393 protein-coding genes, 9 tRNA genes, 1 other RNA gene and 1 riboswitch (1 of these 404 only partly in view) are annotated in these 408947 nt (G+C 63.4%); of the genes, 181 read left to right on the forward strand and 222 right to left on the reverse strand.

Annotated elements, in window-relative coordinates; all coding sequences use genetic code 11:
- A protein-coding gene (purF, locus tag ACGYK2_RS02210) for an amidophosphoribosyltransferase (protein ID WP_271689959.1) crosses the window boundary here: on the forward strand, window positions 1–20 show its final stretch. Its footprint begins 1465 nt before the window's first position; 20 of the gene's 1485 nt are visible here — the last part of the coding sequence; the start codon falls outside the window, past its left edge; the stop codon is at window positions 18–20.
- Window positions 21–104: 84 nt separating this feature from the next.
- Here the strand turns inward: purF and ACGYK2_RS02215 are convergent, their stop codons facing one another.
- Window positions 105–374: a hypothetical protein gene (locus ACGYK2_RS02215; protein ID WP_271687103.1), complete on the reverse strand. Its 270-nt coding sequence runs from the start codon at window positions 372–374 to the stop codon at window positions 105–107.
- Window positions 375–573: 199 nt separating this feature from the next.
- Between ACGYK2_RS02215 and infC the strand changes: the two genes are divergently transcribed.
- The gene (infC, locus tag ACGYK2_RS02220; RefSeq protein ID WP_209217843.1) at window positions 574–1122 is read left to right on the forward strand and encodes a translation initiation factor IF-3; all 549 of its coding nucleotides are present in this window, start codon (window positions 574–576) and stop codon (window positions 1120–1122) included.
- Between the two features lie 112 nt (window positions 1123–1234).
- On the opposite strand, the gene ACGYK2_RS02225 is transcribed toward infC, so the two are convergent.
- From ACGYK2_RS02225 to ACGYK2_RS02250, 6 genes are all read right to left on the reverse strand, one after another.
- A complete protein-coding gene (locus ACGYK2_RS02225; RefSeq protein ID WP_394374188.1) occupies window positions 1235–3223 on the reverse strand; it encodes an OmpA family protein in 1989 nt (662 codons plus the stop codon).
- 162 nt (window positions 3224–3385) lie between these two features.
- Complete coding sequence (locus ACGYK2_RS02230; protein WP_271687101.1) at window positions 3386–4174, reverse strand: xanthine dehydrogenase family protein subunit M; 789 nt, start codon at window positions 4172–4174, stop codon at window positions 3386–3388.
- 65 nt (window positions 4175–4239) lie between these two features.
- Window positions 4240–6615 carry a xanthine dehydrogenase family protein molybdopterin-binding subunit gene (locus ACGYK2_RS02235; protein WP_271689957.1) on the reverse strand — a complete coding sequence of 792 codons (2376 nt, stop codon included), beginning with the start codon at window positions 6613–6615 and terminating at the stop codon, window positions 4240–4242.
- Window positions 6616–6720: 105 nt separating this feature from the next.
- A complete protein-coding gene (locus tag ACGYK2_RS02240) occupies window positions 6721–7206 on the reverse strand; it encodes a (2Fe-2S)-binding protein (protein WP_067268228.1) in 486 nt (161 codons plus the stop codon).
- Between the two features lie 86 nt (window positions 7207–7292).
- Window positions 7293–8294 carry a molybdopterin-binding protein gene (locus ACGYK2_RS02245; protein ID WP_271687099.1) on the reverse strand — a complete coding sequence of 334 codons (1002 nt, stop codon included), beginning with the start codon at window positions 8292–8294 and terminating at the stop codon, window positions 7293–7295.
- The gene (locus ACGYK2_RS02250) at window positions 8291–9250 is read right to left on the reverse strand and encodes an XdhC family protein (protein ID WP_271687098.1); all 960 of its coding nucleotides are present in this window, start codon (window positions 9248–9250) and stop codon (window positions 8291–8293) included. The genes ACGYK2_RS02245 and ACGYK2_RS02250 overlap by 4 nt, the downstream gene beginning before the upstream one ends.
- Before the next feature lie 145 nt (window positions 9251–9395).
- Here ACGYK2_RS02250 and ACGYK2_RS02255 point away from each other — a divergent pair, with 145 nt between their 5' ends.
- Genes ACGYK2_RS02255 through grxD form a run of 3 tightly spaced genes read left to right on the forward strand, consistent with a single transcriptional unit; the run spans window position 9396 to window position 10343 of the window.
- Entirely contained in the window at window positions 9396–9632 is a 237-nt protein-coding gene (locus ACGYK2_RS02255; protein WP_067268222.1) for a BolA family protein, read from the forward strand.
- Between the two features lie 2 nt (window positions 9633–9634).
- On the forward strand, window positions 9635–9979 hold the full coding sequence (locus tag ACGYK2_RS02260; protein ID WP_271687096.1) for a hypothetical protein: 345 nt from the start codon (window positions 9635–9637) through the stop codon (window positions 9977–9979).
- 1 nt (window position 9980) lies between these two features.
- Complete coding sequence (grxD, locus tag ACGYK2_RS02265) at window positions 9981–10343, forward strand: Grx4 family monothiol glutaredoxin (protein ID WP_209217636.1); 363 nt, start codon at window positions 9981–9983, stop codon at window positions 10341–10343.
- A gap of 81 nt (window positions 10344–10424) precedes the next feature.
- Here the strand turns inward: grxD and rpiB are convergent, their stop codons facing one another.
- The 4 genes from rpiB to ACGYK2_RS02285 all read right to left on the reverse strand — a co-directional run bounded on the left by rpiB (window position 10425) and on the right by ACGYK2_RS02285 (window position 12337).
- A complete protein-coding gene (gene rpiB / locus ACGYK2_RS02270) occupies window positions 10425–10874 on the reverse strand; it encodes a ribose 5-phosphate isomerase B (protein ID WP_271687095.1) in 450 nt (149 codons plus the stop codon).
- Between the two features lie 151 nt (window positions 10875–11025).
- Window positions 11026–11361, reverse strand: coding sequence for an MliC family protein (locus tag ACGYK2_RS02275; RefSeq protein ID WP_271687094.1), 336 nt, complete (start codon window positions 11359–11361; stop codon window positions 11026–11028).
- Window positions 11358–11750, reverse strand: coding sequence for a cell division protein ZapA (locus ACGYK2_RS02280; protein ID WP_067268217.1), 393 nt, complete (start codon window positions 11748–11750; stop codon window positions 11358–11360). Before ACGYK2_RS02280 ends, ACGYK2_RS02275 begins: the two co-directional genes overlap by 4 nt.
- Window positions 11750–12337, reverse strand: a complete 588-nt coding sequence (locus ACGYK2_RS02285) for a hypothetical protein (RefSeq protein WP_271687092.1) — start codon at window positions 12335–12337, stop codon at window positions 11750–11752. Before ACGYK2_RS02285 ends, ACGYK2_RS02280 begins: the two co-directional genes overlap by 1 nt.
- Window positions 12338–12669: 332 nt before the next feature.
- Between ACGYK2_RS02285 and tkt the strand changes: the two genes are divergently transcribed.
- Window positions 12670–14685: a transketolase gene (gene tkt / locus ACGYK2_RS02290; protein WP_271687091.1), complete on the forward strand. Its 2016-nt coding sequence runs from the start codon at window positions 12670–12672 to the stop codon at window positions 14683–14685.
- Between the two features lie 78 nt (window positions 14686–14763).
- On the opposite strand, the gene ACGYK2_RS02295 is transcribed toward tkt, so the two are convergent.
- The gene (locus tag ACGYK2_RS02295; protein WP_271687090.1) at window positions 14764–15738 is read right to left on the reverse strand and encodes a DUF808 domain-containing protein; all 975 of its coding nucleotides are present in this window, start codon (window positions 15736–15738) and stop codon (window positions 14764–14766) included.
- Between the two features lie 218 nt (window positions 15739–15956).
- Here ACGYK2_RS02295 and gap point away from each other — a divergent pair, with 218 nt between their 5' ends.
- On the forward strand, window positions 15957–16958 hold the full coding sequence (gap, locus tag ACGYK2_RS02300) for a type I glyceraldehyde-3-phosphate dehydrogenase (protein WP_271687089.1): 1002 nt from the start codon (window positions 15957–15959) through the stop codon (window positions 16956–16958).
- A gap of 59 nt (window positions 16959–17017) precedes the next feature.
- Window positions 17018–17161, forward strand: a complete 144-nt coding sequence (locus tag ACGYK2_RS02305; protein ID WP_169306043.1) for a hypothetical protein — start codon at window positions 17018–17020, stop codon at window positions 17159–17161.
- A 136-nt stretch (window positions 17162–17297) separates the two neighbouring features.
- Here ACGYK2_RS02305 and coaD read toward each other — a convergent pair whose 3' ends face one another.
- From coaD to ACGYK2_RS02320, 3 genes are all read right to left on the reverse strand, one after another.
- Entirely contained in the window at window positions 17298–17795 is a 498-nt protein-coding gene (gene coaD, locus ACGYK2_RS02310; protein WP_168613531.1) for a pantetheine-phosphate adenylyltransferase, read from the reverse strand.
- A 124-nt stretch (window positions 17796–17919) separates the two neighbouring features.
- On the reverse strand, window positions 17920–18354 hold the full coding sequence (locus ACGYK2_RS02315) for a CBS domain-containing protein (protein WP_271687088.1): 435 nt from the start codon (window positions 18352–18354) through the stop codon (window positions 17920–17922).
- A gap of 61 nt (window positions 18355–18415) precedes the next feature.
- Window positions 18416–19336, reverse strand: coding sequence for a LysR family transcriptional regulator (locus ACGYK2_RS02320; RefSeq protein ID WP_271687086.1), 921 nt, complete (start codon window positions 19334–19336; stop codon window positions 18416–18418).
- Window positions 19337–19446: 110 nt separating this feature from the next.
- Between ACGYK2_RS02320 and ACGYK2_RS02325 the strand changes: the two genes are divergently transcribed.
- The 5 genes from ACGYK2_RS02325 (at window position 19447) to mmsB (ending at window position 25266) form a co-directional block, all read left to right on the forward strand.
- Window positions 19447–20946 carry a CoA-acylating methylmalonate-semialdehyde dehydrogenase gene (locus ACGYK2_RS02325; protein ID WP_067265442.1) on the forward strand — a complete coding sequence of 500 codons (1500 nt, stop codon included), beginning with the start codon at window positions 19447–19449 and terminating at the stop codon, window positions 20944–20946.
- Between the two features lie 54 nt (window positions 20947–21000).
- Complete coding sequence (locus tag ACGYK2_RS02330) at window positions 21001–22110, forward strand: carboxylate-amine ligase (protein WP_271687085.1); 1110 nt, start codon at window positions 21001–21003, stop codon at window positions 22108–22110.
- Window positions 22111–22191: 81 nt separating this feature from the next.
- Entirely contained in the window at window positions 22192–23334 is a 1143-nt protein-coding gene (locus ACGYK2_RS02335; RefSeq protein ID WP_276154419.1) for an acyl-CoA dehydrogenase family protein, read from the forward strand.
- A gap of 7 nt (window positions 23335–23341) precedes the next feature.
- Window positions 23342–24385, forward strand: coding sequence for an enoyl-CoA hydratase/isomerase family protein (locus tag ACGYK2_RS02340; protein WP_271687082.1), 1044 nt, complete (start codon window positions 23342–23344; stop codon window positions 24383–24385).
- A complete protein-coding gene (gene mmsB, locus ACGYK2_RS02345) occupies window positions 24382–25266 on the forward strand; it encodes a 3-hydroxyisobutyrate dehydrogenase (protein ID WP_271687081.1) in 885 nt (294 codons plus the stop codon). Before ACGYK2_RS02340 ends, mmsB begins: the two co-directional genes overlap by 4 nt.
- Before the next feature lie 36 nt (window positions 25267–25302).
- Here the strand turns inward: mmsB and uvrA are convergent, their stop codons facing one another.
- The 8 genes from uvrA to ACGYK2_RS02385 form a co-directional block, all read right to left on the reverse strand.
- The gene (gene uvrA / locus ACGYK2_RS02350; RefSeq protein ID WP_271687080.1) at window positions 25303–28188 is read right to left on the reverse strand and encodes an excinuclease ABC subunit UvrA; all 2886 of its coding nucleotides are present in this window, start codon (window positions 28186–28188) and stop codon (window positions 25303–25305) included.
- Window positions 28189–28254: 66 nt separating this feature from the next.
- Window positions 28255–29430: an MFS transporter gene (locus tag ACGYK2_RS02355; protein WP_271687079.1), complete on the reverse strand. Its 1176-nt coding sequence runs from the start codon at window positions 29428–29430 to the stop codon at window positions 28255–28257.
- A 6-nt stretch (window positions 29431–29436) separates the two neighbouring features.
- Window positions 29437–30000, reverse strand: a complete 564-nt coding sequence (locus ACGYK2_RS02360; protein WP_271687077.1) for a methyltransferase domain-containing protein — start codon at window positions 29998–30000, stop codon at window positions 29437–29439.
- 73 nt (window positions 30001–30073) lie between these two features.
- Window positions 30074–31468: a dihydrolipoyl dehydrogenase gene (gene lpdA, locus ACGYK2_RS02365; protein WP_271687076.1), complete on the reverse strand. Its 1395-nt coding sequence runs from the start codon at window positions 31466–31468 to the stop codon at window positions 30074–30076.
- 97 nt (window positions 31469–31565) lie between these two features.
- Window positions 31566–32165, reverse strand: coding sequence for a DUF924 family protein (locus ACGYK2_RS02370; RefSeq protein ID WP_271687075.1), 600 nt, complete (start codon window positions 32163–32165; stop codon window positions 31566–31568).
- Window positions 32166–32230: 65 nt separating this feature from the next.
- Window positions 32231–33565, reverse strand: a complete 1335-nt coding sequence (locus ACGYK2_RS02375) for an MFS transporter (protein ID WP_271687074.1) — start codon at window positions 33563–33565, stop codon at window positions 32231–32233.
- A 72-nt stretch (window positions 33566–33637) separates the two neighbouring features.
- Window positions 33638–34702, reverse strand: coding sequence for a tRNA preQ1(34) S-adenosylmethionine ribosyltransferase-isomerase QueA (gene queA, locus ACGYK2_RS02380; RefSeq protein ID WP_271689907.1), 1065 nt, complete (start codon window positions 34700–34702; stop codon window positions 33638–33640).
- A gap of 40 nt (window positions 34703–34742) precedes the next feature.
- Complete coding sequence (locus ACGYK2_RS02385) at window positions 34743–38084, reverse strand: DUF3971 domain-containing protein (RefSeq protein ID WP_271689906.1); 3342 nt, start codon at window positions 38082–38084, stop codon at window positions 34743–34745.
- A 108-nt stretch (window positions 38085–38192) separates the two neighbouring features.
- Here ACGYK2_RS02385 and ACGYK2_RS02390 point away from each other — a divergent pair, with 108 nt between their 5' ends.
- From ACGYK2_RS02390 to ACGYK2_RS02405, 4 genes are all read left to right on the forward strand, one after another.
- Entirely contained in the window at window positions 38193–38666 is a 474-nt protein-coding gene (locus tag ACGYK2_RS02390) for a peroxiredoxin (protein ID WP_271689905.1), read from the forward strand.
- A complete protein-coding gene (locus ACGYK2_RS02395; RefSeq protein WP_271689904.1) occupies window positions 38663–39481 on the forward strand; it encodes a ferritin-like domain-containing protein in 819 nt (272 codons plus the stop codon). Before ACGYK2_RS02390 ends, ACGYK2_RS02395 begins: the two co-directional genes overlap by 4 nt.
- Window positions 39482–39674: 193 nt before the next feature.
- Window positions 39675–41003, forward strand: a complete 1329-nt coding sequence (locus ACGYK2_RS02400) for a M23 family metallopeptidase (protein ID WP_271689903.1) — start codon at window positions 39675–39677, stop codon at window positions 41001–41003.
- A complete protein-coding gene (locus ACGYK2_RS02405) occupies window positions 40993–41493 on the forward strand; it encodes a polymer-forming cytoskeletal protein (RefSeq protein ID WP_209217613.1) in 501 nt (166 codons plus the stop codon). The genes ACGYK2_RS02400 and ACGYK2_RS02405 overlap by 11 nt, the downstream gene beginning before the upstream one ends.
- Window positions 41494–41721: 228 nt before the next feature.
- Here ACGYK2_RS02405 and ACGYK2_RS02410 read toward each other — a convergent pair whose 3' ends face one another.
- Complete coding sequence (locus ACGYK2_RS02410) at window positions 41722–42276, reverse strand: peptidylprolyl isomerase (RefSeq protein WP_271689901.1); 555 nt, start codon at window positions 42274–42276, stop codon at window positions 41722–41724.
- Window positions 42269–42775 (reverse strand): peptidylprolyl isomerase, encoded by a 507-nt coding sequence (locus tag ACGYK2_RS02415; protein ID WP_174858656.1) that lies wholly within the window; start codon window positions 42773–42775, stop codon window positions 42269–42271. Before ACGYK2_RS02415 ends, ACGYK2_RS02410 begins: the two co-directional genes overlap by 8 nt.
- A 127-nt stretch (window positions 42776–42902) precedes the next feature.
- Between ACGYK2_RS02415 and ACGYK2_RS02420 the strand changes: the two genes are divergently transcribed.
- From ACGYK2_RS02420 to ACGYK2_RS02440, 5 genes are all read left to right on the forward strand, one after another.
- A complete protein-coding gene (locus ACGYK2_RS02420; protein ID WP_271689900.1) occupies window positions 42903–44081 on the forward strand; it encodes a phosphoglycerate kinase in 1179 nt (392 codons plus the stop codon).
- A gap of 121 nt (window positions 44082–44202) precedes the next feature.
- Complete coding sequence (locus ACGYK2_RS02425) at window positions 44203–44502, forward strand: septum formation initiator family protein (RefSeq protein ID WP_067265383.1); 300 nt, start codon at window positions 44203–44205, stop codon at window positions 44500–44502.
- 206 nt (window positions 44503–44708) lie between these two features.
- Window positions 44709–45716, forward strand: coding sequence for a pyruvate dehydrogenase (acetyl-transferring) E1 component subunit alpha (gene pdhA, locus ACGYK2_RS02430; protein ID WP_271689898.1), 1008 nt, complete (start codon window positions 44709–44711; stop codon window positions 45714–45716).
- A gap of 4 nt (window positions 45717–45720) precedes the next feature.
- On the forward strand, window positions 45721–47112 hold the full coding sequence (locus tag ACGYK2_RS02435; RefSeq protein WP_271689897.1) for a pyruvate dehydrogenase complex E1 component subunit beta: 1392 nt from the start codon (window positions 45721–45723) through the stop codon (window positions 47110–47112).
- 10 nt (window positions 47113–47122) lie between these two features.
- Window positions 47123–48478 carry a pyruvate dehydrogenase complex dihydrolipoamide acetyltransferase gene (locus ACGYK2_RS02440; protein WP_271689896.1) on the forward strand — a complete coding sequence of 452 codons (1356 nt, stop codon included), beginning with the start codon at window positions 47123–47125 and terminating at the stop codon, window positions 48476–48478.
- Between the two features lie 71 nt (window positions 48479–48549).
- On the opposite strand, the gene cysE is transcribed toward ACGYK2_RS02440, so the two are convergent.
- From cysE to fabD, 24 genes are all read right to left on the reverse strand, one after another.
- Entirely contained in the window at window positions 48550–49362 is an 813-nt protein-coding gene (cysE, locus tag ACGYK2_RS02445) for a serine O-acetyltransferase (protein WP_209217607.1), read from the reverse strand.
- Window positions 49363–49460: 98 nt separating this feature from the next.
- The gene (locus tag ACGYK2_RS02450) at window positions 49461–53390 is read right to left on the reverse strand and encodes a glycoside hydrolase/phage tail family protein (RefSeq protein WP_394374189.1); all 3930 of its coding nucleotides are present in this window, start codon (window positions 53388–53390) and stop codon (window positions 49461–49463) included.
- Window positions 53390–53836, reverse strand: a complete 447-nt coding sequence (locus ACGYK2_RS02455) for an NlpC/P60 family protein (protein ID WP_271689894.1) — start codon at window positions 53834–53836, stop codon at window positions 53390–53392. The genes ACGYK2_RS02450 and ACGYK2_RS02455 overlap by 1 nt, the downstream gene beginning before the upstream one ends.
- Window positions 53833–54720 (reverse strand): DUF2163 domain-containing protein, encoded by an 888-nt coding sequence (locus ACGYK2_RS02460; protein ID WP_271689893.1) that lies wholly within the window; start codon window positions 54718–54720, stop codon window positions 53833–53835. Before ACGYK2_RS02460 ends, ACGYK2_RS02455 begins: the two co-directional genes overlap by 4 nt.
- Window positions 54720–55352 carry a DUF2460 domain-containing protein gene (locus ACGYK2_RS02465; protein WP_271689892.1) on the reverse strand — a complete coding sequence of 211 codons (633 nt, stop codon included), beginning with the start codon at window positions 55350–55352 and terminating at the stop codon, window positions 54720–54722. Before ACGYK2_RS02465 ends, ACGYK2_RS02460 begins: the two co-directional genes overlap by 1 nt.
- Window positions 55353–55379: 27 nt before the next feature.
- Window positions 55380–56039 carry a phage tail tape measure protein gene (locus tag ACGYK2_RS02470; protein WP_271689889.1) on the reverse strand — a complete coding sequence of 220 codons (660 nt, stop codon included), beginning with the start codon at window positions 56037–56039 and terminating at the stop codon, window positions 55380–55382.
- On the reverse strand, window positions 56032–56244 hold the full coding sequence (locus ACGYK2_RS02475; protein WP_394374190.1) for a rcc01693 family protein: 213 nt from the start codon (window positions 56242–56244) through the stop codon (window positions 56032–56034). The genes ACGYK2_RS02470 and ACGYK2_RS02475 overlap by 8 nt, the downstream gene beginning before the upstream one ends.
- Window positions 56241–56555, reverse strand: a complete 315-nt coding sequence (locus ACGYK2_RS02480) for a gene transfer agent family protein (protein ID WP_271689888.1) — start codon at window positions 56553–56555, stop codon at window positions 56241–56243. Before ACGYK2_RS02480 ends, ACGYK2_RS02475 begins: the two co-directional genes overlap by 4 nt.
- 2 nt (window positions 56556–56557) lie before the next feature.
- Entirely contained in the window at window positions 56558–56980 is a 423-nt protein-coding gene (locus ACGYK2_RS02485; RefSeq protein ID WP_067263135.1) for a phage major tail protein, TP901-1 family, read from the reverse strand.
- Window positions 56981–57015: 35 nt separating this feature from the next.
- The gene (locus tag ACGYK2_RS02490) at window positions 57016–57426 is read right to left on the reverse strand and encodes a DUF3168 domain-containing protein (protein WP_271689887.1); all 411 of its coding nucleotides are present in this window, start codon (window positions 57424–57426) and stop codon (window positions 57016–57018) included.
- On the reverse strand, window positions 57423–57761 hold the full coding sequence (locus ACGYK2_RS02495; RefSeq protein WP_271689886.1) for a head-tail adaptor protein: 339 nt from the start codon (window positions 57759–57761) through the stop codon (window positions 57423–57425). Before ACGYK2_RS02495 ends, ACGYK2_RS02490 begins: the two co-directional genes overlap by 4 nt.
- The gene (locus tag ACGYK2_RS02500; RefSeq protein WP_168612783.1) at window positions 57758–58357 is read right to left on the reverse strand and encodes a head-tail connector protein; all 600 of its coding nucleotides are present in this window, start codon (window positions 58355–58357) and stop codon (window positions 57758–57760) included. Before ACGYK2_RS02500 ends, ACGYK2_RS02495 begins: the two co-directional genes overlap by 4 nt.
- 166 nt (window positions 58358–58523) lie before the next feature.
- On the reverse strand, window positions 58524–59702 hold the full coding sequence (locus ACGYK2_RS02505; protein WP_271689885.1) for a phage major capsid protein: 1179 nt from the start codon (window positions 59700–59702) through the stop codon (window positions 58524–58526).
- Between the two features lie 35 nt (window positions 59703–59737).
- Entirely contained in the window at window positions 59738–60346 is a 609-nt protein-coding gene (locus tag ACGYK2_RS02510) for an HK97 family phage prohead protease (RefSeq protein WP_271689884.1), read from the reverse strand.
- A gap of 23 nt (window positions 60347–60369) precedes the next feature.
- Window positions 60370–60597 (reverse strand): hypothetical protein, encoded by a 228-nt coding sequence (locus tag ACGYK2_RS02515; protein ID WP_394374191.1) that lies wholly within the window; start codon window positions 60595–60597, stop codon window positions 60370–60372.
- Window positions 60587–61765, reverse strand: a complete 1179-nt coding sequence (locus tag ACGYK2_RS02520; protein WP_271689883.1) for a phage portal protein — start codon at window positions 61763–61765, stop codon at window positions 60587–60589. Before ACGYK2_RS02520 ends, ACGYK2_RS02515 begins: the two co-directional genes overlap by 11 nt.
- Window positions 61766–61896: 131 nt before the next feature.
- Window positions 61897–63123 carry a DNA-packaging protein gene (locus ACGYK2_RS02525; RefSeq protein WP_394374209.1) on the reverse strand — a complete coding sequence of 409 codons (1227 nt, stop codon included), beginning with the start codon at window positions 63121–63123 and terminating at the stop codon, window positions 61897–61899.
- A 52-nt stretch (window positions 63124–63175) separates the two neighbouring features.
- Window positions 63176–63520 (reverse strand): hypothetical protein, encoded by a 345-nt coding sequence (locus ACGYK2_RS02530; protein ID WP_271689882.1) that lies wholly within the window; start codon window positions 63518–63520, stop codon window positions 63176–63178.
- 222 nt (window positions 63521–63742) lie between these two features.
- Window positions 63743–64927: an endolytic transglycosylase MltG gene (mltG, locus tag ACGYK2_RS02535; protein ID WP_271689880.1), complete on the reverse strand. Its 1185-nt coding sequence runs from the start codon at window positions 64925–64927 to the stop codon at window positions 63743–63745.
- Window positions 64928–66187, reverse strand: coding sequence for a beta-ketoacyl-ACP synthase II (gene fabF / locus ACGYK2_RS02540; RefSeq protein ID WP_271689878.1), 1260 nt, complete (start codon window positions 66185–66187; stop codon window positions 64928–64930).
- Between the two features lie 142 nt (window positions 66188–66329).
- Complete coding sequence (locus ACGYK2_RS02545) at window positions 66330–66863, reverse strand: GNAT family N-acetyltransferase (RefSeq protein ID WP_271689877.1); 534 nt, start codon at window positions 66861–66863, stop codon at window positions 66330–66332.
- Window positions 66864–67022: 159 nt separating this feature from the next.
- A complete protein-coding gene (locus tag ACGYK2_RS02550; protein ID WP_067261852.1) occupies window positions 67023–67256 on the reverse strand; it encodes an acyl carrier protein in 234 nt (77 codons plus the stop codon).
- 202 nt (window positions 67257–67458) lie between these two features.
- Window positions 67459–68196, reverse strand: coding sequence for a 3-oxoacyl-ACP reductase FabG (gene fabG / locus ACGYK2_RS02555; RefSeq protein WP_271689876.1), 738 nt, complete (start codon window positions 68194–68196; stop codon window positions 67459–67461).
- A gap of 66 nt (window positions 68197–68262) precedes the next feature.
- A complete protein-coding gene (gene fabD / locus ACGYK2_RS02560; RefSeq protein ID WP_271689875.1) occupies window positions 68263–69195 on the reverse strand; it encodes an ACP S-malonyltransferase in 933 nt (310 codons plus the stop codon).
- A 236-nt stretch (window positions 69196–69431) separates the two neighbouring features.
- Between fabD and rpsF the strand changes: the two genes are divergently transcribed.
- The 6 genes from rpsF to ACGYK2_RS02590 all read left to right on the forward strand — a co-directional run bounded on the left by rpsF (window position 69432) and on the right by ACGYK2_RS02590 (window position 73776).
- The gene (rpsF, locus tag ACGYK2_RS02565; protein ID WP_067261847.1) at window positions 69432–69785 is read left to right on the forward strand and encodes a 30S ribosomal protein S6; all 354 of its coding nucleotides are present in this window, start codon (window positions 69432–69434) and stop codon (window positions 69783–69785) included.
- Window positions 69786–69814: 29 nt separating this feature from the next.
- Window positions 69815–70042, forward strand: coding sequence for a 30S ribosomal protein S18 (gene rpsR, locus ACGYK2_RS02570; protein WP_005852865.1), 228 nt, complete (start codon window positions 69815–69817; stop codon window positions 70040–70042).
- A gap of 11 nt (window positions 70043–70053) precedes the next feature.
- On the forward strand, window positions 70054–70680 hold the full coding sequence (gene rplI / locus ACGYK2_RS02575; protein WP_271689867.1) for a 50S ribosomal protein L9: 627 nt from the start codon (window positions 70054–70056) through the stop codon (window positions 70678–70680).
- A 161-nt stretch (window positions 70681–70841) separates the two neighbouring features.
- Window positions 70842–71132, forward strand: a complete 291-nt coding sequence (locus ACGYK2_RS02580; protein ID WP_168612589.1) for a hypothetical protein — start codon at window positions 70842–70844, stop codon at window positions 71130–71132.
- A 127-nt stretch (window positions 71133–71259) separates the two neighbouring features.
- A complete protein-coding gene (locus ACGYK2_RS02585) occupies window positions 71260–71745 on the forward strand; it encodes a lytic transglycosylase domain-containing protein (RefSeq protein ID WP_271689866.1) in 486 nt (161 codons plus the stop codon).
- A 72-nt stretch (window positions 71746–71817) separates the two neighbouring features.
- Window positions 71818–73776: a bifunctional 2',3'-cyclic-nucleotide 2'-phosphodiesterase/3'-nucleotidase gene (locus tag ACGYK2_RS02590; protein ID WP_271689865.1), complete on the forward strand. Its 1959-nt coding sequence runs from the start codon at window positions 71818–71820 to the stop codon at window positions 73774–73776.
- A 316-nt stretch (window positions 73777–74092) separates the two neighbouring features.
- Here the strand turns inward: ACGYK2_RS02590 and tig are convergent, their stop codons facing one another.
- The 3 genes from tig to ACGYK2_RS02605 all read right to left on the reverse strand — a co-directional run bounded on the left by tig (window position 74093) and on the right by ACGYK2_RS02605 (window position 76908).
- Window positions 74093–75424, reverse strand: a complete 1332-nt coding sequence (gene tig / locus ACGYK2_RS02595; RefSeq protein WP_067261839.1) for a trigger factor — start codon at window positions 75422–75424, stop codon at window positions 74093–74095.
- Window positions 75425–75578: 154 nt separating this feature from the next.
- Entirely contained in the window at window positions 75579–76496 is a 918-nt protein-coding gene (locus ACGYK2_RS02600) for a calcium/sodium antiporter (RefSeq protein ID WP_271689864.1), read from the reverse strand.
- A 127-nt stretch (window positions 76497–76623) separates the two neighbouring features.
- Window positions 76624–76908 (reverse strand): DUF2312 domain-containing protein, encoded by a 285-nt coding sequence (locus tag ACGYK2_RS02605; RefSeq protein ID WP_067261835.1) that lies wholly within the window; start codon window positions 76906–76908, stop codon window positions 76624–76626.
- Between the two features lie 108 nt (window positions 76909–77016).
- Here ACGYK2_RS02605 and ACGYK2_RS02610 point away from each other — a divergent pair, with 108 nt between their 5' ends.
- A complete protein-coding gene (locus ACGYK2_RS02610) occupies window positions 77017–77256 on the forward strand; it encodes a hypothetical protein (RefSeq protein ID WP_271689863.1) in 240 nt (79 codons plus the stop codon).
- A 67-nt stretch (window positions 77257–77323) separates the two neighbouring features.
- Window positions 77324–77746, forward strand: a complete 423-nt coding sequence (locus tag ACGYK2_RS02615; RefSeq protein ID WP_271689862.1) for a TIGR01244 family sulfur transferase — start codon at window positions 77324–77326, stop codon at window positions 77744–77746.
- A 32-nt stretch (window positions 77747–77778) separates the two neighbouring features.
- Here the strand turns inward: ACGYK2_RS02615 and ACGYK2_RS02620 are convergent, their stop codons facing one another.
- The 4 genes from ACGYK2_RS02620 to ACGYK2_RS02635 form a co-directional block, all read right to left on the reverse strand.
- Window positions 77779–80478, reverse strand: coding sequence for an ATP-binding protein (locus ACGYK2_RS02620; RefSeq protein ID WP_271689861.1), 2700 nt, complete (start codon window positions 80476–80478; stop codon window positions 77779–77781).
- Window positions 80478–80768, reverse strand: coding sequence for a hypothetical protein (locus tag ACGYK2_RS02625; protein WP_271689860.1), 291 nt, complete (start codon window positions 80766–80768; stop codon window positions 80478–80480). The genes ACGYK2_RS02620 and ACGYK2_RS02625 overlap by 1 nt, the downstream gene beginning before the upstream one ends.
- A gap of 6 nt (window positions 80769–80774) precedes the next feature.
- Window positions 80775–81143, reverse strand: a complete 369-nt coding sequence (locus ACGYK2_RS02630; protein ID WP_271689859.1) for a response regulator transcription factor — start codon at window positions 81141–81143, stop codon at window positions 80775–80777.
- A gap of 118 nt (window positions 81144–81261) precedes the next feature.
- Complete coding sequence (locus ACGYK2_RS02635; RefSeq protein WP_271689858.1) at window positions 81262–82563, reverse strand: helix-turn-helix domain-containing protein; 1302 nt, start codon at window positions 82561–82563, stop codon at window positions 81262–81264.
- Between the two features lie 234 nt (window positions 82564–82797).
- Here ACGYK2_RS02635 and ACGYK2_RS02640 point away from each other — a divergent pair, with 234 nt between their 5' ends.
- The 8 genes from ACGYK2_RS02640 to aat all read left to right on the forward strand — a co-directional run bounded on the left by ACGYK2_RS02640 (window position 82798) and on the right by aat (window position 90755).
- Window positions 82798–84144 carry a substrate-binding protein gene (locus tag ACGYK2_RS02640; protein WP_093925940.1) on the forward strand — a complete coding sequence of 449 codons (1347 nt, stop codon included), beginning with the start codon at window positions 82798–82800 and terminating at the stop codon, window positions 84142–84144.
- A gap of 101 nt (window positions 84145–84245) precedes the next feature.
- Window positions 84246–85274, forward strand: a complete 1029-nt coding sequence (locus ACGYK2_RS02645) for a branched-chain amino acid ABC transporter permease (protein ID WP_394374192.1) — start codon at window positions 84246–84248, stop codon at window positions 85272–85274.
- 3 nt (window positions 85275–85277) lie between these two features.
- Window positions 85278–86483 (forward strand): branched-chain amino acid ABC transporter permease, encoded by a 1206-nt coding sequence (locus ACGYK2_RS02650; RefSeq protein ID WP_209218747.1) that lies wholly within the window; start codon window positions 85278–85280, stop codon window positions 86481–86483.
- Between the two features lie 10 nt (window positions 86484–86493).
- Entirely contained in the window at window positions 86494–87258 is a 765-nt protein-coding gene (locus ACGYK2_RS02655) for an ABC transporter ATP-binding protein (protein WP_394374193.1), read from the forward strand.
- A 33-nt stretch (window positions 87259–87291) separates the two neighbouring features.
- Window positions 87292–88044 (forward strand): ABC transporter ATP-binding protein, encoded by a 753-nt coding sequence (locus ACGYK2_RS02660; protein ID WP_067261816.1) that lies wholly within the window; start codon window positions 87292–87294, stop codon window positions 88042–88044.
- A gap of 197 nt (window positions 88045–88241) precedes the next feature.
- Window positions 88242–88751: an acetyl-CoA carboxylase biotin carboxyl carrier protein gene (gene accB, locus ACGYK2_RS02665; RefSeq protein WP_271689856.1), complete on the forward strand. Its 510-nt coding sequence runs from the start codon at window positions 88242–88244 to the stop codon at window positions 88749–88751.
- A 9-nt stretch (window positions 88752–88760) separates the two neighbouring features.
- Window positions 88761–90113: an acetyl-CoA carboxylase biotin carboxylase subunit gene (accC, locus tag ACGYK2_RS02670; RefSeq protein ID WP_271689855.1), complete on the forward strand. Its 1353-nt coding sequence runs from the start codon at window positions 88761–88763 to the stop codon at window positions 90111–90113.
- 6 nt (window positions 90114–90119) lie between these two features.
- A complete protein-coding gene (gene aat, locus ACGYK2_RS02675; RefSeq protein ID WP_271689854.1) occupies window positions 90120–90755 on the forward strand; it encodes a leucyl/phenylalanyl-tRNA--protein transferase in 636 nt (211 codons plus the stop codon).
- Here the strand turns inward: aat and ACGYK2_RS02680 are convergent.
- From ACGYK2_RS02680 to ACGYK2_RS02745, 14 genes are all read right to left on the reverse strand, one after another.
- Window positions 90719–91081 carry a DUF2155 domain-containing protein gene (locus ACGYK2_RS02680; protein WP_271689853.1) on the reverse strand — a complete coding sequence of 121 codons (363 nt, stop codon included), beginning with the start codon at window positions 91079–91081 and terminating at the stop codon, window positions 90719–90721. The two genes, aat and ACGYK2_RS02680, sit on opposite strands and share 37 nt — an antisense overlap.
- Window positions 91082–91136: 55 nt before the next feature.
- Entirely contained in the window at window positions 91137–91520 is a 384-nt protein-coding gene (locus tag ACGYK2_RS02685; RefSeq protein ID WP_067267544.1) for an NADH:ubiquinone oxidoreductase subunit NDUFA12, read from the reverse strand.
- 139 nt (window positions 91521–91659) lie between these two features.
- A complete protein-coding gene (locus ACGYK2_RS02690; RefSeq protein ID WP_271689852.1) occupies window positions 91660–92028 on the reverse strand; it encodes a Rid family hydrolase in 369 nt (122 codons plus the stop codon).
- A gap of 65 nt (window positions 92029–92093) precedes the next feature.
- Window positions 92094–93362 carry an ATP-dependent Clp protease ATP-binding subunit ClpX gene (gene clpX / locus ACGYK2_RS02695; protein WP_271689851.1) on the reverse strand — a complete coding sequence of 423 codons (1269 nt, stop codon included), beginning with the start codon at window positions 93360–93362 and terminating at the stop codon, window positions 92094–92096.
- A gap of 124 nt (window positions 93363–93486) precedes the next feature.
- Window positions 93487–94143 carry an ATP-dependent Clp protease proteolytic subunit gene (locus ACGYK2_RS02700; RefSeq protein ID WP_067267539.1) on the reverse strand — a complete coding sequence of 219 codons (657 nt, stop codon included), beginning with the start codon at window positions 94141–94143 and terminating at the stop codon, window positions 93487–93489.
- Window positions 94144–94264: 121 nt separating this feature from the next.
- The gene (locus tag ACGYK2_RS02705) at window positions 94265–95323 is read right to left on the reverse strand and encodes a c-type cytochrome (protein ID WP_271689850.1); all 1059 of its coding nucleotides are present in this window, start codon (window positions 95321–95323) and stop codon (window positions 94265–94267) included.
- On the reverse strand, window positions 95307–96569 hold the full coding sequence (gene soxC / locus ACGYK2_RS02710) for a sulfite dehydrogenase (protein ID WP_271689849.1): 1263 nt from the start codon (window positions 96567–96569) through the stop codon (window positions 95307–95309). The genes ACGYK2_RS02705 and soxC overlap by 17 nt, the downstream gene beginning before the upstream one ends.
- A 73-nt stretch (window positions 96570–96642) precedes the next feature.
- Window positions 96643–98343, reverse strand: a complete 1701-nt coding sequence (soxB, locus tag ACGYK2_RS02715; RefSeq protein WP_271689848.1) for a thiosulfohydrolase SoxB — start codon at window positions 98341–98343, stop codon at window positions 96643–96645.
- Window positions 98344–98430: 87 nt separating this feature from the next.
- Entirely contained in the window at window positions 98431–99282 is an 852-nt protein-coding gene (gene soxA / locus ACGYK2_RS02720) for a sulfur oxidation c-type cytochrome SoxA (protein ID WP_271689847.1), read from the reverse strand.
- Window positions 99283–99326: 44 nt separating this feature from the next.
- Window positions 99327–99656 carry a thiosulfate oxidation carrier complex protein SoxZ gene (gene soxZ, locus ACGYK2_RS02725; protein WP_168613464.1) on the reverse strand — a complete coding sequence of 110 codons (330 nt, stop codon included), beginning with the start codon at window positions 99654–99656 and terminating at the stop codon, window positions 99327–99329.
- 31 nt (window positions 99657–99687) lie between these two features.
- Complete coding sequence (soxY, locus tag ACGYK2_RS02730; protein WP_168613463.1) at window positions 99688–100107, reverse strand: thiosulfate oxidation carrier protein SoxY; 420 nt, start codon at window positions 100105–100107, stop codon at window positions 99688–99690.
- Between the two features lie 120 nt (window positions 100108–100227).
- Window positions 100228–100704 carry a sulfur oxidation c-type cytochrome SoxX gene (gene soxX / locus ACGYK2_RS02735; RefSeq protein WP_394374194.1) on the reverse strand — a complete coding sequence of 159 codons (477 nt, stop codon included), beginning with the start codon at window positions 100702–100704 and terminating at the stop codon, window positions 100228–100230.
- A 135-nt stretch (window positions 100705–100839) separates the two neighbouring features.
- Window positions 100840–101424 carry a thioredoxin family protein gene (locus tag ACGYK2_RS02740; RefSeq protein WP_271689846.1) on the reverse strand — a complete coding sequence of 195 codons (585 nt, stop codon included), beginning with the start codon at window positions 101422–101424 and terminating at the stop codon, window positions 100840–100842.
- A 28-nt stretch (window positions 101425–101452) separates the two neighbouring features.
- Entirely contained in the window at window positions 101453–102190 is a 738-nt protein-coding gene (locus ACGYK2_RS02745; protein WP_271689845.1) for a cytochrome c biogenesis CcdA family protein, read from the reverse strand.
- Between the two features lie 97 nt (window positions 102191–102287).
- Here ACGYK2_RS02745 and ACGYK2_RS02750 point away from each other — a divergent pair, with 97 nt between their 5' ends.
- The 4 genes from ACGYK2_RS02750 to ACGYK2_RS02765 all read left to right on the forward strand — a co-directional run bounded on the left by ACGYK2_RS02750 (window position 102288) and on the right by ACGYK2_RS02765 (window position 106132).
- Window positions 102288–102659 (forward strand): hypothetical protein, encoded by a 372-nt coding sequence (locus ACGYK2_RS02750; protein WP_271689844.1) that lies wholly within the window; start codon window positions 102288–102290, stop codon window positions 102657–102659.
- On the forward strand, window positions 102656–102994 hold the full coding sequence (locus tag ACGYK2_RS02755; RefSeq protein ID WP_271689842.1) for a helix-turn-helix transcriptional regulator: 339 nt from the start codon (window positions 102656–102658) through the stop codon (window positions 102992–102994). The genes ACGYK2_RS02750 and ACGYK2_RS02755 overlap by 4 nt, the downstream gene beginning before the upstream one ends.
- On the forward strand, window positions 102987–104045 hold the full coding sequence (locus tag ACGYK2_RS02760) for a YeeE/YedE family protein (protein WP_271689841.1): 1059 nt from the start codon (window positions 102987–102989) through the stop codon (window positions 104043–104045). The genes ACGYK2_RS02755 and ACGYK2_RS02760 overlap by 8 nt, the downstream gene beginning before the upstream one ends.
- Before the next feature lie 65 nt (window positions 104046–104110).
- Window positions 104111–106132: a PhoX family phosphatase gene (locus tag ACGYK2_RS02765; protein ID WP_271689840.1), complete on the forward strand. Its 2022-nt coding sequence runs from the start codon at window positions 104111–104113 to the stop codon at window positions 106130–106132.
- 110 nt (window positions 106133–106242) lie between these two features.
- Here the strand turns inward: ACGYK2_RS02765 and ACGYK2_RS02770 are convergent, their stop codons facing one another.
- The gene (locus ACGYK2_RS02770; protein ID WP_271689839.1) at window positions 106243–107511 is read right to left on the reverse strand and encodes a zinc ABC transporter substrate-binding protein; all 1269 of its coding nucleotides are present in this window, start codon (window positions 107509–107511) and stop codon (window positions 106243–106245) included.
- Window positions 107512–107594: 83 nt separating this feature from the next.
- On the opposite strand from ACGYK2_RS02770, the gene ACGYK2_RS02775 reads away from it, so the two are divergent.
- From ACGYK2_RS02775 to ACGYK2_RS02785, 3 genes are read left to right on the forward strand one after another with little or no spacing between them, the layout of a single operon-like run.
- On the forward strand, window positions 107595–108074 hold the full coding sequence (locus tag ACGYK2_RS02775; protein WP_067267520.1) for a Fur family transcriptional regulator: 480 nt from the start codon (window positions 107595–107597) through the stop codon (window positions 108072–108074).
- Window positions 108071–108829, forward strand: coding sequence for a metal ABC transporter ATP-binding protein (locus tag ACGYK2_RS02780; RefSeq protein WP_271689838.1), 759 nt, complete (start codon window positions 108071–108073; stop codon window positions 108827–108829). The genes ACGYK2_RS02775 and ACGYK2_RS02780 overlap by 4 nt, the downstream gene beginning before the upstream one ends.
- Window positions 108822–109628, forward strand: coding sequence for a metal ABC transporter permease (locus tag ACGYK2_RS02785; protein ID WP_209218728.1), 807 nt, complete (start codon window positions 108822–108824; stop codon window positions 109626–109628). The genes ACGYK2_RS02780 and ACGYK2_RS02785 overlap by 8 nt, the downstream gene beginning before the upstream one ends.
- Before the next feature lie 18 nt (window positions 109629–109646).
- Here the strand turns inward: ACGYK2_RS02785 and ACGYK2_RS02790 are convergent, their stop codons facing one another.
- The 14 genes from ACGYK2_RS02790 to ACGYK2_RS02855 all read right to left on the reverse strand — a co-directional run bounded on the left by ACGYK2_RS02790 (window position 109647) and on the right by ACGYK2_RS02855 (window position 123844).
- Entirely contained in the window at window positions 109647–110045 is a 399-nt protein-coding gene (locus ACGYK2_RS02790) for a RidA family protein (RefSeq protein WP_271689837.1), read from the reverse strand.
- A gap of 23 nt (window positions 110046–110068) precedes the next feature.
- On the reverse strand, window positions 110069–110758 hold the full coding sequence (locus ACGYK2_RS02795) for an ABC transporter ATP-binding protein (protein ID WP_271689836.1): 690 nt from the start codon (window positions 110756–110758) through the stop codon (window positions 110069–110071).
- A complete protein-coding gene (locus ACGYK2_RS02800) occupies window positions 110755–111510 on the reverse strand; it encodes an ABC transporter ATP-binding protein (protein ID WP_394374210.1) in 756 nt (251 codons plus the stop codon). Before ACGYK2_RS02800 ends, ACGYK2_RS02795 begins: the two co-directional genes overlap by 4 nt.
- A 4-nt stretch (window positions 111511–111514) precedes the next feature.
- On the reverse strand, window positions 111515–112498 hold the full coding sequence (locus tag ACGYK2_RS02805; protein ID WP_271689835.1) for a branched-chain amino acid ABC transporter permease: 984 nt from the start codon (window positions 112496–112498) through the stop codon (window positions 111515–111517).
- 3 nt (window positions 112499–112501) lie between these two features.
- Window positions 112502–113419 (reverse strand): branched-chain amino acid ABC transporter permease, encoded by a 918-nt coding sequence (locus tag ACGYK2_RS02810; protein ID WP_136720382.1) that lies wholly within the window; start codon window positions 113417–113419, stop codon window positions 112502–112504.
- Window positions 113420–113516: 97 nt separating this feature from the next.
- Window positions 113517–114662: an ABC transporter substrate-binding protein gene (locus ACGYK2_RS02815; protein WP_271689834.1), complete on the reverse strand. Its 1146-nt coding sequence runs from the start codon at window positions 114660–114662 to the stop codon at window positions 113517–113519.
- Between the two features lie 87 nt (window positions 114663–114749).
- Window positions 114750–115937 carry a kynureninase gene (gene kynU, locus ACGYK2_RS02820; RefSeq protein WP_271689833.1) on the reverse strand — a complete coding sequence of 396 codons (1188 nt, stop codon included), beginning with the start codon at window positions 115935–115937 and terminating at the stop codon, window positions 114750–114752.
- Window positions 115938–116765 (reverse strand): tryptophan 2,3-dioxygenase, encoded by an 828-nt coding sequence (locus ACGYK2_RS02825; RefSeq protein WP_271689832.1) that lies wholly within the window; start codon window positions 116763–116765, stop codon window positions 115938–115940.
- Window positions 116762–118384, reverse strand: coding sequence for an AMP-binding protein (locus ACGYK2_RS02830; protein WP_271689831.1), 1623 nt, complete (start codon window positions 118382–118384; stop codon window positions 116762–116764). The genes ACGYK2_RS02825 and ACGYK2_RS02830 overlap by 4 nt, the downstream gene beginning before the upstream one ends.
- Window positions 118381–119532: an acyl-CoA dehydrogenase family protein gene (locus ACGYK2_RS02835; RefSeq protein ID WP_271689829.1), complete on the reverse strand. Its 1152-nt coding sequence runs from the start codon at window positions 119530–119532 to the stop codon at window positions 118381–118383. Before ACGYK2_RS02835 ends, ACGYK2_RS02830 begins: the two co-directional genes overlap by 4 nt.
- 44 nt (window positions 119533–119576) lie before the next feature.
- Window positions 119577–120377: an enoyl-CoA hydratase family protein gene (locus tag ACGYK2_RS02840; protein WP_271689828.1), complete on the reverse strand. Its 801-nt coding sequence runs from the start codon at window positions 120375–120377 to the stop codon at window positions 119577–119579.
- Complete coding sequence (locus ACGYK2_RS02845) at window positions 120367–120828, reverse strand: MarR family winged helix-turn-helix transcriptional regulator (RefSeq protein ID WP_271689827.1); 462 nt, start codon at window positions 120826–120828, stop codon at window positions 120367–120369. Before ACGYK2_RS02845 ends, ACGYK2_RS02840 begins: the two co-directional genes overlap by 11 nt.
- On the reverse strand, window positions 120825–121556 hold the full coding sequence (locus tag ACGYK2_RS02850; protein WP_271689825.1) for an SDR family NAD(P)-dependent oxidoreductase: 732 nt from the start codon (window positions 121554–121556) through the stop codon (window positions 120825–120827). Before ACGYK2_RS02850 ends, ACGYK2_RS02845 begins: the two co-directional genes overlap by 4 nt.
- Entirely contained in the window at window positions 121553–123844 is a 2292-nt protein-coding gene (locus ACGYK2_RS02855) for a bifunctional salicylyl-CoA 5-hydroxylase/oxidoreductase (RefSeq protein ID WP_271689824.1), read from the reverse strand. The genes ACGYK2_RS02850 and ACGYK2_RS02855 overlap by 4 nt, the downstream gene beginning before the upstream one ends.
- A 90-nt stretch (window positions 123845–123934) precedes the next feature.
- Here ACGYK2_RS02855 and ACGYK2_RS02860 point away from each other — a divergent pair, with 90 nt between their 5' ends.
- Window positions 123935–124903, forward strand: coding sequence for a 2-dehydro-3-deoxygalactonokinase (locus ACGYK2_RS02860; RefSeq protein ID WP_271689823.1), 969 nt, complete (start codon window positions 123935–123937; stop codon window positions 124901–124903).
- A gap of 24 nt (window positions 124904–124927) precedes the next feature.
- Here the strand turns inward: ACGYK2_RS02860 and hpaR are convergent, their stop codons facing one another.
- On the reverse strand, window positions 124928–125398 hold the full coding sequence (gene hpaR, locus ACGYK2_RS02865; protein WP_322329627.1) for a homoprotocatechuate degradation operon regulator HpaR: 471 nt from the start codon (window positions 125396–125398) through the stop codon (window positions 124928–124930).
- A gap of 186 nt (window positions 125399–125584) precedes the next feature.
- Here hpaR and ACGYK2_RS02870 point away from each other — a divergent pair, with 186 nt between their 5' ends.
- On the forward strand, window positions 125585–126985 hold the full coding sequence (locus tag ACGYK2_RS02870; protein WP_271689822.1) for a pyridoxal-dependent decarboxylase: 1401 nt from the start codon (window positions 125585–125587) through the stop codon (window positions 126983–126985).
- Here ACGYK2_RS02870 and ACGYK2_RS02875 read toward each other — a convergent pair.
- On the reverse strand, window positions 126982–127857 hold the full coding sequence (locus tag ACGYK2_RS02875; protein ID WP_271689821.1) for a hypothetical protein: 876 nt from the start codon (window positions 127855–127857) through the stop codon (window positions 126982–126984). The two genes, ACGYK2_RS02870 and ACGYK2_RS02875, sit on opposite strands and share 4 nt — an antisense overlap.
- 127 nt (window positions 127858–127984) lie before the next feature.
- On the opposite strand from ACGYK2_RS02875, the gene ACGYK2_RS02880 reads away from it, so the two are divergent.
- A tRNA-Thr gene (locus ACGYK2_RS02880) sits at window positions 127985–128060 on the forward strand.
- 128 nt (window positions 128061–128188) lie between these two features.
- On the opposite strand, the gene purU is transcribed toward ACGYK2_RS02880, so the two are convergent.
- Window positions 128189–129073, reverse strand: a complete 885-nt coding sequence (gene purU / locus ACGYK2_RS02885; RefSeq protein ID WP_271689820.1) for a formyltetrahydrofolate deformylase — start codon at window positions 129071–129073, stop codon at window positions 128189–128191.
- A 234-nt stretch (window positions 129074–129307) separates the two neighbouring features.
- The gene (locus ACGYK2_RS02890) at window positions 129308–134527 is read right to left on the reverse strand and encodes a DUF11 domain-containing protein (protein WP_271689818.1); all 5220 of its coding nucleotides are present in this window, start codon (window positions 134525–134527) and stop codon (window positions 129308–129310) included.
- Window positions 134528–134798: 271 nt separating this feature from the next.
- On the opposite strand from ACGYK2_RS02890, the gene ACGYK2_RS02895 reads away from it, so the two are divergent.
- Both ACGYK2_RS02895 and cueR read left to right on the forward strand, forming a co-directional pair.
- Window positions 134799–137318: a heavy metal translocating P-type ATPase gene (locus ACGYK2_RS02895; RefSeq protein WP_271689816.1), complete on the forward strand. Its 2520-nt coding sequence runs from the start codon at window positions 134799–134801 to the stop codon at window positions 137316–137318.
- A gap of 9 nt (window positions 137319–137327) precedes the next feature.
- Window positions 137328–137720 (forward strand): Cu(I)-responsive transcriptional regulator, encoded by a 393-nt coding sequence (cueR, locus tag ACGYK2_RS02900; protein ID WP_067260948.1) that lies wholly within the window; start codon window positions 137328–137330, stop codon window positions 137718–137720.
- 68 nt (window positions 137721–137788) lie between these two features.
- On the opposite strand, the gene choV is transcribed toward cueR, so the two are convergent.
- The 11 genes from choV to ACGYK2_RS02955 all read right to left on the reverse strand — a co-directional run bounded on the left by choV (window position 137789) and on the right by ACGYK2_RS02955 (window position 150124).
- Entirely contained in the window at window positions 137789–138805 is a 1017-nt protein-coding gene (choV, locus tag ACGYK2_RS02905) for a choline ABC transporter ATP-binding protein (protein ID WP_271689815.1), read from the reverse strand.
- Window positions 138802–139635: a choline ABC transporter permease subunit gene (gene choW / locus ACGYK2_RS02910; RefSeq protein ID WP_067260944.1), complete on the reverse strand. Its 834-nt coding sequence runs from the start codon at window positions 139633–139635 to the stop codon at window positions 138802–138804. The genes choV and choW overlap by 4 nt, the downstream gene beginning before the upstream one ends.
- Window positions 139636–139720: 85 nt before the next feature.
- Complete coding sequence (choX, locus tag ACGYK2_RS02915; protein ID WP_271689814.1) at window positions 139721–140641, reverse strand: choline ABC transporter substrate-binding protein; 921 nt, start codon at window positions 140639–140641, stop codon at window positions 139721–139723.
- A gap of 128 nt (window positions 140642–140769) precedes the next feature.
- Window positions 140770–142386 (reverse strand): caspase family protein, encoded by a 1617-nt coding sequence (locus ACGYK2_RS02920; protein WP_271689813.1) that lies wholly within the window; start codon window positions 142384–142386, stop codon window positions 140770–140772.
- 118 nt (window positions 142387–142504) lie between these two features.
- Window positions 142505–142900, reverse strand: a complete 396-nt coding sequence (gene mnhG, locus ACGYK2_RS02925; RefSeq protein WP_271689812.1) for a monovalent cation/H(+) antiporter subunit G — start codon at window positions 142898–142900, stop codon at window positions 142505–142507.
- Window positions 142897–143184, reverse strand: coding sequence for a K+/H+ antiporter subunit F (locus ACGYK2_RS02930; protein WP_067260936.1), 288 nt, complete (start codon window positions 143182–143184; stop codon window positions 142897–142899). Before ACGYK2_RS02930 ends, mnhG begins: the two co-directional genes overlap by 4 nt.
- A complete protein-coding gene (locus ACGYK2_RS02935; protein ID WP_271689811.1) occupies window positions 143181–143681 on the reverse strand; it encodes a Na+/H+ antiporter subunit E in 501 nt (166 codons plus the stop codon). Before ACGYK2_RS02935 ends, ACGYK2_RS02930 begins: the two co-directional genes overlap by 4 nt.
- Window position 143682: 1 nt before the next feature.
- Window positions 143683–145227 carry a monovalent cation/H+ antiporter subunit D gene (locus ACGYK2_RS02940; protein ID WP_271689810.1) on the reverse strand — a complete coding sequence of 515 codons (1545 nt, stop codon included), beginning with the start codon at window positions 145225–145227 and terminating at the stop codon, window positions 143683–143685.
- Window positions 145224–145571, reverse strand: coding sequence for a Na+/H+ antiporter subunit C (locus ACGYK2_RS02945; RefSeq protein ID WP_271689809.1), 348 nt, complete (start codon window positions 145569–145571; stop codon window positions 145224–145226). The genes ACGYK2_RS02940 and ACGYK2_RS02945 overlap by 4 nt, the downstream gene beginning before the upstream one ends.
- 1 nt (window position 145572) lies before the next feature.
- Window positions 145573–148431, reverse strand: a complete 2859-nt coding sequence (locus ACGYK2_RS02950; RefSeq protein ID WP_271689807.1) for a monovalent cation/H+ antiporter subunit A — start codon at window positions 148429–148431, stop codon at window positions 145573–145575.
- Between the two features lie 175 nt (window positions 148432–148606).
- A complete protein-coding gene (locus ACGYK2_RS02955; protein WP_271689806.1) occupies window positions 148607–150124 on the reverse strand; it encodes a malonyl-CoA synthase in 1518 nt (505 codons plus the stop codon).
- Window positions 150125–150436: 312 nt separating this feature from the next.
- Between ACGYK2_RS02955 and ACGYK2_RS02960 the strand changes: the two genes are divergently transcribed.
- Window positions 150437–151672 carry a putative DNA modification/repair radical SAM protein gene (locus tag ACGYK2_RS02960; protein ID WP_271689805.1) on the forward strand — a complete coding sequence of 412 codons (1236 nt, stop codon included), beginning with the start codon at window positions 150437–150439 and terminating at the stop codon, window positions 151670–151672.
- Window positions 151672–153102, forward strand: a complete 1431-nt coding sequence (locus ACGYK2_RS02965; RefSeq protein WP_271689804.1) for a UdgX family uracil-DNA binding protein — start codon at window positions 151672–151674, stop codon at window positions 153100–153102. Before ACGYK2_RS02960 ends, ACGYK2_RS02965 begins: the two co-directional genes overlap by 1 nt.
- Here ACGYK2_RS02965 and ACGYK2_RS02970 read toward each other — a convergent pair.
- The gene (locus tag ACGYK2_RS02970; RefSeq protein WP_271689803.1) at window positions 153099–153737 is read right to left on the reverse strand and encodes an SOS response-associated peptidase; all 639 of its coding nucleotides are present in this window, start codon (window positions 153735–153737) and stop codon (window positions 153099–153101) included. The genes ACGYK2_RS02965 and ACGYK2_RS02970 overlap by 4 nt on opposite strands.
- Window positions 153738–153882: 145 nt before the next feature.
- Between ACGYK2_RS02970 and ACGYK2_RS02975 the strand changes: the two genes are divergently transcribed.
- The 13 genes from ACGYK2_RS02975 (at window position 153883) to ACGYK2_RS03035 (ending at window position 167081) form a co-directional block, all read left to right on the forward strand.
- Window positions 153883–154617: an ImuA family protein gene (locus ACGYK2_RS02975; RefSeq protein WP_271689802.1), complete on the forward strand. Its 735-nt coding sequence runs from the start codon at window positions 153883–153885 to the stop codon at window positions 154615–154617.
- Window positions 154565–156052, forward strand: a complete 1488-nt coding sequence (locus ACGYK2_RS02980) for a DNA polymerase Y family protein (protein WP_271689952.1) — start codon at window positions 154565–154567, stop codon at window positions 156050–156052. Before ACGYK2_RS02975 ends, ACGYK2_RS02980 begins: the two co-directional genes overlap by 53 nt.
- Entirely contained in the window at window positions 156052–159381 is a 3330-nt protein-coding gene (locus ACGYK2_RS02985; RefSeq protein WP_394374195.1) for an error-prone DNA polymerase, read from the forward strand. The genes ACGYK2_RS02980 and ACGYK2_RS02985 overlap by 1 nt, the downstream gene beginning before the upstream one ends.
- 111 nt (window positions 159382–159492) lie before the next feature.
- Window positions 159493–159589: riboswitch (TPP riboswitch) on the forward strand.
- A 66-nt stretch (window positions 159590–159655) separates the two neighbouring features.
- A complete protein-coding gene (gene thiD / locus ACGYK2_RS02990; RefSeq protein ID WP_271689800.1) occupies window positions 159656–160459 on the forward strand; it encodes a bifunctional hydroxymethylpyrimidine kinase/phosphomethylpyrimidine kinase in 804 nt (267 codons plus the stop codon).
- Entirely contained in the window at window positions 160452–161432 is a 981-nt protein-coding gene (locus tag ACGYK2_RS02995) for an FAD-dependent oxidoreductase (RefSeq protein ID WP_271689799.1), read from the forward strand. The genes thiD and ACGYK2_RS02995 overlap by 8 nt, the downstream gene beginning before the upstream one ends.
- Window positions 161422–161619, forward strand: coding sequence for a sulfur carrier protein ThiS (gene thiS, locus ACGYK2_RS03000; RefSeq protein ID WP_067260908.1), 198 nt, complete (start codon window positions 161422–161424; stop codon window positions 161617–161619). Before ACGYK2_RS02995 ends, thiS begins: the two co-directional genes overlap by 11 nt.
- Window positions 161620–161622: 3 nt before the next feature.
- On the forward strand, window positions 161623–162384 hold the full coding sequence (locus ACGYK2_RS03005) for a thiazole synthase (protein ID WP_093925876.1): 762 nt from the start codon (window positions 161623–161625) through the stop codon (window positions 162382–162384).
- Window positions 162381–162977 (forward strand): thiamine phosphate synthase, encoded by a 597-nt coding sequence (locus tag ACGYK2_RS03010; protein ID WP_271689798.1) that lies wholly within the window; start codon window positions 162381–162383, stop codon window positions 162975–162977. The genes ACGYK2_RS03005 and ACGYK2_RS03010 overlap by 4 nt, the downstream gene beginning before the upstream one ends.
- Window positions 162974–163936 (forward strand): ThiF family adenylyltransferase, encoded by a 963-nt coding sequence (locus ACGYK2_RS03015; RefSeq protein WP_394374196.1) that lies wholly within the window; start codon window positions 162974–162976, stop codon window positions 163934–163936. Before ACGYK2_RS03010 ends, ACGYK2_RS03015 begins: the two co-directional genes overlap by 4 nt.
- 37 nt (window positions 163937–163973) lie before the next feature.
- On the forward strand, window positions 163974–164921 hold the full coding sequence (locus tag ACGYK2_RS03020; protein ID WP_271689796.1) for an ABC transporter substrate-binding protein: 948 nt from the start codon (window positions 163974–163976) through the stop codon (window positions 164919–164921).
- The gene (locus ACGYK2_RS03025; RefSeq protein WP_271689795.1) at window positions 164918–165601 is read left to right on the forward strand and encodes a TenA family protein; all 684 of its coding nucleotides are present in this window, start codon (window positions 164918–164920) and stop codon (window positions 165599–165601) included. Before ACGYK2_RS03020 ends, ACGYK2_RS03025 begins: the two co-directional genes overlap by 4 nt.
- Complete coding sequence (locus tag ACGYK2_RS03030; protein ID WP_271689794.1) at window positions 165598–166335, forward strand: ABC transporter ATP-binding protein; 738 nt, start codon at window positions 165598–165600, stop codon at window positions 166333–166335. The genes ACGYK2_RS03025 and ACGYK2_RS03030 overlap by 4 nt, the downstream gene beginning before the upstream one ends.
- Complete coding sequence (locus ACGYK2_RS03035; RefSeq protein WP_276154422.1) at window positions 166335–167081, forward strand: ABC transporter permease; 747 nt, start codon at window positions 166335–166337, stop codon at window positions 167079–167081. The genes ACGYK2_RS03030 and ACGYK2_RS03035 overlap by 1 nt, the downstream gene beginning before the upstream one ends.
- A gap of 223 nt (window positions 167082–167304) precedes the next feature.
- Here the strand turns inward: ACGYK2_RS03035 and ACGYK2_RS03040 are convergent, their stop codons facing one another.
- Both ACGYK2_RS03040 and ACGYK2_RS03045 read right to left on the reverse strand, forming a co-directional pair.
- A complete protein-coding gene (locus tag ACGYK2_RS03040) occupies window positions 167305–167760 on the reverse strand; it encodes a GNAT family N-acetyltransferase (RefSeq protein WP_271689793.1) in 456 nt (151 codons plus the stop codon).
- A 221-nt stretch (window positions 167761–167981) separates the two neighbouring features.
- Complete coding sequence (locus ACGYK2_RS03045; protein WP_271689792.1) at window positions 167982–168143, reverse strand: hypothetical protein; 162 nt, start codon at window positions 168141–168143, stop codon at window positions 167982–167984.
- A 62-nt stretch (window positions 168144–168205) separates the two neighbouring features.
- Here ACGYK2_RS03045 and hemN point away from each other — a divergent pair, with 62 nt between their 5' ends.
- The 4 genes from hemN (at window position 168206) to ACGYK2_RS03065 (ending at window position 173231) form a co-directional block, all read left to right on the forward strand.
- Window positions 168206–169561, forward strand: a complete 1356-nt coding sequence (gene hemN / locus ACGYK2_RS03050) for an oxygen-independent coproporphyrinogen III oxidase (RefSeq protein WP_271689791.1) — start codon at window positions 168206–168208, stop codon at window positions 169559–169561.
- Window positions 169562–169720: 159 nt separating this feature from the next.
- The gene (locus tag ACGYK2_RS03055) at window positions 169721–170065 is read left to right on the forward strand and encodes a DUF3140 domain-containing protein (RefSeq protein WP_271689790.1); all 345 of its coding nucleotides are present in this window, start codon (window positions 169721–169723) and stop codon (window positions 170063–170065) included.
- Window positions 170066–170431: 366 nt separating this feature from the next.
- The gene (locus ACGYK2_RS03060; protein ID WP_271689789.1) at window positions 170432–171385 is read left to right on the forward strand and encodes a TAXI family TRAP transporter solute-binding subunit; all 954 of its coding nucleotides are present in this window, start codon (window positions 170432–170434) and stop codon (window positions 171383–171385) included.
- A 61-nt stretch (window positions 171386–171446) separates the two neighbouring features.
- Entirely contained in the window at window positions 171447–173231 is a 1785-nt protein-coding gene (locus ACGYK2_RS03065) for a TRAP transporter fused permease subunit (RefSeq protein ID WP_276154425.1), read from the forward strand.
- Between the two features lie 390 nt (window positions 173232–173621).
- Here ACGYK2_RS03065 and ACGYK2_RS03070 read toward each other — a convergent pair whose 3' ends face one another.
- The 8 genes from ACGYK2_RS03070 to ACGYK2_RS03105 all read right to left on the reverse strand — a co-directional run bounded on the left by ACGYK2_RS03070 (window position 173622) and on the right by ACGYK2_RS03105 (window position 181886).
- A complete protein-coding gene (locus tag ACGYK2_RS03070) occupies window positions 173622–175160 on the reverse strand; it encodes an acyl-CoA synthetase (RefSeq protein WP_271689787.1) in 1539 nt (512 codons plus the stop codon).
- A 1-nt stretch (window position 175161) separates the two neighbouring features.
- Window positions 175162–176178, reverse strand: coding sequence for an NAD(P)-dependent alcohol dehydrogenase (locus ACGYK2_RS03075; protein ID WP_271689785.1), 1017 nt, complete (start codon window positions 176176–176178; stop codon window positions 175162–175164).
- Between the two features lie 3 nt (window positions 176179–176181).
- Window positions 176182–177303 (reverse strand): acyl-CoA dehydrogenase family protein, encoded by a 1122-nt coding sequence (locus tag ACGYK2_RS03080; protein WP_271689784.1) that lies wholly within the window; start codon window positions 177301–177303, stop codon window positions 176182–176184.
- A complete protein-coding gene (locus ACGYK2_RS03085) occupies window positions 177300–178253 on the reverse strand; it encodes a branched-chain amino acid ABC transporter permease (protein ID WP_271689783.1) in 954 nt (317 codons plus the stop codon). The genes ACGYK2_RS03080 and ACGYK2_RS03085 overlap by 4 nt, the downstream gene beginning before the upstream one ends.
- Window positions 178253–179110 (reverse strand): branched-chain amino acid ABC transporter permease, encoded by an 858-nt coding sequence (locus ACGYK2_RS03090; protein WP_271689782.1) that lies wholly within the window; start codon window positions 179108–179110, stop codon window positions 178253–178255. Before ACGYK2_RS03090 ends, ACGYK2_RS03085 begins: the two co-directional genes overlap by 1 nt.
- 74 nt (window positions 179111–179184) lie before the next feature.
- Complete coding sequence (locus ACGYK2_RS03095) at window positions 179185–180387, reverse strand: ABC transporter substrate-binding protein (protein WP_271689781.1); 1203 nt, start codon at window positions 180385–180387, stop codon at window positions 179185–179187.
- 28 nt (window positions 180388–180415) lie between these two features.
- Window positions 180416–181117, reverse strand: coding sequence for an ABC transporter ATP-binding protein (locus ACGYK2_RS03100; RefSeq protein ID WP_271689780.1), 702 nt, complete (start codon window positions 181115–181117; stop codon window positions 180416–180418).
- 1 nt (window position 181118) lies between these two features.
- Window positions 181119–181886: an ABC transporter ATP-binding protein gene (locus ACGYK2_RS03105; RefSeq protein WP_271689779.1), complete on the reverse strand. Its 768-nt coding sequence runs from the start codon at window positions 181884–181886 to the stop codon at window positions 181119–181121.
- A gap of 147 nt (window positions 181887–182033) precedes the next feature.
- Here ACGYK2_RS03105 and ACGYK2_RS03110 point away from each other — a divergent pair, with 147 nt between their 5' ends.
- On the forward strand, window positions 182034–182948 hold the full coding sequence (locus tag ACGYK2_RS03110) for a LysR family transcriptional regulator (RefSeq protein WP_271689778.1): 915 nt from the start codon (window positions 182034–182036) through the stop codon (window positions 182946–182948).
- Window positions 182949–183170: 222 nt separating this feature from the next.
- Here ACGYK2_RS03110 and ACGYK2_RS03115 read toward each other — a convergent pair.
- A tRNA-Ser gene (locus ACGYK2_RS03115) sits at window positions 183171–183260 on the reverse strand.
- A gap of 246 nt (window positions 183261–183506) precedes the next feature.
- Between ACGYK2_RS03115 and ACGYK2_RS03120 the strand changes: the two genes are divergently transcribed.
- The 7 genes from ACGYK2_RS03120 to ACGYK2_RS03150 all read left to right on the forward strand — a co-directional run bounded on the left by ACGYK2_RS03120 (window position 183507) and on the right by ACGYK2_RS03150 (window position 190040).
- Complete coding sequence (locus tag ACGYK2_RS03120; RefSeq protein WP_271689694.1) at window positions 183507–184400, forward strand: SPOR domain-containing protein; 894 nt, start codon at window positions 183507–183509, stop codon at window positions 184398–184400.
- A gap of 22 nt (window positions 184401–184422) precedes the next feature.
- Window positions 184423–185613 (forward strand): D-alanyl-D-alanine carboxypeptidase family protein, encoded by a 1191-nt coding sequence (locus ACGYK2_RS03125; RefSeq protein WP_168613135.1) that lies wholly within the window; start codon window positions 184423–184425, stop codon window positions 185611–185613.
- Window positions 185610–186254 (forward strand): dTMP kinase, encoded by a 645-nt coding sequence (gene tmk, locus ACGYK2_RS03130; RefSeq protein WP_271689693.1) that lies wholly within the window; start codon window positions 185610–185612, stop codon window positions 186252–186254. Before ACGYK2_RS03125 ends, tmk begins: the two co-directional genes overlap by 4 nt.
- Before the next feature lie 52 nt (window positions 186255–186306).
- Entirely contained in the window at window positions 186307–187419 is a 1113-nt protein-coding gene (locus tag ACGYK2_RS03135; protein WP_271689692.1) for a DNA polymerase III subunit delta', read from the forward strand.
- 13 nt (window positions 187420–187432) lie between these two features.
- A complete protein-coding gene (locus ACGYK2_RS03140) occupies window positions 187433–188239 on the forward strand; it encodes a TatD family hydrolase (RefSeq protein ID WP_271689691.1) in 807 nt (268 codons plus the stop codon).
- Window positions 188239–189048, forward strand: coding sequence for an MBL fold metallo-hydrolase (locus tag ACGYK2_RS03145; RefSeq protein ID WP_271689690.1), 810 nt, complete (start codon window positions 188239–188241; stop codon window positions 189046–189048). The genes ACGYK2_RS03140 and ACGYK2_RS03145 overlap by 1 nt, the downstream gene beginning before the upstream one ends.
- Before the next feature lie 62 nt (window positions 189049–189110).
- Complete coding sequence (locus ACGYK2_RS03150; RefSeq protein ID WP_067266328.1) at window positions 189111–190040, forward strand: AEC family transporter; 930 nt, start codon at window positions 189111–189113, stop codon at window positions 190038–190040.
- A 49-nt stretch (window positions 190041–190089) separates the two neighbouring features.
- On the opposite strand, the gene ACGYK2_RS03155 is transcribed toward ACGYK2_RS03150, so the two are convergent.
- Window positions 190090–190173: transfer RNA gene (locus ACGYK2_RS03155), tRNA-Leu, on the reverse strand.
- A gap of 134 nt (window positions 190174–190307) precedes the next feature.
- On the opposite strand from ACGYK2_RS03155, the gene ACGYK2_RS03160 reads away from it, so the two are divergent.
- Complete coding sequence (locus ACGYK2_RS03160; RefSeq protein WP_271689689.1) at window positions 190308–190829, forward strand: Hint domain-containing protein; 522 nt, start codon at window positions 190308–190310, stop codon at window positions 190827–190829.
- On the opposite strand, the gene ACGYK2_RS03165 is transcribed toward ACGYK2_RS03160, so the two are convergent.
- Window positions 190826–191680, reverse strand: a complete 855-nt coding sequence (locus ACGYK2_RS03165) for an NAD(P)H-hydrate dehydratase (RefSeq protein WP_271689688.1) — start codon at window positions 191678–191680, stop codon at window positions 190826–190828. The genes ACGYK2_RS03160 and ACGYK2_RS03165 overlap by 4 nt on opposite strands.
- A gap of 211 nt (window positions 191681–191891) precedes the next feature.
- On the opposite strand from ACGYK2_RS03165, the gene ACGYK2_RS03170 reads away from it, so the two are divergent.
- The 11 genes from ACGYK2_RS03170 to ligD all read left to right on the forward strand — a co-directional run bounded on the left by ACGYK2_RS03170 (window position 191892) and on the right by ligD (window position 202515).
- A complete protein-coding gene (locus ACGYK2_RS03170) occupies window positions 191892–192230 on the forward strand; it encodes a P-II family nitrogen regulator (protein ID WP_067266338.1) in 339 nt (112 codons plus the stop codon).
- A gap of 49 nt (window positions 192231–192279) precedes the next feature.
- Window positions 192280–193686, forward strand: a complete 1407-nt coding sequence (glnA, locus tag ACGYK2_RS03175) for a type I glutamate--ammonia ligase (protein WP_168613076.1) — start codon at window positions 192280–192282, stop codon at window positions 193684–193686.
- A gap of 139 nt (window positions 193687–193825) precedes the next feature.
- Complete coding sequence (locus ACGYK2_RS03180) at window positions 193826–194416, forward strand: exopolysaccharide biosynthesis protein (RefSeq protein WP_271689687.1); 591 nt, start codon at window positions 193826–193828, stop codon at window positions 194414–194416.
- An 82-nt stretch (window positions 194417–194498) separates the two neighbouring features.
- On the forward strand, window positions 194499–194729 hold the full coding sequence (locus tag ACGYK2_RS03185) for a hypothetical protein (RefSeq protein WP_271689686.1): 231 nt from the start codon (window positions 194499–194501) through the stop codon (window positions 194727–194729).
- Window positions 194730–194825: 96 nt separating this feature from the next.
- Window positions 194826–195626 (forward strand): lytic transglycosylase domain-containing protein, encoded by an 801-nt coding sequence (locus ACGYK2_RS03190; protein WP_394374197.1) that lies wholly within the window; start codon window positions 194826–194828, stop codon window positions 195624–195626.
- Window positions 195627–195910: 284 nt separating this feature from the next.
- Window positions 195911–196528: a hypothetical protein gene (locus ACGYK2_RS03195; RefSeq protein WP_168613080.1), complete on the forward strand. Its 618-nt coding sequence runs from the start codon at window positions 195911–195913 to the stop codon at window positions 196526–196528.
- A complete protein-coding gene (locus ACGYK2_RS03200; RefSeq protein ID WP_271689685.1) occupies window positions 196525–196923 on the forward strand; it encodes a phage holin family protein in 399 nt (132 codons plus the stop codon). Before ACGYK2_RS03195 ends, ACGYK2_RS03200 begins: the two co-directional genes overlap by 4 nt.
- Window positions 196913–198184: a DUF3618 domain-containing protein gene (locus tag ACGYK2_RS03205; RefSeq protein WP_271689684.1), complete on the forward strand. Its 1272-nt coding sequence runs from the start codon at window positions 196913–196915 to the stop codon at window positions 198182–198184. Before ACGYK2_RS03200 ends, ACGYK2_RS03205 begins: the two co-directional genes overlap by 11 nt.
- 74 nt (window positions 198185–198258) lie before the next feature.
- The gene (locus ACGYK2_RS03210) at window positions 198259–199206 is read left to right on the forward strand and encodes a YihY/virulence factor BrkB family protein (protein ID WP_271689683.1); all 948 of its coding nucleotides are present in this window, start codon (window positions 198259–198261) and stop codon (window positions 199204–199206) included.
- Between the two features lie 10 nt (window positions 199207–199216).
- Window positions 199217–200056, forward strand: a complete 840-nt coding sequence (locus ACGYK2_RS03215) for a Ku protein (protein ID WP_271689682.1) — start codon at window positions 199217–199219, stop codon at window positions 200054–200056.
- Window positions 200056–202515, forward strand: coding sequence for a DNA ligase D (gene ligD, locus ACGYK2_RS03220; RefSeq protein ID WP_271689681.1), 2460 nt, complete (start codon window positions 200056–200058; stop codon window positions 202513–202515). The genes ACGYK2_RS03215 and ligD overlap by 1 nt, the downstream gene beginning before the upstream one ends.
- A 38-nt stretch (window positions 202516–202553) precedes the next feature.
- Here the strand turns inward: ligD and ACGYK2_RS03225 are convergent, their stop codons facing one another.
- The gene (locus ACGYK2_RS03225; protein WP_271689680.1) at window positions 202554–203708 is read right to left on the reverse strand and encodes a PLP-dependent aspartate aminotransferase family protein; all 1155 of its coding nucleotides are present in this window, start codon (window positions 203706–203708) and stop codon (window positions 202554–202556) included.
- 168 nt (window positions 203709–203876) lie between these two features.
- Between ACGYK2_RS03225 and ACGYK2_RS03230 the strand changes: the two genes are divergently transcribed.
- The 4 genes from ACGYK2_RS03230 (at window position 203877) to ACGYK2_RS03245 (ending at window position 207988) form a co-directional block, all read left to right on the forward strand.
- Entirely contained in the window at window positions 203877–205088 is a 1212-nt protein-coding gene (locus tag ACGYK2_RS03230; RefSeq protein ID WP_271689679.1) for a bifunctional alpha/beta hydrolase/OsmC family protein, read from the forward strand.
- A gap of 315 nt (window positions 205089–205403) precedes the next feature.
- Window positions 205404–206708 carry an adenylosuccinate lyase gene (purB, locus tag ACGYK2_RS03235; protein ID WP_271689678.1) on the forward strand — a complete coding sequence of 435 codons (1305 nt, stop codon included), beginning with the start codon at window positions 205404–205406 and terminating at the stop codon, window positions 206706–206708.
- A 74-nt stretch (window positions 206709–206782) separates the two neighbouring features.
- On the forward strand, window positions 206783–206941 hold the full coding sequence (locus tag ACGYK2_RS03240) for a hypothetical protein (RefSeq protein ID WP_162931827.1): 159 nt from the start codon (window positions 206783–206785) through the stop codon (window positions 206939–206941).
- A 138-nt stretch (window positions 206942–207079) separates the two neighbouring features.
- Window positions 207080–207988 (forward strand): lysophospholipid acyltransferase family protein, encoded by a 909-nt coding sequence (locus ACGYK2_RS03245; protein WP_271689676.1) that lies wholly within the window; start codon window positions 207080–207082, stop codon window positions 207986–207988.
- Between the two features lie 9 nt (window positions 207989–207997).
- Here the strand turns inward: ACGYK2_RS03245 and ACGYK2_RS03250 are convergent, their stop codons facing one another.
- On the reverse strand, window positions 207998–208708 hold the full coding sequence (locus ACGYK2_RS03250; RefSeq protein ID WP_271689675.1) for a thioredoxin family protein: 711 nt from the start codon (window positions 208706–208708) through the stop codon (window positions 207998–208000).
- A 252-nt stretch (window positions 208709–208960) separates the two neighbouring features.
- Between ACGYK2_RS03250 and acnA the strand changes: the two genes are divergently transcribed.
- From acnA to ACGYK2_RS03265, 3 genes are all read left to right on the forward strand, one after another.
- Entirely contained in the window at window positions 208961–211735 is a 2775-nt protein-coding gene (gene acnA, locus ACGYK2_RS03255; protein WP_271689674.1) for an aconitate hydratase AcnA, read from the forward strand.
- Between the two features lie 143 nt (window positions 211736–211878).
- A complete protein-coding gene (locus tag ACGYK2_RS03260; RefSeq protein WP_271689673.1) occupies window positions 211879–212691 on the forward strand; it encodes a hypothetical protein in 813 nt (270 codons plus the stop codon).
- Between the two features lie 63 nt (window positions 212692–212754).
- On the forward strand, window positions 212755–213345 hold the full coding sequence (locus ACGYK2_RS03265) for an NAD(P)H-dependent oxidoreductase (protein WP_271689672.1): 591 nt from the start codon (window positions 212755–212757) through the stop codon (window positions 213343–213345).
- Here ACGYK2_RS03265 and ACGYK2_RS03270 read toward each other — a convergent pair.
- The 10 genes from ACGYK2_RS03270 to yajC are packed head-to-tail and all read right to left on the reverse strand — an operon-like array spanning window position 213335 to window position 220146.
- The gene (locus ACGYK2_RS03270; RefSeq protein WP_271689671.1) at window positions 213335–213874 is read right to left on the reverse strand and encodes a DsbE family thiol:disulfide interchange protein; all 540 of its coding nucleotides are present in this window, start codon (window positions 213872–213874) and stop codon (window positions 213335–213337) included. The two genes, ACGYK2_RS03265 and ACGYK2_RS03270, sit on opposite strands and share 11 nt — an antisense overlap.
- The gene (gene ccmD / locus ACGYK2_RS03275) at window positions 213867–214022 is read right to left on the reverse strand and encodes a heme exporter protein CcmD (RefSeq protein ID WP_394374198.1); all 156 of its coding nucleotides are present in this window, start codon (window positions 214020–214022) and stop codon (window positions 213867–213869) included. Before ccmD ends, ACGYK2_RS03270 begins: the two co-directional genes overlap by 8 nt.
- Window positions 214022–214756, reverse strand: coding sequence for a heme ABC transporter permease CcmC (gene ccmC / locus ACGYK2_RS03280; RefSeq protein WP_067266389.1), 735 nt, complete (start codon window positions 214754–214756; stop codon window positions 214022–214024). Before ccmC ends, ccmD begins: the two co-directional genes overlap by 1 nt.
- A gap of 52 nt (window positions 214757–214808) precedes the next feature.
- On the reverse strand, window positions 214809–215465 hold the full coding sequence (gene ccmB / locus ACGYK2_RS03285; RefSeq protein ID WP_271689669.1) for a heme exporter protein CcmB: 657 nt from the start codon (window positions 215463–215465) through the stop codon (window positions 214809–214811).
- Window positions 215462–216073 carry a heme ABC exporter ATP-binding protein CcmA gene (ccmA, locus tag ACGYK2_RS03290; protein ID WP_271689668.1) on the reverse strand — a complete coding sequence of 204 codons (612 nt, stop codon included), beginning with the start codon at window positions 216071–216073 and terminating at the stop codon, window positions 215462–215464. The genes ccmB and ccmA overlap by 4 nt, the downstream gene beginning before the upstream one ends.
- Before the next feature lie 19 nt (window positions 216074–216092).
- Window positions 216093–216446, reverse strand: a complete 354-nt coding sequence (locus ACGYK2_RS03295) for an Mth938-like domain-containing protein (RefSeq protein ID WP_067266397.1) — start codon at window positions 216444–216446, stop codon at window positions 216093–216095.
- Between the two features lie 18 nt (window positions 216447–216464).
- The gene (locus ACGYK2_RS03300) at window positions 216465–217220 is read right to left on the reverse strand and encodes a sulfite exporter TauE/SafE family protein (RefSeq protein WP_271689667.1); all 756 of its coding nucleotides are present in this window, start codon (window positions 217218–217220) and stop codon (window positions 216465–216467) included.
- On the reverse strand, window positions 217213–218181 hold the full coding sequence (gene secF / locus ACGYK2_RS03305; RefSeq protein ID WP_209218656.1) for a protein translocase subunit SecF: 969 nt from the start codon (window positions 218179–218181) through the stop codon (window positions 217213–217215). The genes ACGYK2_RS03300 and secF overlap by 8 nt, the downstream gene beginning before the upstream one ends.
- A 1-nt stretch (window position 218182) precedes the next feature.
- On the reverse strand, window positions 218183–219832 hold the full coding sequence (gene secD, locus ACGYK2_RS03310) for a protein translocase subunit SecD (protein WP_209218655.1): 1650 nt from the start codon (window positions 219830–219832) through the stop codon (window positions 218183–218185).
- 35 nt (window positions 219833–219867) lie between these two features.
- Entirely contained in the window at window positions 219868–220146 is a 279-nt protein-coding gene (gene yajC / locus ACGYK2_RS03315) for a preprotein translocase subunit YajC (RefSeq protein ID WP_067627241.1), read from the reverse strand.
- A 217-nt stretch (window positions 220147–220363) separates the two neighbouring features.
- Between yajC and serS the strand changes: the two genes are divergently transcribed.
- Both serS and ACGYK2_RS03325 read left to right on the forward strand, forming a co-directional pair.
- Entirely contained in the window at window positions 220364–221656 is a 1293-nt protein-coding gene (gene serS, locus ACGYK2_RS03320; RefSeq protein ID WP_271689666.1) for a serine--tRNA ligase, read from the forward strand.
- Window positions 221657–221901: 245 nt separating this feature from the next.
- Window positions 221902–222618 carry a hypothetical protein gene (locus ACGYK2_RS03325; RefSeq protein WP_271689665.1) on the forward strand — a complete coding sequence of 239 codons (717 nt, stop codon included), beginning with the start codon at window positions 221902–221904 and terminating at the stop codon, window positions 222616–222618.
- A gap of 6 nt (window positions 222619–222624) precedes the next feature.
- Here ACGYK2_RS03325 and der read toward each other — a convergent pair whose 3' ends face one another.
- The 3 genes from der to ACGYK2_RS03340 all read right to left on the reverse strand — a co-directional run bounded on the left by der (window position 222625) and on the right by ACGYK2_RS03340 (window position 226321).
- Window positions 222625–224106 (reverse strand): ribosome biogenesis GTPase Der, encoded by a 1482-nt coding sequence (gene der / locus ACGYK2_RS03330; RefSeq protein WP_067266411.1) that lies wholly within the window; start codon window positions 224104–224106, stop codon window positions 222625–222627.
- 60 nt (window positions 224107–224166) lie between these two features.
- Entirely contained in the window at window positions 224167–225549 is a 1383-nt protein-coding gene (locus ACGYK2_RS03335) for a PQQ-like beta-propeller repeat protein (protein WP_271689664.1), read from the reverse strand.
- A 67-nt stretch (window positions 225550–225616) separates the two neighbouring features.
- Window positions 225617–226321, reverse strand: coding sequence for a tetratricopeptide repeat protein (locus ACGYK2_RS03340; RefSeq protein WP_271689662.1), 705 nt, complete (start codon window positions 226319–226321; stop codon window positions 225617–225619).
- Between the two features lie 151 nt (window positions 226322–226472).
- Between ACGYK2_RS03340 and ACGYK2_RS03345 the strand changes: the two genes are divergently transcribed.
- Window positions 226473–226922, forward strand: coding sequence for a DUF302 domain-containing protein (locus ACGYK2_RS03345; RefSeq protein ID WP_271689661.1), 450 nt, complete (start codon window positions 226473–226475; stop codon window positions 226920–226922).
- 23 nt (window positions 226923–226945) lie between these two features.
- Here ACGYK2_RS03345 and ACGYK2_RS03350 read toward each other — a convergent pair whose 3' ends face one another.
- The 3 genes from ACGYK2_RS03350 to ACGYK2_RS03360 form a co-directional block, all read right to left on the reverse strand.
- Entirely contained in the window at window positions 226946–227776 is an 831-nt protein-coding gene (locus tag ACGYK2_RS03350; RefSeq protein WP_271689660.1) for an ion transporter, read from the reverse strand.
- Window positions 227777–227879: 103 nt separating this feature from the next.
- A complete protein-coding gene (locus ACGYK2_RS03355) occupies window positions 227880–229664 on the reverse strand; it encodes an ABC transporter ATP-binding protein/permease (RefSeq protein ID WP_271689944.1) in 1785 nt (594 codons plus the stop codon).
- A gap of 204 nt (window positions 229665–229868) precedes the next feature.
- Window positions 229869–231971, reverse strand: a complete 2103-nt coding sequence (locus ACGYK2_RS03360) for a LysM peptidoglycan-binding domain-containing protein (RefSeq protein ID WP_271689659.1) — start codon at window positions 231969–231971, stop codon at window positions 229869–229871.
- 104 nt (window positions 231972–232075) lie between these two features.
- Here ACGYK2_RS03360 and ACGYK2_RS03365 point away from each other — a divergent pair, with 104 nt between their 5' ends.
- Window positions 232076–232624: a TIGR00730 family Rossman fold protein gene (locus tag ACGYK2_RS03365; protein ID WP_271689658.1), complete on the forward strand. Its 549-nt coding sequence runs from the start codon at window positions 232076–232078 to the stop codon at window positions 232622–232624.
- On the opposite strand, the gene rarD is transcribed toward ACGYK2_RS03365, so the two are convergent.
- The 9 genes from rarD to ACGYK2_RS03410 form a co-directional block, all read right to left on the reverse strand.
- Window positions 232561–233481 carry an EamA family transporter RarD gene (gene rarD / locus ACGYK2_RS03370; RefSeq protein WP_271689656.1) on the reverse strand — a complete coding sequence of 307 codons (921 nt, stop codon included), beginning with the start codon at window positions 233479–233481 and terminating at the stop codon, window positions 232561–232563. The two genes, ACGYK2_RS03365 and rarD, sit on opposite strands and share 64 nt — an antisense overlap.
- 66 nt (window positions 233482–233547) lie before the next feature.
- Window positions 233548–234003 (reverse strand): host attachment family protein, encoded by a 456-nt coding sequence (locus ACGYK2_RS03375; protein WP_209218648.1) that lies wholly within the window; start codon window positions 234001–234003, stop codon window positions 233548–233550.
- Window positions 234000–234209 carry a hypothetical protein gene (locus tag ACGYK2_RS03380; protein ID WP_271689655.1) on the reverse strand — a complete coding sequence of 70 codons (210 nt, stop codon included), beginning with the start codon at window positions 234207–234209 and terminating at the stop codon, window positions 234000–234002. Before ACGYK2_RS03380 ends, ACGYK2_RS03375 begins: the two co-directional genes overlap by 4 nt.
- Window positions 234210–234465: 256 nt before the next feature.
- Window positions 234466–235065: a superoxide dismutase gene (locus ACGYK2_RS03385; RefSeq protein WP_271689654.1), complete on the reverse strand. Its 600-nt coding sequence runs from the start codon at window positions 235063–235065 to the stop codon at window positions 234466–234468.
- Window positions 235066–235187: 122 nt separating this feature from the next.
- Entirely contained in the window at window positions 235188–235766 is a 579-nt protein-coding gene (locus ACGYK2_RS03390) for a sarcosine oxidase subunit gamma (protein WP_271689653.1), read from the reverse strand.
- Window positions 235759–238776, reverse strand: a complete 3018-nt coding sequence (locus ACGYK2_RS03395; protein WP_271689652.1) for a sarcosine oxidase subunit alpha family protein — start codon at window positions 238774–238776, stop codon at window positions 235759–235761. Before ACGYK2_RS03395 ends, ACGYK2_RS03390 begins: the two co-directional genes overlap by 8 nt.
- A 61-nt stretch (window positions 238777–238837) precedes the next feature.
- Window positions 238838–239167 (reverse strand): sarcosine oxidase subunit delta, encoded by a 330-nt coding sequence (locus ACGYK2_RS03400; protein WP_209218644.1) that lies wholly within the window; start codon window positions 239165–239167, stop codon window positions 238838–238840.
- A 108-nt stretch (window positions 239168–239275) separates the two neighbouring features.
- Complete coding sequence (locus ACGYK2_RS03405; protein ID WP_209218643.1) at window positions 239276–239566, reverse strand: hypothetical protein; 291 nt, start codon at window positions 239564–239566, stop codon at window positions 239276–239278.
- A 103-nt stretch (window positions 239567–239669) separates the two neighbouring features.
- Window positions 239670–240914 carry a sarcosine oxidase subunit beta family protein gene (locus ACGYK2_RS03410; protein WP_271689651.1) on the reverse strand — a complete coding sequence of 415 codons (1245 nt, stop codon included), beginning with the start codon at window positions 240912–240914 and terminating at the stop codon, window positions 239670–239672.
- Window positions 240915–241110: 196 nt separating this feature from the next.
- On the opposite strand from ACGYK2_RS03410, the gene ccmI reads away from it, so the two are divergent.
- The 3 genes from ccmI to ACGYK2_RS03425 are packed head-to-tail and all read left to right on the forward strand — an operon-like array spanning window position 241111 to window position 243042.
- Window positions 241111–242340 carry a c-type cytochrome biogenesis protein CcmI gene (gene ccmI / locus ACGYK2_RS03415; RefSeq protein WP_271689650.1) on the forward strand — a complete coding sequence of 410 codons (1230 nt, stop codon included), beginning with the start codon at window positions 241111–241113 and terminating at the stop codon, window positions 242338–242340.
- Window positions 242337–242810 carry a Holliday junction resolvase RuvX gene (gene ruvX / locus ACGYK2_RS03420; protein WP_067264722.1) on the forward strand — a complete coding sequence of 158 codons (474 nt, stop codon included), beginning with the start codon at window positions 242337–242339 and terminating at the stop codon, window positions 242808–242810. Before ccmI ends, ruvX begins: the two co-directional genes overlap by 4 nt.
- Window positions 242803–243042 (forward strand): DUF1289 domain-containing protein, encoded by a 240-nt coding sequence (locus tag ACGYK2_RS03425; RefSeq protein WP_067264719.1) that lies wholly within the window; start codon window positions 242803–242805, stop codon window positions 243040–243042. The genes ruvX and ACGYK2_RS03425 overlap by 8 nt, the downstream gene beginning before the upstream one ends.
- A 7-nt stretch (window positions 243043–243049) precedes the next feature.
- On the opposite strand, the gene ACGYK2_RS03430 is transcribed toward ACGYK2_RS03425, so the two are convergent.
- Together ACGYK2_RS03430 and ACGYK2_RS03435 are read right to left on the reverse strand one after the other, a co-directional pair.
- Window positions 243050–243304 (reverse strand): hypothetical protein, encoded by a 255-nt coding sequence (locus tag ACGYK2_RS03430; protein ID WP_271689649.1) that lies wholly within the window; start codon window positions 243302–243304, stop codon window positions 243050–243052.
- Window positions 243305–243455: 151 nt separating this feature from the next.
- Window positions 243456–244277: a sulfite exporter TauE/SafE family protein gene (locus ACGYK2_RS03435; RefSeq protein ID WP_067264714.1), complete on the reverse strand. Its 822-nt coding sequence runs from the start codon at window positions 244275–244277 to the stop codon at window positions 243456–243458.
- Between the two features lie 184 nt (window positions 244278–244461).
- Here ACGYK2_RS03435 and ACGYK2_RS03440 point away from each other — a divergent pair, with 184 nt between their 5' ends.
- Complete coding sequence (locus ACGYK2_RS03440; protein ID WP_271689648.1) at window positions 244462–245649, forward strand: multidrug effflux MFS transporter; 1188 nt, start codon at window positions 244462–244464, stop codon at window positions 245647–245649.
- A 2-nt stretch (window positions 245650–245651) separates the two neighbouring features.
- Here ACGYK2_RS03440 and dusA read toward each other — a convergent pair whose 3' ends face one another.
- Window positions 245652–246659: a tRNA dihydrouridine(20/20a) synthase DusA gene (gene dusA, locus ACGYK2_RS03445; protein ID WP_276154433.1), complete on the reverse strand. Its 1008-nt coding sequence runs from the start codon at window positions 246657–246659 to the stop codon at window positions 245652–245654.
- A gap of 569 nt (window positions 246660–247228) precedes the next feature.
- Here dusA and ACGYK2_RS03450 point away from each other — a divergent pair.
- The 3 genes from ACGYK2_RS03450 (at window position 247229) to ACGYK2_RS03460 (ending at window position 249474) form a co-directional block, all read left to right on the forward strand.
- Window positions 247229–247702 carry a hypothetical protein gene (locus ACGYK2_RS03450; RefSeq protein ID WP_271689646.1) on the forward strand — a complete coding sequence of 158 codons (474 nt, stop codon included), beginning with the start codon at window positions 247229–247231 and terminating at the stop codon, window positions 247700–247702.
- Window positions 247699–248499, forward strand: a complete 801-nt coding sequence (locus tag ACGYK2_RS03455; protein WP_271689645.1) for a hypothetical protein — start codon at window positions 247699–247701, stop codon at window positions 248497–248499. Before ACGYK2_RS03450 ends, ACGYK2_RS03455 begins: the two co-directional genes overlap by 4 nt.
- Before the next feature lie 87 nt (window positions 248500–248586).
- Window positions 248587–249474: a hypothetical protein gene (locus ACGYK2_RS03460; RefSeq protein ID WP_271689644.1), complete on the forward strand. Its 888-nt coding sequence runs from the start codon at window positions 248587–248589 to the stop codon at window positions 249472–249474.
- 244 nt (window positions 249475–249718) lie between these two features.
- Here the strand turns inward: ACGYK2_RS03460 and ACGYK2_RS03465 are convergent, their stop codons facing one another.
- Window positions 249719–250483 carry a DeoR/GlpR family DNA-binding transcription regulator gene (locus ACGYK2_RS03465; protein ID WP_271689643.1) on the reverse strand — a complete coding sequence of 255 codons (765 nt, stop codon included), beginning with the start codon at window positions 250481–250483 and terminating at the stop codon, window positions 249719–249721.
- Window positions 250484–250653: 170 nt separating this feature from the next.
- On the opposite strand from ACGYK2_RS03465, the gene ACGYK2_RS03470 reads away from it, so the two are divergent.
- From ACGYK2_RS03470 to ACGYK2_RS03510, 9 genes are all read left to right on the forward strand, one after another.
- Entirely contained in the window at window positions 250654–251622 is a 969-nt protein-coding gene (locus ACGYK2_RS03470; RefSeq protein WP_271689642.1) for an ABC transporter substrate-binding protein, read from the forward strand.
- Complete coding sequence (locus tag ACGYK2_RS03475; RefSeq protein WP_271689641.1) at window positions 251622–253325, forward strand: iron ABC transporter permease; 1704 nt, start codon at window positions 251622–251624, stop codon at window positions 253323–253325. Before ACGYK2_RS03470 ends, ACGYK2_RS03475 begins: the two co-directional genes overlap by 1 nt.
- Window positions 253313–254362: an ABC transporter ATP-binding protein gene (locus ACGYK2_RS03480; RefSeq protein ID WP_271689640.1), complete on the forward strand. Its 1050-nt coding sequence runs from the start codon at window positions 253313–253315 to the stop codon at window positions 254360–254362. The genes ACGYK2_RS03475 and ACGYK2_RS03480 overlap by 13 nt, the downstream gene beginning before the upstream one ends.
- 51 nt (window positions 254363–254413) lie before the next feature.
- Window positions 254414–255430: an MBL fold metallo-hydrolase gene (locus tag ACGYK2_RS03485; protein WP_271689639.1), complete on the forward strand. Its 1017-nt coding sequence runs from the start codon at window positions 254414–254416 to the stop codon at window positions 255428–255430.
- The gene (locus ACGYK2_RS03490) at window positions 255427–255972 is read left to right on the forward strand and encodes a histidine phosphatase family protein (protein ID WP_271689638.1); all 546 of its coding nucleotides are present in this window, start codon (window positions 255427–255429) and stop codon (window positions 255970–255972) included. The genes ACGYK2_RS03485 and ACGYK2_RS03490 overlap by 4 nt, the downstream gene beginning before the upstream one ends.
- Window positions 255969–256433, forward strand: a complete 465-nt coding sequence (locus ACGYK2_RS03495; RefSeq protein ID WP_271689637.1) for an HAD family acid phosphatase — start codon at window positions 255969–255971, stop codon at window positions 256431–256433. The genes ACGYK2_RS03490 and ACGYK2_RS03495 overlap by 4 nt, the downstream gene beginning before the upstream one ends.
- A 320-nt stretch (window positions 256434–256753) precedes the next feature.
- On the forward strand, window positions 256754–257446 hold the full coding sequence (locus ACGYK2_RS03500; RefSeq protein WP_276154863.1) for an AraC family transcriptional regulator ligand-binding domain-containing protein: 693 nt from the start codon (window positions 256754–256756) through the stop codon (window positions 257444–257446).
- Complete coding sequence (locus tag ACGYK2_RS03505) at window positions 257443–257793, forward strand: helix-turn-helix transcriptional regulator (protein ID WP_394374199.1); 351 nt, start codon at window positions 257443–257445, stop codon at window positions 257791–257793. The genes ACGYK2_RS03500 and ACGYK2_RS03505 overlap by 4 nt, the downstream gene beginning before the upstream one ends.
- Before the next feature lie 79 nt (window positions 257794–257872).
- Window positions 257873–258709 (forward strand): ATP-binding protein, encoded by an 837-nt coding sequence (locus ACGYK2_RS03510; RefSeq protein WP_331619041.1) that lies wholly within the window; start codon window positions 257873–257875, stop codon window positions 258707–258709.
- Here the strand turns inward: ACGYK2_RS03510 and istB are convergent.
- From istB to ACGYK2_RS03530, 4 genes are all read right to left on the reverse strand, one after another.
- Entirely contained in the window at window positions 258670–259401 is a 732-nt protein-coding gene (istB, locus tag ACGYK2_RS03515; RefSeq protein ID WP_271689634.1) for an IS21-like element helper ATPase IstB, read from the reverse strand. The genes ACGYK2_RS03510 and istB overlap by 40 nt on opposite strands.
- Window positions 259398–260960: an IS21 family transposase gene (istA, locus tag ACGYK2_RS03520; RefSeq protein ID WP_271689633.1), complete on the reverse strand. Its 1563-nt coding sequence runs from the start codon at window positions 260958–260960 to the stop codon at window positions 259398–259400. The genes istB and istA overlap by 4 nt, the downstream gene beginning before the upstream one ends.
- A 10-nt stretch (window positions 260961–260970) precedes the next feature.
- Complete coding sequence (locus ACGYK2_RS03525; protein ID WP_394374200.1) at window positions 260971–261195, reverse strand: hypothetical protein; 225 nt, start codon at window positions 261193–261195, stop codon at window positions 260971–260973.
- An 839-nt stretch (window positions 261196–262034) separates the two neighbouring features.
- Entirely contained in the window at window positions 262035–264914 is a 2880-nt protein-coding gene (locus ACGYK2_RS03530; protein WP_271689631.1) for a response regulator, read from the reverse strand.
- Between the two features lie 372 nt (window positions 264915–265286).
- On the opposite strand from ACGYK2_RS03530, the gene ACGYK2_RS03535 reads away from it, so the two are divergent.
- The 3 genes from ACGYK2_RS03535 to ACGYK2_RS03545 all read left to right on the forward strand — a co-directional run bounded on the left by ACGYK2_RS03535 (window position 265287) and on the right by ACGYK2_RS03545 (window position 270193).
- Window positions 265287–266417, forward strand: a complete 1131-nt coding sequence (locus tag ACGYK2_RS03535; protein WP_271689630.1) for a DNA repair exonuclease — start codon at window positions 265287–265289, stop codon at window positions 266415–266417.
- A complete protein-coding gene (locus ACGYK2_RS03540; protein WP_271689629.1) occupies window positions 266414–269014 on the forward strand; it encodes a chromosome segregation protein SMC in 2601 nt (866 codons plus the stop codon). The genes ACGYK2_RS03535 and ACGYK2_RS03540 overlap by 4 nt, the downstream gene beginning before the upstream one ends.
- A 72-nt stretch (window positions 269015–269086) precedes the next feature.
- On the forward strand, window positions 269087–270193 hold the full coding sequence (locus ACGYK2_RS03545) for an AI-2E family transporter (RefSeq protein ID WP_271689628.1): 1107 nt from the start codon (window positions 269087–269089) through the stop codon (window positions 270191–270193).
- 6 nt (window positions 270194–270199) lie between these two features.
- Here ACGYK2_RS03545 and ACGYK2_RS03550 read toward each other — a convergent pair whose 3' ends face one another.
- The 3 genes from ACGYK2_RS03550 to ACGYK2_RS03560 all read right to left on the reverse strand — a co-directional run bounded on the left by ACGYK2_RS03550 (window position 270200) and on the right by ACGYK2_RS03560 (window position 273343).
- The gene (locus ACGYK2_RS03550) at window positions 270200–271600 is read right to left on the reverse strand and encodes a TRAP transporter large permease (protein ID WP_209218615.1); all 1401 of its coding nucleotides are present in this window, start codon (window positions 271598–271600) and stop codon (window positions 270200–270202) included.
- The gene (locus ACGYK2_RS03555) at window positions 271600–272229 is read right to left on the reverse strand and encodes a TRAP transporter small permease subunit (RefSeq protein ID WP_067260512.1); all 630 of its coding nucleotides are present in this window, start codon (window positions 272227–272229) and stop codon (window positions 271600–271602) included. The genes ACGYK2_RS03550 and ACGYK2_RS03555 overlap by 1 nt, the downstream gene beginning before the upstream one ends.
- Before the next feature lie 97 nt (window positions 272230–272326).
- Entirely contained in the window at window positions 272327–273343 is a 1017-nt protein-coding gene (locus ACGYK2_RS03560; protein WP_271689627.1) for a C4-dicarboxylate TRAP transporter substrate-binding protein, read from the reverse strand.
- A 349-nt stretch (window positions 273344–273692) separates the two neighbouring features.
- Between ACGYK2_RS03560 and acs the strand changes: the two genes are divergently transcribed.
- Both acs and ACGYK2_RS03570 read left to right on the forward strand, forming a co-directional pair.
- A complete protein-coding gene (gene acs, locus ACGYK2_RS03565) occupies window positions 273693–275648 on the forward strand; it encodes an acetate--CoA ligase (protein ID WP_271689626.1) in 1956 nt (651 codons plus the stop codon).
- A gap of 60 nt (window positions 275649–275708) precedes the next feature.
- Window positions 275709–276281: an MOSC domain-containing protein gene (locus ACGYK2_RS03570; RefSeq protein ID WP_271689625.1), complete on the forward strand. Its 573-nt coding sequence runs from the start codon at window positions 275709–275711 to the stop codon at window positions 276279–276281.
- 72 nt (window positions 276282–276353) lie between these two features.
- Here the strand turns inward: ACGYK2_RS03570 and ACGYK2_RS03575 are convergent, their stop codons facing one another.
- Entirely contained in the window at window positions 276354–276860 is a 507-nt protein-coding gene (locus ACGYK2_RS03575; protein WP_271689624.1) for a DUF992 domain-containing protein, read from the reverse strand.
- Window positions 276861–277120: 260 nt separating this feature from the next.
- Between ACGYK2_RS03575 and ACGYK2_RS03580 the strand changes: the two genes are divergently transcribed.
- The gene (locus tag ACGYK2_RS03580; RefSeq protein WP_394374201.1) at window positions 277121–277657 is read left to right on the forward strand and encodes a flavin reductase family protein; all 537 of its coding nucleotides are present in this window, start codon (window positions 277121–277123) and stop codon (window positions 277655–277657) included.
- Window positions 277658–277689: 32 nt separating this feature from the next.
- Here ACGYK2_RS03580 and ACGYK2_RS03585 read toward each other — a convergent pair whose 3' ends face one another.
- The 3 genes from ACGYK2_RS03585 to ACGYK2_RS03595 form a co-directional block, all read right to left on the reverse strand.
- Entirely contained in the window at window positions 277690–282030 is a 4341-nt protein-coding gene (locus tag ACGYK2_RS03585; protein WP_271689623.1) for a translocation/assembly module TamB domain-containing protein, read from the reverse strand.
- On the reverse strand, window positions 282030–283844 hold the full coding sequence (locus ACGYK2_RS03590; RefSeq protein ID WP_271689622.1) for an autotransporter assembly complex family protein: 1815 nt from the start codon (window positions 283842–283844) through the stop codon (window positions 282030–282032). The genes ACGYK2_RS03585 and ACGYK2_RS03590 overlap by 1 nt, the downstream gene beginning before the upstream one ends.
- A 290-nt stretch (window positions 283845–284134) precedes the next feature.
- Window positions 284135–284220: transfer RNA gene (locus ACGYK2_RS03595), tRNA-Leu, on the reverse strand.
- Window positions 284221–284440: 220 nt separating this feature from the next.
- Here ACGYK2_RS03595 and ACGYK2_RS03600 point away from each other — a divergent pair.
- The 5 genes from ACGYK2_RS03600 to ACGYK2_RS03620 all read left to right on the forward strand — a co-directional run bounded on the left by ACGYK2_RS03600 (window position 284441) and on the right by ACGYK2_RS03620 (window position 288232).
- On the forward strand, window positions 284441–285121 hold the full coding sequence (locus tag ACGYK2_RS03600; RefSeq protein WP_271689621.1) for a DsbA family oxidoreductase: 681 nt from the start codon (window positions 284441–284443) through the stop codon (window positions 285119–285121).
- A 46-nt stretch (window positions 285122–285167) separates the two neighbouring features.
- Window positions 285168–285848, forward strand: coding sequence for a lipoyl(octanoyl) transferase LipB (gene lipB / locus ACGYK2_RS03605; RefSeq protein WP_271689620.1), 681 nt, complete (start codon window positions 285168–285170; stop codon window positions 285846–285848).
- A gap of 186 nt (window positions 285849–286034) precedes the next feature.
- On the forward strand, window positions 286035–287708 hold the full coding sequence (gene ctaD, locus ACGYK2_RS03610) for a cytochrome c oxidase subunit I (protein ID WP_067261244.1): 1674 nt from the start codon (window positions 286035–286037) through the stop codon (window positions 287706–287708).
- A gap of 219 nt (window positions 287709–287927) precedes the next feature.
- Window positions 287928–288002: transfer RNA gene (locus tag ACGYK2_RS03615), tRNA-Gly, on the forward strand.
- Window positions 288003–288157: 155 nt separating this feature from the next.
- Window positions 288158–288232: transfer RNA gene (locus ACGYK2_RS03620), tRNA-Gly, on the forward strand.
- Between the two features lie 250 nt (window positions 288233–288482).
- Here the strand turns inward: ACGYK2_RS03620 and rlmB are convergent.
- Window positions 288483–289259 carry a 23S rRNA (guanosine(2251)-2'-O)-methyltransferase RlmB gene (gene rlmB / locus ACGYK2_RS03625; RefSeq protein ID WP_271689619.1) on the reverse strand — a complete coding sequence of 259 codons (777 nt, stop codon included), beginning with the start codon at window positions 289257–289259 and terminating at the stop codon, window positions 288483–288485.
- Between the two features lie 113 nt (window positions 289260–289372).
- Between rlmB and ACGYK2_RS03630 the strand changes: the two genes are divergently transcribed.
- Window positions 289373–289456 (forward strand) — tRNA-Tyr (locus ACGYK2_RS03630).
- Between the two features lie 242 nt (window positions 289457–289698).
- On the opposite strand, the gene ACGYK2_RS03635 is transcribed toward ACGYK2_RS03630, so the two are convergent.
- On the reverse strand, window positions 289699–290274 hold the full coding sequence (locus tag ACGYK2_RS03635) for a hypothetical protein (RefSeq protein ID WP_271689618.1): 576 nt from the start codon (window positions 290272–290274) through the stop codon (window positions 289699–289701).
- Window positions 290275–290366: 92 nt separating this feature from the next.
- On the opposite strand from ACGYK2_RS03635, the gene ACGYK2_RS03640 reads away from it, so the two are divergent.
- Window positions 290367–291371: a hypothetical protein gene (locus ACGYK2_RS03640; RefSeq protein ID WP_276154439.1), complete on the forward strand. Its 1005-nt coding sequence runs from the start codon at window positions 290367–290369 to the stop codon at window positions 291369–291371.
- Window positions 291372–291447: 76 nt separating this feature from the next.
- A complete protein-coding gene (locus ACGYK2_RS03645) occupies window positions 291448–292740 on the forward strand; it encodes an O-acetylhomoserine aminocarboxypropyltransferase/cysteine synthase family protein (protein ID WP_271689616.1) in 1293 nt (430 codons plus the stop codon).
- Between the two features lie 51 nt (window positions 292741–292791).
- On the opposite strand, the gene ACGYK2_RS03650 is transcribed toward ACGYK2_RS03645, so the two are convergent.
- Window positions 292792–293493 (reverse strand): SIMPL domain-containing protein, encoded by a 702-nt coding sequence (locus ACGYK2_RS03650; protein ID WP_271689615.1) that lies wholly within the window; start codon window positions 293491–293493, stop codon window positions 292792–292794.
- Window positions 293494–293644: 151 nt separating this feature from the next.
- On the opposite strand from ACGYK2_RS03650, the gene ACGYK2_RS03655 reads away from it, so the two are divergent.
- Complete coding sequence (locus ACGYK2_RS03655; protein WP_271689614.1) at window positions 293645–296452, forward strand: hypothetical protein; 2808 nt, start codon at window positions 293645–293647, stop codon at window positions 296450–296452.
- Window positions 296453–296514: 62 nt separating this feature from the next.
- On the opposite strand, the gene hppD is transcribed toward ACGYK2_RS03655, so the two are convergent.
- Complete coding sequence (hppD, locus tag ACGYK2_RS03660; protein WP_271689613.1) at window positions 296515–297609, reverse strand: 4-hydroxyphenylpyruvate dioxygenase; 1095 nt, start codon at window positions 297607–297609, stop codon at window positions 296515–296517.
- 137 nt (window positions 297610–297746) lie between these two features.
- Here hppD and ACGYK2_RS03665 point away from each other — a divergent pair, with 137 nt between their 5' ends.
- Both ACGYK2_RS03665 and ACGYK2_RS03670 read left to right on the forward strand, forming a co-directional pair.
- The gene (locus ACGYK2_RS03665) at window positions 297747–298202 is read left to right on the forward strand and encodes an Lrp/AsnC family transcriptional regulator (protein WP_271689612.1); all 456 of its coding nucleotides are present in this window, start codon (window positions 297747–297749) and stop codon (window positions 298200–298202) included.
- A gap of 18 nt (window positions 298203–298220) precedes the next feature.
- Window positions 298221–300134: a monovalent cation:proton antiporter-2 (CPA2) family protein gene (locus ACGYK2_RS03670; RefSeq protein ID WP_271689611.1), complete on the forward strand. Its 1914-nt coding sequence runs from the start codon at window positions 298221–298223 to the stop codon at window positions 300132–300134.
- A gap of 37 nt (window positions 300135–300171) precedes the next feature.
- Here ACGYK2_RS03670 and cobT read toward each other — a convergent pair whose 3' ends face one another.
- Complete coding sequence (cobT, locus tag ACGYK2_RS03675) at window positions 300172–301185, reverse strand: nicotinate-nucleotide--dimethylbenzimidazole phosphoribosyltransferase (RefSeq protein ID WP_271689610.1); 1014 nt, start codon at window positions 301183–301185, stop codon at window positions 300172–300174.
- A 79-nt stretch (window positions 301186–301264) separates the two neighbouring features.
- Here cobT and cobS point away from each other — a divergent pair, with 79 nt between their 5' ends.
- Complete coding sequence (gene cobS / locus ACGYK2_RS03680) at window positions 301265–302071, forward strand: adenosylcobinamide-GDP ribazoletransferase (RefSeq protein WP_271689609.1); 807 nt, start codon at window positions 301265–301267, stop codon at window positions 302069–302071.
- A 51-nt stretch (window positions 302072–302122) separates the two neighbouring features.
- Here cobS and ACGYK2_RS03685 read toward each other — a convergent pair whose 3' ends face one another.
- The 5 genes from ACGYK2_RS03685 to ACGYK2_RS03705 all read right to left on the reverse strand — a co-directional run bounded on the left by ACGYK2_RS03685 (window position 302123) and on the right by ACGYK2_RS03705 (window position 307277).
- Window positions 302123–302635: a CarD family transcriptional regulator gene (locus ACGYK2_RS03685; RefSeq protein ID WP_007120274.1), complete on the reverse strand. Its 513-nt coding sequence runs from the start codon at window positions 302633–302635 to the stop codon at window positions 302123–302125.
- Between the two features lie 313 nt (window positions 302636–302948).
- Window positions 302949–303284, reverse strand: coding sequence for a ferredoxin FdxA (fdxA, locus tag ACGYK2_RS03690; protein WP_067262482.1), 336 nt, complete (start codon window positions 303282–303284; stop codon window positions 302949–302951).
- A gap of 51 nt (window positions 303285–303335) precedes the next feature.
- Window positions 303336–303719 (reverse strand): RNA-binding S4 domain-containing protein, encoded by a 384-nt coding sequence (locus tag ACGYK2_RS03695; RefSeq protein ID WP_271689608.1) that lies wholly within the window; start codon window positions 303717–303719, stop codon window positions 303336–303338.
- The gene (locus ACGYK2_RS03700; RefSeq protein ID WP_271689607.1) at window positions 303720–306704 is read right to left on the reverse strand and encodes a helicase-related protein; all 2985 of its coding nucleotides are present in this window, start codon (window positions 306702–306704) and stop codon (window positions 303720–303722) included.
- A gap of 15 nt (window positions 306705–306719) precedes the next feature.
- Complete coding sequence (locus tag ACGYK2_RS03705; protein ID WP_067262476.1) at window positions 306720–307277, reverse strand: hypothetical protein; 558 nt, start codon at window positions 307275–307277, stop codon at window positions 306720–306722.
- A 74-nt stretch (window positions 307278–307351) separates the two neighbouring features.
- Here ACGYK2_RS03705 and ACGYK2_RS03710 point away from each other — a divergent pair, with 74 nt between their 5' ends.
- From ACGYK2_RS03710 to ACGYK2_RS03735, 6 genes are all read left to right on the forward strand, one after another.
- Entirely contained in the window at window positions 307352–307642 is a 291-nt protein-coding gene (locus ACGYK2_RS03710; protein ID WP_067262473.1) for an SCP2 sterol-binding domain-containing protein, read from the forward strand.
- Complete coding sequence (locus ACGYK2_RS03715) at window positions 307642–308589, forward strand: alpha/beta fold hydrolase (RefSeq protein WP_271689606.1); 948 nt, start codon at window positions 307642–307644, stop codon at window positions 308587–308589. The genes ACGYK2_RS03710 and ACGYK2_RS03715 overlap by 1 nt, the downstream gene beginning before the upstream one ends.
- A 70-nt stretch (window positions 308590–308659) precedes the next feature.
- A complete protein-coding gene (locus tag ACGYK2_RS03720) occupies window positions 308660–309664 on the forward strand; it encodes a ligase-associated DNA damage response exonuclease (RefSeq protein WP_271689605.1) in 1005 nt (334 codons plus the stop codon).
- Window positions 309661–311259, forward strand: a complete 1599-nt coding sequence (locus ACGYK2_RS03725; protein ID WP_271689604.1) for an ATP-dependent DNA ligase — start codon at window positions 309661–309663, stop codon at window positions 311257–311259. The genes ACGYK2_RS03720 and ACGYK2_RS03725 overlap by 4 nt, the downstream gene beginning before the upstream one ends.
- Window positions 311260–311315: 56 nt before the next feature.
- Entirely contained in the window at window positions 311316–313136 is a 1821-nt protein-coding gene (locus ACGYK2_RS03730; RefSeq protein WP_271689603.1) for a M3 family oligoendopeptidase, read from the forward strand.
- Window positions 313136–313378 (forward strand): hypothetical protein, encoded by a 243-nt coding sequence (locus ACGYK2_RS03735; RefSeq protein ID WP_271689602.1) that lies wholly within the window; start codon window positions 313136–313138, stop codon window positions 313376–313378. The genes ACGYK2_RS03730 and ACGYK2_RS03735 overlap by 1 nt, the downstream gene beginning before the upstream one ends.
- 2 nt (window positions 313379–313380) lie before the next feature.
- On the opposite strand, the gene ACGYK2_RS03740 is transcribed toward ACGYK2_RS03735, so the two are convergent.
- From ACGYK2_RS03740 to ACGYK2_RS03750, 3 genes are all read right to left on the reverse strand, one after another.
- The gene (locus ACGYK2_RS03740; protein WP_067262455.1) at window positions 313381–313650 is read right to left on the reverse strand and encodes a DksA/TraR family C4-type zinc finger protein; all 270 of its coding nucleotides are present in this window, start codon (window positions 313648–313650) and stop codon (window positions 313381–313383) included.
- Between the two features lie 166 nt (window positions 313651–313816).
- On the reverse strand, window positions 313817–314203 hold the full coding sequence (locus tag ACGYK2_RS03745) for a hypothetical protein (protein ID WP_271689601.1): 387 nt from the start codon (window positions 314201–314203) through the stop codon (window positions 313817–313819).
- Between the two features lie 200 nt (window positions 314204–314403).
- Window positions 314404–314964 (reverse strand): hypothetical protein, encoded by a 561-nt coding sequence (locus ACGYK2_RS03750; RefSeq protein WP_276154441.1) that lies wholly within the window; start codon window positions 314962–314964, stop codon window positions 314404–314406.
- 87 nt (window positions 314965–315051) lie between these two features.
- Between ACGYK2_RS03750 and ACGYK2_RS03755 the strand changes: the two genes are divergently transcribed.
- On the forward strand, window positions 315052–315687 hold the full coding sequence (locus tag ACGYK2_RS03755) for a GntR family transcriptional regulator (protein WP_271689599.1): 636 nt from the start codon (window positions 315052–315054) through the stop codon (window positions 315685–315687).
- Window positions 315688–315743: 56 nt separating this feature from the next.
- Here the strand turns inward: ACGYK2_RS03755 and rpoH are convergent, their stop codons facing one another.
- The gene (rpoH, locus tag ACGYK2_RS03760) at window positions 315744–316640 is read right to left on the reverse strand and encodes an RNA polymerase sigma factor RpoH (protein WP_209219310.1); all 897 of its coding nucleotides are present in this window, start codon (window positions 316638–316640) and stop codon (window positions 315744–315746) included.
- 173 nt (window positions 316641–316813) lie between these two features.
- Window positions 316814–317860, reverse strand: a complete 1047-nt coding sequence (locus ACGYK2_RS03765) for an RluA family pseudouridine synthase (protein WP_271689942.1) — start codon at window positions 317858–317860, stop codon at window positions 316814–316816.
- Here ACGYK2_RS03765 and ACGYK2_RS03770 point away from each other — a divergent pair.
- On the forward strand, window positions 317859–318149 hold the full coding sequence (locus ACGYK2_RS03770) for a DUF6476 family protein (RefSeq protein ID WP_271689598.1): 291 nt from the start codon (window positions 317859–317861) through the stop codon (window positions 318147–318149). The genes ACGYK2_RS03765 and ACGYK2_RS03770 overlap by 2 nt on opposite strands.
- Here the strand turns inward: ACGYK2_RS03770 and ACGYK2_RS03775 are convergent, their stop codons facing one another.
- Entirely contained in the window at window positions 318150–318935 is a 786-nt protein-coding gene (locus ACGYK2_RS03775; RefSeq protein WP_067264836.1) for an inositol monophosphatase family protein, read from the reverse strand.
- Between the two features lie 167 nt (window positions 318936–319102).
- Between ACGYK2_RS03775 and ACGYK2_RS03780 the strand changes: the two genes are divergently transcribed.
- Window positions 319103–320143 (forward strand): NADP-dependent oxidoreductase, encoded by a 1041-nt coding sequence (locus ACGYK2_RS03780; RefSeq protein WP_271689597.1) that lies wholly within the window; start codon window positions 319103–319105, stop codon window positions 320141–320143.
- Between the two features lie 220 nt (window positions 320144–320363).
- Here the strand turns inward: ACGYK2_RS03780 and ACGYK2_RS03785 are convergent, their stop codons facing one another.
- A complete protein-coding gene (locus ACGYK2_RS03785; RefSeq protein ID WP_271689596.1) occupies window positions 320364–321269 on the reverse strand; it encodes a LysR family transcriptional regulator in 906 nt (301 codons plus the stop codon).
- A 94-nt stretch (window positions 321270–321363) separates the two neighbouring features.
- On the opposite strand from ACGYK2_RS03785, the gene ACGYK2_RS03790 reads away from it, so the two are divergent.
- Entirely contained in the window at window positions 321364–322230 is an 867-nt protein-coding gene (locus ACGYK2_RS03790; protein WP_271689594.1) for a methylenetetrahydrofolate reductase, read from the forward strand.
- Between the two features lie 81 nt (window positions 322231–322311).
- The gene (locus ACGYK2_RS03795; RefSeq protein ID WP_271689593.1) at window positions 322312–322794 is read left to right on the forward strand and encodes a PaaI family thioesterase; all 483 of its coding nucleotides are present in this window, start codon (window positions 322312–322314) and stop codon (window positions 322792–322794) included.
- 79 nt (window positions 322795–322873) lie between these two features.
- On the opposite strand, the gene ACGYK2_RS03800 is transcribed toward ACGYK2_RS03795, so the two are convergent.
- Window positions 322874–323329: a PRC-barrel domain-containing protein gene (locus ACGYK2_RS03800; protein ID WP_271689592.1), complete on the reverse strand. Its 456-nt coding sequence runs from the start codon at window positions 323327–323329 to the stop codon at window positions 322874–322876.
- A gap of 172 nt (window positions 323330–323501) precedes the next feature.
- Window positions 323502–323578 (reverse strand) — tRNA-His (locus ACGYK2_RS03805).
- A gap of 336 nt (window positions 323579–323914) precedes the next feature.
- Here ACGYK2_RS03805 and ACGYK2_RS03810 point away from each other — a divergent pair.
- A complete protein-coding gene (locus ACGYK2_RS03810; protein WP_209219317.1) occupies window positions 323915–324103 on the forward strand; it encodes a DUF6324 family protein in 189 nt (62 codons plus the stop codon).
- A gap of 63 nt (window positions 324104–324166) precedes the next feature.
- Here ACGYK2_RS03810 and ACGYK2_RS03815 read toward each other — a convergent pair whose 3' ends face one another.
- Window positions 324167–324643 carry an MmcB family DNA repair protein gene (locus ACGYK2_RS03815; protein ID WP_271689591.1) on the reverse strand — a complete coding sequence of 159 codons (477 nt, stop codon included), beginning with the start codon at window positions 324641–324643 and terminating at the stop codon, window positions 324167–324169.
- An 89-nt stretch (window positions 324644–324732) separates the two neighbouring features.
- Here ACGYK2_RS03815 and ACGYK2_RS03820 point away from each other — a divergent pair, with 89 nt between their 5' ends.
- From ACGYK2_RS03820 to ssrS, 3 genes are all read left to right on the forward strand, one after another.
- Window positions 324733–326058 carry a hypothetical protein gene (locus ACGYK2_RS03820; protein WP_271689590.1) on the forward strand — a complete coding sequence of 442 codons (1326 nt, stop codon included), beginning with the start codon at window positions 324733–324735 and terminating at the stop codon, window positions 326056–326058.
- On the forward strand, window positions 326055–326831 hold the full coding sequence (locus ACGYK2_RS03825; RefSeq protein ID WP_271689589.1) for a hypothetical protein: 777 nt from the start codon (window positions 326055–326057) through the stop codon (window positions 326829–326831). Before ACGYK2_RS03820 ends, ACGYK2_RS03825 begins: the two co-directional genes overlap by 4 nt.
- Window positions 326832–326907: 76 nt before the next feature.
- Window positions 326908–327062, forward strand: a non-coding RNA gene (gene ssrS / locus ACGYK2_RS03830) — 6S RNA.
- 58 nt (window positions 327063–327120) lie between these two features.
- Here the strand turns inward: ssrS and nusB are convergent.
- The 4 genes from nusB to ACGYK2_RS03850 all read right to left on the reverse strand — a co-directional run bounded on the left by nusB (window position 327121) and on the right by ACGYK2_RS03850 (window position 329944).
- Window positions 327121–327597 carry a transcription antitermination factor NusB gene (nusB, locus tag ACGYK2_RS03835; RefSeq protein ID WP_067264814.1) on the reverse strand — a complete coding sequence of 159 codons (477 nt, stop codon included), beginning with the start codon at window positions 327595–327597 and terminating at the stop codon, window positions 327121–327123.
- On the reverse strand, window positions 327594–328145 hold the full coding sequence (locus ACGYK2_RS03840) for a 6,7-dimethyl-8-ribityllumazine synthase (RefSeq protein ID WP_271689588.1): 552 nt from the start codon (window positions 328143–328145) through the stop codon (window positions 327594–327596). The genes nusB and ACGYK2_RS03840 overlap by 4 nt, the downstream gene beginning before the upstream one ends.
- Before the next feature lie 5 nt (window positions 328146–328150).
- Window positions 328151–329275 carry a 3,4-dihydroxy-2-butanone-4-phosphate synthase gene (ribB, locus tag ACGYK2_RS03845; protein WP_271689587.1) on the reverse strand — a complete coding sequence of 375 codons (1125 nt, stop codon included), beginning with the start codon at window positions 329273–329275 and terminating at the stop codon, window positions 328151–328153.
- Between the two features lie 81 nt (window positions 329276–329356).
- On the reverse strand, window positions 329357–329944 hold the full coding sequence (locus ACGYK2_RS03850) for a riboflavin synthase (protein ID WP_271689586.1): 588 nt from the start codon (window positions 329942–329944) through the stop codon (window positions 329357–329359).
- 130 nt (window positions 329945–330074) lie between these two features.
- Between ACGYK2_RS03850 and ACGYK2_RS03855 the strand changes: the two genes are divergently transcribed.
- The 3 genes from ACGYK2_RS03855 to ACGYK2_RS03865 all read left to right on the forward strand — a co-directional run bounded on the left by ACGYK2_RS03855 (window position 330075) and on the right by ACGYK2_RS03865 (window position 334646).
- Window positions 330075–331367 carry a capsule biosynthesis protein gene (locus ACGYK2_RS03855; protein WP_271689585.1) on the forward strand — a complete coding sequence of 431 codons (1293 nt, stop codon included), beginning with the start codon at window positions 330075–330077 and terminating at the stop codon, window positions 331365–331367.
- Between the two features lie 114 nt (window positions 331368–331481).
- Window positions 331482–332612, forward strand: a complete 1131-nt coding sequence (locus ACGYK2_RS03860; RefSeq protein ID WP_197470901.1) for a polysaccharide biosynthesis/export family protein — start codon at window positions 331482–331484, stop codon at window positions 332610–332612.
- A 9-nt stretch (window positions 332613–332621) separates the two neighbouring features.
- Window positions 332622–334646: a capsular polysaccharide biosynthesis protein gene (locus tag ACGYK2_RS03865; RefSeq protein ID WP_271689584.1), complete on the forward strand. Its 2025-nt coding sequence runs from the start codon at window positions 332622–332624 to the stop codon at window positions 334644–334646.
- Between the two features lie 3 nt (window positions 334647–334649).
- Here ACGYK2_RS03865 and ribD read toward each other — a convergent pair whose 3' ends face one another.
- Together ribD and nrdR are read right to left on the reverse strand one after the other, a co-directional pair.
- On the reverse strand, window positions 334650–335729 hold the full coding sequence (ribD, locus tag ACGYK2_RS03870) for a bifunctional diaminohydroxyphosphoribosylaminopyrimidine deaminase/5-amino-6-(5-phosphoribosylamino)uracil reductase RibD (RefSeq protein WP_271689941.1): 1080 nt from the start codon (window positions 335727–335729) through the stop codon (window positions 334650–334652).
- A 29-nt stretch (window positions 335730–335758) separates the two neighbouring features.
- Window positions 335759–336226 carry a transcriptional regulator NrdR gene (gene nrdR, locus ACGYK2_RS03875; RefSeq protein WP_067264800.1) on the reverse strand — a complete coding sequence of 156 codons (468 nt, stop codon included), beginning with the start codon at window positions 336224–336226 and terminating at the stop codon, window positions 335759–335761.
- Between the two features lie 186 nt (window positions 336227–336412).
- Between nrdR and ACGYK2_RS03880 the strand changes: the two genes are divergently transcribed.
- Window positions 336413–337084, forward strand: coding sequence for an SDR family oxidoreductase (locus ACGYK2_RS03880; protein ID WP_271689583.1), 672 nt, complete (start codon window positions 336413–336415; stop codon window positions 337082–337084).
- An 18-nt stretch (window positions 337085–337102) separates the two neighbouring features.
- Here ACGYK2_RS03880 and ACGYK2_RS03885 read toward each other — a convergent pair whose 3' ends face one another.
- From ACGYK2_RS03885 to ACGYK2_RS03935, 11 genes are all read right to left on the reverse strand, one after another.
- Complete coding sequence (locus ACGYK2_RS03885) at window positions 337103–337519, reverse strand: secondary thiamine-phosphate synthase enzyme YjbQ (protein ID WP_271689582.1); 417 nt, start codon at window positions 337517–337519, stop codon at window positions 337103–337105.
- 1 nt (window position 337520) lies between these two features.
- Complete coding sequence (locus tag ACGYK2_RS03890) at window positions 337521–338000, reverse strand: hypothetical protein (RefSeq protein ID WP_271689581.1); 480 nt, start codon at window positions 337998–338000, stop codon at window positions 337521–337523.
- A 70-nt stretch (window positions 338001–338070) separates the two neighbouring features.
- Window positions 338071–338484: a hypothetical protein gene (locus ACGYK2_RS03895; protein ID WP_271689580.1), complete on the reverse strand. Its 414-nt coding sequence runs from the start codon at window positions 338482–338484 to the stop codon at window positions 338071–338073.
- 101 nt (window positions 338485–338585) lie between these two features.
- Complete coding sequence (gene rpoD / locus ACGYK2_RS03900; protein WP_271689579.1) at window positions 338586–340568, reverse strand: RNA polymerase sigma factor RpoD; 1983 nt, start codon at window positions 340566–340568, stop codon at window positions 338586–338588.
- A 135-nt stretch (window positions 340569–340703) separates the two neighbouring features.
- Complete coding sequence (gene dnaG / locus ACGYK2_RS03905; protein ID WP_271689578.1) at window positions 340704–342698, reverse strand: DNA primase; 1995 nt, start codon at window positions 342696–342698, stop codon at window positions 340704–340706.
- A gap of 114 nt (window positions 342699–342812) precedes the next feature.
- A complete protein-coding gene (locus tag ACGYK2_RS03910; RefSeq protein ID WP_271689577.1) occupies window positions 342813–343121 on the reverse strand; it encodes a hypothetical protein in 309 nt (102 codons plus the stop codon).
- A gap of 51 nt (window positions 343122–343172) precedes the next feature.
- On the reverse strand, window positions 343173–343709 hold the full coding sequence (locus ACGYK2_RS03915) for a sarcosine oxidase subunit gamma (protein WP_271689576.1): 537 nt from the start codon (window positions 343707–343709) through the stop codon (window positions 343173–343175).
- Window positions 343702–346638, reverse strand: coding sequence for a sarcosine oxidase subunit alpha family protein (locus ACGYK2_RS03920; RefSeq protein WP_271689575.1), 2937 nt, complete (start codon window positions 346636–346638; stop codon window positions 343702–343704). Before ACGYK2_RS03920 ends, ACGYK2_RS03915 begins: the two co-directional genes overlap by 8 nt.
- A complete protein-coding gene (locus tag ACGYK2_RS03925) occupies window positions 346635–346907 on the reverse strand; it encodes a sarcosine oxidase subunit delta (RefSeq protein WP_271689574.1) in 273 nt (90 codons plus the stop codon). The genes ACGYK2_RS03920 and ACGYK2_RS03925 overlap by 4 nt, the downstream gene beginning before the upstream one ends.
- Before the next feature lie 12 nt (window positions 346908–346919).
- Complete coding sequence (locus ACGYK2_RS03930; RefSeq protein WP_271689573.1) at window positions 346920–348173, reverse strand: sarcosine oxidase subunit beta family protein; 1254 nt, start codon at window positions 348171–348173, stop codon at window positions 346920–346922.
- A 151-nt stretch (window positions 348174–348324) separates the two neighbouring features.
- Window positions 348325–349755, reverse strand: coding sequence for a Glu/Leu/Phe/Val dehydrogenase (locus ACGYK2_RS03935; protein WP_168612392.1), 1431 nt, complete (start codon window positions 349753–349755; stop codon window positions 348325–348327).
- 346 nt (window positions 349756–350101) lie between these two features.
- On the opposite strand from ACGYK2_RS03935, the gene ACGYK2_RS03940 reads away from it, so the two are divergent.
- The 3 genes from ACGYK2_RS03940 to ACGYK2_RS03950 are packed head-to-tail and all read left to right on the forward strand — an operon-like array spanning window position 350102 to window position 352616.
- Window positions 350102–351532: a Tad domain-containing protein gene (locus ACGYK2_RS03940; RefSeq protein ID WP_271689570.1), complete on the forward strand. Its 1431-nt coding sequence runs from the start codon at window positions 350102–350104 to the stop codon at window positions 351530–351532.
- Window positions 351529–352068: a TadE/TadG family type IV pilus assembly protein gene (locus ACGYK2_RS03945; RefSeq protein ID WP_168612391.1), complete on the forward strand. Its 540-nt coding sequence runs from the start codon at window positions 351529–351531 to the stop codon at window positions 352066–352068. The genes ACGYK2_RS03940 and ACGYK2_RS03945 overlap by 4 nt, the downstream gene beginning before the upstream one ends.
- Window positions 352068–352616 (forward strand): TadE/TadG family type IV pilus assembly protein, encoded by a 549-nt coding sequence (locus ACGYK2_RS03950; protein WP_271689569.1) that lies wholly within the window; start codon window positions 352068–352070, stop codon window positions 352614–352616. Before ACGYK2_RS03945 ends, ACGYK2_RS03950 begins: the two co-directional genes overlap by 1 nt.
- Here the strand turns inward: ACGYK2_RS03950 and ACGYK2_RS03955 are convergent.
- The 5 genes from ACGYK2_RS03955 to ACGYK2_RS03975 all read right to left on the reverse strand — a co-directional run bounded on the left by ACGYK2_RS03955 (window position 352613) and on the right by ACGYK2_RS03975 (window position 355355).
- Window positions 352613–353119 carry a hypothetical protein gene (locus ACGYK2_RS03955; RefSeq protein ID WP_271689568.1) on the reverse strand — a complete coding sequence of 169 codons (507 nt, stop codon included), beginning with the start codon at window positions 353117–353119 and terminating at the stop codon, window positions 352613–352615. The genes ACGYK2_RS03950 and ACGYK2_RS03955 overlap by 4 nt on opposite strands.
- A 112-nt stretch (window positions 353120–353231) precedes the next feature.
- Complete coding sequence (locus tag ACGYK2_RS03960; protein ID WP_271689567.1) at window positions 353232–353750, reverse strand: periplasmic heavy metal sensor; 519 nt, start codon at window positions 353748–353750, stop codon at window positions 353232–353234.
- Window position 353751: 1 nt separating this feature from the next.
- Window positions 353752–354108 carry a hypothetical protein gene (locus tag ACGYK2_RS03965; protein ID WP_394374202.1) on the reverse strand — a complete coding sequence of 119 codons (357 nt, stop codon included), beginning with the start codon at window positions 354106–354108 and terminating at the stop codon, window positions 353752–353754.
- The gene (locus ACGYK2_RS03970) at window positions 354101–354697 is read right to left on the reverse strand and encodes an RNA polymerase sigma factor (RefSeq protein ID WP_271689565.1); all 597 of its coding nucleotides are present in this window, start codon (window positions 354695–354697) and stop codon (window positions 354101–354103) included. The genes ACGYK2_RS03965 and ACGYK2_RS03970 overlap by 8 nt, the downstream gene beginning before the upstream one ends.
- Window positions 354698–354743: 46 nt before the next feature.
- Complete coding sequence (locus ACGYK2_RS03975; RefSeq protein WP_271689563.1) at window positions 354744–355355, reverse strand: calcium sensor EFh; 612 nt, start codon at window positions 355353–355355, stop codon at window positions 354744–354746.
- Window positions 355356–355573: 218 nt separating this feature from the next.
- Here ACGYK2_RS03975 and ACGYK2_RS03980 point away from each other — a divergent pair, with 218 nt between their 5' ends.
- A complete protein-coding gene (locus ACGYK2_RS03980) occupies window positions 355574–355990 on the forward strand; it encodes a DUF983 domain-containing protein (protein ID WP_247744700.1) in 417 nt (138 codons plus the stop codon).
- A 42-nt stretch (window positions 355991–356032) separates the two neighbouring features.
- Window positions 356033–356728 (forward strand): NUDIX hydrolase, encoded by a 696-nt coding sequence (locus tag ACGYK2_RS03985; protein ID WP_067264743.1) that lies wholly within the window; start codon window positions 356033–356035, stop codon window positions 356726–356728.
- Here the strand turns inward: ACGYK2_RS03985 and ACGYK2_RS03990 are convergent.
- From ACGYK2_RS03990 to ACGYK2_RS04000, 3 genes are read right to left on the reverse strand one after another with little or no spacing between them, the layout of a single operon-like run.
- Entirely contained in the window at window positions 356725–357645 is a 921-nt protein-coding gene (locus tag ACGYK2_RS03990) for a DMT family transporter (protein ID WP_271689559.1), read from the reverse strand. The genes ACGYK2_RS03985 and ACGYK2_RS03990 overlap by 4 nt on opposite strands.
- Before the next feature lie 47 nt (window positions 357646–357692).
- On the reverse strand, window positions 357693–358199 hold the full coding sequence (locus ACGYK2_RS03995) for a lipocalin family protein (protein ID WP_271689558.1): 507 nt from the start codon (window positions 358197–358199) through the stop codon (window positions 357693–357695).
- Between the two features lie 38 nt (window positions 358200–358237).
- Window positions 358238–359281, reverse strand: coding sequence for an aldo/keto reductase (locus ACGYK2_RS04000; protein ID WP_276154442.1), 1044 nt, complete (start codon window positions 359279–359281; stop codon window positions 358238–358240).
- A gap of 155 nt (window positions 359282–359436) precedes the next feature.
- Here ACGYK2_RS04000 and ACGYK2_RS04005 point away from each other — a divergent pair, with 155 nt between their 5' ends.
- Entirely contained in the window at window positions 359437–360660 is a 1224-nt protein-coding gene (locus tag ACGYK2_RS04005; protein ID WP_271689556.1) for an MFS transporter, read from the forward strand.
- A 70-nt stretch (window positions 360661–360730) separates the two neighbouring features.
- Complete coding sequence (gene metG, locus ACGYK2_RS04010; RefSeq protein WP_271689555.1) at window positions 360731–362443, forward strand: methionine--tRNA ligase; 1713 nt, start codon at window positions 360731–360733, stop codon at window positions 362441–362443.
- A gap of 66 nt (window positions 362444–362509) precedes the next feature.
- On the opposite strand, the gene ACGYK2_RS04015 is transcribed toward metG, so the two are convergent.
- Window positions 362510–363100, reverse strand: a complete 591-nt coding sequence (locus ACGYK2_RS04015; RefSeq protein ID WP_271689554.1) for a PAS domain-containing protein — start codon at window positions 363098–363100, stop codon at window positions 362510–362512.
- Window positions 363101–363411: 311 nt separating this feature from the next.
- Here ACGYK2_RS04015 and ACGYK2_RS04020 point away from each other — a divergent pair, with 311 nt between their 5' ends.
- Window positions 363412–364953, forward strand: coding sequence for an MHYT domain-containing protein (locus ACGYK2_RS04020; protein WP_271689553.1), 1542 nt, complete (start codon window positions 363412–363414; stop codon window positions 364951–364953).
- Window positions 364954–364967: 14 nt separating this feature from the next.
- Here the strand turns inward: ACGYK2_RS04020 and ACGYK2_RS04025 are convergent.
- Window positions 364968–365054, reverse strand: a tRNA-Leu gene (locus ACGYK2_RS04025).
- Between the two features lie 78 nt (window positions 365055–365132).
- On the reverse strand, window positions 365133–365609 hold the full coding sequence (locus tag ACGYK2_RS04030; RefSeq protein WP_067267484.1) for an Lrp/AsnC family transcriptional regulator: 477 nt from the start codon (window positions 365607–365609) through the stop codon (window positions 365133–365135).
- Between the two features lie 107 nt (window positions 365610–365716).
- On the opposite strand from ACGYK2_RS04030, the gene putA reads away from it, so the two are divergent.
- From putA to ACGYK2_RS04050, 4 genes are all read left to right on the forward strand, one after another.
- Entirely contained in the window at window positions 365717–369133 is a 3417-nt protein-coding gene (putA, locus tag ACGYK2_RS04035) for a bifunctional proline dehydrogenase/L-glutamate gamma-semialdehyde dehydrogenase PutA (RefSeq protein ID WP_394374203.1), read from the forward strand.
- 27 nt (window positions 369134–369160) lie between these two features.
- On the forward strand, window positions 369161–370312 hold the full coding sequence (locus tag ACGYK2_RS04040; protein ID WP_271689549.1) for an amidohydrolase: 1152 nt from the start codon (window positions 369161–369163) through the stop codon (window positions 370310–370312).
- 85 nt (window positions 370313–370397) lie between these two features.
- Window positions 370398–371141: a rhomboid family intramembrane serine protease gene (locus tag ACGYK2_RS04045; protein ID WP_271689547.1), complete on the forward strand. Its 744-nt coding sequence runs from the start codon at window positions 370398–370400 to the stop codon at window positions 371139–371141.
- Window positions 371138–371524 (forward strand): GFA family protein, encoded by a 387-nt coding sequence (locus ACGYK2_RS04050; protein ID WP_271689545.1) that lies wholly within the window; start codon window positions 371138–371140, stop codon window positions 371522–371524. The genes ACGYK2_RS04045 and ACGYK2_RS04050 overlap by 4 nt, the downstream gene beginning before the upstream one ends.
- On the opposite strand, the gene ACGYK2_RS04055 is transcribed toward ACGYK2_RS04050, so the two are convergent.
- The 3 genes from ACGYK2_RS04055 to ACGYK2_RS04065 form a co-directional block, all read right to left on the reverse strand.
- Window positions 371497–372612: a DUF2235 domain-containing protein gene (locus ACGYK2_RS04055; protein WP_394374204.1), complete on the reverse strand. Its 1116-nt coding sequence runs from the start codon at window positions 372610–372612 to the stop codon at window positions 371497–371499. The genes ACGYK2_RS04050 and ACGYK2_RS04055 overlap by 28 nt on opposite strands.
- A complete protein-coding gene (locus ACGYK2_RS04060; protein ID WP_271689543.1) occupies window positions 372590–374887 on the reverse strand; it encodes a xanthine dehydrogenase family protein molybdopterin-binding subunit in 2298 nt (765 codons plus the stop codon). The genes ACGYK2_RS04055 and ACGYK2_RS04060 overlap by 23 nt, the downstream gene beginning before the upstream one ends.
- Window positions 374888–374957: 70 nt before the next feature.
- The gene (locus tag ACGYK2_RS04065; RefSeq protein ID WP_271689542.1) at window positions 374958–376118 is read right to left on the reverse strand and encodes a type III PLP-dependent enzyme; all 1161 of its coding nucleotides are present in this window, start codon (window positions 376116–376118) and stop codon (window positions 374958–374960) included.
- 100 nt (window positions 376119–376218) lie between these two features.
- Here ACGYK2_RS04065 and ACGYK2_RS04070 point away from each other — a divergent pair, with 100 nt between their 5' ends.
- Window positions 376219–376659 carry an Lrp/AsnC family transcriptional regulator gene (locus ACGYK2_RS04070; protein WP_271689541.1) on the forward strand — a complete coding sequence of 147 codons (441 nt, stop codon included), beginning with the start codon at window positions 376219–376221 and terminating at the stop codon, window positions 376657–376659.
- A gap of 89 nt (window positions 376660–376748) precedes the next feature.
- Window positions 376749–379934: a valine--tRNA ligase gene (locus ACGYK2_RS04075; protein ID WP_271689540.1), complete on the forward strand. Its 3186-nt coding sequence runs from the start codon at window positions 376749–376751 to the stop codon at window positions 379932–379934.
- 403 nt (window positions 379935–380337) lie between these two features.
- Here the strand turns inward: ACGYK2_RS04075 and ACGYK2_RS04080 are convergent, their stop codons facing one another.
- Window positions 380338–381129, reverse strand: coding sequence for a crotonase/enoyl-CoA hydratase family protein (locus ACGYK2_RS04080; protein WP_271689538.1), 792 nt, complete (start codon window positions 381127–381129; stop codon window positions 380338–380340).
- 119 nt (window positions 381130–381248) lie between these two features.
- On the opposite strand from ACGYK2_RS04080, the gene ACGYK2_RS04085 reads away from it, so the two are divergent.
- Complete coding sequence (locus ACGYK2_RS04085; RefSeq protein ID WP_271689537.1) at window positions 381249–382352, forward strand: pyridoxal phosphate-dependent aminotransferase; 1104 nt, start codon at window positions 381249–381251, stop codon at window positions 382350–382352.
- Here the strand turns inward: ACGYK2_RS04085 and ACGYK2_RS04090 are convergent.
- Complete coding sequence (locus tag ACGYK2_RS04090) at window positions 382349–383557, reverse strand: alanine--glyoxylate aminotransferase family protein (RefSeq protein WP_271689536.1); 1209 nt, start codon at window positions 383555–383557, stop codon at window positions 382349–382351. The two genes, ACGYK2_RS04085 and ACGYK2_RS04090, sit on opposite strands and share 4 nt — an antisense overlap.
- 233 nt (window positions 383558–383790) lie before the next feature.
- On the opposite strand from ACGYK2_RS04090, the gene ACGYK2_RS04095 reads away from it, so the two are divergent.
- On the forward strand, window positions 383791–385647 hold the full coding sequence (locus ACGYK2_RS04095; RefSeq protein ID WP_271689535.1) for an ABC transporter ATP-binding protein: 1857 nt from the start codon (window positions 383791–383793) through the stop codon (window positions 385645–385647).
- Window positions 385648–385679: 32 nt separating this feature from the next.
- On the opposite strand, the gene ACGYK2_RS04100 is transcribed toward ACGYK2_RS04095, so the two are convergent.
- Complete coding sequence (locus tag ACGYK2_RS04100; RefSeq protein WP_271689533.1) at window positions 385680–386363, reverse strand: TIGR04283 family arsenosugar biosynthesis glycosyltransferase; 684 nt, start codon at window positions 386361–386363, stop codon at window positions 385680–385682.
- Between the two features lie 64 nt (window positions 386364–386427).
- Between ACGYK2_RS04100 and ACGYK2_RS04105 the strand changes: the two genes are divergently transcribed.
- The gene (locus ACGYK2_RS04105) at window positions 386428–387174 is read left to right on the forward strand and encodes a folate-binding protein YgfZ (RefSeq protein ID WP_271689532.1); all 747 of its coding nucleotides are present in this window, start codon (window positions 386428–386430) and stop codon (window positions 387172–387174) included.
- A gap of 68 nt (window positions 387175–387242) precedes the next feature.
- Here ACGYK2_RS04105 and efp read toward each other — a convergent pair whose 3' ends face one another.
- Window positions 387243–387806, reverse strand: a complete 564-nt coding sequence (gene efp, locus ACGYK2_RS04110) for an elongation factor P (RefSeq protein ID WP_271689531.1) — start codon at window positions 387804–387806, stop codon at window positions 387243–387245.
- A 221-nt stretch (window positions 387807–388027) separates the two neighbouring features.
- Between efp and ACGYK2_RS04115 the strand changes: the two genes are divergently transcribed.
- Complete coding sequence (locus tag ACGYK2_RS04115; RefSeq protein ID WP_007120494.1) at window positions 388028–388348, forward strand: DUF6280 family protein; 321 nt, start codon at window positions 388028–388030, stop codon at window positions 388346–388348.
- Window positions 388349–388476: 128 nt separating this feature from the next.
- Window positions 388477–389934 carry a cobyric acid synthase gene (locus tag ACGYK2_RS04120; RefSeq protein WP_276154444.1) on the forward strand — a complete coding sequence of 486 codons (1458 nt, stop codon included), beginning with the start codon at window positions 388477–388479 and terminating at the stop codon, window positions 389932–389934.
- A 32-nt stretch (window positions 389935–389966) separates the two neighbouring features.
- Here the strand turns inward: ACGYK2_RS04120 and ACGYK2_RS04125 are convergent, their stop codons facing one another.
- Both ACGYK2_RS04125 and ACGYK2_RS04130 read right to left on the reverse strand, forming a co-directional pair.
- Window positions 389967–391079, reverse strand: coding sequence for an S-(hydroxymethyl)glutathione dehydrogenase/class III alcohol dehydrogenase (locus tag ACGYK2_RS04125; protein ID WP_271689939.1), 1113 nt, complete (start codon window positions 391077–391079; stop codon window positions 389967–389969).
- A 90-nt stretch (window positions 391080–391169) separates the two neighbouring features.
- A complete protein-coding gene (locus ACGYK2_RS04130; RefSeq protein WP_271689529.1) occupies window positions 391170–391631 on the reverse strand; it encodes an Lrp/AsnC family transcriptional regulator in 462 nt (153 codons plus the stop codon).
- Window positions 391632–391755: 124 nt separating this feature from the next.
- On the opposite strand from ACGYK2_RS04130, the gene ACGYK2_RS04135 reads away from it, so the two are divergent.
- On the forward strand, window positions 391756–395157 hold the full coding sequence (locus ACGYK2_RS04135; protein ID WP_276154445.1) for an indolepyruvate ferredoxin oxidoreductase family protein: 3402 nt from the start codon (window positions 391756–391758) through the stop codon (window positions 395155–395157).
- On the opposite strand, the gene ACGYK2_RS04140 is transcribed toward ACGYK2_RS04135, so the two are convergent.
- Complete coding sequence (locus ACGYK2_RS04140) at window positions 395149–396246, reverse strand: cupin domain-containing protein (RefSeq protein ID WP_271689527.1); 1098 nt, start codon at window positions 396244–396246, stop codon at window positions 395149–395151. The genes ACGYK2_RS04135 and ACGYK2_RS04140 overlap by 9 nt on opposite strands.
- 440 nt (window positions 396247–396686) lie before the next feature.
- Between ACGYK2_RS04140 and ACGYK2_RS04145 the strand changes: the two genes are divergently transcribed.
- Window positions 396687–397664 (forward strand): PleD family two-component system response regulator, encoded by a 978-nt coding sequence (locus tag ACGYK2_RS04145; protein WP_394374205.1) that lies wholly within the window; start codon window positions 396687–396689, stop codon window positions 397662–397664.
- 52 nt (window positions 397665–397716) lie between these two features.
- Here ACGYK2_RS04145 and ACGYK2_RS04150 read toward each other — a convergent pair whose 3' ends face one another.
- The gene (locus ACGYK2_RS04150; RefSeq protein ID WP_271689525.1) at window positions 397717–398085 is read right to left on the reverse strand and encodes a hypothetical protein; all 369 of its coding nucleotides are present in this window, start codon (window positions 398083–398085) and stop codon (window positions 397717–397719) included.
- A 1-nt stretch (window position 398086) separates the two neighbouring features.
- On the reverse strand, window positions 398087–398326 hold the full coding sequence (locus ACGYK2_RS04155) for an Lrp/AsnC family transcriptional regulator (RefSeq protein ID WP_007120503.1): 240 nt from the start codon (window positions 398324–398326) through the stop codon (window positions 398087–398089).
- Between the two features lie 159 nt (window positions 398327–398485).
- Here ACGYK2_RS04155 and hisB point away from each other — a divergent pair, with 159 nt between their 5' ends.
- Both hisB and hisH read left to right on the forward strand, forming a co-directional pair.
- Entirely contained in the window at window positions 398486–399073 is a 588-nt protein-coding gene (gene hisB, locus ACGYK2_RS04160; protein ID WP_271689522.1) for an imidazoleglycerol-phosphate dehydratase HisB, read from the forward strand.
- Between the two features lie 4 nt (window positions 399074–399077).
- Complete coding sequence (hisH, locus tag ACGYK2_RS04165) at window positions 399078–399716, forward strand: imidazole glycerol phosphate synthase subunit HisH (RefSeq protein WP_271689521.1); 639 nt, start codon at window positions 399078–399080, stop codon at window positions 399714–399716.
- 175 nt (window positions 399717–399891) lie between these two features.
- On the opposite strand, the gene ACGYK2_RS04170 is transcribed toward hisH, so the two are convergent.
- Complete coding sequence (locus tag ACGYK2_RS04170) at window positions 399892–400281, reverse strand: DUF2147 domain-containing protein (RefSeq protein ID WP_209219368.1); 390 nt, start codon at window positions 400279–400281, stop codon at window positions 399892–399894.
- A gap of 129 nt (window positions 400282–400410) precedes the next feature.
- Between ACGYK2_RS04170 and hisA the strand changes: the two genes are divergently transcribed.
- Genes hisA through ACGYK2_RS04185 form a run of 3 tightly spaced genes read left to right on the forward strand, consistent with a single transcriptional unit; the run spans window position 400411 to window position 402200 of the window.
- Window positions 400411–401130, forward strand: a complete 720-nt coding sequence (hisA, locus tag ACGYK2_RS04175) for a 1-(5-phosphoribosyl)-5-[(5-phosphoribosylamino)methylideneamino]imidazole-4-carboxamide isomerase (protein ID WP_271689520.1) — start codon at window positions 400411–400413, stop codon at window positions 401128–401130.
- Between the two features lie 3 nt (window positions 401131–401133).
- Window positions 401134–401895 carry an imidazole glycerol phosphate synthase subunit HisF gene (hisF, locus tag ACGYK2_RS04180; RefSeq protein ID WP_067265192.1) on the forward strand — a complete coding sequence of 254 codons (762 nt, stop codon included), beginning with the start codon at window positions 401134–401136 and terminating at the stop codon, window positions 401893–401895.
- Window positions 401892–402200 (forward strand): phosphoribosyl-ATP diphosphatase, encoded by a 309-nt coding sequence (locus ACGYK2_RS04185; protein ID WP_271689516.1) that lies wholly within the window; start codon window positions 401892–401894, stop codon window positions 402198–402200. The genes hisF and ACGYK2_RS04185 overlap by 4 nt, the downstream gene beginning before the upstream one ends.
- On the opposite strand, the gene ACGYK2_RS04190 is transcribed toward ACGYK2_RS04185, so the two are convergent.
- A complete protein-coding gene (locus tag ACGYK2_RS04190) occupies window positions 402201–402614 on the reverse strand; it encodes a CoA-binding protein (RefSeq protein WP_271689514.1) in 414 nt (137 codons plus the stop codon). It lies immediately after the preceding gene.
- Between the two features lie 173 nt (window positions 402615–402787).
- On the opposite strand from ACGYK2_RS04190, the gene ACGYK2_RS04195 reads away from it, so the two are divergent.
- Together ACGYK2_RS04195 and ACGYK2_RS04200 are read left to right on the forward strand one after the other, a co-directional pair.
- Complete coding sequence (locus ACGYK2_RS04195; protein WP_394374206.1) at window positions 402788–404062, forward strand: acyl-CoA dehydrogenase family protein; 1275 nt, start codon at window positions 402788–402790, stop codon at window positions 404060–404062.
- 1 nt (window position 404063) lies between these two features.
- Complete coding sequence (locus ACGYK2_RS04200) at window positions 404064–404840, forward strand: SDR family oxidoreductase (RefSeq protein WP_271689513.1); 777 nt, start codon at window positions 404064–404066, stop codon at window positions 404838–404840.
- Between the two features lie 6 nt (window positions 404841–404846).
- Here ACGYK2_RS04200 and ACGYK2_RS04205 read toward each other — a convergent pair whose 3' ends face one another.
- From ACGYK2_RS04205 to ACGYK2_RS04220, 4 genes are all read right to left on the reverse strand, one after another.
- The gene (locus tag ACGYK2_RS04205) at window positions 404847–405722 is read right to left on the reverse strand and encodes an acyl-CoA thioesterase II (RefSeq protein WP_067265201.1); all 876 of its coding nucleotides are present in this window, start codon (window positions 405720–405722) and stop codon (window positions 404847–404849) included.
- An 85-nt stretch (window positions 405723–405807) separates the two neighbouring features.
- Complete coding sequence (locus tag ACGYK2_RS04210; protein ID WP_271689511.1) at window positions 405808–406842, reverse strand: phosphotransferase family protein; 1035 nt, start codon at window positions 406840–406842, stop codon at window positions 405808–405810.
- Window positions 406839–407831 (reverse strand): nitronate monooxygenase family protein, encoded by a 993-nt coding sequence (locus tag ACGYK2_RS04215; protein WP_271689509.1) that lies wholly within the window; start codon window positions 407829–407831, stop codon window positions 406839–406841. The genes ACGYK2_RS04210 and ACGYK2_RS04215 overlap by 4 nt, the downstream gene beginning before the upstream one ends.
- A gap of 33 nt (window positions 407832–407864) precedes the next feature.
- Complete coding sequence (locus ACGYK2_RS04220) at window positions 407865–408683, reverse strand: SDR family oxidoreductase (RefSeq protein ID WP_271689507.1); 819 nt, start codon at window positions 408681–408683, stop codon at window positions 407865–407867.
- Between the last annotated feature and the right edge of the window lie 264 nt (window positions 408684–408947).

Genomic DNA, 408947 nt, shown 5'->3' on the forward strand with positions numbered 1-408947 from the left:
TGAAGCCCGCCGCCGAGTAACCCACCAGAGGGATCAAACCAAAGCAAAGGCCGCGCCCGGTTCCCCGGTCGCGGCCTCTGCTTTTCCGCATTGCGCGGAGCCGCTTAATTCTGCGCCGCAGGCTCCGCCGCGTCATTGGCGCTCTCGGTTGCGTCATCCACGGCATCGCTGATCGCCTCCCCGGCGGCATCCACGCTGCCCGCGATTGCATCGGCGGCGTCTTCAGCGGCGTTGGTCATATCTTCGGCCACCTCGGGCGCATTGATCGCCTCGGAAGCTTCGATGGCCACTTCCTGCGGCCCCTTGCCGGTGAAAAGCATATAGCCCGCCAGCGCAATCAGCGCCGCCACGACCAACCAGACCAGATTCTTCATTCCATTCCCCTTAATCTACGCCCCGCGAGGTTAAAGATTTCCCCCGGAGCCGCATAGCCGTGAATTGCGCTACAATCGCCCCAGATCAAGGGTAAATCGCCCCAAACCCCACGCATAGCGTGATTTTGCGACTTGAAGATGGCCCCACGCGGGTTTACCTTGCATTCTGGAATTAGGTAACAATCAAAGGACCATCACCATCGCTCGCAGACCTCATAACGCGCCGCCCCAACGTGACACCGGCCCGCGCGTCAACGACAAGATCCGTGCCCCCGAAATCCGCCTGATCGGTGCCGATGGCGAAAACGTCGGCGTTGTCTCGCCGCAGCGTGCCATGGAAATGGCCGATGACGCCGGCCTCGACCTTGTTGAAATTTCGCCCAATGCCAAGCCGCCCGTGTGCAAGATCATGGATTTCGGCAAGTTCAAATATGAACAGCAAAAGCGCGAGAGCGAAGCCCGCAAGAAACAGAAGATCATCGAGATCAAAGAGGTCAAGTTCCGTCCCAATACGGACAAGAACGACTACGATGTGAAGATGCGCAATGTCTTCAAGTTTCTTGAAGGTGGCGACAAGGTGAAGGTTACCCTCCGGTTCCGTGGCCGTGAGATGGCGCACCAGAACCTCGGTCGTGAGCTTTTGGAGCGCGTCGCTGCCGACACCAAAGAGATCGGCCGGGTGGAGAACTTCCCCAAGATGGAAGGCCGCCAGATGGTCATGGTGATCGGGCCCCTGCCCAACAAGTGATCAGGCTCAATCGAGTCCGCATAACGGGCCCGACTGACACATGCACTATCCAATAACGCAAAACGCCCCCGGATCGCTCCGGGGGCGTTTTCTGTTTGGGGTGTTGGTCTGCTTAGCGCAGCAGACCTGTAATGTTGCGCACCACGGCACGACGGTTCGCAGGTTCCGCCGACGTGGTCGGCACGCGCAGCTGGCTCTCGCCATAGCCCTGCGTGATCAGGTTGGCGGGCGGCACATCGAAGTACTCGGTCAGCGCCAGCGCCACGGTTTCGGCACGGCGGTCCGACAGGGCGAGGTTATAGCTCGCATCGCCAACCGCATCGGTGTGACCTTCGACAAGGATCACGGTGCGCGGGTCCTTCCGAATCAGGTCACGCAGTGTGGTACCGATATTGGCCAGTGCGCGGGCCTGTTCCGGCTGGATCGCGGCAGAGCCGGTGGGGAAGCGTACGGCATCGAGTTCCAGCTCCGGCGCGAGGGAGCGTACCTCACGGATTTCACGCACCTGACGCAGGGAGAATGTCCGCCCCTGATCGTTGCGCATCTCAGCTTGCAGCGCCTGACGCAGCGCGGCTTCGTCTTGGGTGCTGGCGCGCTGTGCTTGCTGGGTCTGCTGAACCTGCGGCAGATCGTTCACGACAACTTCGCGCTCTTCCACGAGGTCATCTACCAGCACATATTCACGGCCCTGCGCATCGAAGTTCGTCCGGCGCAGCACGGTGCCATCGCGCGAGCGGATGGTCTCGACCCGGCTTCCGTCGCTTTTGGTCACGATGGTCCGGGTGGAGCCGTCGTCGAAGGTCTGGGTCTGCACCTCGTCACCAGGGCGGCGAAGCAGAGCGTTATCGTCCTTCAGCACGCGCAACTCGCCAGTGTCGTCCTGCACGACCACACGGTCACCGGAGCGGCTGACGATCTTCTCACCATTGTTCAGAACCGAGCCGACAGCCACGGCCCCGAGGCCGAGCAGCAGCGCTTTTTCGAAGTCCGACATCCCGCTGTCGTCGTCCTCAGCGGCGGCGGCATCGGCTTCGCCTGCGGCAGTCACTTCGGTCTCGAAGTCTTCGTCCGAACTGCGCACGTCTTCTTCGGTAACTTCTTCGGTCACGACTTCGGCGTCCGCATCGCTTTCGGCAGCAGCAGCGGCGGCGGCGGCAGCTTCACGCTCGGCGCGGCGTTGCTCACGGCGCTCTTCGCGGCGTTCGGCACGGCGGGCTTCGCGGCGCTCTTCACGGGCTTGGATCTGCTCTTCGGTCAGACCGGCGTTGTCTTCCTCGCCGACTGCTTCGCCGCTGGTTTCGGCTTCCATTTCGGCCTCGGCTTCTTCCAAGGTCTCGACGGCAGTCTCATTGGCTTCCGCATCTGCCGCAGCTTCGGCGTTTTCGTCGGTTTCTACGTTCTCGGTCACCTCAGCATCGGACTCGGAGGTCAGCTCGGCATCAGCTTCGGCGGTCGCTTCAGCTTCAGCTTCCACGTCCTGCGCGGTCTCAGCCTCAACGTCTTCTGCAATCTCGGCCTCGGCTTCTTCTTCAACCTCGGCTTCTTCTTCAACCTCGGCTTCGCTATCCTGCTCGGCTTCAACTTCCGCCTCGGTCTCAACCTCTTCGTCGACTTCGACCTCGCTCTCAGTCTCGGCGGTCATTTCGGCTTCGGCCTCGGCGGCCTCCGCTTCCGCTTCGCTTGCGGTTTCCTCTGCCGCCTCGGCTGCGGCTTCAGCCTGCGCTTCCGCTGCGTCGGCGGCCTCTTCGGCCTGTTCGGTCACGTCGTTCACAGCAGGCGCGGCCGCCTCACCCGTCGCTTCAACCGCGCCGGTCGCCTGATCCAGCAGCGAACCCGCCTCGGCTTCGGTTTCTGCCTCGGCCTCGACCTCTGCTTCACCTTCCGCTTCGACTTCCGCCTCGGCCTCACCGCTCAGCCCGGCCATAACACGAAGCTCTTCGGCACTTTCTACCGTCTGATCGTCGAATGCGCAGGGGAATTCGGTCGCTTCGCCCACGGGGCCGCATTCATTCAGATTTTGCTCCTGCGCAAAGGCGCCATGCGGGAAAGCCAAGGCAAGGCTCAGACCCAGCGAAGTCGTAGATCTCAGTAGGTTTTTCATGTTCACGTCCTCATCATTACGGGAACGCCGTTCGGGCAGCGCTTGTCACCCAACGCATGATGGGGGCGCTGGTTCCGCTATCCAATATCAAGAGCTTACCCCATGAAAATACCGCGCCCCCTATAAGGACGCGGCAAAAGTTTACGCTGCTGTTATCGGCTATCAGGCGATGGCGGCCACGGCGCGGCGGGTCATCACGCCGCACAGATGGGCGCGGTAGGCGCCGCTGCCGTGCAGATCGCTGATCATGTCACCCGCGTCGAGTGTCAGCCCCTCCAAGGCTTCCGGCGCGAACCGTTCCGACAGGGCAGTTTCGGCTTCACTCCAGCGGAAGACACCGTCGTTCGACGCACCCGTGATCGCCACGCGCACCCCATCGCCGAGGCGCGCGACATAGGCCGCGACCAGCGGGAAGCGCGAGGCGGGCTGGATAAATTTCTCGTAATGCGCGGCCTCAGGGATGGGGAAACGGACGCCGGTGACGATCTCCCCTTCCTCCAACGCGGTGGTGAACATGCCTTGGAAATAGTCATCCGCGGCAATCTCGCGGCGGTCGGTCTCAATCGTCGCGCCACTGGCCAGAGCGCCCGCCGGGTAGCAGGCAGAGGGGTCGTTATTGGCAAGCGATCCGCCAATCGTGCCCCGGTTGCGCACCGCCGGGTCGCCGATCCGTGCGGCGAGGCTGGCGAGCGCCGGGTAGCTCTCCGCCGCCTCGCGCATGACCGTGGCATGGGTCGTGCCGCCACCGATCCACAGCGCGCCATCGCGCATCTCAACCCCTTTGAGCGCATCGATCCCCGCCAGTGATACCAGAACTGAGGGCATCGCCAGCCGCGCCTTTAGCGTGGGGATCAACGTCTGCCCGCCGCTCAGCGGTTGCGCATCCTCCTGCCCCAAAGCCTTGACCGCATCCGCCACGCTGCCGGGGCGCTCTACTTCGAAATCATACATCTTTCATCCTTCCCAGAGGCCGCCCGAGCGTCGCCTCTTTTCTCAAACCAATCTTCAGCAGGCCCTTAGCCATTCATCGCCTCCCAGACCCGCGCGGGGCTGACCGGCATGTCGATATGGCCGATGTCCTTCCCGCCCGAGCGCATGGCGTGAAGGACCGCGTTAACCACCGCAGGCGGCGAGCCGATGGCCCCCGCCTCCCCGCAGCCTTTCACGCCCAAGGGGTTGTGGGTGCAGGGCGTCTGGCAGGAGTGATCCACGTCATAGAACGGCAAATCGCTGGCGCGCGGCATGGCGTAATCCATGTAGGACGCGCTGAGGAGTTGGCCGTCTTCATCGTAGGCGCAGTTCTCCAACAGCGCTTGACCGATACCTTGGGCCAGACCGCCGTGGACTTGGCCCGTCACGATCATCGGGTTCACCACATTGCCAAAATCATCGGCAGCGGTGAAACGTTCGACAGTGACATGGCCGGTTTCGGGGTCCAACTCGACCTCGCAGGCATAGGCCCCCGCTGGATAGGTGAAGTTCGACGGGTCATAAAAGGCAGTTTCCTCAAGCCCCGGTTCGATCTCTTCCAACGGGTAGTTATGCGGCACATAGGCGGCAAGCGTCACATCGCCCCAAGCCACGGATTTATCCGTCCCCGCAACGCTAAAGGCCCCATCCTTCAACTCGATATCCGCTTCCGAGGCTTCGAGCAGGTGGCTTGCGATCTTCTTGGCCTTGGCGATAATCTTTTCGGTCGCGCGCACCATGGCGCTGCCGCCCACGGCCAGCGAGCGCGAGCCATAGGTGCCCATGCCCATCGGCACCTTAGAGGTGTCGCCATGGACGATCTCGACCATATTCTCGTCGATGCCGATCATATCGGCCACCACCTGCGCGAATGAGGTCTCATGCCCCTGCCCGTGGCTGTGACTGCCGGTCATCACGACCAGCCCGCCGGTGGCGTTGACCCGCACCGTCGCGCTTTCATAGAGCCCTGCCCGCGCGCCGAGTTGGCCCACAAGGTTCGACGGGGCAATGCCGCAGGCCTCGATATAGCAGTTCACGCCGAAGCCGCGCAGCTTGCCCTTCGCCTCACTCTCACGGCGCCGCGCTTCAAAACCCGCGTGGTCAGCGATCTCTTCGAGCTTGTCCATCGTGGCGTTGTAATCGCCCGTGTCATATTCCACCGCCACCGGGGTGGCATAGGGAAACTCCGTCACGAAGTTTTGGCGGCGCAGTTTGATCGGGTCGACCTGCAACTCATGCGCGGCCTTGTCGATCAAACGCTCCAACTGATAGGTCGCCTCGGGCCGACCGGCCCCGCGATAGGCATCTACTGGCACGGTATTGGTAAAGACCGCCTTAACGTTCACGTAGATCAGCGGCGTTTTATAGTTCCCCGCCATGAGCGTGCCGTGCAGCCAAGTCGGCACCGAAGGCGCGAAGGTCGACAGGTAGGCCCCCATATTGGCATAGGTATCGGTGCGCAGGGCGGTGAAGTTGTTCTCTGCATCCAGCGCCAGTTCGATCTTGGTCACATGGTCGCGGCCATGGGCGTCGGACATGAAGGCTTCCGACCGGCTCGACGTCCATTTCACCGGACGCCCCACCGCCTTGGCGGCGAAGGTGCAGAAGGCCTCTTCCTGATAATGGAAGATCTTGGTGCCGAAGCCGCCGCCCACGTCAGGTGCCACCACGCGCAGCTTGTGCTCGGGGATGCCCAGCACGAAGGCGCCCATCAGCAGGCGGATCACATGCGGGTTCTGGCTGGTGGTATAGAGCGTGTGTTCCCCGTCCGAGCGGTTGTAGTCACCGATGGCGACGCGCGGCTCCATCGGGTTGGCGACGAGGCGGTTGTTGACCAGTTCCAACGTGGTGACATGGGCGGCCTCGTCAAAGGCTTTGTTCACCGCCTCCTTATTCTCTTCCACGAAACCCCAGTCGTAGCAGAGGTTGCTGGTCAGGTCGTCATGCACCTTGGGCGCATCGTCTTTCACCGCGTCTTTCATGTTCACCACGGCGGGCAACTCGTCGATATCGACGACAATCGCCTCGGCGGCGTCCCGGGCCTGTGCCAGCGTTTCGGCCACCACGGCGGCGATGGGCTCGCCCACATGGCGGACCTTTTCATGGGCCAGCACGGGGTGTTTCGGCTCCTGCATGGGTTGGCCGTGTTTGTCGGTGATCTGCCAGCCGCAGGGCATCCCGCCCACTTCGGCGAAATCCGCGCCGGTGAAAATCTTCAGCACGCCGGGCATGTCTTCGGCGGCAGAGGTATCGACCCCGGTCAGCCGCCCATGGGCCACATCCGAGCGCAGGAAAAACACATGGGTCTGGCGGCGCAGGTTGATGTCATCGGTATAGCGCCCCGCCCCGGTGAGAAAGCGCACATCCTCCCGCCGTTTGCTGCTGGCCCCAATGCCGCTCGTCGGTTCAAAATCCTTTGGCATAATATCCTCCCGTTTGGTGGCGGTGCGATGCACCTGATCCGTCACGCGGCCTCCGGTTCTGGCGGTCCTCCCTCCGCCATCACCGGCCTGCCCGGCGTGACGCCGTTACTCTGCCGCCAGCGCGCTGACCTCTTGGCCGCTGGCCGCCATGATCGCTTTGACGATATTGTGGTAGCCGGTGCAGCGGCAGATGTTGCCGTCAAGGTAATGGCGTACCTCGGCCTCCGAAGGTTTCGGGTTTTCCTTGAGCAGGGCCGCCGCCGACATCACCATCCCCGGCGTGCAAAAGCCGCATTGCAGCCCGTGGTGATCTTGAAACGCCTGTTGGATGGTGCTGAGCGTGCCATCGGGGGCCGCCTGCCCTTCGATGGTCTCGACTTCGGCGCCATCGGCCTCGACCGCGAACATGGTGCAGGCTTTGACCGCATTGCCGTTCACATGGACCACACAGGCGCCGCATTGGCTGGTGTCGCAGCCCACATGGGTGCCGGTCAGTTCCAGATCATCGCGCAGGAAATGCACCAGCAGCGTGCGGCCCTCGACCTCTCCCGACGCGGGTTTGCCGTTCACGGTCATCTTGACCTGTGTCATGTTCTTCCTCCCAGTCTGACGCTTGTTGAGATCAGTTAAGCACGACAAGCCCTAGTTGAGAACATATATTTTCCTAAGGTTTTGCCTCAGCCGTTGCCCGCGCTTTTGCCGGGGTTGCGCGGCTGCGGGCGCGTGGGGATCTCTTTCAGCAAGCCGCCCACCCCCATCGCCGCGATATCCGCGCTGGTGACGGGAATACCGCAGACCAGCCGCGACAGCACCCAATCCGCCCCGTTGAGCGCGGGCGAACGGGCGCAGCCCGGCAGGCCGATCACGGCGCGGGCGCCAAGTTGGCCGAGAAAGAGCAGATTGCCCGGATCGACCGGCATGCCAAAGCGCGTCACCTCGCCCCCCGCCGCGCGCAGGGCGGAGGGGGCGACGTCATTGATGTCCGACGTGGCGGAGGCGGTGAGGATCAAGACCAGATCGGTCTCTGCCGCCGCAATCGCCTCGGCCAGCGGGGCGCTACGGTGGGGAACGGTTACGACATCGCGAAGGGTCACGTTGAGCGCTTTCAACCGCCCCTCCACCGCGGCGCGGCCCTTGTCCCCGGCCCCGCCGGGCACGTCTGTGATGATCAGCGTGGCATCGCGCAGCACAGGCGGCGCGAGGCGCAAGGCGCCCTCTCCCGCCGCCGCGCAGGCGGCCTCGACTGTGCTTTCAGGCAGGGCGTAGGAGATGATCTTGATCGTCGCCACCATGCCGCTCTCGCCCATCTGCTGATAGGGTGGCACGGTGGCCAGCGTGATCATCGGGTCCACCGCATTGACCGCCTCAAGCGCCGCGCGGTCCATCACCACCACCCCCGGCCCATCGGCCAGCAGGTTCACCCGCCCGGTAAAGGGTTTTGACATCCGCAGGCCCGAACCGCAGAGGCTTTCGGCCAATCGCGCGGCACCTGCGTTCTCGTCAATATCACCGGGGCCGAGCCGGGCGACGATCACCTCTTCGATGCCTGCGCCTTCCAGTGCTGCGATATCCTCTTGGGTCAGCACGCGGCCCTTGCGCAGCCGCCCCGCCGTCACCGCGACGGAATGGGCCAGCGTCGCGCCCAAAGCCGCGCTTAGAGGGACCGGGCCAAACCTCATGGTCGGCGCAGGCTTTGGATCATCTGGGCAAGGATCGACACGGCGATTTCAGCTGGGCTGGCCGCACCGATATCGAGGCCGACCGGCCCGTGGATACGCGCCGCTTGCTCTGCCGCCACACCTGCTTCCGCCAGCCGATCAAGCCTGCTGGCCTGCGTCCGGGTCGAGCCGAGCGCGCCGATATAGAAAGCCCCGGACCCGAGCGCCACATGCAGCGCCGGATCGTCGAGTTTCGGGTCATGGGTCAGCAAGACCACGGCGGTACGCGCATCAACCCCGATCTCCCGCAGGGCGGCGTCGGGCCAATCGTTCACCACTTGGCAATCAGGGAAGCGGGCGGGTGAGCCAAAAGCCTCCCGCGGGTCGACGACGATCGGGTCGAACCCCGCCTCTGTCGCCATGCGCACCAGATGCTGCGCGATATGCACGGCGCCCACGATCACCAGCCGCAGCGGCGGGTTGTGGATGGCGATGAACCGCCCTGTGTCATCCTCGACGCCAGAGCGGTCGCGGCGAAAGCGGTCGTCATGCCCCGCCTCTGTCAGCCGACGGTCGCTGCCGTCCAACGCCACCTCATAGGCCACCGGCTTACGGGCCGCGCGCCTTGCCACCAATTCGCGCAGCATCTCGAGGCTCAGCGCCTCCGACCCCACCGGCTCCACCAGCACCTTGATCGTGCCGCCGCAGGCCAGCCCCACGGCAAAGGCATCGCCATCGCTGACGCCATATTCCAACAGCCGCGTGCGGCCATCCTCCAGCGCCTCCAAAGCCTCGACCACCACCGCCCCTTCGACGCAACCGCCCGAGACGGACCCCATCATCGTGCCATCGCCCGCCACGACCAATTGCGCGCCAGCGCGCCGGGGGGCGGAACCCCATGTCTCCACCACCGTGGCAAGGGCCACGGGCTGTCCGGCTTCGGCCCAGTCGAGCGCTTGTTCGGGGATCCGGTCCATCGGTTGTCCTTTCAACGTGAGGGCGCAAAGTGTGTCGCAATAGGGGCAAAGGTCAATGGCCGATCCGGCCTTCGGCTTCGCCTTGCACGCCGTGGCCTGCGGCACTACATCTAGCCCAAGCACTCACAACAGCCGGAGCCACCCCATGCCCATGCAAGCCAGCGAAATCGAAGATTTGATCCGCGCGTCCTTTCCGGATGCCAAGATCACCGTCGAAGGCAATGATGGCGTGCATATGGCGGCCATGGTCGTGGACGAAAGCTTTCGCGGCATGAACCGGGTCCAACAGCAGCGCGCCGTCTATGCGGCCCTCAAGGGCAAGATGGACGGGTCAAACGGCGAATTGCACGCGCTGGCGCTGACCACCCGGACCCCGGACTAACCATGTGGGGCTGGGTCGCTGCGGCTGTCGTGGGCGGGATCGCCGCCACCGCCTATGCCCAGCACCGCGCCCGGCGCGGCCAGCATGTGCCGCTGTCGCAGCGCCAGCCACCCCGGCCTGAGACCGGCAAGGTGCCGCTGGGGATGGAGGCGCTGGATTTGGATGCCGTGGCCCGCACCGCGCGGCGCAACGAAAGCCTAGAGCGCGGGCATACGAATTGGACCAAGAAACGGGGCGGCTTTTTCCTCGGCGGGGCCGAAGTTGAGGTCAAACCCTGGGCCGACGATGAAACCTATGCGCGGCGCTATCACGCTGCGTTCAAGAAACCAGATACGAAGGACGAATGACATGAGCGATGCCGCAAGCCAGATTAAGGAACAGATCACCGAGAATGACGTGGTTCTGTTTATGAAAGGCACGAAAGAAATGCCGCAGTGCGGCTTCTCCAGCCGCGTGGCCGGGGTGCTGAACTACATGGGCGTGAACTACAGCGACGTGAACGTGCTGGCAGATGAGAACCTGCGCCAAGGGATCAAGGATTTCTCCGACTGGCCAACCATCCCGCAGCTTTACGTCAAAGGCGAATTCGTCGGCGGCTGCGACATCATCACCGAGATGACGCTGTCGGGCGAGTTGGACACCCTGTTCGACGAGAACGGCGTCGCCTTCGACAAGGAAGCCGCCGACAAGATCCGCGAAGCCAACGGCTAAGCCGGGCGCCCGCGTCAAACAAAACACCCCGGAGCGGTTTCGCGCTCCGGGGTGTTTTTGTATGTAAGGCCGGGGGGCAGCTCAGTCTTCGATGGCCGTGATCATATCGACACGGCGGCCATGCCGCCCGCCTTCGAATTCGGTGTCGAGAAAGGCATCCACGATCTCAAGCGCGAGACCGCCGCCGATCACCCGCGCGCCCATCGACAGCATATTCGCGTCGTTATGCGCCCGGATCATCTTGGCCGAGAAGGTATCGCTGCACACGCCGCAGCGGATGCCCTTGACCTTGTTGGCCGCCATCATGATGCCCTGCCCCGTGCCGCAGATCAGAATGCCCAGATCGAACTCCCCCGCCACGATGCGCCGTGCGGCGGCTTCGCCATGTTTGGGGTAATCGGTGCTTTCCGCCGTCGCGGGGCCGATGTCTTCGACAGTGAACCCGCGTTCGACCACATGGCGCGCGATGTCTTGGCGCAGGGCGATGTCGGCGTGGTCACTTGAGATGATGATGCGGGGTTTGGTGGTCATCTGAGGGCTTCCTGATTTTGCGTCATGGAGGGTCGCCCCGTAGGGGCGCGTTAGGTGGTCGCCCCGTAGGGCGCGTTTGGTGGTCGCGTCGAAAGGGGCACTTTTCGCGCCCCCCAGAGCATATTGCAGCCCGCGCCGCAATCCCGCCCCTTCAATCTTGCGGCAAACAGTCAGTGTAGATCGGGGTCACTTCGCCATCGGTCGTTGCCCGCCAAGCCAGCGAAGCGCGGCCCTGATGCTCCCACCACTCATAGCCCGCGCCGTCCGAGGGCCAGCCATAGCGCGCGCCAGAGGCGGACGGCAGGCGGCCCAACTGGATCAACCGCCCCTCGACATAGAGCACCACCACGCCCGGATCGGCACCGGGCACATAGACCACCGGCACCGAAACCCCGCGCTCACAAATGTAAGTAGCGGCGGAGGTTTCGGCGCCCGCAGGCGCGGCCCAGAGCAGCGCGCAAAAGGCTGCCCTGAGGACCCGGCTCATTTGCCCGCCTTCTCCTCGATCTCGGCGGCCAGCGCCTCGGCCCGGGCGGCGATTTCAGCAAGGGTGTCTTTCACCCCCTGCGGCACCACCGGCACTTCGATCCGCTCAGGCTCGACCTTGACGTTGCGCAGGCTGGTGAGTTCGGCCTCACGCTCGGCCAGTTCCGCGCGCAGCTCTGCGATGCGATCCTCGACGCTGGCGGTCTTGTCGGCCAAAAGCAGGCCCGCCATCAGCAACATCCGCGCCTCGGGCATGCGGCCCACCTGATCGCTCAGCACGCGGGCTTCGTCGTCCAGCATCTTGGCGGCGGCTTGCAGATAGCTTTCTTCACCCTCCTGACAGGCGACTTCGAAATGGCGGCCGCCAATGGTGATCCGTACCTCGGGCATCAGTCGGCCCCTCCTGACTTGGGTTCTTCTTCGGCGCTGTCGTCTTGCGCAGCGCTCTCGTGCGCGGGCGCTTCGGCTTTGGCCTCTGCCCCCGTTTCATCCGCAGCTTCAACTTCCGGCTCGCCTTCTTCGACCAAGGGGGCCAGCGCGGTCAATACCGCGTCGATCTCGGCCATCTCGATCGCGCGGGTGGCGCGCAGGCTCTCCAACTCTGCAATCACGGCGGTGTCGATCAGTTTGGGATCGGCCAGCCCCTCCGCATTGGCCAGCCGCAACTGCTCGCAAGCCGCCGACAGCTGCTCATTCGCCTGACGCAGACGCTGCACGTCCATATCAAGCTGGGTCACCCGGTCGTTGTTGAAGTCCATCTGCGCGCGCAGGTCGTTCAATTCGTCCTTATGGCTTTCCTTCAGCGTCTTGACCCGGTCGGTCAGCTGAGCGTTGGCTTGACGCTCCTCTTCCAAGGCCTGCACAATATCCTCATCCGGCTCTGCGGGCGCGGCGCTCAGCCGGTCCACCCCCTTGGCCATCTGGTCCATCGCGGCCGTGATGCGGCGCTGATAGTCTTCAAGTTCACTCATCCGCATGAATTCTCCTCACTCGTCCTGCTCTCTCGGCGGCGTTTTCGCCTGCCGTGCCCCGGGCTGCGCCCTGTTGCGGCGGCCCGTCCCGCAGATAGCGCGCGCCCCGCCCAATGTCACGCGCGCGAATCGCCCGTATCAGCCGGTTTTCGCAATCCTAGCCAAAGCGCGCTCAAATTGCGCCCCCCCTTTCGTTTCAGCGACTTGAGCCGCCAAGTTCACTCTCGCCCCCGCTATGGGCCGCCCCGGACCCGCCCGCGCACCCCAGTTGTGCTTGAACTTTGCCCCATCGCTGGTATGCACGAGCCCAATCTGCCACAGCCCCAAAGGAAGCCCCCGTGGATCTGACAGCCCTCGCAAGCGCAAACCCCGACCACTGGTCCAAGGCCACCGCCATTCGCGCGCTGACCCTCGATGCCGTGGCCGCCGCCAATTCCGGCCACTCCGGCATGCCGATGGGCATGGCCGATGTGGCCACCGTCCTCTTTGAGAAGCACCTGAAGTTCGACGCGTCCAACCCGCTTTGGCCCGACCGCGACCGCTTCATCCTGTCGGCAGGCCACGGCTCCATGCTGCTTTATTCGCTGCTGCACCTGACCGGCTATGAGCAATTTCCCATCGAAGAGTTGAAGAACTTCCGCCAAATGGGCGCGCGCACCGCGGGCCACCCAGAGAACTTCCTCGCCGATGCGATTGAGACCACCACCGGCCCGCTGGGCCAAGGCATCGCCAACTCCGTCGGTTTCGCCATGGCCGAAGAGATGCTGCGCGCGCAGTACGGGGCAAAGGTCGTGGACCATTACACCTATGTCATCGCTGGCGACGGCTGCCTGATGGAAGGCGTCAGCCAAGAGGCAATCACGCTGGCCGGCCGTCACAAGCTGAGCAAGCTCATCGTGATGTGGGACAACAACAACATCACCATCGACGGCCCCGTCACCCTGTCGGACAGCACCGATCAGGTCACCCGCTTCAAGGCCGCAGGCTGGCATGTGATTGAGATCGACGGCCACAACCCTGATGAGATCGACGCGGCCTTGACCGAGGCGAAAGCCTCTGACCTGCCCACGATGATTGCCTGTAAGACGCATATCGCGCTCGGCCACGCCGCGCAGGACACCTCGAAAGGCCACGGCGCGCTGACCGACGCCGACCAAATGGCCGAAGCCAAAGCCGCCTATGGCTGGACCACCGGCCCCTTCGAAGTGCCCGCTGACGTGAAATCCGCTTGGGAAGAGATCGGCAAACGCGGCGCCGATGCCCGCCGCGACTGGGAAGAGCGTTTCGACAAACTGCCCCGCGCCAAGCGCGAGACCTTCAACCGTGCCCTCGCCCTCGACGCGCCGAAAAAGATGAGCGCGACGGTCAAGGCCTTCAAAAAGCAGATCACCGAAGGCGCGCCCAAGATGGCGACCCGCGCGGCAAGCGAGAAAGCCCTCGAAGTGCTGAACCCGATCCTGCCGGAAACCGTTGGCGGCTCGGCGGACCTGACCGGTTCGAACAACACCAAGACCAGCGATCTCGGCATCTTCGACACCGACAACCGCGGCGGGCGCTATGTCTACTGGGGCATTCGCGAACACGGCATGGCGGCGGCGATGAACGGCATGGCGCTGCACGGCGGCCTGCGCCCCTATGGCGGCACCTTCATGTGCTTCACCGACTATGCGCGCCCCGCGATGCGTCTGGCGGCCTTGATGCAAATCCCCACGGCCTTCGTCATGACCCATGACAGCATCGGCCTTGGTGAAGATGGTCCGACCCACCAGCCGATCGAACATCTGGCGATCAGCCGTGCCACACCCAACACCTACGTCTTCCGCCCCGCCGACGCGGTGGAAACGGCAGAGGCTTGGGAAATCGCCTTCACCGCGAAAACCACGCCATCGGTTCTGTCGCTGACCCGTCAGGGCCTGCCCACCGTGCGCCTGGAGCACAAAAACAACAACCTCACCGAGAAAGGCGCCTATGTGCTGGCCGATGCCGAGGGCAAACGTCAGGTGATCCTGATTGCCACCGGCTCTGAGGTGCATGTCGCATTGGCCGCGCGCGAGCTGCTCCAAGCCGAAGGCATCGGCACCCGCGTCGTCTCCATGCCGTGCATGGAACTCTTCGCCGCGCAGGACGAAGCCTACCGCAAGCGCGTGCTGCCCGGCGGCGCCGTGCGCGTCGGGATCGAGGCCGGTGCCCGTCAGGGCTGGGACCAGTGGCTCTTTGGCGAGCGTGGCAAATACGGCAAGGCTGACTTCGTCGGCATGGACCGTTTCGGCGCCTCCGCCCCGGCGGAAGAACTCTTCGAGCGCTTCGGCTTCACCGCAGAGAACGTGGCAGAGAAGGCCAAAGCGCTGCTCTGATCTGCGGATCATACAATACAAAAAGGGGGCGACGGTTCATCCGTCGCCCCCTTTTTCATTTGCGAGACAAGGTCGCTCTCAAACGGCTGCCTTATGAAACACCTTGCGCCAGATCGGCGTCACGATCTTCTCCCCGATCGGGATCAGCACCAGACCAAGCGCCAAACCAAAGAGCCCGTCGATCCCCGCCGTGGTGATCCATTCGACCGCCCCTTCGAACTGAGCCGGAACCGCATGGCCAACGGTCACGGCGATGTCGTGGATCCATTTATAGGGCGCGGCAAAGCCCATCTGCTCCAACCCGTGAATGATGATCGACCCGCCAACCCAAAGCATGGCCGCCGTGCCAACGATGGTGAGCAGCTTCAAAAACCCCGGCATCCCGCGCACCAGACCGCGGCCCAGGCTCCGCGTCAGGCCAAAACGCCCCTTGTTCGCCATCACTAGACCCACATCGTCCATTTTGACGATCAGGGCGACAGAGCCATAGACCGCAACGGTGATCATGACCGCCACCGCCGCAAGCGTCGCCGCTTCCATCCAAAAGTTGCTTTCGGGGATCGCGGAAAGGGCAATGGTCATGATCTCTGCCGACAGGATAAAGTCAGTCTTGATCGCGCCTGCGGCCTTCTTCTCTTCCAACTGCGCAGGGTCTTCGACCACCTTCTCCTTATCGGGATAATCCTCATGTCCATGCCCCCAACCAAGCGCATGGGCGACCTTTTCGGCCCCCTCGAAACACAGGTAAGCCCCGCCCAGCATCAAAAGCGGCGGGATCGCCCATGGCGCGAAATTCGCCAAAAGCAGACCTACGGGCAGCAAATAGACCAGCTTGTTGCGCAACGATCCTTTGGTGATCCGCCAGATCACCGGCAATTCACGCTCGGCCTTGAACCCATGCAGATATTTCGGCGTCACGGCGGCATCGTCGATCACCGCGCCCGCGGCTTTGGAGCCCGCCTTGGCCGCTTGCCCGATCACGTCATCCACGCTCGCCGCTGCAACCTTGGCGATGGCCGCCACGTCATCCACAAGTGCCAGTAAACCGCTCATTCCTTGCCCCTTTTTGCGTGCTGCATCCGAAGTAGCATGTGCAGCCCATCTGGCAAGTCCGAAGCCGCTGCGACCTTTACCGCTAACATGTAAGTTTAACGCTAACATATGGAAATCATTTGGTTTTGCCCCTTTCCCCTGACCGCCCCTGCCGGATATAGAACCCGCGACCCCGACATACGGCCCCCACCCGCGCGGCCCGAGACAAGGAATGCACCATGACCATCAAAGTTGGCATCAACGGATTTGGCCGCATCGGCCGCTGCACGCTCAGCCATATCGCGGCCTCGGGGCGCGATGATATCGAAGTGATCAAGGTCAACGCCACCGGCCCGCTCAGCACCGCGGCGCATCTCATCAAATACGATTCCGTCCATGGCCGTTTCCCGGGCGAGGTTCAGATCGACGACGGCTACATGAACCTCGGCCAAAACGACATCGAGATGATGTCGACCTACAACCTCGAAGAGCTTGACTGGTCCGGCTGCGACGTGGTGCTGGAATGCACCGGCAAGTTCAACGACGGCAACAAGGCCAATGTGCACCTCGAAAACGGCGCAAAACGCGTGCTCCTCTCGGCGCCCGGTAAGAACGTCGATAAGACCATCGTCTACGGCGTCAACGATGACCAGCTCGAAGTCTCCGACCAAATGATCTCCAACGGGTCCTGTACCACCAACTGCCTCGCGCCGCTGGCCAAGGTGATGCATGAGGCCGTAGGCATCGAAAGCGGTCTGATGACCACGATCCACAGCTACACTGGCGACCAGCCAACGCTCGACCGCCGCCACAACGACCTCTACCGCGCCCGCGCCGCCGCCATGGCGCTGATCCCCACCTCCACCGGCGCCGCCAAGGCCCTGGGCGAAGTGCTGCCCGCGCTGAAGGGCAAACTCGACGGCACCGCAATGCGCGTGCCCACCCCCAATGTCTCCGCCGTCGACCTCACTTTCCAAGCCAGCCGCGACGTGACGGTCGAGGAAATCAACGCCGCCGCCCGCGCCGCCGCCGATGGCCCGATGAAACGCGTGCTGGCCTACGACCCCGAGCAGAAGGTCAGCATCGACTTCAACCATACTGAGGAAAGCTGCATCTTCGCCCCCGACCAGACCATCGTCGTGGCAGGTCGCACGGTTCGCGTGCTGGGCTGGTACGACAATGAATGGGCCTTCTCGGTGCGCATGGCCGATGTTGCCGTCGCCATGGGCAAACTGGGCTGAGGCTTGCACGGCGGGGATGTGCCTGTAATATCAGGCCATTCCCCGGCCGGAGCCACACTATGACCAATCCCATCGCCATCGTGCTGGCCCTCGTCATCGCCGGGGCGATGGCGGTCGACCTCTATGTCTATGGGGCCGACCATATGATCTATCTCGGCAAAAAACTCTTCGCGCTGATCGAATGGATGGCCTTCTGGCGGTAACCTCCCCCCAATCGCTCCCCCCACAGAACCCAAAAAGGACGCGGCCACCAATCAAGCGCCACGCCCCTCCCCCTTCATCCTTTTAAAAATACCTCGCAGAACCGCGCCTCACGCGGCCCACTCACCACCCCAAACGCTACTTCTGCGAAAACCGCTCAATCAGCACCTTATTCACCGCCGGCGTCACGAATTTGCTGACATCCCCATCCAACCGCGCGATCTCTTTCACCAATTTGCTGGCAATCGCCTGATGAGTGGCCTCGGCCATCAAGAAGACCGTCTCGATGGAATCGTCCAACTGCCGGTTCATGCCGACCATCTGGAACTCATATTCGAAATCGGACACGGCGCGCAGGCCGCGCACGATGGTCTGGGCGCCCACGTCGCGGGCACAGTCAATGAGCAGGTTTTCGAAAGGATGCACCACGATCTCGACGCCGGTCTCTTCGGCCAATTGCGCGCATTCCGCTTCGATCAAGGCGACCCGTTCTTCGAGGGTGAACAACGGCCCCTTGTCGCGGTTGATGGCCACGCCGATCACCAGCCGGTCGACCATACGGGCCGCGCGGCGGATGATGTCGATATGCCCCAGCGTGATCGGGTCGAACGTACCGGGGTAAAGGGCTATGCGCATGTAATTGTCCTGCGTATCTGCTGCGTTGCGGCACAGCCAATCATTTCACCGCCCCAAGCGCAAGTCGGTTAGCGGTAGCATTGCCCCGCCGTCAGTCGGCGGGGGCCACAGTTTAATGGCCGCTTCAGTGGCCCATGATCATGCCTTCAAGGGCCTGTTTCTCCATCGACAACTCTTGCAATTGTGCTTTGACCACATCGCCGAGGGAGATCAGCCCCACCAGCACGCCGTCCTCAAGCACGGGCATATGGCGGAACCGCCCATCGGTCATCTTTTGCAGCACCGCATCGGACCGGTCGTCGCGGCTACAGGTCACCAATTTGCGGGTCATGAGGGTTTCGGCCGCCTGCTCCAGACAGCCCGCGCCCGCGCGGCCCAGCTCGCGCACGATGTCCCGCTCGGACAGAATCCCATCCGGCGTCTTGCCATCGGCCGAAATCACCAGCGTCCCGATCCGTTTCTCGGCCAGCATCGCCGCCGCTTCGGAGATCGCCAATCCGGGTTTGGCCGTCACCACCTTGTCATCGGGCTTGGTCTTGAGAATCTGCGATACGAGCATCTGGCGCCTCCTTGGGTACAGGGCAAAGTCACCTCCAGCGTCACCGCGAAATCCTTTTCTGTCAAGCTTTTGGCGCAGTCCGGCCCGAGGTCAGCGCCTCCAGCCGCGCGGTCTCGGCCCGCAGTCCGGTGGCCAGCGCCTCGGCAAAGGCCGCCAACCGCGCGTTGCGGCGGTCATCGGCGTGGCGGATCAGATAGAAGGCGCGTTTGAGGCTCACGGCATCGGTAAGGATGCGCCGCACCCCCTGCGTCGCGGCAAGCGAGAAGTCATGCGCGACCCCAATCCCCCCGCCCTGCTGGATCATCCGCACCTGCACGGAGACGGAATTCGACGCCAGCGCCACCCGGCTGATGCCAAGGTCCGCAAGGTAGTCCAACTCACGGTCAAAGATCATATCGGGGATATAGCCGACCATCCGGTGCCCTTGCAGATCGCCCACGGCGGTCACCTCAGGATGCTGCGCCAGATAGCTTTCCGCGGCGGCGAGATGGAGGTGGTAGTCCGTCACTTTCTGCACCACCAGCCGCCCCGCCGTGGGCGCGCTCACCCCGATGGCCATATCCGCCTCGCGCCGGGACAGGTTGAAAACGCGCGGCAATGCAATGATCTGCACGTCCAGATCGGGGTTCTTCGCGGCAATCGCCGCACAGACCTGTGGCAGCAGATAGTTCGCCGCCCCGTCGGGCGCGCCGACACGGATCTGCCCCGATAGCTGATCGCTTTGCACCTGCACCCCGGCGGTGGCCGCGCGCATCGCCTGTTCGGCCCGCTCTGCCCGCTGCATGAGGTCTCGCCCCGCTTCGGTCAGCATATAGCCCTGCGGCGATTTCACGAAGAGGACGGTCTGCAACGCCTTTTCCAACCGTGCCATGCGGCGGCCCAGCGTTGCGGGGTCGAGCCGCAGCAGCTTGCCCGCGCCAGACAGGCTTTCCTCTCGTGCGACGGCCAGAAACAGCCGCAGGTCATCCCAATTCTGATCCATCTACCTGCCCTCCTACGCTTTGCAAAAATGCAAGACGGTTTTGCCATCCTTCCTCTGTTCCGGTTCTTTTTGCAAGGCTATCGTGCCGCCAACCATAGAGGAGACCGATCATGCAAGAGATGACGCATTACCTGAACGGCGAACACGTGAAGGGCACCTCCGGGCGCTTTGCCGACGTGATGAACCCCGCCACCGGCGAGGTGCAGGCCAAGGTGCCGCTCGCCAATGGCGATGAGCTGAACAAGGCCGTGGAATACGCCCAAGCCGCGCAGCCGAAATGGGCCGCCACCAACCCACAGCGCCGCGCGCGCGTGCTGATGAAATTCGTGGCCCTGCTGAACCGCGACATGGACAAGCTGGCCGAGGCGCTGAGCCGCGAACACGGCAAGACCCTGCCCGACGCCGCAGGTGACGTGCAGCGTGGCCTCGAAGTGGTGGAATACTGCATCGGCGCGCCGGAACTGCTGAAGGGTGACTTCACCGACAGCGCAGGCCCCGGCATCGACATGTACTCCATGCGCCAACCGCTGGGTGTCACCGCGGGCATCACACCCTTCAACTTCCCGGCCATGATCCCGATGTGGATGTTCGCCCCCGCCATCGCCTGCGGCAACGCTTTCATCCTGAAACCGTCCGAGCGTGACCCCTCCGTCCCGCTGATGCTGGCCGAACTTCTGGAAGAAGCCGGTCTGCCCAAGGGCATCATCCAGGTCGTCAACGGTGACAAAGAAGCGGTCGACGCGATCCTGCACCACGACGTGATCCAGTCCATTGGCTTCGTCGGCTCCACCCCGATCGCCGAGTACATCTACGCCACTGGCTGTGCCAACGGCAAACGCGTGCAGTGCTTCGGCGGCGCCAAGAACCACATGATCATCATGCCCGACGCCGACCTCGACCAGGCCGCCGACGCGCTGGTGGGTGCAGGCTACGGTGCCGCGGGCGAACGCTGCATGGCGATCTCGGTCGCCGTGCCGGTGGGCGAGGAGACCGCCGACCGCCTGATCGAAAAGCTGGTGCCGCGCATCGAAAAGCTGAAAGTGGGCCCCTACACCGCGGGCAACGATGTGGACTACGGCCCCGTGGTCACCGCCGCCGCCAAGGCCAACATCGAACGTCTGGTTCAGACCGGCATCGATCAGGGTGCGGAGCTTGTCGTCGACGGGCGCGACTTCAAACTGCAGGGCTACGAGAACGGTTACTTCGTCGGCCCGCACCTCTTCGACCGCGCGACCAAGGACATGGACATCTACCAGCAGGAAATCTTCGGCCCCGTGCTGACCTGCGTCCGCGCCAAGGACTACGAAGAGGCGCTTGGCCTTGCGATGGACCATGAATACGGCAACGGCACGGCGATCTTCACCCGTGACGGCGATGCGGCGCGGGACTTCGCCAACCGCATCAACATCGGCATGGTCGGTGTGAACGTGCCGATCCCGGTGCCGCTGGCTTACCACACCTTCGGCGGCTGGAAGAAATCCGTCTTCGGCGATTTGAACCAGCACGGCCCGGATGCGTTCAAGTTCTACACCCGCACCAAGACCGTCACGGCCCGTTGGCCGAGCGGCATCAAGGAGGGTGGCGAGTTCTCCATCCCCGTGATGGAGTAAATCATCACGCCGGCTGCCCCCGGGCAGTCGGCCTCAAAGAACGAGGCCAGCGCCATGCAAAAAGAATTCACCATCGGAATTGAAGAAGAATATCTTCTGGTCGACAAGGATTCACTGGCGCTGGCTGACACCCCCGAAGGGCTGATGGAGGATTGCCGCAAGGACCTCGGCGATCAGGTCAGCCCGGAACTGCTGCAATGCCAGATCGAGATCGGCAGCAAGCCCTGCAAGACCGTGGCCGAGGCCCGCGATGATCTGAAGCGTCTGCGCAGCACGATCTCCAAACATGCCGCCAAGCACAACCTGTCGCCCGTGGCCGTCTCCTGCCACCCCTTCTCGGATTGGAAGCACCAGCACACCACCGACAAGGAACGCTACGACCAGCTCGAAACCGAGCTGGGGGACGTGGCCCGGCGCATGCTGAGTTGCGGGATGCATGTCCATGTGGGGATCGATGGCGACGACCTGCGCGTCGACCTGATGCCACAGTTCTCCTACTTTCTCCCGCATCTGTTGGCGCTTTCGGCTTCCTCGCCCTACTGGCAAGGTGAAGACACCGGGCTGGCATCCTACCGACTTGCCGTGATGGAGAGCATGCCGCGCACCGGGCTGCCCCCGCTGCTGCACAGTTGGAGCGAATATGAGCGCAGCACCCAGACGCTCATCGACCTCCACATCATTCCGGACCAATCGAAAATCTGGTGGGACCTGCGGCCCTCGACCCATTACCCAACGCTGGAAAGCCGCATTTGCGATGTGCAGCCGCGCCTGTCGCATGCGCTTGGGCTGGCGGGTCTGACCCAGTCTATCGCGCGCTTCCTCCTGCGCCTGCGCGATAGCAACCTGCGCTGGCGTGAGTATGACCGTTTCCTGATCGAGGAAAACCGCTGGCGCGCGCAGCGCTACGGCGTGAACGAGACGCTGATCGACTTTGGCGGGCCGACCCTCAAACCCTTCGACCAACTGTTCGAAGAGATCATCGGCCTGATCGCCGAAGACGCTGAGGCGCTTGGCTGTTTGGACGAGGTCTGCGCCCTGCGCGATCTCGTCAAACAGGGCACCTCCGCCGACCGGCAGCGCAAAGTCTGGGCCGACGCCCCCGAGGGCAAAGGCGGCGAAGCGGTCGTGCGCCAGTTGATAGAGGAATACCACGCCGATCTGTGACGCTTGTTGCGGCTCCTTTCGGCTGATAGAATTAAACAAGTGTTCAGTTCCAAGGACACATGACTTCAGGGAGGAGCCGCGATGGATTTCGCATTGAACGAGGAACAGACCGCCATTTTCGACATGGCCCATGCCTTTGGGCAGGACAATATCGCCCCCCATGCCCATCAGTGGGAAAAGGACGGCACCATCCCCAAGGAGCTTTGGCCGCAGATCGGCGAGTTGGGCTTCGGCGGGCTTTACGTCTCCGAGGAAACCGGCGGCGCGGGGCTCACGCGCCTCGACGCCACGCTGGTCTTCGAGGCGCTCTCGATGGCCTGCCCCTCGGTCGCGGCGTTCCTCTCGATCCACAACATGTGCGCCAAGATGCTCGACACCTTTGCCAGTGACGAGATGAAAGCGTGCGTGATGCCCAAGGTGCTCACCATGGAGACGGTTCTGAGCTACTGCCTGACCGAGCCCGGCTCCGGCTCCGACGCCGCTGCGCTCAAGACCCGCTGCGAGCGCACCAACGAGGGCTATACCCTGAACGGCACCAAGGCCTTTATCTCGGGCGGCGGCTATTCGGATGCCTATGTCACCATGGTGCGCACCTCCGACGACGGCGCGCGCGGCGTCTCCACCGTCTATGTCGAGGACGGCACCCCGGGCCTCAGCTTCGGCGGTCTGGAAGACAAGATGGGTTGGCGGAGCCAGCCGACGGCGCTGGTGCAGTTCGACGATTGCAAGATCGGGGCCGAGAACCTTGTCGGCGAAGAGGGCAAGGGCTTCAAATACGCCATGGCGGGCCTTGACGGCGGGCGGCTCAATATCTCGGCCTGCTCGCTCGGTGCCGCGCAGACCGCGCTGAACAAGACGCTGGAATACATGGGCGACCGCAAGGCCTTTGGCCAGACCATCGACCAGTTCCAGGGGCTGCAGTTCCGCCTTGCCGACATGGAGATCGAGCTTCAGGCCGCCCGCACCTTCCTGCGTCAGGCGGCATGGAAGCTCGACACCGGCGCGCCGGACGCCACCAAGTTCTGCGCAATGGCCAAGAAATTCGTGACCGAGACCGGCAGCAAGGTTGTCGACCAGTGCCTGCAACTACACGGCGGCTACGGCTACCTTGCCGACTACGGCATCGAGAAGCTGGTCCGCGACCTGCGCGTGCACCAGATCCTTGAAGGCACCAATGAGATCATGCGCGTGATCGTAGCCCGCGACATGCTCAAGAACCGCTGAGGCCCCCATGAGTGACATCGACATCCGAAAAACGGGGCGCGCGGGCCGCATCACCCTGACCCGGCCCAAGGCGCTGAACGCGCTGAGCTACGACATGTGTATCGCCATTGAGAAGGCAATCGACGACTGGCGCGACGACCCCGAGGTTGCCGTAGTGGTGCTGGATGCCGAGGGTGAAAAAGCCTTCTGCGCCGGTGGTGACGTGGCGCAACTCTACCAAACCGGCAAGGACGGCGACTACGACTTCGCCCGGCAGTTCTGGTCCGATGAATACCGGCTCAACAACAAGCTGCATGGCTGCCCCAAGCCGGTGATCTCCTTCATGCAGGGCTTCACCATGGGCGGCGGCGTCGGCATCGGTTGCCACGGCTCGCACCGCGTCGTGGGCGAGACGAGCAAGATCGCCATGCCGGAATGCGGCATCGGACTGGTGCCAGACGTGGGCGGCACGCTGCTGCTGGCGCAGGCACCGGGGCGGATGGGCGAATACCTCGGCCTCACCGGGGCGCGCATGGGCCCGGCGGATGTGCTGCACGCAGGCTTTGCCGACTACTTCATCCCCGAGGACCAATGGCCCGAGCTAATCGCGCAACTGGAAGAGAACGGCGATCCCTTCACCCTCGACCGCGCGGCGACGACCCCGCCCCCATCCAAACTGGCCGAAGTTCAGGATGAGGTGGATCACCTTTTCGCCCCGGAGAATTTGGAAAAGATCGAAGCCACCTTTTCCATATCGGAAAGCGCCTTCGCCGCCGAGACGCTGAAGACCCTGCGCCGCAACTCCCCCCTGTCGATGGCCTGCACGCTGGAAATGCTCCGGCGTCTGCGCGGCCCGGGCATCGGCATGGTCCCGGCGCTGCAACAGGAATACCGCTTTACCGCGCGGTCACTGGAGAAAGGCGACTTCATCGAAGGCGTGCGCGCTGCGATCATCGAGAAGGATCGCAGCCCCAACTGGCAACATGCCGATTGGAACGTACCGCAGGCCGATGTCGAAGCCATGCTCGCCCCCTTGGGCGACAACGAATTGAAGTTGGAGGAAAATTCATGAGCAATCTCACAATCGGTTTCATCGGTCTGGGCAATATGGGCGGCCCGATGGCGGCCAACCTCGCCGCCGCGGGCCATACGGTGCGCGGCAATGACGTAGCTGGCACCACCGCCGAAGGGGTCACCGAAGCCAAGACCATCGCCGAAGCAGTCGCCGACGCCGATGTCGTCATCACCATGCTGCCCAATGGCGCGATCCTGCGCCAAGTCGCCGAAGAAGCTGTCGCCCATATGGCCCCCGGCGCGCTGCTGATCGACTGCTCCACCGTCGACGTGGAAAGCGCGCGTTTCGCGGCAGAGGCGGCGCAGAAAGCAGGGCTGCTCTTTGTCGACGCCCCCGTCTCCGGCGGCATCGGCGGGGCGCAGGGCGGCACGCTCACCTTTATGGCAGGCGGTGCGGAAGCGGCCTTCGAGAAGGCCAAACCGCTCTTCGACATCATGGGTCAAAAGGCCGTGCACTGCGGCGACGCGGGCGCAGGCCAAGCCGCAAAGATCTGCAACAACATGATCCTCGGCGCCACGATGATCGCCACTTGCGAAGCCTTCGCACTCGCCGACAAGCTGGGCCTCGATCGTGAGCGGATGTTCGACGTGGTCAGCACGTCCTCCGGCTACTCATGGTCAATGAACGCCTACTGCCCTGCCCCCGGCGTCGGTCCGCAGTCGCCCGCCGACAACGACTACAAACCGGGCTTCGCGGCGGAGTTGATGCTGAAAGACCTCGGCCTCGCGCAGCAAGCCGCTAAAATGGCCAATGCCGACACGCCCATGGGCGCGCTGGCGAAAGAGCTCTACACCCGCTTCGTCGAAGAGGGAGGCGGCAAGGGCAAAGATTTCTCTGCCATGCTACCTCGCTTCGAACAGCGCGGATATCAGGGCTAAGCCCCTAACATAACTGACACAGTGAAGTGGCGGCGGTTATTCCGCCGCCACTTTTGTTTCCTTGCGCAACATGGGCTTAAGGTACTTCCCCGTATAGCTCTCTGCCACTTCCGCGACCTTTTCGGGCGTACCCGTGGCCACAACACGGCCCCCGCCATCACCGCCCTCGGGGCCGATATCGATGATGTGATCCGCAGTTTTCACCACGTCGAGGTTATGCTCAATCACCACGACGGAGTTGCCTTGATCAACCAATTCATGCAGCACTTCCAAGAGCTTACGGACGTCTTCAAAATGCAAACCGGTGGTTGGCTCATCCAGAATGTAAAGCGTGCGCCCCGTCGAGCGTTTACTCAGCTCCTTGCTGAGTTTCACCCGCTGCGCCTCACCGCCCGAAAGCGTCGTGGCCTGTTGACCGACCTTGATATACCCAAGACCGACCCGCATCAGCGCATCCATCTTCTCACGGATCGACGGAACCGCGGCAAAGAAGTTCTGCGCATCTTCCACAGTCATATCAAGGACATCTGCGATGCTCTTGCCCTTGAACTTCACCTCTAGCGTCTCGCGGTTGTAGCGGGCACCCTTACAGGTCTCGCATTCCACATAGACGTCCGGCAGGAAATGCATCTCAATCTTGATGACCCCGTCGCCCTGACAGGCCTCGCAACGCCCCCCTTTGACATTGAAGGAGAAGCGCCCGGGCTTATAGCCGCGCTCCTTGGCCTCCGGCAGCCCGGCAAACCAGTCGCGGATTGGGGTGAAGGCCCCGGTGTAAGTCGCTGGATTAGAACGCGGAGTCCGCCCAATCGGGCGTTGGTCAATGTCGATGACCTTATCGAGATGCTCCAACCCTTTGATCGTTTGACACGGCGCAGGCGTCTGTCGCGCACCATTCAGATTCATCGAAGCGGTCTTGAACAGCGTCTCAATCGTCAGGGTCGATTTACCACCCCCTGACACGCCCGTCACGCAGACGAATTTCCCCAGCGGAAAGTCCACCGTCACATTCTGCAAGTTGTTGCCGGTGGCCTTTACCACCTGCAACTTCTTCTTATTCCCCTTGCGCCGCTTCGCCGGGACGGAGATTTCGCGAACGCCGGTAAGGTATTGACCCGTGACAGAATTCGGATCGGCTGCAACCTCTTGCGGCGTGCCATGGCTGATAACCTGCCCGCCGTGCACCCCGGCCCCCGGCCCAATATCAAAGACGTAATCCGCCTCGCGGATGGCCTCCTCATCGTGCTCAACCACGATCACAGTGTTCCCCTGATCGCGCAGGTTCTTCAGTGTATCGAGGAGACGGTCATTGTCGCGCTGGTGCAGACCAATCGACGGCTCATCAAGAACATAGAGAACGCCCGTCAACCCCGAGCCGATCTGGCTCGCCAAACGAATGCGCTGACTCTCACCACCACTTAAAGTACCGCTTGAACGTGACATCGTAAGGTACTCAAGACCAACGTTATTAAGGAAGCCGAGACGCTCCCGGATTTCCTTCAAAATGGCCCGGGCAATCTCGTTCTTCTGATCGGTCAAATGGTCTGGCACCGTCTTGCACCAGTCGAAAGCCTCGCGGATCGACATCTCGACCACTTTGCCGATATGCAGCAATTCATCTTCACCGCCGTCCCGGGGGCCAATCCGCACCGCCAGCGCTTCGGGCCGCAGGCGATAGCCGCCGCAAGTACCACAGGGGCGGTTATTCTGATAGCGTTCGAACTCCTCGCGCACCCAATTACTATCGGTTTCGCGGTAGCGCCGCTGCATGTTGGGAATGACCCCTTCGAACACCCGCTTCACCTCATAGACGCGACCGCCCTCGTCATAGCGGAAGGTGATCTCCTCCTTACCGGAGCCGTGGAGGAAGACGTTCTGCACCTTCTCAGGGAGGTCTTTCCAGCGCGTCTTCTGGTCAAAATTGTAATGTTTCGCAATGGCTTCGATGGTCTGCTTAAAGTAAGGTGACTTCCCCTTACGCCAGGGCGCCAGCGCCCCATCATAGATCTTTAGGTTTTGATCTGGCACCACCAAACGTTCGTCGAAGAAAAGCTCGACGCCAAGGCCGTCGCAAGACGGGCAAGCCCCAAAAGGTGCGTTGAAAGAGAACAGACGCGGCTCAATCTCGGGGATGGTGAAGCCACTGACGGGACAGGCGAATTTCTCGGAGAACGTGTGGCGTTCTGCCTCTCCTTCGCTGGGGGCCGTTTCCAGCACAGCGATCCCGTCGGCAAGGTCGAGCGCGGTGCGGAGCGAGTCCGCAAGCCGCGTTTCCAAACCTTCGCGCACCACGATCCGGTCGACGACGACGTCGATGTCATGACGGAATTTCTTATCCAAGGTCGGCGGCTCATCCAGATCGTAGAAGTCGCCATTTACCTTGACCCGCTGGAAGCCCTGCTTGCGCAACTCAATAAATTCCTTGCGGTATTCACCCTTGCGGTCGCGGATGATGGGGGCCAGCAGATAGGCCCGCGTGCCCTCTTCCATCGTCATGATCCGGTCGACCATGTCCTGCACCTGCTGGGCCTCGATCGGCTTGCCCGTGGCGGGGCTATAGGGCGTGCCGACGCGGGCGAAGAGCAGACGCAGGTAGTCGTAGATCTCGGTCACAGTGCCGACGGTCGACCTCGGGTTCTTCGACGTGGTTTTTTGCTCGATCGAGATGGCGGGGCTGAGGCCGGAGATGTGATCCACATCCGGCTTTTGCATCATATCAAGGAACTGCCGCGCATAGGCCGAGAGCGATTCCACATAGCGCCGCTGCCCTTCGGCATAGATCGTGTCGAAGGCAAGGCTCGACTTGCCGGAACCAGAAAGCCCGGTGATTACAACCAGTTGGTCCCGTGGAATATCCACGTCGATGTTCTTCAAATTGTGCTCGCGCGCGCCGCGCACTTCAATATTCTTCAGCTCAGCCATCACATGCCCCTCTTAACGATTTGTACATAGGTGCTGATGCAGTGTTTTCCAACGGAAAAGTAAGAACTAAACAGGAACACGTTGCCTGCGACGTCGGGCCGCACCGAGGAGGAGATGTGCCACAAGCCCCATAACGAAAGCCCCGCCCGCAAGTAGCGGCAGCGCCGCACCGCCGAAGCTTGCCAGGCCGAAGGCCATGACCGGCGTGCCAAGGCTGTTGCCGAGGTTGCCCATCTGCGCCACCGCGCCGTTGGCCTGTGCCTGCGCGGCGGGGCCGGTATTCAGCTGTGCCACAGCGGTGAAACTTGCCCCTTGGATCAGCCCCATAGCCCCTGCAAGCGCCAGACAGGCCAGCGGGGTGCCGGGGGCGAGCCAGAGCCAAACCATGGAAAGGGCCGAGAGGCCAAAGCCCGTTTGCACGACGTAGACCGCTGGCAGGCCGCGCAGCAGCGCCACGCCAATGGTCATTGACACCGCGATACTGGTGAGCGGCATGGCTGCCATGGTGACCGCCCGCCATGCCTCGGGGAGGTAGGGCGGCAAGACAGTGAGGATGGAGACGAAGCTGAATGTATAGAATAGCCAACCCGCCGCCGGGGCAGAGAGGAAGGGTGACCGGTAGATCGCAAGGTGATCGCGGAGTATCTGCGGCAGGGAGAAGGGCGGCTGCGCGCCCTCCTCCGGCAAGCTGCGCAGACTGGTGGAGAGCACCAGCGCGCAGCCCGCCATATAGACCGCGTGAACGGCGAAGAGCGCTGGCACACCCCAGTTCAATGCGAGCGGGCGGCCGAAAAGCGTCAGGACCGCGAAGGCGACGCCAAAGAAGGTGCCCCAGAGGGTCAGGGTAAACCCGCGGTCTTTCACAGCGCTAAGCTGCGCGATGAGGGTCGGCGCGGCGACGACGATGGCCAGGTGCGACAGCCCTTCGACGACGCGGCTGGCCAGCATCCAACCAAAGCCCGGCAAGAACGCCTGAAAAGCCGACACGGCCGCGCCAAGCCAAAGGGCGAAGAGGAGCGCGCGGCGATAGCGGACCCGGGCGACCACCAGCCCCGCCACGACACCAAGGAGGATACCGACACCGCCCACCAAGGAGACCAAGAACCCAAGTGCCGCCCCGGCCTGCGGGTAGATATCCGGCAGCAGGTCGAAGATGACGCTCATCTTGCCATATTGCGCCGCCGCCCCCAGCCCCGCGGCCCAAAGCGCAAAGACGCGCAGAAAGGAGGTGTGTTCAGCCATCTGCCCTCAAGCCTTCTGGGCCAGCGCCCAAGCGCAGAGCGGCATCTCGGGGTCGTTGGTCAGATCATCTGTGGCCTTGTCGAAAGCCGGGGGCCAGTCGGGTTCTAGATTGAGTGCGGCGGCGGCACGGTTGCCCCATTGTTTGGCGGTGATCCGGTGCGTGTCGAACCCGGCCTCGATCAGCAGGTTCTTCAGGCCCCGGGCGGACCAACGGGAGTTGTCATTTGGGGCGGCATGAAAGGGGATGAAAAACGGCACGGCGATCCAGAAATATCCGCCCGGCCTGAGCATCTGTTGAACATGGCCCAGTGCCGTATAAGGCCGGTCGAGATGCTCCCAAACCTGATTGGCGAGGATCAGATCGAACTGCCGCACGGCACCGCTCGCCGGATCGGTGAAGGGACCTGCGCAGATGTCATAGGTTGGATAGACGAACTGGGTGTAGCTCTTGAACGTGAACCGTTTGCCGAACTTGCCGGAGATTTCGGCGGCGTCCAGCGTTTCAGGGGTCAAACGGTCAATCATCCGGCGGGTGCTGCGGTGCATGACGACACGGTTTAGGCTGACCACGACATGGCTCCCGACGGTTTGGCCGAAGTACGGCGGGGCGAGGCGCGTTGGGCGCGCCCCGCCCCGTCGCGCTTTACATATGAATCACGCGGTCGAAAGCGTCGAGGACGGATTCATGCATCATCTCGCTGAGCGTCGGATGCGGGAAGACGGTGTTCATCAGGTCTTCTTCCGTGGTCTCCAACTGGCGGCCCACGACATAACCTTGGATCAGTTCCGTCACCTCGGCCCCGACCATATGCGCGCCCAGAAGCTCGCCGGTCTTGGCGTCGAAGATGGTTTTCACCAGCCCCTCAGGCTCCCCCAAGGCCACGGCCTTGCCATTGCCGATGAAGGGGAAACGCCCGACCTTAATGTCATAGCCCTGCTCTTTGGCCTTCGCCTCGGTCAGGCCGACGGAGGCGACTTGGGGGTGGCAATAGGTGCAGCCGGCGATGCTTTCGGGTTTGACGGGATGGGGTTTCTGGCCCGCGATCAGCTCAGCCACCATGACGCCCTCGTGGCTGGCCTTATGCGCAAGCCAGGGCGCGCCCGCGATGTCGCCAATGGCAAAGAGCCCATCGATCCCGGTGCGGCAATATTCATCCGTTACGACATGGGTGCGGTCAACCTTGACGCCAAGCTCTTCCAGCCCCAGCCCTTCGGTATTACCGACGATGCCAACGGCTGAGATCACGGTGTCGAACTCAAGCTTCTCGACCTTGCCGTCCCGTTCGATATGGGCGGTGACCTTATCCTCGGCACGGTCGAGTTTCTTGACCGTGGCCTTTTGCATGATGGTCATGCCCTGTTTTTCGAATGCCTTTTTGGCGAATTTCGAAATCTCTTCGTCTTCGACCGGCAGCACGCGGTCCATCACCTCGACCACGGTCGTGTCGGCGCCAAGGGTGTTGTAAAAGCTCGCAAATTCGATGCCGATGGCACCGGACCCGATGACCAGAAGTTTCTTGGGGTCGTGCACAGGTTGCAGGGCGTGGCGGTAGGTCCAGACGCGCTTGCCGTCCGCCTCTAGCCCCGGCAATTCGCGGGCGCGGGCACCAGTGGCCAGCACGATGTTCTTGGCCGTCAGCTCCTCGCTGCCCTTGTCAGTCTTGGCGGCGACCTTTCCCTTCGCGGGGATCGAAGCCTCGCCCATGAAGACATCGACCTTGTTTTTCTTCAGCAGGTGTTTGACCCCGCCTTCCATCTGCTTGGCAACGCCGCGCGAGCGTTTGACCACGGCGGCAAGATCATAGTCGATCTTATCCGCAGCCAGACCGAAGTCCTTGGCCCGGTGCATCAGGTGGAACACTTCGGCAGAGCGCAGCAGCGCCTTGGTGGGGATGCAGCCCCAGTTCAGGCAGATGCCGCCGAGGTTCTCCCGTTCGACCACCGCGACCTTTAGGCCAAGCTGTGCGCCGCGGATCGCAGCGACATAGCCGCCCGGCCCCGCACCGATCACGATCAGATCAAAGGATTTGGCAGCCATGGCAAGGACCTCGCGTTAGGGTTTGCAAATATAGTTTACCGCTAAACCATATTTGCAATCGCCACAACCACGCGTGTTGCCCCGGCCCGCCGAAGGCTCAGGCCGCTTGAAGTTCCGCGCGCAGATCCTTGACCGTCCGGCCATAGCCGCCCGCGTCGAGATAGGAGGTCTCCTGCGCGGTGAAACTGCGTGACAGCGCCTTATTGCGATAGGGAAAACGGCCAAACTGGCGGATCACTTCACGGTGGGCGCGGGCATGCAACAGGTTGCTGCCGTCGCTTTTCGGCATCCGCTCGCACATCAGACGCACGCAGCGGTCCTGATCGCAGAGGTTCTCGGAATGCATCAGCGGCAGGTAGAAGAACTGCCGCGCGGGCGCCTCAACGCGCATGTCCCAGCCTTTTTCGATCGCCAGTTTTGCCGCCGCCAGCGCGATACGGTCGCTGGAAAACGCCTTGCCCGTGTCGCGGAACATGTTGCGCGGGAATTGATCGGTCAGGATCAAAAACGCCAGCGCATCGGTGGGATTGGTCAGCCAGTGGTTCAGCTTGCCCGCTTGCGCCTCATCCCAAAGCCCCTCGAACCGCGCGCGGATATCGGCATCCAACGTTTCAGAACTGTTGTACCAGCCGGCCTGACCTACGTCTTCGAGCCAGAAATTCAGTACATCCTGGGGTTCTGCATTTGTGGCAGCCATCCAGCACACTCCTTTGCCGCAATCTGGGCGTTTCGTTAAAGTTAAGAACGTCTTACCGCAAAAGCCTAGTCACGTTTTATGTCATCCGCGACATCGTTATCGCTATCAGGGGCGTTTTTCTCTGCTTCGGCGTTTTCTTGGGCAGCCTCTTCGGCGGCTTCCTGTTCCGTTTCAATGATATATTCCTGCGCGATCTCCACGGCCACGGCAGTCGCTGAGGGGTAGATCGGCACGTAGTTGCCCGTCTCATCGACCGGTACCGCGGCCCGCTGTGTCTTACGATAGGAGGCATAGGCGGCCAGAGCGGCGAAAAGCACGGCGGTGAACAGATAAAAGCCCCCCGGCCCGAGCGCCGTGCCCATCATCCAACCGGTGATCACCGGACCCAGAACCGCGCCCAAGCCGTTGATAAATATCATCCCACCCGAGGCCGAGGCCATGTCCTCATGCTCAAGAAAGTCGTTGGTGTGGGCCATGAGCAGCGAGTAGAGCGGGTTCGACATGCCGCCCACCAGAAAGGCCGTGGCCAGCAGAATCGGGAAGATATGGCCCAGCGTCATCCCGATGACCGAGCCGATACCGCCGAGCGTGGCAACGATGACGATCAGGCTGCGGCGGTCCATGCGGTCCGAGATCCAGCCGATGGGGTATTGGAGGATCACGGAGCCGACGAAGAACATGGCCACGAAAAGTGAAATCTGCCCGACACTCAGCCCGGCCTCGGCGCCGTAAACCGCCGCCATGCCGAATTGCGCCGAGAAGACGCCGCCGAGAAGAAACATGCCGACACAGCCCAGCGGCGAGAAATCCATCAACTCGCGCAGGCTCATCGGTTTGGTGGTGTCGAAAGGCGGTGTCGGGCTGATCGACAGAAGGATCGGGGTCACCGCGATGCTCACCAGCACCGAGGGGATGACGAAGAGCACGAAGCCCGAGGGATCGGCGGTCAGCAAGAGCGCCTGCGCGATCACGATGCCCAGCGTTTGCACGATCATATAGGCCGAGAGCGCCTGCCCTCGGTTTTCGTTCGTGGCGGCGTTGTTGAGCCAGCTTTCCGCTGTGACGTAGACGGCGGAGAAGCAGAAGCCGATCAGCACCCGGCCCAGCGACCAGACGATGGTGTTTGGAAATGTCGGATAGATGATCATCACCGCCGAGATCAGCGAGGCCAATGCCGCGAAGACCCGCACGTGGCCCACCCGCCGGATCATCCCCGGCGCCATGCGCGATCCGCCAAGGAAGCCCACGAAATAGGCCGACATGACGATCGACATCTGGAAGGTTGAAAACCCTTCGATGCCGCCACGGATACCCAGCAGCGTGCCTTGCATGCCGTTGCCGACCATCAACAGGCACATGCCCAGCAAAAGCGCCCATGCGCTTGAAACCACTTGAATCATCAGTCAATTCCTTGTTCGCCCAAGCCCTCCCATGGACGGCAATCGCAGGCTAGTCACCCCCTGGTGCGACATTCAAGCGGGTTTTTGCGCCTCGGGCAGCAGAAGGGAAGAGTCCCCATAGGAGAAAAAGCGGTACTTCTCGCCGATGGCATGGGCATAGATGTCTTTCACCCGCTGCACCCCCATGAGGGCCGAAACCAGCATCATCAGCGTGGATTTGGGCAGGTGGAAATTCGTCATCAGACCGTCGGTGACGTTGAACTGGAACCCGGGCGTGATGAAAATGTCGGTATCCCCTTCCCAGGCGGTGATCTCACCCTCGCGCGCCGCCGTCTCAATCAGGCGCAGGGCGGTGGTGCCCACGGGGATCACGCGCCCTCCGGCGGCGCGGGTGGCGGCAATCTCTTCAGCGGCCTTTGCGCTAACCCGGCCCCATTCGGCGTGCATCTTGTGTTCCGAGATGTCGTCGACCTTGACCGGCAGGAAGGTGCCCGCGCCGACATGCAGGGTGACATGGCTAAAACTCACGCCCTTCGCGGCCAGTGCTTCAAGCAGCGGCTCGTCGAAATGTAGCGAGGCCGTAGGCGCCGCGACCGCGCCCGCGTGGCGAGCAAAGACGGTTTGGTAATCGGTCATGTCCTGCGCATCAGCGGCACGTTTGGCGGCGATATAGGGCGGCAGCGGCATCGCCCCCGCGGCATTGAGCGCCGCGTCGAAATCATCGCCCGCGCAGTTGAACCGCAGATGCCCCTGCCCGTCTTCCACTGCTTCCAACGTGGCGCGCAGATCATCGGAAAAGACGACCTCTTCGCCGATCTTCAGCTTGCGCAGCGGCTTGATCAGCGCCGACCAAGTGCCGTTCCCGCGCGGCTCCAGCAGGGTGACTTCGATCTTGGCCTGCACCGCCCCTTGGGCCGAGGTGCGGTGGCGAATGCCGCTCAGCCGTGCGGGGATCACGCGGGTATCGTTCAGCACCAATCGGTCGCCGGGGCCCAGCCAGTCGGTCAGGTCGGTCACGCGCCGGTCGTGCAGAGCGTCGCCCTCGGCCACCAGCAACCGCGCGGAAGAGCGCGGGTTGGCGGGACGTGTGGCGATCAGGGTCTCAGGCAGGTCGAAATCGAAATCGGAAAGCTTCATCGGCGCGGCTCCGGGTCTGGCGGCAGGGTCGCTTCGGCGCTTAGCGTTCCTCCGGCACCCGGGCAACCGGATTCGCTTGGCCCTGCACCTGTGGCGGCTGGGGCGGCGGGCGGCGGAACAGCTCGCGGAACATGCCAGGGGTGAGTGCCGAGAGCGGATTGACCGAAACGCTGGGCTCTTTCGCGGCCCCCGTGAGCCGGTAGTTGAACCCGATCAGCCCCTCGCCCTTGCGGGTAAAGAGCGACCCGATCCCGTTGAACATATAGACCGGAGAGATCACGCCCTGCATGTCGATCAACCCGCTGTCGAGCGCATAGACCCCATCCATCGACAGGCCCAAGGAAGCGCCCACGGCGCTGGCCTCGGTCAGGGTCAATCGGTTCGGGGTCAGGCGAAAGTTTGCCTCCACATCGTCAAAGTAAATCCCGTCGCCGTTGAGTTCATTGATCAACCCGACGACCGAGATGGCATTGACCAGCGCCGCGATCCCCGGCGCGTCCTGAATAGCGACGTCACTGACCGTGAGCTGCCCGTCAAAGGCACCGCCCGAGCCGACCGGCAGCAGGGTGAGCGACAGGTTGCCCCCGACCACCTGTTTCACCAACCCGGCCGAGCGCAGAACCCCGCCCGCGTCGTCCGAGACCACGCGCACCGCACTGCGCCCCGCTTGGGGCAGCACCCGCCCCTGCACCGGCGTGCCGCCATTGAGCCGGGCGGTAAAGGCGCCGTCCATCCCCTTGGCGGTGTCGAATGTGCCCGAAAGATCGGTTAGGTAAATCGTGTCGGTGATCTGCAACCGGTCCAGCGCCACGCGCATCGGCGGCCCAGCTTGCCCCTCGGCCCCGCCGAACTCGGCCCGGCGCATGTCGAGCGTGCCGCCGCCCAGCACCACCTGCACTGGGTTGCCCTTGCCCTGCCCGATCAGTTGCAACGGGATATCCAGCCAGTCGCCCCGCCGCAGCCGGTCGATCCGCACCCGGTCCAATGCGCCGCCGGGGGCAAGGTCGATGGAGCCCGCCACCCGCAGCCCCGGCGCGTTCAATTGAAAGGCGTCGATATTCGGCGTCTCGCCCAAACGCCCCGCCAATCGCAACTCGCCCTTGGTGCCCGGCGCCTTGCTCCATGACAGTTGCGGGACGGAGACGCCCAAACCCGCCAGATCGCTTTGCAACGTGAAGCGCGGCGCTTCGCCTTTTTTGAGGTCCACGGCAATCCGCCCGCGTCCCTCGCCACGAAGGCTGCCGGGGGGCAGTGCCACGCCAAAGGCTTCGAGCCCCGCCGGGGTCAGCGCCACCTGCGCGGTCAGGCGGCTTTCATCCGAGCCGGGGCCGATCGCCTGCGACCATTCCCCGTCGAAGCCCACCCCGTCGATACGCCCTTCACCGCCGATGGTGATACGATCATTGCTCGCGGTAATGGCCAGCCTGTTGGCCTGAAGGCTGCGGTCTTTCACCAGCGTATCGGTCGAGAGCGCCAGCAAATCCCCCGCAAAGTGATAGCGCACGTCTTCGGGCTTGCCGCCCTTTTTCAACGGCAGCGCCAGCGTACCTTTCAACACCGCCTCCCCATCCGCGAGCGTCACAGGCAGCCCTGCCTTGTCCATCACCCGCATCGGCGGCTGATTGAGCAGCGACAGCGCCGCGGTCAGGGTGGAGCGGGTGTTGAGCCGGATCACCGAGGGGCTGCCGTCTTTCACCCGCACGTCGGGAATGATGAAGGACGAGCCATCCAGTGTCACCGCCCCGCCCTGCGGCGCGATGACCTCGCCCGCGTCCACCGTGACGACAAGGCGGTTGTCGAGCAGGCTCATATGGCCGCTGCCGTCAGTGATATGCGGCAAGGTTTTGAGAAACCGGACCTCGGCCCCGGCATAGTCAAAGGCCACATAGGTCTGCGGCGCCTGCCCCGGCGCCATGCGCAGCGCCAGATCGAGGTTGCGCATCCGGCCCGCGTGAAGGTTCTCATGCAGCCATTTGCGGGTCTTGGGCTTCACCCCCTCGGGCCAGAGCGCCAGAAGGCGTTCGGGGCTGAGCCGGTCCATCCGCCCATCGAGGGACAGGTTCCAGCCCTCAGGCTCGGCCACCAGCGCACCATCAAGGCGCAGGTTGCGGCCCTGATCGCTGATCTCCAGACGGCCCAGTTTCAGGTGAAACGGATTAAGGCTGAGTTCAAAGTCGATATCCGCCTGATCCAAGGCCACCGTCTCGGGGTAGACTTCCGCCGGATTGGCCCGCAGGTCGCGCAGGCTGAACTGCCCCACCATCCGCCCCGGAATGCCGCCCGTGACATCGCCCAGTTGCGAACTGCCGGTGATATTGCCCGAGACCCAAGGGCTGTCGAGCGACATCTCGTCAAAGCGCAACAGCTGGCGCGCGGGGTCGTAGCTGAAATAGCTCTGCGCCCCATCGAAGGGGATCGGCTTGGTCTGCGGATTAGGCTGCAAGACGCCCTTGCCGATCTGCAAAGAGGCGTTGATCGGTGCGAAACGGCCCGCGCTGTCGATGCCGCTGCGCACCGCGCCCGAGATATTGGTCCGCAGCACTTCGAGCCACGAAAAGGCAGGCCCCTGCGCCGCGATGTCGCGTGCATCGACCCCGTCGAACGTGACGCCAAAGGTCGCGGCACTCTCACCGATTTGGCTGCTGTAATTGGCGGTGAGCGTGGCCACCCCCGCGCCCCCGCTGAGCACCGCGAGGTCCGCCGAGAGGTCAAGCGCGTCACCAATGCGCGACAGGCGCAGCCGCCCGCCATCTCCGGTCCAAGCGCGACCCGCGCGGGCATCCTCGAACCGCAGCGTCAGCGCGCGCAGCTCGACCGAGCGGAGGGCGGAAAGCGCGGGGGCGGCCAGCACCTCGTCGATCTGGCCGATGAGTTGCGGCAGGGTCGCCGCCTCCCGCTCGGGTGGCGCAATCCCGGCCCCGGCGCTCAGGCTCACCCGGCCATCCGCCCCGCGGCGCAGATTTGCCACCACGCCCGAAAGCGAAATCGCCCGGGGCTGCGCCACACCGCGCAGCAGGGACCGCATCGACAGGCTGGCCTTGAACTCATTGAAACTGACGATCTCATCGCCCTCGGGCGTGGTGACAAAGATGTCTTGCAAACGCACGCGGGGGCGCCATCCCTCGTCGACGACGAATTCCATCGCACCGAAGTCCACCCGCGCCTGTGGCAGGGCGCTCGCGATCCGCGCCTCGATCCGTGTCTGCACCCAAAGCGGCGCCGGGATCGGACGCCCGGTGAAATAGACCGCCGCCCCGGTGGCCAGCGCCGCCAAGAGCACCAGCACCACAGCCGAGACGATCCCCGCGCGGCGGCGCGACCGGCGGCGCGGCGGCCCTTCGCCATCTGGCGCAGGGGGGCTGGAAGGGGACGGGTCGCGCATCGTGCTCCGGTTCGACTGGGGCGGCTTTCTGGGGCGGCTTTGACGTTGTCAAATCAGATGCAGTATGACAGCCCTGAACGACCCTTCACAAGCCAAAGGAACCGCCCCATGTCGCAGATCGGACCCCAGCCCGGCCAACCGGCCCCGGATTTCACCCTTCCCGTGACCGGCGGTGGCGAGATCACGCTCTCTGCCTTGCGCGGCGCGCCGGTTGTTCTGTTCTTCTACCCGCGCGACGACACGCCCGGCTGTACCAAGGAATCGATCGGCTTTTCCGAGCGTTTGCCTGACTTCGCCGAGGCAGGCGTGCAGGTCTTTGGCATTTCGCGCGACAGTATGGACAAACACGACAAATTCGCCGCCAAACACGCGCTGACGGTGCCGCTTTTGTCAGACACCGATGGCGCGGTGACCGAAGCCTATGAGGTTTGGGTCGAAAAGAACATGTACGGCAAGAAATCCATGGGTATCGAACGCGCGACCTATCTGATCGACGCCGAAGGGCAGATTGCGCAGGTCTGGCGCAAGGTGAAGGTGCCCGGCCATGTGGATGCCGTGCTCGACGCGGTGCGCGGCGCATGATGCCGCTGGCGGAAATGGCCGAGGCGGTGCTGCGCACGGCGGATGGGCGCGAGAAGACCGCGCTGTCGCGGAAATATGCGGCCCAGTGGCTCTCGGCCCGGGAGGCCGGTGAACGCCCTGAGGTGGGCCGCGCCGACCCGCCGCTGCACCCTGCCCGGCCCGCAAAGCCCGAGTTGCTCTCGCCCCGCGACGTCCCGCGCCGCCGTCCCGGCACGCCCGAAGGCCGCGCGGCGCTGCTCCATGCCGTGGCGCATATCGAGTTGAACGCGGTCGATCTGCATTGGGATGTGATCGCGCGTTTCTCTCATGTGCCGCTGCCCTTGGGCTTTTATGACGATTGGGTCAAAGCAGCGGATGACGAATCCAAACATTTCAACCTGATGTGCGATTGTCTTGAGGAAATGGGCAGCCATTACGGTGCCATGCCCGCCCATGCCGGCATGTGGCGCGCCGCCGAAGACACGGTGGACGATCTGATGGGCCGCCTCGCCGTGGTGCCGATGGTGCTGGAGGCCCGCGGCCTTGATGTGACCCCCGGGATGATCGAGATTTTCCGCAAAGCGAAGGCCGACAGCGCCGTGGCCGCGCTTGAGACGATCTATGCCGAAGAGGTCGCCCATGTGGCCTATGGCAGCAAGTGGTTTCACTTCCTCTGTGGCCGCCATGACGACGACCCAAAGGACCGTTTTCATGCCCTCGTGCGCAAGTATTTCCACGGCGATCTCAAGCCGCCCTTCAACGAGGAAAAGCGCGCCGAGGCGGGAATCCCGCCCGATTTCTACTGGCCTCTGACGGCGGATGGCGGGCCAAGCTGATCCGGTCTGAAAACAGCAAGTGCTTGGTATCGGCGGTTTTTTGCCAATGAAAAAGCGCTTTTTTGGACGAATGGGGGAATGCCGCGCAGGCGCGGGTCAATAGGGTTGCCCCATTCGCGGGCACTGGCTATTGACGTTGGGCGCGAAGGGGCCGAGGCCCCCGCACCGACGGGACGGGACAAAGGACGAAAACGTGCGCACACGGATTGCCATCAAGACGCATGCTCTGCTTGAGCATTACTTTCCCGAACGCCGCGTCTTTTTGAAATCCGACAGCGACACACGTTTCATCCGCCTGCGGCCCGGCACCCAGATCCTCGGGCTGGCGGGATCGGCCTTTCTGGTCTCTTGGGCCATCATTGCCACCGCCATCATCTTGATGGACAGCATTGGCTCCGGCAATTTTCGCGAACAGGCCAAACGCGACCAGCGCACCTATCAGGCCCGGCTGAACGAGCTTTCCGCACAGCGCGATCTGCGCGCCGAAGAGGCGCTTGCCGCGCAAGATCGCTTCAACGCCGCGCTGACGCAGATTTCCGTCATGCAGTCCGAACTGCTGGCCTCCGAGACCCGCCGCCGTGAGTTGGAGACCGGGATCGAGGTGATCCAATCCACCCTGCGCGACACGATGAAAGACCGCCAGAAGGCCCGGCTGAAACTGGCCGAACTGGAAGGCAGCCTTGAGAATGGCGAAGCGGGCAGCCTGCGCGCCGATGCCGATCAGGCGCCGGTCGATTTCCTTGCCCAAGCCCTTGCCCGGACCGCGGCGGAGCGCGACAAGGTCGTGGTCGACGCGCAGGATGCGCTGTTGCAAGCCGATGAGATGGCCCAAGAAATCGCCCTGATGCGCGATCAGAACGACGCGATCTTCCGCCAGCTTGAAGAAGCGATGAGCGTTTCCGTCGCCCCGCTTGACAAGATGTTCCGCAGCGCGGGCATGCCGACCGACCGTATCCTCGCCACCGTGCGCCGGGGCTATTCGGGCCAAGGCGGGCCGATGACGCCGCTGTCCTTCACCACCCGCGGCGAAGAGCTGAGCCCCGACACACTGCGCGCCAACCGTCTGCTGAGCCAGATGGACCGGCTGAACCTTTACCGGATCGCCGCCGAAAAGGCGCCTTTCGCAAACCCGGTCAAAAACGCTTTCCGCTTCACCAGCCAGTTCGGCTATCGCCGCGATCCCAAGACCGGCGGCCGCCGGATGCACAAGGGCGTCGACTTTGCCGCCGGGATGGGCACGCCGCTTTATGCAACCGCCGATGGCGTGGTGATTCACGCAGGCTGGTCCTCGGGCTATGGCCGTCTGGTCAAGATCCAGCATGAGTTCGGCATTGAGACCCGTTATGCCCACATGTCCAAGCTGCGCGTGAAAGTTGGTCAAAGAGTCTCGCGCGGGCAACATATCGGTGATATGGGTGCCTCAGGACGGGTCACCGGAGTTCATCTGCACTATGAAGTCCGCGTAGGTGGCAAAGCTGTCAATCCCATGATCTATATCAAGGCTGCAAACGATGTTTTCTAAAAGCAAAATCAACGATCCCGCCCCTCAGGATGCAGATGTGTCCAAACCGGCACCCTCCGGTGCATCCTCGGCCCCCGCGCCCTCTAAGCAGAGCGAATTCAAGGCCAGCGCGCCCAAGGCAAAGCCGCCCGCATCCGTTCTGTCTTCGGATCTGCATGTGACCGGCAACATGAAAACGACGGGCGACGTTCAGGTTGAAGGCACAGTCGAGGGCGACATTCGCGCCCATCTGCTGACCATCGGTGAGACGGCGACGATCAAGGGCGAAGTGGTTGCCGATGACGTGGTGATCAATGGCCGTATCGTGGGCCGCGTGCGCGGCCTCAAGGTGCGTCTGACATCGACCGCGCGGGTCGAGGGCGACATCATCCACAAGACCATCGCGATCGAATCTGGTGCGCATTTCGAAGGTTCCGTGCAGCGTCAGGATGACCCGCTGAACCCCGGCGCGAAATCCGCACCCGCGCAGAAGCCGAACCCGGCGTCCTAAGCTTCGGCAGGCTGAACATTCGCAGGCGTCGCAGATAATGCGGCGCCTGTTTGCTTTTGGGGGCCGGTCTATGCTGCGCCCTGCCCGCTTCGCCAATATCAATAGCTCGGAATATGCGCCGCGCTGCGCTGATGGCAGACCACTGGCGATAACGCTCATTTCATCACGGCCTGAGCTGGCCGATGCGTGGGGAGAGCAAGCCCACCCCACACGATGCTCGTCTGGACGTTACTCGGTCACCGTGACCGTTTTCATCACGTCCGGCGTGCCCACGACGGCGCCGTTCGGGCCGGTGCCGCGCTTGATGGCATCGACCACGTCCTGCCCTTCGGTAACCTTGCCGACAACGGTGTACTGACCGTTGAGGAAGGGTGCTTCGTCAAACATGATGAAGAACTGGCTGTTGGCACTGTCGGGGCTCTGGCTACGGGCCATGCCGACGACGCCTTTCTCATAGGCGATGTCCGAGAATTCGGCCTTGAGGTCGGGCTTCTCGGACCCGCCCATGCCGGCGCGTGCGGTGTCGCCATCGGCGCGGCCGAACTGCACGTCGCCGGTCTGGGCCATGAAGCCGTCGATCACGCGGTGAAAGACCACCCCGTCATAGGCGCCTTCCTCGGCCAGTTCGGTGATCTGCGCCACATGGTTGGGCGCCACATCTTCGAGCAGGTCGATCTTAACGATGCCATTGGCCTCGCCCGCGACCTCAATCTCGAGCCCGGTGGCCATGGCCGCCGAGCCGAGAAGCGCGAGAACTGCGCTGGAGGTGGCGATCTTACGCATCTGCGGCCACCTTGACGGAGATCATGCGGTCAGGGTTCGCAGGCGGCTCGCCCCGGGTGATCGCATCGACATGCTCCATGCCGGAAATGACCTGCCCGTAAACGGTGTATTGACCGTTGAGGAAGTCATTGTCCTTGAAGTTGATGAAGAACTGGCTGTTGGCGCTGTCGGGGTTGGCCGAACGGGCCGCACCGATGGTGCCACGCGCATGGGGAACCTTGGAGAATTCCGCCGGCAAGTTCGGCAGGTCGGAGCCGCCGGTGCCCGCTGCGCGCAGGTTGAAGTTATCTTCCATGTTGCCGTTGGCCACGTCGCCGGTCTGGGCCATAAACCCTTCGATCACGCGGTGGAAGGCGACATTGTCGTATTTCCCGGCGCGGGCCAGTTCCTTCATCCGCTCCACATGTTTGGGCGCAAGGTCGGGCATCAGTTCGATGGTGACGGTGCCGCCTTTCAGTTCCATCAGGATGGTGTTCTCGGGGTCTTTGATCTCGGCCATGGGGCAATCCTTTGATTTGTCTTTGCCAGATACCTAAGGAGCTTGGCCGCGATTGCCAAGCCGCGCATTGACCTGAGGCCAGATAACAGCAAAACACAGCGCAAGAGATTGGATTGGGAGAAGACCGATGGGCTGGAAATCACTGGACGATATGGAACTGGACGGCAAGCGCGTGCTCTTGCGTGTCGACATCAACGTGCCGGTCGAAGAGGGCCGCGTCACCGATGCCACGCGGATCGAGCGGATCGTCCCCACGGTGAACGACATCCTGTCGCGCGGCGGCAAGGTGACGCTGCTGGCGCATTTCGGACGCCCCAAGGGCAAGGTCGTCGAGGAAATGAGTCTGCGCCAAGTCCTCCCCGCGTTGGAAAAGGCACTTGGCCGCGACGTGGCATTCCTGCCATCGCTGGACGCCGCAGGCGACGCGCAGGCCGATCTGCAACTCATGGAAAACATCCGCTTCTACCCCGGTGAGGAGGCCAATGACGAAGATTTCGCCCGCCAACTGGCCGCGCTCGGCGATATCTATTGCAATGATGCCTTCTCTGCCGCGCACCGCGCCCATGCCTCGACCGAGGCGCTGGCGCGGCTGCTGCCTGCCTGCGCGGGGCGCTTGATGCAGGCGGAGCTCTCGGCGCTGGAGGCGGCACTTGCCAAGCCCGAACGCCCGGTGGGCGCTGTCGTGGGCGGGGCCAAAGTCTCGACCAAGATCGCGCTTTTGGAAAACCTCGTGAACCGGCTCGACGTTTTGGTCATCGGCGGCGGCATGGCGAACACCTTCCTCGCCGCACTCGGGGCCGATCTGGGCAAATCGTTGGAAGAGCCGGACTATTACGACACGGCCAAGGACATCATGGCGCAGGCCGAAAAGGCGGGTTGCCGGGTCATCCTGCCGGTCGACGGTCTGGTCTCGCGGGAGTTCGCCAAGGGTGCGGCCCATGAGGTCGCCCCGCTTGGGCCTGATGCAAAACTCGCGACAGATCAGATGGTGCTCGACGCCGGCCCCGAGACTGTCGCATTGGTTGAGACGGCCTTTGCCGAGCTGCGCACCCTGATCTGGAACGGCCCCATGGGAGCCTTTGAAATCCCGCCCTTCGACACCGCCACCGTCGCCGCGGCCCAAGCCGCAGCCGCCAAGACCCGCGACGGCACGCTGATCTCCGTCGCCGGGGGCGGTGACACGGTCGCGGCGCTGAACCAAGCGGGCGTGGCGGATGATTTCACCTATATCTCCACCGCCGGGGGCGCCTTCCTTGAATGGATGGAGGGCAAGACCCTGCCCGGCGTCGCCGCTTTGGGCGGCTAAGTCGCGCAAAAACGCGATTTACCGCTAAAAACAACGGGTTTCCCGCAATTGTGGGATTCCCATGACGAATCGCCTGTGGCATACTGGTGTCACGTCCGCCAAGAGACGCAGAGGCAGAACCATGACACGCAACACCCGTCCGGCTTTCGGCACATTGCTGTTCTTCGCAATCGCTTTCGCGCTGAGCCTGTATTTCACCTTCGCCGCCGTGCAGGGGGATTTCGGCCTGTTCCGCCGGACCGAGATCGTGGCCGAGAACCAAAAGCTGAGCGACCGTCTGGCCGAGGTCCGCGCCGAGGTGGCCCGGATGGAGAACCTGACCCGCCGCCTGTCGGACGACTATCTCGACCTTGATCTTTTGGACGAACGCGCGCGCAAGGTGCTGGGCATGGTCCGCACCGATGAGATCGTCATTCGCTGACCTTTCTCGGCCAATCGCCCTACTGTCCCCTATCCCGCGCCTGCGGCCTTGCAATCACACCAAATCTCTGGCCTCCTTCGCCTTGTCAGCCGTGGTGCGCGCATCACGTCACAAAGTCTCTCGCAATCCATTCTGGAATGCGTTAGGGAATAGTTTAACGCTAAACTACTTTTGGCACCTGACCAAAGCCGACGGAGGAGACGTCCATGGCCGCGAGGAAATCGAGCAAGAAACCCAATGTCTCGGCGGAGGAGCTGACCAGCTACTACCGCGACATGCTGCTGATCCGGCGGTTTGAAGAGAAAGCCGGACAACTTTACGGCATGGGGCTGATCGGGGGGTTCTGTCACCTCTATATCGGACAAGAAGCGGTCGTTGTCGGCCTTGAGGCCGCTGCCGAGGAAGGCGACAAGCGCATCACCTCCTACCGCGACCACGGCCATATGCTGGCCTGCGGCATGGACCCTAACGGCGTCATGGCAGAGCTTACGGGCCGCGAGGGCGGTTATTCCAAAGGCAAGGGCGGCTCGATGCACATGTTCTCGAAAGAGAAGCATTTCTATGGCGGTCACGGCATTGTGGCGGCACAGGTGCCGCTTGGCGCGGGCCTTGCCTTTGCCGATCAATACAAGGGCAATGGGCGCGTCACCTTCACCTATTTCGGCGATGGTGCGGCGAACCAGGGCCAGGTCTATGAGACCTTCAATATGGCCGCTCTGTGGAAACTGCCGGTGATCTTTGTCATCGAGAACAACCAATACGCCATGGGCACCTCGCAGCAGCGCTCGACCTCCTCGGCGGAAATCTGGGAACGTGGCCGCGCCTTCGGCATCCCCGGTGAGGCGGTCGATGGCATGGACGTGCTGGCGGTGAAGGAAGCCGGTCAGAAGGCCGTGGAACACGCCCGCAAGGACGGCCCCTATATTCTGGAGATCAAGACCTACCGCTACCGCGGCCACTCCATGTCTGACCCCGCGAAATACCGCACCCGCGAGGAAGTGCAGAAGATGCGCGACGAACGCGACCCGATCGAGGCCGTGCGCAGCCTGCTCTTGGAGGGCAACCACGCGAGCGAGGAAGATCTCAAGGCCATCGACAAGGAGATCAAGCAGATCGTGAACGAAAGCGCCGATTTCGCCAAGGAAAGCCCGGAGCCCGACCTCGACGAGCTCTGGACCGACATCTACGCAACCGAAGTTCCGCAGGAGGCCTGAAGCAATGGCAACCGAAATTCTCATGCCCGCCCTCAGCCCTACCATGGAAGAAGGCACGCTGGCGAAATGGCTGGTCAAGGAAGGCGACGAAGTCTCCTCCGGTGACATCCTCGCCGAGATCGAGACCGACAAGGCCACGATGGAATTCGAGGCCGTGGACGAAGGCACCATCGGCAAGATCCTCGTCGAGGAAGGCACCGAAGGCGTGAAGGTGAACAGCCCCATCGCCGTGCTGCTCGAAGAAGGCGAAAGCGCTGACGACATCGACACCGCGAAATCCGCCCCCGCCGAGGATAAGGGCGAAGAGGCTAAGCCCGCGCAGGTTAAATCCTTGGACGATGACCGCGAAGCGCCTGCCGAGGGCAAGAAGCAGCCCGAGCCCGACACCAGCCCCGACTGGCCCGAGGGCACCGAGATGAAGCAGCAGACCGTGCGCGAGGCGCTACGCGACGCCATGGCCGAGGAAATGCGCCGCGACGAGAACGTCTTCCTCATGGGCGAGGAAGTCGCCGAGTACCAAGGCGCCTATAAGATCTCCCAAGGTCTGCTGGACGAATTCGGCGCCAAGCGCGTGATCGACACGCCGATCACCGAACATGGCTTTGCCGGCATCGGCGTCGGCGCGGCCTTCGGCGGTCTGCGCCCGATCGTCGAATTCATGACCTTCAACTTCGCCATGCAGGCGATGGACCAGATCATCAACTCCGCGGCCAAAACACTCTACATGTCCGGCGGCCAGATGGGCGCGCCCATGGTCTTCCGCGGCCCCAACGGTGCGGCTGCCCGCGTCGGCGCCCAGCACAGCCAGGACTACGCCGCATGGTTCATGCAGATCCCCGGCCTCAAGGTCGCGATGCCCTATTCGGCAAGCGACTACAAAGGCTTGATGAAGTCCGCGATCCGTGACCCGAACCCGGTGATCTTCCTTGAGAACGAGATCCTCTACGGCCGCAGCTTCGACGTGCCGGACATTGAGGACTATACCGTCCCCTTCGGCAAGGCCCGCATCTGGCGCGAAGGCGCGGATGTCACCATCGTCAGCTTCGGCATTGGCATGACCTATGCGCTGGAAGCGGCGGAGAAACTGGCCGAGGACGGTATCGAGGCCGAGGTCATCGACCTGCGCACCCTGCGCCCGATGGACACCGAAACGGTGCTTAAATCCGTGATGAAAACCAACCGCTGCGTAACGGTCGAAGAAGGCTGGCCGCAGGGCTCGGTGGGTGGCTACATCAGCGGCGTGATCATGCAGGAGGCGTTTGACTACCTCGACGCCCCGGTCATCACCTGCACCGGCAAGGACGTGCCCATGCCCTATGCCGCCAACCTCGAAAAACACGCGCTGGTCACCACCGACGAGGTGATTGAGGCCGTGCGCAAAGTCACCTACCGGTAAGGAGCGGATCATGCCCACAGAAATTCTCATGCCCGCCCTTTCGCCCACGATGGAGGAAGGCACGCTCGCCAAGTGGCTGGTCAAGGAAGGGGACGAGGTCGCCTCGGGCGACATCCTCGCCGAGATCGAAACCGACAAGGCCACGATGGAGTTCGAAGCCGTCGACGAAGGCACCATCGGCAAAATCCTGATCGAAGAAGGCAGCGACGGCGTGAAGGTAAACACGCCCATCGCCGTGCTGCTGGAAGAAGGTGAAAGCGCCGACGCCATCGACAGCGCCGCCCCGGCCAAAGAAGAGAAACCTCAGGCCGAGGAAGCGCCCAAAGCAGCCGAGGCCGAGACGCCCGAAGCGGGCTATGGCCGCGGTGCGACGCACGCGAATGACGCGCCGACCAACAGCGACGCCAAAGCCCCCGCCGCGCCCAAGGACGGCAAGGGCGGGCGCATCTTCGCCTCCCCCCTCGCCCGCCGGATCGCTGCGGACAAGGGGCTGGACCTCACCCAAATCGAAGGCAGCGGCCCGCGTGGTCGGATCGTCAAAGCCGATGTGGAAAGCGCCCAGCCGACGGCTGCCAACACCGACAGCCCCGCCGCCGCCAAGGACGCCGCGCCGGTGACACAGCCTGCCCCCGCTGGCCCCTCCTCAGACGCCGTGCGCAAGATGTACAAGGACCGCGAGGTCGAAGAGGTCAAGCTCGACGGCATGCGCAAGACCATCGCCGCGCGGCTCACCGAGGCCAAGCAGACGGTCCCGCATTTCTACCTGCGCCGCGACATTCAAATCGACGCGCTGCTGTCCTTCCGCAGCGACCTGAACAAGCAGCTCGAAGCCCGCGGCGTGAAGCTCTCGGTTAACGATTTCATTATCAAAGCCTGCGCGCTGGCGCTGCAATCGGTGCCGGATGCCAATGCAGTCTGGGCCGGGGATCGCATCCTGAAGCTCAAGCCTTCGGATGTGGCCGTGGCCGTGGCCATCGAAGGCGGGCTCTTCACACCGGTCCTACAGGACGCCGACACCAAGTCGCTCTCGACCCTCTCGGCGCAGATGAAAGACCTCGCCACCCGCGCTCGCGACCGCAAGCTCGCTCCGCATGAGTATCAGGGCGGCAGCTTCGCCATCTCCAACCTCGGCATGTTCGGGATCGACAACTTCGACGCGGTCATCAACCCGCCGCATGGCGCAATTCTCGCCGTGGGGGCTGGTGTCAAAAAGCCCATCATCGGCAAGGACGGTGAGATCACGGCGGCAACGGTAATGTCCGTGACCCTCTCGGTCGATCACCGCGTGATCGACGGGGCGCTCGGGGCCCAACTGTTGAATGCGATTGTCGAGAACCTTGAAAATCCGATGATCATGCTGGCCTAAGGGCGGCACCACCCAAACGAAGAAAGCCGGGGCATGCCCCGGCTTTTTTATTGCGATACTGGCATCTGCCGTTATTCGGCGTCTGGCCCGAAAAGATGGTTCATCGACATCGACGGCTGATCACAGCCCGCCTCCCCAACGATCCGCGCCGGTATCCCGGCAACGGTCTTGCAGGCGGGCACAGGCTCCAGCACCACCGACCCCGCCGCGATGCGGCTGCAATGGCCGATAGAGATATTGCCCAGAACCTTCGCGCCTGCGCCAATCAACACGCCATTGCCGATCTTGGGGTGACGGTCCTCTTCCTCTTTGCCGGTGCCGCCAAGGGTCACCGAATGCAGCATCGAGACGTTGTCGCCCACCACCGCCGTCTCACCGATGACGATGGAATGCGCGTGGTCGATCATGATGCCCTTGCCCATCTTGGCCGCCGGATGGATATCCACGCCAAAAATCTCGCTCACCCGCATCTGGATGAAATAGGCCAGATCGCGCTTGCCCTTGGCATAGAGGTAATGGCCCACGCGGTAGGCCTGCACCGCCTGATAGCCTTTGAAATACAGAATCGGCTGCAACAGTCGGTGGCAGGCCGGGTCGCGGTCATAGATGGCCACGAGATCGGCACGCGCCGCGGCGACGAGATCGGGGTCTTCGGCATAGGCTTCTTCGACCATCTCGCGCACGACCATCATCGACATCTCGTTCGACGAAAGCTTGGCCGCGATGCGGTAGGAAAGCGCATTCTCGATCGATTTATGGTGCAGGATACAGGCATGCACAAAGCCGCCGATCAACGGCTCATCACGCACCGCATCCTCGGCCTCTTGCTGAATCTGGTCCCAAACCGGGTCCACTTTCGAGATATTTCTGCGTGTCTGCGCCATGGCACGGGCTCCTTCACTCTGCCGTAAGGGTAGCTCATGCAATAGCGTAGGACCATTTGTAAATCCGCACATGCTCAAAATCGTGATAACCCGCGGGTCTATCCGGGGATGGTCAAAACTGTGGCCGGCCCCGCGCCATATGTGGCCGAGATCTGCGCCACCCTCACGTCAAACGCCCCGCTGACGCCATCGGCCGCCCGTGCCGCGGTGCTGTAGGTCCACCGCGGCGTATCGAGCAGCACCTCCCGCCGCTGCTCGTTGCCTTCGTAAACGCGTAAGAGATAGCGTTCACTTTCCTCGCCAAGCGGCACCTCCGGCCCCTCCCAAGCGTCGCCGTCGATCCGCGTTCGGCGAATCCAGCTAAGGGTGATATCGCCACTGGCCCCAGCCTCGGCCCGCAGATGACAGGGGCTGTAGGGCCGCAGACCATTCCCGTCAAAGGCATGAACCTGATGCAGGTAAGAGGAGTCATCCACCGGTCGCCGCGCAGGCCCGATGCGGTAATGCTGCGCCACGCGGCGCAGATGCGGGCTCAGCTCCAGCTGCTGTGGCGTCCCGTTCATCAGCACAAAGCGCGACCCGGCGGGCCAAACCTCGGGCATCAACCCATCGCTGCCCGCCTGCCCGCGCAAACGACCGGTCAGCCAATAGGTCATGGGGGCGACAAGCTGCGCTTCCTCAAACTGGAACAACTCCCAACGATCCGCGCTCCCATCCCCAATGGCGGCAAGGTTCGCCCCATTTAAAAGCGCCTCTCTGCTAACAGACTGAAGGCTGCCACTGGTTAATTTGACCTCCAGCACCGGCCCCGCGTCGATCAATCCCGACCGTGCTGCGTGCAGCGGCGTTTGGGTAACGCCCATGATCGACCGGTTCGCCACGATGGCGTTCAGCGCATAGTCCGAATCCACGGCAGAGCGGTAGACCGCGACGGACCCCGGCCAAGGGGTCGCCGTCACCGCCAGATGCGGCGCATGGGGCACCTCATCCCCACGCAAAAGCGGCAGGTCCATGAACTGCGGCAGAACCGGCAGCGGCGGGACGAAGGGGCGCAGCGCTGCAAGCTCTTCATCAAGCGGTGCGGGATCATAGACTTCGGGCTCAATCCGAACGGCGTCGATCAGCAGGGAACCGGCCTGTTCCACCCGGTCGATGCGGTAGCGCCCCGGCCCCTCCGCCCCATCGCCCGGCAGTTCGATCACATCCCCCGCCCCGACAGCCATCCGCGACGGCGGCAATGCCAGCCGCAGCGTCTCACGCGCGACACGCGCTTCGGTCAGCCAGCGTTCGGCCACCTGCCGCCCCTCGCCCCGGGTCAAGGCCATGTTCAACTCGGTCCCGGTGACCGCATGGGTCGCCTCATCCGCCAGAACCGCCTCTTCGGCAATCGCGTCGAAATCCCCATCGGCCTGAATGAACCGCAGCCGCACACGGCCCGAGACTTCGGCCTCCGCCTCACGCAACTGCTCGGTCAACCCGCTCAGGTCGGGGTGAACCGCCAAGTGATCGGGGTCGAGGGGCAACGCATCTGCCCCGTCACGCATCCGAAACTGCAAGACCCCATCGCGTTCGATCGCGTCAAAACCATACCGCAGCATCAGCGGTTGCAGCGCGGCCCGCGCCTCGCCAACCTCGGCAACCGTATAGCCGCGCACATAGCCGAACAGCGCGGAGGTATCGAAATGCACCACACCCGCGCGGCGGCAAATCTCGCCCACGACCGAGGCCAGCGACCGCGCCGAGGCGCGCCCGTTCAGCCAGTGGCCCCGGCTGTAATTCTCTCCATCGCTCCAGAGATCGACATTATTGGGGAAGAAGGGAAAAGGCCGCGTGTCCCATGCCCAGACAAAAGCGCGCGTCATATCAAGCATCGGCGCGCCATATTCCTCCGAGATCGGATTATGCGCCGGATCGCGCCAGTAGTCCGAGATCGCGCGCAGATATTGCATCTGCATCAGATCGTCCCGTGCGCCGGTGGAATAATGCGGCAAGGCGCTTTCCGAGCTTTTCAGATCGAGGAACTTGTTGGGCTGGTTCGCCCCTTTGTCGATGGCCGCGCAGCCGTATTCCGTGAACCAGATCGGTTTCGACATCGGCTGCCATTCCGTTGGAGCCGCCTGCCGCTGCCCGCCGATACGGGGGTGGTGCGGGCTCTCCCACCATTGGCGCAGGTCTTTGTAGCGGTACACCCACGGCTCATCATGCGCGCCATCGCTGATCGGCGTGCGGATCTGCGCGTCGCGGGCGTCGGGCGAATGGTAGTACCAGTCATAGCCCTCGCCGCCCTCAATGTTGGATTTCAAATAGCCAACATCATAGATCGCGGGCCAGTCCTCGCCGTCCAGATGCCCCTCCTCATCGCGCCAATCGGACAGCGGCATGTAGTTGTCGATCCCGATGAAATCAATCTGCGGGTCGGCCCATAGCGGATCAAGGTGAAAGAAGACATCGCCGCTGCCATCCTGCGGGTGATAGCCGAAATACTCAGAGCAATCAGCGGCATAGCTGATCTTGACCTCCGGCCCCAACAAGGCGCGCACCTCTCCGGCCATGGCCCGCAGCCCGGCCACCGCGGGAAAGCTGTTGCCCGCTGCGCGTATCTGCGTCAGCCCCCGCATTTCGGAGGAGATGCAGAACGCCTCGACCCCGCCTGCCGCTGCGCAAAGCGCGGCATAGTGCAAGATGAAGCGCGACAGGGTCCATTCCTCGGGGCCGTTGTAGATGACCGAGCCTTCGCCCACCGCGAAATCCGCAGCCGTGACGGTTCCGAAAAACGCCGCCACCTCGGCTTCTGCCGCCGCCGTACCGTCCGGGCTGCCCGGCCGCCCCGGGGACACCGAAAGCGTGATCCGCCCGCGCCACGGCAAGCGGGGCTGGTCCTCGGAATCGCTATAGGGGTCCGGCAGCCCGTTGCCTTCGATCTGATCCATCAAAATGAACGGGTAGAACATCACCGCCTTGCCCGCTGCCTTCAGCGCGTGAATGGCCTCAATCACCGCAGCATCGGCTGGCGTGCCGCCGTAGATCGGGCGCGCCTCTTGCTGGGTGATCACCTCCGCCGTGCCACGCGTCACGCCAGACACCCGCCAAGGCATATTCTCCCCATCGATATCCGGGTCTTCGACCTTGGGCCGCAGGCGACAGTCGCCGCAGCGCAAATCGCCGCCAAACCACGACACGACGAGAGAGGCCGCTTCCAACCGTGGCAATTCCTCGGTCAGGCTTTCCAAGGAAACCGCAAAATCGGTCTTGGCGGCGGGCGAGTTCACATTGGCGCTCCACCGGCTGCCGGGGCCATCGGTGTAATGGACCGGGGTCGTCGCCAGCGCGTATTCTCCCGTGCCGGGGATCAGGGCGACCCCCTGAACACCATAGGCGGGCGCATGCTCCCACCCCGGCGCTTGCGGCTGCTCGGGGCGCAGCGCCTCGAAAGAGAACTGCGGCACCCGGTTCCCAAATTGCGCAAGCGAAAGGTCTTCCAGCACCACATAGGCCGTGCCGCGATAGGCGGGCACCCGGTCCGCGCCCTCGATCGCGGCGATGGTCGGGTCGGGCTGCTGGTCCGCCGCGCCCCGGTAAACGCGCATGTTCAGATCGTCCGGGGCAATCTCCTCCCCATCCGCCCAGATACGCCCGAGGCTGGTGATCTCCCCTTCGCAAAGCGCGATGGCAAGGCTGACGGTATAGCTGTACTCGGTGGTCTTTGGCGTCGGCGCGCCGCCCTTGCCGCCGCCGCTGACCTCGGTGACTTCTTGGAACTGCGAGGCCCAGATTACATGCCCCGCCAGTCGCATCCGCCCGTAAAGCTGCGGGATCGCGGCCCCCTCGCCCGAGCCTGTCAGGCGAAAGCGATCCACCTTACCGGTCTCGACCGCCTCCCCGCCTTGGCCCAGCAAACGTTGATCCAGCAATCGCCCAAGGCTCGCCCCCACCGCGCGGCCCACCGCGACCGAAGACAGCCCCGCCAGCGTGCCTCCGATAGAGCCGCCAACTGCCGCCCCCGCTGCCGAAAGAACAATCGTCGCCATCAGGAGACCTCCTCAGGAAATACAAAACGCGCTACGATGCGCCGTTCCCATGGCGGGCTGAGCGGGCTTTCCACCACTCCATGCCGCGCATAGGCGTGGATGAAACTGGCGCTGGCCCCGACGCGCGCCTGCAGCCCGAGGTGCTTTGCCACCGCACCCTGCCGCATTCGGAAAAGCAGCACGTCACCGGGGGCCGCATCACCGCTGTCTTTCATCGCCATATGACGCAGCCCCGCCGCCCAGAGCCGCTCCTCCCCCTGCGGCTCGGACCAATCCATCGAATAGGCCGGCACCGCCTCAGGCTCCGCGCCCAGCAACTCCCGCCAAAGCCCCCGGATCAGCCCCAGACAATCGCAGCCCGCCCCCTTAGTCGCAGCCTGATGCACATAGGGCGTGCCGATCCATCCGCGCGCGGCCTGCACCAAACGCTCTCCCGTAGCACTCATCGGCGTGACCCGCCGCCGTTCGCACCGTCCGACCGGGGCACCGCCATCATCCAATCCTCCCCCGGCAAATCGGGAAAGCCGCGATAGTTCAGCAGGTTGTTGAACTTCAGCCGACAGGTCTCCATCCGCTTGTCGCAACCTGCGGTAAGCCGGACACGGGTGCCCGCCGCCACCGCCCCGCGGATCGACTGCCAAAGCTCGATCACGCGCTGCCCGTCCTCAGGGTAGTCACGTTTGACCATGCCCCAGAGCCCCGCCGCTGGCCCCTCCAGCACATCGAGCCGCCCCCGGGCAAACCAACCTTCCTCGTAGCCCGGGAACGCGGTCCAACGGAAATACTGCGCCTCCGCAATCGCCTCGACCACACGCGTCTCAGCATAGCCGGGCGCGGTGAGATCGAACCGGCACTTGCCATCTCCCAACACCGCCGAACAGGGCTTTTGATAGACCCGCCCCATGGGCCGGTTGAGCGGTTCCGTCAGCCCGCGCAACTCGGCGCGAAAGCTGCCCCCCGCGCGGTGCAACTCACCGATTGAGCCGCGAAATTGCAGCCGCCGCTGCGCGGGCTCCGCCCAGTTCACCAGCCACGCCTGCACCTCGGCGCCGTCAAAGCGCCCCTGTTCGATTTCATCCTCGCGGATCGCATCATCGCTGAGCGCGCCAAGCGCTTCCGTGTTATCGACCGACAACCCGCTGGTCTGGGCCAGCGCCCGCGCGCTCAGCCCGGTATCGGCGCGAAAAGTGACCCCGTCGAACATCAGCGGCATGTCGTGGTCGGTAAAGGCAAATACCACCCCATCCGCGCGCGTCACCTGCCAGCAATGGCAGAGCGTCGTCACCCCCTGCGCGATATGGGCTGCAAAGCCCCTGTCCAGCCCCGCCATCAGACCCGCACCTCGACCACCGGCACGTCGGGCACCTGTCCGGCCTGAAAACTCTCGACCGAGACCAGAATGCGGTCAGTGTCAAAGCGCACCGGCACGTCGAACTCGAAGCCCGCAAAAACCTCGATCTCAGGGTCGGGCGGATGGGCAAAGGTGATGATCCCGCTCTCTGCGTCGACCTCATATTCGACACCCTCGCGCAGCTCATCCTGCTCCAGCCCCACGCGCACGGTCCCGGCCACCGGTTTGGTGATCGGACGGCGATAGAACTGCGCCCCCGAGCGGTAGGTCTTGGTCAGTTGAAAAGCCGCCTGAACCCCATCCCCATAGCCGATGCTCTGGTCGTCGAAAGCCACCGGAAGCGCCATTTTGCCCGACTTATAATCGGCCCAATCCTTCCAGCGAAACCCGTGCATCTGTCCCATGCGTGCCTCGAAAAAGGCAATCAGCACCTGTAGATCGTCGATCGAGCGCATCCCCAGCCCGGCATCATAGACCCGCCGCGAATGGGCCCAGGGCGTGTTACGCTCCTCATGACCGTTGGCCAAGGTGACCACATCTGTCTGCCGTTGCGGCCCCCCGACCGAGCCAAAGCTCAGCGACGGGGGAAATCTGACCTCGTGAAACTGCATGATCTGCTCCTTTATCCGCCGCGCGGCCTATCGGTTGCGGTTGCCGGTGCTGAGGGCACGGCTCAACTGTGCGGCGATCTGGCTTTGGCTGCGCTGAAACCCCTGTACATCGGGGGTAGTGATGTTCATCACGATGGTCGTCGCGCCGCCGCCGTTGCCGCGCACGCCCAGCTTGCCATCCGCCCCCCGCGCCAAGGGCATGATCGCCTCCGGCCCGACTTCACCCATCAGCCCCGTGCCGCCGCGCATGGGAAAGGCGGTCGCCGAGGTGACCACCCCACCCTGCGCGAAGGGCATGACCTTACCTTGCGAGAAAGGCGGGCCATCGGCGAAGGGCAATATCCCCTCCACAATGCTGCCCACGCCCTCGCTGATCAGCCCGCCGAAATGGTCCGTCACCGGGCGCATCGCGGCATTGTAAGTCGTGCGGATCATCGACTGCGCCAAGTCGCTTAGCGCGTCCGAGAGTTTGGCCCCGTCAAAGACCACCCCATCAAAGGCCCGCCTCAATCCACGGCTGAGCCCTTTCTCAAGGGTCGCCACGTCTTTGCCCGCCGCGGCGAGCGCGCCGCGCATTCGCCGCAGCTCACCGTCGAACCCGGCCACCAAATCGCTGGTCTGCGCCAGCGTCTCATTCAGCCCCTCGGCCCGGCTCTCAAGGTTCTCGAAATCGTCAAAGTCAGCCATCACCGGCCCCTTTCGTCTCATCTGGATAGGCCGCCATCAGCGCGGCGAGACCGTCGCTCAGCAGCGGCGTGGGGCCAGACTTCGGCCCCAGCATCAACTGCAACTCCGCCGGCGTCAGCGCCCAGAATTGATCCGGCGGCAGCCCCAATCGCGACAGCCCCGCCCGCAGCAACGCGGGCCAGTCAAGGCCGCTTGCCGCGCTCACGCCTGCACCGTAAAGGCCCGCGCCAACAATTCCGCCGCCGCCCGTGCCGCCGTCATCGGCCCACCCTCGATCTGCGCGTGCTCAAGCGTGGCGGCATCCATCTCCGCCCCGCCCCCGCGCAGCCCAGCCAGCAACAGGGCCACGACATCGCGGCTGGAAAAACGATTGTTTTCAAACCGCTCGACCAGAGCCACGAGGCTGTCGGCCTGCAACGCCGCCTCCAACTCCGCCAATGCCCCGAGGGTCAGCCGCGCCTCATGACGTTCGCCATCAATCACGAGGCTCACCTCGCCGCGCCATGGGTTCGTCATGCTCACACCACCACATCGGGGGTAAAGATCAGCTCCCCCGCCGATTGCAGGCTAAGCTCAAAGGTGGCCTCCCCATTCAGCGACCCCGCGTATTCCAAAGCGGAGACCTGAAACGGCCCCTGCACCACGCCGAAATCCGGAATGATCACCTGAAAGTCCGGCGTCAGCCCGTTGAAAAACAACTGCCGCGCCCGTTCATCCGTGCCCGCATCGCGAAACACCCCCGACCCGCTGATCGCGGCCGAGCGGACACCGGCCCCCGCCAGCAACTCCCGCCAACCGCCGCTTGAATCGAGCGAGGTCACATCCACCGTTTCGGCGTTGAAACTCACCCGTTTGGCCCTGAGCCCGGCGATCGTCTCGAATTGTCCGTCGCTGGTCATATCCACTTTGACCAAAAGGTCCTTGCCCGCTTGAACTGCCATCACTGTCTCCTCGCACCAATCTGAAATCTAAAGTCTTATGCGTCCGCGACCCGGGCGCGGAATTGCAGGTCGATCCGCCGGGCAGAGGCCCCGTCGATCCGCCGCGCCGTCGCTTTGAGAAAGGCCATATCCACCACGCGCCCCCGGCTGAGCGCCGGCTCCGCCCGATGCAGCAGGTCTGAGATCACCGCCGCGCAGCCCTTCGCCGTGCTGAACCCCGGCGCGCTGGTGACCACCGACAGGGTCAGGCGATGCTCCGCCCCCGCGCCCTGCGGGTCCGACAGGTCCTTCGCCACCTCTTGGCCCAAGAGCACATAGGTCTCTGGCAGGCTCCCCCCCGGCACGGCGTCAAAGACCGCGTCACCAATCAGCACGGTGAGGCCCGGATCGCTCTGCAACAGGTCATAAACCGCCGCCTGCAATGCCCCTGAAAGCGCATAGGTCATACCGCCACCTCCTCATCGGCAAAGCAGGTCAGATAGCGCCCGCCCGCATCGCTCTCGGCCACGGCCCGGATCACGAAGACCCGCGTGCCCTCGCGAAACCGCTGCTCGGGGGTTGGTCGCTGCGGGGCACCTTCCGGCGCCGCACGCACTGTGATCTTGACCCCCATCCGGCTGACGGCCACCCCGCCCTGCGCAGTCTCCCGCCCCGTCCGCGCGCGCACCTCGGCCCAGAGGGTGCCCAAAGGCTGCCAGACCTCGCGATGCCCCCCCGCGCCATCGCTCACCCGCTGCGGCGCTTCCAATACAAGGGGCCGGTTCAACTGCGGGCGGCTCATGCCGTCCCCCCAAAGCCGAGGCGCACTCGGCGGTAGCGTTCGATCAGGCTGCTGACGCCAAAGGGCATGCACCCTTCGCCGAGCGCCGTGTCGTCGCGGTATTCATAGTAATGCGCCGCCAGCAGCATCACCGCTTGGGCCAAGTCATCTGGCAACCCGCCCCAATCAGCGGCCATGCCCGCGTCAAAACTAATCAGCGCGGCCCCGGCGCTTGGGATGCGCGGCAGGGCGGCGGTGCTGGCCCGAAGACGCGGCGCTTGCGCATCGCGCTCCAGCCAATAGCGCTCGGGGTCCACCGCCGTCTCCACCCCATCCCGCGCCACCAGCGCCAGCCGCGCGATCTCTTGCACCGGCGCCACGGGCAAGACCTGCGCCGCCGCATCGCGCCAAAAGGTCAGCGACAGGGCAAAGCGCCGAATGATCAACACCTTGCCCGTCCGGGCCTCCACCGCCGCCATCGCCGCGCGCAGGAAACTGCGCAACACCGGATCTTGAAGGCCGTCCTGCGCAAAGCCGGTGCCAAGGCGCAGATGCATTCTGAAGGCCTCAACCGGCAAGACCGCATCCGGCACATTTGTCTCTTCGATCAACATCATCGAACGTCTCCAAAAATCGCTCCCGCGCCCCTTGGGGCCATGCGGTTATTCCCGGACGCGCACCGGTTGCATTGCTCGGTCGGAGGGGAGCAGCTAGACAACGCAACCTCGCAGGCGCACGTCCGGACCGGGGCCAAGTTGCCCCGGCCCCGGCTTCGGCACCGGCTTACGCCAGGCCGAATTTCATCAGCTTGATCGCCGCGAAATCGCTCACGTCGCCGCCGACACGTTTGGTGGCATAGAACAGCACATGCGGCTTGGCGCTGAACGGGTCGCGCAGGATCCGCAGATCGGGGCGCTCAGCCACGGTGTAGCCTGCCGAAAAGTCGCCAAAGGCGATGGCCATCGCATCGGTCGCCGGATTGGGCATGTCCTCGGCCACCAGCACCGGATAGCCCATGAGCCGCGCAGGCTCGCCTGCCGCCAACCCGTCGGACCACAGGAACCGCCCATCGGTGTCTTTCAACTTGCGCACCTTGGCCGTGGTCTTGGAATTCATCACGAAGACCGCATTCTTGCGGTAAGCCGCGCCAAGGGCATAGACCAACTCGATGATCGCGTCGGCTTCGGGGTTGGCGTTGGTGCCGCTGGGGACATAGCCCAGATTGCCCCAGGTCCAGATGTCGTTGTCCACCGCAGGGTGGCTCAGAAAACCGGTAGGCTTGTCGATGCCGTCACCGCTGACGAAGGCCGCCGCCTCGGCCCGTGCAAATTTGTCGGCGATACGCCCCGCCAGCCAACCTTCGATATCAAAGGCGCTGTCATCCAACAGACGTTGGCTCGCCTTAGGCAGCGCGCTCAGCTCATGCAGCGGCACGGTGATCCGGTCGATCTGGGGCGTGTCCGTCTCGGCCTGCGCGCCGCTTTCGGTCGCCCAACCAGCGCCCACATCGGCGTGATCGACCAGTACGTCATAAGAGGTGGCCTCCACCTGCACCACCGAGGCAATCGCGCGGATCGACGCCCCTGCGTTCAGCACAGATTGCACCCGGTCTGCCGTCTGCGGGTCCACCAGATAGCCGCCATCCGAATTGACCGCCGTCGACATCGATTTGCCGTCCAGTTCCAGCCCGCGCAGCCCGTCGTCATCGCCGTTGCGCAGATAGGCGTCAAAGGCTTTCTTATGCGGCGCATCGTGATCGATCGCGCCTCCCAAGGGGCTGCGGGCAGGCAGGGTCATCTTGCGGTCCATCATGGCAATTCGCTCTTCTGATTGTTGAAGTTTCGTATTGATATCGGCCCGAAAGCCGTTGAAGTCACTGACAAAACCGCTCACGGCCTGCCGCACTTCCTCCGCCGGGGACAGGTCTGTGCCCGCCTTTGTGCTCATCTCACTCTTGGTCATCGCTTTTCCTTCGATCTGCTCAGTCAAACTCAGGCTCAGCCCCGCGCCATCTCGTTTCGCGCGGCATCAAAGGCCGCCGCCATCTCACGCAAGACATGGCCCACGGCCCTGAACTCCCCCTTCGCCCCGACCCGCGCCGATGGCAGCATCGGAAAGGTCACCAAAGACACCTCCCAAAGCTCCAGTTCCGACAGCAGCCGCTGCCCTTTGGTGGTCTTGCCCGCCTTCACGGTGCGGTAGCCGATGCTGAGCCCGTCGATGGCCCCCGCCTCAATCAGCGCCGCCGCCTCCCGGCCCTTGGCCACAGTGCTAAGGATGCGCCCCTTGACCCAAAGACCCCGGCCATCCTCGCGCACCTCGTCCCAAACGCCGATGGGCTGGGCCGGATCGTGCTGCCACAGCATCTTGACGCTGCGTCCCGCCTTCGCGACCGCCGCAAGGCTCGCCGCATAGGCCCCCGCCTCAACCACATCGCCGCCCTGATCGACCGCGCCAAAGAGGCTGGCATAGCCGCTGATCTCCAGCCCTTCCTCGACCGGCGTCACGCTGCCGAAGCGGGCAAATTTATGCTCCAACCCGCCGCCCGCAGGCACAGCTTCCCCGTTCTCCGGCCAGCCGCCGGAGGCATCCAATTGATAAGTCATCGTATTTTCCCTCGTTCAGCCCGCTACGGCGCCACCGCCAGAAAGGATTGCACCGCCTGCGCCAAGATCACCGCCACCACGCCGTAGACCGTCAGCCACAGCCGCCGTTCCAACCGCTCCATCATCTGCTCGATCCGGTCGAGCCGCTTTTGCATGTTCTCGCGATGCACCGCGCTGAGCGTCTCATGCGCCTGAAGCCGCAACCCCGGCGCGCATTCGAAGCGCTCGATCTCACGCAGCTCAGGCATCATCGGCCTCCGCCGGAAGCCCCAACAGGCTGCGCTTCTCCGCATCGCTCAGAAACGCCGCCGCAGACACCCGCGCCCATTGCGCATCACGCTCCGCCGCCAATGCAGGCACTTGGTCGAGGTCCGGCTTTAAACTCACCGCCGCCCCCAAATACCCGCTCAGCCACTCCGCCAGCGCCGCCGTCACCCGTGTCGCCAAAGGCAGCACTGTCAGACGATAGAACGCCCGATGCGCCTCTTGATAATTTGCGTAAGTGGCATCGCCCTGCACCCCGATCAGCATCGGCGGCACCCCAAAGGCGAGCGCGATCTCCCGCGCCGCACTCTCCTTGGTCTTTTGAAACTCCATATCCGAGGGCGAAAAGCCCATCGGCTTCCAGTCGAGCCCGCCCTCCAGCAGCATCGGCCGCCCGGCATTGCGCGCGCCTTGGTGGTGGCTCTCCATCTCGCTCACCAGCCGGTCATACTGATCCTCGCTCAGCTTGCCCTGCCCCTCGGCGCCGCGATAGACGATCGCACCAGAGGGCCGCGCGGCATTGTCCAACAGCGCCTTCGACCAACGGCTCGCCGCGTTATGCACATCCATCGCCATGGCCGCCGCCTGCATGGGGCTGAACCCATAGTGATCGTCCTGGGGGTGAAAGTTGCGGATATGACAAACCGGCGTCGCCGCACCGCTCGCATCAAAACGATGCTTACGCCCGCCCACCGCATATTCATAGGCGACAGGCCAGCCATCCGCCCCCGGCACCACGCTCATCCGGTCCGAGCGCAGCACATGCAGTTCTACCGGCAAACCGCTCTCACCGCCCACGGATTCGACATAGCCATCGCCGCTCAAAAGCATCTGCCCATACAGCGCCTCAAGCATCTCCGCCCGGCCTTGCCCCGCATTCGGGCGGCGCATCAGCTCGATCAGCGGGTGTTCCTCGTAGCGCCGCACGCTGTCCTGCACGACCAGCGGCAGTGCCGCCGCAGCCTCGGCAATCAGCTTGACCGAGCGGAACCCCACCGGATTGCCGCAGAACCCGGCGCGCGTCAGGCTCACGCAATCGCGCGGGCTCCAAGCGACACGGCCCGAGGTCTGATAGGCGACGACCGGCCCCGTGGCGGATGCTTTGCGCTCCGCTGTCTCACCTGCCGCGCCACGCCGTAGAAAATCGAATACCATGTCGTCGCTCCTCATTCTGCCCGGCCCCGGCGGCGAAGACCTGCCTCGCATTGCCCGGCGTTGTCAGACTTTCCCTGAAATCCCTTAACGCTGGAGAAACCCACCGTGCGCTGTCCCACGCAACAGCCCGCTCACAGGCTCCGCACCCCCGGGCTGCGCCACTGCGCGGCAGGCTCGATCATCAGCTCATGCAGCGCCCAGACCAGCGCATCGACCCGGTCCGGGCTGCCCTTGCCCTCGTACCCCCGCGCCGTCATCAGACACATCTGATCCTCCAACGCATCAAGCCCCGGCAAATGGCTCACCCGCCCCTGCTCATAAAGCGCGGCCACAGGCTCGGCCCGCGCAACCTTGCCCCGCGCCGCATGCACGGTCTTGAGCGAGACCAGCGGATCGACCTGTCGCAAGACCTCGGCCACCAACTGCCCGCCCTGATTGACCTCGGCCACCAACCGATCCGCCCCGTAGCGCGTCATCGCCGCAATCGCCGCCTGTGCCCAGCCCATCGGCGTGGCCCCCTGCACCGTGCAATCGGCCAGCACCACCGCCCGCCAATTCTGCGGCGGCCCCTTGGTCTGCGCCCCCACCACCACGATCCCGCACTCATCCGAGCCCGCTCCACTCGTCGTCGCCGGGTCCAAACCCACCACGATCCGGTCCAGATCCGGCACCTCTCGCACCCGCCCCGCCTCCAACAAGGCCGAGGTCCAGAGCGCCCCCTCCGCGTCCGCCAAGAGCACGCCATCCAACTCCTGCCGCCCCAGCCGCGTGCCACGGTAGCGCGCCCGCACCTCTTCCAGGAACGACCCCGCCAAATTGGCCGCATTCGCCTCCGTCGGCGCATGGGTCGTCACCAACGAAGGCGCGGCCAAAAGCGCCTTCAACACATCCACATTGCGCGGCGTCGTCGTCACGCAGACCTGCGGGCGCTCCCCCAAGCGCAGCGCAAACTGCAACTGGTCCCAAGCCTCCTGCCCGCGCTTCCACTTCGCTAATTCATCCACCCAAGCCGCGTCAAACTGCGGCCCGCGCAGCCCTTCGGGATCATGCGCCGTATGCACCGTGGCAATCGCCCCATTCGGCCAGACCAACCGCTTGCGCGTCGCCTCCCAATCGGGCCGCCGATCCGGCGGGCTACAAGCCAGAATGCCGCTGTCGCCAAAGATCATCACCTCGCGCACCTGCTCGATGGTCTCCCCCACCAGCGCCACGCGGCTGCACTCCCCAGCATCCAACGGCCTACTCCCCTCAACCTTGCTACGCACCCATTCCGCCCCGGCCCGGGTCTTGCCCGCGCCGCGCCCGCCCATGATCACCCATGTCCGCCAATCGCCCTCAGGCGGCAGTTGGTGGTCCAGCGCCCAGAACTCAAACAAAAAAGGGAGAGCCAGAAGCTCTCCCTTACCGAGTTCATTCAGAAACTGCGCTTGGGTCTGAGCATCGGCGCAGGCGATCCAGCTTGCACCCGATGTCAGCCCGCGCTTTGTCCATGTCGAGGGCATAGCCCCCGCGCGCGATTCCAGCTTGTCGGTTTCGACAGTCATTCAGCGTGTTCTCCGCTTTCAGGCAATGCGCCAGCAATCCCGCCACTTTAGACGTTTTGCCAGACACCGCAGTTTCCTTGAGTTCCCCCCCGGACCGGGCCTGTTCCGTCAGACCTTCGATTTCCCGACGCAGCGCGCCGATAGCTTCTTGAAGACCGCGCAGGATTTCCGCGCTGTCTTCCGTCTCTTGCTCCGGGGTAATGATCGTCATCGCTTTACCTCTCGTTGGTTATCCCCAACCGAGCAGACACAAAAAAACGACCACCGGGTCACCCCGGGGCCGTTCGCCCATGTCCTCTAGCGTGCCACAAGTCCTACGTCAGACCGTGCGCAAAGTCAAGAAAAACTGTGTTAACAAGACCTTACAGCGCCGCGCGGCAAGCTCTCCGCGCAAATAAGAACCCCGCTGTCTCCAGCGGGGTTTTCAGTGGTCTCAGTTTCCGCCCGTTGAGGCATTCCCCGCCGCTTCCGCGCCGCGCTCCGCCTCGATCTGACGCCAACGTGCGACATTGCGGTTATGCTCGTCCAAGGTTTCCGCAAAAGCGTGCCCCCCGGTGCCATCCGCCACGAAAAAGACGTAGTCCGTCTCCGCCGGTTGCGCTGCGGCCATCAGGCTCGCCCGGCCCGGGTTGGCGATGGGCGTGGGCGGCAGACCGTCGATCACATAGGTGTTCCACGGCGTCTCTGCCCGCAGTTCCGAGCGGCGCAGCCCGCGGCCCAGCACGCCCTTGCCCTCGGTCACCCCGTAGATCACCGTGGGGTCGGTCTGAAGCCGCATCCCTTGGTTCAAACGGTTCACGAAAACGCTCGCCACCTGCTCACGTTCGGCGGCGACACCGGTTTCCTTTTCGATGATCGACGCAAGGATCAGCAGGTCCTCGGGCGTCTCGATCGGCAGATCGGGGTCGCGCGCTTCAAAGGCTTCGGCCAAGAGCACCTCCTGCGCCGCGGCCATCCGTGCAATCACCTCGGCGCGGTCGTCGCCCGGACGCACCTCATAGCTATCGGGCGCGAGGCTGCCCTCTGCTGGAAGCTCCGCAACCTCGCCGGTCAATTGCTCGACCTGCTTCAGCGCTTCGACAACCTGCCAGCTGGTCACCCCTTCGGCCAATGCCACGCGGAACCGCGTGTCATTCGCACTCGAGATTTCGGTATAGGCTTCGGGAGCCTCTTCCTCACTCGGGGTGAATTCCGCGCGTTCAACAAAACGGCTGGTGACCGGGTCCAACTCACGGACCTGCACGCTCACCCGGTTCACCCCGATGCGATAGACTACCTCAGTACCGCAGGTGCTGGCCCCGCCTTGGGTCACGATATCCACGATCCCCTGCATCGACGTGCCGGGCTGAACAAGAAAGCTGCCCGCCTTCAGGCTGCTCGATTTCTCCTCGTAATCCGCGCCCATGCGAAAGATCGCGGGCGAAGAAACCGCGCCCTGCTCCTCAAGGTTCTGGCTGACCTGCCGCATGTTCGAGCCGCGCTCGACCTGCACACAGATCGCCTGTTCCAACGGCCCTTCAGAGACATAGGTCGACTTGCCCCAGAGGATGATCCCCCCAAGCAGAAACAGGCCGACCAACAGAAACGTCACGGCGTTAGAGGCGATATGACGCCACATTTAGCTGACTTTCCCGAAGAGAACCGATGCATTGGTGCCACCGAAACCAAAGGAGTTGCTGAGCGCCACGTCGATCTTGCGCTCGACCTTCTTGTTCGGCGCCAGATCAATCGGGGTTTCCACCGCCGGGTTGTCGAGGTTGATCGTCGGCGGCGCCACCTGATCGCGGATCGCGAGCATGCAAAAGATCGCCTCGATCGCACCCGCCGCACCCAAAAGGTGCCCGGTGGCGGATTTGGTCGAGGACATGGTCACATTGCCCGCTGCATCACCCATCAGACGCTCGACCGCGCCCAACTCTATGGTATCGGCCATGGTCGAGGTGCCATGCGCGTTGATGTAATCCACATCCGCAGGCTCCAGCCCCGCGTTCTTCAGCGCAGCCCGCATGGAGCGTTCGCCGCCCTCACCATCCTCGGAAGGGGCGGTGATGTGATGCGCGTCGCCCGACAGGCCATACCCCAGCACCTCGGCATAGATCTTGGCACCGCGCGCCTTGGCGTGCTCATACTCTTCCAGCACCACGATGCCCGCGCCTTCGCCCATGACGAAACCGTCACGGTCCACATCATAGGGGCGGCTGGCCTTTTGCGGATCGTCGCCGCGTTTGGTCGAGAGCGCCTTGCAGGCGTTAAAGCCCGCCATGCCGATCTCACAGATCGCCGCCTCGGCACCGCCTGCGATCATCACATCCGCATCACCGTATTTGATCAGCCGCGCCGCATCGCCGATGGCATGGGCGCCGGTCGAACAGGCTGTGACGACCGAGTGGTTCGGCCCCTTGAAACCATAGCGGATCGACACCTGACCCGAGATCAGGTTGATCAGCGCGCCCGGCACGAAGAAGGGGCTCACGCGGCGCGGGCCCTTCTCATGCATCATGACGGCGGTATTGGCGATGGAGTTCAGCCCCCCGATGCCCGAGCCGATCAGAACGCCGGTGCGTTCCTGATCTTCCTGCTCGGTCGGCTTCCAGCCCGAATCCTCAACCGCCTGCTGGGCGGCAGCCATGCCGAAGAGGATGAAGGTGTCGACCTTGCGCTGCTCTTTCGGCTCCATGTATTTATTGGCGTCGAAGGTGCCATCGCTGCCATCGCCCAAGGGCACTTCGCAAGCGTATTGAGTCACCAGTTTGCTGGCATCAAAGCCGGTGATCGGCCCGGCCCCGGATTTCCCATCAAGGATCCGTTTCCAGCTTTCTTCCACGCCGTCCGCGAGCGGGGTAACCAAACCCAAACCCGTTACTACAACTCTGCGCATCTCAGTGCCCCTTGCCGATAATGTCTCGGCGAACCTCTTACCCTGCAAAAGCCTGTAGGCACAAGCATATCGGCGGCGGTCCGCAGGCAGAGCGCAAAAACGCCGATGGGTCGAATCTCAGGGGCCTTCGCGGCTCGTGGGCTCAGCCCGGCGGGCCGCGCCGGGTCATCAGATGCACCGCACCGCCCGCCGTCTTGACGTCGCGCAGCCCCTGATAGCCAAGCGCCCCCGCGATCCGCAAAGCGGCCTCATTCCCCGCCGAGATCATACAGACCGTGCGGCCCGTGATCACCCGATCAAACCACTCATGCGCCGCCCGGGCGGCCTCGGCCCCAAGCCGCTGGTCTTGGGCCTGAGGGGCCAAGACCAGCCGCGCCTCGGGGTAAGTGTCGAAATCCTCGCCGAAATTGCGGGAGCCAAAGACGAAACCGGTCTGACCCAACATCTCGCGCTGGCGGTGGAGCTGCACCGCCCACTGCCCAAAGCCGGTGATCTGCCAATGGCCCGCGTTGCGCAGAAAAGCGTCCCATGACTGCCCCTTGGGCCGGGGCTGATCGAGGATCCGGTCCGCCACATCGGGCATCGCCCAAATCTCGGCATAGCGCTGAAAATCCTCGGCGCGCATGGCGCGCAGGGTCAGTCTGGCGGTGTTGATGGTCGGGATCGTGCGGGACATGGGGTGAATTGCCTTCACGCTTGAAACTTCTTGGCGCAGACATGCGACCTCAGCTCCAAAGGGACAAGCCCGCCCCGTTCAGGCAAATAAAAACGGCGTCATTCCGCTAGGAACAACGCCGTTCTCAAAACTCAAATCCGCCGGTTGCCCGGCAAAGCCTTAGGAGGCTTCTTTGATGAACTTGACCGCATCGCCAACGGTCTGGATGTTCTCAGCCGCGTCATCGGGGATCTCGATGCCGAACTCTTCTTCGAACGCCATCACCAGTTCCACGGTGTCGAGGCTGTCTGCGCCGAGATCGTCGATGAACGACGCATTCTCAGTCACTTTGTCCTCTTCCACGCTCAGGTGTTCTACAACGATCTTTTTCACGCGGTCTGCGACGTCGCTCATAATAAGTCCTCATGTCTTCGGGCCATTCAAGGCCCCTTTTGGTTTCCGCCCGCCGATGATCAGCGTTTGGAGGATGCCCCAAAAGGGGCGGCTATTTCCTTGTTCGCACAAGGCGCAGGGGGTGATCAAGCACCCTCCGTTTCGATTCTGCGCCCCCTTTAGCACATGCGCCGGGCTTGGCAAACGCTATTGAGGCGCAGGGTCACAACATGGCCATACCGCCGTTCACATGCAAGGTGGTCCCTGTCACGTAAGCGGCCTCGGGGCTGGAAAGATAGACAACAGCGGCAGCGATCTCATCCGGGTCGCCCATGCGGCCAGCGGGAATTTGCCCCATGATTCCAGACTTTTGCTCGTCCGTCAGCTTGTCGGTCATGGCGGTGGTAATGAAGCCCGGGGCAACGGCGTTCACGGTGATCCCGCGGCTTGCCACCTCATAGGCCAGCGACTTGGACATGCCCACGACACCCGCCTTGGAGGCCGCGTAATTCGCCTGACCGGGGTTACCGGTGGCGCCCACCACGCTGGAGATATTGATGATCCGGCCCCAACGCGCCTTCATCATGCCGCGCATCACCCCTTTGCAGAGCTTGAAGGTCGCGGTGAGGTTCACGTTGAGCACCGAATTCCACTCGTCATCCGACATGCGCATGAAAAGATTGTCGCGGGTGATGCCCGCATTGTTCACCAGAATATCGACCGAGCCCATGGCTTCCGCCGCCTGTTTCGGCAGCGCGTCGACCGCCTCCATATCGCTGAGGTTGCACGGCAGCACATGGGCGCGTTCGCCCAACTCGGCCTTCAGCGCCTCAAGCGGTTCGGTCCGCGTGCCCGACAGGCCAACGGTAGCCCCTTGGGCGTGCAGCTTGCGCGCGATATCCGCGCCGATGCCGCCCGAAGCGCCGGTGATCAGGGCACTCTTTCCTGTAAGATCGAACATGTCTCTTCCTTTATTCTCTCACGAGGCGCTGTGCCCCGGCGCGGCGAGATGCCACTTTTCTATGTCTTAGGATTCGGCTGCGACCTTCACCTCATTCGGCGTGCCGATGCTGCGGGTGGCCACGCTCTTGTCGATGCGCCGGATCATGCCCGAAAGCGCCTTGCCCGCGCCGATCTCCCACGCCTCTGTCACGCCCCGCGCGGCCATCCACTCGACCGAGGAACGCCAGCGCACCCGGCCCGTGACCTGCTCGACCAGCAACTCGCGAATGCGGGCGGCGTCCGACACCGCCTCGGCGGTGACATTGGCCACCAGCGGCACGGCGGGATCGTTGAAGGTCACCTCGCCCAGTGCTTTCGCCATCTCTTCCCCAGCCGGCCCCATCAGCGGGCAATGGAAAGGGGCGGAGACGGGCAGCAGCAACGCGCGCTTTGCCCCGGCCTCTTTTGCCATGGCGACGGCCCGCTCTACCGCGGGCTTCTCGCCCGAAAGCACGTTCTGGCTCGGGTCGTTCTCGTTGGCGACCTGACAGACCGCGCCCTCGGCAGCGGCTTCGGCCAGTTTCTCGGTCTCTACGATGCCGAGGCCGAGAATCGCCGCCATGGCGCCCTCACCCACCGGCACGGCGGCCTGCATGGCCTTGCCGCGGATGCGCAGCAGCCGCGCGGTGTCAGCCAGTGACAGCGCGCCCGCAGCACAGAGCGCAGAATATTCGCCAAGGCTGTGCCCGGCCACGAAGGCCGCTTTCTCGACACTGACACCTTCGGCCTTCAGCGCGGCCATAGCAGCCAAAGAGGTCGCCATCAGCGCGGGCTGGGCGTTCTCGGTCAGGGTCAGCGTCTCGATGTCGCCCTCCCAGATCAGCTCCGACAGTTTCTCGCCCAAGGCCGCGTCGACCTCGTCGAAAACGGCGCGGGCTTCGGGGTAGGCTTCGGCCAGATCGCGGCCCATGCCGATGGTCTGGGCACCCTGCCCGGGGAAAACGAATGCGATGCTCATGGTTGCAGCCTCTTATTAGCGATTTGGCCTGATGTATCGCGTCCCGTGCCGTAAGGGCAAGCCTTGCGCCGCACCGCCGGTCTCTGGCGCGGCGGGCATCGGGGCTTGCCGTGGCCGGGAAACCGTGTATACGGGCGCTTCCTTGCACAGCATATGAACCGCGCAGACTCTCGTGGTGGGGAGCAAGGATCAACGCCCCGCCTATGAAATGCGCCTTGATACAAATAGGAGTGCACATGCCGCTTTATGAGCATGTTATGATTGCGCGTCAGGACCTGTCCAACACGCAAGCAGAAGGCCTCATCGAACACTTCGGCACCGTTCTCGCGGACAACGACGGCAAGCTCGTCGACAGCGAGTACTGGGGCGTCAAGACGATGGCCTACAAGATCAACAAAAACCGCAAGGGCCACTATGCCTTCCTGCGTTCGGACGCACCCGCGACCGCCGTGCAGGAAATGGAACGCCTGATGCGCCTGCATGATGACGTGATGCGCGTTCTGACCATCAAGGTCGACGAGCACAAAGAACTGCCCTCCGTGCAGATGCAGAAACGCGACGAACGCGACAACCGTCGCGAGCGCCGTTGATCGCCAGCTTGAAGAAGAGGACATAAACCATGGCTGCAAAACCATTTTTCCGCCGTCGCAAAGTCTGCCCCTTCTCGGGCGACAACGCACCTGCGATCGACTACAAGGACACACGTCTGCTGCAACGCTACATCTCTGAGCGCGGCAAGATCGTTCCTTCCCGCATCACCGCCGTATCGGCCAAGAAACAACGCGAGCTGGCCCGTGCCATCAAACGCGCCCGTTTCCTCGCCCTGCTGCCCTACGCCGTCAAGTAAGGAGAGAGCACATGCAAGTTATCCTTCTGGAACGTGTGGCCAAACTGGGCCAGATGGGCGAAGTCGTGGACGTAAAGCCCGGCTATGCCCGCAACTACCTGCTGCCGCAGGGCAAGGCGCTGTCGGCCTCCAAAGCCAACGTCGAAGCCTTTGAAGGCCAGAAAGCCCAGCTCGAAGCACAGAACCTCGAAACCAAGAAAGAAGCCGAGAAATTCGCCGAGAAGCTGAACGGTCAGCAGTTCGTCGTGATTCGCTCCGCTTCCGACGCCGGTGCGCTTTATGGCTCCGTCACCACCCGTGACGCCGCCGATGCTGCAACCGCCGAAGGTTTCACCATCGACCGCAAGCAGGTCGTTCTTGGCAACCCGATCAAGGAACTGGGCGTGCATGATGTGCGCATCATCCTGCACCCCGAAGTCGACGCCACAATCGAGCTGAACGTTGCACGTTCGCCCGAAGAGGCCGAGCTTCAGGCATCGGGCAAATCGATTCAGGAACTGGCCGCCGAAGAGGAAGCCGCCGCTGAATTCGAGATCTCCGAACTCTTCGACGACATCGGCTCTGCCGCTGACGAAGACGGCGACTCGGACGTGGTGCGCACCCCCGAGGGCGACGCACAGGACGACAGCAACAGCTGATCCGGCCTGTCCGATCTGACATGAAACGCCGCGCGGTTCTCCGCGCGGCGTTTTCTTTTGCGCAGCCCCTCCAACCGCCCCGCGCGCGCCTCTGACGCAACCCCCTGCAAAAACAGCGCGATTTATGCTATGCTACCTCCGTTCAGCATGGAGGATGACACATGCGTTACATCACCATCACCACTTGGGAACTCGCTGACGGGGCGGATTACGACGTGGCCCTGCGCGCCATCGAAGAAAAGCGCCTGCCCGCTCTCAAGGGCTTTGGCGCCAGCCGCATCACCGTGGTCCGCACCTCTGAGCGCACGAGTGCCGCAATCACCGAATGGCCCGACAGGGCCACGCGCGACGCCGCCGAACTCAAAATCGACGAGGTCCGACGTTCGGTAAAACGCGAAGATCAGAGCCGCATGACCGGCGAAATGAAAGGCGAAATCGTCGCCGACGTTTAAGCATGGCGAAAAGCCGCGCCTGAGGGTCCAAGGCTTGGGCAAGGGGCCGCGTATCCTGCGCCTGCGCTCTTGCCCGATGGCCCCCTTGGGGCGATCCTCGGGGCGAGATAACAAGCTCCGGTGCATCATGCCTCAGACCACACGCCGCATGTTCCTTTCCCTCATCGCCGCCAGCACGCTCACCGCCTGCAACGCCGCGCCCGAAGTCTCCTCCACGCCGCCGCAGCGCCCCGCCCTGCCGCTGCACCCGAATGAGACGCCCGAGTTGCGGCGCAAGATCAACCACTGGGCCGACTTCTACGACCTGCCGCGCCCCTTGGTACACCGTCTGGCCATCCGCGAAAGCACCCACAATCCCCGCGCCCGCAACGGCCCCTATTACGGTCTGCTACAAATCCTGCCCGCCACCGCACGGTCGATGGGGTTCCGGGGCAAACCTTCCGATCTCTTGGACGCCGATACCAATCTGAAATACGCGCTAAAGTACCTGCGCGGGGCGTGGCTCCTGTCGGACGGTGACCATGGCACCGCCATCAAATGGTACGCCCGCGGCTACTATTACGAGGCCAAGCGTCGCGGCATGCTTGTGGAAACCGGCCTACGGGACGGGTGATTAATTTTCGGGCTTGCGCGGCCTCTCGCTTCGCCTCAGGTAGGTGTTAATCACGTCAAGAAGGAACGCCGCATGACCCTCCGCCTCAACCGCCGTCACTTCCTCGCCGGCACTGCCGGATTGCTGGCCCTCCACCCCTTTTCTCTCCGTGCCGCGGCCAATCAGGCGCATCTGCGGTTGATGGAGACGACGGACCTGCATGTGCATGTCTTTCCTTACGACTATTACGCCGACAAAGAGGTCGACACCGTGGGCCTTGCCCGCACCGCCAGCATCGTCAAATCGATCCGCGCCGAGGCGACCAATACCCTGATGCTCGATAACGGCGACTTTTTGCAGGGCAATCCGATGGGCGATTACATCGCTTATGAGCGCGGCATGAAAGAGGGCGACATGCACCCGGTGATCCAGGCGATGAACGCGCTTGGCTATGACGCCTCGACCCTGGGCAACCACGAGTTCAACTACGGGCTCGACTTCCTGATGAAATCCCTCGCCGGGGCCGACTTCCCGGTGGTCAGTGCCAATGTCGTCAAAAAGGTCGGTGCCAAGCCGAGCGACGATGAAACACTGGTCAAACCCTATGTCCTGCTCGACCGGATGTTGACCGATGGCGCAGGTGAGACGCATCCGATCAAGGTCGGCATCATCGGCTTCGTTCCGCCCCAGATCATGAGCTGGGACCGCCGCCATCTCGAAGGCAAGGTGCAGGCCCGCGACATCCTTGAGAGTGCCCGCGCATGGGTGCCCCAGATGAAAGAGGCAGGCGCCGACATCATCATCGCGCTGTCCCACTCGGGCATCGGAGCGGCCAAGGAAGAGGATATGATGGAAAACGCCTCTGTCCCCCTCGCCGCCGTAGAGGGGATCGACGCCATCATGACCGGACACAGCCACCTCGTCTTCCCCTCGGGCAGCTATGCGGACTATCCGGGCGTGGATGTCAGCGAGGGCACGATCCACGGCAAGCCCGCCACCATGGGCGGCTTCTGGGGCAGCCACCTCGGCCTGATCGACCTGATGCTGGAGCGTGACGGCAGCGGCTGGCGCATCGCCAGCCATAGCGCCGAGGCCCGCGCGATTTCGCAGCGCAACGAAGACCGCTCTGTGATGCCGCTGGTGGAAAGCGATGCCGAGGTGCTTGCCTCCGTCCAACAGGAACATGATGAGACGCTGGCCTATGTTCGCCGCGCCGTGGGCAAGACCGACGCCAATCTGCACAGCTATTTCGCGCTGGTGGCGGATGACCCTTCCGTGCAGGTCGTCTCCAACGCGCAGCGTTGGTATATCGAACAGATGCTGGAAGGGACCGAACATGAGGGGTTGCCGATCCTCTCTGCCGCCGCCCCCTTCAAGGCCGGTGGCCGTGGCGGGCCGGAGTATTACACTGACGTCCCGAAGGGCGATGTAGCGATCAAGAATGTCTCCGACCTCTACCTCTACCCCAACACAGCCCGCGCGGTGCGCGTGACCGGGGCGCAGGTGAAAGACTGGCTCGAACGTTCCGCTGGCATGTTCAACCAGATCACCCCCGGGAAGGCCAACCAACCGCTCTTGAACCCCGAGTTCCCCAGCTACAATTTCGATGTGATCGACGGGGTGACCTATCAGATCGACCTTAGCCAGCCTTCGAAATTCGGGCCCAAGGGCACCGTTGCAAACCCTGAGGCAAGCCGGATCGTAAATCTTGAGTTCGAAGGGCAACCCCTTGATCCCGAGGCCGAATTCATCATCGCCACCAACAACTACCGTGCCAGCGGCGGCGGGGCCTTCCCCGGCGCGATGGGCGATACCATCGTCTTTGAAGGGCCCGACACCAACCGCGATGTGATTGTGCGCTATATCGTCGAAAAAGGCACCATCAGCCCCCGCGCCGATGGCAACTGGCGCTTCGCGCCGTTGGAGGAAACGAGCGTGATGTTCGAAACCGGGCCAAAGGCGGCGGACTACGTCGATGAGGTGACAGGGGTAGAGATGGAACAGGTAGGCGACACGGTAGACGGCTTCGCGCAGTTCCGGATTATTTTGTGACGTACCCGGTGCGTATCAGCATCTGACATTGCCACATGGAGCAGCGCCTTCCCTGGGGGCGTTGCAACGATGGTGGCCTGCGGTTGCCCCCATCGCACGCGACTGTTGCGAATTTCCGAGAGCTTGCAAATCGCCCCCCCCGGGGGGAGGGAGGGCGATGCCCGGGGTGCCCCCGGGCGGGACATCCACAGTAGGTTCGGTAACCCTTCAAGCCCATCCAGAGTGACAGGCAAAGGCCACGCTTCTCATCCAGCACAAACGAAACAGGGGCGACGGTTTCCCGTCGCCCCCGCTCCAAAATCCGATCCGGTAAGACTTACTCGTCTTCCAGCTCTTCAACAGCTTTCTGAAGCTCTTCTTTCGAGATCTCTTTCTCGGTCACCTTGGCCTGCTCGACCACGTGATCGACGACCTTGTCCTCGAAGATCGGCGCGCGCATCTGCTGCTGCATCTGCTGGTTCTGCTGTACGAATTCAAAGAACTGACGCTCCTGACCCGGGTACTGACGCGCCTGGTTCATGATCGCTTGGGTCATCTCGGCATCGGTCACCTGAACGTCGGCTTTCTGGCCCAGCTCGGCCAGCAGCAGGCCCAGACGGACACGGCGTTCGGCCAATGTCTTGTGCTCGTCTGTCGGCTCGATCTCGGGGTGGTCGTGGCCTTCCACATCGGGGTTTTCCTCGTGCCACAGCTGATGCGCGATCTGCTTGGCTTCGGCATCGACCAGCGACGGAGGCAGATCAAAGCTGACCTCTTTGTCGAGCGCGTCCAGCAGGTTACGCTTCATCACGGCGCGCGATGCACCGGCGTATTCCGCTTCCAGACGCTCAGCGATCTGACCTTTCAGCGCGTCGAGATCCTCGGCACCGAATTTCTTGGCCATCTCGTCGTTCACTTCAGCGGCGACGGGCTCTTTCACTTCTTTCACAGTGCAAGCGAAGGTCGCTTCCTTACCGGCCAGATGCGCGGCCTGATACTCTTCGGGGAAGTTCACGACGACGGATTTCTCTTCACCCGCTTTCACGCCAACCAGCTGCTCTTCGAAGCCGGGGATGAAGGAGTTGGAGCCCAGCACCAGCGGGTAATCTTCCGCCGCGCCGCCTTCGAATTCTTCGCCGTCGACGGAGCCTTTGAAGTCGATCACAACCTGATCGCCATCTTCGGCCTTGGCACCCTCTTCGCGGGCTTTGAAGTCCTGCGCGGTTTCGGCAAGGCTTGCCAGCGCTTCTTCGACAGCCGCATCGTCTGCTTTGACCACCATCTTTTCCAGTTCGATCTTGCTCAGATCAACTTCGGGAATCTCAGGCAGTTTTTCGTAGGACATGGAGACTTCGACATCGTCGCCTTCTTTCCAGTCCTCATTGGTCATCTTGACCTCGGGCTGCATCGCGGGGCGGTCGCCGGTCTTTTCGAAATGCTCGTTCATGGCGCCGTCGATGCTTTCCTGCATCGCTTCGCCCATGATCCGCTGGCCGAACTGCTTTTTCAGCAGCGCCATCGGCACCTTGCCCTTGCGGAAGCCCTTCATCTCGACTTCGGGCTGCGCTTCGGCCAGCTTCTCGTTGACCTTGGCTTCAAGCTCATCGGCGGTGACGGTGATGTTGTAACCGCGTTTCAGACCTTCGTTCAGCGTCTCGTTGACCTGCATGTGTGCTCCATAGGGTAAGGCCGCGCGGCGGGGGCGCGGGCGAAAATTTGTGTCCTTCTATGGGTGTTGAACCGCCTGCGCAAGGGGGTCCGCGGCCCATCGCGCCACATCCGCAGAAATCGCCCCCACCCCCGCCGGGCAGCCCAGTGTCGGGCTAGACTAAAAGCACTGCGGCATAAGCCACATAGGCCAGCGCAAAGAGCGCCCCCTGCCCGCGTGTCACGCGCCCGCCAAAGGCGCAGGCGATCAGTGCCACCGTGGCCCCCAGCATCACCCAGATGTCGAGCGTGGCGATCTGCGCAGCCACCCCCACCGGCTGGATCAGCGCGGTGATGCCCAGCACGCCGAGGATGTTGAAAATGTTGGAGCCGACCACGTTGCCCAATGCCACATCGCTCTGCCCGCGCCGTGCGGCGATCACCGATGTGACCAATTCCGGCATGGAGGTGCCAACGGCCACGATGGTCAGGCCGATCACCGCCTCGGACAGCCCCACGGCCTGCGCGAGCGCTACAGCCCCAGTGATCAGAAACCGCGCCGAGAGAATGGTCAGCAAAAGCCCACCCAGCAGCCAGACGAGCGCCAGCCAAGACGGCGCTTGATCCGGCAGCGGCTCCATCGGCTCTGCCCCGCTTCGATCGCTGCGAAAGGTGTAAATCAGATAGGCCGCCAGCCCCACGAGGGCGACGCCCCCCGCAAGCCGATCCACCTGCCCCAGCAGCACAGTGCCGAGGCAGAGCAGGCTCGCCGCCAGCATGACCGTCCCGTCCCGCGCGAAACTACGCCCGGAGATGGCCACCGGGGCGATCACCGCCGCAAGGCCGAGAATCAGCAGGATATTCGCGATGTTCGATCCCACGACATTGCCAAGAGCGATGTCCGGCGCGCCCAGCAAAGCCGCTTGAACCGAGGTCACCAATTCCGGGGCTGAGGTGCCAAAGCCCACCACCGTCAGCCCGATCACCAAAGGCGACAAGCCAACCCTCTGCGCCAGCGCCACGGCGCCGCGCACCAGATACTCACCACCGAGCACGAGCCCCAGCAGACCACCAAGGACAAACAGAATGTTCACGGGAAAAATCTCACCGGCCTCAGACCATCGGGCGCCGCGGAGACCGCGCAGACGCCCGATGCAAATGGGGATGGGCCGGAGGCATTCAAGGCCGCGCGGAAAATTCAGTCCCGCCGCGGCAGGGCGCTCACATGCCCAAGGCTTCTTTGTACATTTCCATCACCGCTTCTTCTTCGGCGATGTCGTCCTTGTCGCGTTTGCGCAGGGCGATCACCTTGCGCAGCACCTTGGTGTCGTAACCGCGCGATTTCGCTTCGGCCATCACCTCTTTTTGCTGTTCGGCAAGGTCTTTCTTCTCGGCGTCCAAACGCTCGATCCGCTCGACGAACTGGCGAAGCTCATTGGCGGTGACCCGGTAGGTCGCATCGCCTTGGGATTCGACGACATCGGGATTGGTGCTGGTATCGCTCATGGGAAGTCCTCACGGAATGGCTGGCTCTGGCGGGTTTGACTACAGGCTGCACGCCCAGCCCGCAAGCGGGACTTGCCCCCCTTGGCGGTTTGGCGTAGCTCTGCCGCCATGGAAAGCGCAAACACATCTATTTTCGATCTCATGGTCTGGGGCGGCGCGGGTCTGTCCCTTCTGGGATTGCTCGGTCTGGGCTGGTGCATCATCAAGGTGAGCCGTGCAAAACGCGCGCAGCTCGACGATGAGGCGATGCGCGTGGTGCTGCGCAAAGTCGTGCCGCTGAATATGGGCGCGCTGTTTCTCTCCGTGATCGGTCTGATGCTGGTAATCCTCGGGATTTCACTGGGCTGATCGGCGCGTTTGACCAGCCCGCCCCGGCGGTGCTGGACAGGGCCGCTGCATCTGCTTAAATCGCCCCATGGATATTCGCCAAATCACCCCCCGCTATTTCGTCGCCCCGCAGATCGAGCCCGGTGACATGGAAAGCCTGCGCGCCCAAGGCATCACCCGCATCCTGTGCAACCGCCCCGACGCGGAAGTGCCCCCCAGCCATCAGGCCGCCGCCATGCGCGAAGCGGCCGAGGCCGCGGGGATTGCCTTTGCCGAACAGCCGCTGACCCACCAGACCATGACCCCCGATGTCATCGCCAAGAACCGCGCCCTCGGCGTGGAGACCGATGACACCGTGCTGGCCTATTGCGCCTCGGGCACCCGTTCGACCATCGCTTGGGCCTTGGGCCAAGCCGGCGAGATGGACAGCGACGCGATCATCGAAGCCGCACGTCAAGGCGGGTATGACCTTGAGAACATGCGCCCCATGCTGGGGCAAAGCTATACCTGAGGTCTCTGTCGGTCCCCTTGGGGGCCGGTGTCCTACGCCGCCGCGGTCAAGGCGCGGGCAGGCAGTTGAACCCGGAAGGCCGTGCCGGGCACATCCCGCAGAAAGCTGATCTCTCCGCCCAAGCGGCACATGATTTCACGGCAGATGGCAAGGCCAAGCCCCGCGCCATCGCCCTCCCCCGTGATGCGCGAGAACTTCTCGAAAATCAGCGCCTCCGACCCCGCGTCGATCCCATGGCCGTTGTCGACGAAATCAATCACCAGCCCCTGCGCCGTCACCCGCGGCGTGATCAGCAGTTGCGGGTCATCCGCAGCGCAGTATTTGCGGGCGTTGGTGACGAGGTTGATAAAGACCTGCACCAGCCGGTCGAGATCGCTGGTCAGCACAATATCCTCGGCCTGCGGATCGCGCAGCACCTTGAGCGGCCGCGTGGCCCCCGCTTGCGCCGTGGTCACCGCCAGATCCAGCAGATCGCGTAGGTTGCCTTCGCGCTGGTTCAGCGTCACCTGCCCGTTCTCCAGCACCGACAGGTCCAACAGATCATCCAATAGCCGCGTCAGACGGATCGTCTCGCTATGGATGATCGTGGCATAGCGGTTCTTGTCGGCGTCCGTGAGACCGGGCGCATCGCGCAGGATTTCGGAGAACGAGCGGATCGAGGTCATCGGCGTGCGCAATTCATGGCTGATCTGACTGAGGAAGCTGTCCTTTTGCAGCGACAACTGCGTCAGCTTCTCATTCGCCGCGCGCAGCTGCGCTGCCGTCTCGGTCAGCTCGCGCGACTTGGCCTCTAACTGGCTGGAATACTCCAACATCTGCGCGGATTCGTCGGCCACGGCCAAAAGGTCTTGGACCGAGACCGAGGCCCCGCCGACGATCTGCGCCACCATCGCATGGGCCGTGGCCGCCCCGACCGAGGCTGCCAACTCCCGCTCCAGCGCCTGCACGAATCGTGGCGTGGGCTCAGGCAGACGTTGCCCCTGCCCTTGCCGTTCGGCCTCGCGGGTGAAAAACGCCTGCGCCTCCGTCGCGCCTAAGATCCGCTGCGCCATGATCATCAGGTCTTCGCTGCCCGCGACCGAGGCCGTCCACCCCCGCGCCGGGCCGGAATGGTCAAAAACATTAACGAATTGCGCGCCCTGTAGCCGCTCCAACGGTGTAGGGAAGCTAAAGAGAGAGACGACGACGAAAACCAGCGTGTTGAGCGCGAGGCTCCAGACCACCGCATGCACCGTCGGGTCGATCCCCGCGATGCCGAAAAGCGCCTCGGGGCGCAGCCAAGCGAGCCCCCAAAGCCCCTGCTCCAAGGTTGCGGTCGACAGAGCCACATCCGTGCCAAAGCTGGGCAGCAGCATGGTAAAGACCCAAAGCACAAAGCCCGTGCCCAGCCCGCAAAGCGCACCGGTCCGCGTGGCCCCGCGCCAGAGCACGCCGCCCAGCATCGCGGGCAGAAACTGCGCCACCCCGCCGAAGGAAATCGTGCCAATCGCCGCCAGCGCCCCGCTGCCACCCGAGGCGCGGTAATAGAGATAACCCAAGCCCACCACGCAGAAAATCGACAACCGCCGCGCAAGGATGACGATATTGCGCACATCCCCCGACTGCGTCGCCCCATCGCGGCGCAGCGCCAGCCAGATCGGCATGACGATATGGTTGCTCACCATGGTCGAGAGCGCCAGCGTGGCGACGATCACCATCGAGGTCGCCGAAGAGAAACCACCCAAGAAAGACAGCATCGCCAGCCCGTTCTGCCCCTGGCTGAGCGGCAGACTCAGTACGAAAAGATCGGGGTTCGCGCCTTCGGGCATCAGGTCTAGCCCCACCACCGCGATGGGCACGACGAAAAGGCTCATCAGCATCAGGTACAGCGGGAAGGCCCAGCTTGCGATTTGCAACTGCCGCTCGTCGTCGTTCTCGACCACCATGACCTGAAACATGCGCGGCAGGCACAAAAGCGCGGCCCCCGAAAGCACGGTCAACGCGGCCCAACGGCTGCCCTGCACCTCCCATTGCCCGATGTCTGAGGCGTCGATCCGCGCCAAGGTCTCGCCCAAGCCTCCGGCCAGGCCCCAGATGACGTAGACCCCCACCGCCACCAGCGCCAAGAGCTTGACCACCGCCTCCACCGCGATGGCGATGACCACACCGTGATGCCGTTCGTTCACATTCAGGTTCCGGGTGCCGAAAAGCACGGTAAAGAGCGTCAGCCCCGCCGCGACCCAAAGCGCCGCCTGCCCCCGGTTGATCACATCGCCCCCCGCCTCGGCCAGCGGCACGTCGGCGGCGGCAAAGATTGACAGCGACAAGATAACCGATTGTAATTGCAGCGCGATATAAGGCGTCACCCCGATCACGGCCATGACCGTCACGACGATCGCCAACGTGTTGGATTTGCCGTAGCGCGAGGAAATCAGGTCCGCGATCGAGGTGACGCGATGGCTTCGCCCGATCCGCACCAAACGCCGCAGCCCCCACCACCAGCCGATCATCACCAGCGAAGGGCCGAGGTAGATGGTCACATATTCCAGCCCCGAGCGCGCCGCATATCCCACCGCGCCGTAAAAGGTCCAAGCGGTGCAGTAGATCGACAGCGACAGGGTATAGACCAGTGGCGAGCGCAGCAGCCAGCCGCCCTGCCCGCGCAGGGCCGCGCGTTCGGCGGCGAAGGCCACGATGAACAGGCCCGCCACATACATCAGGCAGACCGCCACCAACTGGTTGAGCGATACCATCAGCGCGGCCCGTCCGGCTGTGCTGCATCCTCACCCGAGGCCACATCCCGGGTCCGCCGCCAGAGGGCCCATGTCCCCAAGATAAGCAGCGCCCAGACCCCAAAGAGATAGCGCAGCGCCACGCTCATCGGGATGGTCGGCGCAGTGGGGTCCGGGCTGGCGGCTGGCACGGGCCAGAGCAGCGGCACCATCCACAGCATCAGCCCCAGAAACGGCAACAGGCGCACTGCATCCATCATCCGTCGCTGACGGTAGCCGCGTTTTTCCAAAAAGATCGGCCTACGGGGCATGGCGGGTCAACTGGCGATCAGGTCGCGTACCGCGTCCAACATCTCGGCATTCGAGAACGGCTTGGTCATGAAGCGGCTGACACCCGCCTTTTCGGCCATGGCGCGGTCCCGGCTTTGGCCCCGCGCGGTCAGCATCAGCACCGGCAACGCGCCGGTTTCGGGGTCACCCCGCAGCTCATCCAATATCTCGAAACCGCTCTTGCCCGGCAGCATCACGTCGAGCATCACCAGATCCGGCGATGCCTTGCGGATCACCTCCACCGCGCCTGTCCCATTGGCCAAGGTCTCCACACGCCAACCCTCTTGGCTCAGCAAAAAGCGGATGGCCTCGGCGATATTCACCTCGTCCTCCACCAGAACTACGAGTTTGCTCATCGGCAAAAAGTCTCCCCCCCTCGGTGTGCGGCGGCCCCGTCTTGCTGCGGGGTCTCGCGCACCGGGGGGAGCATGCATCGGTTTGCCAGCCCTGTCAAAAACTGCCTGCTGCGCCGCTTCAGATCCCCTCGCGCAGGATCGAAGGCTCGCGCCGCGCGCGGCATCCTTCGACCGGGCAAATGCGACAGGTCGCCCCCACCGGCTGCGCAGGCGCTGCCCCCGAGGGGACCGGCAAGAGCAGCATGACCGATTGGCTGAGCGGCGGCGTGTTATAGGCAGCCGCAGCTTGCACTTCGCAGGTGGCAATCGCCTCGAACTCCGCCTGCCCGCGCCCCATCTGCATGACGCGGGATTTCATCACCAGCCCCGGCTGCCCCTGCACCGCAAAGAGCGGCCAAAGCGGGCAGCAGGCGCCAAAGCGCGGCACGGTGAACCCTTCGATCGACTTGGCGAATGTCACGCTGCCAGAACGGTCACAGACCACCAGCCCCGCACCGAGGTCAGGCAGTGACGCCAAGCGCCGCAGCACCCGGCCCATCGGCTGGTCGAGTGCCTGAGCCAATTCGGCAGGATCGTGACCCATCTCCCCCGCCACCCGCTCCAGCCGCGCCAGCCGCGCCAAAGGCAGCGCCGCCGCATCGCGGGCGATCTGTTGCAACACCCCCGTCGCGATATGCCGCGCGGCCTTGGTCTTGAGCGTATCGGCCTGTTCGACCAGCGCCGCAATCGCCGCCTGCGGGGCGCGCGCCTCTTCCAAAGGGTCGAAACGGTAGTCATGCGCGGCGAGGAAACTCTCTACCTCGGCCTGGGGCGAATGGGCCACCTCGCGGGTCTCGGCGGCACTATCGAAATAGGTCACCAGCGCCTGCGCGCTGTCGGACAGGCGGCGGCTGTCTTGGTGGATATTGGCGTGGAACCTGTCGCGCCATTCCGCCTGCAAACTGTCTGTTTCGGCCAGAATCGCGGCGGTGGAGCGGATCGCCGCGGCGGTACTCAATAGCTCATGCATGGAGGTGGCAAGCTGCGGGTCATGGGCCAACCGATCCGAGAGCGCCTCGACCGTCTGCTCCAATGCCGCGATGCGGCGCTGGCTGTTGGCCAGCACCTTGGCCCAGCCCGGAAACCGCCCCGCAAACTCATCCGCCCGGTCGCTCTCCGGCCCGGTTAGCCCCGCATCCTCCGCCGCCTCGCGCAGGGTGGCGATCAGCGCGGCTTCGGCCCCTTCGGTCAGCGCCTGCGGTTCGACCCCAAGCGCATGGGCGATGTTGAGCAAGAGCTTGCCGCCGATTCTGCGCCGATTGTGCTCGATAAGGTTGAGATAGCTGGCCGAGATGCCGCTTTGCTGCGCAAGCTCCGCCTGTTTCAGCCCCGCCATCACGCGCCGCTCACGGATGCGGCTGCCGGTCAGCCCTTCACGCATGGGACGGCCCGGCCGGATGTTTCGCCCGTTGTTTCAAGGTCTTTCTGCGCCGCAATATCATATTCTTTACAGTCCCTCCGGCAGGATTGCGAATATATTTACAAAAAAATCGTTTCGATCAAGCGCCTTATTGATCGGTTTTCATTTTCCGCGCCATAGTTTCTTTGCACTATTGCGTGTTGTGGCATCGGGGGGAGGTTCCGCTGCCGCGACTTACAAAAATGGGAGGACTTCATGTCGTTTACGAAACTGACACGCCGCGGGCTGATCCAGACCGGCGCGGTTGCCGGTGCAGGGTTGGCGCTGCCGACCTATCTGCGCGCGGAAAATCACGCGGGCTTTACCAACGCCCCCACGGGCAGCACCGTGACGCTTGGCTTCAACGTGCCCCAGACCGGCCCCTATGCCGAAGAAGGTCTGGATGAGCTGCGCGCGCAGGAGCTTGCGGTCGAACACCTCAATGGCGGGGGCGACGGCGGCATGATGAACACCTTCAGCTCCAAGGCGCTGAAAGGGAACGGCATTCTGGGCAAGAAGGTCGAATATGTCACCGGCGACACCCAGACCAAATCCGACGCCGCCCGCGCCAGCGCCAAGTCGATGATCGAAAAAGACGGCGCGGTGATGATCAACGGCGGCTCGTCCTCGGGCGTGGCCGTGGCGGTGCAAGACCTTTGCCAATCGGCGGGCGTGATCTTCATGGCGGGTCTCACCCACGCCAATGACACCACCGGCAAGGACCGCAAGGCCAATGGCTTCCGGCATTTCTTCAACGCCTATATGTCCGCTGCCGCCCTCGCCCCGGTGCTGAAAAACGCCTATGGCTCTGAGCGTCGCGCCTATCACCTGACCGCGGATTACAACTGGGGCTGGACCCAGCAGGAATCCATCGCCGCCGCGACCGAGGCGATGGGCTGGGAGACCGTGGAGAACGTGCTGACGCCGCTCGCCTCGACCGATTTCTCCTCCTATATCGCGCCGGTGCTGAACTCGGGCGCCGATGTGCTGGTGCTGAACCACTACGGCGGCAACATGGTGAACTCGCTCACCAACGCGGTGCAGTTCGGCCTGCTCGACAAAGAGGTCAACGGCAAGAAGTTCGAGATCGTCGTGCCGCTCTACTCCGAACTGATGGCCGCCGGTGCCGGGGCCAACGTGCAGGGGGTTATCGGCTCGATGAACTGGAACTGGCAGCTGCAAGACGAAGGCTCCAAGGCCTTCACCAAATCCTTTGGTGAGAAATATGGCCGCCCGCCCTCGAACTCGGCGCATACCTGCTACGTGCAAACGCTGCTCTATGCCGATGCGGTGGAACGCGCAGGCTCGTTCAACCCCTGCGCCGTGGTCGAGGCGCTTGAGGGCTATGAGTTCGACGGTCTGGGCAACGGGCCGACGCTCTACCGCGCGGACGATCACCAGTGTTTCAAGGACGTGCTCGTGATGAAGGGGGCGGAGAACCCGACCAACGAATACGACACGCTGGAGATCGTCGAACAAACGCCCCGTGCACAGGTCGAATATGCCCCCGATCACCCGATGTTCGCGGGCGGTGATCTGGGCAAATGCAACCCCGGCGCGTGATCCGTTGACATCAGATGGCGCGCGGGCCTGATCCTGCGCGCCCTTTTTATCGCTGCAAGCGGCAAGGCCGCTTGTAAACGCTTCCCTTACAGGTGGGGACCATGGACGCAATCCTTCTGCAAATACTCAACGGCCTCGACAAAGGCTCGGCCTATGCGCTGATCGCGCTTGGGCTGACGCTGATCTTCGGCACCCTTGGCGTGGTCAATTTCGCCCATGGGGCGCTTTTCATGATCGGGGCCTTCTGTTCGGTCACGCTGCAACGCATTCTGACGCTGAGCGTCGAGACCATCGACGAGACCAAGAAGGATTTCCTCGGCAATCCGCTGAAGGTCAAAACCCCCTATGTCGAACAGTGGTTCGGGCCGGAAACGGGACAGGCGATCATTGACTGGTCGGTGCCGCTGGCGATCCTCTTTGCGATCCCTGTGATGCTGCTGATTGGCTTCATCATGGAACGCGGACTGATCAAGCACTTCTATAAGCGGCCCCATGCGGATCAGATCCTCGTGACCTTCGGCCTTGCCATCGTCTTGCAGGAAGTCGTCAAATATTTCTACGGCGCAAACCCGATCCCCACCCCTGCGCCGCAGGCTTTCGTGGGCAGCTTCGATTTCGCACCGCTTTTGGGGTTGGACACGTCTTTGGCCTACCCCTATTGGCGCTTGGTCTACTTTGGCTTTTCCACCCTCATCATCGCTGCGGTTTTTGCTTTCTTGCAATTCACCACCTTCGGCATGGTCGTCCGCGCCGGCATGGCGGACCGTGAGACCGTGGGCCTTCTGGGCATCGACATCGACCGCCGCTTTACCATCATGTTCGGCATTGCTGCCGCCGTGGCGGGGCTTGCGGGCGTGATGTATGCGCCGATCAACTCGCCGAATTATCACATGGGCATGGACTTTCTGGTGCTAAGCTTCGTCGTCGTCGTGGTCGGCGGCATGGGCTCGCTGCCCGGCGCAGTGCTGGCGGGGTTCCTTTTGGGCATCCTGGAAAGCCTCGCATCCATGAATGAAATCAAAAACATCATCTACGGTATCGACCAGATCATCATCTACGTCGTTGCCATCGTGATCCTGCTGGTCCGCCCGCGCGGTCTGATGGGGCGCCGCGGCGTGATGGAGGAATAAGACATGTTCGGACTGGAAAAACGCGATACGCTTCTTTTGGGGGTCGTGATCGTTCTCACGCTCTTCGCCCCCTTCATCCTCAACCCCTTTCCGGCGGATTCGGGCCTTGCACAGTTCAACGCCGGCTACCCCGACCTGATGCAACGCTTTGTGATCTTTGGCATCTTCGCCATCGGGTTCAACATCCTCTTCGGGCTGACCGGCTATCTCTCCTTTGGCCATGCGGCCTTTCTGGGGGTCGGTTCCTACTCTGCCGTCTGGATGTTCAAACTGCTCAGCTACAACGTCGTGCCCGCGCTGGTGCTGGCCGTCATCATGGCTGGGCTGTTCTCGGCACTCATCGGCTACATCAGCCTGCGGCGCTCGGGCATCTACTTTTCGATCCTGACACTGGCCTTCGCGCAGATGTCCTTCAACCTCGCCTATTCAGTGCTGACGCCGATCACCAATGGTGAGACGGGGCTGCAGATCTACACTTCCGATCCGCAATATCTCCAATCCGTAGATGCGCCCAGCTTCCCCAATCTCTTCGGGGCGGCGATGAACTCCTCGACGACACTCTTCTTCGGCGGTTGGACCTTCACCTTCTCGGTCGGCTACTACTTCTGCGCGGTCTTCCTGATCCTCGCCTTCTATCTGGCGATCCGCATCTTCCGCTCGCCCTTCGGCATGATGCTGCGGGCGGTGAAATCGAACCAGCAGCGGATGAACTACACCGGGTTGAACACGCGGCCTTATACGCTGGCGGCCTTTGTCATCTCGGGCATGTATGCCGGGCTTGCGGGCGGTCTGCTGGCGGCGATGGACCCGCTGGCGGGGGCCGAACGGATGCAGTGGACCGCATCGGGGGAAGTGGTGCTGATGACGATCCTTGGCGGCGCGGGCACGCTCATCGGGCCGGTGCTGGGCGCGGGCTTCATCAAGTATTTCGAGAACATCTTCGCCAAGATCAACGACAACGTGCTGCACGGCTGGTTCGCTTTCATGCCCGACGGGATCGAAGACGCGATGGTCGCGATCATCCACCCCTTCGTCGGCAAGGGCTGGCACCTGACGCTTGGCCTGCTGTTCATGCTGGTCGTGATCTTCCTGCCCGGTGGGCTGGTCGAGGGTGGGCAACGTCTGGGCCGGGTCTTCCGCCGCCGGGACAAGAACGCAGGCTCGGTCGAGGCCGACGCCGCCCAACAACGCAGCGAAGCCGCGGAATAGGAGAGACATCATGGCCATTCTCGAAGTCAAAAATGTCGGCAAGCGCTTTGGCGGGTTGCAGGCGCTGAGCGATGTGAACCTCAGCGTGGCGGAGAACTCCGTCCACGCGATCATCGGCCCCAATGGGGCGGGCAAATCCACGCTGCTGAACTGTCTGGTGGGCAAGCTCATCCCCGACACCGGCTCAGTCATGTTCGACGGGCAGTCGGTGCTGGGCCGCAAACCCTATGAGATCAACCAGATGGGCATTTCCCGCGTGTTCCAAACGCCCGAGATCTTTGGTGATCTCACGGTGATGGAGAATATGCTGATCCCCTGCCTTGCCAAACGCGACGGGGCGTTTCAACTGAACGGCTGGTCGCGGGTCGTGAGCCAGCGCGACATGATAGACAAGGCCGAGGAAATGCTCCGCGACATGCGTATGATCGACAAACGGCACATGCCCGCGGCCTCCATGTCGCGGGGCGACAAGCGGCGGCTGGAAATCGCCATGTGCCTTGCCCAAGATCCGCGCCTGCTGCTTTTGGACGAACCGACTGCCGGGATGGCGCGGGCCGATACCAACAACACCATCGACCTGCTCAAACAGATCAAGGACGAGCGCGACATCACCATCGCCATCATCGAACACGACATGCATGTCGTCTTTTCACTGGCCGAGCGGATCACCGTGCTGGCCCAAGGCACGCCGCTGGTCGAAGACACCCCCGACCGGATCAAGGGCCACCCCAAGGTGCGCGAAGCCTATCTCGGCGAAAGCCAAGACGCCGCCTGACCCCCTCCTATTGCCGCAGATCTAGGACAGCATATGACCACCAGCACGCTCGACAAAAACGCCAACCACGCCCAAACCGCCCCGGCCTTCCTCTCAGTCTGGGACATTCACGCCTATTACGGCGAAAGCTACATCGTGCAGGGGGTGAGCTTTAACGTCCATGAGGGGGAGATTCTCGCCCTGCTGGGCCGCAACGGGGCGGGCAAGACCTCGACCCTGCGGGCCATCGCGCGGGTGAGCGACCCGGAGTTGAAACGCGGGGAGGTCTGGCTTGACCATCAGCCGCTGCACAATATGGCCAGCCACCAAGCCTCTGCCGCGGGGCTGGCGCTGGTGCCCGAAGACCGCCGCATCATTTCCGGCCTTACCGTCGAAGAGAACCTCAAGCTCGCCCAGATCGCCCCGCCCATCGGCTGGTCGCTCGACCGGCTCTACGATCTCTTCCCCCGCCTGCGTGAGCGGCGCCATCAAGAGGGGGTGACCCTCTCGGGCGGGGAGCAGCAGATGCTCGCCATCGCCCGCGCCTTGGCCCGTGACATCAAGGTGTTGCTGCTCGATGAACCCTACGAAGGGCTGGCGCCGGTGATCGTGGATGAGATCGAAAAGACGCTGGGGCTGATCAAGGCGCAGGGCATCACCACGATTCTGGTCGAACAAAACGCGGTGCGGGCGCTGAAACTGGCCGACCGGGCGGTGATCCTCGACACCGGCGGCGTGGTCTTTGACGGCACCGCCGCCGAGGTGCTGGACAACGCGGAACTGCGCGCAGAATACCTCGCGATCTGACCTAAGGTCACTCAGGTCCGGCGCGCGCGGCTGAGGCCCCGCCTCTTTCTCGCGCCCCGGACCGCTTTGCGCGACAAAAAACCGATCCTACCCCCTAGACAACAGTTGGCTTTTCATGGCTTTGCCCATGCCCTATAAGCGTGCCAATCAATCGCGCAGCGACGGGCCGCAGGCCTGCCGAAATCTTCGAGGATCCAATGACAAACAACACCCATGACGCTGACGTGGCCTTCATCAAGGCCCTCGCCGAGCTGCTGAATGAAAACGACCTGACGGAGCTTCAGGTGAAACGCGACTATGCCGAGGATGACAGCCTGAACGTGCGCGTCAGCCGCAAGCCCCCGCAGCAGGTCATGGCCGCCCCCCAGCAGCAGTACCAAGCCGCCCCCGCGCCTGCCGCCGCATCGGCCCCTGCCGCGGCCCCCGCAGCTTCCGCGCCAGCCCCTGCCGCAGACGCCGATCCCGCCGATCACCCCGGTGCCGTGACCTCGCCGATGGTGGGCACCGTGTATCTTCAAGCCGAGCCGGGCGCGCCGGCCTTCATCTCCGTCGGGGCCTCCGTCTCCGAAGGTGACACGCTTCTGATCGTCGAGGCGATGAAGACCATGAACCATATCCCCGCCCCCCGCGCCGGCACCGTCAAGCGCATCCTCGTCGGCGACGGCGATGCCGTGGAATTCGGCGCGCCGCTGGTCATCCTGGAATAAGGGCCGGACATGTTCAGCAAAATCCTAGTTGCCAACCGGGGAGAGATCGCGCTGCGCGTCATCCGCGCGGCCCGCGAGATGGGCATCCAGACCGTCGCGGTGCATTCCACCGCCGACAGTGACGCGATGCACGTGCGCATGGCCGACGAATCCGTCTGCATCGGCCCGCCCTCCTCGACCCAATCCTACCTGTCGATCCCCGCCATCATCGCGGCCTGCGAGATCACCGGCGCCGAGGCGATCCACCCCGGCTACGGATTCCTGTCCGAGAACGCGAATTTCGTGCAGGTGATCGAAGATCACGGGCTCACCTTCATCGGCCCCACCGCCGAGCATATCCGCGTCATGGGCGACAAGATCACCGCCAAAGACACGATGAAAAAGCTCGGCGTGCCCTGCGTGCCCGGCTCCGACGGCGGGGTCACCTCGCTGGAAGACGCCAAGCGCATCGGTGAGGAGATCGGCTATCCGGTCATCATCAAGGCCACTGCCGGTGGTGGCGGCAAGGGCATGAAAGTGGCCCAGACCGCAGCCGACATGGAAAAAGCCTTCCAGACCGCGCGGGCCGAGGGCAAGTCGAACTTTGGCAACGACGAAGTCTATATCGAGAAATACCTCACCACGCCACGCCACATCGAGATTCAGGTCTTTGGCGACGGCAAGGGCAATGCCGTGCATCTGGGCGAGCGGGACTGTTCGCTGCAGCGCCGCCACCAAAAGGTTTTCGAGGAGGCCCCCGGCCCCTCGATCACCGCCGAGGAACGCGCACGCATCGGCAAGACCTGCGCCGACGCCGTGGCCAATATCAACTACATCGGCGCCGGCACGATCGAGTTCCTCTACGAGAACGGCGAGTTCTACTTCATCGAGATGAACACCCGCCTGCAAGTGGAACACCCGGTGACCGAGGCGATCTTTGGCGTCGATCTGGTGCGCGAACAGATTCGCGTGGCCGAAGGCCTGCCGATGTCCTTCACGCAGGAGGATTTGCAGATCAACGGCCATGCCATCGAGGTGCGCATCAACGCCGAGAAATTGCCGAACTTCGCGCCCTGCCCGGGCAAGATCACGCAGTATCACGCCCCCGGCGGGCTTGGCGTGCGGATGGATTCGGCGTTGTATGACGGCTATTCGATCCCGCCCTTCTACGACAGCCTGATTGGCAAGCTCATCGTGCACGGCCGCGACCGGCCCGAGGCGCTGGCCCGTCTGGGGCGCGCCCTGGGTGAGTTGATCGTGGACGGGGTCGACACCACCGTGCCGCTGTTCCACGCGCTGCTGGCCGAGGAGGACATCCAATCGGGCGGCTACAACATCCACTGGCTTGAGCATTGGCTGGAAACCAACCTCGGCGACGGCTGACATGACATGTCGGATCTGACGCCAGAGATCCTGCTCCACGGCTATTCCATCGGGATTTTCCCCATGGCGGAACACCGCGACGACCCGGAAATTTTCTGGGTCGATCCGCGGCGCCGTGGGGTGATGCCGCTCAATGGTTTCCACATCTCGCGCTCTCTGGCCCGCGCCATCCGGCGCAGCCCCTTTCACCACACGATCAACCGTGATTTCCGAGCTGTCGTCGCCGGTTGCGCCGACCGCGAAGACACATGGATCAATGCCGAGATCACCGCGCTCTACACTGCGTTGCACCGCGCGGGCTACGCTCATTCGCTTGAGGTTTGGGACGGTGATGCGCTGGTGGGCGGCGTCTATGGCGTGACATTGGGGCGTGCGTTCTTTGGCGAGAGCATGTTTTCGCGCCGGACCAATGCGTCAAAAATGGCGCTGGCGGCGCTGGTGGATCGGCTGCGCCGCGCGGGGTTCACCCTGTTCGATACGCAGTTTTTAACCGATCACCTCGCCTCTCTCGGGGCGGTGGAGATTTCGCGGGCAGAATATCACGCGCAGCTCGATGTGGCGAAACGCGGCAATGCGCGGTTCAACGCGCCTAAGTTGGACAGTCTTCAGGACGTGCTGCAGCGCATGACCCAGATGTCATAGCGAAAATGCTCCAGCGCGTGCAGCGCGGGGGCCGAGGCGATCATCCAACCGGAAAACAAGGCGCTGTCGCTGCCCTTTTCGGTGATCTCAAGCGCGGCATAGGCATTGGCCGCCGGATCCCCCGCCGGATAGCGGCAATCGACCATGGAGATCTGCAAATTGCCCAAGGTCAGGCGGTCACCCTTGGCAATCTCCAGATCGGTCGTGTCACCCGAAATCTTGTCCAAGGCACGCAACACGCCGCCCGAGGCACTGGCGACCTGCCCCCCCTCTTGAGCGTGAAGCGGCGCGGCCAGCACAAGCGCGGCCAAGAGAAGCTTTTTCATGGGTCCACCCGGATTGCGTGAGCTTTGGGGCCGCGCGAAAGGCGCGGCCAACCGATCATTCAGGCTGCCACGCCTCGTAATCCTTACGTTCGACAGGTTCGGCGCGGCGCAGCGACCCGGCAGGCGCATAGGCCATGGCGGTGCCGGTGCGATTCTCAACATGGGCCTTTTCCCACGGCTTATGCGCCAGCGGCTTGTCGGTCGGCGGCTCATCCCATGTGCGGTGCAGCCAGCCATGCCAATCGGGGCTCACGCGGCTCGCCTCGGCCTCACCGTTGAAAATGACCCAGCGTTTGCTGTCGTCGGCGTTGCGGTAATAGACGTTGCCCTGCGCGTCTTCGCCCACCTTGCTGCCCTTGCGCCAAGTGAAAAGCTGGGTGTTCAGCGTCTGGCCGTTCCACCATGTGACACTGCGCAGAAGTGAATTGAGAATGCCCATTGAGGTCTCCGTTCCTGTTGTCCGTTATATGCACCATGGAGGCTTTGGCGTCCAGCCTCGCCGCGCAGGAGGTTCGGGATGCTGCGGGTTTCACTGCCCGCGGGGAACCGCACATATCCCCCCAATTCGCCTCCGAAAATCAGCCCTCGGCGGCGTCGCGCAAAAGCGCGGTGCATTCGATTTCAATCCGGTACTTTGGGTCGATCAACCCACATTCGATCATCGTCGCGGCAGGTGGATGCGCGCCAAAAGCCTCCCGCAGGAGCGGCCAGCAGGCTTCGAACTCCGCCGCGTCGGGCAGCATGTAGGTGACGCGCACCACATGGGCAAAATCGCTGCCTGCCTCGGCCAAAGCGGCCTTGATCGTCGCCAATGCCGCGGCGCATTGCGCTGTGACGTCAGCCCCCTCGCCCACGGTGCCCGAGACATGGACCATGCCGCCTGCCACCACCGCGCGGCTGTAGCCGATCTTGTTCTCATAGATGCCACCCGATGAAATGCGCCGCATATTGCCTCCCTGAAACGCAAAAGGGCGGACCTGATGGCCCGCCCCTATGACTTGGCCCAACGCGCTTAGCCCGCGCTGGCTGGTTCCTTGCTTTCGCTGTCGGCGTGGATCATCAGCGGCTTGGCCTCGGATGTGACGGCCTCCTCGTTGACGACCACTTCGCTCACCGTCTCCAGCCCCGGCAGTTCGAACATCGTGTCGAGCAGGATGTCTTCGAGGATGGAGCGCAGACCGCGAGCGCCAGTCTTCCGCTCGATCGCGCGTTTGGCGATGGCTTGCAGCGCGTCATCGGTGAAGGTCAGCTGCGTGTCCTCTAATTCGAACAGACGCTGGTACTGTTTGACCAGAGCGTTCTTCGGCTCGGTCAGGATGGTGACCAGAGCGTCCTCATCCAGATCTTCGAGTGTTGCCAGAACCGGCAGACGGCCCACGAATTCCGGGATCAGACCGAACTTCAGCAGGTCTTCGGGTTCGAGGTCAGTGAAAATCTCACCAATGCCGCGGGCGTCATTGTCACGCACATCGGCGCCGAAGCCCATGGCAGAGCCTTTGCCGCGCTGCGCGATGATCTTGTCGAGACCGGCAAAAGCACCGCCGCAGATGAAGAGGATGTTCGTGGTGTCCACCTGCAGGAACTCCTGCTGCGGATGCTTGCGCCCGCCCTGCGGCGGCACGGAGGCCACGGTCCCTTCCATCAGTTTCAACAGCGCCTGCTGCACGCCCTCGCCCGACACGTCACGGGTGATCGAGGGGTTTTCAGACTTGCGGGTAATCTTGTCGACCTCGTCGATATAGACGATGCCGCGCTGCGCGCGCTCGACGTTGTATTCCGACGCCTGCAACAGCTTGAGAATGATGTTCTCCACATCCTCGCCCACATAGCCGGCCTCGGTCAGCGTGGTCGCGTCGGCCATGGTGAAGGGCACATCGAGGATGCGCGCCAGCGTCTGCGCCAGCAACGTCTTGCCGCAGCCAGTGGGGCCGATCAGCAGGATGTTGGATTTCGCCAGTTCTATATCGCCGCCCTTCTGGGCGTGGTTCAACCGCTTGTAGTGGTTGTGGACCGCCACCGAGAGCACGCGCTTGGCCATCGCCTGACCGATCACATAGTCGTCCAACACGCCGCAGATGTCGCGGGGCGTGGGCACGCCATCGGTCGCCTTGAGGCCCGAGGCTTTGGTCTCTTCTCGGATGATATCCATGCACAGCTCGACGCATTCGTCGCAGATGAACACGGTCGGCCCCGCAATCAGCTTGCGCACCTCGTGCTGGCTCTTGCCGCAGAAGCTACAGTAGAGCGTATTTTTGCTGTCGTTGCCGGAATTATTCGCCATCTCAAACCTTTCAGGTCTGTCGTGTATGTCCGCCCCGGTCTTGGGGCCGCGAGATTTGGCCTCAAGCTTAGGCCAGTGACCCCGGCGCTACAATCGCAAAATATGCAGCGCCGGGCCCCTTCGATTACTTGTCTTTCTTGTCCTTGCCACCGGCGGCAGCCTCATCGGCTTTGCCGCGGCTTTCGACGATCTCATCGAGATGGCCCCATTCCTTGGCTTCCTCTGGCGTCATCCACAGATCACGGTCGAGGGCTTTTTGAACGGTTTCTAGCGGCTGGCCGGAGTGTTTGACATAAAGCTGATACATCCGCTCACGGGTGCGTTCGATGTGACGCGCCGAGATCAGGATATCTTCGGCCATGCCCTGCGAGCCGCCGGAGGGCTGGTGGATCATCACCTCGGCATTGGGCAGCGCGAAACGCATGCCCTTTTCGCCGCCGATCGCGATGACCGACCCCATGGAGGCCGCCATGCCACAGATCAAGGTCGAGACCTTGGGCTTGATATATTGCATCGTGTCGTAGATCGACAGGCCCGCCGTCACCTCGCCACCGGGCGAGTTGATGTACATGCTGATTTCCTTGGAGGGGTTCTCGGCCTCAAGGTGCAACAGCTGGGCGACGACCAGATGGCTCATCCCGCTGTGGATCGGGCCGTTGACGAAGATAATCCGCTCTTTCAGCAGACGCGAGAAGATGTCGTAGGACCGCTCGCCCCGGCTGGTTTGCTCAACCACCATCGGGACAAGCGTGTTCATATAGGTGTTGATCGGATCGTTCATGCGTGCCTGCCTCAGTTCCTGTTCGCGGGACCATACCCGCAAAACTGTTACCCAGAGATTAGTCCCCCCGGTATGGGGGTTCAAGGGGGGCAGGCACGACAGTCTGCGCTAATCGCGCCGATCACTCCGACGCGTCGCGCAGGTAGGCGATCAACGCGTCGATATCCTCGGGCTTGCGCACACCCCGGAACGACATTTTAGTGCCTTTCATGAAGCCCTTAGGGTCCGCCAGAAAGGCGCTCAACTCATCGTGAGACCAGACCAACCCCTCCGCCGCTGCGGCCTGCATGGCTTTGGAGTAGCGGAAGCCGTCAACCGCTCCCGCCGGGCCATCCACGATGCCGTTCAGCATCGGCCCGACACGGTTCTTGGCCTTGGCGCCGATCTGGTGGCAGGATTTGCATTTGCGAAACGCCTTCTCCCCGGCCTTGATCAGCGCGGGATCGGCGGCGGGGGCTTCGGCCACCTCGACCGGCGCGGGGGGCTCTTCGGGGGCAGGCTCCGCCGCGGCTTTGGCCTCTTCGGCCTTAGCCTCTTCGGCTGCGGCCTTGGCGGCGGTCTCCTCGGGCGTCACGTCCAGCACGGCTGCGCGCATGGTGATCTCGACCGAGGATTTGCAATCGCTCATGCAGGGGTTTTGCTTGAAGGACGCAAACTCGACCTCCGCCCGGTCATCGGGTTTGAAGGCCTCCTCATTTGGCAGGCGCAGATCGGCGAAGTTCTCTGAGGAGAGCACGAAATCCTCATCCACCTCGTCATTGAGATAGAGCAGATAAGCGGTGATCGCATAGACCTCATCATCGCTCAGCGACTGCGCATCGCCGAAGGGCATCGCCCGGTTCACATAGTCGTAAACCGTTGAAAGGTATGGCCAATAGCTGCCGATCGTTTTGACGGGGCGCATGTCGGTCAGGCTGCCCTGCCCGCCTGCAAGCACCGGCCAACGGCCTGTGCCCTCGCCAAAGACGCCGTGGCAGGAGGCGCATTTCGCGGTGTAAATCTCATCCCCGGTCATCACGTCGCCACGGCCCTCGGGCAGACCTGTGCCGTCAGGGCGCACGTCGATATCCCACAGCGCGACCTCTTCGGGGGTGGCGGAGCGGCCGAGGCCCAGAGGCTCGGCGGCCAGCGGGCTTGCCAGCGCGGTGGTCAGGAGGGCAGCTTTAAGAAATCTCGACATTTTCCGCCTTTCCGTCTGCATCGACCGCCCAGGTCTGGATGCCGTTGTTGTGGTAGATCGAATTCTCGCCCCGGACCGCGCGCAACGCGTGTTTGGTGGGCTGGACGTAGCCGGTGCTGTCATGCGCGCGGCTTTGCAGCAGCAGGGGTTTGCCGTCCCATTCGAAGTCAAAGTAGAAGCGGTGCAGCGCCTTGGGCGTGCTCGGCCCGTCCATCCGCGCCTGATGCCATGTGATGCCGCCATCCAGTGTCACATCCACGCGCGGGATCGTGCCGCGGCCCGACCACGCGAGGCCGGTCAGAACGGTCGGCCCCGGGCCATGGGTGATCGGCGCCTGCGGGCTGGGGCTGGTGATGACCGATTTCGCGTCCATCTCCCAAGTGAAGCGCCGCGCCACACCATCGGCCATGAGGTCGGTATATTTGCTGGTCTCCTCGCGGTGGTGCCAAGGCTGGTCGCCGACCTCGAGCCGGCGCAGCCATTTGACCCACATGTTGCCCTCCCAGCCGGGCACGACGAGGCGCACCGGGTAGCCCTGTTCGGGGCGCAGCGCTTCGCCGTTCATCTTGAGGGCCACGAGGCAATCGTCGAGCGCCTTTTCCATCGGGATCGACCGGCTCATCGCCGCCGCATCCGCGCCCTCGGCGAGCAGCCACTTGCCCTCGGGCTTCACGCCCGCCTCCTCCAGCACCAGCCGCAGCGGCACGCCGGTGTATTGGACGTTGTGGATCATGCCATGGGTGAACTGGCAGCCATTAAGCTGCGAGCCGCGCCACTCCATCCCGGAGTTGGCCGCGCATTCGAGGAAATAGACGTGGTTCTCGCGCGGGAAACGCATCAGGTCTTCCATGGTAAAGACCAGTTCGCGGCCCACCAAACCATTGATCATCAAGCGGTGTTCCGCCGGATCGACCTTGGCCACCCCCGAGTGGTGCCGCTCAAAGCAGACGCCGTTGGGGGTGATCGTGCCATCCAGCGCATGGATCGGGGTGAAGTTGATCGAGCTCACCGGGTCGGCGGTCAGCCATTCCACGGTGCGGCGTTTCACATCCGCTTCGAAAGGCGACGGCTTGCCGTAAGGCGCGACGTCAACGCCGTCGCCCAACTCCTGCATCCATGGATGGATCGCAATGCCCGGATCGGTCTGGGCGGCGCTGGCCTGCCCCGCCAGCGTCCCCGCGGCCGCCGCCCCTGCCCCCGTCAGAAAGGCACGGCGCGATGGCCCCTTGTGGTTCTCTTCTGTCATGTCGTGGCCCTCACATATTCAAATTCATTTTATTGAATTTGTATCTATGTGAGAACCCCTATTCTCATTTTTCTTACTTTGGCAGAACGATTTTCACCGGGGTCCGGGCGCCTTCGCCCACGGTGTTCAGTTTCGAGATATGGCTCTCCACCACGTCCCAGATCGGCGGGCCTTCGGTGCCCTCGTTGACCGAGGCCCAACCGGCCACGACATAGCTGCGCTGCGCGTCGATGGGCTCGCCGGTGCTCAAGAGGGTCATCTCGCTAATCCGCTCGCCCTGCGGCTTGGCGATGTCCATCTTGAAGCCCATGCCACCGACGCGCACCATGTCGCCGCCCTGCTGGTAATAGGGGTCCGGGTTGAACAGGTTGTCGCCCACGTCTTCTAGCACGACCTTCAGGAATTCGCCCGTCATTTCCGTGCGGTAGGCATTGGGATAGGTCATCGAGGTGACGTTGAAGATATCCTCGCGGGTGATGTCCTGCCCCGGCAGGATCGACGGCCCCCAGCGGACCCCGGGGCTGAGCGCGATCTCGGCGTCGCGCTCGCTCAGCAGCGCGTCGCAGATGAGGTCATCCCACGTCCCGTTGAAATTGCCCCGACGGTAGAGCAGCGCATCACTCTGACCGACCACATGAGTCAGTTCCTCAAGGAAGGGCGCGCGCTGCGCGTCGATCAGCTTGGCCACCTCGGCATCCGGCGTGATCAGGTCCGAAAAGATCGGGATCAGTTTGTGCCGGATCCCCATCATCTTGCCGTCACGCACGTCCAGATCGACGCGGGAAACAAATTTCCCGTTCGAGCCCGAGGCGATGATATGTGTCTGGCCCACGAGCACCGGTTCGGGCAGCGCGTCATGGGTGTGGCCCGAGAGGATCACGTCGATCCCTTTGACGATCCCGGCCATCTTCTTGTCGACGTCGAAACCGTTGTGGCTGAGGCAGACGACCAGTTCGGCCCCCTGCGCGCGGACCTCGTCGACCATCTGCTGCATATTCTCGTCGCGGATGCCGAAGGAGTATTCGGGGAACATCCAGCCGGGGTTGGCGATGGGCATATAGGGAAAGGCCTGCCCGATGACGGCGATCTTCACGCCCCCGCGTTCGAAGAATTCGTAAGGCTTGAACAGTTCCGCCGGCTCGTCCCATTCACGGTCAAAAATGTTCTGGCCGAGGGCGGCAAAGGGCAGCCCCTCGACGATCTCCTGTACCCGCTCGGAGCCCAGCGTGAACTCCCAGTGGAAGGTCATCGCATCGGGCTTCAGCGCGTTCATCACGTTAACCATGTCCTGCCCTTCGGTCTTAAGACAGGTCAACGAGCCGTGCCATGTGTCGCCGCCATCCAAGAGCAGCGCGTCGGGCCGGTCGGCGCGGATGGCGTTCAGCACGGTGGCCACGCGGTCCAGCCCGCCGACCTTGCCGTAGGCCTGTGCTTGGGCCACGAAATCGTCGTAGGTCAGGGCATAATCCAGCGGCGTGCCGCCGCCGATGCCGTAGCGGACGCGGAAATCCTCGCCGGTGATATGGGGCACCTTGCCGCGGTTTTCGCCCACGCCGATGTTGACGGCGGGCTCGCGGAAATAGATCGGCTTTAGCTGGGCATGGATGTCGGTCACATGCATCAGGGTGACATTGCCGAACTTCTCGAACTCCAGAAGCGCGTCCTGATCAAAGCGGTCCTGTGCCGCCAGCCGCGCCCAGTTGCCGAAGCCCGAGCCGCCATAGATGGAGGCCGCGGCCATGGACATTTGCAGAAAATCACGGCGAGACAGCATGTTACGCTCCAGCACTTGAAAACAGGGAAAGGCCCCGCCCCCATGCGGGGGGCGGGATCATGTCAGGCGAAACGCCCGGAAATTAAATCAGTTACGCACCGAGGGGGCTTCGACCGACAGGCCGTTGCCGCGGCTGGCGACGTAAAGCTCCAGCGCCACGAACTCGGGGCTGCCGGGGCTGAAAGTCTCGGCCCGCGTGTCGCGTACACAGCCCTTGAAACGCGCATGGGCGCTGTTGAGCTTGGTGTTTTTCAGACGGTAGACCGGGAAGCCGTTGATCTGGCCCTGGCTCAGGTGGTCGGCCCGGATCATGTTGCCGTAGTTGTCCTCGTGGCAATTGGCGCAGCTCAGCTCAAGCTGGCCGTAGCGGGTGTAGTACATCTCTTTGCCCTGCTCCCATGTGCTCTGGGCCGGGCCATCGATCGCCACGTTGACCGGCATGCCGCGCGACTGGACCGAGATCAGCGCCTCCATCGCCGTCATCTGGCTGCCGGTGTATTTGTAGGGCTCGGCGCCCATCTGGTTCTCGCGGCAATCGTTGATCTGCTGCGCCAGCGTGCGCACCTCGCCCGCATCCTCGTTCCACTTCGGATAGACCGCGCGGACCCCCTTCATAGAGGTCTCGACATCGTTGTGGCAGGAGGCACAGGACTTGCCCTCGCTGCCCTCTGCCGTGTCCCACGCCGCCTGCGCCTGATCGACAAAGATCATGCCGGAGTTGTCGAAGTCGTCCATTTGAAGCTGCTGCGTCTCGTCCGAGCGGAAACGCCAGCCAGACATGATCTCGGGCAAGGCGCCGTCGAGATGCGCGGGCGCATTGGTCTTGGTCACCATCTCGATCTCGCCGTTGACGACAAGCTCGACCTCCTCATCGGCGGCCCCCAGCGTGGGGGCGGCCACCAAAAGCGCCGCGACCGCGGTCATTGCCTTGAATTTCATGTCTTTCCTCCCTGTTCCATGCGCCGCTTGGCTGACCCGATGGGTCAGCCGATGGCGATGGATTTGACTTCTTCGTAGACCGAACCGTCGTCGTCGTACCACGTGAACTTGAACTCGCCCGCTTCCGGAACAGTGGCGTCGAATTCGAAATAGGGGTTGGTCGACATCGCCGGTTCCATCTTCACGTCGATCACGTTCTCGCCGTTGAACTCGGCGGTGAAGCGGTTGATGATTGAACGCGGGATGACGTTGCCGTCGCTGTCCTTGCGCTGGCCCGATTCCATCGGGTGGCTGATCAGCGTCTTGATCGTGATGACCTCGCCGGCCTCGGCCTTTTTCGGCACTTTGACGCGGGGTGTTACACCTTCTGCCATTTTCTAAACTCCTGATTTGGGGCGCGCGGGCTTAGCCGCCGCAGCCACCGATTGTAACTTTGATCTCGGCGCTGGTGCGGGCGAACGTGCCGTCTTCCAGCTTGGCGATGGCGATGACGTCTTGGGTCTGCGCCAGCCGGATGCGGGTGGAGGCGCTGCGGCTGCCCGCCAGCGGGCCGAAGTTGAAGGTGCCCACGGGCGGCGTCGGGTTGCCTGCGGCCAGCACCATGATGGCCGAAGCGCCCGGGGCTTCGACCGAGATTGGCACGGTGTTGCCATTCTCGGCAATTTCAGGCGCGGTCAGGGTCACGCCGGTGTCGGCCATGTCGGCTCCGCCGGTGAATTCCGCGATCAATTCGTCCACCGTGGCGGCCGAAGCCCCCACCGGCAGGATGGTCAGCGCCATGGCGCCAAGGCCGAGGCCCAGAGTTTCACGTCTTGAGAAGTTCATCTCTCATCTCCTTGTTCGTCGGCGGCGCAGCGCGCCGTCATTCCATTCCGCGATGCGCTGATCGCGATCTCTTGCACCGGTCCCCCGCCACCGCTTGCTCAGCGCGGCGGGTGGGCCGCGTCACTCTTCTTTGAGCGTTGCCAGAAAGGCCACGACATCTTCGATTTGCTGCGCATCCAGCAGCGGCGGCAGAGGCTCGGTCCCCGCCTTGCCGGTGAAGCCATCGCCGGGGCGGACATAGCCGCTGGTCTTGTAATAGGACGGCATCATCGAGCCTTCGAAGGTCATCTTGCTATTGGCCACGATGCCGCGCAACTCGGCCTCGTTCCAGCGGTCGCCAGCCCCGTCGAGCATCGGACCTATTTCGCCCTGAAAGGGAACCTCGCTGAGCGCGCTGATCTGGTGGCAGGCCACGCAGTTGCCCGCCTTCTTGCTGCCGACGATGGCCGCACCCTTGGCGGCATCGCCGGGTGTCCCGGTCAGGGATTGTTCAACCGAACCATAGTCATCATAGGTCACGTCGGCAGGTGCCACGGTTTCAGCGGCGGCCAGAACGGGCGCGCCCGACACAATTGCGGCGGCGATCCATCTCATCATCGAAAACTTCCTCCCAGTGCCGATCACGGTGATGTGTGATCCGGTTTACCTGACCCTAAGACAGGGATGCGGCGCGGCGCAACAACAAATTCAAACTTTTGAATAGCTTTACACGCGCGGCGCCGCTTTCCCGGGTCAATCCGTGCTGCCATTGTTGCGCTCTTGGATCATCCGCGCGTGGTAGCGTTGGAAATCCTCATCGCCGTCCAGCGCATAGCGTTCCTCGTTTACCCATGTGAGCATATCAAGCGTCGTGCCCTTGCCGAACGCCCCCGGCATCACCGCCACCGCCGCCTGCGGCGCGGTCGCATCTTCGGGCACCTCATGAGGCAGGAACATCAGCGTCGGAGTAAAGAGAATCCCCCATTTCCGCGCCATCTGCTTTTCCGAGAGCGTCTCCCCGTCGAAATCGGTCACCTCGATATCGCCATGCAGGTTCAGCTGCACGACAAAGTAATTCTCTTCGATGTAATTGGCGATCTCGAGGGTGGGAAAAACCTCTTCGTGCATCTTGGTGCAATAGATGCAGCCGCGTTGCTCGAAAATCAGCATCAGACGTTTGTCCTCGCCCCTGGCCTCCTCCAGATCCTCGCGCAGGTCTTTGAAGGTGTCGCGCATCCAGGGCGTCTTGTGCAGCCCGTCGTCGCCCAGTTCCGCCGCGGCCAAAGGCCAGGCCAGCATCGCCGCCGCCACTGCGGCTCCTATCCTCGATCCGATCATCTTGGCGTCCTCCTCCTGATTGTTGCGTCTATCCTAGCGTCGTGAAGCTGGGGAACCAACGGATCATCGCATCCGCGATCAGTTGCACCCCGCCGGTCACGATCAGCACGGCAAAGAGGATCAGCATCACCCCCATCGCCTTTTCCACCTTTTGCACCAGCGCCATATGCCGCGCGGCCCAGTTAAGAAACGGTTTGGCGAAAAGTGCGGCCACTACGAAGGGCGCGGTCATCCCCGCGCCATAGGCGGCCAGCAACAGCCCGCCCCGCGCGATATCGCCCATGCCCGAGGCAATCATCAAGATCGCCGCCAGCGCGGGGCCGACGCAGGGTGTCCAGCCAAAGCCGAAGGCCAACCCCATGACATAGGCGCCCCAGACCGAGGTGGGCGTGCCGCCCCCCTCCAACCGCGCCTCGCGGTAGAGCAGCGGCACTTTGATCACGCCGAGGAAGTGCAGGCCAAAGACCGTCAGGATCGCTGCCGCCACCCAGCTCAGCGGCTCAAGGTACTGGGTGAACACCTGCCCGATGGCCGTGGCACCCATGCCGAGCAGAACAAAGATCGTCGTGACCCCAAGCGCGAAGAGCAGCGAAGACAACACCAAGCGCCGCTGCGCCCCCGGCGCGATTGCACCATCGCCGCGCAATTCGGTCACGCTGAGCCCCGCCATATAGCTAAGGTAGAATGGCACCATCGGCAGAATGCAGGGCGTAAAGAAGCTGAGCAGCCCTGCGAAAAGCGCGCCTGCATAGGTGATGTCGAACATGTTACCCCCCGCCCGCGCCGCGCCGGTCCGCCGCGCTTGAACAATTCACATATTCAAATTAGGTTGAGTGTCGTCCAAACGTCAATCAGGCAAGCCGATGATCCGCACACTGACCGCCCTGAGCCTTGCGGCGCTGACCGCCCTGCCCGCCCGGCCCAACGAGGCGGTGGAACTGGTCATGGTCGAACAGCCCGGCTGCATCTATTGCCAACGTTGGGACGAAGAGATCGCCCCCGCCTATCCCAAGACCGCCGAAGGGGCTTTCGCCCCGCTGCGCCGCGTCGATATCTCGGCCGTGGAGGAAAGCGTCACCCCGCAGCGTGCGGTGATCTTCACCCCGACCTTCTTGCTGGTCGAAGACGATGTCGAATTGGGCCGCCTCGAAGGCTACCCCGGTGCGGAGTTCTTCTGGCCCATGCTTGATACGCTCTTGCACGACAAGACCGATTTCGAGGACCCGACCGAATGACAAGCCTGCCCGTGATGACCCCCGACATGTCCCAAGAGGACATGGACCGGATGCTGGCAAATGCCGTGACCGCGTCGAATTTCCTTAAGGCGATCAGCCATGAGGGGCGGTTGATGATCCTTTGCCACCTCGTCTCTGGCGAGAAATCGGTGAGCGAGTTGGAGGCGCTGCTTTCGACCCGGCAGGCGGCGGTGTCGCAGCAGCTGTCGCGGCTCAGGCTCGAAGGTCTGGTCACGCCGCGCCGCGATGGCAAGACGATCTATTACCGGCTGGCCGACGACCGCCCGCGTAGGATGCTGGAACTGGTCTACGAATTGTTCTGCAAGGATGATTGAGCTTTGGGGCCAGCCGCTGACCGCCGCCCTTCTGGGCGGGCTGGGCGGCGTGTTGCTGGGCCTCGCCGCACGATTGGGGCGGTTTTGCACCCTCGGCGCGATCGAAGACATGCTCTATGGCGGATCGGGCGACCGGATGCGGATGTGGGGTCTGGCTATCGGCGTGGCGATGCTGGGTAGTTTCACGCTTGCTAGCTTGGGGCTGATCAACCTCGACCGCGCCTTTCACCTGACGATTGCCTTCTCTTGGGCGCCTGCGGTCTTTGGCGGGCTGATCTTCGGCTATGGCATGGCGCTGGCGGGCACCTGCGGCTTTGGCGCTTTGGCACGGCTGGGCGGCGGTGATCTGCGCGCCTTCGTGATTGTCTTGGTCATGGGGCTTGCGGCCTTTACCGTGCTCTCTGGCCCGCTTGCCCCGGCGCGCGCCCTGCTCTTTCCGCGCCAGATGAACGCCGGGCCGCCCGATGGGATCGCCCATGCGGTGGCCGCGCTTACCGGCGGATCGGTGGCGCTGATCGGCATTCTGCTGGGCCTTGCGGTCTGCCTGCTGATGCTCGGCGCCCGCAGCTTTCGCCGAGATCTGCGCAAAGTGGTCTGGGGCGCCGTGGCCGGGCTGGCGATCACCTCGGGCTGGGCGGGCACGGCGTGGCTGGCGCAGACCGGTTTTGGCGCGCAAACACTGATGTCGCATAGCTATGCCGCCCCCGTGGGAGAGACGTTGATCTATGCGATGCAGGGGTCGGTCCGCCCGTTGAGCTTTGGCATCGGCTCCGTCGCCGGGGTCTGGGTCGGGGCCTTTCTCGGCTCGCTCTGGCAGGGGCATTTCCGCTGGGAAGCCTGCGAGGACCCGCGCGAACTGCGCCGCCAGATTTTTGGCGCAGGGCTGATGGGTGCAGGTGCGGTGATCGCCATGGGCTGCACCATCGGGCAAGGCATCTCGGCCATCTCGGTGCTGGCCTTCAGCGGGCCGGTGACCCTCGCCGCGATCTTTGCCGGCGCGGCTTTGGGCCTGCGCCAACTCATCGTAGGATTTCGCCGCAGCGCGGTCTGACGCGTCATAAAACCGTGACAGTCATGATGCAGATGGAGGCCAGCCAAGTCACCTAAGGAAGCATGATGACCCGCCGCGAGATTCTCAACGACCCCGCCATCGGCAACAAGGCCGAAGCCTTTGAGGCATTCGACGACATCCCCACCAATGCGAACCTGTCGCGCACCATCGGCGATGTGATCAACGCCCGCTATGGCCGCCGCGACATCCTGCGCGGGATGCTTGGGGTTTCGGCCACCACCGCCCTTTTCGGCAGTGCCGCCGCCATCGCCCCGTCCAAGGCCCGCGCCGCCGAAAGCCGCTATGTCTTTGACGAGCTGGCATGGGGCAATGACGAAACCCACCACGTTGCCCCCGGCTATGACGCGCAGATCCTGCTGCGGTGGGGCGACCCGATCACCGCCGATGCGCCGGAATTCGACGTGATGAACCAGACTGCCGCCGCGCAGTCGAAACAGTTCGGCTATAACAACGACTACGTGGGCTTCGTGCCCCTGAACGACGACGGCAGCCGCGGGCTGCTCTGCGTGAACCACGAATACACCAACGAAGAGGTCATGTTCCCCGGTCTTGGCCGTCAGGACAAGGTGAACTTCAAAGGCATGACGCCTGAGTTGATCGACATCGAAATGGCAGCCCACGGCGGCTCGGTCGTCGAGATCGCCCGCGACGCGGCGGGCAAATGGCAGGTCGTGCGCGACGGCAAGATGAACCGCCGCATCACCCCGCTCGACACCGCGATGACGCTGAGCGGCCCCGCCGCCGGTCACGCGCGGCTGCAAACCAACGACGACCCCAGCGGCACCAAGGTCATCGGCACGCTCAACAACTGCGCGGGCGGGCTGACCCCTTGGGGCACATGGCTGATGGCCGAAGAAAACTTCCACGGCTATTTCTGGACCGACAAACTGGATGCCGATGGCAAGCCCGACATCACCGGTGCGGCGGAAGAGAAATCTTGGGACCGTTACGGCGTGCCGGGCATGTGGTACGCTTGGGGGCAGAAACACGACCGTTTCAACGTGGACGCCGAGCCGAACATGCCCAATAAGTTCGGCTGGGTGGTCGAGGTTGACCCGATGGACCCGACCTCAACCCCCGTCAAACGCACCGCTCTGGGCCGTTTCCGCCATGAGGGCGCCGAGACCACGGTCAGCAAAGATGGCAAGCTCGTGGTCTATATGGGCGACGACAACCGCTTTGATTATCAATACAAATACGTCTCTGCCGGGACCGTCTCCGATGATCCGGCGGCCAATGGCGATCTGCTGGACGATGGCACGCTCTATGTCGCGCGGTTCGAAGAGGACGGCACGATCAACTGGCTGCCGCTGGTGCATGGCACCGGGCCGCTGACCGCCGAGAACGGCTTTAACGACCAAGGCGACGTGATGATCGACACCCGCCTTGCCGCCGACCTGCTGGGCGCCACCCCGATGGACCGCCCCGAAGACGCGCAGCCGCGCGGCGATGGCACGGCCTATATCCTGCTGACCAACAACACCAAGCGCAAGCAGGGCGACACCAACGCCGCCAACCCGCGCCCGGAAAGCAGCTTTGGCCATATCATCGAGATCAAGGAAGCGAATGCCGACCACGCCGCCACCAGCGGCACTTGGTCGATCCTTGTGCAATGTGGTGACCCAAAGGTGGCCGAAGTCGGTGCCCAGTGGAACCCTGAGACATCGGAGAACGGCTGGTTCGGCAGCCCCGACAATGCCGCGATGGATGCCGACGGGCGCCTCTGGATCAGCACCGATCAGGGCAGCAGCTGGGGCAAGACCGGCAAGTCCGACGGGCTTTATGCGCTGGAAACCGAAGGCGAAGCGCGCGGCACCTCGAAACTCTTCTTCCGCTGCCCTATCGGCGGTGAGATGTGCGGCCCCTACTTCACCGACGATGGCGAGACCCTCTTCGTCGCGGTGCAGCACCCAGGCACGGACGGGACAAAGGACATTCCCGGTTTCGAGCGGGAAAGCACCTTCGAAGACCCGGCCACCCGTTGGCCCGACTTCGACCCTAAGATGCCCCCGCGCCCTGCGGTGGTCGTCATTACCAAGCAAGGCGGCGGCAAGATCGCCGTCTGATCAGAATTCTATAAAAGTCATTTCAGCATGTAAGATGTGGTGCAGCTTCCCCGGCTGCACCACTTTTCATTGGGCTGTTTCTATTAGCCGCTTCCTTGCCAGCGCCTAAATCAATCCGACAGGCAGTCAGACATGCTCTGCGCCATGCCGCGCAGCAGATCGGGGTAGAAAGAAACACCCAGTTCCAGATCCGCGCCGATCGGGTCGAGCGTGCCGGTCCCGGTCTCCTGCCCCTCAGTCACGGCGGCAATCAGGCCGGGGTTGAACTGCGGCTCGGCAAAGACGCATTTCGCGCCGCTCTCGGCCACCAAGTCGCGCAGTTCTGCCACACGTGCAGCCCCCGGGGCGCGGGCGTCATTCTCGCTGATGGCACCACGGGCTTCGATGTCGAAACGCGCTTCGAAATAGTGGTAGGCGTCATGGAAGACGATGAAGGGGCGGTCTTTGACCGGGGCGAGGGTCTCGGCGATGTCTTCCTCCAAGACCGCAAGCTCGGCCTGAGCGGCCTCGGCGTTCTCACGGTATTGCGCGGCGTTCTCAGGATCCAGTTCCGCCAGCGCCTCGGCGATCTGGCCCAGCCAAAGCTGCCCGTTGCGCGGGTCGAGCCAGACGTGGGGATCGTCGCCGTCATGGGCGTGATCGTGACCTTCATGGCCGTGGTCCTCGTGGCCGTGATCGTCATGATCGTGGTCGTCGTGACCGTGGTCGTCATGGCCGTGGTCGTCGTGATCCTTCTCACCATGGCCATGATCGTCATGATCCCCGTGGTCGTGCCCCTCGTGGTCATGCGCCTCGTGATCGTGATCGTGGTCGCCGTGGTCATGCTCTTCGTCATGCTCGTCGTGACCATGCTCTTCGTGGTCATGCCCCTCGTGACCGTGGTCATCATGCCCATGCGCGCCGTGGTCATGCCCCTCGTGACCGTGGTCATCATGCCCATGCGCGTCGTGGTCATGCCCTTCCTCGGCGTGATCATGGCCCTCGTGACCCTCATGCCCCTCGTCACCGTGGCTATGCGGCTCAAAGGTCGCCCCTTCGCGGAAGGCCAGAACCCGCGTGCCGGGCTGCTCCATCAAGGCCAGATGGCTGGCGCTGCTGGCCAGCGATTGCAGCGGATCGGCCAGCCATGGGGTCAGCGACGGGCCGACCCAGACGACCAGATCGGCCCCGCTCAGCGCGCGTGCCTCGGAGGGGCGCATGGCATAGCCATGGGGCGAGCTGCGCGGCGGCACGATGAGGTCGGGCGTGCCGACCCCTTCCATCACCTGCGACACCAGCCCATGCACCGGGGCGATATCTGTCGCAACGGCGGGGACATCCGCCCAAAGCGGCGACGCGGCAGCGGCGAGAACGGCGGCGGGGAGCGTGAAACGATACATGGCAGACCTTCAAAATGTTATAGTATCACCTTGCTATCACCGCTGTTATAACATATCAATACCGAAACGAATTGAGGTTCCCCATGCGCCCCATAGGATTCAGTGATCATGACCACGCCGCCTGCGTGCGGAGCACCATGCAGGTGGCCGAAGCGCAATGCGCCGAACGCGGGCTGCGGCTGACCCCGGTGCGCCGCCGCGCGCTGGAGATCCTGCTGTCGGAACACCGCGCCTTGGGCGCCTATGACCTGCTCGCCCGCCTGTCAGCCGAGGGGCTGGGCGCGCAGCCCCCCGTGGCCTATCGCGCCTTGGATTTTCTGGTGAAAGCCGGGCTCGCCCATAAAATCGAAGCGCTCAACGCCTATGTTGGCTGCGTGCACCCGGGCGAGGATCACGCGCCCGCCTTTCTGATCTGTCGCAGCTGCCGCTCGGTGGCGGAGGCCGATACAACCCCGAACAAAAGCCGCCTTGGCGATGCCGCCCGCGCTGCCGGGTTCCGCATCGAGCGCAGCGTGGTCGAGGCCGAGGGCCTCTGCCCCGCCTGTCAGGAGCCCGGTGCATGAGCCTGATCAATACGCGCGGCCTGACCCTGCGCCACGACGGTCAGATCGCCCTGCGCGACGTGAACTTCAATATCGACGCTGGTGAGATCGTCACCATCGTCGGCCCCAACGGGTCGGGCAAATCCAGCCTGCTGCGCGCGCTGATCGGCGCGCTGAAACCGGCTGCGGGCAAGATCACCCGCAAACCGGGGCTGCGCATCGGCTATGTGCCGCAAAAATTGCAGATCGACGCGACCCTGCCGCTCACCGTGCGCCGTTTCATCAACCTGCCCCGCCGCCAAAAGCCCGAAGCGATCCGCGGCGCGCTGGCCACCGCTGGCGTGCCGGAACTGGCAGAGCGGCAGATGGTCGACCTCTCGGGCGGGCAATTCCAACGCGTGCTGCTGGCTCGCGCCCTGCTGGAAAGGCCCGATCTGCTGATCCTCGACGAGGCGACGCAGGGGCTGGACCAACCCGGCTCCGCCGCGTTTTACCGCCAGATCGAAGCCGTGCGCCAAGACCTCGGCTGCGCCGTGCTGATGGTCAGCCATGATCTGCACGTCGTCATGGCGGCGAGCGACCGTGTGCTCTGCCTCAACGGCCATGTCTGCTGCGAAGGCACGCCCGAGACCGTATCCGAAGCGCCCGAATACCGCGCCCTCTTTGGCAGCGGCACCCAAGGGGCGCTCGCGCTCTACCGGCACGATCACGACCATCACCACCACCATCACGGCGCCGCCTGTGACGGCCACCACCAAGAGACTGAGAATGCTTGACGATTTCATTCTGCGCGCCGCCCTCGCCGGATTGGGCGTGGCGCTGGCCGCCGCTCCTTTGGGCTGTTTCGTGATCTGGCGGCGCATGGCCTATTTCGGCGATGCCACCAGCCATGCTGCCCTCTTGGGCGTGGCACTGGCGCTGGCGACCGATCTGCCGATCACCGCGGGCGTGCTTTTGGTGGCCCTCGTCATGGCGCTGGTGATCAGCACGCTGTCGGGCCGCAATGTCAGCGCCGACGCGCTTTTGGGCGTGATGGCCCATTCCGCGCTGGCGCTTGGCCTCGTGGCCGTATCCCTGCTGCCGGGGCAGCGGGTCGATCTGTCTTCTTACCTTTTTGGTGAGATACTTGCCGTCACGCGCTTTGACCTTGGCGTGATCTGGGGCGGAGCCGTCGCGGTGGCGCTGTTGCTGGCGTGGCGCTGGTCGGCGCTGTTGGCGGCGACGCTGAACCCCGATCTGGCACAGGCCGCAGGCGGCAATCCGCGGCGCGAGCAGTTGATCCTGACGCTGGCGCTGGCGATTATGGTGGCGGTGGCGATCAAAGTGGTCGGCGCGTTGCTGATCGCGGCGATGCTGATCATCCCGGCCGCCACCGCCCGCCCCTTTGCCCGCACGCCGGAAACCATGGCTTTTTGGGCCATGGGTCTGGGCGCGGTGGCGGCCCTCGGGGGGCTGCTGGCCTCGCTGGAGTTCGACACGCCCACGGGGCCCAGCATCGTCAGCATCGCGGCGGGTCTCTTTGCGCTTTCCTCCGCCTTTTCGGCGGCCCTTCCGGCGCTGCGCCGCCGGGGGTGACCCCGACGGCGGCTTGGCTTAGCGCGCGATCACCGCGTCGGCTTCGATCTCAAGCTTGGCTTCATCCTCGACCAGACCGGCGACGACAACCATCGCCATGGCTGGGAAATGCTTGCCCATGACCTCGCGATAGGCCCGGCCCACGTCCTTTTGCGCGGCGAGATATTCTTTCTTATCCGTGACATACCACGTCAGCCGGGTGATATCCTCAGGCGTGCCGCCTGCGGCTTCGACCACCTCGCGGATGTTTTGCAGCGCCTGTTTCATCTGGCCGATGAAATCGTGGCATTCGAACTTCTGCTCGGCGGTCCAGCCGATCTGACCGCCGACGAACAGATGGCCATCCGCGCTCAGCACGCCGTTTGCATAGCCTTTCGCGGGGGCCCAGCCTTCGGGCTGAATGATTTGATGCGACATGTCGTGTTCCTTTTTGTTAACAGTCACACGCCGAGGAATTGGTCGGCGATTTGAGTATCGAGCGCGGGCATCGGACCGACCCAGACCGAGCGGCCCCGTTCGAGGATGACGGCGTGATCGGCCACGCGCCGCAGCTCGGCGAGGGATTTGTCCACCACCAGAAGCGCCAGACCGCTGTCGCGCTTCAGCTCGGCCACGGCGGCCCAGATCTCTTGGCGCACCACCGGGGCCAGCCCCTCGGTCGCCTCATCCAACAGCAGGAGTTGCGGGTTGGTCATCAGCGCGCGGCCAATCGCCAGCATCTGCTGCTCCCCGCCCGAGAGCGAGCCTGCCGCCTGATCGCGCCGCTCCCCCAGACGGGGGAAGAGTTCGACCACCCGCGCCTCATCCCACGGGCCGGGACGTGCAGCGGCGATGAGGTTTTCATGCACCGTCAGCGGCGCGAAACAGCGCCGTCCCTCGGGCACCAGCCCCACGCCAGCCTGTGCGGCGCGAAATGACGGAAGCCCCGCGATGTCACGCCCATCGAAGTGCAGGGTGCCGCCGTCATGTTTCAGCATCCGGCAGATCACCTTGATGGTCGAGGATTTGCCCATCCCGTTGCGCCCCATCAGCGCGCAGACCTCGCCCGCCTCCAGCGCCAGATCGACGCCGAAAAGCGCCTGCGTCGGCCCGTAGGAGGCGGTGATGTCTTTCAGTTCCAGCAAGCTCATGCCGCGTCCTCCTCGCCCAGATAGGCCACGCGGACCTGTGGATCGGCCTTGATCTCGGCCGCCGTGCTGCTGGCGATGATGCGCCCGTAAACCAGCACCGAGATGCGGTCGGCGAGTGCAAAGACCGCGTCCATGTCATGCTCCACCAGCAGGATCGGCGCCTCGGCCCTGAGGCCGTCGAGAAAGCCGGTCATCTCGCGCGACCCACTTGCGCCAAGCCCGGCCATTGGCTCGTCCATCAGGAAGACCTTGGGCCGCAGCGTCAGCGCCACCGCAACCTCAAGCTGGCGGCGTTGGCCGTGCGACAGGTCCGAGGTGCGCTTGGCCGCGTGATCGGCCAGCCCCACCAGTTCCAGCGCGCGCATCGCCTCGGCCCGCAACGCCGCCTGCCGCATCACCGGCGCGAAGAAGCGCATGACCCGGCCCGACTGGCCAAGCGCGCCCAGCACCGCGTTTTGCAGCACCGTGTATTCCATCGCCAACGAGGAGATCTGAAAGGTCCGTCCTAGCCCCGCCCGCGCACGCTGCACGGTGCTGAGCGGCGTCACGTCCTGCCCCGCGAAATGCACCGATCCGCTGTCCGAGCGCAGCCCGCCCGCGATCTGCTTGATCAGCGTCGATTTGCCCGCCCCGTTGGGGCCGATGAGCGCGTGGATCTCGCCCGGACGCAGGGTGATGGAGACATCATCCGTGGCCTTCAAGGCGCCAAAGCTCTTGTGCAGGTTGCGCACGTCCAAAAGCACATCAGTCATCTGCTCAGTCATGGGCCACCTCCCGTCCGGCGATGAGGCCGATCATGCCGCCCCGGGCAAAGAGCACCACCATCAGCAAGAGAAAGCCGAGGTAGATGTGCCAGAACTCCGACAGCCCGCCCAGGACATGCTCCAACAAGATGAAAAGCGCCGCCCCGGCCACCGGGCCAAACAGCCGGCCCACCCCGCCGAGGATCACGAAGATCATGATCTCGCCGGAGGTCTGCCAAGAGAACATCGTCGGGCTGACGAAACGGTTGAGATCGGCAAAAAGCGCCCCCGCAAGGCCCGTGACCGCGCCCGAGATGACAAAGGCCACCAGCCGCAGACGGAAGGGCGCGAGGCCGACGCTCTCGACCCGCTCGGCGTTTTGCCGCGCCGCCGAAAGCGCCAGCCCAAAGGGCGCGCGTGCCAGACGGCCCGCGAAGAGCAGCACCAGCGCCAGCACGGCAAAGGCGATGGCGAAAAAGGTCAGCGGGTTGAGCGTGTTCAGCCCCGGAAAGCCGTTGCGCACATAGATCGACAGCCCGTCCTCGCCGCCATAGGCCGGCCAGGAGATCGAGAAGTAGAAAAGCATCTGCCCGAAGGCGAGCGTGACCATGATGAAATAGACGCCCGAGGTGCGCAAAGACAGCGCCCCGATCAGCAGCGCCGCCAGCGCGGAGACCACGATCGCCACCAGCCAGATGATGGGCATCGACTTCGTGCCCTCGATCAGGAAAGGGCTCTCCATGATCGGCGTGTAGCTCTGCGCATGGGCGGCAAGGATGCCCATGGCATAGCCACCAAGCCCAAAGAATGCCGCGTGGCCGAAGCTGACCAGCCCGCCCAACCCGAGCGCGATGTTCAGCCCCACACCGGCCAGCGCGAGGATCGCGGCCTTGGTGGCCAGCGTGATGATGAAAGGCTCGTCCAGCGCGAAGGCCGCCAGCGCCGTGACCGGCAGGAGCAGGAAGAGAAAGACGTTTACAAGTGTTTCGCGCATCATGGCTCAGGCCTCCCCAAACAGGCCGGTGGGTTTGAACAGAAGAACCCCCGCCATGAGAATGTAGATCGACATGGAAGCGAGCGAGGAGCCGACAGAGGTGGCCGCCGACGCCTCCATGAAATTGGCAAAGAAGAGCGGCAGCAGGACCGAGCCCAGCGTATCCGTCAGCCCCACCAGCAGCGCGCCGATCAGTGCGCCCTTGATCGAGCCGATGCCACCAATGACGATCACCACGAAGGCAAGGATCAGCACCGGCTCACCCATGCCCACCTGCACCGACTGGATCGCGCCCACCAGCGCCCCGGCGAGACCCGCAAGGGCGGCCCCGAGCGCGAAGACCAGCGTGTAGAGCTTGGCGATGTCGACGCCGAGCGCCGCGATCATCTCGCGGTCGGCCTCGCCCGCGCGGATCTGGATGCCGATGCGCGTGCGGGCAATCAGCAAAAAGAGCCCGGCGGCGATGGCAAGGCCCACGCCGATGATGACGAGGCGGTAAAGCGGATACTGGATGCCGCCCGGCAGCGTCACCGGCCCCGCCAGCGCGGCGGGAATATCGAGAAACAGCGGGAAGGAGCCAAAGAAGAACCGCGTGCCCTCGGAGAAGATAAGGATCATCGCGAAGGTCGCCAGAACCTGATCGAGGTGGTCGCGGTCATAAAGGCGACGGATCACCGTCATCTCGATCAGGCAGCCCGCCAATGCGGCAGCGGCAAGCGCGGCCACCAGCGCCAAAAGGAAGGACCCGGTGGCCGCCGCCACCGCCGCGGCGGCAAAGGCGCCGACCATGTAGAGCGAGCCATGGGCGAGGTTAATGAGCCCCATGACCCCGAAGATGAGCGTGAGCCCGGCGGCCATGAGAAACAACATGACCCCGGATTGGACCCCGTTCAGCACCTGTTCGACGAGCAGGATGAATGACATTTGGCAAAGCCTCCCGGCGCGCCGGACGAAGCCCGGCGTGAATGCGTTGAATTGTCGGCCCCGGCAGGCCTGAAGTCAGCGCCGGGGCCGCGGGGGATTACATCTTGCAGTCAGCCGCGTAGGCGTCAGCGTGATCGGTCAGCGAGGGGCCGATGAGCTTGTTGGTATAGACATCGCCCTCCTTGACCACTTCGCGCACGTAGTAGTCTTGGATCGGGTGGTTGTTGTTACCAAACGAGAATTTGCCCCGCACGCTGTCGAAATCAGCCTCTTTCAGCGCCGCGCCAAAGGCCTCGGCATCCGACACATCGGCCTTTTCCATCGCGCTCAGCAGCAGGTTCGCGGTGTCATAGCCCTGGCTTGCGTAGAGCGAGGGCAGACGGTCGTATTCCTCCTGAAAGGCTTCGACAAAGGTCTTGTTGGCCGCGTTGTCGAGATCCTTGTTCCACTGGCTGGTGTTCTTGATCCCAACAGCGGCTTCGCCCACGGCCTGAAGGATGCCCTGATCAAAGCTGAAGGCTGGCCCCACCACGGGCAGTTCCACGCCCGAATTGGCGTATTGCTTGAGGAAGGAAATCCCCATGCCGCCGGGCAGGAAGAAGAACACGCTGTCGGCGCCGCTCGCGCGGATCTGCGCGATCTCGGCGGCGTAGTCGGTCTGGCCCAGATCGGTATAGACCTCGCCCGCGACCTCGCCCTCGTAGGTGCGCTTGTAGCCGGTCAGCGCGTCCTTGCCCGCGGGGTAGTTCGGCGCGAGGATGAAGCTGTTTTTGTGACCCGCGTCGTTCGCATAGGCGCCCGCAGCCTCGTGCAGGTTGTCGTTCTGCCATGCCACGTTGAAGTAAAGCGGGTTGCAGCCCTTGCCTGCCAGCGCCGAGGGACCGGCGTTGGGCGAGAGGTAGAATTTGCCCTGCGCCGTCGCCGCTGGCACCACAGCCATGGCGAGGTTGGACCAGATGATGCCGGTCATGACATCGACCTTCTCGGACTGGATCATCTTGTCGGCCAGTTGCACCGCGATCTCGGGCTTGCGCTGGTCGTCTTCGACCACGACCTCAAGGTTCTCGTTCCCGGCCATCTTGGTGGCCAGCAGGAACCCGTCGCGCACGTCAATGCCAAGGCCCGCGCCGCCGCCGGAAAGCGTGGTGATCATGCCGACCTTCACCTTGCCCTCTTCGGCCCATGCGCCGCCTGCCGCCAATGCCGCGACCGAGGCCGCCATCACCAGTGATTTCATCTTCATTTCAGTCTCCCTTGGTTGGTTTGGGCCTCTTTGCCGGGCCCGTTTTGTTGGATCGTTTTGCCAGCTTAACGCCTGCGCCTGATACTGTCAGGTCACCCGCGCGCGGGTCTTGTATTTTTCGTTGTCCCAGAGGCGGTTCTCCATCACGTCACGGATGATCGCGACGGCCTTGGAGACATCCTCGGCGTCCAGATAAAGTGGCGTGAAGCCAAAGCGCATGATGTCGGGCGCGCGGAAGTCGCCAATCACGCCGCGGTCGATCACCGCCTGCATCGCGGCATAGCCTTCCTCGAACCGGAAGGAGACCTGACTGCCCCGTTCGGCGCTATTGCGCGGGCTCGCCAGCGTCAGCTGCGGCACGTCGCGCTCGATCTCCTCGATGAACTGCTCCTGCAACGCCACCGAGGCCTCGCGCAGTGCCTGCATGTCGACATCGGCCCAAAGCTCCATCGCCACTTCCAGCGCCGTGAGTTGAATGACCGGCGGCGTGCCGACGCGCATCCGCTCGATCCCCTGCCCGGGCTGGTAGTTTTGCTCAAAGGCAAAGGGCTGGCGATGCCCAAGCCAGCCCGCCAGCGCCGGTTGCACCTCGTCGGCCAGATCGGGGCGGACGTAGATGAAGCCCGGCGCACCCGGCCCGCCGTTGAGGTACTTGTAGGTGCAGCCCACGGCGAATTCGCAGTTGGAGCCTGCAAGGTCCACCGGCAGCGCGCCCGCGGAATGCGCCAGATCCCAAATCATCACTGCGCCATTGGCATGGGCCAGTTCGGTGATCGCCTTCATGTCGTGTTTGCGCCCGGTGCGGTAATCGACCTCCGTGAGCATCACGGCGGCGATATCCTCGCCGATGGCCTCCGTCACCTCCTCGGGCGCCACGGTGCGCAGCTCATAGCCCTGCTCCAACAGCCCCACCAGCCCCTCGGCCATATAGAGGTCCGACGGGAAGTTGCCGTTGTCCGACAGGATCACCTTGCGCCCGGGCCGCAGCTTCAGCGCCGAGGCCAGCGCCTGAAACACCTTGATCGAGAGCGTGTCGCCCATGACGACCGAGCCCTCGGGCGCGCCGACGATCCCCGCCACCATATTGCCGACGCGGGCGGGTTGCTCCATCCAAGCGGCCTTGTTCCAGCCGCGGATCAGCATCTCGCCCCATTCGTCCGTGATCATTTCCTGCACCCGCGCCGCGGCGGCCTTCGGCAGCGGCCCCAGCGAGTTGCCGTCGAGGTAGATGACGCCCTTGGGCAGGACAAACTGATCTTTTTTCAAAACAGACACTTACAGCGCTCCTCTCACATGCCAAAGCTCGGGGAAGAGCTCCACCTCGAGCATTTTGCGCAGGTAGGTCACACCCGAGGTGCCGCCCGTGCCGCGTTTGAATCCAATGATGCGTTCCACGGTGGTGACGTGGTTGAACCGCCAGCGGCGGAAGTAATCCTCAAGATCGACAAGTTTCTCGGCCAATTCGTAGAGTTCCCAATGGGTTGACGGGTCTTCATAAACCTTATGCCAGAGGTCTTGCACCTCTCGCTTAGCCTCCCATGCACGCGGCTCGGGCTGGCCCGCGAGCGAGAGCACCCCCATCCGGTCACAAAGCAGATCGACCGCCACCTGATAAAGGCTCGGCTGCTGCATCTCCGCTACAAGCGCCGCGTGCGGCTCGGGCGTGTGTTCGTGCAGCTTGGTCAGCGCCGCGATGCGGTTGCCCAGAAGATATTCGATCAGGCGATACTGGTAGGACTGGAAGCCCGACGACGCGCCGAGGTAGGGTCGGAACTGCGTGTATTCGCTTGGCGTCATGGTGCGCAGCACATCCCAGGCGGAGTTAAGCTGTTCAAAGATCCGTGCCACGCGGGTCAACATCTTGAAACTCGGACGTAAATCTCCCGCCTGCAGCGCCTTCCGACAGGCCGTCAGCTCGTGGATTGCAAGTTTCATCCAAAGCTCCGACGTCTGGTGCTGGATGATGAACAGCAGCCCGTCATGCGCCATGTCGAGCGGGTTCTCGGTGGTCAGGATCTGGTCCAGCCCGAGGTAGTCGCCATAGCACTTGTCCTTGGCGAAATCCATCTTGGCGCCTTTGGAGGCTTCGTCGAAAGTGCTCATTTGTCCTCTCTCAACGCGAAGCGCTGGATCTTGCCGGTTGCGGTCTTGGGCAGTTCCTTGATGAAACGAATATCGCGCGGGTATTTGTAAGGCGCGATCGTCGCTTTAACATGGTCCTGCAAGGTTTTGACAGTATTGGTATCTTCTGGCGTACCCTCGACCAGAACCACATGCGCCTGCACGATGGAGCCGCGCGCCTCGTCGGGGGCGGCGACCACGCCGCATTCGCTGACCCAAGGATGGCTCAGAAGTGCGGCTTCGACCTCCGGCCCCGCAATATTGTAGCCCGAGCTGATGATCATGTCGTCGTTGCGGGCGGCGAAATGCAAATAGCCGTCTTCGTCCATAATGAAACTGTCGCCGGTGATGTTCCAGCCGTCCTTCACGTAATCGGCCTGCCTTTTGTCGCCCAGATAGCGGCAGCCGATGGGCCCGCGCACCGCCAGACGGCCCACCTCGCCGCGGGGCACCTCGTTGCCCTCCGCGTCGATCACCCGCGCCTCGTAGCCCGTCACCGGCTTGCCCGTGCAGGCGGCGCGGTGGTCGTCGAAACGGTTGGAGATGAAAATATGCAGCATCTCCGTCGCCCCGATCCCGTCGAGCATGGGCTTGCCGGTCTTCTCCTGCCACTCGTGGTAGACTGGCGCGGGCAGCGTTTCCCCCGCGGATACGGCGGCGCGCAGGCTGCTAAGGTCCGCGCCCTCCTCCATCGCCTGCATCATGGCGCGGTAGGCGGTGGGCGCGGTGAAACAGACGGTGGCTTTGTACTTCTCGATGATCTCGATCATGTTGGGCGGGCTGGCGGTTTCCAAAAGCGTCGCCGCGGCACCGAAACGCAGGGGGAAGACGGCAAGACCGCCGAGCCCGAAGGTGAAGGCCAGAGGCGGCGAGCCCACGAAGACATCCTCGGGGGTGACGCTGAGCACCTCGCGCGCATAGCCATCCGCGATAATCAGAAGATCACGATGAAAATGCATGGTTGCCTTGGGGTTACCGGTGGTTCCTGATGTGAACCCGAGCAGCGCCACATCGTCCTGCGCGGTGTCCACCGCCTCGAACTGCACCGGCTTTTCCAGCGCCAAACGGTCCAACTCGGCATCGTGGTTGCTGGTGCCGTCGAAGCCCGCGACGGTCTTGAGGAATTTCGAGGTCTTGGCGCAGGCCGTCATCTCATCCATCAGCCGCGTGTCGCAGAGCGCGTGGGTGATTTCGGCCTTATCGACGATGGCCGAAAGTTCACCCGCGCGCAGCATCGGCATGGTGTTGACCACCACCGCGCCTGCCTTGGTCGCCGCCAGCCAGCAGGCCACCATCGCCGGGTTGTTGGCCGAGCGGATCAGCACCCGGTTGCCGGGCTTCACGCCCAGATCCTCGACCAGCGCCGCGGCCAGACGGTTGGTCCAGTCTGCTAACTCCTTGTAGGTCCGCCGGCGACCGTTGCCGATCAGCGCAGTGTGATCTCCGAAACCCTTTTCCACTATCTTATCAGTAAGTTCTACACCGACATTCAAGCGCTCTGGATAGTCGAAGCCTTCGAGCAGAAGGTCCGGCCATTGGTCGAAGGGCGGCAGGTTGTCGCGGGCGAATGTATCTTCGTGTCCGGTCGGGTGCAGCTTCATGACATGGCTCCCAATGTTTGGCGGGCGATGACCACACGTTGCACGTCCGACGCGCCCTCGTAAATGCGCAAGGCCCTGATTTCACGGTAAAGTCGCTCGACTGCCTCCCCATTGCGCACACCATCGCCGCCGTGCAATTGCACCGCCTTGTCGATGACCTTCTGCGCCTGGTCGGTGGCAAAGAGCTTGGCCATCGCGGCCTCGCGGGTGACGCGCGGTGCGCCGCTGTCCTTGGTCCATGCGGCGCGGTAGACAAGCAGCGCCGCTGCATCGACGTCGAGCGCCATGTCCGCGATATGGCCCTGCACCATCTGCAACTCGCTCAAGGGCGCGCCCTGCACCTGACGGCTGGTCACGCGGGTGAGCGCCTCGTCCAGCGCGCGGCGGGCAAAGCCGAGGGCCGCAGCGGCCACGGTGGAGCGAAAGACGTCGAGGACCGACATGGCGATGGCAAAGCCGCGGCCCGCCTCGCCCAGAAGCGCCGAGCCGGGCAGTTTCACCCCGTCGAAATGCAGCGTGGCCAGCGGATGCGGGGCCATGACCTCGAGCCGTTCCTCGACCTTCAGCCCCGGCGTGTCGGCGGGCACGATGAAGGCCGAAAGCCCCTTGGCGCCCGGCGCCTCCCGGGTGCGGGCAAAAACGGTGTAGACATCCGCGATGCCGCCATTGGAGATCCATGTCTTGCGCCCGTTGAGCACATAGCCATTGCCGTCGGGCTTCGCGGTCATGGTGGAATTGGCCACGTCCGAGCCGGACTGCGGCTCGGTCAGGGCAAAGGCCGAGATCGCCTGCCCCGAGCGGGTCTTGGGCAGCCATTCGGCCTTCTGCTCATCTGTCCCGAAGAGCGAGATTGCCCCGGTGCCAAGTCCCTGCATCGCAAAGGAGAAATCCGCCAGCCCGTCGTGGCGCGCCAGTGTTTCGCGGATCAGGCAGAGCGTGCGCACGTCGAGCACCTCGTCGCCTTCCGCACCGCTGCGGCGCAGCCAGCCGTCCTGGCCCATCATCGTCACCAGATCACGGCAGGCGCCATCGGTGTCGCCGTGATCCACGTTCTTCAGCTCGCGCTTGGCCCAGTCGTCGAGCTTCAGCGCCAGTTCCTTGTGGCGCGGCTCGAAAAAGGGCCAGTCGAGAAAACTTTTGTCAGCCATGGTTACGCCTCCCCGCGTGTTATCTTTTGGCTTTCGTATTCGGCTCAGTCCCCTTCGAAGACCGGGCGTTCCTTGGCGACGAAGGCGTTGTAGGCGCGCTCGAAATCGCCGGTCTGCATGCAGATCGCCTGCGCCTGCGCCTCGGCCTCGATCGCCTGTTCGATCGACATGGCCCATTCTTGGGCCAGCATCGTCTTGGTCATCATATGCGCGAAATTGGGGCCGGCCTGGATTTTCTTGGCCAGTGCCATGGCCTCTTCCTCCAGCGTCTCGCCCGTCACCAGACGGTTGTAGAAGCCCCAGCGTTCGCCCTCTTCCGCCGACATGGCGCGGCCGGTGTAGAGCAATTCCGCGGCCCGCGTCTGGCCGATGATGCGCGGCAGGATTGCGCAGGCGCCCATGTCGCAGCCGGAAAGGCCCACGCGGGTGAAGAGGAAAGCCGCCTTGGCCTCCGCCGTCGCCAGCCGCAGGTCCGATGCCATGGCAATGATCGCGCCTGCGCCGACGCAGACACCGTCGACGGCGGCGATCACCGGCTTACCGCAATTCACGATGGCCTTGACCAGATCGCCGGTCATGCGGGTGAATTGCAGCAACTCTTTCATATTCATCTTGGTCAAAGGGCCAATGATATCATGTACATCCCCGCCGGAGCTGAAGTTGCCCCCGTTGGAGCCGAAGATCACCACGTCGACGTCATCGGCATAGACCAGATCGCGGAACCAGTCGCGCAGCTCGGCGTAGCTGTCGAAGGTCAGCGGGTTCTTGCGGTCGGGCCGGTCGAGCCGCACGGTGGCGATCCGGTCTTTGATCTCGCATTGAAAATGCGTCACCTCACTGCGCATTGGCTTTTTCCTCTTCTTCCGTTTGGGCGGCGAAGGCTTGTAGGCGGGCCGCCATGGCGCGGGCTTCCTCGGAGGAGATTCCGCGCAGTTTTTCGTTGATCCAGTCTTCATGCGCCTGCGCTTGGCGGGCGAATTGCGCCGCCCCCTCAGGCGTCAGCCGCAGCATCATCGCACGCCGGTCGCCCGGCACGGGGATGCGCTCCACCAGCCCCTCTTCGCTGAGGCGGTCGGCGATGCCGGTGACATTGCCGTTGGACACCCGCAGCACGCCGGAAAGCTGGCTCATCTTCAGCCCCTCGGGATGGCGCGAGAGTGCCGACATCACGTCGAAACGCGGCAGCGTAGTGTTATGCTCGCGCCGCAGCCTGTCGCGCAGTTCCTGTTCCAGCCCGCGCACCACTTTCAGCAGCCGCAGCCAGAGCCGGACGCGATCCTTGGCCGCGTTGCTCACACCTCGCCCCCCGATAGCGCCAGCGCGTGGCCGTTGACCGAAGCCGCGGCATCGGACAGCAGGTAGAGCACGGCACCGGCGACTTCGGAGGTCTCGACAAAGCGGTTCTGGGGGCTGGCGCGTTTTAGCAGGGCGCGGGCCTCCTCGGCGTTCTTGCCGGTGGTCTTGGTGATATTCTCGACCGAGCGTTCCAGAAGCGGCGTGTCGATGAAACCGGGGCAAATCGCGTTCACGGTGATGCCCGTGCGCGCCAGTTCCAGCGCCAGCGCGCGGGTGAGGCCGACGACACCGTGTTTCGCCGCGACATAGCCCGCGACATATGGGTAACCCTTGAGGCCCGCGGTCGAGGCCACGGCGATCAGCCGCCCCTGCCCGGCCTCCTTCATCTCCGCCAGTGCCGCCTGCCAGACGTTGAAGACGCCGGTGACATTGACCGCCATCATGTCGGTCATGTCCTGCGCGGTGATCTTGTGAAAAGGCGCGGAATGGGCCGCGCCCGCATTGGCGACGACGCCGGTGATGGGGCCATTCTCGGCGCGCGCGGCGGCGAAGGCGGCCTGCACCGCCTCCGGATCGGTCACGTCGCAAGTCTGAAACGGCAGCCCCTGTTCGCGCAGGGGCGCTTCGCGGCGCCCCATGATGGTGACCTTGGCGCCGGTGGCGGCCACCGCATGGGCGATCTCGGCCCCCACGCCGGTGCCGCCGCCGGTGATGACGATATGGCTCATACTTTCTCCATCTCCGCCGCACGGTCCGCCAGACGCCAAGCCTGATCGCGGCCGGGGCCGTAGGGCAGCGGCCAGTCGGCGTGGCGGTCGCCGATGGCGGCGGCGGCGTGCAGGGTCCAATAGGGATCGGCCAGATGCGGGCGGGCGAGGCAGACAAGATCGGCGCGGCCCGCCATGAGGATCGAGTTCACGTGGTCGGCCTCGTAGATATTGCCCACGGCCATGGTCTTGATCCCGCCGTCGTTGCGGATGCGGTCGCTGAAGGGGGTCTGGAACATGCGGCCATAGACGGGCTGGGCTTGTTTCGAGGTCTGGCCTGCGGAGACGTCGATGATGTCGGCCCCGGCCTCGCTGAACATGCGCGCGATCTCGACCGCTTCCTCGGGGGTCACGCCGTCCTCCTCGACCCAGTCATTGGCCGAGATGCGCACCGCCATGGGCTTTCCCTCGGGCCATGCGTCGCGCATGGCGCGGAAGACTTCAAGCGGGTAGCGCATGCGGTTCTCCAAGCTGCCGCCGTACTCATCCTCGCGCTGGTTCGACAGCGGCGAGATGAACGACGAGATCAGATAGCCGTGCGCCGCGTGCAGTTCGACCATGTCAAAGTTGGCGCGGTGGGCCATGCGGGTGGCTTCGACGAATTCATCGCGGATTTGGCCCATGTCCTCGCGCGTCGCGGCGCGTGGCACGGCGTTGTTCTCGGACCACGGGATCGGGGAGGCCGAGATGATGTCCCAATTGCCCGCTTTCAGCGGCGCGTCCATTTCCTCCCAGCCCAGCTGGGTCGAGCCCTTGCGGCCCGAATGGCCGATCTGGCAGCAGATCTTGGCCTCGGTCTCGGCATGCACAAAATCCGTGAGCCGCTTCCACGCCGCCTCGTGTTCGGGCGCATAGAGACCGGGGCAGCCCAGGGTAATCCGGCCCTCGGGGCTCACACAAGTCATCTCGGTATAGACCAGCCCGGCGCCGCCCTTGGCGCGTTCGGCGTAATGCACGAAATGCCAATCGGTCGGGCAGCCGTCGACGGCCTTGTATTGCGCCATGGGCGAGACGACGATGCGGTTCTCGAGCTTCATGTCGCGCAGTTGGAAGGGCGCGAACATCGGCGCGCGCACGGGGCCATTGGTGTCGGCACCGGCCTGTTCGAGGAACCATTTCTCGGCCCCCTCGAGCCATTTCGCATCCCGTTCGCGCAGGTTTTCATGGCTGATCCGCTGGCTGCGGGTCAGCATGGAGTAGTTCAACTGCACCGGGTCAAGATCAAGGTAGCGCTCCACGTCCTCGAACCATTCGACCGAGTTACGCGCCGCCGATTGCAGGCGCAGTACCTCGAGGCGGCGGGCCTCCTCGTATTTCTCGAAGGCCGTCGGCAGATCGGCGTCGTCGGTGACGTGTTTCGCGAGCGAGATCGCCGATTCCAGCGCCAGTTTCGTGCCCGAGCCGATCGAGAAATGCGCCGTGGCCGAGGCATCGCCCAGCAGCACGACGTTCTCGTGGCTCCACTTCTCGCAAAGCACGCGCGGGAACTTGATCCAGGCCGAGCCGCGGATGTGGCTGGCGTTGGTCATCAGCTTGTGCCCGTCAAGATGGTCTTTGAAGATCTCCTCGCAGATCGCGATGGTCTCTTCCTGCGTCTTCTCGCCGAAACCGTAGGCGTCGAAGGTCTCTTGGCTGCATTCGACGATGAAAGTCGCGGTGTCCTTGTCGAATTGGTAGGCGTGGACCCAGATCCAGCCCTTGTCGGTATTCTCGAATATGAAGGTGAAGGCGTTGTCGAACTTCTGATGCGTGCCGAGCCAGACGAAGGGGCAGCGGCGCACGTCGATGTCGGGCTTGAAAGTGTCCTCGAACTCCATCCGGGTCTTGGAGTTCAGCCCGTCCGAGGCGACCACGAGATCGTAGTCGTCCATGTATTCCGATGCGGCTTTCACCTCGGTCTCGAACTGCAGGTTCACACCCAATTCGCGGGCCCGCTCCTGCAAGATCAGCAACAGGCGCTTGCGCCCGATCCCGCAGAAGCCATGGCCGGAGCTGAGGATCGTGTTGCCCTTGTGGTGCAGCGCGATGTCGTCCCAATAGGCGAAGTGGCTGCGGATTTCCTTGGCCGAGACGGGATCATTGGCCTCGAGATTGTCCAGCGTCTCGTCCGAGAGCACGACGCCCCAGCCGAAGGTGTCATCGGGGCGGTTGCGCTCAAGCACGGTGACATCGGCCTCGGGCTGGCGCAGCTTGAGAGAGATCGCGAAGTACAGCCCCGCAGGACCGCCGCCAAGACAGATTGCACGCATCGAAATTCCCCTCTGGTTCGCTTTGGAAGGGAGCCTAGGGCGAGTCGCTTTTTCATTCAAGAATAAATATTTTAGGCTTGAAGCAAATTGGTGGTTCGTCTTTTTGCGTCCAGCGGACGCGTTGAACCCGCAGGCCATTGGGCCTATGCCGTTGAGACATTCCACGACGAGGGCAGCGCGATGACGGGTTTGAGCAATGCAGATTGGCTGGCGGTAGAGGTTCACGAGGGGCGGGTGCAGGTCTGGGCCATGCAGGGCGCATCGGTGCTTGAGAGCGCCACGAGCGATGGCGAGACTGCCGAACCCGGCGACCTCGCGGCCTTCGACGCCGCGCTCGCTAAGCTGACCGCCCCGTGGCAACTGCCCCGCCTGCCGGTCTTCGTCGCTGGCTTGCCCGCAGGCAGGACCGATGCCGCGCCGCGCATGGTGCCCTGCGCCGCCACGGCTGAACGCACAACGGCTGTCGCCACCGACAACTTCGACCTTCAGGTCATCCCACCCCTGCGCCAGCAGAGCCCCAGCGGTCTGCTGCAAGGGGCCGAAACGCGCATCGCGGGGTTTCTGAGCCTCAACAAAGACTGGGACGGGGTGATCTGCCTGCCCGGGGCCACGTCAGTCTGGGCGCAGATCAGCGCGGGCGAGGTGGTGAGTTTTCAAACCTTCCTGACCGGGGAGTTGCTGGGCCTTTTGGGCGATGGCACCCCTGCCGAGGGCACGGCGCTGGACGACACGGCCTTTGACGATGCGCTTAGCGATGGGCTGTCGCGGCCCGAGCGTATGGCGGGGCGGCTTGCCTCCATCCGGGCCGAACTGGCCTTGCAAGACATCCCGCCACCCACCGCAGAGGCGCGGCTGGCGGGTACTTTGATCGGGGCGGAACTGGCGGCGGCGCGGGCCTATTGGCTGGGGCAAACGCTGGCGGTGATCGGCACGGGCGGGGCTGTACCGCTTTATCTGCGGGCGCTGTCGCAACAGGGCGCACCGGCGACCGAGGCGGATGGCAGCCGCATGGCGCGGGCGGGGATCTGCGCGGTACGGCGGGCGGTTAACGGGGGATAGCCCTGCCCGCCAACACCTTTCCCGTCAGTCTTTCTTTTCCCCGTCGGTCTTTTTCTGCATGTCCAGATTGACGAGATCTTCGAGCATATCGAGCAGGTCTTCCATTCGCTGTTTGCCGAAACGCGCCTCGAAGTCAGAGAACAACGCCGCCGCATCACCCGCGTGGTCTTGGATCACCTGACGGCCCTGATCGGTGATGGTGACGATGGATTTGCGCCCGTCATCGGGATCGCTGGCACGGCTGAGCAGCCCTTCCTCCTCCATCGCGCGCAGCATGCGGGTCAGGCTCGGCAGCAGCAGACAGGCCTGCTGCGCCAGTGCGGTCTGCTCCATCGGGCCGGATTCCTCGACCACGCGCAGCACGCGAAACTTCTGTTCCGAGATGCCGCTTTCGTTCAAGATCTCGCGGATCGGCCCCATCACCCTTTCCCGCGCGCGCAAAAGCGCAATCGGAAGGGAGCGGGCAGTGCGGCGCAGGGGGGGCATTGGGGCCATTCTTGACGGTTTCCTGATCGCTACTTACCAAGTCAAAGACCGCCCAAAAGGGCGTGACGACCACCATAGCCGCTGCGACAACATTCTTGAAGAGGTCAAGCCCAGCGGAACAACAGTGAGACAATACAACAACATGGGGCAGGAAATGCGGATGACAACCAGAATTCCACAGCAAGGGAGCGGCGCATGAATTGGGAGGAGTTCCGAGCTTGGGGCCGCCGCGCCGCCGATTGGGCCGCCGATTACCACGCGGGTCTGCGCAACCGCCCGGTGCGCGCGCAGGTGGCCCCCGGCGCGGTGCTTTCCGCCCTGCCCGATGCCCCGCCCGAAGGGGCCGAGGCGATGCAGGCGATCTTCGACGATTTCGAACAGACTCTCATGCCCGGCATGACCCATTGGCAGCACCCCCGCTTCTTTGCCTATTTTCCCGCCAATGCCGCGCCGGTCTCGGTGCTGGCGGAATATTTCGTCTCGGCCATCGCGGCGCAATGCATGCTTTGGCAGACCTCTCCGGCAGCGACGGAGTTGGAGACCCGCGTTTGCGATTGGATGCGTCAGGCGATCGGCCTGCCGGATGGCTTCACCGGGGTGATCCAAGGCAGCGCCAGTTCCGCCACGCTTTGTGCCGTGCTGACAATGCGCGAACGCGCGCTTGATTGGCAGGGCAACAAGGCGGGGCTGTCGGGCCAACCGCGCCTGCGGGTCTATTGCTCGGCAGAGGTGCATACCTCGGTCGACCGGGCCATCTGGATCGCGGGGTTGGGCGAAGAGAACCTTGTCCGCATTCCGACCCAAGGGGCGAGCCGCGCGATGGATGCCGAGGCGCTCCGCGCCGCCATCGCCGCCGACCGCGCGGCGGGGCATCTGCCTGCAGGCATCATCGCCTGCACTGGCGGCACCAGTGCGGGGGCCAGCGATGACATTGCCGCCGTGATGGATGTGGCCGAGGCCGAAGGTCTCTACACCCATGTCGACGCCGCTTGGGCCGGGTCGGCGATGATCTGCCCTGAATTCCGCAGTCTCTGGGCCGGGGTCGAACGGGCGGACTCGGTGGTGATGAACCCGCATAAATGGCTGGGGGCGCAGTTTGACTGCACGACCCACTTTTTGCGCAATCCCGACGATCTGGTGCGCACCTTGGCAATTCAGCCAGAGTACCTGAAGACCCATGGCGCGGATGGCGTGGTGAACTATTCCGAATGGTCCGTGCCGCTGGGCCGCCGTTTCCGCGCGCTCAAACTGTGGTTCCTGATCCGCGCCCATGGGCTGGAGGGGCTGCGCGAGATGATCCGCAACCATGTGACATGGGCGCAGGATTTGGCCGCCCGGCTGGACGCGACGGAGGGGTTCGAGATCGTGACCCAGCCGATGCTCTCGCTCTTCACCTTCCGCCATCTCGGTGCCGCAGAGCTCGATGCCCATAACCAAGACCTGCTGAACCGGATCAACGACGACGGGCGCATTTACCTGACCCAGACCCGGATCGACGGAGCATTCGTGATCCGCTTTCAGGCAGGTGCCTTCACCGCCACGGCCGAAGATGTGGCCATGGCCTATGACGTGATCACCGAATTGGCCGGGACTTAGGGCGCGATCAGGGTGACGCCCGGCATGGCGCGGATGACCTCGACATCCGCGTCATAGATCGCCGTCATCCGCTCGACCAATTCCTCGGTCCAGCCGGGCATGTCGAGCTCTTCTTCGATCTCTTCCTCCAGCGCGTATTTGTCGAGGAACGCGGTGATCACGCGGCGCTTCTGCGCCTCGGACATATCGGGATGAGTGTCGAGATAGCCGCGAAAGCGTTTCATCCCCTCCTCCGACATGATCGTCTGCAAAAGATCGAAACCGCCCTTGATCTTGGTCTCGGGCGCCAGCCCCGCCATCTCCCGAATGATCTGCGCCCAGATAAGCGGCGCGTCTTCATTGCACCACAGGGTGATGGGAATCCCCGGCGCGGCCTCGCGCAGCTGGCCAATCGTCTCGGACCAACGCAGGTCCTCCGGCCCCCGCTCCCCCCAGAACGCGGCCGAGGTTTTATCCGCCGCTTTCTCATAAAGCACCGGCACGAGGGAGGCGGGATTGCGGATCGCCATAAAGATGCGAATCTCATCTTCGGGGAAAAGCTGCGCCATCCGCAGCATGCGCACGGCGGCGGCGGGATAAAGCACGCCTTCTTGCAGGGCCGTGGCAGGCGAGCGGAAGAAATTCGCATCCGATAGGATCACCCGGCTGGCTGTCCCATCATCGAGGATCGCATCCAGCAAAACGTCCCGCGCCATCTCCGACGGCTCCGCCTTATGCATCGCGTTGAGCGTGTCACGGAACAGGTTGCGATAGGTGCTGGGCCCGGGCACTTTGACGCCCGTCTTGGCGAAATCGTCCTGATTGCGCAGCAGGCATTTCAGCAGCCGCTCGTCTTCCGTGAAATGAACACCTGTGTGCAAAACGAGCTGCATGATACTCTGCTTACCCTTGAAAATCTCGGCGTTGAATAGCCCGTCCCGGCGCGCGTGTAAAATCCGAAAGAATCTCGCATTTCCCCTCTTGCACCCCCCGGCTCCTTTCTCTAAATGAGCCCTCAGTGCCCCTATAGCTCAGCTGGTAGAGCAACTGATTTGTAATCAGTAGGTCCGCGGTTCGAGTCCGTGTGGGGGCACCACTTCTCTCTTTAAATCATGCGCTGATCCACTGCTGTTGGACGCTAGTTTACGCCTGCCTACAGGCGCGACCAAGCCGCCCGATGGCCCCGCGCCCCCGCCGCATTCGGCAGACGCGGGGCCGTGGCCCCTAACCCATTCGCTTGGAGCTGTAACTGCCGGGCGATGCGGGAAAGACCACGGTTTTATTGCCATTCAGAAAGACCCGGTGGTGGGCATGGGCGTGAATCGCGCGCGCCAAGACGCTCGCCTCCACATCGCGACCGAGCGAGACATAATCCGAGGCGCTTTGCGCATGGGTGATGCGCACGATGTCCTGTTCGATGATCGGCCCCTCGTCCAGATCGGCGGTGACGTAATGCGACGTGGCACCGATCAATTTCACGCCCCGTTCATAGGCCTGTTTGTAGGGGTTCGCCCCCTTGAAGGACGGCAGAAAGGAATGGTGAATGTTGATGATCCGCCCCGACATCTTTTGGCACATGGCGTCCGACAGAATCTGCATGTAGCGCGCCAGCACGATCAGCTCCGCGCCGGTTTCCTCGACCACTTCCATGATCCGCGCTTCGGCCTGCGGTTTGTTCTCCTTCGTCACCTTAATGCAGTGAAATGGAATGTCATGGTTCGCCACGACCTTTTGATAGTCCATATGGTTTGAGATCACGGCGACGATCTCAATCGGGAGCGCACCGATGCGCACACGGTAGAGCAGATCGTTCAGGCAGTGGCCAAAGCGCGAGACCATGACCACGACCTTCATCGTGGTGTCTTGGTCGTGAAATTCATAGGTCATGCCAAAGGGTTCCGCGACCGCTGTGAACCCTTCGCGCAGGCTTTCGAGCGTGGCACCGGTTTCGGCCTCGGCGCTGATGCGCATGAAGAACTGGCCGTTTTCGGTGTCGTCGAACTGCGCGCTGTCGGTGATGTTGCAGCCGGTTTCGGCAATGTAATTGGCGATGGCGGCAACGATCCCGCGTTGCGAGGGGCAGGTCACGGTCAGGCAGAACTTGGTCATGGGCGGTCCTTAGGGGGGTTGGTCGGGGCGACGGGGCCCGTGGTGCTTACTCTACCGTTTGCAGGCTCCGCGGGGGAAGGCAAGCGATAGCGCGCGTATGACGGGGGTCCACCATGCCAAGATCGACAGCCCTGCCTAGGTGCCGTTTTCCTATGCGCATCAATGTTGATCATCCGCCAAAAAACGGGCGGCGGCGCATCAAAATGCACCGCCACTCCGACAAGCACTATCGACCTATTGAATGCCGACCCTGAATTGCACGGCCCCCGTCTCCCCCGGCAACATCTGGCCCGTGCAATTCCACTCGATCGTCCCGGCATAGCTGGCCACATTGCTTGCCGGCACCACCAGATCACAGCTGAGGTTGGGCGAGACCTGTTGCGGATCGACGATAGGCTCCGACAGCTGCGTATAAGGCGGGGTTCTGTCGTAGATCTTGACGTTCGACGCCTGCGTGGTCGCGTTGTTTTGCAGATAGATGCGGTAAAGAAGGATATCATTCACACTGCCGAGGTTGGTGGTGCCCTCCCCAGTGCCTTGGGTCTCATTCTCGACCGTTTTGCGCAGTTCAATCTGGGTCGAACGCCCCCCGACCGAGACCTCATCGGTATTGCTGGCCGAACTGGTCACCGTGGTCCGGGCGAATGCCGTGGTCGCCAGCACCTGATAGACGTAAGTACTCCCCTGCCCAGCGCCCGAACCGGCTGACACCCGTGAGACGATACAGATGGTCTGCCCCGTGGTGACGGCGATGGGGCCGGTGATCGGCCCGTCGACGCTATCGTCACAGCCGATATCTTGGAACAGCGCCGCGCTGAACGCGCCGGTGGGGGTCGAAGTGGCACCGGCGTAGGAGAAGGTCACCTGCCCGTCTGAGGTGGCGGTATAGATATGCGGCAGGGTCGCAACCTGCCCCTGTGCGACGGTCGTGGTCCGGTCGTTGGTCAGACTGGGCAGTTGCAGCAGACCGATGTCCAGCCCCATGCGATTGCCGAAAGCCTCGGGCGTGAAGGTGAATTCACCGTCATGCGGGTTGGTGTTGACCAAATCGGGCAGTCCGGTCGTCGCTTCCGAAATCGCCCGGTAGTCATTCGCCGGGATCGCGCGGATCGTGATCGGCCCGCTGTAGCTGCCAGAAAGCCCATAGCTCCAAGTGCCATCGGTCGCGAGACCGGGGGTGGCCAGTACCGCACCGCCACTGTCGAGGATCTCCAACACCGCCGAAGATGCCCCCCCTTCGCTGCCGTTGCGCAGGGCGTCATGGGCGGTACCGTCATCTGCCCCATTATCGATGAAGACACGGCCCGTCAAAATCCGCTCTCCGGTGACGAGGGTCACGGAATAGGAGGCTTCGTCATCGTCGGGCAGTTGGTCGAACAGGTCATCGGTCAGCGGCCCCGTGCTGGGATCGCTGTCGGGATCGGGCAGAGAGCTATAGATGATCTCGGCCTGATTGGTGAAATCACCGCTGCCGAGTACCGTGGTGGTGATGGTCAAGGTCTCGCTCTCTCCGCTCAGCAGTTCATCCACGAACCACAAGCCCGTGTCGGGGTCATAGGTATCCCCCGTCGCGGGCGCGTCGTCCGAGACATAGGCGAAACCGCTTGGGATCTGGTCGATCACTTTGACCCCCGAGGGCGAGCCACCGCTGACATTGGTGATGGTGATGATCCAATCGATGGTATCCCCCTCCGATACATTGGTGATCGGTGTCGTGGTCCCGGTAGCGGCGGCGATTTTGCTGAGTTCGAGGTCACTGCCAGCCGGATCGAATCCAAAGTCTTGGTCACTTGTCACGCTATTGCCGGAGACAGGAACGCCAAGCAGCGGGTTGGACGTGCCGATGGTGAGCCCCGAAGGCAGATCGGGGTCCGCCTCGTCCAATGCGACACGGTAGGTCGTGTTCACCATCAACTCCCCCACCGCATAGGTGCCATCAGCCAAGGTATCCGTGGTTGCTAGAAAGATGTCATCGGCGGTATTGGCCGGGGTGCCATTGTCGGCATAGACCGAGATGCCCACGCCCGCGCCGAAATTGGTCTCCCCATTGTCTTTCACGTCCGAGGCATCCGCGTCTTCATAGATGTTGCCCGAGATGCCCCCCAGTGGGATCGGTGCAGGCCCCCGGCAGGAGATGCCATCGCTGCGCCCGCCTTCATCGACCGGAATGCCGGATACCAGTTGCGGCACACCTGTCGCCGTTGAGATGACAAAGAGGTTGTTGGTGGTGTTGGAATAGCCATAGAGCCTGCCGTCACGGTCGAACCACAGCGCGTCGAACATGCCCGCATAGACGGCAGGGCCGATCGCTTGGGGTGTCACGCTCCCCGGGGTGCCGTTGTTGACCGCAGCGCGGAACAGGAAGCCCGAGTTTCTGTCGATCCCATACATGATGCCATCCACGGGGTTGAAGGCGAGGTCTTCGGGATTGACGCCGATGGAGAGGCTGATCTCGCCCAAGGCGATCGGCGTGGCGGGATTGCTCAGATCGACGATCTGCCATGTATTCAGATCCACTTCGTAGATCAGCCGCCCATTCGGCAGAATATCCCCCGCGTTCAACGCATCCCCCGCCCCGGGGATATTACCGAAGTCCGTAATGTCGCCCGCGCCATCGATCCGGAAAAGCCTGCGGCTACTTTGATCCACGCCGTAGATATAGCCGTCCAGCGCGTTATAGCCCCAGGCGCCGTCGCGGTTCTGTCCGGTGCTGCCCGAGGTCTCAACCGTCGTGGCATAGCTCCCCCCACCATCGCGGAAGGTCATACGCCTCAGCGCTGAGGGGCTGTCGACGATGGCATAGAGCGAAGCATCGCAGACCAGCGGCGGCGGATCGCTTGAAATGGTGAGGGTATAGTCCTCCACCTCCCCCTCAAAAGCTGTGACAAGGCCAGTGCTGTCGGTCGACCAGCGAAAGCGGGCATAGGTAGGCAGTGTCGTGGCCCCCGCGGGCACAGCCACTTCGAAAAGGATCGTGCCATTGCTGAGGCCGTCCTTATCCTGCGGGCCGCCGTCTTGCAGGTTCACCGCCACCTGCTCCCCGGCTTGGTCAAAGGTGCCATCGCCATCGAAGTCGATAAAGGCCTGCAGATATGACGACCCCGGCGCGGCAATCAGATCGCTGACTGTCACCGTGATCTCGGCCAGACCACCACGGTAGAATTGCGGCAGGATCACCCCGTCTTCATCATCCGACCCGTCGGCATCATCCCCCGTGGCCCCGATGGAGTTCTGCGTCAGCAGATCGATATCCGGCGGTGTGCTGCCCAGATAGACCTCAGGTGCGCCCGGGCCTTCGATGATATGCTGCGGATCGCCATAGCTCGCCGGGGCATCGCCCCGGTCGGCGTCGGGCGGTGTCTTGATGGTGATGCCATAGTCTTCGACCTCCCCATCCGGGGCGGGGGTGATCGCATCGAGCCCCGCGGTCGAAGACCAGCGCAGTCGGACGAAGGTCGGGGTCAGAACGGCGGTGACCGGCACGCTGACGGGGAATGAAATCTCACCATTCACCACCCCGTCGAGGTCTTGCGCCCCGCCGTCTTGGATATCTGTCGCAACCTGATCGCCAAGGAAGAGGCCATCGCCGCCGAAATCGACGAAAGCCTGCAGATAGCCGGTGCCGGGGGTGGGTTCGTTGACCACCACGGTCACCGTGCGGGTCAGATCGCCATAGAGCTGGGGAAAGCTCTCTTCGCTTTCGTCATCCTTACCGTCGAGGTCATCGCCGGTGCCATCGACGGAATGTTGCGCCGAGCCATCGCCGTCACCATTCAGCGCGCCGATCCAATATTGCGCGGTGTCCGCATGCTGCGGATCGCCATAGGTGACCGGCGCATCCCCCCGGTCGGGGCCGGAGCCTGCGTAGATCGTCGTGGGATCATCACGCCCTTCGCCCGGCCCGTTCGACGCCACGCCATCCCCGTCACCGGGGTTCTCGGAATCCGACAGGTCCGAGACTGCTGTCCCCCCCGGTGTCTGGGCCGTGACCTGCGCTTGGTTGCTGATCGTGGTGTCCAAATCCTCAGGCACCAGCGTGTAGGTCGCCGTATAGACGGCCTTCTCCCCGACCAGCAGCGTGCCTTCGGGCGACAGCGACGTGGCGGCCTGAAAGGTGATCACCGGGGGCACGCCCTTGCCGCTGAACTGCGTCTCGGCAAGCTGCACATTGGACAGATCGACATTGCCGAAGTTCTCAGCGGTAAAGACATAGGCGATAGTCTCACCCGGATCGGCGTAGCCGTTAAGGTTGGTATCGACCAATTGCGCCAGTTTCAGCAGACCGACAGAGCCCACATCGATCGAGACCTGCGCGGGCGCGGAATAGGCCCGCGGCTCATTCGGCAGGATGATGGGCGATTGATAGCGGTAGCTGATCGGCGTCGGCGCGGCAAAGAAGGCGACGAAGGGGGTAAAGGTCAGCTCCCCGGTCAGGTCGTCATAGCTCCATGTGCCCTCCCCCAGAATGTCGAAACCCACCCGGTGGCCTTCGGAATCGGTCACGATGTTCTGCGCGCCGGCAGGGGGAATCAGATCGACAGCCTGTTTCGCATATTCGCTGGGCTGGCCCGAATTATTGGCCGGTGCATTGTTATTCTCAGTCGCCACACTGTCGTTGAACAGGATGTTGACCACCACAGGCTCGCTCAGCACCTGTTCTTTCAGATCGTCCTGCAAAACGGGCGCTTTGAAGTCACCGCATTGCAGGTCATAGGTCTGCGCGTCGTCATAGGTCGGGTTGGCGAGCCGGACGAGGAAGCCACTGTTGGCGGTCCGACCAAAGCGGAAGGTCGAAGTCTGCGGGTAGAAGATCTCAAGCCCCGATACCGGCTGATTGCTATAGTTGCGGTCCCCGGCAAGATAGAACACCTCTGTCCCGAGGTTTGCATCCGGCCCTTCGATATAGCCCCGATAGGTCGTCGCGCTGCGGTCAATGCGGACATATTCAACCGTGCCGTCGCAGACGTTCACATAGACCTGCTCGTTCAACGGACCGTCGATATCATTAATCTGAAAGAAAACATCCGCCACCACCGGCACCCCGCCGGTATTGGTCGTGATGTTATGGGTGCCTGCTTCATAGAGGTAGAAATCCATGAAATGCGGGTCTTGCCCGGTCGAGGTAATCTGGATTTGCCCATTGCCCGAGGCGAAAATATGATCCCGCCCGGCAAAGGCCATTTCACCGACGATATCGACCGACACCCCGCCAACCGTGCCCGCGTTGCGCCACAAGGCCCGCTCGCCCACACCCGCCCCGACCACGGTGGGCGCGGCGACGGGATTGAGAATGAGCTGCTGCGCCAAGGCGGCTCTGGTCAGCAAAGCCAACAAGAACAATGTCCAAAACGATGCCGCGATCATCCGAAGCCAAGGCCCCTGCCCTGCCAAGGCCCAAAGGCGGCGCAAGTGCTGCGCCGTGAACGTGCCGAGAAAATAAGTGTAAAAATGCATATCTTTGCTCACAACCTTTTAAGACACAGCTTAGCGACGAAGCGGGTTCTGAGGACTTACGCAGAAAGGTATTAAGATATGCTTCCGGTTATACGGGCGGTGAAGGGATAGGTGGTGGTCGCTCTTGTGCATATGCCTCTGTGCCTTAGCAGGGCCCAAAGCTGCCGCGCCTGTGCCGCCGTGCTACCAAATCAATTTTCCGAAAATGACCTATTGACCCTCCAGCAACTGGAAGCCCCATATTCAGCCCAAGACGAATAGAGGGCGTGAAATGGGCAAAGCGGAAACACTCACGTTTGGCGTGCAGAACATGAGCTGCGCGTCCTGTGTGGGGCGTGTCGAAAAAGCGCTAAACGCGCTGGAGGGGGTCGACGAGGCCCGGGTGAATCTTGCGGCAGAAACCGTGCGCGTGACGGCACACCCCGCGCTTGACGCGGGCGAGCTCGATACCGCCTTGGCGCAGGCGGGCTACCCGGCGCGCAAGACCACCCATCGGTTGCGGCTGTCAAACATGACCTGCGCCTCCTGCCTGGGCCGTGTGGAACGCGCGCTGCTTGCGGTGCCGGGGGTGCTCTCGGCCACGGTCAACCTCGCCAGCGAAGAGGCGCGAGTCGAAACATTGGAAGACGCCGATCTTTTGCCCGCCCTGCGCGATGCGGCGGCAAAGGCGGGCTATCCCGCCAGCGTCGACACGCCCGAGGCGGGCACCCCCGAGGCCGCGACGCGTAAGGAAGCGGAGGCCATCCACCTCAAACGGATGACCCTGCTGGCCGCCGCGCTCACCTTACCCGTTTTCGTGCTTGAGATGGGCGGCCATCTGGTGCCCGCTTTTCACCATTGGATCGCGGCGACCATCGGGACGGAGACAAGCTGGCTCATCCAGTTCCTCCTCACCACCCTCGTGCTGGCATGGCCGGGGCGGCATTTCTATAGCAATGGCCTGCCTGCGCTGGCGAAGGGCGCGCCGGATATGAACTCTCTCGTGGCACTCGGATCGGGGGCGGCGTGGCTCTACTCGGTCACCGCGCTCTTTGCGCCGGGGCTGCTGCCCGAAGGCAGCCGCGTGGTCTATTTCGAAGCCGCCGCCGTGATCGTCACGCTGATCCTGCTGGGCCGCTATCTTGAGGCCCGCGCCAAGGGGCGCACCGGGGCCGCGATTGCCAAGCTCATGGGCCTGCGCGCCACCAGCGCACGGGTGGAGCGCGACGGCGCCGTCATCGAACTGCCCTTGGAAAAGATCGAAACGGGCGACATCATCTACCTCCGCCCGGGCGAGAAGATCGCCACCGACGGCATCGTCGTCGAAGGGCAATCCTATGTCGATGAAAGCATGATCACCGGTGAGCCTGTGCCGGTGGAAAAGATCGGCGGTGCGGCTCTCGTCGGCGGCACGATTAATGGCACCGGCAGCCTGACCTATCGCGCCACCAAGGTGGGCGGCGACACGGTTCTGGCGCAGATCATCCGCATGGTCGAAGAGGCCCAAGGCGCGAAACTGCCCATTCAGGACTTGGTCAACCGCATCACCCTATGGTTCGTCCCCGCGGTGATCGCCGTGGCGCTGGTGACCTTTGGCCTGTGGCTGGCCTTCGGCCCTTCGCTCAGCCACGCATTGGTGGCGGCGGTGGCGGTGCTGATCATCGCCTGCCCCTGTGCCATGGGGCTAGCCACGCCCACGTCGATCATGGTCGGCACCGGGCGGGCGGCGCAATTGGGCGTGCTGTTCCGGCAAGGCGATGCGCTGCAAAGCCTACAGGGCGTCAAGACCGTTGCCTTGGACAAGACCGGCACACTGACCAAGGGCACCCCCGAACTTACCGATCTGGTGCTGATGGACGACCTGACCGAAGATGAGGTGCTGCCCCTGATCGGCGCGGTCGAGGCGCGCTCGGAACATCCCATCGCCCAAGCCATTCTGCGCCGGGCCGAAGCGGCTGGCCCCGTGCCGCGCGAGGTGAGCGACTTCCAATCCCATACCGGCTACGGCGTCAGCGCATTGGTGGCAGGCCGCCGTGTCACGCTTGGCGCGGACCGGCTCATGACCCGCGAGGGGATTGATCTGGGCAATGCCCAGCGGATCAGCGCGGATCTGGCCAAGGACGGCAAAACCCCGCTTTTCGCCGCGATCGACGGCAAACTAGCGGCGGTCATCGCCGTGGCGGACCCGATCAAACCCGGCACGCCCGAGGCCATCGCGCGGCTGCACGACCTCAACCTCGAAGTGGCGATGATTACCGGCGACAACCGCGGCACGGCAGAGGCCATCGCGGCGCAACTGGGCATCGACCGCGTCGTCGCCGAGGTGCTGCCCGATGGCAAAGTGGCCGCCATCGACGACCTGAGAAAAGGCGACAACCGCATCGCCTACGTGGGCGACGGGATCAACGACGCGCCCGCGCTTGCGCAGGCTGATGTCGGGCTGGCCATCGGCACCGGCACTGATGTGGCGATCGAAGCGGCGGATGTGGTGCTGATGTCGGGCGATCTGCGCGCCGTGGTCAATGCCATCGACGTAAGCCAGCGCAGCATGGCGAATATCCGGCAAAACCTCTTCTGGGCCTTCGGCTATAACGTCCTGCTGATCCCCGTGGCCGCTGGCGCCTTCTACCCGCTGACCGGTTGGCTCTTGTCGCCCGCGCTGGCTGCCGGGGCAATGGCCTTGTCGAGCGTTTTCGTTCTCAGCAATGCCCTGCGCCTGCGCTGGATCGCCGCCCCTCTGACTGAGAGCGCCACCCCATCCCACGGCCCCCGGGCCGCCGCCCCCGTGGCCGCAGACGTAGCCGCAGAATAGGATCGTCCCATGAACATCGGAGAAGTCTCACAACGCACCGGGTTGCCGCCCAAAACCATCCGCTATTACGAGGATATCGGGTTGGTCAAACCGCTGCGCGACGCCAATGGCTACCGTGCCTTCCGCGAAAGCGAGATGCACAAGCTCGCCTTTCTGGGCCGCGCCCGCACGCTGGGGTTCAGCATCGAAGATTGCCGCAACCTGCTGGCGCTATGGGAGGACAAGAACCGCGCCAGCGCTGATGTGCGCGCCATCGCCAAGGACCATCTGGCCCAGATCGAGGCCAAGATCAGCGGCCTGCAAGAGATGCGCGACACGCTCAGCACGCTGGTCCGCGACTGCGCTGGCGATGACCGGCCGGATTGTCCGATCTTGAAAACACTTGGGACAGCGGCGAACTGACCCTATTAACCGCGGAGGGCAGCGCTGCCCTCCGTGAGACAGCGCTGCCGGGGCGGGTGGCCCCCGCCCTAGCGTTTTAGCCGTTCCACGATGCTATGCGCCGTCACCGTGCCAATCTGCCGGCCCTCTTCCATCACCGCGAAACCCGCCTCCGGGCCGCGCAGACCGTCCATCAGCTCCCGCACCGGCGTCTCGGCGCTGGTCTCGGGATGGGCGGCCCCATCGGCTGGCTCCATCACATCACGGGCGGTCAACACCTCCAGCGGGTTCATATCGGCCACGAATTCCGCCACATAATCCGACGCGGGGTTCGAGAAAATCTCGCGCGGGGTGCCGATCTGCACGATACGCCCCCCTTCCATGATGGCGATACGTCCGCCCAGTTTGAACGCCTCATCAAGGTCATGGCTCACGAAAATGATCGTGCGGTTGAGATCGCGTTGCAAGTCCAACAGCTCATCCTGCAAACGCGTACGGATCAGCGGATCGAGCGCCGAAAAAGGCTCATCCATCAGCAGGATCGGCGCTTCGGTGGCAAAGGCACGGGCAAGGCCCACACGCTGCTGCATCCCGCCCGAAAGCTCCCCCACCTTGCGGTCGGCCCAGTCGCTGAGCCCCACCAGCTTCAACTGCCGCTCGGCCCGCTCCAACCGCTCGCCCTTGGGCACATTGGACAGTTCCAAACCAAGCGCCACATTGTCGCGCACCGTGCGCCAGGGCAGCAGGCCGAACTGTTGGAACACCATCGACACGCCTTCACGGCGCACCCGGCGCAGCTCTGCCGCGTTGCTCTCATGCACATCGCAGGACCAGCCCTCGGCATGAACCCGCACGGTGCCGCGCACCATCGGGTTCAGCCCGTTCACCGCCCGCAACAGCGTTGATTTGCCCGAGCCCGACAGGCCCATCAGCACAAGGATTTCGCCATTCTCAACGGTGAGCGAGCAATCATGCACGCCCAGCACCTGCCCGGTCGCCGCTTCGATCTCGGCGCGGCTTTGGCCTTCGTCCATCAGCGGCAGCGCCTTCTCCGGCTTGTCGCCAAAGACGATGGATACGTTATCGAATTCTACTGCTTTCGTCATTTCCGTCCCACCCGCAGGATACGGTCGAGCATGATCGCCACGACAACGATCACCAACCCGGATTCAAATCCCAAGCCTGTGTTGACTTGGTTCAGGGCACGCACCACCGGCACGCCCAAACCGTCTGCGCCCACCAATGCTGCGATCACCACCATCGACAGCGACAGCATGATGGTCTGGTTCAGACCCGTCATGATCTGCGGCAACGCATAGGGCAGCTCAATCTTCCACAGCGTCTGGCGCGGCTTGGCGCCGAACGCCTGCGCCGCCTCAAGAAGCGCCTTGGGGGTCGAGGAGATGCCAAGCTGCGTCAGCCGGATCGGCGCGGGCAAAACGAAGATCACCGTGGCGATCAACCCGGGCACCATGCCAATGCCGAAAAAGACAATCGCGGGGATCAGATAGACGAAGGTTGGCAACGTTTGCATGAGGTCCAAAACCGGGGCCACCCAAGCATAAAGCCGGGGCCGATGCGCGACGGCGATGCCAATCGGCACGCCCACGCCCATGCAGACCACACAGGCCGAGAGCACCAGCGTCAGGCTCTCCATCGTCTCTTCCCAGTAATCTTGGTTCAGAATGAACAGAAAGCCCAGCACCACAAATGCCACGGTTTTCCAGTTGCGCTGAATGGCCCAAGTGATCGCGGCGAAGACGGCGATCAGGATCAGCGGATGCGGGGTTTGCAGTACCCAGAGGATCGCCTCGATCAGCCGCTCCATCAGGTCCGACAGCCCGTCAAAGAACCACGCCCCGTTCGTTTGCAACCAATCCAGCGCGTCTTCGGCCACATCGGCCACGGGGATCTTGTTTTCTGTCAGCCAGTCCATGTCAGTCCTTCAGGATTGGAGAATGCGCATGAGAATGACCCGCCCCATCAATCTGGAGCGGGTCTTTTCCATCATAGCGTGAGGATCACTTCAACGAAGCGACAGCTTCCATCGCATCGCCGCCATCGACGGTGGTCACACCGTCCAGCCATGTGTCGAGCACGTCGGCGTTCGCCTTGATCCAAGCGGCGGCGGCCTCTTCCGGCTTTTCGCCGTCATCGAGGATCGCGCCCATGATCTCATTCTCCATCTCAAGGCTGAATTCGAGGTTCTGGAGAAATTTGCCAAGGTTCGGGCATTCTTCGACGAAACCAGCGCGGGTGTTGGTGTAAACCGTCGCACCGCCCAGATCGGGGCCAAAGTAATCGTCACCACCTTCAAGATAGGTCAGGTCGAAGTTGGCGTTCATCGGGTGCGGCTCCCAACCAAGGAAGACAACAGGCTCTTCCTTGCGGCTCGCGCGCTGCACCTGAGCGAGCATCCCCTGTTCGGAGGATTCGACGACTTCGAAGTCGCCCAGTTCAAAGGCATTCTCGTCGATCATCGACTGGATCAGACGGTTGCCGTCATTGCCCGGCTCGATGCCGTAGATCTTGCCTTCGAGTGCGTCGGCATTGGCAGCGATGTCGGCGAAGGTCTTGATGCCCATGTCAGCGGCGGCCTTGTTGACGGTCAGCGTGTATTTCGCGCCTTCAAGGTTCGCGCGCACGGTATCGACGCTACCCTCTTCGCGGTATTTGGCGATATCGCCTTCCATCGTCGGCATCCAGTTGCCCAAGAACACGTCAATGTCGCCGGACGCCATGGAGGTATAGGTCACCGGCACGGCGAGGATCTTGGTCTCGGTGTCATAGCCGAGCGCGTCGAGCACGACAGAGGTGGCGGCGGTGGTGGCGGTGATGTCGGTCCAGCCGACGTCGGAGAAGGTGACTTCGCTACACTCGGCAGCGGCCAGCGAGGTCGCGGCGACCGTCGCCAAAGCGGATGTCATAAGCAGTTTTTTCATTGGTGTTCTCCCCAGAGAAGTTTTTATTGACTGGTGCGCCAATCAAAAGCCATCGGCCGCGATATTGCAACCGGATTAATCTTGCCAACTTACTGGAGGGCAAAACGCAATACTACTTGTTTCAAAACTTACTCCCGCGCGGCCTGTTTGGGGCGCAGAACCGGGGTGACATTTTCACCCACGCCGGGCTCTGGCTCGGCGTTAATTTCGGGGGCATCCTCGGCTTGGGTTGTCGGCTCTTGGTCAGGCTCCTCCTGCGGCGTCTCGGACGCTATCGGAGAGGTTTCCGACGTCTCGGCCTCCGGCGTTTCCTCAGTTGCTTCAGTGGCTTCGCCCGGAAGCGCGCCAGCCTCCATCCCAAATGCCGCGCGGATCGCGGCTTGGGTGCCATCGCCATAAAGCCCGTCGATCGCACCGTCGTAGAACCCGGAATCCGACAGCTTGCGTTGCAGTGCTTTACGGGTGTCACTGTCGAACAAACGCGGCTCCTCCTGCATCAGTCCCAGCAGCGTGCCATCGCCCGCCCGCAGTGCCCGGTAGAGATAGAGCGCGGCATCCGCAGCCCCGCGCCCCGGCACTTTGTCATCGTCGATCATCGCGGCAAAGTTGAACATCGCAGCAGGGTGTCGCCTGTCGGCTGCACGGCGGAAGTAATCAAGCGCCAGTTCGGGGTCGGCCTCCTGCCCCAATTCGCCCTGCAAATGGATGAAGCCCAGATCGTTCAACGCCCCGGCATGGCCCCGCTCGGCAGCGTCGCGATAAAGCTGCATCGCGCGGGCCTCGTCTTGCTCCACGCCCCGACCCTCTTCGTAGAGCTGGGCCAGTTGATAGCGCGCTTCGGCTGAGCCGGTCTCAATCGCGCGCATGAGCTGCGCCGCCGCATTCTGCGGATCATAGCGCGGATCGTCGGGATCGCTTTGCAGGACGGCGAGGCCGAGTTGCGAGCGGGTATCGCCCTGCCCCGCCAATTCGGCCAAACGCTGGCCCTGTGTCTCGTTCAAATCGGACCAGCCCCCCGAGGCCGCTTCCCCGTCACCGCTGCCGAGGAAGAACGGCGTGGGGTTCAGCCGCCCAAAGCGCCGCGCCGAGAGGCTGCCACCGCTGCGGCTGCGCAAAGCCGCGCGGAAATCGTCCAGCATGGCCCCGACCTCGACCTCCGGCTGGGCCACCACCTCGGCCAGCGTTTCGGCGAAAAGGCCCGCGTTTTCACCGCTCTCGTCACAAGCGCCCACCTCGCCAGAAGTCACGACCAAGGTGCCAAGGCGTGGCTCAGGCGGTGGCAGGGGCGCGGTGGCTTGCTGCGGGGCGGCGTGGCAGTTGTCGAGCAGAACAAGCCGTATCTGCCGCGCCTTGCCCGCCGCGCGCAGGAGCGCAGGCAGGGCCACCCCCTCGCGCCGCAGCGCCGAGGCTGGGGCCAAGGGCGCATCAACCGGGATCAGATAGCTCTGCCCACCGGAGGCAACACGGCGGCCCGCGTAGTAAATCAGGGCGATATCCGCTGCTTCGGCCTGAAAGGCAAAGTCGGAAAGCGCTTGTTTGAACGCCGCGCTCTCAGCGTCGATCAGCGTGGTGACGTCGAAGCCCTGCCCCTCCAGCGCCTCAGTCAGCCGCGCCGCATCCGCGCGCGGGCCGTCGAGCGTGGCGGCATCCTCATAGGCGGAGTTCCCGATGACCATCGCCACACGGTCTTGCGCTGCCGCGGCGAAGGGCAGGAACAACATCAGTAGAAGCGCGGTCGGACGCATATGGCAGGATCCTTTCGGTCAGCTTCGGTTGGGCAGCGCCGCCCATTAACCTATGCTGGCAGGAAAAGGTTTCCACCATCGTAACAGTTTGAAATGAATCCGACCTTGGCCCCGCGCCTCAGGCGTTGGGCGAAGTCTCTTCGATCTCGCGGTCTTCTTCCGGCACGTTCAGCGTGGCCCAAGTATCGCCATCCGGCAGTTCGGGCGGATGCGGCAGGCAATCGCGGCGGTGGATATTCGCCTTGGCCATGAAGTTGGCCGAGACCGGCGCGGTGACAAAGATGAATGCCATGATCAGCAGCTCGTGCAGCGACCCCGTGCCCGACAGGAAGGAGTTCACCATGGCCGCCAGCAGATAGGCCCCGATCCCCAGCGTCGCGGCCTTGGTCGGCGCGTGCAGCCGCGTCATCGGGTCGTTCAGCTTGAGCAAGCCAATCCCGGCGACAAGCACAAAGAAACTGCCGATCACCAGCAGCGCGATAACGAAATAGGTGGCGATGACGTCGGGGCTCATTCGATGATATCTCCGCGCAGGACGAAACGGGCATAGGCCACGGTCGAGACGAAACCGAGCATGGCGATGATCAGCGCGGCCTCAAAGTAGATTTGCGTGCCTTGCAAAACGCCCAGAAGCACGATGATGCCGATGGCGTTGATGAACATCGTGTCCAGCGCCAGAATACGATCCCCGGTGCCGGGGCCGATCCACAGACGGATCATCGCCATGAACTGCGCAATGGCGACGAGGGTCAGCGCCCCATAAAGCGCCAGCGTCAAAAGGTCGGTCGCTTGGGTCATACGAAAATCTCCTTCAAGCGGCGTTCGTAGCGGTCTTTGATCTCATCGCGCACCGCGTCGGGGTCGCTCGCGTCCAACGCGTGTACCAAGAGGTAGCGCCCGTTGTCCGACAGGTCCGCCGAGACGGTGCCGGGGGTCAGTGTGATGGTGCCCATCAGGATCGTGATCGCCTCGGGTTCTTTCAGATCCAGCGGCACGACGACCCAAGCGGGCGACATGCTGGCGTTGGATTTGGTCAGGATGATCCACGCCACTTGGATATTGGCGATGATGATATCCCACAGGACCAAGATCACATACGCGATCATGCGCAGCGGGCGGATGCCTTGGGGCCGGTCGGTCCACCACCGCGCGGTCAATACCGGGATCACGATCCCGAGGATCAGGCCGAAGACCAACATGCCTGCGCTGAACTTGTTTTGCAGCAGGATCCACACCGCCGTCAGCAGCAGGGTCAGAAACGGGTGCGGCAAAAGCCAACGGATCGGTCGCATCATGTCAATGGGCCTCCTCTTTGCCGTCCGATAGTTTGCCGGGGGTCTCCAACACGGTGGTCAGGTAACGTTCCGGCCCGAACAATTGCTTTGAAATCGTGGTGGCATATTGGGTGGCCGGTCCGGCCAGCAGCGTATGTGCCACCAGCAGGGCCAAGAGCCCGCCCACCGCGACATAGCTCAGCGCCGAGGGGCGCTCTGCCGGGGTTGCCCCCTCCTCCGGCTTGACGCTGCGCGCCTTCCAGAAGACCACGCTGCCCGCGCGGCCAAAGCCCACGAGGCTCAAAAGGCTCGCGCCCAAGATCACGGCCCAGATCCAGACCCAGAAGTCGCTGGCGGCAGCGGCATCCATGATCAGCAGCTTGCCCAGAAAGCCCGAGAGCGGCGGCACGCCGACCATGGCGATAGCCGCGACAAAGAACAGGGCCGAGGTCAGCTTGGCCCCCGCCACCTGCGGCTGCGCCGTCAGATCAAGGTTGTCGCGCCCGGCCCGCGCCAGATCGGCGATCAAGAACAGCGCGCCCGCGGCCAGTGTCGAATGCACGATATAATAGAGCGCCGCCGCGATCCCCTCGGGCGTGAACAGCGCGATTGAGATCATCACCATGCCCATGGAGCCGATGACGGAAAAGGCCACCATACGGTCCAGCTGCTTGGCCGCCAGCACGCCGATCATGCCAAGCGCCAGCGACAGCAGTGCGGCAGGCAACAGCCATGTGGTGTGCAGATCCGCCGTTACGGCCAGTTCGGGCGGGAAGATCAGCGTATAGACGCGGATGATCGCATAGGCGCCGACCTTGGTCATGATGGCGAAAAGCGCCGCCACCGGGCCGGGCGCTTCGGCATAGCTCGACGGGAGCCAGAAGTGCAGCGGCACCACGGCGGCTTTGACCGCAAAGACCATCAAAAGCAACACCGCCGCAATGCGGATGCCCACGGTCGCGCCCGCGTCGATCAGGGCAACGCGCTGCGCCAGATCGGCCATGTTGAGCGTTCCCGTCTCGGCATAGATGGCGCCAAGCGCAAAGAGAAACAGCGTCGAGCCCAGCAGGTTATAGAGCACATATTGCACCCCCGCCCGCAGGCGCGGCGTGCCACCGGCGTGGATCATCAACCCGTAGGAGGCGATCAGCAGCACTTCGAAAAAGACGAAAAGGTTGAAAAGGTCGCCGGTCAGGAAGGCGCCCATGATGCCCATCAGTTGGAACTGGAACAGCGCATGAAAATGCCGCCCGCGCTCGTCCCATTTCGACCCGATGACATAGAGCAGCACAAACAGCGCCAGCACCGCCGTCAGCGTGACCATCAGCGTCGACAGGCGGTCGCCCACCAGCACGATGCCGAAGGGCGCGGCCCAATCGCTGAGACGGTAGAGCATGACATTGCCGCTCGCCGCCTCGACCGAGAGGCCAAGCCCCACAACGACCAGCGCCAGCGCGCCAAACAGCGACAGCACCCGCTGGATGGTGATGTGATAGCGTGCGGCCAGAATGATGAAAGGCGCGATAAACGCAGGCAGCACGATGGGCAGGATCAGCCAATGGGTCATGTGCGGTCCTCCGCCTTGGTATCGGTCAGCGGCTCGTCCACATAATCATCCTTATTGCCCAGATAGGCCCCGAGGGCGATCATCACCACCACGGCGGTCATGCCAAAGGAAATCACGATGGCGGTCAGCACCAGCGCTTGGGGCAGCGGATCGGTATAGCGCGCGGCATCACTCAGGATCGGCGGCGCGCCCACGGTCAAGCGGCCCGAGGCAAAGAGAAAGACGTTCACCGCATAGGTCAGCAGCGATGTGCCCATGATGACGGGAAAGCTCCGCAAGCGCAGCACGAGGTAGAGGCCAGAGGCCGTCAGGATGCCGATGGCGGATGCGACGAGAAGTTCCATGTTATGCCTCCGCCTTGGTGTTGTCTTCGCGCGATGGGTCGATGTCCATCGGGTGATCGGCCTCGGGCACATGCGCCCGGCGGGCCAGCCGCGAGAAGCTTTCGAGCGACAGCATCACCGCCCCCACCACGGCAAGGAACACGCCCAGATCGAACAGCGCCGCCGTCGCCAGTTCGAACTTGTCGAAGGGCGGGATGCGCACATAGGTGAAGTCCGACGTGAGGAAGGGTTTGGCAAAGAGCCACGAGCCGATCCCCGTCAGCCCCGCGATCAAGACGCCGGTGCCGATGATCCCATGATAGGGATAACGCAGCCGTGCCGAGGCCCAGGCAAAGCCGCTGGCCATATATTGCATCACCACAGCGATGGAGACGATCAGACCGGCGATGAAACCGCCGCCCGGCTCGTTATGGCCGCGCAGGAAGATGTAGAAACCCACCATCAGCACCACCGGCATGATCACGCGGGTCATCACCACCATCATCATCGGGTGCCGGTCGCCCGCGCGCGGCTGGTCGGGCTTGCGGTTCAGCAAACGCGCGCGCACCGGGCCCGAGAGCAGCGTCTCGGTCAGCGCGTAGATCAGCAGGGCGGCAATGCCCAACACGATGATCTCACCATAGGTGTCGAAACCGCGGAAATCGACGAGGATCACGTTCACCACATTGGTACCGCCGCCACCCTTATAGGAGTTGGCAAGGTGGAATTCGGAAATGCTCGGCGCCACGGTGTCGCGCAGCAGGTAGTGATAGGACAGCGCCATGGTCGCTGCCCCCGCCGCGAGGGAGACGACAACGTCCCGCGTCCGGCGCAGCACGCTGCTTTCGATCGGTGTGCGGTTGGGCAGGAAGTTCAGCGCCAAAAGCAGCAGGATGATCGTCACCACCTCGACCGTCAGCTGGGTCATCGCCAAGTCAGGCGCGCTGAAGAAGACGAAACCGGCCGAGACGATCAGCCCGACGATGCCGATCAGGATCAGCGACAACAGGCGGTTGCGGTGCAGGAAGACAAGGCCGCAGGCCGCCGCGACCAACATCAGCCAGCCTGCGATCTGCACAGCATTCGTTGGCTGCAGCGCACGGCTCGCCGCGCTCACCGTGCCGGTGGCCCAAGCGTAATAGCCCACGCCCACGACGGTCACCGCCATCACGGCGGCATAGCGCGAGAAGGCCCCATTGTGCAGCCGCAGCGATACCGCCTGCGACAGGCCGACAGAGGCCGCGATGATCCGGTCAAAGATACGCTTGGCCTCGGGCCGGGGTGCGGCATCCCAGACGCGCAGCAGCGGGGTGAAGAGCGCCAGCAGGATCAGCCCGCCCACGACCGCGATGATCGACATATAAAGCGCCGGACCCAGCCCGTGCCAGATTTTGAAATGCGCAGAAGACATCTCGGCTGCGTCGCCGAGGACAGAGGCGGTCACCAGCTTGACGAAAGGCTCGGCCAGAAACGGCGCGAGGCCGATCACCACCACGGGGATGATCAACAGCGCTGGCGGCAACCACAGGCCGGGCTTGGGATCATGCGGATGGTCGGGATAGTCGTCGCGTTCCTTGCCAAGGAAAGTATGGCCGATCAGCCGGAAACTATAGGCCGCAGAGAAGAGCGCGCCAAAGGTCGCCAGCGCGGGCACCAGCCACGGCAGATCGAAAAGCGTGGTGTGCAGCGTCTCTTCCAGCATCATCTCTTTCGACAGGAAGCCATTGAACAGCGGGATCCCCGCCATCGAAAGCGACGCCAGCGTGGCGATCACGAAGGTCACCGGCATCAGATGCCGCAGTCCGCCCAAACGGCGGATGTCGCGCGTATGCACCGCGTGATCCACGATCCCCGCCGACATAAAGAGTGCCGCCTTGAAGGTCGCGTGGTTCAGGATGTGAAACACCGCCGCCAGCGCGCCAAAGGCCGTGCCAGTGCCCAAGAGCATGGTGATCAGACCAAGGTGGCTGACGGTCGAGAAAGCCAAGAGCGCCTTCAGGTCATGTTTGAACAGCGCAATCACCGCGCCCAGCACCATGGTGATCAGCCCCGCCGTGGTGACGATGACGAACCATTCGGGCGTGCCCGAGAGCACCGGCCACATCCGCGCCATCAGGAAGATACCTGCCTTCACCATCGTGGCGGAGTGCAGATAGGCCGAGACCGGCGTGGGCGCGGCCATGGCGTGGGGCAGCCAGAAGTGGAAGGGAAACTGCGCCGATTTGGTGAAACAGCCCAGCAGGATCAAGATCAGCGCGGGCAGATAGAGCGGCGAGGCTTGGATCGCCTCGCGGTTCTCCAAGATCACGCTCAGGTCATAGCTGCCCACGACCTGCCCCAGCAGCAACATGCCACCGATCATCGCAAGCCCGCCCATGCCCGTCACGGTCAGCGCCATCCGCGCGCCTTGGCGGCCTTCGGGGAGATGCTTCCAATAGCCGATCAACAGGAAGGACGACAGCGAGGTCAGCTCCCAGAAGATAAGCAGAATCAACACGTTATCACTTAGAACGATGCCGACCATCGCACCTTGGAAGAGCAAGAGATAGGTGAAAAACTCACCCATATGATCGTCGCGCGACAGATAAGAACGCGCATAGGCGATGATGAGCAGACCGATGCCAAGGATCAGGCAGGCAAAGAAAAAGCCAAGACTGTCGAGCATCAAGGTCAGGTTCAGACCAAGCTGCGGAATCCAGTCAACCCGCGCGGTCAGCACCTCTCCGGCCAATACGGCGGGCAAATGGGTGAGCAGGCCGACAAAGGCCACGAGGGTAACCATGAAGGTGACCCCGGCGCAGGCTTGGCGCCCTGCGGAATTCATCAGTCCGGGTAGCAAAGCACCAAGGAAAGGCAAGGCAACGATAAGGAAGAGGGACACGCGAACTCCTGATCTAGCGGACTGAAAGGTCACCACGTTCTGTAGAAATTTTCCCGGCACCTCAAGCGAAACCGGGCATTAAACGCCAGATTGTCGCAGGTTACGCCCCCCGCCCTGCCCCGTGGGAGGGGGATGCCCGTGCCTTTGCCCGTCCGACAGTCCCCCTCGGGCCGTGTCACTCCGGTTGGAAGAGGTCCCGGTAGTTTTCGCGCAGCACGTTCTTCTGCACCTTACCCATCGTGTTGCGCGGCAGTTCCGGCAGCACGATCAACTTCTGGGGCTGTTTGAACTTGGCCAGCGATCCGGCCACGCCCTCAGCGATCTGCTCCAGATCCAGTTCCACACCCCGGCGTGCCACCAGCACCGCCACGACGCTTTCGCCGAAATCGGGGTGCGGCACGCCGATCACCGCGCTTTCCAAGACGCCCGGTTGGTCGTCGAGCAGCAGTTCGACCTCTTTGGGGTAGATGTTATAGCCGCCCGAGATGATCAGATCCTTGTCGCGGCCCACGATGGTGACATAGCCATCCGCATCGCGTCGCCCCAAATCGCCCGTGATGAAAAACCCATCTTCGCGCAATTCGGCGGCAGTCTTCTCGGGCATTTGCCAATAGCCCTTGAAGACGTTGGGCCCCCGCACTTCGATGCTGCCGATCTCGCCATCCGGCAGGGTCGCGCCGGTTTCGGGGTCGGTGATCTTCAACTCCACATCCGGCAGCGGCAAGCCCACAGTGCCCGCGCGGCGCTCGCCCTCATAGGGGTTACTGGTGTTCATATTGGTCTCGGTCATGCCGTAACGCTCAAGGATACGGTGGCCAGTCCGGGTCTCGAAATCCACATGGGTTTCCGCCAGCAGCGGGGCGGAGCCCGAGATGAACAGCCGCATATTCGCCGCCGTCTCGCTGGTAAAACGCGCGTCGTCCAACAGCCGGGTGTAGAAGGTGGGCACCCCCATCATCGCGGTGGCATGGGGCATCCGGTCGATCAACCGGTCGATGTCGAGCTTGGGCATAAAGATCATCGCGCCCCCCGCCACCAGCGACACATTCGTCGCCACGAAAAGCCCGTGGGTATGGAAGATCGGCAGCGCATGGAGCAGCACGTCTGCATTGGTAAAACGCCACAGATCGGCCAGCGTCTGCGCGTTGGACAAAAGGTTCGCCTGCGTCAGCATCGCCCCCTTGGAGCGCCCCGTCGTGCCGGAGGTATAGAGGAAGGCCGCCAGATCATCAGCCTCACGCGCGACGGTCTCGAACTGATCGGGGGCCGAGGCTGCGCGGTCCGCAAAACTGCCATCGTTTTCGGTGCCCAGCGTCTCAAGCTGGCAGCCCGTATCCTTGGCCAGCGGCGCCATCTCATTGCGCCGCGCAGGCTGGCAGACAAAAGCCGCCGCCCCGCTGTCGGTCACGAAATAGCGCACCTCCTCCGCCGTATAGGCCGGGTTCAGCGGCAGAAAGATCACCCCCGCCTGCACGCAAGCGGCATAGAGCGCCAGCGCATCGGCGGATTTGTCGATCTGCACCGCCAGCCGGTCGCCCGGCTTCACCCCCAGCTCGGACAGCACATTGGCAAAGCGGCCCGCCCGGCTGAGAAAGCCCGCATGGGTCAGCGTCACCCCGCCCTCAAGGTGCAAAAAGGCGGTCGTCTTGCCCGCGTGACGGCCAAACAGAGTGTCATAAAGGGGGTTTGCCATCACAGTGCTCCTCACGTGTTGTTCTTGGGAAAGCCGATTGCCTCCTCGCGGAATTACAACCGTATTACGCAGGGTAATGCAAGCAGGCGGAGGGCTGCGTATGGCTGCGGTGAGGGGAAATGTTGAACCGAGGCAATAGCTTGTAGGGCGACACTCAAATGCGTCGCCCTGCGGATTAGCGGCCCGTAGCCAGACGCGCAGCAACCCCGACCGCGCGAAATCTTCCCGCCCCCTCAGCAGCCCCCCGCGCAAATTGTCGCGGCATTAAGATAGATTAATGACGCCGCTCCGTTGAGAACATATATAGAACGCATGACCAAACAGACACTCGATCGAAAACTGGCGATTCTCAGCGATGCGGCGAAATACGACGCCTCCTGCGCCTCCTCGGGCTCCACCAAGCGCGACTCGCGCGATGGCAAGGGGCTGGGCTCCAACGAAGGCAGCGGCATCTGCCACGCCTATGCCCCGGACGGGCGGTGCATCAGTCTGCTCAAGATTCTGATGACGAATTTCTGCATCTATGATTGCAGCTATTGCATCAACCGCGTCTCCTCGAACGTGGAGCGCGCGCGCTTCAGCGTGGACGAGGTGGTGAAACTCACCATCGAGTTCTACCGCCGCAATTACATCGAAGGGCTGTTTCTGTCCTCCGGCGTGATCCGCTCGCCCGATGCCACGATGTCCGACATGGTGCAGATCGCCCGCAAGCTGCGGCATGAGGAGAATTTTCGCGGCTACATCCACCTTAAGACGATCCCCGATGCCTCGCCCGAGTTGATCGAGGAGGCCGGCCGTCTCGCCGACCGTCTGTCAATCAACGTGGAACTGCCCACCGACACGGCGGTGCAGCAATATGCGCCCGAGAAAAAGCCTGAGCAGATCCGCCGCGCCATGGCGAATGTGCGGATGACCAAGGAGGCGAGCAAGGATAAATCCTTCTCCGGCAAGCGCCCGCCGCGCTTCGCGCCCGCGGGCCAGTCGACGCAGATGATCATCGGCGCGGATGGGTCAAACGATGCCACGGTGCTGGGGCAATCGACGCGGCTCTATTCCAGCTACAAGCTGAAGCGGGTCTATTACTCCGCCTTTTCGCCCATTCCCGACAGTTCGTCGAAACTGCCGCTGATCCGCCCGCCCCTGCAACGCGAGCACCGGCTTTATCAGGCCGACTGGCTGCTGCGGTTCTACGACTTTCAACTGGATGAGATCACCTCCGTCACCCGCGACGGCAACCTTGATCTTGAGGTCGACCCCAAGCTCGCCTGGGCGCTGGTGCACCGCGAACACTTCCCGCTCGACGTCAACCGCGCCAGCCGCGAGAAGCTGCTACGGGTGCCGGGCTTTGGCGTCAAAACCGTGAACCGCATCCTCGCCGCGCGCCGTCACCGCGCACTGCGCTACGAAGACCTCACCCGCATGGGCGCCTCGATGAAAAAGGCCCGTGCCTTCGTCACCGCGGGCGGCTGGACCCCCGGTGGCCTCACCGACAGCGCCGACCTGCGCGCGCGTTTCGCGCCGCCGCCCGAGCAATTGACCCTGTTCTGATGCACCGCGTCTCCCTGCCCCCCATCGGCACCGCCAAGGCATGGCGCGAGGCGGCGCGCGGTTTTCTTGCCGCGGGCGTACCGCCTGAGGATATCCTTTGGGGTGACCATGCCGCCGCCCCCGATCTTTTCGGTGGGGAAGCCGCACCGGCCGCCACGGGCCGCGTCGCGGTGCCGCGCAGTTTCGTGTCCATGGCCGAGACCGCCGTCTGGCACAGTGATCCCGAACGTTTCGCCCGTCTCTATGCCTTTCTCTGGCGCGTGAAGGACGCGCCGCATCTGATGTCCGACCGGGGCGATGCCGACCTCGCCGTGCTGCGCGGGATGGAGAAGAACGTCCGCCGCTGCCAGCACAAGATGAAGGCCTTCGTCCGCTTCCGCGAGATCGGCGATCCGAACGCCCCGCGCCGCAGCTTCGCCGCGTGGTTCGAACCCACGCATCACACGGTGGAGCCTACGGCGGATTTCTTCGTGCGGCGGTTTTCGGACATGGACTGGCGCATCCTCACGCCCGATGTCTCGGCCATCTTCGAGGGCGGCAAGCTCAGCTTTCAAGAAGGCCACGCCAAGCCTGACCTGCCCGAGGACGCGGGCGAGCAGTTGTGGATCACCTACTTCCAGAACATCTTCAACCCCGCCCGCCTGATGGTGAAGGCGATGCAGTCGGAGATGCCCAAGAAATACTGGAAGAACATGCCCGAGGCCGCCTTCATTCCCCAGATGATCGCCGAGGCCCCGGCCCGCGCCCGGGCCATGGCCGAGGCCGCCCCCACCCTGCCGCCCGCGCGCATGGACCGGGTGCAGGCGCAGCTTTCGGCTTTTGAGTCCGCTTGGGACGGCTCGATGGAAGAGCTTCCGTCCGCGATCCGCGCCTGCACCCGCTGCCCACTTCATTGCCACGCCACGCAGGCCGTGCCGGGCGAAGGGCCGACGCATGCCGATCTCATGGTCGTGGGCGAACAGCCCGGCGATCAAGAAGACCTCGCGGGCCGCCCCTTCGTCGGGCCGGCGGGGCAGATGTTCGACCGCATCGCCGGCGAAGCGGGGCTGGACCGAGACGCCGCCTTCGTCACCAATGCGGTCAAACACTTCAAGTTCACCGCCCGCGGCAAACGCCGCATCCACCAGCGCCCCGAGATGCCGGAGATCGACCAGTGCCGCTGGTGGATGAACGCCGAGGTGGCGCAGGTGCAGCCCAAGCTCATTCTCGCCATGGGCGCTACGGCGGCGCAGAGTCTCACCGGCAAGGGCACGGGTATCCTGAAACGCCGCGGCACGATCGAGGCGGGGCCCGAGGGCATCCCTGTGCTGATAACCCTGCACCCCTCCTACCTGCTGCGCGTGCCCGACCCAGCCGTGCGCGAGGAGGCAGAGGCGCAGTTCCGCTCCGATCTGGCGATGGCGGCGCGGATGATGGCCGAGGCGGCTTAATCCTCGGGGTCGATGACCTGCAGGGCACCATCCGGCAGGGGGCGTTGCAACGCGGGCAGATCGGCAGTCTCGGCGCTCAGCCACGTATGCACTTCGTCGGGCGTGGTCAGGATCACTGGCATGGCCTTGGGGTGGACGGCCCCGACCTCGGCGTTGGGTTCGGTGGTGAGAAAGCCATAGAGGTTATCGGTGGTCTCGCCGTCCTTGAGTTTTCGCACGCTCGTCCATTGCGTCCAGACCCCGGCGAAGAAGGCCAGCGGGCGGTCTTCGCCAAGCGCGAACCAGATCGGGCGCGAGCGTTCGCCGGGGCGGTTCAGCGGCTCGGAAAAGGCGGTGAAGGGCACCACGCAGCGATGCTCCCGCACCAGCCAGCGCCGCCAATGCGGTGAGGCGATGTTGCGGATGTTCGTGACGCCGCGGTCGGTCTTCTTGCCCTTGAGCGCGAAGGCCGGCGAGGGCATCCCCCACCGCATCATCTCCAGCACCGGGCCGCCATCGCCATGGCGCACCACCGGGGCCGGGTAGTCGGGGTAAATGCCGGGCATCGGCGGCAGATTGCCTGCCTGGTCGTTGATCCCGTCGAACCAGCCGCGGATCGCGTCCTGCCCCTTGGTGAGGGAGTAAAGATTGCACATTGGTCGCCTCCTGTCGCAGCCTTGGCCCAGTAGATGCGGGTTTTCCGCGCCCCGACAAGGGCTTCGCGGGGGCGGCTCAAAATTTTGACAGGGCCGCAGTTCATCGTTTATGAATAGAACAAAATGTGAACATATGGAGTCGTGCATGACAACCGATTCTACATATGGGCAGGTCCTTACCCTGCCGCGGCGACGGCCGTCGACACCGCCCGAGCCGGGGGTTCTGGCCACGCATGCGCCGCTGACGGATGTCTTTCCGGGGGCCTTCGCCAGTGCTTCGGCGAGTGGCTTCGTGCTGTCGCTCTTGCCGCGCGGCAAGGGGCCGGTGCTCTGGGTGCAGGACTTCCTGTCGCGGCGCGAAAACGGCGCGCCCTATACCCCGAGCCTCGCGGCCTTCGGGCTGGAACAGCCGGTGCTGCTGGTCACCGCCAGCCATCCGCGCGACGTGCTCTGGACGATGGAGGAAGGGGCCGCCTGCGCGGGGCTTTCAGCCGTGGTGGGAGAGGTGCATGGCGGGCCGGAGGTGCTGGATTTCACCGCCACCAAACGGCTGTCGCTGCGGGCCGAGGCCTCGGGCGTGCCGCTCTACCTCATCCGCAGCGGCGACCCCGGGGGCCTGAGCGCGGCGCGGATGCGCTGGCGCATCGCCTCCCTGCCCGCGCAGGCGCATCCCGACGATCCGCAGGCCCCGGGCGCGGCCCGCTGGGATCTGGAGCTGTTTCGCGCGCGCGGCCATGCGCCGGGCCGATGGGTGGCCGACCATGAGCCCGACAAACGCCACAGCCCCCGCGCCGCGGATCGTCTCCGTCTGGTTCCCTATGCTGACGATGGAGCGGTGGCGCCGGGTGATCGCCCAATACCGCAGCGTTCCGGGGGATGAGGTGCCGGTGGTCCTGTCGTGCGACGGGACGCACGGGCCGGTGGTCCATGGGCTGAGCACCGCCGCCCGCGCCCGCGGCATCGAGACGGGCGCGCGGGTGGTCGACGTGCAGGCGATCCACCCCGACCTGCATGTCGAGCCCGCCGATCTGGAGGGCGATATCGCCCTGATCAAGCGGCTGGTGCATTGGGCGCGGCGCTGGTGCCCCTGGACCGCGCGGGACGTCGATCACGGGCTGCTGCTCGATGTGACCGGCTGCACGCATCTTTTCGGCGGCGAGGCGGCGATGCTGCGCGATATCCGCAGCCGCTTTGCCCTGCAGGGGCTGACCGCGCGCTGCGCCATGGCCCCCACCCCCGGTGCCGCGCAGGCACTGGCGCGTTTCGGCTCCGGTGCGCAGATCTGCGGGGCCGAGGATCTGGCCGCCGCCCTCGCCCCCCTGCCCGTCGCCGCCCTGCGGCTCGACGCTCAGACCACGCGGCTCTTGGACCGGCTCGGCCTCAAGACCATCGGCGCGCTGAGCGATCTGCCCCGCGCCGCGCTGATGCGCCGCTTTGCCAGCCTCAAGCCCGACCGCAACCCGCTGATCCTGCTCGACAAAGCGCTCGGCCAAGCCCCCGACCCGCTCAACGCCCCGCCGGACCATCGCCACTTCATGACCCGCAGCCGTCTGCCCGAGCCGGTGATCGACCCCGCCCCGCATCTGCCCGCGCTGGTCGAAGACCTCTGCACCCTTCTGGCCCGCGCCGAATTGGGCGCACGGCGGCTGCGTCTGACGATCTACCGGATCGACGGCGATTGGCGCACCCTCGGCGTCGCCACGGCGCGGGCCAGCCGCGATCCGGCGCATCTGCGCAGGCTTTTCGATGGCAAGCTGGAGAACATCGACAGCGGCTTTGGTTTTGACCTGCTGACGCTGGAGGCGACGGACAGCGAGCCGCTGCCGCTGATCCAAGACCACCTCGACGGCAAACGCGACCCCTCGGCGGATGTGGCCGGGCTGCTCGACCGTCTGGCGGCCAAGCTGGGCAGCGACAAAGTGAGTTGGCCCGCTTGGCGCGAGACCCACAAACCCGAACGGGTGGAGCACCGCGTCGACGCCCTGCAAGGCACCCCCGCCGCCGCCCCCACCCTGCTGCGCGAGCGTCCCCTGCGGTTGCTCACCCCGCCCGAGGAGGTGCGCGTCATCTACGCCGTGCCCGAAGGCCCGCCCTCGCAGTTCAACTGGCGCCGCGTCACCTACAAGACCACCCGCCACGCCGGGCCTGAGCGGATCGCCCCCGAATGGTGGCGCGACCGCCCCGGCACCCGTCTGCGCGATTACTATAAAGTCGAGGTCGCGGGCGGCCAGCGCTTCTGGCTCTACCGCGAGGGCGTGATCCACGATGGCCGCGGGGCCGAGCCGCGCTGGTTCCTGCATGGGCTCTTCGCCTGATGCCCGAGCAAGAAGGACATAAGCGCCGCACGCTGGGCGAAGACGGCTTCAGTCCGCCACCCCGGGCGGACTACGTGGAGTTCGGGCTGGCGAGTTGCTTTTCCTTTCTGCGTGCCGCCTCGGACGCCGTCGATCTGGTCGAAACGGCGCATCACCACGGCTATGACAGTATCGGCATCGCGGATCACAACACCCTCGCGGGCGTGGTGCGGATGCATGTGGAGGCCGAGAAGGCCCATATTCGCCCCCTGATCGGGGCGCGGCTGGTGCTGCTCTGTGGGACTGAACTGCTGGCCTATCCGCAGGACCGCGCCGCCTATGCGCGGCTCTCGACGCTGCTCTCGGCGGGCAAGATGCAATCGGTGGACGGGGAATGGCAGCAAAAGGGCGAGACCCATCTGACGCTGGAGATGCTGCAAGGCCACGCCGAAGGGCTGCACCTCATCGTCATGCCGCCCGAGAACCTCGACCTCTTCGCCGCGGGCCTGCCGCGGCTGCTGAAAGCGCTGCCGGGGATGCGCCACATCGGCGCGAGCTTCCTCTACCGTGGCGATGACCGGGCGCGGATCAACCGGCTGGATGCGCTGGCCCGTGCCCATGGGCTGAGGCTGCTTGCCACCAACGATGTGCTTTACCACGCCCGCCACCGCCGCCCGTTGCAGGACGTGATGGTGGCGACCCGCGAGGGGGTGATCGTGCCCAAGGCGGGCTATCTTCTGGCCGCCAATGCCGAACGCCACTTGAAATCCCCCGAGGCGATGGTGCGCCTCTTCGCCGACTGGCCCCATGCCATCGCCGAGACGCGCCGCCTTGCCGACCGGATCGAATTTCGCCTCACCGATCTGGCCTATGAATACCCCCATGAGATCGTCCCCGAAGGCCGCACCCCGATGGAGGAACTGGCCCGTCTCACATGGGAGGGCGCCGCGCGGCGCTACCCCGAGGGCGTGCCCGAGGCGGTGAAAAAGACCATCGAGAAGGAATTCGCCCTGATCGAGACCAAGAAGATCGCCCGCTATTTCCTGACCATCTATGACATTGTGCGCTTCGCCCGCGAGGAGGCTGAGCCGCCGATCCTCTGCCAAGGGCGCGGCTCGGCGGCCAACTCCGCCGTCTGCTTTTGCCTTGGCATCACCTCGGTCGACCCGGCGGTGCATGACCTGCTTTTCGAGCGCTTCCTCAGCGAGGAACGCGACGAGCCGCCCGACATCGATGTCGATTTCGAGCACGAGCGGCGCGAGGAAGTCATCCAGTACATGTACGGCAAATACGGCCGCCACCGCGCCGGGCTCTGCGCCACGGTGATCCACTACCGCCCGCGCTCGGCCATCCGCGAGGTCGGCAAGGCGATGGGGCTGTCCGAAGACGTGACCTCAAAACTCGCCGGCACCGTCTGGGGCAGTTTCGAGGGCGAGATGGACGACGCCCGCGCCCGCGAGGCGGGGCTGGACCTGTCGGACCCCTATCTGCGTATGGTGCTGACGCTGGCCAGCCAGATGATCGGCATGCCGCGGCATCTGAGCCAGCACGTCGGCGGTTTCATCCTGACCGAGCGCCCCCTGACCGAGATCGTGCCCATCGGCAACGGCGCCATGCCCGAGCGCAGTTTCATCGAATGGGACAAGGACGACATCGACGCGCTGCAGATCTTCAAGGTCGATATCCTCGCGCTCGGCATGCTGACCTGCATCGCCAAGTGCTTCGACCTGATCGAGGCGCATTACGACCGCCCGCTGGAACTGGCCACGGTGCCGGTGGAGGATCACGAGGACGACGCCACGGGGCGACCGACCTACGACATGCTCTGCCGCGGCGACAGCCTTGGTGTCTTTCAGGTGGAAAGCCGCGCGCAGATGGCCATGCTGCCAAAACTGCGCCCCCGCGTCTTCTATGATCTGGTGATCGAAGTCGCCATCGTCCGCCCCGGCCCCATTCAGGGCGACATGGTCCACCCCTATCTGCGCCGCCGTCAGGGGTTGGAGAGCGTCGTCTACCCCGCCCCCGGCCCAGCCTATCCGCAGGACGAGCTTTTCAGCATCCTCAGCCGGACGCTGGGCGTGCCGATCTTTCAGGAACAGGCGATGAAAATCTCCATCGACGCGGCACAGTTTTCCCCGACCGAGGCGAACGAGCTGCGCAAGGCCATGGCCACCTTCCGCTCGCGCGGGACGATCGAGAAGCTGCAGGACAAGATGGTGGGCCGCATGACAAAACGCGGCTACGATCCGGTCTTCGCGCAGCGCTGCTTCGACCAGATCAAGGGCTTTGGCGAATACGGTTTCCCCGAAAGCCATGCGGCGAGTTTCGCCAAGCTGGTCTATGTCTCGTCATGGATGAAATGCCACTACCCGGCGGCCTTTGCCTGCGCGCTCTTGAACTCGCAACCGATGGGGTTTTACGCGCCGGCGCAGATCGTGCGCGATGCGCGTGAACATCAGGTCGAGGTGCGGCCCGTGGACGTGAACCTCTCGGACTGGAACTGCACGCTGGAGCCTTGTGGCGAGGGCTTTGCCCTGCGCTTGGGGCTGCGCATGGTGGACGGCCTGCAGGAAAAGGCGGGCGCGCGGATCATGGACCGGCGCGAGACGCCTTACGCGGATGTCGAAGACCTCAAGAGCCGCGCCGGGCTGGATGCCAAGGCGATCCGCCAGCTCGCCGCCGCCGATACGATGCGCAGCATGGGGATCGACCGGCGCCAAGCGCTCTGGCAGGCCCAAGGGCTGCGCGACGCGCCCGCCTTGCCGATCTTCGACCATGTCGAAGCCTCGGCCCGCGGCCCGGAGCCGGAGGTGCATCTGCCGGTGATGCCGAAGGCGGAGCAGGTGGTGGCCGACTACCAGACGCTGCGCCTGTCGCTGAAGGCGCATCCGATGTCCTTCTACCGCGGGAGCCTTGCGGCGCAGGGGTTTTCCTCGGCCCGGGACCTTTCGCGCATGGGCCACGGGCGGCGGGTAAAGCTGGCGGGGCTGGTGCTGGTGCGCCAGAAACCCGGCAGCGCCAAGGGGGTGTGTTTCATCACGCTGGAGGATGAATTTGGCGTCGCCAACCTCGTGATCTGGCCCAATATGTTCAAGCTCTACCGCCCCACGATCATGTCGTCGCGGCTTCTGGTCGTGGAGGGGCGCGTGCAGACCGACGGGCGGGTGATACACGTGGTGGCCGAGCGGCTTGAGAACCGCTCTGACCGGCTGGCAGCACTATCGGAGGCACCGATGCCCGGCATCACGACGCGCGGCGATCACCCAACCCATCCGCTGCCCGGTCAGGTGGCCATGCACGGCCACCCGCGCGATGCCAAGGTGATCCCCAAATCGCGGGATTTTCATTAACGAATCCTCATGCAATGCATGAGGTACACACCGCAACTACATGATATAAAAAGCAAACCAATAAATAACCGATCCCCTGTTGACCCTCTGAACGCCCCTCGCTAGCCTGCCGGAAATCCGTTGGGGTGCCGCAAGGCTGAGAGGTGAAAACCGACCCATCGAACCTGATCCGGGTCGTACCGGCGTAGGGAACGGAAGCAAGCATCGGCCCATCCGGGCGGTCGTTTACCCCGTATCTCCATGCCCTCGGCCCATCTAACGAATGGGGGGCCGAATGGCGTTTCAAGCACTAACGATTGCGGGGTCCGACAGCGGCGGCGGGGCGGGGATTCAGGCCGATCTCAAGACCTTCAGCGCGCTTGGCGTCTATGGGGCCAGCGTGCTCACCGCCGTGACCGCACAGAACACCCGCGCCGTCACCGCGGTCGCCATGATCGCGCCTGCGATGATCCGCGCGCAGATGGCGGCGGTCTTTGGCGATCTGGCCATCGGCGCGGTCAAGATTGGCATGTTGGGCGACCCGGCCACGATCTCCGCCGTGGCCGAGGAGCTGGCCGACTGCGCCGCGCCCATTGTGCTCGACCCGGTGATGGTGGCGAAATCCGGCGATGCGCTCCTCTCTGCCGAAGCGGTCAAAACCCTGCGCGACCGGATGCTGCCCCGCGCCTATGTGCTGACGCCAAACCTGCCCGAGGCCGCACGGCTGCTGGACACAGAAGAAGCCACCGACGAGGCCACCATGCTCGCGCAGGGCCGCGCGCTGCTGTCGCTCGGCCCCCGCGCGGTGCTGATGAAGGGCGGCCATGGCAAGGGCGAGACCTGTGTCGATCTGCTGATTTCCGAGGCCGACACCCTGCGCCTTTCCGCGCCCCGCCAGCAGACGGCGAACACCCATGGCACCGGCTGCACGCTCTCTGCCGCCATTGCCGCCGGTCTGGCGCGGGGCCAGCCTCTGCCGCAGGCGGTGGAAGCCGCCCATAGCTATCTGCAACGCGCCATTGCCGCGGCGGACGCCCTCAACATCGGCCATGGCCACGGGCCGGTGCATCATTTTCACGGCGTTTGGCCCCATGAGTGATGTCACGATCATCGGCGCGGGCGTGGCAGGGCTCTGGGCCGCGCGGGCCTGTCTGGCGCAGGGGCTGCGGCCAAGGCTCGTTGACCGCAAAGGCCCGCCCGGGCCGCACGGCTGTTCGTGGTGGGCGGGCGGCATGCTCGCCCCCTTTTGCGAAGGCGCGCTGAGCGAGCCTGCGGTGGTAACCCATGGGCGGCGTGCCGCGGCGCTATGGGGGAAGATCACGGAAGTCACCCATCGGGGCACGCTGGTCCTCGCCCCCGAGCGGGACCGCGCGGAATTGCAGCGTTTCGCCGCCCGCACCGAAGGCCACAGCGACTGCGACGCCGAAGCCATCGCGGCCTGTGAGCCGGACCTCGCCGGGCGCCATCGCCGCGGGTTGTTCTTTGCCGAGGAAGCGCATCTGAACCCGCGCCAAGCGCTGCAAGACCTGACCCATGCGCTGGCCGCCGAGGGCGTGACGGTTAAGACCACGGCCCTCACCCCTTCGGAGGTCACAGGCCCGGTGATCGACTGCCGCGGCATGGTGGCCCGCGACGCTCTGCCCGGTTTGCGTGCCGTGCGCGGCGAGATGATCCTGCTGCGCGCGCCTGAGATCGCCCTCACCCGCCCGATCCGCCTGCTGCACCCGCGCCATCCGCTCTACGTCGTGCCGCGCGGGCAAGGCATCTACATGCTGGGCGCGACCCAGATCGAAAGCGCCAGCCGCAGCGGCATGACCGCCCGCTCGGCGCTGGAACTGCTCTCAGCCGCCTATGCGCTCGACCCGCGCTTTGCCGAGGGCGAGATCATCGAGATGGGCGCCGACCTGCGCCCGGCTTTCGCCGACAACCTGCCCGGCATCGTGCAGCGCGGGGCGGTGCTGCATCTGAACGGATTGTTCCGGCACGGTTTTCTCATGGCGCCCGCCTTGGCCGAACAGGCTGCGGGCTTTCTGGCAACAGCGACAACGGGGGATTTATTCCGTGAAGATTGAAGTGAACGGCGAGACGCGTGAGGTCACCGCCGCGCAGCTTGACGCGGCATTGGCAGAGCTGGGCTGGGGCGAAGCGAAAGTCGCCACCGCCCTCAACGGCAGCTTCGTTCCCGCAGGCGCGCGGGGCGAGACCATGCTGAGCGACGGCGACCGGCTCGAAGTGCTCAGCGCCATGCAGGGGGGCTGAACGATGCGCGATTTCTACGGCACCACCCTGCCCCTGCCGCTGATGCTGGGCACCGCGCGCTACCCCTCGCCCGCAGTGATGGAGGCTGCCTTTCGCCAAAGCGCCGCGCCGGTCGCCACGGTTTCGCTGCGCCGCGAACAAGGCGCAGGACAGGCGTTTTGGGACATGGTGCGCGGCTTGGGCGTGCATCTGCTGCCCAACACCGCCGGCTGCCATTCCGCGCGCGAGGCGATCACCACGGCGCAGATGGCGCGGGAGTATTTTGGCACCAATTGGATCAAGCTCGAGGTCATCGGCCATGCCGACACGCTGCAACCTGACCCCTTCGGGCTGGTCGAGGCTGCCGAGGCGCTCTGCGCCGATGGCTTCGAGGTCTTCCCCTATACCACCGAGGATCAGGTGCTGGCCGCGCGGTTGGTCGATGCGGGCTGCCGGGTGCTGATGCCTTGGGGTGCGCCCATCGGCTCGGGGCTGGGGCTGAACAACCTGCACGGGCTGCGCAGTCTGCGGGCAGCATTTCCCGATGTGGCCATGGTGATCGACGCGGGCCTCGGCCTGCCCAGCCATGCGGCACAGGCGTTGGAGATGGGGTTCGACGCGGTGCTTTTGAACACCGCCGTGGCTGAGGCCCGCGACCCCGCCGCCATGGCCGAAGCCTTTGCGCTGGCCTGCCGCGCGGGCGCGCTTGCCGCCGCTTCCGGCCCTATGGGCCAGCGCGACATGGCCGTGCCCTCCACCCCCGTCATCGGAAAGGCTTGGCTATGAGCTTGCCGCGTTTCTACCCCGTCTTCGATAGTGCCGCATGGGTCGCGCGGGCCGTGCCCTTGGGCGTGAAGCTGGTGCAACTGCGCATCAAGGACGCGCCCGAAGAGGTGCTGCGCGCCGAGATCACCACCGCGCTCGACCTCTGCCGCCAGCACGGCGCACTGCTGGTGGTGAATGACCATTGGCAACTGGCGATTGAACTGGGGGCCGATTGGCTGCATCTGGGGCAAGAGGATTTGGACAGTGCCAACATCCCCGCGATCCGCGCCGCCGGGCTGAAGCTGGGCCTGTCGACCCATGACCATGCCGAGCTTGACCGCGCGCTGGCCCTCGCCCCCGATTACATCGCCCTCGGCCCCGTCTATCCGACCATTCTGAAAAAGATGAAATGGACCGAACAGGGCCTCGACCGGCTGACGGAATGGAAGGCGCGGATCGGGGACATTCCGCTTTGCGCCATCGGCGGCATGTCTGTCGCCCGTGCGCCGGGGGCCTTTGCCGCCGGGGCCGATACGGTGGCGGCGGTCACGGATATCACGCTGAACGCAGACCCCGAAGCGCGGGTGCGCGAATGGCTTGAGGTGACGGCATGAGCCGCTATGTCCGCCAGACCGTTCTGCCGCAGGTCGGTGCCGGGGGGCAAGCGCGGCTCACGGCGGCGCATGCGCTGGTCGTCGGGGCCGGAGCGCTGGCGGTGCCTGTGCTGCAATATCTCGTCGGGGCCGGTGTCGGGCGGATCACATTGGTCGACGGCGATCAGGTGGCCTTGAGCAATCTGCACCGCCAACCGCTCTACCGGATGGACGATATCGGCAGGCCCAAGGTCCGTGCCGCCGCCGAGGCGATGGCGGCGCTGAACCCCGAGGTGACGCTTGCCCCGCGTGCCGAATGGCTCACCCCCGCCAATGCGCCCGCCCTGCTGGCGGACTGCGATATCGCGCTCGACTGCGCCGACACTTTCGCCGCCAGCCTGACCCTGTCGGACGAAGCCCGCGCGCAGGGCAAACCGCTGATTTCAGCCTCGGCCCTTGGGCTGTCGGGCTATGTCGGTGGTTTCTGCGGGGGTGCTCCCTCGCTCCGCGCCGTCTTCCCTGACCTGCCGCAGACGGCAGCGACATGTGACACGGCGGGCGTCTTGGGGCCCGTGGTCGGGATGATCGGCGCGGCACAGGCGCAGATGGCGTTGTCGGTGCTGCTGGGGCTGTCGCCCTCCCCGCTCGGGCAACTCCTGACTTGGGATACCGCGCAATGGCGCATGTCGGGCTTTCGCTTTGACAATGCGCCCGAGCCTGCACCCACCGCGCGTTTCATCGCTGAAAGCCAGATCGCCCCGCGCGATATGGTCATTGACCTGCGCGCCGAAGCGCCTGCGCCTTTCTCACCCCAAGCCCGTCATGTCCCGCCCGAGGCGCTGCCTGACCTGACGCTGCCGCCCGATACGTCGCGCATTGTGCTTGCCTGCCGCACCGGCCTGCGCGCGCATCACGCGGCCAACACCCTCCGCGCACGCTGGCCGGGCGAGATCGCCCTGATCGCACTGCCCGATGCCTGACCTTTTCCCCGAACAAACAATCTATTGGAGCCATTCCGTGAAAAACATACTCGCACCCCTTGCCCTTACGCTGATCGCCGCCCCCGCCGTGGCCCAAGACAAAATGACCGTCATGCTCGACTGGTTCGTGAACCCCGATCACGGGCCGATCATTCTAGCGCAGGAGAAGGGCTATTTCACCGATGCGGGGCTGGAAGTCGAACTCGTCTCCCCCGCCGACCCGAATGAGCCGCCGCGCATGGTGGCGGCGGGCCGGGTCGATCTGGCAGTCTCTTACCAGCCGGAACTGCATCTCGCCCAGCGCGAGGGGTTGGACCTGCGCCGTGTGGGCACGCTGGTCGAAACCCCGCTCACCTGCCTCGTCGTCCGAGCCGATGGGCCGGTGCAGGAGATGGCGGACCTGAAGGGCAGAAAGGTGGGTTTCGCCGTGGCGGGCGTGCAAGAGATGCTGCTGGATGCGATGCTGAGCCACAATGGCGTGGCGCCTGCCGAGGTCGAGCAAATCAACATCGGCTGGTCGATCTCGCCCGCGCTAATGTCGGGACAAGTCGACGGAGTAATCGGCGCATTCCGCAATTTCGAGCTGAACCAGATGCAAATCGAAGGCTATGAGGGCCGTTGCTTCTACCCCGAAGCCGAGGGCGTGCCCGCCTATGACGAGTTGATCTACGTCGCCCATGCCGAAGAGATGGACCGCGACATGATCGCCCGCTTCCTGCGTGCCACCGAACGGGCCGCCGCCGATATCGTGAATGATCCGGCCGCCAGCGGAGAGGTCTTCTTTGCCTCCGACGCCGAGCTGCGCAACGAGCTGAACACCCGCGCATGGGAAGACACATGGCCGCGCTTCGCCACCCGCCCCGCCGCGGTGGACCACGGGCGCTATGACCGGTTCGAGACCTTCATGCAGGAAAGCGGCGTGGTGGAAACCGTGATCCCCGCCGCCGATCTGGTGGTCGACGTCACGGCGCAGGCGAAACCATGACGGCGCCCGATTACGGCAAGGCCTTCGCAGCATGGCGCAGTGGCGCCGGAGAGACTTGGCGGGCCTATACCCGCCATGACTTTGTCGAACAGTTGGGCAACGGCAGTCTGCCACAGGCCAGCTATCTGCATTACCTGCGGCAGGACTATGTTTTCCTGATTCACTTCGCCCGCGCTTGGGCGCTTGCCGCGGCCAAGGCGGAAACGCTGGATGAAATGGCCGCTGCGAGTGCCACGGTCCATGCGCTCGTGCATGTGGAGATGCCCCTCCATGTGGAAACCTGCGCAGGCCATGGCATCGGCCGCGCCACGCTTGAGGCCACGGCAGAGGCCCCCGGCAACCTCGCCTATACACGCTATGTTTTGGAGGCGGGCTATTCCGGGGATTTCCTTGACCTGATGGCCGCCCTCGCCCCCTGCGTTCTGGGCTATGGTGAGATTGGGTTGGCCCTGCGGGGCAATGACGGCCCCTATGCCGATTGGTGCGCGGTTTATGGGGGTGAAGAGTATCAAGCACTGTGCCGCGATGTCGGCGCGCTGATCGACGGGGGGCTAGAGCGGCGTCTGGGCGCAAGCTGGCAAACCCTGCCCCGAGCCAAGACCTTGCAAGAGCGTTTCAACACGGCCACCGCCCTTGAGGTTGGCTTTTGGGACATGGCCCTGTCGCCCGCAGCAACATGACCGCCCCTACGGTGCATCTATCGGGCGCGCTCCACGGCGCTGCGGGCCTCTTGATCGACCATTTCGATCTTATCCTCAAGGCCGGGCAATGGAACGTCTTGCTCGGCCCCTCGGGTGTGGGAAAAACCTCGCTGCTGCGTCTGCTTGCGGGTCTGCCCACTGTGGCCCGGCTGGAGGGCCGTATTGCTACGGATGACGACCGTCCCCTCGCCCCCCGTGTTGCGATGATGGCGCAGGACGATCAACTGCTGCCTTGGGCGAATGCGGTTGAGAATGTCACCATCCCCGCCCGGCTGCGCGGAGAACGGGCGGACCCTGCCCGCGCCGCAGCACTTTTGGCCGAGGTCGGGCTTCGCGCGGAGCTGCGCCGCAAACCTGCCCAGCTTTCCGCCGGTCAGCGCCAGCGCGTCACCCTTGCCCGCACGCTTTACGAAGACCGCCCCGTGGTCCTGCTGGACGAACCGTTCTCGGCCCTCGATGTGGTGACCCGCCTTAAAATGCAGGATCTAGCGGCGCGGCTGCTTTGCGGGCGAACCGTCGTGTTGATCACCCATGACCCGGCGGAGGCCCTGAGGCTCGCCGATCACGCTTGGATCGTGAGCCGCCATGGGGCCGCCCCCTGCCCCCTGCCCAAAACGCCGCCACCCCGCCGGATCGACGCCCTCGAGACCCTCGCCGCCCAAGCCGATCTGCTGCGCCGCATGGGGCTGGCCTCACCCGCGCAGATCGCCTGATGGTATCTACGTTGCATAAATTATGGCGTGGCATGGTCTGCTTCGCCCTCGCCGTCGCGATATGGCAGCTTGTTGTCACCCTCAGCGGCGTGCCGCGTTTCATCCTGCCGGGACCTTGGCTTGTCTTGCAAGCGCTGGGCGGGAATGCCGCGCTGCTCTGGCAGAATGCGCTGTGGTCGGCGGGCAATCTTGCGCTGGGCCTAAGCTTAGGCATTTTCCTCGGCATTGAGACCGCGCTGTTGCTGACCCTCTCGCGCCGCGCGCGCTGGCTGCTGCGCCCGATGCTGGTGGTGGCTCAGGCCGTGCCTGTCTTCGCCCTCGCCCCGGTCATCACCCTTTGGCTCGGCTACGGGATGCCCTCCAAGATCGTGACCATCGCGCTGGTCACCTATTTTCCCATCGCCTCGGCCCTCTTCGACCGGCTGATGGCGCTGCCCCCGGGCCTGCGCGATCTGGCGCATCTCTCAGGAGCCAACCGCTGGCACGAAACACTGCTGCTGCGCCTGCCCCATGCCGTGCCGGGCCTGATCTCGGGCCTGCGTCTTGCGGTGGTCTACGGCCCCCTCGCGGTGCTGATTGGCGAATGGGTCGGCTCATCCCGCGGTCTGGGGCATCTGATGCTGATGGCCAATGGCCGCGGCCAAACCGCGCTCATGTTCGCGGCCCTGATCGTGCTCGCGGCGCTGTCGCTGCTGCTCTGGTCCGCGGTCGAAGCGCTCGCCCGCTGGACGGCACGGCGGTTTTAGGTGCCTTGAAACCCCATGGTCAGCGTGATGCTCGTATGCGGCACGGCATGGTGATCCGCGCCCCAGCGTCCAAGGATATCCGGTCACAGCCAAAGTTATCGGCTATGTGAAATGGTTAATCGATGAAACCGACACCGTCGGGCGCGGGTTCACCATCCCCTAAAAGCTAAAACGTGAAAATTGGCCGCCGGAAGATTACGCATGCCCGCCTCGAATTTCTTGCTCAGTTCAACGACAGCTGCGCGACACATTCGCCCCCGCGGCAACGTATCTCTCCCCCTTCTTCGATGCAGAGTTTTTTGATCGCGATATTGCTGCGTAAGAAGTTCACATCCACCGTCTCAATATTTCGCGCGCGCGCTTCGGCCAGACCGCGATGGAAGAGCCTCCGGCCATAGCCGCGCCCTTGATAGGCGTCTTCAACCGAAAGCCCGATCTCCGCATGGGTGCTGTCAATGCAATGAAGCTCCAGTATCGCACGCAAAGCATCATCGCATTCGACGCCGAGCGTCAGGTCGAGGTTGGACCCCCGCACCACGCGCAGCAAGGCATCATCGTTAAGTTGGCCCATGAACCTGAGCTCGCGCGAAGCGGGGCTAAGTCTTTGGTAATGTTCGCATAGGGTCTGCTTTAGAAGCGGGAGGGGAACGGAAAGAGGTTCTGGAACGGCGGTGTGCATGATGTCTCCAATCTCAAGTCCAAGATGGGAGTCCGACCCGCCCGGAGTAGAGATCGAAAAGGGCAGGAGAAATGCGCTGCTTGCATAGGTTGCCGGCACGTTTGCTATTCCAACCTGTGGCGCGCGCCGCGGGAATAGCGCGCTGCTGCCCTCGTCATCCTGTTGTCCTTCGTGCAGTTCCGGGAAACCGCAGGCGCGGCGTGCATCAATCCCGCGACGGCCTATACCGCCCCCTCCGCTTCCGCACTCAGCCGCTGCGCTGCCCCGCCGGGGGCGGCACCCAAGACGGCGATACCGCGGTAGAGGATCGGTGTCAGAAAGAGCGTGAAAACCGTAGCAAAGCCCAAGCCGCCGACGATCACCCAACCGACGGCAATGCGCAATCTTTGCGTCCGAATTGATCCAGCGCAAAGACCGCAGAACGGCACCCCCCTAAACCGGTGCCATGGAACAGATACAGATGCTCGAGGCTCTCGGCCTCTTCGACGCGCGCGTGCCGCGCTACACCTCCTATCCCACCGCGGCGGCTTTCACCCCCGCGGTCGGCGCCGCGTTTCAGCGCTCAGCGCTTGGCGCGTTGGACCCCGGCGCGCCGGTCTCGGCCTATGTTCACATCCCCTTTTGCGAGCGCCTGTGCTATTTCTGCGCCTGCCACACGCAGGGCACCAAGACGCTCAGCCCTGTCGAGCGCTATATCGAAGCTCTTGAGGCCGAGCTTGAGCTTCTGCGCGCCGCGATGCCTGCGGGCATGCGGATGGGGCGGATGCATTGGGGTGGCGGGACACCGACCATCCTACCGCCTACCCTCATCGAACGCCTGAACCGCGCCCTTCATCAGATCTTCACCCCGACCGAGGATTTCGAGTTCTCCGTCGAGATCGACCCCACCCAGATTGACCCCGCCAAAATCGCCGCCCTGCGCGCCGCGGGCCTCACACGGGCCTCTATCGGCATTCAGGATTTCGACCCTGAGGTGCAGCAGGCCATCGGGCGCCTCCAGTCCTTCGAGGTCACGCGCCGCTGTGTCGGTCAGTTGCGCGCCGAAGGGGTCACCTCGCTCAATGCTGACTTGGTTTACGGCCTGCCTCATCAGACCATGGCGCGGCTGGAGGATACGATCGACAAGACCCTGTCCCTTGCCCCGGATCGCGTGGCGCTTTTCGGCTATGCGCATGTGCCATGGGTCGCGAAACGGCAGAAACTCATCCGCGAGGCGACACTGCCAGACGCCGTCGCACGCTATCACTTCGCTGAGAGGGCCGCGGCACGCTTCGCCGCGTCGGGCATGGAGGCAATCGGCATTGATCATTTCGCCACGCCGCAGGATGGGCTGACCCAAGCAAAGAACAACCGCCGCCTGCGCCGGAATTTCCAAGGCTACACCGATGACAATTGCCAAACCCTGATCGGCCTCGGCGCCTCGTCAATCTCGCGTTTTCCGGGGGGCTACGTACAGAACGCCCCCGCGACGGCGGCCTATACCGCGCACATCGCCGCTGGCGACTTGCCCGGAACGCGCGGCTACGCTTTGAACGACGCTGAGCGCCTGACCGCGCGGGCGATCGAATGTCTGATGTGCGACTTCACTCTTGATCTGAACGCCTTGGCAGAAACCTTCGGCGCGGGGGCCTTCGATCTCGCGCCCGAGTTAAAGGCCATCGCGACCCGCTACACGCCATTCGTGCGCTTGTCCGGAACGCGCCTCGACATCCTGCCCGAAGGTCGCGCCCTGACCCGCATGATCGCATCGATGCTGGACCAGGAGGTGCCGGAGGGCATGCGCTATTCGCAAGCTTCCTGAGCTTTATCCGGCCCGCCCGAGGCGCGGGCCGTTCGGACACTGACAAGCTGACGGCAGACAGATTGGCGCGCGTCCCGCCGACCATGGCAGACCGCTGTGGCCGATCGGAACAAAGCGCGCGCGGGCCGGTTTCTTCCCAATAATGGATTGGGAAAGAAAATGTCTTCATCGAAATCGAAGGACGAAATCTGGGACGAGTGGCGCGATCTGGTCAACATGGCACCGGCGGAGCTTGAGGACTGGCTGGAGACCGAGGAGTCCAAGTCCGTGGGCGACAGCGGAAGCGGTGAAAGCACCGGGCACAAGTCCGGCCGCCGGATCGTCAAGATCAAACGCGCCAACAAGGACGATCTGACCGACGATCAGTGGGATCACATGGCGACCGTCGTCGGCTATATCAAACGGCATCTCTCCCAAGGCGGGCCGAAGGATGACGTTAAAGACTCGAAATGGCGCTATTCGCTGATGAATTGGGGCCACGACCCTCTGAAGGGCGATAGCTGACGCACTGTGCCTTGCCCGAGTGGTAAGGGGATGGACCTTTGATCGGGCTTCGACCTTGGCGAAGGAGCGCAGACAATTGAGCTTCTTCGCAACTCAAGCGTCGATATCTTTCGCCCTCTATGGCCTGCAATCCGCGCATCGCAGAACTGGTTGCGGGGCGCAGCGAACCTGCCGCCTCTGCCATCTTCCCATATCTTCGACCTCGCAAGACCGAAGCGGCCCGCCGTATTGGTCCGTAAGAGCCACCCAACAGCGAAACCCCATTCTCGACAATGTCGTAGTGTGCTGCCACAAAGTCACCCAAAGGCAGTCCCGCACCTGTTTCGCCGGGAGATCGTTCGCCTTGCGCTTGGAGGAGGAAAAACCATGAATGCGTTGAGACAAACTATTTGCGCGGCATTGGCCCTGGGGCTTGTCGGGGGCGCCGCAAGCGCCGAAACCAGAGTGACCTATAAGTCGGCCAAATCGGGCTCGTCCTACTATCAAATGGGCGTGGAGCTTGCCGAGGCTATGAAAGCGGGCAGCGGCGGAGACATCTCGGTTACCGTGGAAGAGAGCCAAGGATCGGTTCAGAACGTCATGGAAGTCCGCGCGCGCGGGGCCGACTATGTCTTTACCACCCCGCCCTCCCTCGTTGGTCTGGCCCAAAACGGCAAGGCTATGTTTGAAGGCAAGACCGCACCTGCTTTTGATGAGATTCGCGCGCTTTTCCCGATCCCATCGCTGACCATGCATTTCGTGATGTCTCAGGACAGCGGCGCCACCGCGCTTGCGGATCTGGAAGGCAAGAGCATCCTGCTGGGCAAAGGGTCTTTCGGCGCGACCGAAGGCGCGAAGTATCTGGATATGTTCGGGCTGGCAGACAGTGTCGAGATCGCGGATGCGGAATTGAGCAATGCCGTGGCCGCTTTGAAAAACGGGCAGATTGACGGCTTTGTCACCGCGGGTTCCTTCCCGGCGCCAAATGTCGTCGAAGCCGCCGCTTCCACCCCCGTGACCGTGGTCCCGTTGTCAGACGAGCAGATCACCCAATCCAAACGGACCCGCATTGTCATTCCGGCGGGCACCTATGCGGGCCAAGAACAGGATGTGACCACAACATCCCTGCCCGTCGTCGCCTTCACGACAACCAAGATGGACGATGAAACGGCCTATCAGCTGACCAAGACCTATTGGGAAAACAAGGCCAAGATGGCCGATACATCGCCTTGGTGGGGCAATGTCACGCCTGAGTTGATGGCCAATATCACCACTGAACTCCACCCCGGCGCGCTGCGCTATTACGAAGAAGCCGGGATCGCGACAGAAACCTCGCAATAACAAGACGCGCGGCGCGGGTTTTCCGCGCCGCGCTTGCCCAGCCAAAGCCGGACCCCCATAGATGACAAACCTCCCCGAAAGCCGATTGGCGGCGAGTTTCTGGATCGCGCTGGCCATCGCGCTCGTTAGCTATCACTTGGCTCTGGTGTTTTCGGGTCTGGTGCCGAACTTGATCAGCAGGCCGCTGCATATGGCCTTCATTCTGCCCTTCGCTTTGGTCTTTGACGCGCAGACACCGCTGCGGCGGATCACTGGCAGCTTCTTGGCCGCATTGGGCATCGCCGCAGCGCTTTGGGTGGCCTTCAACTGCGATGCGCTTGGCGATCAATACGGGTTCATCGAAAGCAACTTCCAGCTTGCCGTGGCGGTTACGCTCCTCTTGGTAGTGCTGGAAACGGCGCGGCGCGTGATCGGTTGGCCCTTGCCACTGGTTGCGGCACTCGCCCTGCTCTATGGCCTGTTCGGGCAGCATATTCCCGGCGAGTTCGGCCATTCCGGCACGCCGATCGAAAGCTATTTCGGAACACTGACCATTGCCGAGGGCGGCATCTGGGGAACGCTCACCGGTGTCTCGGTCTCTGTCGTGGCGATCTTTGTCATCTTCGGCGCAGTTCTGAACGCTGGCGAAGCGGGGCAAGGTTTCATGAATGTCGCCGCCGCCGCCGCGGGGCGGCTGAAAGGCGGCGCGGCAAAGGTGTCTGTTTTGTCGTCGGCGCTCTTTGGGTCGATCTCCGGCTCGGCCTCCGCAAATGTCGCTTCCACCGGCGCGATCACCCTGCCCGCGATGACCAAGCTTGGCTACCCCAAACGCCTCGCCGCCGCGGTCGAGGCCGTGGCCTCCTCAGGCGGGCAAATCATGCCGCCCCTGATGGGCGCAGGCGCTTTCGTGATGGTCGAGCTGACCGGCGTGCCCTACACCGGCATCATGGCTGCCGCCGCGCTTCCGGCCGTGCTTTACTTCGTGGCGGTCTGGGTTGGCATCAACGCCTACGCGCAGCGCTTCGCCCTCAAAGGGATCGCAGAAGCGGATCGCCCTGCATTGCGCGACGTGGTTGTCACATCGCTCTTTTTTCTCGTCCCCTTCTCGGTCCTGCTATGGGGGATGTTCGTCGCGCAGTTCACGCCGGAATATGCGGCGGCTATGGCGATCCTCGCAGCGGCGCTGCTCTTGTTCTTCAACGCAAAGCTCACTTTCGAGCCGCGCCAGATCGCCACGCGAATGGCAAGTGCAGTTCTCAATGCCGCGCGGCAGGTTGCCCTGATCGCCTCCATCATCCTTTGCGCCTCAATCATCATCGGTGTGCTGTCGATCACCGGGCTTGGCGTGAAAATCACCTCTCTCATTCTGGCGGGGTCTGGGGGGCTTCTTTGGCCGTCCCTGCTGCTCACGGCGCTTGCTTGCCTCATTTTGGGCATGGAAGTGCCCACCACGGCGGCCTATGTGATTTGCGTCTCCGTCGCCGGTCCTGCGCTCATTGAACTGGGTCTTTCGCCGCTTCAAGCGCATCTCTTTGTCTTTTGGTTCGCGCTTCTCTCGACAATCACGCCCCCGGTCTGCGGCGCTGTTTTTATCGCCGCGGGAATGATTGGCGAGAATTGGTTGAAGGTCGCTCTGACAGCGATGGCGCTTGGCATTGGGCTTTACATCATCCCACTGGGCATGGTCGCGAACCCGGATATGCTAAGCCTATCGGACGCCCCATTGGCAGCTCTCTTGGCGGCTGGTCGTGTCGCATTGGGGCTGACCCTGCTTTCATACGGTTTGATCGGAGCGCGACGGCCCGTGCCGACGCTCGCACTTTGCGCAGGTGGGCTGGCTGTTGTATTTTCTGGCCTGTGGTTTTGAGCGCGCGGCGTTAGAACAGGCGATTGGTTAAGTTGATGGTTCGAAGCAAACGCGCAAACCAATTCGGGCTCTATTGGAGGCGTGACCTGTTATCGAATTTTCACCCAGCCGCACCCAAAGCCCGTTTCGTCTTTACAATAGATGCCGCCGCTTGAGCGATCGCCCATCGTGCGGCGCTTCCATTTTTCGCAGAGGAGCGAGTGACTGCAATAGTCAGGGTTCGCGCGTAATAGACCGAGGTCAGAACACACAACGCCGAATGCCGGCGTTCAAACATGGTCTCATCAAGCAATTCACCCCGCATCCCTCCGTCGATACTCTCTAAGGAGGCCGTTCTGTATCCGCTAGCCGGGCGCGATATAGCGCCATTCGACCCTTTGGTCTGATCATTCACCTTGGCGCCAAATACTCATCCCTTAGGAGCCTCTTGTGCAGCTTTCCCGTCTCTGTCCGGGGCAACCTCTTGCGGAACTCGATACTCCGTGGGCATTTGATCGAAGACAGCTTTGTTCGGCAAAATTCAAACAAGGCGTCACGCAGTTCATCTGAAGCGTCGACATCTGGCAGCAACTGCACGACAGCATGAACGGCTTCACCAAAATCCTCATGTGGAATGCCGATAACGGCTGCGTCGAGCACGGCCGGATGGTTTAGCAGCGTATCTTCAGTCTCTTGCGGATAAACGTTCACTCCGCCCGAAATGATCATGAAAGATTTGCGATCTGTCAGGTAAAGATAACCTTCCGCGTCGACCCGACCGATATCCCCGAGGGTTGTCCAGCCTTTTTCATTTGTGGCACGCCGGGTTTTTTCCGGGTCTTTATGATAAGCGAACTGATGGCCATTCTCGAAAAAAATCTCTCCTTCTTGGCCAACTGGAAGCTCTTCTCCGGTCTCGCCGCAGATATGGATGACCCCCAGTTTGGCCCGGCCCACTGAACCGGGATGCCCCCGCCACTCACCGCTTGTTATCGCGGTGAAACCATTATTCTCCGTACCAGCATAATACTCGTGGATAATATCCCCCCACCACTCCAGCATCTCATGCTTGACCTCAATCGGACAGGGCGCTGCGGCATGCACAGCCATTTGCATGGAGGAAAGGTTGTATTTCTCACGTACCTCCTGAGGTAGTTTCAACAGGCGCACGAACATGGTCGGCACCCATTGGCTGTGGGTAATGCGATGTTCTTCAATAAGCCTTAGCGCCTCTTCGGCGTCAAAGCGGTCCATGACAACCGCAGTACCACCCGATTTTATCGTGACCATCGAGTGTCGTAATGGGGCTGCATGGTAAAGCGGCGCCGTGGACAGGTATCGGGTATCCGGCCCGTAGCCGAAAAGATCGGCTAGCAGATTGACCAGCATCGTGCGCGTTCCAAGCGGCGCGGGTTCCAACGGCCATTTAATACCTTTTGGCCGCCCCGTCGTACCTGAGGAATAGAGCATATCAAGCCCTTGTGCCTCGTCTGGGATTGGCGTGGTTGGCCGATCCGCGACGCCATGATCCCAACTTGGCAATCCTTCCGCCCCCCCGCCTACGACGCGCACAGCGAGGGCTTTGCCAAAATCCGTCTGTAGTTTTGCGATTATTCCCGCGAACCGATCGCTTGTAATTAGCAGCTGAGCATCGCAATCCTTAAGGATATAAGCGATCTCTTCCGGCCCCAGATGGGTACTGATGGTCGTGTAGTACACGCCGGCACGATCTGCCGCGAAACAGACCTCCAGCATTTCGCGACGGTTCTCCATCAGAATGGCAATATGCGCACCCGTTTCGATGCCCATAGCGCGCAACAAATGCGCGCCTTGATTGGCCCGGGCTTCGAGCGCAGCAAAGCTGACACTTTCGCCGGTGGCGGCCATGACAAAGGCTGCCTTGTCCGCCGGATGGTGGCGAGGCTGCCAAGAAGTATCAATGTCGGACATGTTAGAACTCGATGAGGGTTTTGCCAAAGTGGCCGCCGGCGCGCAGATGCGTTAGTGCCTCTTTCAGCTGATCGAACTTGAAGGTCTCGCCCAGAACAGGCCGCATGTTATGCTGAGCCATGGCGCGCAGCATCGCCTCAAACCCGTCTCGATGGCCCACGGTGACGCCTTGGAGGCGGACCTGCCGGGCGACAATCGGACCCAGCGAGGCGTCGATGTTAAGCCCCGAAAGCACCCCAATCATGGACAACGTCCCGCCCGGCCGCACGGCCTTCAGAGACAGAGGCAATGTTTTCGCGCCGCCTAACTCGATAATATTGTCATAGCCGCCGCAGTCGGCGGTGATGGGTCGGCTGGCACGAGCCCAATCTTCTTCGCTGCGGTAATTGATTGTCGCGTCTGCGCCCATTTCAGTGACTTTCGCGAGTTTGTCATCGCTGGAGGAAATCACAGTGACATGCGCCCCCTGCATCTTGGCAAAGGCCAAGGCGAAGAGCGCGACACTGCCGGTGCCTTGGACCAGCAATTTGTCCCCGGCGCGGGTTTGGCCGTGGGTGACGACCGCGCTCCATGCCGTGAGCGCGGCGCAGGGCAGCGTCGCCGCTTCGGCGTCGGTCAGGTAGTCAGGAACCTTGACCACCCCTTCCGCAGATAGACAGATGCGGTCGGCCATAACCCCGTCCAGCGGCCCCCCCAAGGCTGACGCAAAGCGTTCAGGGCTCGGCGCGCCCGCGGTCCAATTTTGGAAATAGGTCGGGCAGACACGGTCCCCGACGGCAACCCGGGTCACACCCGGCCCTACTTCGACAACTTCACCCACACCGTCGGACACAGGGATCAAGGGCAGTTCACCCGTCGCTCGGCCATAGCCCCGTTCGGGCACGATCAGATCGCGTGAGTTGAGCGACGCCATCCGCATCTCGACAATGACCTTTCCCGGTCCGCAGCTTGGCTCGTCGCACTCTGTCAGCGTGAGGTTGTCGAATCCCCAGTCGCCTTCAATCTGGAATACACGCATGGTTCAGCTCTCCTTCCGGGCGGTCAAACGCGCCACCCTGTCTTTGAGGATATTTGTTGCCCCATCGGTGAAGCCCGCCATCTGTGCGGCGGCGATGTGGCGGGTAAAGGGGTGCTCCGGGCGCAAGCCTTCGGCCCCCATCAGTTGCAGGAGTCTTGGCAGTTGGGTCTGCGCACAGGAGACCGAACTGATCTTAGCCTCAGCAGCCGCAAGTTGCGCATCCGCGCATTGTGACACCTTGTCGACAGCCTGCTCCGTAGCGTGACGGGCCTGCATCAAGGTGGTTCGCGCGGCCTCGAACTCTGTCTGCCAGCGTGGAATGGCATTCAGCGGTTTACCGAAGCTGCAACGCTCAGCGCCATAGGCCGCAGCACTATCCAGTGCTGCTTGCACCATGCCGTTGCACATTGCGGCAACATAGGTCCGCGCGGCATTGATCTCTTGCAGGATCGCTTTGAAAGCTGTGCCGGGTGCAGCAAGCATGGCTTCATGTGGGAGTTTAACCCCCGAAAGGTAAAACCCGCCGGTGCCCAGACTGGTCTGCGAAAAGGCACTGTCGATGGCATAACGGGTGACACCCGGCGCATTCAGATCAACGAGGAAGGCTGCGATGCCATCGCTGTCGCCCACCTCTGCGCATTGCGCATAAACGATCGAAAGCCCCGCCTGCCGCCCGTTGATAATCCATGCTTTTTCCCCATCGAGCTCCCAGCCGCCCGCAACCTGCCGCGCGGTGGTGCGAATGGCAGCAAAATCGCTGCCGGTGCCGGGTTCGGTCAAAGCGGTGCAGGCGTGCATCCGGCCAGAAAGCAGGTCGGGCAGATATTGTGCGGCGGCATCCTGTCCTACTTCACAGAGCCTGAGGGCAATGTTGTGCGTATTGACCAGAGACATCGCGAAACCGAAATCTGCTCCGGCCAACACCTCCAAAGCTGCCGCGCGGGTGGCAAAGCCGAAGCCCCTGCCTCCCATTTCTTCTGGCACCTCAATACCCAGAAGCCCCAAAGCGGCGGCCTCATGGTAAAGCGCGGGCTCCGGCGCGGCGCCGATGGACCATGCTGCCGCCTCCGCGGCAATACGTCCCTTGGCGAAGTACGTGACCTGATCCAGAAAAGCTTGGCTCATGTCTGGCCCCGACGTTTTTCCATCAGGTCGCGGGCGATACCGGCAATGCCACGCGGCATGAAGATCGTCGCCAGTACCAGCACCAGCCCGTAGAGGATCAGCCTGAAACTATCGGCAAAGCGCAGGTATTCAGGCAGGAAGACCACGAAGAACGCGCCGATGATTGGCCCGGCAATGGTGCCCGATCCGCCGATGATGACCGCGAGGATCGCATCAAGCGACTGCGCAATGCCGAAGATCTCAGGATTGATGAAGCTTTGGTAGTGGGCGTAGATCGCACCGGCGAGGCCCGCGAACATCGCGGAGGTCACGAAGGCAAAGAGCTTGTATTTCCAAGCCGCGATACCAACCGCGCCGACGAGGTCTTCGTTCTGGCGGATCGCCACGAGGATTTGCCCGATACGCGACCGCACGATCAATGCCGCCAACCCCGTCATCAATGCCGCGATGATCAGTACGAAGTAGTAATACGTCTCCCGGTCGCGCCAATTGAACAGTGCATCCTTGCCACCGGGCTTCGGGATGCCGGTGATGCCGGCCTCGCCTTGGGTAAGCTCGTGGAAGTTCATCAGGACGATGAAAATCACCATGTTGAACGCCAGCGTAACGATGGCGAAGTAGTGCCCTTTGACCCGAAGGCTGGGGTAACCTGTCAGCAGCGCGAAGAAGGCAGTCACAAAGGGCGCGAGGATGATCGTCAGCCAGACTGGCAGATCAAAGTGCATGCCCATCAGCGCCGTCGAATAAGCCCCAATCCCCATGAAGCCAGCCTGCACGATGGAAACATAGCCGGTGTAGCCTTGGATCAAGTTCTGCCCTTGCGCTGCGATGACCCAGATCAAGGCTAGCACGCTCAGGTGGATATAGTATTTCACAGAGATGAGCTGCGGCAACAATACAAAGCCAACCAGTGCTAGCCCATAAAGGATGAAGGTACGATTACGAGCCATTATGCTTTCCCCATCAGGCCCTGAGGCCGGAACAACAGAACGCCGATCATCACCACGAATGCGATCACGTCCTTATAAGCGGATGAAATGAAACCGGCGGCGAGCGCTTCGGTGATGCCAAGCACGAGCCCTCCCACCACGGCGCCGGGGATCGACCCCAGACCGCCCAAGATGAGCACGGCAAACCCCTTGACGACCAAGCCCTCGCCAATGCCCGGCGCGATCGCAAAAAGCGACCCGACCATGACCCCGGCGCAGACACCAAGCGCTGTCGAGATCGCAAAGACCACCAGCGGGATCGTCTTGACGTTGACCCCCATAAGGATCGCGGCGTCGCGGTTCTCGGCCACGGCGCGGATCGCTTGGCCCGTTTTGGTGCGTTCGACAAACACTGTCATTGCGGCGATCAAAAGCGCGGCGGCAAGGATCACGTAAAGCCGCAGCTCAGGAATGGTGACACCGCCGATGTTGAAGACGCGGGAGAAGTCGGTCGGGAGGACGACTTGCTCATGCCCAAAGAGTTCGAGATTGATCCCCTCAACCATCATGGTCAGGCCAAGCGCCACGATAAAGGCGTTGATGTGATTGGCATCTCGTACCGGGCGATAGGCCAGAAGTTCGATCAATACGCCAAGGGCAAGCCCGACCAAAAGCGCAATCAGGATCGCCAGTAGCAAGGGTATGCCCCAACTGGTGACGAAAAAGAACGTAAGATAGCCCCCGAACATAGAGACCGATCCATGGGCAAAATGCGCGATGCCGAGGATTCCGAAAACCGTGGTCAGCCCCAGTGCGATCAGCACATAGACACCCCCGATGGCGATGCCGTTAATAATCTGTTGAAGTACCTCAACCATGCCGCACCCTGCGAATTAAAGAAGATAGAAGAATGGGGCGCAGGAAACCTGCCCGCGCCCCGCCCGGGGAGGGATCAGTCGTCCAACGTGCTCAGGAATGCTGAATACGCGGCGGCGTCAGACGGCAGGTCTTGTACGAAGACCCAATTGCCGCCCTGCCACTGGAAAGCGCCATTGGAGGTATAGGCCTGCCCGTTTTCATCGAACATTTTGTCATCGACAGGCAGGTATTGCATGACGACCTCATCCGGCACCGCAATCTCGCGCAGCGCCTCAGCCACAGCCTCAGTGTCGTCTACGGTCCCGGCCGCCTCGATGGCGTCCTTCAAAGCATAGGTTTGGTCATAGGAATAAGGTGAGCTTGGTGAAGGCGCGATGCCGTACTCTTCGGTATAGTTGGCGTGGTAGGCCTTGCCGTTTTCAGATGCCGAAAGCAGCGTCAACTCTGTCGGGCGCAGGTCCCAAACGCCTTCCATCTGCTCCGAAGTGGCCACACGGGTAAACTGCTCTTCGCTACCGGAGGTGAAACCATAGCGCGGCACGTCGATGCCAAGCTCGACTGCCTGACGGTAGATAAAGGCTGCTGGCTCCACATAGCCGACGACAAGGATCGCGTCAGGCTCTTGGCCGCGGATTTTGGTCAACTGCGGAGACATGTCGCGGTCTTTCAGACCAAATGCCTCCCGGCTCACGATCTCTCCGCCCGCTTTTTCCAACTCCTTTTCAAAGGCGTCGACGTAGCTGGCGTAGAACCCCACATCCAGCGCGCCCAAGACGGCAACCCGCTTGTGGCCCTTTTCGGCGACGAAGGTACCAGCCGCCGCACCAGTATAATCTGCTGGTGGACGCGTGCGTGTGAGGTTCGGGATTTCGCGGGTCGTGATCGACCGCTCAGCCGCATTGCCCACGAGCATCACCGCATCTTCATATTCGATGAAAGATGCCACAGCCCCGGTCGCGCCCGAGCAGCAGAAACCAAGAATATACTTAACGCCATCTCGGTCGATCAGTTTGCGTACGGCGTTGGAGGCCTCGGTCGGGTTGGCCTTATCGTCATAGGCGATGACGTTGAGCATGTAGGTGTCTTCGCCCACCTTGATCCCGCCACTGGCGTTAATCTCTTTCGCGGCAAGTTTCACCGCATTGGTCTGCGGCAGTCCGTAAACGGCCCCGCCCCCGGTCAGCGCATCGCTAACCCCGATGTCGAGCGTCTTTTCCTCGGGCCATGCGGCACCCGCCGTCATGACCATTGCAGCTGTTATTGCTGTCAGTCTCATGTTCTGTCTCCTCCCAGAAACGTTGGTATCAGTGGCCCAGATACGCCTTTGCGACATCCGGATGTGATTGCAGCTCCGCGCCCGTACCGCTCAGCACGATCTCTCCGGCTTCGAAAAGATAGGCCCGGTCGGCAAGCCGCAGCGCCATGGCCGAGTTCTGCTCGACCAGTAGGATGGTTTTCCCCATCTCTTTGACTCTCGCGATGGTCTCCCCCACCTCCGCGACGATTTTCGGGGCGAGCCCTAACGATGGCTCATCAAAGATGCAGAGCTTGGGCCGCGCCATAAGCGCCCGGCCAATGGCCAACATCTCCTGCTCACCCCCCGACAACGTGCCCGCCGCCTGGCTGGCGCGGTCGCGCAGGATAGGAAACATGTCCATCATCTCTTCAACATCGGATGCCTGCTCTGCATCCTTACGCGGATAGGCTCCCATCCTGAGGTTCTGCAGCGTTGTCATTTGCGGAAAGATCTGACGCCCTTCGGGGCACATGGTGATCCCCGCTTTGACGATGGAGTGGCCGCTTTGGTTGGTGATATCTTGGCCCTCGAACTCAATGGTTCCTGCAGTAGCCGGAACCAGCCCGCAGATCGCCTTGAGCGTAGAAGACTTGCCCGCGCCATTCGCGCCAATCAGCGCGACGCATTCGCCCTGATTGACCTGCAAGTCGATGCCGTGGATGACTTCGATCGCGCCATAGCTGACGCGCAGGTTGGATACGTTCAACATGTCAGGCCGCCTCGCCGAGATATGCGTCAATGACGACTGGATTGTTGCGGATTTCCTCAGGCGTGCCTTCGGCGACCTTTTGGCCAAAGTTGAGCACAACGATCCGATCGCAGACCTCCATGATCAGCGCCATGTGGTGTTCAATCACCAGGACAGAGGTCCCCAGATCGCGGATCTTCTTGATCAGGTCGCTTAAGGTCTTGCGCTCATGCGAGACCAGCCCGGCGGCGGGTTCATCCAGCAAGATCACTTTCGGATTTGAAGCCAGTGCCGTTGCGATCATCAGGAAGCGTTGTTGGGCCGAACTAATGGTGCCCACGCGGTGATCCTGTACCGGCGCGAGGTCGGTGATCTCGAGGATCCGGTCGACACGCGCGGCCAGTTCCTCTTCCTCGCTGGATTTCCGGCCCATGCCGAATACAGACGCCAGCGGATGCGAGGTGCGCGTAACGTTGCAGCCCAGCACGACATGGTCACGTACCGTGAATTCCGTGAATGTACTGGCTGTCTGAAAGGTCCGCGACAGGCCTTTCGCCACACGATCATATTCAGGCAGATTATCGATCTTGGCGCCGGCCAAGCTAATTGCGCCGGATGTGATTGGGAACAACCCCGCCAGACTATTCACAGTGGTCGATTTTCCGGAACCGTTCGGTCCAATCAAACCGAGGATCTGCGCCTCGTTCACATCAAAGGACAGGTCTCGGATCGCATGCACGCCGCCAAACGACTTGCACAGAGATTCGACCCTCAAAACAGGTGTCGCCATAATATATTCCCCTCCCCGCTCCTCCTGCGGTTCGAGAAGCGTAGCGACGGCCCATGGCGCAAATCAAATTCAAAGATTCCGCTTGGATATCTAATTTTTAGATGGTTAGATTTCGAGAGGGCGAAGACTTCGGAGGAGTTTGGCACCGTGAAACCGATCAGGAATATCAATTCTGTACAGGTGTTTAGCCTCACCGCCGAGACTCGGAATGTCACCCGCGCCGCGCAACTCTTGAACATCAGCCAAAGCTCAGTGAGCTATCACATTAAAAAATTGGAATCGGATCTTGGCTACCAGCTCTTCCACCGCACCGGCCAAGGGCTGACCCTCACGGACGAGGGCGTCGAGCTTGCGCAGCATGTTGGGCGGGGGCTTGAGATGATCCAAACTGGGCTCGATCAGTTATCGATACGAGCGGGCGCGATCCGTATCGCGCTCTTGCCGATGTTCTCTAGCCGCTGGTTGTCGTCAGAGTTGGGTGACTTGATCGAACAATATCCTGACGTGCGCCTATCCATGCACAACCACAACAATAACTATGCCTATATGCCCGAGCCCGGGAGCTTTGCGGACATCGGCATTCAATGGGGAAAGGGCGACTGGAATGGCTTTGAAGTCCACCCTCTTTGGCCCGAAAGGATGGCATTGGTCTGCAGCCCCGAGTATCTTGCAAAACATCCGATCACCGAACCAAAAGATGTGACAGGCTGCACCTTATTGCATGTAGACGATACTGGAATGTGGGAAGAATGGTTCGACTTGAACGGAATGAAGATGGTCCATAGCCAGCCGCAAATGATGCTTGAAGATCGTCATTTTCAGCTCAGCTCGACCATCAATGGTTTAGGGGTATCTCTTTTCGCCTCGTGGCTAGTGCAGGAGGAGTTGGAAAGCGGTGCGTTGGTTAGTCCTTTCTGCCGAGATTTCGAAACATCATATGCTTATCATCTTATCCTGCCGCGCTTGAAGGCTTCATCCCCTGCAGCGCTGCGGTTCCGTGATTGGCTTCTTGAAAACCGTTCCAAGGCAGATCGGTTACCGCTTTCACCTTCAAAAGCTTAACTCAGTGATAGAGAAAAGCCGCATCGGCTTGCCGCTCAAATACAGCTTTGTCTGAGAGACAGGCAGGGCTATTCACAAAATTCCACATTCCGTACCAGTCAATGGAAGGATTCAGACGCGTCCGAAAGAAACACAAGAGAAACGATAGGCAGCTATATTTCTCCGCAACCACGGCAACAGGTCGCCGAACGCGGCCCATTCAAATCAAATAGGAATGCATGGTGGCGGAGGAGGTGGGATTCGAACCCACGGTACGCTCTCACGCACGCCGGTTTTCAAGACCGGTGCATTCGACCACTCTGCCACTCCTCCGCAGCACGCTCCTCCTAGAGCGCCGGGATCGATTCGGCAAACGCACATTTTCGCGGCCAGCCCCCGCACCCCTTTGGGGAAATTCGCCGATCTGCCCTGCGCGGTCTTTTCAAGCGCCGCCCGGTCGGGTTACTCTGCGCCAAAGCCCCTTTCAGAGGGGCGCAGGGCGTGCCGATCCAACGGCGCGACATTCTCGCGGGACATGGGTCGCGGCGCGCGACGACAGCAGGCAAGGACATCAAAGGCATGAGCAGGGACAATCAACCGTTGCGCATCAAGAAAAGCCGCGCGGCGGGCTTGGGCGTGGGCATTCTGACAGTTGGTTTGCTGGCCGGTTGCGAGGGTGGCGATTTCAAACTCCCCTTCGGTGCAAACGAAGGCGCCAGCGCGCCGCGCAGCACCTCGACCAAATTGGTGGAACGTGATGTCGAAGCGCCTGAGGTTTTCTCAGCCACGGATGAGGGTCTTTGGGACGGGCGCCCCTCGCTCGGCGGGGTCTGGGTGGCGCATCCGGACGTCACCGAACCTGAACGCGTCATCGTGCGCAATGAGGCAAACGGGAAATTCGTTATCGGTGCCCTGTTCCGGCGTGAGCGTGAATTGCCCGGACCCAAACTGCAAATATCTTCGGATGCCGCCGCCGCGCTTGGCATTCTGGCGGGCGCTCCGACGCCGCTGAACGTGACCGCCCTGCGCCGCGAGGAAAGCGCCGCCCCGGAAGAGAGCTTTGAGGCCGAGAACAGCGGTGACGCTGCAGCCACTCTTGCCAGCCCTGCCCCCGTGACGGCCACGGCGCTGGCCCCTGCGCCGACGGCCAGCACCGCTGCCACTGCCACCGCCAAACCGGCGACCAAACCGCCCGCCCCTGCGGCCCCGAAACCGGCGCGCCCTGCGGCTGGTGCGAAACTGTCCAAACCCTACGTGCAACTGGGCATTTTCAGCGTGGAGGCCAATGCCACTCGCACCGCCAAACAGATGCGCGGCGCGGGCATGGTGCCCACCGTCAAGCAAAGCGCGATCAATAACAAACCCTTCTGGCGCGTGGTGATCGGCCCCGCCACCAGCAAATCCGAACTCGATACCCTTCTCAAGAAGGTCAAGGCCGAGGGCTTTACCGACGCCTACGCCGTGTCGAACTGACAAACCGGAGGAAATGCTTCCTATGATCCGCCTTTTTGCCGCCGCCGTGGCGCTGGTGCTGACGCTCCAGCCTGCCGCCGCTTTCGATACCCGTGCCACCGCCGCCTATGTGTTGGACCAGACCACAGGCACCGTGCTGCTGGCCAAGAACGCGGATGAGCCGCTGCCGCCCGCCTCCATGTCCAAGCTAATGACACTTTACATGGCCTTCGAGGCCGTGGAGCGTGGCAAGCAGAACGGCGGGCTCGATTTGGTCGAGAAACTGCCCGTCTCGGAGCACGCGATGTCCTATGGCGGCTCGACCATGTTCCTCGACACGACCGACCGTGTCTCGGTCGAAGACCTGATCCGCGGGATCATCGTGCTGTCGGGCAATGACGCCAGCGCTGTGATTGCCGAAGCGCTGAGCCCCGATGGCACCGAATACGGCTTTGCCCGGCTGATGACACAGCGCGCGCAGCAGATGGGGATGACCAATTCCACCTTCGCCAATTCCAACGGCTGGCCGCAGGCGGGGCATCTGATGTCGGTTCGCGATCTGGGGCTGCTGGCCAACCGGATCATCACCGATTTCCCGCAGTTCTACCCGCTTTTCGCCGAACGGGAGTTCGCCTTTGATGGCCGCGCGCCGCAGAACAAGACCAACCGCAACCCGCTTTTGGGGCTTGGCATCGGCGCGGATGGCCTGAAAACCGGCCATACCAATGAGGCGGGCTATGGGTTGGTCGGCTCGGCCAAACAGGGCGACCGCCGGGTGATCTTTGTGCTCTCGGGTCTCGACAGTGCCGCCGCCCGCGCGCAGGAGGCTGAATCGGTGGTCAACTGGGCCTTCCGTCAGTTCACGCAGCGCGATCTGGGCGAAGCGGGCACCCGCATCGCCGAAGCCCCCGTGGCCCTTGGCACGACCCAATCGGTCGGGCTTGAGCTGAAGGACGATCTGTCGATGCTGGTGCCTGTCACCGGCGGGGATGAGATCGAGGCCGAGGTGATCTACACCGGCCCTTTCCAAGCGCCGATCAGCAAGGGGGACGAATTGGGCGAACTGGTGGTCGACCGCGGCGAATTGCCCGCGATGCGCGTGCCGCTGGTGGCCTCCGCCTCCATCGCGCCGGGCGGTTTCATGGTCAAGATGACCGCCGCCGCCCTGCATCTGATGAACCGCCTCAACGCCGGGCCGCAGGCAGCCCCCACCGTGGAAGCGGAAACTTCGTGACCAGCGCAGAGAAGGCCCGCGCGCCGGGCCTCTTCGTCACTTTCGAAGGCATTGATGGCTCTGGCAAGTCCACCCAAGCGCGGCTTTTGGCGGATCATCTGACGGCACAGGGCCATGACGTGGTACTGACCCGCGAACCGGGCGGCAGCCCGGGGGCCGAGGAAATTCGTGCGCTTGTCTTGCAGGGTGACCCCGACCGCTGGTCGGCGCAGACGGAAATCCTGCTCTTCACCGCCGCCCGCCGCGATCATCTTGAACGCACCATTCGCCCCGCGCTCGACGCCGGAAAGGTCGTGATCTGCGACCGTTTCGCCGATAGCACGCGGATGTATCAGGGCCTTTCGCGCGGCGATCTGCGTCAGATGGTCGACGACCTGCACGCGCTGATGATCGGCGTCGAGCCTGACCTGACCCTCTTGATCGACATGGATCCGGCCCATGGCCTTGAACGCGCCCTCTCGCGCCAGACGGCAGAGGAGCGGTTCGAGGATTTCGGCGTGGAACTTCAAGCCAAGATGCGTGGGGGCTTTCTGAGCCTCGCCGAGGAATTCTGCGACCGCTTCCATGTGATCGACGGGGGCCGCGACATCGACAGCGTGGCCCGCGACGTGACCGCGACCGTCACCGCGCGTTTGGGCTGATCCACGCGCCCTGCCCGCTTCCCTCTGCGGCGAAACATGCTAGACCGAGGCCATGACAGACGACGCTCCCCAGCCAGACCGTGTGGAAGGTGCCCGCCACCCGCGCGACACGCCGAAACTGATCGGCCAAAGCGCCGCCGAGGCTGCCTTTCTCGACGCTTTTAACAGCGGCAAATTGCATCACGCATGGATGCTGACCGGCCCGCGCGGTGTGGGCAAGGCGACGCTGGCATGGCGCATCGCGCGGTTCCTTTTGGCGACCCCCGACCCCGATGGCGGGATGTTCGACCTGCCCCCGGCCGAGACGCTTGAGATCGACCCCGAGCACCCGGTCGCCCGCCGCGTCGCCGCCGGGGCCGAAGCGGGGCTGAAATCCGTCACCCGCACACTGAACCCCGACACCAAGAAGATGCGCAAGCAAATCGTCGTCGATGACATCCGCGCGCTGAACGGCTTTTTTCAGATGTCCGCCGCCGATGGGGGCCGCCGCGTGGTCATCATCGACGACGCGGATGAGATGAACCCCAATGCCGCCAACGCGCTGCTCAAAATGCTGGAGGAGCCGCCAGAGCGCGCCGTCCTGCTGCTGCTCAGCCACCAGCCCTCCAGCCTTTTGCCCACCATCCGCTCGCGCTGCCGCACTCTACGCCTCGGCACGCTCGACGCGGGCCAGATGGCCAAGGCGCTGGACGGCTCAGGCATGGAAGTCGAGGACGATCCCGCCGCACTGGCCGAGCTTTCTGGCGGGTCGGTCGGCGGGGCGCTGCGCCTGTCGCTGATGGGTGGGGTCAAAACCTATGCCGATCTCGTCGGGCTGATCTCTTCGCTGCCGCAACTTGACCGGGGCCGCGCCATCAAACTGGCCGAAGCCGCAGCACAGCGCGGGGGGGAGGCGAAACTCGACCTGCTCTTTACTCTGCTGGACCTGCTGCTGGTGCGTCTGGCCCGCACCGGAGCCACCGGTGCGCCGCCCGCCCAGCCCGCCTGCGCCGATGAGATCGCCGTGCTGCAACGCCTTTCGCCCAACCCCGCACAGGGGCGCGCATGGGCCGACGCGGCGCAGCAGATATCCGACCGCGCCCGTCACGGGCTGGCGGTGAACCTTGACCCTGCCGCGCTGGTCCTAGATACCCTGCGGCAAATAGGCCAGACGGCGCCAAGATAGCCGAAAGGACAGCATGACCGACACGCCCCAAATCACCGACAGCCACTGCCACCTCGACTTCGAGAGCCTGCAAGAAGACCTGCCCGGCGTCATCGCCCGCGCGGCGGAGGCGGGCGTGACGCGTATGGTCACCATCTGCACCCGGCTAACGAACGAGCCCAGCGTGCGGGCCATTGCCGAGGCGCATGAGCCGGTGTTCTACGCCGCAGGCACGCATCCGATGTCCGCCGCGGAAGAGCCGATGGCTTCGGTCGACGAACTTCTCGCCCTGACCCAGCACCCCAAGATGGTCGGCATCGGTGAGACGGGCCTCGACTACCACTACACCGCCGAGAGTGCCGAGGTGCAAAAGACCTCCCTGCGCATTCATATCGCGGCGGCGCGGGAAAGTGGCCTGCCGCTGATTATCCACGCCCGCGATGCGGATGACGACATGGCCCGCATCCTGCGCGAGGAACATGCGAATGGCGCCTATAGCTGCGTCATGCATTGCTTCTCCTCCTCCGCTGAACTGGCCCGTGCCGCGCTCGATCTGGGGTTCTACCTGTCGATGTCCGGCATCACCGCCTTCCCCAAATCGCAGGATCTGCGCGATATTTTCGCCGCCGCCCCGCTCGACCGTATTCTGGTGGAAACCGACGCGCCCTATCTCGCCCCGCCGCCGCATCGCGGCAAACCGAATGAGCCTGCCTTTACCGCCCATACCGCCCGCCGCGCGGCAGAGACCTTTGGCCTCGACTACGCCGATTTCGCGGCCCGCACGCAGGAGAATTTTGAACGCATCTTCGCGAAAGCCGCCGCTTGGGAGCCTGCGCGCTGATGGCTGACCTGCGGGTGACCATATTGGGCTGCGGCTCCTCCGGCGGGGTCCCACGGATCGGCGGCCACTGGGGCGCTTGCGACCCGAATGAGCCCAAGAACGCCCGCCGCCGCTGCTCGATCCTTGTGGAGCGGGTGACGGAGGCAGGCAGCACCGCCGTCTTGATCGACACCTCCCCCGACATGCGCAGCCAACTCTTGGACGCAGGCATCGGGCGGCTCGATGCGGTGATCTACACCCATTCCCACGCGGATCACGTTCACGGGCTGGACGATTTGCGCATGGTGGTGATGAACATGCGCGCGCGGCTGCCGGTCTGGGCCGATGCGCCCACGCGGGACGCGCTGATCGAACGGTTTGGCTATGCCTTCGTGCAGCCCGAATGGTCAAGCTACCCGCCCATCCTCGACATGCATGAGATCACTGGCGAGGTCAGCATCGACGGCCCGGGTGGCACCCTGAAGTTCAACCCCTTCACCGTCACCCATGGCAATATCGACGCGCTCGGTTTTCGCTTTGACGATATCGTCTACCTGCCCGATGTCTCGGCCATCCCCGAGGACTGCTGGCCGATGATGGACAACCTGCGCTGCTGGATCGTCGACGCCCTGCGGCGGGAGCCGCATCCGACCCATAGCCACCTGGCGCAGACCCTTGGCTGGATCGATCGGGTGGCGCCGCAGACGGCGGTCCTGACCAATATGCACAATGACCTCGATTACCACACCGTCGCCGCAGAGACGCCGGATCACATTCAACCGGCCTATGACGGGCTGACCCTTCATTTCCCCCTTCCCCATTCAGACTAGGCAGCGCCGGGCGCGGGCCTGAGGGTCGGCGCCCCCGCCGCACCCCATAAGGCCCCTTTCAAGTGCAAACTCTTTTAGACGTCATTCTGCCGGTCTTTCTGGTCATCGGTTTTGGTTATGTTGCGGTCTGGCGTGGGCTCTTCCCCGTGTCTGGTATCGACGGGGTGATGAAATTCACCCAAAACTTCGCGATCCCCTGTCTGCTGTTCCAAGCCATCGCCCGCATTGACCTATCAAGCAGCTATGACCCGCGCCTTCTGGGCAGTTTCTACGGCGGCGCGGCGCTTTGCTTTGCGCTTGGCATCCTTGGCGCACGGCTCTTGTTCCGCCGCGATTGGGAAGACAGCGTGGCGATCGGGTTTTGCTGCCTGTTCTCGAACTCGATCCTGCTGGGCCTGCCGATCACCGAACGCGCTTACGGGCCCGAGGCGCTGGCCGGGAACTATGCGATCCTGTCGTTCCACGCGCCCTTTTGCTACGGTTTGGGCATCACGGTGATGGAATTCGTGCGCAACCGCGGGCAATCGGGCCTGTCGCTGCTACGCAACGTCAGCCGAGCAATGTTTCGCAACGCATTGGTTCTGGCGATCCTTGGGGGCTTTGCCGTCAACCTCAGCGGTCTGCCGATCCCCGGCGTGGTGGATGACGCGCTGTCGCTCATTGTCCGCGCCGCCCTGCCCGCCGCGCTTTTCGCGCTTGGCGGCGTGCTGCTGCAATACAAGCCCGAAGGCGATATGAAAGCGATCCTGATGGTCTGCGCCATCGCCCTGCTGGTACATCCCGCGCTGGTCTGGAGCTTTGGCACCATGCTGTCGCTGCCGCAGGCCGGTTTCCGGTCGGGCGTGCTGACGGCGGCCATGGCACCGGGGTTCAACGCCTATATTTTCGCCAATATGTACGGCCGCGCGCGCCGTGTGGCGGCCAGCTCCGTGCTGATTGCGACGGGCAGTTCGATCCTTACGGTATGGCTTTGGCTCACGGTGCTGGGCTGAGCGGGCCACCCGTGAAAAGCTTGCTATATCTGTGATTTACCGGGAAAAGTGGTGCGGGTGAAGGGACTCGAACCCCCACGCCAAAGGCGCCAGAACCTAAATCTGGTGCGTCTACCAATTCCGCCACACCCGCACTGCACCAACCGGTGCCCGCGCTGATTAGCAAACCCGCGCGGCAGATGCGAGAGCAAAAAAGCACAAGACATTAACCGGATGTTTGCATATGGTTGGTGATACCTGAGGCAGGTACAATAGAAAGAGACGCCCATGAAACCGAATACGGTCGGGTGCGTAGGCGGCAAAGATCGCCATGGGGGGCAGTTTTCCCCTTTCGCTGCGCTGGACACCGGTCTTGTGCAGGGCGCCCTTATTTTGACGTTGGATGGTGAGATCCCGGTTGAGTATCTCTCGGTCGGGGATCGGGTCATCACGCGCGATAGTGGCTTTGCAAAAATCCTTCATATTCAACGCACGACCCGCAGCGTGCGGCGCATCGCGCTGGCGGCGGGCTCACTGGGCCACACGCGGCCCGAACGGGACGTCGCGCTTGCCGGTGATCAGATGGTGCTGGTGCGCGATTGGCGCGCGCGGGCCCTTTTCCATTCCGAACGCGCCTTAGTCGCGGCGCGGGCCTTGGTCGACGATGAATTCATCACCGATTTGGGGGAGGAAGAGACGACCCTGATCCAGATATTCTGCGACGGCCCGCATGTGATCTATGCCGATGGGCTGGAGCTTGGCACCGCCGATGCCGCCCGCGCCCGCGGCGCGGTGCTGCACGCGGCCTAAACCCCCAAGTCCCGCAGCACCTGCGGCATCAGGTCAGGCAGGTCCTCGGCGATCAGCCCCGGCCCATGCAGCAACGCTGCCTCAGCATGTATCCATGCCGCGGTGGAGGCTGCCTCGACCGGGGCGATCCCCCGCGCGAGCAGCCCGGTGATAAGCCCCGCCAAGACATCGCCCGCCCCAGCGGTGGCCAGCCAAGGGGTTGCCCGGTCTTGGGTCGCATGGTGGCGCCGTACCTCTCCCTCGGGCGTCGCGATGATCGTCTCCGGGCCTTTCAACAGGATCACGCAACCGAACCGCGCGGCAGCCTCGCGGGTGGCCTGCGCCTTGGCCCCCTCACCCTCAGCCTTCGCTGCCTCGGCCAGATCTGGGGCGAGCCGGGCGAACTCCCCCATATGAGGCGTCAGAACGCAGCCGTCGTGCAGGGCGTCGCGCAGATCCGCATCTTGCGACAGCAGGGTGATCGCATCGGCGTCCAACACGACATGCGGCGCGGCGAGGGCTGCTTTGACAAGCTCCGCTGCGCGCGCGCCCAATCCCAAGGCGGGCCCGAGGCAGAGCGCGTTGATCCGGCTGTCTTCGAGCGTTTCGGACAGTGCCGCGCCATCCGGGATCCGTTGCAGCATGACCGCCGTGAGTTGCATCGCCGCTTCAAGCTGCGCGGCGGGCGGCACGCCCAAGGTCACGGCCCCTGCCCCGATCCGCAGCGCCCCGCGCGCCGCCATACGCGCGGCCCCGGTCTGGCCCGGCCCGCCAGACAGGACGAGCGCATGGCCGTGGTCATATTTATGCCCCGGCTCTTTGCGCAGTAAATCGACGTTCAGGCTCTCGCGGGTGATCTCGGAAATACGCATGCAAGGGGATCTAGCAACTGGCGCCCAAAGGTACAGCCCGGAGCCGATTCACGAATGCTTATTTTTTAGGCGCGCTGCGCAAATTCTCAGCGACCCTTGGCAAATGCATCCGCCGCGCCATGTTACCCCCTGCCCGGCGCTGGACGTTACGCGGGCGGGATGCTCTGTCGAAACCAGAGCATAAATGCGCGGGAATTGTCAGGGGATTACCATGAAAAAGATCGAAGCCATCATCAAGCCGTTCAAACTCGACGAAGTCAAAGAAGCCCTCCAAGACGTGGGCGTTCAAGGTCTGAGTGTGATTGAAGTGAAAGGCTTCGGCCGCCAGAAAGGCCACACCGAGCTCTATCGCGGTGCGGAGTATGTTGTAGATTTCCTTCCCAAAGTGAAGGTCGAAGTGGTATTGGATGACGATCAAGTCGATGCCGCTATCGAGGCCATCGTCGACGCCGCCAAGACGGAGAAAATCGGTGACGGCAAAATCTTCGTTTCCCCTGTTGAACAAACAATTCGCATCCGTACCGGTGAATCCGGTTCAGACGCGCTTTGACAACGGCCCTCGGGCCCAGACTACGAATAGACCATAAAGGACCTACACGATGGATACCCAGGAATTCCTGAGCAAAATCAAAGATGAAGGCATCGAATATGTCGACATCCGCTTTACCGACACCCGCGGCGCCTTGCAGCACGTTACCATCGTGAGCGATCTGGTCGACGAAGACTTCCTCGAAGAAGGCTTCATGTTCGACGGCTCGTCCATCGCAGGTTGGAAAAGCATCGAAGCCTCCGACATGAAGCTGATGCCCGACGTTAGCACCGCCTATGTCGACCCCTTCTATGCCGAAACCACGATCTGCCTGCACTGCTCCATCGTTGAGCCCGACACCGGCGAAAGCTATGAGCGTGACCCCCGTGGCACTGCCGAGAAGGCCGAAGCCTACCTGCGTTCCTCCGGCATTGGCGACAACGCCTACTTCGGCCCCGAGGCCGAGTTCTTCCTCTTTGACAACGTCAAGTTCTCGAACGAAGTCAACAAGGTATCCTACGAAGTTGACGCGTCCGACGGCTCGTGGAACACCGACACCGACTATGAAATGGGCAACATGGGCCACCGCCCGGGCCTCAAAGGCGGCTACTTCCCCGTCAATCCGGTGGACGAAGCGCAAGACCTGCGCGCCGAGATGCTCTCGACCATGAAGCGCCTTGGCATGAAGGTCGACAAGCACCACCACGAGGTTGCCTCCTGCCAGCACGAGCTGGGTCTGATCTTTGGTGAGCTGACCAAACAGGCGGATGAAATCCAGAAGTACAAATACGTGATCCACAACGTGGCTCACGCCTATGGCAAATCGGCGACCTTCATGCCGAAGCCGGTCTTTGGCGACAACGGCTCGGGCATGCACGTGAACATGTCGATCTGGAAAGACGGCAAGCCGCTGTTTGCGGGTGACAAATACGCCGACCTCAGCCAAGAAGCGCTGTGGTTCATCGGCGGCATTCTGGCCCACGCCAAATCGCTCAACGCCTTCACCAACCCGACGACCAACAGCTACAAGCGTCTGATCCCGGGTTTCGAAGCGCCGGTTCTGCGCGCCTACTCCGCGCGTAACCGTTCGGGCTGCGTGCGTATCCCGTGGACCGAAAGCCCCAAGGCCAAGCGTGTCGAGGCCCGTTTCCCCGATCCGGCGGCGAACCCCTATCTGGCATTCTCCGCCCTGCTGATGGCCGGCCTTGACGGCATCAAGAACAAGATCGACCCGGGCGAGGCGATGGACAAGAACCTCTATGATCTGCCCGCGGAAGAGCTGGCGGACATTCCGACAGTGGCCGGTTCGCTGCGCGAAGCGCTGGACGAGCTGTCCAACGACATGGACTACCTGCTGGCCGGTGACGTGTTCACCCGCGACCAGATCGAAGGCTATATCGGGTTGAAGATGGAAGAAGTTCTGAAATTCGAACAGACCCCGCACCCCGTTGAATTCGGCATGTACTACAGCTGCTGATCAGCCACCGGCCCCGCGGGGGCGAGAGAGAAGATCGAAAGGGCGCGGTTCATTCCGCGCCCTTTTGCGTGGCACCCCTCGGAACAGAGCCTGCCCTACCGCGTTGCCTTGGCAGAGCAGCAAAGAAGGAGTGCGCATCATGGCCGATGATTCAACGGCGCTGACGGATGTTGTCGATGAGTTGAAAGACGCCTCCGAGGGGAAAGAGACCGTTGAAGTTGGCCAATTGATCGACGCGCTCGACCAGCGCGGCTATGGCCCCGCCCTTGCCGTTCTGCCGCTGATGGAGCTTACCCCCTTGGGCGGCATTCCCGGTTTTCCCACTGCGCTGGCCCTTCTGGTGGGGCTGCTCGCCCTGCGGATGCTGCTGGGGTATGAGCATTTCTGGGCCCCAAACTGGCTGCGCAAGCGCACATTGGATACCGACAAGGTGCTAAAATCCGTCGAATGGCTGCGGCCCGTCTCGCAATGGATCGACGACAAGCTACAGGCCCGGCTATCGCGCATCGCGGGCCCCACGGGTCAAAAGGTCGCCTGTGTCGTCATCCTTTGCCTGTGCTTTTCCGTCCCCCCGCTTGAGGTTGTGCCTTTCGCCACCTCCGCGCCGATGATCGTGATTTCCATCTTCGGGCTCGCGCTGCTTTATCGCGACGGGCTGCTGATGCTGCTGGGCTTTATCGGCGCCGGGATCGCGGCTTTTGCAGGTGCCTCCTATTTTCTGGGCGGCTGACCGCCCCGCGCCCCACCATCGCCATAAAAGAGCCACAGCGCTTAAGCACTCTTTACCAAGACCCGGCTAAGGAAGCGGATAGATGGCGATTTCCACGACGACCTTTAACGAGCGGCTGCACCGCATTGAACAGCGCGCGAAACAGGCGCGCGGCAAGCAGCGCCGCGCCAAGCGCAGCCGCAAAGGGCTGGTCTTTCTGGCAACCATCGGCCTGCTCTTTGGCGGGGCAAGCTTCGCCCAAGACAGCGCGCCGCAGGTCAATCTCTGGGCTGGCACCGCCTTTGAATATATCCGCGCGCTACTGCCCCGCTGAGGGCCAAAGATTTTCCCTTTCGGTCGCCAAGTGAGTTGAACCGTTTCCCATATGGGCTAACCTCTGCTCGGCACACAGACGCAGAGGGTCAATCTCATGTTCAGAACACTTTTCACCACCACCGCGGCCATCTGCACCTTCATGGCCGCGCCGACTTTGGCCGCGCAATGCGGCAATACGGCCAATGGCTTTGAGACATGGAAAGGCGCTTTCGCCCAAGAGGCCCGCGCCGCAGGCGTCGGCCAGCGCGGCTTGGACGCATTGGCAAGCGCGCGCTACGCCAATGGCACCATCGCCGCCGACCGGAACCAGAAATCCTTCAAATACTCCCTGTCCAAGTTCATGCAGGTGCGCGGCGCGGATACGATCGTGGCCCAAGGCCGCAAACGCAAAGCGCGCAATGCCGGGCTCTATAACGCGCTTGAGCAGCGCTATGGCGTGCCTGCGGGGGTCTTGCTGGCGATCCACGGGATGGAGACGGGCTTTGGCGGTTTCATGGGTAATAGCGCTGTCGTCTCAGCCATCACCACGCTGGCCTATGATTGCCGCCGGTCCGACTTTTTCGTGCCCCATGCCATCGGCGCGCTGAAACTGGTCGACCGCGGCGCCATCACCTCCAACACCCAAGGCGCGAAACATGGTGAGTTGGGTCATACGCAATTCCTGCCCGGCAACGCGCTGCGCTATGGCGTTGACGGCAATGGCGACGGTCGGGTCGATTTCTACAATCAGGTCGACGCGCTGGCCTCTACCGCCAATTTCCTGCGCCAGAAAGGCTGGCAGCCGGGGGCGGGCTATCAAGAGGGTCAGCCGAACTTCCGCGTTATTCAGGCGTGGAACGCGGCGGGGGTTTATCAAAAGGCCATCGCCATCATGGCCAGCCGCATCGACGGCTAATAGCCCACTTGAACTATGTTAAGCGGCGGCGCGTCCAATCGGGGCGCGCCGCTTGCGTTTGCGCGCTCGGCGGGCTTCTGCGCCCGTTTAATTCCTATAGGCCAAAGGGTTCCCAGCATTCTTTTGCCCCGGCGGGGGAACCGCCCGCGGCGTCAGTCGTTGGACTGTAGATAAGATATTTGCTGCAGACGAATGGAGGGACCCATGCACGGAATTTTCTACCTCATCGGCCTGATCGTGGTCGTTCTCGCGATCCTGAATCTCGTATTTTAAAGGAGGTCACCATGCCCGACAACAACACCACACAGACCCAAAGCGCCGCCGCCAAAGAGCAGGCGACCGCTGCAAAAGACAAAGCTGCCGCCGCCGCGAGCAACGCCGCTGAATCCGCCAAGGCGCAGGCCCGCGACGTGGCCGACACCGTATCCGCCGAAGCGACCAACTATGCCTACCAAGCGCGCGACACCGCTGCTGATGAGGTCAAGGGTGTGGCCTCTGCCCTACGCACCGCGGCTGATGAGCTGCGCAGCGGCTCCCCGCAGGAGCGCAGCTTTAGCCAGCTGGCCGACGGCCTTGCCGATGTCTCTGACAGCATGCGCGACAAGGACTTGGGCGAAATGATGGGCGACCTGAACGGTTTCGCCAAGCGCAACCCGATGGTCTTCCTCGGTGGCGCTGCCCTTTTGGGCTTCGTGGCAACCCGTTTCGCCAAAGCCTCCAGCGATCGGCCTCAGGGCGGCTACGGCGGCACCGGCGTCGAATATGACGACGATGACCGCATCGACCGCCCCATGACCGGCACGCCGCCCACCGGTGCTGCCAGCACCGTGCCCGGCCGCACCGCCGCTCAGCCGACAACTCAGCCTGCCGCGCCCAACGTCGTTACAGGAGATAAAGTATGACCACCGAAAGCAATAAATCCGCCGGGAGCCTGCTGACCGAAGCCCTCTCCCACGTCAGTTCGCTGATGCGCAAAGAGGTCGATCTGGCCCGCGCCGAGGTGAATGAGAACCTGAAACATGCGGGCGTGGCCATTGGCCTGATCGTCGGCGCCGTGGTTGTGGCCCTCACCGCCCTGAACGTGCTGAGCGCCGCCCTCGTGGCCGCCCTGACCGAAGCTGGCATCGCCGCCGGTTGGTCCGCCGTGATCGTGGGCGTTCTTCTGGCCATCGTCGCCTATGTGATGATCCAGAAAGGCACCAATGATCTGAAGTTCAGCAGCCTTGCACCGAGCCGCACCGCCAAAAACGTCAAGCGTGACGCAGAGACCATGAAGGAGGTCTACGATGACAAATGACTCCAGAAACCCCGAAGAAATTGAACGCGAAATCGAGCGGGAGCGTGCCGGTCTGGCCGATACGCTGGACGATCTGCAAGACCGCTTTTCGGTCGAAGGCATCGCGCGTCAGTTTTCTGACCAGTTCCGCGAGCATGGCGGCGACTGGGGTCGCTCCATCTCTGACGCGGCCAAGCGCAACCCGGTCGCATTGGCGCTGACAGGTGCGGGCCTTGCGTGGATGATGTTCGGCAGCGGCAACAGCCGTGACCGCCGGGGCTACGAAGGTCTGGACCGCGACCGCGCACATCCCGTGCCGGTACCAGTGACCAATACCGAAAACCGCCCCGCCGTGCGCGACGCGCGCCGTTCCTCTGCCCCCGCAAGCGCCTATGCCACCAGCTATGGCTCCGAACGCGGCGCGGCTGATGATGTACCTGCATGGGCCCGTGACGTGCATCACGACGACGATGATGGCCGTGGTTTGGGTGATCGTGCCCGCTCTGCCGCAGGCAGCGTGAAAGGGGCCGCAGGCTCCGCCGCGAGCGGTGTATCCGGTGCCGCAGGCTCGGCTGCTGGCAGCGTCAAGGGCGCTGCAAGCTCGGCTGCCGGGCGTGCCCGCTCCGCCGGTTCCTCGGTCGCCAGTGGCGCTCGTTATGCCCGTGACCGCGCGTCCTATGGCACCCGTTCCGCCGTGGACAGCATCCGCAACACCGCCAGCGGCGCGGCCCACAGCGTACGCGACAGCGCGAATGCCGCCAATGAGCGTGCCCATGCCATGCGGGACCGTCTGTCGGAAGGCACTGAAAACATGACCGCCGAAGCGCGTGAGCGCATCGTGATGGCCCGTGCCCGCGCCGTGGATGCGTGGAACGCCAGTGGCCGCTATGCCCGTCAGGGCCGTGAGCGTGCCTCGGACATGTTCGAAGAGCATCCGATGGTCGCCGGTGCGCTGGCCCTCGCAGTGGGTGCCGCAATCGGCGCCGCCCTGCCCCGCAGCCGCACCGAAGACGCCTATATGGGCGAGCACAGCGATGCGCTCTTTAACGAGGCCGAGCGTATCTACGCGGAAGAGCGTGACAAGCTGGGCAAGGTCGCCAAGGCCGCGACGGATGAGGCAGGCAAAGTCTTGAAAGAGACCAAAGACAATGCCGATGCCGCCGCCGACGAAGAGACCGCCGCCGATGCCGCCGTGAAAAAGGCAAAGGAAAGCGGTCAGCGCGTCGCGGACGCGGCTAAAAGCGAAGCCGACAAGCAAAAGCTCGGCGACGTGAAGAGCTAAGCCAAGCCACGCCCGCTCCCGACCTCGGGGGCGGGCATATTTTACGATACGAATTCAACGTCAAAGGACCAGATATGGCGCGCGGACGGAAAGCGGAAACGCCGATGGAGATACCGGCCCCCGGATGGAAAGACATCCTATTGCGGGTCAAGGATGAGATCGCCGCCGATCATGTGTCGCTTGTCGCCGCTGGTGTCGCCTTTTACGCATTGCTGGCAATCTTCCCCGCCGTGACCGCCCTGATGGCGCTGGCCGGTCTGGTGATGGAGCCCGCGCAGGTTACGGCGCAGTTGGAATCCCTCGTGAACCTCATTCCCGAAGAAGCCGCCAATATCATCCTCGGCCAAGCCGTCGCCGTGACCGGGTCGGAAGAGACAGGCCTCGGCTGGGCCTTTCTGATCGGTCTGGGCCTCGCGCTCTACTCCGCCTCTAAGGGTGTAGGCAGTCTGATGGAAGGTCTCAACGTCGCCTATGACGAGGATGAGACCCGCGGTTTCGTCTCCAAACTGATCTGGACGCTTGGCCTCACCCTCATGCTGATCGGCGTGCTGCTTTTGGGCCTTGCGGCCACGTTGGCTGTGCCCGCTGTGGTCGCCTTTCTCGCCCTGCCCGATTGGGTCGAGACGCTGCTCACCTACGGCAGCTGGGTGCTGCTTGCCGCACTTACCGCGCTCGCTCTGGCCGTGCTTTACCGCTACGGCCCCGCCCGCGACGATGCGGAGTGGAAATGGCTCACCCCCGGCTCCATCATCGCCTGCATCTTGTGGATCGTCGCCTCCATCGGGTTTTCGATCTACGTCAGCAACTTCGGCAGCTACAATGAAAGTTTCGGCAGCATGGCCGGGGCGATCATCCTGCTGATGTGGCTCTGGATCTCGGCTTTCATCGTGCTTCTGGGGGCTGAGTTCAACTCCGAGATGGAGGCCCAGACCCGCAAGGACAGCACCACCGGCCCGGATGAGCCGATGGGCCAACGCGACGCGGTCAAAGCCGATAAGCTGGGCCGCGCGAAGGGCAAATAGGAGAGTTCTCATGGCACCGCGCGCACTTTGGAAAGGTCAACTTCGCCTCTCGCTGGTGTCGATCCCGGTTGAGATATTCTCGGCCACCAAGACCAGTTCCAAGGTCTCCTTCCGGCAAATTCACAAACCCTCGGGCAAGCGGGTCCGCTATGAGAAATCCGTGCCCGGCATCGGCCCGGTCAAGGCCGAGGATATCGTCAAAGGCTATGAGGTCGGCAGCGACGAATATATCCTGCTCGACCCCGATGAGGTGGATGAGATCAAGCTGGAGACGAAAAAGACCTTTGAGTTGGTGCAATTCGTCGATGTCTGCGAAATCTCTCCGCTCTATTTCGACAAACCCTATTACATCACCGCTTCCGACGATCTGGCCCAAGACGCCTACCGCGTGGTGCGCGATGCGCTGCGCCAATCCGGCAAGGTTGGTCTGGGTCAAGTCACCATGCGCGGCAAGGAATATCTGGCCTGCGTCAAACCCTGCGGCGACGGGCTGTTGATGGAGACGCTGCACTATGCCGATGAGCTGCGCGAGGCGGATCAGATTTTCACCGATATCGAGGACGACAAGACCGACAAGGAACTGCTCGACGTCGCGACCTCGCTCATCGACAAGAAAACCGCGCCCTTCGACGCCTCCGCCTATACCGACAAATATGCCGAGGCGATGCAAAAGCTGTTGGATGCGAAGGTAAAGAACAAAAAGACCCCGCGCGTGCAGACCGGGGATGACAGCGCCGCCGAGGGCGAGAATGTGATCGACCTCATGGGCGCGCTGAAAGAGAGCCTGAAAGAAGCGGGCGGCGGGAAATCCAGCGCCAAGAAAAAGGCGCCGCGTAAGAAGGCCTCGTGATGGCCAAATCCCCAGACAGGCTGGCCAGCTACAACGCCAAACGCGATTTCGAGGCGACAGCGGAACCGCGCGGCCAGATCGGCAGCGGCGCGGGGCAAAGCTTTGTCGTTCAGAAACACGATGCCACCCGCTTGCACTATGATTTTCGCCTTGAATGGGAGGGGGTGCTGCTAAGCTGGGCTGTCACCAAAGGCCCCTCCCCCGACCCGTCGGAAAAACGTCTTGCCGTGCGGACCGAGGACCACCCGCTCGACTACGGCGGCTTTGAGGGGACGATTCCCAAGGGGCAATATGGCGGCGGTACGGTCATGCTCTGGGATCGGGGCACATGGATGCCGCAGGGCGATGTGGCCAAGGGGCTGAAAGACGGCAAGCTCAAGTTCACGCTGCAAGGCCAGCACATGCAGGGCGGTTGGACGCTGGTGCGGATGCGGGGCCGGGAAAAGCGCGAGAATTGGCTGCTGATCAAAGAGCGCGACGACTATGCCCGCGACCTGCCCGATGGGCTGACCAAAGGCACCGCCCGGTCGATCACAACGGGCCGCACAATGGCCGAGATCGCCAAGGACGCCCCCGCCAAAGAGGTCGCCGCCCCACGCCCCAAGCGCAAAGGCAAGAACCCCGCTTTCGTCAAACCTCAGCTTGCCACCCTCGTCGCCGACGCGCCCGAGGGGGACGGTTGGATGCATGAGACGAAGTTCGACGGCTACCGCTGTCTGGTGTCCCTGGGCAAGAACGGCACGCGGCTTTTCACCCGCTCCGGCAAAGATTGGACCGATAAGTTCGGCGCGCTTGGGGCCGCCTTTGATCCGCTGCCCTGCGACCGGGCGCTCTTGGACGGAGAGGTCATGGCGGCCAAGACCAACGGCTCGGCCTTCTCCTCGCTGCAAAAAGCGCTGAAAGAGGGGCATCCTCTGGTCTTTTACGCCTTTGATCTGCTGTCGCTCGACGGCGAGGATTTTCGCGACGCGCCGCAGATGGACCGCCGCGCGCGTCTGGCGCAGTTGCTATCCGGCGTGCCCGCAGGCGGGCCGCTGCGGCTGAGTGAACATATCGTCGGCCATGGCTCCGAAGTCTTCGACCGCGCCTGCAAAGCCGGGGCCGAGGGGATCATCTCCAAACGCATCGACGCGCCCTATGCTGGTAGGCGCAGCAAAAGCTGGCTCAAGGTCAAATGCACCCGGCGGCAGGAATTCGTCATCATCGGCTATTCCCCCTCCGATAAAAAGGGCCGCGCCTTTGCCTCGCTCCTGCTGGGCAGCCATGAGGGCGGCGAATTGCGCTATAAGGGCCGCGTCGGCACAGGGTTTTCCGAGGAGGTGATGGCCGACCTCGCCCGCGCCATGACCGCCCGCAAGACCCCGCCCGCAAGCGATGTGCCTGCGGAGGTGGCGCGCGATGCCAAATGGGTCCGCGCCGATCTGGTGGCCGAGGTCGACTTTGCCGAGTTTACCGCCGATGGCGTGATCCGGCACGGCAGTTTTCTGGGCCTGCGCGAAGATAAGGACGCGGGCAGCGTGACCGTGGAGGAACCGCAAGAGGAGCCTAAAATGGATAGCGACAGCAAGATCGGCGGCGTGCAGATCAGCAACGCCGACCGCAGAGTCTTCCCCGATGCGGGCTGCACCAAAGGTGATGTGGCACGGCATTACGAACGTGTCGGGGCGCGGATGATCGACCTCATGGGCCACCGCCCGCTGTCACTCTTTCGCTGCCCTTCGGGGATTGACGGGCAATGTTTCTTTCAAAAACACGACAGCGGCGGGATGCCCGACGCGCTGTCGCGCGTCTCGATCGAGGAAAGCGATGGCGACGCGGCGGATTACCTCTATGCCACGCGCCCCGAAAGCCTGATCGCGGCGGCGCAGATGGGCAGTTTGGAATATCACATCTGGGGCGCGCGGGTGGACCGGCTGGACCGCCCCGACAGGCTGGTTTTTGATCTCGACCCCGATGAAGGGCTGGACTGGGCCGAAGTCCGCGCGGCAGCGTTTGAGCTGCGCGATGCGCTGGCGGCCCTCGGCCTGCAATCGGGGGCCATCGTCACCGGCGGCAAGGGCGTGCATGTCTGGCTGGCCCTGCGCCGCACGCGCGGTTGGGAGACGGTCAAACTTTTCGCCAAGACCTTTGCCCATGTCATGGCCGCGCAAGACCCCGACCGCTATGTCGCGACCATGTCCAAGGCCAAGCGCAAGGGCCGGATTTTCATCGACTGGCTGCGCAATGAACGCGGTGCCACGGCCATCGCGCCCTACTCCCTCCGCGCGCGCCCCGGTGCGCCGGTCGCCGTGCCGGTGACTTGGGAGGAATTAGAGACGCTCGACAGCGCGAATGGCTTCCACATGGGCGATATGGCCGCGCGGCTGGACCAGCCCTGCCCGGCACTGGCGGTGCAGGAGGATCTGCAATCGCTGACTGATGGGGTGATCGATAAGTTGCAGGAATGGTCTGAACGGTGAGGCAAGATTGGCCGCGAGGGTGCGCGGCCAATTTCGTTTTACTGCCCGAGCGCTTGGCCCAGATCAGCGCCAAGGTCTTCGACATCCTCGATCCCGACCGACAGGCGCAACAGCCCCTCGGGGATCCCGGTATGCGGCTCGATCGTGTGGCGATGCTCGACAAGGCTTTCCACCCCGCCGAGCGAGGTCGCGCGGTGGAACAGTTGCAACCGCCCCGCCGCTTTCAACGCCGCCTCGGCCCCGCCTTTGACGACAAAGGACAACAGCCCGCCATAGCCCCCGTGCATCTGCTGCGCGGCCAGCGCATGGCCGGGGTGGTCCGGCAGGCCGGGGTACATCACCTGTTCCACCTGCGGATGATCCGACAGGAACTCGGCCAAGGCCATGGCATTGCGTGACATTTCGCGCATCCTGAGCGGCAGGGTCCGCATCCCACGCGCCAGCAACCATGCCTCCATCGGGCCGATCACCGCGCCCGCCTCATTGCGGTCGTCGCGGATCATCTGCCAGCGCGGCGTCTCGGCGTCATTGGTGGCGAGCGATCCGGCCAGAACATCGGAATGGCCGTTGATCCCCTTGGTCGCCGAATGCATCACGATATCCGCGCCATGCTCCAACGGGTGGCTCAGCACCGGCGAGGCTGCGGTGCTGTCGACCACCAGCGTCGCGCCCACCTCATGCGCGGCGGCAGCGGCCCCGGCGATATCGGTGATCCGCAGCCACGGGTTCGACGGCGTCTCGATCAGGCAGAGGTCAGGCTTTTCGGCGCGGCACAGGGCGGCAAAGGCATCAAGGTCGCTCGCGTCCACCTCATGCAGCGCGATCTGGCGCCGGGCGCAGAAATCGCGGATCCATTTCGTCGTGCCCCAGTAAATCTGGCTCTGCACCACCACGCTCGCCCCATTGGGCACGGTGCGAAAGACCGCCGCGATGGCCGCCATGCCCGAGGGGAAGATCAGCGTCTCGTCGGCCCCTTCGAGCGCGTTCAGCAGACGCTCTGCCACACGGGTATTTTCGTTATGCGAGCGCAAATAGACGTTGTCGGGATTGACCAGATCGTAATTCTCATCCCGCAGATAGGTGGTGGCGAATTGCACCGGCGGCACCACCCCGCCCGAGGCAGGGTCGACGGTGCCCGCGGCTTGGGCCGCGATGGTGGCAGGGTGCAGGTTCGGTTTGGGGGGCTGGGCCAAGATATGTCTCCGACAGGGGTTTTGCACAAGTCGTATACAAAGCAACAACCGGGGGCAAATGCGATCACGCGCAGTGCTTTCGCGTCACGCTTGGGTGAGCGCGCGGCCCCGGCCCTTGATCCGCCCGCTAGAGATGTCACCTTTAGGCCAAGCAAATTGGAGAGCCTCATGGCCATCGAACGCATCACCTTTCCCGGCCCGGGCGGCACGGAACTCTCCGCACGGCTGGACATGCCGGAGGGGCCGCATCTGGCGACCGCGCTTTTCGCGCATTGTTTCACCTGCGGCAAAGACATCCCCGCCGCGCGGCGCATCGCGGGCCGTTTGGCGGCGATGGGGATTGCGGTGCTGCGCTTTGACTTCACCGGGCTGGGGCATTCCGAGGGCGATTTCGAGGAGACGTCGTTCTCGTCCAACGTCGATGATCTGCTCGCCGCTTGCCGCTATCTGTCGGGCCGTGACATGGCCCCCGCCCTTTTGATCGGCCATTCACTTGGCGGGGCGGCAGTGCTTAAAGCCGCAGCCCAACTGCCCCATGTCAGCGCCGTCGCCACGCTTGGCGCGCCTTTCGATCCGGCCCATGTGACCCATAACTTCGCCGAGAGTCTGCCCGAGATTTCTGAAAATGGCAGTGCCGAGGTCAATCTCGGCGGGCGGCCCTTCACCATCAGTCAGGGGTTCATCGACGATCTGCAGGGGGCCACGCTTGCCCCCGATATCGCGGGGCTGAAAGCCGCCCTGCTGGTGATGCATGCGCCGCGCGACGAGATCGTCAGCATCGACAACGCCGGACAGATTTTCATGGCCGCGAAACACCCCAAAAGTTTCGTGACCCTCGACGACGCCGACCACCTGATCACCCGCCCACGCGATGCCGAATATGCGGCAGAGATCATCGCCACATGGGCGGATCGCTACATGGCGCTGAAATCCCCCGCCCCGCCCCCCGGCGCGCCGGAAGGGATCGTGCGCGTGACCGAAGCGGATGCCGATGGGTTCTTGCAAGATGTGAACGCAGGCCCGCATCATCACGCTCTGGCGGATGAGCCGCGGGCCTATGGCGGCACCAACCGCGGCATGTCTCCCTATGGGTTTCTGTCTGCGGGCTTGGGCGCTTGCACCTCGATGACCATTCGCATGTATGCCCGGCGCAAGGGCTGGCCGCTCGACGGCGTGAGCGTGGATGTCTGCCACGACAAGGTGCACGCGCAGGACGCATGCACCGGCGCAGTAGAGAAGATCGACACTTGGCGGCGGCGTATCCGGCTGGAGGGGGATTTGACCGAGGAGCAGCGCCAGCGGTTGTTGGAGATCGCGGACAAGTGTCCGGTGCATCGGACGTTGGAGCGGAGTTCGACGGTGGTGACCGAACTGCTTTAGCTACAACAGGTTTACCATCCCGGCCCGGAATCAAGCCGCAGGCGCCGGGCCATCGTCTGCCCGCCCGTCACGCCAAAGGCGTGCCGATATACACTGGCGCACCTTTGGTGCGACCGGGTAGGCGATTTGGTGAGGCCGGGCGTAACCTCGCGAGCGCACATCATGGTTGAGCCATAAAGTGGCACCGACTTACGTATGATCGCCGACCCGCGGGCAGGCGATGGCCCTCGTCATCCTCCCCCCTCAGACTTGTCCTTAACCCCAAGTCAGTCTATGCCGCCCTTGACCCATCCCCTGTCCTAAAAAGGTGCGCGCATGATCCCCCGCTACTCCCGTCCCGATATGGTTGCCGTCTGGTCGCCGGAAACGAAATTCCGCATCTGGTTCGAGATCGAGGCCCATGCCTGCGACGCCATGGCCGATCTGGGCACCATCCCGCGCGAAAACGCCGACGCCGTGTGGAAAGCCAAGGACGTCGAATTCGACGTGGCCCGCATCGACGAGATCGAAGCCGTGACCAAACATGACGTCATCGCCTTCCTTACGCATCTGGCCGAACATGTCGGCAGCGACGAGGCGCGTTTCGTGCATCAGGGGATGACCTCCTCCGACGTGCTCGACACTTGTTTCAACGTGCAACTGACCCGTGCCGCCGACCTGCTGCTCGACGGTATGGACAAGCTGCTCGCCGCGCTGAAGAAACGCGCGCTTGAGCATAAAGACACCGTGCGCGTGGGCCGCAGCCACGGCATCCACGCAGAACCCACCACCATGGGCCTCACCTTTGCCCGTTTCTATGCCGAGATGGACCGCAACCGCGCCCGCCTCGTCGCCGCGCGTGAGGAGATTGCCACCGGTGCAATCTCGGGCGCTGTCGGCACTTTCGCCAATATCGACCCGCGCGTCGAAGAGCATGTCTGTGAGAAATTGGGCCTCAACCCCGAGCCGATCTCGACCCAAGTCATCCCGCGCGACCGTCATGCGATGTTCTTTGCCACGCTCGGCGTCATCGCCAGCAGCATTGAAAACGTCGCGATCGAGATTCGCCACATGCAGCGTACCGAGGTGCTGGAGGGGGCGGAATTCTTCTCCATGGGGCAAAAAGGCTCCTCGGCCATGCCGCATAAGAAGAACCCGGTGTTGACCGAGAACCTGACTGGGCTTGCCCGCCTCGTGCGCATGTCGGTGATCCCGGCGATGGAGAACGTGGCGCTTTGGCACGAGCGCGACATCTCGCATTCCTCCGTCGAGCGCGGCATCGGCCCCGATGCCACCGTGACGCTGGACTTCGCCCTGCACCGTCTGGCGGGCGTCGTCGACAAGATGCTGATCTTCCCCGACAACATGCTGGAAAACATGAACAAGTTCCCCGGCCTTGTGATGAGTCAGCGGGTGCTTCTGGCCCTGACCCAAGCGGGGGTGAGCCGTGAGGATGCCTATTCCATGGTGCAACGCAACGCACTGAAGGTCTGGGAAGAACGGCTCGATTTCCGCGATCTGCTGCTGGCCGATGAAGAGGTCGTCGCCGCCTTGGGCGAAGACGGCATCAATGAGAAATTCGACATGGGCTACCACACCAAACATGTCGACACGATCTTCAAGCGCGTCTTCGGCGCGTAACACGCGGATCGTAACGCTTTGAGATTGGCGCGGGTGGGTGTACCCTATCCGCGCCTGTCAAAGGAGCAAACGACATGAAACTCGCACTGACACTCGGCGCCCTCATGGCGCTCACGGCCCCCTCCCTCGCCCTCGCCTCGGGCTGCGTCCATGACAAACAGGTCATGACCTGTGCGGAGGGTATGAAACTCGACATCAGCAGCGGCACCTGCGTGCCGGACGCCACCGCCTAAGCTTTCCACCGGCGGCAAAGTACAATGCCCCCTGCCCGGGCCTCTGACGGCTGACCCCGGCCTATGCCGCCCGGCATGGCTTGTTGCGCGCGTCGGCGCAGGCTATGTCAGGAAAAGTTTAACAGCCTGTCAGAGCCCATGTCGGACCCAGCCACCAAAGCCAAAAAGCCCTATCCCTTCGGTCGCCGGGCCCGGCATTACCTTAGCAACCTGCTGATCGTCGGCATCATCCGCACAGCTTTGGCCCTGCCATATAAGACGCGGGTCGGCTTTGTCGGCGGATTGGTGCAGCATATTCTGGCCCCGCTCGCGGGCTACCGCCGCCGTGCGCTGGACAATCTTGAGCATGTCTGGCCCGAGATGCCGCTTGCCCGGCGTGAGGAAATCGCGACCCGCTGCCTCAACAATCTCGGGCGGTCTTTTATCGAGAATTACTCCGCCGAGGACTTTCCCAAACGCATGGCCGAGATCGCACCGCAAGGGCCGGGCATGGCGGCGCTGGAAGAGGCCAACCGCACGGGCCAGCCGGTGATCCTCGTGACCGGGCATTACGGCAATTACGAAGCGGCGCGGGCCTCCCTCGTGGCGCGGGGCTATGACATCGGCGGGCTCTACCGCGAGATGAAAAACCCCTATTTCAACGCGCATTACGTCAAAACGCTCGAAGCTTTCGGCGGGCCAGTGTTTCCCCAAGGGCGGCGCGGCACGGCGGGCTTCGTGCGGCATCTGAAACAGGGCGGTCGGCTGGTGCTGCTGTTCGACCAACATGTCATCCGCGCGCCGATCCTCGATTTCATCGGCAAGCCTGCCCGCACCGCTATCTCGGCGGCGGAACTGGCGCTGCGCTATAATGCGCTGCTGATCCCCTTTTACGGCATTCGTCAGGACGATGGCGTCAGCTTTGACGTGGTGCTCGAAGCGCCGGTGCCGCATAGCGATCCGATGACCATGACGCAGGCGCTAAACGACAGTCTGACCGCGCAGGTCACCAAAACGCCGGAACAGTGGTTCTGGGTGCACCGCCGCTGGCGGCCTCACGAAACCTAACGGCGCGCCTTACTTGGCTCGCGCGGCGGCGAGGATCGCCCCCGGCCCGCCCTGCTCTTTGCGCTGAACGATGACCACGACGGGCAGATCGCCCTCGGCCTCGGCACGCAGTGACAGGGGCGCCGCCCCGTCCCAGTCCGCCAAGACCTGCCAGCCCTGCACCACGTTGCTGTGCTCCATAACATGGCCCGCGTTCTCACCCCGGGTGACCTTGGTCCGCTCCATCGGGGAATAGCGCAGCATGTGGACCTGCATCGGCCCCACGCCTTTGGCCAAAGGATCTGCCGTGATCTCAACCGCTGCACCTGACCGCGCGACCGTCAGCGCCACTTGCGGCGCGGCCTCTGCGTGACGTTCGACCGCGTCCATCAGTTTCATCGGTTTCGCGCCGACGATATCGGTCTGCCCCTGCACGATCAGCTCAGGCGTATAAACGCTGCGCCGCCCGCCGACAGCGGCATAGCCGCGCTGACGCTCGGCATGGGCCGGATCGCCAAAGGGATCCTCCCAGCCGATGTAATCCCAGTAATCCACATGCAGCGCGAGCGCGATGATATCCTCCCGCTCGGCCAATTCGGCGAGCATCGCATCGGCATCGGGGCAAGAGGAACAGCCCTGAGAGGTAAAGAGTTCGACCACCACAGGCTGCTCCTGCTGAGCCTGCAAGGGCTCGGCCAGCAGCGAAAATGCGGCAAGGACGGGAAAAATCAGGGGCTTCATAAAATTCCAGACGGATCAATATCTCGGTGATGGGTTTGGTCTAACGGCCGGGAGGGTAAAATACCAATCAACCTTTGTTGAAACGGCCGTTAGCGCCCACAGCCGCATGCCGCGCATGATGCCCCCTTTAAAGTCGGTACACAATGGTATACAAAATCGCGCGAAACCGCCCGATAACAGTTGAACCGCCGCGCCCGTAGTGGCATTGAGACGGCAATCTAGCCACCCATCAGACCCCGAAGGGAGCCCGCCATGACAATTCAAGTCGGTCACGACAGTGCCAAGACACGGAAAACCCTCACCGTTGGCAGCCAGAACGTCGCCTATTACTCCATCCCCGCCGCCGAAGCGGCTGGTCTGGGCGACTTCTCCAAACTGCCAGCGGCGTTGAAAGTCGTTCTGGAAAACATGCTGCGTTTTGAAGACGGCAAGACCGTCACCCAAGACGACATCAAGGCTTTTGCCGAATGGGCGACCAAGGGCGGCAAGAACCCGCGTGAGATCGCCTACCGTCCGGCCCGCGTGCTGATGCAGGACTTCACCGGTGTGCCGGCTGTTGTTGACCTTGCCGCGATGCGCGATGGTCTGGTGGCGCTTGGTGGCGACGCCGACAAGATCAACCCGCTCAACCCCGTCGACCTCGTCATCGACCACTCGGTGATGATCGACGAGTTCGGCAACCCGCGCGCCTTCCAGATGAACGTGGACCGCGAATATGAGCGCAACATCGAGCGCTATACCTTCCTCAAGTGGGGTCAGAAGGCGTTCAACAACTTCCGCGTTGTGCCCCCCGGCACCGGCATCTGCCACCAGGTGAACCTCGAGTACCTCAGCCAGACCGTCTGGACCGACAAGGACCAGAATGGCGAAGAAGTCGCCTATCCCGACACGCTGGTCGGCACCGACAGCCACACCACCATGGTCAACGGCGCTGCCGTTCTGGGCTGGGGTGTTGGCGGGATCGAGGCCGAGGCCGCGATGCTGGGCCAGCCGATCTCCATGCTGATCCCCGAGGTCGTGGGCTTTGAGCTGACTGGCCGCATGATGGAAGGCACCACCGGCACCGACCTCGTGCTGAAAGTGGTTGAGATGCTGCGCGAAAAAGGCGTGGTCGGCAAGTTCGTGGAATTCTACGGTGACGGCCTTGACCACCTGCCGCTGGCGGACCGTGCGACCATCGCCAACATGGCGCCTGAGTACGGCGCGACCTGTGGCTTCTTCCCGATCGACGATGAAACGCTGCGCTACTTGACCAACACCGGCCGCGACAAGGATCGCGTGGCGCTGGTCAAAGCCTATGCGCAGGAAAACGGCATGTGGCGCGATGCGGATTACGCGCCGGTCTACACCGACACGCTGAGCCTCGACATGGGCACCATCGTGCCTGCGATCTCGGGCCCCAAGCGTCCGCAGGACTACATCGCACTCGACAAGGCGCACACCGCTTTCGCCGAATACGTCAAAGGCATCCGCGAAGGCAAAGACACCTCCGCGAACTCCGAAATCCGTTGGGAAGGCGAAGGCGGCCAGCCCGAGCCGCAGGAAATCCCCGGCGACGAGGGCCACCACAACCGCGGCTATGTGATGACCGACGACGGCCATTACCAGCTGCATGACGGCTCCATCGTGATCGCCTCGATCACCTCCTGCACCAACACCTCGAACCCCTATGTCATGATCGGCGCGGGCCTCGTGGCGCGCAAGGCGCGTGAGCTGGGCCTGACCCGCAAACCTTGGGTCAAGACATCGCTGGCACCGGGCTCGCAGGTCGTATCGCATTACCTTGAGGCCGCGGGCCTGCAAGACGATCTGGACGCCATCGGCTTCAACCTCGTGGGCTACGGCTGCACCACCTGCATCGGCAACTCCGGCCCGCTGGAAGCGCCGATCAGCAAGGCGATCAACGACTATGACCTGATCGGCACCTCGGTGCTTTCGGGCAACCGCAACTTCGAGGGCCGTATCAGCCCCGACGTGCGCGCCAACTACCTCGCCTCCCCGCCCCTCGTGGTGGCCTATGCGCTGGTGGGTGACATGAACCACGACCTGACCAACAGCCCGCTGGGTCAGGACAAGAACGGCAATGACGTCTACCTGAAAGACATCTGGCCCTCGACACAGGAAGTCGCCGAACTGGTCGAACAGACCGTGACGCGCGAAGCCTTCCAAGAGAAATACGCCGATGTCTTCAAGGGCGACGAAAAGTGGCAGGCGGTCGAGACCACCGACAGCAAGACCTACGATTGGCCGCCGCAGTCGACCTATGTTCAGAACCCGCCTTACTTCCAAGGCATGTCGCCCGAGCCGGGCACGATCTCCAACATCGAAGGCGCGAAAGTGCTGGCGGTGCTGGGGGACATGATCACCACCGACCACATCTCGCCTGCCGGTTCCTTTAAGGAAACCACGCCTGCGGGTCAGTACCTGACCGAGCGTCAGGTGCCGGTGCGGGAGTTCAACTCCTACGGTTCGCGTCGCGGCAACCACGAAGTCATGATGCGCGGCACCTTCGCCAACATCCGCATCAAGAACGAGATGCTGGACGGCGTCGAAGGCGGCTACACCAAGGGACCCGATGGCGAGCAGACCTCGATCTTCGATGCCGCCATGGCGCATCAGGAGAACGGCACTCCGCTGGTGATCTTCGGTGGTGAACAGTATGGCGCGGGCTCCTCGCGCGACTGGGCTGCGAAGGGCACCGCCCTTTTGGGTGTGAAGGCCGTGATCGCCGAGAGCTTTGAGCGTATCCACCGCTCCAACCTCGTTGGCATGGGCGTCATCCCCTTCGAGTTCACCGGCGGCGACACCCGCAAATCGCTGGGCCTGACCGGGGATGAGACCGTCTCCATCGAAGGGCTGGACACGATCAAGCCGCTGCAGGAAGTGCCCTGCAAGATCACCATGGCGGATGGCAGCACCAAGGATATCACCCTGAAGTGCCGCATCGATACCGCGATTGAGATCGAATACATTGAGCACGGTGGCGTGCTGCACTATGTGCTGCGCAATCTGGCGAAATCGGCCTAAGCGCCCATCGCCACTGCGAAACAATTCAAGGAGCGGCCCCTGCGGGCCGCTCCTTTTTCTTTGCCTCACGGCCTTGAGCGGGAACCTGCCCGCGCATCACGGGTTGCCTTTCTAAGACGATCGCGTTCGAGGAAGGCACAGCAATGATAGCAGGTTATGCGCTAGGCGCTTTGGGCGCGGTGATCCTTGTTATCGTCCTGCTGGATTTTCTCTATACCGCCATCGGCGCGGCCCCTGTGGCGCCCCTGTCGGAACGGGTGGCGCGGGCGGCGTTCTTTCTCTTCACCAAAGTCATGCCCAAGGGAAACGCCCGTCACCGCCTTTCCGGCCCGGTGGTGATGACGGCCATCGCGGTGACTTGGATCGTGCTCGTCTCCCTCGGCTGGACTTTGGTGTTTCAGCTGAGCCGCGATGCCGTGGTCATGTCGGACAGCACAGAGCCTGCGGGTTTTGTCCGCGACTCCGCCTTTGTGGGTCATCTGCTTTCGACCCTCGGCGGCGGGCCGCTGCAAACGCAAAGCCCCTTCTGGCTGGCGATGTCGGTGCTTGTCGGGGTCAATGGGATGGTGATCCTCACCCTCTCGGTCAGCTTCGTGCTGTCGACCACCACCACGGTCGCGCAAGCGCGGGGGCTTTTGAGCAAGGCGTCGATGTTCGCGGCGGACAGCGATGAGATGAACACGATCATTTTGCCCGCCCTTGCCGATCTTGTGTCGAACCTCAATGCGATGCAATTCGCGCTTTACTACAGCGCCGAACACCCCGCCCGCCGGGTGCCCGCAGGAATGGTGGAACTGGCCGAGCGGGTCGCCCCCTATCCAGAACAGATGCGCCGCCTGCGCATCGCGCTTGAGCCGCTGCCCGGTTTCACCGCGCCCGAGGGCCGCTTGGACCAACTGACCAACGCCCAGTTTATCGACCGCCTGCGCGAATGGGCGCGGCCCTATTCGCTCTGACCCCAAGGAACAGAAGACCGGGAATTCCCGTTGATCCCGAAGCACCTCGTGAAAGGAGAAACCATGAGCCCGAAAATCACCGTTCTGTTCTACTCCACCTATGGGACCAACCACGCCATCGCAGAGCAAGCCGCGCGCGCCGCCGAAGAGGCAGGCGCCGAGGTCCGCCTGCGCCGCTGCGCCGAGACCGCCCCGCAGGCCGTTGTCGATGGCCAAGACGCGTGGCGCGCCCAGTTGGACAAGATGCAAGACATCCCCGAGGCCAAACCCGAGGACATGGAATGGGCCGATGGCTATTTCATCTCGGCCCCCACCCGCTTTGGCGTCGCCGCCAGCCAGTTCCGCACCTTCATCGACACGCTGGGGCCGCTCTGGCAGTCAGGGGCGCTGGCCAATAAGGCGATCACGGCGACCACTTCGGCGCAGAACCCGCACGGCGGGCAGGAGACGACGCTTCAGTCGATCTATGTCACCGCGATGCACTGGGGTGCGATCATCGTGCCGCCGGGCTATGCCGATGGCGTCAAATTCGAAGATGGCGGCAACCCCTACGGATACTCCTGCGAACCCGGCCCGCTGAGCGACACCGGCAAGAATTCCGTCGCCTATCAGGCAAAACGTTTGGTTGAATACGCCGAAAAGATCAGCGGGTGATCGCATCCCGCAGCGCCGGGAGGAACCGCTGTTCGTAATCGCTGCCAACCAGCGGCCCGGCAAAGCGGAACAACACCGTGCCGTCCCCGTCGACGATGAAGGTTTCCGGCGGGGCGGTCACGCCCCAATCAATCGCCACACGCCCCTGCGGGTCGAAACCGACCCCGGCAAAGGGGCTTTCTTCGTCTTCGAGATAGGCGGTCGCGTTCTTCTCGGTATCCTTGAAATTGACGCCGATGATGTTCATCCCCTCGGCCTGCATCTCCAAGAGCTTGGGATGTTCGGCGCGGCACGGCGGGCACCAGCTGGCCCAGAAGTTCACCAAGCTCACTTGCCCTGCGCGCAGCATGTCATCCGTGGCCTGCGGATAGCCGGGCAGCGTGTCTGCGGGCATGGCAGGCGCCTGTTGCCCCACCAGCGTCGAGGGCAGCCCCTCGGGATCGTCGCGGTACATGCCCACGGCGGCCAGTGCGACGAAGGCGGCAAAGATCACCGGCGGCGCGATCATCATGGGCGAGAGTTTAGCCACGGCTTCCGGCCTCCTGCTCAGTTTCTTCCAAAGCCCGGCGCGCCGCGCGACCGCGCCAGAGGGTCAAGCCGATCAGCGCCGCCAGAAGCAGCAGAGATAGGGCATAGGCCGAGAGCACCTCGGCCGCGTATTTTCCAAGATCCGGCATCACGCCCCCCTGTTCATCCGCGCCCTAAGCGCCGCCGTACGGCGCAGGCGAATTTCGGTGCCCGTGCGGTAGACCACCAGCGCCAGAAACAGCAGGCCAAAGCCCAGCATCGCTAGCACAAGCGGGTAAAAGAAAACATCCGCCACGCTGCGGTTGCCCGTGGCCACGGGGATCGAGGTCCCTTGGTGCAACCCTTGGTTCCAGAATTGCACCGCATAGCGCGACAGCACCGCAAAGACGGAGCCAACAAGGCAGAGAACCGAGGTCAGATCGGCGGCGGTGTCCGGGTCTTCGACCGCCTGCCACAGCGCGATATAACCCAGATAGAAGAGAAACAGGATCAGGAAGGACGTAAGCCGCGGATCCCACGCCCACCATGTGCCCCACATCGGCTGGCCCCAGATCGCCCCCGTGACCAGCGCGATCAGCGTCATCACCAGCCCCACGGGGGCCGCGGCCTTGGCCGCCAATGCGCTGACGTGGTGACGGCGGATCAGCCAGATGAGCGAGGCCACGAGCATCATGAACCACGCATTGATCGCCATCAGAGCGGCGGGCACATGCAGATAGATGATCTTGACCGTGCTGCCTTGCCGCGCGTCATCAGGCGTGCCGAAAAAACCCCAAAGCAAGCCCACGCTCACGAAGGCCGCCGCCAGCACCCAAAGCGCAGGTTGCACGCGCTGCGAAAGCGCAAGGAATTTGACCGGATTTGCGTATTGCCAAAGGGACATGCAGACTACCTATCGCGCGGTTGGGTGGTGCTCAATGCACGATTTGTTGGGGTCATCGCAACCCCATCCGTAAGACAGCCGCTGCGGCAAATGGCATCAAGGCCACCACGGCCAGCGTCAGCCCCGCCAGCATCAACAGCGGCGTGGCGGTGTCCAGCCCCGCCGTCCCGCGCCGCGCGACCTCGGCCCCGAAAATCAGCGTCGGGATATAGAGCGGCAGCACGAGTAGCGACAGCAGCAACCCGCCGCGTTTGATCCCCACCGTCAGCGCCGCGCCGAACATGCCGATCACCGACAGCGCCGGCGTGCCAAGCGCCAACGAGGCCAGCAGCCACAGATGCCCCGGGGCCGCGAGTTGCAGCATCACGCCCAAAAAGGGCGCCGCCAGAACCAGCGGCAGCCCGGTGGTCAGCCAATGCGCCAAAGCCTTGACCGCCAGCGCCCCTTCCAGCGGCAGCGGTGCCGTCAACAGCAGCTCCAACGAGCCGTCTTCGAGATCGAGCGCCAGCAGACGGTCGAGCGACAGAAGACAGGCCAAAAGCGCCCCGAGCCAAAGCACACCGGGCGCAATCGCGCGCAGCAGCGTGGCCTCTGGCCCGACGCTGAAGGGCACCAGCATCGTCACGATCAGGAAGAACGCCAAGCCAAGGCCAAAGCCCCCGCCTGCCCGCAGCGCCAAGCGCAGGTCTCGTAGCAGCAACGCCTTCATAGAAAGGCCGCATCGCTGGCGCCGAGATCGGCATCGGGGGCCGCACGGTAGGCGCTGATGTCGAGCATCCGCGCCTCCACCCCCAGATCGATATGCGTGGCCATGAGGGCCGATCCGCCCGACGCCAAATGCCCGCGCAGGACAGAACCGAACAGCGCCACCGCATCCGCGTCGAGCGAGACCGTCGGCTCATCCAACACCCAAATCGGCCGCCCCGTCACCAAGAGCCGCGCCAAGCCCAAACGGCGCTTTTGCCCGGCGGAGAGGGTCGCGGCCAAACGGTCCGCCAAAGGGCGCAGCTGATAGCCATCGAGTGCGGCGGAAATGTCAGTGTTGCCAAAGACCTGCGCCCAAAAGCTCAGATTCTCGCGTACGGTCAGCATGGATTTCAGCCCATCCGCATGGGCGGCATAGGCGACACGGTCCTCCGCCCCCTCGATCTGCCCCGTGAGCGGCGCTTGCAGCCCCGCGATACAGCGCAGCAGCGTCGTCTTTCCGGCACCGTTCGGGCCGCGCAGCACCAAGGCCTCCCCCGCCGCCAGCGCGAAGGACAGGCCCGAGAGCACGGGCACCCCGCCGCGTGCGACGCTGAGGTTGCTGACTTGCACTGGCCGCGCCGCTCCGCCCTTAGACCGGCAAGAGGGCCAGCGCGATGCGCCGCCCCTCGCTCAGCAGAATGTTGTAGGTGCGGCAGGCGGCGGGAGACGACATAACCTCGACCCCCAGCCCGGCCTCTTCCAAGGTCTCACGCAGGTCATCGGGGATATGCGCCACCTCCGACCCGGTGCCGAGAAAGACGACATCCACCTTGCCCGCCAGCGCCAACACCGGCGCGGGATCGGCCAGACCGCCCCAGCCGGTGATGCCCTCCGGGCCGATCACCTGCGCGCCCTCAACGACCTCTCCGTCGATGCGGAAGAAGCCGGGGCCGTAGCCGTCGATCGGTTTGGCGTCGGTATAGGTGATCTCATTCAATCGCATGTCGCGTCCCTCACAGGCTCAGATATTCCACAGCGGCAGGCCGAGGATAGCCGATGCGGCGATGACGATATAGGCCACCGTGCGAAAAAGCCGCTCTCGCTTTGGGTCAAATAGCCGCGCCCCGATGATATTGGCGATGACATTGGGCACCCCGGCCAAGAGGCCCAGCCACAGCACCGGCCAGACCACCTGCCCCGTCGCCCCGAGCATGGCAAAAAGCATCAGGTCGAGCCCCAGTAGATAGAGCAAGAAATTCGCCCGGATCACCGCAGCGGGCCTGCGGCTTGCCATATAGAGCAGGATCACCGGCGGCCCGGCGATGCCCGCAAAACCGGTCATAAAGCCACCCAGAGCGCCGGTGGCCGTCACCAGCTTCGCATCAAGCGGCCCGTGATAGCGCCAGCCCGCGAGCAGCAGCGCCAGAAGCCCCAGCACCACGCCCGAGACGATCCAGCCGAACCCCTCGGGCGAGATCAGCGACAGCCCCCATAGGCCCAGCGGCATGCCGATCAGCACGCCGAGCAGCAGCCGCCCCACTTCACGCGGCGCGCCTTCGCGCAGGGCATCGGGGAGGTTTGGCAGGGGGCCGATCACCTCGGCAGCGGTTAGGAAAAGAATCGCTTCGACCGGAGGCAGGACAGAGGCCGCGACGGGCATGATGATCATGGCAGAGCCGAAACCGGCGAAGCCGCGCACCAGCCCCGCCACGATCACGGCCAGCGCAAGCCATGCCACCCCGGGGGTGGCGATGGCCTGCGGCAGCAGGTCAGGCATCAATATTGGCGAATTGCGTGCCCGCGCCCGCGTCGGGCTTGGACCAGTCGCGCTTCACGCCAAGGTAAAGCACCACGTTCTTGGCCACATAGACCGAAGAATAGGTGCCCACGATCACGCCCCAAGTGATGGCAAAGACGAAGGCCCGGATCACATCGCCGCCCAAGATCAGCAGGGCGATCAGCGCCAGCAAGGTGGTGCCCGAGGTCATCAGCGTACGGCTCAGCGTCTCGTTCACGCTGAGGTTCATCACATCGCGCAGGGGGCGCTTTTTGTATTTCCGCAGATTCTCCCGCAGGCGGTCAAAGATCACCACGGTGTCGTTGATCGAATAGCCGATGATCGTCAGGATCGCCGCCACGACCGGCAGATCGAAACGGATCTGAAGGAGCGAGAAAAGCCCGATGGTCAGCACCACGTCATGGAACAGGGCCACCACCGCGCCGACCGAGAACTGCCATTCGAACCGCAACCAGATGTAGATCAGGATCGCCGCCAGCGCCCCGCCCACGGCAAGGAAGGCGGTCTGGATCAGCTCGCCCGAGACTTTGGGGCCCACGGATTCGACAGAGGTGAACTTGATATCGGGGGCCACGCCTTGCAGTGCCGCTTCGATGGTTTCGATCGTGTCGGTCGTCGCCGCCTGCTGCCCTTCTTGGGCCTGCACGCGGATCATCGCCACATGGCGGTCGGCACCGAAACCGGGATCGAAGACCTCGGAAATCGTGACGTCGCCCAATTCAAGCGGCGCGAGCGCATCGCGGTAAGCGCCCACGTCGACGGCTTGGGAGCTTTCGGTCCGCAGGGTGGTGCCGCCCCGGAAGTCGATGCCGAAGTTCAGCCCCATCACGCTCCAAGCGATCAGGGACAGGACCATCAACACCACCGAAGCGCCAAAGGTGATCTTGGCATAGCCGAAGAAATCGAAGTTCGTATTGTCGGGTACCAGCTTCAGTCGCATGTCAAACCTCGATTGTCTTGGGACGGCGGCGTTCAAACCAGATCACCACCAGCAAACGGGTGACGAAGAAGGCGGTGAAGACCGATGTGACGATGCCCAGCCCCAGCGTGACGGCAAAGCCGCGCACCGGACCGGAGCCGAGAGCGAAGAGGATGACCGCCACGATGAATGTGGTGATATTTGCATCCAAAATGGCGCTGAGCGCACGTTCATACCCCAGCGAGATTGCCCGCGCAGCGCCTTTGGCATTGCGTTGTTCCTCGCGGATACGCTCGAAAATCAGCACGTTGGCGTCGACCGCCATGCCGACGGTCAGCACGATCCCGGCGATGCCCGGCAGCGTCAACGTGGCCCCGATCAGGCTCAACAGGCCAAAGATCAGCCCGACGTTGATGATCAGCGCGATATTGGCAAAAAAGCCGAACAGCCCGTAGGACGCCCACATGAAGAACAGCACGGCGACGAAGGCGACCATGGTCGCGATCTTGCCCGCGTCGATGCTGTCTTGGCCCAGTTCCGGGCCGATGGTGCGCTCTTCGACAAAGCTCAGCCCCGCAGGCAGGGCCCCGGCGCGCAGCAGCACAGCAAGGTTGGTGCTTTCCTCGACCGAGAAGCGCCCGGTGATGATGCCCGACCCGCCGGGAATATGGCTCTGGATCGTCGGCGCGCTGATGACTTCATCGTCGAGCACGATGGCGAAGGGAGAGCCGATGTTCTCAGCCGTGTAATCGCCGAACTTCCGTGCGCCGGAGGTGTCAAAGCGGAAAGACACGGCAGGCGCGCCGTTCTGGTCAAAGCTCGGCTGCGCGTCGACGAGTTGTTCGCCGGTGACGACGGGGGCGGTCTCAATCGTGTAGAAGACGCCCTCTTCGTCGGCGGCAGGCAGGATCGCGTTGCCGATGCCGGGGTTGTCGTTTTCGTTCGAGCCACGATTGACCACCGGATTGAAGGTCAGCTGCGCCGTGGTGCCGATGATGGCTTTCAACTCAGCCGCCGAACCGATGCCGGGCACTTGGATCAGGATACGGTCCGCCCCCTGACGCTGGATCGTCGGCTCACGGGTGCCAACTTCGTCAATGCGGCGGCGCACGATTTCGAGGCTCTGCTGCATGGTGCGTTCGTCGGTCGCCTGTTTTTCGGCATCCGACAGGGTGATGGTGATGATGCCATCGGCCCCGCTCACGTCGATGTCGCTGCCGCCTGCGCCGGTCACGGTGGTGACGGGCCGGGCCAGATCACGGGTGATCTGCAGCGCCTCGGCCATTTTCGACGGATCGTTCAGACGGACCCGCAACTCCCCCGCTGGCGCTTCTTGGCGGCGCACCGGGGTGAGACTGCGCAGAGCGTCGCGGACCTCGGGCCATTGGGCTTCCATGCGCGAGGCATAGACATCGGCCAGTTGCACTTCGGCCAGCAGATGCGCACCGCCGCGCAGGTCAAGGCCAAGGTTCACCAGCCCCGAGGGCATCCATTCGGGCCAAAGCGCGCGCTGCGCTTCCAGTTCGGGCGTGCTGCCCTGAACCTCGATGGCCGCAACGGCGTCATTGTGCTTTTCGACAGGAGCGTAAAAGGCATTGGGAAGCGCCAGCCAAAGCCCTGCCAAACAGGTCAGGACAATGACAATCCGCTTCCACAGATCAATCTGTAGCATAGTTCCGCCTTTGGGTTGCGGCCTCGGGGTAGGGTTTATTTCGCCGGTTCGGTCTTGGAGACCACGGTGGCGATGGTGGCCTGCACCACGCGAATTTTCACGCCCTCGGCGATTTCCACCTCAAGCTCACCGTCGTCTTTGACCTTGGAGACCTTGCCGATGATGCCGCCTTGGGTCACGACCTGATCGCCCCGGCGCAGACCGGCCACCATGGCCTGATGTTCCTTCGCCTTCTTCTGCTGCGGGCGGATGAGCAGAAAATACATGATCGCGAAGATCAGGATCAGCGGCACGAATTGCTGGATGCCTTCCATGGGGGTCGTCCTTTTCGATGGGTATTGGGCCACAAAATGGGCCTTGAGAATTTGGCCAGAACCTATGCGCGGTGACAGCGGGGTGCAAGGTGGAAAGCCGATGCCGCCTGCCCGCCCGCGCGGGGCCAATCGCCGCATGGTTGCGGCCCCTACCCCCGCACCGCACATTAAGGCATAAGGCAGCAAAACCGACTCACCCGATCTTGAGGACAAACCCATGCACGACATCCGCGCCATCCGCGACAATCCCGAGGCTTTTGACGCCGCTCTCGCCCGCCGGGGCGAGGCTGCGATGTCGCACGCGGTGCTGTCCCTCGATGCCGCGCGCCGCGCCAAGATCGCCGCCGCCGAGACTGCCAAGGCCGAACAGAACAAGGCCAGCAAGGAAGTCGGTGCCGCCAAGGGTCGGGGCGACGAGGCCGAGTTCGAGCGTTTGCGCGCGCTGGTCAGCGACAAGAAGGCCGAAGTCGCCGCAATGAACGCCGAGGCGCAGGAGTTGGACGCGAAGCTGACCGACATGCTCGCCCGCATTCCCAACAACCCCGCCGATGACGTGCCCCAAGGCGATGATGAGAACGACAATGTCGAGGTGAAAAGCTGGGGCGAGAAGCCCGCCTTCGACTTCAAACCGGTCGAGCATTACGAGATCAAAGGCGTCAAACCCGGCATGGATTTTGAGACCGCGGCCAAGACTTCGGGCGCGCGTTTCGTCATGCTGAAAGGCGCCGTGGCGCGCATCCACCGCGCGCTGGCGCAGTTCATGATCGACACCCATGTTGACGAGAACGGCCTGACGGAGGTGAACTCCCCCGTGCTGGTGCGCGACGAGGCGATGTATGGCACGGATAAACTGCCGAAATTCGGCGAGGACAGCTATCAGACCACGGATGGCTGGTGGCTGGTGCCGACCTCCGAAGTGCCGCTGACCTATTCGGTGGGCGGCGACACGCTGGAGCAAAGCGCTCTGCCGATCCGTCTCACTGCCCATACGCTCTGCTTCCGTTCCGAGGCCGGGAGTGCCGGGCGCGATACCGCCGGGATGCTGCGCCAGCACCAGTTCGAGAAGGTCGAGATGGTCTCAATTACGCACCCGGATGAGAGCGACGCCGAACAGCAGCGCATGGTCGGTTGCGCCGAAGGCATTCTTGAAAAGCTCGGCGTGCCTTACCGCACCGTGATCCTCTGCACCGGCGACATGGGTTTTGGCGCACGACGCACCTATGACATCGAGGCGTGGGTGCCGGGGCAGGATTGTTACCGCGAGATCTCCTCGGTCTCGACCACCGGCGATTTTCAGGCGCGGCGCATGAACGCGCGGTTCAAACCCGAGGGCGGCGGCAAGCCGCAGTTCGTGCATACGCTGAATGGCTCGGGGCTGGCGGTTGGGCGTTGCCTGATCGCGGTGCTGGAAAATGGCCAGCAGGCGGATGGCTCGGTGAAACTGCCCGAGGCGCTTGCGCCCTATCTGGGGGGCAAGACGACCCTCACTGCGGAAGGTGTGCTCGCCTAAGGGTGGGCCGCCGCGTGGCCCGGGATCAAGCCGCAGGCGCCGGGCCATCGCCTGCCCGCCCGGACGGGTAGGCGATTTAGTGAGGTTGGGGCGACTTGGCGAAGTCACGTTATGGTTGAGCCATAAAGTGGCAGTGTCCAGCCGTTCCATCGCCCACCCGCGGGCAGCGCTGGCCCTTGGTTGCCGTGGCGAGCAGGCGCTCTAGGATTAGATGTACCGCAACAGCTAATCCCACGAGGCCCCGCTTGCCCAAATCCTCCCGCACCCTGATCGCAGCGCTCGCACTGCTGCTCAGCATCGCCTTTGCGATCTCGCCCTTCTTCGTGCCCAGCTTCTCGGGCTTTGATCCGAACCAATTTCCCATTCCCCAAGACAACCCGCCCGCGCAGCCTGCGGGCTATGCCTTTTCCATCTGGGGGGTGATTTACCTCTGGCTGATCGTGGGTCTCGGCTATGGTCTGCTCCGCGCGCCGCGGGATGGGCAGTGGCACGACATGCGCGTGCCGCTCTGCCTGTCGCTCGCTGTGGGGACCACATGGCTCGCCGTGGCCACCATGAGCCCGGTCTGGGCCGCGATACTGATCTGGATCATGCTGATCACCGCGCTGATCGCCCTGTTCCTCGCCCCGGTCGAAGACCCGCTCTGGGCCGCCGCCCCGATGGGGCTCTACGCGGGCTGGCTCTCTGCCGCTTCCTGCGTGTCGCTGGCGCTTCTGGCCGCAGGATACGGCTATTTGGAAGAGCAGACGGCGGCGGTGGTCTTTGTCGGGCTGGCGATTGCAATCGGCGCCATCGTCCAGACCGCTCTGGGGCGGACACCGACCTATGGCATCGCGGTGATCTGGGGGCTGGTGGGCGTGGTCGTGACCAATTGGGGCGAGACGCCCTTGGTCGCCTATCTGGCGCTCGGGGGCAGCGTCATCGTGGCGCTGCCCACCGTCAGGGCGTTTCGGCGCGGCTGAGCGCGCTTAGTCCTTGCGGCGACCGTCGGTGTGCTTGCGCAGCTTCGACGGCGCCGCTTTCTTGCGGTTCTTATAGGGGTTGGCGTCGGACTGGCCGCGCATCCACAGACGGATCGGCGTGCCGGGCATGTCGAAATCCAACCGCAACCCGTTGACCAGATAGCGCGTGTAGCTGTCCGGCACCTTGTCAGGGTGGCTGCACATCACCACGAAGCCCGGCGGGCGGGTCTTGGCTTGGGTCATATAGCGCAGCTTGATGCGCTTGCCCTGCGGCGCGGGGGGCGGATGCGCCTCCATCATGCCCGAGAGCCAGCGGTTGAGCTGCGCGGTGGTCACCCGGCGGTTCCAGACCTCATAGGCGCGCATGATCGCGGCCTGAAGCCGGTCGAGGCCCCTGCCCGTCTTGGCCGACACGGTGATCAGCGGCGCACCGCGCAACTGCGGCAAGAGCCGCTCGAAGCTCTCTTTGAGATCGCGCAGTTTCTCCTGCCGGTTCTCTTCGATGTCCCATTTGTTCACGGCGACGACAACGGCACGGCCCTCACGCTCGGCCAGATCGGCGATGCGCAGGTCTTGCTGCTCGAACGGGATTTCGGCGTCGAGCAAAAGCACCACAACCTCGGCGAATTTCACCGCGCGCAGACCGTCGCTAACGCTGAGCTTTTCCAGCTTCTCCTGAACCTTGGCCTTTTTGCGCATCCCGGCGGTGTCGAAAATGCGCATCGGCACTGGCTCACCATCCGGCCCGGCCCATTCGGTGGTCAGCGAGATCGCATCGCGGGTGATCCCAGCCTCTGGGCCGGTCAGCAGACGGTCCTCACCCAGAATCTGGTTGATCAGCGTCGACTTGCCCGCATTGGGGCGGCCCACCACGGCGACCTGCAGCGGCTTGGCGCGGGTCGGCATCGGCAGGGATTCGGCTTCGAGATCGGCGTCATCCTCAGGCAGGTCCACATCCGTCTCGGGCGCGTCTTGGGTGGCACGTTCGGCATATTCATCCGCCAGCGGCATCAGGGCCGTGTAAAGATCGGTCAGCCCCTCACCATGTTCGGCGGACATGCGAATGGGCTCGCCCAGCCCCAACGAATAGGCCTCGATCATGCCGGCGTCGGCGGCCTTGCCCTCCCCCTTGTTGCCCGCGAGAATCACATGGGCGGATTTCTTGCGGAGGATTTCGGCAAAGACCATGTCAGAGGGGGTCACGCCCACGCGGGCGTCGATCATGAAGAGACAGACATCGGCCATGTCCACCGCACGTTCGGTCAGGCGGCGCATCCGGCCTTGCAGGCTGTCGTCGGTGACCTCTTCCAGTCCCGCGGTGTCGATCACGGTAAAGCGCAGGTCGGCCAATTTGGCCGCGCCTTCGCGCAGGTCGCGGGTCACGCCGGGCTGGTCATCGACCAGCGCAAGGCGTTTGCCGACAAGGCGGTTGAACAGCGTGGATTTCCCGACATTGGGACGGCCCACGATGGCAAGGGTAAAGGACATAATTCAGGCTCCGGGCCCCGGTTGGGCCAGTTCAGACACGCGCCTTAGCCTATTTGCGGCCTAACGGAAAGCGTGCAATTGCCCCTTGGTGGAGACGACATATAGCGTGCCGCCCGCCACGACGGGGGCGGTGGTTGCCCCGCCGGGGATTTGGGTGGTGCCGGTCAGCCCGCCGCTTACGGGGTCAAAGCTGCGCAGCACCCCGTCGTTGGAGGCCACGATCACGCGCCCCCCGGCGATGATCGGGCCGTAATGGGCCACCACTTCGGATTGTTTCTTGGGCTTGTCCTTGACGAAATTCGGCAGCGGCGTGCCCCAGATGCGGCGGCCCGTGCTGGCGTCGAGCCGGACCAATTCGTTCAGGTCCGTCACCGCAAAGACAGAATCGCCCGCAGGCCAGACCGGACCGATCGCCCCGTCGCGCGCGACCCACTTACGGTCGCCGCTGTTGACATCCAGTGCGGCCAGACGGCCCGAATGGTTGCCCACATAGACAGTCCCGTTCGAGACCACAGGCGCGCTTGTCACATCGCCCACAAAGCTCAGCGCGCGGCCCGGACGTTTGCCCAGAACAGAGGTCGACCACCGCTCAAGCCCGCCTTGGCGGAACAGCCCCTGCACCTCGCCCGAGCCGAAGGCAAAGATCGCCAGATCGCTGGTGACGGCAGGCGCAGGCGCGCCCAAAACGTTGCTAAGGCTGGTGACCGCACCGGTTTGCCACTGAATGCGGCCAGTCGCCTTGTCCAGCGCCCAGCCGGTATCGTCGCCCGCCGTGAGATAGACCAGATCGCCCGAGACGGTCGGCGTGCCCGAACCGGTGGCGTCAAGGTCTTGGGTCCAGCGCACGCCGCCCGTCGTCACGTCGAGCGCGGCCAGAACGCCAAAGCCCACGGAGACATAGAGCGTTTCCCCATCCACGGCGAGGCCGCCACCGGTGGCTTGGCCTTCGCGGTCGGATGCAGGAGTGAGGTCACGGGTCCAAAGCGTTTGGCCCGAGGTCGAGGTCGCTGTGACCTGCGCCCCGGCGTCGAGCGTGAAGACACGCCCGCCCGCCACCACCGGATCGGCGGTGATACGTTGTTTGCGGCTGTCGCCCGCGCCGATATCGGCGCTCCAGACCGGCTGCAAGGCGGTCCGCAGCGCGGGATGGCTAATGCGGGTCGCTGCGGTGCCGATGCTATGGGTCCAATTGGCGTTGTTCACCGTGCCGCCCAGAGCGATGGCGCGGCTGGTATTCTCTGGCACGGGACCGGTGGCGCCGTCAAAGGCAGGGTCTTGCACGCCGGGGTTTTGCAACACCGCGCGCACGTCTTCGCGTTTGCCCGGCAGATAAGTCTGCTCGTCCGCGCAGGCCGTCAGCAACAGCGCGGCACCAATGGCCCCCGCCACGCCCAGACCCCGCAGACCCGCATAGCCGGGTTCGGTTTCGCGATGCTTCGTCATGGACCTGCTCACTTTCTGTCTTTCCTCAACCTTCACGCCCCCGCCATTTTTGGCGGGTGGATATGTGTCAGTCACCCGTTGCTTCGGGGATCTCCAGCGCGGCCTCTGCGGCGGCGCTCTCGTCACCCGGTTCTTCACCCAAGGCCACAATCACCTGAAGGGCGCGTTGTTGCAAGTCCGGGGTGGTTTCCGCGTCGGAGAGAATGGACTGATAGCGCGCCACGGCCTTGTCGGTCTCCCCCTCTTGAATGTCGATCAGGGCCAGTTGCTCTTCGGCCAGCAGGCGCAGCGGGGCACCGGGCTGGGCCAGCGCTTCGAGGGCCTGACGCCGCTCAGCCACGGGCACCGATTGGCCCTGCAGGGTCACGATCTTGAACTGCGCCAAGGCCCGGTAGATCGGCGCGAGGTCACCGTCGAGCGCGATAGCATCCAGCTGTTCCACGGCGGCATCGGTTTCACCCGCCTCGGCCAGCGCATCGGCGCGCATGAAGTTCAGCACAGCGCGGGCACCGGGGCCATCGGCCTCAATCGGGGCGAGCGCTTCGGCGCGGGCATTGCTGGCATCCGCTTCGAGCGCGGCAAGCATCGCATCCCCCAAAGCTTCGGCCTCGGCCCGCTCCTGTGCTTTGCTGTATTCGTTCCACGCGGCGCCACCGACGATGGCCACCACGGCCAGCACGGCGATCCAACCATAGCGGCGCAGGTAGCCGTACAGCCGGTCGCGGCGGACCTCTTCGTTCACTTCGTCAATAAAACTGTCGGTATCGCTCATCGCGCCCTGCCCCCGGCCTGATTTTGCCCCTCTTACCGCGCGTGGCCAGCCAAGCCAAGACCCAGCGAACCGCAGCGCCTTTTCGCCGACGGCTTGGCCCGGGGGCGCGGCACGCTAGGTCAGGGGCAGAATGCAGCGAAAGGAGACGATGATGAAAGCGATTGCACTGGCGGCGGGTGTCGTGATGGCGGCCATGCCCGCATTGGCGCAGGATTTGGTGGCCAAAGTCTCACCCCATGACGTGCCCACGACGATGGACCGGCTGGAAAGCGCGGTTGAGGCGGCAGGGGCCGAGGTCTTTGCCCGGGTCGATCACGCCGCCGGGGCCGAAAAGGCGGAGATGGAATTGCGCCCGACGCAGCTTTTGATCTTTGGCAACCCAAAGCTCGGCACCCCCGCGATGCAGGATGCCCAGACCGCCGGGCTGGACCTGCCGATGCGGGTGCTGGTCTACGCCGATGGCGAGGGGGCCGTGCATGTGACCTATGCCGCGCCTGAAACGCTGGTCACCGCCCACGGCCTGCCCGAAGAGGCGGAATATCTCACCAAGATGACCAAGGCGCTAGACAATCTCACCGCTAAGGCGATCGGCGAGGAATAACGCCCTCTCCCCGCCCCGGCCTCTTAGGGTTTGGGCGGGGTGTTCTGCGCCTTGATCAGGTTTTCCAGATCGGTCAACCGCGACATGACCTCATCGCGGTAGGTGTTGGTCTGCTCGTTGCTTTCCTCATGATGCGCGTCTTGCATCGAGTTCACGATCAGGCCGACCAACAGGTTCACCACCGCGAAGGTGGTGACCATGATAAAGGGCACGAAGAACATCCAAGCATAGGGATAGACCTCCATCACCGGGCGCACGATGCCCATGGACCACGACTCGAGCGTCATGATCTGAAACAGCGAATAGCCCGACTGGCCCAGCGTGCCGAACCACTGCGGGAAATCCGCGCCAAAGAGTTTGGTGGCCATGACCGAGGCGATGTAGAAGATCACCCCCATCAGCAAAAAGACCGAGCCCATGCCGGGCAGCGCGTTGACCAGCCCCTCGACCACGCGACGCAGCGAGGGCGCGACCGAGACGACGCGCAAGAGCCGCAGGATGCGCAGGGCGCGCAAAACGCTGAGCCCCTGTGTCGCCGGGATCAGCGAGATGGCGACGATGATAAAGTCAAAGATGCTCCACCCGCGTTTGAAGAAATCAAGCCCGCGCCCGAAAAGCTTGATCGCAATTTCGATGACGAAAATGGCGAGACAAATACGGTCCAGCAGCAGGATCAGCGGCCCGGCCTGCGCCATCACCTCGTCCGAGGTCTCAAGCCCCAAGATCACGGCGTTAAAGAGAATCACGCCCAGAATGAAATTCTGGAACGAAGGGCGGTCGGCCAGCCGGGCGGCGCGGGCGCGCAGCGAGGTCTGCGAGGAGGTCGAAAGATCGGTCATGGCGGTAGATATCATGCGCCACCCCGCACAGTGCAAGAGCAGATCGCCCGCAAATGCACCCCTCGGCGGCAATGCCCCGCCTGCCTGCCGAAACAGAAGGCGGGGCCAGCTTCGCCATCTACTCTTCTTCCGCTTGCTGGCGCTGCCAAAGCTGGGCATAGCGCCCCCCTTGGGCGAGCAGCACCTCATGGCTGCCCTGTTCGATGATCTCGCCCTTCTCCAACACGACGATGCGGTCGGCCTCGGCGATGGTCGAAAGGCGGTGGGCGATGGTCAGCACCGTGCGCCCTTGGCCCGCGCGGCGCAGCGCGTCTTGGATCTCATGCTCCGTCTCGCTGTCGAGCGCGCTTGTGGCCTCATCCAACAACAGGATCGGCGGATCTTTCAGCAGGGTCCGCGCGATGCCCACGCGCTGTTTCTCGCCGCCCGAAAGCTTCAGGCCCCGCTCGCCCACCGTGGTCTTATACCCCTGCGGCAGCGCCATGATGAAATCATGGATCTGTGCTGCGCGCGCGGCGTCCTCGACCTCCTCCTGCGTGGCACCATCGCGTCCATAGGCAATGTTGTAGCCGATAGTGTCGTTAAACAGCACCGTGTCCTGCGGCACGACGCCAATCGCCATATGCAGCGAATGCTGCGTCACATCGCGCACGTCCTGCCCGTCGATCTTCAGCGCCCCGCCCGCGACATCGTAGAAGCGAAACAGCAGCCGCCCGATGGTGGATTTGCCCGAGCCGGTCGAGCCGACGATCGCCACCGTCTCTCCCGGTTTGGCCTCAAGCGAGATGCCTTTGAGGATTTCACGGTCGGTGTCATAGGCGAAACGCACGTTCTCCAGCGTCACATGGCCGCCAGTAACCTTGAGGTCTGGCGCGTTAGGCTTGTCGTCAATCTCAGCCGGTTGTTCGAGCAGGCCGAACATCTGCCCCATGTCCACCAGCGCCTGACGGATCTCACGGTACACGGTGCCAAGGAAGTTCAGCGGCACGGTCAGTTGGATCATGTAGGAGTTCACCATCACGAAGTCGCCGACGCTCAGCTCGCCGCTTTGCACGCCCATCGCCGCCATGACCATGACCCCTACGAGCCCTGCGGTGATGATCAGCGCTTGGCCAAAGTTCAGGAAAGCGAGCGAATAGTTCGTCCTGATCGCCGCGTTCTCATAGTCGGCCATCGCCAAATCATAGCGCGCGGCCTCGCGCCCCTCTGCGCCGAAGTATTTCACCGTTTCATAGTTCAGCAGGCTGTCGATCGCTTTTTGATTGGCGTCGGTGTCGCTGTCGTTCATCTGCCGCCGCAGGCGCACGCGCCATTCGGTGACGGCAAAGGTGAACCAGACGTAGAGCGCAATGGTCACCGCCACGACCGCCAGATACCAGACGTCGAAGAGCACGGCGAGGATCACGCCCACGAGGATCAGCTCAAGGATCAGCGGCCCGATGGAGAAGAGCAGGAAGCGCAGCAGAAAGTCGACGCCTTTGACCCCCCGCTCGATGATCCGGCTGAGCCCCCCGGTCTTGCGGGTGATGTGATAGCGCATCGACAGTTTGTGAATGTGCTGGAAGGTCTCAAGCGCCAGCATCCGTAGGGCGCGCTGCCCGACGCGGGCGAACACCGCATCGCGGACCTGTTGAAAGCCCACCCCCATCAGTCGCGCCATGCCGTAAGCCACGGTCAGACCAATCGCGCCAAGCGCCAGCATCGGCGCCCCCTCGCCCGCCAGCGCATCCACCGCGTCGCGGTAGAAGAACGGCGTGGCGACGATGATCAGCTTCGACACCAGCAGCGCCAGCATGGCCAGAACCACCCGGCGTTTCACCCATGGCATATCCTTGGGCCAGAGGTAGGGCGCGACCTTGCGCAGCACCAGAAAGCCCGACTGCCGCTCGGCGGCGTCGATCATCTCGGCCTCTGTGGGGATGCGTTCGGGCTTGGGCGTCTTGCGGTCGCGCCGCCGCGCGGCGTTAGATTGTTCTGTATCGGCTGGCATGGAAATTCCTGAAGTGATTACAGGCTACATAGGCCCCATGGCCTTGGGTTGCCAGTACCGGGCGGCGCACAGCCGCTCTGCGCGCTGCGAATGCCGCCCCGGTTTTGGCCGCTTAGATCACTCCGATGCCGGGTCTTCAGGCAGGTCGAAGACCTGTCCGGGGTAGATCAGATCGGGGTCGCGGATGTTGGCGCTATTGGCCTCGAACACCTTCACGTAAAGCAACGGGTCGCCGTAGCGGTCACGTGAGATTGCCCAAAGCGTGTCGCCCTTCTGGACCGTCACAGCGCTCAGCGGGCCGGTCAGCCCTTCGGTGGCCGCGGCCAGCACCTCGGGAGATTCGCGCTTGAAGGGTGTCTCCACCCGGCTGGTCACATCGCCTGCGCGGGAAAGCTCATCCACGCGCAGGGTATAGACGCCCTCATCGACATTGGGCAGATCGCCCCGCCAGCGGCCCTCTTGATCGACCGGCAAGCTGATCACGGCGTTGTTGTTCAGATAGACGCGCACTTCGCGGGTGTCCGGTTGAGCACGGCCCGCCAGTTGCACATCGCCCTGATCGGAGTAACCGATGGTGTCGAGCGCCACATTGGTCATCACCTGCGGCGGCGCGGTGTCGAGCCGTTCGACCCCTTCGGCGGTGGATTTCAACACCGGAGCGGGCGCGGGCGGCTTCGCCGGTGCGGCGGTGGTGTCGGGCTCCTCCGCAGGGGCGGGGGTCGTGGTCTCAGGCGCCGATGGGCTGCGGTCGGCGAGGTTCGGGGCCTCGGTCACGGCTGCGGGCGGTGTTTGCGCGAGCGTGGTGTCACTTTCGACGTTTCCCGTCTCTGCCAGTGGTATGGCTTGAGATGGCGCCTCACCGTCAGCGTTTGGCGCGGCGGTCTCGCCCTCTTCGGTGCCGGTTTCCGCCAACGGCGTCGCTTGAGAAGGCGTGGCGCTGGTGACTGCCCCCTGATCGGCGGCTACGTCTTGTTCCGACGGCGCGGCGTTCACGTCTTTAGCCGTACCCGTCCCCGCCATCGCTGTGGTTTGGGCCGGAGCGGTGCTGGAATCTTCGCCCTGCTCGGCGGCATCGTCTTGCTCTACGGTCGCGGCACTCACGTCTTCGGCGCTGCCTGTTCCGGCCATCGGCGTGGCTTGGGACGGCGCGGTGTTGCTATCCGCGCCCTGCTCGGCAGCACCGTCTTGAACCAACGCCGCCGCGCTCTCCTCCTCCGCGGTGCCTTTTCCCGCCATCGGCATCGCTTGAGAGGGTTGCTCCGACGTTCTGCTCTCCACGTTAGCGGTCCCGGTATCGGAAAGTGGGGTGGCCTGAGCGGGGGCGGAGGCGACCTCCTCTTCGGCGATAGCCAGGTCTTGCTCTGTCGATACGGTGTCTTCGTCCGTGTCAGCCTCGTCTTGCGTCGACTGTCCTCGGTCCGCCTCGACGTCTTGCACGTCCGCATTGCCGGACGCAGCGCGCTCCGCCTCGGCTGTGGCCGTTCCGGCCAGAGGGGTCGCCTGCTCCGCCTGCGCAGCGGCTGGGTTTTGACCCGTCGCTGCCGCGCTCTCCTCTTCAGCGTCGTTCGTAGTTGCCGGGATCGGCTCTTCCATCGTGGTCTCAGAGGTTTCAGGCTCCGCCGTATCAACCGGCTGTGTGGCCCCCTCCTCAACCGACGCAACCGGGGTTTCCTCCGGCGCGATATCGGCCTCCGCCAACTGCACCGGCGCTGCCCGAGGGGTGAGAATGATCTCCTCTTCCGAGGCAAGCTCCGCCGCGCCGTCCTGCCCCAAAAGCGTCAGCACATGGCCCTTGCCATTGGGCGGGATCATGGCAAGGGTCGCGAATTTCCCGGCCCCATCGGCGGTGGCGCGGGCCACCTCTTCGCCATCCTTCAACACGGCCACGGTGCTGCCGGGCGCCGCCCGGCCCGCGATCACCGTCATGCCGTCGCTTTCGCGGCGCACTTCGTCAAAGGCCGGGGCCTGCGGCACCGCCTCGGGCTCCGTCGCCGCCTCACCCTCAGGGCCGACCGAGACACCTTTCACCGCATCTGGCACCAGCGTGGCATTCTCAGGGGTGGCATCGCGTTCGGGGAGCACGGCCACCGCTTCGGGGGCTGCCTCCTCCGGCGCGCCGCGCTTGCTGCCGATCCAAGCGCCAAGCGCCAGCACCGCCGCCGCAAAGGCGCCCGCCGCCATCGCCCCCATGCCGCCAAACCGGCCAAATCCCTTGAACATTCTCTACTTCCCCTGTGGTTGAGCCTTTTTAGCAAGCAGGCTAACAGGGGTCAAAAGCGCAGACGATCCGCGCCGAATTTTCCTAATCAACAGGACGCTTTACCATGCAACATTCTGTCTGTGTCTATTGCGGCTCCCGCCCCGGCGACGACGAAGCCTTCACCCAAGACGCCGAAACATTGGGCCGCGGTCTGGCCGAGGCCGGGCTGCGGCTGGTCTATGGCGCGGGCGATGTCGGGCTGATGGGCAGCGTCGCGCGTGCCGCCCAAACGGCGGGGGGCGACACCTTCGGCGTGATCCCCGCGCATCTCGTGGCATGGGAAGTCGGCAAGACCGATCTCACCCGCTATATCGTGACCGAAACGATGCATGAGCGCAAAAAGGTGATGTTCATGAACTGCGATGCCGTGGCGGTCCTGCCCGGCGGCGCGGGGTCATTGGACGAGTTGTTTGAGGTGCTGACATGGCGCCAGTTGGGCCTGCATGAAAAGCCTATTTTCCTTGTGAACACAAACGGATACTGGGAGCCTTTCATGTCGCTCATGAACCATGTCGTGACCCATGGCTTTGCCGATGCGACGCTGCTGGATTACGTCACCGTGGTGCCGGATGCCGAGGCCGCTCTCAGCGCTCTGCGCCGCGCTTTGTCCTGACGGAAGGTGCTGACGGAATAGACCGCCAGCGCGCACCAGATCAGCACAAAGGCCTGCACATGCCAGCCCGTGAACGGTTCGCGAAACAGGACTACGGCGCAGAAAAACTGCAAGGTCGGGTTGATGTAGCTCAGCAATCCGGCCGTCGCCATCGACAATCGCCGCGCCGCGTAGCTGAACAGGATCAGCGGCGTCGCGGTGATCGGCCCGGCGAGTATCAGCAGCGCCGTATCGCGAAAGGAGGCCCCGAAGGCCCCCGCTCCATTGTCACCCGTTTGCCACAGCACGAGCACCGCAAGGGGCGACAACAGCAGCACCTCAGCGGTGACAGAGACGACCGGCCCCACCGCCAACCGCTTTTTCGCGAGCCCATAAAGCCCAAAAGACGCCGCCAGCGCCATGGCGAGCCAAGGCGCGGTCCCCAAGCCATAGGTAAGCAGCGAGACCGCGACCGTCACCAGCCCCACCGCGAAAAGCTGTACGGGGCTCAGTCGCTCCGCAAAAACCAGACGGCCCAACAGGACCGAGACCAGCGGGAAGATGTAATAGCCCAAGGCCGCCTCCGTCGCCTGCCCGCTCTGAACCGCCCAGATGAAGAGGTACCAGTTCGTCGCGATTACCAGCGCCGCGAAAGCGAGCAGCCCAAAAGCCCGCGGCCCGGCCATCGCGTCAAGGATCGCGCGCAAACGCCGCTGCCCCGCCAGCACGATGACGAAGAACACCAGCGACCAGAGGGTGCGATGGGCCAGCACTTCGGCGGCGGGCACATGCGACAGCGATTTGTAGAAGATAGACGACAGCCCCCAGATACAGCAGGCCGCGATCATGGCGGCGAAACCCTTGGTGGTGTCGGTCATGGGAAATCCTTGGCGCGGTAGACTGCTTCCTTGTGAAGGCAATCAATTCCCGCGCCAAGGGAAAAGTCAGGCTTGAGCCAATTCCCCGGCCACGATCTTTTCGATCTCGTCGATGGGGTGGTTGGTCAGGGTCTTGGGGATTTCCCCCACCACCTTGCTCTGCACCTCTTTGTGGAGGTCATCGCGCAGGTCGCCCAGCACTGCCGGAGGGGCCACCAAAACGATCCGATCAAAGCGGCCCTTATGGGCCAGTTTGTAAAGGATGTCCGACAAGTCCTTGGCGAAGCGCTCTTTTTCCAGCTCATGCCAATCCGTGTCGTCAAAGGCAGAGCGGTGCCCGCTTGGACCATCGCTCATCCGACCGGGGCGGTTGGCGGCTTGCTCCCGCGCCGGTGGGTTCTCCTGCTCTTCCTTGCGCACGACTTGAAGATAGGGGTCTTCGCCGTCCGTGTGGTTTTGCAGGAAAAGGGCCTTTTCGCCATCCGCGATCAGCACCCATGTGTCTTGGCTGAGTTTGGTCATGAAGGCTCTCCATGGTTGCGTTTGTCTTCGCCGGTGACGCGGGTCACGCCGTCTTCGCCCTTCTCGGCGCGGCGCATGGCGTCTTGGGTGCCAACATCCTTTTGCAGATCACCCCCGGCGCGGCCACCTTGGTCTGGCGTCTCGGTCTCGGAGAGGAATTTTTCCGTTTCCTTGCTACCGTCGTTGGATCGCTTCCGCTCGGCCATTTCGTCCTCCTTTTTTGACGTGAAGTCTCAGGAGAAAAACATCCGCGAAGGGTCTTGGGTTCCAACGAAAAACCCCGCAGCAGGCTGCGGGGTTTCTGTCTCGTTCCGGCTGGCCGTAAGGCCGCGCCGTCATATCACATACGCGAAGCGACGTTGTCCCAGTTCACTCAGCCTGCGGCGTAGCCATGGGCGTCGGTGACTGGGAGAGCGCCACACGCATCAGGCGCGAGCGGCTCTCGCACGCGCCGCCGCTAGATCACATGCGCGACGCGACGTTGTCCCAGTTCACAAGGTTGTCGAGGAAGTTCGACAGGTAGTCGGGGCGCGCGTTGCGGAAGTCGATGTAGTAGGAATGCTCCCACACGTCACAGCCAAGCAGCGCAGTCTGGTCAAAGCAGAGCGGGTTCACGCCGTTCTCGGTCTTGGTGACCTTCAGGCTGCCGTCTTTGTCTTTCACCAGCCAGGCCCAGCCGGAGCCGAACTGGCCTGCGCCCGCGGCCTTGAACTCATCCTTGAACTTGTCGACGGAGCCAAAGCTTTCGGTGATCGCCTTTTCCAGCTCACCGGGCATCTTGTTGTCTTCGGGGCTCATCATTTCCCAGAACTGGTTGTGGTTCCACAGCTGGGAGATGTTGTTGAAGATGCCGGACTGGGCCACGGCGTTCGGGTCGTAGGTGCCCTTGATGATCTCTTCGAGGGTCTTGCCCTCCCACTCGGTGCCCTCAATCGCCTTGTTGCCGTTCGTGACATAGGCGTTGTGGTGCTTGTCGTGGTGGTATTCCAGCGTTTCCTTGGACATGCCCTTGGATGCAAGCGCGTCGTGGGCATAGGGGAGATCGGGAAGTTCAAAAGCCATTTCTGGGCCTCCTCGTTTGGAAATTTCGCTGCGGCCACTTGATGTTGATCAAGCGGCAACGTCAAGGTCAACGTCTGCAAATCACATCCGTTCCGAGAGAAATAGTCAGTTTTTCTCCCGACTTACGCCGTTTGGAAATGGCCCACCGCGCTGCCGGGCTGGGCTGCCACGCAAAGCTGGTCGAACATATACTGCGCCACCGAGCGAAAGCAGATCACCTCAAAGGCGCCATCGTCGCGCAGCCAAAAGGCGGCGGGCACCTGCCCCATCCGCGTGCGGCGGAACATGCCGGGGGTGAATTGATCTGGGGCGAGGTCGACGGGGGCGAGCTTGGCCAGCACCTCCCGCGCATGGGGGCCTTCGACACGAAACGCCGCGCGCGCGCCGGAGACATCCATGGCGGTGGTATGGGTATCCTCGAAGGCCGCATGCAGCCGCGCCAGCACCTCGGACACCTGCACGTGAGGGCAAAAAAGCAGCAATTCATCGGGCGACATCCAAGCCGCCCCGGCGTTCCCGGCGAAGCGGCATTGCCCCCGCTCGGGGCGCTCCACCCCGGTGAGCTTCTTGGTCACCTTGCGCAGATAGGGCGCATCAAGATCGCCGCGGATCGTAATCATGCCCATGGGTGCCACTTCAGAAATCAAAGCGATACCAGCGTCATAGCGGGCGTTCTTCAATGCGCTTACGGGTTCAGACATTCTGTTTCTCCCCCTTGGGATCGTAAAACACCGGATCGACGATCCGCGCCTCATAGGCCTTGCCATCGGTGCCGGGGAAGGTCAGCACCTCGCCCATCCGGTCCGGTCCATGCAGGACCAAGCCCATGGCGATGCCCCGGTCCAGCGTCGGCGAATGATAGGAGGAGGTCACCCGCCCCTGCATCACCTTCTGGCCGTTCTTATTCTCACCTTCGCCAAGCGCATAGGCCCCATCCGGCAGGGTGCTGCCATCCGTGGTCTCAAGCCCCACCAGTTTCCAGCGGGTCGGATCCTGCATATGGCTGCGCTGTTGCGCGCGTTTACCAAGGTAGTCGTCCTTCTTTTTCGAGATCGCCCAGTTCAGGCCAAGGTCTTGGGGGATCACCGTGCCGTCGGTCTCATCCCCGATCATGATGAAGCCCTTTTCAGCGCGCAGGATGTGCAAACATTCCGTGCCATAGGGCATCACGCCCAAGTCATGCCCGGCGATCAGCAGCGCGTCCCAGAAGGCCTGCCCCTGCCCGGCCTCAACGGCGATCTCATAGCTCAACTCGCCCGAGAAAGAGATGCGGAAGACGCGGACCTTGAAACCGCCCAATTCGCCCTCGGTCCACTCCATGAAGCCAAGCGCTTCGCGGCTGAGGTCCATCCCGCCAAGTTTCTTCAGACATTTCCGCGCGTTGGGGCCGACGACAGCCACCTGCGCGTAATGTTCGGTGGCGTTGACCACATGCACTTTCCAATCCCACCACTCGGTCTGGAGCCATTCCTCCATATGGGCGTGGATGCTGTCGGCCCCGCCGGTGGTCGTGTGGCAGAGGAAGGTCTGCTCATCCAGCCGCGCCACGACGCCATCGTCGATGAGGAAACCATTCTCGTTGCACATCAGCCCGTAACGGCATTTGCCGGGTTTCAGCGTCGACATCATATTGGTGTACATCATATCGAGGAACCGCGCCGCATCCGGGCCACGCACGATCAGCTTGCCAAGGGTCGAGGCATCCAGCAGGCCGAGGTTCTGGCGCGTGTTCGTCACCTCACGCATCACCGCGTCATGGGTGCTTTCGCCGTCTCGCGCATAGGCATAGGGCCGCCGCCACTGGCCGACCGGTTCCCAGACCGCGCCATTGGCTTCGTGCCAGTCATGTAGCGGGGTGCGGCGGATCGGCTGGAAGGTATCGCCCCGCGCCGCCCCCGCAATCGCGCCCATCGAAATCGGGTGATAAGGCGGGCGGAAGGTGGTGGTGCCGACGCTGGGAATCTCTGCATCAAGCGCCCCAGCAAGCGTGGCCAGCCCGTTGATATTGCTAAGCTTCCCCTGATCCGTCGCCATGCCGAGCGTGGTATAGCGTTTGGCATGTTCGACCGAGACAAAGCCCTCCTGCGCCGCCAGCCGCACGTCCGAGACCTTCACGTCGTTCTGATAGTCCAGAAAGGTCTTCTCGCGCAGTTTGACGCTGGCGCCCTGCGGCATTTGCCAGACCGGCATCATCGGCGCTTCCTCGCGCCGGGCCGCCGTGGGCGCGGTGAGATCGCGTGGCAGTTTGAAGCCGAGCGACGTCGCCACCCCATCGGCAGCGGCATGGGCGTCATGCAGCACGTCGTCGAGGGCAAAGACCCCGGCCGCCGCCCCCGCTGGCGTCACGAAACCATGGCCGTCTGCCCCGGTGGGCGGATGGTCCTGATCTGGGCGGAAACAGGCTTTTGCATCGTCCCACGTCAGCTTGCCACCGCAGTGCGACCACAGATGCACCACCGGCGACCAGCCGCCCGACATGGCCACCGCATCGCAGGCGATCTCTTCCAACACGGCCCCTTCGCCCGCCTGCGAACAGACGGCCACACCGGTCACCCGCTTGCCCCCCTGAACCGAGGATACCGCATGGCCCATGACCACCCGAATGCCAAGCGCGCGGGCCTGTGCGACCAATTCGCTGTCCTGCGGCAGGACGCGGGCATCCAGCACGGCGGGCACATCAAGCCCCGCCTGTTTCAGCGCAATCGCCGTGAGATAGGCGTTGTCGTTATTCGTCACCACCACGGTGCGGTCACCGGGTGAAACTCCGTAATTCGCCACATAGTCGCGCATGGCCGAGGCCAGCATCACGCCCGGCACGTCATTGCCCGCAAAGCTCAGCGGCCGCTCGATCGCGCCGGTTGCGGTGATCACATGGGCCGCCCGCACGCGCCAAAGCCGATGGCGCGGACCTGCGCTCTCGGGGGCATGATCCCGCAGCCGTTCATAGCCCAGCACATAGCCGTGATCGAAAACCCCTGCCCCCATGGTCCGGTCGCGCAGGTCCACATTCTCCATGCCGCGCAAACGGTTGAGCGTTTGGGCGATCCAGTCCTCCACCGGCGCGTCGTCGACCGTGCCACCGTCAACCGGCGCCCGCCCGCCCCAATGGGCTGACTGCTCCATCACGATGACACGCGCACCGCTTAGGCCCGCGGCCAAGGCGGCCTGAAGCCCCGCGACACCGCCGCCGATGACCAGCACATCGCAGAAGGCGTGGAAGTGTTCATAGGTGTCGGCATCTGCCGCCTTGGGCGCTTTGCCCAGACCGGCGGAATGGCGGATGATCGGCTCATAGAGATGCTTCCACAGCGGACGCGGATGCATGAACATTTTGTAGTAGAAGCCCGCGGGCAGAAAGCGGCTGAGGTATTTGTTGATCGCGCCCACGTCGAACTCAAGGCTCGGCCAGTGGTTCTGGCTTTCCGCGGCCAACCCCTCGTAAAGCTCGGTCGTGGTGACGCGGGCATTGGGCTCGAAATGCCCCTCTTGGCCAAGACCGACCAGACCGTTGGGCTCTTCTGGGCCGGAGGTCACGATGCCGCGCGGGCGGTGGTATTTGAACGAACGCCCGACCAGCGCCTGATCATTGGCCAACAGCGCCGAGGCCAGCGTGTCCCCCTCATAGCCGCGCATCTGCTTGCCGTTGAAGGTAAAGCTCAGCGGTTTGCTTTTGTTCAGCAGGCGGCCGCCTGTGGCCAGTCTTGTGCTCATCGTGGAAAACCTTGGGGGCTGAGGATGGGGTGAATGCTGGGGCGAAACACGAGGTCGGGGGCTAGCTGGCGCGCTGCCACTGCCAATCGGGATGGCGTTTGCGGATCGCCTCAAGGATGTGATCGGGCGGGGCGAGGGTCTGCGCGGGATAGCTGCCAAAGACTTCGAGCGTGGCGGTATCGCGGGCCATGTGGAACCACTTGCCGCAGCCATAGACATGCCGCCAACGCTCAAGATGCACGCCCTTGGGGTTTTCGCGCATGAAGAGGTAGCGCTCGAAATCCTCTTCGGAGCCGCCGGGGCCGATGCGTTTCAAATGCGCCTCCCCGCCGCCGTGAAACTCCGTCTCTTCGGCGGTGACATGGCAGCAAGGACAGGTGAGGATCAGCATGGGCAAGCTCCTACGCGGGTAGAGAACGGCAAAACGCCGCCCCGGCGCGACTGCGCAGAGCGGCGTGAATCGTGAAAAGGCGACGCTGCGCGCGTGGCCGAGGGGGGTTTACTCGGTCGGGGTTGCGGCCTCATCGACGGCATCCGCCGTGCCTTCGGCCGCGCCCTCAATAGTCTCACCAGTGCTTTCGGCTGCACCTTCGATATTAACGTTAACGTCATTCGCGCCATCGAGGTCACCCCCCGCGAAGAGGAAATAGGCCAGCAAAGCCACCACGACGACGACTGCGCCCACGATGAATGCAAGGCCGCTGTTGCCGCCACGATCGGTCGTGGTCGTGGTTGTGGTGGTGTTGGTATGATCGACGTGATCCGTGCGGTTGTGGTCCGGGGTTGCCATTGTTCAGCTCCGTTATATTCAATGTCTGAACGGGTAACCCCGGGCCGGGCACTGGCGTTCCCCCCCGTGCTGAGCAGCGGCGAATTGTGGCCGATCCACAACATCAATGCGCCACCCCGGCGGCCACGGATTCATCGATAAAGCGCCCTTCGGCGAAACGCTCAAGCCCGAAGGCGTCGGTCAGGGGCGAATGCCCCTTGGCCATCAACTCCGCAAAGCCCCAGCCCGAACCGGGGATCGCCTTGAAGCCGCCCGTGCCCCAGCCGCCATTGATAAACACCCCCTCGACCGGGGTTTTGCTGAGGATCGGAGAACGGTCGCCGGTGACATCCACGATGCCGCCCCATTGCCGCAGCATCTTGAGCCGCGAGATCATCGGGAAGGTCTCGACCAGCGCGCGCACCGTCTCTTCGATATGGTGAAAGCTGCCGCGTTGGGTGTAGTTGTTATGCCCGTCCGTGCCGCCCCCGATGACCATCTCGCCCTTGTCGGACTGGCTCATATAGCCGTGCACCGTGTTGGCCATGACGACGACATCCATACAGGGCTTGACCGGCTCCGAGACCAGCGCCTGCAAGGCCACGCTTTCGATCGGCAAACGAAAGCCCGCCATATTCGCCAGCTGGCCCGAATGCCCGGCCACGACGATCCCCAGCTTGTCGCAGTCGATATCGCCGCGTGTGGTGCTGACGCCGGTCACCTTGCCGCCCGTCTGGCGCACGCCGGTGACCTCGCATTTCTGGATGATGTCCATGCCCATATCCGAGCAGGCCCGCGCATAGCCCCAAGCCACCGCATCATGCCGCGCGGTGCCGCCGCGGGCCTGCCAAAGCCCGCCCAGCACCGGGTAGCGCGGCCCGTTGATGTTGATGATCGGCACCAGTTGTTTGACCCGGTCCGGCCCGATGAATTCGGTCTGTACGCCTTGCAGGGCGTTGGCATGAGCGGTGCGTTTGTAGCCGCGCACCTCATGCTCGGTCTGTGCTAGCATGATGACGCCACGGGGGCTGAACATGACGTTGTAGTTCAGGTCTTGGCTCATCGTTTCATAAAGACTGCGTGCCTTTTCGTAGATCGCAGCCGAAGGGTCTTGCAGGTAGTTCGAACGGATGATCGTCGTGTTGCGCCCGGTGTTGCCGCCGCCGAGCCAGCCCTTTTCCAGCACCGCAACATTGGTGATGCCGAAGTTCTTGCCCAGATAGTACGCCGTCGCCAGCCCATGCCCGCCCGCGCCCACGATGATCACGTCATAGCGCTTTTTCGGCTGCGCATCCCGCCATGCGCGGGTCCAGCCCGTATGATGGCGCATCGCCTCTCGGGCCACTGCGAAAACGGAGTATTTCTTCATCACGTCACTTCCCGGCAAGGATTCGGGCCGCGCGGGCGGCTGTGCTCAGTTCTGAGCCTAGGAGCAGATATGCGAAATGACCACCACGGCATTTGGACGCGGTTTTGCGACATGCGGCGCGATTGGTGAAAAATGCCGCAGGGCACGCGGCATTTGCGGGCTTTTGTCGGGGCCGGTCAAAGGTTAGGTAGAGGCCATGATATTCTGGTTTCTCTCTGGCGCGATGGCGCTTGTCGTGGGCGGTCTTCTGGCGCGGGCCGCTTGGCGCGGCGCGGATACGCCCCTGCCCGCTCAGGCGGACTATGATCTGAAGGTTTACCGCGACCAGTTGGACGAGGTTGAGCGCGACGTGGCACGCGGGATTGTCCCCGAGGCCGACGCCGCCCGCATCCGGACCGAGATTTCGCGCCGCATCCTCGCGGCCGATGCCGCCCGCGACGGTGGCCCGCAAACCGCTTCGCGCCCCGCGCCCTTGGTGCTGATCGCCGGGGTCGCGGCCTTGGGGGCCGGGTCATTGGCGCTTTATTGGCATCTGGGGCAGCCCGGCTATGGCGATCTGGCCCTTGCTGACCGCATCGCCTTTGCCGAGGATATGCGCCGCAACCGTCCCAGCCAGCAAAGCGCGGTGGACAGCCTGCCCCCCAGCCCTGCCACCGAAGGGCTGAGCGCCGATTACCTCGCCCTGATGCAGCAGCTGCGCGTCACGGTCAAAGACCGGCCCGAAGATCTGCAAGGGCAAACCCTTCTGGCGCAGAACGAAGCCCGGATCGGCAATTTCCCCGCCGCTGCCGAGGCGCAGGCCAATGTGCTGCGTCTCAAAGGGGCCGACCGCACCGCCAAGGATATAGCGGATTATGCCGAACTCTTGGTGCTGGCGGCGGGCGGCTATGTCTCGCCCGAGGCGGAAACCGCCCTGCGCGAGGTGTTGAACCGCGATGAGCAGGATGGCCGGGCGCGCTATTACCTCGGCCTGATGATGGTGCAGACCGGACGGCCCGATGTGGGCTTTCGCATCTGGGACGCGCTGCTGCGGCGCGGGCCTGCCGATGCCCCGTGGATCGAACCGATCCGCGCGCAGATCGCTCAGGTCGCCGCCCTTGCCGGGGTGAATTACGAGATGCCGCAGATTGGCACTGGCACCCCCGCGCGCGGCCCTTCGGCCGAAGACATCGAAGCCGCCTCTGAGATGAGCGCGGATGACCGGATGGAGATGATCGGCGGCATGGTCGCAGGGCTGTCGGACCGTCTGGCCAGCGAAGGCGGCCCGCCGCAGGACTGGGCGCGGCTGATCACGTCGCTGGGGGTCTTGGGCGATACCGATCAGGCCCGGGCGGTCTATGATAACGCGCTTGAGGTCTTCTCGGGCGATAATGCGGCGCTGGACATGATCCGCAGCGCCGGGGAACGCGCAGGGGTGGCAGGATGATTTACGACGAAACCGCAGATTTCATCGCCGCCCTGCCCCCGATGCAGGCGCTGATCGGGCTGGACTTGGGCGAGAAAACCATCGGCGTGGCGGTGAGCGACAGTTTCCAATCCGTCGCCACCCCGCTGGAAACCGTGCGGCGCAAGAAGTTCGGCGTCGATGCCGCCCGGCTGACCGAGATCATCGCCGAACGCCGCATCGGCGGGCTGGTTCTGGGGCTGCCGCGGAATATGGATGGCACCGAGGGGCCGCGCTGCCAGTCGACCCGTGCCTTCGCGCGCAACTTCGACCGGCTCAGCCCGCTGCCGATCACCTATTGGGACGAGCGCCTGTCGACCGTGGCCGCCGAGCGCGCGCTGCTCGAGGCCGACACCACCCGCAAACGCCGCGCCGAGGTCATCGATCATGTGGCGGCGGGCTATATCCTTCAGGGGCTTCTGGACCGTTTGCAAGTGATGCGCCGTGACTAAAAAGGTCTGGCAACGTGATGAGGTCGAAAGCCCCTGCATCAACATCTGCGTGGTGCATCCCGAAAGCCGTCTTTGCACCGGCTGTCTGCGTTCGATCGACGAGATTGGCCGCTGGTCCGCGATGAGCGCCGAGGAACGCCGCGCCATCATGGCGGAACTGCCCTCACGCGAAAGCGCCCATGCGAAACGGCGCGGGGGCCGCGCGGCGCGGCTGGCCCGGCGGCGCGACTAAGGCGGGCTCAGGCGCCGCGGCGCTGGACGATCTGGTTCAGGAAAATAAGGGCCGCTTCGCCGTGGGTGACATCCTGATGCCCCATCGGGGCCGCGTTGTAGTTGGCGGCAGGCACAGCGGCGCGGGCGAAGGTCAGGCTGGTCTCACGGGTGAACATCCCATCGAAACGAAACGCCCGACGGCCACGGCGTGCAGGTCTCCAATAAGCAAGGTCGGTGCCCTGCCCTTTGAGAATGATCGCTTTGGTCCCGCTTCGGCGCATCTCGTCACGTCCCTTGGTTCGGATGATTCTGCGTTCGTTATGGCATTTAGCCCGCAGTTTGTGTCGAGATTGCGGCAATTCAGTGAACATTGTCCGAAATTGGGCGGAAAGAGCCGCATTCCGGCAGGAGTAAGGTCAAAACCGGGTCGCCTCAGCCCCAAAGCGCCTTTCTGAGCATGTTCAGCGCCACCAGCACGAGGAAGACGGCAAAGACCCGCCGCAGCGGCTTGGGGTCCATCGCATGGGCCAGCCGCACGCCCCAAGGCGCGGTGATCAGCGTCATCGCCACAACGATCCCAAAGGCTGCGAGGTTGACCGCGCCGAGGGTCAGCGGCGGGCGGTTCTGGCCGATGTCGACAAACAGAAAGGCAATCACCGAAGGCACAGCGATCAAGAGGCCAAAGCCCGCCGCCGTGGCTACGGCCTTGTGAATGGGCCGCCCGTGCAATGTCATCAGCGGCACGCCAAAGCTGCCGCCACCGATCCCCATGAGCACCGACAGAAAGCCCACCATCGGCGACAGGAGCGCGCGTTTAAGGCCGCGGGGCATGGTCTCCCCCAAGCGCCACTCGCTGCGTCCAAAGCCAAGGTAGAGGCCCACGCAAAGCGCCAACCCGCCAAAGATCACCTGTAGCGTCTGGGTCCGCAGTTGCGACACCAGCAGCACGCCCAGAATGGCCCCCAGCATGATCCCCGGTGCCCAAGTGCGCAGTATTTCCCAATCCACCGCGCCCTTCTTGTTGTGCGCATGCACCGAACGCGCCGAAGTGACGATGATCGTCGCCAGAGAGGTCGCAAGGCAAATCTGCATCAACTGCGGCCCGCCATAGCCCAGCGATTGCAGAACATAAAAGAACGCCGGGACCAAGACGATGCCCCCGCCGACACCCAAGAGCCCTGCCAAAATCCCAGCAAAACCGCCAATCAGGGCAAGAAGCACCAGCATCGGCAATAGATCGTTCAATTCTGGCATGAGCCCCTCCCCGGCTGTCGTTGGCTCTATCAAGCCGTTTCGCGCGAAGGGTTCAAGGCGATAACGCCGGGGTTGCACTTTGCCCAAGGCCAGTTAGGTTGCCCGCGACTGTGGGCCCCAAGCGCACCGACCGTTTGCCGCCTGCCCCATATGGCCCCGGCCATTCCATCCGAAAGGACATCTCGTGCTACGTTCAGCGCTCATTCTCGGGTTGCTGGGGCTGGTCGGCCCCTTCGCCATTGATATGTATCTGCCCGCCATGCCTGCCATCGCCGCCAGCTATGGCGCCTCTGAGACGGCGGTTCAGGCGACGATCACCGCCTATTTCATCGCCTTCGGGCTGGGGCAGCTTTTCTACGGCCCTTGGGCCGATCAGGCGGGGCGCAAACTGCCGATCATGGTCGGGCTCGCGCTGTTTCTGGTCGCCTCTTTCGGGGCGGCCTTCGCCCCGTCGATGGCGGCGCTGACCGGTTGGCGCGCCCTGCAAGGGCTGGGCGGCGCGGTGCTGATGGTGGTGCCCCGCGCGATCATCCGCGACCAATATACCGGGACACAGGCGACGCGCTTGATGGCGATGTTGATGCTGGTGATCTCGATCTCGCCCATGCTGGCCCCGCTGGCGGGCAGCGCGGTTCTGGCCTTGGCCGATTGGCGCGCGATCTTCCTAGCCCTTGGCGTGCTGGCGGTTGCCGCGCTGGCACTCACCGCCACCGCACAGCCTGAGACCTTGCCCGCAGAGCGCCGCGTTCGGATCAACCCGCGCAGCCTCTGGCGCGGGGCGAAAGTGCTGCTGAGCGATCCGATCTTCATGGGGCTGACCTTTATCGGCGGCTTCGCCATGGGCTCTTTCTTTGTCTTCATTGCCTTCGCGCCCTTCGTCTATACCGGGCAATACGGGCTGGGGCCGACGGGGTTCTCGCTGGCCTTCGCGGTCAACGCGGTGGGCTTCTTCTCGGCCTCGCAATTGGCGGGATGGCTGGGCGAACGCTGGGGCATGCGCAGCCTCGTCCGGCGCGGGGTCGCGGGCTTCGTGCTCTTCTCCGCCGCGATCTTTGTCACCGCGTTGGTTACCGAGCCGGAGCTCTATCTGGTGATGGCGGGTCTGTTCTGCGCCAATGCCTGCCTTGGCGTGGTGGTGCCGACGGTGATGGTCGTGGCGCTGGATGACCACGGCGATATCGCAGGGCTGGCCTCATCACTGGGCGGCACCTTGCAGATGGTGGCCGGGGGCATCTCCATCGCGCTGGCAGGACCGTTCTTCGACGGCACCGTCACGCCGATGCTGGGGGCAATCGCGGCCTGCGGTGTGGTGGCGGCTTTACTCACGCTGGTACTGCTGCAGCCCCGCCCACTGGCCGAACCCGGCGTCTGACCCTACCCCGCCACGGCCACTTCCTGCGCCGCGGCGACTTCGGCTAAGGCCGATTCGACCAGTTCTGGACCCGCGCCGGGCTTATGCGCCCCTTCGGAGAGGATACGCCGCCACTGCCGCGCACCGGGCCGCCCGGCGAAAAGTCCCAGCATATGCCGGGTGATCTGCCCCAGCCGTCCGCCGCTTGCCAAATGGGCCTCGATATAGGGCAACATCCCCTGCACCGCCGCCTCAGCACTGCTGTCGCTGCCCTGGCCATAGATGCGCCGATCTGCCGTGGCGAGGATATCCGCAGGCGCGTGATAGGCGCTGCGCCCCACCATGACGCCATCGAGCCCCGCATTGAGAAAGGCTTCGGCCTGATCGAGCGAGGTGATCCCGCCATTGACCGAGATATGCAGGTTCGGAAACAGCCCCTTCATCCGATGGACGAGGTCATAATCCAACGGCGGAATATCGCGGTTTTCCTTGGGGCTTAGCCCCTGCAACCACGCCTTGCGCGCATGGATCGTCACACGGGTGCATCCCGCCGCCACGATCTGCGACAGGAACTCGGGCAGGATCTCTTCAGGGTTCTGATCGTCAACCCCAATACGGCATTTCACCGTCACTTCGACATCGCAGGCCGCGCGCATCGCGTCGACGCAATCGGCCACCAGCCCCGGCCGCTGCATCAAGACGGCCCCGAATGCGCCCGATTGCACTCGGTCAGAGGGGCAGCCGCAATTAAGGTTGATCTCATCATAGCCCGCCGCGGCCCCCAACCGCGCCGCCTGCGCCAGCTCTTGCGGGTCCGACCCGCCCAGTTGCAATGCAACCGAATGTTCCGCAGGGTCGTGATCCAGCAGATGCAACGCGCCGCCACGCACCAAGGCGGGGGCGGTCACCATCTCGGTGTAAAGCAGGGTCTCGCGGCTGAGCAGACGGTGGAGGTAGCGGCAGTGGCGGTCGGTCCAATCCATCATGGGTGCCACGCTAAGGCGCGCTGCCTTTTCAACATTATTTTTCAATAGCTTAACCTCATCTCCGAATGAGCTTGATGTAGCACGCTTGGCGTGGATTTCCGGGGGTTTCCCCTGGTTTTACGGGGTTTTCGATTCAGGATTGCTACCGTGTAGCACATCTGAACTGCCAGAACACCGCCACTTACTCCGCCCGTGTTCACCCCGCGCGCCGCCTCCCCTGCTTCTCTGTCTGAACCAGGGAAGTCGGGAATCAAACCAAGGAGAATTTTTTCGCGGACGCGCCGACTTGCATTGTAGCGTTGTTGCAACTATCAATTTTGCGCAAAGCGAAAACAGATTTTTAATTACTACTTTCAGACCATTAGGCTCCGCCTATGTGTGGATCGCGCCTTGCCGCGGCAGCGGTTCAAAACGTATAATTCGGAGCGTATTCTCCATGAGCAAGCTTACTCAAACCACCCATGTCGAGCTTGGGTCGCGCGTAAAAAAGGCCCTGAAGGATGTCGGGCTCGGGGTGGCATTTATCGGCTTCGCGCTCATGGGGCTTTTCAGGTCCGCCGCAAGGTTCAAAAGACACATTCCCAATTACTCTAACTTCTTAAATGGATATTCCCATGAAACGTGCACTTCTGACGGCTTTGGCCATGATGACCTCCTCTGCCGCAATGGCCGGCTCTTACTGCGAACTGGACGGGTCAGAGATGTTCAGCTGCACCTTTAACGGTGGCGCAAAGGCCGTTGAGGTTTGCGATGCCTTCTGGATGGACGGCGATATGGCCTCCTATGGCTTTTTCCAAACCAGCGGTGAACTCGAGAAGGAAATCATCGTCGACAAAGCCTCCCTGCTTTACAACGAGGGCACGGGCATGGGCACGATGATGAGCGAGTCGGTCACCTTCCAAACCGAAGACGGCTATGGCTACGAGGTATACTGGTGGGCCGAACGGGGCGACGCCGAGGTCGGCGGTGGCCTCACCGTTTATCAGGACGGCAGCGAGATTGCCGACCTGTCCTGCGATGCGGGGTCTGTTCAGCAAAGCCTTGGTGAGTTCATCATGATGATCGACAATGCGCAGGTCTCCCCATGAGACCTTGGGCTGCGGCCGTGATCGCGGGGGGCCTCGGCTCTGCTGCACAGGCGCAGGGGGTGTGTTCGGGCGAGGTGGTATTTCAATGCGCCACCAACGCGCCCGAGGCGGAGCGGGAGCAGATCACTGTCTGTCAGTCTGACGTGCGGTTTGAAATGGTGCGGCACCACTTGGCCTCCGGTGAGCTGCGCTATGACGTTCCTCTGACCGCCGATGGGGCGCTGACCCACTACACTTTTGGCTGGCTCGACGAGGAAACGATCAAGGTCGAACTGGGATTTTGGGACGAACCCTACGCCATGCCGCGCATTCTTCATATGGCGGTGCCGTGGAACGAAGAGGAGGACGAACAGCGGCTTGATCTTCCTGCCGAAGCCTGGTTGCAAACCGCTGATTGGCAGATGCCGATTGAACAGGAACTGTGCCTGCCGCAAACCGTCTACGCCGACCTCGCCACGATGGAGCTCGGGTTTGTGGATCGCGGGCCTGTGGGCTTGTTTTTCTCGGGTGATGAAATCGTGCCGACCCCAGAGACAGTCGGTCGCGCACGCGTGCAGACCGATACAACGGTGTCTGTCTACCAGTGGAGCAGCCCCAATGCCGCAACACCCGTGTGGTGGCAGCTATATGACGGTGACGAAGTTGAGGTGCTGGCCGTGCATGGCGCTTTCGGCGCGGTGGCGATCCCGATCGGCGTTAGTGAATGCGTAGTCCGCCCTGAAGACATGGGGCATCCCTACAACGGCCCCTGTGCTACGGGCTGGGTAGATCAGCAGTATCTACAGATGATCCAGTAACGGATCGCCGAAGCTTAGATCTACGACACAGACAAAACACATGACATTTTCAATTATGAGCGCAGTGGGGGGAAGATGCGGAAAACTATGACAATTGCAGCTGTGCTGGCTGCGAGCCAAGCCGCTGCGTTTTGCGACGAAGGCATTCTGGAAACCGATGTGCTTTGTGTGACCGAAGAGGCAGAAGAAATCAAACTCTGCCGCACGGTCCACCCGATGACCGAGATGGAGATTTTGACTCTTAACGTCGATCCGGCGATCTCTAAGGGACCACACAGCGAGGTGGCACGGGATATTCCCTTTGCGATGACACTCGGGACAGGTGGCTACCCTTGGGACAGTTATGGCCTGACTTTCTTCGACGAAGGCGGACACGCCGTGCTCAACCTGCGCCGTGCGATTGATGCCGTGGATAACAGTCACGTTGAAATCTCGCTCGACCTGTTCGGACGCGGGTCCGAACCGCAGCGCACTTTAACCTGTATGGTGCCCGCCCTGCGCGCTGAAATTGACGCTCTGCTGACGACACGCGGCATTGCGCCAAATGGCGCGCGCACCGGCCCTTCCGCAGACAGCCGCCCCTTCTACATCCCGCGCCAAAGACTGCCTGGAGATACGCCTTATGGCGGCTATGCTTGCCGCGAAGTCGGTCTGGTCGAAAGTAAGGAAGGCTCTGACGCGGGTCAAATCGCGCTTTACACCGCCGCCTTTGAGGGCGCCGCGATCATGGGGTATCTCAGCCCCTACGACGCCACGGGAGCCTTCGAATGCTGGAATGAAAACGGTTTCAGCGGCATCGTCTGGCCGGATAGGGACAAGCGCGGCGATGACCTTCCGTGGTCCATGCTCGATTTCGACGCACGTCTTGTCGCCTGCGGCCTGAACGAGGCTAGCTGGCCACCGAATGTTGCCTATGACGGCAAGTGCTCTAGCGCATGGGTGACGTCCGGTTCGGTTGCTGGTTTTGGCGGCTGACGCGGCTTCAACTTTATGGTTCCACCTGGCGATCATGCACTTTGGCACCGCCTTACGCACCTGCAGTGAATGTCGGCAAACCGCCCTTCCTACATGAGGGAGCGCCGACGCGAACGGCCCTAAACCGACCTCCCAAGATAGCCCGGATGCCGCCTTAGCACCTGCAAGCGGACATTGATCCGTGCCAATACTCTTCCAGAGGATGTGACGGGCTGACGTGCAGGTTAGCCAGCGAACGAGGGTGTCAAACTTGCACAATCTGACATCCATGTCGCGAACAGCTATCAATTACCGATGCTGAAAAACGTGCCCCTGTCACGATCACATCAAAGTCCCAAGCGTGACCCATCTGGAAAGGCAGGTCCAAGCCGTTCTTCGTGCTGTCCACCACCAGAATGCTCTTCTTCCCACAGCCGGCAATGGCCTTGCGGGCGGACATTTCGTCGGCGTTGTAATCCAGTACCTCGCCCTCTTCGGAAAGGCCGCCGCAGCTGAACACCGCATAATCAACCCGATACCGTGAGAAGAAATTGAGCGCTGACGTGCCGATCATATCCAAATCGCGCATTCTTACGGTTCCGCCTGCCAGTTCGACAGCAACGCCAGGGGCTTGTTGCAGGGCGCAGACAGCGTGAATGCTGTTTGACGCGACGAAAAGGTCTTTATGCGAAGCCAAGAACCGCGCGCAGGCTTCTACCGTTGTGCCGGTGCCCAAGGCCACCCGTGCGCCATCGGGAATGAGACCCTTTACTGCTAATGCGATGCGCTGCTTTTCCTGTCGCGCGATGCCTTCGCGGGGCAGATAGCCGATGTTCTCACTCTGCTGACGCAGCCGGGCATAGCCGTTGCGGCGCTGGACAAGTCCCGCTTCGTCAAGATCGCGCAGGTCGGCTCGTATGGTTTGTACCGAAACCGAAAGCTCGGACGAAAGCTCGGCTGCCGACAGCGTTTCGCGCTTGGAGAGTAGGGCAATAATCTCGTCTCTTCTCTGGGTAATATCCCGTCGCACGGTCATTTCCTTCGAAAAATAATGATTTTTTCTAATAGGTTAGGAAATGAACTCAGGCCCCGCAATATAAATAAAAGTTTCAAAGAACCGTTACAAAACGGTCAGAAAACTCAGGGATAAGGCTCTCGTGAACTGCTTTCGTTCGAAAGTAAAAACCCTAGGAGAGTTCCATGAAATCCTTCGTTACATCCACCGCTTTCGCGCTTTTGGCCAGCACGACCATGGCCGATACGATCACCCTCTACACATCGCAGCCGAATGCGGATGCGCAGAGGACCGTGGACGCATTTATGGCTGCCAACCCTGGCACCGAAGTTGATTGGGTCCGCGACGGCACAACCAAACTTATGGCCCGCCTGCGCGCCGAGATCGAAGCGGGCAACCCGCAGCCCGATGTCCTGCTGATCGCCGATACTGTGACGCTGGAGGGCATGGCGCAAGAGGGTCTGTTGACCGCCTATCAATCGCCCGAAGCCGGTGACTATGACGCGGCGCTGCATTCTGCCGAAGGCTATTACCACTCGACCAAATTGATCACCACCGGGATCGTTTACAACACAGGTGTCGAGACCGCGCCGACCGCGTGGACCGACCTCTCGGACGAAGCCATCAAAGGGCAAATCGCGATGCCCTCTCCGCTTTATTCCGGTGCCGCGCTAATCCACCTTGCCACGCTGACCGGCGATGAGACTTTGGGCTGGGAGTATTACGAGAACCTCGCCGCAAATGAGGCCCGCGCGCAGGGTGGCAACGGCGGCACCTTCAAAGCCGTGGCTTCGGGTGAGAAGCCTTATGGGATGGTCGTCGACTTTCTGGCGATCCGCAACAAGGCTGAAGGCTCCCCGGTTGATTTCGTCTTTCCCGAAGAGGGCGTTTCCTATGTGACCGAGCCGGTGGCGATCATGTCTTCTGCCAAGAACGTCGAAGGTGCCGAGAAATTCGTCGACTTCCTGCTCAGCACTGAAGGCCAAGAATTGGTTCTGGACATGGGTTATATCCCTGCTCGTGACGGCATGGGCGTACCCGAAGGGTTCCCCGCCCGCGAAGACATCAAACTGATGGCCTTCGATCCTGCCGAGGCCCTCGCAAATGCCGACACCAACAAGGCCAAATTCGCAGAGCTTTTCGGCGCTGAATGATGAGTGCCGCACAACAAACTGGAGGCAGCCGGACCGAGGCCCGGCTGCTCTCTGCCATTCTGATTGTCGCCATCTGTCTGACGCTTGCGCCGGTCCTGCGCCTTTTTGTCGAGGGTGTCACCGATCAAGGCAGCCCCAGTCTGACCCTTATGCGCGATGTACTGGCGCAACCCTCAACTCTAAGCGCGCTTAAGCATTCGCTGGTCACGGCGGGTTTTGGCACTTTGGTGTCGCTGGTGCTTGGCGCGGCCTTTGCCTTTTTGGTGGCGCTGACAGACCTGCGGGCCAAGGCGGCTTTGGTCTTTTGCCTGATGATCCCGATGATGATCCCGCCGCAGATCACCGCACTATCATGGACCCAGATCATGGGGCCGTCTTCGGTTTTGCTAAAGACATTGGGCATTGCCCCCCCGCTTGGCGCGCCCCAGCCACTTTACTCGCCCGAGGGCATCATCCTGTTGCTGGGCATCCAGCATATGTCGATCATCTTCCTGACCCTTCGCGCGGGCCTGCGATCCATCCCGCAAGATGTGGTAGAGGCCGCCCGGATCAGCGGTGCCAGAGGGCTGCGCACATGGTGGCAGGTCGTCATGCCCCTGACCTTGCCCAGTCTCGCGGCGGGCACGGCAATTACCTTTGTCACCGCGCTTGGCAATTTTGGCATTCCCGCGATGTTGGGTATTCCTGCAGGCTATGCGACGCTGCCGACGCTGGTCTATCAAAAGCTGGCCGGCATGGGCACGACCGTTCTGGCCGAGGTTTCAGTTCTGGCCATGCTGATCGGGGCGGTCGCCGTGGCGGGCATCTTATTGCAGCGCCTGTGTCAATCGCGCCAGAAGTTGCATCTTGTGGGCAGCACCTCGCGGCCGCTGGCCCTGCCCTTGAGGGCGGCCCGTTTGCCGGTTGAAATCGTGCTCTGGGCCGTGGTCTTTGCCATCCTCGTCCTGCCGATGTGCGGCCTTTTGGCCACGTCACTCGTGCCTGCCTATGGCGTGACCCTGCGCTTTGATACTGTGACGCTTGCATCTTGGTACGAGGTATTGTTCCGCCAACCTGTCACTTCGCGTGCCTTTGCCAACTCCTTTGGACTGGCCGCAGGCGCCTCTGCGGTTTTGGCAGCAATCTGCCTGCCTCTTGCCTGGCTGATGGAGCGACGCAAAACGTGGCTCGCGCGGCTGTTCGACAGCCTGCTCGATCTGCCCTACGCCCTGCCGGGTGTTGTCCTGTCGATCGCGATGATCCTGCTGCTGATCAAGCTGCCTTTCACCGAAGCCACGCTTTATGGCACCATTTGGATCATCTTTCTGGCCTATCTCGCGCGGTTCTTCGCGGTGATGTTCCGCCCGGTTCAGGCAAGCCTGAAACAGTTCGATCCTGCCATGGATGAGGCCGCGCAATCGGTTGGTGCCTCGCTCTACAGGCGGCTACGCGATGTGATCTTTCCGCTTTCGGCCCCAGCGGCAGCGGCGGGGGCGATCCTTGTGTTTCTCACCGCGTTCAACGAGCTCACGGTTTCCGCGCTCTTGTGGTCCTCGGGCACCGAGACATTAGGCGTGGTGATTTTCAACCTCGATGACAGTGGCGAAACCGGCATGGCCAGCGCCTTGGCAATGACCATCGTCTTTGTGGTCATCGTCCTCATGTCGCTGATCCAGTTGTTTTCCCGCCGCTTTCCAAAAGGAGTTGTCCCATGGCAGACATAAACCTGTCTTCGGTCAGCAAGACATTCGCAGGCACCCCTGCCCTACAAGACATCACAACCCGGTTCGACGACGGCGAATTTATCGCACTTTTGGGGCCGTCGGGCTGTGGCAAGACCACCCTTCTGCGCATCTTGGCGGGGTTCGAGACGCCCAGCAGCGGTCAACTCCGCATTGGCAGCCGCGAAATGGCCAATGCTCAATCAGGGGTGAACCTGCCGCCCGAAGAGCGCAACATCGGGTTTGTGTTTCAATCCTACGCGCTTTGGCCGCATATGTCGGTGCGGCGCAACGTGTCCTACCCGCTTGAAATCCGCAGGTTCTCCAAGTCCGAGGTAGCAAAACACACCGATGCGGCCCTCGCCTCGACGGGGCTTGAGAATTACGCTGATCGCATGCCCTCTGACCTTTCGGGCGGACAACGGCAACGGGTGGCTTTGGCACGCTGCCTTGTCTCTGATCCCTGTGCCGTGCTGCTGGATGAGCCTTTGGCCAACCTTGATGTGGCGTTGCGGGCCACGATGCAGGGCGTCTTTACCGATTTTCACAAGCGCACCGGGGCCACAATGGTCTATGTCACTCATGACCAGGCCGAAGCCATGGCGATGGCCGATCGGATCGCCGTGATGGATCAGGGCCGCATTCAGCAGTTCGACACACCGCAAACCCTCTATGAACGGCCTAAAAACCGCTTTGTTGCTGAATTCGTCGGGCGCGGCACCGTGGTGCCGGTGCAAGAGGTCACGCAGGCCGGAGAGGCCCGTCAGGCGCGGATACTGGGCGCCGAAGTTGCGGTTCAGTCCGCAAGGGCTGAGACGCGGGTCAGCCATGTCTGCCTGCGCCCCGAAAACCTGACCATCTCGGAGAGTGGCGATCTGCGCAGCAAGGTCGCGCGGGTCACCTATATGGGCGGCAAATACCTGTTGGAAACAGTCACCGACTGCGGCGCGCGCCTGTTTGCAGAAACCCGCGCCCGCTTTGACGTCGGCGCACAACTGGGCCTGACAATCACCACCCCTTGGGCCTTTTCAGAGGATTAAATGCAAAGCATACGACTACTTTCCGGCATCGGGGACAAAGGCCCCGCGTGCATGCAATTGACCGTGGATAATCGGATATGGCTGCTTGATTGCGGTTTCGGCCCTGAGGCCAACGCGCATTTCGATCCCGCGTGGCTTGAAGGGGCCGAGGCGGTGTTCATCACCCATGATCACATCGACCATATCGGCGGCGCGTCGCATGCGGTTGAAGCGGGTCTGCCCATCTATGCCACGGCGCAAACGGCCAAAGCCCTGCCGCCCGCGGCCAATGTGCATCTGCTGCCCGAACAGGGTCAGACGGCGATCAACGGCGTGACCCTCACCACCGGGCGCAATGGCCATGCGATGGGCGGCGTCTGGTTCCACTTCGATCTGGGCGAAGGGCTGTTCTATTCTGGCGACTGGTCGGAGGAATCCGACTGGTTCACTTTTGATGCGCCACCCCCTGCGGCGACCGCGATTTTGGACTGCTCTTATCACCTTGATGATGTGCCACAGTCGGATCGGTTCGACGCGCTGAATGCCTTACTCGACAGGGTCGACGGTCAAGTGCTTTTGCCCGTCCCCCCCTCTGGCCGCGCGGGCGAGATGGCGCTGCATCTTGTGCGGCGCTACGGCTGCGAAAGCGTGATGTTGGACCCTGAATGCCAAGATACGCTGCGCGCTGCACTCAGCAGCGGTGGCGTCAGTGCCGAGGCCCGCCTCATCGCCCCGCTGTTGGACCGCGGCCCGATGGAGCAGGCGCGGTTCTTGATCTGCGACACACCCAACGCCGACGGCGGTGCCGCTTGGGGCTATGTGCGGGCTTGGCATGAAAGCGGGCGTCTGGGGCGTGACGCGCATGTCGTGTTCACAGGCCATATGACGGCACACGCACGGGGCATCTGCAGCGTCCCGGGCGGATATTTTCAGCGTTGGAACGTCCACCCACCGCTGCGCGATCAGCGCAAGATGCTGGAACGCCTGGGTGCAAAACGCTTTGCGCCCGCGTTTTGCACCCAGCCCGAAGATTACCTCGTCGAAGGGCTCGACGCCGAGGTATTCTTTCACGATCGGGTGCGCCTATGACCGCCGCAGCTTTGCCATCGCGCAGCTTTTGCCTGATCCGCCACGGCGAGACGACCGCCAATGCAGACGAGATCATCGCCGGGGTAACCGATGTGCCGCTGACCGAGGCGGGCCGCGATCAGGCCTGCTTGCTATCACAAAGAATATGGCCAGAACCGATTGCGATCTACGCCAGTCCGATGTCACGGGCGCAGGATACGGCGCGGCTCGCCTTTCCGGGTCAGCGAATTGAGTTGCACGACGGGTTGCGTGAGCGAGACTGGGGCGTCTTCGAAGGGCGACCGCTGAGCGATCAGCCCCTCAGGGAAGCCACTCCGGACCGAGGCGAAAGCTGGCACGATATGCTCAAGCGGGTACAGATCGCGATAAGGGGGATTTGCGCAGCGTCTCCGACGGCCTTGCCGGTCCTTGTATGTCACTCCGGTGTCATTCGCGCCGCACGCGTGCTCTGGACGACGGGTGATGTTGGCCAACGTCCGCCCAATGCGACACCCCTCTTATTCGAAATCGCCGAGAATAAACTACTGGAGCAAACCCTATGACCCAAACCGCAGCGACCCCATGTGTGGTTTTCGATGTCGACGGCACCCTTGCTGAGTTCGACGCAGAGCGTCTGGGCCATCTTGTGCATGGCGTGGAAAAGCACTGGGGTGACTTCCACCTCGCAATGGCAGATGCCGCACTGATTGGCCCGGTCGCAAAGTTGATGCGACGGTTAAAAGAAAGCGGTGAAACCATTCTAATTTGCTCCGGACGGCCAAAGGGCTGGGCTGAACATACGATTGCATGGCTGCGCAAACACGATCTGCCTTTCGACGGGATATACCTGCGCGCCGAAGATCAGGATGAAGCCACCGATCCCGAAGTGAAACGACGCGCATTGAAAGAAATGCAGGCGGATGGCTTCAAGCCTTGGTTGGTGATCGATGATCGTAGCTCTGTGGTCGAGGCATGGCGCGCTGAAGGATTGATATGTCTGCAATGCGCTCCGGGGGACTTTTAGAGTTAGGTCAAAAGACGCTACTCAATTGGCCTTCGTTTTCAACGGACTTCGAGTAGGTTCTTGCAATTTGGTCGACACTAGAGCGAGACCTGCTGAATGACCTGTCGCTATGCTAATGCTCTTGCTTGACGCAACGAACGATTGCTGTCTGACCATCAGGTGCATTGGCGCTTTACGGCCCAATCCGGCCCTTGCCGATGTAGTCAAGCGATGTGTTGCAGCTTCACCAGACCGGCCATTCGTCTATGGTGCAGCACTTTCTGATGGTCGGGGGCGGGCGTGATCGAACGAGCCCATCGGACATCCGCATAGCGTCGAGCTTGGCCGATCCCGACCCGCGCCGTAGACTGCCGCGCATGGGATATGTGACGTCACTCTTTGCTCGCAAGATTGTCGCCGCGGCAGGCGATGGCATCGACGCCAGTGAGATGCTGTCCTCGGTCGGGATCGACCCGGAGAGCGCTTGGGACACCGGGCAGATGATCCCGGCCGAACGCTACTACAACATGCTTGAGCGCATGGCCGCGCAGATCGATGTCACCGATCTGCCCATGCGCGCCAGCGCGTCCATGCGGCTCGACGAATACGGCGCGCTGTGGCCCGCCTTCAAGGCGGCGACAACGCTCGGCGCATCCTACGCGCGGATCGAGCGCTATGCCCGGCTCTGGACCAGCATGGTCGAGTATGAACTGCGCCAGGCGAAGGGCGGCACGCTCTTCATCCTGCACCGGGCGGGCGACAGACGCCTTGGGATGCGGCTGTCGAACGAAGCAACGCTTGCGAGCGCCGTGTCGATCGCCCGGCAGGTCAGCCCGGAGCCGGTCTTGCCCGAGATAGTGCTGGTGCGACATGCCGCCCGCAATCCGTCGCCGCGCACGAGAATTGGTTCGGCTGCCCGGTCCGGTTCGGCGCGGATCTCGACGCGATCCTCTACGCAAACGAAACGCTGGATCGGTCGAACGTCCTCGGTGACGAGGGGATCTCTCGCTATCTCATTTCGCATCTCGATGTGAAGCTATCCCGGATTTCGAACGCGCCCGATCTGGTGAGCCGCTCGAAGGATGCCATCGCCCAGGCGCTGAGCGAGGGCACACCGAAGATGGCCGAGATCGCGCGGGGTCTTTGCTTTTCCGCGCGCTCCTTCCAGCGCCGCCTCTCCGAGCACGGGATGAGCTACCACGCCCTGACCGACGAGACGCGGCGCGATCTAGCCGAAGGGCTCCTACGGGACGAGCGCCATTCGCTGGCAGAGATCGCCTTTCTGACGGGCTTTTCCGAGCAGAGCGCCTTCACCCGCGCCTTCAAGCGCTGGATGGGGACGACGCCGGCGAGCTACCGCAAGGATCGCCTTCTACCCTGAGCCGCTCTTGGCGCTGCTGCTCTTCGGGCTGACGGCGCTGCCCCAGGCCCAGCCCGTATGACGAGAAGTGGAAGACAATATGGCCGATCAACCGACCCTGCGCCTGCTCTGCGGCTGGATCGCCTCAGGCAAGTCCACGCTGGCGACTGAGCTTGGTCACGGTCCAAGGACGGTGGTGATCCGCGAAGACGACTGGCTCCAGGCGCTCTACGGTGCGGAGTTAACGTCGATGCGCAACTACATTCGCAGGGCCGGCCAGGTTCGCGCGGTCGTCGGGCCGCATGTCACGGACCTGCTGACAGTGGGTGTCTCAGTGGTCCTCGACTTCCAGGCGAACACCGTCGAGGCGCGAGGCTGGCTGCGCGGCCTCTTCATGGGGACGAATGCCGCGCATGTGCTTCACCTGCTCGATGTGCCGGAAGAGGTCTGCCTCGAGCGGCTCAGTGCGCGGAACAAGGAGGGCCTGCATCCCTTCGCTGTGACCGAGGACCAGTTCCGGCAGGTCTCGCGCCATTTCGTCCCACCAGCGCCGGAAGAGGGTTTCGTGATCGAGGTCCATTTTCGTAATCGAGGTCCATCCGGCCCCGGCCCGGTAAGCGTCCGGGGCCAGTGCCCCAAGGGTCAGGCGGCGACCCGCTTGCCGAGCGTTTCCCGGCGGACCCGCAGGAGCGCTACGCTGACGGCCACGAACCAGGCGATGGCGCCAAGACCGAAGACGGCACCAATAATATCGCCAAGCGGCGGCAGGATGGTCAATGAGCGTTCAAAACTGACCCTGGTTCAGCGTTTGATTTTGACCCGCCTATCGGATGGCAAGCCCCCAGGCGGGCCGCCCTCATATAGCGAGTCCGTCTGGGGGCTTTGCTTGCGGCATGTTTATTTTTCTGTGCGACTTTTGCTCTGTGCGAAGCGGTAGGATCTATTACCGGTCTCGATGATGGCGCAGTGGTGCGTGACGCGATCCAACAGCGCGGTTGTCATTTTGGCATCGCCGAAGACAGCGACCCATTCCCCGAACTCCAGGTTGGTGGTGATGATGACGCTGGTTTTTTCGTAGAGCTTGCTGATCAGGTGGAACAGCAGTGCGCCGCCGGATTTCGGGAACGGGATATAGCCCAACTCGTCGATGATAACGCAATCCAGGGCCGACAGTTGCCGGATGACCTTCCCGGCATTGCCATCGGCCTGCTCCTTGATCAGGGCATTGATCAGATCGACCGCGTTTAAGAAGCGAGCCTTCTTGCCATTGTTGATCAAGGCGGTTCCAAGCGCGATGGCGATATGGGTTTTTCCCGTCCCGGTTCCGCCCACCAGGATGAGGTTGTGTGCCTCTTCGGTGAACTGGCCCGAGCAGAACGGTTCGATCTGGGTCTGAGTGACGGCGGCCGCACCGTAATCGAAGGTGGCGAAGTCCTTGTGATGGGGGAACTTCGCGATGCGCATTTGATACTGGATGGAGCGCACCCGCCGCTCTACAGTCTCCGCGTCGATCAGTTGCTTTATCGCTGTGGTCAGACTTGGTGGCTTGCGCGCGGACAGCAAATCATGGGCGCAAGCTGCCATTCCGTGCAGCCTCAGGGCGGTGAGTTGGTCGATGAGGGCATTCATGCCGCGACCGCCCCGGCTGCACACAGCGTCTCATAGCGCTTGCAATCGGCCTCGGGCCGAAGGGTCAGCTGCGGATAGGTATAGGCGTCGCTGAGCGGCGTGATGACCGGCTCCACCAACTGGTTGATCAGATTGATGATGGCGGGCGGGCGCAGCGTGCTTTGTTCCACTGCCAATTCGCAAGCCGTCTCAACCACCTCGATCCCGTGATCCTGGGCCAGAAGAAGCAGATCGACAAACTCCCGATCCCCACCTTTGCCGACCATGTAGCGCTCCCTGATCCGATGCATGGCATCGGGCAGTTGCCAGTCCACGAAGGGTGCCCCGTTGCGCAAGGCACCTGGCTTGCGATCCAGCAGCGGCACGTAATGCCACGGCTCAAAGTAGCTGACGTTGCGGGTGAAACGACGCTTGTGCTCGGCGATGACATCCTGGCCCGACACCAGCACGATCCGGCCTGCATAGGCGCGCAGCGACACATGTTGCCCCGCGAATCGGGACGGCACGCTGTAGCGATTGCTGGCATATTGAACTAGGCAGGTGGAGCGAACCCGAACGGTCTTTTCCACGTATCCGTCAAATGCCCGCCCCAGGGGGCGCAGATCGGCGCGTTCGTCTTCGAACAACTGTGCAATCGTGCGATCCGATTGCTCGGGATGGAGCCGGTTTGCCAATTCCTCACAGCGTAGCCGCAACCAATTGTTCAGCGCATCCAGATCATTAAAGGCTGGCATGGGAACAAACAAACGGCCTCGTAAAAACTGGACCTGGTTCTCGACCTGACCCTTCTCCCAACCCGACGCGGGGGTGCAGGCCACCGGCTCCATGACATAGTGGTTCATCAACGCTAGGAACCGCGGATGGAACACTCGGTCCTTCGAGCGTGAGACATAGGTCACCATCGTTTTGGGATTGTCGATGATCACCCGACGCGGAACCCCGCTGTAAAAGGACAGCGCCCGCACAAAGGCATCCAGCACCATTTCCTGGCTCTCGCCGGGATAGGCGGCGACAAAGGGCTTGCGGCTGTGGCAAAGCCGGAAGTGGGCAACCTTCACCTTCTGCTCGACACCGCCCAGGACAACCCGTTCCTCGCTCCAGTCAAATTGCAGCGCGTCACCTGCCGCAAAATGCAGCGGGATAAAAGCCTCGCCCGAACTGGCACCGGCCCGCTTCAGATCGCGGACAAATCGCTGAACCGGCGAATAGGAACCGGTATACCCTTCCGACACAAGCTGCTCATAAAGCCGCACAGCCGTCCGCCGCTCCCAGCGCGGCCGCTTCTGATCCTGATCGAACAGATCTTGAAGCCGAAGATCAAACCCGTTGCACAGTTTGTGGCGAACCGGCGGGACCTGGCGCTGGTAGCTCGGCGGGCTCTCATCCTTCAGATACTTCTTGATCGTGTTGCGCGATAATCCCGTCGCCCGCGCAACAGACCGGATGCTGCGCCCTTCAACCAGCACCCACAGACGGATCTTCGATACACTTTCCATCAATAACACCTGCTCTTTCCTCCGCACTTCCTGTGCGGATGTTAACGAAAACAGGTGGGTCAATTTTACTCGCTCATAACCCACCTAAGTGGGTCAATTTCGCATGCCAATTCACATTCTCTGGATCATGCGCGTTGTCTGTCAGGGCCTGGGAATCCGCCAGCAGAAGGAATTGTTCATCGCTGTCCTGGTAGCGCAGCCGGTTTGAAAGTGAGCCTGCATAGTGCCCGATGTGAAGTGGCCCCGTCGTGCGATCGCCTGTCAGGATGGTTGGTCTGTTCATTTTGCGTGTTCTCATGAATTGAGAGGCAGCGCGTCGGGAAGCTTGGAAAACAAAAGGCCGCCCGTGCGGCGGCCTCGGAATAGGTTTAGTGATCCGGCCACCCTATCAGGAGGCCAGCCACCAAATCATTGCGATGGTCGTAGTGTTTTCCATATGACGGCAGATATCGTCGACACGATCATGCGTCAATCGAATGGTAGAAAGAGTTTGATCAAACGTTTCGCTGCAGAAGTAATGAAAGTCCGCTCAGTCCTGTGAGCCGGCGTTAACGCAGCGCGCAGCGAATGACGGATTTCTGCCCTCTATCCCCAAGTTCTCACATCCGCAGAGAAAACAGAGCGCCTGCAGCGAACGGCAGAACGGTTCCACTCAACTATTCCAACCAGAGTATCGCCGATGCGTAGGTGAGCAAAACCGCACAGGCCGCGCCGGCGCAGAAAAATGTTGCGCGCATCGCGATTTCCCGGCCGAGTTCCTGCTCTAAGCCTCAGACGAGCCTCCCCCAGCCATTGCCCTCGACGGCATCGAGCCCCATCCGGTGCGGCGATCAATTTTGGAAACTAAGCTCAAACCTTTGAGCGCCCAACTCTGCTACTAAAGCGCTAAAAACCTCGGAAATGGCCTGTAAGCTACTGAAGCAAAACGAGAAAAAGAATGTACTACCGATCCATCATGGGTGCCACGCTCAGGCGCGCGGCGCGGTAAACCTCGGCGTGGGTGAGTTTTTGGTCGCGCATGCGGCGGGCGCCGTCTTTGGGTCACGGCCTTCTGCATGGCTTTGCGGGGGGTGGCGCAAGCTGTTCTTATGCCGCTGCCGCCCCCGCGCGGGATATCGCGAAGGGCGGCTGGCCGCGTCACACCGCCGTCGCCGTTTCCGTCTGTGCCAGAATGCCCAAACGCGTGAAAACCCGTTCGAGGTCGCGGTCACCGAAAGGTTTCTGCACAACGGCGCAGCGGCCCAGAGCCTCGGCAGCGGGCACTTCCGCTTGGCCGGTGGCAAAGATGATCGGCATATCGGGATGCGTTGCCCGGACCCGGGTCGCCACCTCTTCGCCTGAGATATCTGGCAGGCCCACGTCGATCAGCAACACGTCGTACGCGCCAGCTTGCAGCCTGTCCAAGGTTTCCTGCCCCGACGCGGTTTCCGTGACTTCGGTGCCAAGCCCGCTGAGGATATCCGCCAGATCGAGCCGGATGAGCGCGTCGTCTTCGCACAGCAGCACATGACGGGGCCGGTCGGGCAGCTCCTGCGCCGGGGTCTCGGTCTTGGTCGAGGTGACCGGGGCCGAAGACAGCGCATCGCGCACCTTGATCGCCAAAGCGTCTTTGGTGAAGGGTTTGGCAAGGAACTGCACCCCGGCGTCGACCCGGCCATCGCGTACGATCGCATCGCGCGAATAGCCGGAGATAAAGAGGATCGGCAGATCGGGCCGCTCGGCCTGAAGGGTTTCAGCCATCTCGCGGCTGCTGAACTTGCCGGGCATGACGACATCCGATATAACAAGGTCGAAGTCCGGCGCTTGCCGCGCTGATTTGAGCGCCGCGGTGGGGTTTTCTGCGGTGCGCACGCTATAGCCCAAGTCTGTCAGCAAGGCGGCGGTGGCGTCGCGCACCTCGGCGTCGTCTTCGACGAGCAGCACGGTCTCACTCCCGCCTGCGATCTCCGATGGGTCATGCCACTGCAAAGGCTCCGCCGCCGTCTCGGCCCGTGGCAACAGCAACGTCACCGTCGTGCCCGCGCCGGGACGGCTGGCGATGGTCACTCGACCGCCCGATTGCCGCGCGAAGCCATAGACGGTGGATAGGCCCAGCCCAGTGCCCTTGCCCACGGGTTTGGTGGTAAAGAAAGGGTCAAAGACCTTGGCCAGCGTCTCGGCAGGGATGCCGGGCCCGTGGTCGCTGATTTTGACCTCGACGTAGTCGCCCGCCACCATGTCAGGCTCACCAAAAAGTTCCTCGGGGCCGACGTGCCGGTTTTCGACAGCGATCCTCAGCTTGCCGCGCCCCTCCATCGCGTCGCGCGAATTGATCACAAGGTTCAGCACCGCGTTCTGGGTGCTGGCGGCATCGGCATAGGCGGGCCAGAGGGCCTCGGGCGTGTCGATCTGGACCTCCATCCCCTCGCCCAAGGCGCTGCGCATGATGTCGTCGATATCCCGCAGCAGATCGCGCAGGTCGATCGAGCGGGGCTGCAACGGTTGGCGGCGGCTGAAGGCGAGCAGTTGCGAAGAGAGCGAGGCACCGCGCTCCACCGCGCGCATCGCCGCATCGATCCGCACCCGCGCAGGCGAATCTGGGGCGATCTCGCGCGCGGCCATGGTCAGACTGCCGGTCATCACCTGCAACAAATTGTTGAAGTCATGGGCGATGCCCCCGGCAAGATTGCCCACCGCCTCGACCCGCTGGCTCTGCGCCAATCGGTCATGCAACTCTTCCAGCTCGCGGTTGCGTTTCTCGACACGCTCTTCCAACGTCGTGTTCAGATCGGCCAACTGGCGCGACAGTTCTTTTTGTTCGTGAATGTCGGAATTCGTGCCGACCCACCGCATCAAAGCGCCTTGGTCGTCCCGGATTGGTGCGCCGCGCACCAGATGCCAGCAATAGGCCCCATCGGCCCGCCGCAGACGAAACTCGGTCGCATAGACCGTACCGGTCTCCACCGCATGGGCCCAAGTCGCGATCGCCTCCGCGCGGTCATCGGGGTGAATGATCGTCGGCCAAGCGTCGCCCACCAGACTGCCCGGTTCCGCGCCCGAAAAGGCGTAGACCTGATCGCTGATCCAATCGAGACGCCCATCGGCGGTGGCGGTCCAGACATGAACCGGCATGGTATGGGCCATGGTGCGGAACCGTTCCTCGGCCTCGCGCAGCCGGGTTTCGGCAAGCTTATGGGCGGTCACGTCATTGCCTTGGATCATGATGCCGATGGTCTCGCCATGGACGTTGTCGAGCGGTTGGAACACGAAATCCACCACGACACGTTCCGCCGGACCCTCGGCGCTGCGGCGCACCCATGCCTCGGCCCCATGTTGGCTGACGGCCTCTCCGGTCCGGTAAACCTCGTCGAGCATTTCGAAGAAGCCTTGGCCCGCGATCTCGGGCAGCGCCTCGCGGACGGGTTTGCCGATGAGATCCCTTTGGCCCACCAGTTGCATATAGGCGGCGTTGACCGTGCGGAAGACGTGGTTCGGCCCCATGAGGGTGACCATGAAGTTCGGTGCCTGTTCGAAGATCATCTTGAAAAGATTGATCCCGGTATCAAGCTCAAGGTTCTGCTGGGTCACCTGATGGGCGCGGCGCAGCACGGCGGCTTGAGCCGGGTTTGGGCGCGCGTCATCTGGCGTTTCGGCGGCGTATATCTCGGTGATGTCCTGCGTGTGCTGCAGAAGGAACTCGACCTCCCCCTCCGGGCTCAAGATCGGCGTATGGGTCGCACTCCAATAGCGGTCTTCGGTCGTGCCGTCGGCCGTGTCGATCGGATAAGGAATGACCGGCAGGTGATCGGTGGTGCCGTCGCGAAACACCCGCTCGAAAGACGCCCGCAACATCCGCCCCGACTCGCTTTCGGGGTCCGAGGGGAACTCTTCGAACAGGACTTTCCCGATAAGCCGTTCCAACTGGCGGTCCGTGACCTGCAGATAGGCGTCATTGGCCCAGACCACCCGAAGCTCACTGTCCAACAATACAAAAGGCGACGGCGCAGCTTGGAGGATTCTTTCAAAGTGGTGGTTCATCTTGGGGGTCTTCTATCCAATGGAAAGTGCTGATCGACAGGCCGAAGGGCGCGAGGACGCCCGCAGCTGACAAGCGGTGCCCGCCACGCGGGGGCGGATTTAGAATGCGGGTCTACATGTTATCCTATCTCGGAACTGTCGGGTTTGGGCAATGGCGCCGCTGCGTTTTAAACGCGTTTCGGGCATAGTTAGCGCGCAATCTGCCGGGGGCCAGAAATTCACGCATATTTTGCATGGCCTTGCACTCCGCGCTGAGTTTGCGATGAATGGGGTGGCAGCGATGGGCCGCCCCGGCTGGCCGCGCAGCCGATCGACCATTGCCCTCTGCCTATTGAACCCCCGCCCTTTGCCAAAGCCATTCAGGACCCCCGCATGACATTCCGCTTCATCCACGCGTCCGACCTGCATATCGGGCGCAAATTCGCGAATATTCCGCAAGCGCCTGACGGCAATATCCGGGGGCGTCTGATGGAAGCGCGGCATGGCGCCATTGCCAAACTGGCTCAGGCCGCGCGGGAACACGGGGCGGCGCATGTGCTCTTGGCGGGCGATACATTCGACACCGCGACGCCCTCGGCCAGCGTGCTGCGGCAGGCGCTCACCGCCATGGGCGAGGCGGTGGAGGTGACGTGGTGGCTCCTGCCCGGCAACCACGACAACCTGCGCGATGCCGAACCCCTGTGGGAGGTCATCGCCCGCGATGCGCCGCCCAATCTGCGCGCCCTCACCGAAGCCGCCCCGATCGAAATGGCCGAGGGTGTCAGCCTCCTGCCCTGCCCCATCGCCTTTCGCGCGGGCGCCAGTGACCCAAGCGCCCCGCTGGACCGCATGCACAGCCCCGAAGGCCATATGCGCATCGGCCTTGCCCATGGCGGGGTGACCGATTTTACTGACAGCGGAGAGGCCATCGCGCCGGACCGGGACCAGCGCGCGCGGCTCGACTACCTCGCCCTTGGCGATTGGCACGGGCGGATGGCCGTCTCTGACCGGGTGCACTACTGCGGCACGCCCGAGCAGGACCGGTTCAAACACGGGCGCCGTGGCGTCTGCCTTGCGGTCGAGCTCGCAGGCTCCGGCGCGCGGCCCAAGGTCGAAGAGGCCGAGATCGGCAGTTTCCTGTGGTCTGAGGCCGAGGTCACGCTGCATCCCCGGCAAGATGTCGCGGCGGCCTTGCAGGCGCTCTTGCCCGAGGCAGGGCGCAGGGACCACCTCTTGCGCGTCAAGGCGGGGGGCTGGGCAAGCCTTCCCGATCGCGCAGCCCTTGCCCACGCGGCCCAAGCCTGCGCGCCCGATTTAGCCCATTTCGAATTGCTGACTGAGGGGCTGGGCACGCAGTATGAGGCCGCGGACCTTGATGAGATCGACCGCGGCGGCGCGCTGCGTATGGCGGCGGAAACCTTGGTGAGCGAGGCGCAGTCCGAGACCCTTCCTCAATCCGACCGTGACGTGGCCGCCGATGCGCTCGCCCGGCTTCATGCCTATGTGCAGGGGGCGAAAACATGAAAATCCGCGCCATCACCCTCAACAACGTCCGCCGTTTCACCGACCCCGCGCAGGTCACCGGGATCGGCGATGGGATCAACGTGCTGAGCGAGCCGAATGAACACGGCAAATCCACCCTCTTCGATGCGATACAAGCGCTGTTCTTCAAACCCTTCGGTTCGCGCGACAAAGAGGTATCGGCCCTGCGCCCCCATGCGGGCGGCGCGCCCGAGGTCACCATCGAGGTCGAGACCGAGGCGGGCAGTTTTGCCTTGCACAAACGCTGGTTTCAAAAGCCCCTCGCCACCGTGCACCGCGAGGGCAAGCTGATCGCGCAGGCGGATGAGGCCGAAGCATGGATCGCGCAGCTTTTGGGCGGCGATGCGGGCGGCCCCTCGGGCCTGATCTGGGTGCGGCAGGGGATGACCGCGCTGACCGGCGGCTCGACCAAGGAAGAGAAACTGGCGCTGGAGGCGCGGCGCGATCTGATGACCTCGGTCGGGGCCGAGGTGGAGGCGATGACCGGCGGGCGGCGCATGGACAAGGCGCTGGCGCAATGCCGCGAGGAGCTTGCCCAATACGCCACCAGCACCGGACGCCCCCGCACCGGCGGGCCGTGGAAAGAGGCGCAGGATCAGGTCGAGGCGCTGATGGCCACCCGCGATCAATTGGCCGCGACCGCACGCGCGTTGCAAGACGCTTTGGCCGAACGCCAGCGCGCGCGGCGCGCCTTGGCCGAGCTTGAAGCGCCCGAGGTCGTCGCCGAACGGCGCGAGAAACTGGAAGCCGCCCGCGCCGCCCATGCCGCCGCGACCCGCCACGCGGAAGAGATGGAAGCGCTGAGCCGGGCCGTGGAACTGGCCCGTCTCAACGCCGAAAGCGCCACTTCGCGTCTCGACAGCTACCGCGCGGGAGAGGCCGAGCAAAAGGCCGCCGGCCGCGCCGAGGCCGCAGCACGCGAAGCGGCGGAAGCGGCCCGCGCCGCCCTGTCAGACCGCCGCGCCACGTTGGAGGCCGCAGAGGCCGCCGCCTCGGAGGCCCGAACGGCGCTCAAGACCGCCGAGGATGACCACCGCTACGCCCTCCGCGCCCGTGCGGCCAGCGATGGTGCTGACCGACGCCAAGCGCTCGAAGAACGTATCAAAGAGGCCGAAGACGCCCGCCGACGGATGGAGAGCGCAGCTGCCGCCGCCGAATCCGGCCCAGACGCCGCGGCGCTGCAACGGTTGGAAAGGCTATCCGCCGAACTCTCTGCCAGCCGCGCCGCCCGCGATGCCGCGGCCCCGCAGGTGACAGTCCGCTACGCCCCCAATCAATCGGGCGCCATCCACGGCGATGACGGCCCCTTGGCCGATGGCGCCCCCCTGCCCCTGCCACGCCGCACCACCCTGCGGATCGACGGGATCGGCGATCTGGAGATCGAGCCGGGCGCGGGCGGCGGTGAGGACGGCTCGGTCGACGCCGCCGTGACCCGGTTGCAAACCGCCCTTGACGAGATCGGCGCGGCCGATCTGCCGCAGGCCCGCACCGCCGGGGCTGCCCGTGCCGAGGCCGCCGCGCGGCAGGGAGAGGCGAAAGCTGTGCTGGCCAGCCTCGCCCCCGATGGGATCGACGCGCTGCACCAAGCCCTCGCCGCCATTCCTGCGCCGGAAGAGGTCTCGGGCGCGCCGGATCTCGCGCAGGCCGAAGACGCGCTGCAAACCGCGCAGACCGTACATGAGCGCTGCCGCATCGCGCGTGAGACCGCCGCCGAGGCGCTAGCCGATGCCAAGGCCGATGCCGCGGGCAAAGAGGCGCAGCTTGCCTCGCTCAGCGACCGGCTGCAGCGCGCCGAGGCACAGCAGGCCAAGCTGGGCAATGTCACAGAAAAAGACCTCGCCGCCCAAACCGTCACCACCGCTGCCGCGCTGGAGGCCGCCCGCCTCGCCCATGCAGAGAAGGCCAAAGACGCGCCGGATGCGGCCAGCCTTCAAGCCGCGCTCACCCGCGCGGAATCGGTCGAGGCGCAGGCCCGAGAAGAGATCGCCCGCCTGCACCCCCTGCTCGCCCGGCTGAGCGAACGCATCACCCGCGCCTCTGGCGACGCGATGGAGGAACGGCTGGCCGAGACCGAAGACCAATTGCAAGCCGCCGAAGCGGCCCTTGCCCGGATCGCCCATGAGGTCGCGGTGCTGACCCGGCTGCAAGAGGCTTTGCAGGATGCAAGGAACGAGGCGCGAGAGCGCTATTTCACCCCCATCGTCAAGGAACTGAAACCGCTGCTGCAACTGCTTTGGCCCGATGCGGAACTGACATGGGGCGAGGAATCGCTCCTGCCCCATGCGCTGATCCGCGAGGGCCGGGAAGAGCCGATCGAGGTGCTTTCGGGCGGCACGCAGGAACAGGTGGCCCTGCTGGTGCGGCTGGCCTTCGCGCGGATGCTCGCCCGGGCGGGGCGTATCGCGCCGGTAATCTTGGACGACGCGCTGGTCTTTACCGATGACGACCGGATCGAGCGGATGTTCGACGCGCTGCACCGGCAGGCAGGGGATATGCAAATCATCGTCCTGACCTGCCGCCAACGCGCCTTTCGCGCCCTTGGCGGGCAGGCTTTGCGTCTGCAAGCGGTGCCCCCCTAGCGCCGAATGAACTTTTCCCCCCGTTCGGCGTTAGCCTCCTGACGTATGCGCAGGGCATCTGGGGGGAAGACATTGAACGATATCGCCGCGATCAGACGGCTGCTGGAGGTGCTGGTTCTGATCGCCCTCTTCGTGACGGCCTATTTTGCCAAGGACCTGCTGCTGCCGATCCTGCTGGGCTTCCTCCTTGCGCTGACGCTCAGCCCGCTGATCCGCTCTTTCGAGAAATTCGGCATCTCCGCCCCATTGGGTGCCGTGCTGCTGATTGGCTGTGTCGGACTGATCATCTTTGTGCTGGCTGGCCTGTCGGCGGGCACCGTGGCGACTTGGTCTGACGAAATTCCCACCATGGGCAATGAGATACGGCGCAAGCTGCAGGGCTGGGCGCAGACGGTCGAGGATGTCCGCTCGGCCACTGAACAGGTCGAACAGATCGGCACCGAGAATGGCAGCGGGAGGCCCGAAGAGGTGGTGGTCAAACAGCCCGGCTTGCTGGACAACGCTATGAATACCGGCGCGCGGATCGGGGGCACCGTGGCGGTGGCTTTGGTCTTGGCGCTGTTTCTGCTGGCCTCGGGCGATCTGTTCTACCTCAAACTCGTGCAGTCCTTTCAGACCTTCACCGGCAAGAAACGCGCCTTGAAAGCGGTCTATGACGTGGAGCGCCGCGTGTCGCGCTACCTGCTGACCATCACCATCATCAACGCAGGCCTGGGCATCTCGGTGGGGCTCTACCTCTTCGCGCTTGGGCTGCCCGTGCCTTACGTCTGGGGCTTGGCGGCGTTCTTGCTGAACTTCCTGCCCTATATCGGCGGGGTGATCGGTGCGGTGCTGGTGGGGGCCTATGCCATCGCGACCTTCGACAGTGTCGGCTATGCCATCCTTGCCCCGCTTGGCTATCAGATCCTCACCGGGATCGAGGGGCAGTTCATCACCCCCTACCTCGTCGGGCGGCGGTTGGAGTTGAACACGGTGGCCGTGTTCCTCACCGTGGTCTTTTGGGGCTGGCTTTGGGGGATCGCGGGCGCGCTGGTGGCGGTGCCCTTCCTCGTGGTTTTCAAGGTGATCTGCGAGAACGTGACCGCACTCAACATGATCGGGCATTTTCTGGACAAATCCGCTCCCGATGTGGCGGCAACCGCGGCGGATGAACCCGCCGCGGAAAAGCGCGGTGGCTAGGGCCGCTTATCCCGCGAGGGACGGCAGCCAGAGCACGATCTGCGGGAAGGCGACCAGAAGGCCGATTGTGACCGCGTCGGCGATGAAGAAGGGCATCACGCCGCGGAAAACGTCCTGCACGCTGAGGTCGGGGCGCACGCCCGCGACGACAAAGCAGTTCAGGCCGATGGGCGGGGTGATCAGACAGAACTCCGCCATTTTCACCACCAGAATCCCGAACCAGATCGCGCACATCGGACCCGACATGCCAAAGGCACTGTCGGCGGCCGAGACCATCTCGCCCCCGTTAAGCGCCATGACCGCCGGATAGACCACCGGCAGCGTCAGCAGCAGCATCCCGATGGCGTCCATGAACATCCCCAGCACGGCATAGGCCAAGAGGATGCAGATCAGGATCAGCATCGGCGAGGTTTCGAGCGAGGAAATCCAGTCGGCGAAGGCACCGGGCAGATCGGCGAAGCCGAGGAAACGCACATAGATCAGCACGCCCCAGATGATGGTAAAGATCATCACGGTCAGCTTCGCGGTCTCCAGCAGCGCGTCCTTCAACTCGGCCAGCCGCATGCCACGGAAGACGGCCATGCAGAAGACGATAAAGGCGCCCACGGCCCCGCCCTCAGTCGGGGTGCCCCAAGCGTCGCCGAAGGGGTTGTAGACGAAAAAGATGATGATCACGACCACGGCAACAATCGGCATCGCAGCGGGGAGCGAGGCAAAACGCTCGCCCCATGTAAAGCCGCGCACCGGCGGGCCGACGCTTTTCCAGATCATCGCGATGCCGATGATCAGCACCGCATAGACCACCGCTGAGAAGGCACCGGGCACGAAGCCCGCCAGCAACAGCTTGCCCACGTCCTGCTCCACGATGATGGCATAGATCACAAGGATCGCCGAGGGCGGGATCAATGAGGCCAACGTGCCCCCTGCCGCCACGACACCGGCTGCGAATTGCTTGTTATAGCCGATCTTGAGCATTTCGGGGATGGCGATACGGGCAAAGACCGCCGCCGTCGCGACCGACGCGCCAGACACTGCCGCAAAGCCCGCCGTGGCGAAAACGGTCGAGACCGCCAAACCGCCCGGCACCCAAGCGAACCAACGTTTCGCCGCTTCAAAGATCGCCTTGGTCAGGCCCGCGTAATAGGCGAGAAAGCCGATCAGAATGAAGGTCGGGATAAGCGAGAGGGTCTGGCTCGATACCTTCGAGTGCGGCACTTGGCCCGCGGTCTTGATCGCCACGGTCAGCGCCCAGCCAAGCTGGTCCCACTCCATGCCCTTCTTGGCCCAGAAAATCCAGATCAGGCCGACAAGCCCAGCCATGGCCGCGGCAAAGGCCACCCGCATGCCAAGCACCACCATGACGAGCATACCGCCCGAGACCCAAAGGCCGATTTCAATAGGATCCATCAGTCACGTCCATCCAGTTGTTCGGCCTCGGCCATTGCTTGTTCCGCCGCCGATTGCACCAGCGGCACGGCCACGGGGCGTTCCAGCCCCAGCACCAAGGCTCGGCCATAGCCCCAAATTTGCAGGCAGAGCCGCAGAGAGATCACGACGAAAGCCAGCGGCACCACCAGTTTGCTGGGCCAGATCGGCAGGCCGATGTCGATCGAACTGTCGCGGCTCCACATCGGGGCGTTCATGTCAAAGCTGCGGTCGAAATGCGCCCAAGCGCCCCATGTCAGCGCCAGCATCAGCAAAAGGATCAGCACCACCGACAGCAGTTCCGCCGCCCAAAGCGCGCGGCCCTTGAGCTGGCCGATCAGGATGTCCATGCGCACATGGCCGCCCATGCGTTGGGTATAGGCGATGCCCATGATGGCGATGAAAGGCATCGCCGCTTCGATCCAGTCGACATAGCCCGCCAGCGGCGTGGAAAAGAACTTGCGCCCTCCCACGGACCAGACGGCCAGTATCATCAGTGAGAAAACGGCAAGCCCCGAGATCAGGGCAAAGAAGGTTTCCAGCTTCAGCAGGCCCCGGTCGAGGCGGCTGAGGAGGCTGCTGTCCTCCAGCACGGCGGATGATCCGGCCATCGGCTCTCCTTTTCAGAAAGTCTGTTTGTTGCGTTTTGGAAGTCGAAAGGGCCGCGCGGTCAATCCGCACGGCCCTCACAGTCATGCCCGGCTGGGCTTAGTTCGAGGCACGCTCTTTTTCCAGCGTCTCCATCACGAGGTCATAGAGTTCCTGACCCGGGATGCCCTGCGCTTCCATGTTCTCGATCCATGCTTCGCGCGCGGGATCGGCCGCTTTCTCTTTGAACTCGGCGATGACTTCGGGAGAATACTCAACCTTCTCCACGCCTTTCTCTTCGAGAACGGAATCCCATTTCTCCAGGAGTTCCGCATAGTTGGCGAGGTAGTGATCCAGCGCCTCATCGACCGAGCTGTCGAGCGCTTCGCGCTCTTCGTCGCTCAGCATCTCATAGGCGTCGATGTTCACCACAACGGGGCAGTTCACGGTGCCGGGGTTGAGGTTCGCGGTCCACCAGTCGGCCTTGTTGATGGTGCCAAAGGACAGATGCGCGTGCTGGGCGAAGGCCACGGTGTCAACGACACCCGATTCCATCGCGTTATAGGCTTCGGTCGCGGTCACGGATGTGGGCACGGCGCCGACAGCTTCAAAGGCTTTGCCCAGACCGCCGGTGGCGCGGACGCGCATGCCGTCGAAATCTTCCAGCGTGGTGCGCGGATCGCCGGTGCCGACAAGGTTGTACTGCGGCATGGGCGAGGTCATCAGCATTTTCGCGTTCCACTGCGCCATCTCCTTGGCGACGGCGGGGTGGTCATAGACCGCTTTGGAAACCGCGACTTCCTCTTCAAGGTTGCTCACCCCCAGAAACGGCAGTTCCAGCACGGTGATCGCGCGGTTCTTATCGGCGTGGTAGCCGGCGCAGAACTGGGCCATCTCGAAAGCGCCGATGGAGATACCATCGAGGTTTTCGCGGTTCTTGGACAGGCCGCCGTAGCTGACGTTGATGGTGAATTCGCCGTCGGTCTTCTCAGAAACCAGTTCGGCAATCTTTTCCACATGTTCGGTGAAGGCGCGGCGCTTGCCCCAGACCGAGGCGTTCCATTCGGTCGCGGCAGCTTCGCTTACAAACGCGACAGTCAGCGCACAGGCGGCGGCACCGCTGAGCAGATTTTTCATGATGGCTCTCTCCCATAGTTGCCGCCCTTGGGTGGGCGGATTGGCGCACAGGCTACCCCGCGGGGGCTGGCCTGCCAACCCCGTCATGCCGCGCAAATACGACAGCCGCAAGACAGTAGCGCCAAGTTTGACTGGCAAGGCTTTGAAAAACCGCGCCAATCACCGGGTAAGAGCGAAAAATTTACAGGAATCGCCCCGATCGGGAAAAACCTTTACAGGCAAGCCCTTGTAATCCAGTTGCTTATTCCCTTCTTTTCACGGGCCGCTATGATCCGGCTGAGGAGGACGCCACGGCCACCGGGTTAGACCCGCGCCCCGTGGCGATGCGAACATCAAGGGAGGAACCACCATGTCCGACGCCACCGCCAAGACCTATCCGCCATCCGCCGACATGGCCGCCCGGGCCCATGTGGACGCGCAGACCTATGACAAGATGTACCAAGCATCGGTCACCGACACCGATGGGTTCTGGCGCGAACAGGCGCAGCGGATCGACTGGATCAAACCCTTCACCCAAGTGCGCGACGTGAACTTCGATCTTGGGTCGGTCAGCATCAATTGGTTCGCGGATGGCGAGCTGAACGTCAGCGCCAATTGCATCGACCGCCATCTTGAGACGCGCGGCGATCAGACCGCGATCATCTGGGAGCCGGACAGCCCCGAGGATGAGGCCAAACACATCAGTTACCGCGAGCTCCACAGCGCCACCTGCCGCATGGCCAATGTGCTGCGTGATCTCGGCGTGGGCAAAGGCGACCGCGTGATCATCTATATGCCGATGATCCCCGAAGCCGCCTATGCCATGCTGGCCTGCGCGCGGATCGGGGCGATTCACTCGATCGTTTTCGCAGGCTTCTCGCCCGATGCTTTGGCCGCGCGGGTGAACGGCTGCGAGGCGAAGGTGGTGATCACCGCGGATGAAGCGCCGCGCGGCGGCAAGGCCACACCGCTCAAGGCCAATGCCGACAAGGCGCTGGCGCAATGCGATGCGTCCGTGCAATGCCTTGTGGTGCGCCGCACGGGCGGTGACGTGGCATGGGACGATGCCCGCGACCGTGATTACAACGCACTGATCAAGGATGCCGCCGAGACCTGCGAAGCAGAGGCGATGGGCGCCGAAGACCCGCTCTTCATCCTCTACACCTCAGGCTCCACCGGCCAGCCCAAGGGCGTGGTCCATACCACCGGCGGCTATATCACCTATGCGGCGCTGACCCATGAGGTGACGTTCGATTACCACGACGGCGACATCTACTGGTGCACGGCGGATGTAGGCTGGGTCACCGGCCACAGCTACATCGTCTATGGCCCGCTGGCCAATGGCGCGACCACGCTGATGTTCGAAGGCGTGCCCACCTACCCCGATGCCAGCCGTTTCTGGCAGGTCTGCGAAAAGCACAAAGTCACGCAGTTCTACACCGCCCCCACCGCGATCCGCGCGCTGATGGGGCAAGGCAATGACTATGTGACCAAAAGCGATCTGTCCTCGCTGCGCATTCTTGGCACCGTGGGCGAGCCGATCAACCCCGAGGCGTGGAACTGGTATCACGAGGTCGTCGGCCAGAACCGCTGCCCCATTGTCGACACGTGGTGGCAGACCGAGACCGGCGGCCATCTGATGACCCCCCTGCCCGGCGCGCATGACATGAAACCGGGGGCCGCGATGAAACCCTTCTTCGGCGTCAAACCGGTGGTGCTGGACCCAACATCGGGTCAAGAGATCGACGGCAACCCCGCCGAGGGCGTGCTTTGCATCGCCGACAGCTGGCCGGGGCAGATGCGCACCGTCTGGGGTGATCACGAAAGGTTCGAAAAGACCTATTTCGCCGATTACCCGGGCTATTACTTCACCGGCGACGGCTGCAAACGCGATGCCGATGGCGACTACTGGATCACGGGCCGCGTTGACGATGTGATCAACGTCTCGGGCCACCGCATGGGCACCGCCGAGGTGGAAAGCGCCCTCGTCGCCCATGACAAAGTGGCCGAAGCCGCCGTGGTCGGCTACCCGCATGACGTCAAAGGCCAAGGCATCTATTGCTATGTCACCTTGATGAGCGGTGAGGAACCTTCCGAAGAGTTGCGGGCCGAGCTGCGCAATTGGGTCCGGCAAGAGATCGGCCCCATAGCCTCGCCCGATCTGATCCAATGGGCACCGGGCCTGCCAAAAACACGTTCGGGCAAGATCATGCGCCGCATCCTGCGCAAGATCGCCGAGGATGATTACGGCGCATTGGGCGACACCTCGACGCTGGCGGACCCCGGCGTGGTGGACGATCTGATCGGCAACCGCATGAACCGCTGACACCCTGCGCGGCGCGGGCGGCTGCCTGCCCCCGCACCGCGTTGCATGAGAAAGAGAGACATGGACCAAACCGCCCCCCAAGTGCCGCCGCCCGCCTCCGCTGCGGAATGTGACGCCGCCCTGCCGGATATCCTCGCCGCGCCCAAGGATAGCGCCGTGATCGAAGAACTTTGCTTTCGCCCCGATTACGGGGAGCGGGATTTCCGTGATGAACTGGATCTGACGGTGGCCCAAGGCATCCTTGGCGAACGTTGGACCGAGAAACCTTGGCTGACCCTGCCTGACGGAAGCCCCGATCCGCGGATACAGGTCTCCATCCTGCCCAAACGCGTGATGGATCTTTGCTGGCGCGACCGCGCAAACACGCCGCACCCCGGCGATACGATGATCGTGGACATGGACCTCGGCCATGAGAACCTGCCCGTCGGCACGCGCCTTCAAGCCGGGTCTGCGGTGCTGGAGGTGAGCGATAAGTTCAACACCGGCTGCGTCAAATGGCGCGACCGCTATGGCCAAGACAGCCTGCGGTGGATCAACCGAAAGGAAAACCGCCCGCATCGGCTGCGCGGCGTTCTGTGCAAAATCGTGCAAGACGGCACCGTTCGCCATGGGGACCGGCTGACCAAGCTCTGACGCCTCTCACATAGAAATAGGCCGCCCCCAAGGGACGGCCCGGATCGTCAGTTCAAGCGTTTTCGCGCGGGTTTAGCCTTCGACGCGCTGAAGGTTGATCTCACCCACGCCCACGGCAAAGTTCACGCCGCTCTGGGTATTCACGCTCAGCGGCTGAAGCGCCAATGTGTTCTCGGAACCACCCGTCATCAGGTTGGCCCCCGCGCCGACACCGACGGTCGCCTCGGCGGAAACGCCTTTGTAGCTGCCGTTCAGCCCGCCTTCGGAATATTCCTGCTCGGTCGGGGCCAGCACCAGCCATGACATCTGGCCGTTCTCGGTCTTGCCGATATCGACGCCCCAGCGGTTGATCTCGCCCACATAGGTCTCATCTTCGAGACCTTCTTGGATGGGGTTGAAGGTACAGGTCAGCTCACGGGTGGAGCCGAAGACGAAGCCGGTGCCCTCGCCCACATCGCAAGACAGGGAGCCGATCTCGACGTGGTCGACGGTCTCATTGTCATCGGCCATCGCGGTGGAGCCGAAGGCGGTGGCGCTCAGAAGGGCCGCGCCGAGGGTGAGTTTGCTTGCATACATCATCTTTGTCACTTTCCGGCGCGACGAGACGCGCCTTTTCTGCTGTGAACGGCATTCGGGTGCCTTGGACAGACGGCGCAGACCTCCTGCGCCGCCCCTTTCAGACAGCCAGCATCGACACCAATTGGGGCCGATGATGCCTCTCATCGCTGGCCCAACGCCGGGCCTTGGCGGCGGTTCCTCGGCCCAACCGCGGGGGCAAAAATCCGCGCAAGAGGGCCGATGCGCAACGCCCCGGCACCGCTGGACAAATCAGCCGCCACATGGCACCGCTTGTCGCTATGAGTGATGATCTGATCCCCTTCGCGCCCGACAGCGGCGATGCCCCGGCGCTGCGCCGTGCCTTCGGGCGTTTCGGCACCGGCGTGACCGTGGTGACCGTAAAAACCGCCCAAGGCCCCTTGGGGATGACTGCGAATTCCTTCGCCTCGGTCTCGCTCGACCCGCCTTTGGTGCTGTGGTCGCCTGCTATCTCATCCAAACGGCATGACAGTTTTACCTCGGCGGCGTCCTTTTGCATTCACGTGCTGGGCGCGGATCAAGAGGATCTGGCCCAGCGTTTCGCTGGTCAGGGGCATGACTTTTCCGGTTTTGACTGGGATGAAGATGCCGCCGGGGTGCCCACTTTCGCGGGCTGCCTCGCGCGTTTTCACTGCAACACCTACGCAGTACACCCGGCGGGCGATCATTCCCTGATCTTAGGTCATGTTCAGCAGGTCGCCCTGCGCGAGGATGGCGCGGCGGGGCTGATGTTCGACCAAGGCCGCTATGGCCGCTTCACCCCGCGCGACGAAGCCTAGGCGAAAGGGCGCCCCGCAAGGCGCCCCGTTTCTCAGTAATCCCGCTCGAAAAAGATGCCGATGCTGCTGTCGCCATCCGACCCCAACGTGCCCTTGGCCGTCAGGCTTTCGGTGATATCGAGGTTGAGCGACACCTCCCCCGTGCCATCCGAGGCCGCCGTCACATCGGTATAGACGTTGTCGGTCAGGTATTTCCCCAGCCTCAGCGCCGTCTCGCCATCCTCGGTGGTGGTCACGTCCAGATCGTCGAGGCCAAAGCCCTCACGCAGGTTGCCGATCACCCCGTCGCCGCCGCGCCCTGCGAGGGTCGCCACGGCACTGGCCAATTGCAGCGCCTGAAAGGCCGAGATTTCCGAGATGTTGCGCCCAAAGAGCAGCTGCGACAGCACCTCGTCCTGCGGCGCGGCGGGGGTGGATTCGAAAGTGACCTCCGGCTCATTCGCCGGGCCGCTCACGATGACACGCACCTCCCCCGCTTCGGTATCGGTCGAAGTGACGAACCGGATATAGGGGATGAAATCGCCCTGAAACTGGATCGACCCTTCGTCGAGCAAGAAGCGTTTGCCCAAGATATCGAGCCGCCCGCGGATCAACTCGAACCGCCCGGCCGAGATGATGCGGTTGGTGGTGCCGCTGAGGTTCAGCGCGCCGCCCAGTTCCGCATCCAGCCCGCGGCCCCGGACGTAAATCCGGTTCGGCGCGTTGAGTTGCAGGTCCAGCCCGAACCCGGGGCCGGACGCCTCCGCCGCAGGGTCGTCCTCGGCCTCGACCCCCTCCAACCCGGCCTTGCGGCGGGTCGCCAGCACATCGGCAGGCGCGTTGACATGGGTGATCTGCGGGATGTCCCCGATCGAGGTCAGACCCGTTGCGGGAACCTGAATATTCGTCTCGCCCGCGTTGATCACCCCGGTAATCTGCGCCCCCCCGCTCAAGGGACCTGCAAGCCGCAGATCGCCGTTCAGCGTAGTGCTGTAAAGGCTCGGGTCCGCATAGACGAGGTTGCGCAGGGTCACGTTGATATCCGCAGGCAAGGCCGGTGTCAGGGTGATCGCCCCCGCCACGCGCAGCTCTCCGCCATCGACGGCCTGACCGGTCACATTGAGCTGCGCCCGGTTACCCCCAAGCTGAACATCCGCGTCGATCCCCCGCAACGCCACCCGCAGGTTCGGCGCGGTGAAGGTCGCGCCGCTGGTGGTAATGCGCCCGCTGACCGACGACAGCGCCGCCGGTCCGTTGATTTGCAAATCGAACCGCGCTTGCCCCTGCAAATTACGCGGGGCGAGGAAGGGACGCGAGAGCCCAAGCGGCGCATTGCCCGCGATATCGAGGTTCAGCGTCCCGTCGGTATTCACCAGCCCTGCCACAGTCGCCTGCGTGCCTGCGGGGCCATTGGCACTGGTGTCGATGCGCCAGGCCTCCCCCTCGCGCCGGGCCGAGCCTGCGACGCTGAGCGGGCCGTTTACCTGTTCCACCAAGGCGCCGATGTCAGGCATGTTCAACTGGAAATCGACCGCCGCATTGGGGCCGGTGACCAAGCCTTCGACCGTCGCCCGTGCGCCATAGGGGCCGCTGGCGCTGGCATCGAGGACCACGCCGTTTTCGGTCTGACGCGCCACGCCGTTGGCCGCGAAAGAGCCTGAGACGCTGGGCACCAGCGGGTTCACGTTGGGCACCGAGACGTCGAACCGAAGAGAGACCTCTCCGGTCACCAGCCCTTCGACCATGGCGCTACTGCCATAGGGGCCATCGGCGCTGACATCCACGGCGATTCCGTCATCGGTCTGACGGATGTCGCCCGTGGCCGAAAGCGGGCCGTTCACACCGGGTGCGAGGGGGCTGACGTCGGGCACTGAGAGGTCAAAGCTGAGCGCCATATTCGGGCCGGTGGCCAGCCCTTCAACCACGGCGCTGCTGCCATAGGGGCCACGCGCGGCGACATCCACGGCAATGCCGCTCTCCTGCTGCCGCACCGTGCCTTGGGCCGCCAGCGGCCCGTTCACCCCGGGGGCGAGCGGGCTGACATCCGGCAAGGTCAGGTCAAAGCGCAGCGCCATGTCAGGCCCCGTCGCCAAGCCTTCGACCGCGACGCGGCTGTCGTAGGGGCCATTGGCGATGGTATCGACGACAAACCCCTGTTCGGTCTGCTCTACCGTGCCGCTGGCCGCCACCCCGCCGTTGATCTGCGGGACGAGGGGTTGGATATCGGGCAGCGACAGGTCAAAGGCCACATCGACGCGCGGCGTGACCAACCCTTCGACCGAGGCCTGCGCCTCCAACGGGCCGCTGGCTTCGGTGTCGATCTCCCACCCCTGCGGCGTCTGGCGCAATGCGCCCTTGGCGGTGACCGGGCCGGTGATATCCGCCTCGGGCAGGAAATCTTCGATCCGGGGGATATCGGCGGTGAAGTCGATTTGCGCATCCTCTCCCGTGGCCAAGCCCGAAACGGTCAGCGCCGCGTCATAGGGGCCATCGGTGACCGCGTCGACAACCCAGCCGCGCGGCTCTTGCACCGCTGTGGCCTTGACCGCAACGGGCCCTTGGTATTGCGGCAGCACCAGCCCAACATCGGCGAGCGTGAAGTCCAAGGCCGCGCGGCTGTCTTCGCTGCGCAATTCGACATCGCCGGTCAGGTCCAGCGCATCGTTCTTTAACTCAAGATCGCGCAGGAAAGTCCCCGTCTCGTTGCGTTTCGCCACCATGCTAAGGCTGGTCCGCCCCGCGAGAACCGCATCGGCCTGTTCGATCCCGATCTCAAGGTCATCGGTCCCCCCGGCAATCGCCAGATCGAACATGCCGCCCAAAGGCGTGACCGTGCCGTTCAGCGCCAGCGCCGTGGCTCCCGCGATATCGCGACCCGCCAGCGCGGAAAAGCGACTGATATCTTGGGCTTTGAGCGTCATCTTCAGCTGGGTGAGCAGCCCGCTATCCACCCCGTCGATCGCGGCTTCGCCGGTCAGGCCATAGTCTTCGCCCGATAGGGTCAGCCCGTTGATCTCAATCGGTTCACCTTCGACAAAGCGGATTTCGGCGCTGCCGGTGATCGCATCGCCGACGGCCTCGGCACTTGCCGGATCGGTCAGCGTCAGCCCCTCGGTGGCAAAGGTCACATCGCCAAAGAATTGCCCCAAACTGCCAAGGTTGCCTTCGAGAATACCGTCGAGCGCCAGTTGGGTCTGCGCAATTTGCAGCGCGCCCGTGTCCAGCCCGGTGATGTCGAACGCACTTTCAAAGCGGTCGCCATCCGCGGCATCGTAGTCCACGCGCAGAGTCACGGCCTCGACCCGCGTGCCCTCACCCGAAATCGGCAACAGGGTCGAGGTGCCATCTGGGTTTGCGATCCGGCCTGAGATGTCGATCAGTGTCGGCCATTTCTCTTGGTTCAACGTGACCTGCCCCTGCAGATCGACGGAATTCGCGGCAAGGGCAAAGCTGCTGACCTCAACCGCACCGTTGCTTTCCAGCAGTGCATCCAGCGCCAGCCGCACGTCCTCGCCGAAGAAGTCGCGGTAGCGCGGGGCGAGCAGCGCAGTGATGTCGCCGCCGATATCGGCTTGAATGCGGCGGTCCGGTGTATCGCTGGCGCGGCGTGGGGCCTGCGTGCCAAGGGTCACCTGCCCCGCCAAACGCTCTTGCCCATCGGTGGCGATGGTCACGTCGGTCGCAAAATCATCCAGCGGCCCTGCGCCTTTCACGGTCATCTGCACCGAAGGCTGCCCCGGCAGGTTCAGCAGTTTCGACGCGATGCCTTCGGGATCTTCGGTCAAGTTCAACAACAGGTCCAGCGCATTTTCGGTGCGGTCGAAATCGGCCTGAATGTCGAACTCGCCCCGTTTGCCATCGGTGCGGCGGGCCTGAAAATCGACGATGCCGACCGTATCGGTCAGCCGTGCATTGGCGCTTACCGAAAGCTGCGCCGCCTCGCCCAAGATCGGCTCGCCCAAGTTGATCTCATCCACCGAGAAATCCGCGATTTCGATGGAGACAGGCAGATCGGGCAAGGCAAAGGGTTTGGCCTCGGCATCGGGCAGATCGACTTCATTGCTGACCGGCAGACGCTCGACATCGAGCCGTCCGGCGGTGAGTTGTTCGACCTCCAGCCGTCCGCGCAGCAGGGCCGAACGGTTCCAATCCAGGACCACATCGTCAAGCGTCAGCCAGATGCCATCGTCATCCGCAATCGTCATCCGATCAAAGGAGGCCTCCGAACTCAGCGCCCCTGCGAATCCGTCGATGCTGACGGTGCGGCCCGCGCCGCTCAGCGCGTCTTGAATGGTCCGGGTGAGAAAGCCCTTGTCGTCATCCTGTGCGGCAGCCGGTGTGAGGCAGGCCAGATAGACAAGGCTGGCGGTGAGGATCTGCAAAAACTGTCGCATTAAAACGCCTGTCCAATCCCGATATAGACTTGGAAATCTTCATCCACTTCCGGCCCCGATGTGGGCACGGCCACGTCCAGCCGGATCGGCCCGATGCCCGTGGCATAGCGCAGCCCCAGACCTGCGCCCGAGTGCCAAGTGCCTGATCCGTCGTAGAATTCTTCCGACCCGATATAGCCCGCATCGGCAAAGCCCACGACGCCGATCTTCTCGGTCAGGGCCACGCGCGCCTCTGCTGATAGCCCGACAAAGCTGCGCCCGCCCACGGTGTCGCCGCTCGGCAGTTCAACCCCAAGCGTTTGATAGGGTTGTCCGCGCACGCTGCCGCCCCCGCCGGAGTAAAAGAGGTAATCCGCCGGCGCTTCCGACAGGTCCGGCCCTGCAACCGATCCAAGCTGCCCCCGGAAGGCCAGCGTCACCGGGCGCTCCGTCCCGAAGCTGCGGTAGTAGCGCGCATCAAGATAGCTGCGCAGCCCGCTTTCAGACCCCGACAGCGCGACGAAGGGCGTGATATTGGCGTCGATGTAATAGCCCTCGGTCGCGTCCAGTTCCTTGTCGCGGTAGTCAAACTCGGCCCCCAGCGGCAGGGTCAGCAGGGTGTATTGGTTGGTGCCGAAGGCATCCTCGGTCTCGGCCACACGCAGGCCGAGGCCCGCGGAATAGGTGCGATTCTGGTTGGCAATCCGCTCGATCCCCGCCTCCAGATCCAACTGGCGGGAGAAGTAATTCACCTCATCAAGCTGTTCCAACGTGGCCAGCGCGTAGAAATCGGTATCTTCGTTAAAGGTCGCCGGACGTTCGAACCGGGTAGAGAGCGTATAGTCCTCCCCCCCCGAATTGCCGCCGATCCCTTCGATCTCAGCCGAGAGGCGCAGACGTTCGGCCCCGCCCAACAGATTGCGGTGCAGCCAGAAAGTGCTCAGCGTCAGCCCTTCGAGCGAGGACAGTTCCGCACCAAAGCCAAAGCGCCGCTTGGGCGCTTCGGTCACCTGCGCGGTGATGGGCAGCGTGTCGTTGGGGCCAATCCGATCCGCTTCGATGAGCGCCACGGCGTCGAACGCGCCGGTGCGGCGCAGCCGTTCGGTGGCCAGTTCCAACTCTTCGGGCGAGAAGACCTCCCCCTGTGGCAGCCCTGCGATTTCGATCAGCCGCGCGGTGCGCACGTCTTCGTTGCCGGTCACAGTCAGCACGCCAAAACGCAGCTTTGGCCCCGGGGCCAGCCGCAGGGCAGCGTCGATCTGGCGCTCACGGTGTTTGGCCACAAGATCTTGATCCGCCAATGCCGCTTTCGCGTGGCCCACGTCACGCCAACCGCTGACCCCGGCCGAGACGGTTTCCTTCAGCACGCCAAGGCTCGCGGTCTCCCCCGCGGCAAATCCGTCCGGCAACTCGGTGCCCGGGGCTATGGGCGCGATGCGGGTCGCGCCAAAGCGGAACTTCGGCCCCGGGTCTACCGTGATCACGGCCCGGTCGATGCGGCGCGGCGGTTGCACAGGAGGAATCGCGGCGGCATCGACGCCATCCAAGGTGATCTTGAGCGTCGGCCCGAAATACCCGTTGTCGTAAAGCAGCGCCAAAAGCCGCCCGTAATCGGCCTGCGCCGCGGCGACCAATTCCTGCGGCGTGGCAGGCTCGGCATCCTCATCGGTCTGCTCGGCCAACAAGGACCCATCGCGCAGGGTGGCATAGAGGTCCGAATCCGCTGCGATGCCAGTGATGGCCAGTTCCGCCGCCTGTGCCGCAGCCCCCCCGCCAAGAAGTAGTCCAAGAGCGAGACAAAGCGCCGCCCCTTGAGTCTGCCCTTGTTGCGCCACGCGCTACCCTCCTTGCGTTCGTCACCCCGGTTTTCGCGCCGGTTCTCCTTTGCCCGCCCAAACGGGCCTTATTCTTAGCAACCGTTAAACGGCATTGCCGCCTTGGCTGCAAACACTCTGCCGGGGGAATCGCGCAATGAGAACGGCCTGCCCCGCCCCGCGCAGGTGTCACGCGCGGAATCGGCAAGATACCGCGCAGCAAGACTGTAGGCTGACCACGGCCCGAGACGAGGGCAAAAACGTTTTTTCTTTCAGGGGGTCCGACCATCGCTTTGCATTGCAAAGCATCGTGGTGCGGTCGGAGAGACTCGAACTCTCACGGGTGTTACCCCACAGCGACCTCAACGCTGCGCGTCTACCATTCCGCCACGACCGCACGCCATGGTTGGTGGGCGGGGTTTAGCCAAAGACCAAGGGCTTGTGAAGAGGCAATCTGCAAATTTTTTCAATGCGTTTCAGAAAGCGGGTTCAGCCCCCGATTTTCCGCAGCCGCACCCCCGATCACAATCCCCTTACCGCCCTACAATCTGACGGCTCAACCGTTGAAAGCGCGCGTTCGGCGGGCCATCTGTGACGCAAGCAAGAAGGAACACGCCATGCCCGCAGACACCGCCACCCCCACAGATACCCCCACCGTGCAGATCGACATCGTATCGGATGTGATGTGCCCTTGGTGTATCGTGGGCTACAAACAACTTGAGCAAGCACTCGGCGCGGTTGGCGTCGGCGCCTACCTGCGTTGGCACCCCTTTGAGTTGAACCCGCAGATGCCAGCCGAAGGCCAGAACATGGCCGAACATCTGGCCGAGAAATACGGCTCCACCCCTGCTCAGTCGGTCGAGAATCGCAAACGGCTAACGCAGATGGGCCAAGACTTGGGCTTTACCTTCAACTTTTCCGACGACACGCGGATGCAAAACACCTTTGCCGCGCATCAACTGCTGACATGGGCGCAGGCCCAAGGGCTGCAACACCCGCTGAAGATGGCCCTTTTTGACGCGCATTTCACCCAAGGGCGCAATGTGAACGACACTGATGTGCTCGCCGATGTTGCCGCTTCCGTCGGGTTGGACCGGGATGAGGCGCTTGAGGTGCTCCGCAGCGGCAGCTTTGCCGAACAGACCCGCGAAGCGCAGCAATTCTGGACTTCGCGCGGCATCTCCGGCGTGCCGTCGATGATCTTCGAGGGCAAATACCTGATCACCGGGGCGCAGGGGGCTGAAAACTACGCCCAAATCCTGCGCAAGGTCTTGGAGGAACGCGACGCCGCCGCCTGACACTGTGCCTCTGGCGGTGCGGCGCGGGTCTTGCTAAGGCATCCCCATGGTTGAATGGATCATCACCGACGGCTTGACCGATTACCGCAGCGCCGAGGCGTGGATGGAGGCGCGCGCCACCGCCATCGCCGCCGGTGAGGCCGAGGAATGCATCTGGCTGGTCGAACATCCGCCGCTCTACACCGGCGGAACCTCGGCGCGGGTCGAAGACCTGACAGAGCCTGACCGCTTTCCCGTCTACCCCACCCGGCGCGGTGGGCAGTATACCTACCACGGGCCGGGCCAGCGTGTGGCCTATGTGATGCTCAACGTCGCCGCTCGGGGACGCGATGTGCGCTGTTTCGTGCGCCAGCTCGAAAATTGGGTCATCGCCACGTTGGATCAATTCAACCTGCGCGGCGAAATCCGCCCCGGTCGCGTCGGCGTTTGGGTGCAACGGCCCGAGAAACCCGCCCAGCCCGATGGCAGCCCCGCCGAAGACAAGATCGCCGCCATTGGAATCAGGCTCCGCAAATGGGTCAGCTTCCACGGCATCAGCATCAATGTGGAGCCGGACCTCAGCCATTTTGGCGGCATCGTGCCCTGCGGCATCACGAACCATGGGGTGACCTCACTGGTCGATCTGGGTCTGCCCGTGACGATGGACGATGTCGATCTTGCCCTGCGCGCCACCTTTGATGAGGTCTTTGCCAGCGCCCCCACAGGCAGCTGCGACATCACCCCCTAACAGCGGCAAAGCACGCGCCAAGCGGCCCAAAGGCCGGATTTTACGGCGACAGCCACAGCGCAAAAAATACCCACCCTGCGACCATCGCGCCCATTGCCCCCACGAGACGGTCGCTCTAAAACGGGCGCGACACCGCATGTGCCGCCTATGGCGCCATGTGTCCAATTCATTTGCAGGAGGCACCGCATGGCAGACGCAGCCATTCACGGCCAAGATCATCACGACGACCGGGGGTTCTTTACCCGGTGGTTCATGTCCACCAACCACAAAGACATCGGTATTCTGTACCTGATCGTCTCGGCCTTGGTCGGTCTTATTTCGGTGGCATTCACCGTCTACATGCGCCTCGAGCTCATGGATCCGGGCGTTCAATACATGTGTATGGAAGGCGCGCGTTTCATCGCGGATAGCTCTGCCGCCTGTACGCCAAACGGCCACCTGTGGAACGTGCTGATCACCGGCCACGGCATCCTGATGATGTTCTTCGTCGTGATTCCCGCGCTCTTCGGCGGTTTCGGCAACTACTTCATGCCGCTGCAAATCGGCGCGCCGGACATGGCCTTCCCGCGGATGAACAACCTCAGCTTCTGGCTCTATGTCGCGGGCACCACCCTCGCGGTCTGCTCGCTGCTGACACCCGGTGGCAACGGCCAGCTCGGCTCCGGGGTGGGCTGGGTACTCTACCCGCCGCTTTCGGTGCGCGAAGCGGGCATGTCGATGGACTTCGCGATCTTCGCGGTGCACGTCTCCGGTGCCTCCTCGATCCTCGGCGCGATCAACATGATCACCACCTTCCTGAACATGCGTGCCCCCGGCATGACCCTGTTCAAAGTGCCGCTCTTCGCTTGGTCGATCTTCGTCACAAGCTGGCTGATCCTCCTGTCCCTGCCGGTTTTGGCGGGCGCGATCACCATGCTCTTGATGGACCGCAACTTCGGCTTCGCCTTCTTCGACCCCGCAGGCGGCGGTGACCCGATCCTCTACCAGCACATCCTGTGGTTCTTCGGCCACCCCGAAGTCTACATCATCATCCTGCCCGGCTTCGGCATCATCTCCCACGTCATCGCGACCTTCTCGCGCAAACCGGTCTTCGGCTACCTGCCGATGGTCTGGGCGATCATCGCGATCGGCGCATTGGGCTTCGTCGTCTGGGCGCACCACATGTACACCGTGGGCATGACCCTGAACCAGCAGGCCTACTTCATGCTGGCCACCATGGTCATCGCGGTGCCAACGGGGGTGAAGGTCTTCAGCTGGATCGCCACTATGTGGGGCGGCTCGATCGAGTTCAAAACACCGATGCTCTGGGCCTTTGGCTTCCTGTTCCTCTTCACCGTCGGTGGCGTCACCGGCATCGTGCTGAGCCAGGCCGCCGTGGACCGCGCCTACCATGACACCTACTACGTCGTGGCGCACTTCCACTACGTGATGTCGCTCGGCGCCGTCTTCGCCATCTTCGCGGGCATCTACTTCTACCTGCCCAAGATGACGGGCCGCATGTACCCCGAATGGGCCGGCAAACTGCACTTCTGGGCGATGTTCATCGGTGCAAACCTGACCTTCTTCCCGCAGCACTTCCTGGGCCGTCAGGGCATGCCGCGCCGCTACATCGACTATCCTGAGGCATTCGCCTACTGGAACCAGTGGTCCTCGATCGGCGCCTTCCTCAGCTTCGCCTCCTTCCTCTTCTTCTTCGGGGTGATGGCCTACACGCTGACCCGCGGCGCGCGCTCCACAGCAAACAACCCGTGGAACGAATTCGCGGATACGCTGGAATGGACCCTGCCCAGCCCGCCGCCCGAACACACCTTCGAGCAGCTTCCGAAACAGGAAGACTGGGACAAGCAGCACAGCCACTAAGCTGACCCAAACCACAAAGGCCCCGCTCTCCCGCGGGGCCTTTTCTTTTGCCCCCACTCCTCTGACAGCCGCCCCTCCCCTCCAACTTCATCCTTTCTCAAATACCCTCGGGGGTCCGGGGGCAGAGCCCCCGCCTTACGCAAATTTTTCCGCCAAAAACCACATTTCCCTCTTGAAGCCCCCCGCCCCAATAGGTATCTCGCCTTCACCAGACGGTAAGCGGGCGTAGCTCAGGGGTAGAGCATAACCTTGCCAAGGTTAGGGTCGGGCGTTCGAATCGCCTCGCCCGCTCCATCTGGACTTCACAGGGTCGCATCTTTGGATGCGGCCCTTTGTGTTTTTCGCCCCCAAAACCACCGCGAAAAAAATTGCCGCGCGACGCTTAGATCACTTCATTTCCCCCTTGCAGCCCCCTGCGGGAATGGGTATTCCCCCCTCACCAACCGGATGCGGGCGTAGCTCAGGGGTAGAGCATAACCTTGCCAAGGTTAGGGTCGGGCGTTCGAATCGCCTCGCCCGCTCCAGGTTGATCCTACCACCCCGTAGGAAACGCAAAGCCGCCCTTAGGGGCGGCTTTTGTGTATCTAGCCCTACATAAAAAAACGCCCCATGACGAACACGGGGCGTAAGGTACGGAACGAGGGACAGTAGGTGGCCGGCAGGCGTTCCGGGCCTGCGGTCAGTCTTAAATTTAGGAAGCCTTGGCCGTTTTCAAAGGGGCCGGGCCCGGCCGCCCTGCCCCCTGCTCGCATTTGAGCCAGTTCTTGCCGATTCTCAGCCGCCAACCCGGCTGGCATAAAGCGCGATGGCCGCCGCGTTAGAGACGTTGAGCGAGCCGAATCCGCCCACCGCATCAATCCGCACCAGCGCGTCTACGGTCTCGCGGGTCTTCTCCCGCAGCCCCGGCCCCTCGGCCCCCAGAACAAGCGCCACGGGGCGGTCACGGCGGCCTTCGACGGTTTCCTCGATGGTCTGCGTCGCCTCGCCATCAAGCCCCAGCACAAGATAGCCCATCTCCTGCAAGGCCCGGATGGCATCGGCAAGGTTGCGGACCCTCAGATAGGGCTGGCGCTCCAGCGCACCGCTGGCGGTTTTGGCCAGCGCCCCGGTCTCAGGCGCGGAATGGTGTTTGGTGCCGATGACCGCCGAGGCGCCAAGCACTTCGGCAGAGCGTAGAATCGCGCCGACGTTATGCGGATCGGTCACCCGGTCGAGCAGCAAAAGCCGCGGCGCGGAATCACCGATGGCCACATCTTCCAATCGGCCCCAGTTCAGCGGCTTCACCTCCAAAACGGCACCTTGGTGGACCGAGTTTGGATCGAGCGGCGGGCGGAACTTGCGTGGGTCCACGACCTGCGGCGTGATTCCCGCCTCGGCGATGGCCTCTTCCAGCTTCGCCTGCGCGTTCGGCGTGACCATCAACTGCAATTTTTCACGCCGCGGGTTCATCAGCGCATCGCGCACCGCATGCAGGCCGAACAGCCAGACCGTTTGCGCCGCTTCGGCCTTCTTGTCCTGCTCTTTTTGCACGACCCATTTGGGTTTCTTCATCTCTTTATCCTTTCGTGCGATTTCCCCAAGATTTCTCAGGAATTCGCCTTGACGCTTCTTTGGCTCGCTTGTAATCACGCCCCCACGTCAGGTGCAATGCACCGGGACAAAGTGGGCGACAGGCCGCAAGGTGTGGCAGGGGACTGTAACTCCCTCGCGGAGACGCACGCCTGGTTCGATTCCAGGGTCGCCCACCACTTTCTCCCTCTATTTTCAGACATCGTAACATGCTGGCGCTGAGCGGATGGCCACCGATCGATCCCCCGGATCGATCCTGCGCGAAATAGCCATGTGTCAGGGCCCGCCTGCGGCTCCCTCGCGGAGACGCACGCCTGGTTCGATTCCAGGGTCGCCCACCACTTTCTCCCCCCTCGCGATAGTTCGTATGCGCAGTTAAGGCGCGCTCGTGGCGACCAATCAATGTCGGGCCCGATGGCCATCACGGGATCAACACATCGCTCCGCAAAAACCCCTCAAGCGCCATTCCCAAATCGTCGTAAACCAGTTGAACCCGAATCCTCTCAACTGACCCGAGATCGAACGTCAGGTAAGGCTGCGGATCCCCCTCCAGAATCGCATTCGGCGTCGGCGATGAATCGTGACAGGGCGGCATCGGCAGGTTCCGCATCGGCGCGTCGTTCACCGCGATTGCCATGGCGGCCAGCCCGCAGCGCCAGCTCCACAGGTGGGTCACATAGAGGAAGTCTCGCCCATCATACTCCCGCACGGCGATCCAATTGCCGCGGGTGGCGTTCAGGATCGGACGCACCTCTGCGGCGGTGGTGAAACGGCCCGTGGGTGTCTGGTCTTCGGCGACCAAGCCGGGGGGCACGGCATCCATGTAGAACGCAGGCGGCGGGGCCGCGGGCGCCGGGGGCGCCGCCGGGCTGGCCGGGGCTGCGGGGCGTGCCGGAGCCTGCACCGTCATCGGCGCATCCGGTCGGCCTACCCCGTCCGAAGGCGCAGAGGGGCCGCCCAAGCTGATCGCGATCACGGCAAAGACAAAATCGAACATTCGAACCCCTTTCGCAGACCGCTCAAATTGCTGGCTTTTGCCGACAGAGCCCTGCCCCTATACTGGCCGAAAACCAAAGGCCGCAGTTAAGTATGACACGCAATTCGCGTATCCCGCAAATTTTCAACGTCGTCATCGTGGGCCAAGAGGGGCGGCTGGCCTATGAGGCGCTGCTTTTCGCTGCCTCCCTGCGCCATTCCTGCCCGGAGTTCCAAGGCCGCCTGCTGATCGCCGAGCCGCAGCCCGGCCCGCTTTGGGACAGTGACCCGCGCATCACCGACAGCGCCCTGCGCGAGGCGCTGAGCGAGCTTGGGGCGGAGTTCGTCCCCTTTGACAATCAGCATTTCGGCAGCGCCTACCCCAATGGCAATAAGATCGAAATGCTCAGCGCCCTGCCCGCGGGCGAACCCTTTGTTTTCTTTGACACCGATACGCTGATCACCGGCGATCTGGCGGCGGTGCCGTTTGATTTTGACCGCCCCTCGGCCTCTCTCAAACGCGAGGGCACATGGCCCAAGCCGCAGCTTTACGGGCCGGGCTATAGCGCATTGTGGAAGTCGCTTTACGACAAGTTCGGCCTCGACTTCGCCAGCAGCCTCGACCTGAGCCAACCGGATGAATATTGGCGGCGTTATCTCTATTTTAACGCAGGGTTCTTCTACTACCGCTGTCCACGGGAATTCGGTGATCTCTTTCTGCGCTACGCACTTGTGGTGCGCGACGATCCTCCGGTCGAGCTTTGCGCGCAGAGCTTTGACCCTTGGCTCGACCAAATCGTGCTGCCGCTGGTGATCCACGCCCTTGGCGGCGGGCGGGACGCCCTGCCCGCTGGTCTGCTGGATGGCACGGTCTCCTGCCACTATCGTTTTCTGCCCCTGCTCTACGCGCGAGAGAGCGATCATGCGATCGAGGTGCTAGAGGCCATCACCGCCCCCAACCGAATGAAAAAGCTGCTCAAGCAGCGCGATGCGATCAAGCGGATGGTTTATCAGGGCCGGGGGGCCAAGGTGCGCGCGCTTTTCGATCAAGACAACCTGCCCCGCCGCGAACAGGCGATCCGCAACCGGATCAAATCAAACGGTTTCTGGATGCGCTGAGCCCCGCCTGCCCCGTTGTCTGGACGGGTCTTTGCGCCTAGGCTGCGCGAGAACCATTTTCTGAGAGGACAGACCAATGGCCGACAGCCCCACCCCACATTTCGACACGCTGCAAATCCACGCAGGCGCCAACCCCGACCCGGCCACCGGCGCGCGGCAGACGCCGATCTATCAGACCACAGCCTATGTCTTTCGCGATGCCGATCACGCGGCGGCTTTGTTCAACCTTGAGGAAGTCGGCTATATCTATTCGCGCCTGACCAACCCCACCAACGCGGTCCTGCAAGAGCGGATCGCCACGCTCGAAGGCGGTGTCGGCGCGGTCTGCTGCTCATCGGGGCATGCGGCGCAGATCATGGCGCTGTTCCCGCTGATGGGGCCGGGCAAGAATATCGTCGCCTCCACCCGTCTTTATGGTGGCACGGTCACGCAGTTCAGCCATACGATCAAGCGGTTCGGCTGGTCCTGCAAGTTTGTCGATTTCGACGATCCGCAGGCCGTGGCCGATGCGATCGACGACGACACCCGCGCGGTCTTTGGTGAGGCCATCGCAAACCCCGGCGGCTATATCATGGATGTGCGCGCTATTGCGGATGTGGCAGATGCGGCGGGCATTCCGCTGATCATCGACAACACCAGCGCCACACCCTACCTCTGCCGCCCGATTGAGCATGGCGCGACGCTGGTGGTGCATTCCACCACCAAATACCTCACCGGCAACGGCACCGTCATGGGCGGCTGCGTCGTGGATTCGGGCAAATTCGACTGGTCCGCGAATGACAAATTCCCCTCGCTCAGCCAGCCTGAGGAAGCCTATCACGGGATGAAGTTCCACGAGACCTTCGGCCCCATGGCCTTCACCTTCCACGGCATCGCCATCGGGCTGCGCGACTTGGGGATGACGATGAACCCGCAGGCAGCCCATTACACACTGATGGGGATCGAGACCCTGTCGCTGCGCATGGAGCGGCATGTGCAAAACGCGGTGAAGGTGGCGGAATGGCTCGAACAGGACGACCGAGTTGGGTATGTTACCTATGCCGGACTGAAATCCTCGCCCTATCACGAGCGGATGCAAAAGGTCTGTCCCAAGGGCGCGGGCGGGCTTTTCACCTTTGCGGTCAAGGGCGGCTATGACGCCTGTGTGAAACTGGTCAACAGCCTTGAGATCTTTAGCCATGTGGCGAACTTGGGCGATACGCGCTCGCTGATCATTCACTCGGCCTCCACCACCCACCGGCAACTGACGGCAGAGCAGCAGGAAGCGGCAGGGGCCGGTCCGGGCGTCGTGCGCATCTCCATCGGGACCGAGGACGCCGACGATCTGATCGCCGATCTCGATCAGGCACTGACCAAGGCGACCAGCTAAACCACCTTCCCCCGCCGATCACCTCGGCGGGGGTTTTCCATCTGCGGCAACTTACTGCCCAGGGGCAATGGCAAAGGTCATCGAGACCTGCGCCCGCACCTCAACTTCGCCTTCGGCCACGGCGCTGTCCATCGCCATCCCCATACGAGCGGATTCGAACATCTTGGGCTGCGCGTGGGAGTTTTCGGTCATACGGATCAGCGTGCCCAGCTTCACCCCCGCGGCTTCGGCCAACTGCCGCGCGCGTTCGGTGGCATCCGCAACGGCGGCTTTGCGTGCCTCGGCCAGCGCATCTTTCGGGTCTTGAAGACCGAAGTCCAAGCCGTTGAAATCATTCGCGCCCTCGTCGATCACCGCATCCATCATCGCGCCCAAGCGGTCGAGATCGCGCACCTTGACGGCGACGGAGTTACCCGCCTGATAGCCAGTGATCCGCGGCGGCTGGCCGTCCTTATGCGCGCGGTTGTCATGCACCGGGCGCAGGTAGAAACGGCTGGTCTGACGGTCCTTCGCCGCGACGCCCTGCGCATCAAGCTGGGTCAGGATCGCGCTTACGGCGGCATTCACCCCGTCCATCGCGGCCTTGGCGGTTTCGGCCTCTTCGGTCACGCCCAGAGTGATCGTTGCCATGTCGGGCGCGGCGGCGATGGTGCCTTGGCCCGTGACGATAATCCCCTCTTCCGGTCCCTGCTGGGCCGAGACCAATCCGGCCCCCGCCATCCACGCCAGCGCCACCCAATTCATCAGTCGCATGTTCGTTCCTTTCCGTGCATCAATGCGCCGCCATTTGCCCATCGCGGCCCGGTTCTGACAAGCACCCGCACGGTGCGCACCCTTCCCTTGGGCGAACTCCTGCTCTATCCTTCGCCATGACTGCGGCGCGTCTGTAAGTGCGCCCGACCCCATGCTAAAGTCGACCGCGATGAAGCCGAATTTTACCCTCTCCCTGTCGTTCGACGGCATTCGTTTGCTCCACCGCACATCGGGCGGATGGCAGCTTGTTGGTGAAGTGGCGCTCGACAGTGCCGATCTGGCGGCGGAACTGGCGGTCTTGCGCAAAACTGCCACGGCGTTGGAGCCGGGCGGGCTGCGCAGCCTGCTGTTGATCCCCGACGCGCAGATCAAATACCTCACCCTCGACACGCCGGATATGGACCCCGCCGCCCGCCGTGCGGCAGCGGCAGAGGCGCTGGAGGGGGCCACGCCCTATCCGGTTTCCGATCTGGTGTTCGACGTGCATGCCGATGGCGGGCAGAGCCATGTGGCCGCCGTGGCCCGCGAGACCTTGGACGAAGCCGAGGCCTTCGCGGTGGAGCACCGTTTCCACCCGGTCAGCTTTGCCGCCGCCCCGGCCAATGAAAATTTCGAGGGCGCGCCGCATTTCGGCATGACGAAAGCCGCGTCAGACCTGCTGGAACCCGGCGAAACCGTGGAGCCTGAGACGGCTCCCATCGTGATTTCCGGCGTGATAAACGCGCCCGAAGGGCCGGTCGTGGACACGGATGAGACGAACCCCGTCGCCGAGCCTGAGCTTGCCCCGACGCCGGAGGAGACCCCGCCGCCGGTAGAGGAAGACCTGCCGGATTTGGGGTCGACCGAAGGCGCTTCGGAAGCCTCCCCCACGTTGGAGCCGACCCCCAAAGACACGCCACCGCCCTTGGACGAAGACCTGCCCGCCTTGGACGCTGCGGCGGAAACGGAGGCGACGGAAGACCCGGCAGAGGCCGAACTGGCCCCCACTCCAGAGGAAACCCCACCGCCGTTGGCAGAAGACCTGCCCGCGTTGGAGACCCCCGCGCCAAGCGAGGAACCGGAAGAGACGGAGGCGGACGCGCCGCCCGCCCCCACGGGCAGCGTTGCGGCATCCGCAGCCCCCCTCGCGGCGGCGGCAAGCACGCAGGCCACGCCGCAGCCCGAGCCTTCGCGCAAGGTTGATTTCTCCGCACCGGCCTCGCGCAGCGCCCCTGCCGCCGGTTTTGCAAGCCGCCGTGGCGGGTCAGACAACGCGCCCAGCCTTGGCGGCGCGAGCCGGGAGGCACCCCCGCCCCCGCCTGCCGCCAAAACGGAACCGACGCCCGCGCCCGCCCCCAGCACAGCCTCCCTGCCCGTCGGCGCACCTTCGCCCGCCGCGGCCCCGCTTGCGCCGCAGATGCCCGTCGAACCGGCCACAGCCGCCGCCGCGACAGAGGCTGCAGCCCCCCAGCCCGACAGCAGCTCGCTGACGCCCGAGGCGACCACCTCCACCGGCACCTTCCTCAGCCGCCGCAAACCGAAAGCGTCGAAAGACCGCCGGACCGCCCCTGCCAGCCCCGCCGCGGCCAGCCCGGCAACAGAGGCCGAGCGGATGACCGTTTTCGGCGCGCGCCGCCGGAACGAAGTCGGTGGCAAGCCGCGTTTCCTTGGCCTGATCCTGACGGCGGCGCTTTTGGTCTTCTTGGCCGGTGTCGCGGCTTGGGCCTCAATCTTCCTCGACGAGGGCAGCGCGCTTTCGCGGCTCTTTGGCGACCGCAGCCCGCGCAGCACCGCCGAAGCCTTGGCCCCTGCGGAAACCCCTGAAATCGAGAAGGACATCGCCGTACTGCCCCCTGAACCGGCAGAGCCCGACGCGATCGAAACCGCCGCCTTGGACGCCGGTCTGACCGACGAAGACGGTGCCGTCCTCGACGCGCTGCGTGACCCTGAGCCGCGCCCCCTGTCAGAGATGACCGAGGCCGAGATCGACGCCAAATATGCCACCACCGGCATCTGGGCCCGCGCCCCGGACGTGCCCCCGGCCCCGGCAGCGGCAATTGATATCGACGATCTCTACCTCACCAGCATCGACCCGATCAGCAGCACGACGGATGCCGTGGCCCTGCCGCCCGCCGATGGGTTCGGCACCGACATTGCCCCCGGCGCGGTCAGCTCTCCGGCGGCGGCGGGCACACGCTTTGCGCTGGACGCGCGCGGCTTGGTCAAACCCACGGCGCAGGGGGCGCTTAGCCCCGATGGCCATCTGGTCTACCTCGGACGCCCCGCCGTGCAGCCCCCCGCCACTCTGACCCGGCCAGAAGCCGAACCGGCTGAGCCCGAGGTCGACAGTGCCTTGGCCGAGGCCCGGCCCCGTCTGCGCCCCGACGATTTGGCAGAGACGACCGAACGCTCCCAGCTTGGCGGGCTGACACGGTCCGAATTGGCCGATCTGCGCCCGCAACTGCGGCCCAAATCCGTTCAAGAAATCGCTCAGGAAGCGCTCGCCGCTGCCACGCCTGAGCCCGAGGTTGCCCCCATCGACACCAGTGGCGCGGTCGCCGCCGCCCTCGCCACGCCGCCCGCAACCCAGAACGCGACGAAACAGGCCACAACCCAGTCGCGCCGCCCCGATACCCGGCCCCGCAATTTCGACCGGATCGTGAAACGCGCCGCCCGCCGGGCTGCGCCTGCGCAGGTCGCGAGCGTGGCACCCAAGGCCGTGCAGCCCCGCTTTCCATCGAAAACCTCCGTGGCGAAACAGGCCACGGTGAAGAATGCGATCAACCTGCGCGACGTCAATCTGATCGGCGTCTATGGCAAGCCCTCGAACCGCCGCGCTCTGGTTCGGCTCAGCAACGGGCGCTATCAAAAGGTTGAGGTCGGCGACCGGATCGACGGGGGCCGCGTCTCGGCCATTGGCGATAGCGAGTTGCGCTATGTGCGCCGGGGTCGGAATGTCGTGCTGAAGATGCCGAACTAGGTCTCACCACATAAAAAGGGACGCCGCAGCGCCCCTTTTCCCTCCCCCGGATGTACTTCTGACTAGGTGGCCTCAAGCTCACCATTGTCGATCTGCTCTTGCTCGATCGATTCAAAGAGCGCCTTGAAGTTGCCCTCACCAAAACCGTCGTCGCCCTTGCGTTCGATGAACTCAAAGAAGATCGGCCCGATCACGGTTTTCGAGAAAATCTGCAACAGGATGCGCGTCTCGCCCCCGTCGACCACGCCTTCGCCGTCGATCAGGATGCCGTGTTTCTGCATGCGGTCCAGCGGCTCTTCGTGGCCGGTCACCCGCTCTTTCGACATCTTGTAATAGGTCTCGGGCGGCCCGGGCATGAACTTCAGCCCATTGTCGGCAATCGCATCGGTGGCGTCATAGATGTTGCGCGCGCCGACGGCGATATGCTGGATGCCCTCGCCGTTGTATTTCTTGAGATAGGCCACGATCTGGCCGGTCTCGCCCCGGTCTTCGTTGATCGGGATGCGGATGCGCCCGCAGGGCGAGGTCAGCGCGCGGCTAGTAAGCCCCGTATATTTGCCCTCAATGTCGAAGAAGCGGATTTCGCGGAAGTTGAACAGGTCGCCGTAGAACTTGAACCAGACGTCCATATTGCCCTTGTGGACGTTGTGCGTCAGGTGGTCGAGGTAGTAGAACCCCACGCCTTCGGGTTTCGATTTGGCGATCCAGTCGTATTCCCAGTTATAGGGCGAGGTGTCGTAATACTGGTCGATGAAATAGATCAGCGAGCCACCGATGCCCATGATCGCGGGCACGTCGAGCACCTTGCCATCGCCTTTATACTCCTCGGCGCCATTCGCTACCGCGTGCTCCAGCGCCTTTTGCGCATCCACCACGCGCCAGCCCATCGAGGGGGCGCAAGGGCCGTGTTTTTCGACAAAACGCGCGGCAAAGCTCGCGGGGTCGTGGTTCAGGACATAGGTAATGTCGCCCTGCTGCCAAAGCTCTATCTTCTTGGTCTTGTGGTTGGCGACATGGGCATAGCCCATTTTGGTGAAGACATCGCGCAGCGCCTGTGGGTCGGGGCTGGCAAATTCGACAAACTCGAAACCATCGGTGCCGGCGGGGTTCTCTGCCGTGATCTGCGATTTCGGGGCGTCATGCGGGAAAGGGCCCATGTCAGTCTCCTCTGCTTTGGGATTTGCCCCAGTCTACGCAGCAACCGCCGCGCGAATTGCGCGTATCGCAGCATTCAACTGGTCAATTTCGCGGAAGTGACGCATATTACCTCCAAACCATGCGGAGAACGCGCATCATGCTCGATGAGATCGACAGGCGGCTGCTAACGGCGCTGCAAAAGAACGCCCACCTCACGGCGCAGGAGTTGGGGCAAGAGCTGAACCTCTCCCCCAGCCAAGCCGGGCGCAGGCGTCAGCGGTTGGAGGCGGAAGGCTACATTCGCGGCTATCACGCGCGGCTTGATCCGGTGCGCATGGGGCTGAACGTGCAGGGCTTCGTGCAGGTCCATCTAGGCACCCACGGGCCGGAACATTCGGCAAGCTTTGCCCGGCTCATGGCCACCCGTCCCGAGATTGTGAGCGCTTGGACGATGACGGGGGATGCGGACTACCTCCTGAGGGTCTATTGTGACGATCTGCCGAGCCTGAACCGGCTCATTCACGACGTTCTTCTGCCCCATCAGGCCGTGAGCCGGGTGCATAGCCAGATTGTCATGGATCAATTGAAACAGGACGGGCCGCTGCCCACCTGACGCTGAAAGAGGACCGCAATGGAAGGTTTCCTGTTCCAAGCCTCCGTCTATCTGGCCGCCGCGGTGATTGCGGTGCCCATCGCCGCGCGATTGGGGCTGGGGTCGGTGCTGGGCTATCTGGCGGCGGGCATTCTGATCGGGCCGGTGCTGGGCCTTGTCGGGTCCGAGACGAAGGACGTGCAGCATTTCGCGGAATTCGGCGTTGTGATGATGCTCTTCCTGATCGGGCTGGAGTTGGAGCCGCGCGCGCTTTGGGACATGCGCCACCGTCTGCTGGGCTTGGGGGGCTTGCAAGTGCTGCTGTCGACCGCGGCGCTCATGGCCATCGCCATGACTTACGACCAGCCGTGGCGCGTGGCGCTAGCAATCGGGCTGACGCTGGCGCTGTCTTCGACGGCCATCGTGTTGCAAACCCTATCGGAAAAGGGGCTGATGCGAACCCAAGGGGGGCGCTCCGTTTTCTCTGTCCTGCTGACGCAGGATATTGCGGTGATCCCCATTCTCGCCTTCCTGCCGCTGCTGGCCACGGGCATTCCGGGCGGGCTTTTGCCCGATGGGTCCATCTCGCTCGACCCGCAGGCGGTGGAGAATGCCCATCACGGGGCCGAGGGCAGCCACGCCGGAGAGGTCGCCCATGCCGCGCAGACCTTCGTGCAAAGCCTGCCGGGCTGGGGCGTTACGCTGGTCACGATCGGGGCCGTGGCCGCGATCATCCTCGTGGGCATTTACCTGACCCGTCCGGTGTTCCGCTACATCCACCTCGCCAAGCTGCGCGAGATGTACACCGCATTGGCGCTGCTGATCGTGGTGGGGATTTCCTCGCTGATGACCGTGGTCGGCTTGTCGCCCGCCCTCGGCGCCTTTCTGGCGGGCGTGGTGCTGGCCAGCAGCGAGTTCCGCCACGAGTTGGAAACCGACCTCGAACCCTTCAAGGGGCTGCTTTTGGGGCTGTTTTTCATCACCGTGGGGGCGGGTATCAACTTTGTCCTGCTATTCGAAAAACCGCTCATCCTGATCTGCATGGCGCTGTTGGTCATCATCGTCAAAGCGCTGATCCTGATGGTACTGGGCCGCCTCTTCCGCCTCAAAGGCCGCGACGGTTGGCTTTTCACGCTGGCGCTGGCGCAGGCCGGGGAATTTGGTTTTGTGCTGGTCAGCTTTTCCCTCGCCACCGGCGTCATGCCCGACCCGATTGGCGAAACGCTTTTGCTGGTCGTGGCCCTAACCATGCTGATCACGCCGCTGCTTTTCATCCTGCACGACCTGATCAGCCGACGCCTTGACGACGGCGGTCCCGTCATCGCCGATGAGATCGACAGCAGCGGCCCGGTGATCATCGCGGGCGTCGGGCGCTTTGGCCAGATGGTGAACCGGATGGTCCAAGCCAGCGGATTTCAAACCGTCGTGCTGGACCACAACCCCGAGACCATTGCCGTCATGCGGCGCTTTGGCTTTAAGGGGTTTCTGGGCGATCCGACGCGGCCCGACATCCTGCGCAAAGCGGGGCTGCAAGAGGCCAGCGTCTTGGTGGTGGCCCTTGATGACCCTAAATCGGCGGTCTCTCTGATCTCCTACGCGCGCAAAGAGAACCCGAACCTGCATATCGTCAGCCGCGCGCGCGACCGGGAGGAGGTCTACCGCCACTATCAGGCCGGGTCGAATGACATCGTGCGCGAAATGTTCGACAGCTCACTTCGGGCCGGGCGCTATGTGTTGGAAAACATGGGGCTTTCGGATTTCGAGGCCAATGAGGCACAAAAGCTTTTCTACGCCCACGACCGGGTCTCGGTCCGGGAATTGGCGGCGCTTTGGCGGCCCGATGTGCCGCCCTCGCAGAACGCCGCCTATGTGGCCCGCGCCAAGGAATTGCAAAAGGAGTTGGAGACCGCCTTTCTCAACCTTGGCGAGGACAAGGGCAAGGAAAGCGCCTGAACCGGGCAGCCCCTTTCGGGGGGCCACCCGCGCCGCCCTATGCGTCGCTGACGCCCGCTTCGGCAAAGGTGGCCATGCCCGCGTGACAGGCAAGCGCGGTCTTGAGGATGCCAATCGCCAAGCCCGCGCCAGAGCCTTCCCCCAGACGCAGGTTCAACTCCAGCAGCGGCTCCTTGTCCAACGCACCCAAGAGCCGCCGGTGACCGCTTTCCGCGCTGAGATGCCCCGCGACGCAGTGATCCAGCGCGCCGGGTGCCGTCCGCGCGAGGCTGAGCGCGGCGGCACAGCAGATGAAACCGTCGAGGATCACCGGGATGCGCAAGGCCCGCGCCCGCGCCAAAGCTCCGGCCATCGCGGCCAATTCCCGCCCCCCGAGGCGGCGCAGCTGCTCTAGCCCATCGCCCTTGTCCGCATGCAGGGCGACCCCCTCGGCCACGACCTCGGTCTTCAGCGACAGGCCCACGTCATCCACCCCGGTGCCGCGCCCGGTCCAGAACTCCGCCCCGCCGCCCAACAGCGCCGCGGCGAGGGCCGCAGCCGACGTGGTGTTGGCGATGCCCATCTCACCCACGACAAGCAGATCGGCCTCGGCATTCACAGCCTCCCAACCCGCCCGCAGCGCGTCGACGAATTCGTCTTCCGCCATCGCGGGCGCGACCGTGAAATCCTGGGTGGGCCTGTCCAAGGACAGCGGCACCACGTCGAGGCTCGCCCCATTGACCCGCGCGATCTGGTTAATCGCCGCCCCGCCCTGTTCAAAGTTCGACACCATCTGCGCCGTCACCTCTGCCGGGAAGGCCGAGACGCCCCGCGCGGCGACCCCGTGGTTGCCTGCAAACACGATGATCTGGGGCGCGGCGATCTCGGCGCGCGCACCGCCGCGCCAGCCGCGATACCAGACCGCGAGGTCCTCCAACCGGCCAAGCGCGCCGGGGGGTTTGGTCAGCATGGCGTCATGGGCCCGCGCCTCTGCCATCGCCGCGTCGTCGCAGGCGGACATCGCACGCAGCAGGCTGCGAAATTCGGTAAGACTGGCGAAAGACGTGTTCATATGCGGCCCTTTGCGGATTGATATTCAATCGTTTCTAGCCTTAGCCTGTCGGCGCTGAAAGTGCCGAAGGGGCGAAATAATGGCCATTCCCGACATCACCGCCCTGAGGCGCGCCTTTCGGCCCCGCGACATCGCCGTAGCCTTTGCCCTGCTGACCCGCCTGCCCCTGCCGCATTTCCACTTCCCGACCGAGCCGCTCCGCCCCCCGGCCCGCAGCGCATGGGCCTACCCCTTGGTCGGGATCGTGCTGGCGCTGATTGCCGGAGCCGTTGGTATGGCGCTGACGCGCATGGGCGCGACGCCGCCGCTGGTGGCCGCCTTCGTGCTACTGACGCTGGTGATGCTAAGCGGGGCGATCCATGAAGACGGCCTTGCCGATTGCGCCGATGGGTTTTGGGGCGGCTGGACCCGCGAAAAGCGGCTGAAAATCATGAAAGACAGCGTGATCGGCACCTATGGTGTCGTGGCGCTGGTGCTGTCGCTTTTGCTGCGTTGGTATCTCATCAGCGAATTGATTACGGATGAGGCGCTGATCTGGGCGCTGGTCGTCGCCTCCTGCGGATCGCGGGCGGCAATGGTCTGGGTGATGGACAGCCTGCCCACCGCCCGCCGCGATGGGCTGTCTGACCGCACGGGCCGCCCCGGGGAATTGGCGACGGCGGTGGCGGTGCTGATCGGCGTGGTCGTGATCGTTCTGGCGCCGGATTATTCCGCATGGCGCTTGGCGCTTTTGGCGCTGCTTGCCGCACTGGTGGTCCGCCAGATCGCCAAACGCAAGATCGGCGGGCAGACCGGCGATGTCTTGGGTGCGACCCAACAGGTGACCGAGATCGCCCTGCTGACCGGTTGCCAGATGATGGCCTACGGCTGGCAGGCCATTCCATAAAAAAACCGCGCCCCCGGAAGGGACGCGGCATTATCCTAAATCCTGCGATCTTTAGGCGGCCACACGGCTTTCCAGCACGTCGCCAACCTGTTTTGCGGCGGCGAGTTCATCGCCCCCCGACACAGCGGCCACTTCACGGGTCAGGCGCTCAAGCGCTGCTTCATAAAGCTGACGCTCGGAATAGCTCTGCTCGCGCTGGTCGTCGGTGCGGTGCAGATCGCGCACGACCTCGGCAATGGCGATTAGATCGCCGGAGTTGATCTTTTGCTCATACTCCTGCGCGCGGCGGGACCACATGGCGCGCTTGACCTTGGCCTTGCCCTTGAGCGTTTTCATCGCATGGTTGATCACATCGGGTGTCGACAGGGCGCGCATGCCGATTTCGGTCGCCTTATGGGTCGGCACCCGCAGGGTCATTTTGTCTTTTTCAAAGGAAATTACGAAGAGCTCCAGCGCGATGCCGGCAACTTCCTGCTCCTCAATCGAGACGATCTGCCCGACGCCATGCGCAGGGTAGACGACGAATTCATTGGGGCGGAAATCAAGCTTTTTCGATTTGGTCATATAGATCGCTCCTTGGCGCGCGGGGGAAGCCCCGCCATTAACTCAGACACCTGAACAGCACGTAAAACGCATGCGAAGCGCAGCCTGAGCGGTCTGCGTTCGGGTGCGTTTGAGTTAGAAATGTGAGGTCAACCTTGGCAGCAGGGTCGAAACATTATCAGGCTCGTGTGTTACAGCTTGAAGACACTATAGCACAGAATCACGCCTTTCGGAAGCGCCCCCAAGCCAGCCTCGGCGGTTTCCCGGTCAATTCAGCGGGTTAACACTTAAAGTTGAGGTCACAGAGGCGCAACAAAGCGCGAATCGCCGTGCCTTAGCCGCCCTCGCCCGGTTTTTCGGAGAAGAGCTCCATCTTGCCCTCTTTGCCATCCATCTCCTCTGCTTCGGGCAACGGGTCTTTCTTGGTGATGATGACGGGCCAAAGTTCGGAATACTTGCGGTTGAACTCCACCCATTTTTCCATGTCCGGTTCGGTGTCCGGGCGGATTGCATCGGCGGGGCACTCAGGCTCGCAAACGCCGCAATCGATGCATTCATCGGGGTGGATCACCAGCATGTTCTCGCCTTCATAGAAGCAGTCCACCGGGCAGACTTCGACACAGTCGGTGTATTTGCAAGCGATGCAGGCGTCATTCACGATATAGGTCATGCGGAAACTCTGGCTGGATATGTGAGGGACTAGCTAAACTGGGGCGCGGGATCATTCAAGGTGGCGCGCCTTAGAAAGATCAAGCTGCCTGCGGTCGCGCTTGGTCGGGCGGCCCTTTCCCTCAAAACCGGGATTCTCGGGCTGTCTGTCCTTTGATTTGGGCTGCGGCGGGGACAGATCGGTGTAGAGCGTCTGCGCTTCGGGGGCCGGGCCGCGGCGATGGCCGATCGCCTCGATGCGGATCACCCGCACATGGTCGCCTTGCGAAAAAGTCAGCACATCGCCGGGGCCGACACTGCTGGCGCGTTTCTGCGTCGGCGTGCCGTTGATCCGAACCGCGCCGCCCGCCACCTGCGCGGCAGCGAGCGAACGGGTTTTGAAAAAGCGGGCGTGCCACAGCCATTTGTCCAGCCGCAGTTTCGCGCCCGCCTCCACTTACTTGTCGTCCTTCAGCCCCATCAGCGCGGCGGCAAAGGGGTTGTCAGGGTCGATCTGCTTTTCCTTGCGCGGAGGACGGGCAGAGAAGTTCTGCGACTTGCCGCCTTTGTCACCGCCGGGCTTGCGCCCCTTGCCCTTGGCAGGTTTGCCACGCGGCTTGCCCTGCCCTTGATTGCGATCCCCGCCGCGACGGTTGCCACCGCCATTGCCGCGCGGGCTGCGGGCCCATGTGAAGATGTAATAGGTCTCCATCTCCGGCCCGGCGACATCCGCGTCGGGCGCAGTGCCCTGCGGGATTTCTTCCGCTGGCACTTCGGGGATGTTGGTGTCGACCTCAGGCTCTTCGGCGGCCACATCGGCCATGGGGGCGATGCCATCGTCGGGCATCTGCGCCACATCCGCAGGGCGGTCATCGGGGTTAGTCTCATCCGAAGGGGTTTCGATGATACCGCCTGCAGGTTCCTCGGCGGCGACATCCATGATCGGCTTGTCGGCTGCGTCGTCACCGGGCAGATCGCTGTCGAGTTTCTCTGGCACCACGGTATCGGCGGAAGGGTCCATCGCGTCATGGCTGCCGTCTTTGGGCATCACCACATCGACGGGTTTCACCTTGGTCCGCTCGTCCTTTTCGGCCTTGTAGCCCAGACCTTCCATCAGGTCGGCGAATTGCTCAAGCGTCATGCCGGTGATCGACAGCATGTCAGGCTTGGCCTCGAACCCGCCGCGCGAATCTTCGGCACGCAGCATATCGGCGAGACGTTCCAGCATGTCGATGCGGATCGCGCGTTTGCCGGCGTTGCGGTAGCCCGACATGGTGTCGGCCCCAGCAGGCGCTTCGGCTTCGACCGGGATGGTCACCAGACCGGGCGGGGGGGATTCTGGGAATTCGTTCAGCCCTTTGGCCAGCGACCAGAGCACCAGACGCAGACGTGTCGGCGCGGGTTTGAGCATCAGCGGCATGAAGATGGTGAACTGGCCAAAACGAATGCCATGTTTGCGCAGCGCACCGCGAGCATCTTGATCCAGCGCCTTCACATCCTCGGCCACTTGGGCGCGGGGCAGAATGCCGAAATTCTCAACCAGTTGGAAAGCAAAGCCACGGGCCAGGCCGGTCAACGTGTCGTCCTTGCTCAGCCCCAAAAGCGGCTCGAACAGGGCCGCGACCTTGCGGTCGATGAAGTGCTGAAGGCGGCGTTTCACCTTCTCGGCCACTTCAGGCCCGGCGATATCGTCGACAAAGACTTCGACCTGCGGCTTCAGCGCGTCGCTGCCAGCGGTCAGTTTGCCCACCGCGGCGCTGCCCCACATGAGGCCGCCCTGTTCGGTGAAATCAATCTCGGTGTCCGGGGCGTTGTAGAACCGGTCGGCGCGCAGATGGAACTGCGGAGCCAAGGCCTGCAATGCGGCGGTTTTCACCGTTTTGTCTTCAGCCGCACCCGCGCCCTTGTCCACCCGAAAGCGGAACCCGTCCAGCTTGCCTACAAATTCACCTTCAACGGTGACTTCACCGGTCTCGTTTACATCGGCCACCATGGCTTCCTTCTGTCCAAGCCGGCGCAGCAATACACTCGTGCGCCGATCTACAAATCTTTGAGTCAAACGCTCGTGCAGAGCGTCCGACAAGCGGTCTTCTACGACACGCGTCGTGTCGCGCCAATGGCTTTCGTCCTTTGTCCAGCCCTTGCGCTGCGCAACGTAGGTCCATGTGCGAATAAACGCGAGTCGTTTGGACAACGCATCAATGTCGCCATCGGTTCGATCAATTCGTTTGATTTGTCGTGCGAGCCAATCATCGGGGATATATCCGCGCTGGTGCAAATCGTTGAAAATGGTCTCCAAGAGCCCCGCATGTTCCGCATGGCTGATGCCGCGGAAATCGGGAATCCGGCACACATCCCACAGGAGCCGCACCGAAGCGCCATCCGTGGCCCGGGCAAAAACCTCATCCACCTGCGCCAGCGCCTTGAGCGCGCGCAGATCGTCGGATTCCCGCGCCCTGACCAGCCGCTCGTCTTCGGGCGGCATTTCCAAGGTCTTGATCAGGCGGTCAATGCTGCCGAATTGCAAAGCGTGATTGCGCCAGTTGATCTTGTTCTGCGGGGTAAAGTTGTGATCCATGATCGCGCGGGCAAGGTGATCGTCCAGCGCAGGCGCGTCCCCGGTGGTGCCAAAGGTGCCAGATTTGAACCCGCGCCCTGCCCGCCCCGCGATCTGCGCCAGTTCATTCGGGGCCAAGGGCCGCATCCGCCGCCCGTCAAATTTGCTGAGCGCCGAGAAGGCCACATGATCGACATCGAGGTTCAACCCCATGCCGATGGCATCGGTGGCAACCAGATAGTCGACCTCTCCGTTCTGATACATCGCCACCTGCGCATTGCGCGTGCGCGGAGAGAGTGCGCCCATCACCACCGCCGCACCGCCCTTCTGGCGGCGGATCAGCTCGGCGATGGCATATACATTCTCAACAGAAAAGCCGACGATTGCGCTGCGGGGCTTCATTCGGCTTATCTTTTTCTGACCTGCATAGATCAATTCGCTCATCCGGTCGCGGCGCATGAAATCGACCCCCGGAACCAGCGCCGCGATGGTGCCGCGCATGGTGTCGGCCCCCATGAACAGCGTCTCATGCAGGCCCCGCGCGCGCAGCAGACGGTCGGTAAAGACATGGCCGCGCTCGGGATCGGCGCAAAGCTGGATCTCGTCGATGGCTACGAAATCCGCGCCCATCTCCTGCGGCATCGCCTCGACAGTGCACACCCAATACTGCGTGCGCGGCGGCACGATCCGCTCTTCGCCCGTGACCAGCGCCACCACCGAGGGCCCGCGCGCCTTGACGATCCGGTCATAGACCTCACGCGCCAAAAGCCGCAGCGGCAGGCCGATCACCCCGGTCCGATGGGCCAGCATCCGTTCGATTGCATAGGTCGTCTTGCCGGTATTTGTCGGGCCGAGAACGGCCACGACGCGCTTGTTGCCTGCCACCTGTCTATCCTTGAATTAAAGCTCGCGCCCGATGCCGTCCCGGCGCAGCCCTTCAAGGGCCGCGCGGGCGTCCTCGTGATGCGGGTTGAGGGCGAGCGTCTTGCGGTAAAGTGCGGCCGCACGGCCCAGATCTCCGAACTCCTGGATCATCACGGCAAGGCCGAAGATCGCGTTGTAATTGTCGGGGTTCAGCGCCAGCGTCCGCTCCAGATCATCCAGCGCGGGGCCATAGAGGTCGGCCCCGTAATAGGCCTGCGCCCGGGCATGGAATCCTTCGGCGAATCCGGGGGCGTGATCGGTCAGCGCGGTCAAATGCTCGATCGCCAGACGTGCATCGCCATCCGCCATCGCCTCCCGTCCCCGCGTCAGCAGCAAATCCATCGCAGCCGAACCAGAGCGCTGCCAATGCGCCTCGATCTCATGGGCGATTCTGGGGGCCTCCTCCGCTGGGGCCTCGCGCAGCTTTTGCATCAGCTCGGGCGGGGCCTTCTCGGCCACGGCCATGCCCGCAAGCAACACAAAGCTACCAACTGCCGCAACGGTATGTTTGAGGTTGACGGGTATGATGCGCATAACAAAACTGAATGTAACAGGCTGCCGCCGCAATTCCAGACGTAGCGGGGCCAAATGCCAAAAAAGGGCGAGCGATGAGCGATATTGTGAACGAAGCGGTAGTGGTGCTGAACGAAAAGCTGGCCGGCAGCGATTTTGACGGCACGGCCAAGTTCGACATCGAAGGTGAAGGCACCGTGATGATGGACGAAAACGGCGCCCGCGCGGCGGACGAAGAGGCGGACGTGACGCTGAGCGCGGATGCCGAGACATTCCAGTCCATCCTCGAAGGCGACACCAACCCTACATCCGCATTCATGACCGGCAAGCTCAAGATCGACGGCGACATGGGCATGGCGATGAAGCTCGCCGCTGTTCTCGGCTGATGCATCTGGACCCGGCCCGGCTTTACACCGATATCGCCCCCGGCCCCGATGGGGGCCAAGCCCATTGGGCGGAGACATCGGATGGCAAGCGGATCAGGCTGGGTCATTGGCCCTGCGCAGGCGCGCGGGGCACGGTGCTGCTCTTTCCCGGGCGGACCGAATATATCGAAAAATACGGGCTTTGCGCCGCCGATTTCGCGCGGCGCGGCCTTGCCACCATGGCGATCGACTGGCGCGGTCAGGGACTGTCGGACCGGCTTTTGCCTGATGCGCGCGTCGGCCATGTGGATGTTTTCAGCGACTATCAGAAAGACGTCGCCGCCATGCTGCGCGCCGCGCGCAGCCTGAACCTGCCGCGCCCCTATTTCCTGCTGGCCCACTCCATGGGCGGCTGCATCGGCCTGCGTGCCGTGATGGAAGGGCTGCCGGTGCAGGCCGTCGCCTTCACCGGCCCGATGTGGGGCATCTATGTCGTCCCGCATCTGCGCGCGCTGGCGTGGTCCTTGGCGCAGTTCATGCCCCGGGTTGGACAGGGCCACCGCCTGCCCCCGGGCACCAAGATCGAAGCCTATCCCGCCATCGCCCCTTTCGAGGACAACCTGCTGACCACCGATCCGCAGATGTACGCGATGATGCGCGATCAACTGGCCGCCCATCCGGAGCTAAGCCTCGGCGGCCCCAGCTTCGTCTGGCTGCGCGAGGCGCTGGCCGAGACCAAACACCTCGCCGGACGCTCCGCACCTAACATTCCCTGCGTCACCTACCTTGGCAACAACGAGCGTATCGTCGCGACCGACCGCGTCCACAAGCGCATGGCGCAGTGGAAAGGCGGGCGGCTTGAGATCGTACCGGGTGGCGAGCATGAGGTGCTGTTGGAGAGGCCCGAGTTGCGCAAGCCGATCTTCGACGGGCTGGAAAAGCTCTATCTGGGCAATATCACCGGTTAACCCCGCGCCTTAACCCCGCGCCCGCGTCATTTTCCTGTGCAATCCGCCCGCGCCGCCTAGATTGCTTTGGATGACACGCGAACCCGTCCTCAGCTTCACCGAAAACGGCATCTACTGCGCCGCCGGTGATTTCTACATCGACCCCTGGCGCCCCGTCGCCCGGGCGCTGATCACCCATGGCCACGCCGACCACGCCCGCGACGGGATGGGCAGCTATCTGGCCACCCATGCCGCCCTGCCCGTGATGCGCCACCGGTTGGGCGAGATCGCCATCGAGGGCATCGCTTACGGCGAGACGCGCCAGATCGGCGGGGCCACGGTCTCTTTCCACCCCGCGGGCCATGTGCCCGGCAGCGCGCAGATCCGGGTTGAGGTCGGTGGCGAGGTTTGGGTTGCCTCGGGTGACTACAAGGTGATCGACGATGGCATGTCCGAGGCTTTCGAGCCCGTCCGCTGCCACCATTTCATTACTGAGAGCACCTTTGGCCTGCCGGTCTTCCGTTGGGCGCCACAGGCCGAGGTGGCCGCACAGATCAACGACTGGTGGGCGGGCTGCAAGGCGGCAGGCAAGACCGCTTTCCTTGGCGCCTATTCACTGGGCAAGGCACAGAGGCTTCTGTCGATGCTCGACCCCGAGATCGGGCCGATCCTGACCCATACGGCGGTGGAGAACACCAACGAGGTGCTGCGCGGCCAAGGCATCGCGCTGCCCGAGACCACGCTGGTCGCGCCCGAACTGGCGCCTAAAGAACACCCCGGCGCGCTGGTGCTGGCCCCGCCCTCCGCGCTCGGCAGCCAATGGGCGCGGCGTTTTGGCGCGCAGGAAAGCGCCTTCGCCTCGGGCTGGATGGCGCTGCGCGGGGTGCGGAGGCGGCGCGCGGGGGACCGAGGCTTTGTCATCTCGGACCATGCGGATTGGCATGGGCTGCTTTGGGCGATCCGTGAAACAGGCGCAGAAAATATATATGTAACGCATGGTTACACGGATATCTTCACGCGATACCTGAACGATCAGGGATGGAACGCCGAAGTCGTGCCCACCCAGTTCGAAGGCGACGGGGGCGACAGCGAATGAAGGATTTTGCCGCGCTTTTTAACGCCGTCGACCAGACCACCAAGACCACGGTGAAAGTGGCCGCGCTGGCCGAGTATTTCACCACGGCCTCCGAGGATGACCGGCTCTGGACCGTGGCGCTCTTCTCAGGCCGCCGCCCGAAACGCGCCGTGACTACGACCCGCCTGCGCGAATGGGCTTCCGAGGCTTCCGGCGTGCCGCTCTGGCTCTTCGAGGACAGCTATGCCATCGTCGGCGATCTGGCCGAGACCATCGCGCTGGTCCTGCCACCGGTCGAAAGCGACGACAGCGGCACGCTCACCTCTTGGATCAACGCCCTGCGCGGGTTGAAGGATGTCGACGACACGGCGCGCAAGGAATTCGTGCTTTCGGCGTGGCAGCAACTCGGCGGCACCGAGCGGTTTCTCTTCAACAAGCTCATCACCGGCGGCTTTCGCATCGGCATCAGCCAGAAGCTGATGACCCGGGCGCTCTCGCGCGCCACTGGCCGGCCCGAAGCGGAGATGGCGCACCGCCTGATGGGCAATTGGCACCCCGACGACGTCACATGGCACAGCCTGATCGAGGCCGAGGACGCCAGCGCCGACGCCTCGCGCCCCTACCCCTTCTACCTCGCCTATGCGCTGGAGGACGGGCCGGAAGGCTTGGGTGACCCGAGCGATTGGCGGGCGGAATGGAAATGGGACGGTATCCGCGGCCAGCTCATCCTGCGCGACGGCGACTATTTCGTCTGGTCGCGCGGCGAGGAGTTGATGACGGACCGTTTCCCCGAACTGGCCCGCGCCGCCGATCACCTGCCGCCGGGCACCGTGCTCGACGGCGAATTGCTGGTCTGGCAGCCGGGGGCGGAATTCCCCTCCTCTTTCAATGCTTTGCAAGCCCGCATCGGACGCAAGACCGTACCGAAGAAGCTGCTCAAGGAGGCCCCTGTCGTGCTGCACGCCTATGACCTTCTGGAATGGCAGGGCGAAGACATCCGCCACCGCCCCTTCGCCGAGCGCCGCGCCCTGCTGGAAGAGGCCGCCGCCGATTTGCCCGAGGACGCACCCGTGCGCCTGTCGCCCCAGCACCAGTTCACCGACTGGGCCGAATTGGCCACCCTGCGCGAAACGGCGCGCGAGGCGCAGGCCGAGGGGCTGATGCTGAAACGCGCCGACAGCCCCTATCTTTCGGGCCGCAAGAAGGGCGACTGGTGGAAATGGAAGCTCGACCCGCTGACCATCGACGCGGTGATGATCTACGCGCAATCGGGCTCGGGCCGCCGCGCGAACCTGTTCACCGATTTCACCTTCGCGGTCTGGAACGGCAACGATCTGGTGCCCTTCACCAAGGCCTACTCGGGCCTCACCGACGCCGAGTTCCGCCAGATCACCGCATGGGTGCGCAAGAACACGCAGCAGCGCTTCGGCCCCGTGCGGCAGGTTACGCCGCACCATGTTTTCGAGATCGCCTTTGAGGGCATCCAGCCCAGCCCGCGCCACAAATCCGGCGTCGCCCTGCGCTTCCCGCGGATGCTGCGCTGGCGCAAGGACAAGCCGCTGCAAGAGGCCAACACACTCGACGATCTGAAAGAAATGCTGCGCATCTACGGATAGGTTGTTCCGGCCCGCCCGGAGGCATAGATGTGACGAAACGCAAATGAGGTACACCGATGTTTCAGCTTCCCTTCCCGCTTCACGATGCCAACGCCAGCGCCGGGGGCAAAGACCTTGGCGATCTGCCGGAATGGGATCTGAGCGATCTCTACACCAGTGAGGACGCGCCCGAATTGAAACGCGACCTCGACTGGCTGGAGGAAGCCTGCGCCAGCTTCGCCGCCGATTACGAAGGCAATCTGGCCGCGCTGGATGCCAAGGGTCTGCTCGACTGCGTGCTGCGCAACGAGAAAATCAATCAGGTCGCCGGGCGCATCATGTCCTTCGCGGGCCTACGCTACTACCAGCAGACCACCGACGCGGGCCGGGCCAAGTTCATGTCCGACATGCAGGAGAAAATCACAGACTACACCACGCCGCTGGTGTTCTTCACGCTGGAGCTCAACAAGCTGCCTGACGATCACCTCTCCAAACTGCTGGACGAGAACCCCGATCTTGCGCGCTACAAGCCCGTCTTCGACCGGATCCGCGCGATGAAGCCCTACCAGCTGTCGGACGAGATGGAAAAGTTCCTGCACGACCTCGGCGTCGTCGGCGACGCATGGGAACGCATGTTCGACGAAACCATCGCCGGGCTGGAGTTCGAGGTCGAGGGCGAGACGCTGAACATCGAAGGCACGCTGAACCTGCTGACCGACCCCGACCGCGCCAAGCGCGAGGCGGGTGCGCGGGAGTTGGCCAATGTGCTGGGCCGCAACATCCGCACCTTCGCCCGCGTGCACAACACGCAGGTGAAAGAGAAAGAAGTGCTCGACCGCTGGCGCGGCATGGAGACGCCGCAGACGGGCCGTCACCTCAGCAATCACGTAGAGCCGGAGGTCGTCGAGGCCCTGCGCAACGCCGTGGTCGAAGCCTATCCGAAGCTGAGCCACCGCTATTATGAGCTCAAGCGCAAATGGCTGGGCCTTGATGTGATGCAGGTCTGGGACCGCAACGCGCCGCTGCCGATGGAAGACCCCAAGGTGGTCGACTGGGCGCAGGCCGAAGCGACCGTGATGGAAGCCTACAACGCCTTCGATCCGCGCATGGGCGAATTGGCCAAGCCCTTCTTCACCAAGGGCTGGATCGACGCGGGCGTGAAACCGGGCAAGGCGCCCGGGGCCTTCGCGCATCCCACGGTGACGGACGTGCACCCTTACGTCATGCTGAACTACCTCGGCAAACCGCGCGACGTGATGACGCTGGCGCATGAGCTGGGCCACGGTGTGCACCAGGTGCTGGCCGCCGATCAGGGCGAAATGCTCTCCTCCACCCCGCTGACATTGGCCGAGACCGCCTCAGTCTTCGGCGAGATGCTGACGTTCCGCAAGATGCTCGACAAGGCTCAGACCCAAGCCGAGCGTAAGGTGCTGCTGGCGGGCAAGGTCGAGGATATGATCAACACGGTCGTGCGCCAGATCGCCTTTTATGACTTCGAGTGCAAACTGCACGAGGCGCGCCGCGGCGGGGAGCTGACACCCGACGACATCAATGCGCTGTGGATGAGCGTTCAGGCCGAAAGCCTCGGGCCGGCCTTCGAGTACATGGAGGGCTACGAGACCTTCTGGGCCTATATCCCGCATTTCGTGCATTCGCCCTTCTACGTCTATGCCTATGCCTTTGGCGACGGCCTCGTGAACGCGCTCTACGCCGTCTACGCGGAAGGTGAAGAGGGCTTTGAAGAGAAGTATTTCGACATGCTGAAAGCGGGCGGATCGAAGCACCACAAAGAACTGCTCGCTCCCTTTGGCCTTGATGCCAGCGACCCGGCTTTCTGGGACAAGGGCCTGTCGATGATCTCTGACATGATCGACGAATTGGAAGCGATGGAGGACTGATGTCCCGCGCCGAGCGCTTGAAAGAAAGGTTCGCCCCCTTCTTTGTCTGGATTCAGCGGCGGGTGCCGCCCGGATTTAGATTTGCGCTCGGCCTGCTGCTCATCTGTGGCGGCATCCTCGGGTTCTTGCCGATCCTCGGATTCTGGATGCTGCCGCTTGGCCTCATGGTGGCGGCGATGGATGTGCGGCTATTTCGGCGCTGGCGCTCCCTTCGCCGCAGACGGCGGGCAGAACGGCCTTGAGGTCACTTCAACTGGCTGTCTTTCGAGCCTCGCCGATTAATTCCGCCGCGCATCTGCGCCTGCCCGTCTCGTTCCCGCACGCAGTCGATACAAAGCTTTACCCCCGGCAGCGCCATGCGCCGCGCCTCTGGAATCGGCTCTTCGCATTCCGCGCAATGGGTGCGGCTCTCGCCCACTGGCGCGCGGCGCGCTTTTAGCCGCGCCAATTCGTCGGAAATGGAGGCTTCGATCTGCTCGCTCACCGCGCCATCGCGTGTCCATCCACCTGCCATGTTGCGCCCTCCTCATGCGGTTCACTTCCTAGATATGGGGCGCAGTGGCGGCTTGTCACGGCCTCACCCGGGATATGTCCCCCGCCCCAAGGTTTATTAAATGGGGGCGCGCAGACAAAAAAACACCCCCAAAAGGGGGTGCAGTTGCTAGGCATTGGGCTGTGAGTCAAGCAGCACGCAGGGTCGTATCTCCTCCATTCAAGCGGTTTAGCAGGGTGGACAGGGTGACGGCGCTTTGAATAAGCCGTCGGCGAAGCTCTTGTCGCTGGCCGGCAGGGCGCAGCGGAACGTTGGTGCGCAGGTGGACCCTTTGCGGCATGGCGGCGGGATGGCAGGTATAGGTCACTTCAACCATCGCCTCGACCCGGCCAAAGTCGCGGGCATACTGTACACTGTGAAATCGGGCGTCGCAGATGGTAAGTGTGACGGGGCATTCATCGGACGGGTGACCAACGGTGACGGGATCATAGCTGCGTTTGCGGCGGAGAATGTCACCTGCATTGAGGGACGTGATGGGGCCGAGTGTTTCTGGCGCGGTAGAGCGGCTTGGCATGTCTGATCCTCTTCCTAATCGTCTGGTCGCTTATCTTCCCTTTCTATGGGCCTTTGCGTTCCCTGAGGTGACGCTCCTGCCCAACCTGTATACATGTTGTCGGGCCCAATTGTGGCGTAAATGTGGCAACAAATTGCCGGCAATGGGGCAATCGTATAATTCGCCAAACTTTTTTCACATTTCCTATGCGAAAGGGAGGTCTACCTCTCCTTTTCGACCTCTAGCAGCCAGTTTTCTTGAAGCCGGTTTTCGATCGCTTCGGGGAAATGACTGCGCACCAAGGCGATGGCTTCCGCGGCGGGCATTCCGGCCCCGATCAGCAACCACGCCGCGATCAGCCCACTGCGCCCCGCGCCGTATTGGCAGGAAAGGGCAACCGTCTCTCCCGCCTCTAGCGCCGCCTCGAAACGCACCCGGTGTGCAGGCCATTCGGGTAAGAATCTATCGCAAGGGACTTTGAAATCTTCGATCGGCGCGAAAGAGAGCCTTAAGCCAAGAGACTGTGAAGTCTTTAAAATCAAGGGAAAAGCTCCGTCAGGGAGCTCGACCTCCTCGGTAAGAACCAGCAACTCACGCGCCCCAGCCGCGCGCAGGCCTCCCAAGGTTTCCCGCATCTGTTGAGGATCGAGGTAAGCGCTGCCATCCACATGGGTCAACAGCCCCGGAAAACCCGTCATCGCCAGATGCCCGCCGCGGGGGGTGGGGATAACGGCGCGTATCGAGGTCGCTTCAGGATCGAAAAAAGGCACATCATGAGACATAAAAACATCCATAGAATTTGAGTAACGGCAGGAGCACCTGTATACATGTTAAATAGGTAAAATCGAACAGACGAAGGATGCCGGGCAATGTCTACCCAAGTCAAATCCAGCGCCGCGATTGCAGAAGCGCTTCGGACGGACATCTGCCTGAACCGGAACATCGCCGCCGGCATGCTGCATGAGGTGGCCCTCGCCCAGCGTTTCGGCGTGTCCCGCACGCCCATCCGGCAAGCGTTGCAACGCTTGGCCTATGAACGCATGATCGCCGTGAAATCCGGCGTGGGGTCTGTCGTGACCCCTTTGGACGCGCCCATGCGCGCGGATGACATCCGCGCGGCTGTGGCGATTATCGAAGCGGCCGGCAAATGTGCAGCGCCCTCCCCCGCCCCATCCGCGCATCTCATGTCGCTCGCCGGGATACTGGGAATGATGGACCTCGCCCCGCTAAATAGTGCCGAGGCGTTTTTCGACATCCGTGCCCGGCTTTTGAACGCCCTATCGGAGATGATCGAGAACCCGATCCTCAGCGACGCCTTTCGCGCGGCCTATTGGCGGCTGATCAGATGGTCCTTGCGGGATTTCGGCACCGCGCCGGAACCTCAGATCGTGCATCTGCAGGCGGTGCTGCAAGCCGCTGCCCGGGCGATGCAGTCGGGCACGATCGGCGCCTGTTTCGGAGAAGTCGCAAGGCTCGAAAGCCAGCTCATCGAACCCCGAATTTAATAAAGAAAAGCCCCGCTTCAAAGAAGCGGGGCCCTCTGCATCATCTGGTTCAGCCGTTAGCTGGCCGCCAACATGCCCTTTTCCTTCGCCAAGTCGCGCATCCGCTTTTGCAGCTTCTCGAAGGCGCGCACTTCGATCTGGCGGATCCGCTCGCGGCTGACATCGTATTGCGCCGAGAGGTCTTCGAGCGTGACCGTCTCATCCGACAGGCGACGCTGGGTCAGAATGTCCTTCTCGCGGTCGTTCAGCACGTCCAAAGCCTCGGCCAGCATCTCACGCCGGGTCTCCAGCTCGTCACGCTCGGCATAGTCGCCCGCTTGGTCGGCGTCTTCATCCTCCAACCAATCTTGCCACTGCATCGTGCCTTCGCCTTCGGACCCGACAGTCGCGTTGAGCGAGGCATCCCCGCCCGACATCCGCCGGTTCATGGAGACGACCTCATCCTCGGTCACGCCGAGCTGAGTCGCGATCTCTTTCACGTTTTCAGGGCGTAAATCGCCCTCTTCCAGCGCGCCAATCTTGTTCTTGGCCTTACGCAGGTTGAAGAACAGCTTTTTCTGACCCGAGGTCGTGCCGAGCTTAACCAGCGACCACGACCGCAGGATATATTCCTGAATCGAGGCGCGAATCCACCACATCGCATAGGTGGCAAGGCGGAAGCCCTTCTCAGGGTCGAAACGTTTCACCGCCTGCATCAGGCCGACGTTCGCTTCCGAGATCACCTCGGACTGTGGCAATCCATAGCCGCGGTAGCCCATCGCGATCTTCGCCGCGAGACGCAGGTGAGAGGTGACCATCTTATGCGCGGCTTCGGTGTCTTGCTCTTCGACCCAGCGTTTGGCCAGCATGTATTCTTCCTCAGGCTCCAGCAGCGGGAACTTGCGGATCTCTTGCATATAGCGGTTCAGCCCGCCTTCGGGCGTTGGTGCGGGCAGATTTGCATAATTTGCCATGTCTTGTCCCTTTCCCCAGTTTAATCGGGGCCTATGTTATTTCGCTTAACATGCAATATGGGCGGCCCCCTTCGTGCTTTCAAGACAGAAGCATTCACGCTTTTGTTCATGACTGCACAGTTTCTGTGAACAAAACGTAACCGATCCTTAGGCGGTTCCGCGGGGTGGCGGGGTCACGCCGATGGGGCGGTGGGGCTGTCGCGTAGCAGGTCCAGCAGGGCCGCCATATCGGGCGGCAGGGGTGCTTCGAAACGCAGGTTTTCACCGGTTACTGGATGTTCGAACCCCAGAACGGCGGCGTGCAGCGCTTGGCGGGGGAAGGCGCGGATTGCTTCGGCGGTGGCCTCAGGCAAGGCCGTCTTGGCCAGCTTGCGCCGCCCGCCATAGGTCGCATCCCCCACGAGACCATGGCCCGCGTGAGACATGTGCACGCGGATTTGGTGCGTGCGCCCCGTCTCAAGCCAGCATTCCAGCAGCGCCAGTACGGGCGGGGTGCCAAAACGCTCGACCGTGCGGGCGCGGGTCACCGCGTGCCGCCCGCCTTGAAACAGCACCGCCTGCCGCTGGCGGTCGGTCTTGTGCCGCGCCAGTTGGGTGGTCATCCGCAGGATATTCCCCGCCTCGAAGGACGCGCCTTTGACGCCCCGCAGGCGCGGGTCATTGGCATCCGGCACCCCATAGACGAGGGTCTGGTAATAACGCTCTACGGTATGTTTCTCGAACTGCGCCGCCAGCCCGTGATGCGCCGCATCAGATTTCGCGACGACGAGCAGGCCGGTGGTATCCTTATCAATCCGGTGCACGATGCCGGGCCGTTTCATTCCGCCCACGCCAGAGAGGTCATCACCGCAATGCGCCAGCAATGCATTAACGAGGGTGCCGGAAGGCGATCCCGGCGCGGGGTGCACCACCATGCCCGCGGGCTTGTCGATCACGATCAGGTCGTCATCCTCAAAGACCACCGAAAGGGGGATGTCTTCGGGCAGGATATGGCTTTCCGCCGCCTCTTCGACCGTAATCTGCACCGCCTGCCCTTCGGCCACCTTGGCGCGGGGGTCTTGGACCACGACACCGTCCAGCGTGACGGCGCCTTCGGTGATCAAACGGCCCAAACGGGTGCGCGACAGGTTCGCTTCCTCTGGCACATCGCGGGCCAGCGCCTTATCAAGACGGGCGGGCGGGCTATCGCCCAGAATGAAATCAATGCGGCGGTGAGACATGGACACGGACAACCCTGATGAACCGGCGAACCTGCGGTTTCTGCGGCGGATGGTGACGGTCTTGACCGTCGTGATGATTGGCGGGGTTCTAGTGCTGATCTTCGTGCTTGTCACCCGCCTGAGCGATCAAGGCCCAACCATGCCGCGCAGCATCACCCTGCCCGATGGCAGCAGCGCCCAAGCGTTTACGCAGGGGCGCGGCTGGTATGCGGTGGTGACGGATGCGGATGAGATCCTGATCTTTGACCAGCTGACCGGCGCATTGCGCCAGACGGTCGCGATCGAGTGATCAGCCGCGGATCGTCTTGGCGAAGGTCGAATAGATCGGCTCGTTCGCGCAGATGATCTCACCATGTTGCAGGATGTTGCGCTCAGGGCGGATCGGCTCGACAAGGCCACCGGCCTCTTTGACGATCAACATGCCCGCGGCCACATCCCACGGCTTCAGACGACGCTCCCAGAAGCCATCGTAACGGCCCGAGGCGACATAGGCGAGATCGAGCGATGCCGCGCCCCAGCGGCGCACACCGGCGCAGACGGGCAGCAGGCGGCCCAAATCCTTGAGCGTTTCAGGCAGATCGGCACGGCCCCCGAAAGGCAGACCTGTGGCAAAGATCGACTCAATCATGCGGTGACGGCCAGAAACCCGCAGACGGCCTTCGTTCATCCAAGCGCCGGTGCCCTTCTCGGCAAAGAACATCTCGTCCTTGGCGGGGTCAAAGACCACACCGGCGACAATCTCGCCCTTATGCTCCAACGCGATGGAGATGGCCCAATGCGGCAGACCGTGCAGAAAGTTGGTCGTGCCATCCAGCGGGTCGACGATCCAGCGACGAGTCGGGTCTTGGCCCTCTTCCTCGCCCCCCTCTTCGGCCAGCCAGCCATAGGTCGGGCGCGCGCCCATCAGGTCGTCTTTGATGATCTTCTCGGCGCCAATGTCGGCCTTGGTCACGAAATCGCCCGCACCTTTGACCGAGACCTGAAGGTTCTCGACCTCGCGGAAATCCTTGACCAATGCACGCCCCGCTTTGCGTGCCGCCTTGATCATGATGTTGAGATTCGCACTGCCGATCATTGTTCGCGCCCTTTGATGGATAAGGCGGGACGTATAGGGCGCAAGAGCGCAATTGCCAAGGGGGCAGAAACCTGCACCGCTTATTGATTCTTGCGCACCTCACGGGTTGCATTCAGAGCGCGAGGGAACACCTTGGACGCTGTAGCAACCAGCACGAAGGAAACCCCATGTCCGACCAGATGCAGAGAATCGTCCTCGCCTCCCGCCCCGATGGCGCACCCACGCCCGAGAACTTCCGCCTTGAAAGCGCGGATATCCCACAGCCGGGCGACGGCGAAATTCTGGTCGAAGTGCATTACATGTCGCTCGACCCATACATGCGGGGCCGGATGGACGATGCGAAGTCCTATGCCGAACCTGTGCCCATCGGCGGGCTGATGGAAGGCGGCAGTGTGGGCAAAGTGATCGCCTCGAATGACCCGAGCTTCGCCGAAGGCGATTTTGCCTTTGGCGCCTTCGGCTGGGCCACCCATGGTGTCGCCCCGGCGAAACAATGTCAGAAGGTCGATGCCGAAGGCGTGCCGATCACCGCCTCGCTCGGCGTGCTGGGCATGCCCGGCCTGACCGGCTGGTACGGTTTGAACGACATCGGCCAACCGAAAGAGGGCGAGACCCTCGTCGTGGCCGCAGCCACCGGCCCCGTCGGCTCGATCGTGGGGCAATTGGCCAAGGCCAAAGGGCTGCGCACTGTGGGCATCGCAGGCGGCGCCGAGAAATGCGAGATCGCCACCCGCGATTTCGGCTTTGACGTCTGCCTTGATCACCGCGCCTATGACGATGCCAAATCCCTGCGCGCCGCCCTGAAAGAGGCTGCGCCGGATGGCATTGATATCTATTACGAAAACGTCGGCGGCAAGGTGCTGGACGCGGTGCTGCCGCTGATGAACCCCCATGGCCGCATCCCGCTTTGCGGCATGATCGCGTGGTATAACGCGGGCGGGCTGGGTGCCGATGCCGAGGGCGCTGGCCTCACCGCGCCGCGGCTGTGGCGGACGATTTTGGTGAACTTCCTCACCGTGCGCGGCTTCATCATCTCGAACCACTGGGACCAGATGCCGAAGTTCCAGCGCGAAGTGGCGCCGATGGTCGCCGATGGCCGCGTGAAGGTGAAAGAGGACATCACCGAAGGGCTGGAGAATGCACCGCAGGCCTTCATCGACATGCTGAATGGCGGGAACACCGGCAAGGCCATCGTTAAGGTGAAGTAAACGTTGGAGTGCGTCGTTCCGCCTTGTAGAACGGCGCGTTCACCCACCCGGCCCGGCGTCAAGCCGCAGGCGCCGGGCCATCGCTTGCCCGTCCCCGGGTAAGCGATTTAGAAAGGCTTGGTGCAACTTCGCGTCCGTGCGTCATGGCTGAACCATAAAGCGGCATGAACCACGGTCAGATCGCCCACCCACGGGCAGGCGCTGGCCCTCGGCACCCCGCTCAGGCCCGCTGCAACTTCCGCGCCTCCTGCCCGGCCAGCTTTAGCAACTCATCCATATACGGTTTGCCCAGATCATCCCGCCGCACCGCCGCATAAAGCCGCCGTGTGATCCCCTCGGCCGTCAGGGGCCGCGTGACGTAATCAGACGAATACTTCACCTCCCGCACCACCCAATCCGGCAGGACCGAGACCCCGCGGTTGGACGCCACCAGCAACAGGATTACCGCCGTCAGCTCTACCTGCCGGATCGTCGCAGGCTCGACCTTGGCGGGGATCAACAACTGGCTGAACACGTCCAGCCGGGTCCGCTCCACTGGATAGGTAATCAACGTCTCCCCACGAAAATCGGCCGCCTCGACAAAGGGCTTTTCGGCCAAAGGGTGGTTCTGAGAGGCCACGAAAACCGGATTATAATCAAAGAGTTCGACAAATTCGACGCCCGGCAGTTCCTCAGGGTCCGAGGAGACCACCAGATCAACTTCTTCCCGCAAAAGCGCAGGCAGAGCGTCGAAGGCGAGACCGGGGCGGATATCGACATCCACATCCGGCCAATGGCGGCGGAACTGCTCCAACACCGGGAAGAGCCACTCGAAACAGGCGTGACATTCGATCGCTATATGCATCCGCCCCGTGCTGCCCGCCCGCAGGCCCGAAAACTCGTCCTGCAAGGCTTCGACCTGCGGCAGGACCTGCTGCGCAAGCTTCAACAGCCGCTGCCCGGCGGGCGACAGCTTCAACGGTTTCGAGCGCCGCACAAAGAGTTCGACCCCCGCCTGATCCTCCAACCCCTTCACCTGATGACTTAACGCCGATTGCGTGATATTCATCTGATCCGCCGCGCGGGCCAAGCCGCCCGCCTCGTGGATGGCCTTGATTGTGCGCAGGTGACGGAACTCAATATGCATTTGAGGCATTACTCATGTTCAAGATGAATGTTATGAGTTTGTCTCACAAGCCTAGATGTGAGACAAGACGTGAAACCGCCAAAAGGATCTTTCAATGACCAGCCCTGCCGTTTCCTTCGAAGTCTTCCCGCCCCGCACCGTCGGCGCGGCGTTCAAACTGTGGGATGCGGCGCAGGCATTGGCCCCGCTGGCGCCGCGCTTCTTCTCGGTCACCTATGGTGCAGGCGGCACCACACGCGATCTGACCCATGATTCGGCACATGTGCTACACCGCACCTCGGGCTTGCCCGTCGCAGGCCATCTGACCTGCGTTGGCGCCAGCCGGGCGGAGACGCTCGACGTGGCCGATAAATTCGCCGAAGCGGGCATCAAAGACATCGTCGCCCTGCGCGGCGACCCGCAAGCAGGCACCGACAGGTTCGTGCCCCACCCCGAAGGCTTCGCCGACAGCTGCGAGCTGATCGAGGCGCTGGCGAAAACCGGCAAATTCACAATCCGCGTCGGCGCCTACCCCGATCCGCACCCCGAGGCGGCGGACGAGCAGGCCAATATCGACTGGCTGAAACGCAAGTTCGACGCGGGCGCGGATGAGGCCCTGACCCAGTTCTTCTTTGAGGCGGAGACCTTCCTGCGTTTCCGCGATGCCTGTGTGAAAGCAGGCATCGACAAGCCGATCACGCCGGGCATCCTGCCGGTGGTGAACTGGACCTCGGCCCGTAAATTTGCCGTCAAATGCGGCACGCCGGTCCCGGAATGGGTCGACCAAGCCTATGAGGCCGCGATCCGCGATGACCGGCACGACCTGCTGGCCCAAGCCATGTGCACCGAACTGTGCAGCGAGTTGATCGATGAAGGCGTGGACGCACTGCATTTCTACACGCTCAACCGCGCGGAACTCACCCGCGATGTCTGCCGTGCCATCGGTGTGACCCCGCAGGTCGATCTCTCGGACGTCGCGTAAGCGCTGCCCCTCCAGCAGGGGGGCTTGCCCCTGCCCCGCGCGGGCGTATCCTCCGGCAAAATTCACTTGCCGGAGAAGACCATGCCCCGCATCGCCCAAAGCCCTGCCGACCTTTTGTCCCAATCCGAAGCGCTCAAGCTTTCGGGGCTGGAGTTCATGCAGGCCATTCTCGATGGCACCAACCCCGGCCCGCCCATCGGCCAGACCATGGGCTATGCGCTGCATTCGGTCGAAGAGGGCCGCATCGTCTTTCGCGGCGCGCCGAGCTTTGCCATGACCAACCCGATGGGCACGGTGCACGGCGGTTGGTACGGCACGCTGCTCGATTCAGCGATGGCCTGCGCGGTGATGACGAAAATCCCCCGCGGCTCGGTCTATACCACTTTGGAATACAAGATTAATATCCTGCGCGGCCTGCCCTTGGGGATGGAGATCGACTGTATCGGGGTGACCGATCATGTGGGCCGTTCGACCGGTGTCGCGCATGGAGAGATTCGCGGCGTCGAAGATGGCAAGCTTTATGCCACAGGCTCCACCACTTGCATCGTAATGAAGCTAAGCTAAGCCCATTCACGAATAACCCCCGGCGCGGAAAGCTCCACGCCGGGGTCCAAGAATTTAACTTAAGCATCAACCGCTCAAATTAGTCCCAGAAGCCTTCGTCAACGCCGGGCAGCGCTTCGAGCTCTTCTTCGCTCAGGCGCGTCACATAGGCGTAGGTCTGGTCATCGACGGCCACCAGGTTCACATCGGGTGTCGAGATCATGACGTGCTTGTCACCGATATCGAGGAAACCACCGACCTCGGCCACGATGCCGACCATCTGGCCGTTCTTGGACAGAACGATGTCTTCGATCTCACCAATTTCGTTCCAGTCGGCGCCGATTTCGTTATAGGCCGTGTTGGGGCTCCATTCGTCGCCGGCTTCGTTGAGGGTGTAGATCTCACCGCCGGTGATATCGCGCGAGCGGATCAGATCGCCGCGCATTTCGTTCATCTGCATGCTGTCGACGTTGGAATAGTCGGTCATATGCGTTTCAGCGAAAGCGGCGGTGCCTGCGAGTGTCAGGGCAAGGGTGCTGGCTGTAAGCGTTTTCATGTCTCTCTCCTCTTCGTTATTTGCTATGGTCACAACGAAAGCTCGGACAGAACGTTCCAGAAAATCTAAAATTTACCATGGGTTAGGGTGCCAGCGCGTTGGCAGCATCATGCCGCGCGCCGCGAAAAGGCCGTTCGCCCCAAAGCGCAGATAGAATGAATTGGGGGGGGGGTGGTACCACCTCCTGGTCTCGAACCAGGGACCTCTTGATCCACAATCAAGCGCTCTAACCAACTGAGCTAAGGCGGCACTGGGGCGGATTTAGCGCCCGTGGCGGAGGAATGCAAGACCTCAAAGTCAGAAGAAATGCCGGTTTCCGTCAGATTTTTCGCGCGCCCTGTGTCATCGGCACTCATGCGGGAAACGCGGGTGGATGACGCGGCGATTCCGCCCTCGGTCTTCGAGCTGCGCGTCGCGGCAATCTCCCGATCTGCCAGAACGGCACCCAACCCTCTTCCAGAACGGTGATGATGCAGCGTCACCTAAGGCCAACGAGCCCCCTGCCCTGCGCCGCAACCCGCCAAGATATCTTGCCTTTCCGCCCATGCCGCGCTAGCGATAAGCCCCACCAAACCGGAGGCTCCCATGGGCATCGACACCGAACGCGACATCGAAGCAAACCTGCAAATCGGCCCGACAGACAAGGGCATGGTCCGCCTTTTCGTCGAAGGCGGCGGCGTTGAGATTCCGATGGATTTTACCCCGGAGGAAGCCCGCGAAATCGCGGAAGAGATCATGGCCGCCGCGAACCGCGCAGGCAAAAAAGGTCGCTAAGCCGCCTAAACGCGGGTTCGCCCACGATATAGACGGGCGACCTCAGATCACGCCCCCCCCCTTTCAAGACCAGTTCGGCGCCATGTCGGGATCGCGTAGGCGATGCAGGCGCCGGGCGGCATGGATCGCGATTTTTTGCACCATTACCTTGCGCCGGGCGGGCGCAAGCTTGGTCTCATCGCACATCCTCACAATCTCAGCCCCATAGGCGTCACCGATGATGAGGCCGCTTTCCTCGGGCAGCAGTTCCACCGGGAAATCACTGTCGACGGCCCAGAAAAACCGGTCCGCCCATTCCAGATAGCCCTCCCATTTTGCGTCGCCCATGAAATCGGCGCGGCTGGATTTGCATTCGACGATCCAAATCTCCCCCTTCGGGCCAAGCGCCATCACGTCGACCCGCAAACCGCGCGTCGGCACAAGCTCCTCGACCGAGGCAAACCCAAGATCGGCCAGATGCCGCATCACCCCCCGCGCCAATAATTGGCCGGGTTGGAGTTGTCGTATGTCATTCTCCATCATGGCGACAAATATGAACATTTGATGAACATCCACAAGGGGCAGCACCGGAAAGTTTGGTAATTCCCCCGCGACCCCCTATCTTCACCCCAGCAAAGCGAGGGAGGCCCATGGCACAACGCGAACCGATGAGTGAGACGCAGGCGCGCGGGGTGCGTTACGCCCGTGAATTGGAGGGCCACCTGACATGGCTCGATACATTCTCCGGCACGGCGCTTGGCGTTTTGGCCGTGGCCTCGGGCATTTACACCTACCTTGGCGTGTCGTCGCTGCTGGACGACAATGGCGCCATGTCGGCCTTTGCCGCGATCGCCTATTCGGTGGCGGTCTCGGTGGGCATCTTTGTCTTCTGGTCCTATCTGCTGCGGCTCTTCCCCGCTGTGCGCACGACCCGTGCGCGGATGGGGCTTCTGGGGGCGATGGGCCTCGGCTCCGTCGCGATCATCGCGATGTCGAGCTGGCTGAACGCCGCCGCGCTCGCCGGATCGGCGGCGGTGGAACAGCATCTGGCCGAGACGGTGCAGGACTACCAAGGCGCGTTGGAGCGCACCCATGAGATTGCCCTGTCTGCTCAGGGGCTTGAGCGGGACGTGGCGCGGGTCAGACAAAGCTTTGAAGACCTGAGCGAGCAAGAGGCCGCTGGCAGCCTGTCGGGTCTTGCCGGACGCGGCGCGGTGTTCCGGGTGCTGCGGCAGAAGTCGGCAGAACTGGGCGCGCTGGAGGCGCAGATCGCCACCCAGACCCCGCTGGTGAATGACGCCTTTGCAGAAGGGAACCAGATCCTCAGCCGCATGCGCGCCCTTACGGTAGAGCCCGGCCCAGTTCAGGCGCGCTCGGTCGAGTTTTCCGAACAGGCCGTGCGGCTTGCAGGTCTGATCACCCGGCTGCGGCAGCTTTCCGTGGCCCCGCTGGTGGAGCGCGCGGCGCAGGATTTGGCGGCCTCCGTCGTGCTGCCTGAGCTTGACGGCAGCAACGAAGAGCAACGCGGCGCGCAAGGGGCGACCATCACTTCGGTTCTGGAGGTGCTCGCCCAGCGTGCAGCGACATTGGAGCGCGCGGCGCAGGATGTGCAGGCCATGCCGCCCGCTGCTGAAACGACCTATACGCCGATCTCCAGCGCCGATGCGGTGATCCTCTATGCGCGCAATTTCGTGCCCTCTTGGGCCGGGGCCATCGCGATTGATCTGTTGCCCGCCGTGCTGGTGTTGATCCTCGCCATCACCCAAGGCGCGATCCGCTCGGGCCGGGAGGGGGCCGCGGTCGAAGACACGCTGACCCTTGCAGAACTGCGCGCCGCGCTGGCCGCCGTGCGCGATGTCGATGTGGCGATGCAGGAAAGCCCCGCCCACAAACGCCCCGCCGCCGAAGCGCCGCCCGCTGCGGATGCGCCCGAAGAACCGGCCCCCGGCCCCGTCACATCGATCAAAAGCACATGAGCGAGGGGACCCCACCAGAAGCCGAAGCCCCCCACCGGAAGCCGATTGTCGGGCGGGTGCTGATCGGCGTACTGATCTTTCAACTTGGCCTTGCGGTGCTGCTGTTCTGGGGGGACTTAGGGGAAGGGCTGCGCCTGCCGGGCTTTGGCCCGCGCGCCCCGGAACTGACCGAGCCGATCCGCCCCGGCGACCAGACCCGTCGGTTCCGCCCCGAACGCGCGCCGACCCCCGGCCAGCCGATGCCCGAGACCGCCCTGCCCGACAGGCTAGTGCTCACCCCCGTCTCCGGCGGGCGGGCGGCGCTGCTGGAAGGGGCCATCGAAGCGGGCGATGCGGAGCGGATCGTCAAACAGTTGAGCGAACTGACCCCCGCGCCCGAGGAAATCTATCTCAATTCCCCCGGCGGATCGGTCCGCGACGCTTTGGAACTGGGCCGCTATCTTCGGCGCAAAGGGCTGAACACCGCGCTGCGGGAGGGGGACATCTGCTATTCCGCCTGCCCCTATCTGCTGGCCGCCGGCGCGACACGGACCGTGCCCGAGAGCGCCTCGGTCGGGGTGCATCAGCATTACTTTGGCGAAAGCACGATCCTGCCCGCCTTTGTCGCTGTGGAGGACATCCAGCGCGGCCAAGGTGAGGTGATGCGATACCTAGATGATATGGGCATTGATCCGATGGTGATGCAGCACGCGCTGGTCACGCCACCCGATGAAATCTATGTGCTGCTGCCCGAAGAATTGCGCCGCTATGGCTTTATCCCCGCCGAAGATTGAGCGCGGCAGAGAAGTTCTGCAAATCCACTTCCGCCCCCTTGCCGCAGCCCCACTTGGCCCCTACATCGGGGGTCGACGGGTTCTGCCCTGTTCGTGAACGTTACATTCCAGTGGCCTTAAGCAAATCCGAGGGAGCTGGCTCTGTCCGAGCCCTGGTTCGGTTACCTGGCGCCCACCTGTACATACAGGTCCTCGGGAATATAAAACAGCAGCGGCAGGCGCGGTTCCCGTCACTTTCCCAAGACATCAATGTGGTAGATGGCCCCCTCGGGGCCACTTTCCCGCGCGTTTAAAACGCTTCGGGGCGCGCCTCGCGGGCCATATGGTCAAGCACGGCGTTGACAAAGCTCGGCTCGCGCCCATCGGGGAAGAAGGCATGGGCCACGTCGACATATTCCTTGATCACCACGCGCGGCGGCGTGTCGTCATGGCGGAACTCGGCCCCGGCGGCGCGGAACAGTGCGCGCAGGGTCGGGTCGATCCGCGCAATGGCCCATTTGGCGACGATGGCGCGGTTGGCCATCTGGTCGATCGGCGCTTGATAGTTCACCGCATCTTCGAGCACGCGAGAGAAGTGATCGACATCCCCCTCCTGCATCTCGTCGCCCTCATAGACGGCACCGAAACGGTGGTCGATGAATTCGTGACGCACGACATCGACCGTCTGCGCGGAATGCTCCATCTGGAACAGCGCCTGCACGGCATAGAGCCGCGAGGCCGACTTCATCTTACGTTTCTGATTGCCCGAAGGCCCGTTGCTGGTCATGCGATGTTTGATCCATCCGTGTCGCCGGCCATCATAGTGTCCTGCCCGAATGGCTTGAACCCGATGCCCTTGCTCTGGCGGCCCCATTTACGAGCGAGCGCGATAAGATGCAAGGCCGCAGCGGCCGCGCCGCCGCCTTTGTTTTGCCCCTGAGGGTCGGCGCGCACCTCGGCCTGCTGTTTATTCTCGACCGTCAGGATGCCATTGCCGATGCAAAGCCCTTGCAGCCCAAGCAGTTGCAAGGCGCGGCTGCTGTCGTTGCAGACGGTCTCGTAATGCGTGGTCTCGCCACGGATCACGCAGCCAAGCGCGACATAGCCGTCGAAATTGCTGCCCCGGTCGGAAATGCCGATGGCGGTGGGAATCTCCAACGCGCCGGGCATTTCGATCACCTCATAACTGGCATCCGCGGCCTCCAACTCGGCCTTGGCACCGGTTAGAAGGCCATTCGCGATGTCCGAGTAATAGGGCGAGACGACGATCAGCAGCTTCACCGGTTCGTCGAAGCTGGGGCGCGGCAGGATGGTATGCTCTTCGGCGGATGCCATGGCGATTACTCCGTAGTGATGGGCCGGGTGCCCACGATTTCCAGCGCATAGGCGTCGAGGCCCAGATAGCGCGTGTCGGGATTGTCGGTCAGCAGGACCAGTTCATGCAGCCCCATTGTCGAGAGGATCTGCGCGCCAAGCCCAGTGCGTTTGATCGTGCGCGGGCGGTCGTCATCCTCTGGATCGAGCTTGAGGCGCGGGTAAGGATCGCGGAACAGCACCACGGCCCCCCGCCCCTCTTCGGCGATGATCTGCATGGCACGGGGCAACTCATCCGCCGGGCTGGGGCCAAGGCCCAGAATATCTTCCAGCGCGTTGATCGCATGGGTGCGGATCAGCACCGGCTCGGGGGTTGAGATGTCGCCCTTGGTCAGCACCACATGGTCGGTGCCGGTGATCTGGTCGGAGAATACCCGCATCTGCCAGTCGCCGCCATAGGCGGAGGTCACGGTGCGGCTGTCGCGCTCCACCAACAGATTGTCATGCTTGTGGCGGTAGGTGATTAGATCGCTGATCGTCCCGATTTTCAGCCCGTGTTCGGCGGCGAATTCCACCAGATCGGGCAGACGCGCCATCTCGCCGTCGTCCTTCATGATCTCGCAGATCACGCCCGAAGGATGCAGCCCCGCGAGGCGCGAAATATCGACTGCCGCTTCGGTATGGCCCGCCCGCACCAGCACGCCACCATCGCGGGCGCGCAGGGGGAAGACGTGACCGGGGGTGGCAATATCTGCCGAACCGGATTGTTCCGAGATCGCCACAGCCACGGTCAGCGCACGGTCGGCGGCAGAGATGCCGGTGCTGACACCCTCACGCGCCTCAATGCTGACGGTAAAGGCCGTTTCATGCCGGGAGGAGTTGTTCACCGCCATCATCGGCAAGCCAAGGTGATCGACCCGCTCCGCCGTCATCGGCAGACATATCAGCCCGCGCCCATGGGTCGCCATGAAGTTGATCGCCGCGGCATCGGCAAACTCAGCCGGGATCACCAGATCGCCTTCGTTCTCGCGGTCCTCATGATCCACCAGAATGAACATGCGGCCTTGGCGCGCGTCTTCGATGATCTCTTCGATGGGCGAGATCGCATCGCTCAGCCCTGTCTCGACCGGTCCGGGTTTGTCAAATTGCATCGGCTGCTTCCATCTATCTGTTGCCCGGCTCTTAGCCTGACCCGCGCCGCTTGGCCAGAGCGCGCCCCGAAGGGCGCGGCGTCACATCTCGTTCAGGCGTGCCACGTAACGGGCCAGCGTGTCGATTTCGAGGTTCACCAGATCGCCGACGCCTGCATCGCCCCAAGTCGTCACCTCCTTGGTATGCGGGATGAAGTTGATGCCGAAATCACAGCCATCGACATCATTCACCGTCAGCGAGGTGCCATTCAGCGCCACGGAACCTTTGGGCGCGATGAACCGCGCCAGATCCTCGGGCGCGCGCAGGGTCACGCGGGTACTGTCGCCCTCGTCTTTCATCTCGATGATCTCGGCCACGCCATCGACATGGCCCGAGACGATATGCCCGCCCAGCTCATCGCCCACCTTCAAAGCACGTTCAAGATTCACGCGTTTGCCCTCGCGCCAGTGCTGGCCGAGGTTGGTCTTGGCCACGGTCTCGGCGCTGATCTGCACCTCATACCAATCCTCGCCCAGCCCCACGACGGTCAGGCAGACGCCGTCGCTGGCGATGGAGGCGCCCATGTCGATGCTGCCGGTATCATAGCTGGTCTGGATGCGCGCGCGCAGGTCGCCTTCCTGCTCCAGCTTGGTGACGGTGCCAACGTCTGTGATAATGCCGGTGAACATGGGGTAGGCTCCTTTGCTGGTTCCGCGCAGTGGTAAACCCGGTCACCGCCACAGGCAAGAGCGGGTGACGCCACATTGTCGCCCCTATTATATGGTGGTTAAGAGGGCAAAGACCCACCGAAGGACTAGAATGACCGTGACCGCCGCCCCGACCAGAACCTTCCTGTTCCTGCAAGGACCACACGGCCCTTTCTTTAACAGTCTGGGCAAGATGCTACGCCGCGCGGGGGCCGAGGTCTGGCGCGTGGGCTTCAACGCGGGCGACCGGGCCTTTTGGTTTCACCCGTCGACCTACATCCCCTATCGCGGCAGGGTCGAGGATTGGCCGGGCGTCTTTGCCAGTCTGCTGGACGACAACCAGGTCACCGACATTGTGCTTTACGGCGACACCCGCCCCATCCACGCCGAAGCGGTGGCCGAGGCCAAGCGCCGTGGCATCACCGTCCATGTCTTTGAGGAAGGCTATATGCGGCCCTATTGGGTCACCTATGAGCGCGGCGGCTCGAACGGCAATTCGCGGCTGATGGAGATGACCATTCCCCAAATGCAGGCCGCCCTCGCCCGCTCGGACATGGAAGCCCCCCTGCCCCCGGGCCATTGGGGCGACATGCGCCACCATATCTTTTACGGCGCGCTTTACCATTGGTTCGTGATGTTCCGAAACGGCGATTACCGCAATTTCAAACCACACCGCAGCCTGCCGGTCACCAAGGAATTCCGCCTCTACCTCAAGCGGCTCTTGCTGATGCCGGTGCTGGCCGTCGACCGCCTGCTGGCCACGCTGAAGATCCGGCTGGGCGGCTTTCCCTACCATCTGGCGCTGCTGCAACTGGAGCATGATTCCTCATTCCAGAAACATTCGCCCTTCAACACGATGGCCGATTTCCTTGAACTGGTGATCGAAGGTTTCGCCAAGGGCGCGCCGCAGCACCACCACCTCGTGATCAAGGCGCATCCTTTGGAGGATGGCCGCGTGCCGGTGCGGCGCGATGTCAAACGGCTGGCCCGCCTGCATGGCGTCTTAGACCGCGTGCATTTCGTGCGCGGCGGCAAGTTGGCGCAGCTTTTGAACGACACCCGCAGCGCGGTGACGGTGAATTCCACCGCCGGGCAACAGGTGCTTTGGCGCGGCATCCCCCTCAAGGTCTTTGGCCGCGCGGTCTATTCCCAGCCTGAGTTTGTCTCGGACCAGCCGCTGCCGGAATTCTTTGCCACCGCCAACCGCCCCGACAACCGCGCCTATAAGGATTACCGCCGCTATCTGCTTGAAACCTCTCAGGTTCCCGGCGGTTTCTATGCCGCACGCGGGCGGCGGCAATTGCTGCGCCAAGTGGTCGATATGATGCTCGCCGCCGAGGATCCCTATGACGCACTGGAACAGGGCACCGCGGCCCCTCGGCAACAGTTGCGGGTCGTCACCTGAGTTAACCCATTCCGCCCTGTAGATTTTTTCGCTAGGCTGCGCTAAGTTGTAAAGTAATACGTCAAGACAATTGGCGATTTCGAGGCAGATATTTCAGGTCGAGGAGACCGGGCAGTGAAATCCGTATCTTTCCGGTGGGCGCGCCCCATCGCAGCGCTGGCGGCGGTGGCCGTCGTCTCATCATGTGGTTTGCCACAGGTCGGACCGAACAAACGGCAAATCTACGCAGGCTCCGTTCAGCGCGAAGGCGATGCCTTTGTCGTCAGTGTGAATGACCGTGTGACCCGCGCCACCGCCGTAGCCCCGGCGCTTGGCTTTTCGGAAAGCTTCAAGAATGCGGGCCGGGTCGGTTCCGACACGATCCAGCCGGGCGATATCCTTGGCATCACGGTTTATGAGAACGTGGACGATCCGCTTCTCGGCGTCGAAGGCGCCCCAGCCACCATGCTGGAAGAGGTGCAGGTCGACGGCGCGGGCTTTATCTTTATCCCCTACGCGGGCCGCATCCGCGCCGCGGGCAACACCCCCGAAGCGATCCGCCGCATCATCACCAACAAGCTGGGCGAACAGACCCCCGACCCGCAGGTCGAAGTGCGCCGCGCCGCCGGTGACGGCTCGACCGTCTCGCTCATCGGTTCCATCGGGGCGCAGGGCGTCTACCCGATCGAACGGCCGACCCGCACGCTCGCCGCCATGCTGGCGCGCGCGGGTGGTGTGACCATCATCCCCGAAATCGCACAGGTCACCGTGATCCGCGGCGGGCAGCGCGGTAAGATTTGGTTCCAAGACCTCTATGACCACCCCGAACTCGACATCGCCCTGCGCCCGGGCGACCGGATTTTGGTCGAGGAAGACACCCGCTCTTTCACCGCGCTTGGCGCCACCGGTGGACAGGCCCGCGTGCCCTTTGAATCGCAAAACCTCTCGCTTTTGGAGGGCATCGCGCAGGTGGGCGGGCTCAGCCCCCTCTCGGCCGACCCCACCGGCGTTTTCGTGTTCCGCAATGAGCCTGAGGAAGTCGCCGAACAGGTGCTGGGGCGCAGCGATCTGACTGGCGCGCAGCGCATGGTCTATGTCACCGACCTGACCAAACCTAACGGCATGTTTATGGCCCGCGATTTCGTGATCCGCGACGGCGACACGATCTATGTGACCGAAGCGCCCTTCACCCAGTGGAGCAAGGTAATCTCGGCCATCACCGGCACGGCGGGTTCGGCGGATAGCATCACCTCGCTGACCGAATGAGCCACCCCGGTGGCATTCGAAGCTGACCCATACCAATACCCCGCCGCCGGTCCCGAAAGGAGCCGGCGGCTTTTCGTATATAACGGCGGCTTTCTGACGCAGCGCCGCCTGCGGCGTATCTTGCATCTGGCGGGGCATGAACTGCGCATCGGTCTGCCCGGGCCGGATGATGCGGTGGCGGTCTGGGGCAACTCCCCCACCGCGCATCGCGGGCTGGCCGTGGCGGCCAAGCGCGGCGTGCCAGTGATCCGGGTGGAGGACGCATGGCTGCGCTCGCTCCACCCCGGTCGCGCGGGCGAGCCGCCCTTGGGCCTGCTGATCGACAGCCGAAGCGCGCATTTCGATCCCTCCCAGCCCTCAGACCTCGAAGAGCTGCTCGCCCATCACCCGCTGGACGATACCGCCCTTCTGGACCGCGCCCGGGGCGGCATGGCGCAGATGGCCGAGGCGCATCTGACAAAATATGCGGGCTTTGACCCCGACATGCCCGCGCCGGAGCCGGGCTATGTGTTGGTGATCGACCAGACCCGCGGCGACGCCTCGGTCACCGCCTCGGGCGCGGATCGTGCGCGGTTTCTGGAAATGCTCGTCTTCGCGCAAGAGGAACACCCCGGCGCACGGGTCATCATCAAGAGCCATCCCGAGACGGCACGGGGCTACCGCGCCGGGCATTACGGCCCCGAGGATACCAACGACCGGATCACCCTGCTGACCGATCCCATCAGCCCTTGGGCACTGTTCGAAGGGGCGGTGGGTGTCTACACGGTCTCTTCGCAAATGGGGTTCGAGGCGATTTTTGCAGGCCACAGGCCGCGCGTCTTCGGCCAGCCCTTCTATGCCGGTTGGGGGCTAACGGAGGATGAATTCCCCGTTCAACGCCGCCAGCGCCGCCTTAGCCGCGCGCAACTCTTCGCCGCCGCGATGATCCTCTATCCGACCTGGTACGACCCCTATCGCGACGAACTCGGCAGTTTCGAGACGGCCCTCACCGCCCTCGCCGCGCAGGCCCGCGCGTGGCGAGAGGATCATCGCGGCTGGGACGCATGGGGCATGCGCCTGTGGAAGCGCCGCCCGCTGCAACAGTTCTTCGGAACGGCCACGCCCCTTCGCTTTCGCAAAGGCCCGGCAGAAGCCCCCAAGCCGCCCCGCCGCGCCATGGTCTGGGCCAGCAAGGCCGATGACGGGCCCCAAGATGCGCTGCGGGTCGAGGACGGGTTTCTGCGCTCGCGCGGGCTGGGGGCCGAACTGGTCCCGCCCCTGTCGCTGGTCTGTGACGATCTGGGCATTTACTACGATCCCCAAGGACCCAGCCGGTTAGAGCAATGGATCGCGAAACGCGCCGACCTGCGCCCCGATCAACTGGCCCGCGCCCGCGCGCTGATCGCGGCGCTGACTGGGGCGGGCCTCAGCAAATACAACCTCGGCGGTGCCGCGCCCGACCTGCCGCCGGGGCGGCGCATCCTCGTCCCCGGACAGGTCGAAGACGACGCCTCCATCCTCACCGGCACGGGCGATGTGTACAGCAACGCGGCCCTGCTGGCCGCCGCACGCGCCGCAAACCCGGATGCTGTGATCCTCTACAAACCCCACCCTGATGTCGAAGCGGGCCTGCGCAAAGGCGCAACCGAGGCGGGCGACGCCGATCTGATCCTGCATCACGCCGACCCGGTGGCGCTTCTCAGCCAAGTCGACGCGGTTTGGACCATGACTTCCCTCTTGGGGTTCGAAGCGCTCCTCCGCCGGGTGCCCGTGGTGACCTTGGGCGCGCCCTTCTACGCGGGCTGGGGGCTGACCGAAGACCGGGGCGATGTGCCCCCCCGCCGCCGCGCGACACCGACGCTCGAAGGGCTCGTTCATGCCGCGCTCATCGACTACCCACGCTACCGCGACCCGGTCAGCGGCTTGCCCTGCCCCGTTGAGGTGGTCGTCGAACGGCTGGCCACGGGCCGCCTGCCCCGCGCCGGGTTGGGCAACCGGATGCTATCGAAGCTCCAAGGGGTCTTTGCCAGCCAGAGCCACCTCTGGCGGCGATAGCGCTCAATCGGCTGCGTTGCGCCGCCAGACGTGCAACAGGTCCGGCCCGATCTGCTGGCTGGATTGCAGCGCGAAGCGCGGGGCCTCAGCCAGCCGCGACAGACCAAGCGCCCCGATGCCGGGCAGACCTTCGGCCCCGATCACCAGCCCGGCGGTAAACCCCACCAGCCGGTCGACCAAATCCGCCTCGATAAGCGAAGCGGCCAAGGCGCTGCCGCCCTCGCAGAAGATCCTTGTGAGACCATGCGCCGCCAATTGCCGCATCACATCCTGCGGGTCCAACTGCGCCCCGCGTGCGGCACAGGGCAGCAGTGTCGCCCCCAGATCCGCCCAGGCTTTGACCAAAGCCGGATCGGCATCCGCACCGTGGCAGAGGATCAAAGGCACCTCAGCCGCCGTGCGCGCCAGTTGCCCCATCAACGGCAGGTCGAGCCTGCGCGAGACGACAACACGCGCCGGTTGCTGGGCAAGCCCGAGACCGCGCACCGTCAGGCTTGGGTCGTCCTTGCGGGCGGTGCCTGCCCCGACCATCACCGCGTCATGGCGGCTGCGCATGGCATGGGTCAGCCGCCGCGCGGGGGCGTCGGTGATCCATTGGCTTTCGCCCGTGCCGGTGGCAATGCGCCCGTCAAAGGAATTGGCCAGCTTCAGCGTCAGCATCGGGCGGCCCAGATCGGTGCGGCAGAAGAAACCAGCGTTATCCGCGCGGGCCGCATCCTCGTGCAGCCCGACTGAGACCTCGATCCCGGCATCTTGCAACATCGCGATGCCGCGCCCGTTGACCCGCGCGTCGTCATCCTGCGTCGCGATCACCACGCGGGCCACGCCTGCGTCGATCAGCGCCTGCGCACAGGGCGGCGTTTTGCCGTGGTGGGAGCAGGGTTCAAGCGTGACATAGACCGTCGCCCCCCGCGCCGCCGCACCCGCCTGCGCCAGCGCCTGCGGCTCGGCATGGGGACGCCCGCCCGGCTGGGTCCAACCGCGCCCGACGATCCGCGTGCCTTGCACGATGACGCAGCCCACCGCCGGATTGGGCCAGACATTGCCCTGCCCGCGCCGCCCCAAGGATAGCGCCAGCGCCATATACCGCGCGTCGCTCACCCGCTCGCCGGTCACTCTTCCGGCAGGGCGTCGGGCCGCAGTTCCTGAACGAATTTATCGAAATCGTCCGCGGCTTGGAAGTTTTTGTAAACAGAGGCGAAACGCACATAGGCCACGGTGTCGATCCGGGCCAGCGCCTCCATCACGATCTCACCGATATGTTTCGAACTGATGTCGGTCTCGCCCATGCTTTCCAACCGGCGCACGATGCCCGAGATCATCTGATCGATACGTTCGGGATCAATGGGGCGTTTCTGCATGGAGATACGGATCGAGCGTTCCAGCTTGTCGCGGTCAAAATCCTCACGCTTGCCGGAGGTTTTGATGACCACAAGGTCGCGCAATTGCACCCGTTCGTAGGTGGTGAAGCGGCCCCCGCAGGCCGGGCAGAACCGTCTGCGCCGGATCGAGACGTGATCCTCGGCCGGGCGGCTGTCTTTCACTTGGGTGTCGATATTTCCGCAAAACGGGCAGCGCATCGGCCGTCCCCCTCTTCATCCTGCCTCACTTGTGGGGCGCGCGGCCCTCTTGTCAAAACTTATAGGGGAGCCGCGAGGTTTTGGGTAGAGAAGATTTCCACAGCTACATCTTGCGTTCAAATATGTGTCATGGACCCAACGGCATGCCGCCGCGTTGGTCAACGAAGGCTATAAACGGAGCATACCATGACCAAGACACTTTTCCTAACCGGCGCCTCCAGCGGGATCGGCGCCGCCACCGCCCGCGCCGCCGCGAAAGCGGGCTGGAACATCGGCCTCTTTGCCCGGAGCGAAGACAAGCTGAACGACCTCGCCGATGAGATCGGCGATCAGGCGTTGGTGCTGGTGGGCGACGCCACCGATTACGACGCGCAGAAACAAGCGATCGACAAACTGGCCGACCACTTCGGACAGGTTGACGCTGCCTTCGCCAACGCCGGGCGCGGCACCAGCTCGGCGGGGACGGAGAATGGCGACCCGCAGGATTGGAAAGTGATGGTGGACCTGAACATCATGGGCGCGCTCTATACCGCCCATGCCGCCATGCCGCATCTGCGCAAGACCACTGGGCAATATGTCGTGACTGGCTCTGCCGCCGGGCGGCGTCATATCCAAGGGTCGATCTACGGGGCGACCAAGTGGTTTATCCACGGCTACGCGGGCAATCTGGCGGATGAGATGGCCGAATGGGGTGGCCGCTGCATGGTGGTCTCGCCCGGCATGGTCGACACCGCCTTTTTCGACGAGGCCAAACCCGACAAGTTGCAGCCTAAGGATGTGGCAGATGCGGTGATGCATGCGCTCGAAGCGCCCGCCCGGGCCGCGGTGCGTGAAATTCACCTGATGCCGACAGGGTGACCCCTGCCCCGTCCGGCGTCAGTCGGGCCGGAAATGCGCCGCGATGCGTCGCTGATGCGGGGCGTCGCGATGCTCGAACAGGTAGATGCCTTGCCAAGTCCCCAACATCATCCGCCCCCGCGTGACGGGGATGCTAAGGGTCACCGGCAAGACCGAGGCCTTGATATGCGCAGGCATATTATCCGGCCCTTCCATCAGATGCGTGAGATAGCTCATTTCTGGCGCATCGGCGGGCGGCACCAGCCGGGCGAAATAGGCCAAAAGGTCGCGCTGCACATCCGGGTCTGCGTTCTCTTGGATCAGCAGAGAGGCCGAGGTGTGCTGCACCAAGAGCGTCAGCAGCCCGTCCCCCTGCCCTGCAATCCAGCGGGCCACGTCATTCGTGAACTCGTAGAGCACCTGACCGCGGGTTTGAATGGTAAAGACTGTCTGCATCTCAGCAGGCTCCCCAGTGCTGCGCCTCTGCGTCCCAACATTGGCCAGCCGCCTCTTTCGCGTCGCTTATGGCAAAGAGGCCCAGTTCCGTTGACCCCCTGTCGCAAGAAAGCGAGGCGATCTCGCGCCCATTCTCGCGCACCGTCACCCCGCCATCGCTGATCTGATCGAGTTTGTCGAAAGAGCCATAGACCTCATAGGTAAAATCGCCATTCCGGAAGGTCGTACTCTCCCAAATGGCGCGACCTATGCCCGGCCAAGGCTGATGCGCCACCTCCGTGATCGGAGCGCTCAGGGTCAGACCGGGCGCGTCAGGCGGGCCGAAGCGGTAGATCGCCTCTTCCCTGTCGAGGCAGACCTCCAACTGCTTCGTCCCATGGTCAATCGTACAGGTTAGAACCGTGGCGCTGCGCTGGTGGCAGTGGGCAGGAGCTTGGCTGGTGCCGAGGGTCAAAAACAGGCTGGCGAGCAAAAAACGCATGAGATCAATCCGTCGTAACAATACCCGCAGAATAAGCCTGCCACCGCGTGAAAACAACGGCTTCCCCGGTTTAGAAATCCCGCAACTCAATTATGCGATCCAGACAGAACTGCCGCGCATGATGGCTGGGCAAGTTCTCTCCCGCGCGGTTGATCGTGACGGAATAGGACTGCCCCCTGTCGCCGCTCGCCCGTTCAGGATCGGTGGTGAAAACAACGCCGGTACGGCCCACACCGCTGACCGACGGACCGCGGGGCGTTTTGATGAATAGCCGCTCCTCGCGCGGGAGGCCCAGAACGTCCTGCGCAAACTCCGCCGCGGCGCACCAGATGTGACGCGCGCCTGCGCCGTGGTCTTCGATCACCTCGAACTCCTGCGCGGTGAGGGGCACGACGATCAGCCGGTTCTCGGCCCGGTAGGCCTGTGCGGCGGCTTGCAGCGGCAGCATAAGGCAAAGAAGGGTAAGGACAGTTTTGCGCATCATGGGAACCTTCTTGGGATACCCCCTTGATGTAAGCGGCGCGGGCGGCAGATCAAAGACCCGCCCCGCAAAAGAAAACGCGGCCACCGGGGCCGCGTTTTGGCTTATTGGTCCAGGAAGCTGCGCAGCTTGCGCGAGCGGCTCGGATGTTTGAGCTTGCGCAGTGCTTTGGCCTCGATCTGGCGAATACGTTCGCGCGTGACCGAGAATTGCTGGCCGACCTCTTCGAGCGTGTGGTCGGTGTTCATGCCGATGCCGAAACGCATCCGCAGAACTCGCTCCTCGCGCGGGGTGAGCGACGAGAGGACCCGCGTGGTGGTTTCCTTGAGGTTCTCCTGAATGGCACTGTCGAGCGGCAGCACGGCATTCTTGTCCTCGATGAAGTCACCCAGCTGGCTGTCTTCCTCGTCGCCGATGGGCGTCTCAAGGCTGATCGGCTCTTTGGCGATCTTCATCACCTTGCGGACCTTTTCGAGCGGCATTTGCAGCTTCTCGGCCAGTTCCTCGGGCGTCGGCTCGCGGCCAATCTCGTGGAGCATCTGGCGACCGGTGCGGACCAGTTTGTTGATCGTCTCGATCATATGCACCGGGATGCGGATGGTGCGTGCTTGGTCAGCAATCGAGCGGGTGATCGCCTGACGGATCCACCATGTCGCGTAGGTGGAGAACTTGTAGCCGCGGCGATACTCGAACTTATCGACGGCCTTCATCAGGCCGATGTTGCCTTCCTGAATAAGGTCAAGGAATTGCAGACCACGGTTGGTGTATTTCTTGGCGATGGAGATAACGAGGCGCAGGTTCGCTTCGACCATTTCCTTCTTGGCCTGACGCGCTTCTTTCTCACCCTTCTGGACCTGCTGCACGATGCGGCGGAATTCCGAGATGTCGAGCCCGACATACTGGCCAACCTGCGCCATGTCGGCGCGCAGTTCTTCAACCTTTTCGGAGGAGCGTTCGATGAACATCTGCCAGCCCCGACCGGACTTCTCGGCCATCCGCTCCATCCAGTTGGGATCAAGCTCATAGCCGCGATAGTTGTCGACGAATTCCTTGCGGTTGATGCGCGCTTGGTCGGCGAGTTTCACCATGGCGCTGTCGATCTGCATGATGCGGCGGTTGATGCCGTAAAGCTGGTCGATCAACGCTTCGATACGGTTGTTGTGCAGGTGCAGGTCGTTCACCAAAAGCACGATTTCCGACCGCAGCTTTTGATAGGTCTCTTCCTGCTCCTTGGTGAAAGAGCCGTCTTCGTTCAGCGTGGCCGAGATGCGGCTGTCCTGCATCGCGCTGAGCTTTTCATAGTCGTCCGCGATGATGTCGAGCGCTTCCAGAACCTGCGGTTTCAGCGCCGCTTCCATGGCCGCAAGGCTCATGTTGGCCTGTTCGTCCTCGTCGTCGTCGTCATCCGACGAGATCGGATTGCCGTCGGCGTCATACTCGGGCTTGGCTTCTTCGGTCTTGCTCTCGGCCCCGGCGGCGGGGGCGACGACCGGAGAGGTCTCCTCCTCATCGCCCATCTGCGTGCCAAAGGTGGCTTCAAGGTCGATCACATCGCGCAGCAGAATGTCTTCGGAGAGAAGTTCGTCACGCCAGATGGTGATGGCCTGGAAGGTCAGCGGGCTTTCGCAAAGCCCGGCGATCATCGTGTTGCGGCCAGCCTCGATCCGCTTGGCGATGGCGATCTCGCCCTCGCGGCTCAAAAGCTCCACGCTGCCCATTTCGCGCAGGTACATGCGCACCGGGTCATCGGTGCGGTCGAGCTTCTCGGAGGTGCCAGAGGACAGCGCCACATCGCGGTTGGACTCAGTGGTCGCAACCTCAGTCGAGCCTTTGTTCTCTTCCTCTTCGGCTTCCTCGTCTTCGATGATGTTGATGCCCATTTCCGAGAGCATCGACATCACATCTTCGATCTGTTCCGAGCTGACCTGATCGGGCGGCAGCACCGTGTTGAGCTGATCGTAGGTGATATAGCCCTTCTCGCGGGCCTCACCGATCATCTTCTTCACGGCGGCTTGGCTCATGTCGAGCGAGTGGCCGGCCTCTGAATCGTTGCTCTTTGCGTCGTCATTCGTATCTTTGGCAGCCATCTCATGCTCCTTCAGCGCGTCAGCGCGAATCATCCGCAGACGATTCGGTTTTCCGAATCATGCGGGGTTATCGGTGATTCTTAAACCCGTTGCCCAGCATTTTCAAAAAGTCCTGCAAATGGGCCACGCCGATGCTCATCCGCGGCCCTTTGACTTGTCATATTTAATCGTTCCCAACAGCGCGTCCAATGCGCTGCGCTCATCGCGGTCCATCGTCATGCCGTTGTCGCCCACGTCGAATTCCCCGTTGCTTTCTTCCTGTGCGCTGCGGCGGGCAAGATCGGCGGCACGGGCCGCTTCGCTCAAACGCCAGGTGACCCCCTCATCCGCCGGGCCGCTGAGGTCTTCGACGGCTTCGGCGATCTCTTCGTTCAGCCCACGGGCGGCATCCAGTTTGGCCAGTTCCTCGGCCACGGTGAGGCGGGTCATGTCCACATTGCCGGGATTGCGGATGCAGGGCGTGATGGCAACGTGGCGTTGCCCCTTCATATTTTCAAGTGTCTCCCAGCCGAGGGAATAGGAAATCTCCTCGCGCAGCGTCTCTTGCCCCGCATGGCCAAAGCGCAGCAGCAGATCGCGCAGCCGCGCGTGATCAGGATCATCGCAGCGCATCGCCTCCAACCCGGTCTCGAAGGTCTCAATCAACTGCGGGCAATCGACGAGGGCCACAAGGATCACCGCCTCGCGCAGATGCATGCCCACCTGCTCATCGCTCATCGCCACGAGGGCCGAGGCTTTGGTGCTGGCCAGCGGGGCCAGCGGCGCGCCCCAAGCAGCGCCCTTTCCGCCTTTGCCCTTGCCCGGCGCTTTGCCCCCGACGGGGCGGAATTCGGGCCGTTTCTTTTGCGGGCGGAACAGCTCCCACCGCAGGTCCTTGATCTCTTGCCCATAATGGCTGCGGATCGACGGGTCGCGGATCAGCTTGATCTTTTCGCGCAGGCTTTTGTCCAGCGCCGCCTTGCGTTCGGGGCTGTCGAAAACCTTGCCTTCGGTCTCACGCTGCCACAGCAGGCGCACCATGGGCAGGGCATTGTCCAAGAGCTTTTGCAAGGCCCCGGCCCCCTGCGCGCGCAGCAGATCGTCGGGATCCTGCCCCTCGGGCATGACCGCGAAACGCAGGCTCTGCCCGGCCTCCAACAGCGGTAGGGCCAGATCGATCAGGCGCAGCGCGGCGCGTTGGCCCGCCGCGTCGCCATCCAGAGTGATGATCGGCTCAGGCGCGATCCGCCACAACATCTGCAATTGGTTCTCGGTGATCGCGGTGCCCAAGGGGGCCACGGCCCCTTCGAACCCCGCCTCATGCAGGGCGATCACATCCATATAGCCTTCGGCCACGATCAGCGGCTGACCCCGCCCTGCGGCGGCGCGGGCGTGTTTGACGTTGTAAAGGCTGCGGCCCTTGTCAAAGAGTTCGGTCTCGGGCGAATTGAGGTATTTCGCCTTATCTTCCGGGTCCATCGCGCGACCGCCAAAGGCAATCGCCCGGCCCCGCGCATCGCGGATCGGGAACATGATGCGCCCCCGGAACGTGTCATAGGGTTTGCCGCCCTTGGAGGAGGGTTTCGCCAGCCCCGCGCCGAGGATCAACTCATCCGCCACGCCCTTGGACTTCAGCGCATCCCAAAGCCCCTGCCAACTGTTCGGGGCGAAACCAATCTCCCAATGCGCCTGCGCCTGTTCCGACAACCCGCGCTTGGCCAGATAATCGCGCGCCGCCCCCGCCGCCCCGGTGCGCAGTTGCAGGCGGAACCATTGCACCGCTTGCTCCATCACCTCGGCCAATTGCGTGCGCTTGTCGGCCTTTGCCTGCGCGCGGGGGTCTTGCTTGGGGATCGTCATGCCGACTTCGCGGGCGATGATTTCCACCGCTTCCATGAAGCTCACATTCTCGGTCTCGCGCACGAAAGAGATCGCATCCCCCTTCGCGTGGCAGCCAAAGCAGTAGTAGAACCCTTTGCGATCATCGACGTGAAAGCTGGCGGATTTTTCCTGATGGAAGGGGCATGGCGCCCACATGTCGCCCTTGCCCTGATTGGACTTTCGGTTGTCCCAAATGACCTTGCGCCCCACCACCTGAGACAGGCTGGCGCGGTCACGCAGTTCTTCCAAAAATCCGGGGGGCAGGCTCATGGCTTCATATACCGGCTGGGGCAGTTCAGAGTCCAGAGGAGGTAGAGCGGCAGCGGGCGGTAAAACGCCCCTCTTGCCGGGCAGCGCCCCCTGCCCGGCACGGCGTTGGTCAGCCTATTGGGCGAGGCACATTTCTTTCCACGCGGCGGCGAGATCGTTCTTTTTCACGTCGCGCATCTTCATCTCGTAGACCCAAGGGGTCACCAGCGGAATCGCGGTGTTAAAGCTTTCGGGCCATGTCGCCTTGGCCTTCACGGCGGCGGGGACCTGGCGTTCTTTCACCCGGTCGAGGCGGGCCTGCTGCACGGCGGCGACCACGGCGGCCTGATGCATGCAGCTCGTCTCTTTCTTCGAGGCCGCCAGCGCCGGGCCCGAGACCGCCATGCTGATCGCGGCCAATGCGGCGAAAATCGATTTGTTCATGTCTATGCTCCGTTGTTTGCCAAACGGGGATTCGGGCCCCTGCGGGACAACCTAGCGCCGCGATGCCACCGCTTCCATAGCGCGGCGCAACTCCTGCACCAAAGTGGCGGCCATCGACCGATAGACCATCAACAAAAAGCCGGTATCGGTGCGGGTGATCGCGGCGGGCATGTCGCGCAAGGGGCTGCGCAGGGTCTGACCGGAGTTGAAGGCCGCCGCGCGCAGGTCCACCGGGGCCAGTCGCGCCAGTACATCTTCGGCCCCCGGCCCCTGCAACTCCGCCACTGCCCATCCGTCCGAGACATCGACAAGGGCTGCATGTTTCGCGAGCGCCTCATCCGGTACGGGCCCGACAAGCAGCGCCTCTTCCCGGCCAAACCACAAGCATTGGACATCGCCCTTGGCGGTGCTCTGAAGCGGATCCGGCAGGGCAACCCCATGAGCCGTCTCCAGCGCCTTGGTGAGGCCAGCCCGATCAAACACGCCCAGCACGGTCAACTGGCCCAGATCGCGGGCCGTCATCGTCATCTCACCGATGTGCAGCGGGAGCAGATCGCCGAACGGTGTTTGCGCTTTCAATTCAACCACGGGTCCGCCCTCCTTCAGGGTCCACAAAGACCGGGGCGCAGATCTCTACCTCCGCCTCGATTTCGCGCAGATGGTCGACCATGCGCATCACCTCCCCATGCCGGGCGCGGCCCCGGGTGACAAAGCCCAGCCCGATAAAAGTGCCGATATCCGGCGAAAAGCCGACCGAGGTTGTATGCCCCTGCGCATTCTCGCGGCTGGCCTCGGCCCCGGCCTCGAACAGAAACGCCCCTGCCGTGAGTTGTTTCACCGCGCCGACGGGCCGCAGCCCGACCAGTTGCGCACGGTTTGGGTCGCGCAGGCCGGGGCGTTCGGACATGGTCTTGCCGATACAGTCCTTGGCATCCGACAGCATCCTCCCCATGCCGATATCCTCTGCCGTGGCGCGGCCGTCGATCTCTGCGTGGGTGATATGGCCCTTTTCCAACCGCAGCACGTTCAGCGCCTCCATCCCATAGGCGCCGCCCTCCAGCGCCTCGGCCCGCGCGACCAGCAGGTCGAACAGCGCCGCGCCATAGCGCGCGGGCACGGCGATCTCATAGGCATGTTCGCCCGAGAAGGAGATGCGGAACAGCCGCGCCGCGACCCCGCCGAGCCGCACATCGCCGCAGGCCATAAAGGGGAAGCTGTCATTGTCGATCGGCTGCGCCAGCAGCCCGTTCAGCAATTCACGAGACTTCGGCCCCGCCACGGCGAATTGCGCCCATTGTTCGGTGACCGAAGACAGATGCACCTGCCATTCGGGGTGCAGGCATTGCGTGATGAATTCCAAATGGCGCATCACCTCACCGGCAGCGCCGGTGGTGGTGGTCATCAGGTAATGCGTCTCACCCAAACGCGCGCAGGTGCCATCGTCCATCACGAAACCGTCTTCGCGCAGCATCAGACCATAGCGCACCTTACCGACCTTCAAGCTGTTGAACTTGTTCGTATAAACCAGATCGAGCAGCTTGGCCGCATCCGGCCCCTGAATGTCGATCTTGCCTAGGGTCGAGACATCGCAGATGCCCACCGTCTTGCGGACAAAGCCGACCTCGCGGTCGCAGGATTGACGCCAGTTGCGCTCCTGCCCGCGCGGGAAATAGCTGGGGCGATACCATAGCCCCGCCTCCACCATCGGGGCGTTCATGGCAAGGCTGGCCGCGTGGCTGGTGGTCAGCCGTTCGGGCGCAAAGCCCTTGCCCTGCCCACCCGCGCCCATCGCTGCAATCGCAACCGGGGTATAGGGCGGGCGGAAGGTGGTCGTGCCCGTCTCGGCAATGCCGCGCCCGGTGGCATCTGCCAGCACCGCCAGCGCCGCCACGTTGGAGTTCTTGCCCTGATCGGGGGCCATGCCTTGGGTCGTGTAGCGCTTCATATGCTCGACCGAGCGGAAGCTCTCTGCCGCCGCCTGCTGCACATCCTTCACGCAGACATCGTTCTGGAAATCCAGCCACGCCCGGCCCTTGCCCGGCACCGCCCAAAGCGAGGCAAGGCGGTAGGGCGCGTCATCGGCCTGCGGCAGATCGATGGGCTCTGGCTTGCGGCCCAAAGCCGCCAACGCGTCCCCTGCCGCTGCCACACCCGCCGCAAGGCAGCCGTGGGTCGAGAAGCTGCCGTTACAGGCTCCCGCCACATGCATCCCCGGCACCGCGCCGGGGGTGGGCACAAAAGCATGGATCTCCGGCGACCATGTCGGTCGCCCGTTCATATGACACGTAAGATGCAGCGATGGGTTCCAACCGCCCGACATTGCCAGACAATCGGCCTGTATCTTATGCACGCCCCCGGCGGTGCGGATCGACACCGCCTCCAACTCCTTGCCGCCCGAGGTGTTGCAGACCACCGCCCCGCTTAGCACCGGAAAATCCGCGCCCTCGCGGCTGACGCCCTCGCGACTGTCGATCAGCGCGGCCACATGCACACCTGCTGCCGCCAGATCGTGCGCGGTGCGGTGGGCGTCGTCGTTATTGCCAAAAACCGCGACCTGCTTGCCCGGGGCCACGCCCCAGCGGTTGAGATAGGCGCGCACCGCGCCTGCGGTCATGATGCCCGGGCGGTCGTTGTTGGCGAAGGCGACCGGGCGCTCCAAAGCACCTGCCGCGAGGATGGATTGCTTGGCTGCGATGCGCCAGAAACACTCAAGCGGCGCGCCCTCGCCCCGCCGCGCGCGGTGTTGGTTGACCCGTTCGAGCGCGCCGAACATCCCGCCGTCATAGGCGCCGGTCACCGTCGTGCGGGGCATCAGCCGCACATTGTCCATCGCCGCGAGTTCCGCGACCACGCCCGCCGCCCATGCATGGCCCGGCTCACCATCGACACGCTCGTTCTCGGCATTCAGCCGCCCGCCCATCAGCGCATCTTCGTCGGCAAGGATCACATCCGCCCCCGCCCGCGCCGCCACCAGCGCCGCCATCAGACCCGTCGGGCCTGCACCGATCACCAAGAGATCGCAAAAGGCATAGGCTTTCTCATAGGCGTCCGCGTTGGGCTGGCCGCTCAGCCGCCCCAGACCCGCCGCGCGGCGGATCACCGGCTCATAGACGCGCTTCCAAAAATTGCGCGGCCACATGAAGGTCTTGTAGTAGAACCCCGCCCCGAGGAACGGCGACGCCAGATCGTTCACCGCCATGAGATCAAAATCAAGGCTCGGCCAAGCGTTCTGGCTGCGCACCGCCAGCCCTTCGTAAATCTCCTGCGTCGTGGCGCGGACGTTGGGATCCGAGGCGGGGCCGACGCCGGTGGTCACCAGCGCGTTCGGCTCTTCGCTGCCTGCGCTCAGCACCCCGCGCGGGCGGTGGTATTTGAACGACCGCCCCATCAGCCGCTGCCCATTCGCCAGCATGGCCGAGGCGACCGTATCGCCCGCAAACCCGCCATAGCGCCGCCCGTCGAAGGTAAAGCTGACCGGCGTCTCCCGGTCGATCAATCCGCGCCCTGCAATCCTCATGCCATGGCCCTTTTCACATCCGATGCCAATTCCACGGCCCGTACCGCATGGGTCACCGTATCGCGGGTGACGACGAGCCACGCGCCGCAGGCGGTCTCATGCTGCCACAGGTCGCGGGTCTCTCCCGCCGGGTTGTCGCGCAGATGCAGATAGGCGTCCCAGTCATCATCCGAGGCATCGGGCGCAGGCCGGGCCAAGGCGATGGCATCGCCGCGATAATAGAACTCCCGCCGATCCCGGCTGCCGCAGATGGGGCATTCGATCCGCATATTGGCCCTCCCTCAGTGCAAGTTGTGCTGAGACCCGGTGGCCTCTTCATCCAACAGGCCTTCGCCCGAACGGAACCGGTCGAGCCTGAAGCCCGCCGCCGTCTCATGGGGCTGCCCGGTGGCCATCAGATGCGCCAGCGCATAGCCCGAGGCAGGCACCGCCTTGAAGCCGCCGTAGCACCAGCCGCAATCGACGAACAAACCGTCGGTCTCGGTCTTGTCGATGATCGGGCTGCCATCGGGCGTCATGTCCATGATCCCACCCCAAGAGCGCAGCACGGGGGCCTTGCCGATCATCGGCATCAGGGTCATCCCCGCCTCCATCACATGTTCCATCATCGGCAGATTGCCGCGCTGCGCGTAGGAGGCATAGAAATCCAGATCGCCGCCAAAGACCAACCCGCCCTTGTCGGACTGGCTGATATAGAAATGCCCCATGCCAAAGCTGATCACATGGTGGATCGCAGGCTTTAACCCTTCGGAGACGAAGGCCTGCAGAACATGGCTCTCGATCGGCAGGCGCATCCCGGCCATCGCCGCCACCTGCCCCGAGCGCCCTGCCGTGACGATCGCCACCTTCTTGGCCCGGATCGCACCGCGCGTGGTCTGCACGCCGCGCACGCGGCCGTTCTCGATGTCGATGCCGGTGACTTCGCATTGTTGGATCAGATCGACACCGCGCTGGTCCGCGCCGCGGGCATAGCCCCACGCCACCGCATCATGGCGCGCGGTGCCGCCGCGTCGGTGCAGCAACCCGCCGTGGATCGGAAAGCGCCCGTTGTCGTAATCCAGATAGGGCAGCAGTTTGCGCAGACCCTCGCGGTCAAGCAGTTCCGCATCGTCGCCTTGGTTGATCATCGCATTGCCGCGCCGGGCCGAAGCATCGCGCTGCGCGTCGGAGTGGAACAGGGTGATCACGCCGCGCTGGCTGAACATCACGTTGTAGTTCAACTCCTCCGACAGCCCCTCCCAGAGTTTCAGCGAATGGCTGTAGAACTCGGAATTGCCGGGCAGAAAGTAATTGCCGCGCACCACGGTCGTGTTGCGCCCGACGTTGCCCCCGCCAAGGTAGCCTTTTTCAAGCACCGCGATATTCGTCATGCCGTGGTTCTTGGCGAGGTAATAGGCCGTGCTCAACCCATGCCCGCCGCCGCCGATGATCACCGCGTCATATTCCGCCTGCGGCTCTGGATCGCGCCATTGCGCCGTCCAACCCCGATTGCCGGTCAAGCCTTCGCGCAACACCCGCAGTCCTGAAAATCGCATCATTCGCCTCCCCCGGTCTTGGCGCAGTCAAGCAACTTGGGGCGCAAGTATCAATGACCGAAAATGCCTCTCGCCCCCATCCCGGCCCCAGACGGCAAAAAGGGGCGCAGGACGCCCCTTTTTCGATCACTTGCGAGAGGGTTACGCCCCTTCAAAGCCCCTTGGCGTGATAGCTCGCCGCGACCTTTTCGATCGAGACGAGATAGGCCGCCGTGCGCAGGTCATCGACATCGTCGCGGCTGTGCCAGACATGGGCCATCGCCTCATAGGCCGTGCGCATCGTGTCATCGAGACCGGAGCGGACCAGTTCCAACTCCCCCGCACCGCGCAGGTACTTCTCTTTGAAGTCGGGGCTCAGCGTCCAGCCGAGGTCCTTATCCGCGCTCAGCCGCTCAAGCTCATCCACCACCAGTTGGTGACGCGATTCCTCGGCGCGGCGCTGCATGCGGCCAAAGCGGATGTGGCTGAGGTTCTTGACCCACTCGAAGTAAGAGACCGTCACACCGCCTGCGTTGGCATACATATCAGGCACGATCACCGTGCCCTTCTTGCGCAGCACCTCATCCGCCCCGGCGGTCACCGGACCGTTCGCGGCCTCGATGATCAGGGGCGCCTTGATACGTTCGGCATTGGTGAGGTTGATCACCCCCTCAAGTGCGGCGGGGATCAGGATATCGCAATCCGCTTCCAAAAACTTGGCGCCATCCTCTTCGAACTTCGCATCGGCATAGCCTTTGATCGTGCCGTGCTTTTCGATCCACTTGTGCACGGCTTCAACGTTCAGCCCGTCTTCGCTGTGCAGCGCACCGTCGCGTTCGATGATCGCGGTGATCTTCGCGCCATCCTCTTCGCTGAGGAACTTGGCGGCGTGATAGCCCACGTTGCCGAGACCCTGAATGATGACCCGCTTGCCGTCGAGCTTGCCGGAAAGGCCCGCTTTCTTCAGCCCCTCGGGATCGCGGAAGAAGGCTTGCAGCGCATATTGCACACCCCGGCCTGTCGCCTCGGTCCGGCCTTGGATGCCGCCCGCGTTGATCGGCTTGCCGGTGACACAGGCCACACCGTTGATGTCGGTGGTATTCATGCGTTTGTACTGGTCCGCGATCCAAGCCATCTCACGTTCGCCGGTGCCCATATCGGGGGCGGGCACGTTCTGCGCGGGGTGGATCATGTCGCGCTTGATCAGCTCATAGGCGAAACGCCGGGTGATCAGTTCAAGCTCATGTTCATCGTAGTCGCGCGGATCGATGCAGAGCCCGCCCTTGGAGCCGCCAAAGGGCGCCTCCACCAGCGCGCATTTATAGGTCATCAGCGCGGCCAGCGCTTCGACCTCGTTCTGGTTCACGGCCATGGAATAGCGGATACCGCCCTTCACAGGCTCCATATGTTCAGAATGGACCGAACGGTAGCCGGTGAACGTATGCATCCGGCCCCGCAGACGCACGCCGAAACGCACCGTGTAGGTGGCGTTGCAAACGCGGATTTTCTCTTCGAGACCGGGCGGCAAATCCATCAGCGCGACCGCGCGATTGAACATCAGATCCACACTGTCGCGGAAACTCGGCTCATTGGCTGGATTCATCGGTCTCTCCTCTTCTTGTCCGGTCGCGGTCCCTTTGTTTGCGGGCGCGACTCATCTGGCTGCCCTAGGGGCCTGCAGTCGCACCGTAGGACGCCTCATGGCGGGGCGCGACCCAATTCCTCGCGATTTGCGAAACTTTATCAACTGTGGGTAGGGGCGGCCCGCGCCACCCTCCCCGCCCGGTGGAAATCGGTCAAAACGCCCCCGAAAACCGGCCCCAAGCGCCGCCTATTGCCCCAGACGCGCCAAACTCTGGACACTTTCCCGCAGCACAACAGAAACAAGGCAAATGCCGCCCATTCCCTTTGGTGCCCGCAGGACGCCACCGGAAAAGAGGTTGATGACGATGCGCGATACATCTCACAGATCAGACAGCTCCCTGCGGCCCCTGCCCGCGTTTCTCCAGCGCTTCGCACGCGAGGAAGACGGGTTGGTCACGCTGTTCGCCATCATGATGATCCTGTTGATGATCCTCATGGGCGGCATCGGCGTGGACCTGATGCGCCATGAACGCGAACGCGCAAGGGTGCAAGCCGTGGCCGACCGCGCCGTGCTGGCGGCGGCGGACCTCGACCAGACGCTCAGCCCCGAGGCCGTGGCCCGCGATTATTTCGACAAGACGGGGCTGGCCGAATATGTATCCAGCGTGACGGTCGACGAAGGGCTGAACTACCGCCGTGTCACCGTCGATGCCTCGCGCACGCTCAACACGATGTTCATGAGTAAATTCGGCCAAGACCGGCTGCATGTCCCTGCCAAATCCACGGCGGAGGAAAAGGTGAACAAGGTCGAGATTTCCATGGTGCTCGATATCTCCGGCTCCATGCGGGAGAACGGCAAGATGGCCAACCTCCATGACGCGAGCGACGCCTTCATCGACACCGTGCTGAAGCCCGAGAACGCGGACCTGATCTCAATCTCCGTCGTGCCCTATACCGCGCAGGTCAACGTCGGGAAGGACATCATGGATGAGTTGAACATCACCCAGCTGCATTCCTTCTCCCATTGCGTTGATTTCGACGACAGCGAGTTTGACCTCACCGCCATCAGCCAGACCCGCAGCTATGAGCATATGCAGCACTTCGAGGCGGGCTATAGCTGGAACGGTTATCACCGCGACAACACCGGCCATTATGACAACATCTACAACCCCGGCTGCCCGAAGCAGGACTACGAAGAAGTCGCGCCCTATTCGCAGAACGCCGCCGCGCTGAAAGCCCGGATTTCCAATTTCCAGCCCCGCGCGAACACCGCCATTCATCTGGGCATGAAATGGGGCGTGGCGCTGCTCGACCCGTCCTTCCGCGCGATCAATCAAGCCATCGGTGGCGATGCGGCCTTCCAAGGGCGCCCGGCTGATTACGGCGATATCGACACGCTGAAAACGGTGATCCTGATGACCGATGGGGTGAACGTGACCACCCGCCGGATCAACCGCCAAGTCTACGCCAACCGGGACCACTACCGCCATTGGAGCGATTACCCCTTCTACTGGTGGCTGAACCGCAATGTCCGTTCAAGCGAGCGTCACCGCTGGTACTGGACGAAATACAGCGCATCGCAGGCCGACGCCCTGCTCGACAACATCTGCGACGCGGCCAAGGCCAAGGGCATCGTGATCTGGTCGATCGGCTTTGAAGTGACCGACCATGGTGCATCGGTGATGAAGAACTGTGCCTCCTCCGACAGCCATTTCTTCCGCGTCGAAGGGGTCGAGATCGTCAGCGCATTCGAGGCCATCGCCCGCCAGATCAACCAGTTGAGGCTGACGCAATGATACAGCGCTGCATCAAGGCATGGCGCCGGTTTCGCGGCGATGAGGATGGCTCGGCCATGTTGATGGAGTTCGCCATCCTGTCGCCGCTGCTCTTCGGCTGCCTGCTCATGTCCGTCGAGATGAGCTTTTACGCCATCCGCCACATGTTCCTTGACCGGGGGCTCGACATGACGGTGCGCTACATCCGGCTGAACACCAATACCCCGATGACGCATCAGACCATCAAGGACAAAATCTGCGAGGCCGCGATCTTCTTGGATGACTGCGAAGAGACCCTGCGCCTTGAGATGATCCGCGTGGACCCGCGCAATTTCGCCAGCTTCGACCAGTCGCCCGATTGCGTCGACACTTCCGAAGACCCCAGACCGGTGCGCGGCTGGACCCTTGGGGTCGAACATCAGTTGATGCTGCTGCGCGCCTGCGCACGGTTTGAGCCCTTCTTTCCGACCACCGGCCTTGGCTATGCCCTTGAGAAAGACGGCGCGGGCCGTGTTTCCATGGTCTCGAGCGCGGCCTTCGTGCAGGAGCCGAATTGATGCGCGTTTTCCGCAATCTACTGGCCCGGTTCAAAGGGCGCGAGGACGGCTCCATCGCCGTCGAGACGGTGATCATGTTGCCGCTGATGTTCTGGGCCTATCTGGCCATGTATTCGACCTTTGACACCTTCCGGATGTACAACCTCAACCAGACGGCGGCCTATACCGTGGGCGATGCCATCTCGCGCGAGACGCAGGCGATTGACGCGGACTATCTCCAAGGGATGCAACAGCTTTTCGAGTATCTCACCCGCGGCACCGGACAAACGGCCCTTCGGGTCAGTTCGATCTGGTATGATCAGGCGAACGACCGCTACCACGCGGATTGGTCACAAGTGCGCGGAACGGTTCAGCCTTTGACCAGCGACGATGTGCGCGATTGGCATGACAAGCTGCCCGTTATGCCCGATAACGAACGCGTCACGCTGGTTGAGACATGGCGCGACTTCGAGCCGCTGTTCAAAACCGGGTTGGAGCGGCGCGACATTCACAACTTCGTCTTCACCCGCCCGCGCTATGCGCCGCGCACGGTCTGGTCGGACGGTTAAGCGGCCTCACGCTCGGCCAGTTTGGCGCGGATGATCTCGGCGATGAGCTTGGTTTCATTGGCTGGGGTCATACCGCCCACACCGATCCGGCGGCCAAGGCTCCACCACAGGCCCAAGCGCCAGCCCCGCGCCACGCGGCGGTTGGTCTTGAGCAGGAAACCGTTCGAGGGTTTGACCGCGAAAGCGCCCTGATCAATGCGCGCGATCTCGTCCATGCGGACGATCACCCGGCCATCGGCATCGCGCAGCGCCTCGTCGGTCAGTTCCACCGCGCTGGCGGTGGCGCGGCGCATCACCTCGGCAATCGCGATAAAACCAAGCCCCACCAGCACCAGAACGCTCTGCCAGACCGGATCGGGCGAGCGGGTCAGCGCGGAATAGATCAGCAGCAGCCCCAGCCCCGCCAGTGACAACAGGCCCACCGCCCGCCGCGCAAGTGACGCCTTGGCCGTGGCCAGCACGGTTTCCGCGCCGCTGTGCATCGTCTGAGAGGTGTCGATCATGGGCCGGGCTTTCTAAGGGGCAAGGGGCCGGTTAACGCCGCCCCCTGCCGGGGTCATTCGCCCTCGGCCTAGCCCGCCGTCCGGCAAAGGGCAAGACCGGGTACCGGCCCGCTCACCGTTCGGGTCTGCCGTCGCGTTTGCCTTTTTTGCGGGGCGGCCCCGCTTCCAGCCGCTGTTGCAGCTTGTCGGCATAGTCTTGGCGGGCGGCGGCATCCATCGCGCTGACCTCGGCCAACCAAGCGTCATGGGCGACTTGCTGAACACCCGCGGCGGCCTCGCCTTGCGCGGCGAGCACCGCGGCGGCCACGTCCGCCTGAAACGGCTCGGCCCGAAGCGCGGCAAGCATTTCGTCGTAAAGCGCGCGCCGCGCTTCCCGGTCGAGGTGATGCGCCTTACCGCTGGTGCGCATTTTGCCGTGCAACCCGCGTCGCGCTTCGGGCGGCAGCGCCTGCACATAGGGCGAGGCATAGCTGCGCAGCCCCGGCAAATCACCCCCGCCATGCGGCCCCGGCCCGCCGTGACGCCACATCGCCCCGCCAAGCGCGCCAAGGATCATCACGTTCAACGCCAGCGACAGGCCAAGGGCCACCCGCATGAGGCGCTTGCGCCGCGGTGTCGGATCCTGTGTCATCTCAACTTTCCTCCATGTCCCAACCAAATCCCCCGAATTCGCTGCCGGTGTCAGCCGCCGTGAGGTCCGAGGTCTCGGTCTCCCATGTGCCGGTCACGAATTGCCCGGCCAAATCCGGCATGCCCTCGGGCGGTGCCACTCCGACCCAAACTCCGACAGCCGCAGCAGTCGCAAGACCGCTCAGCCCCGCCGCACCGCCCAAGAGTTGCCAGAGCGCTTGAGGCCACGGCTGGCGCAGCGCTTTGGGCATATGCGCTTCGGCATCAGCCAGAACGCGGGCCTGCAAATCGGCCGAGACCTGTGGCGGATTGGCCCGGGCCGCGGCAAAGAAATCTTCCAGATCGTCGACGTCACTCATTTTCAAACCCCAATGCGTCCCGTTGTGCCGACAGTTGCGCGGCCAATGCCCGTTTGCCCCGCGCGGTCAGGCTTTCCACCGCTTCGACCCCGATGCCCAGCACCTCTGCGATCTCGGGATTGGCCATACCGTCGATATGGCGCAACACCACCGCTTGCCGCTGGCGGTCGGACAAAGTGGCCAGCGCCTGTTGCAGCGCGTCCACACGGGCGGCCTGCTGCATCTGCTGCGCGGCACCGGGGGTCGGATCGGCAGGTTCCGCCACATCATCGAGCCCGGACACCCCCGCCCCCCGGCGGCGCAGACGGTCGGTGCAGAGGTTGGCCACGACACGGTAAAGCCAAGTGGTCACCTTGGCCTCGCCCCTGCGCCACTTCGGCGCTTGACGCCAGAGCCGCAGCATCGCCTCTTGGGCCACATCCTCGGCCTCGGCCCGGTCACCGAGCACCCGCAGCGCATGGCCGTGGAGGCGCGGCACCAGCCGCGCGGTCAGCAACCGCGCCGCCGCCGCATCGCCATTGGCATAGCGTTGCAACAACTCGGCATCCGCATCTTGCTGCGCGTTGGGCAAATCCTGCATCCCGTCCATGGCTAAGGTCCGGGCGCGCCATGATTAAGCGCGCCCGAGGCTTCATTTAGTCGCGCTGCGGTTTGTCATGGTCCATTTTGTCACCCTTATGGTGCCGCTTGCCATGCATTTTTTTCGCCGCTTCAAACTCTTCGGCGCTGACGCTGCCGTTGCCGTCTTTGTCCAGACGCTCGAACATCTTGGCCGGATCGTGGCGCTGCGTCATCTCTTCCATTGAGAGTTTGCCATCGTCATTGGCGTCCATACGCTCGATCATGCGGGCGCCCTTGTCACCGCCCTTATGACCGTGCTTGCCGCCCTCTTTGCCGCCGCGCTTGCCACCGTGTTTATCGCCCATGGCTTCCAATTCGGAAGCGTCGAGGCTGCCGTTGCCGTCGGTGTCGAAACGCTCAACCATCTTGGCGGCGCGATCGGCGCGGCGCGCATCGCCTGCGGCCTTCAGCTCTTCGCCGGTCACGAAACCGTCGCCATCGGCATCAACCTTGGCAAAACGCGCCTCGGCATGGGCCTGAAACTCTGCCTGCGTGATCGCACCGTTGCCATCTGCGTCAAGCTGCTGGAACCGGTCCTGCCCGCTTTGCTGGGCGGTGGCGGCCACGGCACCCACGGCCAACAATCCGCTGAGGGCTGCGATCTTCATATTGGTACGAATGGTCATCTTGATACTCCTCGTTTTTTTAAAGATCGTCTCACGCTTTTGCGCCGCGATCACAGGGTCAAACGGCGGAGCCAGAAACTTCCGTCGCAGGTTTTCAAACTTTTTTTCGAAAAATTTGGCAAAGCCCCCCTGCGCGACATGGCGCCGCAACGGCAACCTCCGGTCTTTTCATTTCACGCCCCAGACTGCATCTATCCCTCAACCAGAGGATCGCCCCCATGTCACAGACCCAGCAATTGTCCCCCGACACCGCAGAGACCGATGCCAGCGAAGAGCGGCCCCGCCTGCCTGCCATGCTGCGCGGTTGGCGTGGCAAATGCCCCTCCTGCGGGGGCGGAGAGCTGCTGCATGGCTATCTGAAAGTGAACGACGACTGCGCGGTTTGCCGTCAGGAGTTCCACCACCACCGCGCCGATGACGGCCCGGCCTATCTGACCATTCTGCTGGTCGGTCACCTTTTGGCACCGGGGCTGCACATCGCCTATGTGGTCTGGCGGCCCGAACCTCTGACCCTGTTCACCATTTTTGCGGTTGGCTGCACGGCGCTGTCGCTTTACCTTCTGCCCAGACTGAAGGGGGCCATGATCGGCTTTCAATGGGCCAAAAGGATGGGCGGCTTCGGCCGGTCAAACTAAGGCGGCCCGCCCTTCGGCCCCTGACTGCCGGAGCATCGCCGCATGACCATCGACAAGACCAAAATCCGCAACGCCGCCACGGTGATCGTGCTGCGCGACCGCCATGAGACCCCGCATATCCTGATGGGGCAACGCGGGGCCAAGGCGGCCTTCATGCCGAATAAATTCGTCTTTCCCGGCGGGGCGGTGGACGCGGGCGATGCCGATGTGCCCCTTGCCGCCCCGGTGAACGCGCTTTGCCATGGCAGGCTTTGTGATGATGCCGAACCGTCGCTCGCCCATGCCATCGCCGTTGCCGCCATTCGTGAGCTTTGGGAAGAGACCGGTTTGGTGCTGGGCCGCAAGGGCGCATGGCAGGGGGATGTGCCGCCCGACTGGCAGAGCTTTGCAGCCACGGGCCATTTGCCCGATGCCTCCGCCCTGCAATTCGTGTTTCGCGCCCTGACACCGCCGGGCCGCCCGCGCCGTTTCGACGCGCGTTTCTTTCTGGTGGATGCCGACGACATCGCCAGCGACCCCGATGATTTTGACGCCGCCTGTGATGAGCTGTCACATCTGCAATGGGTGCCGCTGAGCCGGGCGCGGTCTTTCGACATGCCCTTCATCACCGAGGTCGTATTGGCCGAGGTCGCCGCCCGCGCGCGTGACACCAGCCCGCCTGCCTCGGTCCCGTTTTTCAAGAACAACGACGAAGAAAGCCTGTTCCTGCGTTTGCATGGCCGCCCGATGACGGGCTAGGTCACCAAAACCAGCATCAGGATCGAGACCGCCAGCACCGCCATGCCCGCCCACTCCCGGCGCGAAATCCGCTCGCGAAAGAACAGGGTCGTGGCCGCGATGCTCAGCATCAGTTCTACCTGCCCCAAGGCCTTCACATAGGCCGCGTTTTGCAGGGTGAAGGCGATGAACCAACAGAGCGACCCGCCCATCGAAGTCAGCCCGATCCAGACCGCCACCCGCCGCGCGGCCCAGACCCGGCGTATCTGCCCCGGTTCGCGCAGGCGCAGCCAAAGGGCCATGATCAGCGTCTGCATCAGCACCACCGCCGCCAGCGTCACGCCCGCACGCAACAGCGGATCGCCCGAGGCCACGGCGAGCGAAGCGCCGCGATAACAGACCGCCGAGATCGCGAAGAGAAAACCCGAGGCGATGCCCAGCCCCGCCGCACGGTTGCGCAGATCGCTAAGGCGCAGCCCCCGCGCCTCGGCCCCGCCGGACAGCAACAGCAGCCCCAGCACGCCAAGGGCGATGGCCGCAAAGCCCGCGCCCGAAACACCCTCGCCCAGCACGATCCAGGCCATCAGCACGGTCTGGATCACCTCGGTCTTCTTGAAAGTGATGCCCACCGCGAAATTGCGCTGCTTGAATAATAGCACCACGCAGACCGTCGCCATGATCTGCGCCGTGCCGCCCATCGCCCCATACAGCCAGAACCCCGCCTCAAGCGGCGGCACCCCCTGCCCGCTCAGCGCCAGATAGAGCGGCAGCAACAGCGCCACGAAGGGCGCGGAATAGAGAAACCGCGAAAAGGTCGCCCCGCCTGCCGAAAGCGTATCGGTCGCCAGATGCTTTTGAAGCATGAAGCGCCCGGTCTGGAAGACGGCGGCAGCAAGGGTGACGAGGATCCACAGATCGGGGGCGAAAGCACTGTCCATAACAGCCTATAGGCCGAAGGCGGGCGGCAGGGCCAGTGCCACGCGGCCTAGGGTCTCATTTGCAGGGCGCGGAGGTCATAGCCGTTGAAGGCCAAGATCTCCTGCGCGGCGGCGATCCGGTCCGCCCCGCCCGTCGCCTGACGGTCAAGGATCCAGCCATATCCGCCATCGGGGCTGCCGATGACCGCGGTGCGGAACCCTTCGTCGACCCAAAGCACCCAGAAAGGCCGCTCGGCCCCGCCGACGGCGGCGCGCATGGTGTAGCGGCCCGGCCCCTGCGCGCTCAGTGCCCAAAGGGTGCGGGTGTTGCGGCATCCGGCGCTGTCGCAGATCTGGCGCTGTTCGATCAAGGTCGGCCCTTGCGGCGCGAAGGTCACGGCTTGCAGGTCGGCGTCACCGGGGAATGCCGCCCGGACCTGCCAGTCGCCGCCAAAGCGCGCCGCGTCATAGCGGCTGGTGGCCCCGATCAAGGCCCCCGCATTGCGAAACCCGGTCTTCGCGGGCGGTGCCTCGCCGCCGCTACACGCCGCGAGGGCGCCCAACAGCAGCAACATGCCCCCCCGCCGCGCCAAATGCATCCCAAGGCGGCCCATCAATAGGGCATCGGATGGGCTTTATGCGCCGCGTCGAGGTCGGCCATCACCTCATCGCTCAAGGTCAGCTCCGCCCCGCCAAGCGCCACGTCAAGCTGCTCAAGGCTGGTCGCGCCAAAGATGACAGAGCCCATGAAGGGCCGTGTCGCACACCATGCCAGCGCCATCTGCACCGGGTCGAGCCCATGTTTCTCGGCCACGTCAAGATAGGCCGCGACCGCCTCAAAGGCGCGGGGGGTGACCCGACCGCCCAGATCTTCGTTCAGCGACAGACGCGACCCGGCGGGGACCTTCCCGCCCTGATATTTCCCGGTCAGCAACCCCGCGGCCAGCGGAGAGAAGGCCAGCATGTCAATCTGCTCATTGATGCAGGTCTCGGACACATCGGAATCGGCCAGTCGGCACATCAGCGAATATTCGTTCTGCACCGAGATCGGGCGCGGCCCGCCCACACGTTCGGCCACGGCGGCCCATTGGGTCAGCCCCCAAGCGCTTTCGTTGCTCAGGCCAAAGGCGCGGATCGTCCCGCGTTCGACCTCAAGTTGCAGCGCGCCGAGCGTATCTTCCATATGCGCAATGGTCTCGGCCCGGTTCTGGCTCGACGGGTCGTAGTGCCAATTCTTGCGGAACATATAGCTGCCGCGGTTGGGCCAGTGGAATTGATAAAGGTCGATGTAATCTGTCTGCAAGCGCTTCAGCGAGCCTTCGATGGCGCCGGGGATCGTGTCCGAGGAAATCGGCGCGCCGTCGCGGGCGTGCTGCATCCCCTCGCCGGAGTGTTTGCTGGCCAGAACCACCTCGTCTCGCCGCTTGTCGCGGGCGAACCACTGGCCGATGATCTCTTCCGTCCGGCCAATCGTCTCGGCGCTGATCGGGTTCACGGGGTACATCTCGGCAGTGTCGATGAAGTTGATCCCGGCCTCCAGCGCGCGGTCGATCTGCGCATGGCCCTCCTCGGCGGTGTTCTGGGTGCCCCATGTCATGGAGCCCAAACAGAAATGCGAGACCTCGATATCGCTAGAGCCGAGCTTTTTCATCTTCATCTTTTGGTCCTCGCTTGTGATTTGCCCGCAACCTAGCCGCCTGCCCGGCCTTCGCAAGGGCAATTGGCCCGCGCCGATCCTAGCTCCCCGACAAAAGCGCGGCCCCGGTAGTTTTCGGCCTTCCGTTTGGGCAGCAATGGACGCAATCTGCGCCCATGCGTCTGCTCATATCCTTCGCCGCCCTGTTCTTCTCGGTCATTCTCCTGCAACTCTCCACCGGAGGTGTGGGGCCGATCGACGTGTTGTCGGGCGTGCAGCTTGGGTTCAGCCGACAGGAAATCGGTATGCTTGGCTCGGCGCATTTTCTGGGGTTCTTCATCGGCTGCTGGTGGGCGCCTCGGTTGATGGGCAGCGTCGGCCACAGCCGCGCCTTTGCCGCCTTCACCGCCGCCGGATCAATCGGCCTGATGGCGCATATGATGGTGGTGGACCCCTACGCATGGGGGCTGATGCGTGTCGCGTCAGGCATGTGCGTGGCGGGCTGCTACACGGTGATCGAAGCATGGATGCAGGCCAAGGTTACCAATGAGACCCGCGGGCGCACCATGGGCGTTTACCGGGTGGTCGACATGAGCGGCTCGCTTGCCGCGCAGTTGATCGTGGGCGTGCTCGCCCCGGCGTCTTACGTCTCTTACAACCTGCTGGCCATCGGCTGCTGTGCTGCCCTCTTGCCGCTGACGCTGACCAAGGTCCGCCCGCCCGAAACACCCAGCCAGCCACGGCTGCGCCCACGCCTCGCCTTTGACCGCTCGCCGCTGGCGGCGGCGGGGGTCATCGTGGCCGCCGTCTCAAGCGCATCTTTCCGCATGGTCGGGCCGATCTACGGCCAAGAAGTCGGCCTCAGCGCGCCGCAGATCGCGTGGTTCCTTGCCGCTTTCGTGCTGGGTGGCGCGCTCGCGCAATATCCCATGGGGATGCTGGCCGATAAGTTCGACCGCCGCTGGGTGCTGATCTGGCTCTCGGTCGCCGCGATGGGCGGCTGTGCGGTCACCGTGATGGGCGCGGGCTATGGCACGGCGGGGATCATGCTCTCGGCCGGGCTCTTCGGCGCCACGACCTTTCCAATCTATTCGGTCTCTGCCGCCCATGCCCATGACTTTGCCAGTTCCGACGAGCGGGTAGAGCTTTCCGCCGCCCTGATGTTCTTTTTCGCTCTGGGTGCCATCGGCGCGCCCTATCTCGCCTCGGTCCTGATCGACAATTTCGGCGCGGCGGCGCTATTCGCGATGATCGCGGCGGCGCATGGGGGGCTGGTGGTCTTTGGCCTTGCCCGGATGCGCGCGCGCCCCACCTTGGCCGAGCGGACGCCCTACGTCTACGCCCCACGGACCAGCTTTCTCATCGGGCGGCTCTTGGGCCGCGCGCGGGACCGCGACTGACCGGTCCCGTCTTTTGCTGGAACTGGCGCAGCCCTTGCGATAAGGCTGCGCCAAGCACGGGAATATTTATATGACACGCCACCTCATCACCTCCGCCATCCCCTATATTAACGGGATCAAACATCTGGGTAACCTCGTGGGCAGCCAGCTGCCTGCGGACCTCTACGCGCGCTATCAGCGTGGCCGGGGGCAGGATGTTCTGTTCCTCTGCGCCACGGACGAGCACGGCACCCCCGCCGAGCTTGCCGCCGCGAAAGCGGGCAAGCCGGTCGATGAATATTGCGCCGAGATGTATGAAACACAGGCTCGCATCGCCGAAGGGTTCGGCCTCTCCTTCGATCACTTTGGCCGCTCGTCCAGCCCGCAGAACCGCAAGCTCACGCAGCATTTTGCCGGTGCCCTGGCGGATCAGGGGCTGATCGAAGAGGTCTCCCAACGGCAGATTTATTCGCCGACCGACGGGCGCTTTCTGCCCGACCGCTATGTCGAGGGCACCTGCCCCAACTGCGGGTTCGAGGATGCGCGCGGCGATCAATGCGACAATTGCACCAAGCAGCTTGACCCCGAAGACCTGATCAACCCGCGCTCGACCATCTCGGGCGCCACCGATCTGGAAATGCGCGAGACCAAGCACCTGTTCCTCAAGCAAAGCCAGCTAAAAGACGAGCTCGACGCTTGGATCGACAGCAAGACCGACTGGCCCGTGCTGACCACCTCCATCGCTAAGAAATGGCTGCATGACGGCGACGGGCTGCAAGACCGTGGCATCACCCGCGACCTCAGCTGGGGCGTGCCGGTGAAACGCGGCGATCAGGATTGGCCGGGCATGGAGGGCAAGGTCTTCTATGTCTGGTTCGACGCGCCCATCGAATACATCGCCTGCGCGCAGGAATGGGTCGATGCGGGCAAAGGCACCGATTGGGAAAGCTGGTGGCGCACCGACAAGGGCGCCGAGGACGTGCGCTACACCCAGTTCATGGGCAAGGACAATGTCCCCTTCCACACGCTCAGCTTCCCCGCCACGATCAAGGGCTCGGGCGAGCCGTGGAAGCTGGTGGATTACATCAAGTCCTTCAATTACCTCAATTATGACGGCGGTCAGTTCTCCACCTCGCGCGGGCGCGGCGTCTTCATGGATCAGGCGTTGGAAATCCTGCCGGCGGATTACTGGCGCTGGTGGCTCTTGAGCCATGCGCCCGAGACCTCGGATGCCGAATTCACTTGGGAAAATTTCCAAGCCTCCGTGAACAAGGACTTGGCCGACGTGCTAGGCAATTTCGTCAGCCGGATCACCAAGTTCTGCCGCTCCAAATTCGGCGAAGCGGTACCCGAGGCCGGCGAATACGGTGAGGCGGAACAGGCGCTGATCGAAGACATCACCGCCCGCGTCGCCCGTTACGAGACGTTGATGGAGGCGATGGAGGTCCGCAAATCCGCCGCCGAACTGCGCGGCATCTGGGCGGCGGGCAATGAATATCTGCAAGCCCAAGCGCCTTGGACCACCTTCAAGACCGACCCCGACCGCGCGGCGGCGCAGGTGCGGCTGGCGTTGAACTTGATCCCGCTCTACGCCGTGCTTTCCGCACCCTTCATCCCCACGGCCTCGGCCTCGATGCTGGCGGCGATGAAGGTCGACGACATGCCGTGGCCCGACGATGTGCCCGCTGCCTTGGGCAAGCTTGCCCCCGGCCACGGGTTTGAAGTGCCCGAGGTGCTTTTTGCCAAGATCAGCGATGAGCACCGCGAAAGCTGGGCCGAACGTTTCGCCGGTAAGCGCGACTGATCAGAAATCTAGGAACAGCGGCGCGGGTTATGCGCCGCTGGTTCACTTTGCGGCACGGGCATTGCGCTAACCGCGCCGCGCGCGCTTTCCCACTGAGACCGCGCGCACTGGCCCCACGCCATTCGCCGCCGCTTCGACACCCCGAAACCGGACGCCATGCCCCCGCCCTTCGGGATCCCGCTCCGCCGTGAGCCATCCGTGGACAATGCGGGCCGTCTCTTCCCCCGGGTGCATTTGAAAGCCGCCCTGCGGGGCCAGCCCCTCAAGCGCCTGCGCCCAAAGCGTGCCGATCTCAGCCCCATCGCAAAGCCGCGGCCCGAACAGATCGCTGATATGCTGCCCGATCAGACAATCCCCCAGCCCATAGGTGATACCGCAGGCCGCCTCATTGGCATGGCAAACGCGCCCATCGGGAGAGAAAACCACGTCGATTTCGGCCATATCGGCCTTGACCGGGGATAGGATGGCCTCACCCGCGGCCCCCTTCCCACCCGCGGGGCCGAGAGAGGGCACAAGCGCCCCGCGAAGCCTTGCCTTGGGCGGGCCATCAAGGTTCTGCCTAAACATGCGCCGCTCTGCCGCGAAAACGATGGAGATCAGCGGGAGCTGCCCCCAGGTAAGGCTGTCCTCTACAGCAGCGGTATTCCCGGCTGACATGCTCACCCTCTCACGCGGCCCGTTGGGTCCCGACGCGCCGCACCGCACAGCGGAGCCCAGCATCCGAGAAACATAGCCCCGCAGGCAAAAGACCATGCGCCGTAAGAGGTTAAACGATCGCCCTCCTTTCCCTGAACCTGCCATCTGCCGCCTCTGCCTCATCCCGCCCCACTGCCGACCTTGGGAGAGGATTAGCGACAAGGTCTTACCACGGAGTTAAAAAATGTAGGCACAGTGTGAACTTGCGAGAGACTTATTTTCGTCCTATTCCGACAGCAATTAACCAAGTGTTAATATCAGATAGGATAAAGATGTTCCGGGTCGCCCATACAATTCATCACGATCACGACCTCGGGCTCGTGCTGCTTGCAGCACTTCTTTGTATCTTTGGCAGCTGGGTGGTGGCACGGCTCTATCGGCATGTGCTTGAACAGCCGCGTCGCCAAGCGTTGATTTGGTGCTATCTGACCGCGATGACAGCGGGGGTGACGATCTGGTGCACCCATTTCATTGCGATCCTCGCCTATCAGCTCGACGCGCCGGCGACGTTCCATTTCTCGCTCACCTTCCTGTCGCTGATCATCGCCATCGTCGGCTCGATTCTGGGCGTCGTCATCGCCGGGCTGCTCAAATCCCGGCGGGCCACGGTTCTGGGCGGGACGATCTTTGGGCTGGCGATTTCGGCCATGCATTATACCGGCATGGTGGCCTATCGCGTGCAGGGCGCGATCCAGTGGGACATGGGCTATCTGACCGCCTCCGTCATCATCGCGGTTGTCCTTGCAACCCTCGCGCTTGGCGCGGCGGGCCGTGGGGGCAAGGGCAGCGTGCTGTGGATGACCGCGCTTTTGGCGCTGGCGATCATCCTGCTCCATTTCACCGGCATGGCCGCTTTTCAGGTCACCCCGCTGGCCGCGCAGCCGCTTTACGCCAACCCGGTTGAATATAGATTAATCGCGCTGATCATCGCCGGCACCGCCGCCATCATCGCGCTGGCCGCGCTCTTTAGCTATGTTGTCGAAAACCGCACCCGCAACGAAAGCGTCGAGGAACTGCGAAAGGCCCGCGATGCCGCCGAAAGCGCCAGCCGGGCGAAATCGGAATTCATGAGCGTGCTGAGCCACGAATTACGCACCCCGCTGACCATCGTCATCGGCTACGCCAGCTTCCTGTCGGAACTTAAACGCCACAACCTCGCCAAGCTCGGCCCGGATGAAAAACCGGAGTCCGAGCATTTCACCAAGATGGGCGATCAAGCGGAACTCTACGGCCAGCGCATCAAATTCGCGGGCGGGCAATTGTTGACCATTATCAACGACATCCTCGACTATACGAATATGGAGTTGAACGACCTCGCGCTCGACAAGACCGCCCTCGACACCCGCGCGCTTTTGGAAGAAGTGGTCGAAGAGCACCACGGCGCCGCGCATGACAAGACGGCCACGCTGCATATTGACACCCCGCCGCTCACCGTCACCGCTGACCGCCGCCGCAGCCTGCAACTGTTGGGCCATATCGTCGGCAATGCGCTGAAATTCTCCAAGGCGCGGGACATCTATCTGCGTGCGCGCCTGCACGCGGGCGGGTTTGTTTTCGAGGTCGAAGACAATGGCGTTGGCATCGCCGCGCAGGATCTGGACCGCATTTTCGAGGCTTTCACCCAGATCGAAGACGCCGATGATCGCGCCGAGGGCGGCACTGGGCTGGGGCTGGCGATCTGCAAGAAACTGGCCCTTGCCCATGGCGGCGACATCACGGTCAAAAGCACGCTCGGTCAGGGCACGACCTTTACCGTCTTCATCCCCGGCGCCACGCAATTGGCAGAGCCTGCGACGCTGGCGAAGGCAAGCTAAGTCTTTGAAAACAGTGGTGCGGGCGGTGGGACTCGAACCCACACGGGGCTACGCCCCAACAGATTTTAAGTCTGGTATGTCTACCATTCCATCACGCCCGCATCGGGGCGCACAATAAGCATCACGCGGGCGGTGTAAATGGGCGAATGCCCCCGGCCCCATGGTTCTGGCACGATGCGTCAGGCCGTATCGGCCAGCATGGTTTCCTTTACCGCCTCCATCGCCACATAGGTCGAGGTGCTGGCCACATGCGGCAGGGTTGAAATCACCTCCCCCAGAAAGCGGCGATATTCCGACATGTTCCGCGTCCGCACCTTGATCAGATAGTCGAAATGGCTCGCGATCATATGGGCCTGTTCGATCTCGGGCACCTTGGCCACGGCGAGGTTAAAGGCCCGCAAGGCCGCCTCGCGCGTGTCGTTCAGGCGCACCTCGACAAAGGCGACGTGATCCAGCCCCAGCCGGATCGGGTCCAAAAGGGCGCGATAGCCAAGGATCACGCCGCTTTCCTCCAACCGGCGCAGCCGCGCTTGGGTGGGGGATTTCGACAGGCCAATGCGTCGGGCAAGATCGGTGATGCTGATGCGCCCGTCTTCGGCCAACACCGATAGAATCGCGCTGTCGAACCGGTCCAGATTGAAAAGTTCATTTGACATGTGATTCCTCGCTAGTTCGGTCATAACGACTATAATGCAATACATATTAAGTCGATTAGCCTTCTCAACATGCGGTATTCTGGTCCAAACATCAACTGGAGCTTGCCATGGCCCTCGATCACGCCCCCGCCCTTCGCCAAACCATCGACGCGCGCACCTATGCCGAGCCTGACGCGCTGCTCACCGAGCTCAAGGCGCAGGCCGATCTTTCGCCCGAGGACCGCGCCAAGATCACCGCCGATGCGGCGGGTCTGGTGCGTGACATCCGCGGCACCTCGGCCCCCGGCATGATGGAAGTCTTCCTCGCCGAATACGGGCTCAGCACCGAGGAAGGCGTGGCGCTCATGTGTCTCGCCGAGGCGCTCTTGCGCGTGCCAGATGCCGAGACGATCGACGCGCTGATCGAGGATAAGATCGCCCCTTCGGACTGGGGCCGCCACATGGGGCATTCGACCTCCAGCCTCGTCAACGCGTCGACATGGGCGCTGATGCTGACGGGCCGCGTGCTCGACGACGACCAGCCCGGCCCGGTGCGCCACCTGCGGGCGGCGATCAAACGTCTGGGCGAGCCGGTGATCCGCACCGCCGTCAGCCGCGCCATGCGCGAGATGGGCCGCCAGTTCGTGCTGGGTGAGGACATTCAGGCCGCGATGAAACGCGCCCGCGGAATGGAAAAGAAGGGCTTCACCTATAGCTACGACATGCTGGGCGAAGCCGCACGGACCGAGGCCGATGCCAAGCGCTATCACCTCAGCTACTCCCGCGCGATCTCGGCCATTGCAGATGCCTGCACCCATGACGACATCCGCAAGAACCCCGGCATTTCGGTCAAGCTCTCGGCCCTGCACCCGCGCTACGAGCTGGCGCAGGAAGAGGCCGTGATGCGCGATCTGGTGCCGCGCCTTCGGGCGCTGGCACTCTTGGCGAAATCGGCTGGCATGGGCCTCAACATCGATGCAGAGGAAGCCGATCGCCTCGCACTCTCGCTCGAGGTGATCGACACGGTGATGGGCGAGCCTGCGCTGGCCGGCTGGGACGGTTTCGGCGTGGTCGTGCAGGCCTATGGCCCGCGCGCGGGCGTGGTGATCGACACGCTTTACGAAATGGCGCAGCGCCACGACCGCCGCATCATGGCGCGGCTGGTCAAGGGCGCCTATTGGGACACCGAGATCAAGCGCGCGCAGGTCGAGGGGATCGACGGTTTCCCGGTCTTCACCCGCAAGGCCGCGACGGATGTGAGCTACATCGCCAATGCCCGCAAACTGCTGGGCATGACCGACCGCATCTACCCGCAGTTCGCCACCCATAACGCCCATACCGTCGCCGCCGTTCTGCATATGGCCGACGATCCGGAGGCTTACGAGTTCCAACGCCTGCACGGCATGGGCGAGACCCTGCATGACATCGTCATGCAGAAACACGGCACCCGCTGCCGCATCTACGCTCCCGTCGGTGCGCACCGCGATCTGCTGGCCTATCTTGTCCGGCGTCTCTTGGAGAACGGGGCGAACTCCAGCTTCGTGAACCAGATCGTTGACGAGGACGTGCCGCCCGAGGTCGTGGCCGCCGATCCCTTCGACCAGTTGCACGACAGCGTGCCCTCGATCCCGAAAGGCCCGGAAGTGTTCCAGCCGCAACGCGCCAATGCGCGCGGCTTCGATCTGGCGCATACCCCAACCCTCGCCGCGATCGAAGAAGCCCGTGCGCACTTCGCGGAGGCGACATGGGAAGCCGCACCGCTACTAGCGGGCGAAGCTGCGCCCGAGGCGGCTGAAACCGTCGCCAACCCTACCGGGGGTGCCTCCCCTGGGACCGTGCGCCCTGCCTCCAAGGCCGATGTGGCCACGGCGCTCGACACTGCCGCGCCTTGGGACGCGCCTTTCAACACCCGCCGCGACACGCTTTTGCGCGCCGCCGACATGCTCGAGGACCGCTACGGCGAGATCTTCGCCATCCTCGCCCGCGAGGCTGGCAAGGGTCTGCCCGACTGCGTGGCCGAATTGCGTGAGGCGGTGGATTTCCTGCGCTACTACGCAGGTCAAGCCACCAACGAGCCGCCCGCGGGCATCTTCACCTGCATCTCGCCGTGGAACTTCCCGCTGGCGATCTTCTGCGGGCAGGTCACGGCAGCCCTGGCCGCAGGCAATGCCGTGCTCGCCAAACCGGCCGAGCAGACCCCGCTGATCGCACAGCTTGCCGTCAAGGTGCTGCACGAGGCCGGCGTGCCGCGCGCCGCGCTGCAACTGCTGCCGGGCGGCGGCGAGGTGGGCGCGGCGCTCACCGGCGACGCCCGCGTCAACGGCGTGGCCTTCACCGGCTCAACCGCCACCGCCCTGCGCATCCGCGCCAACATGGCCGAGCATTGCGCCCCCGGCACCCCGCTGATTGCCGAGACCGGTGGCCTCAACGCCATGATCGTCGACAGCACTGCCCTGCCCGAGCAGGCCGTGCAGGCCATCGTCGAAAGCGCCTTCCAATCCGCGGGCCAGCGCTGCTCCGCCGTGCGTTGCCTCTACGTGCAGGAGGACATCGCCGAGGACCTGATCACCATGCTCAAGGGCGCGATGCAGGCGCTGCGCATGGGCGATCCATGGCATCTGTCGACCGACGTGGGCCCCGTCATCGACGATGCCGCGCGACAGACCATCGTCGATCATGTCGAGGCCGCCCGCGCGGAGGGCCGGCTGATCGCCGAACTAGAAGCGCCCGAAGGCGGCACCTTCGTCGGCCCAGCGATCCTGAAGGTTGATGGCATCAGCGACATGCAGCGGGAGATTTTCGGCCCCGTGCTGCATGTGGCGACCTTCAAGAGCCATGAGCTCGACGATGTGATCGACGCGATCAACGCCACCGGCTATGGCCTTACCTTCGGTCTGCACACGCGGATCGACGACCGGGTGCAGCATGTCTCGGAGCGGATCGAGGCGGGCAACATCTACGTGAACCGCAACCAGATCGGCGCCATCGTCGGCAGCCAGCCCTTCGGCGGCGAGGGGCTTTCGGGCACCGGGCCGAAGGCGGGCGGGCCGAACTACTTGCCGCGTTTCGCCGCGCCCGACCATCAGGAGGCTTCCGGCACATGGGACAACGCGCAGCAGAGCCTGCCCGCCCTGCCCGCGCATCTGCCGACCGTTCTAGAGACCCAGTCAATGCCCGGACCCACCGGCGAGAGCAACCGCCTGTCGACCCTGCCCCGCCCCGCGCTTCTCTGCATGGGCCCGGGGGCCGAGACGGCGGCGGCGCAGGCCAAAGCCGTGCGCGCCCTCGGCGGTGTCGCGGTTGAGGCCACAGGCCCCATCGACCCCGAAGCGCTCACCACCGGCCCGGCCTATGGCGGCGTGCTCTGGTGGGGCGATGAGGAGACGGCGCGGCAAATCGACAAGGCGCTGGCGGCCCGCGAGGGGGCGATCATCCCGCTTCTGCGCGGCAAGCCCGACACCGCGCGCGTCCGTGCTGAGCGGCATGTCTGTGTTGACACCACCGCCTCGGGCGGCAATGCACAGCTCTTGGGGATGATGGCCTGAACGGGCCGCGCACTTAGGGGGAGCGCCATGCTGACGAACCGCGATATCGAAGAGTTGACGCAGTTTCGCAGGGCGCTCCACCAATACCCCGAGGTTTCGGGCGAGGAAGTGGAAACCGCCCGGACCATCGCGGCGGAACTGGAAAAGCTCGCGCCTACGCGCATCCTCACCGGCCTTGGCGGGCATGGGGTGGCGGCGGTTTTCGACAGCGGCAGCCCCGGCCCCACGGTGCTCTTCCGCGCGGAACTCGACGCCCTGCCGATCCCCGAGGATCATGACATTCCTTGGGTCTCTAAGGTACCGGGCAAGTCCCACGTCTGCGGCCACGACGGCCATATGACCATGCTCTTGGCGCTCGGCCGGATGATCGGGCGCCGCCCCGTCGCGAAGGGCCGCGTGGTGCTGATGTTCCAACCCGCCGAGGAAGACGGCAGCGGCGCGCGGGCAGTGGTGAACGATCCGAGCTATGCCGAGATCGCTGCCGATTACGCGTTTGCCATCCATGTCGAGCCGGGCCGCCCCTTTGGCCATGTCGACACCGCGCCCGCGCTGATCAACTGCGCCTCGAAAGGCATCTCCGTCACCCTGCACGGCAAGACCGCCCATGCCGCCAGCCCCGAAGACGGCACCTCCCCCGCACCTGCACTGGCCGAATTGATCCCGGCGCTGCAAGCGCTCGGCCCCGGCGGGCCGCTTGATGATGACTTCCGCCTCGTCACCCTCACCCATCTGCGCATGGGTGAGCCGACCTTTGGCGTCGCCCCGGGCGAAGCGGCGCTCTACGCCACCCTGCGCAGCACCCGAGACGATGCGCTGGCCAAGATCGAAGCGGCCCTGCGCGCCGATGTCGCGCGCGTGACCGAGGTCCATGGGCTGACCGCAGCTTTCGCGGAATCCGACCATTTCGCCGCCTCCATCAACCACCCCGAGGCCTACGCGATCGCCGCCGCGGCGATGGACGCGCTTGGCGTGTCACACGGGCAGAAAAATCTGCCGATGCGCGCCTCAGAGGATTTCGGCCTGTTCGGGCGCGATGCCAAGGCCGCAATGCTCTGCCTCGGCCCCGGCGAGGGCTATGCCGCCCTGCACAACCCTGATTACGATTTCCCCGATGATCTGATCCCCGTGGGCGCCGGAATTTTTGAGCGGATCGCGCGGGATTTGCTCGGTTCCGCTTGACAGAAGCCCCCGCGGGCGCAGCTAAGGTCATGACGATCCCCCGCGCCGCTTGACGCTGCGGACGACTTGGCAAAGGCTGGCCCGCATGTTCCCGATCCGCGATCACAACCCCTCGGGCCGAACGCCCTTCGTCACCTATGCGCTGATGGCGCTCAACATCGGGGTGTTCCTGTCTTCCCTGTCGCTGATGGCGGATGAGCGGGCCTTGGCCGAGTTTTACTACAGCTACGCATTGCTGCCCGCGCGGCTGAGCCATGGGGAGGGGTATTTCGGCCTCATCACCTCGCAATTTCTGCATGGCGGCTGGATGCATCTGGCGGGTAACATGCTGTTTTTGTGGATCTTCGGCGACAATGTCGAAGATGAGATGGGCCATGGGCGCTATCTGCTGTTCTACCTTGCCTGTGGCATCGCCGCGGGTCTGGGCCAAGTCGTGACAGAACCGCTCTCATGGGTGCCCATGGTCGGCGCCTCGGGCGCGATCGCTGGGGTGATGGGAGGCTACCTGCTGCTCTTCCCGCGTGCCAAGGTCGACATTCTGGTGATCTTCATCGTTTTCTTCCGCATCTTCGCCATCCCGGCGTGGATCATGCTGGGCCTGTGGTTCGGCATGCAGTTCATCGGCGGGATCGGGGCCACGCCGGGCACCGGCGGGGTGGCCTATTGGGCCCATGCGGGCGGGTTCATCGCGGGGCTTGTGTTGACCCTGCCGCTGTGGCTGCGGCGGGGCGGTTTTGCCTTTTGGCGGCAGACCCATGGCCATCCGCCCCATGCCGCCGCCGACTATGACCTGAGCGAGAGCCGCATTCCGAAAGTGAGACGCAAATGACCGAAACCTCCGAAACCCGCCGAGCCTCGTGCCACTGCGGGGCCGTGGTGATCGAAGCGCTGTTTCCGCGTGGGCTAGCCTCGGCCGCGCGCTGTACCTGCTCCTTTTGTCGCCGCCGTGCCGCCGCCACAGTGACCGCGCTGGCCGAGACGGTGACCGTGCTGAAAGGGGCCGAGAATCTTACGCGCTACACATGGGGCACCCATACGGCGCAGCACTACTTCTGTAAGACCTGCGGCATCTATACCCACCACCGCCGCCGCTCGGACCCCGATGAATGCGGCGTGAACCTTGGTGCGATTGAAGGGGTCTTGCCATGGGAGATGGAGCCGCTGCCCTATAGCGATGGCATCAATCACCCCTCGGACCGCGACCCCGGCTGAAGGCCGGAGATCACACCCTGCATCCGGGCCAGCAGCCCCGGCTGCGGCTGAGACTGTTCGCGGCGCTGCTCCACGCTTTCGTGCAGTCGCTCGGACGGGTCCGCGCCCACCACCCGACGGCGGCGGGTCACCAGCATCTTGCCATAGCCGCGCCAGCGCCCGATGGAGGGCGCGGCGGGGTCTTGATCGAACCGCGTGGCCCAGCCTGCGGGCAGCGGCAGGCCGCTGTCCTCCATCCGCGACAGCAGCCAGACCAGCGGGATATTGGCCAAGGGGCGCGCAGTCTCATGCCCGCCCAATTGGCCGCCGACATCGCCATGGGTGCCGGGAAACCAGACCTGCTCCAACCGGCCGTCATAGCCCTCGGGCGTGGTCCACAGCACCGGGGCATAGGCAACGCGCGTCTCATTCAGCGCCAGCGCCTGAAAGCCGTTCTTCACGTTGCGACTGAGGTCATGGTTGTGGAACATATGCAGCGGCTGCGAGAACCGCCAGAACAGCGGCGCGTTGAGGCCCAGCGATTTGACCGTGTCCCAAACGCCAATCGCCTCGATCTCGACCTCGGGGTGGCAGTTGGCGCGGGCAAAGAGTTCGCCCGCCTTGCTCAGATGATGCGCCTCATAATGGCGGTAAACATCGCGGATGTTACGCTCTGTCGCCACTTCAGCGCGCAGAAGCCCCACCCGGTCGATCACCCCGGCGAGGGAGCGTACCGCATAGCCGCCGCGCGAATAGCCCAGCAGGAAAATCCGATCTCCGGGTCGGTAGCGCGAGGCGAGATATCCATAGGCGCGGCGGATTTGCCGGTTGATCCCGCGGCCCAAGATCACATCCAAAGCGCTGCGCCAATCGCGCCATTGCAGCCCCGGCTCGTAATAGATCGACAGGGCGCTGCCCATCTCGCGGCAAAGGCCATAGGCAATGCCCGCGTTGGTCTCGCGCCCCAGTTCGAGCGAGGACATGGTCCCATCAAGGATGATGACATGGGTCACCGCCCCCCGGCGCGGGCCGAAATCGCTTTCAGGCCGCCGCCAGAACCGCCCGAAAAGCCGTTGGAATAGGTTTTTACTCGGCTGCGATTGCGGCACCTTGCAGCATCTCCCAGACACGGTGCGGGGTGAACGGCATATCCGCCTGCCGCACGCCGCGTTCCCACAGGGCATCTTGCACCGCATTCGACACCGCCGCCAAGGCACCGACGGTGCCCGCCTCCCCGCAGCCCTTCATGCCCATGACATTGGCGGTCGAGGGGACTGGTTCGGAGGTGAAAGAGATCATCGGCAGATCGGCCGCGCGGGGCATGGCGTAATCCATGAAAGTGGCGGTCAAAAGCTGGCCGTCCTCGTCATAGACCACCCGCTCCTGCACCGCTTGACCAATGCCCTGCGCCACGCCGCCGTGGACCTGCCCCTCCGCCAGCATCGGGTTGATGAGATTGCCGAAATCGTCGACCACGGTGTAGCGGTCCAGCGTCACCACCCCGGTCTCGGGGTCGATCACCACCTCGGCCACATGCGCCCCGTTGGGATAGCTGCGCCCCGGCAGGCTGGCGCGTTCGTGGTGGCTCAGCAGATCGTCGCGGCTCTTGGCGCGGGCCATCTCGGCCACCTCCAGCATGGTCGGGCTGATGTTCGACCCTTCCGCGCGAAAGCGTTCATCGTCAAAAGTGATATCCGCAGCGGCAACGCCCAACTCTTCGGCCAGAAAGGCGGTGAAGACTTCGGTGATCTTCGCCACGGTGGCCAAGGTCGCCGTGTTCTGCGTGGTGACCGAGCGCGAGCCGCCGGTGCCGCCACCCTTCTTGATCAGATCACTGTCGCCCTGCACCACGTCGATCCGCTCGGCGGGGATGCCAGTCTGGTCCGAGAGGAACTGCGCATAGACCGTCTCATGCCCCTGCCCATTGCTTTGGGTGCCGACATAGATCGTCACCCGGCCATCGCCCTCGAAAACCACTTTGGCCCCTTCGGAGGGGTCGCCCAAAATGCTCTCGATATAGTAACACAGCCCCTGCCCCCGCAGCAGGCCGCGTTTGGCATCCGCCGCCCGGCGCGCGGCAAAACCGTCGCGGTCGGCCTCTTGCCCCACCCGGGCCAGCAGGCGTGCAAAATCGCCCACATCGTAAAGCTCGCCCGTGGCAGTGGTATAGGGGAATTGCTCAGGTTTGATGAAGTTGATCCGCCGTAACTCCCACGGATCGACGCCCAACTCACGCGCGGCGCGGTCCATCGACCGCTCCAACACATAGATCGCCTCGGGCCGTCCGGCCCCACGATAGGCGTCGACCTGCACGGTGTTGGTGTAGAACCCTTCGACATGCAGATAGGTGTCTTGCACGTCATAGACGCCCATCAAGACCTTGGAGAAGAGCTGCGACTGGATCGGCTGGCCGAACTGGCTGTTATAAGCCCCAAGGTTGCAGCGCGTGTCGACACGGTAGGCGGTGATCTTGTGGTTTTCGTCAAAGGCAAACTCGGCCCAAGACACCAGATCGCGCCCGCCGTTGTCGGTGAGCATGGCTTCGGTCCGCTCCGACATCCAGCGCACCGGACGGCCCAGCGCCCGCGCGGCTTGGGCCACGCAGAAATACTCCGGGTAGGTCATCGCCTTCATGCCGAACCCACCGCCCACATCGGGATTGGTCACGCGCACCGCGTCTTCGGGCAGGCCGAAGGCTTTGGTCAGAAACCCCTTATGCGCCCAGACGCCCTGCCCGCCCAGCGCCACATGCAAGCGGCCCTCGGTCCATTCGGCATAGCAGCCACGCGGCTCCATGGAGTTGACGATGATGCGGTTGTCACCAACCTCGAGCCGGACGCGATGGGCGGCTTTGGCAAAAGCCGTCTCAACCTTGGCCTCATCGCCCATATGCCAGTCAAAGGCGCGGTTGTCGGGGGCCTCTGCGTGCAGAGGCTCACCGCCCGGGGCGACATCCATCTTGGCGGGCAGATCGTCGGCCTCGAAAAGGATCATCTCAACCGCGTCGCGGGCCTGTTGCAAACTCTCGGCCACCACCAGCGCCACCGGCTCGCCCACATAGCGCACGCGGTCCTTGGCCAGCATCGGGCGCAGCGGCGTCGCGCCTTTGCTGCCATCGCGGTTGTCGACGACCGTATGCGGCAAGGCGATATTCATTCCCGCCGCTTCCAGATCGGCGCAGGTCAGCACTAGATGCACGCCATCCGCCGCGCGGGCCTCATCTACGTCCAACTCAGTGATCACCCCATGGGCCACGGGCGCGCGGAAAAAGACGCCATACAGCGCCCCGGCGGGGGCGATATCATCGACATAGCGGCCCGCACCGGTCAGGAAGCGGTGGTCTTCCACCCGTTTGACCGGTTGGCTTTTCCCGAACTTTTCCATCTGACACCGCCCCTGCTGCCCTGCCTCTTTCAGCGCAACAGTAACGGGCGCGCCGCCAGTGTCCAGAGGCTCAGGCCGCCTTGCGTTTGGGCGCGCCCTCAAGGTCCGAGACAAGCGTCACCCCCGCCAGCCCATACCCATTGAAGGCGGTCGACATGGCGATGGAATAAGCGCCCATGCCGCCGAACAAGAGATAATCCCCGGTCTGCGCATCTTCGGGCAGCGGCAGGCCATCGGGCAGACGGTCCAGCGAATCACAAGTGGGGCCGAAGACCACACGCGGCTTGGCCGCCCCCAGACGCCGCGTGCCATCGGGGCCGACCACATCGACCAACCCCGAAAGCCCCATATCGCGCAGATCGGGCAGCCCGCCATAGATACCGTCGTTCAGGAAAACCGTCCGCCCATCGTTGCGCATCCCCTTGATACGGGTCGCCAATACGGCGGCGTCAGCCACCATCGCCCGGCCCGGCTCACACAGCAGCAAAGGCGCATCCACCCCAAAACTCTCGGCCAGCGCCGCGTTCACGGCAGCAAAAACCGCCCGATGATCGGGCGCGTCAAACCCACGGTCCACGGCGAAGCCCCCGCCGATGTTCAACCGTTTGATCGAGACCTCCGCCGTCCGCAGGATATCCGCCGCCGCATGGACATATTGCACCCAAGCCTGCGGATCATTGCACTGCGTGCCGGGGTGGAAACACATCGACGGCGTGAACCCCATCTGGACAACCGCGCGCAGCAGGTCCGCTGCCTGTTCAGGGGCCGCGCCGAATTTGGACCCGAAATCATAAGCCGCGCCCTTGACCGGCAAGGCGAAGCGCACCGCCACCTCATTATCGCGCGGCACGTCGCGCAGCTTGGCCAATTCCGACATGTCATCGATCGACCAGCTATAGACCCGCGCCGCGATCCCGGCCTCCACCTCGGAGGCCGAGCGCACGGGGTTGTTGTAATGCAGCACCGCCTGCGGGCAGACCGCCCGCACCGCCGCCATCTCTGCCGGGGAGGCGACATCGAAGGTGGTGATCCCCGCCGCGACAAGGTTCGACAGCACCTCCGCCCGGTCGTTGGCCTTGACTGCATAGGTTACCAGCCCGTCGAAATCCGCCTGAAACCGCCGCGCGGTGGCTTGCAGCACTGAAGGAGCCAGAAACAACACCGGCTTATCGGGGCTGTGTTTCGCCAAATAGGCGGCGGGACTATCGGAAAGGGGGGCGATATGCTGCATGGGGGCCTCTTCACTGCTTTTCTCCAGTAAAGCGTGAATTTCGGTCGATTCATCGTGTCAGACCGCCTAAAGTGATGCGAACTTTGGGCAAAATGACGATATGATAGTACAGCTTGACGACACCGACCGCGCTTTGATCGCGGCACTTCAATCCAACGCCCGTCAACCGGTCGCCGATCTGGCGCGCGGCCTTGGCCTTGCACGCACCACCGTTCAGGCCCGGCTGGAACGGCTGGAACGCGGCGGCGCCATCCTCGGCTATACGCTGCGTTTGGGGGAAGCCGCCAGCGCGCCGCTGCATGCCACGGCTCTGGTCAATATCGAGCTGCGTGCTGGCCCCGCCGTATTGGCGCGGCTGCGCAGCCTTCCGGCGGTGCAGGTGGTGCACACCACCTCGGGCCGCTTTGACCTGCTGGTACAAATCGCAGCGCAGACCACGCAGGAGTTGGACGAGACCCTTGACCGCATCGGCGAGACCCGGGGCGTTAAGGGCAGCGAGAGCCTGATCCACCTCAGCACCAAGATCGACCGCAGCGGCTAAGCCCTGCCCCCGCGCCTCACCCCCTGTCAGGGGTCTTTCCCTTACCGCGCCAGAGCGCTAAACGGGGCGCAACAAAAGGGATCATGACCATGGCACTCGAAAAGACCTTCAACGCCGCCGAGGCGGAAAGCCGCATCTACGCCGATTGGGAGACCAAGGGCGCGTTCAAAGCGGGCGCGAATGCGCAGCGGGACGCGCATTTCTCGGTGATGATCCCGCCGCCGAACGTCACCGGCTCGCTGCACATGGGCCATGCCTTCAACAACACGCTACAGGACATCCTCGTGCGCTGGCATCGGATGCAGGGTTTCGACACGCTTTGGCAGCCCGGCCAAGACCACGCGGGCATCGCCACGCAAATGGTGGTGGAGCGCGAATTGGCTGCCACCGGCCAACCCGGCCGCCGCGAGCTGGGCCGCGAGGCGTTCACCGCCAAGGTCTGGGAGCAAAAGCAGAAATCCGGCGGCACGATCATCGACCAGCTGCGCCGTCTGGGCGCCTCCTGCGACTGGTCGCGCAACGCCTTCACCATGTCCGGCGCGCCGGGTGCGCCCGCGGGCGAAGAGGGCAATTTCCACGATGCCGTGATCAAGGTCTTCGTGGACATGTACAACAAGGGGCTGATCTACCGCGGCAAGCGGCTGGTCAACTGGGACCCGCATTTCGAGACCGCGATCTCCGACCTCGAGGTCGAGAGCATCGAGGTCGATGGCCACATGTGGCATTTCAAATACCCGCTGGCGGGGGGGGAGACCTATACCTACGTCGAGCGGGACGAGGACGGTAACGTGCTCTTTGAAGAGACACGCGACTATATCTCCATCGCCACCACGCGGCCCGAAACCATGCTCGGTGACGGCGCGGTGGCGGTTCATCCATCGGATGAGCGTTATGCCTCAATCGTCGGAAAACTTTGCGAAATTCCCGTCGGACCGAAAGAGCAGCGCCGCCTGATCCCAATCATCACCGACGAATACCCGGACAAGAACTTCGGCTCGGGTGCTGTGAAGATCACCGGCGCCCATGACTTCAACGACTACGGCGTCGCCAAGCGCAACGGCATTCCGCTCTATGCGCTGATGGACACCCAAGGGAAAATGCGCGCCGATGGTCTGCCCTACGATCAGGCCGCCGCCCGCGCGCAGGCCATTGCTGAGGGATCGGAAGCCGCCCCCGAGGACGCGACCGAGATCAACCTCGTGCCGGAAGCCTACCGCGGCCTCGACCGTTTTGAGGCCCGCAAGCGCGTGGTTGAGGACGTGACCGCCAAGGGCCTTGCCGTGATGACCGAGGCGACCGATCCCCGCCTTGGCCGCGCCGCCAAGAAGGCCCCCGTCGAGCCCGGCGAGGGCGGCGAGATGCGCACCGAGGAAGAGAGCCTCGTGCCGCTGGTTGAAGCCAAGAAGATCATGCAGCCCTTCGGCGACCGCTCCAAGGTGGTGATCGAGCCGATGCTGACCGACCAGTGGTTCGTCGCCACCGACAAGATCGTGCAGCCCGCCATCGACGCCGTGCGCTCGGGCGAAGTGACGATCCTGCCCGAACAAGACCGCAAGGTGTATTTCCATTGGCTGGAGAACATCGAGCCGTGGTGCATCTCGCGCCAGCTCTGGTGGGGCCATCAGATCCCGGTGTGGTATGGCCTCGCGCCCCAATCCCATAATGACAAAACTTTAGAGTTTAAAAGCTTCTGCGGTGCGGATTTTGAAGCAGTTAAAGCACAAGCAATTGAGCTCTATGAGGCACGCTTTCCTAACGACAAAATCATAATCGAGGAGATGTTTGGGGACCCCGAGCAAGGATGGCCCCAAACCAAGGAAGAGTTTGATGTATATAATGAGTTTGCGCGCCTGAATGGGCTGGAAGAACAGGTTTACGTCGAGAAGATTGGCAGCAGCCGCAAGACACGGTTCAAAATTCAGAACGATAGGAAGACTGGTCAGCGAGAGTTAACGTTCTTTCTACGCCGCGACCCCGATGTGCTCGACACATGGTTCTCCTCCGGCCTTTGGCCTATCGGCACGCTGGGCTGGCCCGAGCAAACCGCTGAGCTGGAAAAATACTTCCCCACCTCCGTGCTGGTGACCGGTTTTGACATCATCTTCTTCTGGGTCGCCCGGATGATGATGATGCAATATGCCGTGGTCGACCAAAAACCCTTCGACACCGTCTATGTCCACGCGCTGGTGCGCGATGAGAAGGGCAAGAAGATGTCGAAGAGCTTGGGCAACGTGCTCGACCCGCTGGAGCTGATCGACGACTACGGCGCCGACGCCGTGCGCTTCACTCTGACCTCCATGGCCGCCATGGGACGCGACCTGAAGCTCTCGACGCAGCGCATCGCGGGCTATCGCAACTTTGGCACCAAGCTGTGGAACGCGCATCGCTTCGCCGAGATGAACGGCGTGTTTGAGGCCATGCCCGCTGGGATGCCCCAGCCCACCGCGACGCTGAACAAGTGGATCGTGGGCGAGACCGCCCGCGTGCGCGAGGAAGTCGACGCCGCACTTGGCAACTTCCGCTTCAACGACGCGGCCAATGCGCTTTACGCCTTTGTCTGGGGCAAGGTCTGCGACTGGTACGTGGAGCTTTCCAAGCCACTGTTGCAGGACGACGCCCCCGAGGCCGAGGAGACCCGCGCCACCATGGCCTGGGTGCTGGAGCAATGCCTGATCCTGCTGCACCCGATCATGCCCTTCATCACCGAAGAGCTGTGGCAGACCACCGCCAAGCGCGATGAGCTTCTGGCCCTCACCGATTGGCCCGCCTACACCACCGCCGATCTGCTCGATGCCGACGCGGACCGGGAGCTTAACTGGGTGATCGGCCTCATCGAGAGCATCCGCTCCGCCCGTCAGCAGATGCATGTGCCCGCCGGGCTGAAGGTGCCGATGCTGGTGACCGAGATGGACGAGGCAGCACAAGGCGCTTGGGACCGCAACGAGGTGATGATCAAGCGTCTGGCGCGGGTGGAGGGCCTTGAGAAGGCCGACAGCTTCCCGAAAGGCACCGTCTCGATCGCCGCCCCGGGGACGAGCTTCGGCCTGCCCTTGGCCGGTCTCATCGACATCGACGCCGAGAAGGCGCGTCTGCAGAAGTCGCTCGACAAGCTGGGCAAGGAGATCGGTGGGCTGAGGGGGCGTTTGAACAACCCCAAGTTCGCCGCCTCCGCGCCGGAAGAGGTCGTGGCCGAAGCGCAGGCGAACCTCGCGGCGCGTCAGGAAGAGGCGGACCAGTTGCAGGCGGCACTGGACCGGTTGGCCGAGCTGGGCTGAGACCAACAAAGCCGGGCAGCGCCAGACCGCGGGATGGCGCTGCAAAGGGGGCAGTTGGGCAGTTTATCTCTGCCGCGTTTATGCCAAGCTCACAGGACAGCACTTCGGTTGCAAAAGCGCCAGCCCGTTCGGGCGGTCTGGCGCTGCCCGGCGGCCTTACGGCCTTGTTTCCGGGCTGTAGCGAGACGGGCAATCGGCGCGCGAGCCGGGGAGTGCCAGACCGCGGGTTGGCGCATCTGACGCGCCAGTTGGGCAATTTATCCCCGCAGCACTTACGCCAAGCTCACAGGACAGCACTTCGATTGCAAAAGCGCCAGCCCGTCCGGGCGGTCTGGCGCTGCCCGGCGGCCTGCGGCCTTGATTCCGGGCTGTCAGGCGCAACGCAAATGCCGCGCTTGCCGTCCTACTTAAACACCGCAGGCCGCTTGCCGAACTCCGCCGCGATCACCTCCATCTGCTCGGGCTTGCCCAACAGCGCTGCCTGCTCACGCGACTCGGCCAAGAGCACATCCGCATCCGATGCCCCCGTCTCCGCATATCCGATCAAGCGCTTCGCTGTGCGGATCGCATTCGGCCCCTTCCCCGCGATCACCTGCGCCAGTTCCAGCGCCGCTGTTTGCGGGTCTTCGGCGACCTCGGTCACCAGCCCCCAACGCTCCGCCTGCGCGGCGTCCACCGGCGCGGCGGTATAGGTCAACCGCCGCAACACGTCCGAGCGCACCAGCCGCGGCAGCAGCACCATACCGCCCATATCCGGCACGATGCCCCATTTCATCTCCATCACCGCGAGCTTCGTATCCGGCGCGGCAATCCGAATATCCGCTCCAAGCGCCAGCTGCATCCCGGCGCCAAAAACCACCCCATGCAGCGCCGCGATGACCGGGATTTCCAAACGGTGCCAAACCATCGACACCTCTTGCCATTTGTTCGTCGTGCCTTCGCCATGGCTGCGGGGCATGATCAAGGCCTCGACATCCTGCCCCAGCATCCCCGAGAGCCCGCCAATATCAATGCCCGCGCAAAAGCCTTTGCCCTCGCCCGAGAGCAACACCACCCGGGCGTCCGAGGCCGCAACCTCCTGCCCTGCCGCGATGATCGCCTCGATCATCTCATCATCCACCGCGTTCATCTTGTCGGCGCGGGTGAGGGTCACATAGGCGATAGGGTCTTCGATCCGGGTGGTGACGCGGGGCATGGCTATTCTCCTGAATGTTTGGCGCAGTTCAGCGCAGATCACCGCGCGGCACCAGCAAAACGTGGCGGCAGGTGCTGCGGCACTTGCCCTCTTACGGGCCCGCCCCTACACCTTGGCGCATGACATATGCACGCCTCACCCCCCTCGCCAAACGCCTGCCCGCCAATGTCCCCTTCGTGGGCCCCGAAGCGCAGGAGCGCGTCCTTGGCCGCCCCTTCAAAGCGCGGCTCGGCGCCAATGAAAACGTCTTTGGCCCCTCGCCCCGCGCCATCGCGGCTATGGCGGAGACCGAGATGTGGAAATACGGCGATTCCGAAAGCGTAGAGTTGCGCGCGGCACTGGCCGAACTGCATGGCGTCACCCCCGAAAACATCATCGTCGGCGAAGGAATCGACGGGTTGCTGGGCTATCTCGTCCGCCTACTGGTGGGCGAAGGCGACGCGGTGGTGACCTCCGAAGGAGCCTACCCTACCTTCAACTACCATGTCGCAGGCTTTGGCGGCGTGCTGCACAAAGTGCCCTACCGCGACGATCACGAAGACCCGGCGGCGCTTTTCGCCAAAGCGGCGGAGGTGGACGCCAAGCTCGTCTACCTCGCCAATCCCGACAACCCGATGGGCACTTGGCATGAGGGCGCGGCACTGGCACGCGCGCTCGACGACCTGCCCCAAGGCAGCCTGCTGTTGCTGGATGAAGCCTATATCGAATGCGCCCCCGAGGGCACCGCGCCCGCGCTTTCCGCCGATGACCCACGGGTGATCCGGATGCGGACCTTTTCCAAAGCCTACGGCCTTGCCGGGGCGCGGATCGGCTATGCCATCGCCGCGCCCGAGTTGATCACCGCCTTTCACAAGGTCCGCAATCACTTTGGCTTAAACCGCGCGGCGCAGGCGGGGGCTTTGGCGGCGGTGCAGGATCAGAGCTACCTGAAAGAGGTTCAGACTAAGATCGCCGAGGCGCGCCGCCGGATCGCCCAAATCGCCGAAGAAAACGGGCTCAGCACCCTCCCCTCTGCCGCCAATTTCGTCGCCGTTGACTGTGGCCGCGATGGCGCTTTCGCGAAGGCGGTTCTCGACGCACTGGTGGCGCGGGGGATCTTCGTGCGCATGCCCTTTGCCGCCCCGCAAAACCGCTGCATCCGCATCAGTTGCAGCACGGCGGAAGAGCTGGATCACTTCGCCGCCGCCTTGCCCAAGGCCTTAACGGACGCGCGCGGGGCTTAAGCCCCGCCGATCACCTTCGCCGCGGCCTGCAAGGCGCCCGGCCCGTGGTCGATCTTTAGCGCCGAAAGCCCGGCTTCGATCCCGCCGAGCAGCCCCATGATCATATGGCCATTCACATGGCCCATATGACCAAGGCGGAAGAACCCGTGCCACGCAGGCTCCCCCGGCAGGGCCATACCCAGCCCCACGCCCAGTGTGAGCCCCAAATTGCCCTGGACCCAATTGCGCAACTCGGTCGCATGGGGCGCTTGCAGCCGCAGCGCGGTGACAGCATGGCTGCGCAGGGCGCGGTCTTCGATGTTGAACCGCAGGCTGCCTTCCGCCGACCACGCCTCACAGGCTGCCCAAACCGCGCGGGCCAGCGTTTCATGGCGCTGCCAGACCTGCTCGATCCCCTCCTCATGGATGATATCGAGGGCGGCGCGCAGGCCGTAGAGGTGATGCGTCGGCGCCGTGCCGCCGTGGTATTGATAAAACTCCTGCGCATGGGCGCGCGGCGACCAGTCCCAATAGCGGCTCACGCGGGGCAGACGCGCACGGGCTTCCTCGGCCCGATCGTTGAAAAAGACGAAGGCCATGCCCGGCGGCACCATCAGCCCCTTTTGCGAAGCGGTGACCATGACATCGACGCCCCAAGCGTCCATCTCAAAGCGCTCACAGCCCAATGACGCGATGCAATCGGCCATCAAGAGCGCGGGATGGCCCGCCTCATCCAACAGGCGGCGCAGGCCCGGCACATCGTTGCGGACCGAGCTTGAGGTGTCCACATGGACCGCCATCACCGCCTTGATCTGATGGCCGCTGTCGGCCTTCAAACGCTCGGCCACCTGCGTCAGATCGACGGGCGCGTTGCGGCCAAAGTCGAGGATATCCACCTCCGCCCCCAGCCCCGTCGCCATTTCGGCCCAGCCATGGCCGAAACGCCCCGTGGCCAGCACCAGCACCCGGTCGCCGGAGGCTATGACATTGCTCAGCGCAGCTTCCCAAGCGCCGTGGCCGTTGCTGATATACATCGCCACATGACGATCTGTACGCGCCACGCGCTTCAGGTCGGCGGCCAGCGCAGGCATCATCTCGACCAACTCGCCTTCATAGATATTGGGGGCCGCGCGGTGCATCGCGCTCAGCACCGCGTCGGGCATGACCGAGGGGCCGGGAATGGCGAGGTACGAACGACCGGGGGCGAGTTTATTCTGCTTTGTCATGATATTGGCTGCCGTTTTGAAAATGCGTGACCGGGGGACGGTCGGGCGCAGCTTACTGCCCGGCAGGCCGGGGTCAACACGCGATCGGACCTTAGGTAAGGTGCGCCCCCGCGCCCCCCTTCCACGCGCGCAGGCCTTCCCCTGCCCGCCTTGCCCGACCTGCACGACGGCTTGCCCTGCCTGCGCGGCTTTCGTACACGGGATCCGACTGCCCAAAAGGATCAGGCACCGGTATGAATGATGACAGTTACACCTCCGCGCAGTTGATGCGCTGGCTTTGGCGGGACTATCTAAAGAAACACACCGGTCTGATGGCCATCGCGGTGATCTTCATGATCATCGAAGGCTCGACCCTGGGCGTGCTGGCGAAACTGATGGAGCCGATGTTTGACCGCGTCTTCGTCGGCGGCGACCAAGGTGCGCTGGTCTGGGTTGGGCTGGTTCTGGTGGCGATCTTTGCCCTGCGCGCGCTGGCCACGGTGGTGCAAAAGGTGTTGCTGACCCGCGTCGCTCAACGCACGGCGGCGGACCTACGCATCGACCTGCTCGACCGGATGATGCAGCAAGACGGTGCTTTCCACCAAAGCCACCCGCCCGGCTTTCTGGTGCAACGCGTGCAATCGGATGTGAATGCGGTAGGTAATGTTTGGCGGGCGTTCATAACCGGCGCGGGGCGCGATCTGGTGGGGCTGGTGATCCTCATGGGCGTGGCCATCGCGATTGACCCGATTTGGGCGCTTCTGGCAATGGTCGGCGTGCCGCTCATGGTGCTGCCCGCCGCCATCGCCCAGCGTTTCGTCCGCGCCCGCTCGCGCGAGGCGCGCGATATCGGGGCCAGCCTCTCGACACGGTTGGACGAGGTTTTCCACGGCATCGTACAAATCAAGCTCAACGCGCTAGAGAACTACCAAGCCCGCCAATACCGCGAGTTGACGCGCACCTTTATCCGCACCGAAGTCCGTGCCGCCTTTGGCAACTCCGCGATCCCGGCGATGATCGACATCATGTCGGGCATCGGCTTTATGGCCGTGATCGTCTACGGCGGGTCCGAGATCATCGCGGGCAATAAGACCATTGGTGAGTTCATGACCTTCTTCACCTCGCTGGGGTTCATGTTCTCCCCCCTGCGCCGACTTGGTGCGATCAGCGGCCTATGGCAGATGGCCGCCGCCGCGCTGGAACGGATCAAGGAATTGCTCGACGCGCCCCTGCATCTGCGCAGCCCGGACAAAGCGCAGGCCGCGCCCGATGGCCCGCCCGATGTGACCCTGACGGATGTCTCGCTCTCCTATGGCGACACGAAGGTGTTGAACGGCTTGGACCTGACCGCGAAAGCGGGCCAGACGACCGCGTTGGTCGGGGCCTCGGGGGCGGGGAAATCGACCATCTTCAACCTGCTCACCCGGCTGGTGGATCCACAAAGCGGCAGCGTGCGGATCGGCGGGGTCGACACCAGCGCGATGACCATACCGGACCTGCGCGGCCTCTTCTCTGTCGTGACGCAGGAAGCGCTTTTGTTCGATGAAACACTGCGCGAGAACATCGTGCTGGGCCGAGAGAATGTCACCGATGAAGAGCTCGACCGTGTGCTGAAAGCCGCCCATGTGGCGGACTTCCTGCCGCAGTTGGAACAGGGGCTGGAAACCCGCGTGGGGCCACGCGGCTCGGCCCTGTCGGGCGGGCAGCGCCAGCGCGTGGTCATCGCCCGCGCCCTGCTGCGCGACACGCCGATCCTGCTTCTGGATGAGGCCACCAGCGCCTTGGATGCGCAATCGGAACAGGTCGTGCAGGACGCGCTCGATCGCCTCGCCAAAGGGCGCACCACCATCGTCATCGCGCACCGGCTGTCGACCATCCGCAGCGCGGATAAGATCGTGGTTATGGACCGGGGCCGCGTCACCGATGAGGGCACCCATGACGAGCTGATGGAGCGCGGCGGCATCTATGCCGATCTCTACCGCCTGCAATATCGCGACGGAAAAACCGTATCGGATGCCCGCGGCCTCAGCGCCCTCTCCGCGAAGAAACGCCGCGAAAAGGCGCGCCAGCCCAATCTGCTCCAACGGATCGGGGCGGCGTTCTTTAACTGAATGCGCGGGGCGTGGGGAAACCCGCGCCCCTTTCACGAACGCCGGTAGCTTTCGGCGAGCGCCTCGGGGCTGGCCCCCATCGCATAGCGGGTCAGTGTCCAGAGATTGCGCCCCCCGCGCCGCAGCCAGCCCTGACGGCGGTATTTCTCAGCACTGGTCACGGCGACGCCATTGAGCCGGGTCAAGCGACCGCGCAGGGCGCGGGCGAGCGCAACATCCTCCATCAGCGGCTGATCGGGATAGCCGCCCACCGCGTCATAAAGCGCGCGGGGCAACAGCAACCCCTGATCGCCATAGGGCAGGCCAAGACCGCTGCGCAGGTTCGCCCAGCCCGCGACCAACCGTGGCGCCAAACCGCGCTGATCGAAGCGCAGGCGGAACCACCCCGCCCCTTCGGCCCTGTGCGCCATGTGATCCTGCACCGCATCGCTCCAGCCCGGGGCCAGCACCGTGTCAGCGTGCAGCACCAAGAGCCATGCGCCCTGCGCTGCATCACACCCACGCCGCAACTGACCGCCCCGCGAGGGCGCGCCCGAGACGACCTCAGCCCCCCAGCCTTCGGCCAGCGCACGCGTGCCATCCGTGGAGCCCCCATCGCTCAAGATCACCTCGCGGATCAGCCCGGCCTGCAAACCTTCGACGAGCGCGGCGAGGCAAGCGGGCAGCGCCGTGGCCGCGTTGAGGCTGGGAATGACGACAGAGATCGGCGCGCGCATGGTTGCCCCTTTTGGATGGCTTTGACAGGTTATATGTCATGGCCAGCAATCAAAGGACACCCGCATGACCCCGCGCCGCATTCTGCGCCTCTCCGGCCCCGACACCCGCGACTTTCTGCAAGGAATCGTGACCAATGACGTCGGCAAACTGGACCAAGGCCCGGTCTATGCCGCCCTGCTGACGCCGCAGGGCAAATATATGGCCGATTTCTTTCTGATCGCCGATGGCGATGACGTTCTGCTGGACGTGGATGAAAGCCTTGGCGATATGCTGAACCAGCGGCTGTCGATGTATAAACTGCGCGCCAAGGTAACGATCACCCCCAGCGATCTGCACCTGCACCGCGGCACCGGGCCTGTACCCGACGACGCCTTAGCCGATCCGCGGCATCCCGAAATGGGCTGGCGCGCCTATCGCGACACGCCGCAAACCGAGGACGCGACCGATTGGGACGCCCTGCGCGTGGCGCATCTGATCCCCGAGACGGGGATCGAACTCACCCCCGATACCTTTATCCTTGAGGCGGGGTTTGATCGGATCAACGGGCTGGATTTCCGCAAAGGCTGCTATGTCGGCCAAGAGGTGACCGCCCGGATGAAACACAAGACCGAGTTGCGCAAAGGGCTGACCCGGGTCGAGGTCAGCGGCAGCGCCGCCCCCGGCACGGCAATCACGGCAGAGGGGAAACCCGCGGGCACGCTCTACACCCAAGCGGGCGGTCAGGCTTTGGCGCATCTGCGGTTCGACCGCGCCAAAGGCCCGATGCAGGCCGGTGATGCGCAGGTCACTTGGCCCGGCCCTGCCGCCTGAGCGCGCCAGAACAACAAAAAGCCCCGGCAAAACCGGGGCTGATTTAGCTTACGTTGGATGACGTCGCGTCAGGCGCGTTCGACATATTCCATGGTTTCGGTGTTCACCACGATGTCTTCGTCTTGGCCCACGAAGGGGGGGACGGAAATCTTTACACCGTTTTCCAAGATAGCAGGCTTGAAAGAATTCGCCGCTGTTTGGCCTTTGACGACCGGCTCTGTCTCGGCGATTTTGCAGACCACTTTTTGCGGCAGACGCGCGTTCAGCGCCTCGGCCTCATGGTACTCGACCACGATCATCATGCCGTCCTGAAGGAAGGGACGTGTGTCACCCAAAAGCTCGGCATCCAGCTGCACCTGCTCATAGGTTTCGGTGTCCATCACCACCAGCATACCGTCGTCTTCATACAGAAATTGCTGGTCTTTTTGCTCCAAACGCACGCGCTCGACCTTATCGGCGGAACGGAAGCGTTCGTTCAATTTGGAGCCGTTGCGCAGGTTGCGCATCTCGACTTGGGCAAAGGCGCCGCCCTTGCCGGGCTTCACGTGATCGACCTTCACAGCCGCCCAGAGGCCACCGTTATGTTCAAGGACGTTTCCGGGGCGGATCTCGTTTCCGTTAATCTTGGGCATGTGACAAAACCACGACATAAGGTTGATGATATGATGTCCGGGTCTATATCGGGAGGGATGGTTCCCTGCAAGCAGGCGTTATTCTCCGCTGCCGCAACAACTAGATATGCGCAAGCTGCATGGGTGGTATGCTAAATAGAGGTATCCGAATCAAAAGATATCCGTCATAAGGGCCTCCACGCCCGAATGACAAGAGCAAGAATAATCGAAAGGACGACGAGATGAAAGATTTCGTTGATGGCACCGCTTTCAACAACGAGCAAGGCAACCGCGCACGCAAGCTCTTTGCTGCTGTGGTGCTAGCTGCTTTGGATGACGCAATTGCCGATGACAAGAAATATGGCAACGGCCCTGAACAGATCGCCCGCTGGGCCCGCTCGCGCGATGGCCGCGAGGTTCTGAGCTGTGCCGGTATCGACCCCAACGAGCGGGTCGTCGAAGGCTTGATGGAATTCGTCGGCAAAGGCGTGCGGACCTCCGTCGCCCTGTCGCGTGAAGAATCCGAGCGCCGCAATGCCGCGCTTCAGGCCGAAGCCGCCTAAGACATATTCGCCAAGCGGCGCAATTGACGCAGCCTTCGGGCTGCGTTTTTTTGTGTCTGCCCCTCGGCGATGGGCTTTCCCCTGCCCCTGATTTGCGCCAATTTGCGCGAAACCAAGGGCAAGCAGACATGACCAAAGCCATTATGATCCAGGGCACCGGCAGCAATGTCGGCAAGTCGATGATCGTCGCCGGATTGATCCGCGCCTGCGCCCGGCGTGGCCTGCGTGTTCGCCCTTTCAAACCGCAGAACATGTCCAACAACGCCGCCGTCACCGAAGACGGGGGCGAGATTGGCCGCGCGCAGGCGTTGCAGGCCCGCGCGGCGGGCGTGGCCCCGCATACGGATATGAACCCGGTGCTGCTGAAACCCCAGAGCGCCACCGGCGCGCAGGTGGTGGTGCAGGGCAGGATCGCAGGTCAGCAAGAGGCGCGGGAATTTGGCCGCAACAAAGCCAGCCTGATGCCCGCGGTGCTGCAATCTTTTCACCGTTTGGCCGAAAGCTGCGACTTGATCGTGATCGAGGGCGCGGGCTCTCCGGCTGAGACGAACCTGCGGGCGGGCGACATCGCCAATATGGGCTTTGCCCGCGCCGCCGGGGTGTCGGTGGTGCTGATGGGCGATATCGACCGCGGCGGGGTGATCGCGCAAATCGTCGGCACACAGGCCGTGCTTGGTGCCGAAGACAACGCGCTGATCCGCGGCTTTGCAGTGAACAAATTCCGCGGTGACCGCAGCCTCTTTGACGCAGGGCGCGATGACATCGCCGCGCGTACCGGCTGGCCGAGCCTTGGGGTAATTCCGTGGTTCGATGCCGCCCACCGCCTGCCCGCCGAAGACGTGATGGACCTGCCCGCCCGCGCCCGCTCGGGCGGGTCGGGCTGTGTTATCGCCGTGCCGCGCCTGCCCCGGATCGCCAATTTCGATGACCTCGACCCGCTGGCCGCCGAGCCGGGCGTCGACCTGCGGATGATCATGCCGGGCAGCCCTATGCCCGCCGAGGCCGATCTGGTGCTCATGGTCGGCAGTAAATCCACGATCTCCGACCTCGAAGCCTTCCGGGCCGAGGGGTGGGACATCGACCTTGCCGCCCATATCCGGCGCGGTGGTCATGTGCTGGGGCTTTGCGGCGGCTATCAGATGCTGGGCAAGACCATCACCGACCCCGAGGGGATCGAAGGCCCGGCGGCGCGGGTGGCCGGGCTGGGGCATCTGGATGTGGAAACCATGATGGCCCCGCTCAAGCATCTATCGGAAAAACGCGGCCAGCACCCGGCCAGCGGCACCGCCCTCACTGGCTATGAGATCCATATCGGAGAAACCACCGGCCCAGATTGCGCCCGCGCGTGGCTCAGCTTCGACGGCACGCCCGAGGGCGCGGCCTCCCCTTCGGGCCGGGTGCAGGGCTGCTATATGCACGGGATTTTCAGCTCGGATGCCTTCCGCCGCGCCTATCTTGGCGGCTTCGGCGTCACCTCATCGCTGGATTTTGAAACCGGCGTGGAAGAGGCGCTGGACGCGCTGGCCGATCATGTCGAGACCTATATGGATGTCGACCTGTTCCTCTCCCTCGCGGCAGAGGTCTAGGCTGGAGAGCGCGCAGCCCTCCAGCCCAACGCTTAAAACTCGACGACTGCGCGGATCGATTCACCCTTGTGCATCAGATCGAAGCCTTCGTTGATCTGATCCAAAGTCAGTTTATGGGTGATCATCGGGTCGATCTCGATCTTGCCGTTCATGTACCAATCGACGATCTTGGGCACATCCGTCCGCCCCTTGGCCCCGCCAAAGGCGGTGCCGCGCCAGACCCGACCGGTGACCAGTTGGAAAGGCCGCGTCGAAATCTCGGCCCCCGCGGGTGCCACGCCGATGATGATGCTCTCACCCCAGCCCTTATGCGCGCATTCCAGCGCGTCGCGCATCACCTTGGTGTTGCCCGTGGCGTCAAAGGAGTAATCGGCGCCGCCCTTGGTCAGTTCAACCAGATGCCCGACCAGATCGCCGTCAACTTTCGAGGGGTTCACGAAATCGGTCATGCCGAAGTAACGCGCGGCCTCTTCCTTGTCGTCATTAAGGTCGACGCCCACGATCTGATCCGCCCCGGCCATGCGCAGGCCCTGAATGACGTTCAGACCGATGCCGCCAAGCCCAAAGACCACGCAGCGCGCGCCAAGCTCAACCTTGGCGGTGTTAATGACGGCACCGATGCCCGTGGTGACGCCACAGCCGATGTAGCAAATCTTGTCAAAAGGCGCGTCCTTGCGCACCTTGGCCAGCGCGATTTCGGGCACCACGGTGTGATTGGCGAAGGTCGAACAGCCCATGTAGTGGTGGATCGGCGTGCCATCCAGCATCGAGAAACGGGTCGTGCCGTCGGGCAGCTTGCCTTGACCTTGGGTCACGCGGATCGCCTGACACAGGTTGGTCTTACCGCTCAGGCAATATTCGCACTCCCGGCATTCGGGGGTGTAGAGCGGGATCACGTGATCGCCCGGCTCCAGCGTGGTGACGCCCTCGCCCACTTCCAGCACGACGCCTGCGCCCTCATGGCCGAGGATGGCGGGGAAGATGCCTTCGGGATCGTCGCCCGAGCGGGTGAACTCATCGGTATGGCACAGGCCGGTCGCCTTGATCTCGACCAAGACCTCGCCCCGTTTCGGGCCTTCGAGGTTCACCTCCATGATTTCAAGCGGTTTGCCGGCTTCCACGGCAACGGCGGCACGGGTTCTCATCATGGGTCTCTCCTTCGGGTGTGATCTCTGCTGCTTTATGAAGCACGCATGCGGCAAATGTCCAACGCAGAAAACGCTGCCCTGATCGCCTCAACCAGTAATCGGCGCGTCGGATTTGATCTGCCGCAGGATCACATTCGTCGTGGCCGAATTGACCGCAGGATGCAGGAACAGAAAGCTCTCCAAAAAGGCGTTATAGGCGTCGATATCACGGCACAGCACGCGCAGGTGATAATCCGCTTGGCCCGTGGTGGCGAAACATTCCGTCACCTCCGTCCGGCTTTGGATCGCGCGGATAAAGCTGGCGAGGGCCGAGGCGTCATGCCGGGTCAGATGCACATGCACCATTGCCTCGAAGCCCAGCCCCATCGCCTTGGGGTCGACTACAGCGGCATAGCGTTTGATCACCCCCGCCTGCTCCAACGCCTTGACCCGCCGCCAGCAGGCGGAAGCGGATATGTTCAGCTTTTCGGCCAGTTGTGCGTTGGGCAGGCGCGAATCCTGCTGGAGCAGGAAGACAAGCTGCCGGTCCGTCGCATACATTTCGTTCATTGGGTAAATCTTTCATTCTAAAAAGTTCTTCCGGATAATTTATCCGCTCGGCCACGACAAAGCCAGCAAAATTGGTGCAAAAATTCGCGCATCCTGCGGTATACTTCCCAATGAGGAGACCCCCATGACAGAACAACCGCGCGAATTTACCACTTATAAACTTGATGACCGCTATGATCAGACCGAAGGTCGCGTGTTCCTGACCGGGACACAGGCGCTGGTGCGCATTATGCTGGATCAGGCCCGGCGTGATCGCGCAGCGGGGTTAAATACCGCCGGTTTCGTCTCAGGCTACCGTGGCTCGCCTCTAGGCGGGCTCGATCTGGAATACTGGCGCATCAAGGACCGCGTAGCCGAGGCGGGCGCAAAATTCCTTCCGGCGGTGAACGAAGACCTCGGCGCCACCGCGGTCTTGGGCGCGCAGCAGGCCCATCTCGACCCGCAGGCGGAGGTCGAGGGCGTCTTCTCCATGTGGTACGGCAAGGGCCCGGGGGTGGACCGCTCGGGCGACGCGCTGAAACACGGAAACGCCTATGGCTCCGCGCCCAAAGGCGGCGTGCTAGTTGTAGCGGGCGACGACCACGGCTGTGTGTCGTCGTCGATGCCGCACCAGTCCGACGTGGGCTTCATGTCGTGGTTCATGCCGACGCTGAACCCGGCTTCCGTCGCCGAATATCAAGCCTTCGGCGAATACGGCATCGCGCTGTCGCGTTTCTCGGGCACATGGGTTGGCTTCAAGGCGATCTCGGAAACCGTGGAGAGCGGCGCCTCCGTGGAACTAACGCCGGACCGCGTGTTCAAACAACCCGACTACACCGCGCCGCCGGGCGGGCTCCATGTGCGGCTTGGCGACCTCCCCTCGCCCGAGATCGAGACGCGGCTGCACCACAAGCTCGACGCGGTGCAGGCCTTCATGCGCGCCAACCCGATCGACCGGCATATATACGACACGCAAGACGTCTCCTTCGGCATCGTCACCACCGGCAAGGGCCATCTCGACACGATGGAGGCGCTGCGGCTTCTGGGCCTCGACGAGGCCGCCTGCCGCCGTCTGGGCATCGACATCTACAAGATCGGCATGGTCTGGCCGCTGGCGCTGGACGACGCGCTCGACTTCGTGAAGGGCAAGCGCGAAGTGCTTGTGATCGAAGAGAAACGCGGCATCATCGAAAGCCAGTTCAAGGAGGCCTTCTACGACTGGCCCGGCTCCAAGCCCGCGCGGATGGTCGGCAAACATGACGAGAACCTCGAAGAACTGGTGCCCTGGACCGGGGAGCTGTCGCCGCTGAAGCTGGTGCCGATCATCGCCGCGCGCCTCAATGCCTTCTTCCCCGAAGAGAAGCTGCTCGAAAAAGCCCGCGCGCTGACCGACCAGCCCCCCGTGCTGCTGAACGTCCCGGGCGCCACCCGCACCCCTTATTTCTGCTCCGGCTGCCCGCATAACTCCTCCACCAAGCTGCCAGAGGGGTCGAAGGCGAACTCCGGCATCGGCTGCCATGTCATGGCCTCCTGGATGGACCGCGAGACGGCGGGTTTCGCCCAGATGGGCGGCGAAGGCGTGCCGTGGATCGCGACTTCGATGTTTAACGGGAACAAGCACGTCTTCCAGAACCTTGGCGAGGGCACCTGGTATCACTCCGGCTCGCTGGCGATCCGACAGGCGGTCGCGGCGAAGACCAACATCACCTACAAGATCCTCTACAACGACGCGGTGGCGATGACCGGCGGCCAGCCGGTGGACGGCCCCGTCTCCGTCGCCGCCATCGCGCAGGCCTGCCGCGCCGAGGGGGTGGAACGCATCGCGCTGGTCTCGGACCGGCCCGAACTGCTGCCCAAGGACGACTTCCCCGAGGGCACCACATTCGACCACCGGGGCGATCTCGACCGCGTGCAGCGCGAGCTGCGCGACATCCCGGGCGTCACCGTGCTGATTTACGAACAGACCTGCGCCACCGAGAAGCGCCGCAAGCGCAAGCGCGGGCTGATGGACGACCCGAAGAAATTCGTGATGATCAACGATCTGGTCTGCGAGGGCTGCGGCGATTGCAGCCTCGAGTCGAACTGCCTCAGCGTCGAGCCCAAGAAGACCGAGTTCGGCACCAAGCGTCAGATCAACCAGTCCACCTGCAACAAGGATTACTCCTGCCTTAACGGCTTCTGCCCCTCCTTCGTAACGGTCGAGGGCGGCAGCCGCCGCAAACGCTCGGGCGCGGGGCTGGACGTGGCGGGGCTCTCGGCGCAGTTGCCGATGCCGGAGTTGCCCAAGCTCGACCAACCCTTCAACCTGCTGGTGACCGGCGTCGGCGGCACCGGCGTGGTGACCGTGGGCGCGCTCATCACCATGGCCGCGCATCTCGAGGGGCTGGGCTCCAGCGTGCTCGACTTCACCGGTTTCGCGCAGAAGTTCGGCACCGTGCTGGGCTATGTTCGTCTGGCGAAACGCCCCGAGGAGGTGCATCAGGTGCGCATCGATCAGGGCGGCGCCGATGCGGTGATCGGCTGCGACATGGTGGTCAGCTCCGCGCCCAAGGCTTCGGCCCATTACCGGCGCGGCACCCGGATCGTGTTGAACCGCGCCGAGATGCCCACGGGCGATTTGGTGCTGAACCGCGACGCCGAGTTGCGCATCGACGACCGCGAGGCGGTGATCGCGCAGGCCGTGGGGGCCGAGAACCTTGCCGCTTTCGACGCCAACGCAATGGCCGAGAAGCTGATGGGCGACGCGGTCTTTGCCAATGTGATGATGCTGGGGTTCGCTTGGCAGAAGGGTCTCGTGCCGGTCTCGCTCACAGCGCTTGAGCAGGCAATCGAATTGAACGGTGTTGTTCCGGACAAGAACCGCGCCGCCTTTGGCTTTGGCCGGGTCATGGCGGGCAACCCGCAGGCGATCGAGGCGCATTTCGCCCCCGCGCCTGCGCCCGACGACAGTGTCGAAGGCCTGATCGCGCGGCGTATGGAATTCCTTACCGGCTACCAGAACGCCGCCTATGCCCAGCGCTACAAGGCGAAGCTCGATGCGCTGGTGGGCAAGCTGCCCGAAGGTTCCGACGACTTGATGCGCGCGGCGGCGAAATCGCTGTTCAAGCTGATGGCCTACAAGGACGAATACGAGGTCGCACGCCTGCACCGGCAAAGCGGTTTCGAGGAGCGTATCGCCGATACCTTCGAGGGCGACTACAAGGTGCACTACCACCTTGCCCCGCCCGCTTGGCCCACCGGCAAAGACGGACGCGGACGCCCCAACAAGCGCAAGTTCGGCCCCTGGATGGGCCGCGCCTTCGACCTTCTGGCGGCGATGAAACCGCTGCGCGGCACATGGGCTGACCCGTTCAGCTACGGTGCCGACCGCAAGCTCGAGGTCGGTCTGATCGGCTGGTACGAGGAGGTCATGGCAAAGGCCCCCGCCCTGCCCCATGATGCGGCGCTGGCGGTGCTTTCCGCGCCGATGGAAATCCGCGGCTACGGCCCCGTGAAAGAGGCCGCAGCCGAGAAGGTGCAGGCCGAAGTGGCCGCGCGACTAGGCTAAGAGCGTCGTCGAGAAATCACCGCGCAGCCCGGCTTCGAGCAATTCAAGGTCGGGCGAGCACTCGCTATATTGCGCCACCATGCCCGGCGGGATGACGAAGGCATCGCCTGCCTCCAATTGGCGCGGCTCCTGCCCTTCGGCGTTCAGGGTCATGCTGCCTTCCATGACGAAGCTGAAGTGAATGTCCGCGTCGTGCTTCGCGGGCGGCGGCGTGCCACCGTCGAAACGCGCCACCTGAATGCCGGCCACGCCCTTGGTGCCCTTGGTGATCCCGGTGTCGCGCGCGACGAAGCCCGGAATACGGAAGGGCTGCCACTCGGCCCCCTCCTTCACGTGATGCACGAAAGTCTGGCCGTCCCATTCGCGTGCCGGATCGCCTTTGCCGTTCGGCAGGGTCATCTCGTGGTCGATGGTGGTGACATGTTCCGCAGGAACGCCGATCTCGATCACTTCGATCGAGGGCGAGGCTTCGACAACGCGATGGCGGATGCCCGGCGGCTGGGTCACGCAATCCCCGGCATGGAGCCGGATCACATCGCCCTGTTCCTCGTAAAGCACATCAACCCAGCCCCGGTAGCAATAGATCAGTTGGAAGCCAACGGTGTGGTAATGCACCATGTCCGGCACCGGGCCGCCGTCGGGGATGCGGATGTGGCTGGCGATGATTGAGCCGCCGAGCCGCGACGGGATGAGATCGCGGTAATGCATCCCCGCGCGGCCGATCACCCATGGGGCCTCGTCCGCCAGCCGCCGCACGGCGAACTCATGCTGTGTCTCGGGCTGGTCCACGCGCGGGCTGCGCGGCAGGATCTCGATCTTCGTGCCATTGGGCGCGGTCAACTGCCGCTGCCCCTCTGCGATACTGTCGGGCGCATCGGTCAGCAGGCGCAGATGCCCCGGTGCCACATCCGCCCCCCGCTCAAGCCTCACCCGCACCCCATGGCCCGAAAAACTGGCCACCGAAGGATCATCCGCGGGAAAGATCGTCTCAAGCCGCATGCCCAGCACCTTGGTGAAGAACGGCAGATCCTCCCTAAGCTCTCGCGTGGGCAACAAGAATTCCGCCAAAACATCATCGGGCAAACGCATTTAACTCATCCTCTTCACGTATCGCGCCGCAGTTGAGCGCGCGACAGGCAAAGCGTCAACTGGGCGTTACGCACCACAGCCGATAAAATTCCCCCGACCGCTCATTTTTGGCCAGCGAGTCGCAGCGCGAAATTCGCGCGATCACAAGAACCGCAAATTCTCGCCCCGATTTCGCACCCTCACGCGCCCAATAGCGCCTGAAAGCCTGCACAATTTCCACGCAATCACCTCCCGTAATGCGGGAAAGCAAGGGGCCACGGCCATCTCTCTTCGCCAATTCAATGGTTTCGCGAGGCTTCAAAATATGGTTAATAATTTATGCAACGGCACAAGGTATTGGTGCAAAAGCGTCACAATTTCGCCGGGTTTATACGACTAGATATGAACAGATTATAAAGACACCCGGACTGCCCGTCTGCCCCACGAAAGAGGTGCCAAAAATGAAAATTCTTGCTGTCGACGATGACCCATTTATCCGCGAATTGCTGCCCGTTGTTTTCCGCGAAGCCGATTACCCCCATTTGACATTGGCCGCCTCCGGCACTGCCGCTCTGGAACTGCTCGAAACCACTAAAGAACATTTCGACTGCCTGCTCTTGGACATCGAGATGCCCGAGATGGACGGCATCACCCTATGCCGCCGCATCCGCACGCTGGAAGCCTATCAGGACACGCCGATCCTGATGGTGACCTCACGCGCCGACGCGACTGCGATCGAAAACGCCTTTGCCGCCGGGGCCAACGACTATGTGACCAAACCTTTTGACGTGAAGGACATTGCAACCCGCGTGCATATCGCCGAGCGGATGCTGGAGAACACCCAGCGCGCCCCGCGCCTTGATCCGCAGCATTTGAAAGACGTGGGCGAGCCCGGTGTCCACGATTTCGCGCTGGCGGATCCTGTGCATATCAATGGGGTCGATCAATTGGTGCTGCCCTTCTCCTTGGGCAATTACCTGTCGCAGCTTTCACGCCAACACCTTGATATCTGTCAGGTTTTCGCGGCAAAAATCGAACACATCGATGAGCTTTACGCGACCTGCAACACTGCCGAATTCGCCCGCGCCATCGCTGCTGCGGCCGAGGCCATCGCGCGCGTGGTCGATTGCCCCCAACTGCTGATGACCCATAACGGATCCGGCACGCTGCTGTGCATCGTGACAGGTGACAGCCTGCCCGCTTGGCCCGAGATCGAGGTGCTCATCCAAGGGGAGCTGGACGGCATGGACCTGCGCCATGACGACAACAGCCCGATGGCAGTGATGCTCTCCGTCGGTGGCCCGATCCAGCCCAATGCCAGCCGCACTCAGCGGGTCAGAAAAACATTCGACCGCGCCATTCGTCGCGTCGCGATGCGGCAGAAGGTCAAGCTCGACACCCCCCCGACCGAGAAACCCTCCGTCTCCGCCGCCCATTGACGACAAGGCAATCGCCTCAAGAAAAACCCGCCTCATGGGCGGGTTTACGCATTCAGTTGATGGGGAATTGCACCAAACAGCGTTCGGCGATGCGGCGGTAATCCTCAAGCGTGTCAGGCACGCTGCGCCGGTCGCGCATCACCTCCATCGCGGCACGTTTCTGCGCCCAGGTCCCCTCAACGTGGCGGTCGAGAATGCGCACGGTCACGCCCAGCATCACATTCTTCTCCCCCTCGCCAATCAACTCCGCCGCGGAAAGTGCCACGGCCGTCAGCGCCAGCGTATTGGCACAGCGCAGGGCCGCGGCTTCGCGCCCCTCATAGACCCGCGTACCCGCCGTGGCCCTGCCGGGAAAGGCCACGAGCGCGGCGATCGACAAAGCAGAACAGACGGCTGCTGTCAGGATGAGCTGGCGCGCCACCTCAAAAGACCTTGAAGGTCATCGTGGTCAAAGACCGCTCGATGCCTTCGATGTCCAACAGATTGTCATTGATGTAGACGCCCACATCTTCGCCCTTCGGAATATAAAGCTTCATCAAAAGATCATATTCGCCTGAGGTGGAATAAAGTTCGGAATGGATTTCGCGCAGGGCGATCTCTTCGGCCACACGATAGGTCGTGCCCGGTCGGCAGCGGATCTGGATGAATACGCAGGTGGTCATGTCGCGCCTCTTTCTGGGATTTGGTTCAAGCTGACATATGGGCCCTGCCCCCGCAATCCCCGATCGCGCTGCCCGTGCCTAACGGCGTTTCACCGCTTGGGCTTGGCGCGGCGGCAGGCCCTGTTATAAGGGCGCAGCAATTGCCTTCGGAGATGCCCCATGCGTCGCAGCACCCTGACCCGCACCACTGCCGAAACCGACATCACGCTCGAGATCAACCTCGACGGCACCGGCAGCTATGACAATGAAACCGGCGTCGGCTTTTTTGACCATATGCTCGACCAACTCTCGCGCCACTCGCTGATCGACATCAAGGTGCGTGCCAAGGGCGATCTGCACATCGACGACCATCACACCGTCGAAGATGTGGGCATCACCCTGGGCCAAGCACTGACCCAAGCGCTCGGCGACAAACGCGGCATCCGCCGCTACGGCTCCTGCTTGCTGGCGATGGACGACGCGCAGATCCGCTGCGCGCTCGACCTCTCTGCGCGGCCCTTCCTGATCTGGAACGTGGATTTCCCCACCAGCAGCATCGGCAAGTTCGACACCGAACTGGTCCGCGAGTTCTTCCAAGCGCTCAGCACCCACGGCGGCATCACCCTACATGTCGACGCGCTCCACGGGTTCAACAGCCACCACATCGCCGAAGCCGCTTTCAAATCCGTCGCCCGCGCCCTGCGCGAAGCGGTCGAGACCGACCCGCGCAAAGCGGACGCCATCCCCTCGACCAAGGGTGCCTTGTAAGCCAATGCTGACAGCGATCATCGACTACGAATCCGGCAACCTGCACTCCGCGCATAAAGCCTTCGAGCGTATGGCCCGCGAGCACGACGCAGGCGAAGTCATCGTGACCTCGGAGGCCGAGGTCGTGGCCCGCGCCGACCGTCTGGTCCTGCCCGGCGATGGCGCTTTTCCGGCCTGTATGGCCGCCCTGAAAGGGGCTGGCGGTCTCTATGATGCGATGGTCGAGGCGGTCGAGGAAAAGGGCCGCCCCTTCCTCGGCATCTGCGTCGGCATGCAACTGATGGCCAGCATGGGCCGCGAATATGAAGACACCCCCGGTTTGGGCTGGATCGGTGGCGAGGTGACCCAGATCACCCCGAAAGACCCGAAGCTCAAAGTCCCCCATATGGGCTGGAACGACTTGGTGATCGATCACGACCACGCGGTCTTCGACGGGCTGCAAACCGGCGATCACACCTATTTCGTGCACAGCTATCACATGGCCGTCGCCGACCCCGCCGAACGTCTGGCCCATGTCGACTACGGCGGCGAAGTCACGGCGATCATCGGCCGCGACACGATGCTGGGCATGCAGTTTCACCCGGAGAAAAGCCAAACCACCGGCCTGCGGCTGATCTCGAACTTCCTGACTTGGGCGCCTTAACCCGCGCCTGTTGAAACGTCGGAAGGTATTTAAGAAAGGATGAAGATGAAGAAAGTTCCTCTTCAACTTCATCCTTTTACAAATACCTCTGCGATGCGCTTTCCTCACGCAAAAGGCAAAGAAGGCGCGAAGGTCTTGCCCCGCGCCTTCCGACCTTGGCAGAGGTGAACTGCCCTTACTTGATGCGCGCCCAGGTCTGTTTCGAGCAGATCAGCCCGCCCGCGACGCAGCCCGAGAGTTTCAGCGAGTTGCCTGAGACATTCATCTTCCCGATGTAGATTTTGCCGTTTGACGGACGCCAAACCTTACCGGCGTATTTGCCGCCGCCCTGAGGCTTCATGTCGATGACGAGCGTTTTGCCGATATTGGGAGATTTATACTCGCCGCTGCCGTTGAAGGTGCGCGCGATGGTGCCGCAGATCGCCCCGCCGCAGGGGGCCATTTTGACATGGGCATAGGCGCCGTCATCCACTTGAGTTTTCCAAGTACCGACTGCCGGATCCGCGGCATGGGCGGCGCCGGTCAGGCCAAGGCCCAGAAGGGCCGCTGCAAAAAGCTGTTTCATGATCTCTCCTCCCGATCTGGCTTTAGTGTTAGCCACAACTTTCAATCGGGCAAGACTGACCTCGGGTCGCGTTGCAAAATCCCTGGCGACGTGCAAAAGGAAAGCGACTTCTCTAACAAGGGCCCGGCCATGATCCTTTACCCCGCTATCGATCTCAAAGACGGTCAGGCCGTGCGCCTTGTGCATGGCGACATGGACCGCGCCACCGTTTTTAACGACGATCCCGCCGCACAGGCGCTTAGCTTTGTTGAAGCGGGCTGTGATTGGCTGCATCTTGTTGACCTTAATGGCGCTTTTGCCGGGACCCCGGTGAACGCCGCCCCGGTGGAGGCGATTTTGAAAGCCTGCAAGGTGCCTGCGCAATTGGGCGGTGGCATTCGCGATATGGCGACGATCGAGGGCTGGTTGGATAAGGGGCTCGCGCGGGTCATTCTGGGCACCGTGGCGGTTGAGAACCCCGAACTGGTCCGCGAGGCGGCGCGCGCCTTTCCCGGGCAAGTTGCTGTGGGGATCGACGCACGGAATGGAAAGGTCGCGACCAAAGGTTGGGCGACGGAGACCGATGTCATGGCCACCGACCTCGCGAAATCCTTTGAGGACGCAGGTGTGGCCGCGATCATCTACACTGACATCATGCGCGATGGCGCGATGGGCGGGCCGAATGTGGAAGCGACAGCCGATCTGGCGCGGGCCGTTTCGATCCCGGTGATTGCCTCGGGCGGGGTGTCATCGCTCGAAGACTTGGGCGCGTTGCGGGACACCGGGGTCATCGAGGGCGCGATCTCGGGGCGCGCGCTTTATGATGGCGCGATTGATCTGGCCGAAGCCATGAAGATGTTGAAGGGCTGAGCCATGCTAAAGACCCGCATCATCCCCTGTCTCGACGTGGCCGATGGCCGTGTGGTCAAGGGTGTGAACTTCGTCGGCCTGCGTGATGCGGGCGATCCGGTGGATGCCGCGATTGCCTATGATGCGGCGGGGGCGGATGAGCTTTGTTTTCTCGACATTCACGCCACCCATGAAAATCGCGGCACGATGTTCGATCTGGTCACCCGCACCGCTGAGCATTGCTATATCCCGCTGACCGTGGGCGGCGGCGTGCGGACCGTGGCGGATGTGCGGGCCTTGCTGCTGGCGGGGGCCGATAAGGTCAGTTTCAACTCCGCCGCTGTGGCAAACCCCGATGTAATCGCCGAAGCGGCGGATCATTTTGGCAGCCAGTGCATCGTCTGCGCGATTGACGCCAAGACCGTAAGCCCCGGCAAATGGGAGATTTTCACCCATGGTGGGCGCAAGCCCACGGGCATCGATGCGGTCGAATTCGCCCGCACCGTGGCCGCCAAGGGCGCAGGTGAAATTCTGCTGACTTCCATGGACCGCGATGGCACCAAACAGGGGTTCAACCTGCCGCTGACCCGCGCGATCTCTGATGCCGTGTCTGTGCCGGTGATCGCCTCCGGCGGGGTCGGCAATTTGGATCATCTTGTCGATGGGGTGATCGAAGGTGGCGCCTCGGCGGTGCTGGCCGCCTCCATCTTTCACTTTGGCGAATATACCGTGCAGGAGGCAAAACAGCATATGGCTGCCGCTGGCATTCCGATGAGGCTTTCATGACACTCGATGACCTATACGCCACCATTCTGAGCCGCAAAAACGCTGATCCTTCAAGCAGTTGGACCGCGCAACTGTTGGCCAAGGGGCCAGAGAAATGCGCTGAAAAGTTCGGCGAAGAGGCGGTCGAGGCAATCATCGAGGCGGTGAAGGATGACCGCAAAGGTCTGACCTCGGAAGCCGCGGATGTGCTCTACCACCTGTTGGTGATGCTGGCGGCCCGAGATGTGCCGCTGAGCGATGTGCTGGATGAGTTGGCGCGGCGGCAATCGACCTCCGGCATCGCCGAAAAGGCCGCCCGGAAATAATCAGCCCATAAGGCGTGGAATTTCCATTTTGGGGCAGCGGTCTTGGATCACATCCACGCCGCGTGCTTCGGCCTTGGCCGCCGCTTCGGCATTGGTGATGCCCATTTGCATCCAGATGGTCTCAAGCTCGGGGAAAGCCTCTAGCGCCTCATCCACGACGGGGGGCACATCCTCGGACCGGCGAAAAATATCGACCATTTGCACCGGCGGGTCGATCTCGGCCAGAGTGGCGACGATGGTCTTGCCAAAGACCTCCTTGCCCGCGTGCACCGGGTTTACCGGAACCACGTCATACCCTTTTTGTGCAAGGTATTCAGCGACATAGTGGCTGGGCCGCGCCGGATTGGGGGAAACACCGACCACCGCAATGCGGCGGGTGCGGGTGAGAACGTCTTTGATCAATGCATCTGTCATAGGCCTGATCTAAGCGCCTGCGCGCGGGTTTCAACGGCTTAATGACGCGGCGTAAAGCCTGCCGCCCCCTGCCCGCGATTGGCAAGGCCGCGGCGATTGCATAGGCTCGCCCCAAAGGGCCGCCTGTGGAGGAACCGGGCAGCACCGCGAACCATCATCACCGGGAGCATAGGATGATCGATCAGACCTTGGATATGAACAATCTCGAAATGTCGGAGAAGGCCAAGCCACTGCTGGCGGCGGTCATCAAGCACATCCGTGAGAATGTCGATCCGATCACCGAGGAGTTCTTTCGCCTTGGCGAAGGCCGCGCCGACCGCTGGTCCTATGCGCCCGGTCAGTTGGAATTGCTCGACGGGGCCAAGCAAAAAGCGCGGGAGGCGGGATTGTGGAACTTCTTCCTGCCCAATGCCGAAACCGGTGAAGGGCTGGCGAACCTTGATTACGCCTATATCGCCGCCGAATTGGGCAAGAGCCCGCTGGCCCCGGAGAGCCTGAACTGTTCCGCCCCCGATACCGGCAATATGGAGGTGTTGGAGCGTGTGGGCACGCCTGAGCAGAAAGAGCGCTGGTTGAAGCCGTTGCTTGCGGGCGAAATCCGCTCGGCCTTTGCCATGACAGAGCCGGATGTGGCGTCTTCGGACGCGCGGAATATCTCGACCAGCGCGGTGCTGGATGGCGACGATTGGGTGATTAATGGCGAGAAGTTCTACATCTCCGGCGCGGGCGATCCGCGTTGCAAGATCATGATTGTCATGGTGAAAACCTCGCCCGAGGCCGAGACTTTCCGCCAGCAGAGCCAGATCCTCGTGCCCATGGACACGCCGGGGGTGGAGATCCTCGGGCCGATGCATGTCTTTGGCCATGATGACGCGCCGCATGGGCATATGCATATCCGTTTCACCGATGTGCGCGTGCCGCGCGAAAACGTGCTTTGGGGCGAAGGGCGTGGGTTCGAGATCAGTCAGGTGCGGCTTGGGCCGGGGCGGATTCACCACTGCATGCGCTCGATCGGGGCGGCGGAAAAGGCGCTGGACCTGATGATCGAACGCGGGCTCGGGCGCGAGGCTTTTGGCAAGAAGATCATCGACCTCGGCAAGAACATGGAAACGATCAGCCGCGCGCGGATCGACATTGAAGCCATGCGGCTGATGGTGTTGAAAGCGGCCAAGGCGATGGATGTCTTGGGCAATAAAGAGGCGCGCATCTGGGTCAGCATGATCAAGGCGCTGGTGCCGGAAAAGGCCTGCGAGATCATCGACGCCTCCATGCAGGTGCATGGGGCGATGGGGATGAGCCAGTGGAGCCCGCTTTCGGGCATGTACACGTGGCAGCGCGCGCTGCGCTTTGCCGATGGGCCGGATGAAGTGCACCATCAGGTGATCGCCCGGGCCGAGGTGAAGGCCTTTCAGGCGTCGAACGCGCGCGGCTCTGGCAGCGACAGCTGATATGGAGCTCGCGGGCCGCGTCATCGTCATCACCGGGGCCGCCAGCGGCATCGGGCGGGCCTTGGCGCTGCGCTTTGCCGAGGAGGCGCCTGCGCATATCGTCTGTGTAGACATCGACAGCGCGGGGGCCGAGGCGACGGCGGCTGAGGTCGGCGGCACGGCCTTTCGCGTCGATGTCGCGCGCGAGGCGGAGATCGTCCCGCTGATCGCCACGGTCGAACGTGACATCGGGCCGATTGATCTTTTCTGCTCCAACGCCGGTATCTCGGTCGAGGGCGGCGTCGAAGTCCCGGATGCCGAGTGGCAGCGCATTTGGGAGATCAACCTGATGAGCCATGTCCGCGCAGCGCGGCATCTGGTGCCGCTGATGCGGGCGCGCGGGGGTGGCTATCTGCTCAACACCGCCTCGGCGGCGGGGCTGCTTAATCAGGTCGGCGCGGCGCCCTATGGGGTGACAAAACACGCCGCCGTCGGCCTCGCCGAATGGCTGGCGATGAGCTATGGCGACGACGGAATCAAGGTCTCTGTGCTCTGCCCGCAAGCGGTCCGGACCGAGATGATGCGCGGACTGGAGGACCATGTCGCCGCGATTGACGGCATGTTGGAGCCTGAGCCGGTGGCCGAAGCCTGCGTGCAGGCGATCCGCGATGAGGTCTTTCTGGTGCTGCCGCATCCGCAGGTGCGCGACTATATGCGAGGCAAGGCGCAGGATTATGACCGCTGGATCGGCGGAATGCGCAAGCTGAACCGGCGCTTTGGGGCGGCGAAAGAAAGCTAGCGGCCCCTAGCTCTCACCCTTGGGCCGGATCGGGCGCAGCAGCCCCTCCTGCGCCACGCTCGCCACCAATTGCCCGTTTTGATTGTAGATCATCCCACGATTGAACCCCCGCGCCCCCCCGGTAAAGGGCGCGTCGAGCGCATAGAGGTGCCACTCGTCAAAGCGGATCGGCGCGTGAAACCACATGGCGTGATCAAGGCTGGCCGTCATTACCTTGCCTTGAAACCACGTCAGCCCATGAGGCCGCAGAGAGGAGCCGAGCAGGTTCATGTCCGAGGCATAGGCCAGCAGCGCGTGCTGCATCACCGGGTTTTGCCCTTCGGCGGCCCCCATGCGGAACCACAGATAGTTGCGGTCGCTCACTTTTTCCGGCGTCATGAAATCGCGCGGCTCGACCTCGCGAATCTCGATGGGGCGCTCGCGCAGGAAGTCCCCACGGTATTTCTCGGGCAGCTTCTCGGCAAAGGCCTCGCGCAATTCAGGCCGGTCGGGCCAGTTCTCAGGGGCCGAAACCTGCGGCATCTCATGCTGCCAATCGAACCCCTCCTCTTCGACCTGAAAAGAGGCGGAGAGGTTCAGGATCTGCTTGCCATGCTGGATCGCCACCACACGCCGGGTCGTGAAACTGCCCCCGTCGCGGGCGCGATCGACCTGATAGATCACCGGAATTTTCGGGTCGCCGGGCCGGATGAAATAGGCATGAAGCGAATGGCAGGCCCGGTCTGGCACCGTCCGGTAAGCCGCCATCAGCGCCTGCGCGATAACATGACCGCCGAAAATCCGCATTGAGGTCTCACCGCCAGCACCCGTGCCCCGAAACAGATCGACCTCAAGCTGTTCGATATCCAACAGATCAAGCAATTGCCGCGCAGCATTGGTCATGGGTCATCCTTTCGGGCCGGGGTGTTTCGGCCCTAGCAACAGGTTTTCACCACAAAGCTCAAGCGCCAAACGCCCCGCCGCCCGCTCAGCGGTCGCGATCCAGCGCCTCCAGCCCGTGGCGCGCAAAAACCGGGACGTATTGCCCTAATTTCAACCCATATTCGGGGTTTGAGGCATTGCCCTCCAAGGCGCGTTTCAACACGCCTTGGATGATCGCCGCCATGCGGAAAAAGCAAAAGGCGAGGTAATAGCCGAAGTTGTCGATGCCCTTCAGCCCGCGCCTGCGGCAATAGGCGGCGATGAATTCGGCATCGCTGGGCAGGCCAAGCGCCCTGCGGTCCACCCCGGCCAAGCCGCGCCCCTCGGCCCCCACGGGCATCTGCCACTGCATGATAACGGCGGCGAGATCGGCAAAGGGATGGCCGATGGTCGACAGTTCCCAATCCAAAACCGCACGGCAGGCGGTGCCATGGGTGTCGAAGATCATATTGTCGATCCGGTAATCGCCATGCACCAACGTCCGCTGCCCGTCCTCCTCGGGCAGCTCGGCGCTGAGGCGCTGCACCAGCCTATCCATATCCGGCTGCGGCTCGGTCTCCGACGCGCGGTATTGTTTCGACCAGCGCGCCACCTGCCGCTCGAAATAGTTGCCGGGCGGGCCATAATCTGACAGCCCCGCGGCGTCGATATCGACCTCATGCAGCGCGGCCAGCACGCCATTCATCTCATCCATGACCGCGCCACGCTCTGCCGGGGTGAGCTCCGGCAGCGTGGGATCGTTGAAGTTGCGCCCCGGGACATGGTCCATGACATAGAACATCGAGCCGATGACGCTCTCGTCTTCGCAAAGCAGATGCATCCGAGCGACAGGCACCTGACTGCCCGCCAAAGCCTTCTGCACCCGAAACTCCCGATCCACCGCATGGGCCGATTTCAACAGCACCCCCGGGGGTTTGCGGCGCAGCACATAGTCATGCGCCGGGGTCGAAAGCAGGAATGTCGGATTGGACTGCCCGGCCCGAAACTTCGTGACCTCCAACGGCCCTGCAAAGCCCGGCAGGTTCGCCTCCAACCAGCGGCAAACGGCGTCCTCATTCAGGGTTTGGGTATCCGTGCTCACTGTGCGAACTCCGCTGCCAACCTTGCGCCAGCGGCGCGATACTCCGCCTCGATACGGTCCACCAAGTCGGCCGCGCCGCCGATCTCTTTGACAGCGCCAATCCCCTGCCCCGCGCCCCAGATTTCCTTCCACGCCTTGGGTTTGGACGATCCAGAGCCAAAATTCATCGAAGAGGCATCCGCCGATGGCAGATTGTCCGGGTCGAGCCCCGCCGCCTCGATCGATGGGCGCAGATAGTTGCCCGACACCCCGGTGAAGAGCGAAGAGGTCACAATGTCATCCGCCCCGCCCGAGACGATCATATCCTTGTAGCCCGGCACGGCGTTCGCCTCTCGCGTGGCGATGAAGGCCGAGCCCATGTAGCCCAAATCGGCCCCCATGGCGCGGGCTGCCAACAGCCCCTCGCCCGTGGCCAAGGCCCCGGAAAGCAAAAGCGGCCCGTCGAACCATTCGCGGATTTCGCGGATCAGCGCGAAGGGCGACTGCGGCCCCGCATGGCCCCCGGCCCCCGCGGCCACGGCAATCAGCCCATCCGCGCCCTTCTCGATCGCCTTGCGCGCGAAACGGTTGTTGATGACGTCATGCAGCGTCACGCCGCCACAGGAATGTGCGGCCTCGTTCACCTCGACCCGCGCGCCGAGCGAGGTGATCCAGATCGGCACCTTATGTTTGACGCAAATCTCAAGATCACGCTCCAACCGGGCATTCGACCGATGCACGATCTGGTTGACCGCGAAAGGGGCCGCGGGCCGGTCGGGGTTATCCTGATTGTGCTTGTCCAAGGCTTCGGTGATCTGGGTCAACCAAGCATCCAACAAGGGCGGCTCACCCTCCGCCTCCCGCGCATTCAGCGCCGGGAAAGACCCGACGATCCCCGCCTTGCACTGCGCGATGACCAGCTCAGGCCCCGATAGAATGAACATCGGCGAGGCGACCAGCGGCAGGCGCAGGCCGCGCAGGGCTTGGGGTAGATGGCTGTCGTCACGCATATGGGGTCTCCGTTCGGGGTCTATCGTTCGGCATCACAATGCCTTTTCAAAAATATTCGGTCCCGACATCACATTGATGCCGCCGCTGACCGGGATCACGGCCCCGGTGACATAGGCGCCGCCGCGTCCGCAGAGAAACAGCATGCAGCCCGCGATATCTTCATCCCGTCCAACACGGCCAAGCGGGACATCCTGCCCCACCGCGGCCCGCGTCTTCTCATCGCCCGTGGCGAAAGCCGTCATGCGCGAGACGAAGGGCCCCGGCGCCAGTGCATTCACGGTGATCCCTTCCCCGGCCAACTCCTTGGCGAGGATTTTGCTCAGATGAATGACCGCAGCCTTGGACGCGGCATAGCTATAGGCGCCGTCGCCCATCTCGCGCTCCCCCATGACCGACCCGACATTGACGACCCGCGCGGGATCATCTACCGTGGCCCCGGCGCTGAGAAGCGGCAACAACTTTTGCGTAAGATCGAAAAGCCCGGCGACATTGACGCCCATGACCTTATCCCAAGCCCGGTAAGGGAACTGCCCCAAGGGCGCACCCCAAGTCACGCCCGCGTTGTTCATCAAGATATGCAGCTGATCGCTGCGTGTCTGAACCTCAGCCACGAGCGCATCCACGCCAGCCTCAGTCCCCACATCGCCCGCGAATCCTTCGGCGCTGCCCCGCGCGCCAAGCGCATTCAGCTCATCGGCCACCGCCGCGCAGACCTCTCCGTTCCGGCTGGCCAAAAGGACCCGTGCCCCGGCCCGAACCAAAGCCTCGGCCGCCATCCGCCCGATGCCCGTGGCCCCGCCGGTGATCAAAGCGGTCTTTCCCTCCAAGCCAAAGAGCGTCTCGATATCCATGCCCCGCCTCCCAACGTCGACTGTCGCCGCTACTGTGACAGGGCTTTGGGCAGCGTCAAGCGGATGCCCAACACAGGTCCGGGTAACCGGGCGTCATATGGTTCTTGCTGGTCGGGAGATTACCCCCCTCCAACGCAAAACCGCCGCAGCTTTGCGCTGCGGCGGTTTTGTTATTCTGATCATCGTAGAGAGATACTGTAGTCTAGGAACTTATTAGGTTTGGCGATGACCTACTCTCCCACGTCTTAAGACGCAGTACCATCG

The organism is Sulfitobacter sp. 1A10359 (assembly GCF_043558145.1).
GTDB lineage: Bacteria > Pseudomonadota > Alphaproteobacteria > Rhodobacterales > Rhodobacteraceae > Sulfitobacter > Sulfitobacter faviae.

Excerpts from the sequence above, each read along its gene's own strand:
- ACGYK2_RS02520 (WP_271689883.1), bottom strand. The coding sequence starts at position 61,765 with ATGGTATTCGATTTTCTACGGCGTGGCGCGGCAGGTGAGACAGCGGAG.
- ACGYK2_RS02825 (WP_271689832.1), bottom strand. The coding sequence starts at position 116,765 with ATGAGCACTTTCGACGAAGCCTCCAAAGGCGCCAAGATGGATTTCGCC.
- ACGYK2_RS03600 (WP_271689621.1), top strand. The coding sequence starts at position 284,441 with ATGCCCGCAGACACCGCCACCCCCACAGATACCCCCACCGTGCAGATC.
- ACGYK2_RS03985 (WP_067264743.1), top strand. The coding sequence starts at position 356,033 with ATGACCATCGACAAGACCAAAATCCGCAACGCCGCCACGGTGATCGTG.
- ACGYK2_RS03435 (WP_067264714.1), bottom strand. The coding sequence starts at position 244,277 with ATGCCAGAATTGAACGATCTATTGCCGATGCTGGTGCTTCTTGCCCTG.
- ACGYK2_RS04080 (WP_271689538.1), bottom strand. The coding sequence starts at position 381,129 with ATGCCCCGCGTCACCACCCGGATCGAAGACCCTATCGCCTATGTGACC.
- ACGYK2_RS03165 (WP_271689688.1), bottom strand. The coding sequence starts at position 191,680 with ATGCGTATTTCCGAGATCACCCGCGAGAGCCTGAACGTCGATTTACTG.
- thiD (WP_271689800.1), top strand. The coding sequence starts at position 159,656 with ATGGCGTTTCAAGCACTAACGATTGCGGGGTCCGACAGCGGCGGCGGG.
- ACGYK2_RS02630 (WP_271689859.1), bottom strand. The coding sequence starts at position 81,143 with ATGAGCAAACTCGTAGTTCTGGTGGAGGACGAGGTGAATATCGCCGAG.
- fabD (WP_271689875.1), bottom strand. The coding sequence starts at position 69,195 with ATGAGCATCGCATTCGTTTTCCCCGGGCAGGGTGCCCAGACCATCGGC.
- accC (WP_271689855.1), top strand. The coding sequence starts at position 88,761 with ATGTTCAGCAAAATCCTAGTTGCCAACCGGGGAGAGATCGCGCTGCGC.
- ACGYK2_RS03705 (WP_067262476.1), bottom strand. The coding sequence starts at position 307,277 with ATGCGCATCATACCCGTCAACCTCAAACATACCGTTGCGGCAGTTGGT.
- ACGYK2_RS02235 (WP_271689957.1), bottom strand. The coding sequence starts at position 6,615 with ATGCCAAAGGATTTTGAACCGACGAGCGGCATTGGGGCCAGCAGCAAA.
- ACGYK2_RS03910 (WP_271689577.1), bottom strand. The coding sequence starts at position 343,121 with ATGAACAAATCGATTTTCGCCGCATTGGCCGCGATCAGCATGGCGGTC.
- ACGYK2_RS03765 (WP_271689942.1), bottom strand. The coding sequence starts at position 317,860 with ATGTCTCACCGCCGCATTGATTTCATTCTGGGCGATAGCCCGCCCGCC.
- ACGYK2_RS03920 (WP_271689575.1), bottom strand. The coding sequence starts at position 346,638 with ATGAGGATTGCAGGGCGCGGATTGATCGACCGGGAGACGCCGGTCAGC.
- ACGYK2_RS03195 (WP_168613080.1), top strand. The coding sequence starts at position 195,911 with ATGCCCGACAACAACACCACACAGACCCAAAGCGCCGCCGCCAAAGAG.
- ACGYK2_RS02645 (WP_394374192.1), top strand. The coding sequence starts at position 84,246 with ATGGACGCAATCCTTCTGCAAATACTCAACGGCCTCGACAAAGGCTCG.
- hisA (WP_271689520.1), top strand. The coding sequence starts at position 400,411 with ATGATCCTTTACCCCGCTATCGATCTCAAAGACGGTCAGGCCGTGCGC.
- ACGYK2_RS03950 (WP_271689569.1), top strand. The coding sequence starts at position 352,068 with ATGCGCGTTTTCCGCAATCTACTGGCCCGGTTCAAAGGGCGCGAGGAC.
- ACGYK2_RS04050 (WP_271689545.1), top strand. The coding sequence starts at position 371,138 with ATGACCGAAACCTCCGAAACCCGCCGAGCCTCGTGCCACTGCGGGGCC.
- ACGYK2_RS03475 (WP_271689641.1), top strand. The coding sequence starts at position 251,622 with ATGAGTGCCGCACAACAAACTGGAGGCAGCCGGACCGAGGCCCGGCTG.
- ACGYK2_RS03400 (WP_209218644.1), bottom strand. The coding sequence starts at position 239,167 with ATGCTGATCCTCACCTGTCCTTGCTGCCATGTCACCGCCGAAGAGACG.
- rpsR (WP_005852865.1), top strand. The coding sequence starts at position 69,815 with ATGGCTGCAAAACCATTTTTCCGCCGTCGCAAAGTCTGCCCCTTCTCG.
- ACGYK2_RS02970 (WP_271689803.1), bottom strand. The coding sequence starts at position 153,737 with ATGTGCAATCTTTACTCCCTCACCAAGGGGCAGGACGCGATCCGCGGC.
- rplI (WP_271689867.1), top strand. The coding sequence starts at position 70,054 with ATGCAAGTTATCCTTCTGGAACGTGTGGCCAAACTGGGCCAGATGGGC.
- ACGYK2_RS03570 (WP_271689625.1), top strand. The coding sequence starts at position 275,709 with ATGGACCAAACCGCCCCCCAAGTGCCGCCGCCCGCCTCCGCTGCGGAA.
- ACGYK2_RS04125 (WP_271689939.1), bottom strand. The coding sequence starts at position 391,079 with ATGAGAACCCGTGCCGCCGTTGCCGTGGAAGCCGGCAAACCGCTTGAA.
- ACGYK2_RS03735 (WP_271689602.1), top strand. The coding sequence starts at position 313,136 with ATGTCCCGCGCCGAGCGCTTGAAAGAAAGGTTCGCCCCCTTCTTTGTC.
- ACGYK2_RS03200 (WP_271689685.1), top strand. The coding sequence starts at position 196,525 with ATGACCACCGAAAGCAATAAATCCGCCGGGAGCCTGCTGACCGAAGCC.
- yajC (WP_067627241.1), bottom strand. The coding sequence starts at position 220,146 with ATGGAAGGCATCCAGCAATTCGTGCCGCTGATCCTGATCTTCGCGATC.
- ACGYK2_RS03525 (WP_394374200.1), bottom strand. The coding sequence starts at position 261,195 with ATGAGAACACGCAAAATGAACAGACCAACCATCCTGACAGGCGATCGC.
- ACGYK2_RS03025 (WP_271689795.1), top strand. The coding sequence starts at position 164,918 with ATGACGGCGCCCGATTACGGCAAGGCCTTCGCAGCATGGCGCAGTGGC.
- ACGYK2_RS03035 (WP_276154422.1), top strand. The coding sequence starts at position 166,335 with ATGGTATCTACGTTGCATAAATTATGGCGTGGCATGGTCTGCTTCGCC.
- ACGYK2_RS03955 (WP_271689568.1), bottom strand. The coding sequence starts at position 353,119 with ATGATCGACACCTCTCAGACGATGCACAGCGGCGCGGAAACCGTGCTG.
- cysE (WP_209217607.1), bottom strand. The coding sequence starts at position 49,362 with ATGGCGCAGACACGCAGAAATATCTCGAAAGTGGACCCGGTTTGGGAC.
- ACGYK2_RS03895 (WP_271689580.1), bottom strand. The coding sequence starts at position 338,484 with ATGATGCGCAAAACTGTCCTTACCCTTCTTTGCCTTATGCTGCCGCTG.
- ACGYK2_RS02620 (WP_271689861.1), bottom strand. The coding sequence starts at position 80,478 with ATGGTATCGCTCAACCAGTTGGTGGCGGTCTGCCTGATGTATGTGGCG.
- cobS (WP_271689609.1), top strand. The coding sequence starts at position 301,265 with ATGGCCATTCCCGACATCACCGCCCTGAGGCGCGCCTTTCGGCCCCGC.
- istB (WP_271689634.1), bottom strand. The coding sequence starts at position 259,401 with ATGAATGCCCTCATCGACCAACTCACCGCCCTGAGGCTGCACGGAATG.
- ACGYK2_RS03005 (WP_093925876.1), top strand. The coding sequence starts at position 161,623 with ATGCGCGATTTCTACGGCACCACCCTGCCCCTGCCGCTGATGCTGGGC.
- ACGYK2_RS03030 (WP_271689794.1), top strand. The coding sequence starts at position 165,598 with ATGACCGCCCCTACGGTGCATCTATCGGGCGCGCTCCACGGCGCTGCG.
- ACGYK2_RS02255 (WP_067268222.1), top strand. The coding sequence starts at position 9,396 with ATGCCCATGCAAGCCAGCGAAATCGAAGATTTGATCCGCGCGTCCTTT.
- lpdA (WP_271687076.1), bottom strand. The coding sequence starts at position 31,468 with ATGGCTGCCAAATCCTTTGATCTGATCGTGATCGGTGCGGGGCCGGGC.
- ccmB (WP_271689669.1), bottom strand. The coding sequence starts at position 215,465 with ATGAAGGCGTTGCTGCTACGAGACCTGCGCTTGGCGCTGCGGGCAGGC.
- ACGYK2_RS02875 (WP_271689821.1), bottom strand. The coding sequence starts at position 127,857 with ATGCAGCTCGTTTTGCACACAGGTGTTCATTTCACGGAAGACGAGCGG.
- ACGYK2_RS03725 (WP_271689604.1), top strand. The coding sequence starts at position 309,661 with ATGAAGGATTTTGCCGCGCTTTTTAACGCCGTCGACCAGACCACCAAG.
- ACGYK2_RS04000 (WP_276154442.1), bottom strand. The coding sequence starts at position 359,281 with ATGAAGATGAAAAAGCTCGGCTCTAGCGATATCGAGGTCTCGCATTTC.
- ACGYK2_RS04130 (WP_271689529.1), bottom strand. The coding sequence starts at position 391,631 with ATGAACGAAATGTATGCGACGGACCGGCAGCTTGTCTTCCTGCTCCAG.
- ACGYK2_RS02500 (WP_168612783.1), bottom strand. The coding sequence starts at position 58,357 with ATGATGTTGATCGAAGAGACAAATGTGCCGGATGCGGTCTTGCCGGTT.
- ccmI (WP_271689650.1), top strand. The coding sequence starts at position 241,111 with ATGATATTCTGGTTTCTCTCTGGCGCGATGGCGCTTGTCGTGGGCGGT.
- ccmC (WP_067266389.1), bottom strand. The coding sequence starts at position 214,756 with ATGTCCCTTTGGCAATACGCAAATCCGGTCAAATTCCTTGCGCTTTCG.
- ACGYK2_RS03060 (WP_271689789.1), top strand. The coding sequence starts at position 170,432 with ATGAATGCGTTGAGACAAACTATTTGCGCGGCATTGGCCCTGGGGCTT.
- ACGYK2_RS02250 (WP_271687098.1), bottom strand. The coding sequence starts at position 9,250 with ATGGACCGGATCCCCGAACAAGCGCTCGACTGGGCCGAAGCCGGACAG.
- purU (WP_271689820.1), bottom strand. The coding sequence starts at position 129,073 with ATGACCAAGTTCTGCCTGACCGTGACCTGCCCCTCGCAACGCGGGATC.
- ACGYK2_RS03775 (WP_067264836.1), bottom strand. The coding sequence starts at position 318,935 with ATGATCGGCAGTGCGAATCTCAACATCATGATCAAGGCGGCACGCAAA.
- hisF (WP_067265192.1), top strand. The coding sequence starts at position 401,134 with ATGCTAAAGACCCGCATCATCCCCTGTCTCGACGTGGCCGATGGCCGT.
- ACGYK2_RS02760 (WP_271689841.1), top strand. The coding sequence starts at position 102,987 with ATGATTGAGCTTTGGGGCCAGCCGCTGACCGCCGCCCTTCTGGGCGGG.
- ACGYK2_RS03715 (WP_271689606.1), top strand. The coding sequence starts at position 307,642 with ATGCATCTGGACCCGGCCCGGCTTTACACCGATATCGCCCCCGGCCCC.
- ACGYK2_RS02425 (WP_067265383.1), top strand. The coding sequence starts at position 44,203 with ATGACACGCAACACCCGTCCGGCTTTCGGCACATTGCTGTTCTTCGCA.
- ACGYK2_RS03080 (WP_271689784.1), bottom strand. The coding sequence starts at position 177,303 with ATGAGCCAAGCTTTTCTGGATCAGGTCACGTACTTCGCCAAGGGACGT.
- ACGYK2_RS02795 (WP_271689836.1), bottom strand. The coding sequence starts at position 110,758 with ATGAGCTTGCTGGAACTGAAAGACATCACCGCCTCCTACGGGCCGACG.
- ACGYK2_RS02325 (WP_067265442.1), top strand. The coding sequence starts at position 19,447 with ATGCAAGAGATGACGCATTACCTGAACGGCGAACACGTGAAGGGCACC.
- ACGYK2_RS02835 (WP_271689829.1), bottom strand. The coding sequence starts at position 119,532 with ATGGCTGACAAAAGTTTTCTCGACTGGCCCTTTTTCGAGCCGCGCCAC.
- secD (WP_209218655.1), bottom strand. The coding sequence starts at position 219,832 with ATGCTACAGATTGATCTGTGGAAGCGGATTGTCATTGTCCTGACCTGT.
- ACGYK2_RS02495 (WP_271689886.1), bottom strand. The coding sequence starts at position 57,761 with ATGAGCCGCCCGCAGTTGAACCGGCCCCTTGTATTGGAAGCGCCGCAG.
- ACGYK2_RS03265 (WP_271689672.1), top strand. The coding sequence starts at position 212,755 with ATGAGCCCGAAAATCACCGTTCTGTTCTACTCCACCTATGGGACCAAC.
- ACGYK2_RS03840 (WP_271689588.1), bottom strand. The coding sequence starts at position 328,145 with ATGGCATCCGCCGAAGAGCATACCATCCTGCCGCGCCCCAGCTTCGAC.
- ACGYK2_RS03070 (WP_271689787.1), bottom strand. The coding sequence starts at position 175,160 with ATGTCCGACATTGATACTTCTTGGCAGCCTCGCCACCATCCGGCGGAC.
- pdhA (WP_271689898.1), top strand. The coding sequence starts at position 44,709 with ATGGCCGCGAGGAAATCGAGCAAGAAACCCAATGTCTCGGCGGAGGAG.
- ACGYK2_RS04005 (WP_271689556.1), top strand. The coding sequence starts at position 359,437 with ATGCGTCTGCTCATATCCTTCGCCGCCCTGTTCTTCTCGGTCATTCTC.
- ACGYK2_RS02890 (WP_271689818.1), bottom strand. The coding sequence starts at position 134,527 with ATGCATTTTTACACTTATTTTCTCGGCACGTTCACGGCGCAGCACTTG.
- ACGYK2_RS03075 (WP_271689785.1), bottom strand. The coding sequence starts at position 176,178 with ATGCGTGTATTCCAGATTGAAGGCGACTGGGGATTCGACAACCTCACG.
- ACGYK2_RS03530 (WP_271689631.1), bottom strand. The coding sequence starts at position 264,914 with ATGAACCACCACTTTGAAAGAATCCTCCAAGCTGCGCCGTCGCCTTTT.
- ACGYK2_RS03055 (WP_271689790.1), top strand. The coding sequence starts at position 169,721 with ATGTCTTCATCGAAATCGAAGGACGAAATCTGGGACGAGTGGCGCGAT.
- ACGYK2_RS02230 (WP_271687101.1), bottom strand. The coding sequence starts at position 4,174 with ATGTATGATTTCGAAGTAGAGCGCCCCGGCAGCGTGGCGGATGCGGTC.
- ACGYK2_RS02245 (WP_271687099.1), bottom strand. The coding sequence starts at position 8,294 with ATGAGGTTTGGCCCGGTCCCTCTAAGCGCGGCTTTGGGCGCGACGCTG.
- ACGYK2_RS03740 (WP_067262455.1), bottom strand. The coding sequence starts at position 313,650 with ATGGCAGGTGGATGGACACGCGATGGCGCGGTGAGCGAGCAGATCGAA.
- ACGYK2_RS03250 (WP_271689675.1), bottom strand. The coding sequence starts at position 208,708 with ATGAAGCCCCTGATTTTTCCCGTCCTTGCCGCATTTTCGCTGCTGGCC.
- ACGYK2_RS03010 (WP_271689798.1), top strand. The coding sequence starts at position 162,381 with ATGAGCTTGCCGCGTTTCTACCCCGTCTTCGATAGTGCCGCATGGGTC.
- ACGYK2_RS03215 (WP_271689682.1), top strand. The coding sequence starts at position 199,217 with ATGGCACCGCGCGCACTTTGGAAAGGTCAACTTCGCCTCTCGCTGGTG.
- rlmB (WP_271689619.1), bottom strand. The coding sequence starts at position 289,259 with ATGAAGAAACCCAAATGGGTCGTGCAAAAAGAGCAGGACAAGAAGGCC.
- ACGYK2_RS02225 (WP_394374188.1), bottom strand. The coding sequence starts at position 3,223 with ATGAAAAACCTACTGAGATCTACGACTTCGCTGGGTCTGAGCCTTGCC.
- ACGYK2_RS03335 (WP_271689664.1), bottom strand. The coding sequence starts at position 225,549 with ATGACGAAGCATCGCGAAACCGAACCCGGCTATGCGGGTCTGCGGGGT.
- ACGYK2_RS04060 (WP_271689543.1), bottom strand. The coding sequence starts at position 374,887 with ATGGAAAAGTTCGGGAAAAGCCAACCGGTCAAACGGGTGGAAGACCAC.
- ACGYK2_RS03140 (WP_271689691.1), top strand. The coding sequence starts at position 187,433 with ATGACCGACACGCCCCAAATCACCGACAGCCACTGCCACCTCGACTTC.
- ACGYK2_RS02440 (WP_271689896.1), top strand. The coding sequence starts at position 47,123 with ATGCCCACAGAAATTCTCATGCCCGCCCTTTCGCCCACGATGGAGGAA.
- ACGYK2_RS02660 (WP_067261816.1), top strand. The coding sequence starts at position 87,292 with ATGACCACCAGCACGCTCGACAAAAACGCCAACCACGCCCAAACCGCC.
- ACGYK2_RS02815 (WP_271689834.1), bottom strand. The coding sequence starts at position 114,662 with ATGAAGATGAAATCACTGGTGATGGCGGCCTCGGTCGCGGCATTGGCG.
- tig (WP_067261839.1), bottom strand. The coding sequence starts at position 75,424 with ATGCAGGTCAACGAGACGCTGAACGAAGGTCTGAAACGCGGTTACAAC.
- ACGYK2_RS04085 (WP_271689537.1), top strand. The coding sequence starts at position 381,249 with ATGACATATGCACGCCTCACCCCCCTCGCCAAACGCCTGCCCGCCAAT.
- lipB (WP_271689620.1), top strand. The coding sequence starts at position 285,168 with ATGGTTGAATGGATCATCACCGACGGCTTGACCGATTACCGCAGCGCC.
- ACGYK2_RS03785 (WP_271689596.1), bottom strand. The coding sequence starts at position 321,269 with ATGCATATTGAGTTCCGTCACCTGCGCACAATCAAGGCCATCCACGAG.
- ACGYK2_RS02330 (WP_271687085.1), top strand. The coding sequence starts at position 21,001 with ATGCAAAAAGAATTCACCATCGGAATTGAAGAAGAATATCTTCTGGTC.
- ligD (WP_271689681.1), top strand. The coding sequence starts at position 200,056 with ATGGCCAAATCCCCAGACAGGCTGGCCAGCTACAACGCCAAACGCGAT.
- ACGYK2_RS02610 (WP_271689863.1), top strand. The coding sequence starts at position 77,017 with ATGGAAAGCGCAAACACATCTATTTTCGATCTCATGGTCTGGGGCGGC.
- efp (WP_271689531.1), bottom strand. The coding sequence starts at position 387,806 with ATGCCCAAGATTAACGGAAACGAGATCCGCCCCGGAAACGTCCTTGAA.
- ACGYK2_RS02965 (WP_271689804.1), top strand. The coding sequence starts at position 151,672 with ATGCACCGCGTCTCCCTGCCCCCCATCGGCACCGCCAAGGCATGGCGC.
- ACGYK2_RS03550 (WP_209218615.1), bottom strand. The coding sequence starts at position 271,600 with ATGGATCCTATTGAAATCGGCCTTTGGGTCTCGGGCGGTATGCTCGTC.
- ACGYK2_RS04120 (WP_276154444.1), top strand. The coding sequence starts at position 388,477 with ATGACCAAAGCCATTATGATCCAGGGCACCGGCAGCAATGTCGGCAAG.
- ACGYK2_RS03105 (WP_271689779.1), bottom strand. The coding sequence starts at position 181,886 with ATGGCGACACCTGTTTTGAGGGTCGAATCTCTGTGCAAGTCGTTTGGC.
- ACGYK2_RS03925 (WP_271689574.1), bottom strand. The coding sequence starts at position 346,907 with ATGCGGATCGAATGCCCCATCTGCGGCAGCCGGGATCGGCGGGAGTTC.
- ACGYK2_RS04215 (WP_271689509.1), bottom strand. The coding sequence starts at position 407,831 with ATGCGTGACGACAGCCATCTACCCCAAGCCCTGCGCGGCCTGCGCCTG.
- ACGYK2_RS02810 (WP_136720382.1), bottom strand. The coding sequence starts at position 113,419 with ATGTCATTCATCCTGCTCGTCGAACAGGTGCTGAACGGGGTCCAATCC.
- ACGYK2_RS02320 (WP_271687086.1), bottom strand. The coding sequence starts at position 19,336 with ATGGATCAGAATTGGGATGACCTGCGGCTGTTTCTGGCCGTCGCACGA.
- ACGYK2_RS03385 (WP_271689654.1), bottom strand. The coding sequence starts at position 235,065 with ATGGCTTTTGAACTTCCCGATCTCCCCTATGCCCACGACGCGCTTGCA.
- acnA (WP_271689674.1), top strand. The coding sequence starts at position 208,961 with ATGACAATTCAAGTCGGTCACGACAGTGCCAAGACACGGAAAACCCTC.
- ribD (WP_271689941.1), bottom strand. The coding sequence starts at position 335,729 with ATGGCGCTGGCGCTATCCTTGGGGCGGCGCGGGCAGGGCAATGTCTGG.
- ACGYK2_RS03135 (WP_271689692.1), top strand. The coding sequence starts at position 186,307 with ATGACAGACGACGCTCCCCAGCCAGACCGTGTGGAAGGTGCCCGCCAC.
- ACGYK2_RS03410 (WP_271689651.1), bottom strand. The coding sequence starts at position 240,914 with ATGAAGAAATACTCCGTTTTCGCAGTGGCCCGAGAGGCGATGCGCCAT.
- choX (WP_271689814.1), bottom strand. The coding sequence starts at position 140,641 with ATGAAAAAACTGCTTATGACATCCGCTTTGGCGACGGTCGCCGCGACC.
- ACGYK2_RS02590 (WP_271689865.1), top strand. The coding sequence starts at position 71,818 with ATGACCCTCCGCCTCAACCGCCGTCACTTCCTCGCCGGCACTGCCGGA.
- ACGYK2_RS03205 (WP_271689684.1), top strand. The coding sequence starts at position 196,913 with ATGACAAATGACTCCAGAAACCCCGAAGAAATTGAACGCGAAATCGAG.
- ACGYK2_RS03890 (WP_271689581.1), bottom strand. The coding sequence starts at position 338,000 with ATGCGTTTTTTGCTCGCCAGCCTGTTTTTGACCCTCGGCACCAGCCAA.
- ACGYK2_RS03365 (WP_271689658.1), top strand. The coding sequence starts at position 232,076 with ATGCAACATTCTGTCTGTGTCTATTGCGGCTCCCGCCCCGGCGACGAC.
- ACGYK2_RS02805 (WP_271689835.1), bottom strand. The coding sequence starts at position 112,498 with ATGATGCGCGAAACACTTGTAAACGTCTTTCTCTTCCTGCTCCTGCCG.
- ACGYK2_RS02395 (WP_271689904.1), top strand. The coding sequence starts at position 38,663 with ATGATGCCGCTGGCGGAAATGGCCGAGGCGGTGCTGCGCACGGCGGAT.
- hisH (WP_271689521.1), top strand. The coding sequence starts at position 399,078 with ATGCTGACAGCGATCATCGACTACGAATCCGGCAACCTGCACTCCGCG.
- ACGYK2_RS03455 (WP_271689645.1), top strand. The coding sequence starts at position 247,699 with ATGAGACCTTGGGCTGCGGCCGTGATCGCGGGGGGCCTCGGCTCTGCT.
- ACGYK2_RS03360 (WP_271689659.1), bottom strand. The coding sequence starts at position 231,971 with ATGTTCAAGGGATTTGGCCGGTTTGGCGGCATGGGGGCGATGGCGGCG.
- ACGYK2_RS02280 (WP_067268217.1), bottom strand. The coding sequence starts at position 11,750 with ATGCCCGAGGTACGGATCACCATTGGCGGCCGCCATTTCGAAGTCGCC.
- choW (WP_067260944.1), bottom strand. The coding sequence starts at position 139,635 with ATGGACTGGCTGACAGAAAACAAGATCCCCGTGGCCGATGTGGCCGAA.
- hisB (WP_271689522.1), top strand. The coding sequence starts at position 398,486 with ATGCGTCGCAGCACCCTGACCCGCACCACTGCCGAAACCGACATCACG.
- ACGYK2_RS02840 (WP_271689828.1), bottom strand. The coding sequence starts at position 120,377 with ATGCGCAGTGAGGTGACGCATTTTCAATGCGAGATCAAAGACCGGATC.
- ACGYK2_RS03940 (WP_271689570.1), top strand. The coding sequence starts at position 350,102 with ATGCGCGATACATCTCACAGATCAGACAGCTCCCTGCGGCCCCTGCCC.
- ACGYK2_RS02690 (WP_271689852.1), bottom strand. The coding sequence starts at position 92,028 with ATGCGGCGCATTTCATCGGGTGGCATCTATGAGAACAAGATCGGCTAC.
- ACGYK2_RS02450 (WP_394374189.1), bottom strand. The coding sequence starts at position 53,390 with ATGGCGACGATTGTTCTTTCGGCAGCGGGGGCGGCAGTTGGCGGCTCT.
- ACGYK2_RS03375 (WP_209218648.1), bottom strand. The coding sequence starts at position 234,003 with ATGACCAAACTCAGCCAAGACACATGGGTGCTGATCGCGGATGGCGAA.
- ACGYK2_RS02465 (WP_271689892.1), bottom strand. The coding sequence starts at position 55,352 with ATGCAGTTTCACGAGGTCAGATTTCCCCCGTCGCTGAGCTTTGGCTCG.
- ACGYK2_RS03750 (WP_276154441.1), bottom strand. The coding sequence starts at position 314,964 with ATGTCTCATGATGTGCCTTTTTTCGATCCTGAAGCGACCTCGATACGC.
- ACGYK2_RS02510 (WP_271689884.1), bottom strand. The coding sequence starts at position 60,346 with ATGACTTATCAATTGGATGCCTCCGGCGGCTGGCCGGAGAACGGGGAA.
- ACGYK2_RS03930 (WP_271689573.1), bottom strand. The coding sequence starts at position 348,173 with ATGCGATTTTCAGGACTGCGGGTGTTGCGCGAAGGCTTGACCGGCAAT.
- ACGYK2_RS03480 (WP_271689640.1), top strand. The coding sequence starts at position 253,313 with ATGGCAGACATAAACCTGTCTTCGGTCAGCAAGACATTCGCAGGCACC.
- accB (WP_271689856.1), top strand. The coding sequence starts at position 88,242 with ATGACAAACAACACCCATGACGCTGACGTGGCCTTCATCAAGGCCCTC.
- ACGYK2_RS03980 (WP_247744700.1), top strand. The coding sequence starts at position 355,574 with ATGTCACAGACCCAGCAATTGTCCCCCGACACCGCAGAGACCGATGCC.
- ACGYK2_RS03390 (WP_271689653.1), bottom strand. The coding sequence starts at position 235,766 with ATGTCTGAACCCGTAAGCGCATTGAAGAACGCCCGCTATGACGCTGGT.
- ACGYK2_RS03540 (WP_271689629.1), top strand. The coding sequence starts at position 266,414 with ATGAAAATCCGCGCCATCACCCTCAACAACGTCCGCCGTTTCACCGAC.
- mnhG (WP_271689812.1), bottom strand. The coding sequence starts at position 142,900 with ATGAGCCCCGACGTCATCGCCACCTATTTCGTTATCGCGCTGCTGGTG.
- ACGYK2_RS02700 (WP_067267539.1), bottom strand. The coding sequence starts at position 94,143 with ATGAACGATCCGATCAACACCTATATGAACACGCTTGTCCCGATGGTG.
- rarD (WP_271689656.1), bottom strand. The coding sequence starts at position 233,481 with ATGACCGACACCACCAAGGGTTTCGCCGCCATGATCGCGGCCTGCTGT.
- ACGYK2_RS03125 (WP_168613135.1), top strand. The coding sequence starts at position 184,423 with ATGATCCGCCTTTTTGCCGCCGCCGTGGCGCTGGTGCTGACGCTCCAG.
- ACGYK2_RS02260 (WP_271687096.1), top strand. The coding sequence starts at position 9,635 with ATGTGGGGCTGGGTCGCTGCGGCTGTCGTGGGCGGGATCGCCGCCACC.
- ACGYK2_RS02640 (WP_093925940.1), top strand. The coding sequence starts at position 82,798 with ATGTCGTTTACGAAACTGACACGCCGCGGGCTGATCCAGACCGGCGCG.
- ACGYK2_RS03245 (WP_271689676.1), top strand. The coding sequence starts at position 207,080 with ATGTCGGACCCAGCCACCAAAGCCAAAAAGCCCTATCCCTTCGGTCGC.
- ACGYK2_RS02770 (WP_271689839.1), bottom strand. The coding sequence starts at position 107,511 with ATGTATCGTTTCACGCTCCCCGCCGCCGTTCTCGCCGCTGCCGCGTCG.
- ACGYK2_RS03720 (WP_271689605.1), top strand. The coding sequence starts at position 308,660 with ATGACACGCGAACCCGTCCTCAGCTTCACCGAAAACGGCATCTACTGC.
- ACGYK2_RS03790 (WP_271689594.1), top strand. The coding sequence starts at position 321,364 with ATGACCAGCCCTGCCGTTTCCTTCGAAGTCTTCCCGCCCCGCACCGTC.
- ACGYK2_RS03945 (WP_168612391.1), top strand. The coding sequence starts at position 351,529 with ATGATACAGCGCTGCATCAAGGCATGGCGCCGGTTTCGCGGCGATGAG.
- ACGYK2_RS03975 (WP_271689563.1), bottom strand. The coding sequence starts at position 355,355 with ATGACCATTCGTACCAATATGAAGATCGCAGCCCTCAGCGGATTGTTG.
- ACGYK2_RS03340 (WP_271689662.1), bottom strand. The coding sequence starts at position 226,321 with ATGAGCGATACCGACAGTTTTATTGACGAAGTGAACGAAGAGGTCCGC.
- ACGYK2_RS03015 (WP_394374196.1), top strand. The coding sequence starts at position 162,974 with ATGAGCCGCTATGTCCGCCAGACCGTTCTGCCGCAGGTCGGTGCCGGG.
- ACGYK2_RS02545 (WP_271689877.1), bottom strand. The coding sequence starts at position 66,863 with ATGTCCCGCACGATCCCGACCATCAACACCGCCAGACTGACCCTGCGC.
- aat (WP_271689854.1), top strand. The coding sequence starts at position 90,120 with ATGTCGGATCTGACGCCAGAGATCCTGCTCCACGGCTATTCCATCGGG.
- ACGYK2_RS03300 (WP_271689667.1), bottom strand. The coding sequence starts at position 217,220 with ATGCCTGACCTGCTGCCGCAGGCCATCGCCACCCCCGGGGTGGCATGG.
- acs (WP_271689626.1), top strand. The coding sequence starts at position 273,693 with ATGTCCGACGCCACCGCCAAGACCTATCCGCCATCCGCCGACATGGCC.
- ACGYK2_RS03825 (WP_271689589.1), top strand. The coding sequence starts at position 326,055 with ATGAGCGAGGGGACCCCACCAGAAGCCGAAGCCCCCCACCGGAAGCCG.
- soxC (WP_271689849.1), bottom strand. The coding sequence starts at position 96,569 with ATGACAGAAGAGAACCACAAGGGGCCATCGCGCCGTGCCTTTCTGACG.
- ACGYK2_RS03770 (WP_271689598.1), top strand. The coding sequence starts at position 317,859 with ATGGACACGGACAACCCTGATGAACCGGCGAACCTGCGGTTTCTGCGG.
- ACGYK2_RS02420 (WP_271689900.1), top strand. The coding sequence starts at position 42,903 with ATGGGCTGGAAATCACTGGACGATATGGAACTGGACGGCAAGCGCGTG.
- rpoH (WP_209219310.1), bottom strand. The coding sequence starts at position 316,640 with ATGGCAAATTATGCAAATCTGCCCGCACCAACGCCCGAAGGCGGGCTG.
- ACGYK2_RS02550 (WP_067261852.1), bottom strand. The coding sequence starts at position 67,256 with ATGAGCGACGTCGCAGACCGCGTGAAAAAGATCGTTGTAGAACACCTG.
- ACGYK2_RS03100 (WP_271689780.1), bottom strand. The coding sequence starts at position 181,117 with ATGTTGAACGTATCCAACCTGCGCGTCAGCTATGGCGCGATCGAAGTC.
- ACGYK2_RS04205 (WP_067265201.1), bottom strand. The coding sequence starts at position 405,722 with ATGACCAATGCTGCGCGGCAATTGCTTGATCTGTTGGATATCGAACAG.
- ACGYK2_RS04105 (WP_271689532.1), top strand. The coding sequence starts at position 386,428 with ATGACCCCGCGCCGCATTCTGCGCCTCTCCGGCCCCGACACCCGCGAC.
- ACGYK2_RS03260 (WP_271689673.1), top strand. The coding sequence starts at position 211,879 with ATGATAGCAGGTTATGCGCTAGGCGCTTTGGGCGCGGTGATCCTTGTT.
- ribB (WP_271689587.1), bottom strand. The coding sequence starts at position 329,275 with ATGCAATTTGACAAACCCGGACCGGTCGAGACAGGGCTGAGCGATGCG.
- ACGYK2_RS04100 (WP_271689533.1), bottom strand. The coding sequence starts at position 386,363 with ATGCGCGCGCCGATCTCTGTCGTCATTCCCAGCCTCAACGCGGCCACG.
- ACGYK2_RS02705 (WP_271689850.1), bottom strand. The coding sequence starts at position 95,323 with ATGTCGAGATTTCTTAAAGCTGCCCTCCTGACCACCGCGCTGGCAAGC.
- ACGYK2_RS02750 (WP_271689844.1), top strand. The coding sequence starts at position 102,288 with ATGATCCGCACACTGACCGCCCTGAGCCTTGCGGCGCTGACCGCCCTG.
- ACGYK2_RS02800 (WP_394374210.1), bottom strand. The coding sequence starts at position 111,510 with ATGACTGATGTGCTTTTGGACGTGCGCAACCTGCACAAGAGCTTTGGC.
- mmsB (WP_271687081.1), top strand. The coding sequence starts at position 24,382 with ATGAGCAATCTCACAATCGGTTTCATCGGTCTGGGCAATATGGGCGGC.
- ACGYK2_RS03095 (WP_271689781.1), bottom strand. The coding sequence starts at position 180,387 with ATGAGACTGACAGCAATAACAGCTGCAATGGTCATGACGGCGGGTGCC.
- ACGYK2_RS03650 (WP_271689615.1), bottom strand. The coding sequence starts at position 293,493 with ATGCGACTGATGAATTGGGTGGCGCTGGCGTGGATGGCGGGGGCCGGA.
- rpoD (WP_271689579.1), bottom strand. The coding sequence starts at position 340,568 with ATGGCTGCCAAAGATACGAATGACGACGCAAAGAGCAACGATTCAGAG.
- ACGYK2_RS03395 (WP_271689652.1), bottom strand. The coding sequence starts at position 238,776 with ATGAGCACAAGACTGGCCACAGGCGGCCGCCTGCTGAACAAAAGCAAA.
- ACGYK2_RS03185 (WP_271689686.1), top strand. The coding sequence starts at position 194,499 with ATGGCGATTTCCACGACGACCTTTAACGAGCGGCTGCACCGCATTGAA.
- ACGYK2_RS02275 (WP_271687094.1), bottom strand. The coding sequence starts at position 11,361 with ATGAGCCGGGTCCTCAGGGCAGCCTTTTGCGCGCTGCTCTGGGCCGCG.
- ACGYK2_RS04115 (WP_007120494.1), top strand. The coding sequence starts at position 388,028 with ATGAAAGATTTCGTTGATGGCACCGCTTTCAACAACGAGCAAGGCAAC.
- fdxA (WP_067262482.1), bottom strand. The coding sequence starts at position 303,284 with ATGACCTATATCGTGAATGACGCCTGCATCGCTTGCAAATACACCGAC.
- ACGYK2_RS03855 (WP_271689585.1), top strand. The coding sequence starts at position 330,075 with ATGACCGTGACCGCCGCCCCGACCAGAACCTTCCTGTTCCTGCAAGGA.
- ACGYK2_RS02830 (WP_271689831.1), bottom strand. The coding sequence starts at position 118,384 with ATGAAGCTGCACCCGACCGGACACGAAGATACATTCGCCCGCGACAAC.
- ACGYK2_RS03685 (WP_007120274.1), bottom strand. The coding sequence starts at position 302,635 with ATGACCAAATCGAAAAAGCTTGATTTCCGCCCCAATGAATTCGTCGTC.
- ACGYK2_RS02650 (WP_209218747.1), top strand. The coding sequence starts at position 85,278 with ATGTTCGGACTGGAAAAACGCGATACGCTTCTTTTGGGGGTCGTGATC.
- ACGYK2_RS03815 (WP_271689591.1), bottom strand. The coding sequence starts at position 324,643 with ATGTTCATATTTGTCGCCATGATGGAGAATGACATACGACAACTCCAA.
- cueR (WP_067260948.1), top strand. The coding sequence starts at position 137,328 with ATGAACATCGGAGAAGTCTCACAACGCACCGGGTTGCCGCCCAAAACC.
- ACGYK2_RS03145 (WP_271689690.1), top strand. The coding sequence starts at position 188,239 with ATGGCTGACCTGCGGGTGACCATATTGGGCTGCGGCTCCTCCGGCGGG.
- ACGYK2_RS02655 (WP_394374193.1), top strand. The coding sequence starts at position 86,494 with ATGGCCATTCTCGAAGTCAAAAATGTCGGCAAGCGCTTTGGCGGGTTG.
- ACGYK2_RS03710 (WP_067262473.1), top strand. The coding sequence starts at position 307,352 with ATGAGCGATATTGTGAACGAAGCGGTAGTGGTGCTGAACGAAAAGCTG.
- ACGYK2_RS03430 (WP_271689649.1), bottom strand. The coding sequence starts at position 243,304 with ATGCGCCGAAGCGGGACCAAAGCGATCATTCTCAAAGGGCAGGGCACC.
- ACGYK2_RS03635 (WP_271689618.1), bottom strand. The coding sequence starts at position 290,274 with ATGTTCGATTTTGTCTTTGCCGTGATCGCGATCAGCTTGGGCGGCCCC.
- ACGYK2_RS02980 (WP_271689952.1), top strand. The coding sequence starts at position 154,565 with ATGGAGCGGTGGCGCCGGGTGATCGCCCAATACCGCAGCGTTCCGGGG.
- ACGYK2_RS03755 (WP_271689599.1), top strand. The coding sequence starts at position 315,052 with ATGTCTACCCAAGTCAAATCCAGCGCCGCGATTGCAGAAGCGCTTCGG.
- ACGYK2_RS02625 (WP_271689860.1), bottom strand. The coding sequence starts at position 80,768 with ATGCCCCGTAGGCCGATCTTTTTGGAAAAACGCGGCTACCGTCAGCGA.
- ACGYK2_RS02375 (WP_271687074.1), bottom strand. The coding sequence starts at position 33,565 with ATGATTCAAGTGGTTTCAAGCGCATGGGCGCTTTTGCTGGGCATGTGC.
- rpsF (WP_067261847.1), top strand. The coding sequence starts at position 69,432 with ATGCCGCTTTATGAGCATGTTATGATTGCGCGTCAGGACCTGTCCAAC.
- ACGYK2_RS04030 (WP_067267484.1), bottom strand. The coding sequence starts at position 365,609 with ATGTCAAATGAACTTTTCAATCTGGACCGGTTCGACAGCGCGATTCTA.
- soxX (WP_394374194.1), bottom strand. The coding sequence starts at position 100,704 with ATGATGAGATGGATCGCCGCCGCAATTGTGTCGGGCGCGCCCGTTCTG.
- ACGYK2_RS04200 (WP_271689513.1), top strand. The coding sequence starts at position 404,064 with ATGGAGCTCGCGGGCCGCGTCATCGTCATCACCGGGGCCGCCAGCGGC.
- ACGYK2_RS03295 (WP_067266397.1), bottom strand. The coding sequence starts at position 216,446 with ATGCGATTGAATGAGATCACCTATACCGACGCCAAACCGATCGACGGC.
- ACGYK2_RS03810 (WP_209219317.1), top strand. The coding sequence starts at position 323,915 with ATGGGCATCGACACCGAACGCGACATCGAAGCAAACCTGCAAATCGGC.
- ACGYK2_RS03350 (WP_271689660.1), bottom strand. The coding sequence starts at position 227,776 with ATGATATCTACCGCCATGACCGATCTTTCGACCTCCTCGCAGACCTCG.
- ACGYK2_RS03990 (WP_271689559.1), bottom strand. The coding sequence starts at position 357,645 with ATGGACAGTGCTTTCGCCCCCGATCTGTGGATCCTCGTCACCCTTGCT.
- ACGYK2_RS04065 (WP_271689542.1), bottom strand. The coding sequence starts at position 376,118 with ATGCAGCATATCGCCCCCCTTTCCGATAGTCCCGCCGCCTATTTGGCG.
- ACGYK2_RS02285 (WP_271687092.1), bottom strand. The coding sequence starts at position 12,337 with ATGCGGATGAGTGAACTTGAAGACTATCAGCGCCGCATCACGGCCGCG.
- hppD (WP_271689613.1), bottom strand. The coding sequence starts at position 297,609 with ATGGGCCCTTTCCCGCATGACGCCCCGAAATCGCAGATCACGGCAGAG.
- cobT (WP_271689610.1), bottom strand. The coding sequence starts at position 301,185 with ATGAACACGTCTTTCGCCAGTCTTACCGAATTTCGCAGCCTGCTGCGT.
- ACGYK2_RS03670 (WP_271689611.1), top strand. The coding sequence starts at position 298,221 with ATGGAAGGTTTCCTGTTCCAAGCCTCCGTCTATCTGGCCGCCGCGGTG.
- ACGYK2_RS04070 (WP_271689541.1), top strand. The coding sequence starts at position 376,219 with ATGATAGTACAGCTTGACGACACCGACCGCGCTTTGATCGCGGCACTT.
- ACGYK2_RS04220 (WP_271689507.1), bottom strand. The coding sequence starts at position 408,683 with ATGGATATCGAGACGCTCTTTGGCTTGGAGGGAAAGACCGCTTTGATC.
- ACGYK2_RS02975 (WP_271689802.1), top strand. The coding sequence starts at position 153,883 with ATGACAACCGATTCTACATATGGGCAGGTCCTTACCCTGCCGCGGCGA.
- ACGYK2_RS03380 (WP_271689655.1), bottom strand. The coding sequence starts at position 234,209 with ATGGCCGAGCGGAAGCGATCCAACGACGGTAGCAAGGAAACGGAAAAA.
- ACGYK2_RS02390 (WP_271689905.1), top strand. The coding sequence starts at position 38,193 with ATGTCGCAGATCGGACCCCAGCCCGGCCAACCGGCCCCGGATTTCACC.
- der (WP_067266411.1), bottom strand. The coding sequence starts at position 224,106 with ATGTCCTTTACCCTTGCCATCGTGGGCCGTCCCAATGTCGGGAAATCC.
- ACGYK2_RS02785 (WP_209218728.1), top strand. The coding sequence starts at position 108,822 with ATGCTTGACGATTTCATTCTGCGCGCCGCCCTCGCCGGATTGGGCGTG.
- ACGYK2_RS02850 (WP_271689825.1), bottom strand. The coding sequence starts at position 121,556 with ATGAGCCATATCGTCATCACCGGCGGCGGCACCGGCGTGGGGGCCGAG.
- ACGYK2_RS02335 (WP_276154419.1), top strand. The coding sequence starts at position 22,192 with ATGGATTTCGCATTGAACGAGGAACAGACCGCCATTTTCGACATGGCC.
- ACGYK2_RS03210 (WP_271689683.1), top strand. The coding sequence starts at position 198,259 with ATGGCGCGCGGACGGAAAGCGGAAACGCCGATGGAGATACCGGCCCCC.
- ACGYK2_RS03190 (WP_394374197.1), top strand. The coding sequence starts at position 194,826 with ATGTTCAGAACACTTTTCACCACCACCGCGGCCATCTGCACCTTCATG.
- ccmD (WP_394374198.1), bottom strand. The coding sequence starts at position 214,022 with ATGCCGGATCTTGGAAAATACGCGGCCGAGGTGCTCTCGGCCTATGCC.
- ACGYK2_RS02580 (WP_168612589.1), top strand. The coding sequence starts at position 70,842 with ATGCGTTACATCACCATCACCACTTGGGAACTCGCTGACGGGGCGGAT.
- ACGYK2_RS02240 (WP_067268228.1), bottom strand. The coding sequence starts at position 7,206 with ATGACACAGGTCAAGATGACCGTGAACGGCAAACCCGCGTCGGGAGAG.
- fabF (WP_271689878.1), bottom strand. The coding sequence starts at position 66,187 with ATGCGCAGAGTTGTAGTAACGGGTTTGGGTTTGGTTACCCCGCTCGCG.
- ACGYK2_RS03780 (WP_271689597.1), top strand. The coding sequence starts at position 319,103 with ATGTCCGACCAGATGCAGAGAATCGTCCTCGCCTCCCGCCCCGATGGC.
- serS (WP_271689666.1), top strand. The coding sequence starts at position 220,364 with ATGCACGACATCCGCGCCATCCGCGACAATCCCGAGGCTTTTGACGCC.
- ACGYK2_RS03405 (WP_209218643.1), bottom strand. The coding sequence starts at position 239,566 with ATGGCAACCCCGGACCACAACCGCACGGATCACGTCGATCATACCAAC.
- ctaD (WP_067261244.1), top strand. The coding sequence starts at position 286,035 with ATGGCAGACGCAGCCATTCACGGCCAAGATCATCACGACGACCGGGGG.
- ACGYK2_RS03470 (WP_271689642.1), top strand. The coding sequence starts at position 250,654 with ATGAAATCCTTCGTTACATCCACCGCTTTCGCGCTTTTGGCCAGCACG.
- grxD (WP_209217636.1), top strand. The coding sequence starts at position 9,981 with ATGAGCGATGCCGCAAGCCAGATTAAGGAACAGATCACCGAGAATGAC.
- ACGYK2_RS03120 (WP_271689694.1), top strand. The coding sequence starts at position 183,507 with ATGAGCAGGGACAATCAACCGTTGCGCATCAAGAAAAGCCGCGCGGCG.
- ACGYK2_RS03665 (WP_271689612.1), top strand. The coding sequence starts at position 297,747 with ATGCTCGATGAGATCGACAGGCGGCTGCTAACGGCGCTGCAAAAGAAC.
- ACGYK2_RS03065 (WP_276154425.1), top strand. The coding sequence starts at position 171,447 with ATGACAAACCTCCCCGAAAGCCGATTGGCGGCGAGTTTCTGGATCGCG.
- ACGYK2_RS02215 (WP_271687103.1), bottom strand. The coding sequence starts at position 374 with ATGAAGAATCTGGTCTGGTTGGTCGTGGCGGCGCTGATTGCGCTGGCG.
- ACGYK2_RS04140 (WP_271689527.1), bottom strand. The coding sequence starts at position 396,246 with ATGCGTTTGCCCGATGATGTTTTGGCGGAATTCTTGTTGCCCACGCGA.
- putA (WP_394374203.1), top strand. The coding sequence starts at position 365,717 with ATGGCCCTCGATCACGCCCCCGCCCTTCGCCAAACCATCGACGCGCGC.
- secF (WP_209218656.1), bottom strand. The coding sequence starts at position 218,181 with ATGCGACTGAAGCTGGTACCCGACAATACGAACTTCGATTTCTTCGGC.
- ACGYK2_RS02635 (WP_271689858.1), bottom strand. The coding sequence starts at position 82,563 with ATGCGTGAAGGGCTGACCGGCAGCCGCATCCGTGAGCGGCGCGTGATG.
- ACGYK2_RS02680 (WP_271689853.1), bottom strand. The coding sequence starts at position 91,081 with ATGAAAAAGCTTCTCTTGGCCGCGCTTGTGCTGGCCGCGCCGCTTCAC.
- ACGYK2_RS02685 (WP_067267544.1), bottom strand. The coding sequence starts at position 91,520 with ATGGGCATTCTCAATTCACTTCTGCGCAGTGTCACATGGTGGAACGGC.
- ACGYK2_RS03490 (WP_271689638.1), top strand. The coding sequence starts at position 255,427 with ATGACCGCCGCAGCTTTGCCATCGCGCAGCTTTTGCCTGATCCGCCAC.
- soxB (WP_271689848.1), bottom strand. The coding sequence starts at position 98,343 with ATGCTGTCTCGCCGTGATTTTCTGCAAATGTCCATGGCCGCGGCCTCC.
- ACGYK2_RS02775 (WP_067267520.1), top strand. The coding sequence starts at position 107,595 with ATGCGCCCCATAGGATTCAGTGATCATGACCACGCCGCCTGCGTGCGG.
- ACGYK2_RS02745 (WP_271689845.1), bottom strand. The coding sequence starts at position 102,190 with ATGTTCGACATCACCTATGCAGGCGCGCTTTTCGCAGGGCTGCTCAGC.
- dnaG (WP_271689578.1), bottom strand. The coding sequence starts at position 342,698 with ATGAGCCTGCCCCCCGGATTTTTGGAAGAACTGCGTGACCGCGCCAGC.
- ACGYK2_RS02315 (WP_271687088.1), bottom strand. The coding sequence starts at position 18,354 with ATGCTCGTATCGCAGATTCTCAAGACCAAGCCCGATGACAAGGTGGTG.
- coaD (WP_168613531.1), bottom strand. The coding sequence starts at position 17,795 with ATGCGCATAGCCCTTTACCCCGGTACGTTCGACCCGATCACGCTGGGG.
- ACGYK2_RS02985 (WP_394374195.1), top strand. The coding sequence starts at position 156,052 with ATGCCCGAGCAAGAAGGACATAAGCGCCGCACGCTGGGCGAAGACGGC.
- metG (WP_271689555.1), top strand. The coding sequence starts at position 360,731 with ATGACACGCCACCTCATCACCTCCGCCATCCCCTATATTAACGGGATC.
- ACGYK2_RS02490 (WP_271689887.1), bottom strand. The coding sequence starts at position 57,426 with ATGACCTATGCGCTTTCAGGGGCATTGCAGGCGGCGGTTTATGACCTG.
- ACGYK2_RS03885 (WP_271689582.1), bottom strand. The coding sequence starts at position 337,519 with ATGCAGACAGTCTTTACCATTCAAACCCGCGGTCAGGTGCTCTACGAG.
- ACGYK2_RS02485 (WP_067263135.1), bottom strand. The coding sequence starts at position 56,980 with ATGGCAGTTCAAGCGGGCAAGGACCTTTTGGTCAAAGTGGATATGACC.
- ACGYK2_RS03495 (WP_271689637.1), top strand. The coding sequence starts at position 255,969 with ATGACCCAAACCGCAGCGACCCCATGTGTGGTTTTCGATGTCGACGGC.
- ACGYK2_RS03580 (WP_394374201.1), top strand. The coding sequence starts at position 277,121 with ATGGCACCGCTTGTCGCTATGAGTGATGATCTGATCCCCTTCGCGCCC.
- ACGYK2_RS02460 (WP_271689893.1), bottom strand. The coding sequence starts at position 54,720 with ATGGCGGGGCTGGACAGGGGCTTTGCAGCCCATATCGCGCAGGGGGTG.
- ACGYK2_RS02435 (WP_271689897.1), top strand. The coding sequence starts at position 45,721 with ATGGCAACCGAAATTCTCATGCCCGCCCTCAGCCCTACCATGGAAGAA.
- ACGYK2_RS03040 (WP_271689793.1), bottom strand. The coding sequence starts at position 167,760 with ATGCACACCGCCGTTCCAGAACCTCTTTCCGTTCCCCTCCCGCTTCTA.
- ACGYK2_RS04185 (WP_271689516.1), top strand. The coding sequence starts at position 401,892 with ATGACACTCGATGACCTATACGCCACCATTCTGAGCCGCAAAAACGCT.
- ACGYK2_RS03535 (WP_271689630.1), top strand. The coding sequence starts at position 265,287 with ATGACATTCCGCTTCATCCACGCGTCCGACCTGCATATCGGGCGCAAA.
- ACGYK2_RS04075 (WP_271689540.1), top strand. The coding sequence starts at position 376,749 with ATGGCACTCGAAAAGACCTTCAACGCCGCCGAGGCGGAAAGCCGCATC.
- ACGYK2_RS04095 (WP_271689535.1), top strand. The coding sequence starts at position 383,791 with ATGAATGATGACAGTTACACCTCCGCGCAGTTGATGCGCTGGCTTTGG.
- queA (WP_271689907.1), bottom strand. The coding sequence starts at position 34,702 with ATGAAGCTTTCCGATTTCGATTTCGACCTGCCTGAGACCCTGATCGCC.
- ACGYK2_RS03560 (WP_271689627.1), bottom strand. The coding sequence starts at position 273,343 with ATGAAAAATCTGCTCAGCGGTGCCGCCGCCTGTGCGCTGACTGTCGCG.
- ACGYK2_RS02480 (WP_271689888.1), bottom strand. The coding sequence starts at position 56,555 with ATGACGAACCCATGGCGCGGCGAGGTGAGCCTCGTGATTGATGGCGAA.
- ACGYK2_RS02765 (WP_271689840.1), top strand. The coding sequence starts at position 104,111 with ATGACCCGCCGCGAGATTCTCAACGACCCCGCCATCGGCAACAAGGCC.
- ACGYK2_RS03230 (WP_271689679.1), top strand. The coding sequence starts at position 203,877 with ATGGCCATCGAACGCATCACCTTTCCCGGCCCGGGCGGCACGGAACTC.
- ACGYK2_RS04090 (WP_271689536.1), bottom strand. The coding sequence starts at position 383,557 with ATGACAAAGCAGAATAAACTCGCCCCCGGTCGTTCGTACCTCGCCATT.
- ACGYK2_RS04170 (WP_209219368.1), bottom strand. The coding sequence starts at position 400,281 with ATGAAACAGCTTTTTGCAGCGGCCCTTCTGGGCCTTGGCCTGACCGGC.
- ACGYK2_RS02790 (WP_271689837.1), bottom strand. The coding sequence starts at position 110,045 with ATGTCGCATCAAATCATTCAGCCCGAAGGCTGGGCCCCCGCGAAAGGC.
- ACGYK2_RS02470 (WP_271689889.1), bottom strand. The coding sequence starts at position 56,039 with ATGGCTGACTTTGACGATTTCGAGAACCTTGAGAGCCGGGCCGAGGGG.
- ACGYK2_RS02355 (WP_271687079.1), bottom strand. The coding sequence starts at position 29,430 with ATGGCTGAACACACCTCCTTTCTGCGCGTCTTTGCGCTTTGGGCCGCG.
- ACGYK2_RS02945 (WP_271689809.1), bottom strand. The coding sequence starts at position 145,571 with ATGGAACTTCTCGTCGCATCCGCCATCGGCATCCTGACGGCCTCTGGC.
- ACGYK2_RS04045 (WP_271689547.1), top strand. The coding sequence starts at position 370,398 with ATGTTCCCGATCCGCGATCACAACCCCTCGGGCCGAACGCCCTTCGTC.
- choV (WP_271689815.1), bottom strand. The coding sequence starts at position 138,805 with ATGACGAAAGCAGTAGAATTCGATAACGTATCCATCGTCTTTGGCGAC.
- ACGYK2_RS03355 (WP_271689944.1), bottom strand. The coding sequence starts at position 229,664 with ATGATCGACGCCGCCGAGCGGCAGTCGGGCTTTCTGGTGCTGCGCAAG.
- ACGYK2_RS03745 (WP_271689601.1), bottom strand. The coding sequence starts at position 314,203 with ATGCCAAGCCGCTCTACCGCGCCAGAAACACTCGGCCCCATCACGTCC.
- ACGYK2_RS03960 (WP_271689567.1), bottom strand. The coding sequence starts at position 353,750 with ATGACACAGGATCCGACACCGCGGCGCAAGCGCCTCATGCGGGTGGCC.
- nrdR (WP_067264800.1), bottom strand. The coding sequence starts at position 336,226 with ATGCGCTGCCCGTTTTGCGGAAATATCGACACCCAAGTGAAAGACAGC.
- ACGYK2_RS02515 (WP_394374191.1), bottom strand. The coding sequence starts at position 60,597 with ATGATGCCTGAGCTGCGTGAGATCGAGCGCTTCGAATGCGCGCCGGGG.
- ACGYK2_RS02895 (WP_271689816.1), top strand. The coding sequence starts at position 134,799 with ATGGGCAAAGCGGAAACACTCACGTTTGGCGTGCAGAACATGAGCTGC.
- ACGYK2_RS03880 (WP_271689583.1), top strand. The coding sequence starts at position 336,413 with ATGACCAAGACACTTTTCCTAACCGGCGCCTCCAGCGGGATCGGCGCC.
- ACGYK2_RS03170 (WP_067266338.1), top strand. The coding sequence starts at position 191,892 with ATGAAAAAGATCGAAGCCATCATCAAGCCGTTCAAACTCGACGAAGTC.
- mltG (WP_271689880.1), bottom strand. The coding sequence starts at position 64,927 with ATGTGGCGTCATATCGCCTCTAACGCCGTGACGTTTCTGTTGGTCGGC.
- ACGYK2_RS03730 (WP_271689603.1), top strand. The coding sequence starts at position 311,316 with ATGTTTCAGCTTCCCTTCCCGCTTCACGATGCCAACGCCAGCGCCGGG.
- ACGYK2_RS02870 (WP_271689822.1), top strand. The coding sequence starts at position 125,585 with ATGAATTGGGAGGAGTTCCGAGCTTGGGGCCGCCGCGCCGCCGATTGG.
- ACGYK2_RS03450 (WP_271689646.1), top strand. The coding sequence starts at position 247,229 with ATGAAACGTGCACTTCTGACGGCTTTGGCCATGATGACCTCCTCTGCC.
- ACGYK2_RS03640 (WP_276154439.1), top strand. The coding sequence starts at position 290,367 with ATGACACGCAATTCGCGTATCCCGCAAATTTTCAACGTCGTCATCGTG.
- ACGYK2_RS02305 (WP_169306043.1), top strand. The coding sequence starts at position 17,018 with ATGACCAATCCCATCGCCATCGTGCTGGCCCTCGTCATCGCCGGGGCG.
- ACGYK2_RS02855 (WP_271689824.1), bottom strand. The coding sequence starts at position 123,844 with ATGCGTGCAATCTGTCTTGGCGGCGGTCCTGCGGGGCTGTACTTCGCG.
- soxZ (WP_168613464.1), bottom strand. The coding sequence starts at position 99,656 with ATGGCAGAAGGTGTAACACCCCGCGTCAAAGTGCCGAAAAAGGCCGAG.
- ACGYK2_RS04145 (WP_394374205.1), top strand. The coding sequence starts at position 396,687 with ATGAAAATTCTTGCTGTCGACGATGACCCATTTATCCGCGAATTGCTG.
- hpaR (WP_322329627.1), bottom strand. The coding sequence starts at position 125,398 with ATGGCCCCAATGCCCCCCCTGCGCCGCACTGCCCGCTCCCTTCCGATT.
- ACGYK2_RS04155 (WP_007120503.1), bottom strand. The coding sequence starts at position 398,326 with ATGACCACCTGCGTATTCATCCAGATCCGCTGCCGACCGGGCACGACC.
- ACGYK2_RS03085 (WP_271689783.1), bottom strand. The coding sequence starts at position 178,253 with ATGGCTCGTAATCGTACCTTCATCCTTTATGGGCTAGCACTGGTTGGC.
- ACGYK2_RS02930 (WP_067260936.1), bottom strand. The coding sequence starts at position 143,184 with ATGACCCAAGCGACCGACCTTTTGACGCTGGCGCTTTATGGGGCGCTG.
- ACGYK2_RS04190 (WP_271689514.1), bottom strand. The coding sequence starts at position 402,614 with ATGACAGATGCATTGATCAAAGACGTTCTCACCCGCACCCGCCGCATT.
- ACGYK2_RS02455 (WP_271689894.1), bottom strand. The coding sequence starts at position 53,836 with ATGAGTGCTACGGGAGAGCGTTTGGTGCAGGCCGCGCGCGGATGGATC.
- ACGYK2_RS02415 (WP_174858656.1), bottom strand. The coding sequence starts at position 42,775 with ATGGCCGAGATCAAAGACCCCGAGAACACCATCCTGATGGAACTGAAA.
- ACGYK2_RS04020 (WP_271689553.1), top strand. The coding sequence starts at position 363,412 with ATGTTCCGGGTCGCCCATACAATTCATCACGATCACGACCTCGGGCTC.
- ACGYK2_RS02385 (WP_271689906.1), bottom strand. The coding sequence starts at position 38,084 with ATGCGCGACCCGTCCCCTTCCAGCCCCCCTGCGCCAGATGGCGAAGGG.
- ACGYK2_RS03510 (WP_331619041.1), top strand. The coding sequence starts at position 257,873 with ATGGCCGATCAACCGACCCTGCGCCTGCTCTGCGGCTGGATCGCCTCA.
- purB (WP_271689678.1), top strand. The coding sequence starts at position 205,404 with ATGATCCCCCGCTACTCCCGTCCCGATATGGTTGCCGTCTGGTCGCCG.
- ACGYK2_RS02340 (WP_271687082.1), top strand. The coding sequence starts at position 23,342 with ATGAGTGACATCGACATCCGAAAAACGGGGCGCGCGGGCCGCATCACC.
- ACGYK2_RS02405 (WP_209217613.1), top strand. The coding sequence starts at position 40,993 with ATGTTTTCTAAAAGCAAAATCAACGATCCCGCCCCTCAGGATGCAGAT.
- ACGYK2_RS02585 (WP_271689866.1), top strand. The coding sequence starts at position 71,260 with ATGCCTCAGACCACACGCCGCATGTTCCTTTCCCTCATCGCCGCCAGC.
- ACGYK2_RS03850 (WP_271689586.1), bottom strand. The coding sequence starts at position 329,944 with ATGTTCACCGGCATTATCACAGACGTTGGCACCGTCACCAAGCTGGAG.
- ACGYK2_RS04040 (WP_271689549.1), top strand. The coding sequence starts at position 369,161 with ATGCTGACGAACCGCGATATCGAAGAGTTGACGCAGTTTCGCAGGGCG.
- soxA (WP_271689847.1), bottom strand. The coding sequence starts at position 99,282 with ATGAAATTCAAGGCAATGACCGCGGTCGCGGCGCTTTTGGTGGCCGCC.
- uvrA (WP_271687080.1), bottom strand. The coding sequence starts at position 28,188 with ATGGCTGAGCTGAAGAATATTGAAGTGCGCGGCGCGCGCGAGCACAAT.
- ACGYK2_RS04195 (WP_394374206.1), top strand. The coding sequence starts at position 402,788 with ATGATCGATCAGACCTTGGATATGAACAATCTCGAAATGTCGGAGAAG.
- rpiB (WP_271687095.1), bottom strand. The coding sequence starts at position 10,874 with ATGACCACCAAACCCCGCATCATCATCTCAAGTGACCACGCCGACATC.
- ACGYK2_RS02605 (WP_067261835.1), bottom strand. The coding sequence starts at position 76,908 with ATGAGCGATACCAGCACCAATCCCGATGTCGTCGAATCCCAAGGCGAT.
- ACGYK2_RS02530 (WP_271689882.1), bottom strand. The coding sequence starts at position 63,520 with ATGACGATCATTACCCCGGAGCAAGAGACGGAAGACAGCGCGGAAATC.
- ACGYK2_RS04015 (WP_271689554.1), bottom strand. The coding sequence starts at position 363,100 with ATGTCAGCCGGGAATACCGCTGCTGTAGAGGACAGCCTTACCTGGGGG.
- fabG (WP_271689876.1), bottom strand. The coding sequence starts at position 68,196 with ATGTTCGATCTTACAGGAAAGAGTGCCCTGATCACCGGCGCTTCGGGC.
- ACGYK2_RS03645 (WP_271689616.1), top strand. The coding sequence starts at position 291,448 with ATGGCCGACAGCCCCACCCCACATTTCGACACGCTGCAAATCCACGCA.
- ACGYK2_RS03180 (WP_271689687.1), top strand. The coding sequence starts at position 193,826 with ATGGCCGATGATTCAACGGCGCTGACGGATGTTGTCGATGAGTTGAAA.
- ACGYK2_RS02410 (WP_271689901.1), bottom strand. The coding sequence starts at position 42,276 with ATGCGTAAGATCGCCACCTCCAGCGCAGTTCTCGCGCTTCTCGGCTCG.
- clpX (WP_271689851.1), bottom strand. The coding sequence starts at position 93,362 with ATGGCGAATAATTCCGGCAACGACAGCAAAAATACGCTCTACTGTAGC.
- ACGYK2_RS02955 (WP_271689806.1), bottom strand. The coding sequence starts at position 150,124 with ATGGCAAACCCCCTTTATGACACTCTGTTTGGCCGTCACGCGGGCAAG.
- glnA (WP_168613076.1), top strand. The coding sequence starts at position 192,280 with ATGGATACCCAGGAATTCCTGAGCAAAATCAAAGATGAAGGCATCGAA.
- ACGYK2_RS02740 (WP_271689846.1), bottom strand. The coding sequence starts at position 101,424 with ATGATCGGATCGAGGATAGGAGCCGCAGTGGCGGCGGCGATGCTGGCC.
- ACGYK2_RS02780 (WP_271689838.1), top strand. The coding sequence starts at position 108,071 with ATGAGCCTGATCAATACGCGCGGCCTGACCCTGCGCCACGACGGTCAG.
- ACGYK2_RS02505 (WP_271689885.1), bottom strand. The coding sequence starts at position 59,702 with ATGACCAAGAGTGAGATGAGCACAAAGGCGGGCACAGACCTGTCCCCG.
- nusB (WP_067264814.1), bottom strand. The coding sequence starts at position 327,597 with ATGACCAGCAACGGGCCTTCGGGCAATCAGAAACGTAAGATGAAGTCG.
- ACGYK2_RS03965 (WP_394374202.1), bottom strand. The coding sequence starts at position 354,108 with ATGAGTGACGTCGACGATCTGGAAGATTTCTTTGCCGCGGCCCGGGCC.
- ACGYK2_RS02995 (WP_271689799.1), top strand. The coding sequence starts at position 160,452 with ATGAGTGATGTCACGATCATCGGCGCGGGCGTGGCAGGGCTCTGGGCC.
- gap (WP_271687089.1), top strand. The coding sequence starts at position 15,957 with ATGACCATCAAAGTTGGCATCAACGGATTTGGCCGCATCGGCCGCTGC.
- ACGYK2_RS03800 (WP_271689592.1), bottom strand. The coding sequence starts at position 323,329 with ATGAAAACGCTTACAGCCAGCACCCTTGCCCTGACACTCGCAGGCACC.
- ACGYK2_RS03485 (WP_271689639.1), top strand. The coding sequence starts at position 254,414 with ATGCAATTGACCGTGGATAATCGGATATGGCTGCTTGATTGCGGTTTC.
- ACGYK2_RS03585 (WP_271689623.1), bottom strand. The coding sequence starts at position 282,030 with ATGCGACAGTTTTTGCAGATCCTCACCGCCAGCCTTGTCTATCTGGCC.
- ruvX (WP_067264722.1), top strand. The coding sequence starts at position 242,337 with ATGATTTACGACGAAACCGCAGATTTCATCGCCGCCCTGCCCCCGATG.
- soxY (WP_168613463.1), bottom strand. The coding sequence starts at position 100,107 with ATGAACTTCTCAAGACGTGAAACTCTGGGCCTCGGCCTTGGCGCCATG.
- ACGYK2_RS03970 (WP_271689565.1), bottom strand. The coding sequence starts at position 354,697 with ATGGACGGGATGCAGGATTTGCCCAACGCGCAGCAAGATGCGGATGCC.
- ACGYK2_RS02960 (WP_271689805.1), top strand. The coding sequence starts at position 150,437 with ATGACCAAACAGACACTCGATCGAAAACTGGCGATTCTCAGCGATGCG.
- ACGYK2_RS03935 (WP_168612392.1), bottom strand. The coding sequence starts at position 349,755 with ATGAATCCAGCCAATGAGCCGAGTTTCCGCGACAGTGTGGATCTGATG.
- ACGYK2_RS03995 (WP_271689558.1), bottom strand. The coding sequence starts at position 358,199 with ATGTTGCTGCTGTTGGGCGCCCTCGCGGCGTGTAGCGGCGGCGAGGCA.
- ACGYK2_RS02295 (WP_271687090.1), bottom strand. The coding sequence starts at position 15,738 with ATGAGCGGTTTACTGGCACTTGTGGATGACGTGGCGGCCATCGCCAAG.
- ACGYK2_RS03345 (WP_271689661.1), top strand. The coding sequence starts at position 226,473 with ATGAAAGCGATTGCACTGGCGGCGGGTGTCGTGATGGCGGCCATGCCC.
- ACGYK2_RS03555 (WP_067260512.1), bottom strand. The coding sequence starts at position 272,229 with ATGGCCGGATCATCCGCCGTGCTGGAGGACAGCAGCCTCCTCAGCCGC.
- ACGYK2_RS02615 (WP_271689862.1), top strand. The coding sequence starts at position 77,324 with ATGGATATTCGCCAAATCACCCCCCGCTATTTCGTCGCCCCGCAGATC.
- ACGYK2_RS02940 (WP_271689810.1), bottom strand. The coding sequence starts at position 145,227 with ATGACCCATTGGCTGATCCTGCCCATCGTGCTGCCTGCGTTTATCGCG.
- ACGYK2_RS04135 (WP_276154445.1), top strand. The coding sequence starts at position 391,756 with ATGACAGAACAACCGCGCGAATTTACCACTTATAAACTTGATGACCGC.
- ACGYK2_RS02920 (WP_271689813.1), bottom strand. The coding sequence starts at position 142,386 with ATGCGTCCGACCGCGCTTCTACTGATGTTGTTCCTGCCCTTCGCCGCG.
- ACGYK2_RS03655 (WP_271689614.1), top strand. The coding sequence starts at position 293,645 with ATGCTAAAGTCGACCGCGATGAAGCCGAATTTTACCCTCTCCCTGTCG.
- ACGYK2_RS03240 (WP_162931827.1), top strand. The coding sequence starts at position 206,783 with ATGAAACTCGCACTGACACTCGGCGCCCTCATGGCGCTCACGGCCCCC.
- ACGYK2_RS03460 (WP_271689644.1), top strand. The coding sequence starts at position 248,587 with ATGACAATTGCAGCTGTGCTGGCTGCGAGCCAAGCCGCTGCGTTTTGC.
- ACGYK2_RS03820 (WP_271689590.1), top strand. The coding sequence starts at position 324,733 with ATGGCACAACGCGAACCGATGAGTGAGACGCAGGCGCGCGGGGTGCGT.
- ACGYK2_RS03160 (WP_271689689.1), top strand. The coding sequence starts at position 190,308 with ATGAAACCGAATACGGTCGGGTGCGTAGGCGGCAAAGATCGCCATGGG.
- ACGYK2_RS02370 (WP_271687075.1), bottom strand. The coding sequence starts at position 32,165 with ATGGCTGCCACAAATGCAGAACCCCAGGATGTACTGAATTTCTGGCTC.
- hemN (WP_271689791.1), top strand. The coding sequence starts at position 168,206 with ATGGAACAGATACAGATGCTCGAGGCTCTCGGCCTCTTCGACGCGCGC.
- ACGYK2_RS03575 (WP_271689624.1), bottom strand. The coding sequence starts at position 276,860 with ATGATGTATGCAAGCAAACTCACCCTCGGCGCGGCCCTTCTGAGCGCC.
- ACGYK2_RS03795 (WP_271689593.1), top strand. The coding sequence starts at position 322,312 with ATGCCCCGCATCGCCCAAAGCCCTGCCGACCTTTTGTCCCAATCCGAA.
- ACGYK2_RS02935 (WP_271689811.1), bottom strand. The coding sequence starts at position 143,681 with ATGATGCGACCGATCCGTTGGCTTTTGCCGCACCCGTTTCTGACCCTG.
- ACGYK2_RS03090 (WP_271689782.1), bottom strand. The coding sequence starts at position 179,110 with ATGGTTGAGGTACTTCAACAGATTATTAACGGCATCGCCATCGGGGGT.
- ACGYK2_RS02755 (WP_271689842.1), top strand. The coding sequence starts at position 102,656 with ATGACAAGCCTGCCCGTGATGACCCCCGACATGTCCCAAGAGGACATG.